This window comes from Burkholderia sp. BCC0044, from assembly GCF_902832955.1.
Lineage (GTDB): Bacteria > Pseudomonadota > Gammaproteobacteria > Burkholderiales > Burkholderiaceae > Burkholderia.
Window position 1 is genome coordinate 1,027,833 of the sequence record NZ_CADFDO010000002.1, and the last position, 461,373, is coordinate 1,489,205.

Annotated in this window: 391 protein-coding genes, 1 tRNA gene and 6 pseudogenes (2 of these 398 running past the window's edge); 169 read left to right on the plus strand and 229 right to left on the minus strand. The window is 67.6% G+C overall.

What is annotated here, in order from left to right:
- From HWX14_RS13150 to HWX14_RS13165, 4 genes are all read left to right on the plus strand, one after another.
- Positions 1-98, plus strand: the 3' end of a protein-coding gene (locus HWX14_RS13150) for a GTP-binding protein (protein WP_175883111.1). The gene continues 1,165 nt to the left of window position 1, outside the view; the window shows 98 of its 1,263 coding nt (coding positions 1,166-1,263); the start codon falls outside the window, past its left edge; the stop codon is at positions 96-98.
- A gap of 186 nt (positions 99-284) precedes the next feature.
- Complete coding sequence (locus HWX14_RS13155; protein ID WP_175883112.1) at positions 285-872, plus strand: LysE family translocator; 588 nt, start codon at positions 285-287, stop codon at positions 870-872.
- A 132-nt stretch (positions 873-1,004) separates the two neighbouring features.
- The gene (locus HWX14_RS13160; protein WP_175883113.1) at positions 1,005-1,424 is read left to right on the plus strand and encodes a VOC family protein; all 420 of its coding nucleotides are present in this window, start codon (positions 1,005-1,007) and stop codon (positions 1,422-1,424) included.
- On the plus strand, positions 1,348-2,631 hold the full coding sequence (locus HWX14_RS13165; protein WP_175883114.1) for a cytochrome P450: 1,284 nt from the start codon (positions 1,348-1,350) through the stop codon (positions 2,629-2,631). The genes HWX14_RS13160 and HWX14_RS13165 overlap by 77 nt, the downstream gene beginning before the upstream one ends.
- A gap of 150 nt (positions 2,632-2,781) precedes the next feature.
- Here HWX14_RS13165 and HWX14_RS13170 read toward each other — a convergent pair whose 3' ends face one another.
- On the minus strand, positions 2,782-3,642 hold the full coding sequence (locus tag HWX14_RS13170; protein ID WP_175883115.1) for an AraC family transcriptional regulator: 861 nt from the start codon (positions 3,640-3,642) through the stop codon (positions 2,782-2,784).
- Positions 3,643-3,993: 351 nt separating this feature from the next.
- Between HWX14_RS13170 and HWX14_RS13175 the strand changes: the two genes are divergently transcribed.
- Positions 3,994-4,788: an SDR family oxidoreductase gene (locus HWX14_RS13175; protein ID WP_175883116.1), complete on the plus strand. Its 795-nt coding sequence runs from the start codon at positions 3,994-3,996 to the stop codon at positions 4,786-4,788.
- 39 nt (positions 4,789-4,827) lie between these two features.
- On the opposite strand, the gene HWX14_RS13180 is transcribed toward HWX14_RS13175, so the two are convergent.
- The 5 genes from HWX14_RS13180 to HWX14_RS13200 all read right to left on the minus strand — a co-directional run bounded on the left by HWX14_RS13180 (position 4,828) and on the right by HWX14_RS13200 (position 9,968).
- Entirely contained in the window at positions 4,828-5,202 is a 375-nt protein-coding gene (locus HWX14_RS13180) for a hypothetical protein (RefSeq protein ID WP_175883117.1), read from the minus strand.
- Positions 5,203-5,434: 232 nt separating this feature from the next.
- Positions 5,435-6,505 (minus strand): AI-2E family transporter, encoded by a 1,071-nt coding sequence (locus tag HWX14_RS13185; RefSeq protein ID WP_175883118.1) that lies wholly within the window; start codon positions 6,503-6,505, stop codon positions 5,435-5,437.
- Positions 6,506-6,644: 139 nt separating this feature from the next.
- On the minus strand, positions 6,645-7,754 hold the full coding sequence (locus tag HWX14_RS13190; protein WP_175883119.1) for an NADH:flavin oxidoreductase/NADH oxidase: 1,110 nt from the start codon (positions 7,752-7,754) through the stop codon (positions 6,645-6,647).
- Positions 7,755-7,893: 139 nt separating this feature from the next.
- Positions 7,894-8,580 (minus strand): type 1 glutamine amidotransferase domain-containing protein, encoded by a 687-nt coding sequence (locus tag HWX14_RS13195; protein ID WP_027782929.1) that lies wholly within the window; start codon positions 8,578-8,580, stop codon positions 7,894-7,896.
- A 359-nt stretch (positions 8,581-8,939) separates the two neighbouring features.
- Positions 8,940-9,968, minus strand: a complete 1,029-nt coding sequence (locus HWX14_RS13200; RefSeq protein WP_175883120.1) for a substrate-binding domain-containing protein — start codon at positions 9,966-9,968, stop codon at positions 8,940-8,942.
- A gap of 187 nt (positions 9,969-10,155) precedes the next feature.
- On the opposite strand from HWX14_RS13200, the gene HWX14_RS13205 reads away from it, so the two are divergent.
- Complete coding sequence (locus tag HWX14_RS13205) at positions 10,156-11,736, plus strand: glycoside hydrolase family 68 protein (protein WP_175883121.1); 1,581 nt, start codon at positions 10,156-10,158, stop codon at positions 11,734-11,736.
- 167 nt (positions 11,737-11,903) lie between these two features.
- Positions 11,904-13,541: a glycoside hydrolase family 32 protein gene (locus HWX14_RS13210; RefSeq protein ID WP_175883122.1), complete on the plus strand. Its 1,638-nt coding sequence runs from the start codon at positions 11,904-11,906 to the stop codon at positions 13,539-13,541.
- A 53-nt stretch (positions 13,542-13,594) separates the two neighbouring features.
- Here the strand turns inward: HWX14_RS13210 and HWX14_RS13215 are convergent, their stop codons facing one another.
- On the minus strand, positions 13,595-14,344 hold the full coding sequence (locus tag HWX14_RS13215) for an SDR family oxidoreductase (RefSeq protein ID WP_175883123.1): 750 nt from the start codon (positions 14,342-14,344) through the stop codon (positions 13,595-13,597).
- A 122-nt stretch (positions 14,345-14,466) separates the two neighbouring features.
- Positions 14,467-15,384 (minus strand): LysR family transcriptional regulator, encoded by a 918-nt coding sequence (locus HWX14_RS13220; RefSeq protein ID WP_175883124.1) that lies wholly within the window; start codon positions 15,382-15,384, stop codon positions 14,467-14,469.
- 162 nt (positions 15,385-15,546) lie between these two features.
- Between HWX14_RS13220 and HWX14_RS13225 the strand changes: the two genes are divergently transcribed.
- The 3 genes from HWX14_RS13225 to HWX14_RS13235 all read left to right on the plus strand — a co-directional run bounded on the left by HWX14_RS13225 (position 15,547) and on the right by HWX14_RS13235 (position 17,987).
- Positions 15,547-17,025, plus strand: a complete 1,479-nt coding sequence (locus tag HWX14_RS13225) for a PLP-dependent aminotransferase family protein (protein WP_175883125.1) — start codon at positions 15,547-15,549, stop codon at positions 17,023-17,025.
- Positions 17,026-17,119: 94 nt separating this feature from the next.
- Positions 17,120-17,557: a carboxymuconolactone decarboxylase family protein gene (locus tag HWX14_RS13230; RefSeq protein WP_006479143.1), complete on the plus strand. Its 438-nt coding sequence runs from the start codon at positions 17,120-17,122 to the stop codon at positions 17,555-17,557.
- A 10-nt stretch (positions 17,558-17,567) separates the two neighbouring features.
- Positions 17,568-17,987 (plus strand): cupin domain-containing protein, encoded by a 420-nt coding sequence (locus tag HWX14_RS13235; RefSeq protein WP_175883126.1) that lies wholly within the window; start codon positions 17,568-17,570, stop codon positions 17,985-17,987.
- A gap of 109 nt (positions 17,988-18,096) precedes the next feature.
- Here HWX14_RS13235 and HWX14_RS13240 read toward each other — a convergent pair whose 3' ends face one another.
- Together HWX14_RS13240 and HWX14_RS13245 are read right to left on the minus strand one after the other, a co-directional pair.
- Positions 18,097-19,311: a porin gene (locus HWX14_RS13240; RefSeq protein ID WP_175883127.1), complete on the minus strand. Its 1,215-nt coding sequence runs from the start codon at positions 19,309-19,311 to the stop codon at positions 18,097-18,099.
- Between the two features lie 480 nt (positions 19,312-19,791).
- A complete protein-coding gene (locus HWX14_RS13245; RefSeq protein ID WP_175883128.1) occupies positions 19,792-20,850 on the minus strand; it encodes a phytoene/squalene synthase family protein in 1,059 nt (352 codons plus the stop codon).
- A 383-nt stretch (positions 20,851-21,233) separates the two neighbouring features.
- Here HWX14_RS13245 and HWX14_RS13250 point away from each other — a divergent pair, with 383 nt between their 5' ends.
- Positions 21,234-22,379, plus strand: coding sequence for a glycerophosphodiester phosphodiesterase (locus HWX14_RS13250; protein WP_175883129.1), 1,146 nt, complete (start codon positions 21,234-21,236; stop codon positions 22,377-22,379).
- 70 nt (positions 22,380-22,449) lie between these two features.
- Here HWX14_RS13250 and HWX14_RS13255 read toward each other — a convergent pair whose 3' ends face one another.
- Both HWX14_RS13255 and HWX14_RS13260 read right to left on the minus strand, forming a co-directional pair.
- Positions 22,450-24,075: a rhodanese-related sulfurtransferase gene (locus HWX14_RS13255; RefSeq protein WP_175883130.1), complete on the minus strand. Its 1,626-nt coding sequence runs from the start codon at positions 24,073-24,075 to the stop codon at positions 22,450-22,452.
- Between the two features lie 118 nt (positions 24,076-24,193).
- Positions 24,194-24,760 (minus strand): cysteine dioxygenase, encoded by a 567-nt coding sequence (locus HWX14_RS13260; protein ID WP_175883131.1) that lies wholly within the window; start codon positions 24,758-24,760, stop codon positions 24,194-24,196.
- 17 nt (positions 24,761-24,777) lie between these two features.
- On the opposite strand from HWX14_RS13260, the gene HWX14_RS13265 reads away from it, so the two are divergent.
- Positions 24,778-25,752, plus strand: coding sequence for a LysR family transcriptional regulator (locus tag HWX14_RS13265; protein ID WP_175883132.1), 975 nt, complete (start codon positions 24,778-24,780; stop codon positions 25,750-25,752).
- 97 nt (positions 25,753-25,849) lie between these two features.
- On the opposite strand, the gene HWX14_RS13270 is transcribed toward HWX14_RS13265, so the two are convergent.
- Positions 25,850-27,205 carry an acyl-CoA dehydrogenase family protein gene (locus HWX14_RS13270; RefSeq protein ID WP_175883133.1) on the minus strand — a complete coding sequence of 452 codons (1,356 nt, stop codon included), beginning with the start codon at positions 27,203-27,205 and terminating at the stop codon, positions 25,850-25,852.
- Positions 27,206-27,456: 251 nt separating this feature from the next.
- On the opposite strand from HWX14_RS13270, the gene HWX14_RS13275 reads away from it, so the two are divergent.
- The 8 genes from HWX14_RS13275 (at position 27,457) to HWX14_RS13310 (ending at position 35,592) form a co-directional block, all read left to right on the plus strand.
- Entirely contained in the window at positions 27,457-28,542 is a 1,086-nt protein-coding gene (locus HWX14_RS13275; RefSeq protein ID WP_175883134.1) for an LLM class flavin-dependent oxidoreductase, read from the plus strand.
- 44 nt (positions 28,543-28,586) lie between these two features.
- Positions 28,587-29,426: a class II aldolase/adducin family protein gene (locus HWX14_RS13280; RefSeq protein WP_175883135.1), complete on the plus strand. Its 840-nt coding sequence runs from the start codon at positions 28,587-28,589 to the stop codon at positions 29,424-29,426.
- A gap of 31 nt (positions 29,427-29,457) precedes the next feature.
- Positions 29,458-30,495, plus strand: a complete 1,038-nt coding sequence (locus tag HWX14_RS13285) for an ABC transporter substrate-binding protein (RefSeq protein WP_175883136.1) — start codon at positions 29,458-29,460, stop codon at positions 30,493-30,495.
- Between the two features lie 4 nt (positions 30,496-30,499).
- Positions 30,500-31,600, plus strand: a complete 1,101-nt coding sequence (locus HWX14_RS13290; RefSeq protein WP_175883575.1) for an ABC transporter permease subunit — start codon at positions 30,500-30,502, stop codon at positions 31,598-31,600.
- The gene (locus HWX14_RS13295; RefSeq protein WP_175883137.1) at positions 31,594-32,415 is read left to right on the plus strand and encodes an ABC transporter ATP-binding protein; all 822 of its coding nucleotides are present in this window, start codon (positions 31,594-31,596) and stop codon (positions 32,413-32,415) included. The genes HWX14_RS13290 and HWX14_RS13295 overlap by 7 nt, the downstream gene beginning before the upstream one ends.
- Positions 32,416-32,465: 50 nt before the next feature.
- Complete coding sequence (locus tag HWX14_RS13300) at positions 32,466-33,650, plus strand: cytochrome c (protein WP_175883138.1); 1,185 nt, start codon at positions 32,466-32,468, stop codon at positions 33,648-33,650.
- Between the two features lie 33 nt (positions 33,651-33,683).
- The gene (locus tag HWX14_RS13305; RefSeq protein WP_175883139.1) at positions 33,684-34,637 is read left to right on the plus strand and encodes an ABC transporter substrate-binding protein; all 954 of its coding nucleotides are present in this window, start codon (positions 33,684-33,686) and stop codon (positions 34,635-34,637) included.
- 88 nt (positions 34,638-34,725) lie between these two features.
- Entirely contained in the window at positions 34,726-35,592 is an 867-nt protein-coding gene (locus tag HWX14_RS13310) for an MOSC N-terminal beta barrel domain-containing protein (RefSeq protein WP_175883140.1), read from the plus strand.
- A gap of 54 nt (positions 35,593-35,646) precedes the next feature.
- Here HWX14_RS13310 and HWX14_RS13315 read toward each other — a convergent pair whose 3' ends face one another.
- The 3 genes from HWX14_RS13315 to HWX14_RS13325 form a co-directional block, all read right to left on the minus strand.
- Complete coding sequence (locus HWX14_RS13315; RefSeq protein ID WP_175883576.1) at positions 35,647-37,068, minus strand: sensor histidine kinase; 1,422 nt, start codon at positions 37,066-37,068, stop codon at positions 35,647-35,649.
- A 229-nt stretch (positions 37,069-37,297) separates the two neighbouring features.
- Positions 37,298-37,978 carry a response regulator gene (locus HWX14_RS13320; protein ID WP_175883141.1) on the minus strand — a complete coding sequence of 227 codons (681 nt, stop codon included), beginning with the start codon at positions 37,976-37,978 and terminating at the stop codon, positions 37,298-37,300.
- 125 nt (positions 37,979-38,103) lie between these two features.
- Positions 38,104-39,339, minus strand: coding sequence for a multidrug effflux MFS transporter (locus HWX14_RS13325; protein ID WP_175883142.1), 1,236 nt, complete (start codon positions 39,337-39,339; stop codon positions 38,104-38,106).
- Between the two features lie 101 nt (positions 39,340-39,440).
- Here HWX14_RS13325 and HWX14_RS13330 point away from each other — a divergent pair, with 101 nt between their 5' ends.
- From HWX14_RS13330 to HWX14_RS13350, 5 genes are all read left to right on the plus strand, one after another.
- Positions 39,441-40,919, plus strand: coding sequence for a PLP-dependent aminotransferase family protein (locus HWX14_RS13330; protein ID WP_175883143.1), 1,479 nt, complete (start codon positions 39,441-39,443; stop codon positions 40,917-40,919).
- A 192-nt stretch (positions 40,920-41,111) separates the two neighbouring features.
- Positions 41,112-42,212, plus strand: coding sequence for an ABC transporter substrate-binding protein (locus HWX14_RS13335; protein ID WP_175883144.1), 1,101 nt, complete (start codon positions 41,112-41,114; stop codon positions 42,210-42,212).
- Positions 42,213-42,319: 107 nt separating this feature from the next.
- Positions 42,320-44,092 (plus strand): iron ABC transporter permease, encoded by a 1,773-nt coding sequence (locus tag HWX14_RS13340; RefSeq protein ID WP_175883145.1) that lies wholly within the window; start codon positions 42,320-42,322, stop codon positions 44,090-44,092.
- A complete protein-coding gene (locus HWX14_RS13345) occupies positions 44,085-45,152 on the plus strand; it encodes an ABC transporter ATP-binding protein (RefSeq protein WP_060195945.1) in 1,068 nt (355 codons plus the stop codon). Before HWX14_RS13340 ends, HWX14_RS13345 begins: the two co-directional genes overlap by 8 nt.
- 174 nt (positions 45,153-45,326) lie before the next feature.
- Positions 45,327-46,418: a porin gene (locus HWX14_RS13350; RefSeq protein ID WP_175883146.1), complete on the plus strand. Its 1,092-nt coding sequence runs from the start codon at positions 45,327-45,329 to the stop codon at positions 46,416-46,418.
- Between the two features lie 170 nt (positions 46,419-46,588).
- Here HWX14_RS13350 and HWX14_RS13355 read toward each other — a convergent pair whose 3' ends face one another.
- The 4 genes from HWX14_RS13355 to HWX14_RS13370 form a co-directional block, all read right to left on the minus strand.
- A complete protein-coding gene (locus HWX14_RS13355; protein WP_175883147.1) occupies positions 46,589-47,164 on the minus strand; it encodes a PIN domain-containing protein in 576 nt (191 codons plus the stop codon).
- On the minus strand, positions 47,161-47,628 hold the full coding sequence (locus tag HWX14_RS13360) for a helix-turn-helix domain-containing protein (protein ID WP_175883148.1): 468 nt from the start codon (positions 47,626-47,628) through the stop codon (positions 47,161-47,163). Before HWX14_RS13360 ends, HWX14_RS13355 begins: the two co-directional genes overlap by 4 nt.
- Positions 47,629-47,811: 183 nt before the next feature.
- Positions 47,812-48,774, minus strand: coding sequence for a zinc-binding alcohol dehydrogenase family protein (locus tag HWX14_RS13365; protein WP_175883149.1), 963 nt, complete (start codon positions 48,772-48,774; stop codon positions 47,812-47,814).
- Positions 48,775-48,805: 31 nt separating this feature from the next.
- Positions 48,806-49,057: a hypothetical protein gene (locus tag HWX14_RS13370; RefSeq protein WP_175883150.1), complete on the minus strand. Its 252-nt coding sequence runs from the start codon at positions 49,055-49,057 to the stop codon at positions 48,806-48,808.
- Between the two features lie 96 nt (positions 49,058-49,153).
- Here HWX14_RS13370 and HWX14_RS13375 point away from each other — a divergent pair, with 96 nt between their 5' ends.
- Entirely contained in the window at positions 49,154-49,945 is a 792-nt protein-coding gene (locus HWX14_RS13375; RefSeq protein WP_175883151.1) for a helix-turn-helix transcriptional regulator, read from the plus strand.
- Positions 49,946-50,024: 79 nt separating this feature from the next.
- Here the strand turns inward: HWX14_RS13375 and hpaI are convergent, their stop codons facing one another.
- From hpaI to HWX14_RS13410, 7 genes are all read right to left on the minus strand, one after another.
- Complete coding sequence (gene hpaI / locus HWX14_RS13380; RefSeq protein WP_175883152.1) at positions 50,025-50,831, minus strand: 4-hydroxy-2-oxoheptanedioate aldolase; 807 nt, start codon at positions 50,829-50,831, stop codon at positions 50,025-50,027.
- Between the two features lie 12 nt (positions 50,832-50,843).
- Positions 50,844-51,647: a 2-oxo-hept-4-ene-1,7-dioate hydratase gene (gene hpaH / locus HWX14_RS13385; protein ID WP_175883153.1), complete on the minus strand. Its 804-nt coding sequence runs from the start codon at positions 51,645-51,647 to the stop codon at positions 50,844-50,846.
- A gap of 20 nt (positions 51,648-51,667) precedes the next feature.
- Positions 51,668-52,060 carry a 5-carboxymethyl-2-hydroxymuconate Delta-isomerase gene (locus HWX14_RS13390; protein WP_011547838.1) on the minus strand — a complete coding sequence of 131 codons (393 nt, stop codon included), beginning with the start codon at positions 52,058-52,060 and terminating at the stop codon, positions 51,668-51,670.
- 44 nt (positions 52,061-52,104) lie between these two features.
- Positions 52,105-52,953, minus strand: coding sequence for a 3,4-dihydroxyphenylacetate 2,3-dioxygenase (hpaD, locus tag HWX14_RS13395; protein WP_174428991.1), 849 nt, complete (start codon positions 52,951-52,953; stop codon positions 52,105-52,107).
- A 164-nt stretch (positions 52,954-53,117) separates the two neighbouring features.
- Positions 53,118-54,581 carry a 5-carboxymethyl-2-hydroxymuconate semialdehyde dehydrogenase gene (gene hpaE, locus HWX14_RS13400; protein ID WP_175883154.1) on the minus strand — a complete coding sequence of 488 codons (1,464 nt, stop codon included), beginning with the start codon at positions 54,579-54,581 and terminating at the stop codon, positions 53,118-53,120.
- A 26-nt stretch (positions 54,582-54,607) separates the two neighbouring features.
- Positions 54,608-55,372: a fumarylacetoacetate hydrolase family protein gene (locus HWX14_RS13405; protein WP_006479172.1), complete on the minus strand. Its 765-nt coding sequence runs from the start codon at positions 55,370-55,372 to the stop codon at positions 54,608-54,610.
- Positions 55,372-56,058 (minus strand): fumarylacetoacetate hydrolase family protein, encoded by a 687-nt coding sequence (locus tag HWX14_RS13410; RefSeq protein ID WP_175883155.1) that lies wholly within the window; start codon positions 56,056-56,058, stop codon positions 55,372-55,374. The genes HWX14_RS13405 and HWX14_RS13410 overlap by 1 nt, the downstream gene beginning before the upstream one ends.
- A gap of 153 nt (positions 56,059-56,211) precedes the next feature.
- On the opposite strand from HWX14_RS13410, the gene hpaR reads away from it, so the two are divergent.
- On the plus strand, positions 56,212-56,652 hold the full coding sequence (hpaR, locus tag HWX14_RS13415) for a homoprotocatechuate degradation operon regulator HpaR (RefSeq protein ID WP_175883156.1): 441 nt from the start codon (positions 56,212-56,214) through the stop codon (positions 56,650-56,652).
- 93 nt (positions 56,653-56,745) lie between these two features.
- Here the strand turns inward: hpaR and HWX14_RS13420 are convergent, their stop codons facing one another.
- Positions 56,746-57,960 (minus strand): SDR family oxidoreductase, encoded by a 1,215-nt coding sequence (locus HWX14_RS13420; RefSeq protein ID WP_175883157.1) that lies wholly within the window; start codon positions 57,958-57,960, stop codon positions 56,746-56,748.
- 648 nt (positions 57,961-58,608) lie between these two features.
- Between HWX14_RS13420 and HWX14_RS13425 the strand changes: the two genes are divergently transcribed.
- Both HWX14_RS13425 and HWX14_RS13430 read left to right on the plus strand, forming a co-directional pair.
- On the plus strand, positions 58,609-58,956 hold the full coding sequence (locus tag HWX14_RS13425; RefSeq protein WP_175883158.1) for a DUF3564 family protein: 348 nt from the start codon (positions 58,609-58,611) through the stop codon (positions 58,954-58,956).
- A 423-nt stretch (positions 58,957-59,379) separates the two neighbouring features.
- Positions 59,380-61,272 (plus strand): penicillin-binding protein 2, encoded by a 1,893-nt coding sequence (locus HWX14_RS13430; protein WP_175883159.1) that lies wholly within the window; start codon positions 59,380-59,382, stop codon positions 61,270-61,272.
- 247 nt (positions 61,273-61,519) lie between these two features.
- On the opposite strand, the gene HWX14_RS13435 is transcribed toward HWX14_RS13430, so the two are convergent.
- The 4 genes from HWX14_RS13435 to HWX14_RS13450 all read right to left on the minus strand — a co-directional run bounded on the left by HWX14_RS13435 (position 61,520) and on the right by HWX14_RS13450 (position 67,385).
- The gene (locus HWX14_RS13435; RefSeq protein WP_175883160.1) at positions 61,520-63,235 is read right to left on the minus strand and encodes a cation:proton antiporter; all 1,716 of its coding nucleotides are present in this window, start codon (positions 63,233-63,235) and stop codon (positions 61,520-61,522) included.
- 207 nt (positions 63,236-63,442) lie between these two features.
- The gene (locus HWX14_RS13440) at positions 63,443-64,870 is read right to left on the minus strand and encodes a cytochrome c (RefSeq protein WP_175883161.1); all 1,428 of its coding nucleotides are present in this window, start codon (positions 64,868-64,870) and stop codon (positions 63,443-63,445) included.
- The gene (locus tag HWX14_RS13445; RefSeq protein ID WP_175883162.1) at positions 64,867-66,645 is read right to left on the minus strand and encodes a GMC family oxidoreductase; all 1,779 of its coding nucleotides are present in this window, start codon (positions 66,643-66,645) and stop codon (positions 64,867-64,869) included. Before HWX14_RS13445 ends, HWX14_RS13440 begins: the two co-directional genes overlap by 4 nt.
- Complete coding sequence (locus tag HWX14_RS13450; protein WP_175883163.1) at positions 66,645-67,385, minus strand: gluconate 2-dehydrogenase subunit 3 family protein; 741 nt, start codon at positions 67,383-67,385, stop codon at positions 66,645-66,647. Before HWX14_RS13450 ends, HWX14_RS13445 begins: the two co-directional genes overlap by 1 nt.
- Positions 67,386-67,980: 595 nt before the next feature.
- Between HWX14_RS13450 and HWX14_RS13455 the strand changes: the two genes are divergently transcribed.
- Complete coding sequence (locus HWX14_RS13455; RefSeq protein WP_175883164.1) at positions 67,981-68,565, plus strand: RNA 2'-phosphotransferase; 585 nt, start codon at positions 67,981-67,983, stop codon at positions 68,563-68,565.
- Positions 68,566-68,584: 19 nt separating this feature from the next.
- Here the strand turns inward: HWX14_RS13455 and HWX14_RS13460 are convergent, their stop codons facing one another.
- Entirely contained in the window at positions 68,585-69,001 is a 417-nt protein-coding gene (locus tag HWX14_RS13460) for a DUF3995 domain-containing protein (protein WP_175883165.1), read from the minus strand.
- Between the two features lie 295 nt (positions 69,002-69,296).
- Here HWX14_RS13460 and ald point away from each other — a divergent pair, with 295 nt between their 5' ends.
- Positions 69,297-70,412 carry an alanine dehydrogenase gene (ald, locus tag HWX14_RS13465; protein WP_175883166.1) on the plus strand — a complete coding sequence of 372 codons (1,116 nt, stop codon included), beginning with the start codon at positions 69,297-69,299 and terminating at the stop codon, positions 70,410-70,412.
- Between the two features lie 45 nt (positions 70,413-70,457).
- Here ald and polX read toward each other — a convergent pair whose 3' ends face one another.
- The 4 genes from polX to HWX14_RS13485 form a co-directional block, all read right to left on the minus strand.
- Positions 70,458-72,239, minus strand: a complete 1,782-nt coding sequence (polX, locus tag HWX14_RS13470; protein ID WP_175883167.1) for a DNA polymerase/3'-5' exonuclease PolX — start codon at positions 72,237-72,239, stop codon at positions 70,458-70,460.
- Between the two features lie 149 nt (positions 72,240-72,388).
- Positions 72,389-72,781, minus strand: coding sequence for a TraR/DksA family transcriptional regulator (locus HWX14_RS13475; RefSeq protein ID WP_175883168.1), 393 nt, complete (start codon positions 72,779-72,781; stop codon positions 72,389-72,391).
- Positions 72,782-73,170: 389 nt separating this feature from the next.
- Complete coding sequence (locus HWX14_RS13480; protein ID WP_175883169.1) at positions 73,171-74,577, minus strand: undecaprenyl-phosphate glucose phosphotransferase; 1,407 nt, start codon at positions 74,575-74,577, stop codon at positions 73,171-73,173.
- Between the two features lie 11 nt (positions 74,578-74,588).
- Positions 74,589-75,371: a Crp/Fnr family transcriptional regulator gene (locus tag HWX14_RS13485; RefSeq protein WP_175883170.1), complete on the minus strand. Its 783-nt coding sequence runs from the start codon at positions 75,369-75,371 to the stop codon at positions 74,589-74,591.
- Positions 75,372-76,292: 921 nt separating this feature from the next.
- On the opposite strand from HWX14_RS13485, the gene HWX14_RS13490 reads away from it, so the two are divergent.
- The 6 genes from HWX14_RS13490 to HWX14_RS13515 all read left to right on the plus strand — a co-directional run bounded on the left by HWX14_RS13490 (position 76,293) and on the right by HWX14_RS13515 (position 83,206).
- The gene (locus HWX14_RS13490; protein WP_175883171.1) at positions 76,293-77,075 is read left to right on the plus strand and encodes a Crp/Fnr family transcriptional regulator; all 783 of its coding nucleotides are present in this window, start codon (positions 76,293-76,295) and stop codon (positions 77,073-77,075) included.
- Between the two features lie 180 nt (positions 77,076-77,255).
- Positions 77,256-77,507: an acyl carrier protein gene (locus tag HWX14_RS13495; RefSeq protein WP_175883172.1), complete on the plus strand. Its 252-nt coding sequence runs from the start codon at positions 77,256-77,258 to the stop codon at positions 77,505-77,507.
- The gene (locus HWX14_RS13500) at positions 77,504-78,700 is read left to right on the plus strand and encodes an acyl-CoA dehydrogenase family protein (RefSeq protein WP_175883173.1); all 1,197 of its coding nucleotides are present in this window, start codon (positions 77,504-77,506) and stop codon (positions 78,698-78,700) included. Before HWX14_RS13495 ends, HWX14_RS13500 begins: the two co-directional genes overlap by 4 nt.
- Positions 78,697-79,671, plus strand: a complete 975-nt coding sequence (locus HWX14_RS13505; RefSeq protein WP_175883174.1) for an amino acid--[acyl-carrier-protein] ligase — start codon at positions 78,697-78,699, stop codon at positions 79,669-79,671. The genes HWX14_RS13500 and HWX14_RS13505 overlap by 4 nt, the downstream gene beginning before the upstream one ends.
- Positions 79,668-80,723 (plus strand): DUF1839 family protein, encoded by a 1,056-nt coding sequence (locus HWX14_RS13510; protein WP_175883175.1) that lies wholly within the window; start codon positions 79,668-79,670, stop codon positions 80,721-80,723. Before HWX14_RS13505 ends, HWX14_RS13510 begins: the two co-directional genes overlap by 4 nt.
- The gene (locus HWX14_RS13515; protein WP_175883176.1) at positions 80,720-83,206 is read left to right on the plus strand and encodes a glycoside hydrolase family 2 protein; all 2,487 of its coding nucleotides are present in this window, start codon (positions 80,720-80,722) and stop codon (positions 83,204-83,206) included. The genes HWX14_RS13510 and HWX14_RS13515 overlap by 4 nt, the downstream gene beginning before the upstream one ends.
- A 41-nt stretch (positions 83,207-83,247) precedes the next feature.
- Here HWX14_RS13515 and HWX14_RS13520 read toward each other — a convergent pair whose 3' ends face one another.
- Entirely contained in the window at positions 83,248-84,639 is a 1,392-nt protein-coding gene (locus tag HWX14_RS13520) for a sigma-54 dependent transcriptional regulator (RefSeq protein ID WP_174388432.1), read from the minus strand.
- A 1,230-nt stretch (positions 84,640-85,869) separates the two neighbouring features.
- Here HWX14_RS13520 and HWX14_RS13525 point away from each other — a divergent pair.
- Positions 85,870-86,448: a drug:proton antiporter gene (locus tag HWX14_RS13525; protein WP_175883577.1), complete on the plus strand. Its 579-nt coding sequence runs from the start codon at positions 85,870-85,872 to the stop codon at positions 86,446-86,448.
- A complete protein-coding gene (locus tag HWX14_RS13530) occupies positions 86,445-88,022 on the plus strand; it encodes a mannose-1-phosphate guanylyltransferase/mannose-6-phosphate isomerase (RefSeq protein ID WP_175883177.1) in 1,578 nt (525 codons plus the stop codon). Before HWX14_RS13525 ends, HWX14_RS13530 begins: the two co-directional genes overlap by 4 nt.
- A gap of 116 nt (positions 88,023-88,138) precedes the next feature.
- Here HWX14_RS13530 and HWX14_RS13535 read toward each other — a convergent pair whose 3' ends face one another.
- Positions 88,139-89,422, minus strand: coding sequence for a right-handed parallel beta-helix repeat-containing protein (locus tag HWX14_RS13535; protein ID WP_175883178.1), 1,284 nt, complete (start codon positions 89,420-89,422; stop codon positions 88,139-88,141).
- Between the two features lie 293 nt (positions 89,423-89,715).
- Here HWX14_RS13535 and HWX14_RS13540 point away from each other — a divergent pair, with 293 nt between their 5' ends.
- From HWX14_RS13540 to HWX14_RS13550, 3 genes are all read left to right on the plus strand, one after another.
- On the plus strand, positions 89,716-90,762 hold the full coding sequence (locus HWX14_RS13540) for a glycosyltransferase family A protein (RefSeq protein WP_175883179.1): 1,047 nt from the start codon (positions 89,716-89,718) through the stop codon (positions 90,760-90,762).
- Positions 90,763-91,080: 318 nt separating this feature from the next.
- Positions 91,081-92,229 carry a glycosyltransferase gene (locus HWX14_RS13545; protein WP_175883180.1) on the plus strand — a complete coding sequence of 383 codons (1,149 nt, stop codon included), beginning with the start codon at positions 91,081-91,083 and terminating at the stop codon, positions 92,227-92,229.
- Between the two features lie 27 nt (positions 92,230-92,256).
- Positions 92,257-93,336, plus strand: coding sequence for a glycosyltransferase family 1 protein (locus HWX14_RS13550; protein WP_175883578.1), 1,080 nt, complete (start codon positions 92,257-92,259; stop codon positions 93,334-93,336).
- Between the two features lie 58 nt (positions 93,337-93,394).
- Here the strand turns inward: HWX14_RS13550 and HWX14_RS13555 are convergent, their stop codons facing one another.
- From HWX14_RS13555 to HWX14_RS13580, 6 genes are all read right to left on the minus strand, one after another.
- Positions 93,395-94,564, minus strand: coding sequence for an acyltransferase (locus HWX14_RS13555; protein WP_175883181.1), 1,170 nt, complete (start codon positions 94,562-94,564; stop codon positions 93,395-93,397).
- Positions 94,565-94,650: 86 nt separating this feature from the next.
- Positions 94,651-96,000, minus strand: coding sequence for an oligosaccharide repeat unit polymerase (locus HWX14_RS13560; RefSeq protein WP_175883182.1), 1,350 nt, complete (start codon positions 95,998-96,000; stop codon positions 94,651-94,653).
- Positions 95,997-98,270 (minus strand): polysaccharide biosynthesis tyrosine autokinase, encoded by a 2,274-nt coding sequence (locus tag HWX14_RS13565; RefSeq protein ID WP_175883183.1) that lies wholly within the window; start codon positions 98,268-98,270, stop codon positions 95,997-95,999. The genes HWX14_RS13560 and HWX14_RS13565 overlap by 4 nt, the downstream gene beginning before the upstream one ends.
- A gap of 59 nt (positions 98,271-98,329) precedes the next feature.
- Positions 98,330-99,556, minus strand: a complete 1,227-nt coding sequence (locus tag HWX14_RS13570; protein ID WP_175883184.1) for a polysaccharide biosynthesis/export family protein — start codon at positions 99,554-99,556, stop codon at positions 98,330-98,332.
- A 109-nt stretch (positions 99,557-99,665) separates the two neighbouring features.
- Positions 99,666-99,911 carry a hypothetical protein gene (locus HWX14_RS13575; protein WP_175883185.1) on the minus strand — a complete coding sequence of 82 codons (246 nt, stop codon included), beginning with the start codon at positions 99,909-99,911 and terminating at the stop codon, positions 99,666-99,668.
- A 363-nt stretch (positions 99,912-100,274) separates the two neighbouring features.
- Positions 100,275-102,131 (minus strand): alpha/beta hydrolase, encoded by a 1,857-nt coding sequence (locus HWX14_RS13580; RefSeq protein ID WP_175883186.1) that lies wholly within the window; start codon positions 102,129-102,131, stop codon positions 100,275-100,277.
- A gap of 552 nt (positions 102,132-102,683) precedes the next feature.
- Here HWX14_RS13580 and HWX14_RS13585 point away from each other — a divergent pair.
- Positions 102,684-103,943 (plus strand): oligosaccharide flippase family protein, encoded by a 1,260-nt coding sequence (locus HWX14_RS13585; protein ID WP_175883187.1) that lies wholly within the window; start codon positions 102,684-102,686, stop codon positions 103,941-103,943.
- Between the two features lie 502 nt (positions 103,944-104,445).
- Complete coding sequence (locus HWX14_RS13590) at positions 104,446-106,647, plus strand: glycoside hydrolase family 3 C-terminal domain-containing protein (RefSeq protein ID WP_175883188.1); 2,202 nt, start codon at positions 104,446-104,448, stop codon at positions 106,645-106,647.
- Positions 106,648-106,731: 84 nt separating this feature from the next.
- Here HWX14_RS13590 and HWX14_RS36750 read toward each other — a convergent pair whose 3' ends face one another.
- Positions 106,732-106,854 carry a hypothetical protein gene (locus tag HWX14_RS36750; protein ID WP_279611811.1) on the minus strand — a complete coding sequence of 41 codons (123 nt, stop codon included), beginning with the start codon at positions 106,852-106,854 and terminating at the stop codon, positions 106,732-106,734.
- Positions 106,854-107,432: a DUF4865 family protein gene (locus HWX14_RS13595; RefSeq protein ID WP_175883189.1), complete on the minus strand. Its 579-nt coding sequence runs from the start codon at positions 107,430-107,432 to the stop codon at positions 106,854-106,856. The genes HWX14_RS36750 and HWX14_RS13595 overlap by 1 nt, the downstream gene beginning before the upstream one ends.
- A 130-nt stretch (positions 107,433-107,562) precedes the next feature.
- On the opposite strand from HWX14_RS13595, the gene HWX14_RS13600 reads away from it, so the two are divergent.
- Together HWX14_RS13600 and HWX14_RS13605 are read left to right on the plus strand one after the other, a co-directional pair.
- Positions 107,563-108,420: a LysR family transcriptional regulator gene (locus HWX14_RS13600; protein ID WP_175883190.1), complete on the plus strand. Its 858-nt coding sequence runs from the start codon at positions 107,563-107,565 to the stop codon at positions 108,418-108,420.
- A gap of 272 nt (positions 108,421-108,692) precedes the next feature.
- Positions 108,693-109,280: a YigZ family protein gene (locus HWX14_RS13605; RefSeq protein ID WP_175883191.1), complete on the plus strand. Its 588-nt coding sequence runs from the start codon at positions 108,693-108,695 to the stop codon at positions 109,278-109,280.
- Between the two features lie 325 nt (positions 109,281-109,605).
- On the opposite strand, the gene ppk2 is transcribed toward HWX14_RS13605, so the two are convergent.
- Both ppk2 and HWX14_RS13615 read right to left on the minus strand, forming a co-directional pair.
- On the minus strand, positions 109,606-110,556 hold the full coding sequence (gene ppk2 / locus HWX14_RS13610) for a polyphosphate kinase 2 (RefSeq protein ID WP_175883192.1): 951 nt from the start codon (positions 110,554-110,556) through the stop codon (positions 109,606-109,608).
- A 150-nt stretch (positions 110,557-110,706) separates the two neighbouring features.
- Entirely contained in the window at positions 110,707-111,156 is a 450-nt protein-coding gene (locus HWX14_RS13615) for a helix-turn-helix domain-containing protein (RefSeq protein WP_175883193.1), read from the minus strand.
- A gap of 351 nt (positions 111,157-111,507) precedes the next feature.
- Here HWX14_RS13615 and HWX14_RS13620 point away from each other — a divergent pair, with 351 nt between their 5' ends.
- Entirely contained in the window at positions 111,508-112,431 is a 924-nt protein-coding gene (locus HWX14_RS13620; protein ID WP_175883194.1) for an alpha/beta fold hydrolase, read from the plus strand.
- Between the two features lie 95 nt (positions 112,432-112,526).
- Here the strand turns inward: HWX14_RS13620 and ggt are convergent, their stop codons facing one another.
- The gene (gene ggt / locus HWX14_RS13625) at positions 112,527-114,248 is read right to left on the minus strand and encodes a gamma-glutamyltransferase (protein WP_175883195.1); all 1,722 of its coding nucleotides are present in this window, start codon (positions 114,246-114,248) and stop codon (positions 112,527-112,529) included.
- Between the two features lie 398 nt (positions 114,249-114,646).
- On the opposite strand from ggt, the gene HWX14_RS13630 reads away from it, so the two are divergent.
- The 3 genes from HWX14_RS13630 (at position 114,647) to HWX14_RS13640 (ending at position 121,244) form a co-directional block, all read left to right on the plus strand.
- Positions 114,647-115,171: a metal-dependent hydrolase gene (locus tag HWX14_RS13630; RefSeq protein ID WP_174388561.1), complete on the plus strand. Its 525-nt coding sequence runs from the start codon at positions 114,647-114,649 to the stop codon at positions 115,169-115,171.
- Between the two features lie 200 nt (positions 115,172-115,371).
- Positions 115,372-119,829 (plus strand): DEAD/DEAH box helicase, encoded by a 4,458-nt coding sequence (locus HWX14_RS13635; protein ID WP_175883579.1) that lies wholly within the window; start codon positions 115,372-115,374, stop codon positions 119,827-119,829.
- Between the two features lie 140 nt (positions 119,830-119,969).
- On the plus strand, positions 119,970-121,244 hold the full coding sequence (locus tag HWX14_RS13640; RefSeq protein WP_175883196.1) for an amino acid permease: 1,275 nt from the start codon (positions 119,970-119,972) through the stop codon (positions 121,242-121,244).
- A 77-nt stretch (positions 121,245-121,321) separates the two neighbouring features.
- Here the strand turns inward: HWX14_RS13640 and HWX14_RS13645 are convergent, their stop codons facing one another.
- From HWX14_RS13645 to HWX14_RS13660, 4 genes are all read right to left on the minus strand, one after another.
- Positions 121,322-121,618: an XRE family transcriptional regulator gene (locus HWX14_RS13645; RefSeq protein ID WP_175883197.1), complete on the minus strand. Its 297-nt coding sequence runs from the start codon at positions 121,616-121,618 to the stop codon at positions 121,322-121,324.
- A gap of 74 nt (positions 121,619-121,692) precedes the next feature.
- Positions 121,693-122,040, minus strand: coding sequence for a type II toxin-antitoxin system RelE/ParE family toxin (locus HWX14_RS13650; RefSeq protein WP_175883198.1), 348 nt, complete (start codon positions 122,038-122,040; stop codon positions 121,693-121,695).
- 132 nt (positions 122,041-122,172) lie between these two features.
- Positions 122,173-123,159: a pca operon transcription factor PcaQ gene (gene pcaQ, locus HWX14_RS13655; protein WP_175883199.1), complete on the minus strand. Its 987-nt coding sequence runs from the start codon at positions 123,157-123,159 to the stop codon at positions 122,173-122,175.
- A 77-nt stretch (positions 123,160-123,236) separates the two neighbouring features.
- Positions 123,237-123,974 carry a helix-turn-helix transcriptional regulator gene (locus tag HWX14_RS13660; protein WP_174432277.1) on the minus strand — a complete coding sequence of 246 codons (738 nt, stop codon included), beginning with the start codon at positions 123,972-123,974 and terminating at the stop codon, positions 123,237-123,239.
- A 120-nt stretch (positions 123,975-124,094) separates the two neighbouring features.
- On the opposite strand from HWX14_RS13660, the gene HWX14_RS13665 reads away from it, so the two are divergent.
- The 3 genes from HWX14_RS13665 to pcaG all read left to right on the plus strand — a co-directional run bounded on the left by HWX14_RS13665 (position 124,095) and on the right by pcaG (position 126,250).
- Entirely contained in the window at positions 124,095-124,670 is a 576-nt protein-coding gene (locus tag HWX14_RS13665; protein ID WP_175883200.1) for a YiiX/YebB-like N1pC/P60 family cysteine hydrolase, read from the plus strand.
- Between the two features lie 275 nt (positions 124,671-124,945).
- Positions 124,946-125,653: a protocatechuate 3,4-dioxygenase subunit beta gene (gene pcaH, locus HWX14_RS13670; RefSeq protein ID WP_011547893.1), complete on the plus strand. Its 708-nt coding sequence runs from the start codon at positions 124,946-124,948 to the stop codon at positions 125,651-125,653.
- Between the two features lie 3 nt (positions 125,654-125,656).
- Positions 125,657-126,250, plus strand: coding sequence for a protocatechuate 3,4-dioxygenase subunit alpha (gene pcaG / locus HWX14_RS13675; protein WP_027782837.1), 594 nt, complete (start codon positions 125,657-125,659; stop codon positions 126,248-126,250).
- Between the two features lie 454 nt (positions 126,251-126,704).
- Here the strand turns inward: pcaG and HWX14_RS13680 are convergent, their stop codons facing one another.
- The 9 genes from HWX14_RS13680 to HWX14_RS13720 form a co-directional block, all read right to left on the minus strand.
- Positions 126,705-127,484, minus strand: coding sequence for a helix-turn-helix transcriptional regulator (locus HWX14_RS13680; RefSeq protein ID WP_175883201.1), 780 nt, complete (start codon positions 127,482-127,484; stop codon positions 126,705-126,707).
- Between the two features lie 225 nt (positions 127,485-127,709).
- Positions 127,710-128,537: a M55 family metallopeptidase gene (locus HWX14_RS13685; RefSeq protein WP_175883202.1), complete on the minus strand. Its 828-nt coding sequence runs from the start codon at positions 128,535-128,537 to the stop codon at positions 127,710-127,712.
- Positions 128,534-129,616 carry a P1 family peptidase gene (locus tag HWX14_RS13690; protein WP_175883203.1) on the minus strand — a complete coding sequence of 361 codons (1,083 nt, stop codon included), beginning with the start codon at positions 129,614-129,616 and terminating at the stop codon, positions 128,534-128,536. The genes HWX14_RS13685 and HWX14_RS13690 overlap by 4 nt, the downstream gene beginning before the upstream one ends.
- Positions 129,616-130,509, minus strand: a complete 894-nt coding sequence (gsiD, locus tag HWX14_RS13695) for a glutathione ABC transporter permease GsiD (RefSeq protein ID WP_175883204.1) — start codon at positions 130,507-130,509, stop codon at positions 129,616-129,618. Before gsiD ends, HWX14_RS13690 begins: the two co-directional genes overlap by 1 nt.
- Before the next feature lie 7 nt (positions 130,510-130,516).
- Positions 130,517-131,437 carry a glutathione ABC transporter permease GsiC gene (gene gsiC, locus HWX14_RS13700; protein WP_175883205.1) on the minus strand — a complete coding sequence of 307 codons (921 nt, stop codon included), beginning with the start codon at positions 131,435-131,437 and terminating at the stop codon, positions 130,517-130,519.
- A 67-nt stretch (positions 131,438-131,504) separates the two neighbouring features.
- On the minus strand, positions 131,505-133,067 hold the full coding sequence (gene gsiB / locus HWX14_RS13705) for a glutathione ABC transporter substrate-binding protein GsiB (protein ID WP_175883206.1): 1,563 nt from the start codon (positions 133,065-133,067) through the stop codon (positions 131,505-131,507).
- 129 nt (positions 133,068-133,196) lie between these two features.
- Complete coding sequence (locus HWX14_RS13710) at positions 133,197-135,101, minus strand: dipeptide ABC transporter ATP-binding protein (protein ID WP_175883207.1); 1,905 nt, start codon at positions 135,099-135,101, stop codon at positions 133,197-133,199.
- 26 nt (positions 135,102-135,127) lie between these two features.
- Positions 135,128-136,141 carry an isoaspartyl peptidase/L-asparaginase gene (locus HWX14_RS13715; protein WP_175883208.1) on the minus strand — a complete coding sequence of 338 codons (1,014 nt, stop codon included), beginning with the start codon at positions 136,139-136,141 and terminating at the stop codon, positions 135,128-135,130.
- Positions 136,138-137,082, minus strand: coding sequence for a MurR/RpiR family transcriptional regulator (locus HWX14_RS13720; protein ID WP_175883209.1), 945 nt, complete (start codon positions 137,080-137,082; stop codon positions 136,138-136,140). The genes HWX14_RS13715 and HWX14_RS13720 overlap by 4 nt, the downstream gene beginning before the upstream one ends.
- A 472-nt stretch (positions 137,083-137,554) precedes the next feature.
- Here HWX14_RS13720 and HWX14_RS13725 point away from each other — a divergent pair, with 472 nt between their 5' ends.
- The 5 genes and pseudogenes from HWX14_RS13725 to HWX14_RS13745 all read left to right on the plus strand — a co-directional run bounded on the left by HWX14_RS13725 (position 137,555) and on the right by HWX14_RS13745 (position 143,526).
- Positions 137,555-138,826: an MFS transporter gene (locus HWX14_RS13725; RefSeq protein WP_175883210.1), complete on the plus strand. Its 1,272-nt coding sequence runs from the start codon at positions 137,555-137,557 to the stop codon at positions 138,824-138,826.
- A gap of 27 nt (positions 138,827-138,853) precedes the next feature.
- A complete protein-coding gene (locus HWX14_RS13730) occupies positions 138,854-141,274 on the plus strand; it encodes a glycoside hydrolase family 31 protein (protein WP_175883211.1) in 2,421 nt (806 codons plus the stop codon).
- 104 nt (positions 141,275-141,378) lie between these two features.
- A complete protein-coding gene (locus HWX14_RS13735; RefSeq protein ID WP_175883212.1) occupies positions 141,379-142,566 on the plus strand; it encodes a porin in 1,188 nt (395 codons plus the stop codon).
- Between the two features lie 364 nt (positions 142,567-142,930).
- Positions 142,931-143,095 (plus strand): annotated as a pseudogene (locus HWX14_RS13740) (BCCT family transporter); the annotation flags it as partial.
- A 119-nt stretch (positions 143,096-143,214) separates the two neighbouring features.
- Positions 143,215-143,526: a hypothetical protein gene (locus HWX14_RS13745; protein ID WP_175883213.1), complete on the plus strand. Its 312-nt coding sequence runs from the start codon at positions 143,215-143,217 to the stop codon at positions 143,524-143,526.
- Between the two features lie 102 nt (positions 143,527-143,628).
- Here HWX14_RS13745 and HWX14_RS13750 read toward each other — a convergent pair whose 3' ends face one another.
- Positions 143,629-144,477, minus strand: coding sequence for a class I SAM-dependent methyltransferase (locus HWX14_RS13750; RefSeq protein ID WP_175883214.1), 849 nt, complete (start codon positions 144,475-144,477; stop codon positions 143,629-143,631).
- Positions 144,478-144,641: 164 nt separating this feature from the next.
- Between HWX14_RS13750 and HWX14_RS13755 the strand changes: the two genes are divergently transcribed.
- The 3 genes from HWX14_RS13755 to HWX14_RS13765 all read left to right on the plus strand — a co-directional run bounded on the left by HWX14_RS13755 (position 144,642) and on the right by HWX14_RS13765 (position 147,880).
- Complete coding sequence (locus HWX14_RS13755) at positions 144,642-146,105, plus strand: metallophosphoesterase (RefSeq protein ID WP_175883215.1); 1,464 nt, start codon at positions 144,642-144,644, stop codon at positions 146,103-146,105.
- A 47-nt stretch (positions 146,106-146,152) separates the two neighbouring features.
- Entirely contained in the window at positions 146,153-147,505 is a 1,353-nt protein-coding gene (locus tag HWX14_RS13760; RefSeq protein ID WP_244130250.1) for a cytochrome c peroxidase, read from the plus strand.
- Positions 147,506-147,601: 96 nt separating this feature from the next.
- On the plus strand, positions 147,602-147,880 hold the full coding sequence (locus tag HWX14_RS13765) for a hypothetical protein (RefSeq protein WP_175883217.1): 279 nt from the start codon (positions 147,602-147,604) through the stop codon (positions 147,878-147,880).
- Positions 147,881-147,964: 84 nt separating this feature from the next.
- Here HWX14_RS13765 and HWX14_RS13770 read toward each other — a convergent pair whose 3' ends face one another.
- The gene (locus HWX14_RS13770) at positions 147,965-149,458 is read right to left on the minus strand and encodes a PLP-dependent aminotransferase family protein (RefSeq protein WP_175883218.1); all 1,494 of its coding nucleotides are present in this window, start codon (positions 149,456-149,458) and stop codon (positions 147,965-147,967) included.
- Between the two features lie 203 nt (positions 149,459-149,661).
- Between HWX14_RS13770 and HWX14_RS13775 the strand changes: the two genes are divergently transcribed.
- Entirely contained in the window at positions 149,662-150,012 is a 351-nt protein-coding gene (locus tag HWX14_RS13775; RefSeq protein ID WP_175883219.1) for a hypothetical protein, read from the plus strand.
- 108 nt (positions 150,013-150,120) lie between these two features.
- On the opposite strand, the gene HWX14_RS13780 is transcribed toward HWX14_RS13775, so the two are convergent.
- The 8 genes from HWX14_RS13780 to gtdA all read right to left on the minus strand — a co-directional run bounded on the left by HWX14_RS13780 (position 150,121) and on the right by gtdA (position 156,615).
- Entirely contained in the window at positions 150,121-150,543 is a 423-nt protein-coding gene (locus HWX14_RS13780) for a DUF6691 family protein (protein ID WP_175883220.1), read from the minus strand.
- 1 nt (position 150,544) lies between these two features.
- Positions 150,545-150,979 (minus strand): YeeE/YedE family protein, encoded by a 435-nt coding sequence (locus HWX14_RS13785; protein ID WP_175883221.1) that lies wholly within the window; start codon positions 150,977-150,979, stop codon positions 150,545-150,547.
- Positions 150,969-151,319: a metalloregulator ArsR/SmtB family transcription factor gene (locus HWX14_RS13790; protein WP_175883222.1), complete on the minus strand. Its 351-nt coding sequence runs from the start codon at positions 151,317-151,319 to the stop codon at positions 150,969-150,971. The genes HWX14_RS13785 and HWX14_RS13790 overlap by 11 nt, the downstream gene beginning before the upstream one ends.
- A 109-nt stretch (positions 151,320-151,428) precedes the next feature.
- On the minus strand, positions 151,429-152,790 hold the full coding sequence (locus HWX14_RS13795; RefSeq protein ID WP_175883223.1) for an aromatic acid/H+ symport family MFS transporter: 1,362 nt from the start codon (positions 152,788-152,790) through the stop codon (positions 151,429-151,431).
- Positions 152,791-152,869: 79 nt separating this feature from the next.
- Complete coding sequence (locus HWX14_RS13800; RefSeq protein ID WP_175883224.1) at positions 152,870-154,078, minus strand: 3-hydroxybenzoate 6-monooxygenase; 1,209 nt, start codon at positions 154,076-154,078, stop codon at positions 152,870-152,872.
- A gap of 32 nt (positions 154,079-154,110) precedes the next feature.
- Entirely contained in the window at positions 154,111-154,752 is a 642-nt protein-coding gene (gene maiA / locus HWX14_RS13805; RefSeq protein WP_175883225.1) for a maleylacetoacetate isomerase, read from the minus strand.
- Positions 154,753-154,786: 34 nt separating this feature from the next.
- Positions 154,787-155,485, minus strand: a complete 699-nt coding sequence (locus HWX14_RS13810) for a fumarylacetoacetate hydrolase family protein (protein ID WP_175883226.1) — start codon at positions 155,483-155,485, stop codon at positions 154,787-154,789.
- 86 nt (positions 155,486-155,571) lie between these two features.
- On the minus strand, positions 155,572-156,615 hold the full coding sequence (gene gtdA / locus HWX14_RS13815; protein ID WP_175883227.1) for a gentisate 1,2-dioxygenase: 1,044 nt from the start codon (positions 156,613-156,615) through the stop codon (positions 155,572-155,574).
- A 168-nt stretch (positions 156,616-156,783) separates the two neighbouring features.
- On the opposite strand from gtdA, the gene HWX14_RS13820 reads away from it, so the two are divergent.
- Positions 156,784-157,728: a LysR substrate-binding domain-containing protein gene (locus HWX14_RS13820; RefSeq protein WP_175883228.1), complete on the plus strand. Its 945-nt coding sequence runs from the start codon at positions 156,784-156,786 to the stop codon at positions 157,726-157,728.
- 82 nt (positions 157,729-157,810) lie between these two features.
- Here HWX14_RS13820 and HWX14_RS13825 read toward each other — a convergent pair whose 3' ends face one another.
- The 4 genes from HWX14_RS13825 to HWX14_RS13840 all read right to left on the minus strand — a co-directional run bounded on the left by HWX14_RS13825 (position 157,811) and on the right by HWX14_RS13840 (position 161,565).
- Complete coding sequence (locus HWX14_RS13825; protein WP_175883229.1) at positions 157,811-159,079, minus strand: FAD/NAD(P)-binding oxidoreductase; 1,269 nt, start codon at positions 159,077-159,079, stop codon at positions 157,811-157,813.
- Positions 159,076-159,309 carry a 2Fe-2S iron-sulfur cluster-binding protein gene (locus HWX14_RS13830; protein WP_012338331.1) on the minus strand — a complete coding sequence of 78 codons (234 nt, stop codon included), beginning with the start codon at positions 159,307-159,309 and terminating at the stop codon, positions 159,076-159,078. The genes HWX14_RS13825 and HWX14_RS13830 overlap by 4 nt, the downstream gene beginning before the upstream one ends.
- Positions 159,310-159,508: 199 nt before the next feature.
- The gene (locus tag HWX14_RS13835) at positions 159,509-160,636 is read right to left on the minus strand and encodes an FAD-dependent oxidoreductase (protein WP_175883230.1); all 1,128 of its coding nucleotides are present in this window, start codon (positions 160,634-160,636) and stop codon (positions 159,509-159,511) included.
- Positions 160,633-161,565, minus strand: a complete 933-nt coding sequence (locus HWX14_RS13840; RefSeq protein WP_175883580.1) for a 4-hydroxyproline epimerase — start codon at positions 161,563-161,565, stop codon at positions 160,633-160,635. The genes HWX14_RS13835 and HWX14_RS13840 overlap by 4 nt, the downstream gene beginning before the upstream one ends.
- 251 nt (positions 161,566-161,816) lie before the next feature.
- On the opposite strand from HWX14_RS13840, the gene HWX14_RS13845 reads away from it, so the two are divergent.
- The 5 genes from HWX14_RS13845 to ilvD all read left to right on the plus strand — a co-directional run bounded on the left by HWX14_RS13845 (position 161,817) and on the right by ilvD (position 169,490).
- Positions 161,817-162,737, plus strand: a complete 921-nt coding sequence (locus tag HWX14_RS13845; protein ID WP_011547925.1) for a dihydrodipicolinate synthase family protein — start codon at positions 161,817-161,819, stop codon at positions 162,735-162,737.
- A gap of 223 nt (positions 162,738-162,960) precedes the next feature.
- Positions 162,961-164,586 (plus strand): APC family permease, encoded by a 1,626-nt coding sequence (locus HWX14_RS13850; protein WP_175883231.1) that lies wholly within the window; start codon positions 162,961-162,963, stop codon positions 164,584-164,586.
- Between the two features lie 83 nt (positions 164,587-164,669).
- Entirely contained in the window at positions 164,670-166,262 is a 1,593-nt protein-coding gene (locus HWX14_RS13855; RefSeq protein WP_175883232.1) for an aldehyde dehydrogenase (NADP(+)), read from the plus strand.
- A complete protein-coding gene (locus tag HWX14_RS13860) occupies positions 166,255-167,277 on the plus strand; it encodes an Ldh family oxidoreductase (protein WP_175883233.1) in 1,023 nt (340 codons plus the stop codon). Before HWX14_RS13855 ends, HWX14_RS13860 begins: the two co-directional genes overlap by 8 nt.
- Positions 167,278-167,630: 353 nt before the next feature.
- A complete protein-coding gene (gene ilvD / locus HWX14_RS13865) occupies positions 167,631-169,490 on the plus strand; it encodes a dihydroxy-acid dehydratase (protein WP_175883234.1) in 1,860 nt (619 codons plus the stop codon).
- 123 nt (positions 169,491-169,613) lie between these two features.
- Here ilvD and HWX14_RS13870 read toward each other — a convergent pair whose 3' ends face one another.
- Both HWX14_RS13870 and HWX14_RS13875 read right to left on the minus strand, forming a co-directional pair.
- Positions 169,614-170,567, minus strand: a complete 954-nt coding sequence (locus HWX14_RS13870) for an SH3 domain-containing protein (RefSeq protein ID WP_175883235.1) — start codon at positions 170,565-170,567, stop codon at positions 169,614-169,616.
- Between the two features lie 28 nt (positions 170,568-170,595).
- Positions 170,596-171,027, minus strand: a complete 432-nt coding sequence (locus HWX14_RS13875; protein WP_175883236.1) for a hypothetical protein — start codon at positions 171,025-171,027, stop codon at positions 170,596-170,598.
- A 297-nt stretch (positions 171,028-171,324) separates the two neighbouring features.
- Here HWX14_RS13875 and HWX14_RS13880 point away from each other — a divergent pair, with 297 nt between their 5' ends.
- The gene (locus tag HWX14_RS13880) at positions 171,325-172,860 is read left to right on the plus strand and encodes a sigma-70 family RNA polymerase sigma factor (RefSeq protein WP_175883237.1); all 1,536 of its coding nucleotides are present in this window, start codon (positions 171,325-171,327) and stop codon (positions 172,858-172,860) included.
- A 182-nt stretch (positions 172,861-173,042) separates the two neighbouring features.
- The gene (locus tag HWX14_RS13885; RefSeq protein WP_175883238.1) at positions 173,043-173,924 is read left to right on the plus strand and encodes a helix-hairpin-helix domain-containing protein; all 882 of its coding nucleotides are present in this window, start codon (positions 173,043-173,045) and stop codon (positions 173,922-173,924) included.
- Between the two features lie 159 nt (positions 173,925-174,083).
- Here HWX14_RS13885 and HWX14_RS13890 read toward each other — a convergent pair whose 3' ends face one another.
- Positions 174,084-174,509 (minus strand): helix-turn-helix domain-containing protein, encoded by a 426-nt coding sequence (locus HWX14_RS13890; RefSeq protein WP_175883239.1) that lies wholly within the window; start codon positions 174,507-174,509, stop codon positions 174,084-174,086.
- Between the two features lie 139 nt (positions 174,510-174,648).
- Between HWX14_RS13890 and HWX14_RS13895 the strand changes: the two genes are divergently transcribed.
- Positions 174,649-175,146 (plus strand): DUF2938 domain-containing protein, encoded by a 498-nt coding sequence (locus HWX14_RS13895; RefSeq protein ID WP_175883240.1) that lies wholly within the window; start codon positions 174,649-174,651, stop codon positions 175,144-175,146.
- Between the two features lie 117 nt (positions 175,147-175,263).
- On the opposite strand, the gene HWX14_RS13900 is transcribed toward HWX14_RS13895, so the two are convergent.
- Complete coding sequence (locus HWX14_RS13900) at positions 175,264-175,704, minus strand: MarR family transcriptional regulator (protein ID WP_027782799.1); 441 nt, start codon at positions 175,702-175,704, stop codon at positions 175,264-175,266.
- A gap of 187 nt (positions 175,705-175,891) precedes the next feature.
- Between HWX14_RS13900 and HWX14_RS13905 the strand changes: the two genes are divergently transcribed.
- Complete coding sequence (locus HWX14_RS13905; RefSeq protein WP_175883581.1) at positions 175,892-177,373, plus strand: DHA2 family efflux MFS transporter permease subunit; 1,482 nt, start codon at positions 175,892-175,894, stop codon at positions 177,371-177,373.
- Between the two features lie 30 nt (positions 177,374-177,403).
- Here HWX14_RS13905 and HWX14_RS13910 read toward each other — a convergent pair whose 3' ends face one another.
- Positions 177,404-178,918: an acetyl-CoA hydrolase/transferase family protein gene (locus HWX14_RS13910; protein ID WP_175883241.1), complete on the minus strand. Its 1,515-nt coding sequence runs from the start codon at positions 178,916-178,918 to the stop codon at positions 177,404-177,406.
- A gap of 651 nt (positions 178,919-179,569) precedes the next feature.
- On the opposite strand from HWX14_RS13910, the gene HWX14_RS13915 reads away from it, so the two are divergent.
- From HWX14_RS13915 to HWX14_RS13945, 7 genes are read left to right on the plus strand one after another with little or no spacing between them, the layout of a single operon-like run.
- Complete coding sequence (locus HWX14_RS13915) at positions 179,570-180,265, plus strand: CDP-alcohol phosphatidyltransferase family protein (RefSeq protein ID WP_175883242.1); 696 nt, start codon at positions 179,570-179,572, stop codon at positions 180,263-180,265.
- Positions 180,262-181,071 (plus strand): 2OG-Fe(II) oxygenase, encoded by an 810-nt coding sequence (locus HWX14_RS13920; RefSeq protein WP_175883243.1) that lies wholly within the window; start codon positions 180,262-180,264, stop codon positions 181,069-181,071. The genes HWX14_RS13915 and HWX14_RS13920 overlap by 4 nt, the downstream gene beginning before the upstream one ends.
- The gene (locus HWX14_RS13925) at positions 181,068-182,069 is read left to right on the plus strand and encodes an HpnL family protein (protein WP_175883244.1); all 1,002 of its coding nucleotides are present in this window, start codon (positions 181,068-181,070) and stop codon (positions 182,067-182,069) included. Before HWX14_RS13920 ends, HWX14_RS13925 begins: the two co-directional genes overlap by 4 nt.
- A 35-nt stretch (positions 182,070-182,104) precedes the next feature.
- Positions 182,105-182,872: a phosphocholine cytidylyltransferase family protein gene (locus HWX14_RS13930; protein ID WP_175883245.1), complete on the plus strand. Its 768-nt coding sequence runs from the start codon at positions 182,105-182,107 to the stop codon at positions 182,870-182,872.
- Positions 182,869-184,554 (plus strand): phosphoenolpyruvate mutase, encoded by a 1,686-nt coding sequence (aepX, locus tag HWX14_RS13935; protein ID WP_175883246.1) that lies wholly within the window; start codon positions 182,869-182,871, stop codon positions 184,552-184,554. The genes HWX14_RS13930 and aepX overlap by 4 nt, the downstream gene beginning before the upstream one ends.
- Positions 184,551-185,750 (plus strand): phosphonopyruvate decarboxylase, encoded by a 1,200-nt coding sequence (gene aepY / locus HWX14_RS13940; RefSeq protein ID WP_175883247.1) that lies wholly within the window; start codon positions 184,551-184,553, stop codon positions 185,748-185,750. Before aepX ends, aepY begins: the two co-directional genes overlap by 4 nt.
- Positions 185,750-186,814, plus strand: coding sequence for a 2-aminoethylphosphonate aminotransferase (locus HWX14_RS13945; protein WP_175883248.1), 1,065 nt, complete (start codon positions 185,750-185,752; stop codon positions 186,812-186,814). The genes aepY and HWX14_RS13945 overlap by 1 nt, the downstream gene beginning before the upstream one ends.
- Before the next feature lie 240 nt (positions 186,815-187,054).
- On the opposite strand, the gene HWX14_RS13950 is transcribed toward HWX14_RS13945, so the two are convergent.
- The 3 genes from HWX14_RS13950 to HWX14_RS13960 form a co-directional block, all read right to left on the minus strand.
- Complete coding sequence (locus tag HWX14_RS13950) at positions 187,055-187,444, minus strand: hypothetical protein (RefSeq protein ID WP_175883249.1); 390 nt, start codon at positions 187,442-187,444, stop codon at positions 187,055-187,057.
- Positions 187,445-187,856: 412 nt separating this feature from the next.
- Positions 187,857-195,038 carry a YDG domain-containing protein gene (locus HWX14_RS13955; RefSeq protein ID WP_175883250.1) on the minus strand — a complete coding sequence of 2,394 codons (7,182 nt, stop codon included), beginning with the start codon at positions 195,036-195,038 and terminating at the stop codon, positions 187,857-187,859.
- A 37-nt stretch (positions 195,039-195,075) separates the two neighbouring features.
- The gene (locus HWX14_RS13960) at positions 195,076-196,821 is read right to left on the minus strand and encodes a ShlB/FhaC/HecB family hemolysin secretion/activation protein (RefSeq protein WP_175883251.1); all 1,746 of its coding nucleotides are present in this window, start codon (positions 196,819-196,821) and stop codon (positions 195,076-195,078) included.
- A 110-nt stretch (positions 196,822-196,931) separates the two neighbouring features.
- On the opposite strand from HWX14_RS13960, the pseudogene HWX14_RS36465 reads away from it, so the two are divergent.
- Positions 196,932-197,126, plus strand: a pseudogene (locus HWX14_RS36465) (ISL3 family transposase); the annotation flags it as partial.
- 866 nt (positions 197,127-197,992) lie between these two features.
- On the opposite strand, the gene HWX14_RS13965 reads toward HWX14_RS36465, so the two are convergent.
- Positions 197,993-198,148, minus strand: a complete 156-nt coding sequence (locus tag HWX14_RS13965; protein WP_244130216.1) for a hypothetical protein — start codon at positions 198,146-198,148, stop codon at positions 197,993-197,995.
- Positions 198,149-198,399: 251 nt separating this feature from the next.
- Here HWX14_RS13965 and HWX14_RS13970 point away from each other — a divergent pair, with 251 nt between their 5' ends.
- Positions 198,400-199,224, plus strand: a complete 825-nt coding sequence (locus HWX14_RS13970; protein WP_175883582.1) for a multidrug ABC transporter ATPase — start codon at positions 198,400-198,402, stop codon at positions 199,222-199,224.
- A 29-nt stretch (positions 199,225-199,253) separates the two neighbouring features.
- Here HWX14_RS13970 and HWX14_RS13975 read toward each other — a convergent pair whose 3' ends face one another.
- Positions 199,254-200,405, minus strand: a complete 1,152-nt coding sequence (locus tag HWX14_RS13975; RefSeq protein WP_175883252.1) for an acyltransferase — start codon at positions 200,403-200,405, stop codon at positions 199,254-199,256.
- A gap of 326 nt (positions 200,406-200,731) precedes the next feature.
- Between HWX14_RS13975 and pip the strand changes: the two genes are divergently transcribed.
- Entirely contained in the window at positions 200,732-201,664 is a 933-nt protein-coding gene (pip, locus tag HWX14_RS13980) for a prolyl aminopeptidase (protein WP_175883253.1), read from the plus strand.
- Positions 201,665-201,725: 61 nt separating this feature from the next.
- Here the strand turns inward: pip and HWX14_RS13985 are convergent, their stop codons facing one another.
- From HWX14_RS13985 to HWX14_RS14025, 9 genes are all read right to left on the minus strand, one after another.
- Positions 201,726-201,998, minus strand: a complete 273-nt coding sequence (locus HWX14_RS13985; RefSeq protein ID WP_175883254.1) for a hypothetical protein — start codon at positions 201,996-201,998, stop codon at positions 201,726-201,728.
- Positions 201,999-202,224: 226 nt separating this feature from the next.
- Positions 202,225-203,568: a virulence factor gene (locus HWX14_RS13990; protein ID WP_175883255.1), complete on the minus strand. Its 1,344-nt coding sequence runs from the start codon at positions 203,566-203,568 to the stop codon at positions 202,225-202,227.
- A gap of 134 nt (positions 203,569-203,702) precedes the next feature.
- On the minus strand, positions 203,703-205,874 hold the full coding sequence (locus HWX14_RS13995; protein ID WP_175883583.1) for a hypothetical protein: 2,172 nt from the start codon (positions 205,872-205,874) through the stop codon (positions 203,703-203,705).
- Positions 205,875-206,329: 455 nt separating this feature from the next.
- Complete coding sequence (locus HWX14_RS14000; protein ID WP_175883256.1) at positions 206,330-207,427, minus strand: transglutaminase family protein; 1,098 nt, start codon at positions 207,425-207,427, stop codon at positions 206,330-206,332.
- Positions 207,421-210,027 carry a circularly permuted type 2 ATP-grasp protein gene (locus tag HWX14_RS14005; protein WP_175883584.1) on the minus strand — a complete coding sequence of 869 codons (2,607 nt, stop codon included), beginning with the start codon at positions 210,025-210,027 and terminating at the stop codon, positions 207,421-207,423. The genes HWX14_RS14000 and HWX14_RS14005 overlap by 7 nt, the downstream gene beginning before the upstream one ends.
- A 214-nt stretch (positions 210,028-210,241) precedes the next feature.
- Positions 210,242-213,655, minus strand: coding sequence for a transglutaminase family protein (locus HWX14_RS14010; protein ID WP_175883257.1), 3,414 nt, complete (start codon positions 213,653-213,655; stop codon positions 210,242-210,244).
- A gap of 93 nt (positions 213,656-213,748) precedes the next feature.
- The gene (locus tag HWX14_RS14015; RefSeq protein ID WP_175883258.1) at positions 213,749-214,780 is read right to left on the minus strand and encodes a transglutaminase family protein; all 1,032 of its coding nucleotides are present in this window, start codon (positions 214,778-214,780) and stop codon (positions 213,749-213,751) included.
- 8 nt (positions 214,781-214,788) lie between these two features.
- Positions 214,789-215,730, minus strand: a complete 942-nt coding sequence (locus tag HWX14_RS14020; RefSeq protein WP_012338364.1) for an alpha-E domain-containing protein — start codon at positions 215,728-215,730, stop codon at positions 214,789-214,791.
- A 64-nt stretch (positions 215,731-215,794) separates the two neighbouring features.
- Positions 215,795-217,210, minus strand: a complete 1,416-nt coding sequence (locus HWX14_RS14025) for a circularly permuted type 2 ATP-grasp protein (protein WP_175883259.1) — start codon at positions 217,208-217,210, stop codon at positions 215,795-215,797.
- Between the two features lie 587 nt (positions 217,211-217,797).
- Between HWX14_RS14025 and HWX14_RS14030 the strand changes: the two genes are divergently transcribed.
- From HWX14_RS14030 to HWX14_RS14075, 10 genes are all read left to right on the plus strand, one after another.
- Positions 217,798-218,793 (plus strand): LysR substrate-binding domain-containing protein, encoded by a 996-nt coding sequence (locus HWX14_RS14030; protein ID WP_175883260.1) that lies wholly within the window; start codon positions 217,798-217,800, stop codon positions 218,791-218,793.
- Between the two features lie 630 nt (positions 218,794-219,423).
- Positions 219,424-219,849, plus strand: a complete 426-nt coding sequence (locus HWX14_RS14035; protein ID WP_175883261.1) for a hypothetical protein — start codon at positions 219,424-219,426, stop codon at positions 219,847-219,849.
- A gap of 62 nt (positions 219,850-219,911) precedes the next feature.
- A complete protein-coding gene (locus tag HWX14_RS14040; RefSeq protein ID WP_175883262.1) occupies positions 219,912-220,694 on the plus strand; it encodes a hypothetical protein in 783 nt (260 codons plus the stop codon).
- A gap of 104 nt (positions 220,695-220,798) precedes the next feature.
- On the plus strand, positions 220,799-223,333 hold the full coding sequence (pgaA, locus tag HWX14_RS14045; RefSeq protein WP_175883263.1) for a poly-beta-1,6 N-acetyl-D-glucosamine export porin PgaA: 2,535 nt from the start codon (positions 220,799-220,801) through the stop codon (positions 223,331-223,333).
- An 18-nt stretch (positions 223,334-223,351) separates the two neighbouring features.
- The gene (pgaB, locus tag HWX14_RS14050; RefSeq protein ID WP_175883585.1) at positions 223,352-225,445 is read left to right on the plus strand and encodes a poly-beta-1,6-N-acetyl-D-glucosamine N-deacetylase PgaB; all 2,094 of its coding nucleotides are present in this window, start codon (positions 223,352-223,354) and stop codon (positions 225,443-225,445) included.
- Positions 225,442-226,713 carry a poly-beta-1,6-N-acetyl-D-glucosamine synthase gene (gene pgaC / locus HWX14_RS14055; RefSeq protein ID WP_175883264.1) on the plus strand — a complete coding sequence of 424 codons (1,272 nt, stop codon included), beginning with the start codon at positions 225,442-225,444 and terminating at the stop codon, positions 226,711-226,713. Before pgaB ends, pgaC begins: the two co-directional genes overlap by 4 nt.
- The gene (locus HWX14_RS14060) at positions 226,691-227,179 is read left to right on the plus strand and encodes a Biofilm PGA synthesis auxiliary protein PgaD (RefSeq protein ID WP_175883265.1); all 489 of its coding nucleotides are present in this window, start codon (positions 226,691-226,693) and stop codon (positions 227,177-227,179) included. Before pgaC ends, HWX14_RS14060 begins: the two co-directional genes overlap by 23 nt.
- Before the next feature lie 123 nt (positions 227,180-227,302).
- Positions 227,303-229,126 (plus strand): glutamine--fructose-6-phosphate transaminase (isomerizing), encoded by a 1,824-nt coding sequence (gene glmS / locus HWX14_RS14065; RefSeq protein WP_175883266.1) that lies wholly within the window; start codon positions 227,303-227,305, stop codon positions 229,124-229,126.
- Positions 229,123-230,391 carry a hypothetical protein gene (locus tag HWX14_RS14070; RefSeq protein WP_175883267.1) on the plus strand — a complete coding sequence of 423 codons (1,269 nt, stop codon included), beginning with the start codon at positions 229,123-229,125 and terminating at the stop codon, positions 230,389-230,391. Before glmS ends, HWX14_RS14070 begins: the two co-directional genes overlap by 4 nt.
- A gap of 269 nt (positions 230,392-230,660) precedes the next feature.
- Positions 230,661-231,497, plus strand: a complete 837-nt coding sequence (locus HWX14_RS14075; RefSeq protein ID WP_175883268.1) for a cytochrome c — start codon at positions 230,661-230,663, stop codon at positions 231,495-231,497.
- A 36-nt stretch (positions 231,498-231,533) separates the two neighbouring features.
- Here the strand turns inward: HWX14_RS14075 and HWX14_RS14080 are convergent, their stop codons facing one another.
- Genes HWX14_RS14080 through HWX14_RS14090 form a run of 3 tightly spaced genes read right to left on the minus strand, consistent with a single transcriptional unit; the run spans position 231,534 to position 234,506 of the window.
- Positions 231,534-232,790 (minus strand): Zn-dependent hydrolase, encoded by a 1,257-nt coding sequence (locus tag HWX14_RS14080; RefSeq protein WP_175883269.1) that lies wholly within the window; start codon positions 232,788-232,790, stop codon positions 231,534-231,536.
- Complete coding sequence (locus HWX14_RS14085) at positions 232,783-233,307, minus strand: L-2-amino-thiazoline-4-carboxylic acid hydrolase (RefSeq protein ID WP_175883270.1); 525 nt, start codon at positions 233,305-233,307, stop codon at positions 232,783-232,785. The genes HWX14_RS14080 and HWX14_RS14085 overlap by 8 nt, the downstream gene beginning before the upstream one ends.
- Positions 233,308-233,339: 32 nt before the next feature.
- On the minus strand, positions 233,340-234,506 hold the full coding sequence (locus HWX14_RS14090; RefSeq protein WP_175883271.1) for a branched-chain amino acid ABC transporter substrate-binding protein: 1,167 nt from the start codon (positions 234,504-234,506) through the stop codon (positions 233,340-233,342).
- Positions 234,507-234,684: 178 nt separating this feature from the next.
- Between HWX14_RS14090 and HWX14_RS14095 the strand changes: the two genes are divergently transcribed.
- From HWX14_RS14095 to ahpF, 5 genes are all read left to right on the plus strand, one after another.
- Positions 234,685-235,581, plus strand: a complete 897-nt coding sequence (locus HWX14_RS14095; protein ID WP_175883272.1) for a LysR substrate-binding domain-containing protein — start codon at positions 234,685-234,687, stop codon at positions 235,579-235,581.
- A 90-nt stretch (positions 235,582-235,671) separates the two neighbouring features.
- A complete protein-coding gene (locus tag HWX14_RS14100) occupies positions 235,672-235,890 on the plus strand; it encodes a ribbon-helix-helix protein, CopG family (RefSeq protein WP_175883273.1) in 219 nt (72 codons plus the stop codon).
- Complete coding sequence (locus HWX14_RS14105; protein WP_175883274.1) at positions 235,884-236,249, plus strand: type II toxin-antitoxin system VapC family toxin; 366 nt, start codon at positions 235,884-235,886, stop codon at positions 236,247-236,249. Before HWX14_RS14100 ends, HWX14_RS14105 begins: the two co-directional genes overlap by 7 nt.
- Before the next feature lie 229 nt (positions 236,250-236,478).
- Positions 236,479-237,042, plus strand: a complete 564-nt coding sequence (gene ahpC / locus HWX14_RS14110; RefSeq protein WP_011547973.1) for an alkyl hydroperoxide reductase subunit C — start codon at positions 236,479-236,481, stop codon at positions 237,040-237,042.
- Between the two features lie 122 nt (positions 237,043-237,164).
- Positions 237,165-238,763 (plus strand): alkyl hydroperoxide reductase subunit F, encoded by a 1,599-nt coding sequence (gene ahpF, locus HWX14_RS14115; RefSeq protein ID WP_175883275.1) that lies wholly within the window; start codon positions 237,165-237,167, stop codon positions 238,761-238,763.
- A 95-nt stretch (positions 238,764-238,858) separates the two neighbouring features.
- Here ahpF and HWX14_RS14120 read toward each other — a convergent pair whose 3' ends face one another.
- The 6 genes from HWX14_RS14120 to glnQ all read right to left on the minus strand — a co-directional run bounded on the left by HWX14_RS14120 (position 238,859) and on the right by glnQ (position 244,671).
- Complete coding sequence (locus HWX14_RS14120; protein ID WP_175883276.1) at positions 238,859-239,677, minus strand: extensin; 819 nt, start codon at positions 239,675-239,677, stop codon at positions 238,859-238,861.
- 156 nt (positions 239,678-239,833) lie between these two features.
- Positions 239,834-240,733: a lipid A hydroxylase LpxO gene (gene lpxO, locus HWX14_RS14125; RefSeq protein ID WP_175883277.1), complete on the minus strand. Its 900-nt coding sequence runs from the start codon at positions 240,731-240,733 to the stop codon at positions 239,834-239,836.
- A gap of 209 nt (positions 240,734-240,942) precedes the next feature.
- Complete coding sequence (locus tag HWX14_RS14130) at positions 240,943-241,497, minus strand: carboxymuconolactone decarboxylase family protein (RefSeq protein WP_006486233.1); 555 nt, start codon at positions 241,495-241,497, stop codon at positions 240,943-240,945.
- 25 nt (positions 241,498-241,522) lie between these two features.
- The gene (locus tag HWX14_RS14135; protein ID WP_175883278.1) at positions 241,523-242,857 is read right to left on the minus strand and encodes an aspartate aminotransferase family protein; all 1,335 of its coding nucleotides are present in this window, start codon (positions 242,855-242,857) and stop codon (positions 241,523-241,525) included.
- Between the two features lie 15 nt (positions 242,858-242,872).
- On the minus strand, positions 242,873-243,922 hold the full coding sequence (locus HWX14_RS14140; protein ID WP_175883279.1) for a C45 family peptidase: 1,050 nt from the start codon (positions 243,920-243,922) through the stop codon (positions 242,873-242,875).
- Between the two features lie 20 nt (positions 243,923-243,942).
- Positions 243,943-244,671, minus strand: coding sequence for a glutamine ABC transporter ATP-binding protein GlnQ (gene glnQ / locus HWX14_RS14145; RefSeq protein ID WP_011547980.1), 729 nt, complete (start codon positions 244,669-244,671; stop codon positions 243,943-243,945).
- Positions 244,672-244,757: 86 nt separating this feature from the next.
- Between glnQ and HWX14_RS14150 the strand changes: the two are divergent.
- Positions 244,758-245,807 (plus strand): annotated as a pseudogene (locus HWX14_RS14150) (transposase); the annotation flags it as partial.
- Between the two features lie 16 nt (positions 245,808-245,823).
- On the opposite strand, the gene glnP reads toward HWX14_RS14150, so the two are convergent.
- The 3 genes from glnP to HWX14_RS14165 all read right to left on the minus strand — a co-directional run bounded on the left by glnP (position 245,824) and on the right by HWX14_RS14165 (position 251,219).
- Positions 245,824-246,531, minus strand: coding sequence for a glutamine ABC transporter permease GlnP (glnP, locus tag HWX14_RS14155; RefSeq protein WP_175883280.1), 708 nt, complete (start codon positions 246,529-246,531; stop codon positions 245,824-245,826).
- A gap of 15 nt (positions 246,532-246,546) precedes the next feature.
- Positions 246,547-247,299 (minus strand): glutamine ABC transporter substrate-binding protein GlnH, encoded by a 753-nt coding sequence (glnH, locus tag HWX14_RS14160; protein WP_012338385.1) that lies wholly within the window; start codon positions 247,297-247,299, stop codon positions 246,547-246,549.
- A 380-nt stretch (positions 247,300-247,679) separates the two neighbouring features.
- Positions 247,680-251,219 (minus strand): ABC transporter ATP-binding protein, encoded by a 3,540-nt coding sequence (locus HWX14_RS14165; protein WP_175883281.1) that lies wholly within the window; start codon positions 251,217-251,219, stop codon positions 247,680-247,682.
- Positions 251,220-251,338: 119 nt separating this feature from the next.
- On the opposite strand from HWX14_RS14165, the gene HWX14_RS14170 reads away from it, so the two are divergent.
- Positions 251,339-252,286 (plus strand): LysR family transcriptional regulator, encoded by a 948-nt coding sequence (locus HWX14_RS14170; protein WP_175883282.1) that lies wholly within the window; start codon positions 251,339-251,341, stop codon positions 252,284-252,286.
- Between the two features lie 48 nt (positions 252,287-252,334).
- On the opposite strand, the gene HWX14_RS14175 is transcribed toward HWX14_RS14170, so the two are convergent.
- Positions 252,335-252,706 carry an MAPEG family protein gene (locus HWX14_RS14175; RefSeq protein WP_175883283.1) on the minus strand — a complete coding sequence of 124 codons (372 nt, stop codon included), beginning with the start codon at positions 252,704-252,706 and terminating at the stop codon, positions 252,335-252,337.
- 305 nt (positions 252,707-253,011) lie between these two features.
- Here HWX14_RS14175 and alr point away from each other — a divergent pair, with 305 nt between their 5' ends.
- A complete protein-coding gene (gene alr, locus HWX14_RS14180) occupies positions 253,012-254,133 on the plus strand; it encodes an alanine racemase (RefSeq protein WP_175883284.1) in 1,122 nt (373 codons plus the stop codon).
- Positions 254,134-254,329: 196 nt separating this feature from the next.
- Here alr and HWX14_RS14185 read toward each other — a convergent pair whose 3' ends face one another.
- Together HWX14_RS14185 and HWX14_RS14190 are read right to left on the minus strand one after the other, a co-directional pair.
- Positions 254,330-255,124 carry an enoyl-CoA hydratase gene (locus HWX14_RS14185; RefSeq protein WP_175883285.1) on the minus strand — a complete coding sequence of 265 codons (795 nt, stop codon included), beginning with the start codon at positions 255,122-255,124 and terminating at the stop codon, positions 254,330-254,332.
- Between the two features lie 189 nt (positions 255,125-255,313).
- Complete coding sequence (locus HWX14_RS14190) at positions 255,314-256,744, minus strand: MFS transporter (protein WP_175883286.1); 1,431 nt, start codon at positions 256,742-256,744, stop codon at positions 255,314-255,316.
- 137 nt (positions 256,745-256,881) lie between these two features.
- Between HWX14_RS14190 and HWX14_RS14195 the strand changes: the two genes are divergently transcribed.
- Positions 256,882-257,760 carry a LysR family transcriptional regulator gene (locus tag HWX14_RS14195; protein ID WP_175883287.1) on the plus strand — a complete coding sequence of 293 codons (879 nt, stop codon included), beginning with the start codon at positions 256,882-256,884 and terminating at the stop codon, positions 257,758-257,760.
- Between the two features lie 27 nt (positions 257,761-257,787).
- Here HWX14_RS14195 and HWX14_RS14200 read toward each other — a convergent pair whose 3' ends face one another.
- From HWX14_RS14200 to HWX14_RS14230, 7 genes are all read right to left on the minus strand, one after another.
- A complete protein-coding gene (locus tag HWX14_RS14200) occupies positions 257,788-258,246 on the minus strand; it encodes a DUF3592 domain-containing protein (protein WP_175883288.1) in 459 nt (152 codons plus the stop codon).
- A gap of 144 nt (positions 258,247-258,390) precedes the next feature.
- On the minus strand, positions 258,391-258,756 hold the full coding sequence (locus HWX14_RS14205) for a response regulator (protein ID WP_006486240.1): 366 nt from the start codon (positions 258,754-258,756) through the stop codon (positions 258,391-258,393).
- A 36-nt stretch (positions 258,757-258,792) separates the two neighbouring features.
- The gene (locus tag HWX14_RS14210) at positions 258,793-259,752 is read right to left on the minus strand and encodes a chemotaxis protein CheX (RefSeq protein ID WP_175883289.1); all 960 of its coding nucleotides are present in this window, start codon (positions 259,750-259,752) and stop codon (positions 258,793-258,795) included.
- 22 nt (positions 259,753-259,774) lie between these two features.
- Positions 259,775-260,356, minus strand: a complete 582-nt coding sequence (locus HWX14_RS14215) for a hypothetical protein (protein WP_175883290.1) — start codon at positions 260,354-260,356, stop codon at positions 259,775-259,777.
- Positions 260,353-261,081 carry a methyl-accepting chemotaxis protein gene (locus HWX14_RS14220; RefSeq protein ID WP_175883291.1) on the minus strand — a complete coding sequence of 243 codons (729 nt, stop codon included), beginning with the start codon at positions 261,079-261,081 and terminating at the stop codon, positions 260,353-260,355. The genes HWX14_RS14215 and HWX14_RS14220 overlap by 4 nt, the downstream gene beginning before the upstream one ends.
- 22 nt (positions 261,082-261,103) lie before the next feature.
- Positions 261,104-263,497, minus strand: a complete 2,394-nt coding sequence (locus HWX14_RS14225; protein WP_175883292.1) for an MCP four helix bundle domain-containing protein — start codon at positions 263,495-263,497, stop codon at positions 261,104-261,106.
- Between the two features lie 328 nt (positions 263,498-263,825).
- Positions 263,826-264,059, minus strand: a complete 234-nt coding sequence (locus HWX14_RS14230) for a virulence-associated protein (protein ID WP_244130218.1) — start codon at positions 264,057-264,059, stop codon at positions 263,826-263,828.
- A 161-nt stretch (positions 264,060-264,220) separates the two neighbouring features.
- Here HWX14_RS14230 and HWX14_RS14235 point away from each other — a divergent pair, with 161 nt between their 5' ends.
- A complete protein-coding gene (locus tag HWX14_RS14235) occupies positions 264,221-264,904 on the plus strand; it encodes a phospholipase (RefSeq protein ID WP_175883294.1) in 684 nt (227 codons plus the stop codon).
- 79 nt (positions 264,905-264,983) lie between these two features.
- On the opposite strand, the gene HWX14_RS14240 is transcribed toward HWX14_RS14235, so the two are convergent.
- Both HWX14_RS14240 and aspA read right to left on the minus strand, forming a co-directional pair.
- Positions 264,984-266,489, minus strand: coding sequence for an amino acid permease (locus HWX14_RS14240; protein ID WP_175883295.1), 1,506 nt, complete (start codon positions 266,487-266,489; stop codon positions 264,984-264,986).
- A gap of 77 nt (positions 266,490-266,566) precedes the next feature.
- Entirely contained in the window at positions 266,567-267,973 is a 1,407-nt protein-coding gene (aspA, locus tag HWX14_RS14245) for an aspartate ammonia-lyase (RefSeq protein WP_175883296.1), read from the minus strand.
- A 142-nt stretch (positions 267,974-268,115) separates the two neighbouring features.
- Here aspA and HWX14_RS14250 point away from each other — a divergent pair, with 142 nt between their 5' ends.
- A complete protein-coding gene (locus HWX14_RS14250) occupies positions 268,116-269,090 on the plus strand; it encodes a LysR family transcriptional regulator (RefSeq protein ID WP_175883297.1) in 975 nt (324 codons plus the stop codon).
- Positions 269,091-269,146: 56 nt separating this feature from the next.
- Here HWX14_RS14250 and HWX14_RS14255 read toward each other — a convergent pair whose 3' ends face one another.
- The 6 genes from HWX14_RS14255 to HWX14_RS14280 form a co-directional block, all read right to left on the minus strand.
- Positions 269,147-270,208 carry an asparaginase gene (locus HWX14_RS14255; protein ID WP_175883298.1) on the minus strand — a complete coding sequence of 354 codons (1,062 nt, stop codon included), beginning with the start codon at positions 270,206-270,208 and terminating at the stop codon, positions 269,147-269,149.
- Between the two features lie 311 nt (positions 270,209-270,519).
- Entirely contained in the window at positions 270,520-270,957 is a 438-nt protein-coding gene (locus HWX14_RS14260; protein ID WP_175883586.1) for a DUF4279 domain-containing protein, read from the minus strand.
- Between the two features lie 189 nt (positions 270,958-271,146).
- The gene (locus tag HWX14_RS14265) at positions 271,147-271,470 is read right to left on the minus strand and encodes a hypothetical protein (RefSeq protein WP_175883299.1); all 324 of its coding nucleotides are present in this window, start codon (positions 271,468-271,470) and stop codon (positions 271,147-271,149) included.
- A 116-nt stretch (positions 271,471-271,586) separates the two neighbouring features.
- The gene (locus tag HWX14_RS14270) at positions 271,587-272,609 is read right to left on the minus strand and encodes a DUF2891 domain-containing protein (protein ID WP_175883300.1); all 1,023 of its coding nucleotides are present in this window, start codon (positions 272,607-272,609) and stop codon (positions 271,587-271,589) included.
- 19 nt (positions 272,610-272,628) lie between these two features.
- The gene (locus HWX14_RS14275) at positions 272,629-273,579 is read right to left on the minus strand and encodes a DUF979 domain-containing protein (RefSeq protein WP_175883301.1); all 951 of its coding nucleotides are present in this window, start codon (positions 273,577-273,579) and stop codon (positions 272,629-272,631) included.
- On the minus strand, positions 273,576-274,265 hold the full coding sequence (locus HWX14_RS14280) for a DUF969 domain-containing protein (RefSeq protein ID WP_175883302.1): 690 nt from the start codon (positions 274,263-274,265) through the stop codon (positions 273,576-273,578). The genes HWX14_RS14275 and HWX14_RS14280 overlap by 4 nt, the downstream gene beginning before the upstream one ends.
- Positions 274,266-274,539: 274 nt before the next feature.
- Between HWX14_RS14280 and HWX14_RS14285 the strand changes: the two genes are divergently transcribed.
- Entirely contained in the window at positions 274,540-274,764 is a 225-nt protein-coding gene (locus HWX14_RS14285) for a hypothetical protein (RefSeq protein WP_050013757.1), read from the plus strand.
- 51 nt (positions 274,765-274,815) lie between these two features.
- Here HWX14_RS14285 and HWX14_RS14290 read toward each other — a convergent pair whose 3' ends face one another.
- Entirely contained in the window at positions 274,816-275,244 is a 429-nt protein-coding gene (locus tag HWX14_RS14290) for a hypothetical protein (protein WP_175883303.1), read from the minus strand.
- Between the two features lie 313 nt (positions 275,245-275,557).
- On the opposite strand from HWX14_RS14290, the gene HWX14_RS14295 reads away from it, so the two are divergent.
- Complete coding sequence (locus HWX14_RS14295; protein WP_175883304.1) at positions 275,558-276,562, plus strand: chemotaxis response regulator protein-glutamate methylesterase; 1,005 nt, start codon at positions 275,558-275,560, stop codon at positions 276,560-276,562.
- Positions 276,563-276,629: 67 nt separating this feature from the next.
- Positions 276,630-277,691, plus strand: a complete 1,062-nt coding sequence (locus HWX14_RS14300; RefSeq protein ID WP_175883305.1) for a diguanylate cyclase — start codon at positions 276,630-276,632, stop codon at positions 277,689-277,691.
- Between the two features lie 81 nt (positions 277,692-277,772).
- On the opposite strand, the gene HWX14_RS14305 is transcribed toward HWX14_RS14300, so the two are convergent.
- Both HWX14_RS14305 and HWX14_RS14310 read right to left on the minus strand, forming a co-directional pair.
- Positions 277,773-280,022, minus strand: coding sequence for an EAL domain-containing protein (locus tag HWX14_RS14305; RefSeq protein ID WP_175883306.1), 2,250 nt, complete (start codon positions 280,020-280,022; stop codon positions 277,773-277,775).
- Between the two features lie 267 nt (positions 280,023-280,289).
- Complete coding sequence (locus HWX14_RS14310; RefSeq protein WP_175883307.1) at positions 280,290-281,183, minus strand: LysR substrate-binding domain-containing protein; 894 nt, start codon at positions 281,181-281,183, stop codon at positions 280,290-280,292.
- Between the two features lie 120 nt (positions 281,184-281,303).
- Between HWX14_RS14310 and HWX14_RS14315 the strand changes: the two genes are divergently transcribed.
- Together HWX14_RS14315 and HWX14_RS14320 are read left to right on the plus strand one after the other, a co-directional pair.
- Positions 281,304-281,942, plus strand: coding sequence for a hydrolase (locus tag HWX14_RS14315; protein ID WP_175883308.1), 639 nt, complete (start codon positions 281,304-281,306; stop codon positions 281,940-281,942).
- Positions 281,943-282,160: 218 nt separating this feature from the next.
- The gene (locus HWX14_RS14320; RefSeq protein ID WP_175883309.1) at positions 282,161-282,883 is read left to right on the plus strand and encodes a haloacid dehalogenase type II; all 723 of its coding nucleotides are present in this window, start codon (positions 282,161-282,163) and stop codon (positions 282,881-282,883) included.
- 73 nt (positions 282,884-282,956) lie between these two features.
- On the opposite strand, the gene HWX14_RS14325 is transcribed toward HWX14_RS14320, so the two are convergent.
- Positions 282,957-283,748, minus strand: a complete 792-nt coding sequence (locus HWX14_RS14325) for a uracil permease (RefSeq protein WP_175883310.1) — start codon at positions 283,746-283,748, stop codon at positions 282,957-282,959.
- 93 nt (positions 283,749-283,841) lie between these two features.
- A complete protein-coding gene (locus tag HWX14_RS14330) occupies positions 283,842-284,801 on the minus strand; it encodes a LysR family transcriptional regulator (protein WP_175883311.1) in 960 nt (319 codons plus the stop codon).
- 157 nt (positions 284,802-284,958) lie between these two features.
- Between HWX14_RS14330 and HWX14_RS14335 the strand changes: the two genes are divergently transcribed.
- From HWX14_RS14335 to mmsB, 3 genes are all read left to right on the plus strand, one after another.
- Positions 284,959-286,278, plus strand: a complete 1,320-nt coding sequence (locus HWX14_RS14335) for an MFS transporter (protein ID WP_175883312.1) — start codon at positions 284,959-284,961, stop codon at positions 286,276-286,278.
- A 113-nt stretch (positions 286,279-286,391) separates the two neighbouring features.
- Positions 286,392-287,918, plus strand: coding sequence for a CoA-acylating methylmalonate-semialdehyde dehydrogenase (locus tag HWX14_RS14340; protein ID WP_175883313.1), 1,527 nt, complete (start codon positions 286,392-286,394; stop codon positions 287,916-287,918).
- A gap of 17 nt (positions 287,919-287,935) precedes the next feature.
- Positions 287,936-288,826, plus strand: a complete 891-nt coding sequence (gene mmsB, locus HWX14_RS14345) for a 3-hydroxyisobutyrate dehydrogenase (protein ID WP_175883314.1) — start codon at positions 287,936-287,938, stop codon at positions 288,824-288,826.
- Between the two features lie 131 nt (positions 288,827-288,957).
- Here mmsB and HWX14_RS14350 read toward each other — a convergent pair whose 3' ends face one another.
- The 4 genes from HWX14_RS14350 to HWX14_RS14365 form a co-directional block, all read right to left on the minus strand.
- Positions 288,958-289,290, minus strand: a complete 333-nt coding sequence (locus HWX14_RS14350) for a hypothetical protein (RefSeq protein ID WP_175883315.1) — start codon at positions 289,288-289,290, stop codon at positions 288,958-288,960.
- A gap of 224 nt (positions 289,291-289,514) precedes the next feature.
- Complete coding sequence (locus HWX14_RS14355) at positions 289,515-291,941, minus strand: cytochrome c (RefSeq protein ID WP_175883316.1); 2,427 nt, start codon at positions 291,939-291,941, stop codon at positions 289,515-289,517.
- The gene (locus HWX14_RS14360) at positions 291,931-292,434 is read right to left on the minus strand and encodes a (2Fe-2S)-binding protein (RefSeq protein ID WP_175883317.1); all 504 of its coding nucleotides are present in this window, start codon (positions 292,432-292,434) and stop codon (positions 291,931-291,933) included. Before HWX14_RS14360 ends, HWX14_RS14355 begins: the two co-directional genes overlap by 11 nt.
- A 176-nt stretch (positions 292,435-292,610) precedes the next feature.
- Entirely contained in the window at positions 292,611-293,768 is a 1,158-nt protein-coding gene (locus HWX14_RS14365; RefSeq protein WP_175883318.1) for an FAD-dependent monooxygenase, read from the minus strand.
- 298 nt (positions 293,769-294,066) lie between these two features.
- Here HWX14_RS14365 and HWX14_RS14370 point away from each other — a divergent pair, with 298 nt between their 5' ends.
- The 5 genes from HWX14_RS14370 to HWX14_RS14390 all read left to right on the plus strand — a co-directional run bounded on the left by HWX14_RS14370 (position 294,067) and on the right by HWX14_RS14390 (position 299,884).
- The gene (locus HWX14_RS14370) at positions 294,067-294,819 is read left to right on the plus strand and encodes an Asp/Glu racemase (protein ID WP_006483547.1); all 753 of its coding nucleotides are present in this window, start codon (positions 294,067-294,069) and stop codon (positions 294,817-294,819) included.
- Between the two features lie 26 nt (positions 294,820-294,845).
- Positions 294,846-295,676 (plus strand): alpha/beta hydrolase, encoded by an 831-nt coding sequence (locus HWX14_RS14375; protein ID WP_175883319.1) that lies wholly within the window; start codon positions 294,846-294,848, stop codon positions 295,674-295,676.
- A gap of 47 nt (positions 295,677-295,723) precedes the next feature.
- The gene (locus HWX14_RS14380; protein ID WP_175883320.1) at positions 295,724-296,782 is read left to right on the plus strand and encodes a 2,5-dihydroxypyridine 5,6-dioxygenase; all 1,059 of its coding nucleotides are present in this window, start codon (positions 295,724-295,726) and stop codon (positions 296,780-296,782) included.
- Positions 296,783-296,802: 20 nt separating this feature from the next.
- The gene (locus HWX14_RS14385; RefSeq protein ID WP_175883321.1) at positions 296,803-297,456 is read left to right on the plus strand and encodes an isochorismatase family protein; all 654 of its coding nucleotides are present in this window, start codon (positions 296,803-296,805) and stop codon (positions 297,454-297,456) included.
- A gap of 151 nt (positions 297,457-297,607) precedes the next feature.
- Positions 297,608-299,884: a molybdopterin cofactor-binding domain-containing protein gene (locus HWX14_RS14390; protein WP_175883322.1), complete on the plus strand. Its 2,277-nt coding sequence runs from the start codon at positions 297,608-297,610 to the stop codon at positions 299,882-299,884.
- A 25-nt stretch (positions 299,885-299,909) separates the two neighbouring features.
- Here the strand turns inward: HWX14_RS14390 and HWX14_RS14395 are convergent, their stop codons facing one another.
- Entirely contained in the window at positions 299,910-300,356 is a 447-nt protein-coding gene (locus HWX14_RS14395) for a MarR family winged helix-turn-helix transcriptional regulator (protein WP_175883323.1), read from the minus strand.
- A 539-nt stretch (positions 300,357-300,895) separates the two neighbouring features.
- Between HWX14_RS14395 and HWX14_RS14400 the strand changes: the two genes are divergently transcribed.
- Together HWX14_RS14400 and HWX14_RS14405 are read left to right on the plus strand one after the other, a co-directional pair.
- Complete coding sequence (locus HWX14_RS14400; RefSeq protein WP_175883324.1) at positions 300,896-302,203, plus strand: MFS transporter; 1,308 nt, start codon at positions 300,896-300,898, stop codon at positions 302,201-302,203.
- A 295-nt stretch (positions 302,204-302,498) separates the two neighbouring features.
- Positions 302,499-303,260, plus strand: a complete 762-nt coding sequence (locus HWX14_RS14405) for a DUF4397 domain-containing protein (protein ID WP_175883325.1) — start codon at positions 302,499-302,501, stop codon at positions 303,258-303,260.
- 94 nt (positions 303,261-303,354) lie between these two features.
- Here HWX14_RS14405 and HWX14_RS14410 read toward each other — a convergent pair whose 3' ends face one another.
- Complete coding sequence (locus tag HWX14_RS14410) at positions 303,355-303,906, minus strand: DUF3005 domain-containing protein (protein WP_175883326.1); 552 nt, start codon at positions 303,904-303,906, stop codon at positions 303,355-303,357.
- 197 nt (positions 303,907-304,103) lie between these two features.
- Positions 304,104-304,364 (minus strand): hypothetical protein, encoded by a 261-nt coding sequence (locus HWX14_RS14415; protein ID WP_155123355.1) that lies wholly within the window; start codon positions 304,362-304,364, stop codon positions 304,104-304,106.
- Between the two features lie 234 nt (positions 304,365-304,598).
- On the opposite strand from HWX14_RS14415, the gene HWX14_RS14420 reads away from it, so the two are divergent.
- From HWX14_RS14420 to HWX14_RS14465, 10 genes are all read left to right on the plus strand, one after another.
- Positions 304,599-306,149 (plus strand): NCS1 family nucleobase:cation symporter-1, encoded by a 1,551-nt coding sequence (locus HWX14_RS14420; protein ID WP_175883327.1) that lies wholly within the window; start codon positions 304,599-304,601, stop codon positions 306,147-306,149.
- 23 nt (positions 306,150-306,172) lie between these two features.
- Entirely contained in the window at positions 306,173-306,901 is a 729-nt protein-coding gene (locus tag HWX14_RS14425; RefSeq protein WP_175883328.1) for an aspartate/glutamate racemase family protein, read from the plus strand.
- Positions 306,902-306,962: 61 nt separating this feature from the next.
- A complete protein-coding gene (locus HWX14_RS14430; protein ID WP_175883329.1) occupies positions 306,963-308,156 on the plus strand; it encodes a LysR family transcriptional regulator in 1,194 nt (397 codons plus the stop codon).
- A gap of 115 nt (positions 308,157-308,271) precedes the next feature.
- Positions 308,272-309,258, plus strand: a complete 987-nt coding sequence (locus tag HWX14_RS14435) for an ABC transporter substrate-binding protein (RefSeq protein ID WP_175883330.1) — start codon at positions 308,272-308,274, stop codon at positions 309,256-309,258.
- Positions 309,259-309,603: 345 nt separating this feature from the next.
- Positions 309,604-310,671 carry an ABC transporter substrate-binding protein gene (locus tag HWX14_RS14440; protein WP_175883331.1) on the plus strand — a complete coding sequence of 356 codons (1,068 nt, stop codon included), beginning with the start codon at positions 309,604-309,606 and terminating at the stop codon, positions 310,669-310,671.
- A 20-nt stretch (positions 310,672-310,691) separates the two neighbouring features.
- Entirely contained in the window at positions 310,692-311,534 is an 843-nt protein-coding gene (locus HWX14_RS14445) for an ABC transporter permease (protein ID WP_175883332.1), read from the plus strand.
- 37 nt (positions 311,535-311,571) lie between these two features.
- Positions 311,572-312,387, plus strand: coding sequence for an ABC transporter permease (locus tag HWX14_RS14450; RefSeq protein ID WP_175883333.1), 816 nt, complete (start codon positions 311,572-311,574; stop codon positions 312,385-312,387).
- 40 nt (positions 312,388-312,427) lie between these two features.
- Positions 312,428-313,273, plus strand: a complete 846-nt coding sequence (locus HWX14_RS14455; protein ID WP_175883334.1) for an ABC transporter ATP-binding protein — start codon at positions 312,428-312,430, stop codon at positions 313,271-313,273.
- Positions 313,274-313,421: 148 nt separating this feature from the next.
- Complete coding sequence (locus HWX14_RS14460) at positions 313,422-314,375, plus strand: TauD/TfdA family dioxygenase (protein ID WP_175883335.1); 954 nt, start codon at positions 313,422-313,424, stop codon at positions 314,373-314,375.
- A 157-nt stretch (positions 314,376-314,532) separates the two neighbouring features.
- Entirely contained in the window at positions 314,533-315,480 is a 948-nt protein-coding gene (locus tag HWX14_RS14465) for a TauD/TfdA family dioxygenase (RefSeq protein ID WP_175883336.1), read from the plus strand.
- A gap of 45 nt (positions 315,481-315,525) precedes the next feature.
- On the opposite strand, the gene HWX14_RS14470 is transcribed toward HWX14_RS14465, so the two are convergent.
- Entirely contained in the window at positions 315,526-317,187 is a 1,662-nt protein-coding gene (locus tag HWX14_RS14470; protein ID WP_175883337.1) for an ABC transporter substrate-binding protein, read from the minus strand.
- 360 nt (positions 317,188-317,547) lie between these two features.
- Between HWX14_RS14470 and HWX14_RS14475 the strand changes: the two genes are divergently transcribed.
- Positions 317,548-317,955, plus strand: coding sequence for a DUF427 domain-containing protein (locus tag HWX14_RS14475; RefSeq protein ID WP_175883338.1), 408 nt, complete (start codon positions 317,548-317,550; stop codon positions 317,953-317,955).
- 530 nt (positions 317,956-318,485) lie between these two features.
- A complete protein-coding gene (locus HWX14_RS14480) occupies positions 318,486-319,478 on the plus strand; it encodes a sulfonate ABC transporter substrate-binding protein (protein ID WP_175883339.1) in 993 nt (330 codons plus the stop codon).
- Between the two features lie 4 nt (positions 319,479-319,482).
- Here the strand turns inward: HWX14_RS14480 and HWX14_RS14485 are convergent, their stop codons facing one another.
- Positions 319,483-320,067: a putative glycolipid-binding domain-containing protein gene (locus tag HWX14_RS14485; protein WP_175883340.1), complete on the minus strand. Its 585-nt coding sequence runs from the start codon at positions 320,065-320,067 to the stop codon at positions 319,483-319,485.
- 197 nt (positions 320,068-320,264) lie between these two features.
- Between HWX14_RS14485 and HWX14_RS14490 the strand changes: the two genes are divergently transcribed.
- Positions 320,265-321,173, plus strand: coding sequence for a LysR family transcriptional regulator (locus HWX14_RS14490; RefSeq protein ID WP_175883341.1), 909 nt, complete (start codon positions 320,265-320,267; stop codon positions 321,171-321,173).
- A 3-nt stretch (positions 321,174-321,176) separates the two neighbouring features.
- Here the strand turns inward: HWX14_RS14490 and potE are convergent, their stop codons facing one another.
- Together potE and HWX14_RS14500 are read right to left on the minus strand one after the other, a co-directional pair.
- The gene (gene potE, locus HWX14_RS14495) at positions 321,177-322,562 is read right to left on the minus strand and encodes a putrescine-ornithine antiporter (protein WP_175883342.1); all 1,386 of its coding nucleotides are present in this window, start codon (positions 322,560-322,562) and stop codon (positions 321,177-321,179) included.
- Positions 322,563-322,648: 86 nt separating this feature from the next.
- Positions 322,649-324,949, minus strand: a complete 2,301-nt coding sequence (locus HWX14_RS14500) for an Orn/Lys/Arg decarboxylase N-terminal domain-containing protein (RefSeq protein WP_175883343.1) — start codon at positions 324,947-324,949, stop codon at positions 322,649-322,651.
- A gap of 508 nt (positions 324,950-325,457) precedes the next feature.
- Here HWX14_RS14500 and HWX14_RS14505 point away from each other — a divergent pair.
- Positions 325,458-327,638, plus strand: a complete 2,181-nt coding sequence (locus HWX14_RS14505) for an ornithine decarboxylase (protein ID WP_175883344.1) — start codon at positions 325,458-325,460, stop codon at positions 327,636-327,638.
- A gap of 111 nt (positions 327,639-327,749) precedes the next feature.
- On the opposite strand, the gene HWX14_RS14510 is transcribed toward HWX14_RS14505, so the two are convergent.
- The 3 genes from HWX14_RS14510 to HWX14_RS14520 all read right to left on the minus strand — a co-directional run bounded on the left by HWX14_RS14510 (position 327,750) and on the right by HWX14_RS14520 (position 330,198).
- Positions 327,750-328,907, minus strand: a complete 1,158-nt coding sequence (locus HWX14_RS14510; protein WP_175883345.1) for an iron-containing alcohol dehydrogenase — start codon at positions 328,905-328,907, stop codon at positions 327,750-327,752.
- Positions 328,904-329,239 carry a putative quinol monooxygenase gene (locus tag HWX14_RS14515; RefSeq protein WP_175883346.1) on the minus strand — a complete coding sequence of 112 codons (336 nt, stop codon included), beginning with the start codon at positions 329,237-329,239 and terminating at the stop codon, positions 328,904-328,906. Before HWX14_RS14515 ends, HWX14_RS14510 begins: the two co-directional genes overlap by 4 nt.
- Positions 329,240-329,478: 239 nt before the next feature.
- On the minus strand, positions 329,479-330,198 hold the full coding sequence (locus tag HWX14_RS14520) for an SDR family oxidoreductase (protein ID WP_175883347.1): 720 nt from the start codon (positions 330,196-330,198) through the stop codon (positions 329,479-329,481).
- A 133-nt stretch (positions 330,199-330,331) separates the two neighbouring features.
- On the opposite strand from HWX14_RS14520, the gene HWX14_RS14525 reads away from it, so the two are divergent.
- From HWX14_RS14525 to HWX14_RS14535, 3 genes are all read left to right on the plus strand, one after another.
- A complete protein-coding gene (locus tag HWX14_RS14525) occupies positions 330,332-331,309 on the plus strand; it encodes a LysR family transcriptional regulator (RefSeq protein ID WP_175883587.1) in 978 nt (325 codons plus the stop codon).
- A gap of 247 nt (positions 331,310-331,556) precedes the next feature.
- Positions 331,557-332,945: a nucleobase:cation symporter-2 family protein gene (locus HWX14_RS14530; RefSeq protein WP_175883348.1), complete on the plus strand. Its 1,389-nt coding sequence runs from the start codon at positions 331,557-331,559 to the stop codon at positions 332,943-332,945.
- Between the two features lie 494 nt (positions 332,946-333,439).
- The gene (locus HWX14_RS14535) at positions 333,440-333,865 is read left to right on the plus strand and encodes an NUDIX hydrolase (protein WP_175883349.1); all 426 of its coding nucleotides are present in this window, start codon (positions 333,440-333,442) and stop codon (positions 333,863-333,865) included.
- Positions 333,866-333,925: 60 nt separating this feature from the next.
- On the opposite strand, the gene HWX14_RS14540 is transcribed toward HWX14_RS14535, so the two are convergent.
- From HWX14_RS14540 to HWX14_RS14600, 13 genes are all read right to left on the minus strand, one after another.
- Complete coding sequence (locus HWX14_RS14540) at positions 333,926-334,138, minus strand: hypothetical protein (RefSeq protein ID WP_175883350.1); 213 nt, start codon at positions 334,136-334,138, stop codon at positions 333,926-333,928.
- 240 nt (positions 334,139-334,378) lie between these two features.
- On the minus strand, positions 334,379-335,359 hold the full coding sequence (locus tag HWX14_RS14545) for a GNAT family N-acetyltransferase (protein ID WP_175883351.1): 981 nt from the start codon (positions 335,357-335,359) through the stop codon (positions 334,379-334,381).
- Positions 335,360-335,406: 47 nt separating this feature from the next.
- Positions 335,407-335,949, minus strand: coding sequence for a glycoside hydrolase family 19 protein (locus HWX14_RS14550; protein ID WP_175883352.1), 543 nt, complete (start codon positions 335,947-335,949; stop codon positions 335,407-335,409).
- A complete protein-coding gene (locus HWX14_RS14555; protein WP_244130220.1) occupies positions 335,936-336,904 on the minus strand; it encodes a DUF4239 domain-containing protein in 969 nt (322 codons plus the stop codon). The genes HWX14_RS14550 and HWX14_RS14555 overlap by 14 nt, the downstream gene beginning before the upstream one ends.
- Positions 336,901-337,959: a hypothetical protein gene (locus HWX14_RS14560; RefSeq protein ID WP_244130221.1), complete on the minus strand. Its 1,059-nt coding sequence runs from the start codon at positions 337,957-337,959 to the stop codon at positions 336,901-336,903. The genes HWX14_RS14555 and HWX14_RS14560 overlap by 4 nt, the downstream gene beginning before the upstream one ends.
- Before the next feature lie 34 nt (positions 337,960-337,993).
- Positions 337,994-338,653, minus strand: coding sequence for a hypothetical protein (locus HWX14_RS14565; protein ID WP_175883353.1), 660 nt, complete (start codon positions 338,651-338,653; stop codon positions 337,994-337,996).
- An 80-nt stretch (positions 338,654-338,733) separates the two neighbouring features.
- Positions 338,734-340,434, minus strand: a complete 1,701-nt coding sequence (locus HWX14_RS14570; RefSeq protein ID WP_175883354.1) for a S8 family serine peptidase — start codon at positions 340,432-340,434, stop codon at positions 338,734-338,736.
- Between the two features lie 161 nt (positions 340,435-340,595).
- On the minus strand, positions 340,596-341,951 hold the full coding sequence (locus tag HWX14_RS36475) for a hypothetical protein (RefSeq protein ID WP_244130222.1): 1,356 nt from the start codon (positions 341,949-341,951) through the stop codon (positions 340,596-340,598).
- Between the two features lie 197 nt (positions 341,952-342,148).
- Positions 342,149-342,325: a hypothetical protein gene (locus HWX14_RS14580; protein ID WP_244130223.1), complete on the minus strand. Its 177-nt coding sequence runs from the start codon at positions 342,323-342,325 to the stop codon at positions 342,149-342,151.
- Positions 342,326-342,342: 17 nt separating this feature from the next.
- On the minus strand, positions 342,343-342,597 hold the full coding sequence (locus tag HWX14_RS14585) for a LuxR C-terminal-related transcriptional regulator (RefSeq protein WP_175883355.1): 255 nt from the start codon (positions 342,595-342,597) through the stop codon (positions 342,343-342,345).
- 511 nt (positions 342,598-343,108) lie between these two features.
- A complete protein-coding gene (locus tag HWX14_RS14590; protein ID WP_175883356.1) occupies positions 343,109-343,693 on the minus strand; it encodes a DNA-3-methyladenine glycosylase I in 585 nt (194 codons plus the stop codon).
- A gap of 45 nt (positions 343,694-343,738) precedes the next feature.
- Positions 343,739-344,518 (minus strand): SDR family oxidoreductase, encoded by a 780-nt coding sequence (locus HWX14_RS14595; RefSeq protein WP_175883357.1) that lies wholly within the window; start codon positions 344,516-344,518, stop codon positions 343,739-343,741.
- Positions 344,518-344,844 (minus strand): nuclear transport factor 2 family protein, encoded by a 327-nt coding sequence (locus HWX14_RS14600; protein WP_175883358.1) that lies wholly within the window; start codon positions 344,842-344,844, stop codon positions 344,518-344,520. Before HWX14_RS14600 ends, HWX14_RS14595 begins: the two co-directional genes overlap by 1 nt.
- 92 nt (positions 344,845-344,936) lie before the next feature.
- On the opposite strand from HWX14_RS14600, the gene HWX14_RS14605 reads away from it, so the two are divergent.
- From HWX14_RS14605 to HWX14_RS14620, 4 genes are all read left to right on the plus strand, one after another.
- The gene (locus HWX14_RS14605) at positions 344,937-345,293 is read left to right on the plus strand and encodes a winged helix-turn-helix transcriptional regulator (protein WP_175883359.1); all 357 of its coding nucleotides are present in this window, start codon (positions 344,937-344,939) and stop codon (positions 345,291-345,293) included.
- 105 nt (positions 345,294-345,398) lie between these two features.
- Positions 345,399-345,599, plus strand: a complete 201-nt coding sequence (locus tag HWX14_RS14610) for a hypothetical protein (RefSeq protein ID WP_175883360.1) — start codon at positions 345,399-345,401, stop codon at positions 345,597-345,599.
- 151 nt (positions 345,600-345,750) lie between these two features.
- Entirely contained in the window at positions 345,751-346,419 is a 669-nt protein-coding gene (locus HWX14_RS14615) for a peroxiredoxin-like family protein (RefSeq protein ID WP_175883361.1), read from the plus strand.
- A gap of 50 nt (positions 346,420-346,469) precedes the next feature.
- Complete coding sequence (locus tag HWX14_RS14620; protein WP_175883362.1) at positions 346,470-347,186, plus strand: SDR family oxidoreductase; 717 nt, start codon at positions 346,470-346,472, stop codon at positions 347,184-347,186.
- Positions 347,187-347,208: 22 nt separating this feature from the next.
- Here HWX14_RS14620 and HWX14_RS14625 read toward each other — a convergent pair whose 3' ends face one another.
- From HWX14_RS14625 to HWX14_RS14640, 4 genes are all read right to left on the minus strand, one after another.
- Positions 347,209-348,114 carry a LysR family transcriptional regulator gene (locus tag HWX14_RS14625; protein WP_175883363.1) on the minus strand — a complete coding sequence of 302 codons (906 nt, stop codon included), beginning with the start codon at positions 348,112-348,114 and terminating at the stop codon, positions 347,209-347,211.
- Positions 348,115-348,225: 111 nt separating this feature from the next.
- On the minus strand, positions 348,226-349,341 hold the full coding sequence (locus tag HWX14_RS14630; RefSeq protein ID WP_175883364.1) for an alkene reductase: 1,116 nt from the start codon (positions 349,339-349,341) through the stop codon (positions 348,226-348,228).
- 270 nt (positions 349,342-349,611) lie between these two features.
- Positions 349,612-350,025 (minus strand): DoxX family protein, encoded by a 414-nt coding sequence (locus tag HWX14_RS14635; RefSeq protein ID WP_175883365.1) that lies wholly within the window; start codon positions 350,023-350,025, stop codon positions 349,612-349,614.
- Positions 350,026-350,073: 48 nt separating this feature from the next.
- On the minus strand, positions 350,074-350,772 hold the full coding sequence (locus HWX14_RS14640) for a pirin-like bicupin family protein (RefSeq protein WP_175883366.1): 699 nt from the start codon (positions 350,770-350,772) through the stop codon (positions 350,074-350,076).
- A gap of 179 nt (positions 350,773-350,951) precedes the next feature.
- Between HWX14_RS14640 and HWX14_RS14645 the strand changes: the two genes are divergently transcribed.
- Complete coding sequence (locus HWX14_RS14645) at positions 350,952-351,869, plus strand: LysR substrate-binding domain-containing protein (RefSeq protein ID WP_175883367.1); 918 nt, start codon at positions 350,952-350,954, stop codon at positions 351,867-351,869.
- 44 nt (positions 351,870-351,913) lie between these two features.
- On the opposite strand, the gene HWX14_RS14650 is transcribed toward HWX14_RS14645, so the two are convergent.
- The 3 genes from HWX14_RS14650 to HWX14_RS14660 all read right to left on the minus strand — a co-directional run bounded on the left by HWX14_RS14650 (position 351,914) and on the right by HWX14_RS14660 (position 354,796).
- Entirely contained in the window at positions 351,914-352,456 is a 543-nt protein-coding gene (locus tag HWX14_RS14650; protein WP_244130224.1) for an enoyl-CoA hydratase/isomerase family protein, read from the minus strand.
- A 25-nt stretch (positions 352,457-352,481) separates the two neighbouring features.
- The gene (locus tag HWX14_RS14655) at positions 352,482-353,822 is read right to left on the minus strand and encodes an APC family permease (RefSeq protein WP_175883368.1); all 1,341 of its coding nucleotides are present in this window, start codon (positions 353,820-353,822) and stop codon (positions 352,482-352,484) included.
- 128 nt (positions 353,823-353,950) lie between these two features.
- Positions 353,951-354,796, minus strand: coding sequence for a carbon-nitrogen hydrolase family protein (locus tag HWX14_RS14660; RefSeq protein WP_175883369.1), 846 nt, complete (start codon positions 354,794-354,796; stop codon positions 353,951-353,953).
- A gap of 176 nt (positions 354,797-354,972) precedes the next feature.
- On the opposite strand from HWX14_RS14660, the gene HWX14_RS14665 reads away from it, so the two are divergent.
- Positions 354,973-355,791: a helix-turn-helix transcriptional regulator gene (locus HWX14_RS14665; protein WP_175883370.1), complete on the plus strand. Its 819-nt coding sequence runs from the start codon at positions 354,973-354,975 to the stop codon at positions 355,789-355,791.
- A 40-nt stretch (positions 355,792-355,831) separates the two neighbouring features.
- On the opposite strand, the gene HWX14_RS14670 is transcribed toward HWX14_RS14665, so the two are convergent.
- Positions 355,832-356,842, minus strand: a complete 1,011-nt coding sequence (locus HWX14_RS14670) for a LysR family transcriptional regulator (RefSeq protein WP_347879823.1) — start codon at positions 356,840-356,842, stop codon at positions 355,832-355,834.
- A 360-nt stretch (positions 356,843-357,202) separates the two neighbouring features.
- Here HWX14_RS14670 and HWX14_RS14675 point away from each other — a divergent pair, with 360 nt between their 5' ends.
- The 7 genes from HWX14_RS14675 to HWX14_RS14705 all read left to right on the plus strand — a co-directional run bounded on the left by HWX14_RS14675 (position 357,203) and on the right by HWX14_RS14705 (position 363,745).
- Positions 357,203-358,312 (plus strand): alkene reductase, encoded by a 1,110-nt coding sequence (locus tag HWX14_RS14675; protein WP_175883371.1) that lies wholly within the window; start codon positions 357,203-357,205, stop codon positions 358,310-358,312.
- A gap of 252 nt (positions 358,313-358,564) precedes the next feature.
- Complete coding sequence (locus tag HWX14_RS14680) at positions 358,565-359,551, plus strand: LysR family transcriptional regulator (RefSeq protein ID WP_244130225.1); 987 nt, start codon at positions 358,565-358,567, stop codon at positions 359,549-359,551.
- A gap of 141 nt (positions 359,552-359,692) precedes the next feature.
- Positions 359,693-360,490 (plus strand): alpha/beta hydrolase, encoded by a 798-nt coding sequence (locus HWX14_RS14685; protein WP_175883373.1) that lies wholly within the window; start codon positions 359,693-359,695, stop codon positions 360,488-360,490.
- Positions 360,491-360,538: 48 nt separating this feature from the next.
- On the plus strand, positions 360,539-361,300 hold the full coding sequence (locus tag HWX14_RS14690; RefSeq protein ID WP_175883374.1) for an SDR family NAD(P)-dependent oxidoreductase: 762 nt from the start codon (positions 360,539-360,541) through the stop codon (positions 361,298-361,300).
- A 124-nt stretch (positions 361,301-361,424) separates the two neighbouring features.
- On the plus strand, positions 361,425-361,829 hold the full coding sequence (locus tag HWX14_RS14695) for a nuclear transport factor 2 family protein (protein ID WP_175883375.1): 405 nt from the start codon (positions 361,425-361,427) through the stop codon (positions 361,827-361,829).
- Between the two features lie 37 nt (positions 361,830-361,866).
- Positions 361,867-362,589 carry a hypothetical protein gene (locus HWX14_RS14700; RefSeq protein WP_208456179.1) on the plus strand — a complete coding sequence of 241 codons (723 nt, stop codon included), beginning with the start codon at positions 361,867-361,869 and terminating at the stop codon, positions 362,587-362,589.
- Positions 362,590-362,623: 34 nt separating this feature from the next.
- Positions 362,624-363,745 (plus strand): alkene reductase, encoded by a 1,122-nt coding sequence (locus HWX14_RS14705; RefSeq protein ID WP_175883376.1) that lies wholly within the window; start codon positions 362,624-362,626, stop codon positions 363,743-363,745.
- A 116-nt stretch (positions 363,746-363,861) separates the two neighbouring features.
- Here the strand turns inward: HWX14_RS14705 and HWX14_RS14710 are convergent, their stop codons facing one another.
- Positions 363,862-364,260 (minus strand): nuclear transport factor 2 family protein, encoded by a 399-nt coding sequence (locus tag HWX14_RS14710; RefSeq protein ID WP_175883377.1) that lies wholly within the window; start codon positions 364,258-364,260, stop codon positions 363,862-363,864.
- Positions 364,261-364,391: 131 nt separating this feature from the next.
- On the opposite strand from HWX14_RS14710, the gene HWX14_RS14715 reads away from it, so the two are divergent.
- Positions 364,392-365,018, plus strand: coding sequence for a TetR/AcrR family transcriptional regulator (locus tag HWX14_RS14715; RefSeq protein WP_208456180.1), 627 nt, complete (start codon positions 364,392-364,394; stop codon positions 365,016-365,018).
- A 27-nt stretch (positions 365,019-365,045) separates the two neighbouring features.
- Here HWX14_RS14715 and HWX14_RS14720 read toward each other — a convergent pair whose 3' ends face one another.
- On the minus strand, positions 365,046-365,768 hold the full coding sequence (locus tag HWX14_RS14720) for a hypothetical protein (RefSeq protein WP_175883379.1): 723 nt from the start codon (positions 365,766-365,768) through the stop codon (positions 365,046-365,048).
- A 228-nt stretch (positions 365,769-365,996) separates the two neighbouring features.
- On the opposite strand from HWX14_RS14720, the gene HWX14_RS14725 reads away from it, so the two are divergent.
- The gene (locus tag HWX14_RS14725) at positions 365,997-366,953 is read left to right on the plus strand and encodes a DUF4189 domain-containing protein (RefSeq protein WP_175883380.1); all 957 of its coding nucleotides are present in this window, start codon (positions 365,997-365,999) and stop codon (positions 366,951-366,953) included.
- A 155-nt stretch (positions 366,954-367,108) separates the two neighbouring features.
- Here HWX14_RS14725 and HWX14_RS14730 read toward each other — a convergent pair whose 3' ends face one another.
- The 20 genes from HWX14_RS14730 to HWX14_RS14825 all read right to left on the minus strand — a co-directional run bounded on the left by HWX14_RS14730 (position 367,109) and on the right by HWX14_RS14825 (position 390,512).
- Complete coding sequence (locus HWX14_RS14730) at positions 367,109-368,452, minus strand: LLM class flavin-dependent oxidoreductase (protein ID WP_175883381.1); 1,344 nt, start codon at positions 368,450-368,452, stop codon at positions 367,109-367,111.
- Between the two features lie 159 nt (positions 368,453-368,611).
- Positions 368,612-369,043, minus strand: a complete 432-nt coding sequence (locus HWX14_RS14735; protein WP_175883382.1) for a biopolymer transporter ExbD — start codon at positions 369,041-369,043, stop codon at positions 368,612-368,614.
- Between the two features lie 12 nt (positions 369,044-369,055).
- Positions 369,056-369,478, minus strand: a complete 423-nt coding sequence (locus HWX14_RS14740) for a biopolymer transporter ExbD (protein WP_175786302.1) — start codon at positions 369,476-369,478, stop codon at positions 369,056-369,058.
- Positions 369,479-369,490: 12 nt separating this feature from the next.
- Positions 369,491-370,429 carry a MotA/TolQ/ExbB proton channel family protein gene (locus tag HWX14_RS14745; protein ID WP_175883383.1) on the minus strand — a complete coding sequence of 313 codons (939 nt, stop codon included), beginning with the start codon at positions 370,427-370,429 and terminating at the stop codon, positions 369,491-369,493.
- A 68-nt stretch (positions 370,430-370,497) separates the two neighbouring features.
- On the minus strand, positions 370,498-371,190 hold the full coding sequence (locus tag HWX14_RS14750; RefSeq protein ID WP_175883384.1) for an energy transducer TonB: 693 nt from the start codon (positions 371,188-371,190) through the stop codon (positions 370,498-370,500).
- A gap of 84 nt (positions 371,191-371,274) precedes the next feature.
- Positions 371,275-372,315 carry an LLM class flavin-dependent oxidoreductase gene (locus HWX14_RS14755; RefSeq protein WP_208456181.1) on the minus strand — a complete coding sequence of 347 codons (1,041 nt, stop codon included), beginning with the start codon at positions 372,313-372,315 and terminating at the stop codon, positions 371,275-371,277.
- Positions 372,316-372,367: 52 nt separating this feature from the next.
- Positions 372,368-374,179, minus strand: coding sequence for an amino acid ABC transporter permease/ATP-binding protein (locus HWX14_RS36755; RefSeq protein WP_175883386.1), 1,812 nt, complete (start codon positions 374,177-374,179; stop codon positions 372,368-372,370).
- Positions 374,179-375,501, minus strand: coding sequence for an LLM class flavin-dependent oxidoreductase (locus HWX14_RS14765; RefSeq protein WP_175883387.1), 1,323 nt, complete (start codon positions 375,499-375,501; stop codon positions 374,179-374,181). The genes HWX14_RS36755 and HWX14_RS14765 overlap by 1 nt, the downstream gene beginning before the upstream one ends.
- A 42-nt stretch (positions 375,502-375,543) precedes the next feature.
- Positions 375,544-376,545, minus strand: coding sequence for an LLM class flavin-dependent oxidoreductase (locus HWX14_RS14770; RefSeq protein ID WP_175883388.1), 1,002 nt, complete (start codon positions 376,543-376,545; stop codon positions 375,544-375,546).
- A 151-nt stretch (positions 376,546-376,696) separates the two neighbouring features.
- On the minus strand, positions 376,697-379,198 hold the full coding sequence (locus tag HWX14_RS14775; protein WP_175883389.1) for a TonB-dependent receptor: 2,502 nt from the start codon (positions 379,196-379,198) through the stop codon (positions 376,697-376,699).
- 118 nt (positions 379,199-379,316) lie between these two features.
- A complete protein-coding gene (locus tag HWX14_RS14780; RefSeq protein WP_175883390.1) occupies positions 379,317-380,258 on the minus strand; it encodes an ABC transporter substrate-binding protein in 942 nt (313 codons plus the stop codon).
- Between the two features lie 30 nt (positions 380,259-380,288).
- Entirely contained in the window at positions 380,289-380,795 is a 507-nt protein-coding gene (locus tag HWX14_RS14785) for a GNAT family N-acetyltransferase (protein WP_175883391.1), read from the minus strand.
- A gap of 272 nt (positions 380,796-381,067) precedes the next feature.
- Complete coding sequence (locus tag HWX14_RS14790; protein ID WP_244130226.1) at positions 381,068-382,459, minus strand: MFS transporter; 1,392 nt, start codon at positions 382,457-382,459, stop codon at positions 381,068-381,070.
- 151 nt (positions 382,460-382,610) lie between these two features.
- Entirely contained in the window at positions 382,611-383,156 is a 546-nt protein-coding gene (locus HWX14_RS14795) for a GNAT family N-acetyltransferase (protein ID WP_175883393.1), read from the minus strand.
- Between the two features lie 78 nt (positions 383,157-383,234).
- Positions 383,235-384,119: an alpha/beta fold hydrolase gene (locus tag HWX14_RS14800; protein ID WP_175883394.1), complete on the minus strand. Its 885-nt coding sequence runs from the start codon at positions 384,117-384,119 to the stop codon at positions 383,235-383,237.
- The gene (locus tag HWX14_RS14805) at positions 384,116-385,813 is read right to left on the minus strand and encodes an ABC transporter ATP-binding protein (protein ID WP_175883395.1); all 1,698 of its coding nucleotides are present in this window, start codon (positions 385,811-385,813) and stop codon (positions 384,116-384,118) included. The genes HWX14_RS14800 and HWX14_RS14805 overlap by 4 nt, the downstream gene beginning before the upstream one ends.
- Entirely contained in the window at positions 385,810-386,640 is an 831-nt protein-coding gene (locus tag HWX14_RS14810) for an ABC transporter permease (protein ID WP_175883396.1), read from the minus strand. Before HWX14_RS14810 ends, HWX14_RS14805 begins: the two co-directional genes overlap by 4 nt.
- A complete protein-coding gene (locus HWX14_RS14815) occupies positions 386,637-387,638 on the minus strand; it encodes an ABC transporter permease (RefSeq protein WP_175883397.1) in 1,002 nt (333 codons plus the stop codon). Before HWX14_RS14815 ends, HWX14_RS14810 begins: the two co-directional genes overlap by 4 nt.
- Before the next feature lie 4 nt (positions 387,639-387,642).
- A complete protein-coding gene (locus tag HWX14_RS14820; protein WP_244130227.1) occupies positions 387,643-389,271 on the minus strand; it encodes an ABC transporter substrate-binding protein in 1,629 nt (542 codons plus the stop codon).
- A complete protein-coding gene (locus HWX14_RS14825) occupies positions 389,271-390,512 on the minus strand; it encodes an SfnB family sulfur acquisition oxidoreductase (protein WP_175883398.1) in 1,242 nt (413 codons plus the stop codon). Before HWX14_RS14825 ends, HWX14_RS14820 begins: the two co-directional genes overlap by 1 nt.
- On the opposite strand from HWX14_RS14825, the gene HWX14_RS14830 reads away from it, so the two are divergent.
- Positions 390,511-390,849, plus strand: coding sequence for a hypothetical protein (locus HWX14_RS14830; protein WP_175883399.1), 339 nt, complete (start codon positions 390,511-390,513; stop codon positions 390,847-390,849). The genes HWX14_RS14825 and HWX14_RS14830 overlap by 2 nt on opposite strands.
- Positions 390,850-390,892: 43 nt before the next feature.
- Here HWX14_RS14830 and HWX14_RS14835 read toward each other — a convergent pair whose 3' ends face one another.
- Positions 390,893-391,945, minus strand: coding sequence for an RNA-guided endonuclease TnpB family protein (locus HWX14_RS14835; protein ID WP_175883400.1), 1,053 nt, complete (start codon positions 391,943-391,945; stop codon positions 390,893-390,895).
- A gap of 104 nt (positions 391,946-392,049) precedes the next feature.
- Here HWX14_RS14835 and HWX14_RS14840 point away from each other — a divergent pair, with 104 nt between their 5' ends.
- The 6 genes from HWX14_RS14840 to HWX14_RS14865 are packed head-to-tail and all read left to right on the plus strand — an operon-like array spanning position 392,050 to position 399,679.
- Complete coding sequence (locus HWX14_RS14840; protein WP_175883401.1) at positions 392,050-394,389, plus strand: TonB-dependent receptor; 2,340 nt, start codon at positions 392,050-392,052, stop codon at positions 394,387-394,389.
- Between the two features lie 11 nt (positions 394,390-394,400).
- Positions 394,401-395,774, plus strand: coding sequence for an LLM class flavin-dependent oxidoreductase (locus tag HWX14_RS14845; RefSeq protein WP_069254677.1), 1,374 nt, complete (start codon positions 394,401-394,403; stop codon positions 395,772-395,774).
- Positions 395,771-396,793: an LLM class flavin-dependent oxidoreductase gene (locus HWX14_RS14850; protein WP_175883402.1), complete on the plus strand. Its 1,023-nt coding sequence runs from the start codon at positions 395,771-395,773 to the stop codon at positions 396,791-396,793. Before HWX14_RS14845 ends, HWX14_RS14850 begins: the two co-directional genes overlap by 4 nt.
- Positions 396,790-397,848, plus strand: coding sequence for an LLM class flavin-dependent oxidoreductase (locus tag HWX14_RS14855; RefSeq protein WP_175883403.1), 1,059 nt, complete (start codon positions 396,790-396,792; stop codon positions 397,846-397,848). Before HWX14_RS14850 ends, HWX14_RS14855 begins: the two co-directional genes overlap by 4 nt.
- On the plus strand, positions 397,845-398,573 hold the full coding sequence (locus HWX14_RS14860) for an LLM class flavin-dependent oxidoreductase (RefSeq protein WP_175883404.1): 729 nt from the start codon (positions 397,845-397,847) through the stop codon (positions 398,571-398,573). The genes HWX14_RS14855 and HWX14_RS14860 overlap by 4 nt, the downstream gene beginning before the upstream one ends.
- A complete protein-coding gene (locus HWX14_RS14865) occupies positions 398,570-399,679 on the plus strand; it encodes an LLM class flavin-dependent oxidoreductase (RefSeq protein WP_175883405.1) in 1,110 nt (369 codons plus the stop codon). The genes HWX14_RS14860 and HWX14_RS14865 overlap by 4 nt, the downstream gene beginning before the upstream one ends.
- Positions 399,680-399,752: 73 nt before the next feature.
- On the opposite strand, the gene HWX14_RS14870 is transcribed toward HWX14_RS14865, so the two are convergent.
- On the minus strand, positions 399,753-400,838 hold the full coding sequence (locus tag HWX14_RS14870; protein ID WP_175883406.1) for a sigma-54 dependent transcriptional regulator: 1,086 nt from the start codon (positions 400,836-400,838) through the stop codon (positions 399,753-399,755).
- Between the two features lie 173 nt (positions 400,839-401,011).
- Positions 401,012-401,752 carry a GntR family transcriptional regulator gene (locus HWX14_RS14875; protein ID WP_175883407.1) on the minus strand — a complete coding sequence of 247 codons (741 nt, stop codon included), beginning with the start codon at positions 401,750-401,752 and terminating at the stop codon, positions 401,012-401,014.
- Positions 401,753-401,909: 157 nt separating this feature from the next.
- Between HWX14_RS14875 and HWX14_RS14880 the strand changes: the two genes are divergently transcribed.
- Together HWX14_RS14880 and HWX14_RS14885 are read left to right on the plus strand one after the other, a co-directional pair.
- Positions 401,910-403,472: a DASS family sodium-coupled anion symporter gene (locus tag HWX14_RS14880; RefSeq protein ID WP_244130228.1), complete on the plus strand. Its 1,563-nt coding sequence runs from the start codon at positions 401,910-401,912 to the stop codon at positions 403,470-403,472.
- A gap of 38 nt (positions 403,473-403,510) precedes the next feature.
- Complete coding sequence (locus HWX14_RS14885) at positions 403,511-405,919, plus strand: hypothetical protein (RefSeq protein ID WP_175883408.1); 2,409 nt, start codon at positions 403,511-403,513, stop codon at positions 405,917-405,919.
- A 46-nt stretch (positions 405,920-405,965) separates the two neighbouring features.
- On the opposite strand, the gene HWX14_RS14890 is transcribed toward HWX14_RS14885, so the two are convergent.
- The 4 genes from HWX14_RS14890 to HWX14_RS14905 form a co-directional block, all read right to left on the minus strand.
- On the minus strand, positions 405,966-407,405 hold the full coding sequence (locus HWX14_RS14890; RefSeq protein WP_175883595.1) for an MFS transporter: 1,440 nt from the start codon (positions 407,403-407,405) through the stop codon (positions 405,966-405,968).
- A 106-nt stretch (positions 407,406-407,511) separates the two neighbouring features.
- Positions 407,512-408,048: a gamma carbonic anhydrase family protein gene (locus tag HWX14_RS14895; protein WP_175883409.1), complete on the minus strand. Its 537-nt coding sequence runs from the start codon at positions 408,046-408,048 to the stop codon at positions 407,512-407,514.
- The gene (locus HWX14_RS14900) at positions 408,045-409,196 is read right to left on the minus strand and encodes a CaiB/BaiF CoA-transferase family protein (protein ID WP_175883410.1); all 1,152 of its coding nucleotides are present in this window, start codon (positions 409,194-409,196) and stop codon (positions 408,045-408,047) included. The genes HWX14_RS14895 and HWX14_RS14900 overlap by 4 nt, the downstream gene beginning before the upstream one ends.
- Positions 409,197-409,207: 11 nt before the next feature.
- Complete coding sequence (locus HWX14_RS14905) at positions 409,208-410,158, minus strand: hydroxymethylglutaryl-CoA lyase (protein WP_175883411.1); 951 nt, start codon at positions 410,156-410,158, stop codon at positions 409,208-409,210.
- Between the two features lie 130 nt (positions 410,159-410,288).
- Here HWX14_RS14905 and HWX14_RS14910 point away from each other — a divergent pair, with 130 nt between their 5' ends.
- Positions 410,289-411,209: a LysR family transcriptional regulator gene (locus HWX14_RS14910; protein WP_175883412.1), complete on the plus strand. Its 921-nt coding sequence runs from the start codon at positions 410,289-410,291 to the stop codon at positions 411,207-411,209.
- A gap of 64 nt (positions 411,210-411,273) precedes the next feature.
- Here HWX14_RS14910 and HWX14_RS14915 read toward each other — a convergent pair.
- From HWX14_RS14915 to HWX14_RS15005, 20 genes and pseudogenes are all read right to left on the minus strand, one after another.
- Positions 411,274-411,468, minus strand: a pseudogene (locus HWX14_RS14915) (LacI family DNA-binding transcriptional regulator); the annotation flags it as partial.
- A gap of 200 nt (positions 411,469-411,668) precedes the next feature.
- Positions 411,669-412,529 carry an IclR family transcriptional regulator gene (locus HWX14_RS14920; protein ID WP_175883413.1) on the minus strand — a complete coding sequence of 287 codons (861 nt, stop codon included), beginning with the start codon at positions 412,527-412,529 and terminating at the stop codon, positions 411,669-411,671.
- 85 nt (positions 412,530-412,614) lie between these two features.
- Entirely contained in the window at positions 412,615-412,941 is a 327-nt protein-coding gene (locus HWX14_RS14925) for an H-NS histone family protein (protein ID WP_175883414.1), read from the minus strand.
- A 103-nt stretch (positions 412,942-413,044) separates the two neighbouring features.
- Entirely contained in the window at positions 413,045-414,340 is a 1,296-nt protein-coding gene (locus tag HWX14_RS36490) for a polysaccharide pyruvyl transferase family protein (protein ID WP_244130229.1), read from the minus strand.
- Between the two features lie 45 nt (positions 414,341-414,385).
- Positions 414,386-415,603, minus strand: a complete 1,218-nt coding sequence (locus HWX14_RS36495) for a glycosyltransferase family 4 protein (protein ID WP_244130230.1) — start codon at positions 415,601-415,603, stop codon at positions 414,386-414,388.
- Positions 415,603-417,987, minus strand: a complete 2,385-nt coding sequence (locus HWX14_RS14935) for a DUF4838 domain-containing protein (protein ID WP_175883415.1) — start codon at positions 417,985-417,987, stop codon at positions 415,603-415,605. The genes HWX14_RS36495 and HWX14_RS14935 overlap by 1 nt, the downstream gene beginning before the upstream one ends.
- Entirely contained in the window at positions 417,984-418,814 is an 831-nt protein-coding gene (locus tag HWX14_RS14940) for a glycosyltransferase family 2 protein (RefSeq protein WP_175883416.1), read from the minus strand. Before HWX14_RS14940 ends, HWX14_RS14935 begins: the two co-directional genes overlap by 4 nt.
- Before the next feature lie 67 nt (positions 418,815-418,881).
- Positions 418,882-419,943, minus strand: coding sequence for a glycosyltransferase family 1 protein (locus tag HWX14_RS14945; protein ID WP_175883417.1), 1,062 nt, complete (start codon positions 419,941-419,943; stop codon positions 418,882-418,884).
- Positions 419,944-419,946: 3 nt separating this feature from the next.
- Positions 419,947-420,783: a glycosyltransferase family 2 protein gene (locus tag HWX14_RS14950; RefSeq protein ID WP_175883418.1), complete on the minus strand. Its 837-nt coding sequence runs from the start codon at positions 420,781-420,783 to the stop codon at positions 419,947-419,949.
- Complete coding sequence (locus HWX14_RS14955) at positions 420,780-422,006, minus strand: hypothetical protein (protein ID WP_244130231.1); 1,227 nt, start codon at positions 422,004-422,006, stop codon at positions 420,780-420,782. Before HWX14_RS14955 ends, HWX14_RS14950 begins: the two co-directional genes overlap by 4 nt.
- Complete coding sequence (locus tag HWX14_RS14960) at positions 422,003-423,532, minus strand: oligosaccharide flippase family protein (RefSeq protein ID WP_175883419.1); 1,530 nt, start codon at positions 423,530-423,532, stop codon at positions 422,003-422,005. The genes HWX14_RS14955 and HWX14_RS14960 overlap by 4 nt, the downstream gene beginning before the upstream one ends.
- On the minus strand, positions 423,516-425,747 hold the full coding sequence (locus tag HWX14_RS14965) for a polysaccharide biosynthesis tyrosine autokinase (RefSeq protein WP_175883420.1): 2,232 nt from the start codon (positions 425,745-425,747) through the stop codon (positions 423,516-423,518). Before HWX14_RS14965 ends, HWX14_RS14960 begins: the two co-directional genes overlap by 17 nt.
- A gap of 32 nt (positions 425,748-425,779) precedes the next feature.
- Complete coding sequence (locus HWX14_RS14970; RefSeq protein WP_175883421.1) at positions 425,780-426,940, minus strand: polysaccharide biosynthesis/export family protein; 1,161 nt, start codon at positions 426,938-426,940, stop codon at positions 425,780-425,782.
- Between the two features lie 119 nt (positions 426,941-427,059).
- The gene (locus HWX14_RS14975) at positions 427,060-427,464 is read right to left on the minus strand and encodes a hypothetical protein (protein ID WP_175883422.1); all 405 of its coding nucleotides are present in this window, start codon (positions 427,462-427,464) and stop codon (positions 427,060-427,062) included.
- The gene (locus tag HWX14_RS14980) at positions 427,464-427,916 is read right to left on the minus strand and encodes a protein tyrosine phosphatase (protein ID WP_175883423.1); all 453 of its coding nucleotides are present in this window, start codon (positions 427,914-427,916) and stop codon (positions 427,464-427,466) included. Before HWX14_RS14980 ends, HWX14_RS14975 begins: the two co-directional genes overlap by 1 nt.
- A gap of 8 nt (positions 427,917-427,924) precedes the next feature.
- Positions 427,925-429,295 (minus strand): undecaprenyl-phosphate glucose phosphotransferase, encoded by a 1,371-nt coding sequence (locus HWX14_RS14985; protein ID WP_175883424.1) that lies wholly within the window; start codon positions 429,293-429,295, stop codon positions 427,925-427,927.
- A gap of 41 nt (positions 429,296-429,336) precedes the next feature.
- On the minus strand, positions 429,337-430,866 hold the full coding sequence (locus HWX14_RS14990; RefSeq protein ID WP_175883425.1) for a mannose-1-phosphate guanylyltransferase/mannose-6-phosphate isomerase: 1,530 nt from the start codon (positions 430,864-430,866) through the stop codon (positions 429,337-429,339).
- Positions 430,867-431,150: 284 nt separating this feature from the next.
- Positions 431,151-431,345 carry a hypothetical protein gene (locus HWX14_RS14995; RefSeq protein WP_175883426.1) on the minus strand — a complete coding sequence of 65 codons (195 nt, stop codon included), beginning with the start codon at positions 431,343-431,345 and terminating at the stop codon, positions 431,151-431,153.
- A gap of 514 nt (positions 431,346-431,859) precedes the next feature.
- Positions 431,860-432,906 carry an AraC family transcriptional regulator gene (locus HWX14_RS15000; RefSeq protein ID WP_175883597.1) on the minus strand — a complete coding sequence of 349 codons (1,047 nt, stop codon included), beginning with the start codon at positions 432,904-432,906 and terminating at the stop codon, positions 431,860-431,862.
- Between the two features lie 67 nt (positions 432,907-432,973).
- Entirely contained in the window at positions 432,974-433,882 is a 909-nt protein-coding gene (locus HWX14_RS15005) for a LysR family transcriptional regulator (protein ID WP_175883427.1), read from the minus strand.
- A gap of 113 nt (positions 433,883-433,995) precedes the next feature.
- On the opposite strand from HWX14_RS15005, the gene HWX14_RS15010 reads away from it, so the two are divergent.
- From HWX14_RS15010 to HWX14_RS15025, 4 genes are all read left to right on the plus strand, one after another.
- On the plus strand, positions 433,996-435,345 hold the full coding sequence (locus HWX14_RS15010) for an MFS transporter (RefSeq protein ID WP_175883428.1): 1,350 nt from the start codon (positions 433,996-433,998) through the stop codon (positions 435,343-435,345).
- An 8-nt stretch (positions 435,346-435,353) separates the two neighbouring features.
- Positions 435,354-436,382: a hypothetical protein gene (locus tag HWX14_RS15015; protein ID WP_175883429.1), complete on the plus strand. Its 1,029-nt coding sequence runs from the start codon at positions 435,354-435,356 to the stop codon at positions 436,380-436,382.
- Between the two features lie 24 nt (positions 436,383-436,406).
- On the plus strand, positions 436,407-438,062 hold the full coding sequence (locus HWX14_RS15020; protein ID WP_175883430.1) for a tannase/feruloyl esterase family alpha/beta hydrolase: 1,656 nt from the start codon (positions 436,407-436,409) through the stop codon (positions 438,060-438,062).
- Positions 438,063-438,369: 307 nt separating this feature from the next.
- Positions 438,370-439,425 carry an aldehyde reductase gene (locus HWX14_RS15025; protein WP_175883431.1) on the plus strand — a complete coding sequence of 352 codons (1,056 nt, stop codon included), beginning with the start codon at positions 438,370-438,372 and terminating at the stop codon, positions 439,423-439,425.
- Positions 439,426-439,560: 135 nt separating this feature from the next.
- On the opposite strand, the gene HWX14_RS15030 is transcribed toward HWX14_RS15025, so the two are convergent.
- The 7 genes from HWX14_RS15030 to fdnG form a co-directional block, all read right to left on the minus strand.
- A tRNA-Sec gene (locus HWX14_RS15030) sits at positions 439,561-439,656 on the minus strand.
- Positions 439,657-439,688: 32 nt separating this feature from the next.
- Positions 439,689-441,614 carry a selenocysteine-specific translation elongation factor gene (selB, locus tag HWX14_RS15035; protein ID WP_175883432.1) on the minus strand — a complete coding sequence of 642 codons (1,926 nt, stop codon included), beginning with the start codon at positions 441,612-441,614 and terminating at the stop codon, positions 439,689-439,691.
- Complete coding sequence (gene selA, locus HWX14_RS15040) at positions 441,611-443,050, minus strand: L-seryl-tRNA(Sec) selenium transferase (protein WP_175883433.1); 1,440 nt, start codon at positions 443,048-443,050, stop codon at positions 441,611-441,613. Before selA ends, selB begins: the two co-directional genes overlap by 4 nt.
- Before the next feature lie 73 nt (positions 443,051-443,123).
- Positions 443,124-444,059 (minus strand): formate dehydrogenase accessory protein FdhE, encoded by a 936-nt coding sequence (fdhE, locus tag HWX14_RS15045; protein ID WP_175883434.1) that lies wholly within the window; start codon positions 444,057-444,059, stop codon positions 443,124-443,126.
- Between the two features lie 109 nt (positions 444,060-444,168).
- Positions 444,169-444,795: a formate dehydrogenase subunit gamma gene (locus HWX14_RS15050; protein ID WP_089489179.1), complete on the minus strand. Its 627-nt coding sequence runs from the start codon at positions 444,793-444,795 to the stop codon at positions 444,169-444,171.
- Positions 444,792-445,706 carry a formate dehydrogenase subunit beta gene (gene fdxH, locus HWX14_RS15055; protein ID WP_175883435.1) on the minus strand — a complete coding sequence of 305 codons (915 nt, stop codon included), beginning with the start codon at positions 445,704-445,706 and terminating at the stop codon, positions 444,792-444,794. The genes HWX14_RS15050 and fdxH overlap by 4 nt, the downstream gene beginning before the upstream one ends.
- Before the next feature lie 10 nt (positions 445,707-445,716).
- On the minus strand, positions 445,717-448,788 hold the full coding sequence (gene fdnG / locus HWX14_RS15060) for a formate dehydrogenase-N subunit alpha (protein WP_175883436.1): 3,072 nt from the start codon (positions 448,786-448,788) through the stop codon (positions 445,717-445,719).
- Positions 448,789-448,930: 142 nt separating this feature from the next.
- Here fdnG and HWX14_RS15065 point away from each other — a divergent pair, with 142 nt between their 5' ends.
- From HWX14_RS15065 to HWX14_RS15075, 3 genes are all read left to right on the plus strand, one after another.
- Positions 448,931-449,875: a YihY/virulence factor BrkB family protein gene (locus HWX14_RS15065; RefSeq protein WP_175883437.1), complete on the plus strand. Its 945-nt coding sequence runs from the start codon at positions 448,931-448,933 to the stop codon at positions 449,873-449,875.
- Positions 449,876-450,293: 418 nt separating this feature from the next.
- Positions 450,294-451,451, plus strand: a complete 1,158-nt coding sequence (locus HWX14_RS15070) for a porin (RefSeq protein ID WP_175883438.1) — start codon at positions 450,294-450,296, stop codon at positions 451,449-451,451.
- A gap of 389 nt (positions 451,452-451,840) precedes the next feature.
- Positions 451,841-452,314: a VOC family protein gene (locus HWX14_RS15075; protein WP_175883439.1), complete on the plus strand. Its 474-nt coding sequence runs from the start codon at positions 451,841-451,843 to the stop codon at positions 452,312-452,314.
- 215 nt (positions 452,315-452,529) lie between these two features.
- Here HWX14_RS15075 and HWX14_RS15080 read toward each other — a convergent pair.
- The 3 genes and pseudogenes from HWX14_RS15080 to HWX14_RS15090 form a co-directional block, all read right to left on the minus strand.
- Positions 452,530-453,208 (minus strand): annotated as a pseudogene (locus HWX14_RS15080) (aminoglycoside adenylyltransferase family protein); the annotation flags it as partial.
- Between the two features lie 42 nt (positions 453,209-453,250).
- A pseudogene (locus HWX14_RS15085) lies at positions 453,251-453,346 on the minus strand (ATP-binding cassette domain-containing protein); the annotation flags it as partial.
- A gap of 234 nt (positions 453,347-453,580) precedes the next feature.
- A complete protein-coding gene (locus tag HWX14_RS15090; RefSeq protein ID WP_011548077.1) occupies positions 453,581-454,030 on the minus strand; it encodes an HU family DNA-binding protein in 450 nt (149 codons plus the stop codon).
- A 267-nt stretch (positions 454,031-454,297) separates the two neighbouring features.
- Between HWX14_RS15090 and HWX14_RS15095 the strand changes: the two genes are divergently transcribed.
- Positions 454,298-455,416 (plus strand): acyltransferase, encoded by a 1,119-nt coding sequence (locus tag HWX14_RS15095; protein ID WP_175883440.1) that lies wholly within the window; start codon positions 454,298-454,300, stop codon positions 455,414-455,416.
- Positions 455,417-455,773: 357 nt separating this feature from the next.
- On the opposite strand, the gene galU is transcribed toward HWX14_RS15095, so the two are convergent.
- Complete coding sequence (gene galU / locus HWX14_RS15100) at positions 455,774-456,661, minus strand: UTP--glucose-1-phosphate uridylyltransferase GalU (protein WP_011548079.1); 888 nt, start codon at positions 456,659-456,661, stop codon at positions 455,774-455,776.
- Between the two features lie 230 nt (positions 456,662-456,891).
- Positions 456,892-457,035 (minus strand): hypothetical protein, encoded by a 144-nt coding sequence (locus HWX14_RS15105; RefSeq protein ID WP_006479318.1) that lies wholly within the window; start codon positions 457,033-457,035, stop codon positions 456,892-456,894.
- A 219-nt stretch (positions 457,036-457,254) separates the two neighbouring features.
- Here HWX14_RS15105 and HWX14_RS15110 point away from each other — a divergent pair, with 219 nt between their 5' ends.
- On the plus strand, positions 457,255-458,430 hold the full coding sequence (locus HWX14_RS15110) for an acyltransferase (protein ID WP_175883441.1): 1,176 nt from the start codon (positions 457,255-457,257) through the stop codon (positions 458,428-458,430).
- A 400-nt stretch (positions 458,431-458,830) separates the two neighbouring features.
- On the opposite strand, the gene HWX14_RS15115 is transcribed toward HWX14_RS15110, so the two are convergent.
- Both HWX14_RS15115 and HWX14_RS15120 read right to left on the minus strand, forming a co-directional pair.
- Positions 458,831-461,290, minus strand: a complete 2,460-nt coding sequence (locus tag HWX14_RS15115) for a glycosyltransferase family 4 protein (protein ID WP_175883442.1) — start codon at positions 461,288-461,290, stop codon at positions 458,831-458,833.
- Positions 461,287-461,373, minus strand: the 3' end of a protein-coding gene (locus HWX14_RS15120) for a flippase (protein WP_175883443.1). 1,380 nt of this gene lie beyond the right edge of the window; only the last 87 of its 1,467 coding nucleotides appear in the window; its start codon lies off the right edge, out of view — the gene reads right to left on this strand; its stop codon occupies positions 461,287-461,289. Before HWX14_RS15120 ends, HWX14_RS15115 begins: the two co-directional genes overlap by 4 nt.

Here is a 461,373-nt window from a genome sequence, read left to right on the forward strand (position 1 = left end):
TGCTGACGGTCGAAGAAATCGACGCAGGCCCGGAGTCGTGGCGCCGGTTCCCGGAAGCCGACGCGTTCGACGCGCTTGCGACTCCCGCCCAGCCGTGAAGTGAGACTCGATGGCTTCGGCCGCAACGCCTGCGCCCTGTCGCTTTCGGTCGGCCCGTGAGCGCTGCGCGCGGTTCAGCATGACGTGAATCCCGGCAGCGCGCCGAGGGCAGTTTTCTTCAATACGGGCCGGCGCGGCGCCCGTAGTCTCGATGCGACTTTCGACATATCACATGGAGACACCTGATGAGCATGCTGGTTTCGATGGCCGCGTTCGCGCTCGCCTCGTCGATCACCCCCGGTCCCGTCAACATCGTCGCGCTCAGCGCGGGCGCGCGCCATGGCCTCGGCGCGAGCCTGCGCTACGCGGCCGGCGCGACGCTCGGCTTCGTCGCGCTGTTCCTGCTGATCGGCCTCGGCCTGCACGCGGCGCTCGCGCGCTGGCCCGTGCTGACGACGGTCACGCAGTGGTCGGGCATCGCGTTCCTGCTTTACATGGCGCTGCGGCTCGCGCTCGACGACGGCCGGCTCGCGGCCGATCCGGACGTGGCCGGCCCGTCGGCGGCGGCCGGCGCGGCGATGCAGTGGCTCAATCCGAAGGCGTGGCTCGCGTGCGTGGCCGCGATGGGCGCGTATGCGGCCGACGGCGACCGCGCGCAGGTCTGGCAGTTCGCCGCGCTGTATCTGGTGATCTGCTTCGCGTCGATCGCATGCTGGGGTTATGCGGGCGCGTCGCTGCGGCACCGGCTCGCGAACGCGCGGCGCATGCGCGTGTTCAACCGGCTGATGGCGCTGCTGCTCGCGGGCAGCGCGCTGTTTCTGCTCGACGTGTAGCCCAACAATTCGGCGACACAAAAAATATTGGGTTGATAATTTTCCAACCATCGTATTTATTGAAAATCATTGGAAAACAGTAAAAATACGATGTCTGCGATCGTGTAAGACTGGCTACAGGCGGAGGGCCTCATGTACTTCGATATGTTTCCGATCTTCTATGTTGCCGATCTCCGTCGCTCGTTAGCGTTCTACACCGGACTGCTGGAATTTCGGGAGACTTACAGGTTTCCGGAAGAGGCCGGCGCGGAGCCCGAGTACGTGACACTCGAACTCGGAGGCAAGCGACTGGGGCTCTGGACCTTCGTGGCCGCGAGCTACTTCCAGCAACGCATGCTGCCACCGCCGGCGGGGCCTCGCGGCGAACTCTGCCTCTATGTGGAAAACACGGAAGCCGCAATCGAAAAGCTACGCAATGCCGGCGTCAAGATTATCAAGGAGGTCCAACCGCAACCGTGGGGAAAGGTGATGTCCGTTGTCGAAGATCCCGACGGCAACCCACTGCACATCACAACGCCCGCCGATCGGCCCAACGCTCATGCACGGCGCTGAATTCGATCCGCGGGTATTCGAGCACAACGACGCCGCTTTCATTGCCGATCCATACCCCTTTTACGCCTACATGCGGCAGCACATGCATCGCTACCGGGCCGAGCACCTTTTCGGCGGTGCGTGGCTCATGTTCGGCTACCACGATATCCGGGAACTCCTGCAGGACCCGCGACTGTCGACGTCGCGCGCAAGATTACCCGTTTCGGGCCTCCCTAAAGCCGCTCGGGACGAATTCGAAGACATGTTCTCCGTCTTCGACTGCTGGATCGCGTTCAACGAATTCCATCAACACCTGAAAATGCGTCGGCAGGCTCAACACGCCATGGCCCTGTTGATGCCCACGCAACTGCGGCCTCGCGTGCGACGCATCGCCGACACGCTGTTACGCGGGCGCCAAGATCGGGATCGACTCGATGTCATGACTGAGTTGGCTACGCCGTTGCCGGCGCTCGTGTTGGCCGAATTGCTCGGGGTGCCCTATGCCGATTCCATCAGGTTGAAGGCATGGTCTGACGACATCTCCCGGCTTTACGGATCGACCAATCTGCCGCTGGACGAGATACGGCGCATTCGGAGCAGTACACTGGCACTGCTGGCCTACCTCGACGACCTTGCTGCGCATGGCGACGCCAGAGGCACACTGCTGGGCGACCTGATGAACATCGAGGTCGACGCTTACCGCCCCGATCGTCGCGAAGCTATCGCCCAGGTCGTGATGCTCCTCTTCGCGGCCCTCGAGCCAACCGCCTATCTTGTCGGCAACGCCATAGCCGCGCTGCAGAACCACCCTGAACAGTTGGCGCGTCTTCACCAGAACCCGGATCTCGCCGGAGCCCTTGTCGAAGAAACCCTGCGCTACGACACACCTGTTCAATTCGTCGGGCGCCTCGTGCGCGAGGATTTTCTGTGGAACGGTTGCCAGATGCGCGAGGGACAAGTGGTGCTGGGTTACGTCGCTTCGGCCCATCGCGATTCCACCCACTATCACGATCCCGATCGATTTGAACTTGAGCGCAGCGACGCCCGCAACCTCGCCTTCGGCTGCGGCACGCACTATTGTCTCGGCGCGCCGACGGTCCGTGTCGTCGCCGCAGAAGCGCTCGGCGCGATCCTGCAGCACTTTCCGTCCCTGACCCGAACGGACACGCCCGCAACATTCAACACCAACCTCGGTTTTCGAGGACGTACGTCCCTCGCTGTCGAATGAGCGCGTGCGCCCCACACCGGCAGCGAGCGAACCACGTCGGAGGTATAGCGCCCGAGCCGGTTTCGGTTCGACCGAAGCGCCCCCCACCCCGCGCCTTCGCGCAGCATCGGCAAACCGGTCCACTGCGGTCGTCGAAGCGGGCTACGGCACTTACGTCGCCCGCACTCGGCTCGCGGCACTTCGGTACTGCCCGGGCGTCGCGGCCGCGATCCGCCGGAATGCGCGCTGGAAATGCGCCTGGTCCGCAAAGCCGGCGTCGAGCGCGACTTCGGCGATCGGCCGGCCGCGGCGCAACTCGGTGCGGCCGTACTGCACGCGCCGATCGATCAGGAACGCGTGCGGCGTCATCCCGTAACGCGCATTGAACGCGCGGATCAGGTACGACGGCGACAGGTCGGCCGCGGCGCAGATCGCATCGAGCGTGACGGCCTCGCGGCAATGGGCGGCGATGTAGTCGGCCGCGCGCGCGAGCTTCGCGTTGTCGTCGCCCGGCCGCGGGTCGGGCAGTTCGCGGTCGAGCGCGCCGTGCAGCGCCGTGAAGAATTCGACCGCCGCGCTCTCCTTGCCGAGCGCATTGACGCCGGGCGACACCAGCGTGCGGTAGAAGCCGCCAAATTGCGCGAACAGATCGCCGCGCTCCGTCAACTTCGGCGAAAACCCGTGAAAATCGCGGTTCGGATCGCGGCCCAGCGAATGTTGCAGCCGCGAGAGCCACGGCACGTCGACATAGACCATCCGGTACGCCCACGCATCGGGGCCGTACGGATTGCATGCGTGGACCTGCTCCGGATCGATGATCACGAGCGCGCCGCGCCCGACGTGCGCGTGCGTCGCACCGTTCACGTACGTGCTCGTGCCGCCGACGATCGCGCCCACCGAAAACGTGTCGTGCGTGTGCTTCGCGTAGCAGATCGCGCGCCCGTCGTCGACGGTGCGCGCCTCGATGAACGGCAGCGCGGTATCGCGCCAGAACGGCGACGGTACGGCGGATCGGTTGGCGGTACGGCTCACGCGGCGGGCTCCCGGTTCGGACGGCGAACGCTCACCGTACAAGACTGTGCCGCGCCGCGCAACCGGATCGCCGCGCTTCGACGTTCAGCGCAAGGGTGTGCATGAAAACGATCGTGCCACCATTGCGCCGCGCCGATGCTTCGACACAAGACGCGGAGAATGTCGCGCTTACGCTGAAACAACGCTCGCCGTGCACCCGCTTCACGCGCTGAAATCGACAGGATCGGTTTTTGCATCAACACCGCCGACAGGCTCGCGACATGGCCTATTGACCGGAATTTGCCTAAGCTTTGAATTCCGTCCGCCGCGGCACGCGCGGCGGCTCCCGTTCACTCTTCCCCCGTCACGCTCATGCAGATCGATCTGAAAGGCAAGACCGCGGTCGTCACCGCTTCCACCGCCGGCATCGGCTTCGCGATCGCCGAAGGGCTCGCGCGCGCCGGCGCGCACGTCGTCGTCAACGGCCGCAGCGACGCGTCGGTGCAGTCCGCGCTCGACAAACTGCACAACGCCGTGCCCGGCGCGCGCTTCGACGGCGTCGCCGCCGACCTGTCCGACGCGGCCGGCGTCGCGCGCGTCACCCAGCACACGCCGAATGCCGACATCCTCGTCAACAATGCGGGCATCTACGGCCTGAAGGCGTTCTTCGACATCGACGACGCCGAATGGGAACATTTTTTCCAGATCAACGTGATGTCCGGCGTGCGGCTCGCGCGGTATTACCTGAAAGGGATGATCGAACGCAATGCCGGGCGCATCGTGTTCATTTCGTCGGAATCGGGCCTGAACATCCCGGTCGACATGATTCATTACGGGTTCACGAAAACCGCTCAGCTGTCGATCGCGCGCGGCCTCGCGAAACTCGCGGCCGGCACCCAGGTGACCGTCAATTCGGTATTGCCGGGGCCGACGATGTCGGAAGGCGTGCGCGAGATGCTGAAGGCGCAGGCCGACGAAACGGGCCGCAACATCGACGATATTGCCGTGGAGTTCGTGCGCAGCGAGCGCGCGAGTTCGATCATCCAGCGGCCGGCGACGACGGAGGAAGTCGCGAACCTCGTCGTGTACGTGTGCTCGCCGCAGGCTTCGGCCACGACCGGCGCGGCGTTGCGCGTCGACGGCGGCGTGGTCGACACGATCGCGTGACGGCAGTGTGACGCGCTCGCGCGGCGCGTGGCCGCCGCACTATCGCGACGCGCTCTTGCCGGGTTGAAGCACGCCCTTGCGATCGGCGTCCATGCAGGTATCGAAGCCGGACTGCGTGACGACGCCGGCCTTGTCGAACACGACGAAGTACGTCCGGTGATCGTTGCCGTGCTCGATGAAGTAGTTGTAGCAGACGCCGCTGCCGTTGCGGACCATCCAGACGCTGCGCGGGTTGCCGGCGGCGCGGACGACGTCGGCGCGCGTCGCGCCGTGCCGCGACGCGGCCCGTGCAAGCGGCGTGCGCGAATACGAGAACGGCAGCCACGAGTCGAACCACGCACAGCCATGCAACATCAGGCAGCTGGCGGCCAGGGACAGCGTCGCTGCGGGACGGGCCATCGGAATCAATCGCATGCTCGGGAAATCTGCTGCGCCATACCGGCGTGATCGAAAGCCCCATGCTACTCGACCTTTGGGTCCGGATCGAAAAGAAATGTAGAGATCTTTATCCGAATCCCTGCGCTTGCCTGCGTTTGCGGGCGTCCGCGCCGGCCGAATCGTCAGCGATCGTTACAGCCGCTGCGCGCGTGCGTGCGCATCCGCCTCGCCGCACCGTGGCGTCGAACCGATGCAACGGCATGCGCGCTCAGGCGATCCATTCGGCCCACAGCATCGTCAGCACCGTCATCAGCGCGGGGCCGACGAACAACCCGATCAGGCCGAACGTCTCGGCGCCACCGAGGATGCCGAACAGCACGAGCAGGAACGGCAGCCGTGTCGAACCGCCGATCAGCACCGGCCGCACGAAATGCTCGGCGACGAACACGACGATGAATCCGAGCGCCGCCACCACGACGGCCCACATGGTCGCCCCCTGCACGAACAGCCAGAGCGCCGCGCCGCAGAACACGAGCGGCGCGCAGAACGGCAGCATCGCGGCGACCGCCGTGACGAGCCCGAGCAGCGCCGCGTGCGGCACGCCCGCGAGCGCATAGGCGACGCCGAGCAGCGCGCCCTCGCCGAGTCCGACGACGACGAGGCCCGTGACCGTGCCGAACACGGCCGCGACCATGCGCTCGATCAGTTCCGCGCCGTTGCGCCCGAACGCGCGCCGCGCGCCCTGCAGCAACGCGCCCGACAGCTTGTGGCCGGCCCGCAGGATCACGAACAGCGTGACCAGCATGAAACCGAATTCGAGCAGCACGTGCGCGAGTTTCGTGCCGAATTGCCGGCCGAACGCGATGAATTTCTCGCCGTTGACGCCGTGCATCGCAGTGGCCGCATGCAGCGGATGGCCGAGATTGGTCTGCCACCATTCGGTGATCTGCGCGGCGCCGTACGGCAACCGGCTAATCACGTCCGGCAACGGGATGCCGTTGTCCTGGACCGTGCGCAGCCACTCGCGCAGGTCATGCGCCTGCGCGAACGCCTGGGTCGTCGCGACCGCCACCGGCAGCACGACGAGCAGCGAGATCCCCGTCGTGATGACGGTCGCGATCAGCGTCGGCCGATTGCGGAACAGCCGGTGCGATTCGAAGCGTTTCAGCAGCGGCCACATCGCGATGGCGATCACGCACGCCCATGCGATGGCGGGAATGAAGTCGCGGATCACCCACAGCGCGAGCACCAGCAGCGCCGCATACAGCGCGACGCGGGCGATCTGCTGGACGCGCGGCCGCGCGGTGGAATCGTGAGACGACGGGACATGTGCGCCCATGGCACCTCTGTCGAAATGAAAAAAATGGCGGCTCGCCCAGGCAACCGGCCTGGACGAACCGCCATTCTATCCATCGGCGCCGGCTCGGCGGCACGCGCGATCGATGCGCGGCTCCCTGCGCTGCGTCGACGCGCGCCGCTCAGGCCACCTTGTCGGCGATCCGGTAGCGCTCGAGCCAGTGCGCGTACGGGGCGGGCAGCGTCCACGACGGACGCTCGACGCCGAGCTGCTTGGCCGCGTAGTACGGCCAGTGCGGGTCGGCCAGATGCGCGCGGCCGACCATCACGAGATCCAGTTGCGCTTGCTCGACCACGCGGTTCGCCAGTTGCGGCGTGTCGATTCCCCACGCGGACGATACCGGCAGCCCGGCCTCGCGGCGCACGCGTTCGGCGATCGGCGCGAGGAACGCCGGGCCCCACGGAATCTGCGCGGTGGGCGTCGAGAAGCCGACCGACACGCTCAGCATGTCGAGCCCTTCCCGCTTCATCCGCTGCGTGAGCGCGATCGACTCGGCGAGCGTCTCTTCGTCGCGGCCGTCGTATTCGATCACGCCGAGGCGCGCGGTCAGCGGCAGATGCTCGGGCCAGACCTTGCGGACGGCCGCGAGCGTGTCGACGAGGAAGCGGCCGCGGTTGTCGGCCGAACCGCCGTATTCGTCGGTGCGCTGGTTCGAATGCACCGAGAAGAAGCTCTGGCCGAGATAGCCATGCGCGAAGTGCAGTTCCAGCCATTCGAAACCGAGGTCGCGCGCACGCTGCGCGGAGGCGACGAAGTCGGCCTGCACGCGGGCGATGTCGTCGTGCGTCATTTCACGCGGCACCTTCGGCAAGTGCGCACCGAACGGCACGGCCGACGGCGCGATGGTCTGCCAGCCGCGCGGATCGCCGTCGGCGATATGGTCGTCGCCTTCCCATGGGCGATTCGCGCTTGCCTTGCGGCCGGCGTGCGCGAGCTGGATGCCGGGCACCGCGCCGGCCGCCTTGATCGCCGCGACCGACGGCGCGAAGGCCTCGGCCTGCGCGTCGTTCCACAACCCCGCGCAGCCCGGCGTGATGCGGCCTTCCGGCGATACGGCCGTCGCCTCCGCGATCACGAGGCCCGCGCCGCCGCGCGCGATGCCGGCCAGATGCACGTGATGCCAGTCGTTGACGACGCCGTCTTCGGCGACGTACTGGCACATCGGCGGCACCGCGATGCGGTTGCGCAGCGTGACATCCTTGAGTTTGAACGGTTCGAACAGGGCAGACATCCACGACTCCTTTGCTTGGTTCTGCAAAACGACGGAATGCGCCGCGCGATGCACACGGCGCAACGATGCGGGCCGTCGGCGGGCCGGCTGCGCCCCGCGACGGCAAGGAAACGGCGCCGGCCGGGCCGGCGCCACGGGTTCAGCGGTGGCCGAGCTTCGCGAGCAGCGCCTCGGCCGCGGGCGCCGACGACGCCGGGTTCTGCCCGGTGATCAGCAGCCCGTCGGTGACGACATGCGGCGCCCAGTCGGCGCTGCGCTCGAATTCCGCGCCGTTGGTCTTCAGCATGTCCTCGACGAGGAACGGCACGACTTCGGTCAGCTCGACCGCCGCTTCCTCGCTGTTGGTGAAGCCCGTCGCGCGCTTGCCGCGCACGACCGATTCGCCGGTCTGCGGGTTCTTCACGTGGCGCAGCACGCCCGGCGCGTGGCAGACGGCCGCGACCGGCTTGCCCGCCGCGAGCGTGCGCTCGATCAGGCCGATCGAGTGCAGATCCTCGGCGAGATCCCACAGCGGGCCGTGGCCGCCGGGGTAGAACACGGCGTCGTAGTCGTCCGCCGACACATCGGCCAGCTTGCGCGTCGATGCGAGTTCGGCCTTGGCCGCCGCATCGGCGTCGAAGCGGCGCGTCGCGTCGGTCTGCGCCGTCGGGTCGCTGCTCTTCGGGTCGAGCGGCGGCTGGCCGCCCTTCGGCGACGCGAGCGTCAGCTCGATGCCCGCATCCTTGAACGTGTAGTACGGCGCGGCCAGTTCCTCGAGCCAGAAGCCGGTCTTCTTGCCGGTGTCGCCGAGCGTGTCGTGCGAGGTCAGGACAACCAGAATCTTCATGATCGGACACTCCTTCGAAAATGAACGGGGGAACGGGGCCGCACGTCGGCGCGGCACGCCTGTCGGTTAGTCCGCCGGCGCGCGGCAACGTGCGATTCATTCATCCGCATGCGATATACGCCTATTAGACCAGTCGTCTAGAAGCGGCCGAAATAAAACGACGGCGTCTCGCTGCGTGTACCTGCCGGAGACGTCGCCGCATTCACAAGGACGGATGATATCGCCGGATTAGACCGGTCGTCTAGGAAAACGCGTATTCGTCCCTGTCGTCGTCATGGCCTTTTGGACGGGGCGCAGTTCGGCATCACCGTCGCCGCGCGCCCACCGTCGTCCTCCGCCGCCGCGCCGGCTCCCGCGGGCTACCCGCGCAAAGGCCCGTCCGTGTCTCCCGCCTCGATTGCCGGCGCTTCGAGCCGGTGATCGCACACGCCGTCGTCCAGCAATCGCAGCATCAGTTCCGCCAGCGCGCGCCCCGTTGCATGCCCGGTCGGCTGCACGACGGCCGTGACACGATGCGGATGCGCGATATCGGACGGCACGCCGTCGTAGACGATCAGCGACATGTCCGCGCCCAGGCGCAGCCCGCTATCGACCAGCGCACGAAACGCGCCGCCGCCCGCGAGGTTGTTGTCGACCAGCAGCGCGGTCGGCGGCTCGGCGCGCGCAAGCAGCGCCCGCGCGGCCTGCTGCCCGCCGTCGTGCGTAAACGGGCTCTCGACGAGCAGCGCCGGATCCGGCTCGATGCCGGCTTCGCGCAACGCCGACAAATAACCGGCGCGCCGCTGCGCGGCGAAATTCAGCGCCAGCGGCGCGCTGATCATCGCGATGCGCCGATGCCCGAAGCCGATCAGCCGGCGCACCGCGTCGCGCGCGCCCGCCTCGTTGTCGAAGTCGAACCATGCATACGGGCCGGCCGCCTGCGTGCGGCCGTACGCGACATACGGAAACGCGCTCGCTTGCAGATACGCGATACGCGGATCGTCGACCCGCGTGCGCGCGACGATCAGCCCGTCGACGAGCTTGCCGTCGACGATCCGCCGATAGGTGTCCAGTTCCGCGTTCGGTCGCGCGGACGCGATGATGAAATCGAGATTGCGCTCGGCGAGCCGCTCGGTGATGCCCGCGACGACCTCGCCGAAACGCGGATCGCCGAGATCGCCGGCGCCGAACGGATAAACGATGCCGATCATGTCGGCCCGGCCGGTCGCCAGCCGGCGCGCGGTCGGATCGGCCACGTAGCCCATTTCCCGCGCGGCCTTCGCCACGCGCTCGCGCGTCGCCTCGCTGACGTCGTCGTAACCGTTCAATGCACGGCTGACCGTCGTCCGCGACAGGCCGAGCGCGTCCGACAGCGCCTTCAGATTCACCTTCACCGTCACTCCTCGCATTCGCCGATCCGCCCGGCCGTCCGAAGCGCGGGATGCGCCGACCGGGTAATTATTTCCAATTGGTAATGATTACCGTCAAGTAAATATCTTTTGCGTTCCAAACCGGTTTGAAATAGCATCCAAACCGGTTTGGACATCGATGCCCACTCAGCCGTTCACTTTCACCTTGCCAGGAAACAACGACGAGATGACACACTTTCCCCTTTTCCGCCCGATCGCGGCCAAACGTTTGCTGCTCGCTGGCGGCGCACTTGCCGCCTTCGCGTCCGTCGCGCACGCGCAGTCCGGCGGCGCGGCCGCGCCCGTGCCCACGCCCCATACGCAGCAAGCCTACGATCCCGAAGGCAACTTCACGATGCGCTGGACGCGCGCGGACATCCGCCAGATCGTCGCCCAATCGCACACCGCCGGCGCCGACAAGAACTCGCTGCCGCAAGCGCTGACGATGCCGGACATCCCGCAGGATTTCCCGCTGATCAACTCGAACGTGTGGGTGTGGGACACGTGGCCGCTGGCCGACCTGCGCGCGAACCAGCTCAGCTACAAGGGCTGGGAAGTGATCTTCTCCCTCACCGCCGATCCGCACGCGGGCTACACGTTCGACGACCGGCACGTCCACGCGCGCATCGGCTTCTTCTATCGCCGCGCCGGCATCCCCGCGTCGCAGCGCCCCGCGAACGGCGGCTGGACCTGGGGCGGCCACCTGTTCCCGGACGGCGCGAGCGCCCGGGTGTTCGGCACCGCGCCGATGACCAACAACGCCGAATGGTCGGGCTCCGCGCGCCTCACGAACGGCAGCAACGTCAGCCTCTACTACACGGCGACGTCGTTCAACCGCTCGGCGCCCGGCGGCGCCGACATCACGCCGCCGCAGGCGATCATCACGCGCGCCGACGGCAACATCCACGCCGACGACAAGCACGTGTGGTTCACCGGCTTCGACAATCACAAGGCGCTGCTGCAGCCGGACGGCAACTACTACCAGACCGGCCAGCAGAACACCTACTTCTCGTTCCGCGACCCGTTCGTGTTCACCGACCCCGCGCATCCGGGCAAGACCTACATGGTGTTCGAAGGCAATACCGGCGGCCCGCGCGGCGCACGCACCTGCACCGAGGCCGATCTCGGCTATGCGCCAAACGATCCGAACCGCGAAGATCTCAACGCGGTGATGAATTCGGGCGCAGTGTATCAAAAGGCCAACGTCGGCCTCGCGGTCGCGACGAACCCGCAACTGACCGAGTGGAAGTTCCTGCCGCCGATCCTGTCGGCGAACTGCGTCGACGACCAGACCGAGCGCCCGCAGATCTACCTGAAGGACGGCAAGTACTACCTGTTCACGATCAGCCACCGCACGACGATGGCGGCCGGCGTCGACGGCCCGGACGGCGTGTACGGCTTCGTCGGCAACGGCATCCGCAGCGACTTCCTGCCGCTGAACGGCGGCAGCGGCCTCGTGCTCGGCAACCCGACCGACTTCTCCGCCCCGGCCGGCGCACCGTATGCGCAGGACCCGAACCAGAACCCGCGCGAATTCCAGTCGTATTCGCACTACGTGATGCCGGGCGGGCTCGTCGAGTCGTTCATCGACGCGATCGGCCCGCGCCGCGGCGGCACGCTCGCGCCGACGGTGAAGGTGAACATCAACGGCACGTCGACGGCGGTCGACCGCACGTATGGACGCGGCGGCCTCGGCGGCTACGGCGACATCCCCGCGAACCTGCCGGCGACGGGGGCCGGTCACAACGACGGCAATAGCCAGCAATAACGATCGTCGACAAAGGCACGAGGTTCAGGAGGCGTGTATCGCGCGTGTCGCGTGCGCGCCTCCGCTTTTTTCCTTCGACTTTTCTTTCGACCATCGCGCATGCCGTCGTTGCAGGCGGCCTGCGCCCTCCTTTGCCGCTTCGTCCGACGAAGCGCCTCCGGCACCGCATGAAATTGACGTCTTTCCGTTTTTCCGCCCGCCTCGTCCGGCTGCTGCTCGCCTGCATGGCCTGCACGCAGGCCGCCGCCGCGCCCTGCCATACGCCCGCCGAAAACGGCACGCCGCAATGGCGGCCCGCCGTCCACTACACGCCGCAGCGCAACTGGATGAACGATCCGAACGGGCTCGTCTACGCGAACGGCCGCTATCACCTGTTCTATCAATACAACCCGCTCGGCAACGACTGGGGCAACATGTCGTGGGGCCACGCGACCAGCACCGATCTCGTCCACTGGCGCGAGCAGCCGGTCGCGATGCGCGCGAACGCCACCGAGGAAATCTTCTCCGGCTCGATCGTCGCCGATACGCTGAACACGTCCGGTCTCGGCATGCCGGGCCACACGCCGCTCGTCGCGCTTTATACGAGCGTCTACAAGCCCGGCTCGGGTCACGCCCCGGGCATACAGGCGCAGTCGCTCGCGTACAGCCTCGATCAGGGCGCGACGTGGCAGCCGTATGCGCACAACCCGGTGCTGACGCTCGATCCGGAATCGAAGGAATTTCGTGATCCGAAAGTGTCGTGGTATGCGGCGGGCGGCTACTGGTTGATGACGACGGTCGTCGCCGATGCGCACGTCGTGAAGCTCTATCGCTCCGACGACCTGATCCACTGGTCGTTCCTCAGTGACTTCACGCTGCCGGACGTGCCGCATGCGGGCGCGCTGTGGGAAATGCCGGACCTCATACCGCTGCCGCTCGACGACGATCCGAAGCGAATCAAGTGGGTGATGATCGTCAACGTGAATCCGTGGTCGATCGCCGGCGGCTCCGGGGCCATGTATTTCGTCGGCAACTTCGACGGCCGCACGTTTACGCCCGACCGCGTCGCGCCCGCCGGCTCCGATCCCGCGCAATTCCGCTGGGTCGATCACGGCGCCGATTTTTATGCGGCCGGCACGTTCTCCGGCGCACCCGGCGCCCGGCCGGTCGCGATCGCCTGGATGGGCAACTGGGATTACGCGGCAAAAGTGCCGACCGCCCCATGGCGCGGCGCGACCACGCTGCCGCGCGAACTGTCGCTGAAGACGATCGACGGCGAGCCGACCCTCATCGTCGCGCCGGCCGCCGCCTTCGACGCGTGGGCCGACGGCCGGCCCGCCGTGCATGAAGGCGACGTCACGGTCGACTCCGCAACCCGCGCGCTGTCGGCCGCGACGCGCGGCGTCGTCCAGCGCATCACGGTGACGATCGCGCCGCAGCGTGCCGCGCGCGCGGGGCTGATCGTGCGGCGTTCGGCCGACGGCTCGATCGGCACCCGGATCGTGTACGACACCGCGAAGCGCACGCTGACGCTCGACCGCTCGCAATCCGGCGAAACGAATTTCGCCGGCACGTTCAGCCGCGAGCATATCGTCGATCTGCCGCTCGAACACGGGCAACTGCGGCTCGAAATCGTCGTCGATCACGGGTCGGTCGAAGTGTTCGCGAACGGCGGGCGCGTCGCGCTGACGGACCTGGTCTTTCCGCCGCTCGATGCGGACCGCGTGGCCGTGTTTGCCGAACAGGGCCGCGCGACGTTCTCGGGCCTGACGGTGACGCAACTGGAAACCGGCGACGCGACGCGCGGCGCGTGTGCGTCCCGATAGCTACATGTAACGGGGGCCGTTTGGCCGGTTACGGTCCCCGCCCGCGTCGCCGCTCAGAGCAACCCCATCCCGCCCGACGCGATGATTTCCGCGCCGACGATGAACGCGGATTCCGGCGCGCTCAGGTGCAGCACCGTCGACGCGATTTCATCCGGCGTGCCGAACCGGCCGATCGGCACGAGGCCCTTGATCTTGTCGGCCGTCGCGTCGAGCGTCGCCGCATCGAGCCCGAGCTTGCCGTACAGCGGCGTCTGCACGGGCCCGGGGCTCACCACGTTCACGCGCACGCCGTGCGGCAGCAGCTCCGTCGACAGCGTCTTCGCGAACGAATTGACGGCCGCCTTGCTCGCCGCGTACACCGACGAGCCGGGCATCCCGATATGCGCGTTGATCGAACCGTTGATCACGATCGATGCACCTCGGTTCAGCAGCGGCACCAGCGACTGGATCTGGAAATACGCGCCCTTCACGTTGGTGTTGAACACGAGATCCCACATCGCTTCGTCGCTGTCGGCGAACGGCGCGAGTTTCGCGACGCCCGCGTTGACGAATACGGCGTCGAGCCGCACGCCGGCGGCGGCGAGCGCGTCGGCCAGCGCGCGGGCCGACGCGACGCTGCCGGCTTCGTTGCGAATCGCCAGCGCCCGTTCGCCGAGCGTTTGGCGGGCGGCTTCCAGCGTGTCGGCGTCGCGCCCGGTGACGATGACCCGCGCGCCTTCGGCCGCGAATGCGCGGGCGGCCGCCAGGCCGATGCCGCTGTTGCCGCCCGTGACGAGGACCGTCTTTCCTTCGAAGCGTTGCATGATGTTCTCCTGTGAACCGGTGAGTTGACCGTGAACACAGGATGCGCGCGGCGCCCGGCCTTGCCGTACGACGGGCGCGGCGAACATGTTCGAAAACGTCGAACATGTTGGCGCGGGTGCGTTCAGCCGGCCACGTCGATCCCGTCGAGCAGCCGCTGCGCGAGCCGCGGCTCGCGCAATTGCTCCAGCCACCATTGCAGCGCGCGACCGTCGCTGTCGTCGTGCCACGCGACGTACAGCAGATTCGGCTCGCGCGGGTCGGCCGTCTGCTTCTCGACCAGTTCGCCGCGCGCGAGCAGCGACGCGACGCGCCGGCGCGGCACCCAGCCGACGCCGAGCGCATCGCGCTGCGCGAGAATCTTCGCGCGCATCGACGGCACCGCGAGCACCGCCTGCCCGCCGAGCAGCCCGTACGCGCGGCCGGCCGCGCGCCGCGACGAATCGGCGACGACGACCGATCGGTGCGCGCCGATCGCGTCGCGCGTCAGCACCCCGTTCCCGGAGGCCAGCGGATGGCGCGGCGACACCGCGAACACCCACTCCATCGCGCCGAGTTCGAACCACTTGAGGCCCGGAATCGCCGGCGGCTCGTTGGTCGCGCCGACGACCAGATCCGCGCGGCCGTCGCGCAACGCTTCCCAGGTCCCGCCGAGCACCTCGTGCGTGAAGCGCAGCGACACGCCCGAATCGAGCGCGTCGAATGCGTGCACGACCGGCAGGAGCGTGTCGAACTCCAGCACCTCGTCGCTGACGATCCACAGCCGGTCCTCCCAGCCGCTCGCGACCTGCCGCACGCGCTGCGTCAGCCGGGCGACGTCGAGCGCCAGCCGCGCCGCCTCGTCGGCCAGCAACTGCCCGGCCGGCGTGAGTTGCAGCCGGTAGCCGCGCCGGTCGAACAGCAACGCGTCGAACCGCGTTTCGAGCTGGCGCGCCGCATGCGACACCGTCGACGGCGCCTTGCCGAGCCGTGCGGCGGCACGCGACAGGCTGCCGGTGGCGCGGATCGCGTCGAGCAGCGCCAGTTCGTCTTCGGACAGCATGAGATCGCTCCACGGTGAGGGTTCGTGGATCGTAAGGCACGGGCCGGCTGCGGTCCAATCGGCGATCACGGCGGCGGCCGCCCGCCGCGAACCGCCGCCGGCGCAGGCGACTTCCGGTATGCTGGTCGACGCCAAATCACCCCGATCGAGGTAACCACTGCGATGGACATCGCGATCCGCATCGAAGGCCGTCACGACCTGACGGGGCAAATCTTCCGGCAACTGCGCACCGCGATCGTCGACGGGCGGCTCGAAAGCGGCGCGCGGCTGCCGTCGACGCGCGACCTCGCGAAACAGCTCGGCGTGTCGCGCAAGACGACGCTCGACGCGTTCGAGCGGCTGGTGGCCGAGGGCTACCTGAATACCCGCGCGGGCGACGGCACGTTCGTCGCCCACGGGCTCGCGCGCGTGCCGCATGCGGCGTCGGCGCCGTCGATCGTCGCCGAGATGCCGCGGATCGACGCGGTCGATGCGCGTGCGCTGTGGAACGACCTGCCCGACGCGCTCGCGATGCCCGCGCCGCAGGACTCGCCCGGCTTCGACTTTCGCGGCGGCGTGACCGACAAGACGCTGTTCCCGTTCGACGCGTGGCGGCGCTGCCTGCATCACGCGCTGCGCCAGCAGGCGCGCGGCCCCGGCCAGTACCACGAGCCGGCCGGCGATCCGCAGTTGCGCGGCGCGATCGCGCGCTACGTCGGATTCAGCCGCGCGGTCGCATGCGGCTGGGACGACGTGCTCGTCACGCAAGGCGCGCAACAGGCGCTCGACCTGCTCGCGCGCGTCGTCGTGCGGCCGGGCGACGTCGTCGCGGTCGAGGATCCCGGCTATCCGCCCGCCCGCGCCGCGTTCGCGTCGCTCGGCGCGACGGTGATCGGCGTGCCGGTCGACGCGCAGGGGCTCGTCACGGAACGGCTGCCGGACGACGCGCGGCTCGTCTACGTGACGCCGTCGCACCAGTTCCCGCTCGGCATGCCGATGACGCTCGATCGCCGCGTCGCGCTGCTCGAATGGGCGCAGCGCCGCCGCGCGGTGATCATCGAGGACGACTACGACGGCGAATTCCGCTTCGAAGGCCGGCCGGTCGAATCGCTGAAGAGCCTCGACCGCACGGGCCTCGTCGCGTACGTCGGCACGTTCTCGAAGACGATCTTTCCCGAGCTGCGGATCGGCTACGCGATTCCGCCGCGCGCACTGCGCGGCGCGCTGGTCAAGGCGAAGCAGATCGTCGACTGGCACACGTGCACGCTGACGCAGGCGGCGCTCGCGCGCTTCATGCTCGAAGGCGATTTCGCGCGGCACCTGAAACGCGTGCAGAAGCACTACGACGCGCGTCGCAAGATGCTGATCGCGCACCTGCGCGGCGAGCTCGCGCCGTGGTTCGACGCGATCGTGCCGACCGCCGGCATCCATCTCGCCGCGCACCTAAGGCCGGGCCTCGACGAAGCGGCGCTGGTCCGCGCGGCGCGCGCGCAGGACATCGGCCTGTACGGAATCTCGGCGTTCCACGTGCGCGTGCCGGTGCGCCCCGGGCTGCTGTTCGGCTATGGCGGGATCGACGCGCTGCGCATCGACACGGCGCTCGCGAAGCTGGCCGGCTTGCTGGAGGCCGGCATCGCGGGCGGCCCGCCGCTGGTTACCTGAATTTCAACAGAATTGGTTATTCAAGCAGGCCAGTGCGGCGCTTAAAGTGGGTCCTGTCGCGCCACCCGGCGCACCCAACCGAAAAGGACCTGCCATGCAACCGCGCCTGAACTTCTATGCCGCCAGCCCGAATGCGATCAAGGTGATGCGCAACGCCGAGGAATTCCTCGCGAAGAGCTCGATCGAGAAACCGCTCGCCGAACTCGTCCGCCTGCGCGCGTCGCAGATCAACGGCTGTGCGTTCTGCGTCGACATGCACACGACCGACGCGCGCAAGGGCGGCGAAACCGACCGCCGTCTCGCGACCGTCGTCACGTGGCGCGAAACGCCGTTCTTCACCGAGCGCGAACGCGCGGCGCTGGAGTGGACCGAGGCGCTGACGCTGGTGGCCAGCAACCATGTGCCCGACGCCGTCTGGGAAGCCGTGAAACCGCACTTCACCGACGAGGAACTGTTCGACCTGTCGATGCTGATCGCGACGATCAACTCGTGGAACCGCTTCGCGATCGCGTTCCGCAAGATGCCCGAGTGAGGCGGCGACGATGATCCGTTCCCCGCTCCCTCGCGTCGCGCTGCACGCCGGGCTCGTGCTCGCCGCGGCGCTGCCGGCCGCCGCCCACGCGCACGACGCCGGCGACAACGTGCACGCGATCATGCAGCAAGCCGTGCCCGAAGCGCCGGGCAAGCTCGCCGTCGTTGCGACGGTCGACTATGCGCCCGGTCAGGCGTCCGAAGCGCACAAGCACCTCGGCCCGGTGTTCGCCGTCGTGTCGAAAGGCGAAGTGCTGTCGCAGGTGAACGGCGGCCCGCTGCGCCGCTATCGCGCCGGCGAAGGCTGGTACGAGCCGCCCGGCTCGCGCCATCAGGTGTCGCGCAACGCGAGCGCGACCGAGCCCGCGCAACTCGTCGTGTTCGGGCTGACGGGCGAGCATCAGCCGCTGAAGTCGCCGATCGATCAGTGATCCGGCGCGACGGATCGCGCATCGGCTCGCGACGTAAACGAAAAAACCGGCCCGAAGGCCGGTTTTTTCATACCGCATGCCGTGAGCGGCGCTCGCGCGCCGCGCGACATCAGAAGCGGTGGATCAGGCCGACGCCGACGCCGATCTGGTTCTGCTTCGAACCTGCGCCCACGCCGTCGCCGATCGACGTCGTTGCAGCGATGACCGCCGCGCCGTTGAGCGTGTTGCCGCTCGCGTGCTGGTACGCCTCAACCGCGTACAGGCCCGTGCGCTTCGACAGGCTGTAGTACTGCGACAGCGTGACCTGGTGGTACTTGGCCGAGCTCGAGATGCCGTTCGACTCGGTCGCACGCGTGTACGAGTAGCCTGCCGCGAAGTCCCACTGCGGCGATGCCTTCCAGTGCAGTACGGCGCCTGCCGTGTTGAAGATCGCCGTGTTGCGGAACGACGAGCCGACGCCCGGGATGTACTGGACGTTCGAATACGACGCCGAAATATCCCACGACGGCGTGAACTGGTAACCGGCCGTCACGGCGACACGTTGTTGCGACTGTGCCGTCTTGTAACCGTTGTTGATCGACGACACGGCCTGTTCCGCACCGTTGCCGCTCGTGTCCAGACCGTTCTGCGCGGTCGAGTTCGCGCCCCACACACCGCCGCCGAGCGTCGAGTTGTTGATCTTCTGGTAGCCGACCGCGATGCCTGCCGGGCCGTTCAGGTACTGGATCGCCGCGCTCCACGTCGAGCCGCGGTTCGTCGCGCCTGCGACGCCGCCGAACGAGTACGAACCGCCGACCGTGAAGCCGTAGAACTTCGGCGACATGTAGACGAGCGAGTTGTTCGCGCGGTAGCTGGTATCCAGCGAATCGATGTCGCCCGGGTGCGCGCCGTAGTAGCCGGTCAGCCAGGTCGTCGGGCTGTACGGCGACAGCAGCGTGTAGTACGCGGTGTACTGGCGGCCGGCCGTCAGCGTACCGTACGTGGTGTTGGTCAAACCAACCCATGCCTGACGCGTGAAGATGCCGTTGGTCCACTGCGACGAGCCGTTAGCCGTGTTGACGCCGGCTTCCAACTGGAAAATCGCCTTCGTGCCGCCGCCGAGATCTTCGCTGCCCTTCAGGCCGAAGCGGCTGCCTGCCCACACGCCGGTGGACATCTGCACCTTCGAGTGGCCACCCGAGGTCGCACCGGTTGCCGACGAGTTGTTCTGCCAGGCGATACCGTTGTCGACGATACCGTACAGGGTCACGCTGCTCTGGGCGTGGGCGGCGGTAGCGGCTGCGAGACCGACTGCCGTCATGGCGAAAGCGACGCGCTTTTTCATTGATTCTCCGTCCTCAAAGAATGTTTCTTTTCTGGTGTGGTTTTATGACCGACACATGTGCGAGTACATGCCGACGCGATTCTGACGGATTACCTATTGTTTCCCAACATGTGCAGTCGGTCATCGTATGATCGACGCAACGCACGGGTTCACCAAACGGTTACATGACGCCTCGAAATGCTTGCGCAGCGGGCGTTTCCGGCATTTCCCGGTGAAAACCCTAGCTTTACATTTTTACGGGTGCAACACGACCGTCCGATGTCGTCAGACGCCTTCGGCGACAAAAGGTCTTACAAATGCGCGATCGAAGCTGACGCCGCGATTCACGCCGCCGCGCAGGATCGCCGACATTCATGACACCCACATTTCGAGACACGAAATCATGAAAACGTTTTTAGTCGGCGTGCCGGAGGCTGGACGGGAGCGGCCCGACGAACGCGGGCCGGGAGGCGATGCCGGCGCCTGCCGCGCCGGCGATCTTCAGTACTGGGTTGCGAGCCGCGCGGTCACCGCATCGGCGAGCGCGGTCAGGCGCGCGCGGATCGCCGTGTTCGAACCGACCAGCGCGAGCGACGCCGCCATGATCCGGTAGACGCGCTTTCTCGGCACCTTGGCCGGCTTCGCCGGGTCGAGCCACGCAGCGTGACCGGCCAGCAGTTCGAGGGTTTCGAGGCCGATCATGATCGGCCACAGGCAGGCGAGCCGCAGCCGCACGAAACGACGCGGAATCGCGAGCGTATACAGGCAGGCGTCGCGATACTGGTCGAGTGCGACGCGCAGCAGGTCGACCAGTACGCCGCGCGCACGTTCCGATGCTTCTGGCTGCATCAGGTCGGCCACCACGAGCCCGTGTGCGCGCAGCACGTCGTCGGGCAGGTAGCAGCGGCCGATGCGCAGGTCCTTCGCGCAGTCGCGCAGGATGTTGGTCATCTGCAGCGCCTTGCCGAAACGGATGCCCTTCTCGCGCATGTCCGACAGATCCCAGCCGCGCGCGGCACGCGTGTGCGCGCCCGTCATGTCGGTCCAGAATTCGCCGACGCAGCCCGCGACCAGGTACGTGTAGCGGTCGAGCATGTCGCGCGTGGGCAGCGATGCGACCTGCCCCGACTGCTCGTGCGGAAACGTGCGCAGGTCGAACTCCATCCCCGCGGTGAGCGTCGCGACGACCTTGCGGATCGACGCGCGATCGGCCTCCGGCTGCGCGCGCAGCAGCGCGAGCATCGGCTCCATCGAACCGAGCAGCAGGTGTTCGTGCGAATCGGTCTGCATCCGCGTCACGTCCTCGAGCGAACGCGACAGCGCCGCGCCGTCGCCGAGCCGTTCGATGTCGTCGCGCAGGTCGGTCAGCAGCGCCGCGCGGCGATCGGGCGCGACGAGCGCCGTGTCGGCGATCGTGTCGGCCGCGCGCGCGAGCAGATACGCGAGGCCGACCGGGTCGCGCATGCCGTCGGGCAGCACGCGCAGCGTCAGGTAGAAGGAGCGGGAAACGTTCTTCAGCAGCTCGCCGAGCAGATAGGCGGGATCGGTATGGGTCGTCATGGGTCGGGAAAAATCGGCCGGCGCGGGCCCCGGCCGCACACGGGCGCCGGACGCCCGCGCCGGCCCGCGAGTCGCCGCATCGTCGCGCCAGACGGGCCTCGGCCCCGTTGCGGCGATGCAAAATTCCCGCAAGTTTAGTGCATCCGGCGCACGAACTCGTTGCGACGGCCGGAATGCGGTGCGCAGCAGCCCCCCGTCACTCGCGCTGCCCTGCCCGTCGCGCCTTCAAAACAGAACGGAAAGGTCGAAGTAATACATATGTAATTATTCGATGCGACGATCGCGCACCGTTCGACTCCGTTCAGCCAGGGCTCCCCGCCGGGCCGCCGGCGCGAGCGCCCTTTTCCGACTCCTTTCCGACTCCGTTTCGAAGGTTCATCGACATGCTCTTCAAGCGCCCGACCTCCCTGCGCTACGTCCCGTTCGCCTGTGCCGCCGCATTCCTGCTCGCTGCGTGCGGCGGCGACGACGATCTGACGCGCGATCCCACCCAGCCGATTTCCGCGAAGGTCCAGGTGGTCGGCCATCGCGGCGCGAGCGCGCTGCGCCCCGAACACACGCTCGCGTCGTACCGCAAGGCGATCGAGGACGGCGCGGACGTGATCGAGCCCGACCTCGTGTCGACCCGCGACGGTGTGCTGGTCGCGCGCCACGAGAACGAGATCTCGGGCACGACGAACGTGTCGACGCTGCCGCAGTTCGCGAGCCGCAAGGCGACCAAGACGATCGACGGCACGCAGTTGACCGGCTGGTTCACCGAGGATTTCACGCTCGCCGAGCTGAAGACGCTGCGGGCGCGCGAGCGCATTCCGCAGGTGCGCCCGGCCAACACCGCGTACAACGACCAGTTCGAGATTCCGACGTTCGACGAGATCGTCGCGCTCGCGAAGCAGATGTCCGCGCAGACCGGCCGCACGATCCACCTGTATCCGGAGACCAAGCATCCGACCTACTTCCAGTCGATCGGCCTGCCACTCGAGGACCGCCTGGTCGACGCGCTGCTGAAGGATGCGTACACGGCGCGCACGGCAACCGTCTACATCCAGTCGTTCGAGGTCGCGAACCTGAAGACGATCCGCAACCGGATCAAGTCGAGCCAGCCGAACTGGAAGCTCGTGCAGTTGATGGACGAAGCCGGCCAGCGCCCGTACGACTTCGTGAAGGCGAACGACACGCGCACCTACGGCGACCTGTCGACGCGCGACGGGATGCGCGAGATCGCAACCTATGCGAACGGCGTCGGGCCGTACAAGACGTCGATCATCGCGGTCGCCGCGGACGGCACGCTGCAGCAGCCGACGCCGTACGTGCGCCATGCGCACGAGGCCGGCCTCGTCGTGCATCCGTACACGTTCCGCCCGGAGAACAACTTCCTGCCCGCGTCGCTGAAGGACGGCGGCACGCCGGCCACGCGCAATACGGCCGGCTCGGTGCGCGAGATCCAGGCGTACCTGCGCGCCGGCATCGACGGCTTCTTCACCGACGATCCGGCCGTCGGCCGCACGGCCGTCGATACGTTCAAGCGCTGAGACGAAGCGCCGACATGCGTCGTGACCGGGCGCCGCGCACGACGCGCCGCGCCCGGTTGCATCGCGTCGCTCAGATCACGTTGAAGTGGTGCGTGCCGTCCCGCTTCAACTGGTCGACCAGCCCGTATTCCCAGTCGAGATAGGCCTGCATCGCGGCGGCCGCGTTGTCGGTGCCTTCGTACGGGCGCCGGTAGCGGTCGACGCGCGGCGACGCGAGGTGCGTCTCGCCGCTCTCCAGCGGCAGCCCGGCGTCGATCCACGCGGCCGTGCCGCCGGTCAGCACCCGGATCTCGGCCGAGGCCGGCAGTAGCGCGCGGGCGTCGTCCGCCGCGAACCGCGCGAGCAGGCTCGATCCGCACGTGAACACGTAGCGCTTCGCGGGCGGAATCGCCGCCAGCGCGTCGCGCAACTGCGCGCGCACGGCGAACCACGCGCCCGGGATATGCCGCTTCACGTAGTTCGCGCTGGCCGTCACGTCGACGATCGCGAGTTCGCCGGGCTCGGCTTCCTTCAGCCAGCCGGCGAGCGTCGCGGGCGACACGTCGGCGGCGGGCGGCGTCGCCGGCACGTCGCGCGGCGGCTGGCCGCGCTCGGCGAATGCCGCGGTGCCGCCCGGTTCGACGACGCGCACGTCCCAGCCCATCTGCGCGAGCCACGACGCGGTCATGTCCGCGCGCACGCCGTCGTCGTCGGCCAGCACGATCCGCGCGCCGCGCACGGCCGCGTGATGGTCGGTCTCCTGCACGAGCTGGCCGCCCGGCGTGCTCAGGAAGCCCGGCAGGTGGCCGGCTTCGTATTCCTCCGGCGTACGTACGTCGAAGCGGTACAGCGTGCGGCCCGGCTCGTCGAGCGCCGCGACGTCGGCCAGCGCGATGCGCGGCACGCCCGCGCGCTCGGCCACCGCGCGGGCGGCCCGACGCGCTTCGTCGCGCTGCGTCGCGCCGATCTCGTCCGGAAAGCGGCGCGCGGCGCCGCGCTCGAGCGTCTGGCCGGCCAGCGTCCAGCCGATCGTGCCGTTGCGCAGCGCGGCGACCGGATTCGGCAGCCCCGCGTTGACGAGCGACTGCGTGCCGATGATGCTGCGCGTGCGGCCCGCGCAGTTGACGATCACCTGCGTCCGCGGGTCCGGCGCGAGCGCGCGCACGCGCAGCACGAGCTCCGCGCCCGGCACGCTGGTCGACGTCGGGATGTTCATCGTCTGGTATTCGTCGAAGCGCCTTGCGTCGACGATCACGACGTCGGCCTTCGCATCGATCAGCGCCTGCACCTCCTGCGCGGACAGCGACGGCGTATGGCGCTCGGCCTCGACCCATTCGCCGAACGACTTGCTCGGCACGTTCACGTCGATGAACAGTTCGCCGCCCGCGGCGACCCAGCCCGCGAGGCCGCCGTCGAGCAGCCGCACGTCGGTGTAGCCGAGCCGTGCGAGCGTCGCGGCCGCGCGCGGCGCGAGATCCTCGCCGCCCGCTTCGCCGAACACGACGATCGGCGTGTCGCGGCGCGGAATCCGCGTCCACGCGTCGAGTTCGAGCTTCGACAACGGAAAGTTGGCGGCCCACAGCGGATGGCCCTGTGCGTACGGATCTTCCTCGCGTACGTCGATCAGCGCGATCTCGTCGCGGGCCAGCAGGCGCGCGCGTACGTCCTGGTACGACGCGACGGGAAAGCGGGAAGTGGAATCGGCGGATTGCGTCACGATGTCTCTGGGTTGGATACGTTGAAGTCGGTGAAGAAAGCGGAACGGATCGAGCGTGGCCCTGCCGGCGCGCGCCCGCAACGGGCCGCGCGAGCGGGCCGTGGGTCAGGCATTCGCGTCAGGCATTCGAATAGCCGGACACGAACGGCTTCACGGTACCGTCGTCCAGGTACACCGCGCGCTCGACCTTGCCGATGTTCGCGCCGTACACGTGGATGCTGATCGATACCTGGTCGGCGAACGCGTTGGTCACGCGATGCACGTCGCCGATGCGCGGCGACACGGCGTCGACCTCGCCCGGCTGCAGCCGCACGGCGTCGCCCGCGGGCACCGGCTTGCCGGCTGCGTCGAACCGGTACGGCTGCGAGAATTCGCCGCCGCGCAGCATCCCGATCAGCCCCCACACCGTGTGATCGTGGATCGGCGTCGCCTGGCCGGGCCCCCATACGAAGCTGACGATCGAGAAGCGCTCGTCCGGGTCGAGATGCAGCAGGTATTGGCGGTAGCGCTCGGGGTCGGGCTGCGCGAATGCGTCGGGCAACCAGTCGTCGCGTTCGACGAGCGCGGCGAGCAGCGCGCCGCCCTCGTCGAGAATGCGCGCCTCGTTCGCGCCGGACGCGAGCAGCGCATCCAGACCCTCGACGAACGGACGCAGCGGCGTCTGTTGCAACGAAAGCGTACTCATCGGCCGTCTCCTCGAATATGATGCGGAATATGATGGATCGTCATGATGCACCCGAAATACCATGCAGAACAAACATGAAAATTAGCGATATCGACGCTTTTGCAGCGGTCGTCCGCTGCCAGACCCTGAGCCAGGCCGCGGCCGAGCTCGGGATGACGCAGCCCGCGATCACGCGGCGCGTCCAGAATCTCGAGGAAGCGCTCGGCGTGACGCTGCTCGACCGCAACACGAAGCCGCCGCGCCCGACCGACATCGGCCGGCAGGTGTTCGAGCAGTGTCGCGCGATCCTGCGCGAGGTCGATGCGCTGCGCGAACTGACGGCCGGCCAGCAGCCGCCGGCCGGCGAATTCCGCATCGGGCTCACGCAGGGGCTCGGCGAGCTGATGCTGCCGGCGCTCATCGCGGATCTCGCCGCGCAGTGGCCCGCGCTCGCGACGCAGGTTACGACCGCATGGGGCGGCCTGCTCGTCGAACGTGTCGCCCGCCGCGAACTCGATGCGGCGCTCGTCTTCCTCGCGCGCGAGATGGTGCTGCCGGCGCAGGTCGAAGGCGTTCGGCTGCTGGACACGCGGCTCGTCGCGGTCGGCCGCAAGGGCGACTGGCCGCGCCGCAGCTACCGGCTCGCCGATTGCCACGCGCGCGGCTGGGTGCTCAATCCGGACGGCTGCGGCTTTCGTGCGGGCCTGCGGCGCGCGCTCGACGCGCAGGGCCTGCCGATGCCGGTCACGCTCGATGCGTACGGGCGCGACCTGCAACTGCAGAGCGTTGCCAACGGCTTCGGCCTCGGGCTGATGCCGCTGCCGCTCGTCGAAGGCAGCCCGCTGCGCGACGCGCTCGACATCGTGCCGCTCGCCGATTTCAAGCCGCAGATCGACCTGTGGCTGCTGCGCCGGCACGATGCGGCCCGGCTCGACGCGCCGCTCGCGGCCGTCGCCGCGCATGCGCGCACGGCGTTCGCGCTGCCCGAGCAATCGCACGACAAGGCCGCTTAACGTGGCTGCGGTGGCTGCGGTAGCCGCGGTGCCCGCGGCCACCGCGCAGCGCCTGCCTCCCGCCTCGCCATTTCCGTGCAAGGCAACCCGGCCCGGCTCACGCATCGCGTCGACCGCGTTCGATCCCGTTACGCGACGTTGCGTCCGCCGCCGCGTGCGTCTGCCCGCGCGTCGCCGCATCGAGCGCCGCCCGCCCCGCCGCCACCGCGATCGCGTCGTCCTGCGGCGTATGCACGCGGCTGCACAGCACGTCGCGATAGTGGCGCTCCAGCGGATTGCCGCGGCTCAGCCCGTGATTGCCCGACAGCTTCAGCGCCTGCTCGACCGTCCGGATCGCGTGCTCGGTCACGGTGCGCTTGACGAGGCCGCTGGTCGTCACCGACGGCGCGTTGCCGGCATCGGTGCGCGCGATGTGATCGTCGAGCAGCACGCGGTTCGTATGCAGCCAGCCCTCGATTTCGCCGACCGCCTCCTGCACGCGCGGCAGCGTCGCGAGCGGCGCGCCGAGCCCGCTCGGCGCACGCGTCGTCGCAAATTCGACCAGCCAGTCGCGCGACGCACGCGCCACCGCGTCGTACAGGCTGCCGAGCAGCGCAACCATCCACGCCTGTTGGTCCGCCTGCGCATCGGCATCCGCATGGGTGGCGGCCGACACGACCCACGCGTCCGGCGCGCGCACGTCGACGGCATGATCGGCCGGCAGCGGCACGTCGTCGAACACGACTTCGTGGCTGCCGGACGCGCGCAGGCCGAGGTGATTCCAGCTTTCGATCACGCGGATGCGGTCGCCGTCGGTCGCCGGATCACGCGGCACGAGAAACACGCCGACGCGCGGCGCCGGCTCGTCGGTGCGCGCCCACACGGCCAGCCAGCGCAGCGCCGGAATCCCGGTGCTGTAGAGCTTGTGGCCCGACAGCCGCCAGCCGTCGCCATCGCGGCGCGCGATGGTCGCCGGCAGCCCGCCGCGCGACGGCGAACCGAGCGCGGGCTCGACGCGCAGCGCGTTGATCAGCGCGCCGTGCGCGACCGCGCTGTGGAACACCGCGCGCCGCACCTGCGCCGGCCAGCGGTTGTCCGCGCGGCCGAGCGCGCGATGCTGCAGATACGTCATCGTCAGCACCAGCGCGGTCGCCGGATCGGCCCGCCCGACGGCGGCGACGATCCGGCTCGCCCGCGCCAGCGTCGCGCCGGCGCCGCCATGCTCGCGCGGCACGACCTGCGCGATCAGCCCGGCGCGATGCAGCCGCGCGAAGTTCTCGTGCGGGAAGCGGCCGTCGACGTCGTTGCGGGCCGCATCGGCGGCGAGTTCGGGCGCGAGGCGCTCGAGCAGCGCGGCGATGCGCGCATCGGTCGTTTCGTCGGCGGCGTCGGTGGCGGCTTCAGCGGCGTCGGCCGGCATGAGGCGCAGCGCGGGTTGCGGTGACGGCGAGGAGGCGGCAAGGCTGGCGGACATCGAAACGGATTCCCTGGGTAGTTCGAACACGGCGGCGAAAGCGGCGGCGAATGCGCGGCGGCAAATACGGCACCCACGCGCGCCCGATCATTCACGAGCCACAGCGTATGCGCAACGCATGCGGCCCCAAACCATGCAAATCTGATATTCAAATCGGGATTGATTATTTCCATTCCGCATGATCCCGGCGTTAACCTGCGCTCCATTCCTGCCCGGCCGTGCGCCGGGACGTCCCTGCACCGGAGACCCAGATGAGCGTCGAATTCATCGGCATGATCCAGAGCCAGAAGCAGTCGGAAATCCATCCGGCGTCCGGCCCCGTGGTCGATCCCGACTATGTGCGCGACTTTGCCCGCGCCCACGAAACGGCCGGCTTCGACCGGATCCTCGTGCCGCACCACTCGACCGGCCCGTCGGCGACGCTGACGATCGCGTTCGCGGCGGCCGCGACCGAGCGCATTCATTTCATGCTCGCGCATCGCCCGGGCTTCACCGCGCCGACGCTCGCCGCGCGGCAGATCGCGACGCTCGACCAGTTCAGCCGCGGCCGGCTCGCCGTGCACTTCATCTCCGGCGGCTCGGACAGCGAACAGCAGCGCGACGGCGATTTCCTCGATCACGACGCGCGCTATGCGCGCACCGACGAATACCTCGGGATCCTGCGGCGGATCTGGACGGAAACGCAGCCGTTCGATCACGACGGCGCGCACTACCGCTTCAAGCAGGGTTTTTCGGAAGTGAAGCCGGTCCAGCAGCCGCATGTGCCGATCTACTTCGGCGGCGCGTCGGAAGCCGCGCTCGAAGTGGCCGGCAAGCACGCGGACGTCTACGCGCTGTGGGGCGAATCGCTCGACCAGGTGCGCGACCTGACGACGCGCGTACGCGCCGAAGCCGCGAAGCACGGCCGCCAGGTGCGCTTCTCCGTGTCGTTCCGCCCGATCCTCGCGGCGACCGAGGACGAAGCGTGGGCGCGCGCGCATCGCATCCTCGACGAAACGCGCCGGCTGCGTGAAGCGGCCGGGCTCGGCGCCGGCGGCCCGCAGCAAAGCGAAGGCGCGCGCCGCCTGCTGGCCGCGGCCGAGCGCGGCTCGCGCGTCGACAAGCGGCTGTGGACCGAGATCGCCAAGCTCACCGGCGCGCGCTCGAATTCGACGGCGCTCGTCGGCACGCCCGAACAGGTCGCCGACGCGCTGCTCGACTACTACGACCTCGGCGTGACGACGTTCCTGATCCGCGGCTTCGATCCGCTGGAAGACGCGATCGACTACGGCCGCGAACTGATTCCGCGCGTGCGCAGCGCCGTCGCCGCACGCGACGCGGCGCGCCGCGCCGCCTGAGCCCAACCGAGCCCAAACCGAGCCCAACGGAGCCATACGCGATCATGTCCGCCGTCCTGTCCTCGCCCAACCGCACCGCCTCGGGCCTCGTGCTCGCCGACACCCCGCGCCAGCACTTCTGGTTCGACCCGCCCGCGCCGCGCATCGACGTGGCCGCCGAGCGCCGCCATCGGCAGGAGCGGCTCGCGGCCGCGTTCCGCCTGTTCGCGCGCTTCGGCTTCGCGGCGGGCCTCGCCGGCCACATCACCGCGCGCGATCCGGAGCTGCCCGATCATTTCTGGGTGAACCCGCTCGGCGTGCATTTCTCGCAGATCAAGGTCTCCGACCTGCTGCTCGTCAACGCGCGCGGCGAAACCGCGATCGGCACGCGGCCGCTGAACAAGGCCGCGTTCGCGATCCATGCGGCGATCCACGAAGCCCATCCGCACGTCGTCGCCGCCGCGCACACGCATTCGACCTACGGCAAGGCATGGTCGACGCTCGGCCGCCCGCTCGATCCGCTCACGCAGGACGCGTGCGTGTTCTATGAAGACCACGCGCTGTTCGACGATTTCACGGGGATGGTCGTCGACACCAGCGAAGGCGCGCGGATCGCCGACGCGCTCGCGAAGCCGGACGGCACCACGCACAAGGGCGTGATCCTGAAGAACCACGGGATCCTGACGGCCGGCCCGACGGTCGAGGCCGCCGCGTGGTGGTACATCGCGCTCGACAACGTCGCGCACACGCAGTTGCTGGCCGAAGCGGCCGGCACGCCGCAACCGATCGATCACGCGACCGCGCGCCATACGCACGGCCAGATCGGCGGCCCGGACGGTGCGCGGCATGCATTCGACAGCCTGTTCGCGCGCGTCGTCGCCGACGAACCCGACCTGCTCGACTGAACCGCCCTTCCGCCACACGAGAGACCAGACCATGACCCAAACCACCGCACCCGCGCCCCACGACGACGCGCCCGACGACCAACGCCGCCGGCTGCTGCGCGCGGCCGGCGCCGCCGCGCTCGCCGTGCCGGCGATCACGCTCGGCCGCAAGGCGTGGTCCGCGCCGCCGCTGAAGAAGCTGACGTTCGCGTGGAACCAGAACGCGTTCTGCCTGACGCCGATCGTCGTCGCGCAGGAGCGCGGCTTCTTCGAGAAAAACGGGCTGCAGGTCGAGCTGATCAACTATAGCGGCTCGACCGACCAGTTGCTCGAATCGATCGCGACCGGCAAGGCCGATGCGGCGGTCGGGATGATCCACCGCTGGCTGAAGCCGCTCGAAGCCGGCTTCGACGTGAAGATCATCGGCAGTTCGCACGGCGGCTGCGTGCGGCTGCTCGGCGCGAAGGCGGCCGGCGTCACGACGCTGCAGGCGCTGAAGGGCAAGACGGTCGGCGTCAGCGACCTGGCCGCGCCCGGCAAGCACTTCTTCTCGATCCTGCTCGCGAAGAACGGCGTCGATCCGGAGCGCGACATCACGTGGCGGCAGTATCCGGCCGACCTGCTCGGCGTCGCGGTCGACAAGGGCGAGATCCACGCGATCGCCGACGGCGACCCGAATCTCTACCTGCTCGAAAAACGCAGCAACGGCGCGTATACCGAACTCGCGACCAACCTGTCCGGCGAATATGCGCGCAAGGTGTGCTGCGTGATCGGCGCGCGCGGCGACCTCGTGCGCAACGACCGGCCGGCCGCCGCCGCGCTCGCGCGCTCGATCGTGCAGGCCACCGAGTACACGCACGACAACCCGAACGAAGCCGCGAAGGTGTTCGCGAAGTATTCGCCGAAGATCAGCCCCGAGGATCTGCGCAAGCTGTACGCGACGCTCACCTACACGCATCACCCGACCAACGTCGACCTGCAGCAGGAAATCGCGTTCTATGCGGACGATTTCCGCCGCATCAGCGTGCTGAAGAAGAGCACGGACCCGCAGCGCTTCGCGCAGCAGGTCTATGCGAACGTACTGGGGTAACGCGATGTCGACGATCGAACACGCTTCCGCCGCACGCACCGCATCGGCGCCGGCCGGCGACGCGAACGCCAGCGCCAGCGCTTCCGCACGCGCAGCCTGCACGACTTGCGAAGCCACGCTGGCCGCGGAAGCCCGGCGCGCGCGCACCTGGCCGACCGGGATCGCCGCCGCATTCGCATGGGCCGCGCTCGGCGCGCTGACGCAGCTGTGGCCGAACCGGATCGTCGGCTTCAGCGACTGGGCGTACACCGACACGTTCGGCACCGCAGCGTGGACGATCGCCGCGCTGCTGCTCGTCGCCGCGACGCTCGGCCATCTCGTTCCAGCGGCCCGCACGCGGCTCGCGCGGGTGCGACCGGCCGGCCCGTGGCTCGTCGCGCTGCCGCTCGTGCTCGCCGCGTGGGAAATCGTCACCGCGAAAACCGGCTGGCTGCCGACGCCGTTCTTCGCGCCGCCGCAGGCGCTGATCGAGGTCTACGTCGACGACTGGCCGCGCCTCGCGGGCAGCGCCGGCAACACGCTGAAGCTGCTCGCGCTCGGGTTCGCGTACGGCGTCACGGTGGGCTTCGCGGTGGGCGTGTCGATCGGCTGGTCGCGCCGGATCGGCTACTGGGTGCATCCGGTGCTGCGCGTGCTCGGCCCCGTGCCGGCCACCGCGCTGCTGCCGCTCACGTTCTACTTCTTCCCGTCGAGCTATTCGGCCGCCGCGTTCCTGATCGCGCTGTCGACCGGCTTCCCGGTCGCCGTGCTGACGTGGTCGGGCGTCGCGAGCGTGAACCGGCAGTACTACGACGTCGCGCGCACGCTCGGCGCGAACGCGCGCTTCCTCGTGCTGCGCGTCGCGATTCCGGCCGCGCTGCCGCATGTGTTCGTCGGCATTTTCATGGGGCTGAGCGCGTCGTTCACGGTGCTGGTCGTCGCCGAGATGATGGGCGTCAAGTCGGGGCTCGGCTGGTACCTGAGCTGGGCGCAGGGCTGGGCATCGTACGTGAACATGTATGCGGCGCTGATCGTGATGGCGCTGCTGTTTTCCGGGCTGATCGCGCTGCTGTTCGCGGTGCGCGACCGTGTGCTCGCCTGGCAGAAAGGAACCGTCAAATGGTAAGCGCCGCCGTACTCGAACCGTCCGCGGCCGCTGTCGCTGCTCCCGCCGTCACTGCACCGCGCGGCGCGCGCATCGACATCCGCCGCGTGAGCCACGCGTTCGACGGCCCCGGCGGCGCGCTGCCGGTGCTCGACGACGTGTCGCTGTCGGTCGCGGCCGGCGAATTCGTCGCGCTGCTCGGCCCGAGCGGCTGCGGGAAATCGACGCTGCTGCGCCTCGTCGCGGGGCTCGATGCCGCCCGCCAAGGCACCATCGCGCAAGACGGCGTGCCGATCGAGCGCCCCGATCCGTCGCGCATCGTCGTGTTCCAGGATCCGACGCTGTACCCGTGGCGGCGCGTGCGTGGGAACGTCGCGCTCGGCCTCGAAGCGCGCGGCGTCGCGCGCACCGCGCAGCATCGCGTCGACGATGCGCTCGCGCGCGTCGGGCTGCAGGACTTCGCGAACGTGTTCCCGCATCAGTTGTCCGGCGGGATGGCGCAGCGCGTCGCGCTCGCCCGCGCGCTCGTCAACGATCCGCGCCTGCTGATCCTCGACGAACCGCTCGGCAAGCTCGATTCGCTGACGCGGCTCACGATGCAGGCCGAGCTGACCGCGCTGTGGCAACGCGACGGTTTCTCCGCGCTGCTCGTCACGCACGACGTCGAAGAAGCGCTGTTCCTCGCGCAGCGCGTGATCGTGTTCGGGCCGCGCCCGGCACGGATCGTCGCCGAACTGCGCGTCGACCTGCCCTACCCGCGCCATCGCGGCGACCCGCGCCTCGCCGAATTGCGCCACGACGCGCTGCGGCATCTCGGGCTCGATGCGAGCTGGTAGATGCCGGGTGCCGTTCGACGTTTGACCGCGGTGCGCCGGAGACGCGCGCGATGAACCCGCCGCCATTCGCTGACTGGGCCATCGCGTTCCTGCAACTGCTGTATCGCGCGCAAATCGCGTTGACGCGGGTGCTGCACGCGATCGGCCTGACCGGCGACGCCGACGGCCAGGCCGCGTGGCCGTGGGCACACCGCATCGCGCTCGAAACGCTGCGCATCGATGCCGGGCTCACGCGGCAGCTCGCGTTCGCCTGTGGCGTGACGGCGCTGGCCGTCGTGCTCGCGTGCGCCGCGCTGGCTTCGCGCAAGCGGCGTGTCGTGCTGGCCATCGCCGCGCTGGCCGTCGCGTGGTTCGCGCCGTGGCCGCCCGCTTCGCTGTGGCTCGCGCCTGCGGTGCCGACGAGCTTCCAGCGCGATCCCGCGCCGTTTTCCGTATCGAACGTGATGCGCGGCGCGCACCTGTATACGCAACATTGCGCGGCCTGCCACGGCGCGGACGGACGCGGCGAAGGGCCGCTCGCGGCCACGCTCGCGCACTGGCCGCCGACCTTCGCCGGCGCGCTGCTCGCGCGTCGCCTCGACGGCGAACTGTTCTGGCGCGTGCGCCACGGCACGCAGGACGAGCACGGCGCGTCGACGATGCCCGGCTTCGCGGCGACGCTCGGCCCGCAGGACACATGGGCCGTGCTCGATTACCTGAAAGCGCTGGCCGCCGGCAGCGGCGCGCAGGCGGAAGGCGCGTGGCCGGTGCCGGTCCCGCTGCCGGCCCTCGACGTGCGGTGCGGCGACGCCGCGCCCCAGGCGCTCGAGCGCTGGCGCGAAGGCCAGCGCGTGCGCATCGTCGCGCTCGCGCCGGGCGCGACGCCACCACAGGAAGACGCGCGCTGGCAGACCTTGCTCGTCACCGAACGCGGCGCGCCCGTGCCGCCGTCAACCGCCGCGCGTGCGAACTGCGTCGCGACGACCGCCGATGCGTGGCGCGCGTTCGCGACGATTGCCGGCGTCGCGCCCGATGCGCTCGGCGGCACGCAACTGCTTGCGGATCGACGCGGCTGGCTGCGGGCGCGCGCGTTGCCGGGCAGCGCCGGCTGGTCGGATGCCGACCTGCTGTGCCGCTCGGATACGGCGGCTGTCCGGCCGTCCACGCCGGCCGCCCGCGGCGACGCGCTGACCGCGCTGCTGCTGCGCGTCGATCAGGAGCCCGTGCGCGACGTACAGGCCGGGCTCCCGCATTGAACCCCTGAACCCTTCCTTCAACCGACCTTCACGATGAATCCGACCCGACGCCACTTCCTCGCGCAAGCGAGCGCCCTTGCCACGATCGCCGCCGCGCCGGCCGCCGTGCGCGCGCAATCGGGCGCCCGCCCGCTGCTGCGCGCCGGCGACCAGAAAGGCGGGCTGCGCGCGCTGCTCGAAGCGGCCGGCGAACTGAACGGCCTCGCGTACGACATCGCGTGGACCGAATTCCCGGCCGCCGCACCGCTCGCCGAAGCGCTGAACGCGGCCGCCGTCGACTGCGGGCCGATCGGCGACGCGCCGGTGATCTTCGCGCTCGCATCGGGCGCCCGCATCAAGGTGATCGGCGCGAACCGTTCCGATCCGTACGGCACGGCCGTGCTCGTGCAACCCGACGCCGCGCTGAAAGGCGCGACCGACCTGAAGGGCAAGCGCATCGGCACCACGCGCGGCTCGATCGGCCATTTCGTCACGCTGAAGGCGCTCGACGCGGCCGGCCTGCCGCCCGACGCCGTGTCGTTCCGCTTCCTGCCGCCGGCCGACACGATGCTTGCGCTCGCAACCGGTTCGATCGACGCGTGGGCGACCTGGGAGCCTTATACGGCGCTCGCCGAAACGAGCGGCCGCGCGCGCGTGCTGGTCAACGGCCGCGGGCTGTGGTCGGGCCTCAGCTATCTCGCGGCGACCGACGCGGCGATCGCATCGAAGCGCGACGTGCTGCACGATTTCCTGCGGCGCGTCGTGCGCGCGCAGGCCTGGTCGTACCGGCACGTCGATGCGTATTCGGCCGCGCTTGCGCGCATCATCGGCATTCCGCCGGCCGCCGCGAAGCTGCAGTTCGAGCGCCGCGGCACGCGCTGGCAGCCGATCGACGCGACGGTGATCGCCGAACAGCAGCGCACGGCCGACTTCTATCTGAAGGCCGGGCTGCTGCGTCAGCCGCTCGACGTGCGCACGACCTTCGACACGGGCTTCCCGCTCGCTTGACGAGCGCGTGGCGGCGCACGGCCGCCCAAACGGCTCAGGCATGATCTGGCACAATCGCGCTTCGACCATCCCGCGTTCAGCCAGCGTCATGCCAGCCATCACCGAACTCTTCGTCTATCCGATCAAATCCTGCGCCGGCATCGCGCTGACACGCGCGCAACTGCTCGAAACGGGCCTCGCATACGACCGCCACTGGCTGATCACCGATCCGGACGGGCAGATGCTCACGCAGCGCACGCACCCGCGCCTCGCGCTGATCCGCCCGACGCTCGACGGCGATGCGCTCGTGCTGAACGCGCCGGGCATGCCGGAAATCCGCACGCCGCTCGATGGCGACGCGACGCCCGCCACGCCGAAGATGGCCGCGACCGTGTGGCGCGACACCGTCGACGCGATCGATACCGGTGCCGACACGGCCGCGTGGCTCACCGAATTCGTCGGCGTGCCGACGAAGCTCGCGCGCTTCGGCCCCGATGCGCGCCGCGACTGCAACCGCACATGGACCGGCGACATCGACACGCATACGCAATTCTCGGACGCCTATCCGCTGCTCGTGATCGGCCAGTCGTCGCTCGACGACCTGAACGCGCGGCTCGCCGCGAAAGGCGCGCCGGCGATCCCGATGAACCGCTTTCGGCCGAACATCGTCGTGTCGGATCTCGACGCGTACGAAGAAGATTTCGTCGAGCACCTCGACACCAACGGCGACACGCCGGTGCGGCTGCGGCTCGTGAAGCTGTGCACGCGCTGCCCGATGCCGACGATCGACCAGGCCACCGGCGCGCCCGATCCGGCATGGCCGCACGAGCCGACCGACACGATGCAGACCTATCGCGCGAACCCGAACTACGACGGCGCGCTGACGTTCGGCATCAATGCGATCGTCGTCGAAGGCGCGGGCGCGTGGCTCGAAGTCGGCCAGCCGATCGAAGCGGAGATCGGCTTCGGCGATTGAGCCGGAGCCGGACAGCGCCGTTCATTCCCTCGCGTGCCGTATCGTCGCGCGCCATCACGCGGCGCGCGGCATCGCGTCGCTCGCCGCCGCCGGCAGCCGGATCGTCACGATGAGGCCGCCGCCGGCCGCATCGGTCAGCGTCACGCTGCCCTGATGCACGCGCGCGATCTCCCGCACGATCGACAGCCCGAGGCCCGTGCCTTCGACCGTCTGCGTCTTGCTGCCGCGATGGAAACGCTCGAACACCGCATCGCGTTCGTCGGCCGGAATGCCCGGCCCGTTGTCGATCACGTCGAGCCGCGCGTCACCGCCGTCGCGCGACACGCGCACCGTGATCACCGCATGGTCGCCCGCATAACGGATCGCGTTGTCGATCAGGTTGCCGATCATCTCGCCGAGCAGGTCGGATTGTCCGAGCACGTCGACATCGGCCTCGTGCTCGAAGCCGAGATCGATGTCGCGCGCGCGTGCCACGGGCGACCAGTCGAGCGTCACGCTGCGGGCGAGCCGGTGCAGCGCGACCGGCTTGTGCGCGACCGCATGGCCGCTGTCCGAATCGAGCCGCGACAGCGACAGCAGTTGCTGGACGATCTTCGCGGCCTGCCGCACCGCGCCGTTCGCGCGCCGCAGGTGCCCGTTCGCGCGCGGCTGCTCGTCGGGCCGCAGCGCGAGTTCGACGCCCGCCTGCACGGCCGCGAGCGGCGTCTTCAACTGATGGGCCGCATCGGCGAAGAAGCGCCGCCGCGCCACCTGCATCCGCTGCGTACGGCCGATGTACTGGTTGATCGAATCGACGAGCGGCGCGAGTTCGCTCGGCATCGCGCCCGTGTCGAGCGGTGTCGTGTCGTCCTCGCTGCGCGCGGCGACGGTGGCCGACAGCCGGTTCAGCGGCCGCAGCCCGCGCCCGACGCCGAGCCACACGATCCCGAGCGCCAGCACGACGAGCAACCCTTCCTGCAGCAGCGACCCGATCAGGATCTCGCGCGCCAGCGCCTGGCGCGCCTCGATCGTCTCGCCGACCATCACCCACACGATGCGCGACTGCGCGGTCGGCACGTCGTGCACGGGGATGCGCAACGCGGCCATCCGCAATTGTTCGCCGCGATACACGACGTCGTAGTAGCGCGTGACGAACAGCGCGCCGTCGCCCGCGTCGCGGCCATTCGGCAGCGGCAGGTCCGGATAGCCGGTGACCGTGCGGCCGTTGTCCTCGCGGATCAGGTAGTAGATCTTGCCGCCGTCGCTCGATTCGAGCATTTCGAGCGCGAGATACGGCAGGTCGACCTCGATCTCGCCGACGTTGAGCCGCACGCCTTCGCGGATCGACTTCAGCGACGACGACAACGTGCGATCGAACGCGACGTGCGCGGCGCTCATCGCGCGCTGGTACGTGAGCCAGGAGTCGAGCGCGAGCAGGCCGAGCAGCGGCAGCAGCAGCCACAGCGCGACCTGCGCGCGCAGGTTCGGGCGGGTCATCATGCCTGCCGCCGGGTCGCCCCAAGGCAGGCATGCGTCCCCTTGGGGGACAGCGAACATGTCGATCCGGAGTTAGCGCCTTTGGCGCTTACTCCGATCCCATGCAAAGTCGTCGATCCGGAGTCAGCGCCTTTGGCGCTTGTTTCGGTCCCATGCAAGGCCGTCGATCCGGCGTAACGCTTTAGCGCGTACTCCGGTCCCACGCAAAGCAAGTGAGCGTGGGGGCAGTTCATTCAGTCGTCTCCGCCTTCGCTTCGAGCAGATAGCCGAGCCCGCGCAGCGTGACGATCGCGACGCCCGTGTTCTCCAGCTTCTTGCGCAGCCGGTACACGTAGATCTCGATCGCGTCCGCGTTGACCGACTCGTCGAGCCCGAAGATCTTCTCCGACAGCGTGTCCTTGTTGATCGCGCGGCCGTTGCGCAGGATCAGCACCTCGAGCACCGAGCGCTCGCGCGGCGTGAGCGACAGCGGCTCGCCCGCGAGATGGAACGCGCGGTCGATACTGTCGTACGAAAGCGGCCCGCATTCGACGCGCGAATGCTCGTGACCGAGGCTGCGCCGGATCAGCGCGCGGGCGCGCGCCTCCAGCTCGGTCAGCTCGAACGGCTTCGCGAGATAGTCGTCGGCGCCGAGATCGAGCCCCTTCACGCGGTCCTCGACCGACCCGTGCGCGGTGAGGATCAGCACCGGCACCGGGTTGCGGCGCGCGCGCAGGCGCCGCAGCACCTCCAGCCCGTCGAGCTTCGGCAGCCCGAGATCGAGGATCACCAGCGCGTAATCCTGCGTGCGCAGCACGTGGTCCGCCGCCTCGCCGTCGGCCATGTGATCGACCGCGAAGCGCGCCGCGCTCAGCGCGTCGTTCAGCGACTGGGCCAGGTTCGGGTTGTCTTCGACGAGCAGCACGCGCATGGGGATTCCGGTAAGGTCAGCGACAGCCCGCTACATTACATGATCCTTTCCGTCTCCACGCCTCGCGCAAACACGGGTTGCGCGGGTGCCGCGAACCCGCCGCGCGCGATGCCGGCGGCTGCCGCTCAGCGCTCGGCAGCCGGCCGGTTGGCCGCCGCGGCGCGCGCATGGCCCGCCCCGCTCCGCTCGCGAAAACCGGCCACCACCGCGACGCACGCGACGCTCGCGCCGGCCGTGACGACGATCATCGGGCGCGCGGTGCCGTCCGACAGCCACGCCAGCACGCCGCCGCACGCGGCCGTGATCGCCATCTGGATAAAGAAGAACAGCCCCGACGCCGTGCCGGCGATCTTCGTATACGGCTGCATCACCGCGAACTGGCAGGCCGGAATCGCGATCCCGACCGCGATCATCACGACGAACATCGGCGCGACGAGCGCCGTCACCGAAGTCGGGGCGAGCGCGCCGCCGGCCCACAGCACGACGGCGCCAACCAGGTTGACGGCCGCCGCCGCAGCGATGACCGAATCGGCTTTCCAGCGCCCGCTGGCCCGCGCGAACGCGGTCGAGCCGATCAGGTAGCCGAGCACGGTCACGCCGAAGATCGCCGCATAGACCGGCCCGGACACGCCGATTTGCCGCTGGAACAGCGTCGACGATTCCGCGATGAACGGATAGTACGTGCAGTAAGCAAAGCCGATCGCGAGCGAATAGCGCAGGAAGCGCCGCTCGCGCAGCAGGCCGGCGTAGGTGCGCAGCAGTCCGATGCCGGCTGGCGGCCGCGCCTCGCGGTCGCGGGTCTCGGGCAGGTAGCGCAGCACCATCGCGGTCGCGACCACCCCGCCCGCCGCCAGCCAGCCGAACACGCCGCGCCAGCCGAGCCACTCGGCGATCGCGCTGCCGGCCAGCGGCGCGACCACCGGCGACAGCGCCATGCCGGCCGAAATATGGCCGAGCATCGTGGCCTGCGTCGCGGCCGGAAAGCGCTCGCGCACGATCACGCGGCCGATCACCGTGCCGCTGCAGCCGCCCAGCGCCTGGAACATGCGCGCGGCGATCAGCGCAGGGATGCTCGTCGACCACGCGCACGCGACGCTCGCGACGACGTACACGCACAGGCCGCCGAGCAGCACCGGGCGTCGGCCGTAGCGGTCGGACAGCGGCCCCGACACCAGCATCGACAGCGCATAGCCGACCATGTACAGGGTCAGCGTGAGCTGCAGTTGCGCGTCGGTGCCGTGCAGCGCGTCCGCCATCGCGGGCAGCGACGGCAGGTACGCATCGATCGTGACGCGCGGCAGGCACACCACGAGCATCAACAGGAACAGCCAGCCCCAGCGGGGTAATGCGCGCGTCTTCATGCGGTGAGTCCGTGTCGGTCGAATGGGCGGGGTCGACAGCAATCTAAGGCGAAAGTGATATAAGCTGAAGGACCATTAAATCGATCATCGACTAGACCACTATGCCGCGAGGCAAAGCCGCGATTCCGCTGGACCTGCCGCGCCCCGCCGGGCTATCGGGCGGCAGCCCGCAGTCGAAGCAGGAATGCATCGCCGACACGATTCGCGACGCGATTCTGAAGCGCCTGCTGCCCGGCGACAGCCCGCTGCCGTCGAGCCGGACGCTGGCCGCGCGTTGGGATATCGCGCGCGGCACCGTCGAAGCGGCCTACGACATCCTGTGCGCCGAGGGCTACATCGCCCGCACGCAAGGGTCCGGCACGCGCGTGTGCGCGGTGGTGCCGGACAGCTATCTGCGCGCGGCCGCGCAGTCGCGCGACGGCAGCCCGCCCCACGCCGCCGCATCCCCCGCGCCGGCCGCCCCGGCCGAGCCCGAGCACGGCGTGCGTCCGGGCGTCCCGTTCGTCGCGCGGCTCGCCGATCCCGGCCTGCTGCCGATGCAGCAATGGAAGAAGGCGCTCGGCGCCAGCCTGCTTGCCGCGACGGCCGACGATCTCGGCGCGACGCCGGCACAAGGCGTCGAGCGCCTGCGCGCCGAAATCGCCGCGTACCTGCGGGAATACCGCGGCATCCCGTGCGACGCCGGCGACATCGTCATCACGACCGGCATCCGGAACGCGATCGACCTCGTCGCACGCACGCTGCTCGCGCCCGGCTCGACGGTGCTGATGGAGGATCCCGGCTATGCGTCGGCGTGGCAGATCTTCACGATCGCGGGCGCGACCGTGATCGACGTGCCGGTCGATCGGGAAGGCATCGACACCGCGTCGCTGGACCGCCATCCCGATGCGCGCGCCGCCTACGTGACGCCGGCCCATCAGGCGCCGCTCGGCGTCACGATGTCGGTGTCGCGCCGGCTCGAGTTGCTCGACTGGGCGCAGCGCAACCGCACGTGGATCATCGAGGACGACTACGACGGCGAATTCAGCTACCAGACCGCGCCACTGCCCGCGCTGAAATCGCTCGATGCGTGCGATCGCGTGATCTACTGCGGGTCGTTCAACAAGACGCTGTTCTCCGGGCTGCGCATCGGCTTCATGGTCGTGCCGGCGGAACTGCGGCCGGCGCTGTCCGCCGTATGGCACGCGACCGCGCGTTCGGTCGGCGTCGCGCCGCAGCTCGCGCTGGCCCGCTTCATCGGCCGCGGCGATTTCGCGAAGCACCTGCGCGCCGCCCGCCACGCGTACCGCGAGCGGCGCGACATCGTGCTCGACCAGTTGGCGAAGCATGCGGGCGGCCGGTACACGGTGTCCGGCGAGCACGCGGGCTTTCATTTCGTGCTGTGGCTGCCGCCCGGCATGGACGAAGCCGCCTGCGTCGCGCAAGCCCGCGCGGCCGGCGTCGAGTTGCAGCCGATCCGCCAATTCTGCCGAAGCGCCCGCTGCGAAGCGGGCGTCGTCGTCGGATATGCCGCGCTGACGGCCGCCCACGCGCGGCAGGGCGGCCGCCTCCTCGGCCAACTGCTGGCCGCGTCCACGTAGCCGGCAACCTCGCCCCCTTTCCCTTTCGGGCCCCGCCGCGCGCCGCTCGACCCGCGGCCGCCGCCGCGTCGACCTCGGGAAATCCATGACGCGAACGACACGATTGTGAACAGAAATGAAAGCGGGCTGAAAGTGCCCCGCAATTACCATCCGCGTCACTCGAACAACACATACGCATAACTGGAGGAAGACATGCCGTTTGCACCGAAGCACCTCGCCGCCGCGCTGGCGGTCGTTCTGGGCGCTGCCGCCGGCAGCGCCGCCGCGCAGGTTCCGGCCGGCTACCCGGGGAACTACCAGGGCGTGATCGACGCCGCGAAGAAGGAAGGCAAGCTGATCGTCTACTCGACCACCGACACGGGCCTCGTGCGTCCGCTGATCAAGGACTTCGAAAGCCTGTACGGCGTGAAGGTCGAATACAACGACATGAACAGCACCGAGCTGTACAACCGCTACATCAGCGAGAACGCGGCGAGCAGCACCAGCGCCGACGTGCTGTGGAGCTCGGCGATGGACCTGCAGGTCAAGCTCGTCAACGACGGCCTGATGGCGTCGTACGATTCGCCGGAAAGCCCGAACGTGCCGCAATGGGCGCAGTACCAGAAGCAGGCGTACGGCACGACGTTCGAGCCGCTCGCGATCGTCTACAACAAGCGCCTGATCCCCGAGAACGAAGTGCCGACGACGCGCGCCGACCTGATCAAGCTGCTCACCACGCAGGCCGACAAGTTCAAGGGCAAGGTCACGACTTACGACATCGAGAAGTCGGGCGTCGGCTTCAACTACCTGACCCAGGACGCGCACGTGAACGAGAAGGTCACGTGGGAACTCGTGAAGGCGATCGGCGCGACCGGCCCGAAGCTGCAGTCGAGCACGGGCGCGATGATGGAGCGCATCTCGTCGGGCGAGAACCTGATCGGCTACAACATCATCGGTTCGTATGCGTACGCGAAGGCGAAGAAGGACAAGTCGATCGGCTACGTGTTTCCGAAGGACTACACGCAGGTCGTGAGCCGCCTCGCGACTGTGTCGAAGAAGGCGAAGAACCCGAACGCCGCGAAGCTGTGGGTCGATTACCTGTTGTCCAAGCGCGGCCAGACGCTGATCGCGAACCAGGCGAACCTGTATGCGATCCGCGCGGACGTGACCGGCGAAACGTCGGCCGCGAGCCTGTCGAAGGAACTCGGCGATTCGCTGAAGCCGATCCAGATCGGCACCGGCCTGCTCGTCTATCTCGACCAGTCGAAGCGCCTCGCGTTCCTGAAGCAATGGCAGCAGGCGATCAAGCGCTGATCCGCTGAGCCGCTGACCCAGGCCGCCCGCCGCACGTCGCGCGGGCGGCCCCTTCCCCTCACCGACTTCCTTGAGGCGGCCATCCGGATGGCCGCAGGGGCGAACTCATGCTTTCAACCAGCACACGCGGCACGGCACCGGCCGTTCCGCCCGCCACCGGCCCGCGCGACGCGATTCCCGCGCTGCCGGTCAGCCGCCTGCAGCCGCTCGCCGGCATGCTGCGCTGGATCGTCGTCGCGGTACTGACCGTCGCGGTCGCGCTGCCGCTCGGCTTCATCCTGTTCCAGAGCCTGCTGTCCGCGCCGTTCTTCGACGCGAACAAGACGCTCGGCATCGAAGGCTTCCGTTTCATCTTCAGCGATCCCGACTTCTGGTCGGCCGTGAAGAACTCGTTCATCATCGCCGGCGGGATGCTGTTCATCTCGATCCCGCTCGGTGGCATCCTCGCGTTCCTGATGGTGCGCACCGACCTGCCCGGCCGCCGCTGGCTCGAACCGCTGCTGCTCACGCCGGTGTTCGTGTCGCCGATGGTGCTCGCGTTCGGCTACGTGGTCGCGGCCGGCCCGGTCGGCTTCTACTCGGTGTGGTTCAAGGAACTGTTCGGGGTGCAGAACGTGCCCTGGAACGTGTATTCGATCTTCGCGATCACGGTGATCGTCGGCCTCACGCACGTGCCGCACGTGTACCTGTATTCGTCGGCCGCGCTGCGCAACCTCGGCTCGGACGTCGAGGAAGCCGCGCGCGTGACCGGCGCCCGCCCGTTCCGCGTCGCGCTCGACGTGAGCCTGCCGATGACGATGCCCGCGCTGCTGTTCGCCGGCGTGCTGGTGTTCTTCCTCGGCTTCGAGGTGTTCGGGCTGCCGCTCGTGCTCGGCGATCCGGAAGGTCACCTCGTGCTCGCGACCTACCTGTACAAGCTGACCAACAAGCTCGGCGTGCCGTCGTATCACCTGATGGCCGCGGTGGCCGTATGCATCGTCGCGATCACGTTCCCGCTCGTGCTGCTGCAGCGCCGGCTGCTGAAGACCGCGAGCCGCTTCGTCACCGTGAAGGGCAAGGCCGGCCGCGCGACGGTGCTGCCGCTCGGCGTGTGGCGCTGGGTCGCGCTCGCGATCGTCGCGCTGTGGCTGATGCTGACCGTGATCGTGCCGATCTCGGGCATCGTGCTGCGCGCGTTCGTGACCAACTGGGGCGAAGGCGTCGCGCTCGCCGAAGTGCTGACGCTGTCGAACTTCATCGAGCTGTTCGAGCAGGACAACCTGGTGCGCGCGATCGTCAACACGCTCGGCATCGGCGTGATCGGCGGCGCGCTCGCGATCGGCTTCTACTCGCTCGTCGCGTTCGCCGGCCACCGCCGCAACGACTGGGCGACCAAGCTGCTCGACTACCTCGTGCTGCTGCCGCGCGCGGTGCCGGGCCTGCTCGCCGGTCTCGCGTTCCTGTGGATCTTCCTGTTCGTGCCCGGCTTGCGCGAGTTGAAGAATTCGATGTGGAGCATCTGGATCGCGTACACGGTCGTGTGGCTCGCGTACGGGATGCGGCTGATCCAGAGCGCGCTGCTGCAGGTCGGCCCCGAACTCGAGGAAGCCGGCCGCAGCGTGGGCGCGACGCGTAGCCGCGTGTCGCTCGACGTGACGCTGCCGCTCGTGCGCTTCGGCCTGCTCGCCGCGTGGCTGCTGATCTTCATGATCTTCGAGCGCGAATACTCGACGGCCGTCTACCTGCTGTCGCCCGGCACCGAAGTGATCGGCGCGCTGCTCGTGTCGCTGTGGGCGACCGGCGCCGTCGACCAGGTCGCCGCGCTCTCTGTCATCAACATCGCGATGGTCGGCGCCGGTCTCGGCGTGGCCCTGCGCTTCGGAGTGAAACTTCATGGATAAGCTCATCGTCGACGATCTGCACCTCAGCTACGGCGCCAACCCGATCCTCAAGGGCGTGTCGTTCGAACTGAAGGCCGGCGAAGTCGTGTGCCTGCTCGGCGCGTCGGGCAGCGGCAAGACCACGCTGCTGCGCGCGGTGGCCGGCCTCGAACAGCCGTCCGACGGGCGCATCCAGCTCGACGAGCGCGTGTTCTTCGACGGCGCGCAACGCGTCGACCTGCCCGTCGAACAGCGCTCGCTCGGCCTCGTGTTCCAGTCGTACGCGCTGTGGCCGCACCGCACCGTCGCCGACAACGTCGGCTACGGGCTCAAGCTGCGCCGCGTCGCGCCTGCCGAACAGAAGCGCCGCGTGCAGACCGCGCTCGACCAGCTCGGCCTCGGCCATCTCGCCGAACGCTTTCCGCATCAGCTGTCGGGCGGCCAGCAGCAGCGTGTCGCGATCGCGCGTGCGCTCGTCTACAACCCGCCGGTGATCCTGCTCGACGAGCCGCTGTCGAACCTCGACGCGAAGCTGCGCGAGGAAGCGCGTGCGTGGCTGCGCGAGCTGATCGTGTCGCTCGGGCTGTCGGCGCTCTGCGTGACGCACGACCAGACCGAAGCGATGGCGATGTCCGATCGCATCCTGCTGCTGCGCAACGGCCGCATCGAACAGGAAGGCACGCCGGCCGAGTTGTACGGCGCACCGCGCTCGCTGTATACGGCCGAGTTCATGGGCAGCAACAACCGGATCGACGCGCGCGTCGCGGCGATCGACGGCGAATGCGTGACGCTCGCCGGCGACGGCTGGGAACTGCAGGCGCTCGCCCGCGACACGCTCGCGCCGGGCCAGGACGCACAGGCCGTGATCCGTCTCGAACGCGTGCAGGTCGCCGACGGCCCGGGCGCGAACCGGCTGCAGGCCGACCTCGTCACCTCGATGTATCTCGGCGACCGCTGGGAATACCTGTTCCATTGCGGCGAGATGCGCCTGCGCGCGTTCGGCCATGTGCCGCGCGCGGCCGGCAAGCACTGGATCGAATTCCCGACCAACGACTGCTGGGCGTTCGCGAAAGCGGGCTGACCCGATCACGGCGGCCCGGGTGCCGCCGCGGATGCAGTCACGCGCGCATCCGTTTGCGACCTTTGCAACCTTTGCGACTCGCATCGGCGGACGCTTCATGGCGTCCGCCGATGGCGCGCTGCGTACGCGTTTTCTGTTTCACCCGCCCACAACAACCTAGGAGACACCGTCAAAATGAAGTCACGCGCAGAACGTTCGATTCGAACAGTAGTCCTCACCGGCTCGGCCGCGGCCGCCTGTCTCGCCGCACCGGCCGCGCACGCGCAGTCGTCGGTCACGATCTACGGGATCATGGACGCCGGCATCGAATTCGCGAACCATGCGGCGCCGGAAGGCGGCAATTCGGTCAAGCTGAAGTCGGGCAACAAGAACACGTCGCGCTGGGGCCTGCGCGGCGTCGAGGATCTCGGCGGCGGGTTGAAGGCCGTGTTCCGCCTCGAAAGCGGGATCGACCTCGCGAACGGCGCGCTCGACGACGGCCCCGACTCGATCTTCGCGCGCCGTGCGACGGTGGGCCTGAAAGGTAAATGGGGCGAGCTGTCGCTCGGCCGCAACTTCACCGTCACGTACGACTACATGCTGCCGTTCGACCCGATGGGTTACGCGCAGAACTACTCGTGGGCGAGCTCGTCGATGGCGACCGGCGGCCGCAAGGACGGCCTGTTCACGCGTTCGTCGAACGCGGTGCGCTACGACGGCGAATTCAGCGGCTTCAAGTTCGGCGCGCTGTACGGGTTCGGCAACGTGCCGGGCAGCATGAAGACCAGCTCGAAATACGATGTCGCAGTCGGCTACGAGACGGGGCCGTTCGCGGCCGTCGTCACGTTCGACCGGCAGAACGGCGCGGCCGACAGCGTCACGCCGGCCGATACCGTCAACTATATCCAGGGCATCCACGCGGGCCTGAGCTACGACTTCGGCAACCTGAAAACGATGGCCGGATACCGCAATTACAAGCGCACGTTCCGCACGACGGCGGCGAACCAGTTGAGCGACATGGTCTGGCTCGGCGGGTCGTACCAGTTCACGCCGACGTTCTCGCTGATCGCGGCCGTCTATCATCAGAACATCAAGGGCGGCACGGATGCCGATCCGACGCTGGTGTCGGTGCGTGCGCAATACGCGCTGTCGAAGCGCACGGTGCTGTACGCGGCCGGGGCGTTCGCGATCGCGAAACACGACCAGAAAGTCGGCGTGTCGCGCGATTTCAACGGGTATGGCACCACGCAGGTCGGGGTCACGGCGGGGATTCAGCAGCGGTTTTGATGGTTGCGACGTATCGGCGGGCGGAGGATGGTGCGAGCGTTTTGCCGCGCATCGTCCTCCGTTTCGCCGTATGTCGGGGCACTGCACGGCGAACGAAGAAATGCGTTGGAATAGACACGCGAACGACGTACCGGCGGTCCGCTGCGCAGGCGAACGTCATCGCGGCTCGTTCAGAGAATCGCCCGGTAAGCTTCGAGCGCCTTGCAGGTCTGAACCATCCCCTGTCGCTGCAAGATGTCGAGGTAGCGATCCACCCTCATCGGAGGATGCTTGAGCATTTCGCGTTGTCGTCGTGCCGCACCGACAACCGCAGCCGGCTCGAGATCAAAGAGATTGTCGACGAACACGTCGGGATGCTGCGCCTCCACCCCGTACGCCGACAGCACTGCGTCGGGAAAGTCCTTCTGATTGAATGTCACGATCACACTGGCGTTGCAGCGGATCGCGGCGGCCAGGACATGCCGATCATCGGCATCCGGCAGCCTCAGGCCCTCGATCAACGCTTCGTACCCGGTCACCAGCGCATCAGGTATCGCCCGATCCATCAGACTCGCAGTCCGGTCGAGTTGCGCGGCGCCGAGGTCCGGGCGCTTGCGCAACAGATTCCGTTTCCATTCGTTATGGATATCGGCGCTCCAGCGAGCCCTGAAACATCCGCTCAAGGCGAGCCACATCAGGAAATCCCGTAGCGGTGCCGGGTACAGCACACAGGCATCGTAGACCGCCGTGAATGGCGAACTCGTCATTCGTAGCCCATCCCGAACTCCTGCGCTTGCCGACTCAACTCTTCCATCGCATTGGCGCTCGCCTGGTCGCGTTCGGTCTTGTAACGCATCAGATCGGAAAAGCGCACACGACGGTGCTTGCCGGTCTTGTGATACGGCAGCGCCTTCGATTCGAGCAGCTTGATCAGGTGTGGACGGGACACATTGAGCAGGTCGGCTGCTTCCTGCGTAGTCAGCTCCGCGTGAACGGGCACGACCTTGACCGCATTGCCATCTGCCAGCTCCGCGAGGATGTCGACCAGCAGACGCAACGCGGACGTCGGAAGCTCGACCTGATGCGCACGATTTTCGTCATCGAAAATCTGGATGCGCTGTATTTCCATTCGCGTGGCCAGATAAGCCGCCAGCGCACGCTGTCCTTCGACAGCCGCCTGCACCTCGCGCTCCACCGGCAAGATCGTATCGGACATCGAGGTATGGGGCATCGCGCACTCCCAAGCGGGTTCTCAAATGCGCCATCTTATTCGAAATAAACGAAATTCGCAATAAACGAAACTCGATGTGCCCCTTATAAGACTGCCGAACCTCGATATCACTCAATACGCGCCGTCACCCGGTTTCTGGTCCTTCCTGTTGGCGGGCGACGACCGCTGCACGCGGCTCGCCGTTCAGTCAGCACGCATCGTGAACACCCAACGCACGACGCTGCTCGTATCGCCCCAATGTTCACCGACCGCCGACAGCGGCACCGTGCGCGTGTCGATCGCGAGGCCCGCTGGCGCGACCGCATCGAACACACCACGGATGGCACCGAGCAAGCGCGGCAACGGCACGCTGCCCAGACCGCTGCCCATCAGTTCGATCGCGGTCGCCCGCAGCACGGCGCCGGGCACCAGCAAGTCCGCGCCGCCCATCGAGCCGATCTGCACGAAACGCAGCCGCCGCCCGCCGGGTGTCGCCTTCGCGGCCGCGCCCAGCAGTGCCTGCGCGCTGGCGCCCCACAGATAATCGAGCACGACATCCACGCCCGCACGGAAATGCGGTTCGAGCGCCCGCGCCAGATCGGCGTCGTCCTGCTGCAGCGACACCACCGCGTCCGCGCCCGCACTCAGCAACGCCTGCAACGCGGCCGCATTGCGGCCCGTCGCGATCACCTTCGCCGCGCCGAGATGCTTCGCGATCCGCACCGCGAGCCGCCCCGACGTGCCCGTTGCACCGTTGACGAGCACCGTCTCGCCCGCGACGAACCTCGCGCGTTCGGTCAGCGCCGCCCACGACGACATCCCCGGAATCGCGATCGCCGCGGCCGTGACATCGTCAAGTGTGTCCGGCAGCGACACGCACTGCGTATCGGGCGCGATCGTACGTTCGGCCATCGCGCCGAACGGCGCGGGCGCACCGAAGAAATAGACGCGCCGGCCGTCGTCGAGACGCCCCACGCCGTCGACACCGACGACGAACGGATAACCGCCAACGGAGGAATAATGCGTACCCGCCGCACGCCCCTGCGCGATGCGGCTCAGCGCGGACGCCGTCACGTCGATCAGGCTGTGGCCCGGCATCGCGTGCGGCGGCTCGAACGCCCTGTAAACCGGACGCTGTCCAGCACCTTCAACGACTGCTGCTTTCATGGTGGTTCCTTCAATTCTGGAGGGTGGGCCTTTACCGGGCATCGAGCCACGCGCGCAGCGCGGGATCGCGTATTTCCAGCACGTCGAACAGGCCGAGCGCACGCAGTGCAGGCAACGCATCGATCGCATCGGCCTCCGCGCGCGCCCTCTCCGCCTGCGTGGCGTTCGGGTCGATCAATACACGCGCATTGACCAGAAACGCGCCGACGGTCCCCTTGCGGATCGTCGTTCCACCGGCATCGACTTGGTTGGCATGGTCGGGAAGCATCTGTTCGGCTCGCATCGCGTCTTGCTCCGGTTGTCATCGATGGAACGCAGTGTAGGCGTGCAGAACCGGCCGATCTCCGGTATAACGGCCATTCGATACCGATATCCGGCCATGTCCGATCCACTCCTGCCCGCCCGCTTCGTGACGTCCGACGACGGCCCGTTCGTGGTTGCCGCCGTCCTGTCGCAACGCGATCCGCGTATCACCGCGCCGCATTCGCATGCGCGCGGTCAACTCGTCGGCGCGCTGAGCGGGCTGGTGACGATCGGCCTCGACGATCAGGAGTGGGTCGTGCCGGCGATCCATGCGATCTGGATTCCGCCGCATTGCCGGCATTCGCTGCGCTCGTTCGGGCCGATTGCCGGCTGGTCGGCGTTCGTCGCCGAAGCCCGCTGCGCGGCGCTACCGGCCACGCCGCGCGCGATCCGCACGACGCCGCTGCTGCGCGAAGCCGTGCAGCGTGCGGCAAGCTGGGGCGACTCGGAACTGGATGCCGCGCAGACCCGGATCGCCGACGTGATCCTCGATGAAATCGCGGCATCGGAAGCCGAGGCGCTGGGGCTGGTCCGGCCGCGGGACCCGCGGCTCGTGAAGATCACCGATGCGCTGGCCGCGGATCTCGCGAACGACCGGCGGCTGGAGGAATGGGCCGAATGGGCCGGCATCGGCGCGCGGACGATGAGCCGCCGCTTCGTCGCCGAGACGGGGCTGACGTTCGCGCAGTGGCGTCAGCAGGCCAGGCTGCTGCGGGCGCTGGAGCGCATCGCCGACGGCGTGCCGGTAACGACGATCGCGCTCGATCTCGGGTACGACAACGTGAGCGCGTTCATCGACATGTTCCGGCGTGCGCTGGGGACGACGCCGGGGAAGTATATGGAAGGAGGAAGTCGGAAAGAGGGATAGGTACGGCCATACGCACGCATGCATGCAGCCGCACGGCGAAAGCCCGGCGTCGGGCACACGAACACCGCCCGCCGCTGCGTCAATACGTGCCGTCGCCCTTCTTCACCGCCTCACCGCCGCTCGCCTTGAACTGCGCGGCCAACCGCTCCGCGCTCCGTGCCAGCAGCGTCGTATCGACCCCGACCGCGACGAACAACGCGCCTGCTTCCAGATAGCGCCGCGCGGCCGCTTCATCCGCGCTAAGAATGCCCGGCGCCTTGCCAGCCGCCTTGATCGCGCGGATCGCCCCGTCGATCGCGGCCTGCACGTCGGGATGCCCGGGATGGCCGAGATGCCCGAGATCGGCGGCCAGGTCGGCCGGCCCAATGAACACACCATCGACGCCGTCGACCCGCGCGATCGCATCGATCGCCTCGAGCCCCGCGCGCGTCTCGACCTGCACGAGCACGGCCATCTCGTCGTTCGCGCGATGCAGGTATTCGCCGACGCGATTCCACCGCGACGCGCGCGCCAGCGCACTGCCGACGCCGCGCATCCCGTGCGGCGGATAACGCGTCGCGGCCACCGCCGCGCGCGCTTCGTCGGCGCTCTGCACCATCGGCACGAGCAGCGTCTGCGCGCCGAGATCGAGCACCTGCTTGACGATCACCGGATCGTTCCACGGCACGCGCACGACCGGATGCGACGGATACGACGCGATCGCCTGCAGTTGCGCGAGGATCGTCGGCACCGTGTTCGGCGCATGTTCGCCGTCGATCAGCAGCCAGTCGAAACCGGCGCCCGCGACTACTTCGGCGCTGTACGGATTCGCGAGGCCGAGCCACAGGCCGACCTGCGCGTCGCCGCGTGCGAGCGCGGCCTTGAAGACATTCGACGGAATCCGCATCGTTCGCTCACCTCACTCGAAGTAGCACTGGATCGTCCCGAGCGGGCCGTAGTCGACGCTGAACGTATCGCCCGAACGCGCCGCGCACGGCCGCGTAAACGACCCGCCGAGCACGATCTGCCCCGGTTCCAGCGCGACGTCGAAGCGCGACAGCCGGTTCGCGAGCCATGCGACGCCGTTCGCCGGATGGTTCAGCACGCCGGCCGCGACCCCGGTTTCCTCGACCACGCCGTTGCGCGACATGATCGCCGCGACCCAGCGCAAATCGACGTCCTGCGGGCGTACTGGCCGGCCGCCGATCACGACGCCCGCGTTCGCCGCGTTGTCGGCGATCGTGTCGAACACCTTGCGCGGCCGCTTCGTATCGGGATCGATCGACTGGCTGCGCGCGTCGATGATCTCGAGCGCCGGCACGACGTAATCGACCGCGTCGTACACGTCGAAGATCGTGCAGTCCGGGCCCGTGAGCCGCTTGCCGAGCACGAACGCGAGTTCGACTTCCACACGCGGCACGATGAAGCGGCCGGTCGGGATCGTGCCGCCGTCTTCGAAGAACATGTCGTCGAGCAGCGCGCCGTAGTCGGGTTCGTCGATCTGCGACGTGTTCTGCATCGCCTTCGACGTGAGGCCGATCTTGTGCCCCTTCAGCGTGCGACCTTCCGCGAGCTTGAGGGTCACCCACGCGCGCTGGATCGCATACGCGTCGTCGATCGTGATGTCGGGATGGTCGAGCGAGATCTGGCGGATCTGCGTGCGCGCGCGCTCGGCGTCGTGCAGACGGTGCGCGAGCTGGTCGATGATGGCGGGTTCGAGCATGGTCGGATCGGGAATGGGGTTCAGCCGGCCCGCTTGTAGCGGGCGTGGATGTTGTTGTGCTTGTACGAGCCGCTTTCGCTGAACTCGGTCAGCTCCATCGACAGCGCGAGATAGCGTTTCGCGTACAGCTCGGCGAAATGCGCCTTGATCGCGTCGAACAGCGCGTCGCACGCGGCTTGCTTCGTTTCGTCGCTGCGGCCCGCGCCGATCTTCAGCGTCACGTGGACGAACGCGTCGTCCTCGGTGCCGTCGGCGACGCAGTAGTCGTGCAGCTCGATCGCGCGCGAACGGATGCCGCCGGTCGGGAACACGCCGCCCTGTGCGATCAGCGTCGCGTTGATCGTGCGCAGCAGCGCGGGGATGCGTGCGTCGTCGCGGATGTTCGCGGTGTATTCGACGACGATGTGTGGCATGGCAATTCTCCGGTCGGATTCGAAGGCGTGGCAGGCGGCAATGCTCAGGGCAGCGGAAAGATCGCGTTGATCTGCCCGGTGCCCGAGCTCGCGAAATAGTCGGTGACGATCTCGACGGGCTGGTCGTAACGATCCCAGCCGAGCAGCCCGAGCAGCATCGCCGTATCGTGCATCCCGCCTTCGCCGTGGCAATGCACGTTGTACTCGGGCAGCATCGCGCAGAAGGTCTTGAAATCGCCCTGCTTCCACAGCTCGACCACGCGCAGGTCGACCTGCCGGAAGAATTCGCGGCTGATCTGGTGGATCGATTCCTCGGGGCTGCCGTTGTCGTTGAAGCGGTGCGACAGCGAACCGCTCGCAAGGAACGCGACGTTCGAATCGCTCTTCTCGATCGCTTCGAGCAGCGCCTCGCCGAAGCGCCGGCTTTCGTCGAGCTGATGCCACATGCACCAGCCGGCGATCGACACGACCTTGAAATGCTGGTCGCCGTTCATGTAGCGCATCGGCACGAGCGTGCCGTATTCGAGTTCGAGGCTGTCGATCTCGTGCGCACGCGTCGCGACGCCGCGCTCGGTGGCCGTTTCCGCGATCAGCCGGCCGAGCGCCGGGTTGCCCGGATACGCGTACTGCATGTCGCGAATGAAATGCGGCAGCTCGTTGCTCGTATAGGTGCCCGCGAACCGCGCATTGCAGTTCACGTGATAGCCCGCGTTGACGAGCCAGTGCACGTCCGACACGACGATCGTGTCGACGCCGAGCGCGCGGCAGCGCTCGCCGATCAGCTGGTGGCCGCGGATCGCCGCTTCACGGCAGCCGTGATGCTTGCCGGGCAGTTCCGACAGGTACATCGACGGCACGTGCGTGATCTTCGCGGCGAGGGACAGTTTGCCCATCGTTCAAGTCTCCTGTCGACCGGAGTTGGCGCTTTAGCGGTTACTCCGGTCCCATGCTTCGCGGTCGACCGGAGTTAGCGCTTTAGCGGTTACTCCGGTCCCATGCTTGGCCGGCGTGCCGGCCAAGGAATCGTTCGTTCTGGCGGCGACACGCTCCGCGCCCGTCACACGCCCCAGCGCGGAACATGATGCGAACCCATCGAGATGCACACGTTCTTGATCTCCGCGAACACCTCGAAACTGTACTCGCCACCCTCGCGTCCGGTGCCCGATTCCTTCACGCCGCCGAACGGCTGGCGCAGATCGCGCACGTTCTGGCTGTTCACGAACACCATCCCGGCCTCGATGCCGCGCGCGAGGCGATGCACCTTGCCGACGTCCTGCGTCCAGATGTACGACGCGAGGCCGTACGCCGTGTCGTTCGCGAGCCGCAGCCCGTCGTCTTCGTCGTCGAACGGGATGATGCACGCGACCGGCCCGAAGATCTCTTCCTGCGCGATACGCATCCGGTTGTCGACGTCGGCGAACACGGTCGGCCGCACGAAGTTGCCGTTGCGCAGATGCTCGGGCAGCCCGGCCGGCTTGTCCGCGCCGCCCGCGACCACGCGCGCGCCTTCCTGCTCGCCGATGCGGATATAGCCCGTCACCTTCTCCCAGTGCTGGCGCGTGATCATCGCGCCGAGGTTCGTGCCCGGATCGGTCGGATCGCCGACCACCAGGTTGTTCGCGCGGCGCGCGAATTCCTGCACGAAGCGATCGTAGATCGTGCGCTGCACGAAGATCCGCGAGCCCGCGGTGCAGCGTTCGCCGTTGATCGAGAAGATCGTGAACAGCGACGCGTCGAGCGCGCGGTCGAAATCGGCGTCGTCGAAGATCAGCACGGGCGACTTTCCGCCGAGCTCCATCGAATATTTCTTGAGGCCCGCGCGCTCCATGATCCGCTTGCCGGTGACGGTGCCGCCGGTAAACGACACCGCGCGCACGTCCGGATGCCGCACGAGCGCATCGCCGGCCGTCGCGCCGTAACCCTGCACGACGTTCAGCACGCCCGGCGGGATGCCGGCTTCGAGCGCGAGCCGGCCGAGCTGGTCGGCCGTCAGCGGCGACAGCTCCGACATCTTTAGCACGGCCGTGTTGCCGAGCGCGAGACACGGCGCCGTTTTCCACGTGGCCGTCATGAACGGCACGTTCCACGGCGACACCAGCGCGCACACGCCGACCGGCTGGTACAGCGTGTAGTTCAGCATCTGGTCGTCGACCGGATAGGTGCGGCCGTTCATCTGCACGCACACTTCCGCGAAGAAGTTGAAGTTCTCGGACGCGCGCGGAATCAGCTGCTTGCTCGTCTGCGCGATCGGCAGGCCCGTGTCCTGCGTCTCGAGCGCCGCGAGCATCGGCACGTTCTTTTCGATCAGCTCGCCGAGCTTGCGCATCAGCTTCGCGCGCTCCTTCGCCGGCGTGTTCGCCCATTTCGGGAACGCTTCCTTCGCCGCGCGCACGGCCGCGTCGACCTCAGCCTCGCCGCCCGACGCGACGTCGGTGATCACGTCGCCCGTCGCCGGGTTCAGCGTCGTGAAGGTGTCGCGGCTCTCCACTTCCCGGCCGCCGATCCAGTGCTTGATGGTCATGTGCTCTCCTTCCTTGGGCGACGGGCTCAGCCGGCGCGATAGTAGTCTGCTTCGCCGACGATCGTGTTCACGAGCCGGCCGATCCCTTCGATTTCGGTCACGACCTCGTCGCCCGGCTGCGTGTCGGCCAGCCCCTCGGGCGTGCCGGTCAGGATCAGGTCGCCCGGCGAGAGCGTCATGAAGCTGCTGATGTGCTCGATCAGCGCCGGCACGTCGAACACCATGTCGCGCGTGCTGCCGCGCTGTGTCTCGCGGCCGTTCACCGTCGTGCGCAGCGTCAGGTCGCCCGCGTCGCCGATCTCGTCGCGGCTGACGAACCACGGCCCGAGCGGCGTGCAGGTGTCGCGGTTCTTCACGCGCAGGTTCGGGCGGTAGTAGTTCTCGAGATAGTCGCGGATCGCGTAGTCGTTCGCGACCGTGTAGCCGGCCACGTAGTCGATCGCCTGCGCGCGGCTCACGTGGCGCGCGGGCCGGCCGATCACGACGGCCAGTTCGCACTCGTAGTGCATGTGCGTGGCGTCCGCCGGGCGCACGGTCAGCGACCGGTGGCCGACGAACGTGTTCGGCCCTTTCAGGAAAATCAGCGGCTCGCTCGGCGCGTTGAACGCGAGTTCCTTCGCATGGTCCGCGTAGTTCAGGCCGAGCGCGAACGTCGTGCGCGGCGCGACGGGCGGCAGCCACGCCACCGCGTCCTCGGCCACCACGCGCCCCGTGTCGAGGCGGATCGCGCCGTCGCCGGCCGGTTCGGCCGCATGCAGTGCGCCGTTGTAGATCACCCGCGCCGTCTTCATCATGCTTTCTCCGCCATCAGCGTATGCCGCAACGTGCCGATGCCGGCCGCGGCGATCTCGATCGTGCTGCCCGCGCGGGCACGCGGTGCGCCGCCGGCGACGCCGAGCAACAGCACGTCGCCCGCGTCGAACGACATGAAGGCCGTCACGTCGGCGATCAGTTCGCGCACCGGGCGAATCAGCGTCGCGGTCGATGCGGACGCGGCCAGTTCGCCGTCGATCCGCACCGTCAGCCCGATCGCATCGACATCGGCGAGCGCAGCGGCCGGCACGATCGCCGGGCCGAGCGGGCAGAAGCCGTCACGGCACTTGAAGCGCACGGCCGGACGGTAGTAATCGGGATGCGGCACCGATACGTCACTTGCGAGCGTGAAGCCGTGCACGTAATCGAGCGCCTGCGCGGCCGCCACGCGCGTCGCGCGCCGCGCGAACACGACGGCCACCGACGCGCCGATCTCCAGCGCGTCGACACCGGCCGGCACGACCACGGCGGCGCCGTCGGCCGCATGCGTGTTGGCGGATTTGATGTACAGGATCGGCGCCTGGGGCGGCCGGCCGTAAGGCGGTGCGTTCACCGCATCGCCGAGCGCGTCGAGCGCCGCGCGCTCGTTGAGCAGCGCGCCGTAGACGGTTCCGATGGCGACCGGCAACGGCGGCGCCGCGGCGGTCGTGCAAGACAGCTCCATGCGTCATTCCCCTGCCGCGCGTCGCGGCGCATCGTCAATACTTAACATCTTAAGTAAACAATCGAGCGGTGGCAACCTTGATTACCCTGATAGGCGAAATTCACCAGCTTCGGCTGTTAAGATTGATGCGTCCCCCGTCCTCTATTCACCCTGATGAACCGTACGCTCGACCATCGCAATCTGGCCATGCTGCTGCTCGAGGCCCGCGAAACGCTGATGGGCCTGTTTCGCCCCATTCTCAAGGAATTCTCGCTGACCGAACAGCAATGGCGGATCATCCGCGTGCTCGACGGCGAACCGGCGCAGGCGCTCGAAGCCGGGCAGATCGCGAAACGCTGCTGCATCCTGAGCCCGAGCCTGACCGGCGTGCTGGAGCGGATGGAACGCGACGGCCTGATCACGCGCACGCGCGCGCAGGAGGATCAGCGCCGGCTGGTGGTCAGCCTGACGCCGCAAAGCCGGAAACTGGTGACGGAAATCGGTCCGCGCATCGACGAGCAATATCGTCAGCTCGAATCGCGATTCGGCCAGGACGGCCTCGAGGATATCTACCGCGCGCTCGACCGGCTCATCGAACTCGGCAGCGACGCGTAAAGAAGGCGCCCGCGCCGCCACGCGCGGGAACGGGCGCCGGTACGACGCGGGCGGTTAGGGCCTGTTCACGCTAATAACGGGCTTGCGCTCGCCCTAATGGATCGCGCCGCGCATCAGCTCGGTCACGGCCACGCCGCGCGACGTGCGCATGCACTCCTCGACGTAATCGATGAACGGCAACGGCTCGAAGTCGATTTCGTCGCGCACGCGGCGATTGTCGAACACGCGATCGACCGTCGCGAATTCCCCGCAGCGCTGCAGCGCCCGGCCGATCACGCGCTCGAGCGCCGGATCGGGGCGCCCGAGCACGTCGCGCACGACGAGCGGCAGTTCGGCCGGCGCGCATGCCGCGTAGCGCGGCGCCCCGGTCATCCCCGCCGCCTCGTCCATCGCGCGCACGATCTGCGCGACCTGCGGCGCCTCGTCGCCGGCCGACACGTGATAGACGTCGTGCGCGAGCGTCGGCTTGACGGCCAGCAGCATCGTCGCGCGCGCCACGTCGTCCACCGACACGATGTCGATGCGCGTCATCGGCCGCGCGGTGAAGCGGCGCGCCGCATGCGCGAGGCGGAACATCCAGAACGAATTCGGCGCGGGCCGCGTGCCGAGCACCGTATGGCCGACCACGTGCGATGGCCGCACGACGACGAGCGGCAGCCCGAGCGCGCGCAGGCGCTGCTCCGTCTCCGCCTTCGCGTGCAGGTAGTCGGCCGCGAGCACCGCGCCCGGCAGGCCTTCGTCGGCCGGCGGCGCGACGCCGTTCGCCGCGTCGCGCTCCGCCTCTTCCTGCACGATCCCGCCGCGGCCCGCATGCGCGTAGGCCGTGCCGACGTACACGAAGCGCTGCAGGCGCGGCGCGCGCGCAAAGCGTTCGGCGAAGTGCACCGCATCGGCGATATCGGCCTGCAGGTGCGCGCCGTCGGCCGGCGACGCATGGCCCGCGCAGTGAATCACGTGCGTCGCGCCGGCGAGGCGCGGTGCATCGGCGCCGTGCCACACGTCGCCGAGTGCGCCCACGATCACGTTCGCATCGGTCAGGCGCGACGCCCAGTACGGCGCGAGCCCCGCGCGCAGCGCCGCTTCGCGCAGCCGCGCGACCGCATGGCCGCGGTCCTGCGCGCGCACGACGCAGACGATGCGTTCGAGCAGCCCTGCATTGACGAGCGCCGTCAGCACGGTACTGCCGATGAAGCCGGTGGCGCCGGTCAGCACCAGCCGTCCGACGTTCGCCGCCGCGACCGGTGCGCTGGCCGGCGACACGAGGCTCGTCCGCCAGTTCAGCGACAACGCGGTTTTCCAGATCAGCACGATAGTCTCCTTCGAAGAGTCGGCCGGGCGGCGCGGTGCCCGCGGTTGCGGGCGGCGCACGGCTCACCGGCCGGGCCGGGGCTGACGCGCGCCCCGGCTGCTCCCGATCGGGCGTGCGGCCTGCGATCGCGTCGATCGCGCTCTGGCACGAGGCGGCGGCAGCCGGTGCGGACGGGCGTCCGCGGCACAGGATCGGGAAGTTCCCAGTGTGGGGCCCGACCGCATGCAAGTCTGTCCCGAAAGTTTCGTGAAAGTGTGCCGATTTGTACGCGATTGTCGGAGTGTGTCGTGCCGGCCGTCTCGTCAGCACGCTGAAACGTTCCGCCCGGACGCATTCCAACCGGGCCGGATCACGTCGGTCGGCCTCGTTTCGGCGGCGGTCGACGCGCGACAGATCGACGCGGCCCGCGGCGATGTCATCCCATGTCCCGGCCGCCGGGTGCGCGCGCCCGGACACCGCCGTCGCCGGTACTGCCCATGTGTCGGGGCGCCTCCGGAATGACCATGAATCGTCAGACGTCCTTTCATCTGGAATCGAAATAGACCCGATATGAATTTATTGCGGATTATCACTTGCGTTTCACACCAGTCTATCTAGACTGTTCAAGTTCAAACGGTCGAATGTGTCTTTTTTCAGGAGACGATGCAATGCGCCTCACCATTCGGATTAATGGCAGCGAATCGGCAACCCGGCATTCCTTCGCAGTCTTGTGGGTCGATACCGACGAGGGTCTGTGGTCGCGCGAGGCACATCAGGGCATCGACCTGCCGACCTGGGGCAAGGTCCGCGACATCGAAGGCGCGATGGCGCTCTGTGCGGCCGACAGCGGCAATGCCGTCTGTCAGTTGAAGGGGCTGTCGTTCGATGCGGTGCGCCGCGAACAGGGCCCCGCGGTGCTCGCCGGCGACCATCCCGACGGCGCGTGGCGCCTGCAGGCGGTCGATACCTGCACGACCCAGCCGGAATACCGGGAATTTATTTCCGTGGCCCGATAGGTATTATTGACATCAATCGTCTGCGGTTTTCGGGTTTATTCCGGTAGTCGTGATATTCATTTCGATATTCAGTATGAATGGCGCCTCGGTTCGAGGCGCTTTTTATTTTCGAGATTAGAGAAATAATCTGCCGCACGGGCAATTGATCGCGCGCCGGAACGGTTGCGATCGCGCGATGGCGAAGACCGAGTGCCCGACTCGCCACTCAATGGATCGATCGTCCGTGTGTTCATCCTCCGCAGCCGCCGCGGCATCCTCCGTCGTTCCCGCCTTTCCCGCGCTTTCCTCCCTTTTCCAGATGGCCTACCCTTCGCCTTTTTGCGGGGCCGGAACATACTTTCCTCACACTGTGTTTACTCATTTATTACAATCGCATTATTCAGACTGACCCGCCGCCGTCCGGCGGCCCGACCCGGCCATTGCATGAGCGTGAAAAAGAAGACCCATCCTGCCGATCCGTACGCGGCGGCGACCAAGAATCCGATGCTCGCCGCGCGCCTGCCGATGTGGCGCTCGAGGCTGATCGTGGTCGTCGTGTTCCTCGCGTTCGCCGCGCTGATCGCGCGCGCTTTCTGGGTGCAGGTCGCGAACCAGGATTTCTACGTCGGCCAGGGCCAGAAGCGCTATCAGCGCACGATCGAGCTCGACGCGATGCGCGGGCGCATCGTCGACCGCAACGGCGCGATGCTCGCGGTCAGCCTGTCGACCTATGAAATCTGGGCGAACCCGAAACAGGTCGCCGACACCGATTACCCGCAGATCGCGAAGCTGCTCGACCTGCCGCTCGTCGAGGTGAAGCGGCGCCTCGGCAACGACAAGACGTTCGTGCTGCTCAAGCGGCAGGTCGACGCGGACACCGCCAGCCGGCTCGACAAGCTCGCGATCGACGGCATCACGCAGATCGCCGATTCGAAGCGCTTCTACCCGGAAGGCGAATCGGCCGCGCACGTGGTCGGCTTCACGAACGTCGAGGACAAGGGCCAGGAAGGCGTCGAGCTCGCGGCGAATGCACGGCTGCAGGGCACGTCCGGCCAGCGCGAGGTGATCCGCGACCGGCTCGGCCGCATCGTGTCGGACACGCGCCCCCTCGTCCCCGCGCAGCACGGCGCGACGATCGAACTGACGATCGACCGCCGCATCCAGCAGCTCGCGTTCAGCCAGCTCAAGGCGGCCGTGATCGAGAACAACGCGCTGGCCGGCAGCGTCGTCGTGCTCGACGCGCAGAACGGCGAGATCCTCGCGCTCGCGAACTATCCGACCTTCGACCCGAACGACCGCGCCCGCCTCACCGGCCAGCAATTGCGCAACCGCGCGGTGATCGACACGTTCGAACCGGGCTCGACGATCAAGCCGCTCGTCGTCGCGCTGTCGATCGACGAGCGCAAGGTCACGCCGAACACGATCATCAACACGTCGCCGGGCACCTACAAGATCGGCCCGGCGGTGATCCACGATACGTCGAACCACGGGTCGCTGACGGTATCGCAGGCGCTGCAGAAGTCGAGCAACGTCGCGCTCGCGAAACTGGCGCTGAACCTGCCCGCAGAAACGATCTGGAACAAATACCAGGAGTACGGGATCGGCCGCGCGCCGGAACTGACGTTCCCGGGCGTCGCGTCGGGCCGGCTGCGCGGCTACAAGCGCTGGCGGCCGATCGAGCAGGCGACGATGGCGTACGGCTACGGGCTGTCGATGTCGCTGCTGCAGATCGCGCAGACCTACACCGCCTATGCGGGCGACGGCACGCTGCACCCGGTGTCGCTGCTGAAGAACGGCACCGACCAGCAGACGATCGACGCGCACCGCGGCCACCGCGTGACGTCGCCGCAAACGGCCGCCGCGATCCGCTCGATGCTGGAGATGGCGGTGGGCGAAGGCGGCACGGGGCGCCGCGCGCGCGTCGACGGCTACCGGATCGGCGGCAAGACGGGTACCGCGCGCAAGCAGGTCGGCGCCAGCTATGCGAAGGGCAAGTACCGCGCGCTGTTCGCGGGGATGGCGCCGATGAGCGACCCGCGCCTGATCGTCGCGGTGATGATCGACGAGCCGCGCGGCAAGGGCTACTACGGCGGCACGGTGGCCGGCCCGGTGTTCGCGTCGGTCACGAGCGGCTCGCTGCAGTTGCTCGGCGTGCCGCCCGATGCACCGGTCGAGCCGGAGAAGAATGCGCCGGGGAAAGCTGCCGCGCCGCAGAAGACGGTCGCGGCGCCGAAAGCCGCGGCAACGCCGACCGTCACGCAGAAACCGTCGGCATCGCTGAAGACGGCCGCGCAATCCGGCACTGCCGCACCCGCGAAGATGGCTACCGCAGGCTGACGACGCCAGGGTCGGTGCCGTATCCGCATCGACCACGCACCACGCTATTCGAGCGTTCCCGCCGCGTCTTCCTACGATTTTTTGCGCGCCGCCGTCGGCCTTGCGTGCGCGCCCGACTACCGGCAACCGGCCGGCAATCGCGTGATGGCGCAGGAACGGACGCCCGAGACGTTCTACCGAGACCGAAGCACGCAGGGCCGACCGCCGCCGCGCCCCTGCCCGCTGCGCGGCGCGATGCCGCGCACCGTCAATGCGCGGCCGCGACCGGCTTCGCCATCCGGCCGAGCACGTGCTCGGTCATCCCGCGCGCGAGTTCGCTCTCGCCCATGAACACGGTGCCGATGCCCTCGCTCGACAGCAGCGCGGCCTCGTCGCCGCTGTTCGTGCACAGCACGACCTCGAGCGTCGGATTGAGCGTGCGCGAGATCTCGACGATCTGCCGCACGTCGAACACGTCGGGCAGCGTGACGACCAGCATTCCGGCGCGGGCGATATGCGCCTGCACGAGCACGATCGGCTCGATCGCGTCGCCCGACACGGCCGCGATGCCGTCCGCGCGCAGCTTCTCGACGAGCTCGCGATTCTGCTCGACGACGACATACGCGATCCCGCGCTCGTCCAGCGCATGCGCGATCCGCGTGCCCACCTTGCCGTAGCCGACGATCACCACCTGCCCGGTCAGATGCGTCTGCGGCGTCGACATCGGCAGCGCCGCGAGCGGATCATCGCGCGCCTCCAGCTTGCGCGCGAACGCCGAATGCTTGCGGATCCACGCGAGCGCCGGATCGATCATCGCGAACAGCAGCGTGTTCATCGCGATCGAGATCAGCGCAACCGCGAGAATCAGGCTCTGCCCCTCGGCCGACAACAGCCCGAGCGCACGGCCGAGCCCCGCGAGAATGAACGAGAATTCGCCGATCTGCGCGAGGCCCGCGCCGACCGTCAGCGCGGTATTCAGCGGATAGCGGAACGCGATCACGAGCGCGACCGCCGCGAGCGTCTTGCCGATCAGCACGATCGCCGCGACCTCGATCACGTGCAGCGGCTCTTCGATCAGCACCTTCGGATCGAACAGCATGCCGACCGAGATGAAGAACAGCACCGAGAACGCGTCGCGCAACGGCAGCGTCTCGTCGGCCGCGCGCCGGCTGAACTCCGACTCGCGCATCATCATCCCGGCGAAGAACGCGCCGAGCGCGAACGACACGTCGAACAGCTTCGCTGCGCCGAACGCGATGCCGACCGCGGCCGCGATCATGCACAGCGTGAACAGCTCGCGCGAACCGGTGCGCGCGACGAGCCACAGAATGCGCGGAAACACGCGCTTGCCGACCACCAGCATCAGCGCGATGAACGCGGCGACCTTCAGCATCGTGACGCCGAGCGTGCCCCACACGCTGCCGCCGGCCGCATGCGCGTCGCCGGGCGGCGTGCCGCCGAGCAGCCCCGCCACCGGCGGCAGCAGCACCAGCACGAGCACCATCACGAGATCCTCGACCACCAGCCAGCCCACCGCGATGCGCCCGTTGACCGTCTCGACGAGCCCGCGCCCTTCGAGCGCACGCAGCAGCACGACGGTACTCGCGACCGACAGCGCGAGCCCGAACACGAGCGCCGCGCCGAGGCTCCAGCCCCACGTGAGCGCGAGCCCGCCGCCGAGCAGCGTCGCGACGGTGATCTGGACGATCGCGCCCGGCAGCGCGATCTTGCGCACCGCGAGGAGATCGCCGAGCGAAAAATGCAGGCCGACGCCGAACATCAGCAGCATCACGCCGACTTCGGCGAGCTGCTGCGCGAGCGACAGGTCGCCGACGAAACCGGGCGTGCCGGGGCCGATCACGATCCCGGCGAGCAGATAGCCGACGAGCGGCGGCATTTTCAGCAGCGACGCGAGGTAACCGAAGATCATCGCGAGACCGAAACCGGCCGCGAGCAACGCAATCAGGCTGACGTCATGAGGCATCCCCCCTCCCAGGCTCTTGTAACTATTTAGTAAGGTTCAAGAGTGAAAGGATAAGGGATGAGGCGGAAAAATGGCGCGCCGCCGCGAAAATTTCCCGCAGCGGCGCGTGTTGCGGGGCGCGACCCCGGCGAAGGAAAAGGCGTCGTAACGCCGCCGCGCGTCGGCGCGAACGCAGCAGCAGGCAGGGCTCGCGCCCCGCCGCTGCCGTTAGCGCGACGCTTGCGGGAACCGCGCGCCCGGCGGCGGCTCGGGCCGCGTCGACGGCACGCTCTTGCGCACCTTCGCGACCTGCGCGGCCGTCACCGGCGCGCCCGTGTTGCCCCAGCTCGTGCGCACGAAGTTCGACACGTCCGCGACTTCCTGGTCCGACAGGCGCCAGCCGAACGGCGGCATCGTGAAGGTCGACGGCGCGGTGCGCGTGCCCTGCAGCGCGCTGCCTTCGAGCACGACGTGGATCAGCGAGGTCGGATCGTCGCCCTGCACGACCGGGTTGCCGGCGAGCGCCGGGAACACGCGCGTGTAGCCGTGGCCGTCGCTGCGGTGGCAGGCCATGCAGTTGTCGCGATAGACGGCCGCGCCCGGCTTGCTCGCGTCGCCGGTCTGCAGCGCCTTCGCCGCGGCCGCGTCGTACACGTGCGGCTGCTCGCCCTGCACACGCGGCGGCAACGTCTTCAGATAGCGCGCGATCGCGCTCAGGTCGTCGTCGGTCATGTGCTGCATGCTGTGGCCGACCACGTCCGTCATCCCGCCGAACGCGGCCGTGCGCAACGTGCGGCCCGTCTTCAGGAACTGCACGATCTCGGTTTCGTTCCACGTGCCGAGGCCCGTGCGCGGCTCGCCGCGCAGGCTCGTCGGCACCCAACCGTCGATCGCCGCGCCGCCCGCCAGGAAGTCGAGGCCGTCCGCGTCGGTCAGCCCGCGCTCCTGCATCGTCGGCGCGCGCGGCGTGTGGCACGCGCCGCAGTGGCCGAGCCCCTGCACCAGATACGCGCCGCGCGCGACCACCGGGTCGGTGTACGACGCCGCGTCGAACGGCTTCGGCGACGGCGCGAACAGCTTGCGCCAGATGCCGAGCGGCCAGCGCATCGACAGCGGCCACACGATGTCGACCGCGCGGTTCTCGTGCTCGACCGGCGCGACGCCGTGCATGAAGTACGCGTACAGCGCCTTCATGTCGTCGTCGGTCAGACGCGCGTACGACGGAAACGGCATCGCCGGATACATCGTGTCGCCGTTCTTGCGCACGCCTTCGCGCACCGCGCGGGTGAAGTCCTCGTAGCTCCAGCCGCCGAGGCCCGTCTTCGCGTCCGGCGTGATGTTCGTCGAGTAGATCGCGCCGATCGGCGTATCGAACTTCAGGCCGCCCGCGAACGGCTTGCCGCCGCTCGCGGTGTGGCACGCGATGCAGTCGCCTGCGCGGGCCAGGTATTCGCCGCGCTTGACGAGCGCCGCGTCGGCGGACTGGGCGACAGGCGCAGCAGCCGCGCCCGAAGCCGCGGCCGCCACGGACGCCGGCTGCGCGAACGCCGTTCCGCCCGCGAGCCCGAATGCCGCCCATGCCGTGCCGATCGCCAGCGCGCGCCGCAGCGGAGAAACGCGGCGCGCGGCGTTGTGGTGATTCATCGTCCTCTTCATACGGTCACCAGCGGGGCGGGATTTTTCAGGTATTGCTCGCGGATCGCGCGCGCCGACCAGTAGGCCAGCGCCGCGATGATCCCGGTCGGGTTGTAGCCGATGCCCTGCGGCAGCGCCGATGCGCCCATCACGAACACGTTGTGCACGTCCCAGCACTGCAGGTAGCGGTTCAGCACGCTCGTCTTCGGGTCGGTGCCCATGATCGCGCCGCCGACGAGGTGGGTCGTCTGGTACTGGCGCGAGTCGAAGTGCTTGCCGAACTCGCGCGTCGACACGCCGATCGCCTTCGGCCCCATCGCCTCCGCGATCTTCTTCATCTGCCCGGTCACGTACTGCGCCATCTTGATGTCGTTGTCCTTCCAGTCGAACGTCATCCGCAACAGCGGCTGGCCGTACGAATCGCGGTAGGTCGGGTCGAGATCGAGATACACGTCGCGGTACGACATGTTGGTGCCGTGCGCGTCCATCGAGATCGTGTGCGCGTAGTTGTCCTTGACAGCCTTCTTCCACGCCGAACCCCACTGCGGCGTACCGGGCGGCGTCGCGATGCCGCTGATCGGCTTCACGCCGGCCTGGTTCACCCACAGCGGCGAGCCGCCGACGAAACCGAGCGGGCCATGATCGAAGTTGTCCGCGTTGAAGTCGTCCACCGCGACGCCGTTGCCGCCCGCGCCGATGAACGGATTCGTGTAGGTATCCTTGTCGAAGAACGCCTTGATCGTCGACAGGTTCTGGTACGCGAAATTGCGGCCCACGACACCTTCGCCCGAGATCGGATCGTACGGCTTGCCGATGCCCGACAGCAGCAGCAGGTGCACGTTGTGATACTGGAACGCGGCCACGATCACGAGATCGGCCGGCTGGTGCACTTCGCGTCCGGCCGGATCGACGTAGGTCACGCCGGTCGCGCGCTTCTTCGCGTCGTCGAGGTCGACGCGCAGCACGTGGCACTTCGAGCGCAGCTCGAAGTTCGGCGCCTGCTTCAGCGCAGGCAGGATGTTCAGGTTCGGCGACGCCTTCGAATACATGTAGCACGCGTAGCCGCTGCAGTAGCCGCAGAAGTTGCACGGGCCCATCTGCACGCCGTACGGGTTCGTGTACGGGCCCGACGTGTTCGCCGACGGCAGCCGGTACGGATGCAGGCCGAGCGAGTGCGCGGCGTCGAAGAAGCGCTGCGCCGAATACGTATTGAGCTGCGCGGGCAGCGGGAAGTTGTCGCTGCGGTTCGCCTCGAACACGTTGCCGTCGCCGACCACCTTGCCGCCGACCTTGTACGCCTGCCCTGACGTGCCGAACACCTTCTCGGCGAAATCGAAATGCGGCTCGAGCTCGTCGTACGTGACGCCCGTATCCTGGATCGTCATCCCTTCGGGGATGAACTTCTTGCCGTAGCGCTCTTCATAGTGGCTGCGCAGACGCAGCTCTTCCGGCGTGATCCGGAAGTGCACGCCCGACCAGTGCAGGCCCGCGCCGCCGACGCCTTCGCCCGGCAGGAACGCGGCAAGCTGTCGATATGGCAGCGCGGTGTCCTGCAGGCCGTGGCGGATCGACACGGTCGTCTTCGACAGGTCGAGGAACAGCTTCTTGCGGATGTTGTAGGTCAGCTCGTCGATCGTGTTCGGGTACGCGCCGTCCGGATAGGTGTCGCGATATTCGCCGCGCTCGAGCGCGACGACGTTCAGGCCCGCTTCGGTCAGTTCCTTCGCGAGAATCGCGCCGGTCCAGCCGAAGCCGACGATCACCGCGTCGACATGCGGCTTCTTGTCTGCGGCCATCAGCTGCGCTCCCCGTTGATCGAGACGGGGCCGTACGGATAGGGCTTGCCGCTCTGGTTGACGAAATCCATGAAGTCCGCGCGCGCGCCCGGGAAACCGATCATCTTCCACGCGGCCATGTCGCGATTGCCGCCGTGCACCGGATCGCAGAAGTAGCCTTCGCGCGTGTTCTGCAGCAACTGGCCGAGGAACACGCCGGGCGGGACGTCGTCGATCTGCGCGCCGCCCTTCTCCAGCGCGCCGAGCACCGTGTCGCGCGTCGGCGCGTCGAGATCCGCGAACGCCTTGCCGTGCGCTTTTTCGCAATAGCGGTTGACCGCCGCGATGCCGAGCCGGTAGATGTCGCGCGGCACCAGCTTCAACTGATAGCCGAGCTCGGGCACGCCTTGCTGGAACGGCCCCTGCATGTACCACGTCGCGCCGTGCGCATACGGCGTCTCCATCTGGCGATCGATGAATTCGGGCACGCCGGCCTCGAGCGCGCCGGGGCCTTCGGCGTCGGCCGGAATCAGCCGGTCGACGGCGGCCTGGACGAACGCCCATTCCTTCGCATCGAAAAAGGTCGGCTTGTACGGCGCGCGTTCGGCGCTGGCCGATGCGGCGGGCGCGTTGCCGGCCGTCGTCGCGGACGGCGACGACGAGCGCAGGTCGCAGCCGGCGACCGACGCGATCGGCACGAGCGCGACCGATGTGCGCAGGAAACGGCGACGCGAATTGGGTTTGTCAGGTGGCGTGGACATGGTCGGATGTTGATCGTTGGGGATCGGGGTTCGGACGCGCGCATTCCGCATGTCGCGTGCCCGGCAGGCAGCCGTGCCGCAGGCGGCCGGTCGCCCTGTTCTTTCGTGTGTTGCGCACAACCTCGATGCAGGCGTCCGGCCGCGCGGTCCGCGGCGGCGCCGTCATTGCAGCCGCGCGTCGCCCCAAGTTCCGGCGGCGCTGCGCGGATCGACCTCTTCGCGGGCCCTATCGTCGGACAAATACCGGCATCCGCCTGCATCGGCCCGTCATCGCCCATGACCCTAGTTCAACTTAGACGCCGCGTCTGCCGACGGCAAGCGCAACGTGCACGACCCTCTTTTCGGGTCCGGCGACGAGTGCGGCGAATTATATATGGAACCGGTTCCAGTGCTAGAGGGTTCAATGCAATTCAGTGCATCGAAATTAGCAACAATAGGAAATCCGAAAGCCGGAATGTGCAAGGATGGCCAGATGGCGGACAGCCGCGCCGCTCGGGCGGACGATCGGGCGGCGGCGCGCGCGTGTCGCTTTCCCGCGACGCCCGATCAGATGGCGGTGCGGATTGGCAGCGCGCTCTGGTAGCCTCCGCCACTCATGAATACCCAGAAAAACAAACGGCCAGCGCCCGATGCGACCGGCATCAGCAAATATCTGAGCTACCTGTTGCGCCACGAGCCGCAGGCCATCGGCCTGCAACTGGACGCCGAAGGCTGGGCCGATATCGACGAACTGATCGCGCGCGCCGCCCGTCACGGACACCGGCTCGATCGCGCGACGATCGAAAGCGTCTGTGCAACCAGCGACAAGCGACGCTTCGCACTGTCGGACGACGGCCGGCGCATCCGCGCGGTACAGGGCCATTCGACGCCTGTCGTGCAGCGCCGGTATCCGGCCGCGCAACCGCCCGAACGCCTGTATCACGGCACGGCGACACGCTTCCTCGATTCGATTCGTGCACAAGAGCTGAAACCCGGCGCCCGTCATCACGTGCATCTGTCGGCGGACATCCGGACGGCGCTGGCCGTCGGCGCGCGCTACGGCGTGCCCGCGATTCTCGAAGTCGATGCGCGGCGCATGCACCGGCAGGGCCACACGTTCTTCGTCGCCGAAAACGGTGTGTGGCTGACCGATGCCGTGCCGGCCGACTACCTTGCGCTGATCGATACGCCCGCGGGCTGAATCGCGCGCGGCTCTCCCCTCACCACGGCCAGAACATCGACGCGATCGACAACGCCAGCGCCGCGCACAGCGGCGAGTAATACAGCGTGTCCATTCGTGCGAAACGCGACCCGCGAACCCGCTTGAAGAAGCCGACGTAGCGGAAATCGCCGACGGCCCGCACCGCGAAGATCAATGCGAGCGCAACGACCGCGAACGCGATCGTGCATGGATACGCGTTGTGCCCGAGCCAGCCGGCACGCGCGGCGACCACGCCTGCGCCGCCCAGCAGTGCCGCCGCGATGGCAAGCGTGCCGACCGCAGTCGGCCGCAACAGCGGCATGCCGTCCTGCTCCGGAATGGCCGCGCGCTTGCCCAGCCGCCCGCCGAACGCCCAGTAGACATGCACGAACGCGATGGCGCAAAGCGTCGGCACGCTGAAATACGCACTGGTCATGTCGATCGATGTCCTCGCCTCGTTGTCTCGTCGTTTTGCCGAAAGGATTCCGGCGCGCGGCCCCGGCCCGCGGCACGCATGACGATACCGAAACCCGGCCACGTGCGCATTGCGACGTCCGGTCGCAACCGGTCGCCGCGCATGCTGCGTTGCAGTGCGGTGCGTCGGCGCGCAGGCCGCCTGCTTGACTTCCCTCCGCGCACCACTAGGCTGTTATTCCAGTACTGCGATCGGCATGCCGCTGCGCCACCGGCTGCCCGCACGACGACGATAACGAAGGCCATGGAGGCGACTCATGCTGATCGGTGTGCCGAAGGAGATCAAGAACCACGAATACCGCGTCGGCCTCACGCCGGCCGGCGCGCGCGAACTCACGCGGCACGGCCATCGCGTGCTCGTGCAGCGCGGCGCGGGCACGGCGATCGGCCTGCTCGACGACGACTACACGGCCGCGGGCGCGACGCTCGGCGACGGCGCGGAAGAAATCTTCGCGCGCGCCGACATGATCATCAAGGTGAAGGAGCCGCAGCCCACCGAATGCGCGATGCTGCGGCGCGGCCAGATCCTCTACACGTACCTTCATCTCGCGCCCGATCCCGACCAGGCCGCCGCGCTCGTGAAATCCGGCGCGGTCTGCATCGCGTACGAAACCGTCACGGGCCCCGGCGGCGGCCTGCCGTTGCTCGCGCCGATGAGCGAAGTGGCCGGACGCATGTCGATCCAGGTCGCGGCGACCCACCTCGAAAGCCCGCGCGGCGGCCGCGGCGTGCTGATGGGCGGCGTGCCGGGCGTGCCGGCCGCGCATGTGGTCGTGCTCGGCGCCGGCGTGGTGGGCACCGGCGCGCTGCAGATGGCGGTGGGCCTCGGCGCGCGCGTCACCGTGCTCGACAACAACGTGAACCGGTTGCGCCAGCTCGATCTGGTGTTCGCCAACCGGATCGCGACCGTCTGCTCGAACGCGCATACGGTCGACGAAGCCGTGCGCGATGCCGACGTCGTGATCGGCGCCGTGCTCGTGCCGGGCGCATCCGCGCCGCGGCTCGTCACGCGCGACATGATCGCGACGATGCGCAAGGGGGCGGTCGTCGTCGACGTCGCGATCGACCAGGGCGGCTGCTTCGAGACCTCGCATGCGACCACGCACGCGGCGCCGACCTTCATCGTCGACGGGGTGGTCCACTACTGCGTCGCGAACATGCCCGGCGCGGTCGCGCGCACGTCGACCTTTGCGCTGAACAATGCGACGCTCGGCCATGCGCTCGCGCTCGCCGACAAGGGCTGGAAGCAGGCGATGCTCGACGATCCGCATCTGCGCGCGGGCCTGAACGTGTGCGATGGCCACATCACGTACGAAGCGGTCGCGCTGGCGCTCGGCCTGCCCTACGTCCCGGCGACCGGCGTGCTCGCATGACCCTGCCGGCATGAGTTGAACGCATTGCGGCCGGCCGTGTTGCGTTCACGCGCCCGTCGACCGGCTCCGCTTCGCGCCGCTGCCCGCCCCGCTGCCCGCACCGCCCATCGTGCGCGCCAGCAGCGGCCGCAGTTGCGCGAGCGTGCGCGTGTTCAGCACGTCCTGCCGCGTCAGCCAGCCGCGCCGCGCCTGATCGACGCCGAACGCGAGGTTGTCGAGCGCGTCCGCGCTGCACGCATCCGAGCCGATCGCGACCGGCACGCCGGCCTTCGCGGCCTCGCGGCACCAGACGTCCGGCAGGTCGAATCGCCGCGGCAGCGCATCGAGTTCCACGAAACAGCCGCGCGCGGCGGCCTGCGCGAGCACGCGCGGCACATCCAGTTCGCATGCGTCGCGCTCGCCGAGCACGCGGCCGGTCGGGTGCGCGAGGATCGAGAAATGCGGATGGTCCATCGCGCGCAGCATGCGGTCGGTCTGCGCGCCGCGCGGCAGGTCGAAGCCGTCGCGTACCGCGCCGACCACGAGATCGAGCCGGCCGAGCATCGCGTCGGGCACATCGAGGCTGCCATCCTCGCGAATGCCGGCTTCCACGCCCTTGAGCAACACGAAATCGTCGAACGACGCGTTGATGCGATCGATCTCGTCGAGCTGGCGCGCGAGCCAGTCGAAGCCGTTGCGATCGCCGCCGCCGGGCGGTGCGCGGTCGGTGACGGCCAGGTACACGAGCCCGCGCGCACGCGCGGCGGCGGCCATCGCGCGCAGGCCGTCGCGGCCGGCCGATGCGTCGGTATGCGCATGCAGGTCGCCATGCAGATGCTTGCGCTCGACCAGCGCCGGCAGCGTGCCGGCACGCGACGCATCGATCTCGCCGCGATCCTCGCGCAATTCGGGCGGCACCTCGTGCAGCCCGATGGCCGCGTAGACCGATGCCTCCGTCGCACCGGCGATCCGCTCGTCGCCGCGAAACACGCCGTATTCGTTGATCTTCAGGCCGCCGGCCTGCGCGATCCTGCGCAGCGCGATGTTGTGCGCCTTCGATCCCGTGAAGTAGACGAGCGCCGCGCCGAACGCATCGGCATCGACGACGCGCAGGTCGACCTGCAGGCCGTTCGCGAGCATCACGCTCGACCGGGTCTTGCCGTGCGCGAGCACGCGCGCCACGTCGCCGTAGCCGACGAACGCTTCGGCGACCGCCGCCGGCTCGCGTGCGGTGACGAGGATGTCGAGATCGCCGACCGTCTCGCGGCGGCGGCGGAAGCTGCCGGCCGGCACGGCCTGGCCGACGCCGGCCACCGCACGCAGGCGTTCGAGCAACGGCATCAGCGCATGCGCGGCGTCGGGCAGCAGGAAGCGTTGCGGCTCGCGCTGCAGGCGATCGTCGATCGCCTCGAGCAGGTGCGCTTCGGTTTTCGCGCCGAAGCCCGGCAGCTCGCGCACATGCCCGCTCTTCGCTTCGGCGCGCAGCTGTTCGAGCGAATCGACGTGCAGCGCGTCATGCAGCGCCTTCACGCGTTTCGCGCCGAGCCCGGGCACATCGAGCAGCTCGACGATCGCGCCCGGCAGCGCATGACGCAAGGTCTGCTGCAGCTCGCAGGTGCCGGTCGCGGCGATCTCGCGCAGCTTCGACGCGAGATCGGCCCCGATCGACGGAATCTTCCCGAGATCGTCGCCGTTCGCGATCATCGTCGGGATGTCGCGGCCGTAGTCGGCGATCGTGCGGGCGGCGTTGCGGTACGCCCGCACGCGAAACGGGTTGGCGCCCTGGATCTCGAGCATGTCCGCGATCTCGGCGAATATGGCCGCGCATTCGGCATTGTGGATCGGCATGATCGGCGTGGCTCCCTTCCACTTGGATGGCGCCGCGCGCCAGCGCGACGGCGTCTGCCCGCCCGGCGCCGTTCGTCGACGCCGCCGGGCGCCCGTAGGTCATCCTACGCCGGCCGCGCGTCACGTGCAGCGCGGTTGGAGTCGCGACGTCAGAGCGACGCGCGCGGTGTCGTCGCGTAGCGCCGTTCGTAGAGCGTTTGGCAATGCGCGCAGCGTTCGGCGGTCGGGCGCGCCAGCAGGCGCTCGTAGGCGACCGAGCCGTCGCAGTCGATGCATTCGCCGTAACTGCCGTCGCGCATCCGCTGCTGCGCGCGGCCGATCGCGCGCAGCTCCGTCAGCTTCATGCCGATCAACGCATGATCGACGTCGACGAACAGGTCCGCGTTCGCCTCGTCGCCCTCGTCCGGCGCCGCGCCGGCAAGGTCCGCATAGGATTCCGACGCGCGCTGGTCTTCGCTCGTGCGGATCTCCGCACGCAGCGCCTGCTCGCTCTCGTTCAGCCGCTGCTTCAGCGTCTGCCGTTGTTGTGGGTCGAGCGACATGGCCGTCTCTCCTGTTCCGGGTTCCGCGCGAAAAAGAGCGGCGCGCGGTATCGCGCCGGGTGCGCGGCGCACAGGCATGACCTGTGCCGTCGCATCCGGACGAACGGGCGGCCGGACACGCGAAACGCCGGACGCATGCGACGCAGGATAAACCCATTGAACACGCGTGTGTTGACCGGAATCAGCGTGCCGGTCAGGCAGCGCCAGCCCTGCGAAAACTGGGGACGGACGAGCAATCCCGACCGGCGGCACGCGTCGCGAAGCCGGCCGCCACAACCGCAGCGCAGCAATTTCCGGCGCGGACACCACGCTTCTTGCCGTGCCCGCGAACCGGCATCACGCCGTCGATACGATCGCCCGCGCGGCGCCTCCTCGATGATTCGTCATCCTCAGAACGCATTGCGCCCGATGAAGCCGCGCACCACCGTCATCAGGATGATCTTGATGTCGAACCAGAAGCTCCAGTTCTGCATGTAGAACAGATCGAACTTCACGCGCGCCGCCATCGCCTCGACCTTGCGCGTCTCGCCGCGATAGCCGTTCACCTGCGCCCATCCGGTGATGCCGGGCCGCACGCGGTAGCGGTACATGTAGCAGTCGATCAGTTGCCGATACAGGTCGTCGTGTTCGATCGCGTGCGGACGCGGGCCGACCACCGACATCTGCCCGAACAGCACGTTGAAGAACTGCGGCAGCTCGTCGAGCGACGTACGCCGCATGAACGCGCCGACGCGCGTGATGCGCGAATCGTTGCGCGACGCCTGCCGCAAGACGCCCGGCTGTACGCGATGCACGCGCATCGTCCGGAACTTCAGGATGTCGAACTCACGGCCGTCGACGCCCTTGCGGCGCTGCCTGAACAGCACCGGCCCCGGCGACGACAGCTTGACCGCGATCGCCAGCATCGTCAGCAGCGGCAGCAACGGAATCAGCACGCCGAACGCGAACAGCCGGTCGAACGCGAACTTGGCCCACAGCTCCGGCGCGGAGCGCGGCGTGGTCGCGAGATTGATCGCCGGCATGCCGAGCACGTCGGTCGCGGAGCGATCGACCACCGCCATCTGCCGCACGTCGGGCAACAGCCGCAACTCGACGAACTCGTCGCGCAGTTCGCGCACGATGCGCTGGATCCGCCACTCGTGCGACATCGGCAGCGTGAGCCAGACCTCGTCGATGTCGCCGCCGCGAATCAGGTCGCGCAACGTGTCCCAGTCGTCGATCACCGGCACGCCGCCGATGCCGCCCGCGGCGGCCTGCGCGTCGTCGTCGAATACGCACGCGGCCACGAACGGGCCGTTCGGCGCGAGCTGCATCCGCTCGATCGCCACGCGCCCATATGCGGTGGCGCCGACGACGGCGACGCGGCGCTGCCGGGCGCGCGGATCGTCACGCGTCAGCGCGAGCGCCAGCAGCGCCGCACGGCCGAGCAGCAGCGCGGCGTCGCCGGCCAGCACCGTGCGCACGATCCAGCGGGTCGTGACCGTGCCGCCGCGGTTCATGATCCACATCGTGCCGGCCACCGTCAGCACGCTCGCGCACACCATCGCGACCGTCGTGTGCGTCAGCACGTGCGCATCGCCCTGCACCGCCACGCCGCCGCGCACGGTGCGCAGGTAGCGCGGCAGCAGCGCCGCCGTCAGCACGCACAGCAGCGCGATCGAACCGCGCTGCGCGTCGGACAGGTCATGCCAGCCGAGACCCGACGCCACCTGCGCGACGAGCGCCCCGGTCAGCACGAGCACGACGTCGGCCGCCGCGATCGCGGCACGCCGCATCGCATTCGTTCCACCGGACATCGACCGCATCGTCACGCACCATGGGCGGGGAATCCGCAACGCTCTTCCGGCATGCGCGGGCGAATCGTCGCGGGCCTCGCATTCGCGCGCGTGCCCAGCAACCGGCGATAGTCGGCACGAATCAGGTCGTAGCATTCGCACGCGTGATGTTCGAGGCCTTCGCGGTCGAGCACCGTGATGCGGCCGCGGCGTTGCCGGATCAGCCCGGCTTCCTGGAGGTTGCCGGCCGCTTCCGTCACGCCCTCGCGCCGCACGCCGAGCATGTTCGCGATCGTCTGCTGCGTGACGGCCAGCTCGTCGCCGTCGATCCGGTCGTGCGCGAGCAGCAGCCAGCGGCTGAGTTGCTCGCTGACCGAGTGATGCCGGTTGCACAGCGCGCTGCGCGAGATCTGCGCCATCGTCGTCTGGCAGGTGTTGAGCAGCAGCCGGTAGGTCTGCGCCGACCGCTCGAATTCGGCGCGCATCACGCAACTCGGCACGCGATAGGCCATCCCGCCGATGCGCACCTCGACCCGGTTCGACGCGGCGATGCCGCCGACCAGCGTCCCCAGCCCCACCACGCCCTCGCGGCCGACCACCGCCACCTCGACCATCGCACCGTCCTCCATCAGATGCTGGACCGACATCATCGCCGTCGTCGGAAAATGCAGATGGCGCATCGGTTCGCCGACCCGGTCGAGCATCCCGGCCTTGATCCTGACCAGTTCGAGATGCGGTGCGATGGCGCGGATGCTGTCCTCCGGGAGGGCAGCAAGAATGGCGTTCGCCGAATAGCTCGAGTGAAGATGAAGCATGTCTGTATCCCTTTTATCGTCCGCGCCGCTTGCAGCAGCGAGCACGGAACTCGTTATCGCGATGCGCGCCCGGACATTGACAGCGGTTGCGGCCCACAACCCTGAATCCGACTGATCATCGGCTTGTCAACGCCGAATTGAGTCGACTGCCCCGTTTCGACACGCCAGCCCGAATAAGCGATTTACGTGCCAATAGCCGCCCGTCCTTAATATATGAATCACATCCGATTTAGAACCCTCGAATAACCGCCCCCCAATCCCAAAAAGCGTCTCATTTCCGGACACTCCGCTGCGCGACGGACACTGCGCGCATTCGACTGATCAATTCCTCCGCGTCGGACCGGAACGCATGCGTGGCGGCTGCGACGCTTATCGTTCAAATACTTACAGCGGTTTTTCAATTGTTTCCGTGATGTGCGGCGCAGCATTTCGCGCGGTCGCCGCACCGCACACGCCCGTTTCAAACTGTCTCAAATTTGAATCGGGACACTCATCCGGGACTCTGTCCGTTACCGCACATATCCCACGCAACCTATTGATCTAAATGAAAAATCAGGTGATCCCCATTTATTTGTCAAATAATGTTCAATGCATTCTTGCCAAGTTCGCTGTACGATTCGCCACGTTGACCGATTGATTCCAAGTCGACATAGAATGACAAGCAAGCTCACGATTCCATTTCCGGATGATTAATTCCGTGGAAAGGAATCATTAAATCGACATAACGTTTTCGCTCAATCGCAACCGTCAAACATTGTGAAATAGCAAAATGTGGAATTGCCCGGATTCAATTGCGTGCTAGCCTTTTTCGCGAGTATCGTCTTTCCGTTTTTTTGATCAACAAAGTCCGCACGATCGTGCGAAATCCCGTTCCGGGGTTCGCCGAGACGACGCGCGACCGCCAACCTGCGAGGATGCGCCGTGACTCATCAGGCCGCCGAAGCCGTCGCGCATGCGAACGGCATGATCGAGCTGTCCCACAGCTTCGACGCCAACCGGTTCCTCGCGGCGATCGACCGCGACGAACTCGCCACGCTGAAGCCCCACCTGCAACTCGTTCACCTGAAATCCGGGCAGGTGCTCTGCGAACCCGGCGAAATGCTCGCCGCGGTCTACCTGCCGGTCACGACCGCGATTTCGCTGCAGTACGTGTCGTCCGGCGGCATGACGCTGGAAGTGGCGGAGATCGGCAGCGAAAGCGTGGTCTGCGACGACGTGATCGGCGGCAGCGGCCGGATGCCCTGCCGCGCGGTCGCGTGCCGCGACGGTTTCGTCTACCGGCTCGACCGGCGCGTCTTCGCGGCCGCGTTCGATGCGTCGCCGGTGATCCGCCATCTCGTGTTCGTCTGCGTGCGGCTGCTGATGGCGCAGGTCTCGCAGATCACGTTCTGCAGCCGTCATCACGTGCTCAAACATCAGTTGTGCAGATGGTTCCTGCTCGCGTTCGACCGCACGCGCAGCATCGAGATCCAGGTGACGCACAGCATGCTCGCGCAAATGCTCGGCGTGCGGCGCGAAACGGTCACCGACGCCGCCGGCGAAATCCAGAAGCTCGGCCTGATCCGGCAATACCGCAGCTCGATCGAGCTCGCCGATCTCGACGGCCTCGAAAAAATGTCGTGCGGTTGCCGCGCGATCGTGCGCGACGAGATGAAGCGCATCCTGTCGGCCGACTCGGGCGTGCCGGCCGCGTCGCGCGCGTGATCGGCGCGCCGGACCGGAGCGGCGCCTCGGCGCCGCTTGCGTGCCGGGTCAGCTGTTTGTAGGGTGGCGAACAGAACGCCGTGTCTGCCAATGGTCTACTGATGCCGGACTGCCGGGGGGATGTCAGCGCATATCGCGCGTCTGCCCGTGCAGACGACACCACGCACGCCGGAGCAGCACGTGAAAAACGACATCAGATCCATCCTCAAGCACGTCGCCCACCTCGAAGCCGCGATCGACTCGATCGGTGACGGGGACGACCTCTACGAAGCGGGCCTCTCCTCGCTCGATACGATCCAGCTGATGCTCGCGATCGAAAAGCAGTTCAACATCGAGATTCCCGACGAGATGCTGAACCGCAACCTGTTCCGCAGCATCGACGCACTCGCGGACACGATCGCCACGCTGCAACGCACCGAGCACTCGGCATGAGCGCGCTGCTACCCGAACTCGCGTCCGACAGCGATTCGCATCGGCTCGACGAGGCCGCGCATGCCGTCGCACAGATCGCCGCCCAGCATGCCGATGCGGTCGATCGCGACGCGCGCTGCCCCGTCGAGGCGATCGAGGCGATGCGCGCGCGCCGCCTGCTCGGCGCGATGGTGCCGACCCACCTCGGCGGCGCTGGCGCGTCGCTGGAAGACATCGCGTCGGCCTGCTCGATCCTCGGGCAGGCGTGCGCGTCGTCGGCGATGGTGTTCGCGATGCACCAGATCCAGGTGGCCTGCATCGTCAACCACGCCGCCGACCAGGGCTGGCACAAGCTGTTCCTGCAGCAGCTCGTGCGCCACCAGTGGCTGCTCGCATCGGCCACGTCGGAAGACGGCGTCGGCGGCAACCTGCGCGCGAGCCAGTGCGCGCTCGAAACCGACGGCGGCGGGTTCCGGCTGCACAAATCCGCGCCGACGATCTCGTACGGCGACTACGCGGACGGCATTCTCGCCACCGCGCGACGCGACGCGGATGCGCCGGCTTCCGAGCAGGTGCTCGTCACGCTGCTGCGCGACGGCTATACGCTCACGCGCCGCGGCGAATGGGACACGCTCGGCATGCGCGGCACCTGCAGCAACGGCTTCGTGCTCGACGCGCAGGGCGCCGCCGTGCAATGCCTGCCGGTGCCGTTCGCGAAGATCGCCGAGGAAACGATGGTGCCGGTCTCGCACATCCTGTGGGCCGCGGTGTGGATCGGCGTGGCCGGCGACGCGTTCCATCGCGCGCACCAGTTCTTCCGCGCGCAGGCGCGCCAGACCGACGGCGCACCGTCGCCCGCCGCGCGGCGCATCGCCGAATCGCTCGCGCTGATGCAGGCGATGCAGGCCCGCGTCGACAACGTGCTGCGCCTCCACGCGAACGCGTCGGCCCGCTCGTGGTCGGCCGGCATGGCCTGGGCCGCCGAGATCAATACGCTGAAGACTTACGTGTCGGCAACCGCGCTCGAAGTCGCGCACCAGGCGATGATGATCTGCGGGATGGCCGGCTACAAGCAAGGCACGCCGTTCAGCATCGGCCGCCACATTCGCGACCTGCACGCGGCGCCGCTGATGATCAGCAACGACCGCATTGCCGCCAACACTGCGAGCCTGTTGCTCGCGCTGCGTCCCGCGACGCTGGAGAAACATACGTGAACGATCGCCTCGCCGTGCCCTCCGCCCCTTCCGTTCCCGCCGACGCACCGCTCGACCGCGCGGGTGTCAATCCGCTGCGCGACGCGCTGATCGACGCGGGCCTGCTGGTGTCGACCGGCATCCAGGGCCTGTTCGGCCGCAGCGAACGATTCGAGCGCGTGGTCGAAGCGCTCGACGCGTTCGTCACGCGCATCGGCGCCGACCAGCAGGCCGAAGTGCTGCGCTTCCCGCCGGCGATGAGCCGCACCGAGTTCGAACGCAGCGAATACATGAAGAGCTTCCCGCAACTGGCGGGCAGCGTGCATGCGTTCTGCGGCGACGAACGCCAGCATCAGCGCGTGCTGCAATGCCTCGATCGCGGCGACGACTGGACCGAAAACCAGAAACCGACCTACGTCGTGATGACGCCGGCCGCGTGCTACCCCGTGTATCCCGTCGTCGCGCGCGCCGGCGCGCTGCCCGCCGACGGCCGGATCGTCGACGTGTTCTCGTACTGCTTCCGTCACGAGCCGTCGCTCGACCCGACCCGCATGCAGTTGTTCCGGATGCGCGAGTACGTGCGGATCGGCACGCCCGAGCAGATCGTCTCGTTCCGCGAGACGTGGATCGAGCGCGGCACGCGGATGATCGAAGCGCTGCGCCTGCCGAATGCGATCGATCTCGCGAACGACCCGTTCTTCGGGCGCGGCGGCAAGATCGTCGCGGACAGCCAGCGCGAGCAGAACCTGAAGTTCGAGCTGCTGATTCCGATCGAGCACGACGACCGACAGACCGCGTGCCTGAGCTTCAACTACCACATGGACCATTTCGGGCTGCTGTGGGACATCCGCACCGCGACCGGCGACGTCGCGCACACGGGCTGCGTCGGCTTCGGCCTCGAGCGGCTCACGCTCGCGCTGTTCCGCCACCACGGCTTCGACATCGATGCATGGCCGAGCGAGGTGCGCGACGTGCTGTGGGGCGCGCGATGAGGTTCGTTTCCCGCGACGGCGAAGACGCGTCGTTCGAGGGCGTGCGCCACCGCGCGCGCCACTACCGGCCGCACCCGCTGCACAGTCAGGAGATGGTCTGGAAGCAGACCAACTGCTACGTCGACATGTGGCTCGAGGTGCTCCGGTGGTGGGGCCTCAATCCGTATGCGGCGCTGCCGTTTACGATCGCGCTCGATTTCGAGGGCGACCAGTTCACGTTCTTCAAGTTTCCGCACGACGAGCTGGAGCGGCTCTATGGGATCGTCGTGCAGGAACATTCGATCTACGAACCGCTCGACCAGCACATCGAAACGCAGGTCGCGCGCGGCCACCTGATGATCGTCGAGGTCGACGCGTGGTTCCTGCCCGATACGCGCGGCAGCAGCTACCGCACGCAGCACACGAAGACGACGATCGGCATCGACGCGATCGACCGCGCGAAGCACCAGATCGGTTACTTCCACAACAGCGGCTATTACGTCGCCGAGGATTTCGACTACAACGGGCTCGTCGGCGCCAGTTCGCCGATGACGCTGCCGCCGTACGTCGAATGCGCGAAGCGACGCTTTGCGCCGCTCGACGAGCGCGCGCTGTGCGAAGCCTCGCTCGCCGCGTTGCAGCGCCACCTGCGGCGCCTGCCGGTCGTCGATCCGATCGCGGCGTTCCGCCGGCAGTTGCAGACCGACGCACCGCTCCTCGCCGAAGCGCCGCTCGAACGCTTCCATGCGTACTCGTTCAATTCGGTGCGGCAGCTCGGCGCGAATTTCGAACTGTTCGGCCACTATGCGCGCTGGCTGCAGGCGAGCGGCTGCATCGGGCCGTTCGCCGAGATCCGCGCCGCGTGCGATCGCATCGCGTCCGAAGCGATGGTGCTCGAATTCCGGCTCGCGCGCGCGTGCGCACGCGGCAAGGAAGAACGCGGCGATTCGACGCTCGAGGCGATCGGCGCCGCGTACGCCGACCTCGTCGCGTGCGCGCGACAGATCGGTGCGCCGCTGCGCCACGTGACGCCCGTGCGCGCCGACCCGGCGCCCGTGCCGGTCATGCGGTGACACGCGCCCGCACCCTGCCCGCGTGGTCGATGCGTGCGACGGCGGCGGGCGCCGTGCGGGAACCGCGCGACCTCCCCGCCGACCATGGCGGCTGGATCGCGGCGCCGGTGCCCGGCACGGTCGCGCAGGCGCTCGCGCTGGCCGGCCGGCTCGACGAAGCCGCGTCGCTCGACGAGCGCGACCACTGGTACCAGCTCGAACTGCGCGGGCGCGGGCCGCGCATCCTGCGCTTTCACGGCCTCGCGACGCTCGCCGAGGCCTGGCTCGACGACACGCCGATCCACCGCTCGGACAGCATGTTCGTCGCGCATGACGTGCCCGTGTCGCTCGACGGCACGCACCGGCTGACCGTCTGTTTCCGCGCGCTCGCGCCGCACCTGCGCGACGCGCGCGCGCCGCGCCGTGCGCGCTGGCGCACGCGGCTCGCCGAGCCGGCCGCGCTGCGCACGATCCGCACGTCGCTGTTCGGGCACATGCCGGGCTGGTTTCCGCCGTACGTGCCCACCGGCCCGTGGCGGCCCGTCGACGTGCTGGATCCGGCCGACGGGCCCGTTGTGGCCGATTGCAAACTGAATGCCCGCGTCGAAGGCGACACGGGCTGGCTCGACGCGGAACTGACGTTCGCCTCGCCGCTGCCCGACACGTTCGCGGCGCGGCTGTCGTGCGGCGAACATCACGCGACGCTCGAACGGGCCGGCGCCGACCGGCTGCGCACGAGCGTCGCGATACCGAACGTGCGCCGCTGGTGGCCGCATACGCACGGCGAACCCGCGCTCTACGAGATCGTGCTGCATATCGGCGATGCGCGCCGGCCGCTCGGCTCGACGGGTTTCCGTACGATCGACATCGATTCCGGCGCCGACGGCAAGGGTTTCGGGCTGCTCATCAACGGCGTGCCCGTGTTCGCGCGCGGCGCATGCTGGAGCAGCGCCGCGCCGCTCGCGCTGCACGCGGACGACGCGACCTACGGCCGCCTGCTCGCGCTCGCGCGCGACGCCGGCTTCAACATGATCCGCGTCGGCGGCACGATGACCTACGAGGCCGACGCGTTCCACGCCTGGTGCGACCGGCTGGGGCTGCTGGTCTGGCAGGATTTCAGTTTCGCGAACTTCGATTACGCGCTCGACGACCCCGCGTTCGCGGCCAACGTCGATCGCGAAGCGGGCCAGTTCCTCTCGCGTCACGGCGCTTCGCCGTCGCTTGCGGTGCTGTGCGGCGGCAGCGAGATCGCGCAACAGGCCGCGATGTCGGGGCTCGGGCCGAAGCAGCGCTTCCTCGATCTGACGGCCGACCGGCTGGCCGGCCACGCGGCCGCGCACCGCCCCGATGTCCCGTACGTGCCCGATTCGCCCGACGGCGGCGTGCTGCCGTTCACGCCGCGCGAACGCGTGTCGCACTACTACGGCGTCGGCGCGTACCTGCGTCCGCTCGACGACGCGCGCCGCGCGGACGTGCGTTTTGCGAGCGAATGCCTCGCGTTCGCGAACGTGCCGTGCGATGCGACGCTCGCGGCGCTCGGCTGGCCCGGCGTGCACGAGCCGCGCTGGAAGGCGGCCGTGCCGCGCGACCCCGGCACGTCGTGGGATTTCGACGATGTCCGCGACCACTATCTGCAGACGCTGTACGACGTCGCGCCCGACCGGCTGCGGCGCGAGGATCCGGCGCGCTATGTCGAGCTGTCGCGGGCGGTGATCGCGGACGTGATGCGCGAGACGTTTTCCGAATGGCGACGTGCCGGCTCGCGTTGCGCCGGCGCGCTCGTGTGGCAGTTCCAGGACGTGATGCCGGGCGCCGGATGGGGCGTGATCGACGCCGTGCACCGGCCGAAATCGGCATGGTATGCGCTGCGTCAGGTGCTGCAGCCGATCCAGGTGCTGCTCGTCGACGAAGGCCTGAACGGGCTCGACGTGCACGTGGTCAACGAGCGCCCGGCTCCGCTGTCCGCCGCGGTCGAGCTGGTCGCGCTGCGCGACGGCCGCACGCCGGTCGCACGGGCCGGCTGCCCGGTGCGGATTGCCGCGCACGACACGGTGCGGCTCGGCTCGGCCGAGCTGCTCGGCCGCTTCTTCGACTGGACCTACGCGTACCGTTTCGGCCCCTGCGAACACGATACGGTCGTCGCGACCTTACGCGCCGACGACGGCACGCTGCTGTCGCAGGCGTTCCATTTTCCGTCCCGCACGCATCCAGCCGTGCTGGCGCGTCGCGAACCGGGGATCGAGGCATGTGTATCGCGCACCGGCGAGACCTGGCACGTCGACATCGACACGCGACACGTCGCCCGCCACGTGCAGATCGACGCGCCGGGCTTCATGCCGAGCGACGACTGGTTCCATCTCGCGCCCGGCACGCCGGCGCGCATCGCGCTCACGCCGATACGGCTTGACGGGAAGCCTGCGGCGGCCGACGACAACGTCGCGCCCTCGGTGGAAATCCGGGCCGTGAACGCCGCGCGCGCGGTGCGCGCCACGCAGGCCGGCTGACACGACGCGCGCGGCCCCCGCGCGCGTCGTGCCGCCCTGTATCAATCGGACGAGCCCGTCCCGCGCGGTCGCTCGATGCCGTACGCCTCCATCCAGCGGTACAGCGTCGCGCGCGACACGCCGAGCTCGCGCGCGGAAGCGGCGACGCGCCCGCGCGTCCGCAACAACGCGGTTTCGATCGCCTCGCGCTCGATCGACTTGCGGATGTCGGCCACCGACGGCGACGCCGCATCGAGACAGTATTCGAGCTCGAGATCCTGCGCGGTGATCAGGCGCCCCTCCGTCATCACGACCGCACGGCGCACGCGGTTGATCAGCTCGCGGACATTGCCCGGCCAGTCGTGCTTGTAGAGCGCGGTGATCGCATCCGTCGAGAACCCGCGCACGCGATGGCGCGCATCGCCGCGGAAGCGTTCGAGCATGTGGTGCGCGAGCAATTCGATGTCCTTGCCGCGCGCGCGCAGCGGCGGCTGGTCGATGCGCATCACGCACAGCCGGTGGAACAGGTCGGCGCGAAACCGCCCTTCCTCCATCGCATCGCGCAGGTCGACGTGCGTCGCCGACACGATCCGGACATCGACCGGCACCGGATCGCTTCCGCCAAGACGATGAATCGAACGTTCCTGCAGAAATCGCAGCAGGCTCGCCTGGCTTTCGTGCGGCAGGTCGCCGATTTCGTCGAGCAGCAGCGTGCCGCCGTTCGCGGCCTCGACGTAGCCGATCTTGCGCGCGTTCGCGCCGGTAAACGCACCGCGCTCGTAGCCGAACAGTTCGGATTGCAACAGATGCGGCGGAATCGCGCCGCAGTTGACCGCGACGAACGGGCCGTTGCGCCGCTCCGAATGACGGTGGATCGCGACGGCCGTGAGTTCCTTGCCGGTTCCCGTTTCACCGAACACGAACACCGGTGCGTCGGTGCGCGCGAAACGCCGCACCGTATCGAACAGCCGCAGCATCGCGCTGCAGGTGCCGACGATGCCCTTTTCCTCCGATTCGAGCTGTTCGCGATCGCGCGCGAACAGGCATTCCATGCCGTAGGCATGGCCGACCGTATCGGCGATCCGCTGGTGCGACGCCGGCAGCGTGACGTAGTCGAAGCAGTAGTCGCGCAACAGCGCCCGCACGTTCGGCGACGCGGTCTGGCCGACATCCACGAGCGCCACCCAGACGACGTCGCGCATCGACGCGCAGGTCGACGCGATGCTGCCGATCGCATCGGCGTGGCCGCCGCTCAAGTCGAGAATGCCGCAGGTAATTTCGCCGGACGTGTCACGCAACTCGTTCGCATGCGCGACGACCGACACTTTCCAGTCGCGGCGCGACAATTCCTTTCGCAGCATCACGGACGGCGACTGCGTCCAGTAAATCAGCGGACGCTGCCCGTTACCGTTCCCCGCGCCGGCGCTCTTATCGCGCGTTATTGGCATATTCATAACGAACCATCACTTTCTGCACTCCGCGAACCGTTCGCGTGCGCTGCGGCCGGCGGCGCATGGCCGCCTTTCCGCGCTGCGTTTCCGCAGCCTTGGCGAAGATCGAAACTGCACACGGCTAGAACCCCCGGAGGTCGAGCCGAATGTCATCCGGCCTCGTTGTCATCGAACTCGAACGGAATGCGCGACTACGGGAGCCACGATATTCCGGCTTTGAAGCGACCCGCCGTCAGGCGGGGCACGTCGGCAAACGGAAACTCCGTCCACATGTGCGTCGCGTCGTACACGACAGTCGCGCCCGATGCTGAACCGGAGGGCTGCCAAACCGCGCCCGGATTGACCGCCCCATTTCGTCCGCACCTGAATCTACACCCCGTTTCGAGTTGGCCTTGTTACCAAAAGATAAACGTGAATCAGTCGGTTACGCAGCCGGCCGTTCCGCGCCGCGCCCTTTTGACCACTGAGATTTGATTATCTATGACCATTCCCGTCAATCAGTGGCAAATACTACTTTTCTGCAAGATTGATACCGTCGATTGCCCGCGATTTCCATCGAAATCCCCCAAAAGCGGCGGCACCGTGTTTCTCGCGCCACATAATCGCGCGTGCCACCGGTCAACCGCATCGCATGGCGCCCGCGCGCGGCCCGTCCAGCCGTTACACGTCGTAAACACGTCGTAATCAACGGCATTGCGCCACGCCGGCGCTTTTCGGCGAATCGCCGCCACCCGGCCCGGAATTCGCCGGCCCGGCGCGCGCGTCCCGCGGTGCAGCATGGCGGCCATCTCACTCGACCGGGCAGCCCGCGCGGTTCGGCCGGATGCAGACGCAACGGCAGGTTGCAGCGGCGCTCCGTGCATGCGCACGGGCGGCAGCGTACCGGTCAGCGACGTGCGCAACCGCTGCGCCGAGACGATCGCAATCTTCATGCCCTCCCCCGTTGCGTTATCCGCGTGCGATGTCGGCCGGCCGTGCTTCGCTGCCGGCCGCCACGATGAATCCATTATGAAAAAGCACCGGCCGCGCCGGTGTGTGCTGCCGCACATTGCGACGCCCGGTGGCACGCGCATCGCCTCGTATCCCGCGCCGCGCGTGCGAATCCGGAGTCGTGAGTACGCTTTCGAACAGACCGCTGCACCACGCATCCGGATGATGAAGATCGCCGCGCCGCACGGAACGATCGCGTCCGTGCGGCACGGCGTGCCGAAGGCATCACGCGAGGACAGCATCATGGAATGGCATTGTTGTGAATTCGAACATCTGAGCGCCGTCGATCTCTATGCAATCCTGCGCGCGCGCAACGCCGTGCTGGTGGTCGAGGACGCGCACACGCATCTCGACATCGACGGCAAGGACGCGGGCGCGCTGCACGTCTATGCGAGCGTGCGCAACGGCGACACCACGGAGGTCGCGGCCTACGCGCGCATCCTGCCCGGCGACGACATCGATCCGGACGTCGTGATCGACAAGGTGCTGACGAGCGAAAGCTGCCGCGACGACGACACGCTCGAACGCTTGATGGAACGCGCGCTCACCGCCGCGCAGGCCGCATGGCCGGACACCGCGGTGCGCACGCACGTCCCCGAACCGCGTCAGGCGTTCTACAAACAGTTCGGATTCCGCAAGGCCTACGGCCCGTATCTCGAACAGGGTGCGCCGTTCGTCGGCCTGGTACGGTCGGCCGACCGTGCGGCCGGCGCGCTGCGTCACCTGCTGTCGCGCGCCGTTTCCGTCTCGCGCAATGACGACACGCGCGCCGACGGCCGCGCTCGCACCCGGCTACCCGCCGATACCGGAGCGAACCGATGACCCCCACCCTTCGTCCGGTTCCCGAACCCGATCTGCCGAGCATCCTGCCGGTGATTCTCGCCGGCGGCTCCGGCACGCGGCTGTGGCCGCTGTCGCGCGAGCAGTATCCGAAGCAGCTGATCGAGCTGGTCTCGAACGAGTCGCCGCTGTCGGCGACGGCGCGCCGCCTGAACGGCATCGCGAACGCGTCGCTCGGCGACACGCTGCTGCTCGTCTGCGGCGAACAGCATCGCTTCATGAGCGCCGAGCAGGTGCACGGCCGCTCGGCGCCCGCGCGCATCCTGCTGGAGCCGGCCGCGCGCAACACCGCGCCCGCGCTGACGCTGGCCGCGCTCGACGCGAGCGCGCTCGCGGACGATCCGGTGCTCGCCGTGATGCCGGCCGATCACGTGATCGTCGACGTCGGCGCGTTCCAGGACGCGATCGCCCGTGCGGCGCGCTATGCGCAGGAAGGCGCGATCGTCACGCTCGGCGTGCTGCCGCGCCGCGCGGAGACGGGCTACGGCTACATCCAGGTCGGCGAGCCGCGCTCGGGCCACCACGGCAGCCAGGGCGGCTACGCGATCGGGCGCTTCGTCGAAAAACCCGATGCGACGCTCGCCGAACGCTATCTGCAATCGGGCGATTACTGGTGGAACAGCGGGATCTTCGTCACGCGCGCCTCGGTCTGGTTGAAGGCGATCGGCGCGCTCGCGCCGGACATCCATGCCGCGTGCGAGGCCGCGTGGCGCGCGGGCGTCGCCGACGATCCGTTTTTCCGGATCGATGCGGCGGCCTTCGACGCGTGCCCGTCGGATTCGATCGACTATGCGGTGATGGAGCGCCTCGCGCAACACGGCGAACTCGGCATCGAAGGCATCGTGGTGCCGCTCGCGGCCGGCTGGTCGGACGTCGGCACGTGGGACGCGATCTGGGAAATCATGCCGAAGGACGATCAGGGCAACGTCGCGCGCGGGCCGATCGTGTTCGAGGATACGCAGGACAGCCTCGTGCGTTCGGAGGGCCGTCTCGTCGCGTGCGTCGGGATGAAGGACGTCGTCGTGATCGAGACGGCCGATGCGGTGCTGGTCGCGAACAAGCACGACGTGCAGCGCGTGAAGAACATCGTCGCGCGCCTGAAGACCGACCAGCGCCCGCAGGCGAGCGAGCACCGCAAGGTGCAGCGGCCGTGGGGCCATTACGATTCGATCGATCTCGGCGAGCGCTTCCAGGTGAAGCGGATCGTCGTCGAACCCGGCAGGCGGCTGTCGCTGCAGATGCACTATCACCGCGCCGAGCACTGGATCGTCGTGCACGGCACCGCGAAGGTGACGCGCGGCAACGAGACGTTCCTGCTGTGCGAGAACGAATCGACGTATATCGCGGTCGGCGAAGTGCATCGACTCGAGAATCCTGGGCGGATTCCACTCGAAATCATCGAGGTGCAATCGGGTAACTATCTCGGCGAGGACGATATCGTGCGGTTCGATGATCAGTATGGGCGGGCGGTCGTCGAGACTGCTCAGCCACCGTCAGGGACAACTTCCGCGCTGCCAACGCCCGTCATACCGCTCCCGGCCGGAGAATCAGGCTAACCGGACGGGCCTCTGGAGGAAGCGGAAGAACGCGATGCCGTTCGACAGGTGCGTGCGAATCGCTCCGGCGCGCTCGCCGTGCGGTGCCGAAGGCGCGCAGGCCGCGCACCGCTCGATCAATCGATGCCGCGTTGCGACCAGCGCGGCCGTCTGAGGGATTCGCGCACGCGCGGCAGCAGCGACGTATCGGCGCCGAGCGCGTCGGGCGCGCCCGGCCGAGACTGGGCCGCGCTCGCACACGGAACGCCCCTTGCCTGACTGTTCGCAGAATGACCCGTGGGCGAACCGGCTGCGCAATCCGGTCCAGCCCCGACCCGCACCGGCATGCCGCCGATCCCGGACAACTGATTGTCCGCCAGCCGTATGTTCGACACGTTGCCCCACAACCGAATGCCGTCGAATCGCGCATTCGACACGCGGTTGCCGGTCACGGTCACCCGCGACACCGAACCGGACCACGTGCTGACCTCGATCGCCGCCTGCTGCGTGAGCGGCCGCGAATCGGGCCGGCCTGTCGCCGTCTGGATATCGGCAATCACGTTGCGCTCGATCCGGACGTCCGACGACCCGGCAGTGCGGTTACTGTCTTCCTGCGCGACGAGAATCCCGGCGCTGACCTGTACGTTGCGCACAATGTTGTCCGAAATCGTAACGTCCGCACCGCCGACGACGGTGATGCCACGGCCCCACGGGTTGCCTTCCAGCGAGTTGCCGGCAATCATCACGTTGCGGGTCAGCACGCCCTCCGCCTGGTAACTCACCACGGCGATCATGTCGTCGCCGGTTCCACGCACGACGTTGCCCTGTACCAGCACGTTGTGCGAGCCGTGCGTCATGTGAATACCGTCCGCCAGCGTCGACAGCACCTCATTGCCGACGATCGCGACATTCGCACCGCCGAACACGAAAATGCCGGCGCTTGCGCCGCCGTCGACGATGTTGTCGAGCACCTGCACGTCGCGGCCCGTTACCTCGATCTTCGTCGACTCCGGCGTCGTGAGACGCGTCGTGCCGGTTCCCGTGAGCCGGAACCCGACGAGCGTCGTACCGTCGCCGCGCAGCTCGATCGTCTGATCGTTCGGAGCATTGGCGATCAGCGTCGCGCCGAAGCCAGAGAGCACCACACGCGCCTGCCGCACGATGAGCGAGCGGCCGACGACATAGCGCCCCGGTGCGAATACGAGCCGCTGCCCCGGCCGCAGCGCGTCGAGCGCACGTTGCAACGCGTCGCCCTGATCTGCCGCGACGGGGTCCGGACGCACGTACGCGTCCGGTATGGACGCAGGAGCCGCGGCCGCGGCGGTAGCGGGCACGGCGAGTTCCGGCCACGACAGTGCGCCCGCCATGCACATGCCGGCGATCACGCTGTATATGAACGATTGGCGTTGCGATCCATGCATATCGAATCGTTTCCCTGGTAAGCCTTTGTGCGCGTCGAACCGTACGCGCTGACGCGCAGATCGCTTGGCCCGCTCGCAGCGCCGACGAAGGCGCCGACGCTCCGACGTTGATTAGATCACTGGCCCCAACCGGCTTCGGTGCGTCATCAGACCAATCGATCCAGCACCGCGTCGACCACCCAATATTCCACCGCGCGACGCGAATCGCGAACGGTAGGCTCGCGAACTGTGCGCTGCCAGGCGATCCGTATCATGACCACGATTGCCGCGCGCTGCTCGACCGATTTCCGCACATGAACGACCTGACCATCGCAATCTGCAACTACAACCACGGTACGTACCTGCGCGACGCGATCGACTCGGCGCTCGCCCAGACCGTGCACGATGTCCGCGTGCTGATCGTCGACGACGGGTCGACCGACGATTCACGCGACATCATTCGTTCGTACGGTGAGCGCGTGACAGCGGTGTTCCAGGAGAATCGAGGTCAGGTTGCCGCGTACAACCGTGCGCTGGAGCACGTCACGTCGCGCTACGTCATCCTGCTCGACGCGGACGACCTGCTCTATGCGGACGCTGCGGAACGCGTGCTCGCCGCGTTCGCATCCGGCGATTTCGTGAAGGTACATTTCCGGCTCGACGTGATCGCGCACGACGGTGCGCGGACCGGCGCGAGCGTGCCGCAGTCGGCAGTCGATACGGATTGCGGCCGCCTGCTGCGGGCGGGCTGGCTGTACCCGTCGCCGCCTGCATCGGGCAATGCGTATCGGGTCGCCGCGCTGAAGCGCATCTTTCCGGTGCCCGTTACCGCCGACAATCGGCATGGCGCCGATTTCTACGCGATCTACGGCATCGCGCTGCTCGGTGCCGTCCACATGATCGACGCGACGCTCGGCGGCTATCGCGTGCACCAGCAGTCGAACACAAGCGCGGGCGACGGCACCGCACTCGCACTCGCCAATTCGGAAGACGCGGCCACCGGCGCACAGAAGGCAGAACGCCGCTGGTCCATCCTGCGCACGCTCGCGGGCACGCGGTTGCAGGAAGCGCTACCGATCGTCCCGCTCGACTTCGCGATCGAAAAGGCACACTTCGCGAGCACACTCTATCGCGCGCCGTTGGCCCGGCGCTGGCACTGGTTCCTGTGCGAATCGGGACGCTACTGGCACACCGTGCTGCGCAATCCGTTCTGGCGTCCGGCCAAGAAGGCGGCCGTCGCCGCGCTGTCGCTCGCATGTCTGCTGCCGTCGTCCGCGCTGAGCAATCGCGCGATCCGCTACCTGTCCAATCCCCTCGCCCGCGTTCGCAAGCTGCCTGCCCGACGCGCCGACGTGCAATGAACGCAGCCCGATCGCGACTGAGCCAGTCGAAACGCTTGTTCGGTTAGCCATCGCACCCAGTGCATTCAGCACGCGCTGCACAATGGTCCGGACCAGTTGATGTACGCGTGACCGTCAACATTCGCGGCTGCGTGACGTGATCGCGCAACCGACTACGGCAGACGGGAAGCAATGTCCGCGACGAACCCGCATTCATCAATCAGGAATGCGTAATACACATGACGTCTGGTTTGCTCCACCCGCTTGCGACTTGACGATACGCCGCCCCCATCGTCGCGCTGAGCAACGAACAGTGCGATCGAATCGACAGACCCAGAGATGACCAAAGAAAAGATCGTTCATATTGCCGAGGCGTTCGGCGGCGGCGTGCTGTCGATGCTGACCTATCTCGCCAACCATGCCGCCGCGGCCGGTGTCGACGTGACGGTACTTCACTCGATCCGGCCGGAAACTCCGAGCGATTTCCCGAAGCTGTTCCGACCCGACGTGAAGCTCGTCTACGTCGACATGGTGCGCGAGGTCAACGTCCCGCAGGATCTGCGTAGCTTGCGGGCGCTGGTCCGGAACCTGCGTGAATGCAGGCCGACCGCGATTCATCTGCACTCGTCGAAGGCCGGCGTGCTGGGCCGCATCGCCGCCCGGATTGCCGCGCCGAATGCGACGGTCCTTTACTCGCCGCACGGTCTGTCATTCCTGCGTTGCGACGTGTCGCGCATGAAGCAGTTCGCGTATCTAAGCTTCGAGCGCATTGCGGCGCGCATCGGCGGGACCATTGTCGCGTGCTCGGGCAGCGAGCTCGGCGAGATCAACGGAAAAGTCCAGGCGAAATCGGCGGTGCTGGTGGAAAACGGTGTCAACGTCGCGGAGATTCCGCCCCGCCGAACGCGCAACGACCGAAAAGTCGTCATCGGGATGAGCGGTCGCGCGTCGTTCCAGAAGAATCACGAAGCATTCGTGCAACTCGCAGACAAGCTGCACGGCTCCGACGTCGAGTTTCTCTGGATCGGCGGCAACGAGGCGGAGATCCCCGATTCCGCTCGGCGCGAGGCCGTCGCGTGCAGCGGCTGGGTGACCCGCGAGCGTGCGCTCGCGCTCACGTCGGAACTGGACATCTACGTCCAGACCTCCCGCTGGGAGGGCATGCCGGTCGCGCTGATCGAGGCGCAGGTTGCCGGGATCCCGGCCGTGGTGACGGACGTCGTCGGCAATCGCGACGTCGTGATTCACGGCGTGACGGGCTACGTCGCGTCAACCGCCGACGAGATGGTCGGGTACCTGATCACGCTGCGCGACGACCGTCAGCTTCGCGAGCAGATGGGCCAGGCCGCGCGAAATCGCGCCATTCAGCGGTTTTCGATGAGCGCGATCTTCCGGCAATGGCATGCGCTTTACGGACTGGGCACCGACGAGCCGCTCGTCGACACTCGCGACTTCGAGCCGGTTGCCGCGGATCACGTCAAAGCCTGATTTCGATTTCGCCATTCAATGACTGACATGTCCGCTTTCAAGAAACCGCAACAACTCGTCTATAACGGCCGCTTCACGACGCAGAAGACGACTGGGGTGCAGCGCGTCGCACGCGAGCTGATCGCCGCGTTGATCAAGGTTCGCCCGCATGATCCCGTGACCGTCCTCGTGCCTCCTCAACCTGCCGTCGCGGTGAGCGGCGCGACGACGGTCAAGATCGGTTTTTACAAGGGCGTGGTCTGGGAACAGCTGGTGCTGCCTCTCTTCGCCCGCCGCGGCCGTATCGTCAATCTCGGCAATTCGGCGTCCATCTTCATCGGCAACCAGATCATCTACATGCACGATGCAGCCGTGTTCGACACACCGGCGCATTTTTCCAGGACGTTTCGCATGTGGTACCGCGTCATGTTCTGGATCCTCGCCCGCACGTCCGTGTGCGTGCTGACCAATTCCCGCTTCTCACGGGATCGCCTCGCTCACCACTGTGGCGTGCCCCCCGAGAAAATCCGCGTCGTGCCGCTCGGCGCGGATCATCTCGATGCACTGGAGCCGGACACGAGCGTGCTCGACAAGCATGGGCTGACACCGGACCGTTTCGTACTCGCCGTCAGCAGCATGAATCCGACCAAGAATTTCGCCCGGCTGATCGCGGCATTCCGGCAGATCGACGATCCTGCGGTCGATCTCGTCATCGTCGGGATGCAGAACACCACCGTGTTCGGCAAGCAGGGGCATGTCTCGGCAGCAGAACCTAACATCAAGTACGTCGGCTACATCAGCGACGAGCAATTGAAGGCGCTGTATCAGAACGCCGCGTGCTTCCTTTATCCGTCGATCTACGAAGGCTTCGGGATACCGCCGCTCGAAGCGATGCGCTACGGCTGCCCGGTCGTCGTCGGCCAATCCGCGGCGCTGCCGGAAGTCTGCGCCGATGCTGCGCTGTACTGCGATCCGTATTCGCAGGACGACATCGCGCAGCAATTGCGAACCGTGCTCGATTCCGCCGAGCTCAGGGCAGAGCTCAAGCTCAAAGGCCGCCTGCACGCGGAGAAATACCGCTGGAGCCGAAGTGCCGAGATGATGACGGAGATCTTCGAAACGCTGTAGCGTTTCATGGCACGCTGGCGCCGCAACGAACGCCGGCGTGCTCCGCCAGCCGCGCGGCTTATCCTGCGCCGATCGCGCTGCCGGTCGCGATCCGGCCATTGCCGAACAAGCGCGTGCCCAGATACGACCGGATGGGTTCCTCGATGAATTTCGCGAGGCCGGCGGCGGCCACGATCGACAGCAACGCGGCAAACATCGCCGTCCTGACAACGTGGATCTCTGCCTGGGGCGCATAGGTGAACACCAGCCTGCCGATCGGATAGTGCACACAGTAAAGCGGATACGAGATCCAGCCGAGGAACGCGCTGATCCGGGCAATCGTCTTGCCGCTCGGTGCGAGCATGGCACCGCGATAGACCAGCGCGGGTGCGACGAACAGCAGGATCGCCGCCGAATACGTGCCCTTGATCGACGTCGGAAACGCAACGACCAGCACGAAGGCGACAAACAGCATGTAGTCGTTCTTGACGAGTCCGGCGACGAACCAATGCGGTTTCGCCGGGAGATTGGCGTCGTACATCTTTCCAATCGCAACGCCCAGCAGGAACCCGTAGCCGACCCTGAAGAATCCGCCCATGAAATTGTCGGCCGACCAGCCCTGATTGAGAATGACCGAGACCTTGCCGTTGTCGAAGCCCACGAGCACGCCGTACACGACGAAAGCGCCGAAGCATGCGTATGCCAGCCTCAGGAGGCTCCGCTCGCTCATCCTGACTGCAGCGATCAGCGCAACGCTCGCGACCAACTCGAAGAACAGCGACCACGCCGGCGGATTCAGCGGAAACACACCGGGATCGTTGACGCCCGGCAAGCTGTGATTCGCGGCGCCGGCAAATCCGGATACCGGAAAACGGCCGAGATACGGAACGGCAAAATAATTCTGGCCGGTGGCTGCCGCCAGGTTGCCCAACGAAAACGCCGCCGACGAATGAATGCGCATGACGACGAGGCTCACCACCCCTATCGTCATCCCGATGCATATCATCGGATACAGACGAATCACGCGTCGCTTCAGATAGGCGTCCTGCCACGCTCCCTGGCGCAATCTTTCTCCGTAAGAGTACGTCAGGATGAATCCGCTCAACATGAAAAAGATGTCTACCGAAAGATAGGCACTCTGCAGTATCGGAATCGGCAGATCCTGCAGGAAATGCATGAACATCACGCTGATTGCAGCGATGCCGCGCAATCCATCCAGGATTTCGAATTTCTGTTTTTGAGTAGTCATGGAAGGTAGCGGCAACGGGGAAATGATCAAGCGACTCGATGATGTCGATTCGGCGCGGCATGCCCCGTCCCGCGCGTCCATCACTTCTATCGCGACAACAGAGGATCGATGCGCGTGACGCGGGTGTCGGGCGCGACACCCGCCGGTGTCTTGGCAAACCAGCGGAACACGACGATCAACAGTACGACCGGCACGAAATTCCGTCCGCTGAACAGGTTCGGCGTTCGCATGATTTCCATGACCGAGACGAACAGCACCGCATGGATGCAGCACCAGAACCCGTTCCCGGTCCGCCAGCCCGCATAGCTTCGACCAACCGCCCAGCCGAGCATGATCGCATCGAACAAACCGAACCATCCCCACTCGTAGAAGTGGACGAAAATTCCCGACGGGTTGTTGAACTCGGGGTCGGCATAGCTGTTCAGGAACAGGTTGATGCTGTCACCCGAGTCGAGCCACGGCTGCAACGTCGCACCGATGACGGGGAAGCGCAGCAGCCAGTCGAACGTGAACATCGGGTGGCCCTGGTTCCAGCCCAGCACACTCACGATTCCCGCGCCGTTGTTCAATGAGGTCGAGTAATACAGGCCGAGCCGCTCGAGCGCAAAATCGAACAGGTTGTCGTAGATATTGACGTAATAGGCTTCCCACGACCGGTTGTACTCGTTCGCGATGAACAGGCCGAACAGCAACGGGATCGCCGCATAAGGACCAAGCGTCAGCAGACGAGCATATCTGCCGCCGAGCCGGAACCGCACGACCATGAGCGCAAGCGGCATCACCATCTCGATCAGTGCAAGCCGTTCCGCGAAGACGAAGCTGCGCAACAGCGTCAGCACCGCAAGCACGGCGAAATAGATCTTGTAGCGATTCAGTCCCTTTACCGGCGTCCTGAACACATAGAAATACAGCACGACGAACGGTGCGGTGGCCTGCGTGAACGTGCTGAGGCCCGTAATGCGCCCTTTCAGTTCAAGCATGTCGTATGCATTCGCCTCGCCTCGCACGAACGCGACCAGGAGCGCCGGATGCAAGAGGATGCCGCTCAGCAACAAGACATAACCGAACAGCGCAAGCGCGAACACGAAATCGAGCACGCGAGGCGACAGCTCCACCGCGGCGGGAGGCGGCCCGCGCCGCGTCCGAACCTCGGCCGTCGCGAGCCACGCCGTCATCGTCAGCACGATCAGGAACAATGCGCCGACAAACGCGTAGTAGCCGTCGAAATAGATCCGTGCAATCGATTTCTGGTCGCCGAGCAGGCTGAGCGAAAGCAGGCCATACAGCGGCAGGATGAACATCAACACGAGCCGGGCCGGATCCTCCCACCAATAGCCCGTATAACCGTCGGCTTGATCGCGCATGCGCGCCATCCTGCGCCGCGTCACCGGCCGCTCCCGCGGCCCGCCTCCTGCCCCGCCCGCCCGCCAGTTCATGACGCGCGTTCCATTCTTTGCCGCTGCGCCATCGCTCCGGCGTATCCGGACGCGGCCTGATGCGTATTCGCATCCGCGTAGCCGTAGTCGTACCGTCCGGGCACGCCGGTGTAATCGTTGAGGATCACGCCGCGCACGTCGATATGCGCGTGCTCGAGCCGCCGCGCGCTTTCGTCGAGCTCCGTCAGCGTCGTCACGCCGCTACGCGCGACGAGGAACACCGTGCCCGCCAGACGCCCGAGCACCAGCGCATCGGCGACCGGCAGCAACGGCGGGCCGTCGAGCACGACCATGTCGTAGCGCGACGCGACCTGCTCGATCAGTCGGGCGAGCGCGGGCTGCAGCAGCAGTTCGCCCGGATCGGAAACGACGTTGCCCATCGCGATGAAATCGAGGCCTGGTGTGATGCCGCGCTTGATTGCCTCGTCGAGCGCGTGAGTGCCCGCCACCACGTCCGACAGCCCCGGCGCGCGGCTATAGCGGAACCGGTCGTGCAGCGAACCCTTGCGCAGATCGGCATCGATCAGCAGGACCCGCCGTTTCGCGGCACCGACGAGCGATGCGATATTCGCGGCAACGAACGACTTGCCGACGCCCGTCGTCGGCCCGGAGATCAACACGACGGGATTCGATGCGGCCGGCATCGACAATTGCAGCGACGCGCGGAGACTGCGCAGGCTTTCGAGCGCGGCGTCCTGCGCGTCGACCGGCGCGATCGACATGCGCGGACCGGGCCGGCCCGCCTTTGGCCGCAGTTCCGCTGCCGCCGCGACCGCACTGTGCGGGACCGTCGCGAACACGGGCAGCCCCGTCGCCCATTCGATTTCCTCCGCGTCGCGGATCGTGCCGACGACGCGCTGCCGGGCGATCACGATCGCCGCGCCCGCCAACAGGCCTACCATCAGCAAGCCCACTGCCGCAACCGCGCGATGCGGACCGATCGGCTGCTCGGCGACCTTCGCCGTATCGACGATCCGCACGGTGCCCGTCTTGCTGGCACGCGCGAGGATCATCTGCTGGCGCGTATTGAGCAGGTTCGTGTACAGCGCGGTGTCGACGGCCACGTCACGCTGCAGTTGCAGCACGCCTTGCTCCACGGTCGGCAACTGCTGGATCTGCTTGCGCGTCGTGTCGAGCGAACGCTGCGCATCCGCGAGCTGCGCATCGACGGCCACGACGGCCGGATGCTTCGGCATGAAGCGCGTCATCAGTTCCTCGCGCCGCTGCTGCAGCGTCTGCACGCGCGTCTCGATGTCGACCGCCTGTTGACGCAATGCCAGCGCTTCGTCGCTCGTGTTGACGGTCCCATGCGATGCGCGGAATGCGTTGAAGCGGTTTTCGGCCGCTTCCAGTTGCGCCTTCAGCTGCGGCAACTGGCCATCCATGTAGCGGATCAGCTTGTCGGCCGCCTCGGACTTGCGTTGCGTGTTCTGCGCCAGATACGCGTCGCCGATCGCGTTCAGCACGCGACTGTCGTGCACGGGATCGGTGCCGTCGAGCGTCACGCCAACCATGTTCGACTGCTTGCCGCGCTCGGAGATCAGCGCGTTCTTCTGCAGCCACGTGGTCGCCTCCTCGTCGCTGTAACGCGTCAGGTCGAAGCGTGCGCCGGGCTTGCCGGCCACGTCGCGCACGAACACGTCGATCGGCCCGTCAGGCGTCTCGATGTGCAGCGGCTGGCCGATACGGCCCTGCCATATCGGCCCTTTCCGGCCGAAGATGCCGGTGCGCTGCAGCGTATAGGCGCCGTCATCGCCGACGGACAGCGCGAAGCGCTTGCCAAGCAGACGTTTCGGCACGTCGAAGGTCGGCACGTCGATGCGCTCGGTGCCGTATACGTATCCACCCGGCAACGGCGACGACAGCCCGTCAGCCGCGCTCACGAACCGCCACCCGATCAGCGGCAGGTAATGCGGCCGCACGTCGAGTGCGAGGTTGGTGCTGTCGATCGCGCGGTCGAGCACCGCGCGGGATTTCAGCACCTCGATCTCGGTCGATGCATCCGTCTTCAGATCGAACACCGACGACGGATCGCCAGGTGGTGACGTCTGCTTCGAATCGGTCTGGCTTTGCTCGACCTGGAACAGGATGTCGGAGCGGTAGACGGGGGCCGCGCACAGCGCGTACAGGCCGCCGACGAACGCGCCCGCGAGCGCCGTGCAAAGAATCAGGCGCCGGCCGCCATACAGCATGCCCCAGTAGCGGCGCACCGGATAGGACGGCCGCAGAATGCGCCCGCTGTGCGGGTCAGGCAGGGTCGAAGTGTTCATACAACATCAGTCCCGTATGGCGCGACGCACGGTCGCGGTCACGAAATCCGCCGCGGGCATCACGGCGAAATGGCCTTCGCCGTCAGCGCCCCTTGCGCGGACGACGGAATCAGCAGGTTCACGACGCGGCTCCAGCGCACCAGCGACGACGCGTCGACGAACACGACGTCTCGCCGCTCGAGCGGAAACTGGTCGGCGAGCGCGAACGACGCGGGCGAACTGCCGTCGAGGTGGTACACCCGCGGACGATTGTCCGGGCCGCGGCGCACGACGAACACCTGGCGCGCGTCAGACGTGTACTGACTCACGCCGCCCGTGTCGCCGAGCGCTTCGCCGAGGCTCATCCGGCCGTCGGTCAACGTCAGCGTCGCGGGCCGCGACACCTCGCCGAGCACGAACACCTTCGCGTCGCTCGCCGCGCGCACGCGCACGAGATCGCCGTCGCGCAACAGGATGTTCGACGGATTCACGCCCGCCGCGATCAGCGCGGGCAGGCTCACGTTCACGGTCCGGTCACCGCGCGTCACCGAAACCTGCGAGCGGTCTGCCGTCGGGGTGAAACCGCCGGCGCGGTCGATCGCCTCGGGCAGCGTCATCGGCATGTCGTTGACGATCTGCAGGCCCGGCGTACGCACCTCGCCGTCGAGATAGACACGCTTGCTGCGGTAGCTCTGCACACGCAGCGCGAGCTGCGGCTTGCGCACGTACTCGCCGAGCCGCTTCGTCAGCAGCGCGCCTGCCTGCGCCTCGGTCAACCCGGCCACGTGAACGAGGCCCGCATACGCGAACTGCACGTTGCCGTTCGCGTCGACCGTGTAGCCCGTCGCGACCGAACTGGCGCCGACCCCGTCGCCGCCGCCGATCGTCTGCGTCGTCGGCAAGTTCAATTCGGGGTGGTCCCATACGACGATGCCCAGCACATCGCCGGGGCCGATCGTGTACGGCATCGGCTTGCCGAACAGCTGGCGGATTTCCGCGTCGACGTTGGCCGGCCGCCCCGCATGGTGCTGCGCGACGAATGCCGGCGTGATCTCGATCAGATCCGCGCTCGACACGTTCTGCACGCCGTCGAGGCCGCCCGAGCTCGATGCGTCGGCGCTCACGTGCGCATTCGCGTCACGCTCGGCCGGTGGGTGGTACGTCATGCCGGGCGACAGCGCGCATGCGCTCAGTACGCACGCGGCCGCCGCGATCGCCATGCGCGACTGCCACGGTGCGCGACGGGCGACGGCCCTGCGTGGCCTCGGCGTGCCGAGCGTCGATTCCGGTTGCGTGGTGATTGACATGATGTCCTTCCAAAACTGTGCGGTAACCCGCCGAACGCGGCGAATTCCGGCATTACGCTTGCCCAGCGCGGCTCGCATTGCATTGCCGCACCGCCCTCTTCACCGCACGTCATTCCGTACGATTCGTCATGAACTTCTCTTCTTCGCTTTCGTCATTCGTCTGCATCGTGTCGGCCGGCTTTGCCTGTGCCGCCGGTGCGCAGACGCTGTCCGGCACACCCGCCGACACACCGCCTTTTGCGTCGTCGACGCTACCGGGCCCGGTGCCGACACAACGTTCGGCGCAATCCGCTGTCGCAAAGGCGGCCGCCGAACCTGCCGCGCCCGCGTCCGCGGATGCAGCGCCGGCGTTCACGCGTCCCGCCGCGAACGCCGCCGTTCAGCCCGACGCGCGCGCCCGCAGCACGTTGCGCCGGCCGCTCGTCCCAGCGCGTCCGCATCGCGCGCAGGTAGCCAATACACCGGCCGACGACGTATGGCGCAGCGACACGTTGTACGCATCGCCCTACGCGAAATCACCCTATGACGTGCCCGGTGGTCCGGACTGACACATCCCGCCCGGTCATGCCGCAGCATGGCCGCGCATGCATCGATAAGGGATTTGACACCACGGCGAACGGCGCGTCTGTGAGCAACCCCACCGAACGCCGATCTTCATACGAAGTGGGGATCGCACCCCGACGCGTCGGCGCATGCGATGCATACGGCACAGCGCGCATCACGGCCTGCCGACCGACACGTTCGCGTACGATCCGGCGGCCGCTTCAAGCGCGGCAGGATCCGAGACGCGCACGACCGGCCTCGCCGAATCACGGCCGAGCGCCTGCATGCAAAGCCCGATCACGATGTCCGTGCCGGCCGCGCCGTACACCGCGTGATCGACCTGCGGCTCGAGATGCAGCCGCACGTGACGCGAGCCCCTGAACGCGTGCTCGATCGCACCGAAGTGGCGCCGCACATCGTCGATGCCGGGATCGAGCGCACCGTACACCAGCGTCGTCCGGACATTGCGTTGCGCAAGCACGTGCATCACGCCGCGGGGTGTGCCGACGCGCGGCTTCCAGCCGACGCGCGCGGCGGCCTTCTTCACCGGCACGCTGACCCGCGCGATCGCATTGGCGGCGATCGCCCGCACGATCGGCCGCAAGTCGCGCCGTTCGCGCACGAGGCGCTTCCACTTTTGCCAGTCGCGCACCGACAGCCAGTAGCCGCGCACCGAGTTGTTCCTCTGCTTCTGCACCGCGTCCAGCGAGAGGCCGGCCGGCCACACGAAGCGCGCCAGATTGATCGCGATCACGCCGCCGAGCGATGGTGTCTTCACGGCCGCATGCAATGCCGCATAGGCGCCCGAACAGATGCCGGCCGCGAACACTTCCGGGTAGCCAAGCGCGCGCAGCCAGTCCGCGGCGGCGGCCACGTCGTCGATCGACTGCGCCGAATACACGACGCGGGACTGGTCGTCGGGCGCGGCGACCCCGCTGTCGCCCACGCCGTTCACGTCGATCCGCAGCGTCGTGACGCCGGCGCGTGCGAGCGTGCGCGCGAGGCGCACGCTGAAGCGGCCTTCTCCGCTGCGCGGATTCGTCGACGTGTTCGCGATCACGAGCGCCGGCGCGATGGGATTCGCAGGCCCCGTATCGGCGGGACGGCACAGCACGCCGACCAGCCGGTCCGATCCTACCGCGACGACCTGCTCGGTCATGTCCGTCATGTCGAGCGCGACGGCCGATTCGCCATTCCATGGCGGATCCAGCAGCCGCGCCGGGTCGGTGCCGGCCCGCACGCGCGGAACCCGTTCGGCGATCCAGTTCGCGAGCGTGTCGATCGCCTCGAGCGGCAGGCGCGAGCGCGTACCGTCCAGCATCGTCGTCGACCATTCGCGGAACGAATCGGTCGCCACGTCGACGCCGCGCGCGACCAGCGCATCGCGCAACGCAGGCCCGTCCCCCTGATCGGGTTGAATCAGCAGCATCGTGCCGGGCAACGTCGGTACATCGCGCACGACGTCGCACAGATCGACTGCCTTCAACGCATCGACGAAATCGTCGGGAAAGCGGTGCCCGAGCACGTTCATGCACGGTTCGTCGCGATGTGCGGTGCGAATCGCCGGCGACGTGATGTCGAGCCACTGGCGATGCACGAACGACAACTCGCGAAGGTAAGCGCGTCCGCGCACGACCGGCGCGAGTGCCACCAACGCGTCGACGCGCGGCGACGGGTGCTGCCCGTCGCCCGCGGCGGCCAGCATCGCGAACAGCGCGCCCGCGCGGATTCCGACGAGCGTCAGCGACGCGACACCGACCTGGTCGCGCAGCAGATCGATCGCATCGTGAATGCTGCCGATGGTAGCGGCGTGCCGACCGGTGTCGCGATCGTCGCCTGCGGAATCACCGGTGCACGGATAGTTGAATCGCAACACCGTGACGCCGTCGCGGGCAAGGCGCTCGGCGATCGCCCGCATGAACTTGTGCGTCCACGATGCCTCATGGCCCAACGATTCGCACAGGATCACGCCTTGTGTCGTCTGTCCTTCGTGCAGCCACCCCATGCAGCTGCCGAACATGATCGGCTTCAATCGGTACTCCTCGGATCGGTATTTTTATCGGACGCGGACACGCGTTCCGGCGGCTCCCCCGGAATGAGCGATTCCACGATCATGCGACTGCTCGACGAACGCGCGGCAGCAGCCCCCGCCGCGCCCCTGCGCGGCCCGCCCATGCGTGGCTCCGCTCCCCATGCCCGCGGGACGTGATGTTGCGTGCCCGAGGCGTCGTCAGACGGTTTGCACCGTGAACCAAAACAGTGCACTCGATTAAAGCACTCGGTTCGAGCGTCCTTCGGTGCGCCAGCTTACAAATAGATTCATCACTGTCGCGATACGACGACGCGCGACGGCGCGCTCGGTGTCGGGATTCATGCCGCACGCACGAACGGAATCGGCGAACGGTAGGCTCGCGAACACAGTCGTCCGGTGCGGCCCGTATCATGACCGCCATACGATGTGGCCGTGCCCGGCGACGCCGGACGCGCCACCAACCCATGCAACCGGGTCAGCGCCGACCGGATGCACGCGCGCACCGCGGCCCCATGCCGCCGCACTGCGACACCCACGGCGCCGACCGAGCGAATGTCAAACCTCAAGAAGAATTTCCTGCTGCTGCTGACGTTGCAGATTTCGATGTACGCAGTGCCGCTCCTGATCGCACCGCTGCTGACGCACGCACTGGGCCCGGAAGGCTACGGGCAACTCGCGTTCTCGCTCGCGGTCATCGCCTACCTTACCAATTGCACGAGCTACAGCTTCGACCTGACCGCCACGCCGCGCATCGCGCTCGCCCGCGACGACCGCGCCGAACGCTCCCGCATCTTCTGGGCGACGTTGTACGCACAAATCGGGATCGCGATGATCTGCTTCATCGTGCTGGTCGCGCTGACCTTGCTGTTCAAGCGCTTCGGCGAGGACCGCGACCTGCTGCTGATCGGTTTCGGAATGGTGGCCGGCGTGGCGTTCACGCCGGGCTGGTATTTCCAGGGCATGGAAAAGCTGCGCGCGCTGAGCGTAATCCTGTTCATCGGCCGCATCCTGAGCCTGCCCGCGATGTTCGCGCTCGTGCACAGCCCGGCGGACATCGACCGCGCGATGATCGTCAACGCAGCCGTCCCGACGCTGTCCGCGATCGTGCTCGCCATCTACCTTTATGCTCAGCGCGAAATCGATTTCGTTCGCGTGGGTTTCTCCGACATCGCGGAATCGTTGAAAGGCGGCTGGCAGGTGTTCCTCGCGTCGACGTCCATTGCGTTCTATGCGTCGACCAACACCGTGCTGCTCGGCTTCGTATCGGGCAACGTCGCGGCCGGCTACTTCGCCGCCGGCGACAAGCTGATCCGCGCGGCGCTCAGCATGCTGCAGCCGCTGAAGGCGGCCACCTATCCCCGCATCAGTTACCTGATGCGGCACGCACGCAACGACGCGTTCTCGTTCCTGCGCAAGCTGTTCGTCGTCCAGGTCGCGATGGTGCTCGGCATCTCGCTCGCGATCTTCTTCGGCGCGCCGCTCGCCGTGCGCATCCTGTATGGCCCTTCGTACGAACCTACGGTCCAGGTGCTGCGCTGGATGGCCTTCATTCCGTTCATGGCCGGCATGACCGACCTGTTCGGTATACAGACGATGCTGCCGCTCGGGATGAAGTCGGCATTCACGAGAATCCTGATGTCGTCGGGCATTCTGAACATCGTGCTGGTACCCGTGCTCGCAAAGTACTTCGCCGAACTGGGCGCCGCTGCCGCCGTGCTGACGGCCGAGGCTGCAGTCGCCGCGGCACTCGCAACCGTCGTCTATCGCGCCGGGATTCCGCTGCCCGGCAGTCCGGTCGCGCGACGCGGCTAGCGCACCGTTGGCGCCGCCCGGCTTCTCCGACGAGGCGGCCGGCATCCGACGGTGTTCTATTCGATGCGCGCGCAACGAACCGTATCACGCGGGCACACGCATCTGACCTCCCACCCGCTCCGAACGCTCGCGCGCAGGTACTTCTTACCCCTGCCACACACCCGCAATCGGGAACGATGACCGCCTTTCCACCCCGTCGCGCGCCCCTACGAAATAAAGATCACACGTATCGGTAGAAACACCGATGCTGTAGTCAAACTACATTCGTACGATTAGTCGCTGCAGAGAATCGCTACATCCGATTCGGCAGTGTCGTACGGTCCGCGTCGCCGTCCGCATTGTTCGATCGAGCCCAACCGGCCGTAACGATTCCCCGCCCGGCCTGGCATGCCGACGCGCAACCACCCTGCATCGCCAGCCGAATGCGTGCGGTGCGAATCCACCGGACGTACGCAGCTCCAGACATCATTCCAACAACCGGCAATACGATCAGGAGAGCAACATGCGGGACACACTCTGGCCGGCCGTCGTGCTGGCAGCGACCCTCTGCACCACTGCCTACGCCGGCGACGCCGATTTCAATGCGCAGGGCGACGCGACCGACACGTTCGCGTCAGCCGCCGCGCAACGGCGCGCCGATCTGCTCGTGCGCAAGATGACGCTCGACGAAAAACTTCAATTCATTCATTCGCAATACGAAATGTCCAAGGTGCCGGGCGGCGGTGCCGGCTACATCCAGGGCGTGCCGCGGCTCGGCATTCCCGATCTGAACATGGTCGATTCGGCGACCGGCTCCGGCAGCACGTCGCAGGCCAGCACGACGTTCCCGGCCACGATCGCGGTCGCCGCGAGCTGGGATCGCCGGCTGTCGTACGACTACGGCAAGCAGGTCGCGATCCAGTTGCGCGCGCAAGGATTCGGGATGGGCCTCGCCGGCGGCACCAACCTCGCGCGCGAGCCGCGCGGCGGCCGCCTGTTCGAGTATCTCGGCGAGGATCCGCTGCTTGCCGGCGACCTGCTCGCCGAACGCACGCTCGCCACGCAGCGGCAGAAAGTCATCGCCACGATCAAGCACTACGCGGGCAACGAGCAGGAGCACGGCCGGATGGGCGGCAATACGCAGATCGACGAACGCACGCTGCGCGAGCTGTATCTGCTGCCTTTCGAGATCGCCGCGAAGCGCGGCCGGCCCGGCAGCGTGATGTGCAGCTACAACCGCCTGAACGGCACCTATGCGTGCGAGAACCCTCACCTGCTGAACGACGTGCTGAAGAACGAATGGGGCTTCCAGGGACAGGTGCAGTCCGACTGGGGCGCCACGCACAGCACCGCCGCCGCGATCAACGCGGGGCTCGACGAGGAAGAAGACGTCGGGCCGAGCGTGTACCTGACACCGGCGGCCGTCAAGCAGGCGATCGCGAACGGCTCGGTGTCGACCGCGCGCCTCGACGACATGGTGCGCCGCAAGCTCGCCGTGATGATCCGCGTCGGCGTGATGGACGATCCGGCCCAGGGCGGCGGCACGATCGATTTCGTGGCGGGGAACCGGTTCGCGCAGACGGCCTCCGAGCAATCGATCGTTCTGCTGAAGAACGACGGCAACCAATTGCCGCTGGTGGCGTCGGCGCTGTCGCGTATCGCCGTGATCGGCGGCCATGCGGATGCGGCCGTGCTGTCCGGCGGCGGCTCGGGCAACACGCGCGACCCCGTATCCGGTTCGTTCGCCGGCTGCGGCGGCCTGACGTTCGGGTCGTCGACCGGGTGCAGCTGGTGGCGCAATCCGTGGCTCAAGGTCGACGTGCCGATCGTCGCCGCGATTCGCGCGCTCGCGCCGGCCGCGCAGGTCACGTATGCGGGCAACAGCGACCAGCAGTCGCCGTTCCGCGCGTACACGCAGCAGGAGATCGACCAGGCCGCGGCGCTCGCGGGCCGCTCGGATGTCGCGATCGTCGTGGTCGCGCAACCGGCCGGCGAGGATTTCGGCGATCTGCAGAGCCTGAGCCTCGCGAACCCGTCGAACCAGGACGCACTCGTCGAAGCCGTCGCACGCGCGAATCCGCATACGATCGTCGTCGTCCAGAGCGGCAATCCGGTGCTGATGCCGTGGAAGGACAGCGTATCGGCGATCGTCGAAGCATGGTATCCGGGCGAAGCCGGCGGCAAGGCGATCGCAAACGTGCTGTTCGGCGCGGTCAATCCGTCCGGCAAGCTGCCCGTGACGTTCCCGGCGCGCGATCAGGACTCGCCGACGTGGGGGCAAAACGGCACGTTCGACACCGACCCGGTGTACGCGGAAAAGCTGAACATGGGCTACCGCTGGTATGACGCGCGCAACATCAAGCCGATGTTCGAGTTCGGCTACGGCCTGTCCTATACGCACTTCGCGTATTCGGGCCTGTCGGTGTCGAAGCAATGGGACGGCTCGCTGAGCGTCGCGTTCACCGTGCGCAACGACGGGCGCGTGGCCGGCGCGGAAACGCCGCAGGTCTATCTCGGCGTGCCGTACAAGGACGAACCGCCGAAGCGGCTGGTCGGCTGGGAAAAGATCCGGCTGAATCCGGGCGAGGCGCGGCGTGTGCGCGTGACCGTGTCGCCGCGGATGCAGAGCGTCTGGGATACGTCTCGCAACGGCTGGAAGGTCGTGCCGGGCGGGACCGTGTATGTCGGCGCGTCGTCGCGCGATATCCGCTTGCAGGGCCACTGAGCAAGCGAGAATGAAGCGACCGGGGGCGCCGTGCGTCGCATACGCGGCGCCCCTGTCCGTCAACCATCACTGCGCCGAAGCGCCTTACCGGAGCAGCAGCGCCAGCACCGTCGCAAGCGTCGCAATCGCGGCGATGCCCGCCACCACACCCGCCAGATGCGCGGCCACCACCATGCCGGCCGGCAATCGCGACGCGCTGCCGGCCATCACGCACCGCCCGCTTCCAGCGTATTGAGCAACGGCCTCGCCAGATGCAGGACCTGGTACACCGTGCCCGCGCCGCCGTCGTCCGGTTCATGTTCCGTCACGAGCGCACGCGTCAACCGCCAACGCAGCGGATCGAGACTGACGGCCGCCGCGACCACGCCCGGCCGTGCCGCCGCTTCGCGATTGCGTGCGATCTCCCTTGCCAGTGCCGCGTCGAGATCGGCGTCCGCCGGAATCTCGATGGTGTCGAGACGCGCGAAACGTCCCGTCGACGCACTGCCCTTGCGCGCGTCGAGCGCAACCTGCGTATCGATCGGCGCGCGGCCGAAGCTGTCCGTCACGACCCGATAGCGGCCGTCCGTCACGAACCGCGCGAACGCCTGTTCGTTGCGCCACAGGTAAAACGACGCGTAGCCGTTTTCCGTTGCGCCGTGGCGGCCGGCCTCGCGCAGCAGGAATCCCTTGAACAGCAGGTCCGGCGTGTCGTCCCACAGCCGGCCGCGCTCACGCACGCGATCGCGAATGATGTCGAGGTCGTAGTCCGCCGGCAGGCGGTGCACGTAGTACGCGGTCAGCATGATCGACTCCTGGCGAAAAAAACGGATGGCATTCCGGACGGCATGAAAGCAGCGTAGAAGACCTTGAATCATTTGAAAAGACGATGGCAGAATATTTCAATGATTCGATTCCGAAATGAACGAGGGTGCGATGAAAACGCTCGACATCGAAGCCGTGCAGGCCTTCGTGCTGACCGCCGACCTCAAGAGCTTCACGCGGGCCGCGGAAGCGCTGGACACGACGCAGTCCGCGGTGAGCCTGAAGATCAAGCGGCTGGAAGACGGGCTCGGCCGCCGCCTGCTGGAACGCACGCCGCGGCAGGTTCGCCTGTCGGCCGACGGCACCGCGTTCCTGGAGCCGGCGCGCGAACTGGTGGCTGCTCACCACGGCGCAATCAGCGCGTTCGGCACGAGCCAGCGGCGGCTGGTGATCGGCGTCAGCCACCATGTCGTCGGCGCCGATCTCCCGATGCTGCTGCGACGGATGAGCGAAGCCGAGCCGGCGCTCGTGCTGGAGATTCGCGTCGCCACGTCGCGCGACGTGCTCGATGCGTTCGATCGCGGCCTGCTCGATGCCGCCATCGCGCTGCAGCACGACAGCCGGCGGCTCGACGGCGAAACCATCCTGTCCGAGTCGTTCGGCTGGATGGCGGCGGCCGATTTCGAACACCATCCGCCGCAACCGCTGCGGCTCGCCACGCAGGCCGAACCGTGCAGCGTGCGCCGCATGGCGGTCGACGCGCTGGACGAAGCCGGCGTCGCATGGACGGAAGTCTTTGTCGGCGGCGGCGTGGCGACGATCGGCGCGGCGGTGTCCGCGGGGCTGGCCGTCGCGGCGCTCGGGCATCGCGTCGCGCCCGCCGGCACCGTCGACGTGGGGATGCGCTACGGGCTGCCGCCGCTGCCGGCGCGCGACGTGGTGCTCTACTCGAGCCTGACCGATGCGCGCGCCCGGCAGGCGCTGCGCACGCTGGGCGCGGCGCTACGGTCGTCGGTCGGTGTGCGTTGATGCCGCACGCGGCATCGATGGATTGACTTGAACCACTCGCAAGCAACCAGAACAACGCATCGCACGCGCGGGCACCGTGTCCGATTCACGCAATGTTCGCCGTCCAGACCGAACTCGCCCGCCAAACCCGGTACCCTCGACGCGCGCCACGGTAAAATTGTGTCTTCGCCCCGCGCTCATGCAGACGATATCCATCCGTCCGAGGGCCAACACCAAAAGCATCGACCCGCCATCATCACCTTGATTTCCCTACCCTTTTCGCGTCGCGACGCATGAGTTACTCGCTCGCCACCTCCACCATTCGCGAACTCGAAATCCGCAAGAGCCGTTTCATCGCGTACGCGGTTCCCGTCGAGGATCGCGATGCCGCGATGCAGGTACTGCAACGCCTGCGCGACGAACATCCGGCGGCCACCCACGTGTGCTGGGCGCTGCTGGCGGGCGGCCAGTCGGGTATGTCGGACGACGGCGAGCCGTCGGGCACCGCGGGCCGGCCGATCCTCGAAGTGCTGCGCCATCACGATCTGGACGGCGTGCTCGGCGCGGTCGTGCGTTACTACGGTGGTGTAAAGCTCGGCGCGGGCGGCCTGGTGCGTGCGTACACGGATGCGATCGCGTCGGCGCTGCTCGATGCCGAGCGCGTCGCGCGCATTCGGCACACGCGGCTCGCGATCGAAATCGGCTATCCGGAGGAGGCGCGCGTGCGCCGCTGGATCGAACAGGCCGGCTATGAACTGGTGGACAGTGCGTACGGGATGACGGTGAAGCTCGTGATCAAGTTGCCCGAAACCGCCGAAGCCGCTGCACGAGCCGAACTGTTCGATCTGACGCAGGGGCGTTCGGGGTTTCCGGCGATTTGAGCCGTTGCGGCGACAGGCCCCGGCGGCACACACGTGCACGCTCGGCTGGCTTCATTTTTAAAGGTCTCTCAGGTTCCGGCTGCCGCTTGGAGCGCCCGGCGCTATTGTTTTCGGCTGTGTGTCGGGACTGCCCCGTTTCAACGGGGGCGACGCATAGTGACGCGAACATTACGGTACGCTTTCGGCGCTGTCAATCCGACATCACCCTGAAAGACTGTAAAATCCGTCGGACCGCATCGCCGGCCATCAACCGAAAGACCTCAAAAAAAACGCGCCGCATGACGCGGCGCGCTTCGTCACATCGCGATCGACCGGCACCGACCGGTCAATAAACGTCCGGCACGATCATGTTGTCCGGCACCGGCCGGCGAATGTAATCCTCGTGATGCTCGCGCTGCGGCAGATCGATCGTCGGGCGCGGCACGTCGTGATACGGCACCTGGCCGAGCAGATGGTGAATGCAGTTCAGCCGCGCGCGCTTCTTGTCGACGGCCTGCACGACCCACCACGGCGCCTCGGGAATATGCGTGCGCTGCAGCATCTCTTCCTTCGCGGCCGTATAAGCCTCCCAGCGGCGGCGGCTTTCGAGGTCCATCGGGCTCAGCTTCCACTGCTTCAGCGGATCCTCGATCCGGGCCTGGAAGCGCAGCTCCTGCTCGTGGTCGGTGATCGAAAACCAGTACTTGACGATCTGGATCCCGCTGCGCACGAGCATCTTCTCGAACTCGGGCACCGACCGGAAGAACTCCTCGTACTCGTCGTCGGTACAGAAATTCATCACGCGCTCGACGCCCGCGCGGTTGTACCAGCTGCGATCGAACAGCACGATCTCGCCGCCTGCCGGCAGATGCGCGACATAGCGCTGGAAGTACCATTGCGTGCGCTCGCGGTTGTTCGGCGCCGGCAGCGCGGCAACCCGGCACACGCGCGGGTTCAGGCGCTGCGTGATGCGCTTGATCGCACCGCCCTTGCCGGCCGCATCGCGCCCCTCGAACAGCACGACGAGCCGGTGCCCGGTGTTCACGACCCAATCCTGCAGCTTCACGAGCTCGCCCTGCAAGCGGAACAGCTCGCGGAAATATTCCTTGCGCGCCTCCCGACGCTCGGGCGAGAACAGCAGATCCTCGCCGTTGTCGAAGCGGCGATCGTCGAGTTCCATCTCGAGCTCTTCGTCGTATGCGTCGACGAGATCCTCCTCGAAACGGCGCTGACGCGCTTCCATCGGGTCCGTATCGGTGCGGTTGTTGGTCTCGGTGCGGGTATCGTTGTCGCCCATGGGGCCTCCTTCCATCATTGACGCAGCCAAACTCGACCATTATCCCAGCGTCGCGCGTCAAATTCATGAAATAGGCGTCCACGTCCGTCAGAAGCGGCATGCGGGCGGCACGCCGGGCCGCTCGCGCGATTCCCGCCGGTTCGCCGCATGTCAGTCGGGCGGCGGCAGCACGACCGTATCCTCAGGCCCGAGCACGCGGCCGTCCTGCGAACGCAGCTCCAGCCTCCTGACGGGCAAGCCGGTTTTCCGGTCGACGAGCAATACGTGCGCCTCGTCCGGTTCGAAGAAGAAATCCTCGCCCCACTGCCGCAGCGCGACCAGCAGCGGAAACAGCCCGCGCCCCTTCTCGGTCAGCACGTATTCGTGATGTGCGCCACCGTCCGCGGCCGGCACGATGTCCATGATTCCGTGCGCGACCAGGTTGCGCAGGCGCGCGGCCAGGATGTTCTTCGCGAGGCCGAGATTCTTCTGGAATTCGCCGAAGCGACGCAGCCCGTCGAACGCATCGCGGACGATCAGCAGCGACCACCAGTCGCCGATCGCGTCCAGCGGGCGGGCGACGCCGCAAAGGGAATCTTCGTGCGTGGTTCGTCTGTTCATCGGTGCATGCGGCGACGCCGTGGCCGGGATAGAAACGGAATGGCGGTCGCTTTCGTTGAAGTAAGTGGTTGCAATATAAAACCTATTCAGGAAAAGATCAATTCGATCAACCTGACTGTTCGGGATCGACGAACGGAACGACCGCCACACTCCGGATTGGCACATGGATTCATACGTTTCAACCGATAAAATCACGTATTTCAGCCTCCCATCGCATCGTTCCGCTCGATTGGCTTCACCCCGACAACCGCTCTCGCGATTTATTCGGTTGCAACTTGAAACCGCATCATCTACGCTTCGATTCAGTTTCAATTTGAAACCAACCTGTTCGACTATCCGAAGGAGCGTTCGATGATCCGTTCCGATGCCACGTTCGACGGCACCTTTCCATTCGCCCCGCATTTCGACGACGCGTCCGGCTTCCGGATGCACTACGTGGACGAAGGCCCGCGCGACGGCGAGATCGTCCTGTGCCTGCATGGCGAGCCCACATGGGGTTATCTGTTCCGCCATCTGGTCAGGGCCTTGAGTCCGACGTATCGCGTCGTCGTGCCGGACCACATGGGCTTCGGCAAAAGCGCGACGCCGCAGGACCGCAGCTACTGGCTGCAGGACCACATCGACAATCTCGAGCGTTTCGTGCTCGCGCGCGACCTCGATCGCATCACACTCGTGATGCACGACTTCGGCGGCCCGGTCGGCATGGGGCTCGCCGCGCGGCATCCGGACCGGATCCGGCGCATCGTGTCGGCCAACGGACCGACGCCGTTCGGTCATCCCGATCTCGTCGAACGCCTGAATGCGAACGGCCGCGATGCGCCGTGGTTCCAGTGGATCATGCGCGCGGCGGCCGACGACACGCTCGAAACGGTGCTCGGGCAGCTCGGTTTCAACATCCTGAGCACACTGAAGCTGAACGGCTTCGAGAACCACGCGATCATCACCGATACATGGATCGCCGCATACGGCGCGCCGTTCGCGCAACCGGCCGACTGTCTCGGCGCGATCGGATGGGCACGGGGGTTCGCGGCCGGCGCGCACCGGTTCGAGGAACCCGATGCGGCGGCGCTGCGCGCGATCCGCGACAAACCCGCGCTCGCGATCTGGGGAGACGCCGACCGAACGCTCGGCGCCGAACACTTCCTGCCGCTCTTTACCGCGCTGTTTCCGTCCGCGCCGATCGAGCGGCTGGCGGGCGTCGGGCACTACTGCTTCGAGGATGCGCCCGATGTCATTGCCGAGCGGATCGCGGCTTTCATCCGAACGACCGGTTAAAAAAATCGGCAGCCGGAGCGAAACACCGGCTGCCGAACCGCGTGCGCGACCGCTTTTGCGGACGCGCACGCTTCACGTCAACGTCAACGTCAACGTCACCGAATGACCCGCGTCACCCCCCGCCCGCGCGGATCGGCCATCGCTTCCGGCGTCTTGCCGTCGATCTTGATGACCTGGATGTCGCCGCTGAAATCCTGCCCCTTCAGCGTGTAACCGCGCGCCTCGATCTGCTTCGCGAGTTCGCCTTCGATCGGGTGGTACGGCTCCCAGAAGATCGTGTTCGGCGGCAGCAGCTGATGATGGAAACGCATCGCGCCGACCGCTTCCTTCAACGGCATCTTGAAGTCGTAGATGTTGTTGATCACCTGGAAGATCGACGTGAAGATGCGCGAGCCGCCCGGCGTGCCGATCACCAGCGACACCTTGCCGTCCTTCGTCATGATCGTCGGCGACATCGACGACAGCGGGCGCTTCTTCGGTTCGATCGCGTTCGCGTCGCTGCCGACCACGCCGAACATGTTCGCGACGCCCGGCTTCGCGGAGAAGTCGTCCATCTCGTCGTTCAGCACGATGCCCGTGCCGTCGGCGATCACGCCCGAGCCGAAATAGCCGTTGACCGTGTACGTGTTCGACACCGCGTTGCCCCACTTGTCGACCACCGAGAAGTGCGTCGTTTCGGCCTTCTCCGGCATCGTCGTGCCGAGGCCCGGCTGCACGCTCTTGGTGTCCGACGGCTCCTTCGGGTTGACCTCGGCCGCGCGCTTCGCGATGTACGCGTCGTCGGTCAGCTGCGCGATCGGCACCTTGTAGAAGTCAGGATCGCCGAGATACTGCGCCCGATCGGCGAACACGCGCTTCTCGATTTCCGCGACGAGGTGGATGTACTGCGGCGAGTTGAGCTTCACGCCCTCGAAGTCCTGCTTCAGGTCGGCCTTCATCTTCAGCAACTGCACGAGGCCGATGCCGCCGGAGCTCGGCGGCGGCGCGGTGATCACGTCATAGCCGTTCCACTTCGCCTGCACCGGCTGGCGCCACACCGCGCGGTACTGCGCGAGATCCTCGGTCGTGATCAGCCCGTTGCCGTCGCCGGTCTTCATCGACGCGGCGATCAGCTCGGCCGTCTTGCCCTTGTAGAAGCCTTCCGCGCCGCCGTTCGCGATACGCGTCAGCACGTCCGCGAGATCGGGCTGCTTGAAGTTCACGCCGGCCTTCAGCCCGGAGAAGTACTTGTCGAAGTTGGTCTTGCCGCCAAACTCCTTCGATGCATCGACGCCGCGCTGCGCGAGCTGTTCGTCGACGACGAAGCCGTCGCGCGCGTAGTGGATCGCCGGCGCGAGCACCTGCTTCCACTTCAGCTTGCCGAAGCGCTTCTGCGCTTCCCACATGCCCGCGACCGTACCCGGCACGCCGACCGCGCGCGGGCCGTACAGGCTCATGCCCTTGACGACGTTGCCGTCCTTGTCGAGGTACATGTCCTTCGTCGCGGCGAGCGGTGCGCGCTCGCGGTAATCGATGAAGTACGGCTTGCCGTCCTTGTAGATCGTCATGAAGCCGCCGCCGCCGATGTTGCCGGCTTCCGGGTACGTGACGGCGAGCGTGAACGCGATCGCGACAGCCGCGTCGATCGCGTTGCCGCCTTCCTTGAAGATCCGCTCCGCGGCATCCGCGCTGTACTTGTCGGCCACCGCCACCGCCGAGCTCGTCAGGACCGCGGGCTGCGGCCCTTTCGCGTAGGCGGGCGCGTTCGGCAGGAAGCCGATGCCGGCCACCGTCGCGAGCACGGCAGCGGATGATTTGAAGCGATTCAGCGTAGTCATTGCATGTCCCCCATGTGGATCTCCTTCAGGCAGGAAAGCACCTGATTCGCGGATGAGCCGTCGGCGCACCGGCGGCCATATGCCGGCTTCGTAGTATAGGGGGACAAAAAGGGTCGAACACGTGACGTCGCGACGAAAGCATGCCGATTGTGTGCGCCCGGTCACGTTGCGGCGCCGCGACGCACACGCGAATCGGCCGCACGTCATACGGCCCGCGTCATCACGCAGCGCACAAAAACCGAAAGTTGCGAACCGCGCAGCATGTCACGCAGCGTGTGCAAAAAATCTGCAAACGACCCGCGCGCGGCAGAAGCCGATCTGCGAAGATAGCGCCCCGCTTGCGCGCCGCATCATCGTTTCGTGCACGCGCCGCTTCACGTTTCTTCGTCTCGGTCCCTATGGCATCACACAATGCGCATCACGCGTCCGGCTTCGCGGCCGGCGTTGCCGCCGCCGTCCTCGTCGCGCAAACCGGCGCAACCGGCCCGTGGCATTCCGGCATGCTCGCCGCGTTCGCGGCGGGCGTCGCGGGCGGCACCGCGCCCGACTGGCTCGAAGTCGCCTGGTGGAGCCGCAAGCGCCGCCTGTGGATCACGCATCGCACCATCACGCACTGGGGCATCGGCTGGATCGCGCTGCTCGCGCTCGGGTGGCACGGGCTCATCCATCATCCGCATCCGCTGTGGGCCGCGCCGCTGTTCGGCTTCGCGTGCGGCGGCGTGATGCACCTGCTCGCCGACTGGCCCAATCCGCTCGGCGTACCGTGGATCTGGCGGCGCCACTCGCTCAACCTGTGGAACAGCGGGCATTGCGACCTGATCGTGGTGGCCGCCGCCTGGGGCGGCACACTGTGGCTCGCGCAGTCGCTGTGGTCGCGTGCGCCACTGATCGAACACTGGCTCGGCTGGCTGCATCGCGTCTAGTTGCAATTCGACACAATTCGGCGTGCGATCGACATGCCGAAACGCACGCAACTTTCCGTCCATTGAAAGCGCGGCGCAGAGCCCCATCTGAGTCTAAGTCATCGGACACATGCCCGGCACGCACGCGCGTCGTCTGGCACACTGACGATTCGATTCGCGTGCGATACCGCCGCACGCTCGCACCCTATTTCAACGCTCCGATGGACGTCACAGCTACCCGCCCTGCCGCCCGTGCGCTCGACGTGTTCCACCCGGCCGTTGCCGCGTGGTTCGCGCGCACGTTTGCCGCGCCGACCGGCGCGCAGGCGCTCGCGTGGCCGCACATCAAGGCCGGCCGTTCGACGCTCGTCGCCGCGCCGACCGGTTCCGGCAAGACGCTCACCGCGTTCCTGTGCGCGCTCGACGATCTGGTGCGCGATGCGCTCGCGCACGACGGCACGCTGCCCGACGCGACGCTGGTCGTCTACGTGTCGCCGCTGAAGGCGCTGTCGAACGACATCCACGTGAACCTCGACGCGCCGCTCGCCGGCATCGCGGAATCGCTCGCGCAGCTCGGCCTGCCGGTGCCGGCGATTCGCACCGCGGTGCGCACCGGCGACACGACGCAGGCCGAGCGCGCCGCGCTGCGCAAGCGCGCGCCGCACATCCTCGTCACGACCCCCGAATCGCTGTACGTGCTGCTGTCGTCCACGTCGGGGCGGCAGATGCTGTCGAACGTGCGCTCGGTCATCGTCGACGAAATCCATGCGCTTGCGTCGTCCAAGCGCGGCAGCCATCTCGCGCTGTCGCTCGAACGCCTCGACGCGCTGACCGGCCGCGCACTGCCGCGCATCGGGCTGTCGGCCACGCAAAAGCCGATCGACGCGGTCGCGCGCTTTCTCGTCGGCGGGCCGGCCGACGCGCCGCGCGACTGCGCGATCGTCGACACGGGCCACACACGCGAGCGCGACCTCGCGCTCGAACTGCCGAACGTGCCGCTCGAACCGGTGATGGCGACCGACGTGTGGGAACAGGTGTACGACCGCATCGCCGGGCTCGCGGCCGCGCATCGCACGACGCTGGTGTTCGTCAACACGCGGCGCACCGCCGAGCGCATGGCGCGCCATCTCGCCGACCGGCTCGGCAAGGACGCGATCGCCGCGCATCACGGCAGTCTCGCGAAAGAGCATCGCTTCGACGCTGAACAACGCCTGAAGCGCGGCGAACTGAAGCTGCTCGTCGCGACCGCGTCGCTCGAACTCGGCATCGACATCGGCGATGTCGATCTCGTCTGCCAGGTCGGCTCGCCGCGCGGCATCGCGCCATTCCTGCAACGCGTCGGCCGCTCGGGGCACCACGTCGGCGGCGTGCCGAAGGGGCGACTCTTTCCGCTGTCGCGCGACGAGCTGGTCGAATGCGCGGCGCTGCTCGATTGCGTGCAGCGCGGCGAACTCGATGCGCTGCGGATTCCCGAAGCGCCGCTCGACGTGCTCGCGCAACAGATCGTCGCCGAAGTCGCGTGCGCGGAATGGCAGGAAGACGCGCTGTATGCGAGCTTCACGCGCGCCGCGCCGTACGCGCGGCTGACGCGCGAGCGCTTCGACGAAGTGATGAAGATGCTCGCCGAAGGGTTCACGAGCCGTCGCGGCGTGCGCGGCGCGTATTTGCACCGTGACGTGGTCGGCGGCACCGTGCGCGGGCGCCGCAACGCGATGATGACCGCGACCACCTCCGGCGGCACGATCCCCGACATGGCCGACTACGCGGTGCTGCTCGAACCGCAGGGCATCCAGGTCGGCACCGTCAACGAGGATTTCGCGATCGAGAGCCTGGCCGGCGACGTGTTCCAGCTCGGCAACCAGTCGTACCGGATCATTCGCGTGGAAACGGGCCGCGTGCGCGTCGAGGATGCGCAGGGTCAATCGCCGAGCATTCCGTTCTGGCTCGGCGAGGGGCTGGGGCGCAGCGACGAACTGTCGGCGGCGGTCGGCCGGCTGCGTGCGCGGCTCGATGCGCTGCTCGCCGACGGCGACCGGCAGGCCGGCACCGGCGGGCGCAAGCAGGCCCGCGACAACACGGTGAGCAACGCGGAAACGGAAGCCAAGACGCAAGACGCAACCGCGCTCGCCCCCACCGACAGCCGTCTCGCGCCCGCGTTGCGCTGGCTCGTCGACGATCTGCACCTGTCGCCCGACGCCGCGCGCCAGATTGCCGACTACCTCGCGCGCACCCGCGCGGCGCTCGGCGCATTGCCGACGCAGGACACGCTCGTGATGGAGCGCTTCTTCGACGAATCGGGCGGCACGCAGCTCGTGATCCATTCGCCGTTCGGCAGCCGCATCAACCGCGCATGGGGGCTCGCGCTGCGCAAGCGCTTCTGTCGCAACTTCAATTTCGAACTGCAGGCCGCCGCGACCGACGACGCGATCGTCCTGTCGTTGTCGCTCGCGCACAGCTTCGCGCTCGACGAAGTGTGGCGCTACCTGCGTTCGGCCAGCGCCGAGCACGTGCTGATCCAGGCGCTGCTCGACGCGCCGATGTTCGGCGTGCGCTGGCGCTGGAATGCGACCACCGCGCTCGCGCTGCCGCGCTTCACCGGCGGCCGTCGCACCGCGCCGCAACTGCAGCGGATGAAGAGCGACGATCTGCTCGCGACGGTGTTCCCCGACCAGGTCGCGTGCCTCGAGAACGTCGTCGGCGAACGCGAGATTCCGCATCATCCGCTCGTCGACCAGACGCTCGACGACTGCCTGCACGACGCGATGGACACCGACGGCTGGCTGGCGCTGCTGCGCCGGATCGAAAGCGGCGCGATCGAGCTCATCGCGCGCGACTTGCCCGCGCCGTCGCCGCTCGCGGCCGAGATCCTGAACGCGAAGCCCTACGCGTTCCTCGACGATGCGCCACTGGAAGAGCGCCGCACGCAGGCCGTGCAGTCGCGCCGCTGGAGCGATCCCGAATCGGCCGACGATCTCGGTGCGCTCGACGCCGATGCGATCGACGCGGTGCGCGACGAAGCGTGGCCGCTCGTGCGCGACGCCGACGAAATGCACGATGCGCTGCTCACGCTCGCCTGCGTCGCCGACAGCGAGGCGCACGCGTACGCAGGCTGGCCCGAGCGACTCGCGGAACTAGCGGAACGCCGTCGCGCGACGAAGCTCGCGACATCGGGCGGCGCCGCGCTGTGGGTGCCGGTCGAACGGCTCGTCTGCATGCGTGCGCTGCATCCGGACGCCCGCGCGACACCGGCGCTCAAGGTGCCGGCCGCGTGCGCGCAGCCGTGGGAAGCCGATGCGGCGCTCGTCGACGTGATCCGCGCGCGGCTCACCGGCTTCGGCCCGTTGACGCTCGATGCGATCGCCGCACCGCTCGGCCTGCCGCCCGCGTCGATCGCGACGGCGCTCGCGGCGCTGGAGCGCGAAGGCTACGTGATGCGCGGCCGCTTCACGCCGGGCGCGACGGCCGACGAATGGTGCGAACGTCACCTGCTCGCGCGCATTCATCGCTATACGGTGAAGCGGCTGCGCCGCGAGATCGAGCCGGTCGAACGCGCCGATTTCATGCGCTTCCTGTTCCACTGGCAGCACCTGACACCCGACACGCGCGGCACCGGCCGCGACGCGCTGGCGGCCGTGGTCGAACAGCTCGAAGGCTACGAGGCCGCGGCGAGCGCGTGGGAAGACGCGCTGCTGCCCGCGCGGCTCACCGACTACACGGCGGGCGGCCTCGACGAGCTGTGCCGCTCGGGCAAGCTGGTATGGACCCGTATCGGCGCGCCGGCGCGCGCGGCCGGCACGCCCGTGAAGACGACGCCGATCGTGCTGCTGCCGCGCCGCCATCTTTCCGCGTGGCAGGCGCTGCGCGACCCCGATGCGCAACCGGCGCTGTCCGCTCGCGCCACGCAAGTGCGCGACGCACTCGCCGCGCACGGCGCGATGTTCTTCGATGCACTGCTCGACGAGCTGCACATGCTGCCCGTCGAACTCGAACAGGCGCTCGGCGAACTCGTGTCGGCCGGCCTGGTAAATGCGGACAGCTACGCGGGGCTGCGCGCGCTGCTGAAGCCGGCCGTCAAGCGCAGCGCGACGTATGCGCCACGCACGCGACGCGGCGGCGCGCTGATCGGCGGGATGGACGACGCCGGCCGCTGGGCGCTCGTGCAGCGTCAGGCACCGCCGGACGACGATGCGCCCGCACCGAAACGCGGCCTCGCCACGACCGATCCCGACGCGCTCGAACATATCGTGTGGACGCTGCTGCGCCGCTACGGCGTCGTGTTCTGGCGGCTGCTCGAACGCGAAGCCGACTGGCTGCCGAGCTGGCGCGAACTCGTGCGCGTGCTGCAGCGTCTCGAAGCACGCGGCGAGATTCGCGGCGGACGCTTCGTCGCCGGGCTCGCGGGCGAGCAGTTCGCGCTGCCCGAAGCCATCCCGATCCTGCGCGAACTGCGGCGACAACCGGGCGATGGGCAATACGTGTGCGTGACGGGCGCCGACCCACTGAACCTCGCCGGCACGCTGCTGCCCGGCGACAAGGTGCCGGCGCTGGCCGGCAATCGCGTGCTGTTCCGCGACGGCGTGCCCGTCGCGTCGCTGGTATCGGGCACGTTCCACTACGCGCCCGACCTGTCGCCCGCCGCGCGCGAGGACGCGCGCCTGCGGCTCGCGCGTTCCTGCTGACATCGGCTGACACGCACGCTACACCCGACTACTAATCGCCGGGCCGCGCGGACGCCATCGTTCGGGTAGCATCGAACGATCGACCGCGGGGACCTCCGCGCATCGCCTACACAAAACAAGACTTCCGGAGACTGCCGCTCATGCCTTCGCATGCCGATTCGCCCGCTGCCGATCACGCGGGCTCACTGACCATTTTCCAGGGCGCCGCGCTCTATATCGGCGCGGTGCTCGGCACCGGCGTGATCGCGCTGCCTGCGCTCGCAGCCGAAGTCGCGGGGCCGGCCTCGCTGCTCGCATGGGCGGCGCTCGTCGTGCTGTCCGGGCCCCTCGCGGCCACCTTCGCCGCACTCGGCGCCCGCTATCCCGATGCGGGCGGCGTGTCGACCTACGCGCGGCGCGCATTCGGCCCGAAGGCCGCGGCCATCGTCGGCTGGTGCTTCTATTTCGCGGTGCCGGCCGGCGCGCCGGCCGCCGCGATGTTCGGCGGCGCATACGTCGCGGCCGTCACCGGCGGCGGACACACGACGATCATCGTCACGGCCGCCGCGCTGATCGCGACCGTGTCGGCCGCAAACGCGTTCGGCGTCACCGTGTCGGGCCGCATGCAACTGGTGTTGTCGGCGCTGCTCGTCGCGCTGCTGCTTGCAGCGGTGCTTGCGTCCGCGCCGCATGCGCGCACCGCGAACCTGCATCCGTTCGCCCCGCACGGCTGGCTCGCGGTCAGCCAGGCCGCCGCGCTGCTCGTGTGGAGCTTCGCCGGTTGGGAAGCGATCACCCATCTCGCCGCCGAATTCCGCCGGCCCGCGCACGACATGCCGCGCTCGGCCGGCATCGCGGTCGTGGTCGTCGGGTTCCTGTATCTGTCGGTTGCCGCCGCGAGCGTGACGGTGCTCGGGCCTTCCGCGGGCGCATCGGGCGCGCCGCTCGCCGAACTGATCGCGGGCGGCATCGGCGGCCATGCGCAGGTGCTGGCCGCAGCCGCAGCGCTGCTGCTCACGCTCGGCACGATGAACGCGTATTTCGCAGGCGCGGCAAAACTCGGCGCGGCGCTCGGGCGCGACGGCGCGTTGCCCGCATGGCTCGCACAGGGCAGCCAGGTCGGCGGCGTGCCCCGCCGCAGCCTCGGCGTGATCGCCGTGCTCGCGGCCGTCGCGCTGGCCGCGACGGCGCTGTCGGATGTCGGGCCGAAGCCGCTCGTGCTCGTGACGTCCGGATGTTTCGTGATGGTGTACGGGCTCGGCGCGGCGGCCGCGCTGAAGCTGCTGCCGCGTGGCGGCATCGCGTATCGCTGCGCGTGGATTTCGCTGATTGCAGTGGCCGGGCTGTTTCTGACGACCGGCTGGTATTTCCTGTGCCCGCTGTTGCTCGCGGGCGGGGCGTTGCTTTATCTGCAGTTCACCGGCCCGCGCAAATGACCCGGCGTGCGCATGCGCGCCGCCCCGTCGCGTGAACCATCACGTCGCTCCGGCAGTGCGCCATCGGTTCGTGCCGGTCAGGCCGGCACCAGCTCGAAGCTGAGCCGTTTGCCGAGCGCGGCGGCCGCGCTCGCGAGCGTCGCCAGCGTGAGGCTCGTGTCGGTTTCGTCGAGCAGACGGTTGAGCGCGGCGCGGCTGGTTTTCATCCGCGCGGCCATCGCGGTTTTCGTGATGTGCTGCGCCTTCATTTCCTGCCCGATCTGCCACGCGATCACGCGCTTGATCGCGGTGGCGGTGGCCGCTTCGAGATTGCCGTCCACTTCGAGGAAGGCGTCGAAATCGCTGCCGATATGCGGATTGTTCGTGGTCGTCATGTCGTACTCCAGGTGCATGGCGTTGCCGGCTGCCCGACCGTCGAAGACGGTGTGCTCCAGCGTAACCGGGGAATTCAGATGGCGTGCGTCAGCGCTTTCAGGCGCGCGACGGTGACGTCGAGATCGTCCGACGGCGTGGCCCGCGACTGCTTGAAAAAGCCGTGCAGCAGCACCATCGTGTCGCCGACCACCGTGAACAGCACGCGCGCGCTTCGCCCCGGCACCATCACGCGGATCTCCCACAGATCCTTCGCCATCTTCCGGACCAGCGGCATGCCGAGTTGAACGGTCTTGATCTCTTCGCCGATCGCCCGTCGCTCCACTTGCCCGAGCGCGTTGAGCCATTCGCGCACCGGCTCGTTGCCGCGGGCCGTCCGGAAGAACCGCACGCCGAGCGTGACCTGAATCTGCTGTCTCGCCATCGTCTTGTCGTCCATCGTATCAAAAACGGTACGATATGCCAAGCACCCCGATGACGGCTACTGACCGGATGGCCAATCCCGCAGCAAGAAAGAGAAAGGGAATCGGCCCGGCGCATCGCCAGGCCCGATGGATCAACGCTTGCCGCGAGCAGGCTTGCGCGCCGCACGTGGCGCCCGGTGCGGGCGCGCATCGCCGAACCGCGACCGTGCGATGTCGCGCACCGCGTCGATCAGCGTGCGCGCAATCGGCGACGGCTGCGCATCGGTACGCAGCACGAGCCCGACCGGCTCGTCGGTGCCTGCCGACGGCAGCGGCAGGCGCGCCAGCGCGCCGGCCGACAGATCGTATTCGGCCGCATAGAGCGGCACGAACCAGACCGCGTCGTTCTCGAGCGCCAGCGCGCGCGCGACCGATACCGACAGCACCTCGATGAACGAATCCAGCGGCGGCGCGCCGCATGCGCCGAGCAGTTGCTCGGCGGACTGGCGGATCAACGTGCCGAACGGCGGCAGCACGACCGGATAGCGCGCCAGCTCGGCGGCCGGCGCCGCGCTCGCGAGCAGCGGATGCCCGGCGCGCACGACCGCGACGAGCGGCTCGTTGTACAACTGCTCGAACGCGAGCCCGATCATCCGTTCGGGCTCCGACAGCCGCCCGATCGCGCATTCGATCGCGCCCGATTTCAGACGCTCGAGCAACTCGGCGTTCGCGGCCGTCGCGATCCGCACGACGATGCGCGGCCAGCGCGCGGTCAGCGCCTTCATCACGGCCGGCGCGAGCGAGGCCGCGACGGTCGGCAGCATGCCGATTTCCAGCGTCGCGGCGGCGGCCCCGCCCTCGCGTGCGAGCAGCCCCACGCCCTGCCGCAGCGCGAGCACGCACGCATTGGCGTGCGGCATGAACAGTTGCGCTTCGCGGGTGGGCTGCGCGCCGTGCCGGCCGCGCTCGAACAGCTTCACGCCGAGGATCGCCTCCAGCTCGGCGATCGTCTTCGACACGGCCGGTTGCGTGATCGACAGGCTTTCTGCCGCCTTCTGCACGCCGCCCAGCTGCGCGACCGCGAGAAAACACTGCAGGTGCCGGAATTTGACGCGGCCGTCGGCGATACGGTTATTCATAACGAGCAGTTATGCGAATGACGATGAATCGTCATTTTGCATAACTTTCCGGAAAGGCCCAAGCATTCGGCGCGGCGTCACGCATGACGCCGCAGCGCGTGGAAACCCGTCGGTTCCCAGATCCGTTTCGCGATCAGCAGGGCCGTGCCGTGTTTCTGCCCCAGCGGCGCGGACGACGACTCCGCATGCAGCGCCGCCGCCTTGCTGCTGAGCCGCCGCAGTTCCTGTTCGAGTTCCGCGGCGGCCGCGTCCGTCAGCATCCCTTGCAGGAACGTCATCGTCTCGCCCGGGCCGTCGAAGCGGCTGCCGAGAAAGTCGTCGAGCACGTGCGCATGGAAATAACGGCGTATCGGCCCACCCGGCAGCCAGTCGAAATCGCGCGCGACGCGCACGCGGATCCGGTCGCCCGGCAGCAGCGCGATCACGTTCATCCGGTCGAGCATCAGCAGATATTTCACGCACTCAGCCTGTGTGACGCGATAGGCCGACACGATGTCCTGCACGGTCCAGTAGTTGATCGCGCAGACGGCGACCAGCAGCAGCTTCTCGTCCGACACGAGCAGCGCCTCCTGCTGCTCGGTCAGCACGCGCAAGCGCGGCGCGGATGCCGATGCCTCCTGCACGAGTTCGGCGAGCGTATAACCGAGCAATTGCGCGATCTCCGCGACGCGCTCCAGCGTAAAGCGGCCGCTCGCGAACAGCCGTTTGACGCTCGTCTCGGACACGTCGAGCGCACGCGCGACGTCGCGGTAAGTCATTCCCTGCGCCTTCAGCTGGCGCTTCAGCGTTTCGATGAGTTGGGCGGTCTCGGTCATGTTGGTATCGAAAAATGATGCTCGAGGTCGGATATTAGGCTACTCAAGCATCCATACAAGCACTTTCGGATACTTGTCTGCATAATCCGCTCCGTCCTGTCCCACGACGACGGAGCTGAAATGACCACCCGGATCGACACCGCCCCCTGCGAACCGCACCCCGCCGCACCGCGCGATGCACGCGACACGGATCGCACGATGCCGCTCGCCACCCTGCGGACGCTGGCCGCCGGCGCGCATGTCGGCGATCTCGTGTTCATCCGCGTGCCGGCCAGTGGGCCGCAGGGCGCGGCCGGCACGAGCGGCTCGGCGGGCGCGTGGGCCAACCGCTTCGGCATCGTCGTCGATACGTCGGGCGACGAGCCGGTGATCGCCGAGTCCACGGCGTTCGCGTGGACGAAGCTCACGCCGCTGTCGCGCTTCGTCGCCCGTACCGACGGCGGACGCATCGCGCTGGCACGTCGCGTCGCGGCGGCATCGGCCGACGCGCAGCGCCACGTGCATGCGCTCGCCGAACAGCGAATCGATGCGCTGCTCGGCAGCCGCTTCAACCCGCGGGTGCGACGTGGCTTCTGCGTGCGGTACGTGACCGACGTGCTCGGCGCCGGCCAAGCGTCGACACCGTCGGCCCTGCTGCGCAGCGACACGCTGTCGCTCGAATTCGACGGGATCGTGTTCGATCCTCGCCATCCATGACGACGGGCACGCTCGGGGAGACCGAATAACAACGAGAACGAAAGACAAAAAACAGCGACGGGCTGGCTGGAGGGCCGTGCACGGGGTCGTCACCGACGACGCGAAGCTCGATCGCTTTTTCCGCCGGACAGGCTTCCTGTCCGGCGGAATTTTCATGGTCGGGACGAACATAACGAACGGTTATGCGATTCGCGAAAAAAGGTCATTTTGCATAACTTTCCGGATTGGCTAAAGTCGTGCCATCACTTCGCCAAATACTTACCAGGAGACGCCCGATGGATTCCCCCACGATCCTCACGCCGCGCGACTGGCCGTCGCATCCGGCCTATGTCCACCCCGAGTACCGTTCGTCCGTGAAGCGCGGCCCGACCCGCCCGCTGATCCCGCTGAAGGAGAAGCTGCGCGACCAGTACGCGCCCGTCTACGGCGCGGAAGATCTCGGCGCGCTCGACCACGACCTGACGAAGAACGCCGTGAAGAACGGCGAGCCGCTCGGCGAGCGGATGGTCGTCACCGGCCGCGTGCTCGACGAAGGCGGCAAGCCCGTGCGCAACACGCTCGTCGAGGTGTGGCAGGCCAACGCGGCCGGCCGCTACGTGCACAAGGTCGACCAGCACGACGCGCCGCTCGACCCGAACTTCCTCGGCGCGGGCCGCTGCCTGACCGACGACGAAGGCCGCTACCGCTTCCTGACGATCAAGCCCGGCGCGTATCCGTGGGGCAACCATCCGAACGCGTGGCGCCCGAATCACATCCACTTCTCGCTGTTCGGCGATTATTTCGGCTCGCGTCTCGTCACGCAGATGTACTTCCCCGGCGATCCGCTCCTCGCGTACGACCCGATCTTCCAGGGCACGCCCGAAGCCGCGCGCGAGCGCCTGATCTCGCGCTTCTCGATGGACATCACCGAAGAAGGCTATGCGCTCGGCTACGAATTCGACATCGTGCTGCGCGGCCGCGACGCCACCCCGATGGAGCGCTGAACCATGACGACGCTGAAGCAAACCCCTTCGCAGACGGTCGGCCCGTACTTCGCGTACGGCCTGTGCCCGCAGCAATACGACTACGACCTGAAAAGCCTGTTCACGCCGACGATCGCCGCCGCGCACGCCGAAGGCGAGCATGTGCTGCTGGTCGGGCAGGTGTTCGACGGCGACGGCAACGTCGTGGGCGACGCGGTGCTCGAATTCACGCAGGTGGACGGCGCGGGCCGCTATCCCGCGTCGCGCGACGACATCGCGAAATCCGGCTTCACGGGTTTCGCGCGGGTCGGCACGGGCACCGACCCGCAACAGCGCTTCGTCGTCGAGACGGTGAAGCCGGGCCGCCTCGCCGCCGACGAGGCGCCGCACATCAACGTGACCGTGATGATGCGCGGCATCCTCACCCATGCGTTCACGCGCGTGTACTTCGACGACGAAGCCGCCGCGAACGCGGTCGATCCCGTGCTGAACGCGGTGCCGGCCGAGCGCCGCGCGACGCTCGTCGCGAAACGCGATGCGCAGCCTGGGCGCCCGGTCGTCTACCGCTTCGACATCCGCATGCAGGGTCCGGAAGAAACCGTGTTCTTCGACGTTTGACGCCTGTGCCGGCGCTCGCCGGCTTCGCATGCAACGCCGTGTGGCGCGAGACCGACAGGCCTCGCACCACACGGCGTTTTTCGTGTTCCGTCGCCATCATTCGATGGTGCGCCGCATCGTGACGCGCGGCAGCTGCGGATGGCTGTCGCGTGGGCTTCCCGCTGCGATCTCGGACGCCCGATCGAAGCGCATGCTGCGACGGCACATCAATCCTCGGGCAAACACGATATCGTTTGCGCGTTATGCGGCGTATCCTTCGTTATCGGAAACGAGACGGCAGAATTGAATCGTAGGAAGAAATAATTACATCGGTAATACGCGACGCTGCCCGGCAGGCCGTTCGCGCATTTTTTTCAGACAGAGTGCCTTTGAACGCGTCCGGTCGAAGTTGGCGGACGCGTATTTTTTTGTCGCTGCTACCCGTGCACGGGCGTGACCTGTGCCGCGTCCCCGCCTAGCGACGCATCTCCAGATACCGGCTCGGCGTATCGCCCAGAATGCGGCGAAACGCCGACGTGAACGCGCTCGCGCTCGCATAGCCGAGATCGAGCGCGACGCGCGTCACCGGCTGCCCGTCGGTCAGGCGGGCAATCGCCGCGAGCATGCACACCTGCTGGCGCCACGCGGCGAAACTCACGCCCGTCTGCGCACGGAATTGCCGTGTGAACGTGCGCCGGCTCACGCCCGCATCGGCCGCGACCCGGTCGAGATCGGCCGCGATCGACGGCGCCGCGAACAGGTGCCGGCACACTTTCGCCAGCCGCGCGTCGGCCGGCAGCGGCGCATGCAGCGACAGGCGCGGCATCGTCGCGATTTCGGCGACCAGCAGATCCATCAGCTTGCCCGCGCGGCCGTCGACGTCGTACATCGCCGGCAAGTCGATCGCATCGTCGAGCAGTTGCCGCAGCAGCGGCGACACGCCATACACGCCGCACTGCACGGGCAGGCCGGCCGCCTGCGCGGCGTCGGCGGACACGAACGCGTTGAGCATCGTGACCGGCCCGGTCATCGTCATTTCGTGCCGCACGCCCGCCGGCACCCAGCACGCGCGCTGCGGCGGCACCAGCCAGCGGCCGTGCGGCGTCGACACGCTGATCGTGCCGCGCGACGCGAACGCGAATTGTCCGCGCACGTGCGCGTGATCCGGAAACGTCGTGCCCGCCGCAAAGTCGTTGGCGAGCACGACCACGCTCCGGGGAATGTGTTCGTAGCGATCTAGCAGCGTATTTCTCACGGCCCGAATTCCATCATCAATGACCCGATATCGAAGGCGGCTCGCCTTCGAACGAACGACGATCCGCTCCACCGTCGCGCGACCTCGCGGCCGCACCCTCCATCCGATGAACGAGAGGCCGCTCGCGCGGGTCGCGGCGATGGAAGCATTCCTGCTCGCCGCGACGGCCCGCGCCGTCGCGATCGAATGACCGGCCGCGCGCCGGCGGCATCGTCGCGGCACGCATCAGCGCAGCATGAACGACATCGCCGACAGGCTGTTCAGCGTGCGCACCGCGTGCTCGACCGACGGGCCGTCGAAGCGCAGCGTCACCGCATCGACGCGCTCGAGCGACGGCAGCACGCAGAACAGGTCGGCGAGCGCGGCCGTCTGCACGCGCAGCGTGCAAGCGGCCGGCGCGGGCCGATGGGCGCCCGCGCGCACGCCGGACGACAGCGCATGCGCGACCGTTTCTCGTGCGGCGCTCGCGATGCGCGCGCACGACGCCGACGGCGTGAGCGTCTCGCCGCTCGATGCGCCGCCGGCCGTCTTGACCGTCTCGAAACGCGCGTCCGGAAACAGCGGCTGTGTTTCCTCGGCGAACACGTCGTCGCCCGTCGCGAGCGCGACATGCGCGCCGTATTCGCGCGCCAGCGCGCCGTACAGCCCGGCTTCGCCGAGCTCGACGCCGTTCAGCCACACCTGCGTGAACGCAAAGCTGTTGATCGTGTGCGCGAGCACGCCGCGCGTCTGCGATTTCGCGTGATAGCCGATCATGAACACGAGATCGGGCTGCTGTTCGAGCCCCGCCATCATCCCGAGCGTGCGCGGCTTGCCGAGCACGACGCGCGCCCGCGCATCGAGCCCGTCGGGCAGCAGGTTGCGATAGCTGCCGTGCGAATCGTTGACCCACACGGCCTGCGCGCCGCCCGCGAACGCGCCTTCGATCGCCGCGTTCGCCTCGGCGGTCATCCAGCGGCGCGCCCGTTCGTATTCCGGATTGCCGGCGCGTGTCTGCTCGGTCGCGAATACGCCGGCGACGCCCTCGATATCGGTCGAGATCAGGATCTTCATGAGAGAGTCGAACGTCCTTCGTTGTATTCGTTGAACAACCGGTCGAGATCGGGCACCGCGTCGCGCAGCGATTGCCGCACGTGGCCGTCGCGCCCCGCGACCGTCACCGCCTGCAGCAACGCGTCGGCGATCGCGTGCTCGACGCTTTCGGCCGCGGCCATGAACAGCGGATCGAGCGCCGCATCGGCCACGAGGGCCGGCAGCGCGATCGTCGATGCGTCGTGCGCGATCGTGTAGGCGGTCGAGAAGGCAAGCGCGATGTCGCCGCTGCCATGCCCGTACACGGAACCGGTGCGGGCCAGCCCCGCCCCCGCGCGGCGCGCGAGCCGCGAAAGTTGCCGCGCGTCGAGCGGCGCATCGGTGGCCAGCAACAGGATGATCGAGCCCTGCTCGGGCGGCGCCGCATGCGCGGCGTCGGCCGCGCGCCGTTGCGCGACGATGCGGCCGAGCGGCACGCCGCCGAGCGTCAGCATCGGCAGCCGGCCGAAATTCGCGAGCACGAGCGCGCCGACCGTATAGGGCCGGCCGGCCGCGACGGCCACGCGCGACGCGGAACCGATCCCGCCTTTCAGGTCGAAGCACGACATCCCGCGCCCGGCGCCCACCGCGCCGCGTGCAACGTCGCGCGACGCCGCGCGGCACGCGTCGTCGTAATGCGCGGCGGTGACCGCAAACGCCTGGATGTCGTTCAGGTAACCGTCGTTGCACTCGAACACGAGCGGATTGACGGTCGGCCAGTCGCGGCCGACTCTCGGATTCGCCGCGATCGCCGCGCGGATCTGCGCGTGGGCGACCGCGCCGACGCCGAACGTATTGGTCAGCGCGATCGGCGTATCGAGCGTGCCGAGTTCGTCGACCTGCACGAGCCCGACGCTCTTGCCGAAACCGTTGATCACAGCCGCCCCGGCCGGCACCTTGCTGCGGTACACGTCGCCCGGATGCGGCTTCACGACGGTCACGCCGGTCTGCACGCTATCAGCGTCGAGCGTGCAATGACCGACCGTCACGCCCGGCACGTCGGCGATCGTGCCGCGCGGCCCGGCCGGCAGCGTCGTCGTCCACATCGGCGCAGCCCGCATCAACGGCGCTCCAGCTTCGGGTCGAGCGCGTCGCGCAGCCCGTCGCCGAGCAGGTTGAACGCGAGCACGGTCAGGAAGATCGCGAGGCTCGGGAACACCGCGATGTGCGGCGCCGTCACCATGTCCGCGCGCGCCTCGTTGAGCATCGCGCCCCACTCCGGCGTCGGCGGCTGCGCGCCGAGCCCGAGGAACGACAGGCTCGCGGCGGTGATGATCGACGTGCCGATCCGCATCGTGAAGTAGACGACGACCGACGACACGGTGCCCGGCAGGATGTGCCGCATGATGATCGTCCAGTCGGACGCGCCGATGCTGCGCGCGGCCTCCACGTAGGTCATGTGCTTGAGCACCAGCGTGTTGCCGCGCACGAGCCGCGCGAACGCCGGGATGCTGAAGATCGCGACCGCGCAAATCACGTTGACCATCCCGTTGCCGAGGATCGCGACCACGCCGATCGCGAGCAGGATGCCCGGGAACGCGAACAGCACGTCGGCCACGCGCATCGTGATGCGGTCCCACCAGCCTTCGTAATAGCCGGCGAGCAGCCCGAAGAACGTGCCGATCACCGCGCCGAGCGCCACCGAAAAGAAGCCGGCCGCGAGCGAGATGCGCGTGCCCGCGACGATCCGGCTGAAGATGTCGCGGCCGAGCGAATCGACGCCGAACCAGTGCACGGCCGACGGCCCCGCGTTCAGCGCGTCGTAGTCGAAATAGTTCTCCGGATCGAACGGCACGATGTGCGGGCCGACGAATGCCAGCACGACGAGCGCGAGCACGAAGCCGCCCGCGACGAGCGCGACGGTCTGCTTGCGGAACTTGCGCCAGAATTCGCGCCACGGCGTGCGGATCGCGTTCGATGCGGCCGGCGCCGCGGGCTGGACAGTCGCGTTCATGCTGGCCTCACTTGAACCGGATGGTCGGGTTGATGACCGCGTACAGCACGTCGACGGTCAGGTTGATCAGGATGAATTCGAGCGAGAACAGCAGGACGATCGCCTGGATCACCGGGTAGTCGCGCATCGTCACCGCATCGACCAGCAGGCGTCCGAGCCCCGGCCAGTTGAACACGGCCTCGACGACGATCGAGCCGCCGAGCAGGAAGCCGAACTGCAGCCCCATCATCGTGACGACGGGGATCATCGCGTTGCGCAGGCAATGCTTGAGCACGACCATCGGCTCGTGCACGCCCTTCGCGCGCGCGGTGCGCACGAAGTCCTCGTTGAGCACCTCGACGAACGACGCGCGCGTGAAGCGCGCCATCACCGCCGCGACCGCGGCGCCGAGCGTCAGCGACGGCAGCACGTAGCTCTTCCACGTGCCGTCCGGCACGACCGGCAGCCAGCCGAGCTTCACCGAGAAGATCTCCATCAGCAGCATGCCGAGCGCGAACGCGGGAAACGAAATGCCCGACACCGCGATCGTCATCCCGAGTCGGTCGGGCCAGCGATTGCGCCACACCGCCGACGCGATCCCGATCGCCATCCCGATCGCCGTCGCCCACACCATGCTGACGAGCGTGAGCAGCAGCGTCGGCATGAAACGCTCGCCGATCTCGGTCGACACCGGCCGCTTGCTGCGCGTCGACGTGCCGAAATCGCCATGCGCGATCTTCACGAAGAAGTTCGCGAACTGGGTCGGCATCGGCTTGTCGAGCCCGAGATCGGCACGCACGAGCGCGACCGTCGCGTCGTCGGCTTCGGGGCCGGCCGCGAGCCGCGCCGGGTCGCCCGGCAGCAGGTGCACGAACAGGAACACCAGCACCGCGACGATCGCGAGCGTGGGCAGCAGGCCGAACAGGCGTTTGACGAGAAAATTCAGCATGGGGCACCGGTCGGGTCAACGCGCCGGCGGATTGCGCCGCCGGCGCCGCGTGGCGGGTGAACCGCCGTCATTTCAGCGAGATTTCGTCGAAGTTGAACGAGCCGTCCGGCATCACGTACATGCCCTGCAGGCGCTTGCTGCGTGCGTAGACGATCTTCTCCTGGACGAGGAAGATCCACGGCGCGTCGGTCCAGATCTGCTTCTGCGCATCGGCGTAGAGGCTGGCCTTCTTCGCGCGATCGGTCGTGGAGAGTGCCTGCGCGAGATCGTCGTCGACCAGGCCGTTCTTGTAGTACGCCGTGTTGTACAGCTTCGGCGGCGCCGACTCCGAAGCAAGCAGCGGCGACAGGGCCCAGTTCGCCTCGCCGGTCGACGCCGACCAGCCGCTGTAGTACATCCGCACCGGCGCCTTCGCCGCATCCTGGGCGCTCTCCACCCGGGCAACCCGTTCGCCGGCCTCGAGCGCCTGCACCTGCACCTTCACGCCGACCTGCGCGAGCTGCTGCTGGACGAACTGGATCACCTTCTGCGCCGTGGTGTGATTGTAGGCGGACCACAGCGTCGATTCGAAGCCGTTCGGATAGCCGGCCTCCTTCAGCAGCGCACGCGCCTTCGCCGGGTCATACGGCCAGGGTCCGAGTTTCGTTGCGTATTCGACGCCCGTCGGCGCCACCCCCGTCTGCGGCGTCGCGTAGCCGGCGAACACGACCTTCGCGAGCGCCTCCTTGTTGACCGCGTAGTTCAGCGCTTCGCGCACCTTCGGGTTATCGAACGGCTTTTGCCGCGTGTTCAGCGAAATGTAGCGCTGGATGATCGACGGCGCCTCGATCAGGTCCACCTTCGGGTTGCTCTTCAGGTCGGTCGCCTGCTCGAACGGAATCGTGAACGCGAAATCCGCCTCGCCGGTCTTGATCAGCGCGGCGCGCGTGTTGTTGTCGACCACCGGCTTCCAGTCGATCGCGTCGATCTTCGGATACCCCTTCTTCCAGTAACCGGCGAACTTCTTCACCTTCATGTCGTCGGTCTGCTTCCATTCGACGAACTCGAACGGCCCGGTGCCGACCGGATGCAGCGACACGTCGCGCCCCCACTTCTTCAGCGCGGCCGGCGAAATCATCACCGCGGACGGGTGCGCGAGCGTGTTGATGAACGCCGAGAACGGCTCGCGCAACGTGAACCGCACGGTGTTCGGATCGACCACTTCGGTCTTCTCGATCACCCGGAACAGGCCGTAGCGCTTCAGCTTGTTCGCCGGATCGGTCACGCGGTCGAAATTCGCCTTCACCGCGGCGGCATTGAAGTCGGTGCCGTCGTGGAACTTCACGCCCTGGCGCAGTTTGACCGTGTACACCTTCGCGTCCGGCGACGCCGTATAGCTGGTCGCCAGCACGTTGACGAGCTTCATGTTCCGGTCGAAGCCGAACAGGCCTTCGTAGAACGACTTGACGACAGCCTGCGACACCGTGTCGTTCGCGTCGTACGGGTCCATCGTCGTAAACGTCGAGTACACGGCGACCACGACGTTCTGCTGCGCGAACGCGGGCACCGCGACCGACAGCGCGAGCGCGCCGGCCCCCGCGGCGAACAGCGCGCGCGGACGGAACATCGGGAACGAATACGACTTGTTCATCTTGTTGGGCTCCTGTGGATGATTCGGTAACGCGTGGTGGAAATCGCGGCGTGACGGCCCCCTTTCGGGAAATAGACGCCGTTGCCTTGCTCGTGCGCAGCTTCGGTCCATGGGCGACCTCCCGCGCGCTCAGTACGCGCCGCCGACGCGATGCGTCGCGACGTAATGATCGGGGCCGACCGCGACGAGCGGCGCGACGACCGGCTCGTCGCCGACCGCGCGGATCGGGCTCGGAATCTCGTCGGCCGCAAGCTGGCGCGGCGCATGCCGGCGCGCGGGATCGGCCACCGGCACCGCGCTCATCAGCTTCTTCGTGTACGGATGCTGCGGCGCCTCGAACACCGCGCGTCGCGGGCCGATCTCGACGATCTGGCCGAGATACATCACCGCGACGCGATGGCTGACGCGCTCGACCACCGCCATGTCGTGCGAGATGAACAGGTACGCGACGCCGAGCTCGCGCTGCAAGTCGAGCATCAGGTTGACGATCTGCGCCTGCACCGACACGTCGAGCGCCGACACCGACTCGTCGGCGATCACGACCTTCGGGTTCAGCGCGAGCGCACGCGCGATCGCAATCCGCTGGCGCTGGCCGCCCGAGAATTCGTGCGGATAGCGGCGCGCGGCCTCCGGCGGCAGGCCGACCTTGTCGAGCAGCCAGTCGACGCGCGCCTGCGCGTCGCGGCCGCTCGCGACGCCGTGCACGAGCAGCGGCTCCATGATCGAGAAGCCGACGGTCAGGCGCGGGTTCAGCGACGCGAACGGGTCCTGGAAGATGAACTGGATGTTGCGCCGCAGCGCCTGCAGGTCATGCCCCTTCATGGCGCTGATGTCGCGGCCGTCGAATTCGATCGAGCCGCTTTGCGATTCGACGAGGCGCAACAGCGAGCGGCCGGTGGTCGACTTGCCGCAGCCCGATTCGCCGACGAGCGCGAGCGTCTCGCCCGCGCGCAGCTCGAAGCTCACGCGCTCGACCGCATGCACGTATTGCGACACGCGGCCGAACACGCCGCTCTTCACCGGAAAGCGCGTGACGAGATCGCGCACGCGCAGGATCGGCGGCGCGGCATGATCGACGGGCGGCTGCGCGTCGTTCGCGGCGGATGCCGTGATCGGAGCCGCGGCCGTCGCGCGCGTGCCGTCCACCTTCAGCAGCGGGAATTTCTCGGGGGCGTCGGTGCCCTGCATCGAACCGAGCCGCGGCACGGCCGCGAGCAGCGCCCGCGTGTAGCGATGCGCGGGCGTCGCGAAGATGCGGTCCGACTCGCCCTCCTCGACCTTCTCGCCGCGATACATCACGAGCACGCGGTCGGCCACTTCGGCCACCACGCCCATGTCGTGCGTGATGAAGATCACGCCCATGTTCATTTCGTCCTGCAGCCCGCGCACCAGTTGCAGGATCTGCGCCTGGATCGTCACGTCGAGCGCGGTCGTCGGCTCGTCGGCGATCAGCAGCGCGGGCCGGCACGACAGCGCCATCGCGATCATCACGCGCTGCCGCATCCCGCCCGACAGCTGGTGCGGATAGCGCGCGAACACGCGGCGCGCTTCGGGGATGCGCACCAGATCGAGCAGCCGCAGCGCTTCCGCGCGGGCTTCGGCCGCGCCCTTCGACTGGTGCAGCGCGATCGCCTCGCTGATCTGGTCGCCGACCGTAAACACCGGGTTCAGCGACGTCATCGGCTCCTGGAAGATCATCGCGATGTCCGCGCCGCGGATGCCGCGCATCGTCGCGGCGCTCGCCTGCGCGAGATCGACCAGCGCGCCGCCACGGCGCCGGAACGCGATCCGGCCGCTCGTGATCTCGCCGCCGCCGTGCTCGACGAGCCGCATCAGCGCGAGCGACGTGACCGACTTGCCCGAGCCCGATTCGCCGACGATCGCGAGCGTCTCGCCGCGATCGACGTGAAACGACACGTTGCGCACCGCGTCGAACGTCGCGCCTTCGCGGCGGAACGTGACCGACAGGTCGTCGACGGCCACCACGCGCTGCTCGGGCAGCGTCAGGGGCGACGGGTTACGGCTCGAAGTCATGGCGTCTCTCCTCGTACGATCCGGAATCAGGCCGCGTCGTCGCGGTAGATGCCGACGACCGGCGCTTCACCGACGCGCGCGTAGCCGCGGTACATCCCTTCGGTGTTGAACGGCATCGCGACGTTGCCGTGCGCGTCGACTGCGATGATTCCGCCGCGGCCAGCGAGGCGCGGCAGCTTGTTCATCACGACGTCGTGCGCGGCGTCGGCGAGCGACGCGCCGCGATACGCGATCTGCGCGGCCACGTCATGCGCGGTCGCGAGCCGGATGAACATCTCGCCGGTGCCGGTCGCGGAGACGGCGCAGGTCGCGTCGTCCGCGTAGCAGCCCGCGCCGATGATCGGCGAATCGCCGACGCGCCCCGGCTGCTTGTTCGTGATGCCGCCCGTCGACGTCGCCGCCGCGATGTGGCCATGCACGTCGCACGCGACCGCGCCGACCGTGCCGTGCTTGCGGTCCGGATCGAGCGGCTCGGCGGGTTGTGCGGCGGGTTGTGCGGCGGGTTGTGCGGCAGCGCCGAACGCGAAGCTGGCGGCGTCGTGGTCGAGCATCACGCCGGCCGCCGCGCGCGCCTTCACCCACTGCGCATGCCGCGATTCGGTGTCGAAGTAGCCGGGTTCCGCGAGTTCGAGCCCCTGCGCAGCCGCGAACGCATCGGCGCCCGCGCCGGCGAACAGCACGTGCTCGCTCGCCTCCATTACGCGCCGCGCGGCGAGCACCGGATTGCGCACGCGCGTCGCGCAGCAGATCGCGCCGGCGCCGAGCGTCGCGCCGTCCATGACCGCCGCGTCGAGTTCGTGCTTGCCTTCGGCCGTATAGACGGCGCCGCGCCCGGCGTTGAACAGCGGACAGTCCTCGAGCATCCGCACCGCGACGGTGACGGCGTCGAGCGCGCTGCCGCCGTCGGCGAGTACCTGTTGCGCTGCCTGCAGGATCGCGGTGAGTTCGGCGCGGTACCGACGTTCGGTGTCGGTATCCATCGCTTCGCGCAGGATCGTGCCTGCGCCGCCGTGAATCGCGACGATCGCGGGTGAAGTCATGATTTTTTCGGACGTGGGGAAGAAGGATTGGCGGCCGGCAAAGCCGCTTGCGGCTGCACCAGCCACGGCAGCAGGAATTCGGTCATCTCGGCGGCGGATTTCGCGGACCGGTGCGTGCGCAGTGCGACCGCATCGATCAGCGCCTCGATCATCGTGAGCACGGCGGCTTCCGACGTCGCAGCGAAACGCCGCTCGGCCTTCACGTACAGGTTCATCGACGCGATCGGCGCGAGCGGCGATTGCGGGCCGTCGGTGATGCCGAGCACGCGCGCGCCGCGCGCCGCCGCGCGACGGGCCAGTTCGATCGTGTCCTTCACGTAGCGCGGACACGCGAGCGCGATCACGAGATCGCGCGAATCGGCCGTATACAGGCGCCGCGCCGCATGCGACGGGCCGCCCAGCAGCGCGAGCGATTGCACGTTGTCGTGGCACACCGACAGCCCGTGCTCCATCAGCCCGGCGAGAAACGCGCTCGAGCCGGCGCCGAGAATCAGCACGCGCCGCGCGCCGACGATCGCCTCGACCGCCGCCTCGACGTCGGCCGCATCCAGTTGCGCCCGCGTGTTCTCGATGTTGGCGGCAGCCTGGTCGAACACCGCGTCGATCCATGCGGCGCCGCGTACGCCGGACTCCTGCTCCTGCGCGGAACGCAGCCGTTCGACCGGCCCGAGCGTGGCCTCGAAGCCGCGCACGAGCGCCGCGCGCATCGCCGGATAGCCGTCGAAACCGAGCGCCTTCGCGAAGCGGTTCGCGGTCGCGATCGACGCATTCACGGCCTGCGCGAGTTCGTCGATCCGCATCGTCGCCGCGCGAAACGGGTTCGCGAGCACGAATTCGCCCATGCGCCGGTGAATCGGCGTCATCAACGGCATCGCCGACGCGATCCGCTCGGCGATCGCGGGTTCGTCGTGACTGATATCGGGCGGGACGAGAGGCGTCATGCGAAGGGTTGTTGCAAGGTTCGATGAAAATGAATTTACACAATCCGATTCCCGGAAAGAAATAAATTTTCATCAGGGTTGTCACGCCTCAACCGGCGTCCGCAGGCCGTGCGAACGATCGTCCGGCCCCGCCGCACGGGCCTTTGACGACCGACCACCCCGCGCCGCCGCGCGCGGTTGCCATCCGCCTATCGGGAAAACCCCGAGTACGTTCGTTCGAATGCAGATTCACGTTGACCGGATTCGCATTCGAACATAGGATGTTCGAAAATGATCAGTCGTCAGATAACATCTCGGCTTGATGACGACGAAATGTTCGCTCGAACACCGTGATTTCGATATAAACCGGTAAAACCGGCGCGCATCAAGATCGGACATCGTACGAATGAAAACGAAACACGCCATCCCCGACGGATGGCACTCATGGACCGGGCAGGCGCCGCGCGCCCGCCCTCCCTGACAGGAGACAGCAGTGAAGACAGTCAAGGCGTTGCGGTGGTGGATCATCGTGCTCGTGTGTCTCGGCACGATCCTCAACTACCTCGCACGGAATTCCCTCGCGGTGCTCGCGCCCGAACTCAAGCAGGTGTTCGCGATCTCGACGCAGCAGTACTCGTACATCGTCGGCGCGTTCCAGATCGGCTACACGATCATGCAGCCGGTATGCGGGTTCATCGTCGACCTGATCGGGCTGCGGCTCGGGTTCGCGCTGTTCGCGATGCTGTGGTCGGTGGTCGGCGTCGCGCACGGCTTCGCGTCCGGCTGGCTGTCGCTCGGCATCCTGCGCGGCTTTCTGGGCCTGTTCGAGGCCGCCGCGATTCCGTCGGGGATGAAGGCCGTCGCCGAATGGTTTCCCGATCGCGAGAAATCCGTCGCGGTCGGCTACTTCAACGCGGGCACGTCGCTCGGCGCCGCGATCGCGCCGCCGCTCGTCGTGTTCATCTCGATGCGCTTCGGCTGGCAGGCGGCGTTCATGGTCACCGGCGCGCTCGGGTTCCTGTGGGCCGCGCTCTGGTACACGCAGTACCGCTCCCCGGCCGACCATCCGCGCCTCACGCCGCAGGAGCGCACGCTGATCCGCGACGGCCAGGCGACAATGCCGCCCGTGTCGAAGCGCCGCATCCGCGACGTCGTCACCGCGCGGCGCTTCTGGGCGATCGCGTTGCCGCGCTTCTTCGCGGAACCCGCATGGCAGACCTTCAGCTTCTGGATTCCGCTGTACCTCGCAACCGAGCGCCACATGGCGCTCACGCAGATCGCGGTATTCGCGTGGATGCCGTTTCTCGCGGCCGACCTCGGCGGTATCGCGGGCGGCTACCTGTCGCCCTACCTCGCGAATCGCTTCAAACTGCCGCTCGTGTGGTCGCGCGTCGCCGGCGTCGCGCTCGGCGCGGTGCTGATGCTCGGGCCGGCGATGATCGGGCTCGTGTCGTCGCCGTACACGGCGATTGCGCTGTTCTGCGTCGGCGGCTTCGCGCACCAGATGATTTCCGCGCTCGTCAACACGCTGTCGGCCGACGTGTTCGATCCCGAGGAAGTCGGCACCGCGAGCGGCTTCGCCGGGATGGCCGCGTGGATCGGCGGCCTCGGCTTCTCGCTGCTGGTCGGCGCGCTCGCCGACAAGATCGGCTACGCGCCGCTGTTCGCGTGCCTCGGCCTGTTCGACCTCATCGGCGTCACGCTGCTCGCGCTGCTGATCCGCGGGCAGTCGAAGCAGGAACGCCTGCTCGCGCAGCACGCCTGACACCCGTTTTCACCAGGAATCGCACTCATGACTTCGCTCCTTCATCCGCCCGTGTTCCGCGTCGCCAGCCACCACGCGAACCGCGTGCTGCTCGCGTCCGATACCGGCGCCACCGTCGAAATCTTCGTGCTCGAGACCGACATCGTGCGAGTGCGCGTGCTGCCCGACGCGACGGCGCGCAACCCGCGCACGTGGACGATCGCGCCCGGTCTCGACGACGTGCCGCTCGACGGGCGTGACCGCGTCGACCTGAGCGGTTTCGCGCTGCCCCACTACGACTTCGCCGAGGACGACGATGCCGTGCGCATCGAAACCGCGCAGGTTCGGCTCGCGGTGCGCCGTCAAGGCGGCCATTGCACGTGGTCGATGCGCGACGCGGACGGCGCATGGCGCATCGCGCTCGCCGACCGCGCGACGCAGGCGTACAACTTCGGCTGGTGGGACGATCGCGCGTATCACTACGTCGCCCGCGAGCGCGGCGACAAGGTATTCGGCCTCGGCGAACGCGCGGGCGAACTCGACCGCACGGGCGCACGCTTCGAGATGCGCAACATCGACGCGATGGGCTATAGCGCGAAAAGCACGGACCCGCTGTACAAGCACATCCCGTTCTACATCACGTGGTCGCCGGATGCGTGCCAGGGGTTCGGGCTGTTCTACGACACGCTGTCCGACTGCTCGTTCGACATGGGCCGCGAGCTCGACAACTACCACGGGCTCTATCGCTATTTCGTCGCCGAGCACGGCGATCTCGACTACTACTTCATCGCGTCGCCCGATACGCCGCTCGCGGCCGCGCGGCGCTTCACGTGGCTGACCGGGCGCCCGGCGCGCACGCCGAAATGGGGGCTCGGCTATTCGGGCTCGACGATGAGCTACACCGACGCGCCGGACGCGCAGCAGCAGATGAACCAGTTCGTCGAGCAGTGCGACGCGCACGACATCCTGTGCGATTCGTTCCACCTGTCGTCGGGTTATACGTCGATCGGCGCGAAGCGCTACGTGTTCAACTGGAACCGCGACAAGTTCCCCGATGCGAAGGGTTTCGTGCAGCACTATCGCGACCACGGCATCCGCCTGTGCGCGAACATCAAGCCGTGCCTGCTGCGCGACCATCCGGCCTTCGACGACGCCGCGCAGCGCGGGCTGCTGATCCGTTCGGCCTCCGGGAAGCCCGCGTGGGTGCAGTTCTGGGACGAAGTCGGCGCGTACATCGATTTCACGCAGCCGGACGCGTACCGCTGGTGGCGCGAGCAGGTCACGTCGGCGCTACTGGAATACGGGATCGAATCGACCTGGAACGACAACAACGAATACGAGATCTGGTCGCCCGACGCGATCGCGCACGGCTTCGGGCAGCCGTTTCCGGCGCGCGAGGCGAAGGTGCTGCAGACGATGCTGATGATGCGCGCGTCGCGCGACGCGCAGCGCGCACATGCGCCGGCGCGGCGGCCGTTCCTCGTGTCGCGCTCGGGCGGCGCCGGCATGCAGCGCTACGTGCAGACGTGGTCGGGCGACAACTACACGTCGTGGGAAACGCTGCGCTACAACCTGAAGATGGGCCTCGGGCTCGCGCTGTCGGGCGTGTCGAACATCGGCCACGACATCGGCGGCTTCTCCGGCCCCGCGCCGTCGCCCGAACTGCTGCTGCGCTGGGTGCAGTTCGGCATCTTCATGCCGCGCTTCAGCATCCATTCGTGGAACGACGACGGCACCGTCAACGAACCGTGGATGTACCCGGAGATCACCGCGCAGATCGCGTCGCTGATCAAGCAGCGCTACCGGCTGCTGCCCTACCTCTATCACCTGCTGTGGCTGTCGACGACGCGCTACGAACCCGTGCTGCGGCCGACCCTCGCCGATTTCCCCGGCGATGCACGCTGCTACGACGCCTGCGACGACATGATGCTCGGCGACGCGCTGCTGGTCGCGCCGGTCGTCGATCCCGACCGGACCGAACGCACGGTGTACCTGCCGTCGGGCGCACGCTGGACGTGCTGCGCGAGCGCGCAGTCGTTCGACGGCGGCGCGAGCGTGACGCTGCCCGCGCCGCTCGACACGCCGGTGATGCTGCTGCGCGAAGGCCGCGTGCTGCCGTTGAACGTCGCCGAACAGCATTTTGGTGCGCGCGCCGATATGCGCGGCTTCCTCGTCGCTCCGCGCATCGAGGACGGCGTCGCGTACGGCGAATGCGTCGAGGACGACGGCGAGACTGAAGCATGGCGCGACGGCGAATATGGCCTGTGGCGCATCGAGACCGGCCGCGAGGCATCGGGCGTGCTCGGCGTGTCGGTCCGCTGGGACGGCCGCCCGGCGCGCCCGGCCGACCGCGTCGAGATCCTGCTGCCCGCTTCGCTGCAAGGCCCGGTTGCCGTGCGCGGTGCACATGTCGAGCAGGATGCGCGGGACGGTGCGTGGCGCCGCCTCGTCGTCGCGTTCGACCACTGAGCCAACCCGATCAGGCGGGCCGTTCGCGCGGCCCGCCGCCTGCCACAGAGGAGGCATTCAACCTCCCGCCCCGTTGAAAAGATGAAGAGACCCGGAGATCGACAATGAAAGCACCCGTCAACCGTTATGCAATCCTGATTTTATCGGCTGCGTCGCTCGGCACGACCTCGGCCCATGCGCAGAGCAGCGTCACGCTGTACGGCGTCGTCGACGATTCGATCGCGTACGTGAACAACCAGCAGGGGCACTCGAACATCTACCTGCGCGACGGCAACCTGTATGCGTCGAAGTTCGGGCTGCGCGGCGACGAGGATCTCGGCGGCGGCACGCACGCGATCTTCGACCTGCAGGCCGGCGTCAACCTGAATACGGGCGCGCAGGCCGCCGCCGGCACGATGTTCAATCGCCAGGCCTTCGTCGGCCTGCGCAACGCCAGCTACGGCACCGTGACGGCCGGCCGCCAGTACACGCCCTACTTCCTGTTCGTCGGCCCGTACGCGTCGAGCAGCTGGCTGACCGGCGCGACCGGCGCGCATCCGGGCGATATCGACGGCCTCGACACGACGATCCGCGTGAACAACTCGGTCACCTATACGTCGCCGACCTTCGCCGGGCTGACCGCGAGCGCGATGTACGCATTCGGCGGCATTGCCGGCGCGACCGGCAAGGGCAACACGTTCAGCGCCGCGCTGCGCTACGCGAACGGGCCGATCGGGATCGCGGCCGGCTACCTGCGGATCAACAGCTCGGGCTCGTCCGCGGGCTTCCTGAACCCGGCCACCGCGTCGTCGGGCAGCTTCGCGGTGTCCGTGCTGAACCAGGGCTACCTGACCGCGAAGGCCGTCGAGCAGGTCGCGGCGGCCGGCAACTACACGCTCGGCGACCTGACGATGGGCCTCAACTATTCGAACGTGAAGTACCTGCCCGGCAACGGCTCGGCCTTCACCGACACGGCCGTGTTCAACACCTACGGCGCGCTTGCCGCGTACCGCTTCACGCCGACGTTCTCGGTGGCCGGCGCCTTCGCGTACACGCTTGCATCGAAAGCGAACGGCGTCGCGAACGCGGCCCGCTATCAGCAGTACTCGCTGAAGGAGTCGTACAGCCTGTCGAAACGCACGACGCTCTATGCGCTGCAGGCGTACACGCATTCGAGCGGGCGAACGCTGGGCGCGCAAGGCGCCGGCCACATCGTCGACGCGGCGCCGATCGTCGGCGATTCGCAGCAGCTCACGCCGTCGACGACGCACGGCCAGTTCGTCGGCATGGCCGGGATCGCCGTCACGTTCTGAAGCCGCCCGACGGCGCCTTTCGTTCGCCGTCTTCTCCCTGGACGATGCGCATGCCGTGCGCGCCGTCCGGGTGTCCGATATGCGTTCGCCTCAGCGTTTTTCCCGCCTCGCCGGCGCGCCGCGCGGGTTTTCTCGATCGCCCCGATACCCTACAATCCGTCAGGTTCATCCCTGCTGCATACCCCTTTCTTGCAGTCCTGACACCCGCGGTACACTCGACGCACGCCGTATCAGGGTCCGACGCGCGACGTGCGCGACGTGCGCGACGTGCGCGGGCCTCGTTGCGCCTCGTTGCGCCCACAACTGGATGCCCGTCATGCCGAATCCCCGTTCCTCGCCCCGCACGACATTCAAGCCGCAGGTCGTCGTGCCCGCTTACTTCGGCTTTCGCTGCAACCTGCCGCTCACGCTACGCTCGGGGCCGTTTCCGGTGCTACGCGAGCGCATCAACGGATGGATCGACCACACCGTCGATACGTTCGCGCTTATCGGCACGGTCGCCGGCATCAGGACGACGCTCGCCTACGGACTGTGGCGCGGGCTCGCGGTCAACCGCGCGCACTGTCAGGACGAACGCGACGTGTCGCTCGCGGCAGACACACGCACGCACCTGCTGAGCCGTGCGCCGGGCCACGCGACGGAGGCCGAATGAGCGAACTGCTGCAAAGCCGCGCGGCCGACGTCATCGCGCTCGGCACGCTCGCCGTGCTGTACCTCGGCGGCGCCGGCATCGCGCTGTGGCGAATCCGTGCCGCGGCGCCGGTCGGCAAGGTTTACTGGATCGTCTGCGCGGCGCTGCTCGCCGGCGGCGCCGTCGCGATGGGCGGCAACCTGTCGCCGGTGCCGAACAGCGGCGAAATGCCGCCCGGTTTCGCGCTCGGCGCCGAGGCGGTCCTGCTCGGGCTTGCGCTGGTCGCCGGTGGCTGCGCGTGGCTGATGCTGCGCGCGCGGAAGCGCTGACGCACGCAGGTCGCGCGGCCCCGCTTCGTCACGCGGGCACGGCCACGTGCGGGGCGAACGGGTTGCCGCCCCTTCCCTGATCCGCTGCTTTCACGCGCTGCATCATACGGACGGCGCACGCGCCGTCACGAGCCAGCACGCCGCATCGAAGCGCACCTCGGCGCCGTGCACGTACCGCTCGAACGCCGCGCGCATCGTGTCGATCACGCGCCGCCGCGTCGCTTCGTCCGTCTCCAGCAACGCAAGGCCGACGGAGCCCAGCCGGGCAATGTAGTCGTCCAGCGCGGACGCCGGCAGCATGCACGCCCGGTCGACCGGCTCGATCGCAACGTCGGCCCAGCCGCTGTCCGACAGCACCGACATGACCCGCTGCCGGTCGCCGAACGCGAACTGCCCCGGCGCGCCGGGCTGCCGCGCGGGCAGGTTCGGCAGCAACGGCGCGGCCGCCCGCTCGGCCGTCGTCATGAACGGGTTGTCGGCCGCGCCGCGCCACGCGACGAACCGCATCTGCGCGCCCGGTCGCGCCGCCTGCCGCAGGTTCGCGAACGCGCGTACCGGATCGTCGAAGAACATCACGCCGAGGCGCGACACGATCAGGTCGACGCTCGCCGGCTCGAACGCGTGCGTCTGCCCATCCGCGCACACGAACCGGGCGGGCACGCCGCTGCGTTCGGCACGCGCCCGTGCGGCGTCGATCATCCGCGCCGAAATGTCGATGCCCGTGCACTGGGTGTTCGCGCCGAGCCGTTGCGCGATCGCGAGCGTGACCGCGCCCGTGCCGCAGCCGACGTCGAGCACGCGGGTCGCAGACGATGCCGCCGCGGCATCCGCGAGCAGCGTTTCGAACGGCTCGAACATCCGGTCCAGCGACGCCTGCACATCGACCCATGCGCGCCCGGACGGACCGTTCCATAGCGCCGATTGCGCTTCATTGGGCGGGTTGGCTTCCATCGTCGATTCCCCTTCCGATTCATTGATGACGAACCGGACTGTGCTGCTTCAAGCCGGCTTGAAGTCAAGGCTGGCCCGCGAGCGCCCCGTCACACCCCGTTTTCACATTTCTTACATTCGCGCTGCGTATCGTTGACGACTTTCCTACGGCGCCTCCCCCACCCATGCGACGATTCCTCACGCGCGCGCTGCTCCTACGCTGCGCGCCCCTTGTTGCCCTCGCCGCGCTGTCCGCGTGCTCGAATCACATCGATACGCCGGACGATCCGGCCAGCGCGTCGGCCAACGTCCAGGCCGCATGGGTCGAGATCGGCGATGCGAACCAGGCAATCGCGCGCGTGATCACGAACTACACGCCTGCGTCGGCCGGCGATCCGCTGTGCCCGCAACTGAGCGTCGACGGCAAGGTGTCGCGCATGGCGCTGCGCGCGGGCGCCGCGACCGTCGCCCAGCGGACGACCGCCAGCGACCCGGCCGATTCGAAACCGTCGAGCTTCCCGGTATCCGTCTGCGAAACCACGCTGCCGGCCGGCGCGCAGGCGGCGAGCGTCGCGGGCCGCACGCTGCCGCTGCCGAAAGCGCAGCCGCAGCGCATCGCGATCATCGCCGACACCGGCTGCCGGATGAAGAAGGCCGACAACGCATGGCAGGCGTGCAACGATGCCGCGGTCTGGCCGCTCGACACGATCGCGGCCAGCGTCGCGAAGCTGTCGCCCGATCTCGTGCTGCACGTCGGCGACTACCACTATCGCGAGAACGCGTGCCCGCCGGACATCGCCGGCTGCAAGGACAGCCCGTGGGGCTACGGCTGGGATACGTGGCAGGCCGACCTGTTCCGCCCGGCCGCGCCGCTGCTCGCGAAGGCGCCGTGGGTCGTCGTGCGCGGCAACCACGAGGAATGCGCGCGTGCGGGCCAGGGCTGGTTCCGCTTCCTCGACCCGCGCCCGTATTCGGCCGCGCGCTCGTGCGACGATCCGGCCAACGACAACAACGCGAACTATTCGGAACCCTATGCGGTGTCGCTCGGCGGCGGTTCGCAGGTGATCGTGTTCGACACCGCGAAGGTCGGCCGTACGCCGCTCAAGACGACCGACGCGCAGTTCGGCATCTACCAGAAGCAGTTTCAGACCGTCGCATCGCTCGCGTCGAAGGCCGGCATGACGACGACGATCTTCACGAACCATCATCCGATCCTCGCGTTCGCGCCGATCGCCGGCAGCACGCCGGCGCCGGGCAACCTCGCGCTGCAGTCGGTGATGTCGAGCCTCAACGCGCAGGCGTACTACCCGCCGGGCGTGCACGTCGCGCTGCACGGCCACGTGCACGATTTCCAGGCGATCAACTTCTCGTCCGGGCATCCGGCGACGATCGTGTCCGGCAACGGCGGCGACAATCTCGACATCGCGCTGCCCGACCCGTTCCCGGCCGGCCTCACGCCCGCGCCGGGCGCCGTGATCGAGCGGCTGTCGCACAACAACAGTTTCGGTTTCCTGATCATGGAACGCAACGCCGCGCCGGCGACGGGCTGGATGTTCCATGCGTATTCGGCGGCCGGCAAGCTACTGGCGTCGTGCAATCAGTCGGGCAGGACGCTCGCCTGCGACAAGACGGGGTTCATCGCGCCGTGACGGAAGAAGTTCGATGTGACGGCCACGGCGCGCGTGGCCGGCAGGCGCTGCACACGCTTGCCGCGACCCTGCTCGCCGGCCTGACGCTCGCGGCTCACGCCGCGCCGGCCGAAACGGTCCTGCTTCCCGGCGCGCCGCCGTCGCGCGTCGTCGACACGATCGGCAACGGCACGCCGCAGGTAACGAGCAAGATCGACGCGGCCACCGCGCGCTTCGCGCCCGACCCGACGCTCGTCGCGCTCGGCCGCCGGATCTTCTTCGACCCGCGGCTGTCCGAGCCGCGCGGCATGTCGTGCGCGGGCTGCCACGATCCGGGCCGCGCGTTCGCGCCGACGCTGTCGGCCGCGTCGCTCGCGGGGCCCGGCGTGCCGGAAGGCAGCCGGCCCGGGCGCTTCAGCCAGCGCAATGCGCCGTCGCTGCTGTACGTGCGCTACGTGCCGCGCCGCCACTTCTACCAGGACGACGATGCGCCCGCGCCGTCGCCGTTCGGCGGCCTGTTCAGCGACGGCCGCGCGGATACGCTCGCCGAGCAGATCCGCGGGCCGCTGTTCGATCCGAACGAGATGAACAACCGCTCGCCGGCCGCGCTGCTGCGCAAGGTCGAGGCGACCGAGCTCGCGCCCGATCTCGCCGTGCGCTTCGGCGCGTCGGTGCGGCGCGATCCCGAGCAACTGGTGCGGGCGCTGGGTTCGGCCGTCGAAGCCTATCTGCAGAGCGACGAGATGGCGCCGTTCACGTCGCGCTTCGACGCGTTCCTGCGCACGCGCAAGCCGCTCGCGCCGGCCGAGATGCGCGGCCTCGCGCTGTTCCGGAATCCGGACAAGGGCAATTGCATGACCTGCCATACGCTGTCGGACACGTCGAGCCGCCCGGAGCGCTCGCTGTTCACCGATTTCGGCTACGACGCGATCGCGGTGCCGCGCAACCGCGCGCTGCCGGCGAACCGCGATCCGCGCCATTTCGACAACGGACTGTGCGACACCGCGCGGCGGCTGCGCTGGCCCGAACCGACGCAATGGTGCGGCTACCTGCGCACGCCGGGGCTGCGCAACGTCGCGGTCAGGCAGACCTTCATGCACAACGGCGTGTTCACGACGCTGCGCGACGCGGTCGCGTTCTACAACACGCGCTCGACCGATCCCGGCTTCTGGTATCACGGCGCCACGACGTTCGACGACGTGCCGGCCGCCTATCGCGGCAACATCAACGTCAATTCGACGCCGATGAACCGCCGGCCCGGTATGCCGCCCGCGCTGACCGACGCAGAAATCGACGACATCGTCGCGTTCCTCGGCACGCTGACCGACGCGCGCTATACCGGCCGCGCCGCCCCGGCCGCCCCTGGGGCCTCTCTGGCCCCCGTGGCCCGGATCTCGCGCACCGTCGCGCCGGTGCGCTGACCCTGGCCGAACGGCCAATCGACACGCCCCCGCTTGCGGTCAGCGCAAACACTGGTTATATTTACAGTACTGTATTTATGAACAGTGAGGTGCGCGATGGAACATCTGGTCCGTATCGTCAACGACACCGATCGCCAAGTGCTGGCGTGGCTTCGTGCCCAGGTCGGCGATGCCCGCGTCGAACGCGCGGCGCGTCAGCTCGGGCATACGCGCAAGCCGTTTCCGTCCGCCGTGTGCCGGTATCTGGGCATGAGCGCGCCGGCCACGCTGCGCCCGGCCCCCGCCCGGCCGCGCGCGGCACGCGATTTCTCGGTCGGCGATCGTTACCTGTCGCTGATCCGCCAGCACCTCGCCACGCACTCGGTCAGCCGATGAAATGGCGGCGGCTTGCCGCTTCGGTACCGCGTCCGGCCGGAGCACTCGCGTATTCGGAAGTCCGGCCGGCCGCCGCCGTCGCGCTCATGCGGCCGCCATGGCTTCCCGTACGAGGCGGCCGAGTGTGTCGAACGCCGCCTCGTGCGCCGCATCGAACACACGCGTGCAGGCGAGCCGGATATAGCCGTCGAAACGGTCCGAATTCGAGAAGATCGAACCGGGCGCGATCTTGACTCCATGCGCCAGCGCGGCATCGAACAGCGCATCGGAGCGCACGCCTGCCGGCAACGCGATCCACAGCAACATCCCGCCCGGCGGCTGGTTCATCCGCGTGCCGGCCGGGAAATGCCGCGCAATCGCGTCGATCGTCACGTCGCGCTGCACGCGCAACTGTTCGCGAAACCGGTGCAGGTGCCGATCGAATGCGCCGGAGCCGACGAATTCGGCGGCCACGGCCTGCAGCAACGCGGCGTTATGTCGACTCTGAGCGAATTTCAGCATCCTCACGCGCGCCTGCCAGCGGCCCGCACTCATCCAGCCGAGCCGCATCCCGGGAGCCAGCACCTTGTTGAACGACGGGCAGTAGATCACCGTGCCGTCGCGGTCCCATGCCTTGACCGGCCTGACTGCCTGCGGCGCCTCGACGAGTTCGCGATACGGCTCGTCCTCGATCACGGCCACGCCGTGGCGCGAACACAGCGCGACGAGCGCGGCCTTGCGCTCGTCCGGCATCACGCAACCGAGCGGGTTTTGCAGGTTCGGCACGACGACCACGGCCCGGATGTCCGGATAGGCAGTCAGTGCCACCTCCAGCGCCTCGATCGACAGGCCCGTCGTCGGGCTGGCGGGGATTTCAAGCGCCCGCAGGCCGAGACTTTCGAGCAACTGGATCAGGCCGAAGAAGGCCGGCGATTCGATCGCGATCGTGTCGCCGGGCCGCGCGACCGCACGCAACGCCAGATTCACCGCATCGACGCCACCGCTCGTCGACATCACGTCATCCGGCGTCAGCGTCACGCCGTACGACAGCGCGCGTTTGGCCATCGTCTGCCGGAATTCGGGCGAACCGCCGACGGGCCCCGCATCGGTCAGCAGCGTGGGCTTGCGCCGCAGCAGGCGGATCGCCAACGCCTGCAGGCGCTCGGTCGGATACAGCGCGGCGTGCGCGGATGCGCCGCCGAGATTCAGCGCATCGGTCGCCGCGTTCGCACGGTCGATCACACGCGATACGCGTTCGTGCAGGCCCGCGAACGGCGGCTCGATGCTCAGCGGCGGCCCGTCGCTTTCCGGCAGCGTGTCGAGCACGGCCGCCGCGCGGCGCCGCACGAAATACCCAGAACGCGGCTTCGCCTCGCACCAGCCCGTCTCCTCGAGTCGACGAAACGCCTGGATCGCGGTCGAGAGGCTCACGCCATGCTGCGCCATGAACGCGCGGACCGACGGCATCCGGTCGCCGGGCGACAACGTGCCGGCCGCGATGATACGGCGGTAATGTTCGGCGAGCCGTTCGTAAAGCGGCTCGCCGTTCATCGGCAAAGGCGTGCGGGATGCGTCGGCGAAAGGCGTCATGCGAGCCATCGTGCCCGCGCCCCCCGGCACACGCCAGATACAGATTCGGGGAAAACCCACCGATACAGCGGCTCGAAATCATCGCCTGCACCGCAACAGATTCCCGTCCCCTGAATCTGTCGTGCGCGCGCCCGTTTCCCTAACCTGATTGCACGCTGTCGCCTCGTCGTCGCGAGGCCGCGCAACCGAAGCAACCGGGAAAAGGAATCGCCATGCGGACACAACACCTTCGGCTCGCCGCCGGGCAAAGCCACTTTGCGTGGTTCGACAAGGGCAGCCAGATGATCGTGCTGGACGGCGCGCTCACGGTCACGCTGCGCCACGGCGGACTCGACTGGCTGCCCGATGCACCGCAATACCTTCGCCGCGAACTCGCCGAAGGCGAATGCCTGACGGTCGAAACAGCCGGTCACGTCGCGCTGTCAGCTGGCGGCACCGGCGCGGTCAGCACGACGATCGTGGAACCCTCGAGCCGAACAGGCGTGCGCTCGGTGTGGCGCGAGATCCTGCGCCGGCTGTCCGGCCGAGTACGCGGCGGCCGCCACGTAAGCGGGCATTTCTGATATCGCGACTTGCTTGTCGCAGGAGGCGCGGGGGCGCCATCGCATCATCGCGGTGCCCAACGAACGCACGACGTTCCCGGCATCCTCGGGCGCGCAGCGCGCCCTCCGTCACGGTGCGCTTCGCCGGCGCTCGATCCACTCGAACAGCGCCATCCCGGCCAGCATCGCGACGACGAACCCGATCCCCTTGGCCGCCCCTAAGCCGATCGACACGATCGCGGGCCCCGGGCAGAAGCCGGCAATCCCCCAGCCGATGCCGAACACCGCACTTCCCGCGACGAGGCGTACGGTGATGGTGCGAGCGGCCGGCAACTGCATCGGCAGGCCGAGCCACGACCGTGTCCTACGCTTCGCCCACGCGAACGCGAACACCGCGACACCGATCGCGCCCGCCATCACGAACGCGAGCGACGGATCCCAGCGGCCCGCCAGGTCGAGAAAACCGAGCACCTTCTGCGGATTGGCCATGCCCGACACGATGAGGCCGATGCCGAACAGCAGCCCCGCCAGAAACGCGAATCCTGCCTGCATGTCAGCCTCCCGGCACGTGCAGCCGCACGAAGACGGTCGCGAAGCCGGCGACCATGAAGGTCGCCGTCGCGACCGCCGAGCGCAGCGCCCCGCGCGATATCCCGCACACGCCGTGACCGCTCGTGCAGCCGCCCGCGTACCGCGTGCCGACCCCGACCAGCAGCCCGGCCGCCAGCAATTCAGGCCAGCTGGCGTCGACCTGCGGCGTCAGGCCGCTCCCGACGAAGCGCATCGCAACGGGCGCGGCGATCATCCCGGCGATGAACGCCGCGCGCCAGCCGCGCTCTGCGCCGCCGGCCGTCAACAAACCGCCGACGATCCCGCTGATGCCGGCAATCCGGCCGTTGAACGCGACGAGCCACGCGGCCGCGAGCCCGATCAGCACGCCGCCGGCCAGCGACAGCCACGGCGTGAAATGAAGCGTATCAACCTGCATCGCGCGCCTCCTTCGCGGCCGCGCCGCAAAACTGTTCGTACAGTACGCCCATCACCGCGACCACGGCCGGACTGTCGAGCGAATAGCGGATGGTCTTGCCTTCGCGGCGCGTACGGACCAGCGCGTTGTCCCGCAACACGCCGAGCTGCTGCGACAGCGTCGGTTGATGGATGTCCAGTCGCGCCTCGAGATCGCTCACGCAGCACTCGCCCTGCGACAGTTCGCACAGCAGCAGCAACCGGTCGGGATTCGACATCACCTTGAGGAGCGCGCAGGCCGATTCGGCGGCGGCGCGCATCTGATCGAGTCCGGGCAGCCCGGCGGGAAGATCGTCGTTCATCGGAGCGGAATACGATTAAAGAATGAATATTATATAAATTTATATATCAATCGTATCCCGCTGCATCCCGCTGCTTGCCGAATCGGCAATCCGGCCGCCTTTCCTTCTGTCAGGCCTGCTTGCCCGCCATCCCGCCGGCGGCGGCCGCCCGTACCGCACCGGCACGAACCACGCCGAGCGCCAGCACCGCGACCGCCGCGATCACGCATGGCGCGGCAACGACGGCGAACGCGGTCGACAGCGGCACGCCCATCGCCAGCATCGCGCCGCCGGCCATCGAGCCGATCACCGAGCCGCCTCGCCCAATCCCGTTCGCCCAGCTCACGCCGGTCGTCCGGCACTCGGTCGGATAGAACGCGGCCGACAGCGCGTTCGCACCGACTTGCGAGCCCGATACGCAGAAGCCGGCGGCGAACACCGCGAGCGCCGCGCCCCACGGCGACGCGGCGAACACGCCGATCGCCGCGACGCAGGCGCCGGCCGCCGCATAGCTGCACGCCAGCACGCGATGCGGATCGAAGCGGTCCATCAGCCAGCCGAGGACGATCGCGCCGAGCGTGCCGCCGACCTGGAACATCGCGGTCACGCGCGCGGCGGTCTGCAACGTCGCGCCGGTCGTGCGCAGCAGCGTCGGCAGCCAGCTCGACAGCAGGTAGATGACGAGCAGGCTCATGAAGAACGTGAGCCACAGCAGCAGCGTGCCGCGCAGCAAGTCGGCGGCGAACAGCCGGCCGAGCGGCGACCCGGCCGGCTTGCCGGCAGGCGCGATGAACGATGCGTGCGCGAGGTGCGGATCCGGCGCGATACGGCCGAGCATCGTCGCGATCCGCGCGGACGGCGCGCCCTGGTTGACGAGATAGCGCACCGATTCCGGCAGTCGCCACGCGAGCAGCGGCAGGAGCAGCAGCGGCGCCACGCCGCCGACGACCAGCACCGCGCGCCAGCCGTGGTACTCGATCAGCGACGCGGCCGCGAGCCCGCCGAGCGCGGAGCCGATCGTGAAACCGCAGAACATCGTCGTCACGAGCAGCGAGCGACGGCGCGCCGGACAGTATTCGGACGTCAGCGTGATCGCATTCGGCATCGCGCCGCCGAGTCCGAGCCCGGTCACGAAGCGCCACACGATCAGCTCGGTCAGGCCGCCCGCGCTCGCCGACGCGGCGCTCGCGATGCCGAAGCATGCCACGCATGCGAGCAGCAGCCGCTTGCGGCCGAACCGGTCGCCGAACGGCCCGAACACGAGCGCGCCGGCCATCAGCCCGGCCAATCCCGCGCCGAACACCGGCGCGAGCTGCGCGGCCGACAAGCCCCATTGCGCGCGGATGACCGGCGCGATGAAGCCGATCGACGCGGTATCGAATCCGTCGATCGCGACGATCAGAAAGCACAGGACGACGATCGCGGCCTGAAACGGCGCAAGGCGATGCCGGTCGATCCATTCGCTGACGTCGATGGACAGCGTATCGGCCATGATGGTGTCTCCTCCAGGAAGGCGGCGCGCGTCGTAGTCGTTGAAATGCGCGCCGCCGAAATCGGGCTGAACGGGTGCTTTATGCGACCGTCTTCAGGCAATCCTCCGCACGCCAGCCGTGCAGCCAGTCGAGCGCGTCGTAGAACTGTGGGTCGGTGCGCCCGACCCACAGCCCGTTGCGCACCTGCCGCTCGACGCCCTTCGCGTGATAGATCCGCCCCATCTCGCGCGCCGAATACAGCACGCGTGCGGTGCGCGGAATCCGCACGCTTTGGTACAGCGCGAACGCGGCCTCGAAATCGCCGTCCGCCTGCGCAACCGCCGCGCCGAGCGTCACCGCATCCTCGAGCGCCTGGCACGCGCCCTGCGCGATGTATTGCGTCATCGGATGCGCGGCGTCGCCGAGCACCGTCGCGCGGCCCGCGCTCCAGCGCTCGACCGGATCGCGGTCGGCGGTGGCCCAGCGCTTCCACGACGTCGGCCGGTCGAGCATCTGTTTCGGCAGCGGATGGATACCGTCGAAATACGACAGCACTTCTTCCTTGCTGCCCTCGCGCACGCCCCAGGTCTCCTGCTCGCGGCTGTGGAACGTGACGACGAGGTTGTACTGCCGCCCGCCGCGCAGCGGATAGTGGACCAGATGGCAATGCGGGCCGGCCCACACGACCGGCGCATTGATCTGCAGATCCTTCGGCATGTCGTCGACGTCCACCACCGCGCGATACACGACGTGGCCCGTCACGCGGTGCGCATCGCCGATCAGCGCCTGACGGATCGCGGACTTCACGCCGTCGCAGCCGATCACCGCATCGGCACGATAGCGTTCGCCGTGCTGGTCGATCACGGTCACGCCGCGGCCGTCCTGCTCGAACCCGCACACCTGCGTGCTCGTCCGGAACTCGATCAGCGGATGATCGTTGACCGCCTCGTAGATCGACAGATGAATATCCGCGCGATGAATCACCGCGTACGGATTGCCGAAGCGCTCGCGATACGCGGCGCCGGTATCGATGCGTACGACCTCGCGCGCATCGATCGCGTCCATCAGTTGCAGCCGGTCGGTCAATACCGCCCGGCCGCGTGCCGCTTCGCCGACACCCAGCGCATCGAGCGCATTGAACGCGTTCGCGGCGAGCTGGATGCCCGCGCCGATCTCGCCGATCCGGTCGGCCTGTTCGAGCAGCTTCACGCGAATGCCCTGACGCGCGAGCGCCAGCGCCGCCGCGAGCCCGCCGATACCGCCGCCGATCACGAGTACGCGCCGGCCGTTGTTGATTGTCTCGTCCATGTTCGTCTCCTGTTGCAATGACGCGATTCGTGTTACGCAACGTAATCCGGTTGCCGCTGCGGTTGCGCGGCCTCGAACGCCGGCTCGTGCCGCGCGTGCTCGACCACCGCGAGGCAGCGCGGATACGCGCTCAGGTCGCACTCCATCCGCAGCGCGTTCGCGACCTGCGGCACCAGGCATACGTCGGCGAGCGTCGGCGTATCGCCGAAGCACCACGGGCCCTCGTCCGCACGCGCCAGCAGCCGCTCGACGCCGGCCATCCCTTCCGCGACCCAGTGCCGGTACCACGCGGCCTTCTGCTGCGGCGTGACCTTCAGCTCGCTGTCGAGATAGCGCAGCACGCGCAGGTTGTTGACCGGATGGATGTCGCAGGCAATCAGCGCGGCCAGTTCCAGCACGCGCGCCCGGCGCCGCGGTTCGAGCGGAATCAGCCGAGGCGTCGGCTGGATCTGGTCGAGGTAATCGAGGATCGCGAGCGACTGGCCGAGACGGAAATCGCCGTCGGTCAGCGCCGGCACCGCGGCCGACGGGTTCACCCGCGCGACGTAATCGGCGTCGCGATGCTCGCCGGCGCGGATGTTCACCGGCAGCGTGTCGTACGGCAGCCCTTTCAGCGCGAGCGCGATGCGCACCCGGTAGGACGTCGAACTGTTGAAGAAGCTATGCAGTTGCACGATGTGACCTTTCGAGGAAATCGACGAACGCGCGTCAGACCACGCGCACGGTCAGTTCGCCGAGACGCTCGACGCCGACCTTCATCACGTCGCCCGCGACCACCGCGCCGACCCCTTCGGGCGTGCCCGTGAAGATCACGTCGCCCGGTTCGAGGCGGAAGAACTTCGACAGGTCGGCCACCGTCTCCGCGACCGACCAGATCAGGTGCGACACGTCGCTCTTCTGCTTCGTCGCGCCGTTGACGGTCAGCCACAGGCCGCCCTGCTCGAAATGACCGACGTCGCGCGCCGGATGCACGGGCCCGATCGGCGCCGAACGGTCGAACGCCTTGCCGATTTCCCACGGCCGGCCCATCTCGCGCATCTTCATCTGCAGGTCGCGGCGCGTCATGTCGAGGCCGACCGCATAGCCCCACACGTGATCGAGCGCACGCTCGAGCGGAATGTCCGCGCCGCCCTTGCCGATCACCGCGACGAGTTCGGCTTCGTAGTGATAGTTCTGCGTCTGCGATGGATACGCGAGCTCGATCGTGTCGCCGTATGCCGCCGGCACGATCGAATCGGCCGGCTTGCAGAAGAAGAACGGCGGCTCGCGATCGGGATCGAAGCCCATTTCGCGCGCATGCGCCGCGTAGTTGCGGCCGACGCAATAGACGCGGCGTACTGCAAACCGGGCGTCACTGCCGGCGACGGGCAGCGCCACCGGCGCTTCGGGCGGGAAAACGAAAGTCATGAACGGCTCCAGCGTGGGCATGAATGAAGGGGCGCGCGCCTTGGCGGCGGCGCACGGAAAAAACGGATCGTGGAAAGCAGCCGGCGTCAGTCGCGCGCTTCGCGCAGCAGGTTCAGCGCGGACAGCACGGGCCGGTCGGAATAGCTGAACAGCACGCTGTCGGACGACGCCGACAGCCGCACCGGCGCCCACGACGGCGCGACGAAGATGTCGTGCGGCTCGAACGCGAATGCCCGGTCGCCGATCAACGCGGTGCCGCTGCCCTCGACGACGCAATAGACCGTCGCGTCGGTGCTGCGGTACGGGCGGCCGTCGAAGCCGGCGGGCAGGAATTGCATGAAGGTAGCGATGGTCGGCATCGGCCAGCCGCCCGTCGCGGGGTTCACGTAGCGCAGCTTCACGCCGTCCCACGCATCGAGCTCGCCGTTCCGGTACAGCGCGTCGAGCGCCTCGCGGCTGCGCGCATACGGATAGCTGAACACCGGCGACGTCGGATCGCTGACGCGATGCCGCAGCGGCACCATGTTGTGACCGAAGCGCGCGAAGCTGTCGCCTTCCGGACGATTCACCGGCTGCACGGCTTCCGGGTAGTTCTCCGCGAAACCGGCGTCGAGGTTCGCGACCAGCGGGATGTCGAGCCCGTCGAGCCACACGACCGGCTCGCCGCCGTCTTCCACCGACGGATTGCCGTGGTCGTGCCATGCCCACGACGGCGTGATGATGAAGTCGCCCGGATGCATCGTGGTACGCTCGCCGTTCACGGCCGTCCACGCGCCCTTCCCTTCGACGATGAAGCGCAGCGCCGACTGCGTATGACGGTGGCTCGGCGCGATCTCGCCCGGCAGGATCAACTGCAGCCCCGCATACAGGCTCGGCGTCATGCTCGACTTGCCCGGCAGCCCCGGGTTCTCCAGCACCAGCACGCGGCGCACCGCTTCCTCGGCGCTGATCACGCTGCCGGCCTGCATCACGAGGTCGCGCACCTGCGCGTACTTCCAGATCGCGGCCTGCGCGGCCGGCTGCGGCGAGCTCGGCACGAGGTTGTGCAGCGATTCCCACAGCGGCGCCAGGCGCTGCTCGGCGATCCGTGCGTAGTAAGCGGCGCGTGTCGCGTCCGGATGGGTCGTCATGATGTCTCCTTCGGGGGCGGCCGATCGGCGTCGGCGCCGGGTCTGTCTGGTCGGGGACGTGCTGCAGTCCGTCAGCAGATTTATATTCGACACAGACATACCCAGTAAAATGGTCAAATCATCTGATCCATATGTTTCTGGATATACCTACCCGCGACGAGGCGTGCAATGGACTGGACCCACCGGCTGCGATTGCGGCATCTGCAGGTACTGCTGAGCCTGGCCGGCACCGGCAACCTGAGCCACTCGGCGGTCGCGCTCGCGACCACGCAGCCGGCGCTGTCGAAGTGGCTGAAGGAGCTGGAAGAGGATGTCGGGCTGCCGCTGTTCGAGCGCCATGCGCGCGGGCTGCGGCCGACGCCTTACGGCGAAGCGCTGATCGAGCATGCGCGCCGCGTCGAAGCGCAGCTCGACATCGCGCGCGACGACATGGCCGCGTTGCGCGAAGGCGGCAGCGGCCTCGTGACGATCGGCACGTCGGGCGTCGCGGCGGCCGACACGGTGCCGTTCGCGGTATCGCAGTTGCTGAAACGGATGCCGCGTGCGCAGGTGCGGCTCACCGAAAGCACGATGAACCAGTTGATGCCGCAGCTCGCGCGCAGCGAACTGGATATCGTCGTCGGCCGCTCGGGTTCGACGTCCGTCGATCCACTGCTGCATGCCGAGGCGCTGTATGTCGATCCGGTCGTGTTCGTCGCGCGGCCCGACCATGCGCTGGCCGGCGCGACGTCGCTCGGCTGGGACGACGTGCTCGCCTATCCGTGGATCGTGTGGCCGGCGGGCACGCCCGTCCACAATGCGCTGGAGGCCGCACTGCAAGCCGCCGGCCGCGTGCAGCCGCCGCACTGCGTCGAATCGAATTCGTCGATCCTCAACCTCACGCTGCTGAACAACACCGACCTGCTCGGCGTCGCGTCGCATCGCGCCGCGCGGCGCTTCGCGCAACTGAACGCGATCCGCATCCTGCCGATGGAGCTCGAGGGCCAGGGCGCGGTGTCGATGTACTGGCACCCCGACAGCGCGAACCGCGCGGCCGTGGCCGCGACGATCGAGTGCCTGCGCGCCTGTGCGGCGCCGCAGGTCGGCGGATGGGAGAAAGTGAAGGTGGAATGACAGGCGGAACGGGGGGGACGGGCGCGGCCCGGCGCGAACCGGGCCGCTTCACCGCGACGCTGCGCGCGTCATGCGGCGCGCGTCATGCGCCGTCGCAGGATTCCATGCCGTCGAGCATCAGCGTGCCGACCCGCGCGGGCACGAGCGGCGTGCGCGGCGCCGGCGGCGTCCAGCCGAACAGCGCCTGCGCGGCCGCGCCGCACACGCGCCCCTGGCACGCGCCCATCCCGCAGCGTGACTGCAGTTTGGCGGCCGTCCAGCCCGGTTCCCGTGCGACCGCATCGAACCGCACGTCTTCGCACCGGCACAGCAGCGTGTCGGGCCGCGCGAGCCGGCGAATCGGCTCCCGGATCGCGAAGCGCTCGCGTACGGCATCCGCGAACGCCTGCCAGTGCGCGCGCCGTGCAATCAGCGCGACCAGTCGTGCGGTCTGCCCGGTCGCCGCATAGCCGGCGATTTCGCCTTCGACCATCGCCAGCTCGCTGCCGCCGACGCCCGTGCACTCGCCCGCCGCGAAATACCCGTCGCGGCTCGTGCGCTGGTGCGCGTCGACCGCCACCGCGCCGTTGTCGACCCGGCAGCCGAGATGGCTCGGCAGCACGGTATTCGGCACGAGGCCGAAGCCGCACGCGAGCCGGTCGCAGTCGACGTCGAATTCGCGATCGCCTTGGCGGATCCGCACGCGTTCGAGCCGCTGGTCGCCGAATGCCTCGACGACGTGCGCATCGGGCCGATACGCGGCCGTGACGAGCTTCGCGGCCTGCGCGAGCTTCGACGGCCAGCGCCACAACCCCGCGCCGAAGCCGGCCACGTCGCCCCATGCGGCCTGTTCGAGCACGTGCGACACGCGCGCGCCGGCCTGCCGGGCCGTCGCCGCGCTCGCCAGCAGCAACGGCCCGCTGCCCGCGATCACCGTGCGCTGCCGGCGCACGTCGAGCCCGTATTTGATCAGCGCCTGCAAGCCGCCCGCGCCGGTCACGCCCGGCAGGGTCCAGCCCGGAAACGGCAGCAGCAGCTCGCGGGCGCCGCAGCAGAGAATCAGCGTCCGGAAATCGAGCAAAAGCCCGCGTTCGTCGTCTTCGAGCAGCAGCGTGCCCGGCTGCGTTTCGGCGACGATGCGCGTCGCCGCGAGGTGCGTGACGTTCCGCTGCCGCAGCACGGCGAGGCGTTCGGCGGCGGCCGGCGTCGGCGCGGCGGCTGCCGGCTGCCGCCAGATCTGCCCGCCCGCGCGCGGGTTGTCGTCGACGATCGCAACGGTCGCGCCGCTTCGCGCGGCGGCCCGCGCGGCCGACAGCCCGGCCGGGCCCGCGCCGACGATCGCGACGTCGACGCTCAGTCGTTCCTGTTTCATCGCGTGCGCTCCACCTGCATGCCGTCGCGGCACAGCGTCTGACACGCGAGCCGGCGTCGGCCGTCGATCGTCATCCGGCATTCCTGGCAGATGCCCATCCCGCAAAACGGCGCTCGCGCCGCGCCCGTGCACGACACGCGTGTCGTGTCGTCGCCGCTCGCCGCAACGGCGGCCGCGACGGTCGCGCCGTCGGCCACCGTCAGCGCGCGGCCGTCCAGATGAATGATCATGTCAGCCTCCGCCGAGCCGCCCCAAGGGCGTAGCAGGGAATTCGCAGAGCATCGCTCTGCGCCTGCGTAGCCGGCCGGCTTTGCAAAGCCGGCCGTGGGCGGCTGACCGCCCCCGCGGGGGGCGCGTTGCATGGGACCGGAGCAAGCGCTGAAGCGCCAACTCCGGTCGGCAGCGAGCGAAGTGAGCGTGGGGGTCGTTTCATGTCAGCGCTCCGGCTACGTGAGACGCGGTCAGGAAGCGTCCCGGCAAATACGGTTCGATATCGATGGGCGGCCGTTCGCCGGCCATCAGCGCGGCGACGAGCCGCGCGCTGCCCGGCGCGGTCGTCACGCCGAGCCCTTCGTGCCCGACCGCGAGCCACACGCCCGGCCGCGCCGGGTGCTCGCCGAGCAGCGGCAAGCCGTCGGGGCTCGCGGAGCGGAAGCCGGTCCATGCGCGGATGCCGTTCAGGTCGGCCAGATCCGGCAGATAGCCGACCGCGCGGCGCAGCATCCGCGCGAGCACCGGCGGCTCGACCTGCGCGTCCTCGGTGTCGAACTGGCGCGACGAGCCGATCAGCAGTTGGCCGGTCGGCCGCGGCTGCACGTTGAACGCGACCGACGTGCCGTCGCTCGCGTGCGCGCTCGCCGCATAGCCGAGCTCGACGAGCTGGTGCGATACGTGGCCCGGATAGCGGTCGGTAATCAGCAGATGGCCCTTTTTCGGGCGCAGCGGCAGCTCGGGCAGCAGCGTGCGCGCCGCGACGCCGTTCGCGACGACCACCCGCTCCGCGCGCAGCACGTCGCCGCTCGCGAGCGTCACGCTCGCGCCGTCGACCGCGACGGCCCGCTCGCGACGCAACGTGATGCGCGGTGCGCGCTGCAGCAGCCAGTTCGCGGTGACGGGCGCATAGAGGATCGCGTCGCCCGGAATCTTCAGCGCGCCGCCGAGGCCCGCGCGCAACATCGGCTCCAGTCGCGCGAGCGTTGCCGCGTCGATCAGCTCGCCGGCCACGCCGTGCGCGGCGAGCGTCGCCTGCTTCGCGCGCGCCAGATCCATCTCGTGCGCATCGGCCGCAAGCCACAGCGTGCCGCAGTTGCGGTACGCGCAGCCGTCGGGCATCTCGCCGCTCAACTTGCGCCACAGCTCGATCGAGTAATGGCTCAGCGCGAGCTCGGCCGCGTTGTCGTCCATCGCGACGAGGTGGCCCATGCCCGCGCCGGTCGCGCCGCCGCTCGCGTCGTCGACGACGAGCACGCGCAGCCCGCGCTGCGCGAGTTCGTGCGCGCACGCCGCGCCGACGATGCCGGCGCCGATCACGACAACGTCGGTCTTCGTTTCGCTCACGACCCGATGCCCCAGCCGAACGGATCGTCTTCGTCGATCAGCAGCGTCGCTTCCGCGCTCAGGTGCGCGCTGCCGCGAATGGTCGGCACGATGCCGCCGTCGGCCAGTTCGTAGCTCGCGTGGAACACGCTGCCGATCACGCTCGCCTGCCGCCACACGGCGCCCGGCGCGAGCTTGCCGTCGGCCGCGAGGCACGCGAGCTTGGCGCTGGTGCCGGTGCCGCACGGCGAACGGTCGTACGCGAGGCCCGGGCACAGCACGAAGCTGCGGCTGTCGTGCTCGGGATCGTCGGCGAACAGCTCGATGTGGTCGATCTCGCCGCCGTTCGCGCCGGTGATGCCCGCGCGTTCGAGCCCTTCGCGCACGGCCGACGCATACGCGGTGAGCGCCGCGACGTTGTCGCCGGCCACGCGCTGCCCGTGGTCGCTGATCAGGAAGAACCAGTTGCCGCCCCACGCGACGTCGCCCTTCACGGGGCCGTATCCCGGCACGTCGAGCGCGACACCCTGCACATGGCGATACGCGGGCACGTTGCGCACGCTGACCGACAGGTCGTCGTGCAGCGTCGCCTCGACGGTGCCGACCGGCGTCTCGATCCGGTGCACGCCGGGCGCGATGCGTCCCATGTGATGCAGCGTGCGCACGACGCCGATCGTGCCGTGCCCGCACATCCCGAGATAGCCGCTATTGTTGAAGAAGATCACGCCGGCCGCCGCGTCGGCCGCCACCGGGTCGCACAGCAGCGCGCCGACCAGCACGTCGCTGCCGCGCGGCTCGAGGATGCACGCGGTGCGGTAACGGTCGTGCTCGCGGGCGAGCACGTCGCGGCGCTCGGCCATCGTGCCGTTGCCGAGCGACGGAAAGCCGGACACGACGAGCCGAGTGGGTTCGCCGCCCGTGTGCGAATCGATGGTCTGGATGCGCTTCATCATGAGCCGTCCGAAGTGGGGAAAGGAGCATAGCTTCCTCCGTCGCGCGTCCGTCCGCTTGTGGCTTTTCGATGAGGACGACGACGAAATCGGCATAGTGCGACGCGCCCTTCGCGCCCCTGCCGGCCGCTGTGCCGATTTCGTCATTTTGCTCCGCGATACGACTCAAGCGTGATGGGCGTTTGCGCAGCGATACTGGTTGCCACACCGACACACCCGTCGGCCGACCGATACGAACGTAGGAGATTTCAGTGAGCCGCAAAGCCATTCAGTGGACCGGGGTTTTCCCGGCCGTCAGCACCCAGTTCAAGCCGGACTTTTCCCTCGACATCGACGCCACGCACCGCGTGGTCAAGAACCTGGTGAATGACGGCGTGTCGGGCCTCGTCGTCTGCGGCACGGTCGGCGAAAACACGTCGCTGTCGACGAGCGAGAAACTCCAGGTGATCGAGGCCGCACGCGACGCGGCCGGCGGCAAGATTCCGGTGATCGCCGGCATCGCCGAGTTCACGACCGAATTCGCGCGCAACACGGTGCGCGAAGCGCAGCGCGTCGGCGTCGACGGCGTGATGGTGATGCCCGCGCTCGTCTACTCGGCGAAGCCGCACGAAACCGCCGCGCACTTCCGCGCGGTCGCGACGAGCACCGACCTGCCGGTGATGGTCTACAACAACCCGCCGATCTACAAGAACGACGTGACGCCCGACGTGCTGATCGCGCTGCAGGATTGCGAGAACATCGTCTGCTTCAAGGATTCGTCGGGCGATACGCGCCGCTTCATCGACCTGCGCAACGCGGTCGGCGATCGCTTCGTGCTGTTCGCGGGCCTCGACGACGTCGTGGTCGAGAGCATCGCCGTCGGCGCCGAAGGCTGGGTGTCGGGTATGTCGAACGCGTTCCCGAAGGAAGGCGAGACGCTGTTCCGCCTCGCGAAGCAGAAGCGCTTCGACGAAGCGCTCGCGCTGTATCGCTGGTTCATGCCGCTGCTGCACCTCGACGCACGCCCGGACCTCGTCCAGTGCATCAAGCTGTGCGAAGAGCTGGTCGGCCGCGGCAGCGCGATCACGCGCCCGCCGCGCCTCGCGCTGCAAGGCGACACGCTCGCGGAAGTGAAGGCGATCGTCGCGAAGGCGCTCGAAACGCGCCCGGCGCTGCCCGACGTCGGTCTCTGATCGACGCCCTGCGGCGGCGCGCGGGTTTGCCCGGTGCGTCGCCGTCCGCGGTCCGGCATGGCCCGCGGGCCCGCTCGCCCCGGCGCCACAGCGCGCCGCGCGTGAACGGGCCGCGGCCCGCCCCGGTCGTTCGAACCGGGCGACGCCGGCCGGCAGGCGTGCGCGCTGCTCCGTCGGAGCGCGCCACGCGCGCCTGCACCGACATTCCCCAGGAGACACGCCCATGCCAGGCCAAGGCAATGCTCACCCGTCTGCCCCGCTTTCCCGTTCCGCGCACCCCGGCGCGGGTCACGGCAAGTTCAAGAAACAGCTATCGCTGACCGATCTCACGTTCATCGGTCTCGGCGCCATTTTCGGTTCGGGGTGGCTGTTCGCCGCGAGTCACGTATCGACGATCGCGGGCCCGGCCGGCATCTTCTCGTGGCTGCTCGGCGGCTTCGCGGTGCTGCTGCTCGGCATCGTCTACTGCGAACTCGGCGCCGCGCTGCCGCGCGCCGGCGGCGTGGTGCGCTACCCGGTGTTCTCGCACGGCCCGCTGCTCGGCTACCTGATGGGCTTCATCACGCTGATCGCGTTCTCGAGCCTGATCGCGATCGAAGTCGTCGCCGCGCGCCAGTACGCGGCCGCGTGGTTTCCGGGCCTGACGGTCGAAGGATCGAGCGACCCGACCACGCTCGGCTGGCTCGTGCAGGCCGCGCTGCTCTGCTTCTTCTTTTACCTGAACTATTCGAGCGTGAAGACGTTCGCGAAGGCGAACAACATCATCAGCATCTTCAAGTTCATCGTGCCGCTCGCGGTGATCGGCGTGCTGTTCACGTTCTTCAAGCCCGCGAACCTGACCGTGCACGGCTTCGCGCCGTTCGGCATGCCGGGCATCGAGATGGCCGTGTCGGCCGGCGGCATCATCTTCGCGTATCTCGGGCTCACGCCGATCGTGTCGGTCGCGAGCGAAGTGCGCAATCCGCAGCGCACGATCCCGATCGCGCTGATCCTGTCGATCCTGCTGTCGACGCTGATCTACGTGCTGCTGCAGCTCGCGTTCATCGGCAGCATTCCCACCGACATGCTCGCCGCCGGCTGGCACGACGTCAGCAAGGCGTTCTCGCTGCCGTACCGCGACATCGCGCTTGCGCTCGGCGTCGGCTGGCTCGCGGTGATGGTCGTCGCCGACGCGATGATCTCGCCGAGCGGCTGCGGCAACATCTACATGAACGCGACGCCGCGCGTCGTCTACGGCTGGGCGAAGACGGGCACGTTCTTCAAGGTGTTCACGCGCGTCGACGAAGCGTCGGGCATCCCGCGCGCGGGCCTGTGGCTCACGTTCGGCCTCGCGATCTTCTGGACGCTGCCGTTCCCGTCGTGGGAAGCGCTGATCAACATCGTGTCGGCCGCGCTGGTGTTGAGCTATGCGGTCGCGCCCGTATCGGTCGCCGCGCTGCGCCGCACCGCGCCCGACCTGCCGCGGCCGTTCCGCGCCAGCGCGTTCGGCGTCACCGGTCCGGCCTCGTTCGTGATCGCCGCGCTGATCGTCTACTGGTCGGGCTGGAGCACGGTGTCCTGGCTGCTCGGGCTGCAGATCGTGATGTTCGTCATCTATCTCGCGTGCCGCCGCTGGGTGCCGACCGCGCACCTGAGCCTCGCCGAGCAGGTGCGTTCGTCCGCGTGGCTGATCGCGTTCTATGCGGCGATGATCGTGCTGTCGTATCTCGGCGGCTTCGGCGGCACGGGCCGGCTCGCGCATCCGTACGACACGGTCGTCGTCGCGGCCGTCGCGCTCGTCATCTACTACTGGGGCGCAAACACCGGCGTGCGCGCCGACAAGCTGCAACTCGACGACGACGAGGACTGACGCGCCCGCGCCCTTTTCCAGCCCTTTTCTCCTTCCATCGGCCGGGCGCATCACGCCCGGCCCTGCTTTTTCCGAGGAAAACCATGCAACTCACAGGTCAGCTCCTGATCGGCCAGTCGGCCATCGCCGGACAGAACGGCACCCTCCACGCGCTCGCCGCCGCCACCGGCGAACCGCTCGAACCGGCGTTCGGCGGCGCGAGCCTGCACGACCTGGAAACGGCGTGCGCGCTCGCCGACGACGCGTTCGACACGTATCGCGAAACGTCGCTCGAAGCACGCGCCGCGTTCCTCGACGCGATCGGCCGCCACATCATGGCGCTCGGCAACGACCTGATCGAGCGCTGCGTCGTCGAAACGGGGCTGCCGCGTGCGCGCATCGAAGGCGAACGCGGCCGCACGGTCGGCCAGCTCGCGCTATTCGCCTCGCTGGTGCGGGACGGCGGTTTTCTCGACGCGCGGATCGATCCGGCGCGCCCCGAGCGCAAGCCGCTGCCGCGTGTCGACCTGCGGCTGCGCAACGTCGCGCTCGGGCCCGTGGCCGTGTTCGGCGCGTCGAACTTCCCGCTCGCGTTCTCGGTGGCCGGCGGCGACACGGCGTCGGCGCTGGCGGCCGGCTGCCCGGTGATCGTCAAGGCGCATTCCGCGCATCCGGGCACGTCGGAACTCGTGGGCCGCGCGATCCAGCAGGCCGCGCGCGAATGCGGGATGCCGGCCGGCGTGTTCTCGCTGCTGTTCGACGCGTCGCGCGAAGTCGGCCAGGCGCTCGTCGCCGATCCGCGCATCAAGGCCGTCGGCTTCACCGGCTCGCGCCGCGGCGGCGTGGCGCTGATGAACATCGCGGCGGCGCGCCCCGAGCCGATTCCGGTCTACGCGGAAATGAGCTCGATCAACCCGGTGCTGCTGTTTCCGGCCGCGCTCGACGCGCGTCACGACGCGATCGCATCGCAATTCGTCGCGTCGCTCACGCTCGGCGCCGGCCAGTTCTGCACGAACCCGGGCCTCGTGCTCGCGGTCGACGGCCCCGCGTTGCGCGCATTCGAAGCCGCGGCGGCCGACGCGGTGCGTGCTGTAGCCGCTCAGACGATGCTGACGCCGCCCATCCACGCGAGCTATGCGCAAGGCGTCGCGGCGCTGCGCGATCACTCGGCCGTCGAACTGCTGGCCGAAGGCGCGGAAGGCGGCCGCCATCAGGCGCGCGCGGCGCTGTTCGCAACCTCTGCGGACGCATTCATCGCCCACCCCGAGTTGCGCGACGAAGTGTTCGGCCCCGCTTCGCTGATCGTCCGCTGCCCGGACGCCGGCACGCTGCATCGCGTACTGAAGTCGCTCGAAGGCCAGTTGACGATCGCCGCGCACCTCGCCGACGGCGACGCGGCGCTGTTCGCCACGCTGCGCCCGACGCTCGAACGCAAGGCCGGCCGCATTCTCGTCAACGGCTTCGGCACGGGCGTCGAGGTCGGCCACGCGATGGTGCACGGCGGCCCGTTCCCCGCGACGTCGGACACGCGCACGACGTCGGTCGGCGCACGCGCGATCGAGCGCTTCCTGCGCCCCGTGTCGTACCAGGACGTTCCGGACGCGCTGCTGCCGCACGCGCTTCGCAGCAGCAATCCGCTGCACGTGCCGCAACGCATCGACGGCGTGCCCGCCCCGCGCGAGGTGAGCCATGTCTGAGCACACCGCCGAAGTCGTGCTGTCGCTCGATGAAGTCCACGCGCTCGCGCTGCGCGTGCTGACGCACCACGGGATGTCCGACGCGCATGCGCGGGCCATCGCGAACGTGATCACGCAGGGCCAGCGCGACGAGTGCCATTCGCACGGCGTGTACCGGCTGCTCGTCTGCGTGCGCTCGCTGAAGAAGGGCAAGGTCGATCCGCAGGCCGTGCCGACGCTGCGCCGGCTGTCGTCGTCGATCGTCGCGGTCGACGCGCATCGCGGCTTCTCGCTGCTGAGCTTCGAGACCGGGTTGCCCGTGCTGGTCGAGATGGCGAAGCAGCACGGCATCGCCGCGATGATGATCAACCACTGCTACCACTTCTCCGCGCTGTGGCCCGAGGTCGAGGCGATCGCCGCCGAAGGGCTGGTCGGCATCGCGATGAACCCGAGCCATAGCTGGGTCGCGCCGGAAGGCGGCCGCGAGCCGGTGTTCGGCACCAACCCGATCGCGTTCGCATGGCCGCGCCCGGCAGGCGAGCCGTTCGTGTTCGATTTCGCGACCAGCGCGATCGCGCGCGGCGACATCGAGCTGCATGCGAAACAGGGCAAGGCGATTCCGCCGCACTGGGCGATCGACGCGGACGGCCAGCCGACCACCGATCCGAAGGCCGCGCTGCAGGGCGCGATGCGCACGTTCGGCGGTCACAAGGGGTCGGCGCTCGCGGCGATGGTCGAGCTGCTCGGCGGCGCGCTGATCGGCGACATGACGAGCCGGGAATCGATGGACTTCGACGAAGGCGTCGGCGCGACGCCGTGCCACGGCGAACTCGTGATCGCGTTCGATCCGAAGGTGTTTCTCGGCGACGATCTCGACGCCGGGCTCGCGCGCGGCGAGCGGATGTTCGAATCGATCGTCGCGCAAGGGGCGCGGCTGCCGTCGCAGCGGCGCTTCGACGCCCGCGCGCGCAGCATCGCGAATGGGGTGCGGGTTCCAAAGGCGCTGTACGACGAGATCCTGACGCTGCTCGATTGACGCGCGATCGAGCGGCACCGCGCGGCTTCATCGTCGGCAAGACGGGCGATGAAGCCGCTGCCGGGCTCCGCTGGCGATGGTCGGCTTTCGACTTCGCGCGTTCCCGCCATTCCGTCTTCGCGCCGCGCTTCGTTCGCTTCGTGCGCTTCGTGCGCTTCGTGCGCCTACGCGCTGCCCGCCGCGCCCCACCCGCGCCGGTCTGCCTTGCCCGCCGGCGCCGCCCGCCCGGCGGCTGTGGGATAATCGCAAAGTTTGCCCAGGGCGCAGCTCAAGAGGTTGTTCGCACGGGCGCGAGAGAGGCCTTTATTCCCGTGCCTCCACCCTTTTCCCGCGATATTTCTTCAGCCATCACCATGCCCACTTACCGTTCCAAAACCTCCACCGCCGGCCGCAACATGGCAGGTGCACGCTCGCTGTGGCGCGCCACCGGCATGAAAGACGACGATTTCTCGAAGCCGATCATCGCGGTCGTCAACTCGTTCACGCAGTTCGTGCCCGGGCACGTGCACCTGAAGGATCTCGGCCAGCTCGTCGCGCGCGAAATCGAAGCCGCGGGCGGCGTCGCGAAGGAATTCAACACGATCGCGGTCGACGACGGCATCGCGATGGGCCATGACGGCATGCTCTATTCGCTGCCGAGCCGCGACATCATCGCCGACTCGGTCGAATACATGGTGAACGCGCACTGCGCGGACGCGATGGTGTGCATCTCGAACTGCGACAAGATCACGCCGGGGATGCTGATGGCCGCGATGCGCCTGAACATTCCGGTGATCTTCGTGTCGGGCGGCCCGATGGAAGCCGGCAAGACGCGCCTCGCGAACCCGGTCACCAAGGCCATCGAACTGAAGAAGCTCGACCTCGTCGACGCGATGGTGATCGCCGCCGACCAGTCGTATTCGGACGCCGACGTCGCCGAAGTCGAACGCTCCGCGTGTCCGACCTGCGGGTCGTGCTCGGGCATGTTCACCGCGAACTCGATGAACTGCCTGACCGAAGCGCTCGGCCTGTCGCTGCCCGGCAACGGCACGGTGGTCGCGACGCACGCCGATCGCGAACAGCTGTTCAAGCGCGCCGGCCGCCGCATCGTCGAACTGACGCGCCAGCACTACGAGCAGGACGACGAACGCGTGCTGCCGCGCTCGGTCGGCTTCAAGGCGTTCGAGAACGCGATGACGCTCGACATCGCGATGGGCGGCTCGACCAACACGATCCTCCACCTGCTGGCGATCGCGCGGGAAGCCGGCATCGACTTCACGATGAAGGACATCGACCGCCTGTCGCGCATCGTGCCGCAGCTGTGCAAGGTCGCGCCGAACACGAACAAGTACCACATCGAGGACGTGCACCGCGCAGGCGGCATCATGGCGATCCTCGGCGAACTGGATCGCGCCGGCAAGCTGCACACCGACGTGCCGACCGTGCACGCGCCGACGCTGAAGGATGCGCTCGACCAGTGGGACATCGTGCGCACGCAGGACGAAGCGGTCCGCACGTTCTACCTGGCCGGCCCGGCCGGCATCCCGACGCAGGTCGCGTTCAGCCAGAACACGCGCTGGCCGAGCCTCGACGTCGATCGCGCCGAAGGCTGCATCCGCTCGTACGAGCATGCGTTCTCGAAGGAAGGCGGCCTCGCGGTGCTGACGGGCAACATCGCGCTCGACGGCTGCGTGGTGAAGACGGCCGGCGTCGACGAGAGCATCCTCGTGTTCGACGGCTCGGCGCACGTGACCGAATCGCAGGACGAAGCGGTCGAGAACATCCTGAACGACAAGGTCAAGGCCGGCGACGTGGTGATCGTGCGCTACGAAGGCCCGAAGGGCGGCCCGGGCATGCAGGAAATGCTCTACCCGACCAGCTACATCAAGTCGAAGGGGCTCGGCAAGGCGTGCGCGCTGCTGACGGACGGCCGTTTCTCGGGCGGTACGTCGGGCCTGTCGATCGGTCACTGCTCGCCGGAAGCGGCAGCGGGCGGCGCGATCGGCCTCGTGCGCGACGGCGACCGGATCCGCATCGACATCCCGAACCGCACGATCGACGTGCTGGTGTCGGACGACGAACTGGCGCGTCGCCGCGAGGAGCAGAACGCGAAGGGCTGGAAACCCGCGCAGCCGCGTCCGCGCAAGGTGTCCGCGGCGCTGAAGGCATACGCGAAGCTGGTCATGTCGGCGGACAAGGGTGCGGTGCGCGACGTGTCGCTGCTCGACGACTGATGCAACGGGCCGCGGGCGACCGGTAGCACCTTACCTCGCCCCGCTTGCCTGATCCCAAAGCCGCTCTCGGGAGCGGCTTTTTTTCGTCCGGTGCGCCCCGGGGAACCCGCGGCACCGGCGCGATCAGTGCCGGAGTTCGTCGGGGCCGCCTCCGCCGCCGTGGTTACCGCCGCCGTTTCCGCCGCCCTGCGGCCGCGCATAACCGCCGCCCCCGCCGCCCTGGCGCACCGGCGGCATCGTACGGACCTCGCCGCCCGGCGCGGGCTGCGGGCGCAGCACGGCCGGCGGTGGGCCGGCCGGACGCGCATTGCCCGCTCCACCCGGCATCGGTGTCGGCGCAGGACTGGGCGGACGCACATTACCCGCCCCACCCGGCATCGGCGTCGGCGCGGGACTGGCCTGACGCACATTACCCGCCCCACCGGGCATCGGTGTCGGCGCGGCCGGCGGTGGGCTGGCCGGTCGTGCATTGCCCACTCCGCCCGGCATCGGCGTCGGTGCCGCCGCAGCCGGCGGCGGCACGCGGTTCGCGCCGTTCCAGCCGCCGCGCGTCGCGGACGGCCGCGTGTCGTGCACGGGCGGCGGGCCGCCCGGCGCGACCTGCATCGGCGCGCCCGGTTGCGGACGCCCTTGCCCCGGCGGCACGCCGCCGGGGCCGAGCCTCGGCTCCGGACGACGCGCCCAGCGATCGCGGTCGGGATACCACGGGCGGTGCCGGTAATAGCGATCCCAGTAAGCGCCGATCGCGAATCCGGTCACCGGCACGCCGATGATCGCGCCGTATTCGAGCAACGGCACGTAGCTGCCCTGGTACGGATAGTCGAGCAACTGCGCATCGATCCAGCCGCGCACGCCCGGCAGCGCGACGTCGCACCACGCGTAGTCGCTCAGGCAGCCGAATACGTCCAGCGCGGTGCCGGGCGGAATCTGCGCGACCACCGGGTAATCGGGCGCCGGCCCCGCATACAGTTCGGCCGGCGAGTTCGTGTAAGCGCTGCTCTGCGCATCGGCAGCGCCCGGCGCGGCCGCGAGGCCGGCCAGAACGACGCACAGACTTCGGACAATCGTGTTCCTCATGGTGCTCTCCCGCGCCGCCGCGCGCCGGTCAGTGCCGATGGCCGCCGCCCCAGTGGCCGCCCCCCCAATGCCCGCCGCCCCACGGACGATGCCAGTAGCCGCCGCGCCCACCCCAGTATCCGCCGCCCCAGCGGCCCCAGAAGCCGATCGTCACGGGCGGCCCGTACCAGCCGGAGTAGTACGCCGGGTAGTAATACGGATACGGCGGCGGCACGTAGGCCGGGGCGACATACACCGGCACCGCCGTGCCGGCGTCGACCTGCGCCTGCGGCACGGTCGATGGGGCCGGACCGGGCGCAGCCGGTGCGACGGGGATATCGCGCTGCGTCACCGTGGCGGGCACCGGCGCGTAATAAGGTGCATAACCGTACGGGCTCGTGTAGTAGCAGCCGCCAAGCGCCAGAGCGGCCAGAGCGGCCAGCGCGACGACGGCGGGCCTCGCGGCGGAAATCGGGTTCATCTCGTACTCCGGCAGAATCCGCGCGTCGCCGCCGGGCGCGCGCCTGACTCTAGCTTACGTCCCCTGCAGATTTCCGCGCGTATGATCGGTTACTTTTTGTTTCCTGCCCTGGGCGGCCGCGCGGGCACGCCGCGTGCTGGCCCGTCCGCGGCGCCGGCGTTGAAGTTGGCGCAAATGCCCTCAACTTGAACGATGTCGGGCTGACCGGCGCGGACGGGCGTCCGCGACCCACCGGCAACCGCAAACCGGCGAGCTTCGGCCCGCCCTGACAGGAACGCGGCTCGCGCCGCCATCGACATGACTACGCCACGCCCCACTCCCCGGGCGGACACACCGCTCGATCCGATCATCCAGCTGCTGGCGCTCGCCGGCGAGCAGGGTTATCTGACGCACGCCGACCTCGTCGACGCGCTGCCGCCCGAAAGCGACAGCCCCGACGCGCTCGACGTCGTGCGCGCCGCGCTGGCCGACATCGGCATCGCGGTGCTCGACGAGCCGCCCGTGCCCGCGCCGTTCGCCGGCGCGGCGCCGGTCGATGTCGATCGCGACGCGCTCGACGAAGGCCGGGCCATGCTCGGCGAGCTCGCGCGCGGCACCAGCGCGTCGACCGATCCGCTCGCGCTCTACATGCGGCGCATGCACGCCGTGCCGCTGCTCACGCGCGAAGGCGAAATCGTGCTCGCCCGCGAGATCGAGACGGGCCGCCATCAGGTTCTGCACGCGATTGCCGGCTATCCGCCCGCGGTCGACGCGCTGCTCGAACGCCATCGCGCGACGGGCACGGCCGGCGCAACCGGATCGTCCGATGAAGGCGACGCCGAAACGCCCGCGCCCGCCCGTTACGACGCGCTGCAGGCAGCGGTGTCGGCGCTGCGCGGCGCATTGCACACGCATGGCAGCCGTTCGGCCGAATACCGCGACGCGCGCAACCACGTGGCCGCCCTGCTCGGTTCGCTGCCCTGGGTCGCGCCGGCCGTCGACGACGCGAGCCGTACCGTGCGCGCACTCGCCACCGCTCCCGAGGGTCCGTCGGCGGCCGACGCCGCGTGCTTCGACGCGGTCGCGCGGCGCGCACTCGCAGCCGCGCTGAGCGACGGCCAGCAGAAGGTGCGCGACGCGACCCGTGCGATGCTCGAGGCGAACCTGCGGCTCGTGCTGTCGATCGCGCGCAAGTACCTGAACCGCGGCGTCGACCTGTCCGACCTCGTGCAGGACGGTTGCCTCGGCCTGATGCGCGCGATCGAGAAATTCGAATACCGGCGCGGGTTCAAGTTCTCGACCTATGCGACGTGGTGGATTCGCCAGGCGATCGCGCGCGCGGTCGCGGACCGTTCGCGCACGATCCGCGTGCCGGTGCACGTCGGCGACCAGTACCAGCGCGTGCAGCGGCATGCGCTGCGCTTTCGCCAACGCACCGGCCGGCGGGCCACGCCGGCCGAGCTCGCGGCTGAAACCGGCCTCGACGAAGGCAAGCTGCGCGCGGTGCTCGCGCTGCCGGCCGAGCCAGTCTCGCTCGACACGCCGCTGCCCGACGCGGACACCGGCCTCGTCGAACTGATCGAGGATCAGGCATCGGCGAGCCCGTTCGAGCAACTGGCCGACACGCGCATGCGCGAATGCGTGCGGGCGCTGCTGCGCTCGGTCACGCCGACCGAGGCCGACGTGCTGCGCCGGCGGTTCGGCCTCGGCGGCGCCGAGCCCGACACCTACGACGCGATCGCGCAGGATGCGGGGATGTCGCGGGAGCGGGTGCGGCAGATCGAGAAACGGGCGCTCGCCGCGCTGCGTACGGCCGCCGAAGCCGAGAACGCGCAGTCGTTTCTCGACGCGTAAGCGCATCGCGCGCGGCGCAGGGTCATGCCGCGTTCCGGCACGACCCTGCGCCGCGCGCCTGTGTTACGTTTGTCATTGACGCGCATCAAGTTTTCTTCATCGCGCGTCGCGACAATGGTTGACAGCCGACCGGCGCATCGCTCGCCGCGTCCATTCCGTTTGTGCTTTCCGGGTCCCTTGCCATGCAGTCGACCGTCAGCCAGACGTACGAGGAAAACCGGCCTGTCGCGGCCTGCCTGCGCGAGGCCGCGCAGTGGCTCGTCGACCAGGGCGCGAACCCGTACCGGGTGGCCGCGTACCGCGCGGCGGCCGATACGGTCGACGCGCTCGACCGCGACATCCGTACCGTGTTCGACACCGGCGGCGTCGAGGCGCTCGGCGCGCTGCCCGACATCGGCGCGGGCGTCGCGCAGGCGATCGCCGAGCTGCTGGTGACGGGGCGCTGGCGTCAGCTCGACCGCTTGCGCGGCGACGCGGAACGCGCGTCGGCATTCGAAGCGGTGCCCGGCATCGGCCACGCGCTCGCGCTGCGCATCCATGATGCGCTGCACATCGACACGCTGGAGGAGCTCGAACGCGCGGCCCGCAACGGCCAGCTCGAGACGATCGCGGGCGTCGGCCCGCGCCGCGCGGTGGGCATCCGCGCGGCGCTCGACGACGTGCTGAGCCGCCGCCGGCGCTGGCAAGGCCATATGCAACATGCCGGCCGCGGCACGGAACCGCCCGTCGAACTGCTGCTTTACATCGATCGCCAGTACCGCAACAAGGCGGCCGCGGGCGTGCTGCCGACGCTCGCGCCCCGCCGCCCGAACGCGGACGGATACGTGCCGCCGCCGGTGATGCACATGACCAAGGGCGGCTGGCATTTCACGGTGCTGAGCCAGCATGCCGCGATGCGCACGCCGGAAGCCGGCCGCCCGACCGACTGGGTCTCGCTCTACTTCTACGACGCCGTGCAGTGCGAGCACCAGCGCACCGTGTTCACCGAAACGTACGGCGCGCTCGTCGGCAAGCGGATCGTGCGCGGGCGCGAGATGGAATGCCGCGTGTATTACGCGGGGTGAGTCAGGTGCCGGCGGTTTCGCCGACATTTAACGTGGCACGGACGGCATCGCCTTTTCGCGATTGGCCACGTCGAACCCGTTACATCGCCACGTAGCCGCCCTCCTGCCGAATCGCTACCGAACCGCTACCGTGCCGCCCACTTCGCGCAGGCTCGCCGCCTACGCACCTTCCGCCTTCGCGCGGCGCGCCGGATGTCGATGTGCGGCAATGCGCAGCAGCTTCTGGAACGACGGGCATTCGAGATGGTTCGCGGCCGGGCACACGGCCGCATGCCGCAGCGCATCGCGCACCGCGCCGAGACGGCGGATCGTGCGGTCGAGCTCGTCGGCCTTGCCGTCGAGCTTCGCGCGATCGATCGCGGGCCGGCCCTGCGCGCCGACCATCGCGAGGATATCGTCGAGCGAGAAACCGGCCTCGCGGCCAAGCGCGATCAACGCCAGGCGCTCCAGCACCGCCTCGTCGTATTGCCGCCGCAGCCCGTGCCGGCCGATCGGAACGATCAGCCCCTTTTCCTCGTAATAGCGCAGCGTCGATGCGGGCAATCCCGTGCGCCGCGCGACGTCCGCAATGTCCAGTCGGCTCATGCTTGACCTCAAGTGAACTTGAGGTAGCAAGATAGTCGCCCGACTCCACGAAGACAAGCCCGACCGTCATGAAACCGTTGAAACCGCGTCGTATTCCACTGAGCCGCATCGCCATCACCGCCCGCTGCGGAGGCGCGCGATGAGCCCATCCGATGTCCTGCTGAAACTGCTGCTGATCGGCGCGGGCGCCACGCTCGTGATGGACCTGTGGACGCTGTTCCGGCGGCGTGCGTTCGGCGTTCCGTCGCTCGACTACGCGCTGGTCGGCCGCTGGCTCGGCCACATGACGCACGGCCGGTTCCGGCATGCGTCGATCGTCGCCGCCGCACCCATGCCCGGCGAACGCGCGCTCGGCTGGGTCGCGCATTACGCGATCGGCATCGCGTTCGCGGCACTGCCCGCGCTGATCGCCGGCCCGGCGTGGATCGACGCGCCGACGCCGCTTCCCGCACTCGTCGCCGGGCTCGCGAGCGTGGCCGCGCCGTTCTTCGTGATGCAGCCGGCGTTCGGCTTCGGCGTCGCGGCGTCGCGCACGCCGCAGCCGGGTATCGCGCGCCGGCGCAGCCTCGTCACGCATCTGTCGTACGGCGTGGGGCTCTATCTTGCGGCGTACACGCTCGCGGCGCTGGCCGGTTGACCCGCGCGCGCCGTACGGTCGGCAGCCCGCTGCGGCGCGCCGTCGCCGTCTTCGTACGCGCGGCCGAGATTGCACGACGCGTCCCGATTGCCCTGCGCGCCCGACCGGGCGCCCGCGTCACTCGCCGCCGCAGTCGATCAGATTGCGGCGCACGCGCCCGAGCAGCCGCACCAGCGTATCGCGCTCGTCGGGTGTGAAGCCGCGCAGCCCATCGTCGGCGACGGTATCGCCCACTTCCAGCATCTGCGGAAAGATCTCGCGCGACTTGTCGGTCAGCCGGATCACGAACGCGCGGCGGTCGTCGTCGTTCGCGACGCGTTCGATCCAGCCATAGCTTTCCATCCGGTCGAGCAGCCGCGTAAGCGAGATCGGCGTGATCTCGAGCCATTCGGCGAGCCGCGCCTGGTTCATCTCGCCCTTCCACGTCAGGTACGCGAGCACGCGGCTTTGCGCCCGCGTCAGCCCGATGCGCTTCGCGCGCCGGTCGAACAGGCGACCGTTCAGGCGGGCCACGTCGGCGATCAGGTAACCGATCCGGTTCTCGTAGGTCTTGTCCATGCGGCGATTATAGGGTCAAGCCGGAACCGGCCTGCGGCTCGCGACCGGCAATAAGTGGCTATATAATAAGCATGCTTATAATTTGCGCCATACCGGATCGCCGCCCACGGCGACCACCCCATGGAGACACCGCTTGAACCCCGCTGCCGACGCCGACACCCCCGCCTCGCCCGCCCTGAACCGGCCGATGCTGACCCTGTCGATCATGCTCGCCACGCTGATCCAGACCCTCGACAGCACGATCGCGAACGTCGCGCTGCCGCACATGCAGGGGACGCTGTCCGCGTCGCAGGACGAAATCACGTGGGTGCTGACCTCCTACATCGTCGCCGCGGCGATCGCGACGCCGCTCACCGGCTGGCTGTCCGACCGGCTCAGCGTGAAACGGTTGCTGATCGTGTCGATCGCGGGCTTCACGGTTGCGTCGGCGCTGTGCGGGCTGTCGGAGACACTCGTGCAGATCGTCGGCGCACGGTTGCTGCAGGGCGTATTCGGCGCCGCGCTGGTGCCGCTGTCGCAGTCGATCCTGCTCGACATCAACCCGCGCGAGAAACAGGGCCAGGCGATGGCGATCTGGGGGATGGGCGTGATGGTCGGCCCGATCCTCGGCCCGACGCTCGGCGGCTGGCTCACCGACAGCTACAACTGGCGCTGGGTGTTCTTCATCAACGTGCCGATCGGCGCGTTCGCGCTCGCCGGCGTGATGACCTTCCTGCCGGCGAGCGCGCCGCGCCCGCACGTGAAATTCGACGCCTTCGGCTTCGCGACGCTCGCGCTCGCGATCGGCGCGTTCCAGGCGATGCTCGACCGCGGCGAACAGCTCGACTGGTTCGGTTCGTACGAGATCCGCATCGAGGCGCTCGTCGCGGCCCTGAGCTTCGCGTTCTTCCTCGCGCATACGGCGACCGTCGGCAAGGCGTCGTTCTTCAAGTCGGAACTGCTGCGCGACCCGAATTTCGCGACCGGCACGCTGTTCATCTTCGTGGTCGGCGCGGTGCTGTACGCGACCCGCGCGCTGCTGCCGCCGATGCTGCAGAACCTGATGGGCTATCCGGTCGCGACGACGGGCCTCGTCACCGCGCCGAGCGGCGCCGGCACGATGATCGCGATGCTGTTCGTCGGGCGATTATTGAAATACGTGGACGCGCGGGCGCTGCTGTTCGCCGGGCTGGCGATTTCCGCGCTCGCGCTGTGGCAGATGATGCGGTACACGATCGTGCTGTCCGAGGCGGACATCGTGTGGCCCGGCGTGATCCAGGGCTTCGGCCTCGGGCTCGTGTTCGTGCCGCTGAGCGCGCTGTCGTTCTCGACGCTGCCGCCCGAGCTGCGCGCGGACGGCACGGCCACCTACAGCCTGATGCGCAACATCGGCAGCAGTATCGGCATCTCGATCGTGCAGACGCTGATGACGCGCAATACCCAGGTCGCGCATGCCGACCTCGCGACCCACATCACGCCGTTCAACCCGGCCGTGCAGGCGATGGCCGGCGGCCCGCTCGACTTCGCGCTGCTCGACCGCACGATCAACCAGCAGGCCGCGATGATCGCGTACCTGAACGACTTCAAGCTGATGTTCGTCGCGACGCTGCTGATGGTCCCGCTGTTGCTGCTGATCCGCCCGCCGCAGAAAACGGCGAGCGCCGACGTCGCGCATGCGGCGATGGACTGACGGGCACGCATGCGCCCGCCCGAGGCTCCGTCAGGCCTTCATCGTCCCGGTGCGCACGTAGCGCTCGTGCCACGACAGCGCCTCGGCGAGCAGATGCGGCGTGTGCTTGCCGAAGCTTTCGCGCGACGCGCGCTCGAAGTAATCCTCGAGCATCGGCCGGTAATCCGGGTGCGCGCAGGTCGCGATGATCTTGCGCGCGCGCTGCTTCGGCGACAGGCCGCGCAGGTCGGCCAGCCCCTGCTCGGTGACGACGACCGCGACGTCGTGCTCGGTATGGTCGACGTGGCTCGCCATCGGCACGATCCGCGAGATCGCGCCGCCCTTCGCGGTACTCGCCGACATGAAGCACGACAGGTAGCCGTTGCGTGCGAAGTCGCCCGAGCCGCCGATGCCGTTCTGGATCTTCGTGCCCATCACGTGCGTCGAGTTCACGTTACCGTAGATGTCGGCCTCGATCATCCCGTTCATCGCGATGCAGCCGAGCCGGCGCACGAGTTCCGGATGGTTGCTGATCTCCTGCGGACGCAGCACGATCTTCTCGCGGAACGTCGCGATCTCGTCGGCGAAACGCTGCACGGCGGCCGGGCTCAGCGACAGCGCGGTGGCCGACGCGAAGCTCAGCGTGCCGTCGTCGAGCAGGTCGAGCATGCCGTCCTGGATCACCTCGGTGTAGGCGGTCAGGTTCGAGAAGCCGGCCGAGCTGAGTTCCGCGAGCACCGCGTTCGTGATGTTGCCGACGCCCGACTGCAGCGGCAGCAGGTTTTCGGGCAGACGGCCGCGCTTCACTTCGTGGCGCAGGAAATCGATCAGTTGCAGCGCGATCTGCTTGGACGTGGCATCCGGCGCGGAGAACGCATTGCTGCGATCGGGCGCGTCGGTCTCGACGATCGCGACGATCTTGTCGGCCGGGCAGCGCAGGTACGGCTCGCCGATCCGGTCGTCGCTCTTCGTCAGCGGAATCGGCTTGCGATGCGGCGGCAGCGCAGTGCCGTAATAGACGTCGTGCATTCCGTCGAGGCCGAGCGGCTGGCGCGCATTCACTTCGAGGATCACGTGCTTCGCGCGTTCGAGCCAGGTCTTGTTGTTGCCGATCGACGCGGACGGAATCAGCAGCCCGTCCTCGCGGATGCCCGCGACTTCGACGATCGCGACGTCGAGATCGCCGTACAGCCCGAACCACGCGTATTGCGCGACGTGGCTCAGGTGGACGTCCTGGTAATCGACTTCGCCGCCGTTGATCTTGTCGCGCAACGTCGGGTCGGACTGGTACGGCAGCCGCATCGAGATGCCGTTGGTGCGGGCGAGCGCGCCGTCGAGTTCCGGTGCGGTCGACGCGCCCGTCAGCACGTTGATCCGGAAGTCCTCGCCGCGCGCGTGGGCCGCGTCGATGTGGGCGGCCAGCGCGGCCGGCACGGCCTTCGGATAGCCCGACCCGGTGAAGCCGCTCATGGCGACGGTCATGCCGGGGCGGATCAGCGCGGCGGCTTCGTCGGCGGTGCGGACGAGCGAACGCAGGGCGGGAGCGAGGATGCGTGAAGAAGACATGGCTGGTTATCTGACGCTTGGGTCTGTCGTTGACGTCGCCGGGGGCGCTCCTGAGCGACGCGAAGCCCTTGGGGCCGCGAGGGGCGGCCCGGCACCACAGGCACGGTCGGAGTATCGCAGAGGCGATCGCCGCGAAATGTCCGCTGGATGCAAAAGATCCTTACCGGATTTGCCGGGTATCGAACGACCGTTCTGTGACAGGCGATCGCCCGTGGCTGACGCACGCGAAAGGTGCACGAAAGCATCGGGCGAATCGCCGGTTCGCGATCGCCGACCGTCGCGCATCAATCGCCCGACTCGCATCGGCATTGACGACCGTTGGCTCGGTAATCGCCGATACCCGCCCGGCGCGGCAGATTGTCGCCGGATGCGGCTTTTCCGGACCTGACGCAGATCAAGATCGCATGTGCCGCGCGACGCCGTCCGACCGCGCGAAAAACCCGGCCATATCGGCCTGCGAGGCCCGTCCGGCCTTGACAGCCGTGCGACGCGAACCACACTGGAAGACGGGTCCGGCGGCCCGGTTGGCCGCCCCGCCCGCACGTGTGTTTTTGGACCGGCCGATGCCGGCAAGACGCGGTAACACTCCCGTATGTCAGGACATTGATCGAATAAAAAGCAACAAATTACAATTCCGTATATATTTCGCCGATGGACCAAAGAAAAACCGCCACACGCCCCGAGCCGCCCCTGCCACGCACCTGGGATGCGCGGCTCGCGCGCTCGCTTGTCCGACCGCTCGTCGATACGCCGGTCACCCCGAATCACCTCACCACCCTTCGTCTGCTGATCGGCCTCGCCGGCGCCTGGTGCCTCGCGCACGGCGGCTTCGGCTGGAGCAATGCAGGCGCGTTCCTGATCGTGCTGTCGAACTTCGTCGACCACACCGACGGCGAGCTCGCGCGCATCAGCGGCAAGTCCAGCAAGATCGGTCATTTTTACGACCTCGCGGCGGATGCGCTCGTCACGATCGCGCTGTTCGTCAGCATGGGCGTCGGCATCGTCGCCCAGGGCGGCCAGATGGCCGCGTCGCCGGTGCTGCTCGGCGCGGTGGCCGGCGCGGCCGTCGCGCTGATCTTCTTCCTGCGCATGCGGATCGAATCGATCGCCGGCAAGGCCGGCACCAAGCAGGCGTTCGCCGGCGGCTTCGAGACCGAAGACGTGCTGTACCTGCTGCCGATCGTCACGCTCGTCGACGGCGTCGAGCCGTTCCTGCTCGCGGCGTCGATCGGCGCCCCGCTGTTCGCCGCCTGGGTCGTGATCGACTGGTGGCGCATCGTGCGGCGCGGCAACCTCCCGCAGAACCCGGCCGCGCAGAACCCAACCGAAATCCAGGCTTCCAAATGACTCCTAGCACGCGCGACGACTCCGTGCTGAGCCCGGCACGCCCCGCGCCCGTGCGCGCAGCCGCGGCCGACCCCGATCGCACCGTGGCCGACCGCGTCGGCCAGCTCGACCTCGACCGCCTGCGCGGCGACTACACGCGCCAGGGCTCGTTCCTCTACCTCGACGCCTTCCTGCCGGCCGACGCGCACGCGAAGCTGGCGCACGCCGCCCGCGCGATGCAGGCCGGCCTGAACCGCAATTACCTGCCCGGCCACAAGCAGGGCGGCAGCGTGAGCCGCCATACGATCGACGCGCAGGCGCCGTACATCGCCGAGCTGTATCGCTCGAAGGCGCTGATCGGTTTCCTCGAGAAAATCACCGGCGACAAGCTGATGCTGTCGCCGGACGACGATCCGCACGCGTACGCGCTGTATTACTACACGAAGCCCGGCGACCACATCGGCTGGCACTACGACACGTCGTACTACGACGGCCGCCGCTACACGCTGCTGATCGGCGTGATCGACGAATCGTCGTGCCGGCTCGACTACGAGCTGCACACGCGCAACCCGGACGTCGCCGACGAACCGGGCTCCGTGCAGATCGCCGACGGCGGCATCGTGCTGTTCGACGGCGACAAGCTGCGCCACCGCATCACGCCGCTCGGCCAGAACGAGATGCGCGTGTCGCTCACGTTCGAATACGTGACGAACCCCGGCATGCGGCCGTGGAAGCGCTTCATCTCGAACATGAAGGACGCGATCGCGTATTTCGGTTTCCGCCAGGTGTTCAAGCAGTTGGCGACGCGACGCACGAGCGGGTCATGACACGCGCGGGCCTCATCCTGCTGTCCCTCGGGACCGCACTCTTCATCGCACTGCTCGCGTGGCAGGGCGTCGGCGCGGTGGCGTCCACCTTCCTCGCGGCCGGCTGGGGCCTCGCGCTCGTCGCGGTGTTCCACGTCGTGCCGCTCGCGATCGACGCGGTCGCGATCTCCGTGATGTTCCGCCGCGGGCAGCCGGGCGCCGAACTCGGCAACGCGCTGCGCGCGCGCTGGGTCGGCGAATCGGTGAACAGCCTGCTGCCCGCCGGGCAGATCGGCGGCCCCGTGCTGATGGTGCGCCACCTCGCGCAGCGCGGCACGCGGATGGCCGACGCGGCCGCCGCCGTCACGGTCGGCACGACGATGCAGGCGCTCGCGCAGATGGCGTTCGCGCTGATCGGCATCGCCGCGTTCAGCCTGTATGCGACGCACGAATCGGTCGCGTATCTGCGCACGCCCGCACTGATCGCCACCGGCGTGCTCGGCGCCCTCGCCGTCGCGTTCTACGCGGCGCAGCGGCGCGGGCTGTTCGGCCGCGGCCTGCGCATGGCATCGAAGCTGCTCGGCCCGCGCGACTGGTCGTCGCTGGCCACGCGCGCCGACGCGATCGACGATGCGGTCGGCGCGCTGTACCGCGATCGCGCGAAAGTCGCGAAGACTTTCGCGTTGAGTCTCGCCGGCTGGATCGTCGGCACCGCGGAAGTGTGGCTCGCGCTGCACTTCCTCGGGCATCCGGTGAGCTGGCTCGACGCGCTGCTGCTCGAAAGCGTCGGCCAGGCGATCCGCGGTGCCGCGTTCGCGATCCCGGGCTCGCTCGGTGCGCAGGAAGGCGGCTACCTGCTGCTCGCGCCGCTGGTCGGCTTGCCGCCCGACGCGGCGCTCGCGCTGTCGCTCGCGAAGCGCGCGCGCGAACTCGCGCTCGGCCTGCCCGGCCTGCTCTATCTGCATTTCAGTGAAAGAAACTGGCAGCGGCGCCGTGCGCCGCAGCCGCTCGCCGACTGATCGTTCAGATCGCCGGCTTTTTGGTTGGAGAACCCATGCGAGCCATCATTCTTGCGGCAGGCCTCGGCTTGCGCCTGCAACAACCGCCCGAAGCGCAGTTCCCGAAGTGCCTGCTGCGCTTCGACGACGTGTCGCTGCTCGAGCGCCATCTGCGCGTGCTCGATGCCGCGGGCGTCGATGAAATCGTGCTCGGGCTCGGCTTCCAGCACGAGAAGGTCGAGCAGGAGCTGAAGCGCCTCGGCCGCACCGCCGAGATCGTGATCAACGACCGCTACGACCTCGGCAGCGTGCTGACCGTGCATACCGTCGCCGAGGCGATGACGCGCGGCGGCGACGTGCTGCTGATGGACGCGGACGTGCTGTACGACGAGAACATCCTGCACGCGCTGGTGGCCGATGCCGACAAGACGGTCGACCGCCTGCTGATCGACCGCGACTTCGAGGCCGGCGACGAACCCGTCAAGCTGTGCCTGAAGAACGGCGTGCCGGTCGAGCTGCGCAAGCAGCTCGCGGTCGACCTCGACTACGACACGATCGGCGAATCGGTCGGCTTCTTCCGCTTCACCGAAGGCACCGCGCGCCGCCTCGCGACCATCGTCGCGGGCTACGTCGACAGCGGCCGCGCGAACATGCCGCACGAGGAAGCCGTGCGCGACCTGCTGCTCGAAGGCGGCCATTCGTTCGACGTCGCCGACGTCACCGGCTCGCCGTGGATCGAAATCGATTTCCCGAACGACGTCGCACGCGCGACGCAAGACATCCTTCCCCTGATTCAACGCACCACCGCCGGAGCCGCACGATGAACGCACGCGAACCCAACTTCACCGAATCGCGCAGCGCGCGCCTGCGCCGCATGCTCGTCAGCAGCGATCTCGAATTCCTGATGGAAGCGCACAACGGCCTGTCCGCGCGGATCGTCCGCGAAGCCGGCTTCAAGGGCATCTGGGCGTCGGGCCTCGCGATCTCCGCGCAGTTCGGCGTGCGCGACAACAACGAAGCGAGCTGGACGCAAGTCGTCGACGTGCTCGAATTCATGGCCGACGCGAGCGACCTGCCGATCCTGCTCGACGGCGATACCGGCTACGGCAACTTCAACAACGTGCGCCGCCTCGTGAAGAAGCTCGAACAGCGCGGCATCGCGGGCGTGTGCATCGAGGACAAGCAGTTCCCGAAGACCAACAGCTTCATCGGCGGCGAGCGCCAGCCGCTCGCGGAAATCGACGAGTTCTGCGGCAAGATCAAGGCCGGCAAGGATTCGCAGACCGATCCCGACTTCTCGATCGTCGCGCGCGTCGAGGCGCTGATCGCGGGCTGGGGGATGGACGAGGCGCTGCGCCGCGCGAACGCGTACGCGGAAGCCGGCGCCGACGCGATCCTGATCCACAGCAAGCTGTCGCGCCCGGACGAGATCCTGCAGTTCGCGCGCGAATGGAGCGGCAAGGCGCCGCTCGTGATCGTACCGACCAAGTACTACAGCACGCCGACCGACGTGTTCCGCCAGGCCGGCATCAGCACCGTGATCTGGGCGAATCATCTGATCCGCGCGTCGGCCTCCGCGATGCAGGCGACCGCGCGCGAGATCCACGAAAGCGAAACGCTGATCAACGTCGAGGACCGCGTGGCATCGGTCAACGAGATCTTCCGCCTGCAGGACGCCGACGAGTACTCGGCCGCCGAGCGTATCTACCTGTCGTCGTCGTCGCGCGCGTCGAATGCCGCGATCGTGCTCGCCGCGAGCCGCGGCAAGGGCCTCGAAGCCGTGACCGAAGACAAGCCGAAGGTCATGCTGCCGGTCGCCGGCAAGCCGCTGCTGCGCTGGCTCGTCGACGGCTTCAAGACGCACGGCGTGAACGACATCACCGTGGTTGGCGGCTATCGCGCCGATGCGATCGATACGTCGGGCATCAAGCTCGTCGTCAACGAGCGCCACGCGGAAACGGGCGAGCTCGCGTCGCTCGCCTGCGCGGCCGAACGCCTGACCGGCGACACCGTGATCTCGTACGGCGACCTGCTGTTCCGCAGCTACATCGTGCGCGACCTAGCGGAGAGCGAGGCCGAGTTCAGCGTGGTGGTCGATTCGTCGCTCACCGAGACCAACCAGAGCGTGCGCGACTTCGCCCTCTGCTCGGCGGCCGACGATCGCGGCCTGTTCGGCCAGAAGACCTATTTGCAACGCGTGTCGAGCGACGTCGCCACGGGCACGCCGCATGGCCGCTGGATCGGTCTGCTGAACGTGCGCGGCGCGGGCGTCGATCGCCTGAAGGCGATGCTCGCGACGCTGCAGGCGCGTCCTGATTTCGACACGCTCGACATCCCGTCGCTGCTGAACGAGCTGATCGCCGCCGGCGAGAAGATCGAGGTGCAGTACGTGCACGGCCACTGGCGCGGCGTCAACGACCTGGAAGACTTCCGCCGCGCGGGCGACTTCGCGCACGGCCAGACGCCGCTGTCCGAACCGGGCGCCGGCAACGGGGGCGCGCAATGATCGAAGCGGCCCAGTTCGTCGAGGCCGCGCGCGAACGCGGCTTCGACTGGTACGCGGGCGTGCCCTGCTCGTACCTGACGCCGTTCATCAATTACGTGCTGCAGGACCCGACGCTGCACTACGTGTCGGCCGCGAACGAAGGCGACGCGGTCGCGCTGATCGCGGGCGCGACGCTCGGCGGCAAGCGCGGGATCGCGATGATGCAGAACTCGGGGCTCGGCAACGCGGTGAGCCCGCTCACGTCGCTGACCTGGACGTTCCGCCTGCCGCAGTTGCTGATCGTCACGTGGCGCGGCCAGCCGGGCGTGGCCGACGAGCCGCAGCACGCGCTGATGGGCCCGATCACGCCCGCGATGCTCGACACGATGGAGATCCCGTGGGAGACGTTCCCGACCGACCCCGAACAGGTCGGCCCGGCACTCGACCGCGCGATCGCGCACATGGACGAAACGGGCCGCCCGTACGCGCTCGTGATGCAGAAAGGCAGCGTCGCGCCGTATGAGCTGAAGGCGAACCCGGCCGCGAAGCCGCGCGCGCACGTCGCCGCGCAATCGTCGTCGCGCGCCGCGTCGGCCGACGCATGGCCGACCCGCCACGACGCGCTGCAACGCGTGATCGCGCACACGCCGGTCGATTCGACCGTCGTGCTCGCGTCCACCGGTTTCTGCGGCCGCGAACTCTATGCGATCGACGATCGCCCGAACCAGCTGTACATGGTCGGCTCGATGGGCTGCGTGACGCCGCTCGCGCTCGGCCTCGCGCTCGCGCGCCCCGACCTGCGCGTGGTGGCCGTCGACGGCGACGGCGCCGCGCTGATGCGGATGGGCGTGTTCGCGACGCTCGGCACCTACGGCCCGGCCAACCTCACGCACGTGCTGCTCGACAACGGCGCGCACGAATCGACGGGCGGCCAGGCGACGGTGTCGCAGCATGTGTCGTTCGCGGGTGTCGCGGCCGCGTGCGGTTATGCATCGGCGGTCGAAGGCGATACGCTCGACGTGCTCGATGCGACGCTGGCTGCAACGGGCGAAGAGGTCCGGCCCTCCTCCGGTGCGCAATTCGTACGCGTGGCGATCCGCACGGGCGTGCCCGACGGCCTGCCCCGCCCGACCGTCACGCCGGTCGAGGTCAAGACCCGTCTGATGCGGCACATCGGCGCCGCGCAGACCGAAGCCCACGTTGAAGGAGCCCATTGATGCTGCTGCTGAACCCCGGCCCGGTCACGCTCACCGAACGCGTACGCCGCAGCCTGCTGCAACCCGATCTGTGCCATCGCGAAGGCGAATTCTTCGACCTGCAGGATGAAGCGCGTGCGCGCCTCGTCGCCGCGTACGAACTCGATCCGGCCGAATGGGCCGCCGTGCTGATGACGGGTTCGGGCACGGCCGCCGTCGAGAGCATGATCGCGGCGCTCGTGCCGCAGGACGGCAAGCTGCTCGTGATCGAGAACGGCGTGTACGGCGAGCGGATCACGCAGATCGCCACGCAGTACGGCATCGCGCACGACGTGCTCAAGCATGAGTGGATGCAGGCGCCTGATCTCGCGCAGATCGCTGCGCGTCTTGACGCGGGCGGTTATTCGCACGTCGCGGTGATTCATCATGAAACGACCACGGGACGGCTGAACGATCTCGGCGCGATTGCCGACGTGTGCCGTGCGCGTGGTGTGAAGATGCTTGTCGACGGCGTCAGCAGCTTCGGCGCTGAGGCGATCGACTTCGCCGGCGGCGTGATCGACGCCGTTGCCGCGACCGCGAACAAGTGCCTGCACGGCGTGCCGGGCGCAGCGTTCGTGATCGTGCGCCGCAGTGCGCTCGTGAAGGCCGCGAGCCGGACGTATTACCTCGATCTCGGGCGGCTTGCGAAGCTCCAGGATCAGCGGAATACGCCGTTTACGCCTTCGGTGCACGCGTATTACGCGCTTGTCGAGGCGCTGCGTGAGTTTGACGAGGCTGGCGGCTGGCGTGCGCGGCATGCGCATTACAAGGCGCTTGCGGATCAGGCTCAAGCCGGGCTCGCGGCGCGCGGGATGCCGCTCGTGTTGCCGGAAGGCGCGTCGTCGGTCGTGCTGCGCGCATATAGGTTGCCGCAGGGTGTCACGTACGAAGCGCTGCACGACGGACTGAAGGCGCGCGGCTTCGTGATTTATGCGGGGCAAGGCGGGCTGTCGAAGGAACTGTTCCGAATCTCGACAATGGGCGCGATTCAGGCGGCCGATGTCGATCGGTTGCTGGAAGGGTTTACGGCGTTGACGCGGTAAGCGTTGTCCGTAACTTCGTCTACGAAAGGCCCGCAAGGGCCTTTTTTATTGTTCTTTGCACAGTTCCGGAAAGACGATAGTGAAGTCCGGAAAAATTCATGATCGGTACTTCGGCAAGTCGCGCCGCATCGGCGATGCATGTGGCCGCCGCATCTCGTTTGGCCGTACCGTTGGCCTGCGTCACCTGTCCATCGATGCGGCAGCGATGATTTGCCGCCGCCAACGCCATGACAAATCAGCTTAGCCGAGTGCAAATTTCAACGTGCCCAGGCTGCCGACTTCGATCACGCCATCGCTATTGACGAAGGAACGCGTGCCTTCGGCAACGATTGTGTTGTTGGTCAAATAGGCGCCGTTCCAGCTATCGACAATGTTGTAGGGACGTTGATCGGGTCGCTGGCTGCCGCCGAAGCTAATGTTGAATGGCGCGACGCCGTCCTTGCCTTGGGACTTGCTGAACACCCAGCCATAGTGTCCGACGTTGCCTTCGGAAGTGAACGCGCCGATCGGGCTGTAGTTGGTGGTATAGACGCCGGCGATGACACCATTGGATGGATCGGCGGACGTGATTTTGAATGTGAAATTCTTGTCCGCCGAGGTATAGGTGCCGGTGAGAGGTACATTTGCCATGGCAATCTCCATTCTTTATGAATTTGAAGAATGCAGTCGAGCGCGTCGGTCGCGCACCTGCCATAGCAATATAGGCGTCGGATATCGTGGATACATCCTGTAAAGCCTGACAGGGATAAAAAGCAAATACGCATATTTTTACGCTTAGATATCCATACGGGTGCGCCTGTGGCATTACTAATTTTTTAAAATCCAAAAAGTCGATAATATATATAGGATTATTTAAAATATTGATTCGATGCCATGTCGGCCCCATTCGATCAGCCGGAAGGACCGATGCCACCATTTCGCAGCCGGCTGCATGACCTTGGCAGCGGCAAATTCGGCGCTGTTATTTGAGCAAAAACAACCAAAAAAGCCCGGCGATTCCTCGCCGGGCTTCAGGGGCCGCCAAGTTTCGACGGTTACAGCATCAGGCGTTGCTCGCGCCCTTACCGTTGCGTGCCTCGATAACGACGGCCTTCACTGCCTTGACGCCGATACCGAGTTGCTTCTTCGCGACAGCCAGACCGTAGCTCGCAGCGATTTCGTCACTGTCGTTGATGCCATTCGGCACGATGACGACCAGCGTACCGTCGTTGAGTATCCGGACGCGGTATTCCGTCACCGCGCCGTCTGCCCGAACAATCGTGCCATTCTTCCAGTCGCTGCCCTTGCCCTTCAGGTCCGGCGTCTTGTTGGTCAAGGTCGGCGTACCTTCCAGTTCAATGGCGTTGCCGCGATCGACCACGTGGAACGTGCCGCGGTTGTCCAGGGCTTCCGGACGATCGGAGCGGAACACGACGAGCGTGTTCCGTTGTTCGCGTTCTTCACGTGCGTCATTCAGGCCCAGACTCGCCTTGCCGTCCATACGCAGGACCGAAGTCGAGAGCGCGCCGTCAGCGATATCGATTGCATCGCCACGTTGAGCCGGGGTTACCGGCAGGCCGACGATGAGCGCCGGCGCTTCCGTCTTCGCGATTGCCTGATCGCCGACGACCTTGCCTGCGTTCTTCGTGGCTTGCGCCGTACCGTTCACCCCCGTGGCGTCAGCAACGAGCGCAGAGGGGGTGTAGGTCTGGCGAACGTCTGCCTGTGCGACGACAGCCGACGTGTCAAGAATGTAGTTGCCTGCATCCGCGCCAGCCAGCGACAGACCTTCGCCGTTCACCGGCTTGTTCGCGCCGACGTTGCTGTTGTCGAATCTGCCGGTATCGCCGACGATCGAAACCTTGTCGCCCGCAACCACGCCATGCAGCGCCAGATCGCCCACTGCTGCAACCGTCTTGCCATCATACGATTTGTCCTTCGCGGAACCGGTCGCGGTGATGACCTTCGGGGTGATGTCGGCCCTCGCCACTTCCTTCGACGTGTCGAGCGAATAGTTGTTTGCGTCGTTGCCCGCCAGGACCAGACCGGAGCCGTTCACCGACTTGTTCCCGCCTGCGTTGCGGTTGTCGAAGTCGCCGTTCGAGCCTTCTGCACGAATGTCGTCGCCGTCCACCAGACCGGAGAGCTTCACATCGGACAGGTGAGCGATCGTGTTGCCGTCGTAGACCTTGTTGTCGGCCTTCGCAGACGCTTCGATCGACTTCGGCGTGATCGCAGCCTTGCCGACTTCCGACGTGTTGTCGAAGACGTAGTTCTGCGCGTCTTCTCCCGCGAGCGTCAAGCCGCTGCCGCTGACCGACTTGCCCTTGCCTGCGTTCTTGTCCGAGAACGTACCGACCGTCCCGTTCACACGCAGATCATCGCCTGCCACCACATCGTTGGCGTGCGCATTCGTCAGTACGGCGACCGCATTGCCGTCGTAGACCTTGTCGGATGCGGTAGCCGTCACCGTGATCGACTTCGGCGTGATGTCTGCCGTAGCGACTTCGTGCTTCGTGTCCAGAACGTAGTTGCCCGAGTCGCCACCCGCGAGCGAGAGGCCTTCACCGTTGACGGACTTCGACTTGCCGACGTTCTTCGTGTCGAACTTGCCGGTCGTGCCGTCTGCGGCTACAACGTCTTGACCGATGACGCCAACCAGCTTCACGTTGCTCAGGTCAGCCGTGACGTTGCCGTCATAGGTCTTGTCCTTTGCGTTCGCGGTGGCCGTGATGACCTTCTGGTCGATGTTGGCGTGCGCAACCTCGTCGCTCGCGAGAACGTAGTTGTTGGCGTCGTTACCCGTCAGACCGAGACCCGTTGCGTGGACAACCTTTCCCGTACCTGCGTTCTTGTCTGCGAACGCAGCGCCCGTGGCAGTCGAATCGATGTCGTCACCCTTGATGATGCCATTCAGCGTAATCGCACCGATCGTGGCCGCGGTCGTCGCGTCATAGACCTTGTTCTCGGCCGTCGCGCTCGCCGTGAGCGTCTTCGGCGTGATCGAAGCATCCGTAACCGTCGTCGTCAGATCATAGTTCTGTGCGTCCGCGCCAGCCAGCGACAGACCCGAACCGACAACCGACTTGCCCTTACCGACATTCTTGTCGGAGAACGAACCGGTATTGCCCGAAATGGACAGGTTATCGCCCGCCACGACGCCAGCCGCGTCGAGTGCGACGTTCGTCAGGTCCGCATGGTTCGTGCCGTCGTAAACCTTGTCTTGAGCGGCAGCCGTACCCGTGATCGCACGCTTGGTGATATCGGCGGTCAGGTGCAGCGTGTCATTCTGCGACCCCGAGGACAGTACATAGTTACCCGCATCGCTGCCTGCCAGCGACGTAGTGACTGTCACATCCTTGCCGACGCCCGCATTCTTGTCGGCAAACTGGCCGCTTGCAGTCGTGGTCACGTTGTCGCCGGCAACAACGCCCGTAACCGTCGTGTGAGCCGTGGTTGCCGTGTTGCCGTCGTAGACCTTCCCGTCCACGATCGTAGCGCTCGTGAGGGCCTTCGGCGTGATATCTGCCGTAGCGACTTCGTGCTTCGTGTCCAGAACGTAGTTGCCCGAGTCGCTACCCGCGAGCGAGAGACCTTCGCCGTTGACGGACTTCGACTTGCCGACGTTCTTCGTGTCGAACTTGCCGGTCGTGCCGTCTGCGGCTACAACGTCTTGACCGATGACGCCAACCAGCTTCACGTTGCTCAGGTCAGCCGTGACGTTGCCGTCATAGGTCTTGTCCTTTGCGTTCGCGGTGGCCGTGATGACCTTCTGGTCGATGTTGGCGTGCGCAACCTCGTCGCTCGCGAGAACGTAGTTGTTGGCGTCGTTACCTGTCAGACCGAGGCCCGTTGCGTGGACAACCTTTCCCGTACCTGCGTTCTTGTCTGCGAACGCAGCGCCCGTGGCAGTCGAATCGATGTCGTCACCCTTGATGATGCCATTCAGCGTGATTGCACCGATCGTAGCCGCGGTCGTCGCGTCGTAGACCTTGTTCTCGGCCGCCGCGCTTGCCGTGATCGTCTTCGGCGTGATCGAAGCACCCGTGACCGTCGTCGTCAGATCATAGTTCTGTGCATCCGCGCCAGCCAGCAACAGACCCGAACCGACAACCGACTTGCCCGTACCGACGTTCTTGTCGGAGAACGAACCGGTATTGCCCGAGATGGACAGGTTATCGCCCGCGACAATGCGAGTCGTGTCGAGGGCGACGTTCGTCAGGTCCGCATGGTTCGTGCCGTCGTAAACCTTGTCTTGAGCGGCAGCCGTGCCCGTGATCGCGCGCTTGGTGATATCGGCGGTCAGGTGCAGCGTGTCATTCTGCGACCCCGAGGACAGTACATAGTTACCCGCATCGCTGCCCGCCAGCGACGTGGTGACCGTCACATCCTTGCCCACGCCCGCATTCTTGTCGGCAAACTGGCCGCTTGCCGCCGTGGTCACGTTGTCGCCGGCAATCACGCCGGTCACCGTCGTGTGAGCCGTGGCTGCCGTATTGCCGTCGTAGACCTTGCCGTCCACGGTCGTGGCGCTCGCGAGGGCCTTGGGCGTGATCGTGCCGATGTCGCCTGAAAGCGTGTCTTCCGCGAGACGATAGCCATAGACCTGCACGACCTTCGAGCCGTCCGGGTTCGTGCTGCCCTGGTTCTGCGCGACGCCCAGCTTCACACCCGACAGCGTGATCGTCTTTCCCGAACCTGCGTTCTTGTCGCTGAATTGTGCGTTCGCGAGGTTCGCGTCATTCAGGATGGCGAGCGGAACCCTGTCGCCGTCGATGCCGACCAGTCCCGAGACCGCGACGTTACCGAGCGTAACCGTGTTGCCCGTTTGCGTGCCATTTGCATCCGTGACAACGGTCGTGTTCGTTTGCGTGGCGGTCGTGCCGTCATAGGTCTTCGTGACGTTGCCGACAAGCTTGCCGGTCAGGACAGCCGAACGCGAGTACAGGTAACCGTTCTTGCCCGCCTGGTCGCCGTTCAGGATTTGAACGAGGTCTGCACGATTGCCGACCGGATCGGTGACGACACCATTGAGGTCCGGTTGACCACGGTCATCGAGCGATGCAACGTCCGTGCCGACCCACTTGCCGTTGACGTTCTTGTACGTGCCGTCCGATTCCTTGTACGTCGCTTCGTAGATCTTGAAATCGACGTTCAAGTCGCGGCCGACATCCTTGTCCGGCGTCGTGGAATAGACGAGCCAACGGCCGCCCGCCCCTACCGTCATCGCATCCGAGCCGCGGTCGTTCACGAAGTTCCCGCCTTGCGACTCTTGCACGTCGGTGGACTGGTGGTCCGCCGTTGCTGCCGCGAGGATCGCGTTCGTCCCGGCCGTGATCGTGCCATTGCGCGTGATCACGACGTTGCCGCGGCCCGTGCTCGTTGCCGTCTGGTCCGCGCCTGCATCGCTACCCGCGTTGGCCGTGTTGTGGTCAACGGAATCCGCTGCCTGGACGAGCACCGAACCGTTGTTGTTCGTGACCGCACCATTCACGACAGCCGTGCCGCCGATCAGGCCCACTTGACCGGCTGCGTTGAACGTGAAGGGCGACGACGTACCATCCTTGTGACCGACTTCGATCGTACCGAGCTGATCGGTGCTGCCGATCAGCAGCGAAGGCGCGCCTTGTTGTTGCAGATAAGCGAGGTCGCTTGCGCTCAGGAACGTGCTGGAGGTCGTGTTGCCGGTAACCGAACCGTCGCGGTTGACCGTGCCGTTACCGAGGACCACGCCCTGGTCGTTGCTGACGAAGATGTTCGTGCCCTTGTCGGCCGACGACAGTTGCAGGCCGGTCGTCGGGAGGCCCGTCACGCCCGTGTGGCTGATTGCGATCGCGCCGCCTTCCAGACCGACGAGACCCGTGGTGGTCGTTTTCGCGCCGGTCTTGTCCAGCACGGACGGATCGAGCGTCGTACCCGAGCCAAGCGTGACGGTGCTGTCCTTGTCCGTCTTGATCGTGGCGCCGCCGTGAATTTCCCAGCCGGAGGTATTCACGTTACCGCCTACGTTCAGATTACCGCCGAGAATCGTCTTGTTGGCCGGTTTCGTTCCACCCGGGCCACCTGCATCCGGAACAGCCCGGAACGTGCCCGCTTGACGCGAGCAGCTACCGTCGGTACAGACCAGATCGACGGCACTACCGTAGGTGAACGTCGCGGTTTGGCCGGAATTCCAACCCCACGCGTAGTTGAAATCGCCGCCGTTGGTCTTGATCTTGCTGCTGACCACCAGGTTGCCGCCACCCGCATGATCCGAATCGGCATGGATGTAGATGTAGCCGCAATACGTCGTCAGATCGCCGGAAATCGCGAGACCGTCCGCGCCCAGAAGCGTGATCGTGCCCGCGCCCGGCGTCGTACCGTTCACGCCGGCCCAATTGCTGCTGCCATACGCGCTCGTGGACGTGGATTTGCCGTTTGCGTCACGTCCGCCCAATGCGACGAGGTTGAACACGCCCTGATTGGTGTCGGGATTGTTGCCCGTATTGTTGCCGATATGACCGGTGGGATTCCCGCTTCCAAGATACTGCCCGGCCTCCATGTAAATGGAGCCGGCCCCCGACACTTCGAGCGTATTGTTCTTGTTGTCGAACGTGATGAAGCTATTGTTGGCGCCCGTGACGGCCTTGAAACTCACGCCGTCCTGAAGCTTGATCTTGCCGTCGCCCGTCGTGTATCCCGCGGCCGTGCCCGTGGCCCCGTGCGCCACTTGCGTCAACGCATTGCCGTTCGCATCCTTCGTCAGATCGTTGAAGTGAATCAACGTATTGGCGTAAAGGCTGACATTGGCCTCTTGCGCTTCCAGCGTGCTCTCGTAGATGTTCAGCACACCGGTGGTGTTCGTCTTGCCCCAGTCCGAAGGATTGGTGCTCGCACTTGCCGGCGCTTCACCGCCCCAGATCTGGATCGTGTCGGGGTCAAGCAGCAGCGTACCTGCCGCGCCGAGCGTGGACAGGCCGTGCGTCACGCCCGTGTAGCTCAGGCCCGTCTTGCCCGAGACTTCAGCGAAACCGCCGTCACCCCCGTTCTTGCCGCCGCGAATGAAAATCTCGCCCGAGAACGCATTGGTGCCGTCCGACCAGACTGCCACCGTACCGCCGTTGCCCTTCTGCGTCGCATCCGCCGACAGGACGACGTTCCTGCCCGTCGCGACCGTCGTCGCATTGTTGACCGTGGCGTCTTCGCCACGAAGACCACCACCGATCTTGATCGTGCCGCCACCCAATGCGCCATCCGCCTTGATCGCCGCATGGTCGATCGCGATGTTCTTGCCTTCGATCACGACGTTGCCGCCAGCCCCGTCAGCCGACGAGACGTTCAGTGTTCCCGCCACGGCCGTATTGCCGTTGACTGCGTCGTTGTCCAGAACGATGCGGCCGTTCTTCGATTGCAGCGAACGCGCTTCGATCACGCCGGTGTTGTTGACTACGCTGCTGATCGCTGCGTCGGCAGCACGCGCGGTCAGGATCACCGCGGAGCCGTCAGCCGAAAGCTGACCTTCGTTGCTCACCAGTGCGTCGAGCGCGCCCTTCGTGACCTGAACGCTGATCAGACCGTCGCCGTTGAAGTCCAGATTGACATCCTGCCCGGCTGCCAGTGCAATGCCCTTCGCGTTGATGGTGCCTTGGTTCGTGACTTGCTGACCGATCAGGGCGACGACACCCTGGCTGTTGATCTTGCCTTGGTTGACGACGTTCCCCATTGCTCCGGTGAACTTCGTTTTGCCCGCGAGGAAGTCGCTGTCGCTGATGTTCGCGCTCGAAGCAACGAGACCTGCGACGTTGATGGTCGCGCCCTTGCCGATGACCACGCCACCGGGGTTGATCAGCCATACCTGGCCGTTCGCGTTCATGTTGCCGAGAATCTGGCTGGCGCCGTTGCCGCCGACGACACGGTTCAGCGAAACAGCCGCGCTGTTCGGTTGTGCGAACGTGACGGAATTGCCTTGCCCAATGTCGAAGCCGTTCCAGTTCGTGACCATCTTCCCGGAATTCTGGATGATGGTCATCGACGAACCGTTCTGCGTGATCGAGCCCTGGCCCGCCACGATCTGACCGCCAGTCGGAAGCGGCGGGGCTGCGTACGCTGCGTCTGCCACGGCAACGACACCGAGGGCTGCGAGCAGAGCCGCGCTCCGTGCGCTGCGTTTGCCGCGAGCGGTCGTGTTCTCGGCCACGGCGACGAATGCACCGATCGTGGCATTCCATACCAACCGATAGACGTGATTCATTGATGCTTTTTTCATTTGCAGTCCTTTTAAAATCGATCAGAAGGCCGTTCGGTCAGAACGCCATGCCGAGTTGGAGCCACGCGCGCCAGCTGGTATTCAGGCCATCGGCGTTGTTGCCCGCCAGCGAAGCACCATCATTGCGGCCGATCGTCCGTGCTACAGCCGCGTGCGCGTTCCAACGACCGCTCCACACGTTCACGCCCACACCTGCCGAGGTCAACGTCACCGTGTTCGTGTGGCCTTCGTTGATTTGCGAACCGGCGTAACTCGTGTGGTGCAAACGAATCTGGCCGACATCCACGAAGCCGAGTGCTTGAACCTTGACGGACGGAACGCCGATATTCACGAAACGGCGCAGTTCAACCGTCCCCATCCAGCCTTCGTCGCCCGAGCCTTCACCGACCGGATAACCGCGAACGCCAGTCGGACCGCCGAGCAGGAATTTTTCCGAACTGTCGAGGTTCGTGTTCGACAATTGACCGGCCCACCCGCCGTACACGCTCCAGTTCGGGTCGAGGGTCTGCAGACGGCTGAGGTTCGCAGCCAGTTTCGTGAACGTGCCGTGCGTGTGCGCCGTCATCGAATCCGCCAGTTGATCGATCGGATTGCCCGACAGATCGACGTAACCCAACGTCACCGCGGCCCGGCCTTCCGTGACACCACCTTCCAGCAGACCGTCGTAACGGTTGCCCGACAGCGAGAACGTCAGGTTGTCGAGCTTGCGCTTGCTCAGGCTCACGTCCAGCGCGCTGTCCTTCAGATACTTGTGGTCGTACATCACGGTCGCATTGAGGTTCTGCGTGCGCGTACGAATGATCGGGTAATTCAAACCGACCGAACCGGTCACGGCCGAGCCGCGCAGGTCGAGCGCCGAGTAAGCGTCTTGAACCACGCGGTAATGCAGATACGAGCCCCCGAGCAACAGGGTCAGGCCGGTGGGCGTCAGCGGCAGGCTGTAGCCGAGGTTGGCGACTTCCGTGCCTTGACTCTTGCTCAGGCCGAGCGTGACTTGATCGCCCATCCCGAGCGGATCATTCACGAAGAACGTCGCCGTGCCGCGCTCGATGCCCGTGCTGCGGCTGCCATAGTTGTCGATCGACAATTGGCCGCTGACGATCGGGGTCGGCGTCGTTTCAACGAGAAGCTTGCTGGTGCCCGGTTGAGCACCCTTCTGGAGGACGGCCTTCGCGCTCACGCCCGGACGGTCGTTGATGAGCAGAAGTGCGCGTTCGAGGTCTTCCTTCTTCAGCGGGCGATCGGTCGGAAGCGCGGCGTTCGCGATTGCCGCGATACGTTCGTTGCTGCTGCGCGTATTGCCCTTGATGGTGACGCGGTCCTTGCCGGATTCCAGACGGCCTTCCACGATCGTGATGACGAGATTGCCCGCCGTCAGGTCTTGCGGTGCGAGGTAGGCGTAAGCGAGTGCGTACCCTCGACCGCGCAGATATTGGGTAATCGTATCCGCGATTTTTTGCAAGCCGGCGTGGGTCAGTTTCTTGCCCACCATCGAGGCAGTAACAGACTGCAGATCTTCCGCATCCGCCACGCTCTTGTCACCGTTGAAAGTGATGGACTTCAGCGTCACGGTGGGGCCGGCTTCGGGCTCGCCTGCGCCCGGTGGGGCTTCGGACGGAACGACTTCTTCCGGGGTGGTGGCTTGCGGTGCGCGCGGTTGCGGGGCGATTTTCTGCTCGTTCAGCAGCGAACCTGCATTCGGCAAGGATTGCGCGTATGCAGGAGCTGCGAGGATCAGGATCGCCAGACCGATAGGACTGGGAAATTTTCTTCTGAGGATCATAGGTGGGTGATGGCCGTTGGTTGAGACTTGAAAATCGCCTCTATTGGATGAATTGTTGTAAGCCCGCGTGCGGTGTGAGCGATCCGTCGTTCGCGAGCGGCGTTCATGTCGACTCCGCCGCCAAACGGCTCACGATTCAGTCGACTTCACTGCCGGCACGCGCTTCCGTATCCGGAAGTGGCTGGCGCGCATCCCGTGCATGACACTGTCGTCACGCGCTACCGGCACCTGGACGTCTTCCGGCATGCCGGCTATCTCGAAGCGCGCACGCCGCGCGTGAGGCGAGGGTCGTCATGCTCGCCCGGTAGATGCCTTGTGCCGCGACGGCCCGCGCCGTCGGCGAGTCGTGCCCCCGAATGCACGACGATTTGCTACGCCAGCACGTGTGGTCCTCACGTGCGTGGCGGCTGGATATGCGCCAGAATTCTTATTCTTCATTTGGATATTATTTCCACTTTTCGTGAATTTGATTTGACTTCAACCTATGTGCATCGCCTCGCCAATGGCACCCCGGCCTGCGCGCAAATTATGAATTGCACATCAAAAATTTATAAAAGAATTTTCTTAAAAGATTGTCAAATACCCGGAGGTAAAAATATGAAACTGATTTTCGACCCACCCCTCCGATCCGCTTATAAAAAGCAAACGTTTTACCGGAGAGAATGTGGCCTGCAGCTATGCCTCGCCCCTGTTGACGCAAGCCGCACGGCTTCTGTTTTGTGCGGCACCGCTAGACGATGCTACGCTGCCGGCGCGCGCGGAGACTGGAACGTCACGACACCTATGGAGCTTCCCAACCGTTCTTTGCAAACGTGGCAAAGCGACTACCCACCCGATTAACCCATCGCACACAAATAGTCAGGCGCCGTCGGCGTCAACTTCCGCGACATTTTTATTTGAGTTATAGGGATGGCCAGAAAACAATTACCCCGATCAGAAAAACATCAGATATATATCACGCATTCAATATTCGTTATTTTGATGGAGCGGACAAACTGTTTTGCGAAGCGGAAATTTCTCACACCCTCTCGGTTCGGCCAGGAAACATTGACTGATCGGAGGTTTTCAGCGGTTCCAATCACGGGCCGTCGGGCAATACGCCGCTTGCGACACATGCCCGTGACGGACAACGTGCGATCGGGCCAACCGGGCGCGCTTGTCGCACGCATCCTTACTCCCGGGTCCAGCCGTTGCGATAAAGCTCTCCCGTCAGCACACCGGGAGGCGACGCGAGCATGCAGTTCTCGTCGCCGTCGATCCGCGCCGAACGCACGTCGCGAAACAGCTTCTCGATCGGAAACGCGCGCGTGGTGCCGTTGCAACTCACCGAGGCTTGCGCGCCTCTAACAAGTCGTCGCGGTATGCGCATCCCGTTTGCAGCGCGGTGCGCTTGGTCTGGTCACCGCTTGAAGGTTTGTGAGAGAGTACGGGACAGTCGTTCGAGAGTTGGCATGAGTACCTCGCCGAACGTCAGAAACTGGTCGGCTTGTTAGCTTGTCGGCGATTCAGGTAGCGAGGTCGAACGTCCGCAGCCCTCAAGCACCATTCACAGCAGTCCATAAAGCACCTTTCTCCCTCATGACTACGAGACTCCTTCATTTCGCTCCACTGCTGGCGCTCGCCGCCGCCTCTGTCGCTCAAGCCGCCGACAGCCAGTCCTGCGGCGACGAAACAGTCACGGCCATCGCCCGCTGGGCCGGCATCGCGAGCGCACGCATCGCCACGCGCGACGCGGACCGGCTCGTCGTCGCGTCGTCATGCAAAGCCATGCCGAATGCGCCGGGCACGACGATCGCGGCCGTCGCGTTCGATTCACTGCCGAAGAGCAAGAATCCCGACGAAAGCAAAAAGCTGCAGGTGGTCGCGCTCGTCGAGGGCGGCAAGGTCGTGGCGGCCGATCGGTCGGTGGTCGAAGAGGATGCGGCGACGGAGATCGGCGAGCACAGCTATCGCATCGATACGGCGCCCTACCGGCTGTCGCCCGACGTGCGCGCGTTCGGCGTCGTGTTTACCAGCAGCGCGCGCGGACCGAGTTGCCCGGATGCCAACGCCAGTGAAGAGTTGACACTGTGGGTGCGCGAAGGCGGCCGTATCCGCCCGGTGTTCGGTACGAACCTGTACGGCTGGGTCAGCGTCGAAGGCGACGCCTGCGGCCCGGGTGCAGGCGATGCGCGCAGCGAAGAGGCCCGCATGACGATCGCCGTCGAGAAAACCTCGAGCCACGGCTTCGCCGACCTGTCGATCACGGCGCACATCACGCAGACGCAGCGCAAGAACGGTAATTACTCGGATACGGGTAAGCGCACGGCGCGCACGATCGTCCACTACGACGGCAAGTCGTACGGCATCGATATGTTCCGGAACTTCTGGTACTCGCCCGCCGCAATGAAGCGCTTCAAATAATTCCGCGGGCACGACGCCGCCCCACCCACCTACTCCACCACCTTCGGCCCGATCGCTTCGGTCGGTGCGGGCATCCGCAACGCGTCGTCCCGCACGCGCCGCGCCTCGCGCGCCGTATAGCGATCCTTCAGCCGCAGGAACGGTTTTTCGACGAGGAAATAGCTGGCCGTCGCGGCAACCAATGCCCACACGATACCGAGCGGAAACCCGTGCGGCACAGGCAGTCGCGGATTCGCGAACGGCTGCTGCCACAAATAAAGGCTGAACGAAATCGTGCCGACGAACACCACCGGCCCGGCGCGCAGCCAGCGCGCGCACCAGAACTCGCCGCGGAACTTCAGCACGACGATCACGATCGCGATCAGCGCGGCTTCGAGCGTCACGCCATACGTCGCATTCCAGAAGCCGCCAAGCCGGTGTTCGGCGAGCGGCATGCCGAGCAGCACGACGAAGACGAGCGCCGTCACGATGCGCGCCTCGCCGCGCCACGAGCCGATCCACGCTTCGAGCCGTTCGCGGTTGAGTGACGCATAGCAGCCGATCAGGATCGGATCGACGCCCGTATGCAGCATCATCCCGAGTTGCCCGCGCAGCGCCGGTGCAGCGAAATACGTAATGGTGCGCACCAGCGGCACGATCAGGATCAGCGCGGCCAGCCAGCGCGTGCCGGCGCGGCGGATGCCGAACACGAACAGCAGCGGCCAGAACCAGTAGAACTGCTCCTCGAGCGCGAGCGACCAGAAATGACCGAGGTACCACGCGCCGTCCGGATGCAGCGCGTTGTCGCCGGTCAGCCCGAACCACGCCGAGTAATTCCAAAGATGCAGCGCCGCATAGAGCCACTGCCGCCGATCGACGTCGAAGCCGCCGGCGAATGCCACGATCGCGACGACCGCGAGATACACGTAGCAGGCCGGCCAGATCCGCAGCGCGCGGCGCACGTAGAACGACGTCAGCGCGATGCCGCCCGTGCGCTCGAACTCGGCGCGCAGCACGTTGGTGATCAGGAAACCGCTCAGCACGAAGAAGATCAGCACGCCGAGCCGGCCGTCGGCGATCAGCCGCAACGGCGCGTACCAGCCCGTATAGCCGCCGGGCAGCACATGCTCGGCATGGCCGACGACGACCATCGCGACCGCGACGGCGCGCAATCCGGTCAACTGCGTGACGCGATGGTTCATCGGCTGGTTTCCGTTGGCACGGTGGAAGAGCAGGAAGCGGCCGGCGTCCGATCTGCTCACCGACATGCCGCCGGATTTTGTATGAAAAATATCGGAATGAAATTGCTTCAAAAATCCGCGTGCCCCACACCGCCGACAACGCCGCGCCACGGCGGACCAACGTCCGGCGCGACGAATGGGCATAATGACAAGCCTTGTCCGGCGGCGGCCGGTCCGATGCCCACGCAACGAATTTTGCGGCGCTGCAACACCCGCTGTACCGTACCCGCCCGCATACCGGCCCGCGCCTCGTCCGCCTCCTGTCGACCCTCACCCGGAGCCTGCCTGTGTATCCCCCGATCGAACCTTACGCCCACGGCCATCTCGACACCGGCGACGGCCACAGCATCTACTGGGAGCGCTGCGGCAACCCGGCCGGCAAGCCCGCCGTATTCCTGCACGGCGGCCCTGGCGCCGGCTGCAGCCCCGACCATCGCCGTCTGTTCGATCCCGAGCGCTACGATATCCTGCTGTTCGACCAGCGCGGCTGCGGGCGCTCGACGCCGCACGCGAGCCTCGAGAACAACACGACGTGGGATCTGGTCGCCGATATCGAGCGCCTGCGCGAGATGGTCGGCGCCGGGCAATGGCTGGTGTTCGGCGGTTCGTGGGGCAGCGCGCTGGCGATCGCGTACGCGGAAACCCACCCCGAACGCGTGAGCGCGCTGATCGTGCGCGGCATCTTCACGATGCGTCGCGCGGAACTGCTGTGGTACTACCAGGAAGGCGCGTCGTGGCTGTTCCCCGATCTGTGGGAAGACTTCCTTGCGCCGATTCCGGAAGCGGAGCGCGGCGACCTGATGGCCGCCTACCATCGTCGGCTGACCGGCGACGACGAAGCCGCGAAGCTCGAAGCCGCGCGCGCGTGGAGCATCTGGGAAGGCCGCACGATCACGCTGCTGCCCGATCCCGCGCTCGCCGCGCACTTCGCGGACGGCCACTATGCGCTCGCGTTCGCGCGGATCGAAAACCACTACTTCGTGAACAAGGGCTTCGTCGAGGAAGGCCAGTTGCTGCGCGACGCGCATCGTCTCGCCGGCATCCCTGGTGTGATCGTGCAGGGCCGCTACGACATCGCGACGCCGGCGCGCACCGCATGGGAACTGTCGAAGGCGTGGCCGGACGCGACGTTCGAAATCGTGCCCGGCGCCGGGCACGCGTACAACGAGCCGGGGATTCTGGAAGCACTGGTCGCGGCGACGGACCGGTTCGCCGCCTGAGCGACGTAACGCGACGCGGCGCGTGTTTCCGTGCCTGCCGGCACGCTCACGCGCCGCCCGATCACAATGCGGCTTCGACGACCGTCCGGCCGCTGATCGCCCGCTCGACGAGCTGTTCGTCGCCGACCTTGCGGATCGCGTCGTCGAGCAGCCCTTCCGGTTCTTCGGTCGCCACCTTCAGCAGGCCCGACAGTCCGCGTGCGTCGAGCACCACGAGCGTTTCCATCGAGTCCGCGCGGCTCACGAGCACGCGGCGGAACGCGGGGCCCGCGCCGAAGCTCGCACAAAGCTCGATCGTCTCGCTGCCGATCGTGTAGTCGAAGTTCTTGATCATGTCCGCCGCCGTTGCAGGGAAATGGCGACGCGCGACGGCGCGGCGCCGTGACGTCGACGCACCCGCGCGTGCCGCCGGCGTGTCGGACCGGGGTCCGGACCGTTCGCCGACATCACCATGCTAGGCGTGCAGTATTAACGAAGACTTAAAGCGTTGGCAGGGTCTCGCGTCCCGTTCGGACGCGCATCGTGGGTACCAAACCGGCCGGCCATCGCACAATTGAAGCTCACCACGAATAGCCTTGCATGCCGTAATTTGTGTCGCGTCGGCGTCCCCACCACGGCAGGTAGGCATTGTTGCCGCCGCGCGCACGGAACCAGTCCTTGTCGGGATCGATCGGCGTGAGCTTCGACGGCGGCAGGACGACGACCGCGACGGGATGCTCCGGATCGGTCGTGCCGGCCACGAGTGCGTTGCCGCCGAAGTGGTTGATCCGGCCGATGGCGAGCGCGACGTCGGTCAATGCGCTGCCTGTTCCCATGTCGCCGAGTAGCGCGGCCGTGTTGAATGTCTGCTTCGAGTGGTCGTATTCGGGGAGGGTTTCGGTCAAGGTCCGGGAGAGCGAGGCAAGACGTGCCGACGATGCATCGCTGCCCTTGCCTGCGTCGTGAACGATGTAATGGAGATCCCGGACCGCGACGCCTGCATTGCGTGCCGCCTGATCGATGGTCGCCTTCCACGCCTGCACGGCTAGGGTCGTGCCGACCTTCTGTGGAAAATCATGCGTATTGCCGGTTGCGGCCTTGCCGATCCAGGCGAGCGGTTCGCGTTCGGCGTTGAAGCTTGGGCCGGCGAGGAACAGCACGACAAGGTTCTCGTTGATCTGTGCGTCCGTCGGCGGGAAGTTGGGCGCGTCCCAGTTCATCACCCAGACGCTCTTGTCGGGGTTCTCCTGCAAGTAGTCCAAAGCTTGGTTCAGGGACATGAAGCCTGCGTTCGCACCACCCTGCGTGATCTGTACGTCGGGAGGCGTGTCGCGGCTCCACAAAGTCTTGGGTGACGGCGGGCCGATCTCGAAGAAGTTCATCATCCGATCGATCATGCGCGATCGGGCATAGGCCGCATCGAGGCGCAGTGGAGCGGCAACTTCGACCCGGATACCCGCGAGTTCTCGCCAATCATTTTGCTTCTCGGGCCTCACCGTGTAGAAATATTTTGCATTGCTGAAGTAACGGGTGCGTATGAGCAAGATGAATTTATCAATGTACTTGGCATAGAAGCCCTTGAACGTCTCCGTTCCGCTATTGCCATAGGCAATGCCAGCTACCGATTGCAACGTCGTGAAGGATTTTGGATCAGTACGCACCATGTCGTCATTTTTGTTCGGCGTGACAAGGCCCTGTGCCCACAGCAATTGCCATTCGGTCGGGTAGTCCATGCGTTCCAACGGATTCAACCAGATCAAGCCAACAACCTGCGCCGTAAATGGCTTCACTGGCTCTTCTCCGACCGGCGTGGCATTTTCTACGCGCTCCGACGTCGGCACGGCATGTGCCGAACGCATCATGGCCGTGGTAGACAGAAACACCATGAGAGCCACCAGGCCGGGCACCACAACAAATCGCTTCATCCAATCTCCTACTTCCAATTGTGTTTGGTCGGGTTGTTCTACGTGCGTCATCAGCAAAGCCATTAGTAGAGTGGCGATTATCCATGCCGCGACTGCAATGGCGACACGTCGAGGCCATGTAGAAATCAGGGTCTTCAAATTGCACCCCCGACCTTGAGATAGACTTGAGCTTCGCGTTCGTCCACGATCGCGACGGGAATCTTGGCTTCGCTTTCCTCGGCATGTACCCATTCGTGAAGAGGCGTTCTATCGAGCGTTCCTGACGCAAAATAGTCGTAGTACTTCTTGTTCGGATTGTCATTGGGAATGCCGTCCCCCATCCGCCAATCCGCCTCAATCCGCAGGTCGTAGAGTTGCTCGGGCGTCAGATAGCAAACCCCAATCGCCACATCGTACGCAAGCGCCTTTTCGGCATGCTCGGGATTGGTCATCGTCGTGGAGTGATTTGTCGGGCTGTTGGTCGAACCACGATCGAGCCAATCGACAATCTGCTTGTCTCGCCATTCCTTGTAACCCTCCGGCATTTCGCTCTTGCCGTCCTCGCCGATCACGTGGCCATCACCATCGAGCCATTCCGTATTCAGCGTGCGCCGCGCCTCCATCCGCATCAACGCGCGGTCCTCGTAACGCTGTCCGGCTTCGCTCTCTGCCGTCCCTTGCGCGACGCTGTCCTTGTTCTTCGCCTTGTACTGATCGTAAGGATCGTCCGCGCGCTTGTCTGCCTCGCTCTTGCTTGCGTCGCGCCATGCGGCCGGCGGATCGTTGCCTTCGTTGAAGTCGCTTATCGCATTGCCGTCCCTCGTTTCGATGGGCTTGCCGAACCGCAACGCTTGCGGCGGGAACGGTTCGTCGAGTGCCGGCGCGTCCGCTACAACGGCCCAGCCCTTCGGCGGAAGGGCGTTCACGCGGAACATATTCAATGCCGAGCTGATCTGGGTCACGAAAAACATGATCGGCGCGGATGCAAGCGTGGCCGCCACCCCGAACACGGACTCGTTTCCCTTGAGCGCACCGATGAGATTGAACTTGGCCGGCGGCGAAGGCGGGTACCAGAATCCCGACGTCTTTCCCTTTTGCCGATGCCGCCAGTCGTCTTCCCAATACTGATAGCGCTCCTGCACGCCAACCTGGAAGCCGGAGGCAAAGACGCGCTGCGTCAGCACGCCGGGGACGCTGATATCGTTCAGCTCGTTCTCGTCGATGCCGCGCCAGCCGATGCCTTGAACCGTGACCGCTGAAATCACCTGGTCGTGTGGACAGCAATACGCGGTGACGCGACCATATGTCGATCCGTTCAGGCCGTGGCGAGCCCGATCCTCTTGTGCCGCATAACACCGCTTGCTGGTCGGCGATACCCGTTCGTTGGCCATGTCTTCATCGATCTTGCCGGCGGGCAGTTCGTGGGCTTTGCGCGTGCCGATGATCGACAGAAACTTGCCGAACGTTTTCGTGCGGGCGGCGTAGGTCTGCCGTCCGCGGCGGCCGCTGCCGTCCCTGGTCGCGCGTTGCGACCAGGTATCCATGAACGTATCGGATGGATTGGGGCCGTCCGCGCGCGCAAGGCTGTACGGCGCATTCGCCAGTACGTAGGCATCCGCCACGCAATGTCCGCTACGTCCCCACGGATCTTCGACATCGGGCAGTGCATCGCCGAAGAACGCTGCCGTCAGGCCCACGATGTTGCCCTGGCTATGGCATACGACGGTAATCGGCACGTCGGCCTGCATGCGGCGAATCGACTCGATCAGCCTCGCCAGGCGCAACGCCGCGAGCACGCCATATGCGCGGGGCGGCGCGCGATACAGCGGCCGGTTGGTCGGGTTGATCCCCTGGACGGTCAACCATCCGGCCGCACGATCGTCGAGGCCACCGTGCCAGAGATCGGGCAGGCTCGCGCAGCCGTTCGTGAACGGACCGCCGCCCCAATAGTCCTTCTCGTTCAGGAAAATCTTGTCGCCGTACTCTTTCAGCTCTGCGGCGGTTGCCCGATAGCCCCATCGGAAATGAATGACGGGCGAGAAGGACGGATCGGATTTGATGTAGTTACCGGACCAAAGCGTCGGATTCAAAAACCCGTCCGGCGTCACGCTTTCCGTGTACTTCGCCGGCACCAATTGCCCGGCGTCGATGCCGTGATACATCAATTGATCGTCCTGCCGCCCGAGCCGGCGATTCAGGCCATTGCACAGCCCCTGCTCGGCGGCTTCGAACCATTCGCCTTCGGAGTTCACCCCATGGACGAAGATGACGATACCGGGCAACGGCATTTGCTTGATGCAGATCAGCCGAGTGTCTTTCGTCCACATCGACACCCCGTCGCCTCGGCCGACGACGATCGGTGGAGGCTTGCGTGGCGTTCCGGTGCTGTCCGACTCGGTGGCATCGATCGACCGTGCGACGGGTTCGTCCGTCGCCGAGCGATAATCGGGATAAAGCTGCGTCACCCTGGCTCCTGCGCGCGGTTTGGTGTTTTTCTGCCGTTCCGCCGCCAGCCGTTCAGGCTGACGCGACGTGAACGCAGATCCGGATCATCGGAAATCCGGGCACCAGCGCACAAGTGCAGTTTTCTCTTTTCCTACAGAATTGAACTCGTCCGATTCAATCGAACGGAATGACACGTGACTTTCCGGTCATGTCTCACGGTCGAGTACGAAGTGTCTTCCGAGCCGCGCGCATGGACCGTCCGGTTCGCAGCCATCACGAACGTACGCGCCTGCAGACACGCGATCAACAAACGACCGCTCCGATCGGCGAACCCGCGTCAATCGGCATCGAGCGGCTCGACCGTCACCCCGACCTTCAGCTCCTGATCCGCACCGCCGCCCCGAATCACGCCGCGCAGCGGCGTCACGTCGGCATAATCGCGCCCGACCGACAGCATCACGTAGTCGTCGCCCGGCGCGCGATCGTTGGTCGGATCGAGTTGCAGCCAGCCGCCGTCCTCGGGCCACGCCGGGTCGTACACGTCGACCCACGCATGCGACGCATCGGCGCCGATCAGCCGCGGCTGGCCGGGCGGCGGCTGCGTGAGCAGGTAGCCGCTGACGTAACGCGCGGCCAGCCCGAGCGAGCGCAGCGCGCCGATCATCACGTGCGCGAAATCCTGGCAGACGCCCTTGCGCAACCGCAGCGCATCGAGCGCCGACGTCGTGATGTCGGTGCTGTTCGGCGTGTACGCGAAATCGGCATGCACGCGCCGCATCAGGTCCCACGCCGCCTGCACGAGCGGCCGTTGCGGCGTGAAGCTCGCGGCCGCGTACGCGGCGAGTTCGGGGTCGCACGCCACGTGCGGCGACGCGAACACGAACTCGCTCGCCGGGTCGTAAGGCTGCCCCGCGCGGAACTGCAAGCGGTCGCGCACGGCCTCCCATGCGGTGGCATGCGCGGCATCCGGGTTCGCGATCGCAGGCGGCGGCGCGCCGCGCGCGCCGAGCGACCACACGGGCGGCGTCACGCGCACGGTGCTGCGGCTGCGCACCAGCAGCGTGTCGTGCGGCAGGTTCAGCGCGAACGACGCGCGCGCATTGCCGAACGCGTCGACTTCGGTGCAGACCGATTCCGGTGCGGGCTCGATGTCGAGCGAGAACGACAACACCTGCTGGCGCGGCGTCGCGAGCGGTTGCAGGCGTGCCTGGTGCTGCGCGGATTCGACACGCGCCGCGTAACGGTATTCGGTGTCGTGCGTGACACGCAGCAACCGGCCCGGCGCGACGGCGGCCGGTGCACCCGGTGCGGCCTGGCCTTGGCCTTGACTCTGGGCCTGAGCGGGAGCTGAAGCTGACGCTGGCGCCGAGACCACTGCCTGCCGTGCGCTTCCAGAACCCGTCGGTGTTTTCAGCGCGCCTTTCGTCGTCACCATAGCGTCCTGCCCGCCTCGCGCACGTGGCTGAAATAGCGCTCGCCGATCCGGTTCGACAGCTCCCACACCGCCTTCACCGTCGTATCGAGCGCGGCGAGCAGCTTGTCGTGCCGCCCGTCTTCGGCCGTCTCGCACAGCTCGTGCAGCGACCACGCGGGGATGTCCGGCACCGTCTCGGCCAGCTCGGACAGCGCATAACCTTCGCTGCGCTCGACCTTCGTGAGCCGGCCGCGCAGCGCCTGCACGACCCAGCCGAGCGAGCGCGGGTTGTCGGTATCGAGCACGACGAGCGACAGCAGCGGCGCGACGTCGAAGCCGCGCTGGAACCGCGAGCGGAACGTGATCGTGCTGTCGAACAGTTCCAGCACGAGTTCGAAGCCGTCCTGCCGATGCACGGCGCCTTCGTCGAACGCGAACTTCAGCACGCTGCACAGGAAGTCGAGCCGGTCGATCTGCCGGCCGATCGACAGCAATCGCCAGCCGTCGTCGCGCGTCATGTTGTCGGTCTGCGCGCCGGTGATCGCGCCGAGCAGCAGGCCGAGACGTTCCAGCAGTTGCAGCGCGTCGTTGCCGACCTGCTCCTCCGCTTCCTGCTGTCCTGCGCTGTCGGCGAACAGCTGGGTCGCGTCGTCGATCAGCCGCCACTGATCGCTCGACAGCCGCTCGCGGATCGCGGCAGCCGCACCGCGCATGCCGAACAGGCACGACGCGATCCCCGACGTGCGGTCGGCGCCGCGCGTCAGCGACGTCGCCAGCTCGTGCTGGAACGCGCGCGGCGCATCGACGGCGTGCGGCGCGTCGGCCGCGATCAGCCCGGTGTCGCGGCACAGCGTGTCGATGAGTTCCAGATGCGCGGGGCTGTCGACGTCGTCTTCGCCGCGCAGCCGTTCGAGCGCGGCACGCGCGAGGCGCATCAGGTTGGTCGCGCGCTCGGTGTAGCGGCCGAGCCAGAACAGGTTCTCGGCCGCGCGGCTCGCGATCGCGCGCGGCCGCTCGACGAGATCGTCGGGGCCGAGGTGCGTCTGCAGCAGCGTCGTCGAATCGACGATGCCCTCGGTCATCACCCACGTATCGACGGTGCTGCCGCCGCGAGGCATCGGCGCGTTGAACAACGTGTCGCGCGTGCCGACCCGCGACAGCCCGCCCGGCAGAAGCCGCCAGCGCTGCGCGCCGTCGGCGAGTGCGAACACGCGCAGCAGCAGCGGCTGCGGCAAGATGCGCGCGCCGCCGTTGCCGTCGGGCGCGTCGTGCCGCGGCCAGGTCGGCGCCTGCGACAGCGGCAGGTCGGCCTGCACGGTGTAATGCTCGGGCCGCGCGAGAATCCGCGCCCGCCATTCCGCGAGTTGCGCCTGCGTGAGCCGCGCGCCGATCACCGGCTCGAATGCACCGCCGTCCTGCACGTCGGGCGGATAGGATGCCTTGACGATGCCGCGCGCGAGCTGCGGCAGCGCGTCGTTGCACGCGGCCGCCTCGCCGCACCACCACGAATGCACGGCCGGCAGCGTCAGCGTTTCGCCGAGCAAGCCTTCCGCGAGACGCGGCATGAAGCCGAGCATCGCCGGCGATTCGAGGAAGCCCGAGCCCGGCGCGTTCGCGAGCAGCACGTTGCCCGCGCGCACGGCCTGCAATAGCCCCGGCACGCCGAGCATCGAATCGGGCCGCAGTTCGAGCGGATCGAGCCACGCATCGTCGACGCGCCGCAGGATCCCGTGCACCGGTTCGAGCCCGCTCAGCGTCTTCAGGAACACGCGGTTGTCGCGCGCGGTCAGGTCGCCGCCTTCGACGAGCGTGAGGCCGAGATAGCGCGCGAGATACGCATGCTCGAAATAGGTCGCGCTGTGCGGCCCCGGCGTCAGCAGCACGATCCGCGAATTCTTCGCGGCGGGGCTGAGCGACTGCATGCTCTGCAGCAGCGCACGGTACGCGGATGCAAGCCGCTGCACGCGCAGCCCGCGAAACCCGCGCGGAAAGAGCCGCGACACGATCAGCCGGTTCTCGAGCAGGTAGCCGAGGCCGGCCGGGCCCTGCGTGTGCTGCGCGACGATCCGCCACTGCCCGTCCGGGCCGCGCGCGAGATCGAACGCGACGACGTGCAGCCACGTATCGCCCGGCACGTGCGCACCGCGCATCGCACGCAGGTAGCCGGGGTGGCCGGTGACGAGCGCGGGCGGCAAGAGCCCGCGCTCGAGGATCGTCTGCGGCCCGTACAGGTCGGCCAGCGTCGCGTTGAGCAGCCGCACGCGCTGCAGCACGCCGCGCTCGATCGCGACCCAGTCCTCGGGCGTGACGATCAGCGGCAGCAGGTCGAGCGACCACGGGCCGACCGCGCCGTCGCCGGCGCGCTGCTCGTGCAACTGGTAGAACAGGCCGTTCTCGCGCATGCGCCGATGCAGCGCGTCGGCGCGGCGATCGAGGTCGGCCACGCCGTCGCTGCCGATCGACGTGAAGAAGCTGCGCCACGCGGGCGCCAGCGCAGGCGCGTGCAGGCCGGCCGCGCTGCCGCGCAGTTCGTCGTAGCGGCCGGCGGCGGCCGGCGCCGCGAGCGCGGCGGCCAGTTCGGCGGCGTCCGGCTGCGCGCCGGTATCGAAAAGCGTGGGCATCGCGTCGAGGGCGGCGAGATGATCGAGGTCAATGGGCGGCACGATGTCGTTCCGTCGTCAGGGTGCGGCCGCGCATGCGCGCCGCCAGTCGGGCGGCAAGCCGCAGGGCGGAACCGCAATCTGCCCGCATCCTAGCACTCCGGCGGCGGCGCGACCCGCCGGTGCGCCCGGAGATCGCGAACCGCGCATCGTCGTCCGCCCCGTCATCGATCGTTCACGGCCGCCGCAAGTCGAGCGTGAACGGGAATTCACGGCTCGGCGTGGCAGCCGCGACGTCCATCCTGCCCGGCGTGTGCCCGATCTCGACGAAGCGCGCGAGCCGGCGGCTCTCGGCCTCGTACGCATTGATCGGGAACGTCGCGTAGTTGCGTCCGCCCGGATGCGCGACGTGATACCGGCAGCCGCCGAGCGAGCGTTGCAGCCACGTATCGACGATGTCGAACGTGAGCGGCGCGTGCACGCCGATGGTCGGATGCAGCGCCGACGGCGGCGACCACGCCTTGTAGCGCACGCCCGCGACGTACTCGCCGACGGTGCCGGTCGGCTGCAGCGGCAACGCACGCCCGTTGACGGTCACGACGTGCCGGTTGTCGTTCAGCCCCGTCACGCGCACTTCGAGCCGCTCGACCGACGAATCGACGTAGCGCACCGTGCCGCCGGCCGCGCCCTCCTCGCCCATCACGTGCCACGGTTCCAGCGCGCCGCGCAGCGACAGTTCCATCCCGTTCACCGCGATCTGCCCGAACAGCGGGAAACGGAATTCGAAGTGCGGCGCGAACCACGCGGGATCGAACGCGAAACCGGCGTCGCGCAGCTCGGCCAGCACGTCGTCGAAATCCATCTGAAGAAATTCCGGCAGCATGAAGCGATCATGCAGCGCGGTGCCCCAGCGCGTGAGCGGCGTCGTGTACGGCGTGGCCCAGAAGCGCGCGACCAGCGCGCGCAGCAGCAGTTGCTGCACGATGCTCATCCGCGCATGCGGCGGCATCTCGAATGCGCGCAGTTCGAGCAGGCCGAGCCGCCCGGTGGACGAATCGGGCGAATACAGCTTGTCGATGCAGAACTCGCTGCGGTGCGTGTTGCCCGTCACGTCGATCAGCAGGTTGCGCAGCACGCGGTCGACGAGCCAAGGCGGCATGTCCTGCCCGAACAGCAGCTTGCTGCGCTGGATCTCCGCGAACGCGATGTCGAGCTCGTAGAGCTGGTCGTTGCGCGCTTCGTCGACGCGCGGCGCCTGGCTCGTCGGCCCGAGGAACAGCCCCGAGAACAGGTACGACAGCGACGGATGGTTGTGCCAGTACGCGATCAGGCTCGCGAGCAGGTCCGGGCGGCGCAGGAACGGGCTGTCGGCCGGCGTCGCGCCGCCGAGCACGAAGTGGTTGCCGCCGCCCGTGCCGACGTGCCGCCCGTCGACCATGAACTTCTCGCTGCACAGCCGCGATTGCCACGCGGCGTCGTACAGGAATTCGGTGTGGTCGACGAGTTCGTCGAAGTTCGCGGCCGGATGGATGTTCACCTCGATCACGCCGGGGTCGGGCGTCACCTGCAGCAGCTTCAGCCGGGCGTCGCGCGGCGGCGGATAGCCTTCGAGCACGAGCTTCACGCCGAGCGCGTGCGCGGTCAGCTCGATCGCGCCGACCAGCTCGAGATAATCCTCGAGCGCGGCGAGCGGCGGCATGAACAGGTACAGGATACCGTTGCGCACTTCGACGCACAGCGCGGTGCGCGTGATCCACGCGGCCGATTCGAAGCGCTCGGGCCGGCGATGCGGGTCCGCGGCGCCCGGCCGGCCGCTCGCGGCCGTGCCGTCGGCGCGCCACTGCATCACGGTCTGCGCGGACGCTTCGCGATGCACGCCGGCCAGGTAACGCGGCGCGTCGGCCGGGCCCGCGTAGCGGGCGCGAATGGCGGCGGCGTCCGGCAATGCGTCGCGCGGCGCGAACGGATCGCGTTCGACGAGATACGGATGGTCGGCGCGCGCCGCCCACGGCAGCGAATCGAGCGGCAGCCGATAGCCCATCGGCGAATCGCCCGGCACGAGGTACATCCGCTCGTCGCGGAAGAACCACGGGCCCGTCTGCCAGCGCGGCCCGTCGAGGCCCGGCGTATCGTCCGTGCGCTTGACCGGCAGCACATAGCCGACCACGCTGTCGAGCTGCTGCTCGAACACCTTGCGCAGCCGCGCGCGTTCGAGCTCGTCGTCGAGGCGCGCGTCGAACGGATCGACGTTGACCGGCAGCCGGCGCTCGCGCCACAGGTAGTACCAGACATCCTCGTAGCCGGGCTCGATGAATTCGCCGCTCAGGTTCAGCCGCGCGGCGAGCGCATCGATGAAGCGCTTCGCGTCGTCGGTCGTGTACGCGGACGGCTCGCGCTCGTCGGCGAACAGCGACGGATCGTGCCACACGGGCTGGCCGTCCGCGCGCCAGAAGATCGACAGCGCCCAGCGCGGCAACTGCTCGCCCGGGTACCACTTGCCCTGCCCGAAATGCAGGAAGCCGCCGTCGCCGTATTCGGCGCGCAGCCGCTGCACGAGTTCGGTCGCGTAGCCGCGCTTGGTCGGGCCGAGCGCATCGGTGTTCCACTCGGCGCCGTCGCGATCGTCGATCGACACGAAGGTCGGCTCGCCGCCCTGCGTGAGCCGCACGTCGCCGGCGGCCAGCGCGCCGTCGACCTGCGTGCCGAGCGCGAGCACCGCATCCCACTGCGATTCCGTATACGGCTTCGTCACGCGCGGCGACTCGTACACGCGCGTCACGCTCATCTCGTGCTCGAACGACACCTCGCACTCGTCGATCAGCCCTTCGACCGGCGCGGCGCTCGTCGGCTGCGGCGTGCACGCGAGCGGAATGTGCCCTTCGCCGGCGAGCAGGCCCGACGTCGGATCGAAGCCGATCCAGCCGGCGCCCGGCAGGTAGACCTCGCACCACGCGTGCAGGTCGGTGAAATCGACCGACGTGCCGCTCGGGCCGTCGAGCGATTTCACGTCGGGCGTGAGCTGGATCAGGTAGCCCGACACGAAGCGCGCGGCGATGCCGAGATGGCGGCACAGCTGCACGAGCAGCCACGCGCTGTCGCGGCACGAGCCGGACGCGAGTTCGAGCGTCTGCACGGGCGTCTGCACGCCCGGCTCCATCCGCACGAGATAGCCGATGTCGCGCTGCAGCTGCTGGTTCAGCGCGACGAGAAAGTTCGTGGTGCCGGCCGGCGTGCGGTCGACGCCGTCGAGATACGCGCGAAACAGCGGCGCGGCGCTCGTCTGCGGATCGCATGCGAGATACGGCGCGAGCTCGGTCTTCAGCGCGTCGTCATAGCTGAACGGGTATTGCTCCGCGCTCGCTTCGAGGAAGAAGTCGAACGGGTTGTACACCGACATCTCGGCGACGAGATCGATCGTGATCTCGAAGTGCTCGGTGCGCTCCGGAAACACGAGCCGCGCGAGATAGTTCGAGAACGGGTCCTGCTGCCAGTTGATGAAGTGCTGCGCGGGCTCGACCGTCATCGAATACGCGAGGATCGGCGTCCGGCAATGCGGCGCGGGCCGCAGCCGCACGACCTGCGGGCCGAGGTTGACGAGCCGGTCGTAGCGATAGCGGGTGGTGTGATGCAGCGCGACGTGGATGGACATGGGAGCTCGGGTCGGGTTGGGCCGGCCGCGCACGCCGCGTCGCTTTCGACGCGGCGGCCCGGCATGGCGGATTCGGCGAAGGCGCGCCGCGGGTCAGACGAGTTCCGGCGTCTGCACGACGCTGATCTCGACGCCGACGGCCGTCGCGCCGAGCCCCGTCACCGGCTGCGCGTCGCGATGGTCGAGGCCGACCGCGATGCGCACATAGCGTTCGTCCGGGCAACGGTTCATGAACGGGTCGAAGCCGACCCAGCCGAGCCCTTCGACATAGGCCTCGGCCCATGCATGGCCGGCCGGCTGCTGTGCCAGCGCGGTGGCTTGCGGCTGCGCACCGAGTGCCGCCGGCGACTGCCCCTGGGATTGCGACTTCGACTGCCCTTGCGATTGCGACTGCGTCTGTGATTGCGACTGCGATTGCGCGCCATGCGATGCGCCGAGCACCTGCTGCATCCCGTCGCCGCTCTGCAGCGCAAGCGCTTCCTCCTCCTCGACGTCGCCGGCGTTCTGCTTCGCGTCGGCGATGCGCTGCATCGCGCTGTCGGCCAGCACGTAGCCCGAGATGTAGCGCGCGGGAATCTTCAGCACGCGGGCGGCCGCGATGAACGCGTGCGCATGGTCGCGGCTCGTGCCCTCGCCGCTTTGCAGCGCGGTTTCCGCATCGACGGCGGCGTCGGCGGCCAGGTTCGGCGCATACGCGATGCGGCCGTGCACTTCCGTCATCAGCCAGTGCAATGCGTCGAGGCCGCGCGGCTCGATCGGCAGCGCCTGAGCGAGCTCACGCACGGTCTCGCCCGCCTTCGTGAGCGCGGTCTCGCGCTCGAAGATCCACGGCGGCGCATAGCCTTCGGGATTGCCGATGATGCCCGCGCGATCCTGCGTCTCGACGACGCCGGCCGCCACGACGACGACCTCGGTCTTCGCGCCGCGATCGTGGCGCACGAGGTCGATCCGGTTGCCGAGCCCGTCGGCGTACGACAGCGTCGGCTCGACGCCGTCGATCGTGACCTGCCACGCGCGCACCGTCTGCCCGGGCCCCGACTGCGGGCGCAGGCGCAGCCGTTGCAGCGCATGGCTGGCTTGATCGTCGAACTGATAACGCGAAATGTGTCGAATGGCGAGTCGCATGGCAAGTCTCAGTCGAAGTTGTAAGCCTGGGCGATTTCGAGCCCGAGGCTGTTGTTGCGGCCGATGAAGTCGGTCAGGAACTCGTGCAGGCCGCTCTTGAAGATCCGCTCGACCGACGTATCGGACAGCAGTTGCAGAATCTTCGTGGCCGTGTCGTGACACGGGTGTGTCACGCCGTAATCCTTCGCGAGCAGGTTCAGGCTCGACACGACGCGTCCGTAGCAATAACGCAGCGAACGCGGCATGCGGCCGTTCAGGATCAGGTAGTCGGCGATGTTCAGCGGCTTGTACTGCACGTCGTACACCCAGCGGTACGAACGATGCGCGGCGACGCAGCGCAGGATCGTCTCCCATTGGTAGTTGTCGAGGATCGTGCCGACGTGCGACACCGACGGCAGCAGCAGGTGATACTTCACGTCGATGATCCGCGCGGTGTTGTCCGCGCGTTCGATGAAGGCGCCGATCTGCGCGAAATCGAAGATCTCGTTGCGCAGCATCGTGCTGTAGAAGCTGCCGAGGATCAGCGCGGTTTCGCGCTTCACCTGGTCGAGCACGGCCGGCAGCTCGCTTTCCGGCACCGGCTGCGCGAGTGCGCGGCGCAGCGCGAGCCACGCGCCGTTCACGCTTTCCCACGCCTCCCGCGTGAGCGCCGTGCGCACCATCCGCGCGTTCGAGCGCGCGGCCTCGATGCACGACAGCACGCTCGACGGGTTGTCGCGGTCGCGCAGCAGGTAGTCGGTCACGGTATCGGCCGCATACGCGTCGTATTTCTCCCGATAGCCGTCGTCGGCGCCCGAGCTGACGAGCACCGACGACCATTCTGCCGGCGCGTCGGCCGTGCGCGTGAGCGCCATCCGCAGCCCGGCATCGACGATGCGCGCGATGTTCTCCGCGCGCTCGATATAGCGGTACATCCAGTAGAGACCGCTTGCAGTACGTCCCAGAAGCATCTCGTGTCCACTCCGTCTTCGTTCGGTTCGCGCGCCGGCTCCGGCGCGCGCGGTCGTGCCCGGCTCAGTCGGCCAGCACCCAGGTGTCCTTGGTGCCGCCGCCCTGGCTCGAGTTGACGACGAGCGATCCTTCCTGCAGCGCGACGCGCGTGAGCCCGCCCGGCGTGATGCGGATCCGGTCCGACACCAGCACGAACGGCCGCAGGTCGACGTGGCGCGGCGCGAGGCCGGCGTCGGTCAGGATCGGCGTCGTGGACAGCGCGAGCGTCGGTTGCGCGATGTAGTTCGCGGGACGCGCGCGCAGCTTCGCGGAAAATGCCTCGAGTTCGGCCTTCGACGCGCACGGGCCGACCAGCATCCCGTAGCCGCCCGAGCCGTGCACCTCCTTCACGACCAGTTCGTCGAGATGCTCGAGCACGTACTTCAGGCTATCGGCCTCGCCGCAGCGCCAGGTCGGCACGTTCTCCAGCAGCGCCTTGCGGCCCGTGTAGAACTCGACGATTTCCGGCATGTACGAGTAGATCGCCTTGTCGTCGGCGATGCCGGTGCCGGGCGCGTTCGCGATCGTGATATTGCCCGCGCGGTACACGTCCATGATGCCGGCCACGCCGAGCACCGAATCGGGCCGGAACGTGAGCGGATCGAGGAACGCGTCGTCGACGCGGCGGTACAGCACGTCGATCGGCTGGAAGCCTTCGGTCGTGCGCATCGCGACGCGGCCGTCGATCACCTGCAGGTCGCTGCCCTCGACGAGGTGCACGCCCATCTGGTCGGCGAGGAACGAGTGCTCGTAGTACGCGGAATTGTGGATGCCGGGCGTGAGCACCGCGATGGTCGGGTTGTCGGCGTTGCCGCCCGGCGGGCACACGGCCGCGAGCGACTGGCGCAGCATCTGCGGATAGGTTTCGACCGGGCGCACCTTGACCTGCTGGAACAGCTCGGGGAAGAGCTGCATCATCGTTTCGCGGTTTTCCAGCATGTACGACACGCCGGACGGCGTGCGCGCGTTGTCCTCGAGCACGTAGAACGCGTTCTCGCCGGTGCGCACGATGTCGACGCCGATGATGTGCGTGTAAACGTTGCCGGGCGGCCGGAAGTCGATCATCTCCGGGATGAACGCTTCGTTGTGCGCGATCAGGTGCTTCGGCACGATGCCCGCGCGCACGATTTCCTGGCGGTGGTAGATGTCGTCGAGGAACGCGTTCAGCGCCATCACGCGCTGCTCGATGCCGAGCGACAGCCGGCTCCATTCCGCCCCGGAGATGATGCGCGGGACGATGTCGAACGGAATCAGCCGCTCGGCGGCCTCCGCGTCGCCGTAGACGGCGAACGTGATGCCCGTCTTGCGGAACACGCCTTCCGCGTCGTGGGCCTTCTGGGCGAGGCTCGCAGGATTCTGCGTGTCGAGCCATTGCTTCAGGCGCGCGTAAGGCGCCCTTACCATGTCGCCGGATTGCAGCATTTCATCGAATGGCTTCATCGATCTTCTCTCCATCGATCGTTTTCCCCGGCATTGCGCATGCCGGACCGGCGTACTGAATGCTTCGCAAGGAACGTGCCTTGCTTGATCCGCTCGATATCCCCCCGTTTTTCGCGCCGCGTCAGGCATGCCTGCGCGGCATTACGCACCACAACGGTGCAACGCCGGACGCGCCGGGCGCTTGCGGTGCGCCGCGAGCGTGCACGATCGGTGCTGCGCCGCGTCCGACGAACATAGTTCTCCCACGTGTCACGGATGTGCAATCTGCACTGCACCAAAAGCGGCGAGCCGGCGCCCCCGAAACGACCATGAACGGGTGGGCCGGCACGCACACGGCGCAGCCGGCCCTGGGGGAAGTGCCGTCCAGGCGGGCCGGACAGTCCGACGCGATGAACTGTCCGGTTAACCGGTCCGGCCCCTCAACGCTATGCAGCCGTAATCCCGCCGACAACGCCCATGCATATTTCGACTGACACCGATCGAAAAAAAACATCGGCCCGACCGGCGCGATGCGCGGTACGCTAGAACGTTGGTGCAGCAGACGGCGCCGCCTTTCAGGCGCCCGACTATAAAAAGCGAAGATCGAAATGGAAGCAAAGTGGCTGGAAGATTTCCTGAGCCTTGCGGATACCAAGAGCTTTTCCCGGGCCGCACGTCACCGGCACCTGACGCAGTCGGCGTTCAGCAGACGAATCGCCGCGCTTGAAACCTGGATGGACGCGAAGCTGGTCGACCGGAGCATCAACCCGGTCGCGCTGACGCCCGCCGGCCAGATGTTCCGCGGGCTCGCCGCGGACATCCTGCGCAGCATGTATGCGGCCCGTAATCTCGTGAACGGCTACGACCAGTTCGCGGCGAGCGACCAGGTCGTGCGCTTCGCCGTCGCGCACACGCTCGTGTTCACGCTGTTTCCCGAATGGCTGAAGCAGCTCAACAACGAGGTCGGCCACGTGACCGCGCGCGTCAATGCGGTGAACGTGCCCGAAGGCGTGCAGCAGCTGGTCGAAGGCGAATGCGACCTGCTGCTCGGCTATCACCATCCGCAGTTGCCGATCGTGCTCGATCCGAACCACTTCCCGTTCGTCAGCCTCGGCGTCGAGCGGATCCTGCCCGTGTCGTCGCCCGACGCGCGCGGCAAGCCGGTGTTCCAGCTGCCCGGCACGCCCGATGCCCCGCTGCCGCTGCTCGCGTATTCGTCGGGCGCCTTTCTCGGCAACATCGTCGAGATGCTGCTGCTGAACGCGACCGAGCCGTACGTACTGCACCGGTGCTTCGAGACGCACATGTCCGAGGCGCTGAAAGGCATGGTCGTGGCCGGGCACGGCATCGGCTGGCTGCCGGAAAGCTGCGTCGCGAAGGAACTCGCGGACGGCACGCTCGTGTGTGCGGGCACCGGCGACTGGATCACCGAACTCGAAATCCGCCTGTATCGATCGGCGCGCAAGCGCGGGCTCGCGGCCGAGCAGCTGTGGGCCTACATCATGAACCGGCCGCGCGCGGCGATCGACGGTGCGATCGGCGCTGAAGAAGCGGCCGCGCCGGCGATGCGCAGCGCGCGGCGAAGCGCGGGCGGCAGCCGCTGACGCGGGCTCGCGCCGTGGAATCCACGGCGCGCATGCGCGTTGTTTCGATAGCCATCGATAATCCCGTCGCACGCCATCAAACTCCGTCGCCGGCCTGTCGTCGATCTCGATAAAGCGCAAACGTTTGCGATTCATGTCGTATTTTTTACTGTTTTCCGTATTAAGTAAGAATAATCAGCACGCTTTTCCAGACAGAAATACCTTGTTACACAAGTTTCTATTTACCTGCAACTGTCGAAACGATCAAAAACGTCGCACCCTCATTTCATGAAGTGCGATCTGTATCCGGACCTTCATAGATTCGCCTTCAATACAGGCGCAATAGTTTCTTTTATCAGTCGTTATTTTTCGGCACGAACGTCGATACCTCCGACGTGAGGCAAAGCGCGCTCGATCATCGCTACCGACGAGCAATTTTCATGTTCGGCAATATCGACTTTATTCAGAATTAAGAAATCCTCACCAATTCCTCCTTATCCTATTTAGATAGGATCTTTTCTGTCGTCCCATTCGGGCCACACGCGGTTGTTGGTTCAAAAGCCATCGTGTATCAATAGCGTGTCGCAAAAAGAACGTTGGCAAATTAGACAGGAACCGATGCGCGTCATTGGTTCCGGATGGGAGATTGCAATGTCACCTTCGCTTCGACAGCGTGCTCGCCCTTTGCTGTGCGTCGCTCTCTCCACGCTGTGCATGAACGCCATGGCCCAGGCATCGGCGGCCTCGTCGCCGGCGGCCGCGCCGGGGGCAAACCGGTACGTGATTTCGTATATCTGCGGTGACGCGCGGATCGACGGTACCGCGCCGCTTCCGCCTGACGGGCGCCCATACAACCTGGGCGTGTCGTTCTTGTCGGGGAGCACCGGACAGCCGCTCTCCAACGTGCAGGTGCGCCTGCGCCGGCATGGGCGCGTGCTCGTCGAATTCAATGCATCGGGATCGCGCTGCCTGTTCAGCGTGCCGGATGCGAGCTACCGGGTCGAAGGGACCTATCAGGGAGCCACCCAGTTCGCGATCGTCGAGACCGGCACGCTCACGACGCAGTTGCGATGGTGAGCGTCGCGCCGCCCCGCGCCAATCGCGTCATTCGTGGAACGCTTCGAATCAAGGAGTCTTGAATGCCTCGTGCAGAACGACCGGACGGCTCGCCCGACCGCCAGCCAAAACCCTCGTGGGGTCCGGGAAAGAATGCGGCGCTCAGCGTTGCCGCCTTTGCCGCGATCTTCGGCGCCTTCGCGTATGTCGAGCGAGACGCGAGGGTCGGCCATGCGAGCGTGACGCACGATATCGCCGGCGTGATCGGCAACGCCGCCGGCAAGTACCGCGAATTCATCGTGGCGGCGACGGGCGGCGCGTCCGGCACGGCGGCGCCCGCCGGATCGACGGCGTCTGCCCGCTCGACGGCGACGGTCGCGCAAGCCGGGCCGGTTCCGCCGTCTGCATCGACGCCGCCCGCCATGTCGGCCGCAGCCGAACCGCCCGCGCCGCCGCAAACGACGACGACGGCCCGCTCCGACGTGAAACCCGTGCGGCCCGCGCACGTGCCGGCGACGAAGCTCGCGGGCGATCCGCACGCCGCGTCGAGCGCCAGTCGCACGGCGCGCCCCGGCGACGCGCACCGGACGTCACGTTCGCAGGCGCTGGCGCGCGCGAGAAAACACCCCGACCCCGTGCCGACACGGCAACCGCAGTCGTATCTCGCCGGCACGTCGCCCATGGAAACCACCCGCGTCACGCACGATGAGCTGGAAGGCGCCCGCGCGCTGGCCAAGGCACGCTGGTGCGCACAGATCGACGAATGGAGCTGTGTGGAGCAAAACGCGAGTCGTGCACTCGCCATCGACCCGAAGAACAGCGAATCGCGCGCACTGCTTGGACAAGCGATCCGCAACCGCCTGTAAACCGGTCGAATGCCGCCGGGCCTCGCCGCCCGGCGGTGCGACGGCCGGCGACGAACGCCGTCGGGCGTGCAACCGATGTGAACGTTTCAAAGTGAGGAGACATCGTGGCTAACAATCGTCAACAACAATGCACCACCGTCGTTCCGCCGACCCGGCGGATCCTCCTGCATGCGCCGCTGCTGTGCCTGCTCGTCGCGTCCGGCCCGTGCCTCGCCGCCGAAGGCGGTACGGAGCCGCAGGCCGCCCAGGGCTCTGGCGCGCAACCCCCTCAAACGCCGACGCCGATCGCGCAGGCGTCGGATGCGTCGATGCAGATCGCCCAGGGATCGAACCCGGCGATGCCGACCACGGTCGTGGTGGATCCCGATGCGCCGCAGCCGGGCGCCGCGGTGCCGGGCGCGCACGCGTCGGATGCGCCGATGCTGCTTGCGCAGGCATTCGTCGACACCGCTCCGCCGGATACGTCGGCGCCACGCGCGCAGACGTCGGATGCACCGCCGCAGCTCGCTCAAACCGCGATCACCGCACCGCCGACCACGCCCGCTACGCCGACGCTCACCGCGCAGGCATCCGGCACACCGATGCCGAATTCGCCCTCGCCCGTGACCCAGCCCTCCGGCGCCGAACCGCCGTCGCCCCAGCAGCCGAATTCACAGTCGCCCGGCGCGCAGCTCCCCGGCGAACCGATCCAGCGATCGCAGGGACCCGACGTCCAGGCGCCGAATGCGCAGGCGCCGAATCTGCGCACCGCCGACGTCGCGACGGTGCGCAACGACGTGTTCGGCCTCGCGACGAGCGGCGGCGCGGTCAAGGCGCTCGACGAAGCGAAGGCCCGGCCCGACGCGTTCTCCGCCGTCGACATCGCGCAACTGGAAGAACTGTCGATTCGCCAGCAGGTGCGCGGCGGACGCGACAAGTCACGTTCGATGACGAGCTCGGACCGCTTCGACGGCATCGACAACGCGCTGCGCGCGGCCGACGACCTCGACCAGCGGATGCCCGCCACACCCGAGTACATGCCGGTCCGCACGGCGCTCGCGGGCGACCGGGTCGTCGCCCTTGCGGCACGCGGCGACATGAAGGCGGCCGTCACGACGTTCGAGACGATTCCGTCCAACGCGGAAATCTCGATCGACGCGCTCGCGGCCGTCGGCGACGCGTACCTGTACCTGAGCGAGCCGGCCAAGGCGAACGCCGTCTACGCGCGGGCGCTGCAGCAAGCCACCGCGTCGCCGACCGATCGCGCGACCCGCGGCTTCCAGTATGGCGCCCGCACGCAGCCGATCGAGCTGCGCGAAGGGTTGTTCTGGTCGTACGTCGACCAGGCGCGTGCGCCCGAAGCGAAGCAGGTGCTCGACGACATGGAGAAGTCGCTGCCGCCGGTCAAGCAGGTGACCAACGTCGGTCCCGGAGAAAGCGACTATCTGCGCTACTACCGGCTGCGCTCGCAGTACCTGATCTTCACCGGACACGTCGACCAGGGGATCGCCGCGCTCGAAGAGCTCGAGAAGCAGGTGCCGTTCAACGCGGAGGTCCGCGCCGCGCACGCCGACGCGGTGTCGGGCCAGTCGCATCCGCGCCAGGCGATCGCGATGTACCGCGCGTCGCTGACCGATCACCCGGACAGCGTCGAGATGCTCGCGGGCCTCGGCCGCGCATCGCTCGTGGCGGACGACTACGCGACCGCGAAGACCGTCGACCAGACGCTGGACAACACGTTCCCGGACAGCGGCGCCGTGCGCGGCTTCAAGCGCGACTACAACGCGTACCGCAGCCCGGTGTTCACGACCGACCTGAGCTTCGAGCACGGCAACAGCGCACTGGCCAACAACAGCTTCACGTCGGACAGCTATGTGTATTCGCAACCATTCGGCGACAACTGGCGCGTGTTTTCGCACACGTTCTACGGTTTCGCGCAGACCGACGACGGCAACCTCAGCCGCACGCGCACCGGCATCGGCGGCGACTACCGGCACGGGCCGCTCACCGTGCTGGGCGAAGTCACGCGCTCGATGGGCGGAGACGGCCGAACCGGCGGCCGCGGGACGATCGCGTACGCGCTGAACGACTACTGGACGGTCAGCGCCGGGCTCGACAGCAACGACAACTCGCTGCCGTGGAAGGCGTATGCCGCGCACATCTGGGGCCGCTCCGCGAACGTCGAGGTCGTGTATCGCCAGAACGACCGGCGCGAAGTCAAGCTGAGCTACGGCGTGAGCCGCTACAGCGATTCGAACTTCCACCAGGAGATCGCGGCGACCGCCACGCAGCGCGTGTACACGTCCGCGAACCAGCTCGTCAACGTCTCGCTGAATCTGGGCACGGACAGCAACACGCGTCAGGACGCGCCCTACTTCAGCCCCGGTCGCGACTACGCGGCCGCCGCGACCGTGATGCATCAATTGACGCTGTGGAAGAAGGGTGACATGGGGCTGCAACAGCGCGTGTCGGTGTCGGGCGGCGCGTACAACGAGCGCGGCTTCGGCACCAGCCCGCTGTGGAGCGCGCGCCTCGAGCACGCGTGGACGTTCAAGCACGACATCACGCTGAGCTACGGCGTCGAGGTCAGCAGTCACGCATACGACGGCCAGCGCGAGCGCTCCGAAACCGGCTTCCTGTCGCTCAACCTGCCGTTTTAGCAAGGAGATCGGGCAATGCTGCAATCCAGACGGACCTTCATGTGCGGATGCCTCGGCACGTTTGCCGCCTGTTCGCTGTTCCCGGGCGTGAGCAACGCCAAGATGATCGACCTGCTGCCGCCGTCCGATCCGGCCGACGGCAAGACGTTTCGCGTGATCTGCATGCACGACGTGCGCGACAACCTGATGGCGTCGTTCTCGTCGCCGACGGCGATCATCGATCCGTTCGCGGTCGACACCGGCACGCTGACCGCGATCTTCTCGTGGCTGCAGACCAACAACTACCACACCATCACGGTCAGGCAGATCGAGGAGTCGCGGCGCGGCGGCAAGCCGCTGCCGCCGCGCTCGGTGCTGCTCACGTTCGACGACGGCTTCCGCAGCCACTACACGAAAGTGCTGCCGCTGCTGGAGCGCTTCAAGTATCCGGCCGTGATGGGCCTCGTCACCGCGTGGATCGACACGCCGCCGGATACGCCGATCCGCATCAGCGACAAGGTTCAGGTGCCGCGCGACTACTTCCTGTCGTGGGACGAGGTGAAGAAGCTCGGGCAGTCGGAATTCGTCGAGCTCGGCTGCCACACCCACAATCTCCACCACGGTGCGGTCGCGAATCCGCAAGGCAACGAGCTGCCGGCGACCACGTCGCATCTGTACCTGCAAGACCAGAAGCGCTATGAAACCGACGCCGAATTCCACGCACGCGTGCACGACGACCTGCAGACGTGCGTACGGCAGATCCGCGAGCGCACCGGCATCGTCGCACGCTCGATGGTGTGGCCGTACGGCGCGGAAAACCAGCCCGTGCGCCAGATCTCGACGTCGCTCGGCATGGACGTCCAGTTCAGCCTCGATGCCGGCCCGAATACGCCGGACGTGCCGCTCGACCGGCTGAGACGAATCCTGATGATGTACGACGTCGACATCGGCGGGTTCGAGCGCTCGATGCGCGAACCGGCGTCGAACCGCGGCGACGTCGACGTGCCCGAGCGCACCGTGCAGGTCGATCTCGACCAGGTCTACGATCCCGATCCCGCGCGGCAGGAAGCGAATCTCGGCAAGCTGATCGAGCGCATCTACCGGATGCAGCCGAAATCGGTGTACCTGCAGGCGTATGCGGACCCGAAGGGCACGGGCGTGGCCGAGGCGGTGTACTTCCCGAACCGGCACCTGCCGATGCGTTCCGACCTGTTCTCGCGCGCCGCGTGGCAGCTCAATACGCGCGCCAACGTGCAGGTGTACGCATGGATGCCGGTGCTCGCGTTCCGGCCGCCGGCCGACAAGCTCCGCTCCCTCGAGGCCGTCAGCGCATTCGGCGGCGCGCCGGCCCGCGAGAACGGCACGCGCGTGTTCCGGCTGAGCCCGTTCGATCCCGATGCGCGGCTGATGATCCAGCAGATCTACGAGGATCTCAGCAAGCACGCGTCGTTCAGCGGCATCCTGTTCGGCGACGACGCCGTGCTCGACGATTACGAGGATGCGGGCCGGCATGCGCTGCGCATCTATTCGCAATGGGGGCTGCCGGCCGACGTCGGCAAGATCCGCGAGAACCCCGACCTGATGAAGCGCTGGACGCGCCAGAAGACGCGCTACCTGATCGACATGACCCGGCAGCTCGAACAGATCGTGCTGGCCCACCAGAACGTCGGCGACGTGCTGACCTCGCGCAACATCTTCGCGATGCCGGTGCTCAAGCCCGAATCGGAAGCGTGGTATGCGCAAAACTATGACGATTTCCTCGCCGCCTACGACTACGTTGCGCTGATGGCGATGCCGTACATGGAGCAGACGAAAGACCCGGAAGGGTGGCTGGACCAGCTCGTCAAGGTGGTGCGCACGAAGCAGCTCGGGCTGCGACGCACCGTGTTCGAACTGCAGGCGTACGACTGGCACGCGCAGAAGGCGGTGCCCGCGAGCACGCTGCTTGCTCAGATGCGGAGGCTGCGCAGCGAGGGCGCCGTGAATTTCGGCTACTACCCCGACAACTTCCTGAACGGCCAGCCGGAACTCGACGCGATGCGCGACGTGATGTCGCTGAAGTCGCGCCTCGACCCTACCTCGATCAACGCACTGATGCAGATGCAGCATCCGCAGGGAACCAAGACGCCATGACCACCCACAGCCTCATCCAGCGCTTGCAGGATTTCGTCTTCTACTATCCATTCTTTATGTCGTATCTATGGATGATCGGCGGCGTCGTGCACTACTTCCTGCTCGAGGAGGGCCGCGAGCTGTCGACGCGCACGATCGCGTCGAGCGGCATCCCGAAGGTGTCGATCGTCGTGCCCTGCTTCAACGAAGCGGCGAACGCGCGCAGCGTGATCGCCCACCTGAACGGGATGCAGTATCCGAACTACGACATCATCGCGGTCAACGACGGCAGCAAGGATCGCACCGGCGAGATCCTCAACGAGCTGGCCGTCGAGATCCCGCGGCTGCTCGTGATCCACCACGCGCGCAACGAAGGCAAGGCGGTCGGGCTCACGACCGCGGCCGCGGTATCCAACGCGGAATACCTGCTGTGCATCGACGGCGACGCGCTGCTCGCGCACGATGCGATCGGCTGGATGCTCGAGCACTTCCTGACCGACCCGGGCGTCGGCGCGGTGACCGGCAATCCGCGCATCCGCACGCGCACGTCGCTGCTCGGCCGCATGCAGGTCGGCGAATTCTCGTCGATCGTCGGGCTGATCAAGCGCACGCAGCAGGTATACGGCCGCATCTTCACGGTGTCGGGCGTGATCACGATGTTCCGCAAGACCGCGCTCGCCGACGTCGGCTACTGGAGCTCGGACATGCTGACCGAGGACATCGACATCAGCTGGAAGCTGCAGTGCCGCGACTGGCGCGTCGTGTACGAGCCGCACGCGCTCAGCTGGATCCTGATGCCCGAGACCGTCAAGGGGCTCTACCGGCAGCGGCTGCGCTGGTCGAAGGGCGGCATCCAGGTGCTGCTCAAGTACGCGGGCACGCTGATGCGGCCGACGCAGATGATGATGTGGCCGCTGTTCGTCGAGTACCTGATCGGCATCGCGTGGGCGTACTCGATGTCGTTCATCCTGCTGCTCGCGCTGATCGACGTCGTCTACCCGCTTCCGCCGAACTGGCATGTGTCCGTGGTGCCGCACTGGCACGGGATGCTGCTGGTCGCGACCTGCATCCTGCAGCTGATCATCGGCAGCATGATCGATCGTCGTTACGACGAAAAACTCCTGATGTACTTCCTTGACACCATCTGGTACCCCGTCGCGTTCTGGCTGATCAGCATGATCACCACCGTCGTCGCCCTGCCCGCCGTCGTACTGCGGGGCCGCGGCAAGCGCGCCGTTTGGGTCAGTCCCGACCGAGGCATTCAACATGAAGAACGCGCCGATTATTGACCTTTCCCTGCGCGCCCCGCGCGACATGATCGCCGAACGCGGCAGCATCGTCGGGCCCGTGCTCGTCGCGTGGTTCCGCGTCGTGCGGCCCGCGCTGGTCGGAGGCGTATGGGCATCGATCTGCATCTATACGTACCGCTACCTGTTGCCGTTCAACGAGGCCGAGATGCCGATCGAACAGATCGTGTTCTACGTGACGAGCATCGCGCTGATCGCCGGCACGATCGTGATGTGGCTGATCGCGGGGCGCGTCGTGCATCCACTCGCGTACCGGTTACGGGTATCGAAGATGCTGCGGCGCTCGGCCAGCGTAAAGGTGCGCTCCGTGCCGCCGACCGCGTTCGCGAGCGAGCGCCGGCGCGGCGCGCGGCGCACGACGCGCATTCTCGTCGCGTCGCACGATGCGAACGGGTCGATCTCGGGCATCGAGTGGATCGCGCACGCGGAACCGCAGCCCCGCGAATAGATCGCCGAAGACGTGCCGTGTCGCGCCGGGCGCAACGCATCCCGCGCGACACGCCTCCTCTCCTGACATCGTGCTGGCGTGCGCCGCGCGCCGGCCGGCAACTCCCTGTAAACGAGGTGAATCATGTGCGGAATCGTCGGAGCAAGCGGCCGGAACAATCAAGTGCCGCAACTGGTCAATGCGCTGAGCCGGCTCGAATATCGCGGCTACGATTCGTGCGGCATCGCCGTGCAGGGCAACGGCCGCCTGCGCAGCGAACGTACGTTGAGACGCGTGACCGACCTGCAGGATCGCGTGCTGACGCTCGGTCTCGAAGCGCAGACCTGCATCGCGCATACGCGCTGGGCGACGCACGGCGCGCCGTCTGAAATGAACGCGCACCCGATCATGTCGGGCGACACGATCGCCGTCGTGCACAACGGGATCATCGAGAACCACGACACGCTGCGCGCCGAACTGAAGCAATGCGGCTATACGTTTCGCGGGCAGACCGACACCGAGGTCATCGCGCACCTGATCCACAGCCTCTATCGCGACGACCTGTTCGACGCGGTGGTGCGCGCCGTCAAACGGCTGCACGGCGCATACGCGATCGCGGTGCTCAGCGCGCGCGAGCCGCAGCGCCTCGTCGCCGCGCGCGCCGGCTCGCCGCTCGTGATCGGCATCGGCGCCGAGCAGAACTACCTCGCGTCCGACTGCGCGGCGCTCGGCGACCTGACCGACCGCTTCGTGTATCTGGAGGACGGCGACGTCGCGCTGATCACGCCGGAGCGCATCGCCGTGGTCGATGCGGGCGGGCAGGAAGCGCGGCGCCCGTTGTGCGAAGTGAAGGCGCGCGCGGACGATGCCGCGCTCGGCCCGTACCAGCACTTCATGCAGAAGGAAATCTTCGAGCAGCCGAAGGCGATCGACAGCACGCTCGACGGCATCGACGCGATCTCGCCGGCGCTGTTCGACGCGACGGAAAGCACGCGCGGGCTGCTGTCGCGGGTCAGAAGCGTGCTGCTGCTCGGCTGCGGCACCAGCTACTACGCGGGCCTGACCGCGAAGTACTGGCTCGAAAGCATCGCGGGCGTGCCGGCCCAGGTCGAGATCGCCAGCGAATACCGCTACCGCGACACGGTGGCCGATCCGCGCACGCTCGTCGTCGGCATCTCGCAGTCGGGCGAAACGGCCGACACCATCGGCGCGATCGAACAGGCGCGCGCGATGGGCCAGGATTTGTCGATGGCGATCTGCAACGTCGCGACCAGCACGATCGCGCGCAACGCGCCGCTGCGGTTCCTGACGCGGGCCGGCGCCGAACTCGGCGTCGCGTCGACCAAGGCGTTCACGACGCAGCTCGTCGCGCTGTTCGTGCTGACGCTGACGCTCGCGCAGCTGCGCGGCCGGCTCGATGCCGCGCAAGTCGCGACGCACCTGAAGCAGTTGCGCGCGCTGCCGGACCGCATCGGCCACGCGCTCGCGCTGGAAACGCAGATCATGGGCTGGGCCACGAAATTCGCGCGCACCGAGAACGCGCTGTTCCTCGGCCGCGGCATCCATTTCCCGATCGCGCTGGAAGGCGCGCTGAAGCTCAAGGAAGTGTCGTACATCCATGCGGAAGGCTATGCGGCCGGCGAACTGAAGCACGGGCCGCTCGCGCTCGTCACGAGCGCGATGCCGGTCGTCACGATCGCGCCGGACGACCGCCTGTTCCAGAAGCTGAAGTCCAACATGGCTGAGGTGCGTGCGCGCGGCGGCCGGCTTTACGTGCTGGCCGGCAACCAGCTCGAGATCGACGCCGACCGCGACACGCACCTGATCCGCGTGCGCGAATCGGGCGACCTGCTGTCGCCGATCGTCAACGTGATCCCGCTGCAACTGCTCGCGTATCACGTCGGCTGCGCGCGCGGCGCCGACGTCGACAAGCCGCGCAACCTCGCGAAATCGGTGACCGTCGAATGACACGGCGAACGCGCCCGGTACAGGCAGTCATGCGGCTGACCGCGGCCGTGTTCTGCGGCGCGTGCGCCATCGGCGCGGCGTCGCCGGCCTTGGCCGGCGCGCCGGCCGTGCATACGGTCACCGTGTCGAGCGCCGCCCCGTCGCCGCAGGACACCGGCGACCCGCGGCGCTTCATGCACGGGATCGGCGTGGCCGACGCCGGCAACGGCAAACGCTGGGTGTTCTTCAGCAGCTCGGGCATCGTGCCGCGCGGTGCGCTGCGCAGCGGCAACTGGCCGCATGACGTATACGTCGGCGAATGGCTGCCCGACAAGCCGCGCGTGCTGCGCGTGCGCACGTTCATCAGCCGCCCCGAGGCGCAGGAACCCGTATCGATCGCGCAGAACGCGCACGGCGACATCTTCGTCACGTTCGAGGACGGCTGGAACGCGCCGCAGGAAGTCAGCCAGCGCTACGGCGTGTACCGCCGCGACCTGAAGCCGATCAAGCCCTACCCGAACGACGTCGAATCGGGCGGCCATTCGGGGCACGTCGCGACGGTCGCCGACCGCTTCGTCGTGTTCTATTCGGCCGACTGGGTCAACGGCGGCGGCGTCGACAACCTCGGCAGCGGCAACGGCGTCTACCTGAAGACCTACGACGCGGCCGGGCGCGTGCTGAACCATGTCGCGGTCGCGCCGCGTCGCCGCGAGTGGTGGCCCGTGATCGCGGGCTCGCCGCGCAACGCGCTGCTCGTGTGGCAGAAGTTCATCGAAGGCAGTACGGATGCGACGCTCGAATACGCGATGTTCGACCCGGTCACCGCGAAGCTGGAAACACTCGGGTCGCTGAACGGCGCGATCCAGTACTACGTGTATTCCGCCGCCTACGTGCCGGAGATCGACCGTTTCATCGTCGTCACGACGACGGCGGACGATCGCGGTGTCGCGATGCTGATCGCGCCGGACGGCCGCCGCACGGCGACGCTCGATTGCCTGCCGGCGTCGGTGCGCGAATCGGACATCGGCGTGTCCGGCACGCACGCGTACATGCCGACCCGCGACGGGCGGCTGCTGACGCTCGCGCTCGGGCCGGCGGACATCGCGGTGAGCGGCGTGCAGCGCTCGCCGATTCCGTGGGGCTCGACCGGCATCGCCGGTTTCCCGGCCCGCGACACGGCGATGCATTTCGTGTCGCTGACGCCAGCGGGAATGCGGGAAGCCGATTTCGAACCGAAGCAGGACACGCCGATGCCGAAGAACGACGTGTCGTGTGCGAGTCGTTGATGGCGGTCCGGTAACGCTATGTCGGCAGTGCGGGCAGACCGCGTGCCCTTCGTCTTCCCCATCCGAACCGCGCCGCGACAACGCCTCGCCCGTTCAACCGCCCGGTAGTCGGACGCACTGTCGCTGGCCTTCCGACCACGACCGCCGCGCCTTTCCTCTGCCGAATTCGCCAGCGCCGCGCGTACCGGATAGACTGTCGCCCGATTCCTTCCATCGGCCGCGGCGTCCCGCCTCCTGCCGCCGCCGGAACGCCCCTTTCCGGAGAACGAATGCTGAAGCGCCAGTGGTTTTCGCTCGTGCTGCTGACGGTGTGCCTGCTCGGGCAACGCGCGTCGGCCCAGTCCACGCTCGAACTCGACACCGACGGCACGACCCGCACCCTCAGCCGCCAGACGCTGCTCGCGCGCGCCGACGCGACCGACATCCACGTGCCGCGCGACATCGCATACGGGCGGCCGATGACGTTCCGCGCGGTGCCGTTCGCCGCGCTGCTCGGCGACACGGCGCTGCCGGCCGACGGCGTGCTCGAAACGCGCGCGGCCGACGGTTTCGCCGCGCAACTGCCGCTCGATCTCGTGCGCCGCCGCGCGCCGGCCGGCGCGACTCCGTGGCTCGCGATCGAGGATCCGGCCCATCCGTGGCCGAAGCTGCCCGGCAAGCAGGTCGGCGCGGGGCCGTTCTATCTCGTCTGGCTCGGGCCGGACGCGTCGTCGGTGCGCGGCGAGCAGTGGCCGTACCAGATCGTGCGCATCACGATCGAATCGTCGCCGCTCGCGCGCTGGCCGTCGCTCGCCGTTGATGCCGCGTTGCCCGCGGACGATCCGGCCCGCGCGGGCCAGCGGCTGTTCGTCACGCAATGTCTCGCGTGTCATCGCATCGACGGCGCGGGCAGCAGCCGCGCCGGCCCCGACCTGAACACGCCGATGAACCCGGTCGACTACTTCCAGCCCGCCGCGCTGCGCCGCTACATCCGCGACCCGGCGTCGGTGCGCGACTGGCCGGGCCGCAGCATGCCTGCGTTTCCGCCCGATCAGCTGAGCGACCGCGAACTCGACCAGATCGTCGCGTATCTCGCGTATAGGGCGCGGCGCAAGGCGGGGAAGTAACGCGAGCACTCCGCCGCCCGGCCGCATGCGTCGCGTTTACGCTTCCTGCGCGCTCTGCAGCACCGCGCGCAACAGCACGTCGGCGCCGGCCGTCGCCCATTCGGGCGTAATCGCTTCGGCCTCGTTGTGGCTCAGCCCGTCGACGCACGGCACGAAGATCATCCCGGTCGGCGCGACACGCGCGACATAGCACGCGTCATGACCGGCGCCGGACACGATGTCCATGTGCGACAGCCCGAGCGAGCGCGCCGCGTCACGCACCGTATCGATGCAGCGTGGCGCGAACGGCACCGGCGCATACGTGAAGATCTGCTCGATCCGCGCGCCGAGGCCGGTTTCGTCGGCCACGCGCGCGAGTTCCGCGCGCAGCGCCGCGTCCAGTTCGTCGAGTACCGCATCGTCCGGGTGACGGAATTCCACCGTGAAGAAGCAGCCGCCCGGCACCGTGTTGCGCGAATTCGGCCGCGCCTCGATCATCCCGACCGTTGCGCGCGCATCCGGTGCGTAGCGACGGCCGAGCACGTCGAGGAACGAGATCATCCGCGCCGCGCCCACCAGCGCGTCGCGACGGAACGCCATCGGCGTCGTGCCTGCGTGCGCGTCGACACCGGTGAGCGTCACCTCATACCAGCGCTGCCCCTGCCCGGCCGTCACGACGCCGATCGTCTTGCCGGCCCGCTCCAGAATCGCGCCCTGCTCGATATGCAGTTCGTACGCCGCGTGCACCGGATAGCCACCGACCGGCTCCGCGCCCGCGTAGCCGATCCGTTCGAGCTCCTCGCCGATCGTCCGGCCCGCGCCGTCGGTGCGCGACAGCCCGTATTCGAGCGTATAGACGCCCGAGAACACGCCGGCCGACACCATCGCCGGCGCGAAGCGCGAGCCTTCCTCGTTGGTCCAGATCACGACGTCGATCGGGCGTTCGGTCTCGATGCCCGCGTCGTTCAGCGCGCGCACGACTTCGAGGCCGCCGAGCACGCCGTAGATGCCGTCGTAGCGGCCGCCGGTCGGTTGCGAATCGGCGTGCGAGCCCGTCATCACCGGTGCGGCGTCGGGTTGGCGGCCCGCGCGGCGCGCGAACACGTTGCCCATCCGGTCGACGCGCACCGTGCAGCCGGCGTCGCGCGCCCACTGCACGAACAGGTCGCGCGACTCGCGGTCGAGATCGGTCAGCGCGAGACGACAGACGCCGCCCTTCGGCGTCGCGCCGATCTGTGCCATCCGTTCGAGCGACGCCCACAGGCGCTCGCCGTCGACGCGCGGCATGCGCGTCATGTCGGTATCGTCACGCATCGCCGTTCTCCGGCGCGCTTTGCAGCGCATAGCGGAAATCGCAACGCTTGCCGCCCTGCATGATCGTGCTCGTGCGCGTGAGCGCGATGTCCGGCGCATAGCCCTGGATAAAATAGCTGTCGCGCGCGCAGCTCAGCAGGTGGCCGATCTCGCCGAGCCCCATCGCGTGATACATCTCCGCATAGCGGCAGCGATGCACGTCGTAGTCGTAGTGCGCGTCGTCCGCGCGCCGCACCTCGACGTCGAGCGCGTCGTCCTTCTCCCACAGCACCTGCAGCGCGATGAACGACTTCACGCTCGTGCCGTCCGGCTCCTGCGCGGCAAATGTGCGGCCCGCGTCGACGGCCGCGCCGCGCACGGCTTCCGCGATCACGGCCTGCGCGCGCTCGATGCCGAACTCGCGCTTCATGATCTCGTAGATCGGCTTGATGATTTCTGCTTCGATGCGGCGCCGCGCGAGGATCCCGAGGCGCGAGTCCTCGGGTGCGGCGGCGGATGTCGGGTTCGCTTCTGTCATGGGAATCGTCCTGGTTTTTTGTCGTTGTGTCGTTACTTGGCCGCGGTGCGCGAGCCGCCGAGCACGTCGACGACGGCCCACTTGCCGCCGCGCACCTGGTAGATCGTGAAAGCCGGGTCCTTCAGGTTGCCTTCGGCGTCGAACGCAATGCGCCCGGTCACGCCCGGCCGGTCGACCGCACGAACGGCCGCGACCAGCTTCGCCGGCTGCGTCGTGCCGGCCTTCTGCGCGGCCGCGATCAGCGTGGCGGCCGCGTCGTACGCGAACGGCGCATGCAGTTCGATCGGCGCGTGAAAGCGCGCCTGGTATTGCGTGTCGAACGCGTTGCCGCCCGGCATCCGGTCCAGCGGCAGGCCCGGTTCGAGCGCCGTCACGCCGTCGCCGTCCTTGCCGGCGAGCGACAGGAAGGTCTGGCTCACGAAGCCGCCCGCGCCGAGCAGCGGCGCGTTCACGCCGAGCTGGCGCATCCGGCGCGCGATCGGTGCCGCCTGCGCGTCGAGACCGCCGAAGAACACGAGATCCGCGCGCTTGCCCTTGATCGCGGTCAGCACGCCGCTGAAGTCGGTCGTCTTGTCGTTCACGTACTGGCGATCGACGATCGTGCCGCCGTTCGCCTGCACGCCCTTGATGAACTGGTCGGCCAGCCCCGCGCCGAACGACGTGCGATCGTCGATCACCGCGATGCGCTTCGCCTTCAGCGTCTTCACCGCGTATGCACCGGTGAAATGGCCGCCCGCATCGTCGTGACCCATGATGCGGAACGCCGTCGCGTAGCCCTGCTGCGTGTATTGATGGCCGGTGGACGCCGGCGCGATCTGCGGGATGCCCGCATCGCGGTATACGCGCGACGCCGGCACGCTGCAGCCCGTGTTCCAGTGACCGACGACGCCGATCACGTGCTGGTCGACGAGTTGCTGCGCGACCGCGACCGCCGTGCGCGGGTCGGACTGGTCGTCGGCCGCGACGAGCTTGTAGACGACCGGCTTGCCGCCGATGGTCGGATGCTTCGCGTTCGCGTCGTCGATCGCGAGTTGCGCGCCGTTCTGCAGGTCCTTGCCGATCCGCGCGGACGGGCCGGTGAGCGGCGCGGCGAGACCGATCAGGACGGTCTGCGGCGCGGACTGCGCGAATGCGGGAACGGCGGCGACCAGGGCGGCCGCCGAAAAAGCGAGGCTGGCGGAGAGGAAAGCGATTTTCATGTGCGGGGATCGGTTAGCGGGATCAAAAACATGAAAAATATTAAATATTCGATACCCAAACCCCAAATACCCAATTGTTGAATGCTTATGCCGTTCCCGACACATTAACGTATCACCCTGTAAATACGGGATATTTTTGTGTTGTCGCTTACCCTGACTTTTCGATAAAATTCGATACATGAAAAATATCGAACAATTGCCGTACGATCCGCCGCTTCGCGCGGTGCGTGCGTTCGAAGCGTTTGCGCGTCTCGGGTCGGTCACCGCGGCGGCCGGCGAACTCGACATCACGCCGTCGGCGGTCAGCCATCAGCTGCAACTGCTCGAAGCGTTCATCCAGACGCCGCTGACGGTGCGCGAAGGCCGGCTGCTCGCGCTCACCGACGAGGGCCGCGACTACTACCGGTCGATCAGCGCGGCGTTCTCGGTGCTGCGCAGCGCGACGCGCTTCGTGCGCGACCGTTCGTCGCTGCGCCAGATCACCGTCAGCCTGATTCCGCTGCTCGGCATCGGCTGGTTCATTCCGCGGCTGCATGCGTTCCTGGCCGACAACACCGATGTCGACGTCACGGTGCTGTACGCGCACCACCGCAACTACCGCAGCGATGCGTCGGATCTGTCGATCCGCTTCGGCACCGGCGACTGGCCCGGTTACCGCTGCGAGCGGCTGCTGCCGGGCGCGATGGTGCCGATGTGCAGCCCGTCGTTCCTGAAGCGTCACGGGCCGTTCCGCACGCCGGCCGATCTCGCCCGCGCGCCGCTCGTGCACGACGAGGACCGCAGCACGTGGGTCAACTGGCTGCAGGGCGCCGGCGTGCGGCACGTGTCGCACGCGGTGGGGCCGATGTTCGAGGATGGCCAGCTCACGCTGAGCGCCGCGCGCGCGGATCTCGGCGCCGCGTTGCTGCGCGCGCCGCTGGTCCAGCGCGAACTGGCGAGCGGCGAGCTCGTGCAACTGTTCGATCACGCGCTCGACGACGGGCGCGACTACTACCTGTGCACGCGCGAGGACGCGGACATGCCGGACGGGGCGCGACGGCTGGCGGCGTGGTTGCGGAAGATGGCGGGGATTTGAGCGGACCCCATAGACGCGTCGTCCTGCTGGGAGCCTTGCGTGCTTTCAACTTGGCATATATGATATCCATATCATATATCGGAGGTTGCCATGAGCCGGATTCTGATCGATCTGTCGGATGGCCAACTCGACGAGTTGGCCGCCATCGTCGAGACTCAACACCGTCCCCGCGCCGCCATCATTCGCGACGCGATCGACGCCTACATTGCCCTGAACAAGCACCGGCTTGCCGACGACGTCTTCGGTCTCTGGAAAGATCGCACGATCGACGGGCTCGCCTATCAAGAGGAATTGCGCTCGGAATGGTAAAAGCCCTTTTCGACACCAACATCCTGATCGATTATCTGGGCGGCGTGGAATCCGCCCGTGCGGAGCTCGGCCGCTACGACTATCGTGCAATCAGCATGATCTCGTGGATGGAAGTCCTCGTCGGCACGTCCACTAATGACGAGGCACCCATTCGTGCATGGCTCTCGTCGTTCGATGTCATCGCACTCGACAGCACGGTTGCGAATCGCGCCGTGACGATTCGCAAGGACCGCCGCATACGCCTGCCCGACGCGATCGTGTGGGCATCGGCGCAAGTGAACGGTCTGCTGCTCGTATCGCGCAACACGAAGGACTTTCCCGCCTCCGAACCCGGCGTTCGCGTGCCGTATCAGATCTAAGCCGGCGTACGCGAGCGCATACGCCTTCCCAGCACATCCCCCCGACCCGCGCTGATGCCAAGCGGGCGCCACCCACGTCAACGTCCTCCGCCCCGCCCCCGCCAATCAAGGGCCGGAAGCAGATAGAAAATCCCGATGCCCCGGATTGAAACAAGCAATTTCACAAGCTCAGGGTGAACCCGGATACTGGCAACACTCCACTCACCACTGACGAAAAGGAATTGTCCAGATGCCGATCATCAACACCCAAATCAAGCCGTTCAAGGCAACCGCTTACCACAACGGCGAATTCGTGCCCGTCTCGGAAGAGAACTTCAAGGGCAAGTGGTCCGTCGTCGTGTTCTACCCGGCCGACTTCACGTTCGTCTGCCCGACCGAACTGGGCGACCTCGCCGACCGTTACGCGGAATTCCAGAAGCTGGGTGTCGAAATCTACGGCGTGTCGACCGACACGCACTTCACGCACAAGGCATGGCACGACACGTCGGACACGATCGCCAAGATCAAGTACCCGCTGGTCGGCGACCCGACGCTCACGCTGTCGCGCAACTTCGACGTGCTGATCGAGGAAGAAGGGATGGCGCTGCGCGGCACGTTCGTGATCAACCCGGAAGGCGAGATCAAGCTGTGCGAAATCCACGATAACGGCATCGGCCGCGACGCAGGCGAACTGCTGCGCAAGGTGCAGGCCGCGCAATACATCGCCGCGCATCCGGGTGAAGTGTGCCCGGCCAAGTGGACGCCGGGTGCGGAAACGCTGACCCCGTCGCTCGACCTGATCGGCAAGATCTAAGGTCGCCGCGCGCCTCACAGGGGGCGCGCGACAAGCATCGCCACGGGCCGCCTCGCGCGGCCCGCGCCCTCCTCCGGCACGACGTGCCCGACCAGAATGATCAATACGGAATCCGAAACGCCATGCTCGACGCCAATCTCAAGAACCAACTCAAAGCGTACCTCGAAAAAATCACGCGCCCGATCGAACTCGTCGCCTCGCTCGACGACAGCGCGAAATCGCAGGAACTGCTGGCGCTGCTGACCGAGATTGCGTCGCTGACGGATCGCGTGACCGTAACCGAACGCCGCGACGACGCCGAGCGCAAGCCGTCGTTCTCGATCGGCGAGCCCGGCAAGCCGGCCGGCATCCGTTTCGCCGGCATCCCGATGGGCCATGAATTCACGTCGCTCGTGCTCGCGCTGCTGCAGACGGGCGGCCATCCGATCAAGCTCGACGACGACGTGATCGAACAGATCCGCGCGCTCGACGGCGACTACGCATTCGAAACGTATTTCTCGCTGTCGTGCCAGAACTGCCCGGAAGTCGTGCAGGCGCTGAACGTGATGTCGCTGATCAACCCGCGCATCCGCCACGTCGCGATCGACGGTGCGCTGTTCCAAAACGAAGTCGAATCGCGCCAGATCATGGCCGTGCCGACGATGTTCCTGAACGGCGAATCGTTCGGCCAGGGCCGCAGCAGCGTGAAGGAAATCCTCGCGAAGCTCGATACGGGTGCCGGCGAACGCGCGGCGAAGTCGCTCGAAAACAAGCCGGTGTTCGACACGCTGATCGTCGGCGGCGGCCCGGCAGGCGCGGCCGCCGCCATCTACTCGGCACGCAAGGGCATCGCGACCGGTGTGGTCGCCGAGCGTTTCGGCGGCCAGGTGCTGGACACGATGGCGATCGAGAACTTCGTGTCGGTGCAGGAAACCGAAGGGCCGAAGTTCGCGACCGCACTCGAACAGCACGTGAAGCAGTACGACGTCGACATCATGGACGTGCAGCGCGCCGACGCGCTGATTCCGGGCGACGTGCACCAGATCCGCCTCGCGAACGGCGCGGTGCTGAAGGCGAAGACGATCGTCCTCGCGACCGGCGCGCGCTGGCGCGAAATCAACGTGCCGGGCGAGCGCGAATACCGCAACCGCGGGGTCGCGTATTGCCCGCACTGCGACGGCCCGCTGTTCAAGGGCAAGCGCGTCGCGGTGGTCGGCGGCGGCAACTCGGGCGTCGAAGCCGCAATCGACCTCGCCGGCATCGTGAAGGAAGTCACGCTGATCGAATTCGGCGCGCAACTGCGTGCGGACGAAGTGCTGCAGCGCAAGCTGCGCAGCCTGCCGAACGTGACGATCGTCACGCAGGCGCAGACGACCGAACTGACCGGCGACGGCAGCAAGCTGAACGGGCTCGTCTACAAGGACCTGCGCTCGGGCGACACGCAGCGCATCGATCTCGAGGGCGTATTCGTGCAGATCGGCCTCGTGCCGAACACCGAATGGCTGAAGGGCACGGTCGAACTGTCGAAGCACGGCGAGATCGTCGTCGATGCGCGCGGCGCGACGTCGGTGCCGGGCGTGTTCGCGGCCGGCGACGTGACGACGGTGCCGTTCAAGCAGATCGTGATCGCGGTCGGCGAAGGCGCGAAGGCGTCGCTGGGCGCGTTCGATCACCTGATCCGGCAGGACGTGGCGCCGGTCGCAACCGCTCGGCCGCAGGCCGAAGAAGCGGTCGCCGCCTGACGGACGTCAGCCCGCCGACATCGAAGTTTGTCTCTCTTGGCCCCGCATGCTTTGGTCGGCGTGCGGGGCCCTTTTTATGCCGAACGCGTTGGCGGTTACTTGGTCGCGGTCGCGCCGCCATCCGCTGGCGCCGTCGACTTGAAACTGCTCGACTGCCTGACCAGTTGCTCGGTCATCGCGGCGGCCACCGGATTCGCGCCGGACGACGAACCGCCCTGTCGGTACGAACCGGTGCTCGCCGGCATTGAAGATACCGATGACATCGACGGCGGCGGCAACGACGGGTCGAGCTTCGCCGATTCCCTGACGAGCGCGGCCGTCTCCGGCGTTTCGGATTTCGTCGCGGCTGGCGGCGCGGCAGCGGCGTGGCGTTCGAGGCCGTCGCGCTTGCGCGGCGCGCGTTGCGTGACCTGTGCGCGTTGCGTGACCTGCGCGGGCGCAGCCGACTGAGCGGGTTGGACCGATTGAGCGGGTTGAACGGCCGCAGTCTGGGCCGGGACCGGGGCCGGTGGGGTCGAATCGTCCGGGTTCACCGTCACGACATTGACCTTCGGCGGCGGTGCGGCCGGCTTCGTCACCGGTTGCGGCTTGTCGCTGACGACCGGAACCGGCGCAGGCGCGGCGTCGACGCGCGCGGTTGCGGCCGGTGCCGGCGTTGGTGCAGTTGGTGCGGGAGGCGGCGCAGCAGCCGCCTGCTTCGGCGCTATCGCGGCGGCCGGTGCCGGCGGCGCGATCGCGCCCTGCACCGCGTGATCGTTGCCTGCGGGCGCCGCGGCGACAGGCGCGGCCGAATCGCCAATGCCGGCGTCTTCGATCGCACGGTGGTCCGCGCGCAGAAGCATCACGTACGCGGTGCCGGCCGCGGCTACCAGCAGCCCGCCGGCGATCATCATGGTTTTACGGGTACTCGTCATGCTTGCTCACCGACATATCGATGTGAACAAGCCATCATACGCGGCCAATACGCGTTGATCTCGCACGAATACATTTGGTTGCATTGTTGACGGCGCACGGCCGTCGGCGCCTTGCCGCACTATCGTCAGACGAGAAAAAACGCCCACCGCCTTCCGTCAGAGGCAGAAGATCGCGACCGCGATCCCGCCGAACAGCAGCCACTTGACGATGTAGTACACCGTGCGATTCCACGCCTTCAAGCGCTTGCCGGCGCGGCGAATCGCATAGAGATACCTGAACGCGCGATTGAGCCCGCCCGTACGATCGCCGGTTTCGTTCGGCGACGCAGCCGCGCGCATCAGCAGTTGCCCGACCGCATCGTTGACGCGCTGCGCCCAGCGATATTTCATCGGGCGGTCGATGTCGCAGAACAGGATCACGCGATCGCGCGCGGTGCGGTTTTCGGCCCAGTGCAGATACGTCTCGTCGAACATCACCGCCTCGCCGTCGCGCCACGCATACGATTCGCCGTCGACGACGATCCGGCACGCATCGTCGTTCGGCGTATCGAGCCCGAGGTGGTAGCGCAGCGAACCCGCATACGGATCGCGATGCAGCCCGAGCTTCCCGCCCGGCGGCAACTGCGCGAACATCGCCGCCTTGATCGACGGAATCCGCGACAGGATCTCGACCGAGCGCGGACACAACGCCTGCGCGGACGGATGCGGCGCGTCGTACCACTTCAGGTAGAAACGCTTCCAGCCGTGGCGAAAGAACGAGTTGAAGCCGATGTCGTTGTACTCGCCCGACGCCTTGATCCGCCTCGCGTCGCGCAACGCGAGCGCTTCGCGGCGGAACGTGCGCCATTCGCGCTGCAGCACCGCGAGTTCCGGAAAGTGCCGCGTATCGAGAAACGGCGTGGTCGGCACCGACGAGAACGCGTACGAAAAGCAGTTCAGCGGTGCGGTAAAGGTCGAGTGGTCGGATAGTTGCCTGAACAACCGGTGCCGAACCTTGCCGCGCCGATGCGTGTACACGACACACGCAATGAACACGATCAACAGGACCCAGCGCATCGATATTTCCCCCGTAGCTCCTTTGAAGAAATTCTAGAGACGGGGAAAATTTCCTGCATCGACGCGCAGGTCGTGCGGCGTGCGTCGTCACGACGCGGCGAGACGATGGATCGCGCCACGCCGAAATGCAGAAAAGCCCGTGTATACGGGCTTTTCCGGGCAATTCGAGCACGCGTGCGGCATGCCGCCGACACACGCGCCGGCAGCGATTATTCCGGAAACGGCAAATCAGTTTGCCCGTCTGCGCGCATGCCGAACGTGTTGAGCGTCATCGCGACGAGCGCGTAATAGCCGAGCAACGCGACGAGGTTCACCACGGTCTCGTGGCCGAAGCGCGCCTGCGCACGTGCGAACGTCGCATCGCTCACGCGACGCGTGTCGTACAGCTCGGTGGCGAACGCATGGATCAGCGCGTCGTCGTCCGATTCGAATGCGGGCGCGACGCCCAGCCGGATCGCGTCGGCCGTCGCGGCCGGCACGCCGGCCTCGAGCGCGATCGGATGATGGATGTGCCACTCGGCCTGCGAGCGCCAGCGCGCGGCCGTCACGAGAATCGCGAGCTCCGATAGGCGCAGCGGCAGCCCCGTGCGATAGCGGCAGAACGCGCCGAGCTTCTGAGCGTGCTGGGCCAGCTCGGGGCTCGCGATCCAGCCGAGGAACGGCCCGTTGAGGTTGCCGCGCGGGCCGCTGAGGATATCGGCGAGCACGGCCTTCTGTTCGTCGGTGGCCGACGCGGGATCGAAAGGAGGCAGTCTGTCTGTCATGGCAAGGACTCGGTGAGGTCGGGGTTCATGCGCCGGCCGATGCGAGCGCCGCGCCGATCGCGCCGGACAGCCGCTCGACGATCGTGTCGATCTGCTGCGCGGTGCACACGAACGGTGGAGCAACGAGGATGTGATCGCCGTGCACGCCGTCGATCGTGCCACCCATCGGATACACCATCAAGCCGCGCTGCATCGCTTCGCGCTTGACCGCCGCGTGCAGCTTCAGCGCGGGATCGAACGTCGCCTTGGTGTCGCGATCGCGCACGAGTTCGACGCCGACGAACAGCCCGCGGCCGCGCACGTCGCCGACATGCGGATGCGCGCCGTAATGTTCGCGCAACGACGCACGCAACTGCTCGCCGCGCGCCTTCACGTTGTCGAGCAGCTTGTCTTCCGCAATCACGCGCTGCACTTCGAGCGCGGCCGCGCAAGCGGTCGCGTGGCCGAGGTACGTGTGCCCGTGCTGGAAGAAGCCGGAGCCGTCGACGATCGTGCGATAGATGCGGTCGCTCACCAGCGTCGCACCGATCGGCTGATAGCCCGCGCCGAGCCCCTTCGCGATCGTCAGCAGATCGGGCGCGACGCCGTCTTCGTTGCACGCATACAGGTAACCCGTGCGCCCCATCCCCGACATGATCTCGTCGAGAATCAACAGCACGCCGTACTTGTCGCACACCGCGCGAATCTTCTTCAGGTACGTGCGCACCGGCGGCACCGCGCCGGCCGTCGCGCCCACCACCGTTTCCGCGACGAACGCCGCGACGTTTTCCGCGCCGAGTTCGACGATCTTCTGCTCGAGTTCGTCGGCCAGGCGCTGCGCGTACGCTTCGTCGGTTTCGCCCGCCTGCTGGTCTCGGTACGCATAGCACGGGCTCACGTGGTGCGCTTCGATCAGCAGCGGCAGGAACGGCTCGCGCCGCCATGCGTTGCCGCCGATCGCGAGCGCGCCGAGCGTGTTGCCGTGATAGCTCTGGCGCCGGGCGATGAAATGACGGCGCTGCGGCTCGCCTTTCTCGACGAAGTACTGGCGCGCGAGCTTCAGCGCGGCCTCGATCGCCTCGGAGCCGCCCGACACGAAATACATGTGATCGAGCCCGGCCGGCGCGGCGTCGACGAGCCGGTCGGCCAGCGCCTCGGCCACTTCCGTGGTGAAGAACGACGTATGCGCGTAAGGCAGTTGCTGCGCCTGCCGCTTGATCGCGTCGATCACGCGCTGGTTGCTGTGGCCGAGACACGATACGGCCGCGCCGCCGCACGCGTCGATATAGCGTTTGCCGGTCGAATCGATGATCTCGATGCCGTCGCCAGCGACGGCAACGGGCAAGGTGGCGCGCGGGGCGCGATGGAAAACGGTCGTCATGCGTTGCCTCAAGGATCAGGACGCGCTGGGCGCGTGCGCGGACGGCACGATGCGCGTCGCGAAGCGCTGCGTGCCGTGTTGATGGACGGTGAAATCGATCGCGGTGTCATGAATCTCGAACACCGCGGTTGCGAGCGTGTTCTCGTCGTCGGGATCGGCCGGATCGTCGCGGTAGATCGGCAGCCCTTCCGGCGCGCGATCGCCGAGCACGCGCAGCAGCGCGGCTGCGTCGACCGTGTCGATGCCGGGCGTCAACGCATCGACGCGGCGCTGGCGGTCGGAGGACGACTGCGTGACGATCTGCGCTTCCGCGTCGCAACCGGCATGCACGAGATGATTCGCGTGCCCGCTGACGTGCGCGACGTCGACGACCGAACAGCGCGCGACGCTCGCCTCGATGCTCAGCACGCGCGCGTCGTCGGTCGCACCGATCGTGTGATGAAAGCCGCTCGCGCGCGGATGCGATCGCAGCACGTCGGCCGCCGCGTCGAGCGACGTCGCATCGAGCACGGCGCGCGCAAGAATCATGCGCGGCACGCCCGGCGCCGGCGTGCGGATCCGCAGGTTGTTGATCGCCTGCGCGATGCCCGCGCGGTTCACGGCAAACGTATGACCCGGCAGCGAGCCCGGATAGTAGAAACTGATGAAGCCCGGCTTGCCCGTCGGCTGCACGTCGACGAGCAGGCAGCGTTCGCGCAGGTACGGATCGCCGTCCTCGTTGTGCGCGATCCAGCGCGTGCCGTTCGCCTCGCGCGCGGCAAGCGTCGTGCAGCCGTCCGGCGAGTTGTGGATCAGCTCGCCGCGGCAATTCCACAGGAAGATGTCATCAGCGTGCCAATCGACGCCCGCCGCGATCCCGTCCAGTTCCGCGACGAGATCGGGGTACGCGGCGAGCGCGGCCTGCCGCAGCGCGTCGACGAATGGATCGCCGCGCCAGCGGCGCACGGCCTGCCATGCGCTGCTCTGCTGCATGTACGCGTCGAATATCGGGCGGGCAAGCTCGCCGAGGCGCACGCCGATGTCGAACGGCGTGCCGGCGATGACGGGAGAAAGGGAGAGCGGCATGTCGGCGGGTTCGGTTCCGTTCAGGACACGTGTTTCAGGAATTCCTTCAGGCGCGGCGTCGGCGGCCGGTCGATCAGGTCGACCGGATGGCCGTCCTCGGCGATGCCGCCCTGATCCATGAACAGCAGCCGCGTGCCGACCCGCTTCGCGAAGCCGATCTCGTGCGTGACGACGATCATCGTCATCCCTTCGGTCGCGAGATCCTGCATCACTTTCAGCACTTCGTGGCGCAATTCCGGATCGAGCGCCGACGTCGGCTCGTCGAACAGCATCAGCCGCGGCCGGATCGCGAGCGCACGCGCGATCGCGACGCGCTGCTGCTGGCCGCCCGACAGTTCCGACGGGTAATGATTCGCGCGCGATTCGAGGCCGACCTTGTCGAGCAGCGCCATCGCCTGGTCGCGCGCGTCGGCGCGCGACGCGCCGCGCACCTGCATCGGCCCGAACATCACGTTCTCGAGCGCGGTCATTTGCGGGAACAGGTTGAACTGCTGGAACACCATGCCGGCTTCGAGCCGGATGTTGCGGATCGTCGTCGCGTTGCCGCGCACGCTCTGGCCGTCGACCAGCAGCTCGCCGCCGGTGATTTTCTCGAGCGCGTTGATACAGCGCAGCATCGTCGATTTGCCCGAGCCCGACGGGCCGACCACGACGACTACCTCGCCCGCGTCGATCTTCAGGTCGATGTTCTTCAGCACCGGCACGTGGCCGAAGCTCTTCGACACGTTCTGGAACTCGATCATGCTCATAAGGTGCTCCTAGAAACGCCGCAATCTGTGGCAAAGCGGAAAGAAGCGTTGTTGACAGATAGCATTCCAACGGTAGAGTGACAAGCATGATCCTCGTCTACCGCTACCGGGTAAAGTCGCTCAACAGACTGCTTAACAAGCAGAGTCGCGCGGTGAACTATGTCTGGAATTTTTGCAATGACACGCAGAAGCACGCGCTCAAGTGGCGCAAGAAGTGGCCGACGGGATTCGATTTGAACGTACTGACGACGGGGAGCAGCAAGGAACTCGGTATTCACTCCGGCACGGTCAACGCCACGTGCGAGCAATACGCGAAGTCGCGCAGTCAGCATCGGCGACCTTACCTGCGCTATCGCGGCAGGAAATCGCTTGGTTGGGTGCCGCTGAAAGGCCGAGACCTGAAGCGCGAAGGCGACGCATTTCGTTTCGCCGGCAATACCTTTCGCGTATTCAACAGTCGACCGCTTCCCGAAGGCAAGATCAAGGACGGGACCAACTTTGCGCAGGATGCTCGCGGCAATTGGTTTCTCAACGTCGTGATCGAGATGCCCGATGTTCAGGCCCGCCCGACCCGTTCCGGTGTCGGCATCGATCTCGGCCTGAAAGACTTCGCCACACTTTCGACCGGCGAGAAGCTGCCGAATGACCAGTTTGGCCGGCGCGCGGCTGAAAGGCTGGCGAAGGCGCAGCGTGCGCGCAAGCACAAGCGGCATATCGCGAAGTTGCACGCCAAGATCGCCAATGCCCGTGCCGATTTTCAACACAAGGTCGCGCTCGATCTGGTGCGGCGCTTCGATTACATCGCGGTCGGCAACGTGTCGGCCGCAAAACTCGCCAAAACCAGGATAGCGAAGAGCGTCTACGACGCATCCTGGTCGTCCTTCCGCAACAAGCTCCGTTACAAGGCGATCGCGCACGGAGCCACGTTCGAGGAAGTCGACGAAAGCGGTTCCACCCAGTCCTGTTCGGCGTGCGGGTCGAAAGACAGCACGACGCGGCCGAAAGGTATCGCGGGACTGCGAATAAGAGAGTGGGCCTGCAGTGATTGTGGTGTCGAGCATGATCGCGATATCAACGCTGCGTTGAACATTCTCCGATGCGGACGTGCATCGCCAGTCGTGGGAATTGCCCCTCTCGAGGGAGGCAAGGACGTCAAAAGATTTTCATCCGCTTTTCGACGATCCGAAGCGTCAGCGTCATCGCGCCGGTCAGTATCAGGTAGATGACGGCCACCGCACTCCAGATCTCGACCGCCTGGAAATTGCCCGCGATGATTTCCTGCCCCTTGCGCGTCAGCTCGCCGACGCCGATCACGATGAACAGCGACGTGTCCTTCAGGCTCACGATGCACTGGTTGCCGAGCGGCGGAATCAGCCGCCGGAACGCCAGCGGCCCGACGATCTTCAGCAGCACGCGCGGCATCGACAGCCCCATCGCGAGCCCAGCTTCCGTCAGCCCCTTCGGGATCGACAGCAGCGCGCCGCGCACCACTTCCGCGAGATACGCACCGGAATTCACCGTGATCGCGATAATCGCGGCCGTCAGGCCGTCGATGCGGATATGCGCGAGCAGCGGCAGCGCGAAATACAGGAACATCACCTGCACGACGATCGGCGTGCCGCGAATCAACTCAATATAGACCTGTGCGAGCACGTTCATCGCCTTCGGTCCGTATGCGCGGAACATGCCCGCGATCATCCCGACGATGAAGCCGCCCACCAGCCCCAGTAATGCGATGAACACCGTCAACCGGACCCCGTCCATCAAGTCCGGCAACGCCGCCCAGATCGCCGACCAATCGAAATTCACTTGTCGCTCCCCGTTCGATTCAAGACCGGCGCGGCCGCCCGGCCGCGCCATCGCGCATGATCACGCTCACATCTTCGGCGGCTCGGCGCCGAACCACTTCTTGTAGATCTGCGCGTAGCGGCCGTCGGCCTTGATCTTCACGAGCGACGCATTGACCTTCGGCACGAGCGCGCTGCCCTTCGGGAAGCCGATCCCGTACTTGTCGCCGCTGACCGGCTGGCCCGCGACCTGCACCTTGCCCTTGCCTTCGTTGTTCACGAAGAACAGCACGTTCGGCGTGTCGTGCATCGCCGCGTCGACGCGGCCGGCCTCGAGCGCGAGGTACGCCTGGTCGATGTTCGGGAACTGGCGGACTTCCTTCGGCTTCAGGTGCGCCTTGATCCAGTCGATCGTCGCGGTGCCCGTCTTCGCGGCGATCACCTTGCCGTTCAGGTCGTCGATCGACTTGATCGACGTATTGCCGGCCTGCACCATCGCGGCGAGCCCGCTGTCGTAGTACGGCGCGGAGAAGTCGATCGCCTTCTTGCGCTCTTCCTTGATCGTCATCCCGGACAGCGCGACGTCGATGTTCTGCGTTTGCAGCGCCGGGATCAGGCCCGCGAAATCCATCGGCTGGATCGTGTATTTCCAGCCCTGGTCCTTCGCGATCTCGGCCCACAGGTCGAGATCGAAGCCGACGTACTTGTCGCCCTGCTTGAACTCGAACGGCATGAACGACGTATCGGTCCCGACGACGAGCGTCTTGGTGTCCGCGTGCGCGAGGCTGGCGCCGAGCGCGGCAGCAACCGCGACGGCTTTCAGGAAGGAACGGCGACTCATGGCATTTCTCCGCATGGTTGAGCGATGTAACCGGCCTGCTGGCCGGGGAACGACGACATCAAGCCGCACCGCAACATGCGATGTCGAATTAAACAATAGTGCAACAAGTGTTGTCAATGGCGATACTACGACAACAAAAAAGTCCGCAACAAATAAATGCGTCGAGGCAAACCCGGGCGGCGCGGGAAGGATAGATCGGAGGAAACGGGAAGACGGCCGGGGCAGAACGCCCCGCCGGATCGTGGCGCGCCAGTGGATGGCGGCACGGGGAGAGAAGCTGGCGCGCCGTGCCGGAATGGCCGTGCACGCGAAGCCGGCAACCGCCGGCTCGGCTCAACGCATGTTGCGGAACGCTCGGAGAATTGCCGACGCCGCGTCGCTCACGCCGCGACCCCGCTCGCCTGATGCGACACGAGCCGCGCATACGCGCCCTGCCGCGCGATCAGCTCCGCATGCCGCCCGGCCTCGATCACCGCGCCGTGCTCCATCACGAGGATCAGGTCGGCATTGCGCACGGTCGACAGGCGGTGCGCGATGATGATCGACGTGCGCTGCGTCATCAGGTCCTCCAGCGCCGCGCGGATCTGCTGCTCGCTGATCGTGTCGAGGTGCGACGTCGCCTCGTCGAGGATCAGCACCGGCGCATCCTTCAGGAACGCGCGCGCGATCGCCACACGCTGGCGCTGGCCGCCCGACAACTGCACGCCGCGCTCGCCGACGCGCGTCGCGAGCCCGTCCGGCAGCCGCGCGACGAAGTCGCCGAGCGCCGCATGGTCGATCGCGCGCCGCACGTCCGCATCGGATGCGTCGTTCGCGGCGAGCCGGATGTTCGCTTCGAGCGTGTCGTTGAACAGGTAGGTATCCTGCGCAACGAGCGCGATGTGCTGCCGCAGATCGTCGAGCCGCAGGTCGCGCAGGTCGACGCCGCCGAGCGTCACGCGGCCCTGCTGCGGATCCCAGAAGCGCAGCAGCAGGCTCGCGACGGTCGACTTGCCGGCGCCCGACGCGCCCACCAGTGCAACCGTGCTGCCGGGCGGCACGTCGAAGCTCACGCGATCGATCGCGGGCACACCGCGCCCCGGATACGTGAACGACGCCGCGTCGAACCGCACCGCCGGATTGTCGGGCATCGCGTGCGCGCCGTCCGTCACGGTCACGGGCTCCTTCTCCAGCGCGCGCAAGCGGCGCGTCGATGCAATCGTGTCGGCAAGCTGGCGCGCGACCTGGCCGATTTCGGCTACCGGCATGAACGCGGCCACCGCGACCAGCACCAGCAGCGGCACCGACTCGCGCGGGAACCCGCCGCGTGCGCACAACCACGCGCCGAGCGCCGCGACGGCCAGCCCGCCGAGCCCGCTCGCGACTTCCAGCGCGGCGCTTTGCGTCGACAGATCGTCGAGCAGCTTCGCGCGCTGCCGGCGATACGCGTCGACTTCGGCGACGAATGCCGCGCGCCGGCGCGCGATCGCCTGGAATGCGGTGAGTTCCGCGAGCCCCTGGATCGTTTCGGTCAGGTGCGCGCCGAGCTGGCCGAGCGCTTCGCGCGCGCCGGTGCCGAGCCGGTCGACGTCGCGCCGGGCCAGCACCGGCGCGAGCCCGGCCCACAGCAGGAACGGCAGCAGCACGAGCGCGAGCGGCCACGCGATCGACGCGAGCAGCACCAGCACGCCGGCCGGCACGAGCACCGCGACGAACGCGGGCGCCAGCGTATGCGCATAGAAATACTCGACCGTCTCGACGTCCTGCGTCGCGAGCGACACGAGGTCGCCGGAACGGCGGCGCAGCAGCCCGGCCGGCGCGAGGCGTTCGAGCGTCGCGAACAACGCGATGCGCATTTCCGCGAGCAACCGGTACGCCATGTCGTGCGCGAGCCACGATTCGAGCCAGTGCAGCACGGCCGCGACCGGCGCGATCACGAGCAGCGCGGCAACCAACCCGGTGCCGACATGGCCGGTCGGCACCGCGCCGACCACCAGCGCGCCGATCACGCCGACGCCGATGAACGCGAGCACGCGGCCGATCCCGAACAGCACGGTCAGCACGACCTTGCCCTTCCACGGACGCACGAAGCGCAGCAGCGTCTGCAACGTCTCCGGCCAGCCGATCGTCGCCGCGTCGTCGTTCAGCGGCCGCACCTGCGGGCCCGACGACGCGCGCGCGGTCGCGCCGGCCGCCGCCGCGGCGCCGACGGTTTCGGCAACCGCTTCCAGCTGCGGCCCCATCAGCCGCCGATACGGACCGTCGCGCGCGATCAGCGCCGCATGCGTCCCTTCGTCGACGACCTGCCCCTGGTCGAGCACCAGGATGCGATCGGCGCCGATCACGCTGGACAGCCGGTGCGCGAGCACGAGCGTCGTCCGCCCACGCGTGAGCCGGTCGAGTGCCTGCTGGATCAGCGCTTCGTTTTCCGCATCGACCGACGACAACGCCTCGTCGAGCAACAGGATCGGCGCATCGCGCAGCAGCGCGCGAGCAATCGCGATGCGCTGGCGCTGGCCGCCCGACAGCATCAGCCCGCGTTCGTCGATGCGCGTCGCGTAGCCGTCGGGCAGCGCCGAAATGAAATCGTGCGCATTGGCCGCGCGTGCGGCGGCGATCATGTCCGCGTCGCTCGCGTCCGGGCGGCCGAGCCGCAGGTTGTCGGCGACGCTGCCGTCGAACAGCGTCGCATCCTGCGCAACGACCGCGATCATCTCGCGCACCTGGTCCGCATCGAGCGTGCGCACGTCGTGGCCGCCGATCCGGACCGCGCCGCCCTGCGCGTCGTGCTGGCGCAGCAGCAGGCGCACGATGGTCGACTTGCCGGCCCCGCTCGGCCCGACGATCGCGACCGTCTCGCCCTCGCGCACCGTGAAGCTCAGCGCCGCATGCGCATCCGCACGGCGGCCCGGATACGCGAAGCTGACGTCGTCGAACGCGATCTCCGGCCGCAGGCCCGTCACGCGCGGCGCGTCGACCGAACGCGCAGGGTTGCCGGCATCGAGCAGCGCATGGATCGCATTCGCCGCCGACTGGCCGATCATCCCCTGGTGCAGCACCGCGCGCAGGTCGCGCAACGGCCGGAAGATCTCGCTGCCGGCCATCAGCACGATCAGCAGCGCCTCGAGGCTCATGTCGCCGTGCCGCACGCGCCACGCGCCCACCGCGATCGCCGCGGCCGCGCCGAGGCCGGTGCCGAGATCCGTGAAGAGCCGCGTCAGCAGCCCGAGCGCGAGCACCCAGAACGTGCTGTCCGACAGCGCGCGCGCCTTCGCGGCCAGCTTCGCGCCGAACGCGGTGCTCTGCCCGAACGCCTTCAGCGTGGGCAGCCCCTGCACCGCGTCGAGAAACTCCTCGCCGAACGCCTTGAACGCGGCCGAACGCGCGAGCGCCGCGCGCTTGTCGGCGCGATGCACGAGTTGCGGCAGCGCGAGCGTGACGAGCGCCGCGACCAGCAGGATCGCGGCCGTCGGCACGTCCCACCACGCGAGCACCGCGAAGATCATGATCGGCGCGCACGCGGCGATCACGAGCTGCGGCAGGTAGACGCCGAAGAAGGTCTGCAACTGCTCGACGCCGTCGACGACGGCCAGCATCACGCCGCCCGTGCGTTCGCCGCTGAACCATGCGGGGCCGAGCGCGGCGATCCGGTCGAACAGCCGCGCGCGCAGCGTCGCCTGCACGCGGCCCGCCGTATGCTGCGCGAGCACCGTGCGGCGATGATCGAGCCACGCACGCAGCAGCACGCAAGCCGCCGTTGCAGCGACGGCCTCGCCGATGCCGCGCGCCGGCGCGCCGGAAAACACCAGCGCCAGCACGCGGCCGAGAAACACGAAGCGCAGGATGCCGACACCCATCGCGAGCAGCCCGAGCGCGACGGCCGCCGCGACCCGCCAGCGCAGTCCCGCCATCATTGCCCATAGTCGTCGGTCGAAATACATGCAGCCCTCCGGTCGGTGTTTCGTTGCATTCTTGTTGACCGGATCGAGGCTACCCGCGCCGCCCGCGCGCGGCAAAAGATGATTTTTCAACGGGTGTTGAGTCAACTACAATACCCCGCATGTCGCACCTTCCTCCCCTCAGCGCACTGCGTGCATTCGAGGCGGCCGTCCGCCTCGGCGGGTTCGCGCGCGCGGCGGCCGAGCTGAACGTGTCGACCAGCGCGGTCAGCCACCAGATCCGTTCGCTCGAGGAATCGCTCGGCGCGCGGCTGCTCGAACGCAGCACGGGGCTCGGCGGCATCAGCCTCACGCCGGCCGGTGCGCGTCTGCTGCCGGCCGTCGGCGATGCGCTGTCGCGTCTCACCGACGCGTGCGCCGAGATTCGCGGCACCGCACAACGGCTCACCGTATCCGCCAACGCGCCGTTTTCGTCGATGTGGCTCGCGCGCCGGCTCGCGGAATTCTCGTCGCTGCATCCCGACACCCCGCTGCATGCGGTCGTGCTCGACGACGAGCCGGATTTCGCGCGCAGCAGCGTCGATCTGGCGATCGTGCACGTGCCCGCGCACCGGCTGCGCGCCGACGACGACGTGTTGATCGGGGAAACCGTGTTTCCGGTCTGCAGCCCCGAACTGTTTCCGTACGCGTCGGAGCACGTCTGCCGCTCGCGGCTGCTGCAGGAAATGCACGAGGACAGCCCCGAGATCGACTGGCGCAACTGGGCGGTGCACTTCGGCTTGCCGGACGACTTCGACACGAAGATCGTCCGCTACAGCAGCTTCAGCCAGGTGATCGGCGCGGCCGTCGGCGGCGCGGGCATCGCGCTCGGCCGCGTGCCGCTGATCGAGCCCGAACTGCGCAGCGGGCGCCTGGTGCCGCTGGTGCCGGGCCTCGCACGCGACGCGTCATGGCGCTTCGTGCTGCGCCGCCATCCGTCGACGCGGCACCGGCTGCTCGATCCGTTGATCGCGTTCCTGCGCAGCGAAGCGGCCGCACCGCCGTTCGTCTCGAAGATCGTTGCGCCCGCATCCAACGACCGTCACGCACGGGACGCGGGCCGCGCCTGACGGGCCGGCCCTGCAAAGGCCGGCTGCGCGTTGCCGGTAGGCGACCGCTTACGGCGTCGCGAAGAACAGCCCGACGACGCACGCCATGCCGCCGAACCACACGAGCGAACGCAGCGACGCCCAGTTCAGCAGGTACATCAGCGCATAGACGATGCGGATCGCGACGAACGCGATCGCGAGCTGGTCGACGCGATGCACGTTCGCGTCGTTGTGCCACGCCACCAGCAGCGCGACCGCGAACAGCGCAAGCGCTTCCCATGAATTCTGATGCGCGGCCTGCGCGCGGGCGCGCCAGCCTTCGAGCTTCGCGAGGTACTCGCGCGGCGCGCAGTTGTCGTAACCCTTGCGGGCCTTGGCGAGAAACGTCATCGGGAACGGCAACATCGCCACGATGAACAGGCACAGCTGGGACGTCGTCATCAAAGTCTCCTCCGTTATGATTACATTGATCAATGACAAGATCGCCGAGAGCTTAGCATTGCATCGTGCCGTTCGCGCACCGGTTTTCTAGACGGGAGACTCGGCCGCGCAGGCCCTTTCGGGCAACGGGCCCGGCCCGCCACGGCACCAAAATTTCCACCAAATCGCCGACAAATACGTTAATTAAAACTGGTCGAACACCAATAAGATAGCGCTCAACACTGGCTTGGCGCGCCACCGCGCCCGGCCAGCCGTTTCCCCCCGCGCCGCCGCGCGCCGAACGACATCCGACACGAGCCCTTGCCATGCCCCGTCCCATCGTCGCCCATATCCGCCCGGACGCCGTCCGCCACAACCTCGACTTCATCCGCCGCACCGCCGCGCAATCGCGCGTGTGGGCCGTGATCAAGGCCAACGCGTACGGCCACGGCATCGAACGGATCTACCCGGGGCTCCCGGCCGCCGACGGCATCGCGCTGCTCGATCTCGACGAGGCCGTGCGCGTGCGCGAGCTCGGCTGGGACAAGCCCGTGCTGCTGCTCGAAGGGATCTTCGAGCCGGCCGACGTCGAGCTGGCCGATCGCCACCGGCTGACGGTCGCCGTGCACTGCGACGAACAGCTCGACCTGCTGATCGCCGCGCAGCCGCGGCAGCCGATCGACATCCAGCTGAAGATGAATTCCGGCATGAACCGGCTCGGCTATCGGCCGGCCGCGTTCCGCGCCGCGTGGGAACGCGCGGCGAGTGCGCCGTCGATCGGCAAGATCACGCTGATGATGCATTTCGCGAACGCCGACGAAGGCGAGGTCGACTGGCAACTCGAACAGTTCGATGCGACCACGGCCGGGATTCCGGGCGAGCGCTCGGTGTCGAATTCGGCGGCCGTGCTGTGGCATCCGCGCGCGCACCGCGACTGGGTGCGGCCCGGCACGATCCTGTACGGCGCTTCGCCGACCGGCGCGGCGCGGGATATCGCCGACACGCCGCTGATGGCCGCGATGACGCTGACCAGCAAGATCATCGGCGTGCAGACGCTCGCGCCCGACGAAACGGTCGGCTACGGCCGCCGCTTCACGGCCGACCGGCCGATGCGGATCGGCGTCGTCGCATGCGGCTATGCGGACGGCTATCCGCGCCACGCGCCGACCGGCACGCCGATCGCGGTGGACGGCGTGCTGACGCGCGTCATCGGCCGCGTGTCGATGGACATGCTGACGGTCGACCTGACACCGTGCCCGCACGCGGGCATCGGCTCGAGCGTCGAGCTATGGGGCGACCAGGTGAAGGTGGACGACGTCGCGGAAGCCAGCGGCACGATCGGCTACGAGCTGATGTGCGCGCTCGCGCGCCGCGTGCCGGTGGTGATCGTGCCGCCCGGCGCGTCGAGCGTGCAGCCGGCGCTGCGGACGGGGAGCTACGGGCGTTGAGCGGCGGCGATTCGGCGGTGCGGCGATTCGGCAGTCCATAACCGCGTCGCCGCGCAAGCCGTGCTTCCTGCTTGCGGGCCACCACGGGTGGCCCGTCTGCTTTGCAGCGAACCGCCCACGCGTACCGGCAACGAAGCGATAAGTCGTTACGCAACGTCAGGTGCCGAAGCGCTTCCTGCCCGCCTCCGTCAACGCATCACGAACGCCACGTCGGCTTGCGTTTCTCGAGGAACGCGTCGATCCCCTCGCCCGCATCCTCTTCCATCATGTTGCGTGCCATCACGTCGCCCGCGTACGCATACGCGTCGTCGAGCGGCAACTCGCGCTGACGATAGAACATCTGCTTGCCGACCCGCACCGCGGCCGGGCTCTTCGCGACGATCTCCGCGACCTTGCGCGCGACGGCCGCATCGAGCGCGTCCTCGGGCACGGCTTCGTTGACGAGCCCCCACGCGGCGGCCGTCGCCGCATCGACGAAGCGCCCGGTCACCAGCATGTCGAACGCGCGCTTGGCCGTGACGTTGCGGCTCAACGCGACGGCCGGCGTCGAGCAGAACAGCCCGACGTTGATGCCCGACACCGCGAAGCGCGCGGTATCGGCCGCGATCGCGAGGTCGCATGCCGCGACGAGCTGGCAGCCGGCCGCCGTCGCGATGCCGTGCACGCGCGCGATCACCGGCACCGGCAATGCGCGCATCGCGAGCATCACGCGGCTGCACTGCGCGAACAGCGTGCGGTAGTAGTCGAGTTCGGGCTTGCTGCGCATCTGGCGCAAGTCGTGGCCGGCGCAGAACGCCTTGCCTTCGGCGGCCAGCACGACGCAGCGCACGTGCGGATCGGCGGCCAGCGTATCGAATGCATCGTGCAGCGCCGAAAGCATCGCTTCGGACAACGCGTTGAACTGCTGCGGGCGATTCAGGCGCAGCGTGACGACGCCGTCGCGCGTGTCGCGCAGCAGGATCGGCTCGGCTGTCTCTTGAATGGGTTCCATGGTGTTCCGCTCGACGGGGTTCGGCAGGATTCGATGCGGCGCGAATGGATGAAACTCGGGTCGCCCGTTCGCGGCATCGTTCACGAAATGGTCCTCCACATTCCGCACGGCGTCCAGCCGCGGCGCCGCACGCGCACGTGCGGCGGCGTGCCGGCCATTGCGCAACGACCATGCCGCGCGCATCAAGCGTCAACGGCCCCGCTGCGCGGCTTCCGCGCGGCCTGCCGTCCTCGCGGCCAGCGCGGCAATCGCGTAGGCGACACACCCGAGCGCCGCGACCGCCCACAGCGCATCGGTCAGATCCGGCAACAGGATCGTCGCGGCGCCTGCGACGGCCACGCCGAGCAGGCTGCCGGCCTGCCGCGCCGCGTTGAGGAACCCGGACGCCACGCCCGCCGCGTCGGCAGGCACCTGTTCGAGCACCGTCGCGATCATCGGCGCGACCGACAGCGCGGTCCCGGTGCCGAAGGCGGCCATGGCCGTCCAGACCGCCGGCCACGGCGCATGCAGCGCAAACGCCAGCGCGATCGCCGGAATGGCCAGCGCCGCCATCGCGAGGCCGTTCGCCATCAGCGTGACCGGACGAACGCGGCCATGCAGTTTCCCCGACAGCAGATTGCCGAGCGACAGACTCAGCGCGAACGGCAACAGCGTCAGCCCGATCTGCCGCGCGCTCATGCCGAAGCGCCCGTGCAGGTACAAGCTCAGCACGAACAGCAGCCCGAAGTAGCCGACATAGACGAGGCTGCCCATCAGGTTCATCGCGACGAACACGCGATTGCGAAACCACGCGAGCGGCACCATCGGATGACGAGCACGCCGCTCGACGACGACCAGCACGGCGGCCGCGAGCGCGGCGATCAACAGCGCGGCACGGACCTCCGTGGCGCCCGCGCCGCGCGTCGGCAATTCGATCACCGCGAAACACAGCGCGCCGAGCGCCGCCGCCCCGATGCACTGGCCGGCCCAGTCGAAGTGGCGCACGTCCCGCGCGACCGATGCCCGCACGAGCGCCGCCGCGCCGGCAAAGGCGACCGCGCCGGTCGGCACGTTGATCAGGAACGCGCTGCGCCAGCCGAAATCGTCGACCAGGATCCCGCCCAGCACCGGCCCCACGGCGACCGCGACCGACGCGATGCCGGCCCACACCGCGATCGCCCGCGCGCGCTCGGCCGGCACGTCGAAGGTGCTGCGCACGATCGCGAGCGACGCGGGCAGGAACAGCGCGGCGCCCATGCCCTGCACGAAGCGCGCGACCACGAGGATCGCCACCGACGACGCGACGCCGCACGCCGCCGATGCGCCGACGAACAACGCCAGCCCGGCGAGATACACGTGCTTCGCGCCGAACCGGTCGGACAGCGCGCCGCCCGCGAGGATCAGCGCGGCGAAGCTGAGCGTATACGCATCGACGATCCACGCGAGTTCCGCGACCGTCGCGCCGAGGCTCGTGCGCATCGCCGGCAGCGCCACGTTGACGATCGTCGAATCGAGTACCGCCATGAACATGCCGACGGCGACGAGCGCCAGCGTCAGGCGCTGCTCGCGCGCCGTCGCGCGGCTTGGCGCCGCGAGCGCGACGGGGGAAACGGGGACGGAAACGGATGGGCAATCGGACATGACACCTCCACGCAGATGCCGGGAGTCTAGGACCGGGCGTGCGATGCGGAAAAGTGATAATTTCGCATCTGCCTGATGCAGATTTGCATCACCCGTTCCCGCTCGTCGCCGCCTGCCCGATGACACAATCCATTCGTATGAACTGGGACAACGCCCGCTTCTTCCTCGCATTGGCGCGCACCGGCACGCTGCGCGGCGCCGCGGCGCAGTTGAACGTCGACCAGGCGACGGTCGGACGCCGGATCGCCGCGCTCGAGGACGAGCTATCGGCCCGGCTGTTTCTCCGCACGCCGTCCCTCTACGTGCTGACGACCGCAGGCGAAGCGCTGCTCGAACCGGCCGAAACGATGGAGCGCGCATCGCTCACGATCGAGCGCCGCGTGATGGGGCTCGACGAGCAACTGGCCGGGTCCGTGCGCATCGCGACGACCGACACGCTCGGCAAGCGCTTCGTCGTGCCCGCGATCGCCAACTTGCGGCGCAGGCATGCCGGCATCGACGTCGTGTGCGTGACGTCGGCGCAAATCACCAACCTCACGCGCCGCGAAGCGGATCTCGCGATCCGCACGTTGCGGCCGGAATCGCCGGACCTGATCGTCAGGCGGCTCGGGCATCTCGAAACGGGCATCTATGCGTCGCGCCGCTATCTGGCCGAACGGGGCGAACCGGTCGCGGGCAGCGCGTTCGACGGGCACGATCTGGTGATGTATCAGCAGCCGGTGGTGCCGACGATGTGGGATGCGCTGTGCGGCGAGCCGACGTCGCGCGGCCGCGTGATGTTCCAGACGTCGTCGACGATGATGCTGGTGGAGGCCGCGCTGGCGGGGCTCGGCATTGCGGAGCTGCCGTGCTTTCGCGCCGACACCGAGCCGGAGCTGGTGCGGCTCATGGCGCCGCGGTGCAATCATTTCGACGTGTGGCTCGTCGCCCATGCCGATCTCTACAAGACCGCGCGCGTGCAGGCGGTGATCGAAGCCGTCGTCGACGAATTCGCGACGGCGGCGGCGGGCCGGTAGCAGGCTTCCGGGCGTCGGGCCTGCGCGTCAGCGCGCGGCCGTGTTCCGCGCGCTACGCCAGGTACGCACCCCCGACCGCAACTGGGCGGCGCCGACGGCGAAAAAGACCGCCCCCATCGCGCCGATTGCCAGCACGCCACCCCAGATCGCGCCGAACGTATTCAGCCGCGCGGTCATCTTCGGCGCGTCCGGCGCATAGCGCACCTCCACCGTCGCGCCGTCCTGCACGCTGACGTCGCCGCCCTGCGCATATTCGACCTGCTCGCCCGCGAGCGTCGTGAACGCGATCTCCGGATGATGCGGGCCCGCGTTCAGCTTGACGACGCGCCCCGGCACGACGACCGACGTTCGCAGGAATTCGCGCGTCGACTGCGCGTACAGCGCGACGCCGATCAGCATGCACGTGCCCACGACGGTAAAAACGACGCCCTTCGCGATCTGCATTTCCGTGTGCCGTGCAGCAGGTCGCCCGTATTCGGATGCCATCGGCTCGTTCCGCTCCTGATGTTCGTGAATGCCGGGCGTGCGGCGCATGATGCGCCACCACGCCGCCCTCGGCATCCGGCAGGACACGGACATCCCGGTGCGCTGTAAATTGCGCGCGCAACCGTTCGACGGCCCGCCGGCGCGTCAGCCCGCGAGCTTCTTCAGCGCGTCGAGCACCGCGTCGCCCTTGAACGGCTTCACGATCCAGCCCTTCACGCCGGCGGCCTTGCCGCGCTCCTTCATCGCCGGGCTGCTTTCGGTCGTCAGCATCACGACGTTGACCGCCGTGTTCGCCAGTTCGCCGCGAATCTTCTCGACCATCGTCAGGCCGTCCATGTTCGGCATGTTCACGTCGCTGATCACGAGGCGCACGCCGGGCGTCGCCTTGAGCTTCGCGAGCCCGTCCTTGCCGTCGACGGCCGTCGCGACGTCGAGCCCGTGATTGCGCAGGAAGCCTGCGACTTCGTCGCGCACCGTGCCCGAATCGTCGACCACCAGAATCTTTGCCATGTCGTATTCCCCTTTCGTCGTTGCTGACTTCAACATTCAAAACAGTTCGAGTTCGCCCGCCTCGACCATCGGCCCGACGTCCTGCACCGATTCGCGGAAATCCTCCGGCGACCAGCTCAGGCTGAACACGAAACGCTGGTCGAGACAGACCGAGCGCCCCGAGGCCGGATCGGTCATCCGGTACTTGAAGCAGAGCTGCGGACAGTCGCCGCCGAACGAGATGAACTTCTGCTTGTGATTGACGACAAGCGGCACCTGCACCGGGTGGCGCGCGAGTGCCTCGGCGTCGCCGAGATAGCGGTTCTTGAACGCGCCCCACACGAGGTTGGTCAGCTCGCCGAGCACGCTGTTCACATCACGGAAATCCGGCGCGCGGCCGCTGTCGCGCGTGCCGCCGAGCATGTCGAGCAGCGGCTGCTCGCTCGTCTGCAACAGCATGTAGCCGCGGCACCACGCGCTTTCGAGCGCGATCAGGCTGAACACCTCGCCGAAGATGATCTGGTCGCGAACGATGCACGGCGTGTCATGCTCGATCGTCATGCCGGGGAACAGGCTGTCGATGCGCGCCTCGGTGATCTCCGAGATGCCGCGCACGAGCGCGTTCGGGTAGTCGCGGCCGAACAGGTATTCGTCGATCGCGCGCTCGAGCGGCGTCATGTCGTCGGCGACGTAGGCCGCGCACGCGACACGGGCGAGCGCATCGGGCAGCCCGTCGCGCGACGCGAGCGATTCGCGGCGCAGGATGATCGGCAGCTCGGGACGCAGCGCGTCGATCTGCGTCGCGATGATCGCGCTCTCGGCCGGCGAGCCGCCGTAATCCTCGGCCAGCAGGATCGCGCCGAGGTCGATGTTCGAGCGCAGCACCTTCAGCAGCCGGCTGCGCCGCACGGTCAGGCCGACCAGGTTGTGCGCGTCGCAGAAGCGCTTGATCGCGTCGGCGTGCACGCGGCTGTCGTCGAGGACGAGCACCTTGCTGACGGGTTGGTCTTCGGTCATCTGATGGATTCCTGATGGTCGGTCAGAACAGCTCGAGCTCGCCGCCGGTGTCCACCGTGGCCGTTTCCGGCACGTGGAAATCGACCGGCGCGTTCGCGCACACGCACAGCGTCGCGCCGATCCGCACGTCGCCGTCGAGCGTCAGGTCGTATGCGGCCACGTAATCGGGCGAGAGCGCACGCATGGAGTCGATGCTCGCGCCGCTCAGCAGGTAAGGCGTCGACATCCCGAGATCGGGAAACGGCGTGGTCAGCGCCTGGTTGATCGCACCGCAACACAGGTTCGCGACTTCCATGAATGCGTCGGTCAGCGGCCGCTGGCTGCTCGTGCCCGCCGTCGCGCCGGCGAAATGGCGGCGCGTCGCGTCGTCGTCGCTGAAGCGCAGCGCGAGCAGCAGGCGGAAATGCAGCGCCGAGATCGTCAGCACGACCACATGTTCGGGCACCTTCGGCGTCGATCGCGACTTCGCGTGCACACCATCGGGCGCGTCGTGTTCGTGGCCGGCCGCCGGCCGGATGTCGCACGCGCCGCCGGCGGCGAGCCGCGTGCGCGCGGCATCGAAAAAGATCCGCTCGAAACCGGCACTCGCCCGTGCGCTGATCACGCGGCCGCTCCTTCGATCCGCGCGTGCAGTTGCCCGGCCAGCGTCTCGACGGTCGCGAGCGCGGCCGTGATCATCTTGCCGCCGGCCTGGATGTCCTGGAACGTCGCGGCCGTCACGAGATCGTTGCGGTTCAGGCTGTCGCGATAGCTGTTCGACAGTTGTTGCGAGCGCGCGGCCAGCCCGCGCACCTCGCTCGCGACGATCGAGAAACCGCGCCCGGCCGTGCCCGCGCGCGCGGCCTCGATCGACGCGTTCAGCGACACGATCGACACGTGCGCGACGATCGCCGACAGTTCCTGGTTCTTCGCGCGCATGTCCTGGTTCTGCGTGGTCAGCGAGATCATCTGCTCGTGCCAGCGCTCGAACGTGCCGGCCAGGCCGCGCAGGCGCGCGGCTTCGTCGGCGATCTTCATCGCGTGCTGCGCGAGCGCCGCGCGGTCGGCCGACAGCGCCTGCAACGCGTCGCGCTGCGCGCCGTTCGCGGATGCCTCGCGCGTCAGCGCCGCCTCGAGCTGCGCCTCGCGTTGCGCCCACGCGTCGGCCGCTTCCGCATGCGCGGACGCCGCTTCTTCCGCCCGCGCATCGGCCGCGCGGAGCGCATCGCGCAACGCGTGCGCGTCGCGCTCCAGCGACGCGACGAGCCGTTGGCGCATCACGCGAAACGCGATCGCCGCCGCCACCGCGACAATCACGCCGCCCGCCAGCGCGGCGGCCATCTGAGTCATCCACGCCTGCACGATCACGCCGTCACTCCGCTGCGTCGATATCCGCGACGCGCGCCCGCTGCGCGTGCCCCGTGCCGTGTGCGGCACCACCGCCATCCGCCGCGAAACGCGCCGGCAGCGACACGATCGTCTCGAACGCGCGATACGGCGCCCCGACGCGATCGTCGGTGAAGCGCAGCGCGATATCGCCGCCGTCGCGCTTCAGGAAATTGCGCACCGCGTCCATCCCGACGCCGCGCCCCGATACTTCGGTCACCGTCTGCGCGGTCGAGAAGCCCGGCCGGAAGATCAGCTCGGCGACATCCTCGTCGGACAGCGCCGCTTCGCTCGCGGCATCGATCCAGCCGCGCTCGCGCGCGATGCCGCGAATCCGGTCGAGCGCGAGACCGCGGCCGTCGTCGCCGAGCACGAACCACAGTTCGCCGCCGCCCACGCCGACCGCGATGTCGATCGTGCCGGACGCCGGCTTGCCGGCCGCGCGCCGCGCGTCGGACGATTCGATCCCGTGGTCGATCGCATTGCGCAGCAGGTGCATGAACACGTTCTTCAGCGTCGCGACGATCTCGCTGCGCACGCGCTGGCCGTGGCTGTCGATATGCACGACGGGCGCCGGCTTGCCGAGCTCGGCCGCGAGCGACGGCAGCGATTCGATCACGCCGCCGAGCGCGTCGCCGATCCCTTGCGTGCCGAGCTGGCTCAGCATGCGCCGCACCGCGTCGCGCGCCGCGTGCCAGTCGGACGCGTTGGCCGGATCGGCGCCGTCGAGCACGCGCAGGCTCTCGCTGATGTGCGCGCGCTCGACCATCAGGAAGTCGGCGCCATTCGGTGCCGGCTCGCCGCTGCGGCCGAGCGTGACCGCGTTGATCGTCGCGTAGTGGTCGACGGCTTCGCGCACGCGCGCCAGGTCGTCCATCAGCGCGTCGCGGTTCCACTCGGGGCCGCTGTCCGCGCGGCGCAGCGAATCGTACGCCTGCTCCGCCTCGTGGACGATGTTCGTCAGGTGCTGCAGGCTGTAGGTGCGCGCGTTGCCCTTGATCGTGTGCATGTTGCGGAACAGCGCGGCGACGATCGAGTGATCGGCGCGCTCGTGCTGGCGGATCATCCGCTCGTTCTCGCTGAGGAAACCCTTCGCGCTGTGCACGAAGTCGTGGAACTTGTCCTGGCTGATCGACAGAATCTCGCCGATCATCTCGAGGCGGCGCTGCTGTTCGCCGGCCTGCGCTGTCAGCTCGCGGATCTCGGTCACGTCGCGCACGCACAGCATCAGGCGCACCACGGTGTCGGTCTCGTCGGTGATCGCCGACCAGCTCAGGTCGAGCCACTTCTCGCGGCCGTCCGGCATCCGCTTCGCGACTTCGTTGACGAGCAGGTGTTCGTTGAACTCGAAGTTCATGCTGTCCTCGCCGAGGCACGCATGCACGGCCGCGTCGACCTGCGAGCGCGCGTCCGCGCCGATCGCCGAATCGTCGAACACGAGCGCCATCAGCTCGCGGCCGGCGATGTCGTTCGTCTCGAAGATGGTTTCGAGGTACGCCGAATATTCCGCATGCACGACGCCCCCCTCGACGACGGTCAGGATGCCCTGCTGCATGTTCTGCAGCATCGCCTGAATGTCGGCCGTCTTCTGCTTCAGTTGCGCGGCATTCTCCTGGATCTTCTCGATCATCCCGTTGAACGCGACGATCGAATGGCCGATTTCGTCCATGCGGCCCACCGGCACGCGGCGCGTGAAATCCTGGCTCGTCGCGATCTCGCTCATCGCCGTCTGCATCCCGATCAACGGGCGCGTGATCTGGCGATACAGCACGAAGCCGAGCGCGGTCAGCAGCACGATCACCGTGCCGGCGACGCCCGCGATCGCGGTCGCCGTGGTCGCGAGCATCCCGTTCAGCGCGCCGATCGCGTCGTCCTTCTGGCGGTTCTTCTCGACGCGCAGCGTGTCGACGATGCTTTCGAGTTCGTCGCGATACTGCGCGACGTTCGCGAACAGGTAGGCCTGCGCCATCTCGGCCTTGCCGTCCGTCTTCATCTTCACGGTGTCGTCGATCGCCGCGAAATAGTTCGCGGCGCTGTCCTTCGCCTGTGCGACGAGCCCTTCCTGCGCGCGGCCGACCGCCGATTTCGCCTGCGCGTCGAGCGCGGCGCGCAGCGCGGCCTGCTTCGCCTTCAGCTCGTCGCGCGCCTGCGCGGCGGTGTTCGCGTCGGGGGCGTAGACGAGCGTCATCGTCGCGATCTGGATGTTCTTCACGTCGGCGACGAGATCCGCCGACGCGAGCGCGCTCGGCACGATTCCCTGGGTGACCTGACGCACCTCGGATGCGCTCTTGCGCGTCTGGTACACGGCATAGATGCCGATCGCGGACAGCGCGAAGAACGTCAGGACGACTAGCAGCGTAATGCGATGACGGATGGTCATGAACACGGCTCCCCGCGGCGATCGGATTTCGATCGCCCTTTGGTCTATTGAAAGAATGTGAGCGCCGAATTATCGGGGATGGTGTATGACTGTCCGATGACCGAAAATCAATCGTTCATTGAGGAAATTGCAATGATTAATTGCAGTGAGAAAAGGCTAAAGTTCTTATTGGACTGGCCGTTAACTGCTGGCCTGGGCGTCCCGTGCGGCTTGCCCGGCGACCTCGGCAAATCGGATCTGGATATTCATTCTTTAATTTCTCGATCCGACCATTCAATCCGGTGGAATACCGGTAAAACGTTTGCGCATTCGCTTTGCTGCCGCAACGTCAAATGCATCCGCTCTCGTCTGAAATCGCGGGTCGCGACGCGAGCGCGTTTTCAAACTCCGGGTCTATTGGTCCGATCAGAGGTGCCAGCCACGCCCACTGCTCCGGCGCCGGCTCGTTCACGCTCACTGCGCTGCGACGAGGTTCATGGGAACTGCGAGCGCCGAATCTCGCGTCCTTGGGAAGCCGTTCACCTTTGGCATCGTCGGCTTCAAATCTTTTCGTCGAATTCATGGGATCTCCCGGTGTGTCGGTGGTCGCACCCGATTCTGACAAAAAACTTTCAAGCCGGTCAATTCATTCCTAGTGAGAAAGAATCAATCGCAATCCGGCGATTCACCTCACCCCCCGGGCGTTCTAGACTGTCGGATCACTCCCCCAACCGGACCCATGCAATGACCGACGTCCTGCCGTTGACCACCGAACCCGAATCCGGCCTTCGATACCTGCTGCGTCCGGCCACCGGCCGCCCCGCCGCCCGCCTGTTGCTGCTGCACGGCGTCGGCGGGAACGAGACCAACCTGTTGAACGTGGCCGACGTGATCGATCCGCGCATCGAAATCGCGTTCCTGCGCGGCCCGCTCACGTTCGGGCCCAATCAACATGCGTGGTTTCCGGTGCGTTTCGGCCCGAACGGCCCTGAAATCGATGCGGCGCGGGCAGACGAGAGCCGCGTGCAACTGCTCACGCTGCTGCATGCGCTCCGCGCGCAGGATGGCGCGGCCCCCGCGTTGCCGACCGTGATCGCCGGCTTCAGCCAGGGCGGCATCATGAGCGCGAGCGTGGGCCTCACGTCGCCGGGCGACGTCAGCGCGTTCGCCGTGCTGTGCGGCCGTATCCTGCCGGAAATCGATCCGCTGATCGCGCCGCACGATGCATTGAGCACGCTGCACGCGCTGGTGATGCACGGCCGCTTCGACGACAAGTTGCCCGTCGCGTGGGCGGACACGGCCGACGCGAAGCTGACGGCGCTCGGCGTCGCGCACGACACGCGGCTGTACGGCGCCGGCCATGAGCTGACCGCGCAGATGGCCGGCGATTTCGGCCGATGGGTCGGCGAGCGCGCCGGGTTGAACTGACCGAATGTGAACCGAACTTGAACCGAACGCACCGGGGGCGCCGGCCCGCGAACGGACCGGCGCCCCCGGTGCATGGACGTCACGCGTTCTGCGCGGGATCCGCAACACCACGCACGGATGCGGGCATCGCCGCCGCCCGCTCGCGCTCGGCGCCACGTTTCGCGAGCTTCCAGCCGATCACCAGCGCGAGCACGACGACGGGGATCATCGCGATGGTCCACGTGCCGCCCGGGTAGTCGAATGCCATCAGCACCAGCACGCCGACCAGGAACGCGAGCGTGAGCCATGACGTGAACGGCGCGCCGGGCATCCGGAACGACACGGCCTTCATCTCGCCGCGATCGACCGCGCGGCGGAACAGGATCTGGCACATCACGATGAAGCCCCACGTCGTGATGATCCCGAGCGACGCCATGTTCAGCACGATCTCGAACGCCTGGGCCGGCACGATGTAGTTCAGCGGCACGCCGATCGCATTGATCGCGACCGTGATCAGGATCCCGCCGTACGGCACGCCGCGCGCGTTCATCCGCGACACGAAACGCGGCGCCGAGCCGCCCATCGCGAGCGAGCGCAGCACGCGGCCCGTCGAATAGAGGCCGGAATTCAGGCTCGACAGCGCGGCCGTCAGCACCACGACGTTCATCACGGTGCCGACGTACGGCACGCCGAGCTTGCTGAAGAACGTGACGAACGGGCTTTCGTGCGAGCTGTACGCGGTCCACGGCAGCAGCATCGTCAGCAGCACGACCGAGCCGACGTAGAACAGCGCGATGCGCCACATCACGCTGTTGATCGCCTTCGGCAGCACCTTGCGCGCGTCGGCGGTCTCGCCCGCCGCGACGCCGACGAGCTCGATGCTCGCATACGCGAACACGACGCCCTGCACGATCAGCACGGCCGGCAGGATCCCGTGCGGGAAGATCCCGCCGTGATCCGCGACGAGATGCAGCCCCGTCATCTGCCCGCCCACCGGATGGCCGCTCGCGAGGAACACGGCGCCGACCGCGAGAAACACCGCGAGCGTGCCGACCTTGACGAGCGAGAACCAGAACTCCATCTCGCCGAACACCTTCACGCCGATCATGTTCATCACCGACACGATTCCGAGCGCGCCGAGCGCGAACACCCACTGCGGCACGTCGGTGAACACGGCCCAGTACTTCATGTAGATCGCGACCGCGGTGATGTCGACGATGCCGGTCGTCGCCCAGTTCAGGTAGTACATCCAGCCCGCGACGAACGACGCGCGCTCGCCCATGAACTCCCGTGCGTACGACACGAAGCTGCCGCTGGTCGGCCGGTGCATCACGAGCTCGCCGAGCGCGCGCATGATCAGGAACGCGAACACGCCGCACACGAGATAGACAAGCGCGAGCGCCGGCCCCGCGCTTTGCAGGCGGCCGCCCGCGCCGAGAAAGAGGCCGGTGCCGATCGCACCGCCCATCGCGATCATCTGCACGTGCCGCGGCTTCAACTGCTTCGCGTAGCCGGCTTCGTGCGACGCGAACATCGCATCGGGATCGGCATGCGCGGCATCCGCGCCGCCGGCCGGACCGGCCGGGCGCTCGCTGGGGTGTGTCATCGTGAGTCTCCGTTGTTTGTTGATGTGTCGCGCCCCGCTCCGGGGGCGCTTTCGGTACGGCCGCGAACGGCCCGACGTCAGAACGCGCGCGGCCGGATCAGCGCTTCGGGCTGCAACGCTTCGTCGAGTTGCGCCTCGGTCATCAGTTCGCGCGCCAGCACGACCTCGCGGATCGACTTGCCGGTCGCATGCGCTTCGGCGGCCACGGCGGTCGCGCGCTTGTAGCCGATGTACGGATTCAGCGCGGTCGCGAGCGCGACCGAGCGCTCCATCGTTTCGCGCAGCCGTTCCGGATTCGCGGTGATGCCGCTCACGCATCGCTGCGCGAGCGTCGTGCACGCGGCCGTCAAGTGGCTGAAGCTGCGGAACAGCGCGCTCGCGATCACCGGTTCGAACGCGTTGAGCTGAAGCTGGCCGGCCTCGGCCGCGAAGGTGATGGTCACGTCGTTGCCGAACACCTCGAACGCAACCTGGTTGACCACTTCCGGGATCACCGGATTGACCTTGCCGGGCATGATCGACGAACCGGCCTGCACAGGCGGCAGGTTGATCTCGCCGAAGCCGGCGCGCGGGCCGCTCGACAGCAGCCGCAGGTCGTTGCAGATCTTCGACAGCTTCACGGCGATCCGCTTGAGCACGCCCGACACCTGGACGAACGCGCCGCAATCCTGCGTCGCCTCGATCAGGTTCGGCGCGGTGCTCAGGTCGAGCCCGGTGATGCGGCGCAGCGCGGCCAACGCCTTCTCCGCGTACTGCGGGTGCGCGGTGATGCCCGTGCCGATCGCGGTCGCGCCGAGGTTGATCTCGCGAATCAGCCAGCCGGCTTCCTGCAGCCGCGCGATGTCTTCCGTCAGCATCACCGCGTAGGTCGAGAATTCCTGGCCGAGCGTCATCGGCACCGCGTCCTGCAACTGCGTGCGGCCGAGCTTCAGCAAGCCGGCGAACGCGTCGGCGCGCTCCGCGAACGCATCGCGCAGCCGCGCCATCGCTTCGAGCAGGTGCTCGACCGCGAAGCACGTCGCGATCCGGATCGCGGTCGGATAGACGTCGTTGGTGCTCTGCGCGAGATTGACGTGCTCGTTCGGATGCAGGTATTCGTACTGCCCGCGCGCGTGGCCCATGATTTCGAGCGCGCGATTGCAGATCACCTCGTTCGCGTTCATGTTGGTCGACGTGCCGGCGCCGCCCTGGATGATGTCGACGACGAACTGGTCGTGCAGCCGCCCTTCGCGGATCTCGACGCACGCGGCGGCGATCGCATCGCGGTACGGCCGCGGCAGCAGCCCGAGTTCGCAATTGGCGTCGGCCGCCGCTTCCTTCACGGACGCGAGCGCCATCACGAGGTACGGCAGCGACGCGATGGTGCGGCCGGAAATGTCGAAATTCTCTTTCGCGCGCAGCGTGTGGACACCGTAATAGGCGGTATCCGGAATGCTTCGTTTCCCTAAAAGATCCGCTTCGACGCGGAAGCCGTGCTCTGCCATCGTGCCCTCCTGAAATGTCTCGTGCCGCTCGCCGGCCGCCGCTTGCCGACGCGACGGGTTCGCATTCTATGCCTTTGCAAAAACAAGCTCGCTTCTGTATTATCGAAAGCGGTTTTGCGTGGGACGCAACAGCGAGAATCGAATGAAAAAAGGCGCGAGAGAAACCGGCATCGATCACCTGGGCGCGATGCGCGCGTTCGTGCGCGTGGTCGAAACGGGGAGTTTTTCGGCGGTCGCGAAGGAGATGCACGTGTCGACGTCCACCGTCGCGCGCAAGGTCACGGCGATCGAGGAGGCGCTCGGCGTCGCGCTGCTGCACCGCTCGACGCACAGCGTGACGCTCACCGAAGCCGGCCATATCTATCTGGAGCGCGCGGTCACGCTGATCGCCGATCTCGACGACACGCTGCGCGTCGTCGCCGAGCTGAATGCGCAGCCGAGCGGCCCGCTGAAGCTCACCGCGCCCGTCGCGTTCGGCCGCCGCCATCTCGCGCCGCTGATCGCGCCGTTTCTCTCGCGCTACCCGACGATCCAGCTCGACGTGCGGCTCACCGACAACCACAACGACCTCGTGGCCGGCGGCTTCGATCTCGACATCCACGAAGGCGAGAACTACCTGGACAACCTGGTCGTCCACCGGCTGTCGCGCAACGACAGCATCCTGTGCGCGACGCCCGGCTATCTCGACCGCTGCGGGCGCCCGGCGACGCCGGACGACCTGAAGGACCACAACTGCCTGCGCTACGTGCACCCGGAAGGCGATCCGCGCTGGGAACTCGTGCGCGGCGACGCGCAGCACAGCGTGCTGCCGGCCGGCAATCTCGTCACCGACCATTCGGAGCTGCTGCTGGAGGCGACCTGCGCGGGGCTCGGCATCGCCGAATTCGAGATCTGGCTGGTGCGCGACCTGCTCGCGAACGGCCAGCTCGAAGCCGTGCTGCCGCGCTACCGGCTGCAGAACCGGCTGACCGGCGAATTCATCTACATCGCGTATCTGGCGAACCGGCGCAGCTCCGCGAAGCTGCGCGTGCTGAAGGATTTTCTCGCGGAACACCTCGCGCAGATCGGCGAGCTGTCGGATCGGGAGCTGGCGAAGATTCGCGACGCACGCGCGTAGCGCGCGCCGATGCGCGGCCCGGATCGCGGGCCGGCGGCATCGGCGCGATGACCGCGTCAGGCCGCCTGCAATTCGAACGGGAACGTCGCGTGCCCGAATTCGACGCCCTGCGTGTTGAGCATCCGCGGCCGGTGGAACGCGGCCAGTTGCGCGCGCTGCGCGGCCGTGCCGATCTGCAGCCGCTCGAGGATTTCGCTGACGACCATATACAGCACGTCGAGATTGCCGTCCTCGATCTTCACCGAGATGCCGAGCGCGCCATCCGCGCCGAGTTGCCGCGTGCGTTCCGACGCGCGCACGCCGATCCCGTAGCATGCATCCGCGCCGAGCTTGCCGACCACCTGCCCGTCGAATGCGTTCATCAGCACCGTGCAATAGCGCCCTTCGCCCGCGACCAGTTCCGGATAAGCGGTCATCGCGCGGTGAATGCGCGCCAGCGCACGCACGCGATCCGTGAGCGCGCCGCCCGCTTCCTCTGCGTCCGCGCCGTCGGCCAGCGACGCGTACAGGCGCGCCAGCCGATCGAGCGAGAACGCCGGCGTCGGCAGGTTGCAGCCGTCGATGCCCCAGTCGACCTCGTCGTCGCGCAGGCCGCATGCGTCGGCCACGACCTGCTTCACGCGCACCTGCATCGGATGGTCGGGCAGATGGTAATCGGCGATCGCGGCGCCGATCGCCTGCGCGCCGGCCAGCATCCCGACATGCTTGCCCGAACAGTTGCTGCAGACGCCGGTCGGCGTGTAGTCGCGCTTGATCCACGCCCGGTACACCGCGTCGGACAACGGCGGATGGCCGCCGCAGCGCAGATCCGATTCGTGCGCGGCGACCTTCGCGAGCATTGCGCGCGTGCGTTCGATGTGACGCTCCTCGCTGCTGTGCGACGCGCACATCAGCGCGATGTCCGCGTCGTCGAAGCCGAAGCGCTCCGGCGCGCCCGTCTCGATCACCGACAGCGCCTGGGCCGGCTTGGCCGCCGACCGCGCGAGCGTCATCCGGAACGGATCGCCGAACCGGGCCAGCAGCCGGCCGCGTGCATCGACGACCGCCACATGGGCGACGTGGGTGTTCTCGATCGCATTCCCGCGGTACGTGACGACCGCTGCGCGTGGGGTGTCCATCCTCTTCTGTCTCCTTGCTCGCGGGCCTGATGCCGGGGCCCGTCCAACCGGTACGGCAGTGTAGCGAGTCGTCGCCGCCGCGCGTCGGCGTTCGTCATGGAAAGCGGTGTTGCATGCGACGCAAAGGCGGTCGCCTTCCACGAAAGATTGACTGAATTAGTACAAAAACGCTTCGATCCGTTACCTATTTACCGCTCAGCGGCGCGCTGCAGCGGGAACTGCCGGCAAGCTCGCGCCTGTGTCGTGGCAGGAAGTGGATTGAGGTACGCACGTCGCGTCAGGCGTCACGGAGACGCCAGCAGCCGTAGACGCTATCGATATTCGTCGATCTCGATCACTGCCCCGGCTGATTCAATCAGCTGGCGGGTAGCGTCCGACACGTGGGGCGTACGATCACCTTTCTCGTTGTCCCAGTAACAGAAGAACCGCATACGCGCCCCTGCTTGTTCAATACGCTCGAGAAGATCTTCACGCGGCAACGAGAGTCGTTCGATCAGGTAGCGGAGATGCGGCTCCAACCGATCGCTTTGAACGCCGGCCTTGCTTTCCAGCGCCCATAGATCGAGTTTTCCGGGCCGGGAACTCAAGCGCCCGGAGGGCAGCAGATAGGGCTTCCCTTTCGTGATCGTTCGACTCGGGAAGATGCCGAAGAAAGCGGTCCACGTGTCCGGGTGCACGCCGTCCGATGAAATGATGAACGTCGCGTGCGCAAGGGCGCTATCGGAGGGCGGAGGGGACTCAGCGTGCATAGTCATGGATGTTATCAATAACTACGCCTTTGAATTCAACGTCGCCGCTGTCGTGGAAGATAACGTTGTCGGCAGGTCCCAAGCCGTTTGCAGGCTTCAAGATATGCAGCATCTGCCCGACATCCCCGGCACGCGCTTCGCCGGCCGCACGGCTGATGCGGCCTCAAGCACTCGGGCATTCGCGCACGTTCACGCCAAGTGGTACCGCAGCCAGAAGGTTTCGCGGCACGCGTTGTCGAACGTCAACCGCGACGGGTTGATCGGCTGCGCATCGGGATGGCGCAGCACGTCGTAGTCGATCCAGCATTCAGCGCACAGCAGGTCGGACGGCGCACGGTCCTGCTCGACCGAGCGGCGCACGATCGCGCCGTTGTCGAACCGGTATTCGGTTTCGTCGCGGGTGACCTCGACGTCGTCGTCGGTCCAGCGATCGTGCGATGTCGCGTGCGACACGATCGACACGGAGCCGGCGAGCCCGTGGATCGCGGCAACGTAGGAAATAAGCTTGTCCATGGCGAGGCGGCGAACTGGCGGATGGCGCGCTTCGCGCAACGCATGCAGCGTGAAGCGGCCCGAGCGGCGAGTATAGCCGCGCGCCGAAGACCTTGCCGCCGGTGGGGTTTCGCGCGCTACGCGTCCAGCGCGAGCAACGCGAACGTCGCGAGCCAATGCTCGCCCATATAGTCGCCGGCCACGTGCACGAGCGCGCTCGCGAGATGCCGGTCGGCCGCGTCGAGCAGCTTCGCGCGCCGCGCGTCCCCTTCCGGCAGCGCGCCGGCCAGCGACCGCTGGCACCACGCGCGGCTCAGGTTCAGCCCGTCGAGGTGCGCGATCTTGCCGTCGCTGCGGTCGCTGACCGTCGCCGGCTCGAACAGCGTCGCCGGCTCGCCTTGCGCGAGATCGGGCAGGAAGCGCGCGAACCAGCCGTCGAATTCGGCGGCCGGCAGCACGCGCCGCATCAGCTCGGCTTCCATCAGCGCGGGCGACAGGAATTCGTCGCCCGACGGCTCCCACGCCTGGCATGCGACGTCGTTCAGGTGCCAGCGCTTCGCGGTATCGACGATCAGCGCGGCGAGCCCGTCGCGCTGCGTGTCGCGTGCGAAGTCGAGCGCGAGCGCCAGCGCGAACGCGGTATTGAAATGCGTGCCGACGCGCAGCGGATAGGTGGCCTTCGGCAGGAACGTCTCGAAGCGCGACACGAACAGGTCGGCCAGCGGCGCCATCGTCTTCGCCCAGCGCGCGGCCTGCGGCAGCGCGCCCTTCAGCGCCAGCCGTTCGAGCTGCGCGGCGAGCGCGAGCAGCCACGCCCAGCCGTACGGCCGCTCGAAGCCGGCGTTGTGCGGCCGCGCGAGATACGCGCGCTCGCCGGCGACGTTAGCATCGGTGAAGTGCGCGTCGACGATCGCGACGATGCGCTCGGCCTCCGGCAATGCCGGATAGCGTTCGAGCACGCGCAGCACGAGCCAGTAGCCGTGCACGCACGAATGCCAGTCGTAGCTGCCGTAGAAGATCGGGTGCAATGCGCACGGCCCCTGCACGTCGTGCGGACCTTCGAGCGCATGCGTGAGCTTGTTCGGATATTCGCGGGTCAGGTGCGCAAGCGCGAGCGACGCGAATTTCGACGCGAGTTCGGGGGTGAGTCGATCGGTCATGAGGATCTCGTCCATCGAGTCAGAAGCGGAATACGAACGCGTACATCAGCAGCGTGTTCACGGCCAGCAGCAGCACGGCCGTCGGCCACTGCGCCTTGATCACGCCGTTCTTGTCCTTCAGTTCGAGCAGCGCCGCGGGCACGATGTTGAAGTTCGCGGCCATCGGCGTCATCAGCGTACCGCAGAAGCCGCTCAGCATCCCGATCGCGCCCATGATCGCCGGATTGCCGTGGAACTGATGGACGATCAGCGGCAGGCCGATGCCGGCCGTCATCACCGGGAACGCGGCGAAGCCGTTGCCCATGATCATCGTGAACAGCGCCATGCCGACCGTATAGGCCGCGACCACCGCGAACGGCGAATCGATCGGCACCCACGCCTTCACGAGCCCCGACACCACGCCGCCGACGCCGGCCACCGCGAACAGCGCGCCGAGCGCCGCGAGCATCTGCGGCAGGATCGCGGCCCAGCCGACCGCATCCATCGTGTGGCGCGCTTCCTTCAGCGCATGCACGGGCGAATCGCGCAGCATCGCGAGCGCGACGACGAACGCGACGATCGTGCCGAGCACGAGCGAGATCAGCGTCACGCTCTTCGGCTCGACGAACGGCACGAGTTTCAGCGCGAACGTGCCGACCAGCGTGACGAGCGGAATCAGCAGCGCGGGCAGGAACAGCCGGTTGCCGAAGCGCTGCGCGAGCGTCTCGCGCCGCACGGCCGCCGCTTCGCCGGCCTCGTCGGACCGGCCGCGGCCGAGCTTGCCGGAGCCGGCGATCAGCGCGAGCGCGATCGCCAGGCAGCCCATGACGAAATGCGGCAGCAGCGCGCCGAACAGGAACGTGGCCGCGTAGATGGCCCAGAACGCGAAATTGACGACGCGCCGCGGGTTCGTGCGGTCGGTCAGGTTGAAGTACGCGAACGCGGCGAACATCAGCCCCGCGAGCGTATACAGCGATTCGAGGCCGATCATCGCGCGCCCTCCTGCTCCACCAGGCCGAAGCCGCGCGCGAGCCGGCGGTCGAGCAGCGCGAGGCGCGTGCAGTGGATCAGCAGCGCGGCGATCGCGGTCGGGATCGCCCACACCGACAGGTGCAGCGGCTCGATGGCGATGCCGTTCTGTTCGAGAAAGCCCTTGATCAGCAGGATCGACTGGATTGCGATGAAGATGTCCTCGCCGAAGAACACGGCGACGTTGTCGGCGCCCGACGCATGCGCGCGGATCTGCTGGCGCACCGACTCGGGCAGCTCGCCGTGCCGGCCGACCGCGGCGGCCTCGGCCATCGGCGCGATCAGCGGCCGCACCATCTGCGCGTGGCCGCCGAGCGACGTGAGGCCGAGCGCGGCCGTCGCCTGGCGCAACACGAAGTACAGCACCAGCACGCGGCCCGTGGTGGCGGCCTGCACGCGCGCGATCATCCGCTTCGCCTGCTCCTTGAGCCCGTTGCGCTCGAGCAGCGCGATCACCGGCAGCGTGAGCCAGATCAGCCCCATGTAGCGGTTCTCGGTGAACGCCTTGCCGAACGCGCTGACGATGTCGACGAGATTCAGCCCACCCGCCAGCCCCGTCGCGAGGCCCGCGATCGTGACCACCAGCAGCGCGTTGAAGCGCAGCGCGAAGCCGATCACGACGATCGGCACCCCAATCAGCACCAGCATTTCCCCTCCTTGTGTCTGGACGCGCGGCACGTCGGCAGCGCTGCCGGCCCGGTTTGCATCGGGCTCGGACGGCGAAATCTAACACGAGACTTTATCGATAAAAAGTCGACAATTTGCCGGTTCGGGTAAACGTTGAAACCCGCCCGACACCGTGCACGCGCCGTGTGTCGGGCGCATTTCGTCGGATGAATCGGGCCGGCCGGCCCGCGTGCGTGGCGCGGCCCCGGGACGCCGACTACACTGAAAAGCATCGGCAACGTACGGGAGAGCCGCCATGATTGACGTATTCCAGACCATCGGCAGCCGCGCGTTCTCCGCTCATCTGGCGAAGGACGGGATGGTGACGCTGATGGAGCAGCGCCATGAAGTCGACCGCGTGACGCTCGCGACCGCCTATGCCGCGCTCGTCGAGGAAGCCGAACAGGAAGACGACCTGCGCGACGCGACGGTCGAAGGGATGATGCGCGCGCTGATCCAGGGCTACGCGCGCAGCCATTGACGGCGCGGCGGCCGCGCGGACGCCGCGCGGCCCGATGCCCGGTACGGCCCGCTACGCGGCCGGCGTGCCCGCGCCCGCGCCGAACCACCGGCCCTCGCGCAGTTGCCGGTAATCGGCCTGCGTGAAGATCCTCAGCAGGTTCGCCACCGCGCCGTTGCTGGCGCGATCGCGTTCCGTCATGAAGGCTTCGACCGCGTCGCGGCCGGCGAACAGGATCGTGCTGAAATAACGCTCGCGCTCCGCGTCGGAGAGGTTCGTCGCGCTCAACTGGTACGGATGATGAAGCGCCGCGAACAGGAAGTAATAGCGTTCGGCATCGTCGCGCAGCACGCGCACCGCATCGGGTTCGACCGGAAAATCGCGGTGGAACGACGCGTGCCCGCTCTCGATGTGGATCCGGTACAGCAAACGGCCGTCCTGCTCGATCACGATCGGCGCGTACGGGTCGCGGCTGACGAGGACGGTTTCGGGCGCGGTCATCCGGTTCTCTCCTTTCTTTTGGTCGATGCCGGCACGGTAACATGCGGACTTTCGCGGCCTGTCTGGACAGGATCGACTGGCCCGCTTGCAGGCAATGCGGCATCGCCATAGAGGAAACGCACTGAAACGGCGCAATGCGCAAATTTTTCGATTGCCGCCGCCCGCGCCGCATGACAGCATTCGGGCGTCGTCAACCAAAAGAATGCCGCGCCGTCCGGCCGCCGATGCCGCCCGGCCGCGCCGAGCAGGCTGCACCTTCCATGAACCCGGCCCACCTCCAACAACACTACGAACCGACCGGAGAATTCCGCTTGTGAACATCGGCATCGTCAACGACCTCCCGCTTGCCGTCGAGGCGATGCGCCGCGCGATCGCGCGACGGCCCGAGCACCGCGTGCTGTGGGTCGCGACCGACGGCGCGCAGGCCGTCGAACTGTGCGCCGCGCAGCCGCCCGACATCGTGCTGATGGATCTGATCATGCCGAAATTCGACGGGATCGAAGCGACGCGGCGGATCATGCGCTCCGAACGACCGTGCGCGATCCTGATCGTGACGAGCTGCATCGGCGCGAACGCGTGGCGCGTGTTCGAGGCGATGGGCGCCGGCGCGCTCGACGCGGTCGATACGCCGCGGCTCGGCGACGGCGCGGCCGGCGACACGACGAAACTGCTGCTCGCGAAGATCGACCAGATCGGCCGCCTGCTCGACGCGCCGGGCGGCACGCGCATCGCCGGCGCGGCCGCGCGCGGCGGCGCCGGCCCGCTGATCGCGATCGGCGCATCGGCCGGCGGCCCTGGCGCGCTCGCGTCGATCCTCGGCAGCCTGCCGGCCGATTTCAATGCGCCGATCGTGATCGTGCAGCACGTCGATCGCGCGTTCGCCGAAGGCATGGCGCAATGGCTCGACGGCCAGACCCGGCTCACCGTGCGCGTCGCGCGCGAAGGCGACCGCCCGCAGCCGGGCGTCGCGCTGCTCGCCGCGACCGACGATCACCTGCGCATCACGCGCGCCGGCACGCTCGAATACACGCGGGAACCGGCCGCCACGCCGTATCGTCCGTCGGTCGACGTGTTCTTCAACAGCCTGACCGAGCACTGGCCCGGCCGCGTGATCGGCGTCCTGCTCACGGGAATGGGACGCGACGGCGCGATCGGCCTGAAGGCGCTGCGGATGAAGGGCTACCATACGATCGCGCAGGACGAGGCGACCAGCGCCGTGTACGGGATGCCGAAGGCGGCCGCGACGCTCGGCGCGGCGCGCGCGATCCTGCCGCTCGGGCGGATCGCCGGCGAGCTGGCAGCGCTCGCGCGGATCTGAGCCCGACGATGACCGCGCGCAACGCCCATGGCTGCCCCTGCAACGACCGCAACAACCCGCATCGACCATGACGATTGACCTGACTCGCCCGCCGGGCGGCCCGACCGGGTCGCCCGCCGACGCGCCGGCGATGGTGCTGCTGGTCGACGACCAGACCATCGTCGCGGAAGCCGTGCGGCGCGCGCTCGTCGACGAGGAAGGCATCGACTTCCACTACTGCCCGCGCTCGGACGACGCGATGGCCACCGCGATCGAGACGCGCCCGACCGTGATCCTGCAGGATCTCGTGATGCCGGGCATCGACGGGCTGAGCCTCGTGAAGGCGTACCGCGCGAATCCGGCGACGCGCGACGTGCCGATCATCGTGCTGTCGACGCAGGAAGAACCGGTGATCAAGAGCGCCGCGTTCGCGTGCGGCGCGAACGACTACCTGGTCAAGCTGCCCGATCGCATCGAACTCGTCGCGCGCATCCGCTACCACTCGCGCTCATACATGAACCTGCTGCAGCGTGACGAAGCCTATCGCGCGCTGCGGCAGTCGCAGCAGCAACTGCTGGAGGCCAATCTCGAACTGCGGCGCCTCACGCATTCCGACGGCCTGACCGGGCTGTCGAACCGGCGCTATCTCGACGAATACCTGGCCGCCGAGTGGCGGCGCGGCACGCGCGAGCGCAGCGAGCTGTCGCTGCTGATGATCGACGTCGACAACTTCAAGCTGTACAACGACACGTACGGGCACGTGTCGGGCGACAGCGTGCTCAAGCAGATCGCCGCGACGATCGAGCGCTGCCTCGGGCAGTCGGGCGATCTCGCCGCGCGCTTCGGCGGCGAGGAATTCGCGGTCGTGATGCCGGGCTCGTCGCCGGGCGCCGCGCGGCTGCTCGGCGAGAAGATCCGGCTCGCGGTCGAGGCGCTGCGCGTGCGGCACGCGCATTCGTCGACGGGCAACCACATCGTGACGATCAGCATCGGCGGCGCGAGCATCGTGCCCGCGCCCGGCCTGTCGACGACCGTGCTGATCGAGGCGGCCGACCGCGCGCTCTATCGCGCGAAGCACGAAGGCAAGAACCGCGTCGAGATCGATTCGCCGCCGCCACCGCCGGGCGCGGGTGGGTTCGGCGCGTCCTAGGGCCGGTTCACGCTGATCGTTCACGCTGCTTCTTCACGCCGATAACGGGCCCCGGCGGCACACCCGCCGAACGCGCCGCGCTCACGCGGCGCCGAGCCGGCGCGCGTAGTCGTTCGGGTCCAGCGGGCGGCTGAACAGATAGCCCTGCTGCATATCGCAGCCGATCTGCTGCAGGAACCGCGACTGCGCCTGCGTCTCCACGCCTTCGGCCGTGACCTTCATCCCGAGCGAGTGCGCCATCGCGACGACCGCCTGCGTGATCGCGACCGAGTCGTGATGATCGGGCACGCCCGACACGAACGAGCGGTCGACCTTCAGGTTGTGCAGCGGAAAGCGCTTCAGGTACGCGAGCGACGAATAGCCGGTGCCGAAATCGTCGACCGAGATCCGCACGTTCATGTCCGTGAGCGCTTCGAGCATCGGCAGCACGGTGTCCGTGTCGTTCATCAGCACGCCTTCGGTGATCTCCAGCTCGAGCGCGGACGGATCGAGCCGCGTTTGCGCGAGACAGCGCGCGACCGATTCGACGAGCCCTTCGTGGAACTGCCGCGGCGACAGGTTGACGGCCAGCATCAGGTCCGGCGCGATCGTGCGGCGCCACTCGGCCACCTGCCGGCACGCGGTTTCGAGCACCCACTGGCCGATCGCGACGATCAGCCCCGTATCCTCCGCGACCGGGATGAATTCCGCCGGCGACATCGGCCCGAGCTCGGGGCTCGTCCAGCGCAGCAGCGCCTCGGCGCCGACCGTGCGGCCGCTGCGCGCGTCGACGACCGGCTGATATGCGAGCCGCAGCATGTCCGACGCGAGCGCGCGCCGCAGCGACTGCTCGATCGCGAAGCGGCGCTGCAGCCGCAGGTTGAGCTGCGCGGTGAAGAACGTGAAGTGATTGCGGCCGTGCTGCTTCGCGTCGTACATCGCCGAATCGGCGTTGCGCATCAGCGTCACCGCGTCGTCGCCGTCGCGCGGCGCGACGCTGATGCCGATCGATACCCCGAGCCAGTATTCGTTGTTCGCGATCGCGAACGGCTTCGCGATCGCCTCGATGACCTCGCGCGCGAGCACCGCGAGACGCTCGGGATCGTCGCAGTCGTCGACGAGGATCACGAACTCGTCGCCGCCGACGCGCGTGAGCGCATAGCGGCCGTCCGCGCAGGCCGCGAGCCGCGCCGCGACGCTGCGCAGCAATGCGTCGCCCGCGTCGTGGCCGGCCGTGTCGTTGACCTTCTTGAAGCCGACCAGATCGATGAACAGGATCGCGACGCGCGCGGGCCCGGCCGCCGCATCGCGCACACCGAACAGCTCGCGCATGCGGTCGGCGAGCCAGCGGCGGTTGTAGAGGCCCGTCAGCGCGTCGCGGGTCGCAAGATACCGCAACTGCTGCTGCGCTTCGCGCACGGGGCCGATGTCGTTGAACGACACGAGCACCGAATCGGCCTGCGTCTCGCCCGGCCTCACGATCGGCACCGCGTTGCCGCGCACCCAGATGATGTCGCCGTCGGCGAGACCGAAGCCGACCGTGTAGTCGAGCATCGGCGTGGCCGTCTCGAGCGCGCGCCGGCTCGGCCAGTCGTGCGGGTCGATCGGCGTGCCGTCCTCGCGCAGCTTGCGCAGGATCACCGTGGACAGCCGGCGGCCGACGAGTTCGCCCTTCACGCGCATCATCCGGTTCGCGCTCGGATTGCTGGCGATCACGACGCCTTCGCGCGACACGACGAGGATGCCCTCGTTCAGGCTGTTGACGACGAGCCGGTGATGTTCCTCGCTGCGCGCGAGCTGCCGCGCGATCCGGTCCTGGTGCACCGCGAGGCCGACGCTGTTGCCGATATCGCGCAACAGCCCGGTTTCCTCGTCGCTCGGCCGGCACGGCCGGCGATGATAGACGGCGAATGCGCCGAGCACGACGCCCGCGTCGTCGAGGAACGGCACCGACCAGCACGCGCGCAAGCCCAGCGGCAATGCGATGGCGCGGTAGTCGGCCCACAGCGGATCGGTTTCGATGTCCTCGACGGTGACCATTCGACGCTCGTACATCGCGGTGCCGCACGAGCCGGCCGCGGGGCCGATCGTCGCGCCGTCGATCGCCGCGCTGTACTGCGCGGGCAGCGACGGCGCCGCGCCGACGCGCACGTGCACGCCGTCCGTATCGAGCAGCAGGATCGTGCACGACGCGCCGTCGCCGAGCAAAGCCTCGGCACGCCGGCAAACCTCGACCAACAGCTCCGGCAGCGGCGTGTTGCGTGTGATCAGCCTCAGTACGCTCTGCTCGGACGCGAGCACTTCTGCGGCGAGCCCGAGGCTGTAGCGAGAACTTTGCGGTTCGGTATTCAAGTGAATCCTGCCGTCTGTCCGACCGGGTCTGATGCGCCCGATTCGTTATCGATATTTCGTGCCCTGTCCCGCCCCGGGTTTATGCCGACGCCCGGTGCCCCGTTTGCGCGCCGAGCCAGGGCGCGCCGAAATATATTTAACACCAATCCGTGACGATCGGCGTGCCTGCTTGCATCAGGGGTTTACGCTCGGTTGCCGCGTGGCCTGCAGGCTGCGGCCGGTGCGCCGACGGGTTGCTGCGCCGCACGATGGCGCGCGCGCCGACCGTCAATCCTTCCGGATATGTTCGGCCAGGAAGTCGATCAGCAGGCGCACGCGCGGCAACAACCCGCGCCGCGACGGAAACACCGCGTGCACCACGCCGCCCTTCGGCGCCCAGCCGGGCAGCACGTCGACCAGCGTGCCGTTGCGCAGGTCGTCCTCGACGACCATGCACGGCAGTTGCACGATGCCGACGCCATGAATCGCCGCATCGCGCAGCGCGTGCATGTCGTCGGTCACGAAGCGCGGGTGGTGGCGCAACTGCGCATGCTCGCCGTTCGGCCCGACCAGCTGCCACACGTGTTGCCGCGCCGGCCCCCAGTCGAGGCTCGGCGCGCCGATCAATTCCGCCGGGTCCGACGGCGCGGGGCGCCCGGCCAGCCACTGCGGCGCGGCCACCAGCCGCTGCGGGCTGTCGGCGAGCACGCGCATCACGAGATCGCTGTCCTCCAGCGGCGGAAAGCGCACGCGCAGCGCCAGGTCGAATCCTTCGCTCAACAGGTCGACGCGCCGATTCGTCGCCTCGAGGTGCACGTGCACCTGCGGATGAATCGCCATGAAACGGGCGACGAGTTCGCTCACGCGGTATTCGAGCAACGCGGTCGGGCAGCTCACGCGCACGATGCCGCGCGGCTGCGCGTGGCGGCGCTCGATCACCTCGCGCGCGGCGTCGGCTTCGACCAGCACGGCGAGACAGCGCTCGTAGAATTCGCGCCCCGTTTCCGTGACCGTGAAATGGCGCGTCGTGCGCTGCAGCAGCCGCACGTCGTACCGCGCCTCCAGCGCGGCGATGCGCCGGCTCAGCGTCGATTTCGGCACGTCCAGCGCGCGCCCGGCCTGCGTGAACCCGCCGTGTTCAACCACTTTCACGAAATAGTAGAGGTCGTTCAGGTCATCCATGATTGTTCCATTCATAGAACACTGACGGCATTTTAAGGGACTGGAACGCCGGTTGTTGCACGCATAGCATCGTGTTTCGGCGTGTCCCTTCACATTCCCGAACTCTCTCTGGAGGCAACCATGGCAAGCGAACCGATTCGCGACCCCGCGAACGACCCCCTGCTCACCCCGCAGAATTCCGCGTTCATCGTCATCGATTACCAGCCGGTCCAGGTGAACTCCATCGCGTCGATGGATCGCCAGCTGCTGATCAACAACATCGTCGGCGCATCGAAGGCGGCCGTCGCGTACGACCTGCCGATCATCCACTCGACCGTCAACGTGAAGACGGGGCTGAACAAGCCGCCGATCCCGCAATTGCGCGCGGCGCTCGAAGGCTATCCGACCTACGACCGCACAAGCATCAACTCGTGGGAAGACGTCGAGTTCCGCCAGGCGGTCGAAGCGACCGGCCGCAAGAAACTGATCATGACCGCGCTGTGGACCGAAGCGTGCCTGACGTTCCCGGCGCTCGACGCGCTGAAGGCCGGCTACGAGGTGTACGTGGTCGTCGATGCGGTCGGCGGCACGTCGGTCGCCGCGCACGAAGCCGCGCTGCGTCGCATCGAGCAGGCCGGCGGCAAGATGATCAGCGTCGCGCAACTGTTCTGCGAATTGCAGCGCGACTGGGCGCGCAGCGCCACCGTGCCGGCGTTCGTGAACCTATTCATCGAAACCGGCGGCACGGCCGGCATCCAGTTCTCGTACGACAAGAGCTGATTGGTCCGGGGGAGCGCGCGGCGGCCGGCGCTGTCCGGACGGCGCCGTGCGCCCTTGTCCTGCTCCGTTGCGCCGGCGCGACCGGCGCGCGCGCCCCCGCATCGCGGCCTCCCCGGCCGCGTTTTCGTATCCGTGATTCAATGTCGATCGAACCGGCGCCGCGCCATCCGGCGGCACGGCGATGTGAACCCTCATCGAACGACCTTCACTGGATCACCATGACGAACCCTGCCGAAATCAAGGCGCTCGTTTTCGATGTCTTCGGAACGATCGTCGACTGGAGAAGCGGTGTCGCACGCGGCGCCGCCGCGTTCCTGGACCGCCACGCGCCGACGCTCGATCCGTTCGCGTTCGCCGATGCGTGGCGCGCCGAATATTCGCCGTCGATGGAAGAAATCCGCAGCGGACGCCGCCGCTACGTGCGGCTCGACGTGCTGCATCGCGAGAACCTGGTGCGCACGCTCGACCGTTTCGGGATCGTCGACGTGCCCGACGCCGACATCGACGCACTCAATCTCGCGTGGCACCGGCTCGATCCGTGGCCCGATGCCGTCGCCGGGCTGCGCCGGCTGAAGCAGCGCTACATCATCGCGCCGCTGTCGAACGGCAATATCCGGCTGATGGTCGACGTCGCGAAGCATGGCGGGCTGCCGTGGGACGCGATTCTCGGCGCCGAGGTTGCCCGCGCGTACAAGCCGTCTCCCGCCGTCTACACCGAAGCGGTCGAGATCCTCGGCGTTGCCCCGGCCGAGCTGTGCCTGGTGGCCGCGCACAACGGCGATCTGGCCGCCGCGCGCCGGCTCGGATTGTCGACTGCATTCGTGCTGCGGCCGACCGAGCACGGGCCCGGCCAGACGACCGACCTGCAAGCCGACGAGGCGTGGGATTTCGACGTCAGGGACCTGAACGAACTGGCGGATCGGCTCGAGTGTCCGGCTTGAGTACCAGCGGCGCAGCCCGCCCCCGCCCCGGCGCCGCGATCGCGGGGCGCGGCACCGGCATGCCGCACCGCCGTTACTTCACGACCGCCCGCCATGCGGTTCGCGCGTAGATGAGCAGCAACGGCAGCAGCGCCAGCGCGAACAGCATGCACAGCGCGAGCACCCATACCGGCCATTGCTGCGGATTCCCGTGCGCCCAGTAGCGGTACGGCACGCTCAGGAATGCGATTTCCATCAGCAGCGCGCCGAGCGGCACGAGCCCGTTCAGCACCGCCGCCACGCCGAAGCGGGCCGCGCCGTCGATCTTCTTCCCGGCCGCGTACGCCGCGATCAGGTAGACGAAATACCCGATGATCGCGACCATCACCGTGCCGCCGGCCAGCAGCCCGATACTGCGCACGCTGCGTTCGTGCCACTGATGGGCCCCTTGCGGCAACACGACGTCGATCTTCTCGCCGATCTCGGGCACGGCGCCCGAGCGGATGTTGCCCGGCATCACGATGCGTTCGCCATCCGGCATCACGGCTTCCAGGATCGACGTGTACTGGATGCATCGATACTTTTCGGTGCGCCCGCGGCTGTCGCGACGCTCGCACGTGTCCCACGCGGATTCGTAGGACACGACGGTCGCTTCGTATTTCGGCGACACCGTCAGTGCGTAAAGCTCGTCGCCGATCCAGTACGCGAACGGGAAAAACAGCGACACCAGGCAAAAACACACGAGCCACCAGAACGCGACCGCGCCGCCGGAACCGCGCTGGCCGCCCGTCTGTCGGCGCACCATGCGCGACGCGAGCCAGTAGGCGGCCACGCCGAATCCGACCGCGCACACCACGAAAACCTTGCCCGCATGCGTCAAAGCCATCTGCCCTCTCCCCGCTAGCCGGTCGAATCGCCGCCGGCCGTGTCGTCATCCAGATCGATCGTCGCGTCGCCTTCGCGCGCGGCCCGTCGACCGCTATTCCGGCTCGCCGACGAATCTCAGCGTGCCCGATTCCCCCGACAGCAGCGCGCGGTTCACGTCCGCCGCCGCGCGCAGGTAATCCCACAGCGCGGTCACGCGCCGCAGCTTGCGCAGATCCTCGCGGCACGTCAGCCAGAAACACCGCGTGACGACCACGTCGTTCGGCAGCACGGGCACCAGCGCCGGCTGCGTGGCCGCGATGAAGCACGGCAGGATCGCGAGACCGCCGCCCTGCAGCGCCGCGAAATACTGCGCGATCACGCTCGTCGTGCGCAAGCCGGCCGTCGCGCCGGGCACCGCGCGGTCCAGGTACAGCAGTTCGTTGCTGAACGCGAGATCGTCGACGTAGCTGATGAACGCGTGCCGCGCGAGATCGTCCGTGCACGTAATCGGCGCGTGGTTCGCCAGATAGTCACGCGTCGCATAGAGCCGCAACTGGTAGTCGCACAGCTTCGTGACCACGTACGGCCCGCGCTCGGGCCGCTCGAGCGTGATCGCGAGATCGGCCTCGCGCTTGGGCAGGTTGACGAAATGCGGTACCGGCAGCAGGTCGACCGTCACGTGCGGATGCGCGGCGCGGAACTGCGCGAGCTGCGGCGCAAGAAAAAAGCAGCCGAACCCTTCGGTCGAGCCGATCCGCACGTGGCCCGACAGCGCCTCGCCGGTATTCGCGACCTGATCGCACGCGGATTGCACGGTCGTCTCCATCGCATCCGCATACGCGACGAGCCGCTGCCCTTCGGCCGTCAGCGTGAAGCCGCCGGAGCGCGACTTGTCGAACAGCAGCGTGCCCATCGCGGCCTCGAGCGCACGGATGCGACGCGCGACGGTCGTGTAGTCGACCCCGAGCCGCTTGGCCGCGCCGCTCGCGCGCTGCGTGCGCGCGACTTCGAGGAAAAAGCGCAGGTCGTCCCAGTTCAGGTTGCCGGAAACCGGCTCGGTGGCATGTCGCATCGGCGAGGGAAAAAGGGCGAGGTCTCCGGGCCGGCCGTCGATATGCATAAATGCATATCCAACCGGTTTCTTTATCGGTACATCATGAATCTGCGCATAACTATACTCGACCGTGACCTGCGGACCATGAGCCGCGGGCAATAAAACCGGAGACACCATGCAGACCCGATCCACCCTCGATGAGCATGCGAGCATCGCTACACCGGCGCCCGAGCGCACCGCGAAGCACTACCTGCTGGCCGGCTGGGCCAGCATGGCCGGCACCACGATCGAGTGGTACGACTTCTTCCTGTACGGCACGGCCGCCGCGCTCGTGTTCAACCGCATCTTCTTCCCGTCGCTGGACCCGGTGGTCGGCACGCTCGCCGCGTTCGGCACGTTCGCGGTCGGCTTCATCGGGCGGCCGATGGGCGGCATCGTGTTCGGCCATTTCGGCGACCGCATCGGCCGCAAGTCGATGCTGATGATCACGCTGCTGCTGATGGGCGTGCCGAGCATGATCATCGGGCTGATCCCGTCGTACGACAGCATCGGCTACTGGGCCGCCGCGCTGTTGATCGCGATGCGCTTCCTGCAGGGGATGGCGGTGGGCGGCGAATGGGGCGGCGCGGTGCTGATGGCCGTCGAGCACGCGCCGAAGGGCCGCAAGGGGCTGTTCGGCAGCCTGCCGCAAACGGGCGTCGGGCTCGGGTTGATCCTGTCGTCGGTCGCGATGGCCGCGGTGGCCGCGCTGCCGGAAGCCGACATGCTGTCGTGGGGCTGGCGCGTGCCGTTCCTCGCGAGCATCGCGCTCGTCGGCCTCGGCTGGTTCATCCGCGCGAAGGTGCCGGAATCGCCCGACTTCGAGAAGGTCCGCAAGCAGGGCAAGGCCGAGAAATCGCCGGTGACGGCCGCGTTGCGCCGCCATCCGCGCGAAGTGCTGACGATCGTCGGCGCGCGCGCCGCCGAGAACACGTGGTTCTACATGGTCGTCACGTTCGCGCTCGCTTACGCGACGCAGCAGTTGCATCTGCCGAAGGCCGAGATGCTGCACGCGATCACGGCCGGCGCCGCGCTGTCGCTCGTCACGATGCCGCTGTGCGGGCATCTGAGCGACCGCATCGGCCAGCGCCGGATGTTCGCGATCGGCCTCGTGCTGATGTGCGCGTTCGCCGCGCCGTTCTTCATGATGCTCGGCACGCAGCAGACGTCGTATGCGTGGTGGGCGATCGTGCTCGGCCTCGGCGTCGTGTTCCCGATCCTCTATGCGCCGGAATCGCTGCTGTTCGCGCAGCAGTTTCCCGCGGAAATCCGCTACAGCGGCATCTCGCTGTCGGTGCAGCTGGCCGGCGTGATCGGCGGCGGCTTCGCGCCGATGATCGCGACGTCGCTGCTCAAGGCCGGCGGCGGCCAGCCGCATTACGTGATCGCGTACCTCGTCGGCTTCGGCGTGTTCGCGCTCGTGTGTACCGCACTGATGCGCCCGGCGCGCGCCTGAGCACGCCGGCCGGCATTCGATCTTCAGTTCGTCCTGCCACCCGCCGCGCCTGCACGCGCGGCGCACGCAGCCCCCCCCTTTGTCATCGCCACACCGTTTCCCCGGAGAGTTCCATGAACGCCGCAGTTCCCCAGACCACCCTCGCCCTGCCCACCGCCAAGCTGCTGATCGACGGCGCGTTCGTCGAATCGCAAAGCGCCGAATGGGGCGACATCGTGAACCCCGCGACGCAGGAAGTGATCGGCCGCGTGCCGTACGCGACGCTCGACGAGGTCGATGCCGCGATCGCGTCCGCGCAGCGCGCGTTCCAGACCTGGAAGACGACGCCGATCGGCGCGCGGCTGCGCATCATGCTGAAGTTCCAGGATCTCGTGCGCCGCAATCTCGAACGGATCGCGCACACGCTGACGGCCGAGCAAGGCAAGACGCTGCCCGATGCGCAGGGCGACATCTTCCGCGGCCTCGAAGTGGTCGAGCATGCGTGTTCGATCGGCACGCTGCAGCAAGGCGAATTCGCGGAGAACGTCGCGGGCGGCGTCGATACCTACACGCTGCGCCAGCCGATCGGCGTGTGCGCGGGCATCACGCCGTTCAACTTCCCCGGGATGATTCCGCTGTGGATGTTCCCGATGGCGATCGTGTGCGGCAACACGTTCGTGCTGAAGCCGTCCGAGCAGGACCCGCTGTCGACGATGCAGCTCGTCGAACTCGCGATCGAGGCCGGTGTGCCGCAGGGCGTGCTGAACGTCGTGCACGGCGGCAAGACGGTGGTCGACCGCCTGTGCACGCACCCGGACATCAAGGCGATCTCGTTCGTCGGCTCGACGCGCGTCGGCACGCACGTGTACAACCTCGGCAGCCAGCACGGCAAGCGCGTGCAGTCGATGATGGGCGCGAAGAACCACGCGGTCGTGCTGCCCGATGCGCATCGCGAGCAGTCGATCAACGCGCTCGTCGGCGCAGGCTTCGGCGCGGCCGGCCAGCGCTGCATGGCGACGTCGGTGGTCGTGCTGGTCGGCAAGGCGCGCGACTGGCTTCCCGATCTCGTCGAAAAGGCGAAGGCGCTGAAGGTCAACGCCGGCGCCGAAGCCGGCACCGACGTCGGCCCAGTCGTGTCGAAGGCGGCGAAGGCGCGCATCCTGTCGCTGATCGACGCCGGCGTGAAGGAAGGCGCGACGCTGCTGCTCGACGGCCGCGACGTGAAGGTGCCCGGCTACGAGCACGGCAACTTCGTCGGCCCGACGATCTTCTCGGGCGTGACGACCGACATGTCGATCTACCAGGAGGAAATCTTCGGGCCGGTGGTGGTCGTGATGGAAGCCGACACGCTCGACGACGCGATCGCGCTCGTCAACGCGAACCCGATGGGCAACGGCGTGGGCCTGTTCACGCAGAGCGGCGCGGCCGCGCGCAAGTTCCAGAGCGAGATCGACGTCGGCCAGGTCGGCATCAACATCCCGATTCCGGTGCCGGTGCCCTACTTCAGCTTCACCGGTTCGCGCGGCTCGAAGCTCGGCGATCTCGGCCCGTACGGCAAGCAGGTCGTGCAGTTCTACACGCAGACGAAGACGGTCACCGCGCGCTGGTTCGACGACGATGCGACGGCCGGCGGCGTGAACACGACGATCGCGCTGCGCTGACCCGACGGAGCCCGCACATGGAAATCGCCTTCATCGGACTCGGCAACATGGGCGGCCCGATGGCCGCCAACCTGCTCAAGGCCGGCCACGCGCTGACGGTGTTCGACCTCGACGCGCACGCGGTCGACGCCGCGGTGCGCGCCGGCGCGACGGCAGCGGCGTCGCCGCGCGACGCGGCCGCGCGCGGCTCATTGATCATCACGATGCTGCCGGCCGCGCAGCACGTGCGCGCCGTCTACCTCGGCGACGACGGCGTGCTGGCAGGCGCCCGCGCCGGCGCGACGCTGATCGACTGCAGCACGATCGATCCCGGCACCGTGCGCGCGGTGGCCGACGCCGCCGCGCAACGCGACTTCCCGCTCGCCGACGCGCCCGTGTCGGGCGGCACGGGCGGCGCGCAGGCCGGCACGCTGACCTTCATGGTCGGCGCGCAAGCCGCGCTGTTCGAGCGCATCCGCCCGGTGCTGCTCGACATGGGCAAGAACGTCGTGCACTGCGGCGGCACCGGCACCGGGCAGATCGCGAAGATCTGCAACAACCTGCTGCTCGGCATCTCGATGATGGGCGTCTCGGAAGCGATGGCGCTCGGCGCCGCGCTCGGCATCGAGCCGGCCGTGCTGGCCGGCATCATCAACACGTCGACCGGCCGCTGCTGGAGCTCGGACACGTACAACCCGTATCCGGGCGTGAGCGACACGGCGCCGGCCGCGCGCGGTTATGCGGGCGGCTTCGCGGCGAACCTGATGCTGAAGGATCACGGGCTCGCGACCGAAGCCGCACGCGGCGCGCATCAGCCGGTCTGGATGGGCGCGCTCGCGCAGCAGCTCTATCAGTCGATGAGCCAGCAGGGGCTCGGCACGCTCGACTTCTCCGCGTGCGTGAAGCTGTACGAGGCGCAGCCGGCCTGACCCGCCCGGCCGACGCCGGACGTGCGCCGACCCGCGATGTGCCGAAACGGCATCGCGGGTCGGTTTGCATGCGGGGAAGAAAACGCGGACGCCGGGTCGGGCGCGGGCGGCGCGATCACGCCGCCGCTCGGTCAACCGCGCGGGTTCGACGCCGTCTCGAAGGTCGGATGGCACTCGAACGCGAGTTCGGAGCGCGCGTCGACACGGCGGCCGGCGGTCAGCGATTCCTGCTTCATGCTCGCGCGCATTCCGCGCTGCGTGCAGTAGTTGGTGGCTTCGTTGACGGCCTTCTCGTGAGCGTCGGCCCACGTCGTCGACACGCCGACCGTGCGCGTCGTCACGGTGAATACGTTCGGGTTCGACGTCGCGGTCACGTCGGAAGCGGTCGAACACGCGGCGAGCAAGCATGCAGCAGCCGCAATGGTCAACCATCTCAGGGTTCGAAAAGAGACTGGAATGGACATGGAGGGCAGGCGCACGCCGGTCGACGTGCATTGAGCAACATAGGCGACAGTATGCCTGCTCGATCGCCGGAGATCATGCCCCTTTCGGTGAACACATTGTTTCGAATGGTTAAACGATGGCCGAATCAGGCAAGATTTACGGCCATCGTCGGCCATCGTTTTCGTCCGGCAGGTCATTTCGCCCGGCGCGCCCGCCGGCCCGGGCGCTCACGCCGGCGCGACGGTCAATGCGCGCCCGCCTGCCGGATTTTCGCGGACGCTTCCGCGAGATTGCGCCACGCCGGCTGCCCCGGCGCATAGCGTGCGCGGATATAGGCGGCAAGCTCGGCCATCTGGCGATCGTCGAACGCATCGCCGAAGCCCGGCATGTAGCCGAGCCCGTCGGTGGCCGGCTGGTCGATCCCGTGATGCAGCACGCGCAGCAGGTTGTCCGGCGTCGCCTGGCTGACGCTCGTGTTGAGCCCCATCAGCGGACGTACGCCGAAATGCCCGACGCCGCCCGATTCCGCATGACAGACCGCGCACGCCGCATCGAACGCGCGGCGGCCGTTCTCGAGGCCGAGCGTCGCGACGGTTTCCGCGCCGCGCGCGCGGCGGGTGGCCGCGTCGGCTGCGACTGCCGCATCGACGGGCGGCGACAGCGACGCCAGATAATGCGCGATCGCCCGCACGTCGGACTCGGGCAGCGCCGCGAGCCCCGCGACGACGGGCGCCATCGGTCCGGCCGCGACGCCGTGCTCGGGCGAGAAGCCCGTGCGCAGATAGTCGAACAGCGCGCCTTCGGTCCATGGTACGGGCGAAGCCGGCGACGCGACGAGCGGCGGCGCGACCCAGCCTTCCGCTTCGCCGCCCGACAGGTACGCGAGACCGCCCTTCTCCGCACCGAGCGCGTTGCGCGGCGTGTGGCATGCGCCGCAGTGCCCGGCGCCGTCGACCAGGTACTTGCCGCGATTCCACGTCGCCGAGCGCGCCGGGTCCGGCGCAAACGGCCGCGCGTCGTGATACAGCCCGTTCCAGCCGGCCACGAGACGCCGCTGGTCCAGCGGGAACGGCAGTTTCGTCTTCGGCGGCGCGTGCTGCACCGGCGGCTGCGACATCAGGTACGCATAGAGCGCGAGCAGGTCGGGTTCGCTCAGCTTCGCGAATGCGGTGTACGGGAACGCCGGATACAGGTGCGAGCCGTCGCGCGAGATGCCTTCGCGCATCGCGCGGGCGAACGCCGGATACGACCACGCGCCGATGCCGGTTTCCGGATCGGGTGTGAGGTTCGTCGTGTAGATCGTGCCGAACGGCGTGTCGAGCGCGAGCCCGCCCGCGTTGGTCGCGCCGCCAGGCGCCGTGTGGCACACCGCGCAATCGCCGGCGAGCGCGACCTGACGGCCGCGTTCGAGCATCGCCGCGCTCCACATCGCGCCGTCCGCGCCGCCGGGTGCAACGGGCGCAAGCGGCGCGATCGGCGCGGGGCCCGGCAGGATCGCGCACGCCAGCCCGATCAGCCCGCCGACCACGCCGCCCGCGCCGCCGCCGGCCAGCCAGCGGCGCCAGCGCGATGCGCGGCGTGGAGCCGCCCGCGGCCCGGCATCGACATCCGCCGGCACCGGTTGCGCGAGCGCCGCGCGAATGTGCGCGGCATCGAACGGCGGCGCACGAAAACGCACGCCCGTCGCGTCGTACAGCGCGTTGGCGATGGCAGCAGCGGCCGGTGCGGCCGCCTGCTCGATTCGCCGCGCATCGTGGACGGACAGGTCGCCGTGCGCGCGATGCGCGGCTGCGTCGACGGCAAGCAGCTCGTGCGCGATCGCGTCGGGTCGCGCGCCGGCATCGGTCTCGTCGTGCGCGGGCCGCGCGGATAGCCGTGCGCCCATCACGCGGGAAATCGCGGCCTCGATCTGCCACGCGGGCAGGCCGGCCAGCGACGCGTCGCCCGGCTCGCCGCTGCCCTGCCCGGCCACGACGCGCCGCACCGAGACGTCGCCCGTCGCGCAATCGACCTCGAGATCGACGACCCACGCGGACCAGCGCGGATCAACGTCATGGCTGTCATCGGCCTCGGCATCGTCATCGGACGCGGCAGCGCGCGCCTCGGCACGCTCGCCATCGAATGCGAACCCGCGACCGCTGACACGCGACGCCGCGCTCGCACGGGCCGCGACCGGCACGCCCCATGCGGCGCGCTCGCTGACCATCCGGATCGTCTCGCGCGGGCCGGCATCCCGCTCGGCATCGAGATGCTGCAACCGCAACGCGACCGGGTCGCGCCGCAACGCGTCCGCGAGTTCGTCGACGAACGATTCGCGGGCAAACACGTGCGCGTGACCGGGAATCGCGCCGTCGGCATCGGCCAGCTCGATCGACGTCTGCGCGTGCCGGTAGACGAATGGCGACGCGGAGCCGGCATCCGCTCGCGCCTGCGCGCCGCAAGCATCGCTGGTGCCGACGTCGGCGGCCTGCGCGCGATAGCGCCAGGTGGTGATCCGGCCGTCGGGCGCGGTGCGTGTTTCGATGTCGAACGACGCATGCGTGTGCGCATCGCCGATCGGCCAGGCGTAGTGCGCGCGGTGCGGGCGCGATGCGGCGGCGGCCGCGTCGTCGCGCGGCGCCGGTTCCGTCATGCTCGCCGGCTCGACGGGCAGCCCCGCGTCATGCTTCATCGCCGCCTCGCAGATAGCGTGCGGCGCGATGCACCGCGCGGATGATCTCCAGATGCGTGCCGCAGCGGCACAGGTTGAAGCGCAACGCATCGCGGATCGCCGCATCGTCGGGCGCGGGTTGGCGGTCGAGCAGCGCCTTCGTGCTCATGATCATTCCGTTCAGGCAATAACCGCATTGCGCGGCCTGCTCGTCGATGAACGCGCGCTGGATCGGATGCGGCGCGTCGCACGACCCGAACCCTTCCAGCGTCGTGACGTCGCGCCCGTGCGCGGCGGCGGCCGGCACGACGCACGAGCGCGTGGCCTGCCCGTCGACGAGCACCGTGCACGCACCGCACTGCCCGAGCCCGCAGCCGTATTTCGGGCCGTTGAGCGCGCAGTCGTTGCGCAGGACCAGCAGCAGCGGCGCGTCGGGCGCGGCGTCGGCGAAGGTGTGCGGCGTGCCGTTCACGCGAAACGCCAGCAGCCGCGACGGAGAAGCGGGATGGGACATGAAGGGATCCGGAATACGACGTGCGGGCCGGCGTCGGCCGGCGACGGGCACGAGCCGCCGGCTGGCGCCTGCCGGCGCGCCTGACATATAACACGCCGAAATGCGCGTTGCCGCGCATCGATTCCCACGCCGGCGCAGCGGCTGCACAGCGCCGGCCGGCGCGGGCACCGCGCGCGTCAGGCCGCGGCCGCCACGTTGCCGCGCGACGGCGCTTCGAGCGGCACGTCGAACACGTCGTAGCCGAACACCCACGACGGATCCTCGTTCGTGCGCAGCCACGTGTTGTTGTGCGACACGAGCTGCACCTTCGATGCGCGCGCCGCGCGGTTCGCCTCGTACAGCGCGAACGCGCCCGCGTAATCGCCGATACCGACTTCGTCGAGACAGCGCGCGAGCATCACCGCATCCTCGATCGCCATCGCCGCGCCCTGCGCCATGTGCGGCTTCATCGGATGACACGCGTCGCCGAGCAGCACGAGCCGGCCGCGGCTCCACAGCGGCAGCGGATCGCGTTCGAGCAGCGGCCATTTGGTGATCGACGGCGATACGTCGATCAGATGCTGGATGTCCGCGTGGAAACCGGCGAACGCTTCGCGCATTTCGTCGCGGCTGCTGTCGACCATCGACACGCCCTCGGGCCATTCGGCCTGCGGCACGCCGGTCACGTAGTAGTACTCGTCGCGCTTCTCGGTCACGTAATAGACCATCATGTGGCGATCCTCCGACCACCACTTCACGCACATGTCGTACGGCTTGTTGCCGAGCAGCGAGGCCGGGAACACCGCGCGATGCGCGACGTAACCGGTGTAGCGCGGCGGCTCCGCGCCGAGCAGATGCTCGCGGATCCGCGAATTCACGCCGTCCGCGCCGATCGCGATGTCGGCCGTCTCGACGCTGCCGTCGGTAAACGTCAGGCGCACGTCGCTGCCGGTGTCCTCCACCGCCGCGAGCTTCTTGCCGAAGCGGATCGTGCCGGGCGTCACCGCCTGCGTCATCAGCGCATGGAAATCGCCGCGATGCACGGTCAGGTAGCTCGCGCCGTAGGCCTTGCGCGCGTAGTCGCCGAGCGGAATCTGCGACAGCACGTCGGCGGTGCGCCAGTCGCGGCTGTACCAGAAATCCGGATGCGAACCCATCGTTTCCAGCGCGTCCTCGCAGCCGATGCGCCGCATGATCTTCATCACGTTCGGGCCGAGATGGATGCCCGCGCCGAGGCGCGAGAACGCCGGCGCCTGCTCGTACAGCGCGACGTCGTAACCGCCGCGCTGCAGCAAGGCTGCCGCGGCCGTGCCGCCGAGGCCGGCGCCGATGATTGCGATACGGGGTTTGCTCATGCGGATCTCCTGATCGTGGGCCCATTGCCGAACGCGGCGCGAGGACGGGCGGATTGAATGGCGTTTATTTAGCGTACACACTCAATTTATTCAGGACAAGCGGATTATGGATTGCCGCCGACGCACTCGGGAAAACACCAATAAATCGCCTAAAACCCGCGACCACAAACAATCCTTCCATGCCTGACGCTATTTTGATCCATTGCCATTTTCAAATGTACACACTAGACTTTGCCCAACATCCGGCGATCCCGCGCCGGCGTGCCGCCCCACTCTTACCGACACGGAGCCTCCCGTCATGAGCAAGACCTACCGCATCGGCCAGATCGTGCCGAGTTCCAACACGACGATGGAGACCGAGATCCCGGCGATGCTGCGGCTGCGCGAAGCGATCCGCCCCGAGCGCTTCACGTATCACTCGAGCCGGATGCGGATGAAGAAGGTCGTCAAGGAGGAACTCGCGGCGATGGACGCGGAATCCGACCGCTGCGCGGTGGAACTGAGCGATGCGCGCGTCGACGTGCTCGGCTATGCGTGCCTCGTCGCGATCATGGCGATGGGCCACGGCTACCACCGCGTGTCGCAGGCGCGGCTCACGAAGCACACGGCCGACAACGGCGCGCAGGCGCCGGTGCTGACGAGCGCGGGCGCACTCGTCGACGCGCTGAAGGTGATCGGCGCGAAGCGCATCGTCGTGGTCGCGCCGTACATGCTGCCGCTCACCGAGCTGGTGGTCGACTACATCCGCAACGAAGGCTTCGACGTGCTCGCGTACCGCGCGCTGGAAATCCCCGACAACCTCGACGTCGGCCGCCACGATCCGGCGCGCCTGCCCGACATCGTGAAGACGCTGCCGTACCAGGACGCCGATGCGATCGTGCTGTCCGCGTGCGTGCAGATGCCGTCGCTGCCGGCCGTCGCGAAGGTCGAGGCGATGACGGGCAAGCCGGTGATCACCGCCGCGATCGCGACGACCTACGCGATGCTGCGCGAACTCGATCTCGAACCGGTCGTGCCGGGCGCCGGCGCACTGCTGTCCGGCGCGTACTGAGCGCCGCCGCTACTTCGGAGCATCCCATGTCCTCGACCTTCCTGTACGGCGCGAACGTTCGCGCCAACGGCATCCGCCAGCACTATCTGCGCTACGGCGGTGCGACCGGCGCACGCGCATCGCGCCCGGCGATCGTACTGATTCCCGGCATCACGAGCCCCGCGATCACGTGGGGCTTCGTCGGCGAAGTGTTCGGCGCGGCGTTCGATACCTACGTGCTCGACGTGCGCGGCCGCGGGCTGTCGGACGCGTCGCCGTCGCTCGACTACAGCCTCGATGCGCAAGCCGACGACGTCGCGGCGCTCGTCGCCGCGCTCGATTTGCCGAGCACGAGCGTCGTCGGCCATTCGATGGGCGCGCGGATCGCCGCGCGCGCGGCCCGGCGCGGCATCCGCGGGCTCGCATCGGTCGTGCTGATCGACCCGCCGGTGTCGGGCCCGAACCGCCGCGACTATCCGGGCAAGCTGCCGTGGTACATCGACTCGATGGCGCTCGCGCGCGCCGGCACCGACGCCGAAGGGATGCGCGCGTTCTGCCCGACCTGGACCGATGCCGAGCTGCAGTTGCGCGCCGAATGGCTGCACACCTGTGACGAACGCGCGGTGCGTGCGTCGTACGAAGGCTTTCACACCGACGATTTCCACGCGGATGCCGCGCAACTGGCCGTGCCGTCGCTGCTGATCACCGCCGAGCGCGGCGACGTGGTGCGCGACGATGACGTCGCCGAGCTGCAGCGCGCGACGCCGACGATGCGGCACGTGCGCGTGCCCGATGCCGGCCACATGATTCCGTGGGACAACGCGGCGGGCTTCTACGCGGCGTTCGGCGATTTCCTCGGCGCGCCGCTCGCGGCCTGAACGCGCAGCGCCCGCCCCTTTCCTTCACGCCTTTACCGGAGCCGACGATGCCAGTCAGCGATACCCAACTGATCGATGCGTGGAAGCAGGTCCTCACGCTGTCGCGCCTCGAACCGGGCCAGACCGTCACGATCCTGACGAGCGCGGCCACCCATCCGCAGACGCTGTCGTGCGCGCTGATCGCGACGCAATCGCTGGGCGCGATCGTCAACCGGCTCGACCTGCCGCCCGTCAACGGCGACAAGGCGTTCAGCCGCGACCCGCTCGCCTATCTCGGCACGACCCCGCTGACCGGCAACAAGGCCGCGATCGCCGCGCTGCGCGAGAGCGATCTCGTGCTCGACCTGATGACGCTGCTGTTCTCGCCCGAACAGCACGACATCCTGAAATCGGGCACGAAGATCCTGCTCGCGGTCGAGCCGCCCGAAGTGCTGGTGCGGATGGTGCCGACGCTGGCCGATCGCACGCGCGTGCTCGCCGCCGCGAAGCAAATCGCCGCCGCGCGCGAGATGCGCGTGAGCTCGGCGGCCGGCACCGCGCTCGTATGCCCGCTCGGCGAATTTCCGCCGACCGCCGAATACGGTTTCGTCGACGCGCCGGGCCGCTGGGATCACTGGCCGAGCGGCTTCGCGCTGACCTACCCGAATGACCGCACCGCGCGCGGCACGATCGTGATCGACCGCGGCGACATCCTGCTGCCGCAGAAGCACTACGTACGCGAACCGATCGCGCTGACCGTCGAAGGCGGGTATGCGACGCGCATCGAAGGCGGCGTCGACGCCGATCTGCTGCGCGACTACATGGAAACCTTCGCCGACCCCGAAGGCTATGCGATCTCGCACATCGGCTGGGGGCTGCAGCCGCGCGCCCGCTGGTCGACGCTCGGGCTGTACGACCGCGAGGCGACGATCGGGATGGATGCGCGCGCGTTCGAGGGCAACTTCCTGTTCTCGCTCGGCCCGAACAACGAAGGGGGCGGCAGCCGCACGACCACCTGCCATATCGACATTCCGCTGCGCCGCTGCACGGTCGAACTCGACGGCGAGACCGTCGTGCGCGAAGGCCGCGTGACCGATCGCCCCGCTCAACCCGACCAACCCGTGTGACCGACGAGTACCTCGACACCATGACCGATCTCTCCCATCACGCCGAAGCGGGCGTCTATCGCCAGCAGGGTTTCGGCACGCCGCTGCCGCCGCACGGCAACATTGGACTGCTGATCGTCGATTTCGTGGTCGGCTTCGCCGATCCCGCGACGTTCGGCGGCGGCAACATCGCGCCGGCGATCGCGCGCACGACGAAGGCGCTCGCGCTCGCTCGCGAACGCGGCTGGCCGGTCGCGCACAGCCGCATCGTGTATGCGGACGACGGCAGCGACGACAACGTGTTCTCGCTGAAGGTGCCCGGCATGGCGACGCTGACCGAGCATCATCCGAACAGCGCGATCGTGCCCGAGCTCACGCCCGCTGCCGGCGAACTCGTCGTGCGCAAGACCGTGCCGTCCGCGTTCTTCGGCACGCAGCTCGCGCCGTGGCTCGCGCAGCGCGCGGTGCAGACGCTGCTCGTCGCGGGCGCCGTGACGAGCGGCTGCGTGCGCGCGAGCGTCGTCGACGCGATGTCGCACGGGTTCCGCCCGCTCGTGCTCGCCGATTGCGTCGGCGATCGCGCGATCGCGCCGCATGATGCAAACCTGTTCGACATGCAGCAGAAATATGCGGCCGTGATGCCGCTCGACGATGCGATCGCGGCGATCGATGCCGTGCAGGCCGGCGCGCGCTGAGTCGCGACGGATGGCGGGCGGCGCCGGTGTGTCGCCCGTCATTGACGCTGCGCTTTTGGCGACCTAGATTGACGCCACGCGCGCCGCCGCCCCGAACGCTTCCCGACGCCACGCGCGCCGCCCGCGCCGCCCCTCGACAGGACCTCTCCCCGTGAACCGCTCCGAACTGCTCGCGCGCACCGGCTGCCTGACCGTGATCCGGCCGCCCGCGCCGCCCGTGAAGCCGGCGCCCGGCCAGCCGGGCAGCCTGTCGTCGTACGTGCCCGCGCTGCCCGAAGTGTTCGTCGCGATTCTCGACGACGGCCGCATCCTCGCGTTCAACGGACACGTCGATCTCGGCACCGGCATCCGCACGTCGCTCGCGCAGATCGTCGCCGAGGAACTCGACGTGCCGGCCGCGCGCGTGACGATGGTGCTCGGCGACACGGCCGCGACGCCGAACCAGGGGCCGACCATCGCGAGCGCGACGATCCAGATTTCCGCCGCGCCGCTGCGCTGCGCGGCCGCACAGGCCCGTCACGCGCTGCTCGCGCTCGCCGCCGGGCGGTTCGGCGTCGATGTGGCGCGGCTGAACATCGACGATGGAACGATTTCCGCCGATGGACAGGCGATCACGTTCGCCGCGCTCGTCGCCGCGCAACGGATCACGCTGACGCTCGACCTGAACACCCGCACGAAGGACCCCGCGCACTACCGGATCGTCGGCCGCTCGTCGCCGCGCGTCGACCTGCCCGCGAAGGCGACCGGCCAGCTCACGTTCGTGCACGACATACGCGTGCCGGGCATGCTGCACGGCCGCGTCGTCCGGCCGCCGTATGCGGGCCACGACAGCGGCCCGTTCGTCGGCACGTCGCTCGTGGACGTCGATCGCGCGTCGGTGGCCGACGTGCCGGGGCTCGTCGCCGTCGTCGCGATCGGCGATTTCGTCGGGGTGGTCGCCGAGCGCGAGGAGCACGCGATCCGCGCCGCGCGCCAGTTGCGCGTGACGTGGCGGCCGCTTCCCGCGCTGCCGCCGCTCGACGCGCCGGCCGCCGCGATCGCTGCCGCACCGGCCGCACGCCGCGTGCTCCTCGACGAAGGCGACGTCGACGCCGCGCGAACGGAACCGGGCACGCTCACGCTGTCGCGCACCTATGCGTGGCCGTTCCAGATGCACGGCTCGATCGGCCCGTCCTGCGCGCTCGCCGACTACCGCGCGCCGGGCGACGGGCGCATCACCGTGTGGTCCGGCACGCAGAACCCCGTGTCGCTGCGCCACGACCTCGCGACGCTCGTCGCGCGCGATGAAGCCGATGTCGACGTCGTGCGGATGGAAGCGGCCGGCTGCTACGGCCGCAACGGCGCGGACGACGTGTGCGGCGACGCGCTGCTGCTGTCGCGCGCGGTCGGCCGCCCGGTGCGCGTGCAACTGTCGCGCGCGGACGAACATCTGTGGGAACCGAAAGGCGCGGGCCAGTCGATGCAGGTGACAGGCACCGTCACGCGCGACGGCCGCCTACTCGGCTACGACTTCACGACGCGCTACCCGTCGAACGACGCGCCGCTGCTCGCGGCGCTGTTGACCGGCACGCTCGCGCCCGAGCCGCGCGTGTTCGAGATGGGCGACCGCACGGCCGTGTCGCCTTATGCGAGCCCGCATCGACGCTTCGTCTGCGAGGATCTCGCGCCGCTCGTGCGGGCGTCGTGGCTGCGCGGCGTGTCGGCGTTGCCGAACTCGTTCGCGCACGATGCGTTCGTCGACGAATGCGCGACGCTGACCGGCGTCGATCCGCTCGCGTTCCGCATTCGCCATCTGCAGGACACGCGTGCGATCGAATTGCTGCAGGCGGTGGCCGATCGCGCGGGCTGGACGCCACGCGCGCCGAACGAACGCGACGAATCGCGGCTCGTGCGCGGCCGCGGGATCGCGTATGCGCGCTACGTGCACAGCCGCTTCCCCGGTTTCGGCGCGGCGTGGTCGGCCTGGGTCGTCGACCTGAGCGTCGATCGCGTGTCTGGCGAGATCCGTATCGAGCGCGTGACGGTCGGCCAGGACACGGGCACGATGATCAACCCGGACGGCGTGCGCCACCAGATCCACGGCAACGTGATCCAGGTATTGAGCCGCACGCTGAAGGAGCGCGTGCGGTTCGCGGACGGCAAGGTCGCGTCGCGCGAATGGGCGAGCTATCCGATCCTGACGTTCGACGAAGTGCCGGACGTCGATGTCGTCCTGATGCCGAGGCAAGGCGAGCCGCCGCTCGGGGCGGGTGAATCGGCGTCGGTGCCGGGGCCGGCCGCGGTCGCGAACGCATTGTTCGACGCGACCGGCGTACGGTTCTACGCGCCGCCGTTCACGCCGGAAACCGTGCGCGCCGCGCTACGCGAAGCCGGCCGGCTGATGCGCGCCGACGCGGCCCGCGCATCGGTCACGGCGGGCGCGACGTAGAGTGGCCTGCGCCGCGCGTCACACGTCACGCGTCGCCGTCTTCTTCCATCATCTTGCGCAGCAGGAACTGCAGCGCGACCCGTTCGCCCGGATTGAGCGGGCCATACGTGCGCTCCGTCACCTGCCGTGCGAACGGCACCGTGCGTTCGATCAGCGCGAGGCCGGCCGCGGTCGCGCGCACGATCAGCTTGCGGCCGTCGTTCGGGTCCGGCAACACCTCGATCAGCGCGCGCGTCTTCAGGCGCTCGACGACGCCGCGAATCGTCGCCTGATCGATCGCGGTCGCCTTGACGATGTCGTTCAGCGAACACCCCTGCCGCTCCTTGACCGCGCACAGCGTCACGAACTGCGCGGCCGTGAGATCCGAATCGGGGATCGCTTCCTGGAAAATCGAAACGTGCCGCTGGTACGCTCGGCGCAGCAGATGCCCGACCTGGTCGTGAAAATCGTACGAATCCTTGGAAGACGCCATGAGAGTGCAGACCCTTGCCTGCATGCAAATGAAAGACAAGCAGTGTACACCCTCAAATCGGTGCAGCCGGCGGCCGGCCGGCCGCGTCATTGCGGTGCATCATGATGCGTGGAATCGCATGCGGATCGCGCGTGACGATCGCCCGGCCGGAGCGGATTACCCGACCATCGCGACGGCGCGACGCGCCGGCCGCGCACCGTCGCAGCAGCACCGAACGTGCATCGAATACGCGCCGACGAGCTTCCGCGCACACACTTCAATTTTGAGCGCATACGCACGAATTTCGTGCATGCCGCCACGGCTGATGCAGCCTTTTCAGCGCATGCTTCATATCGCCCAAAACCCCTTTGCAAACACGGCCTTTTCCCGCGTAAAACGCTTGCATTCACGCGACCGGATTCATGCCTGTGCGCTTCGGTATTTTCTAGTGTGTACGCTACGTATTTGACGTGATATACAGACTCCAGTGCGCAGCGGAACGTCCGCTCGCGTCGATCGAGCCACCCATTCATCCGCCACACTCGAACAGGGGCAGTCCCATGTCTACCGCACACCCGAGCGCCGCCGTTTCCCCCGACGACGCGCCCCACGGCCCTCTCTATCGCAAGGTCACGCTGCGCCTCATCACCCTCTTCTGTCTGTGCTATTTCGCGGCCTATCTCGACCGCATCAACATCGGGCTCGCGAAGCTTCAGATGCTCGATGCACTGAAGTTCAGCGACACCGTGTACGGGCTCGGCGCCGGCCTGTTCTTCGCCGGCTACATCCTGTTCGAAGTCCCGAGCAATCTGGTGCTGCAACGCGTCGGCGCGAAGCTGTGGATCGCACGGATCATGATCACGTGGGGCCTGCTGTCGGGCGCGACGATGTTCGTGCACACGCCGATGCAGTTCTACATCGTGCGCTTCCTGCTCGGCGCCGCCGAGGCCGGCTTCCTGCCCGGCGTGCTGCTGTACCTGACGCAGTGGTATCCCGATGCGCGGCGCGCGCGCATCGTCGCGCTGTTCATGGTGGGCCTGCCGCTGTCGAGCATGATCGGCAGCCCGATCTCCGGCTGGATCATGCGCGCGTTCGACGGCACGCACGGGCTCGGCGGCTGGCAGTGGCTGTTCCTGCTCGAAGCGCTGCCGTCGGTGCTGCTCGGCTTCGCGGTGCTGCGCTGGCTGCCCAACGGCATCGAATCCACGCGATGGCTGAACGCCGACGAGAAACGCGTGCTGCGCGCGAATCTCGACGCCGATCCGTCCGGCAACAAGAGCCACGCGCTCGGCAAGGCGTTCTCCGATCCGAAGGTGTGGGCGCTCGGCCTGATCGACCTGTGCGTGCTGCTCGGCCTGTATGCGGTGAGCTTCTGGCTGCCGACGATCCTGCGCGACACCGGCGTGAAGGACGCGTATCACATCGGCTGGCTGATGGTGATCCCGAACGCCGCCGCCGTGCTCGCGACGCTGTACTGCGGCGCCAGCTCCGATCGCGCGCGCGAACGCCGCTGGCATATCGTCGTGCCGTTCATGGTGTCGGCCGTCGCGCTCGCGATCGCGGCTTCGTCGTCGCACGGCACGCTCGGCACGGTGCTGCTGTTCTCGCTGATCAACGCAGGCGCGGCCGCCGCGATGCCGGTCGTGTGGGCGCTGCCGTCGACGTTCCTGAAGGGCTCGGCCGCCGCCGGCGGGATCGCGTTCGCGTGTTCGATCGCGAACCTCGGCGGATTCGGCAGCACCTATTTCATCGGCTGGCTGCGCGATACGTTCCATTCGCAAAGCGCGGGGCTGTACGGTTTCGCCGCGTGCATGCTGGTCGGCTGCGCACTCGCGCTCGCGTATCCGGCCCGGCTCGTGAACCGCTGACGCATCGCGTCGCCCGCACAACGCCGCTTTTTTACAACCGCGCCAAGCGCGCGGTCCGCGCACCGCCCCTCGCCATTTCGTCCCGCACGCGCCGCCGCACCGACGCGTGCGCGCTTCTCGCTCCCTGCCGCGCCGTCACGCGTCGTTTTTTCTCCGCACAGGCACATCGCTTGCGACATTCTTGCGCCCGCCACCCGGCGGACAGCCATCTTCAATCAAATCGGCGCTGCGCCCCGCGCGATCCGTCGCGCGGCGGTTGTGCATCGCATGCAGGTTCCCTGAACGAGAGGACAACATGAAATCAATACGAACGATAGTGGCCCTGTGCTCGGTCATTTCCGTACTCGCGGCGTGCGGCGGCGGTGACGACGCCGGCACCGAACTCGGCATCTCGAAGCCGCAGGCGCGCTTCATCAACGCGGTGCCGGCCGGCCCGAACCTCGACTACTACCTGAATGCGAAGATCGACCAGTCGGGCGTCGCGTACAAGGGCGTGACGCGTTATCACGACGTCGATTCGGGCACGCAGACCGCGAGCTACGACGTGTCGGGTACGACCACGACCATCGCATCCCAGGCGTTCAGCGCCGCGAACGGTCACCACTACACGACGATCGCGCTGCCGAGCACGACGTCGCTGATCTCCGTGATCGACGATCCGTACGACAAGGGCCTGCTGTCCGACAAGGCGCGCGTGCGCAGCTTCAACGCATCGCCGAACGCGCAGAACGTGGACGTGTACGTCGTGCCGCCGGGCACCGACATCACCACGCAAAGCCCGACGATGGCGGGGGCGGCCTACCAGAACGCCGTGCCGGCAACGACGCAGGATTCGGTCTACCTGAACGGCGGCACCTACCAGGTGATCGTCACGACGGCCGGCAGCAAGTCGCCGATCCTGAAGACCGCGCCGGTCAGCATCGGCAACAACGCCGACTGGCTGCTGCTGACGATTCCGTCCGGCGGCATCGGCGACGTGACGCCGAACGACATTCACGTGCTCGTCGCGCAGGGCAACAACGCCGATACGTCCGCGCAGGAACTGGGGCCGCAATAACGCAGCAAGGGCCGAAAACGGTCGCGGCGGCCGATGCGATTGCATCGGCCGCCGCGTGTCGTATACCGCTATCAAGCGTCGCCATCGGTCGGTATCAGTCGTCGGCCCGTTCGAGGCAGATCACATGCTCGGCGCGCGTGCTGTCGCCGTGCTCGATATCGACGTCGCCGACATGGCGCACGCGCCAGCCCGGACGCGTCGCGATCTGCGGCATGTTGCCGGACGGCCGGCTCTCGATCCCGCCGAGCCCTTCGTCGGGCGTATCGACCGCTTCGTCGAGCGACGCGTTCGAATAGATCACGTTGTCCTGCAGCTCCGACGCGCCGGTGCGCGCCTCCATGCCCTTGCCGTCGACGTCGACCGTGTTGTCGGTCATCGCCATGTTCGCGTTGTCGAGCGTGACGATCCGGCCGGCCGCCCGGCGCACCGGATCGCCGCTGTCGACCGCATGCGCGTCGACGTCGATCGCCGGCAGGCCGGTCGGTATTTTCCCGGCGACGGCCTCCGGCGTCAGCGGACGCTGCGCCACCTGCGCGGCCTGGGTCGCCGCGTCGGGCGTGTCGCCGGCCGCCGGCGTCTTCACCGGGCTCTTCTCGATCTGTTCCCGCTGTTTTTCCGGGGTAGGGTTCGATTCCGCGTTCTGCATCGCGCCTCCTTGCCCGGCCCGCGGACGCCGGCGTCGCGCCGTCACCACCGGGCCGGAAATCGCTACAACGGTCCTTGCAAATCTTTCATGCGCACGGCCGCGCGCGCACGCCGTCGGGCGCGCGTGCCAGCTGGCACCGCACCTCAGCGGCGAACGGCGCGCTGACGCACCGTCCGCCCCGGGCTAGCCGCCGTCGGTCAGCCGCCGCTCGCGCCGCTCGGCGCGGAGGCCGCGCCCGGCAGGCTCGCGCCGGCGTCCGCCCCGCTGCTCGGCGTGCCCGACGGTGCGGTCGAAGGCGCGGTGGAAGGCGCGGCCGACATGCCGCTCGCTGCGCTCGAATCTGAACTGGCTGCGCCGTTGTCGCCCTTCTTCTGGCAACCCGCGCCTGCCGCCAGGCCCGCGATCAGGATGCCGGCGAAGACGGCTCGCGATACGTGACGAATGGAATATCGCTGCATGACACCTCCGCTGATGTCGATGTGGATGGAACCCGTTGACTCGCAATTTGCATGCCGTTCCCCCGCCGCCGCGGCCCCGCGCGACCCATTCGTTTTTCAAATGACGGCCAGCCGAATATTTAATTTCCCATCGTGGTAGCCGCCGCCCATACTCGCGAACAAATCCGAGACATAACGTCCACCGGGGCGCGGCCCGCGCTGCGTACGACACGCGGCCGGTGTCGCGCCCCGCACATGGAAGGAGACAACGGCGTGCAACTGGAAGCCATCCACCGCGCGGGCATCGGGCTCGGCGCGGACGACGCATCGCATCGAACCGACACGGCCGCGCGCGATCCCGCGCCGAGCCCGCGGCTGCACAACCCCGACCTCGCGCCGACCCGGGCCGAAGGCCGCACCTGGGGCCGCTACAGCATCTTCGCGCTATGGACCAACGACGTGCACAACATCGCGAACTACTCGTTCGCGATCGGGCTGTTCGCGCTCGGCCTGTCGGGCTGGCAGATGCTCGCGTCGCTCGCGATCGGCGCGGTGCTCGTCTACTGCTTCATGAATCTCACCGGCTACATGGGCCAGAAGACCGGTGTGCCGTTCCCGGTGATCAGCCGGATGAGCTTCGGCATCTACGGCGCAATGCTGCCCGCGATGATCCGCGCGGTGATCGCGATCGCATGGTTCGGCATCCAGACCTATCTCGCATCGGTCGTGCTGCGCGTGCTGCTCACCGCGATCTGGCCGGGCCTCGCCGCGTTCGACCAGAACGCGATCTTCGGGCTGTCGTCGCTCGGCTGGATCACGTTCGTCGCGATCTGGCTCGTGCAGATCGGCATCCTCACGTACGGGATGGAAATGGTCCGCAAGTACGAGGGGCTCGCCGGCCCGGTGATCCTCGTCACGACGCTGTCGCTCGCCGCGTGGATGTTCAGCCGCACCGGCGGGCAGCTCGCGATGTCGATCGGCAAGCCGATGACCGGCCTGAAGATGTGGACGGAAATCTTCGCGGGCGGCTCGCTGTGGCTCGCGATCTACGGCACGCTGGTGCTCAACTTCTGCGACTTCGCGCGTTCGTCGCCGAGCGCGAAGACGGTGCGCGTCGGCAACTTCTGGGGGCTGCCGGTCAACATCCTCGTGTTCGCGACGATCAGCTTCGTGCTGGCCGGCGCGCAGTTCAAGCTGAACGGCCACATCATCCACAGCCCGACGGAAATCATCGCGACGGTGCCGAACAAGCTGTTCCTCGTGCTCGGCTGCCTCGCGTTCCTGATCGTCACGGTGGCCGTGAACATCATGGCGAACTTCGTCGCGCCGGCCTTCGTGCTGACGAGCCTCGCGCCGCACCGCCTGTCGTTTCGCCGCGCGGGCCTGATCAGCGCGACGATCGCCGTGCTGATCCTGCCGTGGAACCTGTACAACAGCCCGATCGTGATCGTCTATTTCCTGTCCGGCCTCGGCGCGCTGCTCGGCCCGCTGTACGGGATCATCACGGTCGACTACTGGCTCGTGCGCAAGCAGCGCGTGAACGTGCCCGACCTCTATACCGAAGCGCCGACCGGCGCGTACTTCTACACGCGCGGCGTGAACCGCAAGGCGCTCGCGGCGCTCGTGCCGTCCGCGCTGATCTCGATCACGCTCGCCGTCGTGCCGGCCTTCAGCGCGATGACGCCGTTCTCGTGGCTGCTCGGCGCCGCGATCGCGGGCAGCGTGTACTGGCTGACGGCCGATCGCAAGCGGCACTACGAAGAACGCTCGGGCGAACACATCGCGGTCGCCTGCGCGCAACACTGATACTCACGCATACGGAGCCACCGATGAGGATCCTGGTAGTCAACGTCAACACGACCGAGTCGATCACCGACGCGATCGCCGCGCAGGCGCAGGCCGCCGCGTCGCCGGGCACGGAGATCGTCGGGCTCACGCCGCGCTTCGGCGCGGAGTCGATCGAGGGCAACTTCGAGAGCTACCTCGCCGCGATCGCCGTGATGGATCGCGTGTTGAGCTACGACGAACCGTACGACGCGGTGATCCAGGCCGGCTACGGCGAACACGGCCGCGAAGGCTTGCAGGAACTGCTGACGGTGCCCGTCGTCGACATCACCGAAGCGGCCGCGAGCGTCGCGATGCTGCTCGGCCATCGCTATTCGGTCGTCACGACGCTCGACCGCACGGTGCCGCTGATCGAGGATCGCCTGAAGCTCGCCGGGCTCGATGCGCGTTGCGCGTCGGTGCGCGCGAGCGGCCTCGCGGTGCTGGAACTCGAGGAGAACCCGGCCCGCGCGATCGAATCGATCGTCGGCGAGGCGCAGCGCGCGGTGAAGGACGATCACGCGGAAGTGATCTGCCTCGGCTGCGGCGGGATGGCCGGCCTCGACCGGCAGATCGAGGAATGCACGGGCGTGCCGGTCGTCGACGGCGTGTCGGCCGCGGTCGCGCTCGCCGAGTCGCTGGTGCGCCTGAAGCTGAAGACGTCGAAGGTCCGCACGTATGCGCCGCCGCGCCCGAAGCGGATCGTCGGCTGGCCGGGAAGCTTCGCAAAATGACGCACGGCCGACCGGCTGCCGCGTCGCGCATGCGCGCCGTCTCGCCGGCACGCGTATCGGCATGCGGGACCCGCTAGACCCGGCCGCCCCGCCCCGCGACGCGTCCGACGCCGCGGGCGCGCTCGACGTGCTCGATGCACGGCTGATGCGCATCCTGCTCGTGCTGCTGACCGAGCGTACCGTGTCGCGTGCGGCCGTGCGCCTGAACATGTCGCAGCCGGCGACGAGCGCCGCGCTCAAGCGCCTGCGCACGCTGCTCGGCGATCCGCTGCTGGTGCGCAGCCGCTACGGGATGGTGCCGACCGAGTTCGGCGCGCGACTGATCGAGCCGCTGCGCAACGCGCTGCGCGTGATCGACTTCATCCGCGTCCAGCAGCCGACGTTCGACGCGCGCACGTCGGTGCGCACCTACCGGATCGGCTGCCCCGACTACCTGAACGTGCTGTTCGTGCCGAAGCTCGTCGCGCTGTTCCGCGAGCGTGCGCCGAACGCGCAACTGGTGTTTCATCCGCTCGGCGACGGGTTCGACGACGAGCGCGCGCTGGCCGACGGCGAACTCGACGTCGTGATCGACAACCGGCCCGCGCGCCGGTCGCGCTTCCGGCAGGACGACCTGTTCGACGATCGCGTCGTGTGCCTGATGCGCGCGACGCATCCGCTCGCGCGGCGCGGCGCGATGACGGCCGCCGGGTTCGCGGCGGCGGCGCAGCTGTGCCCGACGCCGTCGTGGCTCGAAGCGTCCGGCGCGATCGACCGGCAGCTCGAACGCGTCGGCCTGCAGCGGCGCATCGTCGTCACGCTGCCGCACTTCGAACTCGCCGCGCATGCGCTGGTGCGCACCGACATGATCCTCACCACCACGTACCGGCTCGCGCGGCACTACGCGAAGCTGCTGCCGCTCGCCGCGGTCGCGCTGCCGGCCGAGCCGCCGGACATCGTGTACCGGATGACGTGGAACGAATCGGGATCGTGCGCGGAAGGCGGTCGCTGGCTGCGCGGACTGATCGCGGAAGCGACGCGCGCATGGCTCGATGCGGACGCGATGCTGCCGGCGGTTGCAGCGGTCGCAGCGGTCGCCGCCGTTGCCGGTTCCGGGGCCGATGCGGACGCAACGAACACCGCGCCGGCGGTCGCCGATCCGCCCGAGCCCGCCCGGCGCACGCGCCGCAGTCCGGCCACGCATTGCCGCGCGTCGCATCCGGCGCGCGTCGCCCAGGCGGCACGCATCCATCGCACGGCGACGAAATCGCACTGACCGGCGCCGCACGAATATGCATTTCACGATTCGATGTTTGTCGGCCGGAAACCGATTCCGTAACCTGCCCGGCAGCCGCGCCGCCCGCGCGCGGATCACCGAGGACCCGCCGCCGATGACTCACTCTTTCGCCACAGCGCGCCGCCGCGCGCTGCAGCGCCTTGCCGCCCTCGCCGCCGCGCCGCTCGCGGGCGGCCTCGCCCTGCCGGCCCGCGCGGCCGGCGACGACCTGTCGGGCGTCACGCTCGTACTCGGCGACCAGGCCGGCGGCCTGCGGGCGCTGGCCGAAGCGGCGCGCGTGCTCGACGGCACGCCGTACCGGTTCCGCTGGGCCAACTTCCAGGGCGCCGCGCCGCTGTTCGAAGCGCAGCGCGCGGGCGCGATCGATCTCGCACCGGCCGGCGACCTGCCCGTGCTGACGGCCGCGCTCGGCGATCCGTCGTTGCGGATCGTCGCGACGCGCGTCGGCTCGCCGACGTCGCTCGGCATCGTCGTGCAACCCGACTCGCCGGTTCGCACGGTGGCCGACCTGAAAGGGCAAACCGTCGTCGTGTCATCGGCGCGCGGCAGCATCTCGCAATACCAGTTGTACGGTGCATTGCGCGAACACGGGCTCGCGCCGCGCGACGTCGACGTGCGCTTCGTGCTGCCGGTCGACGCGTTCGCCGCGTTCGAGGCGAAGCGGATTCCCGTCTGGGCGACCTTCGACCCGTACTACGGGCATGCGGTGCGACGCGGCGCGCGGATCGTGCGCGACGGCAGCGGCATCAATTCGGGGCTCGCGTTCCTCACGTCGCCGGTCGAAACACTCGACGATCGCGGCAAGCGCGCGGCGCTCGCGGACGTGCTCGCGCGGCTCGCCCGTGCGGGCCAATGGGCGCTCGCGCACCCGGCCGACTACGCGAGCGTCTATGCGTCGCTCACGCGCCTGCCGCCCGACGCGGCCACCGATATCGCACGGCGGGCCGCGCTCGCGCAGCGCAGCCCGAGCGGCGCCGACATCGACGTGCTGCAGCGCGTCGCCGATCGCGCGGCGGCGGATGCGATCCTGCCGAAGCGTGTCGACGTCGCGTCGATCGCGATCCGTAACGTGTCGACCTGAGCCCGGCGGCGCGGCGTGCGCCGCGCAAATCGACGTGCATCCGGACGCGTCGGCACGCGGCGCCTCGTGGCCTTCCGCGATCGCGACCCGGTAATCCAGCGGCGCGCCGGTCAGATCCCGGACTTGCATGGCCGCCTCCGCATGACCGTTCTCCTGAACGACATCAGGGCTGTCGCGTGCACCGCCTGCAAGGACTGCGTTTCAGGCGAGACGTGGTTTCGTCCCCCATCGCGCCGCGATAAGCATAGTTCAAATCGTTGCTTGTCCGCCCCAAACACGTCATCGAGAATCACTCGACGGGCTGCGGCCCGGCCTCGTTCCCCAACGTTCCGGATCCATCGATTCATGCTCCCACTGCGCCTGCTGCGATCGCTGCTGATCGCGTCCCTTTTTGCGTTGCCGGCCGCCGCCGCGCACGCCGACAAACCCGCCACCATCCGCATCGGCGTCGCCCAGCAAGGCGCCGGCGATCCACCGACGTTCGGCGGATCGAGCGCCGCCACCGTGCAGTTGCAGCAGCTCGTCGAAAAGGAATTCGCCGCCGACGGCATCAAGGTGGAATGGCTGTTCTTCAAGGGGGCGGGCCCGGCCGTCAACGAGGCGATCGCCAACAAGGCGCTCGATTTCGCGTACCAGGGCGACCTGCCCGCCGTGCTTGCGCGCTCGAACGGAATCAAGACGCGCCTGCTGCTCGCCGCGAGCGTGCGCTCGGGCGTCAAGATCGCGGTGCCGCCCGACTCGACGATCCGCTCGATCAAGGACCTGAAGGACCGCCGCGTGTCGATCTTCCGCGGCACCAACCTGCAGCTCGTCGCCGACAACGCGCTCGCGAAGAACGGCCTCGGCGAACGCGACCTGCGCGTGATCAACCTCGACGCCGCCAGCTCGCTCGCCGCGCTCGCGTCGAAGGGCATCGACGCGTCGGTCGGCGATTACGCGCTCTACAAGCTGCGCGACGCGGGCCTCGCGAAGATCATCTACGAATCGCAGAACGACGGCCCGCAGTTGACGCGCCAGACCCACCTGCTCGTGCTCGACGATTTCGACCGCGCGCACCCGGACATCGTGCAGCGCGTCGTCACCGCGTTCGTGAAGGGCGCGCAATGGTCGTCCGACGAGGCGAACCGCGATGCGCTGTTCAAGCTGTGGGCGAAGAGCGGCGTGCCGTATTCGTCGTGGCAGGCCGACTATGCGAACCAGCGCCTGAAGGATCGCCTGTCCCCGCTGATCGACCCGTTCGTCGTCGCGCGCTACAAGGCGGTCGCCCAGGATGCGCTGAACCTGAAGCTGATCCGCCAGCCGGTCGACGTCGACGGCTGGTTCGAGCCGAAGTATCTCGACAATGCATTGCGCACGTTGAAGCTCGAAAACTACTGGCCGCGTTATGACGCCGCCGGCAAGCCCCTCACCTGACACCTGACCGGACCACCCCGATGAGCGACACCGCGTTTTCCGTCCCGTCGTCCGAATCGCACACGCTCGCCGTGCCGCCGCGCCGCGCGGCCGTGCTGCAACGGCTCGCGTGGCAGCTCGCGCCGTGGGTGCTGCCCGCGCTGCTGTTCGCGCTGTGGAGCGTCGGCAGCGCGCGCGGCTGGATCGCGCCGCAAATCCTGCCGCCGCCCGAACGCGTGGTCGACACGCTGGCCGAGCTCGCGTCGAGCGGCGACCTCGTACGCCACACGCTCATCAGCCTGCAGCGCGTGCTCGTCGGCTTCGCGGCCGGCACGCTGCTCGGGGTGTCGATCGGCGTCGCGCTCGGGCTGTCGCGCACGCTCGAAGCGTACGTGCTGCCGAGCTTCAACGCGCTCGTGCAGATTCCGGTGCTCGGCTGGCTGCCGTTCCTGCTGCTGCTCGTCGGCGTCGGCGAGCCGCTGAAGTATCTGCTGATCGCGCATGCGGCGCTCGTCCCGGTCACGCTCAGCACGTTGCAGGGGTTCCGCCAGACGCCGCCCGCCCTCGACGAAGTCGCGCGCGGGTTCGGCTACACGCGCCGGCAACGCATCGTCCACGTCGTGCTGCCGGCCGCGATCCCGACGCTCGCGACCGGCGTGCGGCTCGCGTTCACGAAGTCGTGGCTCGCGCTCGTCGTGGTCGAACTCGTCGCGTCGTCCGAAGGGCTCGGCTACCTGATCGTGTACGGGCGGCAACTGTTCCAGCTCGATCTCGTGATGGCGGCCGTGGTCGTGGTCGGCGCGGTCGGCCTGCTGATCAACCGGGCGCTCGACGCACTCGAAGCGCGCCTGCGCCGCGGCGTGCCGTCCGCGTTTCGCGGCTGAACGGGCCGCCCTGCCCAACCGAGAAGGAGATTCGCCCGTGCCGAATGCCGCCACGCCGCTGGCCACACCGCCTGCCACGACCACCCGCCGCCTGCATCCGCCCGACTGGCGCGGCGTCGTGCTGCCGCTCGCCGCACTCGCGTGCTGGTGGGCCCTCGCTTCCGCGCATCTCGTGAAAAGCGGGCTGTTCGTCAGCCCCGCCGCCGTGCTGCACACCGCGTGGGCGCAGGCCACGAGCGGCGCGCTCGGCCGTGCGTTGTCGGCATCGCTCGCGCGCGAAGCGTGCGGGTTCGCGATCGGCGCGACGGGCGGGCTGTTGCTCGGCGCCGTGCTCGGGCTGTCGCGCGTCGCCGCGCGGATGGTCGGCTCGAGCTTCGACACGTTCAAGCAGATCTCGCTGTTCGCGTGGATTCCGCTGATTTCCGTGTGGTTCGGCCTCGGCGACGTCGCGAAGGTCGTGTTCCTGTCGCTCGCCGCGCTGCTGCCGGTCGCCGCGCATACCTGCGACGGCATTCACGCGGTGCCGCGCACGTATGTCGACGTGGCCCGCGCGCTGCGCTACTCGCGGCTCCAGCTGATCCGCCACGTGATCCTGCCCGCCGCGCTGCCGTCGATCTTCACCGGCCTGTATCTCGGCCTGATCTATTCGTGGCTCGCGACGCTCGGCGCCGAATACCTGCTCGTCGCCGGCAGCGGGATCGGCAACACGCTGATCGACGGCAGCGAGCAGTTCCGGATGGATCTCGTGCTGTTCGGGATCATCGTCGTCGGCGTGACCGGCTGGGCACTGAACGCGAGCGCGCGGGCGATCGAGCGCAAGGTGCTGGCCCGGCGCGGCGACCTCGCGCGCTGAGCGCCCTTTCCCTTCGTATCGCCTTCTTCTGCGTACCGCCATGACGACCCTCGCCTCCGATTCGCTCGACATCCTTCATGTAAGCAAGCACTACGCGCAACGCGGCGCGGCGCTCGCGGTGCTCGACGACGTGTCGCTGCACGTGCGCGCCGGCGAATTCGTCACGATCGTCGGCGCCAGCGGCTGCGGCAAGTCGACATTGCTGCGGCTCGTCGCCGGGCTCGACACCGATTACACCGGCGAAATCCATGCCGGCGGCGAACGCGTGCGCGACACGTCGCTGCAGCGCGGCATCGTGTTTCAGGATCACCGGCTGTTCCCGTGGCTGACCGTCGAACAGAACATCGGCGCCGCGCTGCGCAACGCGCCGCTGGACGCCGCCGCGAAACGGCGCGCGATCGCGGAACACATCGCGCTCGTCGGGCTGAACGGCTTCGAGCACGCGTTTCCGAACCAGTTGTCGGGCGGGATGGCGCAGCGCGTCGCGATCGCGCGCGGTCTCGTGAACCGCCCGCGCGTGCTGCTGCTCGACGAGCCGTTCGGTGCGCTCGACGCGCAAACGCGCGCGAAGATGCAGAACGAATTGCTGCGGATCTGGGAACAGGAGCGCATCACGATGATCCTGGTCACGCACGACGTCGACGAAGCCGTCTATCTCGGCGACCGCGTCGTCACGATGGCGCCGCGCCCGGGCCGCATCGCGCGCATCGTCGACGTCGCGCTGCCGCGCCCGCGCCGGCGCGATTCGCCGGCATTCGCACGCTTGCGCGACACCGTGCTCGCCGATTTCGACGACGACGAGCCGCCCCGCGACGACGATACGGGCGGCAAGCGCATCGACGCGGCGCGCCCGCACCGGATCGGCGAATGGCGGCTCGCGTGGTAGGCGCGTGACGCGCCGAATCGCTCAGCATCACGACACATATCGTTCATCGCAGATCGCTCGCTAAGGTTGTGACGATTCATCGGTTCCGGTTCCGCGCGGCTCCTGCTTGAATGGAGACTCGACCGACCCGACTCCCAGGAGACTCCCGATGTCCGAAGTCCAGCACGCCGCTCACTCGCCTTCGCCTGCTTCGCACGCCGCGCCGCGCACGGCCGCCGTCCCGCTTCAGCTTCGCCAGGTTGCCGGCCGGATCGGCGCCGAGATTTCCGGCGTGCGGCTGTCGGCCACGCTCGACGACGCGACGTTCGACGCGGTCCAGGCCGCGCTGCTACGCCACAAGGTGCTGTTCTTCCGCGGCCAGCACCATCTCGACGACACCGCGCAGGAAGCGTTCGCCCGCCGCTTCGGCGACACGGTCGCGCACCCGACCGTGCCGTCCGTCGACGGCAGCGCCGCCCTGCTCGAACTCGATTCCGCGCACGGCGCACGCGCCAATTCGTGGCACACCGACGTGACCTTCGTCGACGCGTACCCGAAGATCTCGATCCTGCGCGCGGTCGTGATCCCGCCATTCGGCGGCGATACCGTGTGGGCCAACACGGCCGCCGCGTACGCGCATCTGCCCGACCCGCTGCGCGCGCTCGCCGACACGCTGTGGGCGCTGCATACGAACGCGTACGACTATGCGTCGACGCACGTGCATGCCGACGATACGCAACTGAAGCGCTACCGCGAAGTGTTCACGTCGACCGTCTACGAAACCGAGCACCCGGTCGTGCGCGTGCATCCGGAAACCGGCGAGCGCACGCTCGTGCTCGGGCACTTCGTGCAGAAGATCAAGGGGCTGTCGTCGCAGGATTCCGCGCACCTGCTGCAGGTGCTGCACGAACACGTGACGCGTCTGGAAAACACCGTGCGCTGGAACTGGCAGGAAGGCGACGTCGCGATCTGGGACAACCGCGCGACGCAGCACTACGCGATCAACGACTACGGCGATGCGCGCCGCGTCGTGCGCCGCGCGACCGTTCACGGCGACGTGCCGGTCGGCATCGACGGCCGCCAGAGCGTCCTGCTGAAAGGGCCGGGCGCCACGCTGCAATAACGTCCCCCTATCCACGTCACGCGGCGGCGCTCTTTTCCGCGCGTCGCCGCGCGCCTCCCTGGAGGACACCCGCCATGAACCTCGCACCACCGGACCGACGCTTGCACGCGCAACGATGTCGTCCCTCTTCCTCGTTCACTTCCGCCAGGAGCGTCGCATGAGCGCCCTACTCGAACCCGCCGCCCAACCGGTCGACGTGATCCCGCTGTCCGCCCATATCGGCGCGGAAATCCGCGGCGTCGACCTCACGCAACCGTTGACCACGCCGCAGATCGCGGCGATCCGCGCCGCGCTGCTGAAATGGCGCGTGATCTTCTTCCGCGAACAATTCCTCACGCACGAGCAGCATGTCGCGTTCTCCGCGCAGTTCGGCGAGCCGACGGTCGGCCACCCGGTGTTCGGGCACGTCGACGGCCATCCGGCCGTCTATTCGATCGCGAAGCATCGCAAGGCGACGCGCTTCGAAGGCGAGCCGGTGCGCCGGCCGTGGACCGGCTGGCACACCGACGTGACGGCCGCCGTGAACCCGCCGTGGGCATCGATCCTGCGCGGCGTGACGATTCCGCCGTACGGCGGCGACACGCACTGGACCAACCTCGTGCGCGCGTACGAAACGCTGTCCGCGCCGCTGCGCGGCTTCGTCGACACGCTGCGCGGCATCCATCGCTTCACGCCGCCGCCCGGTGCACGCGCGACCGGCGCATTCGACGACGCGGTCGAACGCCGCCCGCTCGTGACCGAACATCCGCTCGTGCGCGTGCATCCGGAGACCGGCGAACGCGCGCTGTACGTGAGCCCGAGCTTCCTGAAATCGATCGTCGGGCTGACGCCGCGCGAGAGCCAGGCGCTGCTCGAACTGCTGTGGGAACACGTGACGCGGCCGGAATTCACGATCCGCTTCAAATGGGAACCACGCAGCATCGCGTTCTGGGACAACCGGGCGACCGCGCATCTCGCGCCCGTCGACATCTTCGATCTCGACTTCGATCGCCAGTTGTATCGCACGACGCTCATCGGCGACGTGCCGGTCGGCCCCGACGGCCGCGCGTCCGTCGCGCTCGAAGGCACGCCGGTCGAAACGGCGGCCGCCGTCGCACTCAACTGACGCGGCGAACGCCGGCGCGTACGAACGCGCCGGCCCCCACGTCGATCAATCGAGCCACACGCCGTCGAACCGGTGCCCGCCGAGCGGCGAGAACGTCAGCCCGTGCACGCGCCTGGAGATCGGCAGCGACACGATCGACGTCGCGATCGGCGTGAACGGCACCTGATCCTTGAACACCACCTGCGCCTGCTCGTACAGCGCCGTGCGCTTCGCGACGTCCCCATTCGAACGCGCGGCGGTCACGAGTTGCTCGAAGTCCTTGTTGCACCACTTCGCGAGGTTGCTGCCGTGCACCGCCTCGCAGCCGAGCAGCGTGCCGAGCCAGTTGTCGGGGTCGCCGTTGTCGCCTGACCAGCCGTACAGGATCGCATCGTGCTGGCCGTCGTGCTTCGCGCGGCGGTTGTATTCGCCCCATTCGTAGCTGACGATCTTCGCGCGCACGCCGATCTTCGCCCAGTCCTGCTGGATCAGTTGCGCCATCAGCTGAGCGTTCGGGTTGTACGGGCGCTGCACGGGCATCGCCCACAGCGTCAGGTCGAAGCCGTTCGGGAAGCCGGCCTGCGCGAGCAGCGCCTTCGCGGCGGCCGGATCGCGCGGCGCATCCTTCAGGCGCGGGTTGTACGACCATTGCGCGGGCGGCATCGGGTTCGTCGCGATCGTCGCGTCGCCGTTGAACACGGTCTTGATGATCGCCGTCTTGTCGATCGCGATGTCGAGCGCGCGCCGCACATCGACGCGATCGAGCGGCGGATGCTGCGTGTTGTACGCGACGAAGCCGACGTTGAAGCCCGTCCCCGAGAACAGCGTCAGCTTCGGGTCGCGCCGCACCGTCTCGAGATCGGCCGGCCGCGGAAACGCCGACACCTGGCATTCGCCGGCCACGAGCTTCTGCAAGCGCGCGGCCGGATCGGGCGTGATCGCGAACACGAGGCGCGACAGCTTCACGTCGTCCGGCTTCCAGTAGTCGGGATTCGCGTCGTAGCGGATCAGCGCGTCCTTCTGGTACGAACGCAGCACGAACGGCCCCGTGCCGACCGGGAACTGGTTGATGTCCGACTCGCGATGGCGCGCGGCGAGCTGCCCCGCATATTCGGCCGACAGCACCGACGCGAACGCCATCGCGAGATTGCGCACGAACACGACGTCGGGCGACTTCAGCACGAAGCGCACCGTATAGTCGTCGACCTTCTCGATACGCTCGATGTTGTGGTCGAAGCCGAGATCGCTGAAATACGGGAAGCTGACCGGATAGGCCTTGCGGAACGGATCGTCCGGATCGAGCATCCGGCGGAACGTGAACAGCACGTCGTCGGCCTGGAACGGCCGCGTCGGCGTGAACCACGCGGTGGTCTGGAATTTCACGCCGCGCCGCAGGTGGAACGTGATCGCGCGCTGGTCGGGCGACACGTCCCAGCTCGTCGCGAGCGCCGGTTCGAGATCGAGCGTGCCGCGCTTGAACTGCACGAGCCCGTTGTAGACCGGGTACGTGCTCGCATCGAAATCGGTGCTCGTCGTGTGCTGGCCGGGATCGAAGCCGGCCGGGCTGCCTTCGGTGCAGTACACGAGCGTCTTGCCCGTGGGCGCCGCGAGCGCGGGCGTCGCGGCACCGGCCAGCAGCAACGACGCGGCGATGCAGCGGAGCGCGACGCGCGCACGCGGTACGCCGCGCATCCGGCGCGCGGCTGACGAAACGAAAGGGTTCTTCATGGTGACGGAGGAAAGAAAGAGGTGTCATGCGAATCACGACCGTCGATCTTCGCGCGCCGCCCGCCGATCGCTTACCAATTAATTCCGCGTTGCTTATCGTCGCGGATGCATCCCGCTGCCGCTGCATGAGAATGTCCGTGTGAGCGGCGCATGCAGGCCAAACACTGCTGCTGCGGGACGCCCCAAACGCGTGCATCGAAACCATGCGCGCGCCGCACGGTCTTCCGGCCCTCTGCAGGTTCTCCGGAATGGGTGCATCGTATCGGTTGGCCGACGCCGGCATCGGCGCGCGGGCATCCGCCCGGCGTGCGCATGCCGGCACGGCGCGTCCGTGCGCGCCGCCCTTTCCGGAGGAACCCGATGTCGCTCAACCCCGATACGCCCTCTCGTCCCGTCAAGTCGCCGGGCCCCGATCACCCGATCCTGATCGAACCGCATTCGTCGCGCGTGGTCGTGAAGGTCGCCGGCAAGGTCGTCGCCGATACGCGTCATGCGCTGGCGCTGCGCGAGGCCAGCTATCCGGCGGTGCTGTACATCCCGCGCGAGGATGCCGACATGTCGCTGCTCGAACGCACCGACCACGCGACCTACTGCCCGTACAAGGGCGATTGCGCGTACTACTCGATTCCGGCCGGCGGCGAACGCGCGACCAACGCGGTGTGGACGTACGAGCATCCGAATCCGGCCGTCGAATCGATTCGCGGGCACCTCGCGTTCTATCCGGACCGCGTCGATTCGATCGAGGAAAGCCTGCTCGTCACCGAATGAGCGCGGCGGCGCTCTGCCGCGTCGCCGTTCACGTATCGTCCGGCCGCTGATTTGCATATGCGGATTCGTTGGTTGGCTGCCGTCCCGCCGGGCCGTATCGTCTCGACTCCGGCGCGGGCCGGCCCGTTGCGCGCGTCGCCCGCATCCGGCCCGGTCCTGCGCCGGCCGCGCCGCCTTCGCGCGCGCGACCCGTGAACCCGCCAGCAGGACGTCTTAGGGCGTGTTCACGCTAATAACGGGTTTGCGAACGTGCCTTTCCGCCCGTCCCCCAAGGGGACTTCCTTTGGGCGCGTGCAAGGAGTAAGGAGCGCCGTTTGGCCGTGCCAAACAAGCGACGCACGACGCCGCAATGTGGGCGGAAAGGCACGTTCCCCTGTTTGGAAAAATTCATTCGCGGGGCTGGCCCCCAGAAGGGCCGATCGCCGCGTCATGCTCCTCGCGAATACGTCGAGTATTCGCTTCGTCGCAATCCTCGCGCTCGGCCCTTCTGGGGGCCAGCGCAAACCCGTTATTAGCGTGAACACGCCCCAATGAACGACACACCGCACGCAGACCTTGAAACGACCCCGGCGAACCCGCGCCGCCGCCAGTGGCTGCACGGCGCGGCCGCCGGGCTGGCCGGGCTCGCGCTCGGCCCGCTCGCGGCCGTGCCCGCCCGCGCCGACGCCAGCGGCACGCGGCTGCGCATCGGCTTCCAGAAATACGGCAACTTCGTCGTGCTCAAGGCGCGCGGCACGCTCGAGAAGCGTCTCGCGAGCCAGGGCGTCACCGTGCAATGGCTCGAATTCCCGGCCGGCCCGCAACTGCTCGAAGGGCTGAACGCCGGCGCGATCGACGTCGGCACGGTCGGCGAAACGCCGCCGATCTTCGCGCAGGCCGCCGGCGTCGATTTCGTCTACATCGGCAACGAGCCGCCCGCACCGCAGGGCGAGGCGATCGTCGTGCTGCCCGATTCGCCGATCCGCACCGTCGCGCAACTGCGCGGCAAGAAGGTCGCGTTCAACAAGGGCTCGAACGTCCACTACCTGCTGGTGAAGGCGCTCGAGCATGCGGGCCTCACGTATGCCGACATCCAGCCGATCTACCTGACGCCGGCCGACGCGCGCGCCGCGTTCGTGCAGCGCAGCGTCGATGCGTGGGTGATCTGGGATCCGTACCTGGCCGCCGCCGAACGGCAGCTCGGCGCGCGCGTGGTCGCGAACGGCGACGGGCTCGTGCGCAACACGCAGTACTACCTCGCGGCGCGCAAGTACGCGGCCGCGCAACCGCAGGTGCTGCGCGCGCTGCTCGAAGAAGTCGACGCGGTGGATCGCTGGGCGCGCGATCACGTGCCCGAGGTGGCCGCGCAACTGTCGCCGCTCGTCGGCCTCGACGCGCCGACGCTCGAAGTCGCGCTCAAGCGCGCCGGCTACGGCGTGCAGCCGATCACCGATGCGACGGTCGCGTACCAGCAGAGCATCGCCGACGCGTTCAGCACGCTGAAGCTGATTCCGGGCAAGCTGTCGGTCGCCAGCGCGCGCTGATCCGTCACGACGCAGCCGCCGCGCCGATGCGCCGCCATTCGTCGTAGTCGGTGACGAGGCCCGCGTCGTCGATTCCGATATCGGCCGCATACGTGCCGCTCTCGTAGCGGTACACGTGCGGCGCCGTGCGCGTATAGCGCTGCTCGCCGCGCACGATGGCGACGTCCGGAAAACGCAGCCACGCGGTGCGAATCTCCGCCGACTCGCCGACGGCGAGCGCCAGCCGCCGGATCGGCAGCGTATTGGTCGACGGACTGAAGCCGAGATCGATATCGGTCGCGCCCGCGAGCGCCGGCGCATCGATGCCGTCGATCGTCCACTGCCCCGCATCGCACGCGATGTCCCATTGCCGTGGCGGCGCCGTCCCGGTCCACTGCGTCACGCGCGCCGAGCGCGTAAGCCAGTCGGTCCCGCATGCGATCGCGTAGTCGATGCGAAACGGCGTGCCGTCGATCGCGCCCGCGACCGCACCCGACAGCGCGATGCCCGTTTGCGACTCGTCGAGCCGGCACCATTCGGCCGCCTGCCACGTCTGCACGATCTGCCAGGCGACGCAGTGCGTCCGTCGGGCTGCATTCCGTTGCGTCATGTCGGGTCTCCTGTCGGTCGCGCGGAAGAACGCCGATTTTCGCTCACGGCGCCGACGAACGCACGCGGCTTCGGCGGCAGCGTGAGCGCGCCGGCCGATAGTCAGTATCGGCTTCACGCACACCGTCGCGTCTCCGCCGCTTTGGTACCATCCGTCGATCGGTAAAAATCGAACCGGAAGACACGAGGCCCGACTTCATGGATTTGTTGGCGACGATGCGCATCTACGTGAGGGTCGTGGAGCGCGGCACGATGTCCGGCGCGGCGCGAGATCTCGACATGGGCCAACCGGCCGTCAGCGAGCGCATCGAGAAACTCGAAAAGCATCTCGGCACGCGGCTGCTGATGCGCAGTGCGCGCACCCTCGCGTGCACGGAGGAAGGCCGCCTCTTCTACGAGCGCAGCAAGGCGCTGCTCGAAGCGGCCGAACTGGCCGTGGCATCGGTGTCGAAGACGGAGAATGCGCTCGACGGCACGATCCGGCTCGCGGCGCCACAGTGTTTCGGCGAGGTCGTGCTGCCGGCCGTGCTGATGCGGATCCGCGCCGCGTATCCGAAGCTGCACATCGACCTGGTGCTGAACGACGAGATCGTCGATCCGGTCACCGAGGGCGTCGACATTTCGATCCGGGTCGGCCAGCTCGGCGACGGCGGCTTCGTCGCCTACGCGCTCGGCGCGATCGGCCGCGTGCTCGTCGCCGCACCGTCGTATCTCGAGCGGCACGGCCCGCTCGACACGAAGGCCGATCTCGCGAACCATCCGTTCATCCGCGTGAAAGGCGTGTTCGCGAACGAACAGGTGCCGCTGCGGCGTGACGGCGGTGCGGTCGAATACGCGCGCATCCGCACGGTCATGACTACGAGCCACTGGCGCCCGATGTTCGACACGATCGCGGCGGGCGGCGGCATCGGCGTGGTCCAGCACCCGGCGTGCACCGACGCGCTCGCGCACGGCCGGCTCGTGCGCCTCTTGCCGCACTACGACGTCCCCGACTTCGCGCTCAACGTGCTGGTGCACGCACAGCGGCCGCTGCCGCCGCGCGTGCGGGCCGTCGTCGATCTGCTGAAAAGCGAACTCCCGCCGCTGCTGACGCAAGGTCAGCGCTAGGCTTCACGCCTGCAGCGACTTCCCCGGCTCCTTCACGTGCGCGTCGACTTCCATCTGGTAGAAACGCGCGCTGACGAAGCCGAACAGCGTCCAGCCGAGAAACACGCACAGGCCGCCGAGCATCAGCGCCTGCTCGCCCGAACTGAACAGCGCGTAGAAGCTGTACGCGGTCGCGACCATCGCGATCACGTTCGTCGCGAGCGCCTTGCCCGGCGGCACCTTCGCGACCTTCTGGATCGTGATCAGCGCGGCCATCGACATCACGTAAGGCACGAGGTTCGTGACGACCGCGAGATCGACGATTTTCTGGAACTGGCTGCTCAGCTCCGGGCTGATCGTCATCAGCGCCAGCGCGACCTGCGCGACCAGCAGGATCACCATGCCGACGATCGGCGTGCCCGTGCGCGTCGCGCGGGCGAACACCGGCAGGAAGTAGCCGACGTCCGCCGAGCTCTTGAACACCTGTGCGACCGTGAACTGCCAGCCGAGCAGCGAGCCGATGCACGCGATCACCATCAGCGCGGTGACGATCGTGCCGACGGCCGGCGTGAACATCGTCGCGAACGCGATGCCGAACGGCGCGTTCGACGCCGCGAGGATCGCGTTGGGCACGATCCCGGCGATCACGTTGGTCGACACGATGTAGAAGATCGCCGACGCGATCGTGCCGCCGAGCACGGCGATCGGCACGTTGCGCTCCGGATTCTCCACCGCGTCCGAGTTCGCGCACGCCGATTCGAGCCCGAGGAACGCCCACAACGTCACCGCGATCGAGCTGCCGACGGCCGGCCCGAACGGCAGGTTGTGCGGATTCCATGCGGCGCCCCAGGTCGCGCCGCTGAACCAGAACCAGCCGATCAGCGACACGACGACGACCGGAATGATCACGCCCCACACCGTCACCGCGCCGATCCGGCCGGTGATGCGCGAGCCGCCGAAGTTCGCGACCGTCGTCAGCACGAGCAGGAAGATCGTCCACAGGCCCGTCTGCAACGGCGACAGCGTCGCGTCGAACAGCACGGTGCCGTAGCCGACCGCCGTGACGCCGATCGCGACGTTGGCGATCACGAGCGACAGCCCGTACGTGTAGTTCGCCATGTAGTTGCCGGCCTTGCCGAACGCATACTCCGCGTAGCCGCCCATCCCGCCCGGCTTGCGGCTCAGCATCCCGCAGCGCGCGAACGCATAGGCGAGCGCGAGCGAGCCGCCCGCCGTGACGATCCACGACAGCAGCGAGATCGTGCCGACCTGCGCGAGCTTCGACGGCAGCAGGATGATGCCGGAGCCCATCATGTTGACCGCGGTGAGAACGGTGAGCTGCCAGACGTTCATCCGGTGCTTCCGCGCGGCCGCCGGGGCCGCGTCGGATAGATGCGCTGCGTTGTCCATGGTGTTCGATCCTTCGATGTGAGGCCGCCGCGCGGCCGGTCGCTCGTTCGCCCGGTCAGGCTTCGGGGCTTCGGGACTTCAGGGCTTCAAGCCGTCAGGCAGTACACGCGGTACGTGCCGTCCTCGACCTCCACGCCGTGCGTGTCGTGCGCGAAGCCCGGAAAGCGCCGGTCGTACGCTTCGAGCGCCTTCAGGTAGCCGAGCACCGGGCCGCCGGCCGGCCCCGCGTTCTCGCCCGGCATCAGCAGCGGAATGCCCGGCGGATACGGCACGACGCCGGTGGCCACCGTGCGCCCGGCCAGCTCGTCGAGCGTGACCTGCTCGACGCGGCCCTGCACGAGATGCTCGTACGCGCGCACCGGGCTCATCTCCGGCTTCGGCAGGATCGAGAACGCGTCGGACATCAGCCGCGTCGTGCCGAGCTGCTCCATCGCCGCGAACATCGTATCGGCCAGATCCTTCAGCCCCATGCCCGCATAGCGCGAGCCGTGCTCGTTCACGAGCGACGGAATCGCCATGTCGAGCGGCAGGTTCGCGTCGTAGTCGCGCTTGAAATCGCACAGCGCGCTGACGAGCGAGCCCCACTTGCCCTTCGTGATGCCGATCGAGAACAGGAACAGGATCGTGAAGTCGGTCGTCTTCTCGACGACGATCCCGCGCGCATCGAGATACGCGGTGACGACGCTCGCCGGGATGCCGACCGGCATCAGGCCGCCGGCCGGCGCGACGCCCGGCGTGACGATCGACACCTTGATCGGGTCAAGCATGCAGTAGCCGTCCTCGATATTGCCGAAGCCGTGCCATTGCGCGCCGGGGCGCAGCACCCAGCACGCCGGGTCGCTCGCAAGCAGCTCGGGCGGCGCTTCGTGGAACGGCAGCGTGCGGCCCGTGCGCGCCTCGAGCACGGTGTCGGGCTGCCAGCATTCGAAGAACCAGTCGCCCTTCGCGCCGAATTCGCCGTTCATCCGCGCGATCATCTGCCGGAACGCGACGGCTTCCTCGATCGATTCGCGCGTCAGCGCGGCGCCGCCGGGTCCGTCCATCATCGCGGCCGCGACGTCGTTCGACGCGATGATCGCGTAGTTCGGCGACGTCGACGCGTGCATCATGAACGTTTCGTTGAACTGGCCATGCGGAATCGGGCTGCGGCCGTCGCGCACGTGGATGTACGACGCCTGCGACAACGCGGTCAGCAGCTTGTGCGTCGACTGCGTCGCGAACACCGTCGGCCGATCCTTGTGGTGGTCGCGCGGGTCGCCGTGCATCGCATGGCGGTCGCGGTAGATCGGGTTGAAACGCGCGTAGCCGTACCACGCTTCGTCGAAGTGCAGCCGGTCGACGCTCGCGCCAAGCAGCTCCTCGACGCGCGTCACGTTGTAGCAGAGGCCGTCGTACGTCGAGTTCGTGACGATCGCATGCTTCGGCTGGCGGTCGGCCAGCTCCGCCGCGAGCGGGTTCGATGCGATCGCCTCGCGGATCGCCACCTGCGTGAGGCGCTCAGACGCGATCGGCCCGATGATCCCGTAGCGGTTGCGGGTCGGCACGAGGTAGGTCGGAATCGCGCCCGACATCGTCATCGCGTGCTCGGCCGACTTGTGGCAGTTGCGGTCGCACAGCGCGATCTGGTCGCGGCTCACGCTCGCCATCAGGATGATGCGGTTCGACGTCGACGAGCCGTTCGTCACGTGATATGTGCGATGCGCGCCGAACACGCGCGCCGCGTAGCGTTCGCTTTCGCCGATCGGGCCCGAGTGATCGAGCAGCGAGCCGAGTTCGCCGACCGAGATCGACAGGTCCGAGCGGAACAGCGATTCGCCGAAGTATTCGAAGAACGCGCGGCCGACCGGCGATTTCAGGAAGCCGGTGCCGCCCGTGTGGCCCGGCGTATGCCACGAGTATTCGTAGACGCGCGAGAACTTCGCGAGCGCGCCGAACATCGGCGGCAGCACGGTCGAGCGATAGCGTTCGATCGCCGCGTGGATGCGCCCGCCGATGAAGTCGGCCGTATCCTCGAGCAGCCATACGAAATCGTCGACCTTGCCCATCACCGCGGCCGGCACCGTCGACGCGACGCTGCGGTCGGCCAGCAGGAAGATCGGCACGCTGCCGTTGCGATGCCGGATCGCGTCGACCACCGCCTCGGACGGCCCGTGGCCGTCCACGCCGAGATCCCAGTCGAGCAGCACGCACTGGATCGACGGATCGGAGCGGATCAGCACGATGGCATCGTCGGCGGACGTGGCCGTCAACACGTCGACACCGCGTTGCGCGAGCTCCGCGCTCAGTGTGCGGACCGCGCGCCCGGTCGCGGTTTCCTGCGCGATTTCGTCGTCGATCAGTAGCGCACGCATGCCGAGACGGCGAATGCCGCCGACGGGAGTACTCATGATATTGCCCTCGCTGTTGCGTTGCTCTTCGATTGGTATCGTTCGTCTCACGAGCACGCGGGAAGCAGTCACGGGCAGCGGCATGAGACGCGCGCAATTCCGGCTTGATTCGCCATCCAGTTCGGAGCCGACTATGCCATGGATGCCTTTCGATGAGAAGCCGACGATTTGGTGAAACAATCGGCCCTTTCGAATCGGATTTTCGTCATTGGATCATTTTTATGTGCGCCGCAGCACGCCAATTCCCGATGATTTGATCATGCTCATGCCGCAATGGCATTGTCGATTCCGCTTGATTGAATCCGCGTGCTTTTGTTGCTACGATCGGCTGCGCCGGGCATTGCCCGAGCGCGGTCGTGCCGCGCCGCACAAGGCTTCCTGGTGCAATGCGCAATCGGCATTCAGCATTCGCGGGACCGTTTTCAATCGGCTGTAGCGCGTATCGGTTCACGATTGCGTCCCGGCGCGAATGCGGCTCCCGTTTCAGGTCATTTACCGGAGAGTTCGCGTGAGCCTGTTGAAAATCGCAGTCGAGCCGGCGCTGATCGGCGCCTTTCTCACCACGCACGAACAGGTCGACGTATTTCAGACCGATTTCACGAATATCGCGGCCATCGTCGTCGGCATCGAGGCCGCGGAAAAGGTACTGAAAACCGTCGAGCGAACCGGTTTCGCGATTCCGTTCTTCGTCGCGGTCGAGCCCGACCAGGAAGTGCCGCCGTCGGTCCTGCCGCGCGCGAGCGGCGTGATCCAGCTCCGGCACGGCGGCCGTCATTACTACGGCCGGCAGATCTCCGCCGCCGCCGACATCTACAGCGACAACCTGCTGCCGCCGTTCTTCAAGGTCATGCGCGACTACGTGCAGCGCGGCTACGTCGAATTCGACTGCCCGGGCCACCAGGGCGGCCAGTTCTTCTCGAATCATCCGCTCGGCCGGATGTTCTTCGATTTCTTCGGCGAGACGCTGTTTCGCGCGGACCTCTGCAACGCGGACGTCCGGCTCGGCGACCTGCTGATCCACGAAGGGCCCGCGCTGGAAGCGCAGCGCAATGCCGCGCGGATCTACAACGCGGACAAGACCTGGTTCGTGCTGAACGGCACGTCGACGTCGAACAAGGTCGTCACGAGCGCGCTGCTCGCGCCCGACGATCTCGTGCTGTTCGACCGCAACAACCACAAGTCGGTGCACCTCGGCGCGCTCGTGCTCGCCGGCGCGCGGCCGGTCTACCTGGAGACCGCGCGCAACGCGTGGGGCCTCATCGGCGGCGTCGACAGCGCGGCGCTCGGCGAAGCGCGCATTCGCGACGCGATCCGCGACGTCGCGCCCGAGCGCGCCGATCTGCCGCGCCCGTTCCGGCTCGCGGTGATCCAGCTCGGCACCTACGACGGCACGATCTACAACGCGCGCGAAATCGTCGACCGGATCGGGCATCTGTGCGACTACATCCTGTTCGATTCGGCGTGGGTCGGCTACGAGCAGTTCATCCCGATGATGCAGGACTGCTCGCCGCTGATGCTGACGCTCGGCCCCGACGATCCCGGCATCTTCGTCACGCAGTCGGTGCACAAGCAGCAGGCCGGCTTCTCGCAGACCTCGCAGATCCACAAGAAGGACAGCCACATCGAAGGCCAGAAGCGCTTCTGCGATCACCGGCGCTTCAACAACGCGTACATGATCCACGCGTCGACGAGCCCGTTCTACCCGATGTTCGCGGCGCTCGACGTCAACGCGCAGATGCATGCCGGCCCGGCCGGCAAGCGCCTGTGGCGCGACTGCGTCGCACACGGCGTGAACGCGCGCAAGCTGCTGCTGAAAACCTGCCGTCAGATCCGTCCGTTCGTTCCGCAGCAGATCGACGGCCGCCCGTGGGCCGACTATCCGACCGAGCAGATCGTCGACGACCTGCGCTTCTTCCGCTTCCACCCGGCCGACCCATGGCACGGCTTCGATGGCTATGCGGACGACCAGTATTTCGTCGATCCGTGCAAGCTGCTGCTGACCACGCCCGGCATCGATCGCGACACGCACGAATACGCGCCGTTCGGCGCGCCGGCGCCGATCCTCGCGCGCTACCTGCGCGAGCACGGCGTCGTGCCCGAGAAGGCCGACCTGTACACGATCCTGTTCCTGCTCACGCCGTCGGAGAGTTTCGGCAAGCTGCAGCATCTGGTCGCGCATCTCGCGCAGTTCGAGCGCCATCTCGACCAGGACACGCCGCTGCGCGAAGCGATTCCGTCGCTGTGCGAAGCGTATCCGGAGCTGTACGGCAGGATGCATCTGCGGCAGCTGTGCCAGCGCATGCACGATTTCTACCGCAGCCACGACATGAAGCATCTGCAGAAACAGATGTTCCGGCGCGCGCAGTTCCCGAAGCAGGCGATGCTGCCGCAAGCCGCGAATACCGAGCTGGTCCGCAACAACGTCGAGCTCGTCACGCTCGATCGCATCGAAGGCCGGATCGCGACCGAAGGCGCGCTGCCCTATCCGCCCGGCATCTTCTGCGTGGTGCCCGGCGAAGCATGGGGCGGGCCGGCGCTCGACTACTTCCGTGCGCTCGAAGCCGGGATCAACGCGCTGCCGGGTTTCGAGCCGGAAATCCAGGGCGTGTATTTGCAGACGAAGCCGGACGGCACGAAGCAGGCATCGGCGTACGTGGTCGCGGCCGGCGCCGACGCGTCGCGCATGTAAGGACGGTAAGCGGCCGCGTGCTGGTGGCCGTCGTGCTCGGATGCGCGGGCGTCGCAGCACGGCCCGCGCGTCGTGAATCGTACCGGGCGGTGCGCTACACCGCCCGCCGCGTCACCATGCCTGCCGGTAAATCTCCAGCGCATCGGCCTCGGTCACCTCGCGCGGATTGTTCACGAGCAGGCGCGTCTGCAGCATCGCGTCCGACGCCATCCTCGGCAGGTCGTTCTCGCCGATGCCGACTTCGCGCAGCGTGCGCGGAATGCCCGTCGCGACGATCAGCCGGTCGATATCGGCGATCAGCGCATGCGTTTTCGCTTCGTCGCTACCCGTGGCCGACGGCGCGACGATGGCCGCCAGTTCCGCATACAACGGCGCGGCGGCCGGCGCGTTGAAGCGCAGCACGTGCGGCAGCACCAGCGCATTCGACAGCCCGTGCGGCACGTGGAAGATCCCGCCGACCGGATAGGCCAGCGCGTGCACGGCGGCGACCGGCGCATTCGCGAACGCCTGCCCCGCGAACATCGCGCCGACCAGCATCGCTTCGCGCGCATGCCGGTTCTGCCCGTCGTCGCATGCGACCAGCAGGTTGCGCGACAGCAGCGTCAGCGCGTGCGTCGCCAGCATGTCGGACACTGGATTCTTCAGCCGCGCGGACGTGTACGCCTCGATCGCATGCACCATCGCGTCGATGCCGGTGGCGGCCGTCGCCGCGCGCGGCAGGCCGAGCGTGAGTTCGGCGTCGAGGATCGCGACGTCCGCGAACAGGTGCGGCGACACGACGCCCATCTTGCGCGCCTCGCCGACCGTGACGATCGATACGGCCGTGACCTCGGAGCCCGTGCCGGCCGTGGTCGGCATCTGCACGATCGGCAGCCGCGCGCTCGCGACCTTGTCGACGCCGTACATGTCGGCCAGCGCCTGCTGCCCCGGCGCGAGCACCGCGATCAGCTTCGCGACGTCCATCGACGAGCCGCCGCCCAGGCCGAGCACGATCTCGGCATCGGCCGCGACGGCCCGCTCGGTCGCTTCGAGCACCACGTGCTCGGGCGGATCGGCGATCACGTCGTCGATCACGGTGACCTGCCAGCCGTGCGCGGCGAGGCTCGCCAGCGCGGGCGCGAGCACGCCGCTGCGATGCAGGAACGCATCGGTGACGACGCACAGCCGCGCGAGCGCCGGAAAGCGTTCGCGCAACAGCGCGCCGAGCCGGCGCGCGGCGCCGAATTCGACGATCTGCGTCGGAACGGTGCGGAATTGAAACGGGTTCATCGGGTGCCTCCCGGTGGCGTCGCCGTGCCGGTGTCCGGCTGCACCATGTAGCGGATCACGTCGCGACGATCGAGCAACGGAATGATCGCGCCGACACCGATCCGCTGGAAATGCGGCGTTTCCCGATGCACGTCGAGGCCGTCGGCATCGCGGTAACGTTCGAGGATCACGATGTGGTCGGGGTTCTCCGGCGACCGGAAGTACGCGTAGTCGAGGTTTTTCGGCTCGGTGCGCGTGGGCGGCGCGAGCTCGGCCAACAGTTCGACCACGCGGTCGCCGTTGCCGGGTTTCGCGAAAAAATGCGCGATGACCTGCAGATAGGGTTCGTTCATGCTGCGCTCCGTGTTGGACACAAGCCCGTCACGACGAACTCGCGTGCAATGCGCAGGAACCGGATGGTTGCAAACGCGACGACGCGCCACCGTATGACGGATGCGTCGTCGCATTGTATTGAATCGGCACGGCCTCCGCAGTGCCGCGACCCGGCCGCGAACAGCTGGCCGAATCGCGCAGCGCGTTCACGGCAAGGAGCAACCTGGCCGGCCGCCGCGCGCTTGCGCCACCACCCCGGCTACCACGGCACCGTGCGCCCCAGATAGTCGAGGTATTCGAGCCCGGGCCGCGCCCGCTTCGCGAGCAACACGTCGACGAGGCTCGGCACGCTCTCTTCGATCGTCAGGCGCGCATCGGGCCCGCCGAGTTCGGTGCGGACCCAGCCGGGCGCCATCAGCGCCAGCGCACGGCGCGTATCGGCCTGACGCGCTGCAAAGCTGCGCATGAACTGGTTCAGCGCGGCCTTGCTGCCGCGATACACCTCGCGCATCCCGCTGACGTTGTTCGCGACGCTGCCCTGCCCCGACGACATCGCGCCGATCAGCCCGTCGTCGGTCACGAGATCCTGCAACGTCTCGATCGCGCGCATCGGCGCCAGCGCGTTCGTGATCATCACGCGCACGAATTCGGCGGTCGTCACTTCGCCGATCGTTTCGTTCGGATCGTTGGTCGTGCCCGCATTCACGAACAGCATGTCGAAGCGCCGGCCCGACAGGCGCTCGCGCAGCGCCGCCAGTTGCGCGGGCTCGCAGATGTCGAGCGTGCCGATTTCGAGCCGGCCGTCGAACCGGTCGGCCAGGTCGTGCAGCTTCGTGCGCCCCGATCCTTCGCGCACGGTACCCGTCACGTGCCAGCCCTTGTTCAGGAATGTCTCGGCCATCGCCAGCCCGAGGCCGCGCGACGCCGCGACGAGCAGGATCGCGGGGGTGTTGCGTCGATTCGATTCAGTCGATTGCATGATTTCCGCCTTTGCCGTGTTTCGTCATGCGACCACTATAGGCGGGCACCACGACAGGCGCCAGACGCACCGAATGCAATCCATCGTTGCATCGAACGCCACGCCAAACGCCGCACTGGCGTATCCTGTCCGCATGGAAGACATCGACCTGAACCTCGTCACCGCGCTCGACGTGCTGCTGTCGGAAGCCAGCGTGACCGGCGCCGCGCGCCGGCTGGGCCTGAGCACGTCCGCGATGAGCCGCACGCTCACGCGGCTGCGCGTCGCCACCGGCGATCAACTGCTCGTGCGCGCGGGCCGCAAGCTCGTGCCGACGCCGCACGCCGCCGCGTTGCGCGACCGCGTGCATGCCGTCGCGAGCGACGCGCGCGCGGTGCTCCGGCCAGCCACGGCCGACGTCGACCTCGCGACGCTCACGGCCACGTTCACGATCCGCGCGGCCGCGTCGTTCATGGAAATGCTGGCCGGCCCGGTCGTCACCGCATTGGCCGACGTCGCGCCGCACGTGCGGATCCGCTTCGTCCCGAAGCTCGACCGCGATCCGCAAGCGTTGCGCGACGGCACCGTCGATCTCGAAATCGGCAAGCGCGGCGACGACGCGCCCGAGCTGCACACGCGCATGCTCTTTCACGACTGGCACGTCGCGGTGGCGCGCGCCGGGCATCCGCTGTTCGCATCGGCGCGGATCACGCCAGCCCGCTATGCAGCTTGCCGCCACGTGATGGCGGTCCAGCTCGGCGATTTCGGCGGGCTGGCCGACGATTCGACCGTCAACACGGGCGACGGCCCCGTCGTGCACGTCGTCGTGCCAGGCTACCCCGACGCAATGCGTGTTGCGGCCAGCACCGACCTGATCGCGCTGGTGCCGCGCTCGAGCCTCGGCAACGCGTGCTCGCCGGGGCTCGTTGAAACCCTCGGGTTGCGCAGCTTCGAGATCCCGGTGCGCCTGCCGGCGATCCTCGTGTCCGCGCTGTGGCATCCGCGCATGCACGGCGACCCCGTGCATCGTCGCCTGCGCGATACGGTCATTGCGGTCTGCCAGCGCGCGTATCCGGATTCAGGCCCGCGACGCGCCATCGCGCGCGGCAACAGAACACGCGCCGCCGGTTGACCGCTGGCCGACATCCCGCCGCTCGGACCAGCCGGCCGCCGCCGTCGACGGGCAACATTTCCCTATTCGTGGAGCGGTTGCCCGACAGGACCGCGATCGCCACGCAGCCGATATGCCGCCCGCCGCGCGCCGATCCGGCTCCCTTTCCGCGCTCCGCTGAATCCCCATTATTGCGGCCCGGCCGGACGGCGCCGGCAGCCCCTTCGGCTAAAATGCCGCACTTTCCACCTCGTCCGGCCCGCTCGCCATGCAACCCGCCTCCTCCGCCCCATCCGCCGCCCACGGCGCCGACGCCGCAGAAGCGGCCCGCGACCTCGTCTACGGCCCGAACGACCGGCCGGCGCCGATGGTCGCCTTCGTCGCCGCGCTCCAGCACCTGCTGGCGATCATCGTGCCGATCGTCACGCCCGGCCTGCTGATCTGCCAGGCGCTCGGCGTGTCCAGCCGCGATACGACCCTGATCGTGTCGATGTCGCTGGTGATTTCCGGCATCGCGACCTTCGTCCAGTGCAAGCGCTTCGGCCCGCTGGGCGCCGGCCTGCTGATCGTCCAGGGCACCAGCTTCAACTTCGTCGGCCCGCTGATCGCCGGCGGCAGCCTGATGGTCAAGCAGGGCACGCCGGTCGAAACCGTGATGGCCGCGATCTTCGGCGTCGTGATCGCCGGGTCGTTCATCGAGATGGGCGTGTCGCGCATCCTGCCGTTCGTGAAGCGCCTGATCACGCCGCTCGTCACCGGCATCGTCGTGCTGCTGATCGGCCTCACGCTGATCAAGGTCGGCCTGATCAGCATGGGCGGCGGCTACGGCGCGATGGCCAAGGGCACGTTCGCGAGCGCCGAGAACCTGACGCTGTCGGGTCTCGTGCTCGGCACGATCATCCTGCTGAACCGCGTGCCGATCGTGTGGGTGCGCAGCACCGCGCTCGTCATCGCACTTCTGATCGGCTACCTCGCGGCCGCGTTCCTCGGCCGCCTCGACTTCACCGGCATGCACCAGGCCGCGCTGTTCCAGGTGCCGACGCCGCTGCACTTCGGCATCGGCTTCTCGTGGGCGCTGTTCGTGCCGATGCTGATCATCTACCTCGTCACGTCGCTCGAGGCGATCGGCGATGTGACGGCCACCAGCAAGATCTCGAACGAACCGGTCGAAGGGCCGGTGTGGATGCAGCGGATCAAGGGCGGCGTGCTCGTCAACGGTGCGAACTCGCTGCTGGCCGGCGTGTTCAATACGTTCCCGAGCTCGGTATTCGCGCAGAACAACGGCGTGATCCAGATTACCGGCGTCGCGAGCCGTCACGTCGGCATCTGGATCGCGGGGATGCTCGTCGTGCTCGGCCTGTTCCCGGTCGTCGCCGGCGTGCTGCAGGCCGTGCCGGAGCCCGTGCTCGGCGGTGCGGCGATGGTGATGTTCGGCGCGGTGGCCGCGTCGGGCATCAACATCCTCGCGGGCGTCCACCTCGACCGTCGCGCGCTCCTGATCATCGCGGTGTCGCTCGCGCTCGGCCTCGGCGTGTCGCAGGTGCCGGACATTCTGAACAGCCTGCCGCATGCGCTGAAGAACGTGCTGGAATCGGGCGTGGCGACGGGCGGCATCTGCGCGCTCGTGATGAACTGGTTCCTGCCGGAAAAGAAGTAACCGGACGCACCGCGCGGCGGCGCGGTGCGCGTGAAGGGCTGCACCGTGCGTCGTGGCGATCGGCACCGGGCACCCGGTGCATCGCCTGCCGCGCTGTTGTTCCGCCCGGACGCCGGACGCAGCGCCGCGTCGCGCCCCAAACCGCTCGTCCGCTATCGCCAGCATTCACCCGTCCCGACGAACGCGGCATCGGACACATGCGGCAACGTCCGCACCGACGGCCCTCGCGCCGATCGCGACCCTTCATGGCGGGTTTTCCGATGGTCGTCGCGCACCGTGCTTCCATCCGGCCGCGCTGGATCGCGCCCCATCGGCTTCCGCGCGACGCGCGTTCGTGGAAAAACCGCGTACGGACAGTCCGGCGCGCTCAACGCGCCGCGGCGAGCGGCGCGGCATGGCCCTCGACATCGCCGGGGCACGCCGGCGGGACCATCAATCGTCAAACCCGGTCAGGCCGCCTTGGCCGATCGATTTGCGCTGGTTAGAATCACGGCATGCCCCAAATCCTCGTGCCCGACAACGCCCCCGAAACGAGTGCCGTTCCGATCAAGGAACGCGCGACCGTCGTCTGCTATCGCGATGCGCGCGTGTTGCTCGTCACGCGTGCGGCGTCGCGCTGGGCGCTTCCCGGCGGCACGATCAAGCGCGGGGAAACCCCGTTCGAAGCCGCGCATCGCGAATTGTGCGAAGAAACGGGCATGACCGGCCAGGATCTGGTGTATTCGATGCAGTTCACCGGGCTCGCGAAGATCCATCACGTGTTCTTCGCGGAAGTCGGCCCGGACCAAACACCGCAAGCAAGCAACGAGATCGAGAAATGCAAGTGGTTTCCGATCGACGGCGTCGACCGTTTGCGCGCGAGTATTCCGACGAAGCGAATCGTCGAGCTCGTCTACGACCACGAAATCCGCAAGGCGTAACGCGCATCCGAGCCGTCGGTCGGCTCGAATCCATGGTCGCGAGCAGCGGCGTGCGAACGCTCAGTGCGAGCGCTTTCTTCGCAGTTCGTGTGTGGAATAGACGACGAGGAAGATGCCCAGCATCGCGGCGCCCGACGCCATGAATTCGTTGGCGCTTCCCGAGCTGCGCAGCGCCGCCGGGAAAATACCGAGACTCAATCCTGTGCCAGCAAGAAGCAATCCTGCAGCCACACCCCAGATCGGTCCGGCGGTCTTCTCGATTTTGTTTTTCATACAGCACCTGTCTACAGTCATGACCTGAACGGTATCGGCAAAAAGCGCCGCGTCTACCTTCAGTACTTCCACTATAACCGGAACAAAATCCGCAAGCTTCTGGTGCTTTTCCCGATCAAGTTCCGGCGACCGCGGCCGGGTCGCGCACCACGATGCCGATGGCTGCGTGACGAAACGCGGTGGGGGCGGCTGCCGGTCGGATGCGACGCGTCGCCCGACGATGCAGCCGCCTCCGGCTCGTCATTGGGTGTGCCCGTCCAGCTTCTGGATCACGTCGTCGAAACTGATTGGCGCCGCGTCGGCGTCGCACCCGTAGTCGCCCGCCCAGTTGCCGACGAAAAATACCTCGTTGTCGTGTCCATGTTCGTAACTCTCCTCCGAGTCGAACGCCAGTTTTCGCAGCTTGTCGTAGTTGTCTCGATGGCCGCAGCCGAACGTCACGCGTTTGCATTGCCCGGTGTCATGCAAGTCCATGTAATAGATCGGACGACGCCTCTCGATACGCTCACCGTGCGCCAGTGTGCGCTCGTAGACACGCGCGGTGGCGCCGCCCTCTCCTTCGTCGCGACATGTCATGTCGAGCCTGTCGTAGAAATCGTGCGCCTTCACGTGCGAGGTCAGCTGCATGCGAACCCGCTTGTCGTCACTGACGCCCTCGGTCATGTGCTGCACGGCCTCGTTGAGTATCTGGATTCCCAGCCCCTGTCCTCGCGCGTTCCTGTCTACGCACAGCACGTGCAATTCAACTTGCTTGGCGATGTCGGTACCCTTCGAAGCCTTCGGCGAGAAGGTTTCGTAAGCGAATACGCCGATCGGCTTCGCCTTCTCATACGGTATCGCGCCGTTCACCCCAGTGTCCTTGCAAAGGTATCGGGTCAGCTCGGGCTGCTTCGGTCTCGACTTGACGAACAGGCGCGCGCCATCGCCCTGCTGGGTATGCCCGCGGTGGAGCGGGTAATAGTTGCCATAGAGCCAGTAATCGTCGGCATGGACCCAATCGGGGCGGCACAGCGAGTTGACGGTATTGTCGACATCGCCGGTGCTTTGCAGATGATGCAGATCTTTTCCCCACGTCGAATTCAACGCGTTCCCCTCTTTCACGGTGACACGCTGGCATTCGATTCCCGCCGTTGCATACCCTGGCAGGACGCCGACCGCGATCGCCGCCGCGATCAACGCACCCCGCATCGTGATGCATTCACCCCTGATTCGCGTGTTCATGATGCTTCCCTCCGTTGGTTGGTCAGTCTTCGCTGCATGCCGCACGCTCACAGACACATCGCCTGCTTCGCGATCGCCCATCGGCGCATCCGGTCTTCGAGTCCGTTGACACCGCCGTTGATGCGTCTCGTCAGCAACGCGAAATCGCCCGAATCGGCGATCGCGTTGCACCCGTGCCGCGCCCACCACCAGGCCGCCGAGCGCGCGGCCAAAGGCTCGCGCTCGAGGCGCTCCGGCTCGCGTTCGAGATCGACGCCCAGTGCGTTGCCGCATTCGCGATAGTTCGCACGCCCGGTGATCTGGATGAGCCCGCGGCCGAGAAAGCGCCGGCCGTCGCCCGGCTGAACGTTGCCGAGCTCCGCAGCCTTGCGCGCCGGCGGCTCATACGCGCGCTGCGCGGCTGTCGGCCCCCATAGTTCGCGCGTGAGCGTGAAGCCCAGCGTCTCGTGGCCGGTTTGCGCGACGAACGCCGCCATGCGCGCAGGCGTCGAAATACCGAATTCGGCCATCGCGGCAACAAGCGCCGGATGCCAGCGTTGCGCGAGCGCGGCGGATACGGCGGCGGCGGCCCGGAATTCATCGAGTGTCATCGTGGTCTCCTTGCGGCATCTGTTCAGGCAGGCGCGCGGCGGGCCCGCCCGGCGGTGGGGAAACGGTCGAGGCGGTCGGGGCGGACGCCACGGCTGCGTCGTCCGCGCGAGTCCGCCGCCGACTGCGCGGCACCGCCGGAACGTCACGCGGCGCCCCCGGCCCGCTACGCCGCGATCGCACGTCCATCGCAGCGACGATCGCGCGCAGCGGCTCGGGCTTGACGCTGACTTCGCCCGCGAACGGACGGTCGACGGCAAGCACGAAGAAGAACGCGAGGCCGAGCGTGAGCGCCCAGCTCGTCACGAGCGCGATGTTGAAACGCGTGCCCGGGAGGATGTAGAGCAGCAGGAACGACACGACGCTCGTGAGCACCACCACGCCCCACAGCGTGGCCGGCATCGCGGCGTCGAGCGTCAGCAGGCGCTGTTCGCGATGCTTCGCCATTTCGTTCGCTCGCGCGAGCACCTCGCCGAGCAGCACGCGCTGCCGTTCGCTGCGCGGCTCGATCCGGTTCGCCAGATCGAACAGGCGATCGAAGCGGGCCGCCGCCTGCGCATCCGCGCTCGCCTGCTGCTGCATTTTCGGCCACTCGTCACGGACGACGCCGTCGAGATAGCCGCGCAGCGCGCCCCGTGCCGCATCCGCGACCGGGTCGCCGAACGCGGCGAGATCGCGCGACAGTTCGCCGGCCGCGGTCGCTTCCGCCTCGACGGTGTGCTCCGCGCCGTTGTAGGCGTCCCACACGCTGATCGCCGAAAACGCGATGAGCAACGAGTTGATCGTCGTGATGACCGACACCATCGTGATCGCCATCGCCCGCTGCTCGGGCAGCAGGTCGACCGGCAGGATGCGCCGGAACAACGCGTAGCCGCCCAACGCGATCGCGACGGTCGCGACCACGACGAAGCACCCCATCACCGATGATGGCCAGTTGTAGAGAAAGAGCATGGTCATTCCCCGATTGCGTTTGCGCCGTCGCGGCGCCCTGCCTGCGGCACGTCCGCCGACAGCATCGCGCGCGTGAATTCCGCGAGCCGCTGCTTGACCGCATCGGCCGGCATCCCCGCTTCAAGCGATTGCTGAAGCCGCAGCAGATCCGCCGCGAGTTCGCTTTGCCATTGCACCCGCTCGGTCGCCGCATGGGCGCGATGCGCTTCGAACGTGGCCTGCGCGGCGGCTGCCGTATCGCCGCGCACGAGCGTCTCGAGCGTCTCCACGAGCCGGTGCAGCAACCGATGCACGGCCGTCGCCGAAAACCCGCCGAGCATCGCAAGCGCCGGCTTGCCGAAACTGCGCATGCTGCCGCCGTCGTACAGGTGTGGCGGCAGCAGCTCGACCAGGATCAGGCCGGCGATCACGCCGAGAATCAGCCGCGCGCCGTACGACGCGTCGTACTTCGGGTCGTAGGTGGAGTTCGCGACGTAACGGTGCGCCTGGAACAGCGTGGCGAACGACGCGCCGAGCCCCGCGCAGAACAGCAGGAACAGCGCGTTCCACAGCAGCCGCGTGCCGTGCGAATCGAGAAAGCCCTGATCGATGTTCGCGACGGACACTTCCGGCGACAGCGACGTCGCGATCACGGCGACCAGGAACGTCGCGGCGGAAAGCGTCAGCGCACGAATCAGCGGCACGGGTCCGAGCCACGCGAAGCGCGAGCGGACGCGCAGCTCGCGGTCGAGCAGCGTGACGGCCTGCGGCGTGGCCGGTGCGATCACCACCGCGAGCCGGCGATGAATCGCGGCAAGCGCATACGATGCGCCGTGCACGGACGACGCATCGGCCGCCGCGGTGTCAGCCTCGGCATGCGATACCGCGGCCATCAGCATCGACAATTGCGCGATCAGGTCCGGGGCGACCGCGATCCCGTGCTGCAGCGCGTAGCGCGCCATCGCGTTGCATTCGATCAGCAACTGCCCGACCAGATCGCGCCTCGACGAGGCCGCGTTCGCACCGTCCGCTTCGGGCGGTGCGTCCATCGCTGTCCGGAACCACGCACGATGCGTTCGCATGGCGACTCTCCACGGTGAGGGCTAGCAACGTGCGCTACAGCCGCACTTCGTCGCCGCAATTGCCGCCCTGCGCGGCGACCAGCATGCCGCCCTTGTCGCGATACACGAACACGTCGGACCAGTCTCGCAGCCGGTAGCGCACTTCCGCGAGCCGTCCGTCGGGCGTGCACAGGAACTGCACGGACTTGTCCGCGCCGAGGAAGAAGTCATGCAGTTGCGCGTTCTTCAGCTCGTCGAGCCGCACCACCTTGTTGTCATGCTCGCCGAGGTAGCGGCCGAGATTCGTGAGGCCGACCGCACGCGCCATGGCCGCGAGCTCGGCGGCGTAACCGGCGGGCGCGTATCCCGTGCAGCTTCCGTAGCGATTCCAGTGCTGCTGGAAATCGTCGGCGCTCGCGGGCGCGATATACGGCGCGGCATCGTCGGACAGCGTGCCGGCCGGCACCGGCGTCGTGTCGCAATCGCGCCGCGGCGTATACAGGCCGATCGCCGTGATCCGGATCGGCGCGCCGTCCGCGGCCTGGCGCAGCGACGGCGGCTGGCCCGCCGTGCACGTCTGGGCGCCGTCGCCGCCGACGCACGTGCCGAGCTTCCAGGACAGCGCCAGCGTCCAGTCCTGCGCGTGCGCGCCGGCACCGGTCAGAATCAGGCTGGCGACGCAGGCAGCCCGGGTAATGCGCAACAGGGTCGACATGATGCGGTTCTCCTCGTATGTGTGTGACGACTGGCGCCGGCCGACGGAACCGGCCGGCGGCCGGCGCGACGCGCTCGCGGTCAGCGGCCCGCCTGCTGCAACAGCTGCCGAAGGTTCTGGAAGCGCGGCAGGCCGGCGCCGAAGCGGTTCGCGACGTCGTACTGCACGATCGGCGTGCAGATCATCCGGATCAGCTGAAACAGCGCCGCGACGCGCTCCGGCCTGCGCGGCCCGAGATGGCCGGCGATCTGCGGATCGCTCACCAGCAGCGCCGCGAGCCCCGTGATGTGCGGCGCCGCCATCGACGTGCCGGATTCGGCGTTGAACGCCGCTCCCGGCACCGTCGAGACGACACCCACGCCCGGTCCGCACACGCCGATCTGCGGGCCGTGGCACGAGAACGTCGGCGAGAAGAGGCCTTCGGCCGTCGCGGCCTGCGCGACGATCTGCGTTTGCTCCCACGTGTTGACGGGCAACTCGCGATGCAGCCCCAGCGCCGACACCGCGAGCACGTACGGCGACGACGCCGGGTACTGGACGGGCCCGCCCGAATTGCCGGCCGCGACGATACATGCGACGCCGGATTGCACGGCCTCCATCAGCTTCTGCTCGACGGCGAGCGACGCCTGCGGCGCGCCCAGGCTCAGGTTCACGACGTCGATGTCGTGATCGATGCAATAGTCGAGCGCCTGGATCAGCGTGCTGAACTGGCCGCCGGGAAAGATCTTCAGCACATGAATTTCCGCGTCGGGCGCGAAGCCGCGCATCGCCATCTGCGCGTCGGCAGCCTGCGGACTGATGCGCGCGGCGATCACGCCCGCACAGTGCGATCCGTGGCCGATCACGTCGTCCTTCCACGTATCCGGGTTCTGATCGTTGGTCAGATCGGCGCCGCGCACGATATGGTTCAGCAGCGGATGGGACGCGTCCGCCCCCGAATCCACGATCGCGACGCGCACGCCGCGCCCCGTCGCCGTGGCGGGCAGCTCGTCGAGGCCCATCAGGCGCTGCCCCCACCCGAGCGGGGCATGCGGCGGCACGTTCGGGTTCGGCTGGGACAACGGCGTGAGCCGCACCACATTCGCCTGATCGCTCGACAGCACCGGCGCCGACAGGTGGACATTCCAGTACGTGTGCGACGGCCGCACCGCCAGCGACTGGAGCGGACCGGGCGCCATCTGCGCGACGGCCAGTGTCGTTTCGCCTCGCGCGTCGGTCGTGCCGGTCACCGGGAAGCCGTCGCCCGTGAGCGTCACCGGAACGCCGGGTTGGGGTTGATCGTCCGCCCCCAGCACGCGGACCGTCACCGGGCGCAGGATGGTCGACGCCACTGCCGCCTGCGGACGCAGCTCGGCGCCGGACTCCTGTTGCGGCTTTTTCCCATAGCCGAGCGGATGATCTTCCTCGACGATCATTTCGGGTGGCGCCGTCGCCTGCAGCAGCTGCGCGTGCGCGGGATCCATCTTGACGACATAGGTGTCGGTCGCCTCGTCGGGCCGCGCGGACATCATCTGCGCGTTCTTGTGGCTATTGATCACACGCACGACTTCGACGCCGGGCAACCGGCCGACCGCATTGTCGAGGTCGTGTGCCGACATCGGCGTCACGGCGGCCTGGCGAGCGAGCACGCCGCGCCGGGGCGCAATTAGATACTGGCGCTTGCCGCTCGTCACATGAACCGCTTCATCGGCCGAATCGGGCGGCGCGACATCCGGTGCGGCGACATCGTCCGCCGGCACGGCAGCCGCCTTCGCGGCGGCGGGCTTCTTGTCCTTGTCCATCGCAATCTCCTTCGCGGCGCGACACTCGAGGCGCGCCATGGGTCAGTCGGTCGCAAGCGACGGACGCGCATCCCGAAACGATCGGGGTGTTGCGCGACGCGCGTCCGTCGGGTACGCCACCGCGGAAGCCGCGGGTGGCGCAGGTCTACGGTCGCGACAGGTCAGTGGAATGCCGGCTGGGCGGGAATCGCGGTGAACGGCAGCAGGCCGCCGAGCCGGCCGAGCAGCTCGCCGAGTACCGGGGCGGCCGTACCGATGACCGCGCCGCCGATGCCTTGCGGTGCGAACGCCACCTGGGGTTGGGCAGAGAACGGCAACAGGCCACCCAGTTGCCCCGCAACCGTGCCGACCGTCGGCGCGACCGATTTCAGGATGTCGCCGAATACGCCTTGCGGTGCGAACGCTGCTTGCGGTTGCGCGGAAAACGGCAACAGCCCACCCAGTTGCCCGGCGACCGTACCAACCGTCGGCGCGACCGATTTCAGGATGTCCCCGAACACGCCTTGCGGTGCGAGCGCCGCCTGCGGTTGCGCGGCGAACGGCAGCAGCCCGCCGAGCCGGCCGAGCAGTTCGCCGAGCACCGGGGCGGCCGTACCGATCACGGCGCCGCCGATGCCTTGCGGTGCGAACGCCGCCTGCGATTGAGCCGAGAACGGCAGCAACCCACCCAGTTGCCCGGCGACCGTACCAACCGTCGGCGCGACCGATTTCAGGATGTCGCCGAATACGCCCTGCGGTGCGAACGCTGCTTGCGGTTGCGCGGCGAACGGCAGCAACCCGCCGAGCCGGCCGAGCAGTTCGCCGAGTACCGGCGCGGCCGTACCGATGACCGCGCCGCCGATGCCTTGCGGTGCGAACGCCGCCTGGGGTTGGGCCGAGAACGGCAACAGCCCGCCCAGTTGCCCCGCGACCGTGCCGACCGTCGGCGCGACCGATTTCAGGATGTCCCCGAACACGCCTTGCGGTGCGAACGCTGCTTGCGGTTGAGCGGCGAACGGCAGCAGCCCGCCGAGTCGGCCGAGCAGTTCGCCGAGCACCGGCGCGGCCGTGCCGATGACCGCGCCGCCGATGCCTTGCGGTGCGAACGCCGCCTGCGGTTGAGCCGAGAACGGCAACAGCCCACCCAGTTGCCCGGCGACCGTACCGACCGTCGGCGCGACCGATTTCAGGATGTCGCCGAATACGCCCTGCGGCGCGAACGCCACCTGCGGCTGCGCCGAGAACGGCAGCAGCCCACCCAGTTGCCCGGCGACCGTACCGACCGTCGGCGCGACCGATTTCAGGATGTCCCCGAACACGCCTTGCGGTGCGAACGCTGCTTGCGGTTGAGCGGCGAACGGCAGCAGCCCGCCGAGCCGGCCGAGCAGTTCGCCGAGCACCGGCGCGGCCGTGCCGATGACCGCGCCGCCGATGCCCTGCGGCGCGAACTCCCCTTGCGCAACCGTCGTCGCGTAGGCCGGAACGTATCCCGAGACCGCGTGCGGTACCCCCGGCAATGCATGGTGTACATGAGTCATTTTCGAGTCCTTAATGAAGAGAAATCAGTCGGCGCACGACTGGCAGGCCCTGCGCCGTGTGCGCCGTCGACGTGCCGGCCATCCACGCATCCATCGGCCCGGACGCATGGGTCGGTGGAAACATCGGACGAATCGGCAGATCGATTCTGCGAGGCGCGTCCTGTCGGTTCCATACGGCAAATGCGGTATGCGGCTCGCTACGGCGAGCCGGCCTCGGCAACGGGTGAAGGCGCGGGGAGCCAGCCGGAAAGCACGGCCGTATGGAGGAGCGCGCAGATGTTGGGCGACGCGGTCTTGCCGAGAAGATGCGCGCGATGCTTGCGGGCGGTCTGGTCGCTGATGCCGAGCGCGCGAGCGACCTGCTTGTCGCTCATGCCGGCCGCAAGCAGGTTCAGGATCTCGCGTTCGCGCGACGAGAACGGGTCAGGACGACCCTGAATACCGTTTTTTTGAGCACGTCAGGAAAAAGGGCGAAATAGCGCATGGCCAGCTCCGCCGATTTCCTGACGCCGAATTTATCGAGGAGATTTTCGCGATGCTTGCGCGCGGTATAAACGGAAACGGCCAGTTCGACCGCGATTTCACGGTCGGTGAGGCCTCGCGAAATCAAGCCCAACACGACTGCCTCACGTGCGGTGAGTTTCAATATGGATCCCCGTCGACAATTGAAAGGGCATCCCCTTCTTTGTCACGGGTGCGGCGGTCTCCTTTGAATATTCACGAACAACCTCACGGGCGACCGGACATCACTCCTGATGCAGGCAACATGCCAAGGTAGATGCGCTTTGGAATGCTTTGTTATTTTCCGGTCGCCCATTACAAAACGACTTTTTTGATTATTACCGGCTGCGGGAGCGTGAGGCCAGCCGTGTGCCGGCCATTTGAATTCAGGGCGATCGTGAGCATGCATCATACGCCCGCCGCTCGATTTCCCGTGATGATTGATATCACTGATTGAATCGACCCACTGCGCATGCATTCAATTTCTATTTCATTAGTGAATTTATATTTTTGTTTATTATTTCAACCATTAAAAACAAAATAGAAACTCTCGCCCGTGAATTACAAAACGACGACATCAGATCCGACGATTGAACGCGATCCTGTCGACGCGCTGCATCGCTGGCACGTCCCTCATCCGGCTGCCGGGCCGCTCGTCACCCGCCTGTTTTGCGACCGGCTGCCGCCCGTCTGTAGCACACCGCCGAATGATCGTTGACGATGCCGACGGCTTGCATCCATGCGTACACGATGGTGGGACCGACGAACTTGAACCCTTTTTTCTTCAGGTCTTTCGAGATTCGCTCGGAAAGGGGTGAACTCGATAACCAGCTTTTCCCATCGCCCTGCACGCTCTTGCCGTCGGTGAACGACCAACAGAAATCGCTGAATCGCTCGCCCCTCGCTTCCATTTCGCAATAGATCTGCGCGCCGCGAATCGTCGCCTCGATCTTTGCTCGGGAACGGATGATTCCAGGATCCGCCATCAATCGCAGAATGTCGCGCTCATCGTAGCTGGCGACCGTCGCCGGATCGAAGCCCGCAAATGCTTGGCGGAATGCATCGCGCTTGCGCAGCACGATGATCCAGGCCAGCCCGGCCTGAAATCCTTCGAGCATCAGCATTTCCCACAGGAGCCGCGAGTCGCGAACCGGCACGCCCCATTCGTGGTCGTGATACGCCTGCATCAGCGGGTCGCCGTCGGCCCACGCACATCGGGTGATGGGTCGCTTGTCGTTCATTCGCTCGTCATCCGTCGTTGTCGTTGTCGATGGGCACTCGCCTGCTCACGCAGTCGGAATCGTGCCGCCGTCGATCACATATTCGGCTCCGGTGATCGCCGCCGCGCGCGGGGACGCCAGGAAGGCGATCAGATTCGCCACTTCGCCGGGCGTCGCCGGCCGTCCGAGCGGAATGCCGCCCAGCGAATCCATGATGATCTGCTTGCCGCCTTCATAGTCGGTGCCCGCCTGCGCGGCGAGCCGTTCCGCGAAAGCGACGGCCGCTTCGGTTTCGATCCACCCGGGAGCGACACGGACCACGCGAACGCCCAGGGGCGAGACTTCCTTCGACAGGCTCTTGCTGTAGGTCGACAGCGCGGCTTTCGCTGCCGCATAGGCAGTGGTCGATTCCGGCAACGGAAGCGCGCGCTGGATCGACGTGACGTGAATGACGACCCCTGCACGTTGTGCCAGCATGCCTGGCAACAATGCGCGATCCAGTCGAACTGCAGGCAGGAGATTGAGATTCAGTTCGTTCTGCCATGCGTCGTCGCCCAACGCAGCGAAACCGCCGGCAGGCGATCTCGAACCGCCCACGACGTGGACGATCACGTCGACGCCGCCAAAGTGGGCCATCACGGCGTCGGCCACTGCTTCGCAGCCCTCGATGGTCGCCAGGTCCGCCGCGACGAAGAGGTCGGCGGACGTATCGGCCGGTGGCGTGCGCGCGGTGGTGAGTACCTTCGCGCCGAGTTCGCGGAACAAGCCGACGACGGCCTTTCCGACACCCATCGTCCCGCCCGTCACCAGGACGCGCTTACCCTGCAATTCCAACGTCATGGACATCAGTGGATCTCCAGTGACGTGATCTCGTCGCCTGCCAGATCAAACACGTGATCGAGTAGCACCGGGCTGCCAGGGAAGTTGCCGACGACCCTCGCCCTGACCGTCACGCGATCGCCATCCCGGGAGACGGCGACAGGCTCGACCGTGAACTCGAATTGCTTGCGCGACTCGCGCTTCCACGACTCGATCGCGTCGTGCCCCCGGTACGTCCGGCCCTCGTCGACGACAACCGCTTCCGGCGTGAAGCAGTGCTCGGCCCGGCGCGTATCGGAGCCGTTGCTGAATTCGAAATAGGCGTTGATTGGATCGGGTAGTAACAGGGTCATGTCTGCATTCTCGCGATGGGCTTTCGTGACGGACATTCTCGTCATAGACTAACCATTCCACAAGAACGCACTAAAAAGTAAGTGACTGAGCCATGGGAAAGGAATACACGGCAGCGACGGCGGCGCTCGGGGTAGAACAAGTGATTCAGCTGCTCGAAGGGCGCTGGAAGTTGATCATCCTTTTCCATCTCTTCGACGGAAAAGTGCAGCGATATTCCGACTTCGAACGATTGATTCCAGGCATTTCCCAGAAGATGCTGGCGCAGCAACTGAGGCAACTGGAAGCCGACGGAATCGTTTCGCGAAAGCTCTATGCGCAAGTGCCGCCGAAGGTCGAGTACCGACTCACGGATTGGGGGCAGGCGTTGTGCCCTGCCCTGGATGCGATGCTGAAATGGGCGGAGCAACGCGAACTCTTTCCATCATCACCGGATGCCGACGCGTCGTGAGACCACATTGCATCCGGACATCAGGATCTCGAAGCGATCAAGCTGCTTGTCAGCGCTGACACCGGGCGTGACTACTGCGTCGGCGCACACAATCTGCGCGGCAAGATGACCGGACTGTCGGGCGACGCGCTGCGCGCGATCCGCCCGGGCCACACGAACACCGGCGACCCGAAGCGCGACGCACCGTTGAACCGCATCAACGGCGCGGTCGTCGATTTCCCACCGGTGAAGCAGGCAGTAGCGACATCCGGACCGGATGCGGTTCGACGCCACGGCGTCAATCCCGCCCGCATCGCCCGCCCCTAAACGTCATGACGCCCCCATGCCCGGCGGGAATGGAAGTTATTCGCGAAGCCCCGCTACCGACACGGCCGGGCTTCGACCAAGATGGATTCCACGACGAGCCACTGCTCGCCGGCCGGACCAGCCGGTTCCTTCCACACGCAGGAGATTCGCCATGTCGCTCCAGGACAAACTCGACGCATTCAAGGCCGACTTCAAGGCGGGCAAACCGCCCTACAACGCACCGCCCGACATCCATCCGATCATGGAGCGCGCAACGGCCGAGCTGATTGCCGGCGGCCAGGCCGCGCGCGCGATCAAGGCCGGCGACCTCGCACCGACGTTCCGCCTGAAGGATCAGGACGGCAACGACGTATCTTCGGCGGAGCTGCTCGCGAAAGGGCCGCTCGTCGTCACGTTCTATCGCGGCGTATGGTGCCCGTATTGCAACCTCGAATTGCAGGCACTGAACGAAGCGCTGCCGGCGCTCCGCGAGCGCGGCGCGAACGTGGTTGCGATCTCGCCGCAGACTGCCGTCAACAGCCGCAAGTCGGTCCGCACCAACCAGCTCGACTTCCCGGTGCTGAGCGACGTGAACGGCGAGACGGGGGCCGCGTTCGGGCTGCGCTTCGCGCTGCCGGACTACCTCGTCGACCTGTACAAGAAATTGAAGAACGATTTGCCGGCCTTCAACAACGACCCGAGCTGGACGTTGCCGATGCCCGCGCGCTACGTGATCGGCCAGAACGGAATCGTGCTGTATTCGGAAGTCAATCCCGACTATACGCATCGTCCCGATCCGTCGGAGATGTTCCCGGTGATCGAAAAGGCCGCGCACGCCTGAGCGACGCACCAGCGGCGCGTTCGAGTCCATCCATCGATAAGGAAACCTCGATGACATCCCGTACTTTTCTCATCACCGGCGCAACCAAGGGGATCGGACGCGCCCTCTCCGAACGTCTGGTGCGCGGCGGCCACCATGTAATCGGCCTCGCGCGCGACGACGCGGATTTTCCCGGTGAGCTCGTCCGCGTCGATCTTGCCGATCGCGCGGCAACCGATGCCGTCCTGGCCGCGCTGCTGCGGCGGCACGCGATCGACGGCGTCGTGAACAACGTCGGCCTCGTTCGACCGCAATCGATCGGCGACGTGACGCTCGGCGACCTCGACGACGTGCTCGCGCTGAACCTGCATCCGGCGGTCCAGACCGTCCAGGCGCTGCTGCCCGGCATGCGCGAGCGCGGCTGGGGGCGCGTCGTCAACATTTCCAGCCTGACCGTGCTCGGCATCGTGCAACGCACCGCATACGCGGCCGCGAAAGCCGCGCTCGTGAGCTTCTCGCGGTCGTGGGCACTGGAGCTCGCGCGTACCGGCATCACGGTCAACGCGGTCGCACCGGGGCCGACCGAAACCGAACTGTTCCGTGCCAACAATGCGCCGGGCAGCGAAGGCGAACGCCGGTATCTGTCCGCGGTACCGATGGGGCGATTCGGCCGGCCCGACGAAATCGCGGCGACGATCGCGTTCCTGCTGTCGGACGACGCCGGCTTCATGACCGGGCAGACGCTTTACGTCGACGGCGGCGCGTCGATCGGCAAGGCACCGTTCTGAACGGCGCGCGCGATGCACGGTTTCAAGCCGCCGGCGCGGCGTCCTGCCCGGCGAGCACCTGCTCGACGAATTCGACGAAAGCGCGTGCACGCGCGGTCACGAGCCGGCCGGCCGGGAAGACGGCCCACAGGTCGACCGGCGGCAATTCCCAATCGGTCAGCACGGCTTGCACCGCGCCCGATGCGAGCTCCGGCGAGAACATCCAGCGCGACGCGACCGCGAGCCCCATGCCGGACAGCACGGCGGTCCGCATCCCCTCGGCTGCGCTCACCCGCAACCGGCCGGACACGGCCACCGCCACTTCGGTGCCGTTCCGGCTGAACGACCACGCTTCCCCGCCGCCGCGCTGCGAATACACGATCGCCTGGTGACGCGCGAGTTCGGCCGGCGCATTCGGCACACCGGCCCGCTCGAAATACGCGGGCGTGCCGACGACGAGCCGCGGACTGCGTGCGATGCGGCGCGCGATCATCGACGAGTCGATCAGCGTGCCCATGCGCAGCGCGACGTCGGTGCCCTCTTCCAGCAGATCGATGTTGCGGTCGTCGAGCACGAGGTCGATTTCCAGATCGGGATGACGGCTCAGGAACGTGTCGAGCCGCGGCAGCACATGCAGACAGGTAAACGACACGGCCGCGCTGATGCGCAGCTTGCCGGACAGGCTCGACGACGCATCGCGCACGATGTGTTCGGCCTCGTCCGCCTCGCGGATCACGCGCTTTGCATGTTCGTAGAAGCGCTGGCCGGCGTCGGTCGGCGTGAGCCCGCGCGTCGAGCGCAGCAGCAGGCGCGCGCCGAGCCGCTCCTCGAGCTGCGCGATCGACTTCGAGATCGCCGGCTGACCCAGATTCATCCGCTTCGCCGCGGCCGAGAACGAACCGGCTTCCACGACGCTGACGTAAGTTTCCATTGCCGCGAGTCGGTCCATCGGCTGCATCTCCAGGTTTCGGGGGCGTCGGCACAAATTGTAGTACGCCGCCATCCGAACGATCGTTGCCGGCGGGTTCCGGCATCGCCCCCCCCCGGTTCGCACATGCGCTCAGGCCGCGATGTCTGCGGAGATCGATCCGTAATCGGTATAGCCCCGCGCGTCACCACCGTAGAAGGTCGTACGATCGTAGCGATTGAGCGGAGCGCCGGTACGCAGCCGCTGCGGCAGATCCGGGTTCGAGATGAACAGCCGGCCGAAGGCGACGAGATCCGCGTGTCCATCCACGACGATCCGCTCCGCGGTCTCGCCGGTGAAGCCGCCGGCGGCAATGATCGTGCCGCGATAGATTCGCCGGATGTCCTTCGACGAGACATCCGCGTCGGTGGTCGCCTGCTCCATCGTGCCGCGAACGCGCGGTTCGATCACGTGGACGTATGCGAGATCGTAGCTGTTCAGGCGTTCCGCGACATAACCGAAGGTCGCATGCGGATCGCTATCGGACATGGTGCCGTAGGTCCCGCTCGGCGAAAGGCGAACCGCGACGCGCCCGGGCCCCCAGACGGAAACGACCGCATCCAGCGTATCGAACAGGAACCGTGCGCGGTTCTCGATCGAGCCGCCGTATTCGTCAGTGCGGTGGTTCGTGCCGTCGAGGAGAAACTGCTCGAAGAGGTAGCCGTTGGCGCCATGAAGTTCGACGCCGTCGAAGCCGGCCCGCTTGGCAAGTTCGGCGCCGCGACGGAACTGCTCGACGATGGCGGGTATTTCGCGGGTTTCGAGCGGGCGCGGCACGATCAGCTCCGCCTCGGTGATCCGACCGTTCTCGTCGCGAATCGCGGCATGCTCCAGTGAACGCAATGCCGACGGAGCAACGGGCGTGATACCGCCGGTGTTGGCGGGATGCGCTTGACGCCCCGCGTGCCACATCTGCAGGAAGATACGCGCGCCCTTGGCATGCACAGCGTCGATTACACGCGCCCAGCCGTCGACTTGTTCGCCGGTGTAGATCCCGGGTGCATCGACGTAGGCGATACCGAGTTGCGACACCGCCGTCGCGTCCGAAATGAGCAGGCCGCCGTCCGTCGCCCGCTGGGTGTAGTACTCGACCATGAGATTGCCCGGGACGTTGCCCGGCTCGGTCCGCATTCTCGTGAGCGGAGCAAGAACCACGCGGTGTTGCAAATCGAAATGACCGACTCTCGTACGGCTGAAAAGCTTGCTCATGACATCGTCCTGACAAGGTTTGGGGTGTGGCCATATTGGCTTTGCACCCGCTTGCGCGGTAGACGCCATGAGGCGATAGCAATCATTCCGGGACGGAATGGCAGCGTCGACGTGACGATGCGACGAAGCATGTCAGGCGGCCCTGGTGCCTGCACGGAGCTGACACGGCACTTCCCGCGTCGCGGCGGCAACGAGCTGGAGACGCCGGTGTGGCCGAGCCGATCCAGGTGGTCGGCCCGGCGATCGACTCGATCCGTCGCGTCGTTCGCTTTACGCCGTGACCGCGCGTGACGTCGCGCGCTCTGCACGCGCATCGAGGCTAAACGCGCCTGCGCCGAAGTAGGCAATCTGCAGCAGCCCGCCGGCCATCATCACGTTCTTCAGGAAGTGAATCATCTGGTTCTGGTCCGCGAAGTTGTGATGGAAGAACACCGCGGTGACCACGCAGAACACCGCCATTGCCAGCGCGACGATGCGCGCGCGATAGCCCGACATCAGCAACAGGCCGCCGCCCGCCTCGACGAGCACGGCGACGATGAACGCGAGGGACGGTGCGGGCAGGCCGACGGCCGCGATGTATGCGACGGTTCCATCGTGCGCACCGAGCTTGCTCAAGCCGCTCATGAGAAACGGCGCGCCGATCAGAATGCGGCCCAGCAACGGAAGAAATTTATAACGATCCACGATCAACTCCTGAAATGACATGAAAGGTGGACTGAAAAGGAATGGCACTCAGCCGGCGTCCACCATCACCAGCTCAGAATCTTCGAGAGCGGCTATGTCCGCAGCCGCCACATGCGCGATCGCGACACCGTCGAGCGGCCCCACGCGTTCGCCGTTCACTGCCACGCTTCCGGACGCAACCACGAGATACGCACGGCGACCCGCGCTCAATTGCTGCCGGATCTGCTCGCCCGCCTTCAGCGTCGCGCCGAGCACACGGGCATCTGCCCGGATCGCCAGCGCACCCTCGTCGTCGGGAAAACCGCTCGCCAGTACGACGAAGCGGCCGGACCGATCGTGCTTCGGAAAACGCTTCGTTCCCCATCGGGGCATCCCGCCGCGCACACGCGGCAGCAGCCAGATCTGATAAACCTTGAGCGGGACATCGCCCATATTGAATTCGGCATGGCGAATGCCCGTGCCGGCACTCATCACCTGCACGTCACCCGCGTCGATCGTTCCATCGGAACCCAGCGTGTCCCGATGGCCGAGAACGCCCTGACGCACATACGTGATGATTTCCATGTCGCGATGGCCGTGCATCGGAAAACCCGCGCCGACGGCAATCTCGTCGTCGTTCCAGACGATCAGCGGACCCAACGCGCGATGCTCGGGATTGCCGTCGGCACTGACCGCGAAATGGTGCTTCGCACGCAGCCAGCCGCTGTCGCGTCCGTCCAGTGATGTCCAGCGTCGATGGGTGAGCATGTGTCCGTCCTTTTCCTGCCGCCCGCCGCGCGAGCCGTTTCCCGGTAGCGCCACATCGACCTCCGTGCAGCGCCGAGCCATGTGAGAATGCTATTTTCGCAACGATCGTCTGCATATCTCCTGCTTTGCAACGTATCATTGCCCCTGATAGAACGATCCCAACCAGCGGAGCCGTGTCCATGAATCGAATCTCCGACCTCAACGATCTCCGGCTCTTCGCGGAAGTGGTCGAACATGGAAGCTTTACGGCTGCTGCGCGCAGCCTCGGCGCGCAGACGTCGAAGCTCAGCCGGCGAATCCGCGCGCTGGAAGACGAGTTGGGCGTACGGCTGCTGAATCGCACGAGCCGCAGTCTGTCGCTGACGGAAACCGGTCGACAATTCCATCAACATTGCGTGGCGCTCGTCGCGGAATCGCACGCCGCGAAAGACATCGTCGATCGGACACGCGCCGAGCCGCAGGGCACCGTGCGCCTCAGTTGCCCGGTCGCGCTACTCGGCTCCGGCGTCTCCGAAATCCTCGCGCGGTACATCGAAGGCAATCCGCAGGTGCAGGTGCGGGTCGACGCCACGAATCGCCGTGTGGACGTGGTGGAGGAAGGTCTGGACTTCGCTCTGCGGGTCAGGCTGCCGCCGCTCGAAAACACCGATCTGGCCGTCCGGCAGCTGGGCCTGTCGGTACACATTCTGGTCGCCAGCCCGGAACGGGTCGCACGCCATCGGCCCCCGACGTCGCTCGAATCACTGAAGGACTGGCCGACGCTCTCGATGGGCAGCGGCGCAGAGAAGTATGTTTGGAATCTCGTCTCGGTCGACGGCCAGGAGATGTCCTTTGCACATCGGCCGCGCTTGGCGACCGACGATCTAGCCAGCTTACGGATAGCCGCGATGCGCGGCGTCGGTGTCGCCTTGCTGCCGCGGGAATTGGTGGCGGCCGACACCCAGGCCGGCCGGTTGTTGCATCTGCTTCCCGAACTCTCCACGACGTCGGGGCTCATCCATGCGATCTTTCCGACACGGCGAGGGATGGTCCCCGCCGTTCGGCATCTGCTCGACGCGCTCGTCGAAGGGTTCGAAGCACTGAATCGTTCCCGATAGCGCTGCTTGCCGCACCGGCCCGGCGTGCGCGCGAGGTGGACGCATCAGCGGCCGTGAAAGGCTACGGGCTCGGGCTCCACACCGCGCTTCATCGCGTCGACGCGCGCCGTCCGCCCTCGCCGCGCATCCTCGGTGTTATGCAACGGCATCCCGAGATCGAGCACTACCTGGTCGGCGCCCGGCACACCGCCCGCCGACCACGCTTTCAACAGCGCGCGGATCGCCGCATACGAGCGCGTCGGCCCGTTCGCGAGCCGGTTCGCCAGGTCGAGCGCCTCTTGCTCCACGTCGCCTTCCGGCACCACGAATGCGGCGATGCCGAGATCACCGGCCGTCGCCCCCGTCATGATCTCGCTCAACATCACGTAGCGCGCCGCACGCGCCGGTCCTGCCCGTTCCGCGATCCGTTGAACGGCACCGCACACGGGGATCGTCCCGACCGACGGCTCGATGCAGCGGAACGACGCGTTCTCCGCCGCCACGACCAGATCGCATGCGAGCGCCAGCTCCGCCGCCGGCAAGAACCCGGCGAGCGCCGCGCAGCCGCAAGTAGTTCGCCGGCCAGGCCGGCACGGCGGTTTTTCCAATACCGGGAGCAGATGCCGGCCCGATTCAAATCGCCACTTCCGGCGGTGCCTGGCGAAACAGCCGCGTAATCCAGCACAGATACACGAGCCCGAGCACGAACCATGCGACGCCGAGCACGAGCGCCGCCTTCTCCAGGCTCACGAGCAGCCAGATATCCGACACCGCACCGATCGCGGGAAAGACGAGCCCGCCGAACACGCCGATCCTGCGCTCACCGTGATTGCCCGACAGATACAGCCGAATCACGCACAGATTGACGGCCGTAAAGGCGAGGAACGCGCCGAAGTTGATGAACGACGTCGACGTGGCGACATCCAGCTTCAGCGCGATCAATCCGACGACGCCGGCCAGCGCGATGTTGATCGCGGGCGTCTTGAAGCGCGGATGAATGAACCCGAAGATGCGCTTCGGCAGGATTTCGTCGCGGCCCATCGCATAGAGCAGCCGCCCGACGCTTGCCTGCGCGGAGATGCCCGACGCGAACTGCGCGAGGATCAGGCCCGCGAGGAACACGGTGACGAACAGGTCGCCGCCGATCATCTTCGCGACTTCGAACGCGGCCGAATCCGTATCCTTGAATTCGACGCCGGGATGCGCGAGCTGCATCGTATACGCCGCGATCACGAAGATCGCGCCGCCGATCAGCGCAATCAGCAGGATCGCGCGCGGCATGTTCTTCTTCGGATCGATCGTTTCCTCGGTCAGCGTCGAGACGGCGTCGAAGCCGAGATACGAATACGCGGCGATCGCGGCGCCGGCCATCGTCGCGCCGAACGGCACGTGCGGCTTGAAGAACGGCTCCGCCATCGCGATGCCGCCCGGGCCCGCCGCAGCCGACGCATAGTGCCAGCACAGCGCGACGAACATCGCGACGATCGCCAGTTGCACGACCATCAGCACGATATTGAAGCGCGCGGCCAGTTCGATGCCGACGATGTTCAACCCGCTCGTCAGCACGATGAACGCGACGATCCAGATCCAGGTCGGCACGTGCGGAAATGCCGCGTTCAGATAGGCGGCGCCGATCAGCCAGATCACCATCGGCAGGAAGAAATAATCGAGCAGCGTCGCCCAGCCGATCATGAAGCCGAGGTGCGGGTTGAACGTCCTGCGCGTGTACGTATAGGCCGAGCCCGCGGCCGGATAGAGCCGTGCGAGCTTGCCGTAGCTGAGCGCGGTGAATGCGATGGCGATCAGCGCGAGCAGATAGGCGAGCGCGGCCGTATCGTCGCTGGCCTTCGCGAGCACGCCGTAGGTACCGTAGACGATCAGCGGCGCCATATAGGCGAGGCCGAACAGCAGCACGGACGGCAGGCCGAGCGTGCGCTTCAGGCGTACGGGTTCACTGGATGACGACGCTTGCATGTTGGCTCCTGGGCCCTTGTGGGGCCGATGCGAATGCCGGTGCCGTACGGCCGGCATTTCAATGGGACGGCAAGCATGTGCAGCGCATCGCGCCCTGCTCCATGCATTGGATGGACCGTGGATGCGGGCTACTCGGTGCGGTGATGGCCCGCGTCGATCGTGAGCACGCGACTGCCGCCCGCCGGTTCGACAGGCGACAGACCGAGCGCCACGCGTGCGTCGTGCAGATAGCTGTAATGCTCGCGGCTCGCTTCGAGGCGCGTCAGATCGAGACTCGCGGCCGCGACGGCTTCGTCCCGGCCGAGTTCGATCGTGCTCTCGCCAAACGGATCGACCAGCGTGGACAGGCCCGCGAACGTCAGGTCGCCGTCGCCGGCCCCGCAGCGGTTCACCATCACCGCGAACATCTGGTTCTCCATCGCGCGTGCCGCGATCGCGCGGCGATGCACGGGGCCGAACGGGTCCATGTTGCCGTTGGTGACGATCAGCAGATCGGCGTCGAGCGCAGCGATCGCGCGCGCCGTCTCGGGAAACTCGATGTCGTAGCAGATCAGCAGGCCTACCGTCAGGCCGTTCCAGACGCAGGTCGCGAAGCGGTCGCCCGGCGTGAATACGCCGACGTCCGACGCCCACAGATGAGTCTTGCGATAGCGCAGGACGATGTCGCCCCGCTCGTCGACGAGCACCGTGGTGTTGTAGAACCGTCCGCCGTCGTGCTCCGCGAAGCCCACCGCGACGGCGACGCCCTTGCGACGTGCCGCGTCGCGTACCGCCTGCAGCCGCGGGCCGTCGAGCGTCTCGGCGACATCGGCGACGTTCTCCCGCGTCGGGAAACCCGACAGCGTCGTTTCGGGGAACACGATCAGTTTCGTGCCGCCGGCCACGTCGACGCGTTCGATCGTGTCGATCACCTTGCGCGTGTTGTGCGCGACGTTGCCGTCGACGAGCGACAGTTGCGCGAGTGCTACCTGCATGAAGTCATCTCCTTCCAATCGCCTTTCACTGGCATGTCGTATGCGTTGCACGTGGGATGCGACGCGCGTCGAGCGAAGCGGCGAACGGCCCGCCGCCCGTCGAATTGAGGCCGATTATCGGGTTATTATTTTTGACCTGAAATTCCCCGCCAGGGTTACCCTCACCGGAGCAGACGATGGACCTCGAATGGCGAGATCTCGCTTTTCATCGGGAGATTGGCTCGGCCATCGACGCCCTCGATGGCCCGCATTTCTGGGCGCGTCTCACGCGCGTACTCGAGCGGCATCTCGATTTCGACAACTGGGTCGCGCTGCGCTTCGCACGCGACGCGGCGCCGCTCGTGCTCGCCGAACAGGCGATGCCGGACGGCAAGATCGACCTGATGTTCCAGGACTATCTGGCCGCGCTCTACCAGCTCGATCCGTTCTATCTGGCCGCGTTCGAAACGCAGGCATCGGGCTTCTACACACTCGCCGACGTCGCACCGGACAACTTCCGGATGACCGAGTACTACCAGCGGTACTTCAAGAAGAACATCGTCGGCGACGAAGTGCATTTCAACGTCGTGATCGATCGCGACCACACGCTGGGCTTCTCGCTCGGCAAGACGAGCAAGTACGACGAGCGCGAGATGGCATTGCTGACGCTTTACACACCCTGGGTGCTGTCGTTGATGCAGCAGCGCCTGCGCTTCGAGACGTTCGTCGTGAACGAAACGCCGCGCGCGAGGGAACATGAAGCGCCCGACCCGCACACGCGTTTCGGCATGCTGACCGGAAAGAGCGGACGCGGTGCGTTGACGACGCGTGAAATCGAAGTGGCGATGCTGTCGTTGAGCGGTTTCTCCACGCGGGCGATCGGGGAGAAACTGTCGATCTCGTTCGAGACCGTGCGCGCGCACAAGAAGCACATCTACGCCAAGCTCGGTGTCGGGTCGCAGTCGGAACTCTTTGCGCTGTTCTACGATCCGTCGAGAGCCGGTGAATCCGCGTGACGCGAGCGGCAGCGGCGCTGCCCGGACACCCGATCGATGGTCATGACGCAATCGCGCGCGGCAGCGATGTCGCGCGTTCTCCCGTGTCGGGAAACAGGCGCCGGCTCAGAAAATCGGCGAAGACCCGCACCTTCGGCGGCATCATGCGCCCCGAGGGCCAGAGCGCGCGAAACGGAATGCGGTCTGCCGTGAAGTCCGGCAGCACGGCCACGAGCGAACCGCCGGTGAGCTGTGCGCGCACCGAGAAGTCCGGCAGGCTGGCAAGGCCGAGCCCTTCCTCGGCCAACGCGATCAGCGGTTCGACCGCGCTTGCGATGGCCGTGGCGGGAAGCTCGACCTCGAACGGCGCACCATCGCGCACGAACGACCACGGCCGCAGGCGTCCGGTTCGCGGAAAGCGATGTTGCAGGCACGCATGCGCGGCGAGGTCTTCCGGAGATACCGGCGTGCCATGCGTGGCCAGGTACGCCGGCGACGCCACGACCACATGTGAAAAATAACCGAGCGTGCGCGTGGTCAGTTGCGAATCGACCACCTCGCCGGTTCGCAGCACCACGTCGAAACCGTCCTCGATGACGTCCACGATGCGGTCGCTGAAGTCGATGTCGAGCTGAACCTCGGGATACGTGCGCATGAACGCCGCCAGCACCGGCATCAACAGCATGCCGACCAGCGGAACGCTCACGCGCAGCCGGCCCGTGGGTGTCGCGCGCGACACCGCCAGTTCGGACTCCGCTTCGGCGATCTCGCCGAGGATGCGCTGGCAACGCGCCAGAAACAGTTCGCCTTCGGGCGTGAGACGCACACTGCGGGTGCTGCGATGAAACAGTCGGAGACCGAGGCGCGCCTCGAGCCGTGCGACAGCCTTGCCGATCGCGGACGCGGAGATCCCGAGCTGGCGCCCCGCCTCGGCAAAGCTCGGCGCCTCTGCCGCACGGGTGAAGATCGCGATGCCGCTCATGCGGTCCATCGCGCCGCTCGCTCGCCCCGTCGCAGCGGACAGGTCGCGATGAACCGAGTCCCGCGAAACGGTATCCATCCGGGTCGTCACAGCGCATCTCCGAAAAGAGGAGTCTTGGTCCGATCGTGCGGAACGCAGCCGCGTCACGGTTCGAACCGCGGCGCGCCCCGCTGAATGGCTCGAATTATCGATGCCGACGTCCAGCCAATCAATCCGCGCAAAAGGACAGAACAATTCTCGTCGACCGAACAATGGCCGGCGCGCCGAACACGGGCGGCTGCCGGGCGTGACCCGGCGATTGCGGACACGCAGGTCCGGGATGAGTGAACCACCGGGCCGTTTTTCTTGCGCCGGCCGACCTCTACATTGTCGCCAGACGTCGCCGGTCGTCGGCATGTTCGACCGAGGCTCATCAGGTCCTTTCCGAATTCCCTGTTGTGGAGAATCACCATGTCCAGGCTCTTTTCAAAAATCGCGGTCGGTCCGCACGAATTCGCGCACCGCGTCGTTCTGGCCCCGCTCACTCGCATGCGCGCCGAAACCGGCGCTCGCCCTGGCCCGCTGATGGCCGAGTACTACGCGCAGCGCACGTCGCCCGGCGCGCTCCTGATCGGCGAAGCCACGATCGTCGCGCCGAACGGCAACGGCTATCTGGGCGCGCCCGGCCTCCATGACGACAGCCAGATCGCGGGCTGGAAAGCCGTGACCGACGCCGTGCACGCGAAGGGCGGCCGGATCTTCCTGCAGCTTTACCATGCGGGCCGCCAGTCGAACGCCGCTCTGCAACCCGATGGCGCGCGCCCCGTGGGTCCTTCCGAAGTGCCGCACGGCGGCGTCGCCCATACCGATGCCGGCTGGGTCCCCAACACGCCGAACCGCGCACTGACGACCGCGGAAGTCGCCGGCATCGTCGAGCATTTCCGCGCGGCGGCCGAGCGCGGCATCAAGGCCGGCTTCGACGGCGTGGAACTCCACGCCGCCAACGGCTACCTGCTCGACCAGTTCCTGCAGGACGGCAGCAACAAACGCACCGACGAATACGGCGGCCCGATCGCCAATCGCGCGCGTCTCCTGCTGGACACCACGCGCGCCGTCATCTCGATCTGGGGGGCGGACAGGGTCGCGGTCCGTCTGGGGCCGAGCGGCTCGTTCGGCGACATGTCCGACAGCGACCCGCACGCGTTGTTTACCTACGTCGCGTCGGCGCTGGACACGCTTGGCCTTGCGTACCTGCATCTCATCGAGCCGCGCATCGCCGGTGCCTCGGAAGACGAGACACGCGACCAGAACCCGGTCGCCGCCAGGATGCTCCGCGCGCATTTCCACGGGCCCATCATCGTGGCGGGCGGGTTCGATGGAGACAGCGCCGAAGCCATCCTGCAGACCGGCGATGCCGATCTCGTCGCGTTTGGCCGGCACTTCATCGCCAACCCGGACCTGCCGGAGCGTCTGCGTCGCAAGCTGCCGCTGAACGCGTACGATCGCACGACCTTCTTCGGCGGCACCGACGTCGGGTACACGGACTATCCGGCCTACGCCGAGGAGCCCGTCGCGGCATGAGTCAGGCAGTCGCCACAGGATGTCTGATCGGGTAACCGGTCCGCACGCGCCTCTGGCGGCATTTTTTGCCCCGGGATAGACTGGCTCGCCGGGCGCACCGGCGAAGCCACATCGCCCGTTGTGCCGCAACGTCGATCGATGCCTCGCGCGCCCGCCAACCTCGGCCGCCCGCGCCTGCCGCGCGCCGGCGGCCGTCTGCAGGGTCGACGCGCAGTCTCGATGAGGTGGGGGCAAATGGATATCCTGCAGGCCATGAAAGTGTTCGCCCGCGTCGTGGAGACGAAGAGCTTCACGCGCGCGGCCGACACGCTGGAGATGCCGCGCGGCCGCGTGACCGTCATCGTTCAGGGCCTCGAAGCGCACCTGAAGACACGCCTGCTGCAGCGCACCACGCGCAGTCTCAATCTGACCGCCGACGGCGCGGCCTACTACGAGCGATCCGTGCGAGTCCTCGCGGACATCGACGATCTCGAGAATTCGTTCCTCGGCAAGGAGCGCACGCCGCGCGGCAAGCTGCGCGTGGACATGCCGGGCGCGCTCGGGCGCATCGCCGTGATGCCTGCGTTGAGCGATTTCAACGAGCGCTATCCGGAAATCGACCTGATGCTCGGCCTCGGGGACAAGCCGCTCGACCTCATCCAGGAAGGCGTCGATTGCGTGCTGCGCATCGGCGCGTTGCAGGATTCGTCGCTCGTCGCGAGGCGGGTGGGCATGTACCAGGGCATCACCGTCGCAAGCCCGGCGTACCTCGAGCGGGCCGGCACGCCGCAGACGCTGGACGAACTCGCCAACCACCGCGCGGTGAACTACTACTGGAGCCGCACGAGCCGAATCGCGCCGCTGACGTTCGAAGTGGACGGCAAGGCGGTCGAAGTCCGGATGCGCGGCGCCATTGCGGTAAACGATTTCGAAGCGTGGACCGTCGGCGCGCTGAAAGGCCTGGGGATCGCCCAGAGCGCCGGCTTCCTCGCGCAGCCCTACCTCGAATCGGGTGCGCTGGTCGAGATCCTTTCGCAATGGAAGCCGCCGCCGCAACCCATTTCCGCCGTCTATCCGCACAACCGCCATCTGTCCGCCACCGTCCGCGCGTTCATCGACTGGATCGCCGAACTCTTTCGCGACAACCCGTCGCTGCATGGCAGCCTGGCATCCGACGCACGGTACCGCGCGGCGAGCGCTGAAGTCGACGATGACGACATGGTCGACCTGCCCGCCGACGGCGAAGAGCCGATCGCGTAAGCGAACCCCGTCCGCGAGCGGCGCAGCATTGTTCTCGTCGAGAGAACACTGTTGAGGCAAGCTCGCGATTTATCGGCTTCGCGGTAACAACCAGAATGCGTTCATTGTTCAAGCAAACGAGAACGCACTGCGTTGCCTGGTATGTCTACCGTTCCCCTTTCCGGTTTGCTGGTCGAAGATGCGCGCATCGACGGCCATCGCCAACCGATCGACGTGCGCAGTTTCCGGCCGTCGACGCACAAGCATCCGCTGTCGATCGTCCTGTACTTCCACGGCGGCCTGTTCACTGCCGGCTCGCTCGACGATACCAACGTCATCTGTGAGGCGCTCGCGTCGCAAGCGCGTGCGTGGGTCCTGTCCGTCGGCTATTCGCTCGCGCCGGCCTTCCCTTTCCCGCATGCGGTCGAAGACGCGTATCGCGCGCTGCAGTGGGCATGCTCGGAAGCCCGGGGCAGGCGCGCGGACAAGCGGCAGATGGCCGTCGCCGGCCACGATGCCGGCGGCAACATCGCCACGGGCCTTGCCGCGATTGCGCGTGATCGCGGCACCGCGGGCATCCGTGCACAGGTGCTGCTCGCGCCGTTGCTCGATCCGAGCATGACGCGCATCGGGCAGTCGGCCGTCCACGCGACGCCTGCGATGGACACGCTGACGGCCAGCTACCGCGCGTACCTGCCCACGCTGTCGCAGCGTGTCCATCCGTACGCCGCGCCACTCGAATCGCGCCGCCTGACCCATCTGCCGGCCACGTTCATCGCGACGGTCGAGCACGATCCGCTGCATCCCGAAGCCGAACATTACGCCGCGTCGTTGATCGCCGCCGGCGTGCCGACGGAATGTGCGCGCTACGCCGGCACGACCCGCGCCGGCATCGCGACGCATGCACCCGTGCTGCTCGCCGTCGGCGGCTTCCTCCAACGCCATCTCGCGGGCAGTTGACGGCCTCGCATGCCTGTCAATGCCTTTCATCCACCAGGAGCGCGCATCATGAAACTCAACGGCAATACGATCTTCATCACCGGCGGCACGTCGGGCATCGGCCGCACGCTGGCGGAAGCGTTTCACCGGCTCGGCAACAAGGTCATCGTCGCCGGCCGCCGCAAGGCACTGCTCGACGAAGTCGCGAAGCAGAACCCGGGCATCGACACCGTCGAGCTCGATGTCGGCGACGCCGCGCAGATCCGCACGGTCGCCGCGCAACTGATCGCGCGCTATCCGACGCTGAACGTCGTGATCAACAACGCCGGCATCATGCCGTTCGACGATGCCGGCGGCCCACTCGACGACGAACAAGCCGTCAAGCTCGTCACCACGAACCTGCTCGGGCCGGTGCGCGTGAGCGCGGCATTCGTCGAGCACCTGAAGCAGCAGCCGGATGCGACGCTCATCAACAACAGCTCGGTGCTCGCGTATGTGCCGCTCGCCGCGACGGCGCTCTATTCGGCGACCAAGGCCGCGATCCATTCGTACACGTTGTCGCAGCGTTTCGCGCTGCGCGACACCAGCGTGCGCGTGCTGGAAATCGCGCCGCCGTGGGTCGACACCGATCTCGTGCACAAGAGCGGCGACCCACGCGCGATGCCGGTCGACGCGTTCGTCGCGGAAACGCTGAAGCTGCTGGAAACCGCGACGACCGAAGTCGTCGTCGAGGCTGCCAGGCCGCTGCGCGACAACGCGGGACCGAACGAACACGCGTTCGTCGGGCAATTCAACCAGTTCATCGTCGAGCATCCGATTCCGGTCGCATGACCGCGGCACGCGCTCGGCATTCGCAGCAAGAAGCCGTATCGAAGAGGCTTCCCCCCTCACCCTGACCTGTCGTTCCGCAGCATCCCTGAACTGAACGACATCCACAATCATCGGAGTCCGAATCATGAGCAAGGAACTGGAAGACAAGAACATCGCACTCGTGCTCGACGCGCTCGACACGTTGTTCAACGAGAAGGATTACGAGAAGGCCGCGCAGTTCTGGTCCGACACCTACGTCCAGCACAGCCGGCTCGTGCCGGCGGGCCGCGATGGCCTGTTCGGCCTCGTCGACTCGATGCCCGACCTGCGTTTCGAGTACGACATGGTGGCCGCCAACGGTGCGTTCGTGTGGATCCACAGTCGCTACAGCAATTCAGCGTCGCCGACCGCGCTGATCGGCGTGGATATCGTGCGGATCGAGGACGGGAAACTGGTCGAACACTGGGACGTGCTGCAAGATGAAGCGTCGCGCGGCGAATCCGCCGGTGGCTATCCGATGTTCGGCGACACGTTCCGCAACGAACGCTGAGCCGAATGCGGCAACCGCTCGACACACGGAGGACGCAATGAGTACGCTGCTCGACCAGGCGATCCAGGCCCACGGCGGGCTTGAAAACTGGAACAGGTTCCGCACGGTTTCGGCGGAACTCGATATCGGTGGCGCCGTCTGGCACCTGAAGGGACAGCCCGGCCTGTTCCATGCGATCGAACTCGTCGCCGACCTGCGGCGCCAGCACGTCGCCATCGCGTCGCCGGCCGACGGCTGGCACGGCGCGTTCGAGCCGGACGTCGTCGGCATCGGCGCCCTGAACGGCGATACGCCCGAAACACGGCGCGCGCCGCGGGACGCCTATCGAGGCCATACGCAGCAGACCCGCTGGGATCGCCTGCATGCGCTGTACTTCACCGGCTACGCGCTCTGGAGCTACCTGACCATTCCGTTCCTCTACGCCAGCCCGGGCTTCCATACGGAAGCCCTGCCGGACTGGCACGAGAACGGCGAAACCTGGCGGCGCCTGAAAGTCACGTTCCCGGATTCGATCGCGAGCCACAGTCGCGAGCAGGTCTCCTATTTCGGCGAAGACGGACTGCTGCGCCGCCACGATTACACGGTCGACGTGATGGGCGGAGCGCGCGGCGCCAACTATGCATCCGGCTACCGCGATGTCCGCGGCGTGATGGTGCCGATGTCGCGCCGCGTCTTTGCCTACGACGATGCGACGCACAAGATCGACGAACCGCTGCTGGTGTCCATCGACATCCGCAGCATCGATTTCCATACCGAATAGGCGCACGCCGCCCTTCACATTGCAGGAGCATGACATGCAGAAGCAGGACAATCAGCCGTTGCTCGAACCGATCCGCATCGGCGATCTCGATTTACCGAACCGCATCGTGATGGCGCCGCTCACGCGGATGCGTGCGGCGAATCCCGAGCACGCACCGACCGCGTTGCATGCCGAGTACTACGCGCAGCGTGCATCCGCGGGGCTCATCATCAGCGAAGGCGTGTTCGTGAGCCCCGCGGGTTTCGGATGGGCCGACGTTCCCGGCTTGTGGAGCGACGCGCAGGTGCACGGCTGGCGGCTGGTGACGGATGCCGTGCATCGCGCGGGCGGCCGCATCGTTGCGCAACTCTGGCATACCGGTTCGATCGGGCATCCGGATTTTCATGACGGAAAGGCGCCGCCGTCTGCGTCGGCGGTCAACCCCGGGCAGCAGAGCGTCACCGCGTCCGGCCGCCAGGACACCGTCGTGCCGCGCGCGATGGAAAAAGACGAGATCCGTCGCACCGTCGCCGATTTCGGCCGGGCGGCCCGCAACGCGATCGCGGCCGGTTTCGACGGCGTGCAGGTCCAGGGCGGCTATCACTACCTGTTCAACCAGTTCCTCAACGTCCGCACCAACCTGCGCACGGACGAATACGGCGGCTCGGTCGAGAACCGTGCACGCTTCCTGTTCGAAGTCGTCGAGACCGTCGTGGAAGCAGCCGGCTCGCACCGGACCGGCATCAAGACCGGGCCGGCCACCTCCGAGACGGGTGCGTTCGTTTCAACCGACGAAACCCTGGCGACCTCCGAATACGTGATCGGCCGGCTCAACGAATTCGATCTTTCGCACCTGCTGCTGATGGGTGCGATGGCGGACTTGTCGGCCACGCCGCTGGCGCGGCTCGCCGGCGACGGCATATTCCGCCACTTCCGCGACCTCTATCGCGGCAACATCATCGCCAACGTCGATTTCGACCGCGCGAACGGCAATCGACTCATCGACGCGGGGCTGGTCGACATGGTCGCGTTCGGCCGCCCGTTCATCGCCAATCCGGACCTGCCGGAACGCTTCGCGGTCGATGCACCGCTGGCCGAAGTCGTCTGGCCGACGGTGTATGGCGCGACCGCCGACGGCTATACCGACTACCCCGCCCTTCACGCGCTGACGGCGTAGTGCGGCGGCGAGTGGCAGGACGCGTGCTGCGACGATACGGTACGAAACGTTGCAGCGCGCGTCGCCCTCATCCGGGCCCCGGCTCCGCCATGACCGCCGGGCTCGCCCGCGCTCGGCTAATCCTGCGCCGACGTCAACATGCTGTTCCCGTTCGCGCTTTGTGTCGCGGGCACCTCCTGCTGCATGACGTCCCAGTGCTCGGCGACCTTGCCGTTCTCCACGCGGAATATGTCGACGGCCACCAACGGTTCCGGTCCCCAGCCGACATAGCGGCCGTGGATGCTGACGTAGTCGCCCTCCGCCACGGCGAGCCCCGGCTCATACCTGAAATCCGCCGGCAATTTGCCCAGCAGCGCCTTGATCGCGGCCGTTCCGTTCGGAATCTGCGGGTTGTGCTGTCGATAGTCATCGCTGAACAACCGGTCGAGCACGGCGGGATCGCGGTCGACGAACACGCCCGTGATCGCCTCGAGAACCAATGCCTTGTTTGCCGCCGCCTTGTCTGCTGTCGTCATTTCGCTGCTCCGATTCGTGATGGCTGTTGATTCGGGCGGCGTGGCCCGCCCAATAAAGGCACCGATCTGTTCCTTTACTCAGGATGGATGTCTGGTGTACTTTTGTCAACCACAATTGCGCGGAGGAGCCGGTGAGCAAGACGACCACGACCCCAAGACGGGGTGCACCCAGACGCGGCGAGCCTTCGGCACGCGAGCGGCTGGTCGAGACTGCGATCGAACTGTTCTATCAGCACGGGATACGCGCGATCGGCATCGACGCGGTGCTCGAACGCTCGGGCGTGTCGAAGTCGTCGCTGTATCGCACCTTCGCGTCGAAGGATGAACTGATCGCGGCATTCGCCGACGAGCAGAACCGCCGCTTCTGGGGGTGGTGGGATGCGATCGTTGCTGCTCATGCCGGCCGCCCGCGCGAGCAGATCGAGGCGTTGTTCGCGGGCGTTGCCGGCTTGATCTCGAGCCCGCAATTCCGCGGGTGCCCGTTCGTCAACCTCGCCACGGAGTTTCCCGACCGCGCACATCCCGGCACCGCCATTGCGTGCGACAACAAGACGGAAGTCCGCAACCGGTTGCATGCGCTGTGCCGGGAACTCGGCGCCGGAGACCCGATTCGGTTGGGCAACCAGCTTTCGCTGCTGATGGAAGGCGCCTATGCGTCCGCGCTGACATTGGGCAGCGCGGACCTGAAACAGGAACTCGTCGATGCGGCGCGACGATTGATCGACAGCGAGATCGGACAGCGCCACGACGCGCGTTGAATGGTCACTGGCCCGCTTCGCGAACGGCTACAACGATTGATCGTCGATGGCCACGAGTTGCCAGCATGAGCGCGACCGCTGGAACAGATAGCGAATCTTCCGGCCGTTGTCCGATCCGGCATATTCGACCTGGCCCGTCGTCTTGTTGTCCTGAGTGATGCGAACGACCTTGCCTTCCCGCCTGGCGCGCTCGATATCCATCATCAGCGGGTAGGACGCCTTTTTCTCAGTGACTTGTCGGGTCACCGGCTTGGGCTCCGGCCGGGCGGCGGCATCGACATGGGTGACGGCGAGGGGCCAGCGGGTGAACCGCGCCTGGATCGAAATCCTGCCCGAAAACGCGTTGACGAACGCACCGAGTTCGCTGGCGGGACAGGCCGATGGGTCGAGCAACGGCGCGTTGTCCGGGGCCGCCCCGGCCGGTTCCCGGTTGGCCGGCCCGTCGAGCCGCGTGACCGCCAAGACCGCCTCGACGACGCGGCGGTTTCCCTTCATGTAGGTCGTCGCCGCGATGTCACACACCGCATTCTGCCCGCATTCCTTTTGCGCCCGGGCCTCGGCCGCGGAGTCCGCTTCGAAGAAGCACGTCGGCTTGCCGTCCTTCTCCGTCGAGGAGCCGGCCGTGCCGGAGCCGGAATTGAACGTGCCGCTGCAAACGAAGAACTTCGGTGGAGACGGGTCCGTTACAAGGCGGGCCGAAGATTGGCCGGCCGCCGCATCACCGACCATGGCGACCACGGCGACGAGCATCACGGCACACCGGCTCATTGACAGTTGGATGCGAGACATAAGCGGCCGCCTCAGTTTGAAATTTCACTCGACCATGAAGGTGGCGTCGATCCTATCTCGAATGCATCACCTTCAATTGTTAAGAACTGCAAAATCAATTGGAAGTTTTTCCACAATAAACTTTGATGAAGCGAAGTGATATAACGGGACGGTCATCTTCACGAACATTGCGCAGAGGAATCGTCGTCAATGAAAAAGAATGGACTCCTTCCGGTCGTGGCGGTCGCGCTCGGCTGGCTCTTGTTGCCGACGCAGGCGTCCGCGCAGACCTATCCATGCGGAGGGGCCGGTCCCGGCGAGCGGGTCGTGGGCATGACACAAGGTGGTCTCGGCGTCGCGCCGAGCCCACTCTGCGCGCCCGATGACAGCCAATCGGCGCCCTCCGGTTCTTCCGGCGGGAAGGCGGTCGAACACGGCGACGGGTGGCTTCGCTACGAAGCCGAAACGCCGTCGAACACGCGATATACCGCCGTTGCCTGGCACGAAGATGCCGCTGACATCTGGGTCGTCGGCAATGTCGCCGATCGCAATGACGCCGCGCTCGCGGCAGTAGCCGCCTGCAACGCGGTGATGGGCAAGGGCTGCGAACTCGCCGGCACCTGGTGGAATGCGTCGGTGACGATCGTCCGTGACCGGTATGGTTCTTTTGCGATGGGTTGGGACGGCAACGGCGGCGCTCAAAGCAAACAGACGATGGCCGACTGCTCGGCACACCAGCTCGTGCCCTGCGAGGTCTTTGCCACGATTCCGTTGGGCAGCCGGCGTTCGCCCGATGTCTCGGCCCGCAAACGCTATGCGGCCTCCGCCTGGACGACCGATACGGCGAGAGATGACGGCAAGCTTTATGTCGCGAGCGGCTATCGCAGGCCCGATGACGCGACCAACGCCGCCATCAAGGCCTGCAGCGACGCCACCAAAGGCGCGTGCAAGCGCAATGCGTTCACCGGCAACGGCGTCATTCTCGCGTACCGGCTCAATGGCGGCGACAGCAGCGCGACCTCCGAGAACTCGGCAGCGCGTGCCGAGGCTGCCGCGCGAGCGGCCTGCAACAAGCAGGCGAACAAGAGCTGCGAGATCCAGGCCGTGTTCGACAGCCGCCGGCCGGGCCTCTTCGTCCACGACTTCAAGACCGGTCAGACCCGCTAGCCGCAGTCGTCGGACCCGCGCAACAACAGCGTGACGGGCGGTTCCCGCGGCAACGCCCGAGCTTTCGCCGCGCTCCGATTCCCCATGAGGCGTCGGACGACGTTTTCGACGAGTCCCTGGCCAAGGCCCGCGCCTGCGACCGGTGCCTGGCGGGATTACGCCGCCGCGTAGCGATTGCGCGGATAACTCACGTCGAGATGGTCGCGCAAGGTTGCGCCTCGATACTCGGCACGAAACAGACCACGCGCCCGAAGGATCGGCACCACCTGCTCGACGAAGTCCGTGAATGCCGTTGGCGTGCCGCCGCCGACGATGAAGCCGTCCGCGGCGTCGGCCTCGAACCATTCCTGCAAGCCGTTCGCGACGTGCTCCGGCGTACCGATGAAACGCGGCCGCGGGGCAGCCGCTTCGAGCGCGACCTGGCGCAACGTCAGTCCGCGCTCGCGCGCGTTGCGCTTGATCTCGTCGGTCCCGCTGCGGAAACTGTTGCTGCCGAGGTCCCCGAGTTCCGGAAACGGCGCGTCGAGCGGATATTGGCCGAAATCGTGATGTTCGAAAAAGCGCCCGAGGTGGTCGAGCGCGCTGCCGACCGTGATCAGTTTCAGGCTCTCCTGGTATTGCTGCTCCGCGTCCTCGGCCGTCTTCCCGACGATCACGCCGATCCCCTGGAAAATCTTCAGCTCGTCGGGGTCGCGGCCTTGCTCGATCACCTGCTGCTTGAGATCCGCATAGAATTCGCGCGCCTGAGCGAGCGTGTCGTGATGAGTGAAGACGGCATCCGCATGCGTGGCCGCGAGTTGCTTGCCGGCATCGGACGCGCCGGCCTGGAACAGGATCGGGCGAGCCTGCGGCGTGCGCCCGACGTTCAGCGGCCCCTCGACCGAGAAATACTTGCCCTTGTGATCGAGCGTATGGAGCTTGGCTGGATCGAAGAACACGCCGCTCTCGCGGTCGCGCACGAACGCGTCTTCCTCCCATGAATCCCAGAGCCCCTTCGTCACTTCGAGATATTCGTCGGCGATCCGGTAACGTTCGTCGTGCTCCGGATGCTCGGTGCGCGAAAAATTCCGTGCGGAACCTTCGAGCGGCGACGTCACGACGTTCCAGCCTGCGCGCCCGCGGCTCAGGTGGTCCAGGCTCGCGAACTGCCGCGCAACCGTGAACGGCTCGCTGTACGACGTCGACAGCGTCCCCACCAGCCCCACCCGCTCGGTGACGGCCGACAGTGCCGACAGCAGCGTGAGCGGCTCGAAACGATTCAGGAAGTGCGGGATCGATTTCGCGTTGATATGCAGGCCGTCCGCGACGAACACGAAATCGAACTTCGCGGCCTCGGCCTGGCGGGCCACGCGCTTCGCGAAATCCGGGTTGATGCTCGCATCGATCACCGCGTCGGGATGGCGCCACCCGGCGTAATGTCCGCCGGGACCGTGGATCGTCGCACCAAGATGAATCTGCCTGGAACGCCCGTTCTGCCGCACTGTCTGCGTTTCGCTCATGATTGGTATTCGTTGGTTCTACTGAGGTAGATGTAAAGACGCTTCCCTCACGATCTCGGTTTCATCGGTGCCGAGATTGCGGAAATAGCGACTGCCCGTTGTACGGCGATCCATCGTCGAGCGCTGAAGCCCGAGCAATCGCCGACGCCTTCGAATGACTCACTGCGAGAACTGCTCGCTGCCGATCAACCCGATCTTCGTCGCCCCTTCGCGCTGCGCGGAGGCCAGCACTTCGGCCACCGCCTTGTACGGCGCGGATTTGTCCGGGCGCAACCGGATTTCGTCCTGGTCGGCCTCGGCCGCCACCTCGCGGAACTTCGCGTCCAGCGCGGCCGCGCCGCCCACTGCCGCGCCGTTCCAGTTGACCGTGCCGTCCGCGCCGATGTCGATCTGCACCACCTGGGGCGGATGCGGCGGCACCGGCGGATTCCCGACCGGCAGGTTCATCTTCACCGAATGCATCTGGATCGGAATGGTGATGATCAACATGATCAGCAGCACCAGCATCACGTCGATCAGCGGCGTGGTGTTGATGTCGACCATTACTTCGGGCTCGTCCCGGCCTGCGCCGGCGCCTGCGTTCATACCCATCGTCCGAACTCCTTAGCCGCCGCGTGCGGGCGGTTGCGTGATGAAGGCGACCTTGCCGATCCCGGCGCGCTCGCACGCGGTCACCACCTTGCCGATGTACTGATACGGCGTGGCCTGGTCGCCGCGCACGTGCACGTCCGGCTGCGGCGCCTGCGCCGACACGTCTTTCAGCCGGGCCACCAGCGTCGGCACATCCACATGCTCGGTGCCCCAGAAAACGTCGCCCTGCCGGTTCACCGCGATCTCGATGCTTTTCGGTTGCGTCTGCAGCGGCTGCACGCGCTCCGCCGGCAACTGCACCGGGATCGTGTGGGTCACCACCGGGATCGTGATCAGGAAGATGATCAGCAACACCAGCATCACGTCCACGAGCGGCGTCGTGTTGATCGCCGAGATGACCTCGTCGTTGTCGTCACTGCCGACACTGATTGCCATGGCGCGCCCCGCTTACGACTGAACCGCCAGCGCCTGCGGCGACTGTGCGGGCGGCGTCGCGACGCCGCCCGCCGCGCGCCTGCCGCCCGCGAGCAATACGGTGTGCAGTTGCGCGCCGAAATCGCGCACACGCTCCATCACGGACTTGTTGCGGCGCACGAGGAAGTTGTAGCCGAGCACGGCCGGCACGGCCACGGCCAGGCCGATCGCAGTCATGATCAGCGCCTCGCCCACCGGGCCGGCGACCTTGTCGATCGACGCCTGGCCCGCGATGCCGATCGCGGTCAGCGCGTGATAGATGCCCCATACGGTGCCGAACAGGCCGACGAACGGCGCGGTGGAACCCACCGTGCCCAGAAACGCCAGGCCGTCCTGCAGCCGGTTCGACACGCTCGTGATCGAACGCTCGATGTTCAGGTCGATCCAGGTATTGCGGTCGACCGAATCGAGCAGCGCGGTGTCGTGGTGTTGGCCCGCTTCGATCGCGTTCTCGGCGATGAAGCGAAACGGCGACGCATCGTCGAGCTGGGCCGCGCCCTCGGCCAGCGTCGGCGCATTCCAGACCTGCTCGTCGGCCGATTTCGCGCGGCCGTTCGCCCGCGCCTGCTCGACGAACTTGGTGATCATGATGTACCAGCTGCCGAGCGACATGACCACGAGCAGCCCGAGCACGAAGCGGGCGACAAAGTCGCCGTTTGCCCACAGCGCGCCCAGCCCGTACGGATTCTCGACGGTCGCCGACGTCGCGGGCTCGGGCGGCGGCACCGCGCGGTCGGCCGCACTTGCGGCGGCCGGCGTCGCCGCGGTCAGCGCCACGCCGGAAGCCGCCTGGCTCGGCGTGGATGCCGCGCCTTGCTGTGCCAGCACGGCTTGCGGTGCGGCCAGCGTGCCGCCAATGCCGCCCGCGATCATCAGGCTTGCCGCGACTGCGGCGCGAAAGTGCTTACTCATGAGGACTCCGTATGCGTCATGTGTCGATTCGAAAAACGGCCCGGTCGAACGGCTTGCCGTGGCCTGCATCAATTCAGGTTGAAGGAAAACGGGACGCGCACGCGCACGGGCTCCCCCTGCGCAATGCAGTGAAACCGCTTGACCGCGTTGAGCGCCGCACGATTGAGCACCGGGTCGGCCGGCTGCGCGACCCGCAGGTTCGCGACGCGACCGTCCGGGTCCACCGTGAACTCGATCGTGACGTCGCCCGTGATGTTGTTGTCCTGCGCCTCCGTCGGATAGACGATCGACGACCGGACTTCATCCGAATTCGGGCAGACCACGCCGATCTCGCGGTTCACCGGCTTCGCGACCGGCACCGGCGCCGGCGCGGGCGGCGCCTCGTGCACGGGGGCGCTCGGCGCCGGCACGTCCTGGTGCGTGATGGTCGGCGGCGGCGCCTGCACGCGCACCTCGGGCGGCGGCACGAACGGCGGCGGCGGCGGTGCCACGCGCGGCTTCGACACGACCTTCTCGACCGGTTTCGGCGGAGGGGGCGGCGGCGGCGGCTTCACCGGCACGATGATCCGGGTTTCGATCGGTTGCTGGACGATCTGGACGACCCGCGTCGCAAGGCCATTCACGAGCGCCCAGATCAGCAGGAGATGCAGGACGATGGCAATCGCGATGCCGCCGAAGCGACGGACCGGATGAGTCTGCTTGTTGCCGAAGCGGCGCGGGCGGCCGATCGTCGCGAGCCGGGATTGAGAGGCGGTGGTCATGTTCGGTTCACTTGCAACGAGGTCGAAGGTGCGTCGCGGACTTCGATCACGTACTCCATTCGATGGAAGCTCATGTCGATCGCATCAGGCCGCGGCGGGCTCTCGCCGGCCAGCCGGCTGCCAGCCGAGTGCCGGCGCGATACGCGTGACGAAGTCCTCGAGAATCTGCCGGTAGTTCTCGAACGGCAGGTCGTAAGGCAATTCGAGGCGCAGCTCCCGCACCTGTCCGACCACTGGGTCGGCCAGTAGCCGCTCCACGATCTCGTCCGAGGTGCCGACGAGATCCGGCGCGAACAGCGTGCGCCGCTCGCCCTGCGGCGCGAGCGTGCGCGCATGGCGGCCGTCGGCAAACGCGCGATAGCGTTCGCGCTCGCGGGCATTTGCACCGTCCGTCGGCACGATCACGCGGCCCAGCGCGATACGCGGAGGAGCGGCTTCGCTCCAGTGCGCGCGGTACAGCTCGAGCTGCCGGAGCTGCGCGTCGACGTAACTGTCCGTCCCCTCGCCCGTCGTCAGATTGCCGATCAGCAGGTTGAAGCCGTTTCGGGCGGCCCACTCGATCGAGCGTCTCGATCCGCCTCCGTACCATAGCCGGCCCGTCAATCCGGGCGCATAAGGGCCCACGCGCGGCCGCACGCGGCCCGCGGCCGACTCCACGAACGTGTCGTCGTCGCCGAGCCAATCGCCGGCGAGATTGCGGCGCAGGCGCGCCACCCGCGCGTGCGAGAAGTCGACCAGATCCGGATCGGTGTCGAACAGCCGCTCGCCCAGCAGCGCGCCGTGATTCGGCGCGCCCGCGCTGAGTCCGACGTTGAGCCGTCCGCGCGACAGCACGTCCACGGTCGCGAGATCCTCGGCCAGCCGGAACGGATTCTCGTAGCCCATCTGGATCACCGCCGCACCGAGTCCGATCCGCGTCGTCCGCTGGCTCGCCGCCGCGAGAAACGTGGCGGCCGACGATACGGCGCGCTCGAGATGGCGCTGCCGCACCCACGCGCTGTCGTAACCGAGCGCCTCGCCCACGCGGAACAGTTCGAGCGTCCGCTCGAATCCCGCGCTCGCGTCTTCGTCGGGATAGTTTCCCGGCGTCAGGAAGGCAATATGATCAATGCGTACGTTGCTCACCTTTTTCATCCTTCGTCATTTGCCGTGGTCCCGGTGCATGTCCACGGCATCACTACGACAGCACCTTGGACAGGAACTCGCGCGTACGCGGATGCGCGGGGGCCGTCAGCACCGCCGACGGCGGCCCCGACTCCACCACGCGCCCGCCGTCCATGAAAACGATCGTGTCCGCCACTTCCCGCGCAAAACCGATTTCGTGTGTGACGATGATCAGCGTGGTGCCGGAACGGGCGAGCTGACGAATCACGTCGAGCACTTCGTTCACGAGTTCCGGATCGAGCGCGGAAGTCGGCTCGTCGAACAGCAACACCTTCGGCTTCAGCGCCAGCGCGCGTGCGATGGCGACGCGCTGCTGCTGCCCGCCGGACAACTGACGCGGCCACGCGTCGGCCTTGCCGGCCAGCCCCACCCGGGCGAGCAGCGCGCGTGCTTCCGCTTCCGCCTGCGCACGCGACAGGCCGGCCGCGACCGGCGCCTCGACGATGTTCTCGAGCACGGTCAAATGCGGGAACAGGTTGAAGCTCTGGAACACCATGCCGACTTCGGCGCGGCGGCGCAGGATGTCCTTTTCCTTGAGCTCGTAAAGCGTGCGCCCGTCGCGGCGATAGCCGACCAGTTCGCCGTCGATGTCGATGAACCCCTCGTCCACGCGCTCCAGATGGTTGATGGTGCGCAACAGCGTCGACTTGCCCGATCCCGACTGCCCGAGCACGACGGTCACGCTCCCCGACGGAATCGCCAGCGACACGTTGTCGAGCACCTTCAGCGATCCGAAGCTCTTCGATACGCGATGAATGCCGACGGCCGCGCCGACACGCTGCTTCGCCCACCCGGCCGCCTCCGCGCCCGGCGCGGCGGCGTCGTCCGGCCGCGCGTCAGCCGCCGAGCCGCGGAACAGCAGCGCCTCGGCCGCGACACGGGCTCTGCGCAGAATGGCGAAGAGGCCCGACACGGCGACCGGGTCGCGCGTCGCGCCGCGCGCATAGTGGCGCTCGATATGCACCTGGATCGCCGATAGCGCGGTCAGGATCACCAGATACCAGACGGTCGCGACCATCAGCATAGGGATCACTTCGAGGTTGCGGTGGTAAATGATCTGCACCGTGTAGAACAGGTCCGGCATCGCGAGGATATAGACGACCGCCGTGCCCTTCGCGAGCCCGATCACGTCGTTGAACGCGGCCGGCAGGATCGCGCGCATCGCCTGAGGCAACACGATGCGCCAGGTCTGCCGCGCGCGCGGCAGCCCGAGCGCGGCCGCGGCCTCGCGCTGCCCGTGTTCGACCGACAGGATGCCGCCGCGGATCGCCTCCGCCGCGAACGCGGCCTGGGTCAGCGTGAGCCCGAGAATGGCCGCCATGAACGGCGTGATCAGGTCGGTGGTCGGCCCGTGCAGGAACACGATGTCCGTGAACGGGATACCCAGCCTGACCGTGTCGTACAGATAGCCGAGGTTGTTCAGCAACAGCAGCAGAACGATGGTCGGAATCGAGCGGAACAGCCAGGTGTACGCCCATGAGCACGACGACAGCAGCGGCGAACGCGAGAGCCGCGCGAGCGCGAGCGGAATGGCCAGCGCGAAGCCGAGCACCGCGCCGAGCGCCGTCAACAGCAGCGTCTGCCCGAGGCCCGCGAGCACGGCCTCCGAGAAAAACCAGTGAGCAAAGACGTGCCAACCCCAGCGCGGGTTGCCGAGCACCGAATAGAGCACGGCCGCGATCAGCACGATCGCCGCGACGGTGCCGGCCGTTCTCGCCGGATAGCGGGCGGGAACGACGCGGTAATCCGCATGGTCGGGGTCGATCGGCGCCGCGGCATCGGGCACGAAGGGTGCGTGGCCGGCAATCCGGGAGAGATCGTTCATCACGCAGTCTCTGCGGTGGCGTAGCGGCTCACGCGACGCGGCAAGCCGAGATGGTCGCGCAGCGTGGCGCCCGGCAACGCACGGTGATAGCGGCCCCGCGCTTCGAGGGCGGGAATCACGTGACGGACGAAATCGTCGAGCCCTTCGGTCTGCACCTGGAAGCCGAGGATGAAGCCGTCGGCCGCGCCGGCGTCGAACCAGCGGATCAGTTCGTCCGCGACTTCCTCGCCGGTACCGATGAAGCCGGGCTTCGGCGTGGCGACCTCGAGCGCCACTTCCCTGAGCGTCGAGCCGTTTTTCCTGGCCTCTTCCTTGATGCGATCGGTCGTGGAACGGAAGCTGTTCCTGCCGAGTTCGCCCAACTCCGGAAACGGCGCGTCGAGCGGATACTGCGAAAAATCGTGATGCTCGAAGAAGCGGCCGAGGTAGGCCAGCGCCTCGTCGATCGTGAGCAGGTCGCGAATCGCGCGGTACTTCTCGTCGGCTTCTTCGCGCGTCGCGCCGACGATCGGCCCGACGCCGGGGAAGATCTTCACGTCGGTTCGTGCGCGGCCGTGCGCCACCGCGCTGTCGCGCACGCGTTCGGCGAATACGCGCGTCTCGTCGAGCGAAGGCGCATGGGTAAACACCGCATCGGCATACTTGCCGGCCAGCGCGATGCCGGCATCCGACGATCCGGCCTGGAAAATCACCGGCTGCCCTTGCGGCGAGCGCTGGATGTTCAGCGGCCCGGCCACGTTGAAAAAGCGGCCCTTGTGATCCAGCGTGTGCAGTTTGTCGCGGTCGAAGAAGCGGCCGGTCGCGCGGTCGCGCACGAAGGCATCATCGTCCCAGCTGTCCCACAGGCCTTGCACCGTTTCCAGATATTCGTCGGCGATCTCGTAACGCAGCGCGTGATCCGGATGCTCGCCACCGTAGTTCTTCGCGGACCCTTCGAGCGGCGACGTCACGACGTTCCAGCCGGCACGGCCGCCGCTGATCAGGTCGAGCGATGCGAACTGGCGCGCCACGGTGAACGGATGGCTGTACGACGTGGACAGCGTGCCGGCCAGCCCGATCTTCGATGTCGCCGTCGCAAGCGCGGACAGGATCGAGATCGGCTCGAAGCGGTTCAGGAAATGCGGGATCGATTTCTCGTTGATGTAGAGGCCATCGGCGACGAACACGAATGCCACGCCGTTCGCTTCGGCCTTCTGCGCGATGCCGGTCACGAAATCGATATTGACGCTCGCATCGGCGGGGCCGGCCGGATGCTTCCACGAATTCATGTGGCCGCCGGCGCCGTGAAGGATCAGTCCGAATGTCAGGTTACGTTGGGTCATGGTCAGATTCGCATGCGGAAGAAGGAATGGGGACGCTCGCCATCAAACGCCGACCGGCTGCTCGACGCTTGCCAGCGCTTCGAGCGACGCGAGACGTTTCGCGGGGTCCGTGACCGGGTTGTCGATCACGAACTCGTCGACCCCGAAGCGCTCATGCAGCGCATCCAGTTCGCGGCGCACCTCCTGCGCCGTACCGGCCAGCACCTGCGGATGCAGTTCGTCGATCCGGTAGTCGGTCACGCCGATCTGGCGCGCAAAATCGGCCGCCGCGTCCGCACTTTGCAGGTTGACGCTCTGCCCGTTCCCGAAGCGCAGCTTGAAGATCCTCAGCGCGCCGACCTGGCGCTTCGCGTCCTCGGACGATTGCGCGGCGACCGCGAACAGTGCCAGCAGCGGCACGTCGCCCGTCGCGCTGCGATAGACGTCGATCGACCGCTCGATATTGGCCACGTCGCCGTTGAAGTGGCCTGCGTAGCAAAACTGCCAGCCGTGCCGCGCAGCCAGTTCGGCGCTTTCCGGACTGCCGCCCAGCAGGATCCGCTGCGGCGGCTCCGCCGGTGCGGGCAGCGCGATCGCACCGGCGAGCGGATGATCCGGCGCGACGCCGTCGCCGAGAAACGCATCGAGCTCGGCGAGTTGTCCGGCGAAATCGGGCTTCTTCGACTTGTCGTGAAACCACTGCAATGCGCGCGTGGAGAGCGGCAGCCCGCCGGGCGCCTTGCCCACGCCGAGATCGACCCGCCCGGGTGCGATGGCAGCCAGCACGCGAAACGATTCGGCGACCTTGTAAGGGCTGTAATGCTGAAGCATCACGCCGCCTGACCCGACGCGAATCCGCGACGTATGCGCAAGCAAATGCGACACGACGATCTCGGGCGCCGAACTCGCGAGACCCGATGCACCGTGGTGTTCCGCGATCCAGTAGCGCTTGTAGCCGAGCGCTTCGGCGCGCTTCGCGAGCGCGATCGTGAAACTCAGTGCGTCATGCGCGCTCGCCCCTTCTGCAATCGGGCTTTTGTCGAGAATCGAGAGGGAATAAGACATGAAGCTCAACCTTGTAGAACGGCTGACCCGCCGAAACGAAGCGGCGTCCGGCGCGTGCCGATACAGCGGAACATGCCGGACAGGTCATTCATTATGGATAACGGAGCACCTTCCCGTTACGGTCATTTCTGCTATGGATATGGTCGTTCGATCAGAACAGATAGCGTGCGCGCAGATAATAAAATCCGCCGTTCACGCCGATCGTGCTGCCGCCGCTGTACTGGATGCCTTCCAGTTGCGTCTCGAAAGGCAGCTTGCTCGGGCGAACGTCGAACAGGTTTTGCGCGCCGGCCGCGATCTGGAACTGCTTGGTCACGTCATAGCGCACCTCGAGGTCGGTCACATAGCGCGCGGCTTCCTCGTAGTGAACGAACTGCGACGTCGAGAACGCGTTCGGGCCGACGAAGTACGTGCCCTCGCCCGAAGTCTTCCCGTAGCGCGTTTCATGCAGCGTGACCGCCCACTTGTCGAGACGCCAGGTGCCGCCGATGATGATCTTGTTCTTCGGTGTCGTCGTGGACAGCGATGCGATCTGTTGCCCGTTCAGCGACGGCTTCCCGTTCGATCCGTTCGCCACGTGCGTGACCGACGTCGTATTCAGGTTCACGCCGAAATCCCAGTCCACCTGGCCGTAGCGACCGAACCCGGTGTGATAGGTGCCTGCCAGGTCGATCCCGCGCGTGCGCGTGTTCGCGCCGTTGGTGAAGTAACTCGCGCTGACCGCCGATGCCGGCACCGAGCCCGGCACGCTCAGGCCGGCCCCTTCGAGTGCGGCGATGGCCGCGGCGCCCGACGCGGTGCCGCCGAGGACGATCCGGTTGCGGATATTGATCTGGTACGCATCGATCGTCAGTTGCAGGTTGCGAACGGGATTGAGCACCAACCCGAAGTTGTAGCTGGTCGACTGCTCGGGCTTCAGCGCCTGCGCACCGATCAGGCGCGCGCCGGGCGATGTCGTCGCCAGGATGCCGCCCACGGACGCCGGCGACGTCGTCACGCTGGTGTACGACTCCTGGGCCAGCGACGGCGCGCGAAAGCCGGAACTGACGCTGCCGCGAACCGCAATCGCCGGCGAGAACTGGTAGCGGGTCGAAACCTTGCCGTTGGTCGTGTCGCCGACGTCGTTGTAGTGCTCGTAACGGCCCGCCAGGTTCACCTGCCATTTCGGCGTCAGGTAGGTCGACAGATCGACGTACGTGCCGATCACGTTGCGCGAAATGTCGCTCGCGCTGACCGGCGCCAGACCCGGCAACGCAGCCGAGCCGCCGTCGATCCACGACGCCTGCTCGCCGTTGCGGATCGTGTAGGTCTCGCGGCGCTGCTCGACGCCCACCGCGACGTTCAGCGGGGCGGGCAGCAGCGGGACATTGAAGGCCCGCGACAAATCGAGGTTGTTCGTCAGCTGGGTGTTGCTGACGGTCGACAGATGGAAGGTGGTCGGCGTGAATCCCGATGCCGCGTACAACCCCGTGTTGGCGGAATTGCGCATCCCGAACACGCTGTAGTCGCCGCCATAGGTCGTGCTCAGATCCCATGCCCAGCCGAACAGGTTCTTGCCCTTCACGCCAGCCGTCACCGAGTAATCGTTCTCGTTGATCGTTTCGACCGGCACGAACCCGTTCGGGTAGACCTGCGGCAGGACCGACGGCGGACGATAGTTCTGGTACGCATCGCCGTTCCGGTGCGCATAGGTACCGAACCCGTACAGCTCGACGTCGTCGCCGAGGTAGTAGCCGGCGTTGAAGCCGACCGTTTCGCGCGAACTGGAGGGGTCGCCGAGAATCGGGTTGTAATAGCCCTGCCCTTGCGGAAACCGCCCGAAATAGTCGTCGGGCCCCGTGCGGATCGTATGGTTCTGCCGGTCGAATCCGGCGCTCAGATCGAGGAAGCCCTTGTCGGCGATGTTCAGGCCGATCGTCGCGGATTCGCTCGTCTTGAAGCCGTCGCCCGAATACGTCTGTCCGTTGGTCGTCGCGAGTTCGCCGCCGTGCGTGTTGCGCTTCAGGATGATGTTGATCACGCCCGCGATCGCATCGGAACCGTACTGCGCGGATGCGCCGTCACGCAGCACTTCGATATGGTCGATCAGGCCCACCGGGATCGTATCGATATCGACGCCGGTCGAGCCCTGGTTCAGGCCCGGGTCGAGCGTGATGTTCGCGGTCGTGTGGCGGCGCTTGCCGTTCACCAGCACGAGCACGTGGTCGGGCGTCAGGCCATGCAGCGACAGCGTGTCGGTCAGCACGCCGGCATCGCCCGAGTACGAGGTCCGCGTGATCGACGGCGACAGCTTCACCAGCGCATCGCGCAGGTTGGTCTGCCCCGTCGCACGCAACTGATCGCCGCCGATCACGTCGATCGGCGTCAGGCTCTTGCTCGCCCGCGTCTCGGTGCGCGAACCCGTGATCACGACGCGGTCCTGAACCTGTACCTTGCCGTCCGGCGCCGCCGAAGCCGCAGCCGCAGCCGCAGCCGCAGCCGACGATGCCGTCGCGGCCGCACTACTGGCCGGCGTCGCGACCGCTGCCGCGGCGTCCCCCGCTCCCGCTTCCTGCGCCCAGGCCGCGCCATGAAAAACGCCAGCCGCCACCGCCACCGATATCACCGTCCTGCGCGTCTTCGGCGAAACCCCTTCGCCTCGTGTGTGCCGCATGATTTCTCCGCTCTTTGTCGATCGAAGGCACGCTATGCGATGCCTTTTAGTAGTAGTGCATATGATTCGTAAAATGCCACTGCACGTGGCGGTCCCTCTTCATCCACTCGAAGCCGGATCAGAGATCGGGAAGCCCCGGCGGATTGGTCGAGGCCTTCGTGATCGCCTCGCTGTCGAGATTCCAGCGGCTCAGCACCTGCCGATATTTGCCGTTCTGAATCAGGTCGTTGATCGCATAGGTGATGGGCGCCGCGAGCCCGCCGTCCTTGCGGGTCGTGACGGCCACTTCGGCCGTGTGCGGCCATCCGCCGCTGACCGTGCCCACCTGCCTGATCTTCACACCCTGGCTCACCTGGTAAGCCAACACCGCGTTGACGCTGAAAATCGCGTCGGCGCGTCCCGACGCCAGCGCCAGCGCGCGGACGGACGGGTCGTCGTAATACAGCACGTGAATCGGCTTCAATCCGTGCGCGACATTGTCCTTGTCCCATGCCAGCAGGATTTTTTCCTGGTTGGTGCCCGAGTCGCCGATGACGCGCAACCCCGCGATATCCTTCGGCTCGCGGATCTGCTTGATCGCGCTGTTCTGCTCGACGTAGAAACCCAGCACGTCGCGGCGATAGGTCGAGAAGTCGAACTTCTGCTTGCGCGCCTCGGTCACGGTCACGTTCGACAGCACCGCGTCGACCTTGCCCGACGCGACGGCGAGCGGCCAGTCCGCCCACGCGAGCGGCACGAGCCTGAGCTTCAGGCCGAGTTCGTCCGCCACCAGTTGCGCGAGATCCGGATCGGCCCCGACGATCGTTTTCGCATCCGTTGCGTACACACTGATCGGCGGCACGCCCACCGCGATCCCGACGGTCAGCACGCCCTTCTCGACGAAGCGGAAATTCTCCGGAATCAGCTTGACGGCCGCCGCATCCGGCGTGACGCGCGGGCGATCATGCTGATCGGGGCTCAGGTTCAACGATGGCGCCGACTGCGCGATGCCGGCCACTCCGATGAACAAGAGGGCAAACGCGCCGGACAATGCGAGAGCGATTCCGCGACGACGATTCATTTTTCGATATCCCGTGAAAGTGTTCATCCGTCATGCGCCGAACGGCCGACCCAACGGTCTGTCCGGCTTCAAATCCAGCAACCGGTCGGTACGGCCCGGCTCGAGCAGATCCTTCGCAAATGGCAATCGCCAATGCACTTCCAGCGCGATCGCCGGATCGTATAGCGGTGCATAGCCGATGCCCGCATAAAGCGCCGACGCCTCCGGTTGACGAAAGCCGGTCGTCAGATAAACGCGCCGGTATCCCTGCTGCAACGCGCGGGCTTCCAGTTCGGCCACCACGCGGCGTGCAATGCCCTGACGACGCACGCCGGAATGCGCCCAGATGCGCTTGAGCTCGGCGGTCGTTTCGTCGTAGCGCTGAAATGCGCCGCCGCCCACGACTTCGTCGCCTCGGCGAATCAGCACGAACGCGCCGTCGGGTGGTGCAAACAGTTCGGCCGGATACGTCAGGAGTTCATCGCGCACGACTTCCGCGGGCACGGAGCGAAAATCCCGATAGCGCGTGGAATACTCGACCGACAATTCGTCGAACATGGGCAGCGCGAGCGGGTCGAGCGGGGAGGTGTCGATTACTTCGTCTGTCACTGATACGCCAGATGCTTCAAGCCATCTGCCTCTGATTTGCCGGATTGGATCGATTTGTTCGACACGGTTAATTTCCTGTGTCGCGTGGCCCAATAGTGCGCGTTAACCATTCACGCGCAAACCAAGCATTTTTGAAATCGTTATGCACACAGATACACATAATCAGGATGACGTAGCGTAGAGATCGGCATGCACCAAAAGAATGCGGCTCGTCCTGCCGGTCAGCCCGCCGGACGCTGCGCTCGCCTGCTCGTCCAGTCCGCGCATGCCGCCACGAACGCACCGGCGACCAGAACCAATATCGGCATCAGCACTTCGACGAACGCATCGCGATATGCCGCCAAACCGGCTGACGACGATGCCTGCACCAGGAACACACCGGTTCCCCACGACATGCCGATCGAGCACGCAAGCCGCTGCGACAACTGAAGAAATCCCGCAGCCAGCCCGCGTCCTTCATCCTGGCCGATTTCCGCGAGCGTCATCGCCTGATTCGGCGCATGAATCAGGCCGCCGGCGACGCCCTGCAGCAACACGATCGCCGGATACGTGAGTACGATCCAGCGAACCTCGAAGTATTCGGCCGCGACACCCTGTGCGGCGACCGCAAGCGCATGACACGCTATCGCGAACACCGTCCCGCCGCGGCCGAAGCGCCGGACGAACCGCCAGCTCCACATCGCCGATGCGGTCGATGCGAGCGCGGCAGGAATCGACAGCGCGGCATACAGCAGCGGGTCGAGATGCAAGCCGTCGAGAAAGAACAACGCGCTGACCATCCCGAGCGTGACGCCCGCTGCAAACTGGCACATCGCGACGATCGTGCCGAGCACATAGCCGCGCGAACCGATCAGGCTGCGAGACAGGATCGGCGTGCCGCCGCCGCGCTGATACGCGGCCTCCCACGCGAGAAACAGCGGCAACCCGGCCAGCGCGACCGCGAAACACACGCGCCGCGACGGCATCGCGGCACTCCCGACCAACGTGGCGAGCATGAGCGCGAGCGTGATCGCGGACAGAAGAATCAACCCGATCAGGTCGATCGAGAACCGGCGATCCGACAGCCGCTGGCGCGGCAAATGCCGAAGCGCCACGCAAAACACGGCCACTCCGAACGGCGCATTGACGAGGAACAGCAGCCGCCAGCCGATGTCCGGTGGAGCCGATGCCAGCACCAGCCCGCCGAGAATCGGTCCGACGAGCGCCGACAGGCCGCCTGCCATCGCATATCGTCCGAGTGCCCGGGCTTGAGCGGTGCCGGTGAACAGGTCCTGGATCAAGCCGAATATCTGCGTATTGATTATCCCCGCGCCGAGCCCTTGCAGCACACGTGCGGCGATCACCGTTCGCGCATCGTCCGCCAATCCGCCCAGTACGCTGAAACCGGTAAACATCGCGAGCCCGACCAGAAACAGCAGGCGGCGCCCGAACGCGTCGCCGAGCCGGCCGGCGGGCACGAGCGCGATGCCGAACGCGATCGAATAGACCGACGTGATCAGCTGGATTTCGGCTGTGGACGCGTGCAGTCCGCTCCTGAGCGCCGGCACCGCGAGCGTGAAGATCGCCTGATCGAGCAGCGTGGTGAAGCCCATTGCGACGCAGATGCCCAGCACGATGTCGGCACGGGCGCTCGCATCGTGCGACGCACCGCGCGCATCGCGCCGTCGGGACGGCCAGCCGGACCGGCCGGACGGTCGCGTCCGAGAAACGACGTCTGCAAGCTCCGCGTGCACGGAAGCGTGTTGCTTGTCCGGAGTCGTCAATTCATTCCACACTGCTGGCATGCGCCACCTGAACCGGCAGCAGATATTTCTCGAATAACACGCCGGGCGGCGCATCCTCGCCGAAATCGTGCGACGACAGCAGCGTATAGCCGGAGGACCGGTAAAGGCCGACCGCTTCGGGTTGTCGCGGCCCGGTTCCCAGATGCACGCGCGTGTAGCCTTGCCGCGCAGCCTGCGCCTCCAGTTCCGCCAGCACGCGCCGCGCCAACCCCTGACGGCGATGCGCGCGACTGACCCAGATGCGCTTGAACTCCGCCGTGGCCGGCGTGTGATGGCGCATGAAGGCGCCGCCCGCGATGGCCCTGCCCTCTCGCAACAGCAGCAGAAACGCGCCCTGGGGCGGCGCAAACGCCTCGACCGGATAGCGCACGAGTTCCTTGTCGAGTTCCTCTACAGGGATATAAGCGGCGTAACGGCTGCTGTATTCGTACGCCAGCTCGTCGAACAGCGGCTGCGTGAGCGGGTCGCGGGCCGACACATAGACGAACCGGTCATGCCGTTCAAACAAAGCTTCGACTTCAGACATCAAACGTCTCCTCACAGACCGTTGCCCGAATCCAGGGCCGGTTTTTCATGATCCATCCGCCGGCGCACACCTCGACACTCACGCCGACGGCGCCGGCTGAACCGCGCGCTCGAGCAGCACACGCAATGCGGCGCCGACCTCGTCGGGCCGCTCGAGCATCAATTGATGCCCACAGGCGGAAAGCACGTCGAACGTCGCATTCGGCAACGCATCGGCCAGTGCACGCCCACCGGCCGGCGGCGTCAGGCCGTCGGCATCGCCGGCCAGCACGGCGACCGGCAAGTCGAGCGTCGCCAGCCGCGCCGCGTCGGGCCACGGCGCGTCGCGCAGCACGGCCTGGAACGTCGTCATCCGGTTGCGGCGCGCCACGCGCGACTCGTACGCGACGAGCGCCGGATCGGCCTGCGGATGCCAGGCGAGCCGCCGAAACCGCCGCGCGAACACCGGCTTGATCCATTCGAGCAGCCAGCCCGGCAACGCCAGGGGCCGTGTCACGGGGCGCGCGAGCTGCGTGCCGAGCAGCAGCGCGCCGCTCGCTTCGTGCAGCCGCCCGAGCGTCGCCAGCCGATCGAGCAATGCGAGCGTGCTGCCGGTGCCGAGCGAATGCGCGATGAGCACGTTGCGCGCGCCCTTGTAGCGGTCGAACAGCGTGAGATAGTCGAGCAACGTTGCGTCGCCGTGGTACGCGCCGTTTCGCGCGGGCGGGCGCGGGCTGTCGCCATGGCCGAGAAAATCCCATGCGACGAGTTCGTAGCCCGCATCGGCGAACGTGCGCCACTGCGCACGCCACTGATTCTTGTTGCCGCCGCCGCCGTGCGCGAAGAACAGCACCGTGCCCGCATGCGGCGAGCCGTGCGGCGCGGCGCGATGCGCGACACTCAGCGTGCGCCCCGCGCGCACCTCGACCGGTACGCCGGCCACGACGACCGATGCATCGGCCGCGACGTTCGAAACGGAGGTCATGATTGTTCCTCGTTGATGCGATGAGCACGCGTGGCTGGCTCCGCCGTGCCGTTCGCGACCACGCGCGCCGGCAATACCGGCATCGCGTCGAGCAACGCACGCGTGTACGGATGGCGCGCGGCGCCGAAGACTTGCGCGGTGTCGCCCAGCTCGACGATCCGCCCCGCCTGCATCACCGCGATCCGGTCGCAGATCTGCGCGGCGACGCGCAGGTCGTGCGTGACGAACACGATCGCCATCGCGCGGCTTCGCTGCACCGACGCGAGCAGGTCGAGCACCTGCGCCTGCACCGACACGTCGAGCCCCGACACCATCTCGTCGGCCACGAGGATCGACGGATCGAGCGCCAGCGCACGCGCGAGGCTGATCCGTTGGCGCTGCCCGCCGGAAAATTCGTGCGGATAGCGGTCGAGCGCATCCGGCGGCAAGCCGACCTGCGCGAGCAGCTCGGCCGCCCGCCGATACGCGTCGCGGCGGCCGACACCCTGCGCGAGCAGGCCGGTCGCGACGATCTGCGCGATCGTCTGACGCGTGTTCAGCGATGCATACGGGTCCTGAAACACCATCTGGATGTCGCGGCGCAGCGGCCGCAACGCCCGTTCCGGCAGACGCGCGAGATCGTGCTCGCCGCGCAGGACGATGCGCCCCGCATCCACCCGCGCGAGCCGCACCAGCGCACGCGCGAGCGTCGACTTCCCCGAGCCCGATTCGCCGACGATGCCGAGCGTCTCGCCGGCATGCAGCGTGAAGCCGACGTCGATCAGCGCATCGACGCCGCGCCGGCCGCGCGCCGGCAGGAACGGCAACGCGCGGCGCGGCGCATAGCGCTTGCGCAAGCCGTGCGCGTCCAGCACCGGCACGCCGCTGCGAATGACGGTGCGCGGCTCGACGCGGCCGTGCGGCACCGCATCGAGCAGCGCGCGCGTGTAAGGATGGCGCGGCGCACGCAGCACGTCGGCCGCGCGGCCGCTCTCGACCGGTTCGCCGTCGCGCAACACCACGACACGATCGGCGACGCGCGCGACCACGCCGAAGTCGTGCGTGATCAGCAGCACGCCGGTTCGCCGCGTGCGTGCCGCGTGCTCGATCAGCGCGAGGATGCGCGCCTGCGTGGTGACGTCGAGCGCGGTGGTCGGTTCGTCCGCGATCAGCAGCGCCGGTTCGAGCGCGAGCGCCATCGCGATCAGCACGCGCTGGCGCTGGCCGCCCGACAGCGCATCGGGATACGCATGCCGCAGCCGCTCGGGCTCCGGCAGGCCGACGTCGCGCAACAGCGCCGTCACGCGCGCGGCGCGCGCCGCACCGCCGCCGCGGCCGCTCAGCACACGATGCACGCGCAGCACCTCGTCGACCTGCGCGCCGACCGTCATCAGCGGATTCAGCGCGGCGAGCGGCTCCTGGAAGATCATCGACACGTCGCGGCCGCGAATCGCGCGCCATTCGGCGTCGCTGCACTGCGCGAGGTCGCGGCCGCTCAGCACGATACGTCCACCCGCGTGCCGCACGCCGCGCGGCAGCAGGCCGGCGATCGCGGCCGCGAGCAGCGACTTGCCCGACCCCGACGCGCCGACCACGCACAGCACCTCGCCGGGCGCGAGCGTCAGCGACACGTCGCGCACCGCGTCGCGGCGCTCCGCGCCCGCCGGCAACGCGAGCGTGAGCCGCTCGATCGACAACAGCGGCGCGCCGCTCATCGCCCGTGCTCCGCAAGCGCCGACGCGTGGCGCAACCCTTCGCCGACCCGGTTGATCGCGAGCGCGGTCGCGACGATCGCGAGCCCCGGCCAGACGCTCAGCCACCACGCGTCGCGCACCACGTTGCGCGCCGCGCCGATCATGAAGCCCCAGCTCATCTGCGACGGATCGCCGAGCCCGAGAAACGACAGCGCCGATTCGGTGAGGATCGCGGTCGCGACCATCAGCGCGGCCAGCACCGCGAGCGGCGGCCAGACGTGCGGCAGGATCTGGCGCCGCACGAGCGCGGTGGGCGACTCACCCGCGAGCCGCGCGGCGAGCACGAATTCCCGTTGCGCGAGCCCGATGAATTCGCCGCGCACGAGCCGCGCGATGGCCGGCCACGACACGGCGGCGATCGCGACGATCGTCGATTCGAGCGACGCGCCGAGTACGGCCGCGATCGTCACCGCGACCGCGAACTGCGGCACGGTCTGGAACAGCGTCGTGACCGCCATCAGCGCCCGGTCGATCCAGCCGCCGCACCAGCCCGCGAGCGCGCCGATCGACGCACCGAGCGCAAAGGTCGCAACCGTCGCCGCGAGCCCGACGAACAGCGACACGCGCGCACTCCACAGCAGCGCGATCAGCACGTCGCGCCCGAGCATGTCGGTGCCGAGCGGATGGCCGGCCTGAAGCGGCCGCAGCAACGGCTCGCCGGCCATCCGCCACGGCGACGGCAGCCACAGCGGCGCGCTCAGTGCAACGAGCGCGACGACGGCCAGAAACAGCATGCCGGCCGCCGCGCCGCGCGCTCGCACGAATCGGCGCAGGAAGCCGCGCGTCATCGCGCCCCCCGCCAGTCGATGCGCGGATCGACGATCCCGTACAGCAGGTCGGTCAACGCATTGAACAGCACCACGAGCGCCGCGACCACGGCGAGCAGCCCGAGCAGCACCGGATAGTCGCGCTGCAGCAGCGCGTCGTACATCAGTCCGCCGAGGCCCGGCCACGCGAACACGATCTCGGTCACGAGCGCGCCGCCCGCGAGCTGGCCGAGCTGCAGCCCGCCGAGCGTGACGACCGGCAACAGCGCGTTGCGCAGCACGTGGCGGATCAGCACGCGCGGCTCGGACGCGCCTTTCGCACGCGCGGTGCGCACGAACTCGCGTTCGATCACCTCGAGCATCGCGGCGCGCGTGAGCTGCACGTAGATCGCGCCGTACACGAGCCCGAGCGTCGTGGCCGGCAGCACCAGGTGCGCGGCCACGTCGAGCGCGTGGCGCCACCCCGTATAGCCGGCGCCGACGCTTTCCATTCCGAACGACGGCAGCCAGCCGAGCATCACCGAGAACGCGATCACGCTCATCAGCGACAGCCAGAACAACGGCGTCGCATAGACGATCACCGAGAACGCACCGATCGCGCGTGCCACGCGGCGCGCCCACGGGCCGCCGCGCGACTCGCCATACGCGGCGATCGCCCCTGCCGTCACGCCCGCGACGACCGACACGGCGAACGCGGCCGCCATCAGCAGCAGCGTCGCGGGCAGGCGGTCCGCGACGAGCTGCAGCACCGGCAGCTGGTTGCGGTACGAGAAGCCGAAATCGACGTGCGCGAGATCGCGCAGATACAGCGCGAACTGCTCGACGAGCGGCCGGCTCAGCCCGAGCTGCGCGCGCAGCCGCTCGACGTACGCGGCGTCGCCCGAGCCCGCGTCGCCGGCGAGCATCAGCGCGGGGTCGCCCGGCGCGAGCCGGATCAGGAAGAAGTTCACGACCAGCACGCCCAGCACGACCGCAAGGCCCCGGAGCACCGTCGACGTCAAGCGCAGCGCCGTGTTCATCGCGTCATCCGATCCACGTGTCCTCGAGGCTGTCGTTCACGCTGGTGGCCGTGCGCAGCAGGTTGTGGACGTTGCGCCGGTACACCGTCGGGTTCACCATCTCGAAGATGTTCGCGATCGCCGCGTCGTTCGCGAGCGTGGTCTGGAGCTGCGCATAGCGCGCGCGGCGCGCGGCCGGATCGGTGTCCAGCGCGGCCGCGTCCCACAGCGCGTCGGCCTGCGGATTGCGGTAGCCCTCGACGTTGCCGAACGGCGAGCCCTTCGAGATGCCGTCGATCCGGTACAGCGGCGCGACGCCGAAATCCGGGTCCGCGTTCTGGAACAGGAAGTTGTAGCTCAGGTCGAAATCCCAGTTCGCGACGCGCGCATACCAGCCGGCCGCATCGGTCGTCTGCACGCGCAGCCGGAAGCCGGCCTGCCCGAGCGCCTGCTGCGTGTATTCGGCCACCCGCTCCCACGCGCCGCCCTTCTCGCCGTTGATCAGCACGAGCGGAAACTTGCCGACGTCGACGCCCGACTGGCGGATCAGCGCGCGCGCCCGCTCCGGGTCGTATGCGAAGCGCGGCACGTTCGGATCGTAGAACGGCGACGACGACACGAACGGCCCGTTCGCGACCTTTCCGTAGCCGAAGAAGATCCGGTCGACGATGAACTGGCGATCGAGCGCATGCAGCACCGCTTGCCGCACGAGCACGTTGTCGAACGGCGGCTTGCGCTGGTTCAGTTCGAGAAAGGCCATTCCCGTGAACAGCTCCCAGCCCTGCGTCGTGATCGCGACGCCCGGCAGCTTCGCGAGCCGCGCGATGTCCGCGTAGTCGACGTCGCCCGCGCGCAGCGCATGGATCTGCCCGCGTTCGAACGCGATCGAGCGCGCGGCCGCGTCGGGCACGACGTTGAACACGATCCCGTCGAGATACGGCAGCCCCTTCTTCCAGTAATCCGGGTTGCGCGCGACACGGATGTACGCGCCGCGCTTCCATTCGCGGAACACGAACGGGCCGGTGCCGACCGGATGCTGGTTCGCGGGATTGCCGCGCGGATCCTTGCCCTGGTACAGGTGCGCCGGCAAGATCGGCAGCAGCCCGCTGCCGAGCAGGTTGATCAGTCCCGCGTACGGCTGCTTCAGGCGGATCGTCACCTGCAGCGGGCCGCTCGCATCGATCGACGCGACGTACTTGTCGAACGTCACCTTCGTGCGCGGCAACGCCTGCGGCGCGATTTCCTTCAGCGTGACGACCACGTCCTGCGCGCCGAACGGCTGCCCGTCGTGCCAGCGCACGCCCGGCTGCAGGTCGAACGTGTACGTCAGCGCGTCGGCCGACGCGCGCCAGCTGCGCGCGAGCACCGGCACCGCGCGCAGTTGCGGGTCGAAGCCGAGCAGCCCCTGGAAGATCTTGCCGCCGACGTATTGCGACGCGACGTGCGGCGTCAGCGCGTTGACGAGCGACGGCGGCTCGGGCTGCGCGAACAGCGACAGCGTGCCGCCGCGCACCGGCGCGGCCGCGGTGTCCGCCGCGAACACGCGGGCCGCGCCGCCGAGGCCGGCCGCAGCCCACGCGGCGGCGAGCGCATAGCGGCGCCGCGCCGGGTCCTTCGGCGCGAACGGCGATGGAGTCGGGAGCGTATCGGTCATCACAGGTAGCCGTGGCGCGGCGGGTTCACGTGGTTGAGCACGTAGTTGCCGATCGCGTGGTATTTCCAGCGCACCGGGTCGTGCAGCGTATGGGTGCGCGCATTGCGCCAGTGACGGTCGAGGTTGTATTCGCTCAGCACCGAGCGCGTGCCCGACAGTTCGAACAGCTTGTTGGTCGCGAGAATCGCGAGCTCGGTGCTCAGCACCTTCGCGGCCGCGACCTGCACCGATGCATGCGCAACCTGCGCATCGTCGAGTTCGGCCGGCAACGCGTCGAGCGCCGCGGCCGCGCGGTCGAGCAGCGCTTCGGTCGCGAGCAGCCGAACCTGCACGTCCGCGACGTCGCGGATCACGTACGGATCGTCGGACGCGCGCGCGATCCCGCTGTCGGCCCACGGCCGGCTGCGCGTGCGCACGAAGTCCAGCGTGTCGGCCAGCGCCGCGCGCGCGATGCCGACGTCGATGTTCGCGTGCAGGTACTGCGACACCGGGCCCGCGAGCGTCGGGCGCTCGAACGCGGCCTGGATCGACACCACGTCCTGCTCGTCGACCTCCACGCCCGACAAGGTCAGCGTGCCGCTCGCCGTCGTGCGCTGCCCGAAGCCGCTCCAGTCGTCGACGATGTCGAGCCCCGGCCGGTCGCGCTCGACCAGCGCCTGCACGTAGCGGCCGTCGTCGTCGAGCGCGAGCACCGCGATCCAGTCGGCGAACAGCGCGCCCGTCGAATAGAACTTCTGGCCGTCGAGCACGAGCCGCCCGCCGCGCCGCGACAGCCGCGTGCCGATCTCGAGCGCGTTCTTCGTGCCGCGCTCGGACGCCGCATGGCCGATCCGCGCGCCGTCGAGCACGAGGCCGAAGAACTTGCGGCGCTGCGCATCGTCGCCCGTCAGCCGGATCACGTCGAGCGCGTGGAAGTGATTCTTCGGCAACTGGCCGATCGACGGGTCCGCCTGCGCGATGGTCCGCACGACTTCGCCGAGCGTCGCGAGCGACACCTCCGCGCCGCCGAACGCGCGCGGCACCGTGATGCCCCACAGCCCGCTGCCCGAGAACAGGTCGAGCTCCGCGAACGGCAGGCGGCGCTCGCGGTCGCGCAGCGCCGCATCGCGCGCCAGTTCGTCGGCGAGCCGGCGCGCGGTTTCGAGCGCATGCGCGTCGTCGGCGATGCGGCTCGCGGGCGGACGGGAGGACAGCGGGGACGACGCGCGGGCCGGCGTGTCGGCGGACGTGAAAGCGTTCATGAAGATCCTCGTGGACGGGTGCATGGCTTCCGTCGACAGCAAGCACCATGCCAATGCCGTCCTGTCGGCCTGTGCGGCCGTCGCACCGCACGCGGCGCGCTGGATTTCCAGCGAGATGCCGCAAATGCAGCACGCCGCGCGCGGCGCGGCGGCGCTGCTGGAAATCCAGCAAAACGACTGGAACGCAGGCGCGCACGCGGCGGCGTCCGGCAGGTGCTTTCGGCCTCAGGCCGTTATGGGGCGCGCCCGAGCGCCCATTGGCACGCCTGTTGCAAAGCCCCGCTCACGCACTGCCGAGCCGCCATCGATCCGATGCCGCGCCGGACCACACGCATAACAACGCTTCGATTTGGGGATATACGGTTGACGTCCTCCACCGCCTAAAGGCGGAGGATTCCCACACCTGGCGATGCACGTCCGCATCGGAGAATGTTCAGCGCAGCGTTGATATCACGATCATGCACGACACCACATCCACTGCAGGTCCATTCTCTTATTCGCAGCCCCGCGATACCTTTCGGCCGCGTCGTGCTGTCTTTCGACCCACACGACGAACAGGACTGGGTCGAACCGCTTTCGTCGACTTCCTCGAACGTGGCTCCGTGCGCGATCGCCTTGTAGCGGAGCTTGTTTCGGAAGGACGACCAGGACGCGTCGTAGACGCTCTTCGCCATCCTGGTTCTGGCAAGTTTGACGGCCGACACGTTGCCGACCGCGATGTAATCGAACCGCCGCATCAGATCGAGCGCGAGCTTGTGCTGGAAATCGGCACGGGCGTTTGCAACTTTGGCATGCAGCTTCGCGATATGTCGCTTGTGCTTTCGCGCCCGCTGCGCTTTCGCGAGCTTTTCCGCCGCGCGTCGGCCGAACCGGTCATTCGGCAGTTTTTCTCCGGTCGAAAGTGTGGCGAAGTCTTTCAGGCCGAGGTCGATGCCCACACCGGAACGGATAGGTCGTGCCGGAACATCCGGCATCTCGATCACGATATTGAGAAACCAGTTGCCGCGTGCATCCTGCGCAAAGTTGGTCCCGTCCTTGATCTTGCCTTCGGGAAGCGGGCGGCTGTTGAACACGCGGAAGGTGTTGCCGGCAAAGCGAAACGCGTCACCCTCGCGCTTCAGGTCACGGCCCTTCAGCGGCACCCAGCCCAGCGACTTCCTGCCGCGATAGCGCAGGCAGGGCCGACGGTGCTGGCTGCGCGACTTCGCGTATTGCTCGCACGTCGCGTTGACCGTGCCGGAGTGAATACCGAGTTCCTTGCTGCTGCCGGTCGTCAGCACGTTCAAGTCGAAACCGGTCGGCCACTTCTTGTTCCACTTCAGCGCGTGCTTCTGTGTGTCATTGCAGAAGTTCCAGACGTAGTTCACCACACGGCTCTGCTTGTTAAGCAGTCCGTTGAGCGATTTCACCCGGTAGCGGTAGACAAGGATCATGCAGGTGATCCTAACCCGTGGAAGAAGCTGCCTGTCAACAGCACCCCTTTCCTCCCCGTCCTGAAGGACGGGGTCTCTCGGAGCAAATTCTGATGAAATACACGATGTTGAGCGCCTCACTCGGCGCATCGGCACTGCTGGCCGCCGCGCCGGCGCTGCATGCGCAGCAGCAGCCGGCCGCGACCGCGGCGCCGATCGCCGCGTCGGCGGCCGCGGCCGCACCGGCGGCATCGGCTGCATCGACCAACCCGGCGGCGGCAGCCTCCGGCGCGACGCGTGCGAACAGCGGCGCGCCGGTCGCGGAGGCGCAGTTGAAGGACGTGATCGTCACGGCGCAGCGGCGGCGGCAATCGGCGCAGCGCGTCGGCACGTCGATGTCGGTCCTGTCGGGCAACGACCTGAAGACGCTGAACGTCGAGACCGTCAACGACCTGCAGCACGCGACCGCGAGCGTCGAAGTCGAGCCCGCGTTCGGCGGCGGCCAGCCGCAGTTCCGGATTCGCGGCGTCGGCTTCAACGACTACACGTCGAACAACGCGTCGACGGTCGGCATCAACGTCGACGATGTTGCCTACGCGCTGCCGATCCAGACCCAGGGGCAACTGTTCGACATCGCGCGCGTCGAAGTGCTGCGCGGCCCGCAGGGCACGCTGTACGGCCGCAACACGACGGGCGGCACGGTGAACTTCATCACGAACCAGCCGACCCGCGATTTCGAAGCCGGCGCGAGCGTCGAATACGGCACGCACAACCTGCTGACGACCGAAGGCTACGTGTCCGGGCCGCTGAGCGACCGCGTGCGCGGCCGTTTCGCGTTCACGACGCAGGACTTCGGCGCGTGGCAGAACAACCGCGCGACCAACCAGACGCTCGGCAACCACGACAGCGCCGCCGCGCGCGCGCAGCTCGACTGGGACGTCGCGCGCGATTTCAAGCTGCACTTCGGCGCGCACGGCGGTTTCGACAAGTCCGACAACACGGGGCTCTACCTGTTTTCGCCGTACACGTCGGCCAAGACCGGCGAGGTGATCCCGGCCGACGCCGACCACACGAAGACGGGCTGGGGCGTGAGCCCCGCGTTCTCGCGCGTGACGGGCCTGTCGACCGATGCGAAGCCGGGGCGCGACAACGTGAACGGCGGCGTCGACCTGACCGCGACGTGGAACCTCGGCCCGGTCGAGCTGAAGAGCATCACCGCGTACAACTACCTGCACCGCCGCGAGTATTCGGACTGGGACGCAACCCAATACCACGACTCCGACGAATACTTCGACGACACCGTCAATGAAGTCACGCAGGAGCTGCGCGCGTCGTCGCGCGGCGACACGCGGCTGCGCTGGGTCACCGGCCTGTTCTACTCGCACGACGATCTCGACGAGAAGTTCTATTCCGACTTCAGCGACCGGCTCGGCTTCATCGCGCTCACGCGCTACCGGCAGTCGGTCGATACGCTCGGCGTCTACGGCCAGGCGACCTACGACATCACGAAACGCCTGCGCGGCATCGTCGGCGTGCGCCAGGAACACGAGAAGCGCGAACTGCGCGGCTTCGCGTCCGGCATGCTGACGCCGTCGTTCGTGCCGTTCGCGGGCTTCCAGGGCGGCGACGCGAACCAGTCGCTGACGTCGAACGGCACGTCCGGCAAGGTCGGCCTCGAATTCGACCTCGCCCCGGCGACGATGCTTTACACGACCGTCAGCCGCGGCTACAAGTCGGGCGGCTTCACCGCGCACAACACCGGCAATTCGAACGCGCTCGCGCCGTTCAAGCCGGAATCGCTGACCGCGTACGAAGTGGGCTTCAAGGCCGACCTCACGCGCTCGCTGCGCTGGAACGCGTCGGCGTTCCATTACGACTATCACGACCAGCAGGTGCTGTCGGCGACCTTCGACCCGAACTCGCAATCGCTGATCGGCACGTTCGTCAACGCGCCGAAATCGCGCATCGACGGCTTCGAGACCGACCTGAAATGGCAGCCGGTGCGCGGGCTCGAAATCTCGCAGTACGTCGGCTACAAGAGCGGCAAGTACACGTCGCCGTTCGTCACGTACAACACGCAGGCGTCGGCGGCCAGCGGCCACAACGTGTTCACCGACTACAACGGCACCGCGCTCAGCTTCCCGCGCCTGAGCTACGGCGGACAGGTCGCGTACAGCTGGCTCGCCGGCGGCTACCGGCTGCGCGCGGAGACCAACTACAGCTACCGCGACGCGTATTCGCAATTGCTGCTGCTCGGTCCGAACTACACGGTCGACAGCTACTGGCTCGTCAACGCGAGCTTGACCGTCACGTCGCCCGACCGGCACTGGGACGTCGCGCTGTGGGCGCGCAACCTGTTCAACCGCCAGTACGACCTGACGAAGAACTTCTTCCTGCCCGGCACCAACGTCGCCGCCGCGGGCCAGCCGCGCACCGTGGGCGTGCGCGTGACCTACACGTATTGAGGAATCGCCGGATGACGCGCCGCACCGACACCCTGAAACTCAACGCGATGCTCAACGGCGGCGGCAGCCATGTGGTCGGCTGGCGCCATCCGCTCGCGCAGCCGAACGGCAATCGCGACTTCGCGCATTTCCGCCGGATGGCGCAGACGGCCGAGCGCGGCAAGCTCGATGCGCTGTTCGTCGCGGACGTGGTCGCCACGCAGGGCAGCCACATCGATTCGCTACGCCGCAGCGCGCGCGCCGACACCTTCGAGCCGCTCACGCTGCTCGCCGCGCTCGCGGCGGTCACGCACCGCATCGGGCTGATCGCGACCGCGACGACGACCTACAACGCGCCCTACCACATCGCCCGCAAGTTCGCGTCGCTCGATCACCTGAGCGGCGGGCGCGCCGGGTGGAATCTCGTCACGTCGGTGGTGCCCGATGAAGCGGCGAACTTCGGCGCGGCGCCGCACCTCGCGCACGCCGACCGCTACGCGCGCGCCGACGAGTTCCAGCGCGTCGTGGCCGGGCTCTGGGACAGCTGGGAGGACGACGCATTCATCGAGGACAAGGCGGCCGGCCTGCATTTCGATCATCGCAAGCTGCACGTGCTCGATCATCACGGGCCGCACTTCAGCGTGCGCGGCCCGCTGAACGTCGCGCGCGCGCCGCAGGGGCATCCGGTGCTCGTGCAGGCCGGCTCGTCGGACGCGGGCCGCGAGCTCGCGGCGCGCTGCGCGGAAGTGATCTTCACCGCGCAGCACCGGCTCGACGACGCGCAGGCGTTCTATGCGGACGTCAAGGGCCGCCTCGCGCAATACGGCCGCCGCCCCGAGCACCTGAAGATCCTGCCCGGCGTGATGCCGATCGTCGGCGCGACCGAGGCCGACGCGCGCGACAAGCTGCGCGCGCTGCAGGACCTGATCGACCCGGTGCTCGGGCTGCGGCTGCTCGCCGACAACGCGGGCGATTTCGACCTGTCCGGCTATCCGCTCGACGGCCCGCTGCCCGAGCTGCCGCCGAGCAATCGCAGCAAGAGCCGCCAGCAGCTGATCGTCGATCTCGCGCGCCGCGAGAACCTGACGATCCGCCAGCTCTACGAGCGCTTTGCCAGCGCGGGCGTCGTGACCGGCACGCCGAAGACCATCGCCGATCGCTTCGAGGAATGGTTCCGGTCATACGGCGCCGACGGGTTCAACGTCGCGTTCGCATGGGTGCCCGGCGGCCTCGACGATTTCGTCGATCTCGTCGTGCCCGAACTGCAGCGCCGCGGGCTGTTCCGCACCGAATACGAAGGCCCGACGCTGCGCGATCAGCTCGGGCTGCCACGGCCGCCATTCTTTCGTCGCCCGTCGTCGCTGCGCGGCGATACGGTCGCGCCCGTCGGCGGAGGCGCCGCATGACGCGCCCGTTCCGTCTCGGCGTGCTCACGCGCGTGTACGCGCCCGACCCGTCGCCGCGCGTGCTGCACGACACGCTCGCGCTGATCGACGCGGCGGAAGCGCTCGGCTTCGACAGCGCGTGGGTCGCCCAGCACCATTTCGGCAGCGAAACGGGCCGGCTGCCGTCGCCGCTCGTGCTGCTGGCGGCCGCCGCGCGCCGCACCCGGCGCATCGCGCTCGGCACCGGCGTGATCGTGCTGCCGCTCGAATCGGTGCTGCGCGTCGCCGAGGATGCGGCCGTGCTCGACGCGTTGGCCGACGGCCGCCTGCAGCTCGGCGTCGGCGCCGGCTTCGAGCCGGACGTGTTCGCCGCGTTCGGCCGCGATTTCGATACGCGCGCGGCGCTGCAGGCCGAGGCGCTCGTGTCGTTGCGGCGCGCGCTGGACGGCGCGCCGCTCGGCCCGGCCGGCGTGACGCTGCAGCCGGGCGCGCCCACGCTGGCCGCGCGTCTGTGGCAAGCGACCAGCCAGGCCGAGGCGGTCGCGCGCAACGGTCACGGGCTGATCGTCGCGCGCACGCGCCCGGAACAGGACGGCGAAGCGGCGCTCGTGGCGCGCTATCGCGGCGCATGGACGCATCCGCACGCGCCGCGCGTCGCGCTCGTCCGGGCGGCCGTGCCCGGCGCCGATGCGGCGAGTGTCGAAACCGCGCTCGGCCCCGACATCCTGCGTTACGCCGAACGGCTCGCGCGGGCCGGCGGCGTACCGGCGCCCGCGCCGGCCGACGTCCCCGCGCTGCTGGACCGCTTCGGCGTGCTGCGCGGCGCGCCCGCCGACATCGCCGCCGCCCTGCATGCCGATCCCGCGCTGCCCGGCACGACCGAACTCGTCGTGCAGGTGCAGACCGCCAGCACCTCGCACCGCGACGCACTGCGGCGGCTCGAAGCCGTCGCGACGGCGATCGCACCGGCGCTCGGCTGGACGCCGGCCGCCGCCGGGCCCGAAGCCGCTTCGTTCACCTCCGATCCGATCCCGACATGACCCATTCGCCCTCTCCCGCACCGGCCGCGCGCCGGCCGTTCAAGCTCGGCTTTCTCACGCACGTGCACGGCACCGGCGACGCGCGCCGCGTCTACGCGGATCTCGAGACGCTGTTCGTCGCGGCGGAACAGCTCGGCTTCGACGGCGGCTTCGTCGCGCAGCATCATTTCCGCGCGGAGTACGGCCGGCTGCCGTCGCCGCTCGTGCTGCTGGCCGCCGTCGCGCAGCGCACCCGCCGCATCGAGCTCGGCACCGGCATCGTCACGCTGTCGCTCGAGGATCCGCTGCGGCTCGCCGAGGATGCGGCGGTGCTCGATGCGCTGGCCGGCGGCCGGCTGCAACTCGGGCTCGGCAGCGGCGGCGCGAACCTCGACGCGTTCGCCGCGTTCGGCTTCGACGTCGACACGCGCCAGGCGCGCTTCGCGGCCGCGCTCGAACGCCTTCAGGATGCGCTCGCCGGCCAGCCGGTCGCGCGCGGCGCCGCCGACGATGCGCCGCCGCTCGTGCTGCAGCCCGCGGCGCCGGGTGTGCGCGAACGCCTGTGGCATTCGCACGCGTCGCCCGACGGCGCGCGGTTCGCCGCCCGGCACGGCAACGGCCTGCTGCTCGGCACCGCCGTGCACGATCCGCGCACCGTGCAGTTGCCGCTCGCGCACGCGTATCTCGACGCATGGCGCGAACGCACGCACGCCGACGCAGCGCGGCCGCGCATCGGCGTGGTGCGCGCGGTGTTTCCCGCGCGGGACCGGCGCACCGCGCTCGCCGCGCTGGCGCCCGACGTCGTGCGGCACATTCCGTGGCTCGCGGCGAGCGGCCATCCCGACGTGACCGAGCCCGAGCAGATCGTGCGGCTGCTGAACGTCCATTACGGGCATCCGGACGACGTGATCGAAAGCCTGCGCGACGACCCGGCGCTGTTCCCGTTCGCCGACTATTTCCTGCCGGTCGTGCAATCGGAAAGCTCATCGCTCGACGACGCGCTGGCCCGGCTGCGCACGCTCGCGGAAACGATTGCGCCGGCGCTCGGCTGGCAGCCGGCGCGGGCCGCGGCATGAGCGCGTCGCGTCTGCTGCTGCGGCTCGACATCGGCTGCCACGCCGCGCGGCCGGACCCGGCGGCCGACTGGATCGCGATCGCCGAGGCCGGCGTGTCGGCCGGCTGCGATGCGATCCTGCTGCCCGTGCAGCGCACCGGCCCCGATCCGTGGATGGCGGCCGCGGCGCTCGTCGACGCGCTGCCGGCGCTGCGCGTGATGGTGACGCTGCAGGCGGGCGCGATGCTGCCCGTCGCCGCCGCGCATCTCGCGCAGAGCCTGCAGTCGCTGAGCCGCGGCCGTGCAGGTCTCGCAGTCGAAGCCGATGCGCCGGACGTCGACGCGACCGATCGCGCGATGCACCTGAACCGCGACCAGCGGCTCGCGCGCAGCGCCGAATTCCTGTCGATCCTGCGCGCGCTGTGGGCGACCGAATCGCCGCTGCAATATCGCGGCACCTACTACCGCGCCGAGCATGCGCGCCTGCCCGATCTCGCCGCGCAGCGGCCGCCCGTCTACTGGTCGGTCGCGGAGCGGCACGAGATTGCGTTCGCCGCGTCGTGGTGCGACGGGCTGCTGGTGCCCGCGAGCGCGCCGCCGCTCGCGGCGGCCGTCGAACACGCGTATCGCGCTCGCGGGCTCGCGCCGCCGCCGGCCGGCGTCGCGCTCCGGCGCATGATCCGGTTCGACGCCGCGCGCCGCGCGCGCGCCGCGCAGCGGGCGAACCGCCGACGAGGGGATGCATGAGCGTGGATTTCGCGTGGTTCCTGCCGACCAACGGCGACGGGCCGCATCTGGCCAACAGCGGGCTGCCGCGCCCGCCGACCTTCATGCAGGACTATCGGCCGGCGACGCCCGAATACCTGCGCGGCGTCGCCCGCGCGGCCGAGGCTGCCGGCTTCGACAGCCTGCTGCTGCCGATGGCCGCGGGCTTCGAGGATCCGTGGCTCGTCAGCGCGCAGCTCGCGCGCGCGACGCAGCGCATCGCGTTGATCGTCACGTTCCGGCCCGGGCTCGAGCAGCCCGAACAGATCGCGCGCAAGGCCGCGACCCTGCAACACATGAGCGGCGCGCGCCTGCGCCTGTTCGCGGTGAACGGCTCGAGCGCCTACGAGCAGCGCGCGCTCGGCGATTTTCTCGATCACGACGCGCGCTACCAGCGCACGTCCGAATACCTGCGGGTGCTGCGGCGTCTGTGGCAAGGCGGCGGCCATTCCGTCGCCGGCCGCTACTACACGCTGAGCCCCGCGCATGCCGGCGTGCCGCTCGCGACCCCGCCCGCGCTCTATCTCGGCGGCGCGTCGACGCTCGCCGAGCAGGTGGCCGCGAGCCAGGCCGATACGTACCTGCTGTGGGGCGAACCGCCCGACGCCGTGCGCGAGCGGCTCGCGCGGCTGCGCGCGCTGGCCGCGATGCACGGCCGCCGGCTGCGCTTCGGGCTGCGCGTGCACGTGATCGCCCGCGCGACCGAACGCGCCGCGTGGGCGCGCGCCGACGAATTGCTCAGCGAGATTTCCGACCAGACCTATGTCGACGCGCAGCGCAAGCTCGCCGCCTACGAGTCGGTCGGCCAGCAGCGGCAGACCGCGCTCAGCCGCGGCGCGCTGCGCTCGTTGCGCGAACTGGAGGTGTATCCGAACCTGTGGGCCGGCGTCGGCCTGATCCGCGGCGGCGCGGGCACCGCGATCGTCGGCAGCTACGACCAGGTCGCCGAGCGCATCCACGAATACCGCGCGCTCGGCATCGAGACGTTCCTGCTGTCGTCGTATCCGAACCTCGAGGAAGCGGCGCGCGTGGGCGAGGATGTCTTGCCGCGCGTCCGCACGCGCCTGGCACGCACGAGCCTGCCGTGATCGGCGGGAATCCGGCCGGTCGCGCCGCGGGCCGCCGGGTAGCCGAACCGCGGGCCGCCGGTCCGCCGGCCCGTCAGTTGTCGAACGCCGATTCCGGGCGTTGCTCGTTCAGCAGCCCGTAACGCGCGAGCAACGTGCGCATCGTATTGCGCGTGACGCCGAGCAGCGCCGCGGTGCGCACCTGGCTGAACCGGCAGTGCTCGAACGCCTCGCACACGACCAGTTCCTCGATGTCGCGCAACAGGCTTTCGCCGGGCGCGCGAAACAGCCGGCGCACGCCCGCGCGGATCTCGTCCTGAGGCAGCGCCGCCGCGTCGTCCGCGCGCGCATAGCCGGCGAGCGCCTCCGAGAACTTCAGGTGCTCCGGGCGGATCAGGTTGCCGTTCGACACGAGCAGCGCCAGATGCATGACGTTTTCCAGCTCGCGGATGTTGCCGGGCCACGGATACGCGTGCAGCGCCTGGACCGTGCCCTCCGACAGCATCGGCTGCGGCCGCTTCAGTTGCGCGCAATAACGCCCGCGGAAATGCTCGGCGAGCGGCAGGATGTCCTGCGGCCGCTCGCGCAGCGGCGGCAGGCGCACGCGGGCGAGATTGATCCGGTAGAACAGGTCCATCCGGAAATTGCCGGCCAGCACGGCCTGTTCGAGATCGACGTTGGTAGCCGCGACGACGCGCACGTCGACCGGCCGCGCCCGCGTCGCGCCGACGCGCGTCACCTCGCCCTCCTGCAGCACGCGCAGCAGCTTCGCCTGCAGCGGCGGCGCGAGATCGCCGATCTCGTCGAGAAAGATCGTGCCGCCGTGCGCTTCCTCGAAATAGCCGGCGCGGCGCCCCTGCGCGCCCGTGAATGCGCCGGCCTCGTGGCCGAACAGCTCGCTCTCCGCGAGCTGCGGGTTGATCGCGCCGCAGTTGACCGCGATGAACGCGCCCGTGCGGCCGCTGACATGGTGGATATGGCGTGCGACCAGCTCCTTGCCGGTGCCCGTCTCGCCGAGGATCAGCGCGGGCGCGGCGCTGGGCCCGATCTGCTCGACGAAGCGCAGCACGGCACGCGACGCGGGATCGGCGAACACGAGCGCCTTCGCGCGCACCGAAAGGGGGCGATGCTCGCTTTCCGGCAGCGAAATGAGCGGAGGGGAATCTGTGCGGTTGTCCATGGTCCGGGCGCGGGCGGACCGGTTGACGATACTGGCGTCCGCCCGAGGGTTTGATCTTAGTCAACCTCCGGCGCACCCGAAATACCGATTGCTGGGATGCTTCGCTGCTGCGCGCAAATAACGAATCCCCGGTGCGGCACACCGGACGTCATCCCGGCCGGGCCTTCGTCATCTCAGCCGACGAACCTCGCCTCCACGCCGCTTCGCACGACGAGGTCGAATCGCTCGGGCCGGATATGGAACACGGTGGATTCGCAGGTACGGCCGTCGGCCAGACGCGACGTCCGCCGCAACACGAGCAGCGGCGCGTGTTTTCCGGTCCTGAGCCGGGTCGCGATATCGTCCGGCGCGGCCACGGCCGTCACCGACATGTCGGCATCCGTGATGCGCCAGCCGAGCAAGCCTTCCAGTACCTCGTAGGTCGACATGCGCTCGGCCTGCTCGAAGGTGAAGGAGGACGCATCGGGCAGCAGGCAGGTCTGCGCGAGCGCGATCGGCTCGTCGTCCACCCAGTGCAGGCGCTCGAGATAGATGCAGCGCGTGACGTCGGCGGCGAATGCGTGCCGCAAGCCCGGCGGTACGTCGCACGCTTCCATCCGCAGCAGTTCCATCCGGGCTCGTGCGCCCTGCCCGGCAATCGAATCGTGGAGCCCGCGCAGCATGTCGAGCCGATGCCGCAGCCGCTGCTTCGCGGCGAACGTCCCCTTGCCCTGCTTGCGCTCGACGATGCGCGCATCGGTCAGCCGATCCAGCGCGAGCCTGACCGTCACGCGGCTCACCTGAAAACGCTCGCTCAACTGCGCCTCCGACGGCAGCTTGCCGCTCGGCTCGTACACGCCGCGTTCGATTTCGTCGCGCAGCGTCGTCGCGATCTGTTCGTAAAGCGACGTCGCGTCCTCACGCACCAACGTCATCGGTCGCTCCTTTCCGTGCTCGGCCCGCGCTATGCGCGATCTTCGATATCGATATGAAAAGCAATTGGATCGCTCAACTTGTATTAATACGTATTATGACATCTCGACAGACGGTCGGGGTGGCCATTTCAGGGCCCGACGCACGGGGAGCATATCAGTGACTGACAACGCAATCGGCACGCCGCCGCTCGACGGCGAGCAGGCCAGCCGGCCGACACGAGCCGAACCGGCAGCGGCGCCGCGCACCGATCCGCATGCGACGGGCCGGTCGCGCGGCGCGCAGTGGCGTGCCGCGATCGGCTTCGCCGCCGCGTGGCTCGCGTTCTTCGCGATCGCATGGTGGTTGCCTGCGCCCGCACATCTGTCCGCCGAAGGCAAGGCGACGCTCGCCGTGGTCGCGTGGGTCGCGATCGTATGGATCACCGAGGCGATTCCGGTCGGCGTGAGCGGCATTCTGCTGCCGATGCTGCTCGTGCTGTCGCACGCGAGCCCGTCGTTTCCGAAGGCGGCCAGCGGCTTCGCCGCGCCGGTCGTGTTCCTGTGCCTCGCCGCATTCCTGTTCTCCGCGATCATGCAGGCGAGCGGGCTCGACCGCCGCATCGCGCTGCTGCTGCTCGACCGGCTGAAGGTGCGCACGGCCAACGGCGTGATCTGGGCGATGTTCGCGGTGAATTGCGTGATGGCGCTCGTCGTGCCGGCCGCGAACGCCCGTGCCGCGACGTTGCTGCCGGTCACGAACGGCATCGTCCGGCTGTTCGGCGAGACGCCGCGCGAGCGCGCCGCGCGCAAGGCGATCGTGATCCAGACGCTCGTATACGGCGCGATGATCAGCGGCATGTGCATCCTGACCGCCCATCTGCCGAACATGGTCGTGTCCGGCTTGCTGGAGAAGCAGCTCGGCATCCGGATCTCGTACCTGACGTGGCTGAAACTGCAGTGGCCGTACCTCGGGATGTTCGCGATCACGCAGGCGTGGGTGCAGTTCCATTTCCGCTCGCGCGCCGTCGCGATTCCCGGCGGCCCCGGCGCGATCGCGGCGATGCGTCGTGCGCAGCCGCCCGCCGCGCGCAACGACTGGGCCGTGCTTGCGCTGTTCGCGGCCGTCGCCGTGTTGTGGGCCACCGAGCCGCTGCATCGCCTGCCGTCGGAAATCGTCGCGCTGATCGCGCTGGCGCTGCTGTTCGCGCCCGGCGTGCTGCGCTTCGGCTGGGCCGAGGTCGAACAGCGGACGATCTGGGGCACGCTGTTCCTGCTGGCCGGTGCGTTGTCGCTGTCGTCGGCGATCAGTGCGTCGGGGCTCGCGAACTGGGCCGCCGATCACGTCTACGTCGCCGCGCGCGGGCACGGCTGGTGGCTCGCCATCGCGATCGTGATGCTCGGCACGCACGTGATCCGCATCGGCATGCTGTCCAACGTCGCCGCCGTCACGATGATCGCGCCGATCGCGCTGGCGCTCGCGCCGCGCCTCGGGCTGCATCCGGTCGCGTTCACGATGCTCGTCAGCGATACCGACAGCTTCGCGTATCTGCTGCCCACGCAGATCACCGCGGGCGTCATCGCGTACAGCAGCGGCGCGTTCTCGACGGCCGACTACGCGAAAGTCGGCGCGGTGGCGGTGCTGATCGCGATCGTCTACGGCCTCTGCGTGATCGCGCCGTGGTACGCGTACATGGGCATTCCCGTCTGGGACGCGAGCGCGCCCTGGCCGTTCGCGCACTGAAGCGCCGGGTCTTCCATCGACATCTCCTCGCATTCTCCATGAACGAATCCAACGACACCCTCGATACCGTCGATGCGCGCGCCGCCGCGCTGCGCGACCGCCTGGGCCCGCACGTCGCGCCCCAAGGCCTGTACGAGCGCCACAAGCGCCTGCCGTTCGCCGGACGCGTGCAATGCAACGTCACGCGCCTCGAAGCCGGCGAGTGGAGCGAGATCGTGCTCGACTACGAAGTCGGCTCGTCCGGCATCGCCGACGGCGGCTGGCTGAAGGCGACCTTCAAGTTCTATTCGGACTGGGCGCTGTTCCAGACGAGCGACCCGGGCGCCGCGAACTACATCAGCGCGGAGTACCACGCGGCGGCGCTCGTGCCGGGCCAAAGCCCGGCCACCGTGCAGGCGCTGAACGTGCGCTTCGACCAGAAGGGGCACGAGCGGCCGTTCCAGAAGGCCGTGATCGTCGACGTCGTCGACGGCTACGTGAATGCCGGCGACCGGATCGTGATCCGCCTCGGCGACCGCCGCCGCGGCCCCGGCACGCGCGTGCAGACCTTCGCCGAAGACAACTTCCGCTTCCGGCTCTACGTCGATCCGCTCGGCACGTCGCGCTTCGTCGCGGTGCCCGGCGACGTATCGATCGACATCCGGGCCGGCGCGCCGTCCGACGTGCTGCTGAACGGCCCGCGCTTCGTGCGGCCCGGCACGCGCGCCCCGTTCCGGCTGTCGCTGCAGGACCGCTGGGGCAACGCGTGCCGCGACGTCGGCGGTCATGCGCGGGTCGTCGCGTATGACGCCCGCGGCGAGATCGTCTACCGGCGCGAACACGCGCTGCCCGACGCGGGCTTTGCGACCTGTGCGGTGGACGACCTGCCGGTCGACGCGGGCACGCTGCGCATCGTGGCCGACGTGCCCGCACGCGCGGACGTGCGCGCGGCCGAAGCGTGGCTGACGGTCGATGCGTCGCTGCCCGTGCCGCGCGCGCTGTATGCGGATCTTCATGTGCACGCGCATGACACGGTCGGCACCAACAGCCCCGAGTACAACGCGCGCTACGCACGCGACATCGGCGGCATCGACGTGCTCGGCTATACCGCGAACGATTTCCAGATCACCGACGAGAACTGGCGGCTCGGCGTCGACGCGGTCGAACGCTTCAACGAGCCGGGGCGCTTCGTCGCGTATCCGGTGCAGGAATGGTGCGGCAGCTCGACCGCGGGCGGCGACCACAACGTGGTGTTCCTCGGCGACGCGCGACCGGATTTCCCGTACAACGCGCGTGGCGAGCACAACCGGACGCTGGTCTGGAACGAGGACATGAAGGGGAATGCGGTCGAACTCGGCCGCTGGCCCGTCGAGGAACTGTGGGATGCATACGCGGACGATGCCGCGCAACATCTGGTGATGCCGCACGTCGGCGGCCGCCGCTACATCCCCGACTGGCACCATCCGGAACTCGAACGGCTCGTCGAGATCGCATCGTCATGGGGCCATTTCGGCTGGCTGTACCAGGACGTGATCGCCCGCGGCTATCAGCTCGGCGTCGCGGCCAGCGGCGACGAACATCGCGGCCGGCCCGGCGGCGGCGCACCCGGCGTGCAGGTGTTCGGCGTGCATGGCGGGCTGACAGGCGTGCTCGCGCCCGCGCTCGATCGACGGCGCGTCGGCGAAGCCCTGCGCGCGCGGCACACGTGGGCGACCACCGGCGAGCACAGTGCGCTGCTGGTTCGCTGCGGCGATCACCGGCAAGGCGACGCATTCGCGCACGAAGGGTCGGCGCGGCTCGACTACCGGCTGCTGGGCCAGTCGGGCTGGGAATACGTGGCCGCCTACGATCACGACGGCTTGCTGTGGGAACGCAACCTGCACGCGGAACTCGGTTATGCGGAGCGTCTGGTCCGGGTGCGCTGGGGCGGCGCGCGCATCCGCGACCGCTATCGGTGGGCCGCGTGGCGCGGCCGGATCCGGATCGTCAACGGCACGATCCATCGCTTCGGGTCGAACGGGTTCGAGCATCTCGAGGAATCGGCGTGGCGCACCGGCGCGACCGACATCGAGTTCCGCAGCGACACCTACGGCGACGCGGACAGCATCGAGCTCGACATCGGCAATCTGGCCGCCGCGACGATCGTGGTCGAAGGCACGATCGACAGCTTCGCGAAGGTCGGCGATCCGCTGCAGCGCAATCCGTTCGTGCACGCGCCGGCGTTCCGCTTCGAAATCAGCGGCGCGGAGTTGCTCGCGCGCGAAACGGCGACGCATGCACTCGGCGGCACGGAGCTGTTCGTCGCGGTCGAGCGTCTGACGGACCAGGCGCTGCCCGTCGATCTGGCAGGCAGCATCGACGTCGCGCCTCGCAACGCATCGTTCGGATACCGTCCCGTGTATTTCTTCGGCCGGCAGCGCAACGACAGCAAGGTGTGGTCGTCCGCGCAGTTCATTACGTTTCGGTGAAGCCGCGGTCGGATCCGATGCGTGATGGCGATGAACCCGGGTCGCCTCAGCGGCATAGCTCCTCGAGACGCTTGCCGTTCGTGCTCGGCCCGAAAATCCCGATCGACAGCACGACGACCAGCATGCACGTGGTGATGCCCGCAAACACGCCGACCACACCGAAATCCCGCAGGAGCGCCGCGATGATGAAGCCGGACATCATTGCGCCGACCCGGCTCGCGGAATACACGAGCCCGTTCGCGCGGCAGCGGATTGCGGTCGGAAAGAGTTCAGCCTGGTAGGTGTGGTAGCACACGGAGATGGTCTGGCCCGCCAGGCTGATCAGGACGCCGAGCGCGATCAGCAACGCGGCGGAGCGCGCGAAGGCAAACGCGATGCCGCATACGATCACCATGACCGCACCGCCGACGATCAACCATTTGCGCTGAACCCGATCGGCATACAGCATCGCCAGCATCGGCCCCACCGGCAGCGCGAATGCGATGACGAACGAATACAGCAAGCTCTTCGTCACCGTGATGCCCTGGCCGATCAGCAGTGTCGGCACCCAGTTGGCGAAGCCGTAATATCCGATCGCCTGGCACAGATTGAACACGACCAGCATCACGAATCGCGACCGATACGGGGGCCGCAACAGCTCCGCGAACGAGGCCCGGCGATGCAGCGGCTGATCGATGATCGGCAGCGGCGGCGACAGCGGCGCTCCCGCCTGCCGCGAGACGATCCCCTCGATCCTGCCCACGATCGCGTCGGCCTGCTCGGGACGGCCGTGCGATGCCAGCCAGCGCGGGCTTTCCGGCACCGAGCGGCGAATGAACCACACCAGTACCGCGCCGGCGGAACCGGCCAGCACCACGACGCGCCAGCCGTCGATACCGAAGACCGTCGTCGGCACGAGCCAGTACGACAGGATCGCGGCCACCGGGGCCGCCGCGAACATCACCATCTGGTTGAACGCCATCGCACGTCCGCGCATGTGTTGCGGCACGATCTCCGTCACATAGCTGTCGATCGTGATGATCTCGACCCCCACGCCGATGCCCGTGATGAAGCGCCAGAGTACGACCGCTTCGGGCGTCGTCTGGAACGCCATGATCGCCGAGCCGACCGAATACCACAGCAGCGAAATCGTGAACACCGATCGGCGCCCGAAACGGTCCGGCAGCCAGCCGAAACAGAACGTTCCGACGAACAGGCCAGCGAAGGTCGCCGCGATGAACCCCGCCATGCCGGTGAATCCGAAGAACGCATGCGTGGTCGTCGCGAGCAGCCCGCTTTTGGCCATGCCGGGCGCGATGTAACCGGTGAAGATCAGATCGTAGATTTCGAAAAAGCCGCCGAGCGAGATGAGCAATACGAGCACCCAAAGGTGTCGCGTAACGGGCAAGCGGTCCATCCGTGCGGAAATGGCCGCGCCCGGCTGAATGCCGACGGGCACGCTGGATGCGGCGAGCGGGCGACCGCCCGCGGTAACGGTCTGCTGCATGGCTATTCTGTCTCCATATGATCGTTTTCTTCGGCCTGGTTCCATCGGCCGATTCGCGGGCCGCGGCCGACGGCGTGCGCCAGCCGGCATCGCGTCCCGCACCGCGCTACAGTTGCCAGAGCGCGCCGACCTCCAGCTCGCGACGATAATGCGCGGCGCGCTTGGCATAGTCCGCGGCATTCTTCGCGATGGCGGCGATCTGCTCGTCACTCAGTTCACGCACGACTTTGGCGGGGGAGCCGAGAATCAGCGACCGGTCGGGAAACACCTTGCCCTCCGTCACGACCGCCCCCGCCCCGACGAGACACTGTCTGCCGATGACGGCGCCGTTCATCACGATCGCCTGAATACCGATGAGCGACCCGGCCCCGATCGTGCAGCCATGCAGCATCGCCTGATGCCCGATGCTGACATGCGCGCCGATTTCGAGCGGATAACCCGGATCGGTATGCAGCACCGCGCCGTCCTGCACGTTGCTGCGTTCCCCGATCGAAATCGCTTCGTTATCCGCACGCACCACGGCGTTGAACCACACGCTCGCATGCTCGCCGACCGTCGTGCGACCGATCACCACCGCGCGCGGCGCCACCCACGCGGACGCCGCCACGCGCGGCCGCTCGCCATCCAGTTCGAACAGCCTCATGCAACCACCTTGCCCTTGAGCCGTAAAAGCACTTCCTGCGTGTGTTCGCCGATCCGCGCGAGCGCGTGGCGCACCCCGGGACGTCGGCCGCCGATCGTGATCGGCAGCAGCACCACGTCGGTCATGCTGCCGTCGTCGGCCTGCATCGGGGCGAGACCTCCGCTTGCCTTGAGGTGCGGGTCGTCGAGCAACTGTTCCGGCCGCACGATCGGCGCATACGGGATGCCGGCCGCTTCGAGCTTCGGCGCCAGCGCGTCGGCGCGATGGTCTTTCAGCACCGCGCCGAGGCAGGCGAGCAGTTCGGGCCGCACCGCGACCCGCATCGCATTGTTCGCGAAGCGCGGGTCGGCCGCGAGGTCCGGACGCTCGAGCACGTCGCACAGCGTGACGAACTGCTTGTCGCTCACGGCGCCGATGAACAACTGCTCGCCGTCGGCCAGCGTGAATACGTCGTAGACGCTCCACGCCGACACCCGCGCGGGCATCGGCGGCGGCGGCTCGCCCGTCATCGCGTATTGCTGCATGTGCTGCGCGGACAGGAAGACGCAGTTTTCGAACAGCGCGCTCTGGACTTCCTGGCCGCGCCCGGTGACTTCGCGCTCGCGCAGGGCTGCAAGGACGCCGATCGCGCCGAACATGCCGCCCATGATGTCGTTGACGGACGTTCCCGCCCGCAACGGCCGCCCCACCGGGCCCGTCATGTAGGAAAGGCCGCCCATCATCTGCACGACTTCGTCGAGCGCGAGACGTTTTTCGTACGGGCCCGGCAGAAAGCCCTTGTGGGATACGCTGATCAGACGCGGATACCGTTCCGACAACGTGTGATGGTCCAGCCCGAGAGCCTTCATCAGGCCGGGCCGGAAGTTCTCGATCATCACGTCGCAGGAGCCGATCAGCTCGGCCGCGGTTTCGCGGCCTTGCGACGTGGTGATGTCGATGACGACGCTTTTCTTGTTGCGGTTGAACGACCGGAAAAAGCCGACGCCGAGGCCCGGCAGCGTACGCGTCTTGTCGCCGCCGGGCGGCTCGACCTTGATCACTTCGGCGCCGAGGTCGGCGAGGATCATCCCGCACGTGGGTCCCATGATCATGTGCGTGAATTCGACGACGCGCACGCCATCGAGCGGAAGCCTTGCATTGACTGACATGATGCGAAACCTCAGAGGGAAAGCGCGACGCCGTTGGCGTCACGTGAATACGTGTTCGGCAAGCCGGCACGCCAGAGGGCGCCGTGCAGGGTTTCGCCGTCGAGCCAGCGCGCGATCTTCGCGCGCAGCGCAAGCAGCGCGGGCAGATCGATGCCTGTCGCGATGCCCATGTCGGCGAGCATGAATGCCAGATCCTCCGTCGCGGCATTGCCGCTCGCGCCGGGTGCATGCGGGCAGCCGCCGATCCCGGCGAGCGACGTGTCGAAGCGGGCGACGCCCGTTTCGAGCGCCGCGTACACGTTGGCGAGCGCGAGGCCGCGCGTATCGTGGAAATGGCCGCACCACAGGCGCTCGCCCACCCGCTGGCGCGCGTTGCCGAACAGGTCGGCCACCGCGCGCGGGCCGGCATAGCCCACGGTGTCGGCAATGCTGACGTAATCGGCACCGGCGTCCAGCAGCGCCTGCATGTAGCGCAGGACGTCGTCGGGCGCCACGCGACCTTGCAGCGTGCAGCCGAATGCGGTGCCGATACCGCCTTCGATCAGCGTCTTCGCGCCCGACGCGTCACGCTCGGCGCGAATCCGCGCGACTTCCGTGACGACTTCATCCGGTGTCTTGCGCAGGTTCGCGACGCTGTGCGCGCGGCTCGCGGACAGCGGCACGAGCAGCAGATCGGCGCCGGCGTCGAGCGCGGCCTGCGCGCCTCTCAGGTTCGGCACGAGCACCGATACGGACAGGTCCGGCAACGTCTTCGCGAACGCCACGAGTTCGACCGTGTCCGCGAGTTGCGGCAGCAATCGGGCGGGCACGAACGAACCGACTTCGATTTCGCGTTGGCCGGCCGCGTACGCGTCGCGGATCCATTCGATCTTGTCGTGCGTCGGCACGATACGCTGAATGCTCTGCAGACCGTCGCGCAGCCCGACTTCCCGGATGACGACGTCCGACGGGAACAATGGCATGGGTGTCTCCGTGTTTTCGCCGGTCATGGAAACGCCGACGCTGTGCTAACTTTAGACTTGCCAATATCTCAGTAAAGAGACGATTCGGAACCTTCATCGTTCCGAACCGGAATGCCACCGGAGACGCATCGTGCGGGACCTCGATTTGAAGACGTTGCGGCTGTTCGTTTCGGTATGCGATCACCGCAACATTGCCCGTGCGGCAGAAGAGGCCCATATCGAGCCCTCTGCCATCAGCAAGCGCATCGCGCAGCTGGAGACCGATCTCGGCGCCCCCCTGCTGGCGCGTTCGCGACGCGGGGTCGCGCCGACGAGCGCGGGCATGGCGCTGCTCGAACACGCACGCACCGTGTTGTTCACGCTCGAACGAATCGGCAGCGACATCGCCGCATTCGGCGGCGGACTACAGGGGCGCGTGAGCATTTGCGCGTCGGCCTCGGCGATCGCGGAAGCCCTGCTCGACGATATCGCGGCGTTCATGAGCGAAGCGGCGAACGCCAATATCCGCGTCGACGTGGAAGAGCGCCTGTCGAACGAGCTCGTGCGTCAATTGCGCGAAGGGGCGGCGAGTGTCGGAGTGTGCTGGGACAACGTCGATCTGCAGGGGCTGCAGTACCGGCCCTATCGACGCGACCGGCTCGCGCTGGCCGTTCCCCCCGACCATCCGCTGGCGCGGCACGCGCAATTGAATTTCGATCAAACGCTCGCATACGCGCACGTGGGGCTGCCGCCGTCCACGGCCGTGCACACGATGTTACGGCGCGCGGCCGGCCGCGCCGGGAAGGTGCTGTCGTACCGCGTCATCGTGTCGAATTTCGATGCGGCGTTCCGGGTCGTCGCGGCGGGTCTCGGCATCAGCGTCGTACCGGTCGAAGTGGCGACGACCTATCAGGCGGTGTTTGGCGTGAAGATGATTCCGCTCGTCGATCCGTGGGCGGAGCGGCAGTTCATCGTCTGTTTCAAGCATTTCGAATTCCTGCCGCCCGCCGCGCAGCGAATGGTCGATCACCTGGTATCCCGGGCGGCGCCCTCGACGCATGAACCGATGTGACCGGGCGGCAGCGCAGTCGGTTCACAGCGGTGGCCGCCGCCGTTCGCCGCTCGGTGGATCAGCCGGACCGCCCAATCGGGATCATCGATCGCGCAAGCGGGCTCGTCTGGTAGCCCAGTTTCTCGATGGTCTCCTTCAAGCGGAACTCCACTTCCGGCGAGAAGCGCTTGGTCCCGTTGACATATTTCGATACGGTCGCGACAGACACTTCTGCTGCCATTGCCACGTCGCGGATCGTCGCGTTCGCGCCTTTTTTCACATGCGTGGAATGTATTCGGAATACCGGACGATTGTCGCAGAAAGTACGTCGGGCGAGAAATGACGCCGCTGTATCCAATCCAGATTGCCGCCGACCAGGCGAGGACGGAATGACGCCCGCCCCCTGAAATTCCCGCTCGCCCGGACGGCCGCGGCCCAACCGCGGTCGTTGCAACGCAACGTGCACGGAATCCTCCCGCGCTACGTGCATGCCGCATCACGCGCCGGCACGTCGACGGCCGATTCCATGAACCGTTGATCCACTATCGCGGCAATGCGCTGGGCCGTTTCGGACAACGCCCGGCTGATCTGCTCGACCGATAGTGCGTTCGCGTCCCCCGACAGTGCGAGGTACGGGCATGCGAGGATCGCGATGGCCGAACCCGATTTGCCGACGAGCGGTGTCGCGATATCGACGACGCCGGGAATTCGCTCGTTGGGACGGCACAGCGCGCCGTCGACCCGACAGGACGGCAACGCTTCGTCGCCGAACGGCGGATTCGGCGACTCGACCTCGTGCCCGTTGGCCCGCGACAACCGGAGCCGCACATCGTCGTCCTGCAAGGCCAGGTACATCTCGCCCGCCGCGCTGCCGTGCAGCGGCATGCGCGTCCCGACGCGGACCGCGATGTTCCATTCCGTCTCGGCGCTGGCCGTTGCGATGACGATCATCGTGTCGCCGTCGAATACCGTCAGGTAACAGGACTGGACCGTCTGCAACGCGAACTGTTGCAGCAGCGGCGTGACGAGCGCGCCAAGCGATCGGGTCGGCGCATGATGCTGCCCGAGAAAGTACAGCTTCATGGTCAGCGCGTACCGGTCGTAGCGATCCACCCGATAGATGTACCCGCGCTCCTCCAGCACCTGCATCATCCGGTACAGCTCGCTTCGGCTGCGCTTCAACGCGCGGCAGATGTCCGCCTGCGCCATGCCGTACTGGCGATTGATGAGCAGCTCGAGGATATCGAGGCCTTTCTCGAGCGCCGGCGCGCGATAGCTGGTCTTTTTCTTGTGCCCCGGGCTGTCGGGAGGATCGACCGGGTCCGTGTCGGGATTGCGCATATGCCACATTGCCTCTGGAATTCAGCTCATTCGAGTCACGCCGTCACGACCTGCGTCGCATCAGGACGCCTGCGACGGCCAGCCGTCAACTTGCGTCCGGCCACCATGGCTGCGGCGTTTCCCGGATCAGGTAGTCGTCGAGGTTCTTGCCGGCCAGCCAGCGCGGGCGGGCGCCCTTCCCCGACCATGAGCGGCCCGTGTTCGGGTCGTAGTATTTCGCCGGCGCCTTCCGTTGCCGCGCCTTGATGAAGCCCGCCGCACGCAGCAGTTCGATTTCGGTGATGCCGAACTGCCGGACGTGCTCGGCAATCTCCTTGAGCCGGGCCTGCTTCTCCTGCTGCCGGACTTCCTCGACGATCAGGTTCAGTCGACCCAGTTGCTGTTGCAGTTCGCGGATGGTGGGACTTTTCATTTGACACGTTCAGGGGAAACTCGACAGGTTGCCGCTCGACCGCGCGATACGGCGCGGCGTCGAATGCGGGGCTTCGAATGCGGAACGAGGACGAAACGCCCGCTCACGAAGGCTGGATCGCATGAATCACGCCGCGCAGATTCCTGCATGACGCCTCGTTGACGCGCGGCAGCGCCGCATGCACCTGGTCGCGCAGTTGCGGCAGCTCCGACACGAAGCGGTCGAGCACCGCCGCCAGGCGCGCCGCGCGCATCGCTTCGTCGGGTTTCATCAGGAACGTGTCCGGCAGCCCGAAATGACTGAAAAGCCCCTGGAACTTGTCCTGATAGGTCAGCGCCGCAACGGGCACGCCCATGCCGAGACTGGCGATCGCGAGATGCATGCGGCCGGTCACCACGCCGTCGACCTGCCCCGAAATGGCCTTCAGCTCGGCCGCCGACATGCGGGCGCGCGGGTAGCACAGCCGGTCGCCCATCGTCGCGGCCAATGCGTCGTGCAGCGGCTCGAGGCAGGTATCGTCGCCGTCGCGGCCGCGATAGTCGTGAGACAGCAGCACGATGGCGACGCGATGCCGCTGCGCGAGCCCGCGCAGCGCCGCCTGCGCCGACGCGACGAGCGCGGCGATATCCGCGTCGCTGGCGCGGCGAATCAGCATCGGGTGCAGGTTGAACGCGATCACGATGTCGCCGGCCGCACGCCGCGATTCGACCCACGACGCCGTGCGCCTGACGCAATCCGACGCGTCGTCCGGTTGAAGCATGAAGGCGGAATCCGCGACGAGCTCGGCGGGCGTCGAACTGAAACGCCTGAATCGGTCGAGCGAGACGCCGTCGCGGACGTTGACCAGCAGCCGCGCATCGATTTGATCGAACGCACGCCTCAGTTGCCGGTACGGCTCGCGGTTGAAGCTGAAGCCGAGAATCGTGCCGGCCACGCCGCGCCTGACCAGCAGGTCCGCCGTCGCCAGCAGCCGCAGCGACGTCATCGGCGAATAGTAGCCGTCCATCACGTCCGCGCCGATGACGACCACCGCGCTGGGTTGCAATGCGGCAAGCCGTTCGACGACGTCCATCAGCCGCCACGGCTCGCGCCATGCGTCGACGGCTCGAAAGCCGAGCCGGGTCGCGGCGTCCGCCGCCTCCGGCGTGGCCGTGACGACCGACACCTGCAACGCGCCGTTGGCAAGACGCAAGCGCTCGACGACCGCGCGGAGCATCGCCTCGTCGCCTTTCGAGCCGACCAGCGTCCACGGATCGCACGGCAAGATCAGCAGATGCGCGCCGGACGTGGCGGCGCCGCCCGCGCCACGCCGTGCAGCCTCGCGACGCCATTGCCGGGTCAGGCGCGTGACGTACAGCCACACGCGCAGACGCTGCTTCAGATCGGCCAGTTTCGTCATGTTCGATTCCCCAGTGTGGTTCGACGGTTTCGATGAAGGCATCCGTCATGCGGGTGCCGCAGCCGGCCGCCGTCGGAGCGTCTCGCGCAGGACACCCAGTTGCGTTTCGTGCCAGGCCAGCGCCGCATCTCGCGCCGCCGCCCCTTGCGCGACACGATGCGCGCAGTCCGTCGCGAGCCGGACGAGCGCATCCGAAAAGCCCCGTGGATCACCATCCCGCACGACGGACACGCCGCGCAGGTCGTGTTCGCCGAGGCCGCGCGCACCGGTCCGCGTGCTGACGATCGGCACGCCGAGCGCCATGCTCTCGAGCAGCTTGATGTTGATGCCGGTGCCGAGCAGCATCGGGTTGATCGAGATCGGCGCGATCGCGAACGCGTCGCCCAGCTCGGCGACGATGCCGCGCTTGACGATGTGCGGCCCGCCCGGCACGGCCGCCGCGATCGTGCCGGCGAGATGCAGGCGAAACGCCGGCAACCGCGCGACGACGTGCGGCAGGATCTCGTCGACGAAGTACTTCACGGCATCGCGATTCGGCTGGTTGTCGCTGCCGAGAAAGGTCGCGTCGGCATGCGCGGCGCAGTCCACCTGCGGCGGAAACGCCAGCAGGTGGCTCAGGACCGCGACGGACGGCGTGTCGCCGCCGCCGAGGCGCGCCGCCAGCACGTCGCCCTCCTCGGCCTGGATGGCCAGCGCGACGTGCGCGCGGCGCAATCCGTCGCATTCCCGTTCCGGCGGAATCGAGAACATGTAGCGCTTCGCGCCGGCGCGGCCGATGAACGGCACGTGCCGGTCCGCGAAGATGTCGTGCGTGTCGACGACCTTCACGACCGTATCGGGAAACGCATCGAGCGCACGCGAATAGAACACGTACTCGACGAACACGGCGTCGAATGCATGGCGGTGCTGCAGCGCGCGCAACTGCGCGGAGAAGCTGTCGCTGAACAGTTCGTCGAGCCCCGTGTAATAGGCATGCCGGCTGCCGGCCGCTTTCGCGGCGAGGCGGCGCGCGAGCCACGCGACCCGCTTGAGTCGATAGCGCGCCAGCGCCAGTCCCGCACGGCGCAGTACCGACACGCGCTCGGCGCCGAACTCGTCGCGATGCGCGTCGAGATCCATGCCGCCCGTCTGGCGCGACTCGAGATAGACGAAATGCACGTCGTAGCCGAGCGACCTCACCGCCCGCGCGAGATTCAGCACGCGACTGCGGTTGCCGGCATTGACGGGAAACAGCGGAATGGGCGAAACGATGGCGACTTTCATCAGGCATTTCCTTTGAGCGGAACGGGCGGCGGCGCGCCGTCCGGCGCACGGTGACGAATGGCGACGAAAGCGCCCACGCGCACGGACTGTCCTCGCGCGAAGCCGACCCCGTGGACATAGACGCCTTTCTCGTGATCGGCGTCGTACGCGAACGGGCCGCCCGGCACGGGCAGCCACCGGAATTGCGCGTCGTCGAGCGTGCGCGCCGGCGTGTCGGTGCGCAGCGTCATCGGCGGATAGGCGCCGACACGCACGGCGGCGGCCCCCGCGCCGCCCCCTTCCGGTACGCGCACCGATGCGTAGAGGTCCCAGCGCCCGTCGCGCGGCAGCTTGTCGAGCTTGAGCTGGATCGCCCATGCGCCCGAATCGCCGCGAATCGCGATCGCCGCGCCATCGAGCGAACCCGGGTCGGCCACCATGCGCGCGCTGTCGTAGAGGTTCACGCGCGACACGTCGATCGCGCGCCAGTCGCCGTCGGCAAGACCCGCCACGAGCGGCGGCGCGACGACGGCATGCCGGTCGATATCGAGCAACGCGCCGAGTGCCGCGAGATTGCCGCTTTGCCGATACTGGCGGATACCCGCTGCCGAAATCGCCGCGTCGAGACGGGCGCGTCGCGCGCCGACGTCGAGATCCCAGCCGTCCTGTGCGGCGCGCGCCACATAGCGGTCGCGCAGCGCCAGAATCACGAAATCGAGCGGCACGCGCGTCTGGCGCACGCGCGCGCTGCGCACGGCATCCGCGTCGACGGCACGGGCGGCCGCGTCGAAATCGCGTTCCGACTGGCGAACGAAGTCGTACGTGTACATCGACATGCCGACCGGCGTCTGTTCGGCGAGCACGTCGCCGCTCGCGCGCAGCGCCGCATGCATCCGGTCGATATAGCGCATGACGGCCGGCGCTGCCGCGCCGTAATAGGCGTCGCAATATTCACGGACGAGCGCGCGCGGGTCCGCCGTCGGCGTCCAGAGCAACCGGGCGATCAGCCACACGCGCAGGCTCGCGAATTCGCCGCCGCGCGACTGCCAGTCGCCCTCCGCGAAGTAGCCGTCGACGTTCGGCAACGTGGCGAGCCACGCGATGCTGCGGCCGACCGGATAGAGATTCGGTGTCGGCTGCAGGTAGCCGCCGAAGTTCACGACGTGATCCCATACGGTGACGTGCCGCGCGATCTCGTTCCATTGCTTCAGGCCGTCGCGCAACCGCGCGTTGCGGTCCTCGTTCAGCGCCACGCTGTAGTCGACCTGGATCGTCATCGGATACACGCGCACGTGATCCGGAACCTGCATGCCGTCCGGCGGCGCGAAGCCCCAGTGATAGGCCGGCATCGCGAAGCGCGCGCCGGGCACTGCGTCCCGGACCTGCGCCGACACGCCCCGCACCAGGTCGAGAAACGCCGCCGACAGCGCGCCGCCATGCGCATCGGCGAACGCGCGGCTGGCCGCGTCCGGGTCCCAGCCCCAATCCATGTCGCGGATGCCGAACCAGATGCCGCCCGGATCGGGAACACGCTTCAGGCGCTTCACGATCTCGGCGGCCATCGTGGCGCGGACGTCGGCCGACATCATCGCGAGTTGCCCGCCCGCATACCAGGAGGGGTGGACACCCGCGTAGCGGTCGTGCGGCACGAGCGTCCAGAAGTCGGCGTCGCCGTCCCGCGCGAGCCAGCTGCGATCCCACATGTCGATCCCGGGCGGGGACGCGCGATACGACGTGCCGTGCGATTTGCCGTTCAGCAGGTTATGCGCGCGAAACGGCTCGTCCTCGCCTTCCGCGCTCAGCACCTCGCGGTACGCGAAGCGCGGAACCTGCCGGACCGGCGCCGCGTCGACGCGCAACTCGGCCTGCCGCGGCACGTCGGTCGCATCGGGCGCGAGCCACTTCACGCCGAGCTGGCGGTCGAGCCACCAGTACGCACCGAACAGCGTGCCGCGCGGGGTTGCGCCGGCAATGACGAGGTCGGTCCCGCTGCGGCAGATGACGAAGCCGTCGCTGCCCAGCCCCGCCGCGTTCGCCGCCCCGCATCGCTGCGCCGCGTGTTCGCCGCCGACGACGATGGCCGGCGCCCGGTCCCGGCTGTCGTCCGACACCGCGAACGACGCGCCGCTGATCCGCGCCAGGTAATCGGCAATCTCGTCCGCCGCATGGCGCGTGACGGCATCCGCCGCACCGGCGCGCACGCGGTAGCGTGCGACGCCGTCCCGGGCGAGCAGCACGCGCGACGCCGATGCCGATGCCCGCGCGTGCCCGCTGCCCGCATGCAGGTCGTGCGCCGGCGGTACGGTCCGCGCGCCATCGGCGCCCGCCGCGCCGAGCGCGGCCAGCGCGCACGCTGCGGCGGCCGCGGCACGCAGGGCGAAGCGATACGGCCGGACGCGCGTCATTGCCGGGCGATCCGCGACACGCCGGGCGGCAACGACAGCGGCACGTGGAACTTGCGGTAGAACCGCCACAGGCTGCGCAGATGATGCCGACCGGCGCGCGAGGCGGGGCTCGCCGCCGACTGCCGCTGATGCTCGTGCACGAGCGTGACGCCCGGCATGCCGAGCACGCGATAACCGGCCAGCCAGGTCCGCGCGCACAGATCGACGTCCTCCATGTAGAGGAAATACGATTCGTCCATGCCGCCGAGCGACTCGAACAGGTCGCGTCGCACCACGAACCCGGTTCCCATCACCCATTCGGCGTCGAACGGATTGCCGCACGACCACGCATCGATCATCAGATGCTGATCCATCCGCGCGCGGAAGCGGTCCGACCGGCCAAGCGCGGTGCGGCGCGCCAGGATGTCGAGCCAGCTGTAGAACCGTCGTGCCGAATACTGGCGCCGGCCATCGGGATACTGAAGATCGAGCCCGACGAGGCCGGCCTCGGGGCGCGTGTCGAACAGGTCCAGCACCCTGGCCAGCCCGTTCTCGCTGAAACGCGTATCGGGATTGACCACCAGCACGTAGTCGCGCCGGCATGCGGCCATGCCGAAGTTCACGCCCGAGCCGAAGCCGCGATTGCAGGCGGCACGCAACAGCCTCACGCCGCGCGGCAGCTCGCGACGCAAGCGCGCGTACGAGTCGTCCCGCGACGCGTTCTCGACGACGACGATATCGTCGGCGAGCGCGACGCGTAGCGCCGTCAACGACGCCACGCATCGAATCGTCAGGTCGGGCGTGCCGTAATTGACGACGATGACGCTGATTCTTCCTTCGGTTTCCATCGTGATACCCCGCGCCGTGGTGGATTGTGTCGGCCGGTTCGCCCGGCTCTGTGGGTTGACGTGCGCGTCAGGCCGACGCGCCGACCTGCTCGACGAGCTGCCAGAACCGGTTCGCCGACGTGTCCCAGTCGAACCGGCGGACCCGTTCGCGGCCCCGCGCGACGAGCGCGTCGCGTGATGCGGCCTCCGTGCCGAGCCGGCGCATCGCGACCGCGATGTCGACGACCGACAGCGGATTGACGAGCATCGCGGCGGGCCCCGCCACTTCCGGCATCGCCGACACGATCGACGTCAGCACGGGCACGTCGGACGCCATCGCCTCGAGGATCGGCAGGCCAAACCCTTCGTACTGCGACACGAAGGCAACGAACAGCGCGCCCCGATACAGCTTCGGCATCGCATCGTTCGGCAATACGCCTGCAAATACGAGGCCGTCGGCGCATCGGTGCTGCGCGGCGTGCGCGAGCAGTGCCGGATCGGGATCGCCGGTCAGCATCAGGCGCACGCCGAGCGGCAACAGTCCGCTCGCACCGAACGCCTCGATGAGCCGGTGCAGATTCTTGTAGTTGCGCCGGTTGCCCGGATAAAGAACGTACGGAAACGGATAGTCGAGCGTGTCGAGATTGCGCCGGTACGCATCGTCGGTTCCGTTGTGGATCACGTGAACGCGCTCCGGCGGCATGCCCGACCAGCGCAGGAATTCGTCGCGCGTGAACTCGGACACGCAGACGATCGCAGTGCAACGCCGGTACAGCGGCCGAAGGACGGTGTCGTAGTAGAGGCGATGCGCGCGTGTATAGAAGTGGCGATGCGTGAGGTCGTGCACGACGACGACCGACGGGAAGCCGGGCAACGTGGCCGGCACGAACCCGGGATTCCAGAACACCGCGTTGCGGGCCGGCAGCCGCCGCAGCGCCCGGCCCAACGCCAGCGGCGACAACGGGTGCGCGACACCGCCGCCGACCGCCAGCGGGGCGATGCGCACGGTCGACGGCGCGCGCTCGGCGTAGGCCGCCATCACGTTGTAGATGCCGGTGCCGACCGGCCAGCGCGTGTCGGTGTAGACCGTGAGGGGAGCGCGCCCGGCGCGCGCATCGATGTCGGTCGACGGAGAGAAGATCGTGCTCATCGCTCAGTCCATCCAGCCAAGCAGCCGATGCGATGCGGCGATCCAGTAGTACTTCGCGCGGCGGGGATTGCGGCGCACGCACGACAGCACACAGCCGGCCACGGGCCGCGCGATCATGTAAAGGACGTAGGCGAGCGGATAGCGATTGATGCGCAGCACATGCCCGAACCCGCGGTTGTAGCGCCGTCCGCGCGCATACGCATGCTCGTCGAGCACGGCGAGCGGCTCGGGATGATGGACGCGCAGATGCGGGTCGTAGTCGATCCGGCAGCCGGCCCGCAACGCGCGGACCAGGAAGTCCACCTCTTCCCCCGCCCCCCAGCGCGAGGTCGCGCCGACGCCCAGGTCGACGTCGAACTGCCCCGCCGCGGTCACGGCGGTCCGGCGCAGGAAGATCGTGTACGACGTCGCGCACACCCACACGTTGAAGCGGTTCACGGTCTGCGCGGCCGTCGCCCACCGCCCCTGCGACGGCCGGCCCGCGGCGTCGATGCTCATCCCCGTCACGCCGTCGATCGTCCGGTCGGCCGACAGGCGCGCCGCAACCGCATGGAGCATGCCGGGCCGATACCAGCAGTCGTCGTCGGGAAAGCCGACCACGTCGCCGGTCACGGCCTTCAGCCCGACGTTCGTCGCGCGCGACTTGCCCTTCGCCGATCGCAGGTGGACGATCGTCAGCCGGTCGCGATACCGGTCGACGATCCGCTCGACGCGGTCGTCCGGATTCTGGTCGACGACGATGACTTCGAGGTCGGCATAGGCCTGCAGCAGCAGCGAATCGAACATGCGCTCGATCTCGTCGCTGCGGCCGAGCGTCGCCATGATGAGGGAGAATTTCATCGAATATGCCCGGACGGGAAAAGGGATCGGGGCCGCGAGACGCGCGGCGCGGTGCGGGCTTTCCGGCGTGCCGCCCGCGAAGCGCAGGCGAACGACGCGAGAAAGCCGATGAACAGGTAAGACGTTTCGCTCTGGTGCATCGGGTTGATCAGCGACCACGCGGCGATCGGCGCCAGCACGACCATCGCGCGCCGGCCCTGGCCGAGGCCACCGAAGAACACCGCCCACGCGAGCAGTCCGATCGGGCCGGCGACCAGCATCAGGTCCAGCGGCGCGCAGAAGACGGCGCTCGTGCCCTCGCCGAGCCCGCGGACGGCCACGGCCGAGTGCGAGAAGTAGTGTTCGACGAAACCGAAGCCGTGGCCGATCCAGTCGCGGCCGACCAGCTTGATCGACTCCGTGAAGGCCAGCCCGCGCTCCTGCTGCAGCCGGACCTGCAACTGGTCGCCGGTCAGTTCGCGCGTGAACAGGTACAGATAGAACCCGGCCCCGACGGCCATCGTCAGCACCTTCGCGAACACGTAGCCGCGCACCTGGAGCAGGATCACGATCGCGCAGGCGATCAGCACCGTCTTCGATTCGCTCAGCAGCGTCACGACCAGTGCGAGCGCCACGAACTTCACGACGTCGGGAATGCGGCGCGGCGACTGCAGGAAACACGCGTAGGCCGTCAGGAAGAAGAACGCGGCAAACCAGTTCCGCTCCTTGAACGAACCGTGAATCGCGTTCTGCATGAAGTCGACTTTTTCGTACAGCACCGGGACGTTGAAGTACTGCAGTGCGTACTGAAACGCCAGAAATCCCGCGATCGCGACATAGCCGAACGGCAGCGGCCGCTGGCGCGCCCGCGCGCCGTAATAGCGGCCGATCAGATAGAACGCCGGCATCACGAACACGAATTTCACGATCTGCTCGGCCGCCTTGAAGTGCGGGTAGCCGGACAGGAACGTCGTCGACAGCGCGGCGCCGACGAACAGCGCGAAGGTCCAGATCTGCCACGCGCCGACCGGAATCCGCCGCCGCACCAGCAGCACCGGCAGCACGAGCACCGCGAACAGCTGGCCGAGCTGCGCGCCGCCGATCTTCAGGAACTGGATCGAGTTCAGCAGCAGCAGCGCGAGCAGCACCGCGTCCGCGAGATCGAAGCGCGCGTGCGGCCCGAGCGTCGCCGCACCGGACGACGACGCGCGCTGCCGCGGCACCTGCCGGACCAGGCCGTTCATGCCGCTTTCCTCGCCTCGCGCAACGCGATCAGCATCGACACGGTTTGCCGTGCGGCCTGACGACGCAGCATCCAGGTCGCGCCGGCATACGCGGCGACGAAGCAGACGATCCGCACCGCCAACCGGACCATGACCGGCACGCCGCCAAGGTGCGCGCCGAGTTGCGACACGAGCAGCGCGCAGCCGAGCGCGAGCAGATAAGGCGGCACGAGCCGGCCCAGCAGGCGGCCGGGATCGATCGACAGTTCGACGACGATGGCGCCGAAGCTGAGCGGCGTGATGCACAGCACCGCACCGACGTACAGCCATGCGAGCCCGGCGACGTCGTGCGACGGCAGGCACAGCATCGCGCCCAGCACCAGCGCGAGCTTGACGACCGTGAGCCACATCGTGACGTTGGGCCGGCCGCGCGCCGACAGGAATGCGCCGTTGACGAACTGGACCGTCTGGATCGCGCCGAGCGCCATCAGCGGCGTCATGATCGCGGCGCTGTCAGCCCAGCGCGCGCCGAACAGCACGATCGTGACGTCGCGGCTCAACACGGCCATCAGCACGAACAGCGGTGCCGCGGCCATCGCGGCCAGCGCCGTGACGTCGAGGTAGGTGGCCGCCATCTTCCCGGCGTCGTGCGCGACGCGCGACAGCACCGCGAGCGCCACGTCGGTCGCGGCGCGGCACAGCAGTTCCAGCGCGGTCTGGTAAAGCCGCGCGCCGATCGCGTAGAGGCCCAGCCCGGCCGCGCCGTACAGCGCGACGACGATCAGGTCCACGGTGCGCGTCGCCCACCAGTCGATCAGTCGCGCCGCAACGACATGGCCGCCGAAGCGCGCGATGGGCCAGAAAGTCGACGCGTCGCGCCGGCCGCGCGGACGCCACACCGGTCTGCGCCAGAGCCAGAGCGCGGACATCGTCATGAAGGTCGCCGCCTGCGCGATCAGGCTCCACGCACCGGCGCCCGCCACCGCCAGCGCGACCGCCACGGCGCCCGCGACGCTCACCGACACCAGTTGACGCACCGCCAGCGTACGGAAATCCAGCCGCCGCTTGTACAGCCCTTCCTGGAACGCACTCGCCGAACCGATCGGGACGAACACGCAGGCGACCCGCAGATACGGCGCGAGGCCGGGCACGCCCAGCCAGGTCTCGACGTGCCCGGCCAGCGCGAACAGCACGGCCGCGAGCACGACGGCCGTCGCGATCGACACGACGAACGGCCATTCGAGATCGTCGTCGTCGAGCGTCGCGCGCTGCACCAGCGCGTCGCCCAGACCGCCCTCGGCGATCATCAGGACCAGCGACAGCGACAGCGTGACGGCCGCCGCGAGCCCGACGTCGGCCGGGCCGAGCCAGCGCGCGACCAGCAGGTACGCGACCAGCGTGACGAGCTTGCCGCCCCAGGCCTGCACCAGCGCCCACGCGAGGCCGCGCACGGTGCGCGCACCGAGCCGCTCGCCGCCGTGCGGCGCATGGTCGTTCGCGGCGCGCAGTGCGAGGCCGCGCATCGCGGGCTCAGTGCGCGGTTTCATACGCGTATTTCCCTTCGCCATACGCGCCGTAGACGGCCTGGCGCCGCGGCACGTCGTTAAGCACGACGCCGCCGATCGCGATGCCCGCGTTGCGCAGGCGACGCTCCGCCTCGCGGATCTCCGGCATCGAACTGCGGCCATGCCGGACGCACAGCAGCGTCGTCGCGCCGTGGCGGCCGATCGTCGCCGCGTCGTGCAGCGCCAGGATCGGCGCCGTATCGACGATGACGATGTCGTAGAGCCGCGACGCCGTGTCGAGCAGCACCTTGAAGCGGCCGTCGTTGAACAGCTCCGACGTGCGCGCAACCGCACCGCGCGCCAGCACGTCGACGCCGGCGATCGCCGAGCGCTGGACGCCGCGCTCGAGCGCGCCGCTCGCGATCGCGTCCGGCAGGCCCGGCGCCGGCGGCAACCCGAAGTGACGGTGCGCCTGGCCGCGGCGGAGATCCGCGTCGATCAGCAGCACGCGCTTGCCGCCCGATGCGAACAGCGACGCCAGGTTCGCGCAGAGGAACGATTTGCCCGCACTGGGCTGCGGGCTCGTGACCATGATCACGTGGTGCCCCGACTCGGACATCGTGAACTGAAGTGTCGTGCGCAGGCTGCGGATCGCGTCGACGGCCACGTCCTCGGGAATTTCCGACGCGAGCACATGCGCGCCCTGCGTCGCACGTTGCTGGCTTCGCACGAGGCGTCGCTGCTCGCGGCTGTGCGGGACCACCGCATAGACCGGCACGCCCAGCGCCTGCTCGAGGTGCTCGGAATGTTCGACGCGCCCCCACACCGCCCGCTGCGCGAACGGGGCGGCCACGCCGAGGGCGATCCCGAGACACAACGACAGCGCGACCAGCAGCAGGCGCTTGGGCTTGACCGGCTTCACCGGCAGGACCGGCAGGTCGACCGCGCGCACGTTGCCGATCTCGCTTTGCCGGGCGATCTTCAGCTGCTGCGCGGTATTCAACAGGTTGGTGTACAGCTCGGTGTTGACGCGCACGTCGCGCAGCACCGCGAGCCCCTCCCGCTCCGTACTCGGCAACCGTGCTTCGAGCGCCTTCAGCTCCTGCGCCTTGCCCGCCAGTTCCGCCAGGTTGGCGTCGAGGGCCTGCACGGCCGGATGACCGTCGGCGAATCGCGCGATCAGGTCGATGCGCTTCTGCTTGAGTTCGAGCGTGCGCGTCTGGATGTCCACTTCCTGACCGAGCAGCAGCTTGCCCTGTTCGTCGAGATCGACCGTGCGCGTGCGCGAACGGAACGACGCGTATCGGTCCTCCGCATCCTTCAGCGTCTGCTCGACCGCCGGCATGCTGGCCTCGAGCGATTTGAGCGTCGCGGCGGCCTCCTCGCTGCGGTAATCCCGGTTCTGCGCGACATAACCGTCGACGACGGCCTTCAGGATGTCCCGGATGCGCGCCTTGTCGTCGCCCTCGAGCGTGACGGACAGGATGCCGGATTGCTTGGCCTTTTCCTCGACGGTCAGATCGTCCTGCAACCGGGACACCGCTTCGAGCTGCGGGATGCGCTTGAGCCGCAGCACCGTGCCCGGGCGCGCATGGAGACCGGCGACCAGCAGCGTCAGCGGCTGCCCCTTGAACGCCCCGTGCGCGGGCACGCCGACCGCGCCTGTCAGCACGACGTCGTCGTCCTCGTCCCGGAGCACGTAGCGACCGCCGCCTTCGGCGGTCACGGTGAACCAGAGTCCGTCCAGCACGTCGATGCCGTCGTGGCTCTTCGTGCCGGCCGTCTCGAACGTGACGACGTTGAACCGCTCGCCGCCCCAGGCAAACCGCGACAATCCCCACAGCGGCGGCGCCACGCCGTCGTCGCGGTAGCGGCGCGCGACCCAGCGGCCGATCAACGGGAAATAGCGCGGTTCGGCGATGACGTTGAGATGCTGCTTCGACACGACCTGGTCGATCACCATGCGCGCGCGCACGAGTTCGAGTTCGGCCGCGGTCGTGCTGCCGTTGTCGAGCAACGCCGCGATGTCGTGCAGCGGCGAATTGCCGGACGCCGTCGATTCGTTGACCTGAATCGTCGCGTCGACACGGTAGATCGGCGTCGCGAACACGGCATACAGCAGCCCCAGCAGGAACACGCCGGCCGCGATGCCCAGCACCAGCCGCCACCGCGCCAGCACGATGTCGACGTAGGACGAAAGGGGCGCCTCGTCGTACAACGCCGCGTCGTACAGCCGTGCTTCGGAAAGGTCTGTCATGGCGAATCCAGTGTCTCTCGGGTTCCGGCGGGTCATTTCGCGACCAGCGCGCCGGTCATGCCGGCATTGATGGCGGGCAGCAGCAGCGACAGCACGCGGCTGAGCCGGACGAGGCCGTTGCCGTCGACGTAGACGACGTCCTTCGGCGCCAGCCTGAAGTCGTTCGCGAGCACCATCGCGACCGGCGACTTCGCGTCGAGATGAAACACGTCGGGCGTGCTGGAGCCGCGACCGCGAATCACGTAGACCTGCGCGGTGTCGGCGGTGCCGCTGTTGAAGCTGCCGGCCTGCTGCAACGCATCGCCGAGCGTCAACGAGCCGTCGCGAAGCGGCAGCGCGAGCGTCGGCTTCGTGACCTCGCCCATCACGAATGCACCGCTGTCCTCGCGCGACTGCACGCGCAGCACGTCCCGGTTGCGCAACAGGATGCGGGCCGGGTCGATCCGCCGGGCGACGAGCTCGGACAGGTTCAGCACGTAATGCGCGTCGCCGCGCATCAGCTCGATGCGGCTTCGGTCGGCCGTCGGTTGCAGGCCGCCCGCGCGATCGAGCGCCTCGATCAGCGTCATCGGCACGTCGTTGATCGGCTGGCCGCCCGGATTGCGTACCTCGCCCTCGACGTAGACCTGCTGGCTGCGGTACGACGTCACGCGCACCGTGAGCTGCGGGTCGCGGAAGGTCTTCGTCAGCGCGACGCGAAACGCATCGCGAACCTCGGTCGTCGTGCGGCCCGCGACCGCGAGCGTGCCGACATACGGAAACTGCACGCTGCCGGTTTCGTCGACGACGAAGCCGTTGACGGGGTCGCTCGGTCGTTGCGTCGAGGACGACTGGCTCGTCGGCGCCGCGGCGGACAGCTCGGGGTGGTCCCACACCGTGATCTGCAACACGTCGCCGGCGCCGATCCGATAGCCGCCCTTCGCGCGCTCGCGCAACAGCGTGTCGATGTTCGCGGCCGCATCGCTGTCGTCGCGCATCGATTTCAGCAGGTTGACGTCGATTTCCCGGATCGGCACGTCGAGCGACCGTGCCGGCTCGCCGTTGCGCGCGCTGGCGACCGGCAGCGCCTGCGAACCGGTCATCCGCATGCCGGGCGCGACCGCGCATGCCGTCAGGAACATCGACAGCACGAGCGGAACCCACGCGCGGCCCCGTCTGCTGCCCGTCGATACCCCGTCAAATGATTTGCCCATTGCCGCCTCGTATGTCGCGCTGTCGTTCATTCCGTCCGTGGCGCATTGCTCACGGCTGTTTTCGTTGCGTCGATCGATGGCGCGAGTCGTCTCGCCGCCATCCCGCGCCGTCCGGTCGATTACCATGGCGAGCGGGACCACGGCGGCACGATGCCCGGCCAGTCGTCTGCCCTGCCTTCGGTCCCGCCGGGTGACCGAACCGGGACGCGTCGCGCACCGCGCGTGCGATGCACGGTCGGCATGCCCAGCGCGTCGATCGACAACGCACGCATGCGCCGCTCGATCGGCAGCGGTGCATAGGCGCCGGCCGACGGCACGGCGACACCGGACGCGACCGCCGGCTTCGCGATCGAACCGCGCCAGGGATTCGACGTTTGTGATGCGGGGTCCGCGAGCGTGGTGATCCACCTCGGCGGATGCGGTGCCACGTTCGTCGCGGGGCGCGCCGCCGGCGCGCTACCGTGCGCCACCGACGCACACGCCAGACCGACGAGCAGCGCGAAATGGCCGGCGCGATGTCGCATCAGCAGCCTCCCCGGGCGATGGCCGCGGGAATCCGCGCGATCCAGTGCGCGACCGCGCGCTCGATATGACGCGCCACCGCATCGAACACGTCCGCCGACTTGCCGACGGGATCCGCGATATCGCGCCTGGTCGCATGGTCGAGCTGGAATACGCGGCCACGCGCGAACGGGTAGCGGCGCTCGATCTCGCGGCATTGCGCGAACGTCATCGCGAGAATCAGCTGCGATGCGCGCACGTGGCCGAGATGCACCGGCTGCGCGATATGGGACGTGATGTCGAAGCCGCGCTCGCGCATGACGTCGATCGCGGCCTGCGCGGCCGGCCGCCCGGCCAGCGCGATCAGCCCGGCGCACCGCACCTGCACGGACGGCAGTGCGCGCGCCAGCATCGCGCTCGCCATCGGGCTGCGGCATGCATTGCCGTCGCAGACGACCAGAATGCGTTCGATCATGGCCGGGCTCAGTAGGCGTTCGGATGAACGAAGCCCTTCAGCACCGTGGCGGCGACGATCTTCATGTCGAGCCCGAAGGACCAGTTGCGCAGGTAATAAAGGTCGTGCTGCACGCGGCCGACCATCTTGTCGAGGTGATCCGTTTCGCCGCGATAGCCGTTGACCTGCGCCCATCCGGTGATGCCGGGCTTGATCCGGTAACGATGGATGTAGCCCTCCACGAGCGGCCGGTACAGATCGTCGTGCTCGATCGCGTGCGGTCTCGGCCCGACGACCGACATGTCGCCGCGCAGCACGTTGAAGAACTGCGGCAGCTCGTCGAGGCTCGTGCGGCGCAGGAACGCGCCGATGCGCGTGATGCGCGTGTCGCCGCGCGTGGCCTGGCGCACGATGCCCGCCTGTTCGGCATGCACGCGCATCGTGCGAAACTTGTAGATCCTGAACACGCGGCCGTCGGCGCCTTTCCGGACCTGCGTAAACAGCACCGGGCCCGGCGACGACAGCTTGACCGCGAGCGTGATCACGCCGAGCAGCGGCGCCAGCGCGACGAGCGCCGCGGCCGCGAACACACGGTCGAACAGCGCCTTCTGCATCAACGCGTGGTGCGACATCGGCGACGCCACCAGGTTGATCGCCGGCATGCCGACGAGATCCATCATCGTGCCGCCGAGCAGGGCGATGCTGCACATGTCCGGCATGAAGCGGATGTTGATCAGGTCGTCGCCGAACGTCTTCAGGACGCGCCGGATCGTCCGTTCCTCGGAGATCGGCAACGCGAGCCAGATTTCCGTCGCGCCTTCGGCACGCACGGCCGCGGCGAATTCGGCGAAATCCGCGATCGCCGGGATGATCCCGTTGGAGCGTCCCGCGGGATCGTGGAGCACGACCGGGCGGAACCCGCTTGCAGGGGACAGCGCGAGCGTTTCGATCACCCGCACCGCATGCGCGCCGTTGCCGACGATCGCCACCTTGCGAAGATTCAGGCCGGCATGCCGGACGCGCGCGAGCATCGTGTAGGCGGCCAGGCGGATGACCATGAATCCGCATCCGGCGATCGCCGTCCAGTAGACGAACCACAACCGCGACACGTGATCGACGCGATGCATCGCGAACAGCAGCACGAGGTTGCACGCCTGCACGGCGACCCATGCGGCACTGATGCGGCTGATCATCGCAATCCACGCGCGCCCGCGCCACGACTGGTACACCTGGCATGCCGGAAACACGGCCAGCGTCAGCATCGTGACGAACGGGACGACCATCGCGTCCGGCCGGCCGAGCGTATCGTCATCGAATCGCACATGCGACGCGGCCGCGGCCGCCAGCACCACGACGAGTGCATCGAGCAGGCGCGCAACTATCGACTGAACTCCGAACATGACTCTTCTCCAGGCGGCGCACGACGGCGCCGCATTTGTCGTCAAACGCGCCCGTATGCGTCGTCGAAACGCACGATGTCGTCTTCGCCGAGATAGCTGCCGGTCTGCACTTCGATGATTTCCAGCGGCAACCGCCCCGGGTTTTCAAGCCGGTGCCGCACGCCGATCGGGATGTAGGTCGATTCGTTTTCGCCGAGCAGGAACTGCTCGTCGCCGCGCGTGACGGTCGCGGTGCCTTTCACGACGGTCCAGTGTTCGGCGCGGTGGTGGTGCATCTGCAACGACAGCCGCGCGCCGGGATCCACCACGATCCGCTTGACCTGGAAGCGTTCGCCGCGATCGACCGAGTCGTACCAGCCCCACGGGCGCCGCACGAGCCGGTGCGTCTCCGCTTCCGCGCCCTGCTCGGCCTTGATCCGGGAGACCAGCGACCTGACGCCCTGAACGTGCTGCCGATCCACGACCAGCACGGCGTCGGGCGTCTCCACCACCGCCACGTTGCTGACGCCGACACACGCGACGAGCCGGCCTTCCGAATGCGCATAGCACGCGGTCGCGCCCTCGAACATCACGCGTCCACGCCCCGCGTTGCCGTCCTGGTCCTTGTCGAGCGCGGCCCAGACGGCGTCCCACGACCCGAGATCGGACCAGCCTGCGTCCAGCGGCACGGCGACGGCCACCGGCGGTTCCGCCATCGCGGACAGTCGTTCCATCACCGCGTAGTCGATCGAATCCGACGGGCTCGCGGCGAACGGCGCCGGCGCCGGGTGAAAGCAGCCGTCATCGGCATGGCCGTCGCGTATCGCGACGACGCACGCTGCATGAATGTTCGGCGCAAGCGCCTCGATGGCGCGCAGCCAGACGCTCGCCCGGACCACGTAAATGCCGCTGTTCCACCAGTGCGAACCCGACGCGACGTACTGCGCCGCGATTTCCGGCGCAGGCTTTTCGACGAACGCATCGAGCTGGAAGCCACCGGCGGCGCCGTCCAATGCGACCGCGACACCGGTACGCAGATAGCCGAAACCGGAATCGGCTTGCGTCGGCCGGACCCCGAGCGTCGCGATGCACCCCCGCTGCGCGTAGCGCACTGCGGTTTCCATCGCGCGTTCGAAGCCGGACGTGTCGTGGATCGCGTGATCCGCCGGCATGACGACCAGCACGGCATCGCCATGCTCGGCCAGCGCGAGCGCCGCGGCGAGCGTCATCGCGGGCGCTGTATCGCGACGCGCCGGCTCGACGACCATGCGCGCGCGAAGGTCGCTCGCCGCGAGCTGCCGCACCATGATGTGTCGATGTGCGTCGCCGCAGATGACCTGCGCATCGGCCAGATCGAATTTCGCACCGAGCCCGCTTATCCTGCGCAGCGTCGACTCGAGCAGCGTTTCCTCGCCGACGAGATGCGTCAGTTGTTTCGGGTGCTGCTCGCGGGACATGGGCCACAGTCTGGTTCCCGCGCCGCCTGCCAGGACCACCGGCACCACCGCGCCCGCGGCGACATGACGTCGATCCCGTGCACCCGGATCTTCATGGCACGTATTGTCCTCAAGCTCGATTTCGCTCAATTTCATGCACTCCTCAATATCCGGTTTTTCGGCACGCGATGCCCCCATCGCACTGCGCGGCCATGCAGGCTTCGCGCCCATTGCCGCGCCTGCGGGCATGTCCGCGCTGACGCCGGACATGCTCCACCCTCGGTATCCCGATGTATCGACAACATTCATCCCGGACGCCAATCGTCCATTGATGAATCAATCAATAAATTCGCATTCCTGCATGAAATCGAAGGCGTCGTTATCGGACGAACGGTTCGATTCCCGCCAGGAATCCAGACGTTGAACGGACTGCGGTTTGCTTAGGCGCACGCCCCCGCACCGATGCGCTGACGCCGCGAGGGCGTATCGGCACGGTTCGGCATGACGATGGAAATGCCGCGCCCGAGCCATCCCGAATGGATGGGCGCACGAACGCGATCGATCAAGTAAAGGCCCGGAATCGACCGCTTCGCCCCCGCGTCGCGTCCGGATATCGGAATGTGGATGTGATTCATGATTGGTCTAACGTTATGGTATTAACTACTTCGGCACGCACCATTTAATGCATGAACCATGCCATCGAGTCCCACATTTTTGCTGCAACGCAGAAAAACCTCGTTAAACCAATGACCTATGTCTGGAAGTGGAAAGGTATGATCAAATCGAAATAATCGAGTGCAACGTTTGCGCAAGTGAAACGCTCGCACCCGTTACGTAACGACGTGCCGTAACGCCCATCGGGCGGGAACGTGGTCCGGAACGCCCGGATCGCCATCATTGCGGAATGATTTTGTCCGGAAAACACCGATTGAATGGGCCGGCAAATGCGGTGCGCGCATCCGCGTGTTCGCCTTTCGCGGTATCCCGGCGTGGCCCGGCGCCGGCGGGGCACGCTGCCCGCGCCCGCCGTCAAACTGCTGGACGAATTGCGTCACCTGACAGGATCTTTGCGCAACGAACGGCAAAGCCTGTCTTGACGGCTGTGAATCGGACATGCCCTCCGTCCGATCCGCGTGTCGCTCGCGCATTTCACCGAGGTTCCGATGGAAACGGCTGCAGAGTCGCACCGGTAGCCTCGACGTCCGCGCGAACGCCGCCGCGCTCAATGCCCACGTCTTCAGAACCAGTCCGTACGATATGCCGATATGCCGTCGGCGAATGCCCGGACACGCGCTTGAACGCGTTACTGAATGCGCTTTCGGACGAATAGCCGAGCGACTGCGCAAGCAGCGCGACCGGGATGTTTTCGTCGCGCAAACGGCGCTCCGCAAGACGCATGCGCCACTCGCCAAGATAGGTCAGCGGCGCGACACCGGCGCTCGCCCTGAAGTGAGAAGCGAACGTGGTCCGTGACATCGCACACGCGGCGGCAAGCTCGTCCAGATGCCATGAACGTGCGGGATCGCCGTGCATCAGGCGCAGTGCGGGTGCGATGCGCGGGTTGCCGAACGCGCGCAGCCATCCCGTCAAGGACGCGGATGTTTTCAGATGGGCGCGCAGTATCTGAATGAAGAGCAGTTGGGAAAGCTGGGCCGATACGAGTTGCGCGCCAGGCAGATCGGCCGCGCGCTCTTCCACGAGTTGCTCGAGCAGCCAGCGGACCTTCACTGCCTGCGGCGAGACGGCCGGCACGTGAATCCATGGCGGCAGAACGTCCGACAGCAAGCTGCCGGTTACCGGATCGAGCAGTACGTGTCCGCCGATCTGCGCGAATTCATCTCCGCTGCCCAGTTTCACCGCCGACTTTCCGGCGCGCGAGAACAACGCCATCGCGTCGACGGGTGGCACGCAAGGATCGCTTGCGAGGACGAAGGACCGCTTTGCCGTCAGCAAGCCGACGTCACCGCTTCCAAAGCGGATCGGCGTTTCTTCCCCGTCGACGGAAATCCAGCACGTGCCCTTCACCACCGCAAAGAACTTGATCTTGTCGGGTGCCGGAAATCGAACGGCCCAGGCGCCGCCGGCGGAGAAGCCTCCCGTCGCCAGCGATTCGGCGCTCGTGAGCCTCAGGATGTCGGAGAAAGGGTCGTCACTCATCATCGTACTGTCGCGCAAGTAAATCGCACTATAGAGCATTAACACGCCGCGGGCCGGGCCTTGATTTTCCGGTGAGCAATCCGTCAGGCGCTTACCCTTCTCTGGCTTATTCGCGATGTGGATGACGCTGGACAAACATCAACAACGCTTCACGGAAGTGCGACGCGGCAGGGTTGTGCAAATCATGCCGGGTGACGAGATGCAACGGTGCTCGAAACGCACGATCGCCGGCCACACGGCAGTAGCGCACGCTTTCCTGATGGTAACGTTGCATCGACGCGGGCACGAGCGATACGCCGCCGCCCGCCGCCACGAGATTGATTGCCGTCACCATGCGCGGCACCTCTTCCGCGACGTGCGGCTCGAAGCCCTTCGCCTGACAAGCCCGAATGAAGTCCGCGTACATGCCGGGCGCACCGGGCCGACGCACGAAGATAAACGACTCGTTCGCCAGCTGTTTGAGCGGCACGGAACGACCGCCGATCAGCCGGTGCCCCACGGGCAGCACCAGCAACATGCGTTCTTCGGCGAGCAGTTCGAAGCGTAAGTCAGCGGGCGTGTCGACCGGTTTACGGAGAATGGCTGCATCCGCGCGGCCGTTCAACATCATTTCGATGATCTCCGCCGCATTCACCTCGCTCATCTCTATCGAAATCTCGGGGTACATGTCCCGAAAATTGCGAATGGCGGTAGGCGTGAGCGGGTGAAACGCAGCCGAACTCGTGAGCGCCACGCGCACCGTGCCGATCCGGCCTTGCGCCACTCGGCGCGCATGGACGACGGCGTTGTTCAGTTCGAGCAGCAGCGTACGCGCGCGCGCGGCGAAGATCTCGCCGGGCGCCGTCAACACGACGCCGCGCGGCTGCCGCACGAAAAGCGCGAAGCCGAGTTCCTGTTCGAGTTCCTGAATCTGCTGCGACAACGGCGGCTGCTGGATATGCAATCGCGCGGCGGCCCGAGTGAACTGCCCTTCTTCGGCGACGGCGAGGAAATAGCGCAGCTGTCTGAGTTCCATCGTTTGTCTGGTATATGCGTTGGATATGGCAACCGTGTCTCATCTGTATTTTACATTCAAGACGTCGACACGTACGCTTGCTTCAGAAGCCGGAAGAGAACCAAAGGAGACACATGCAATCCACCTTGCAAGCGGACGTGCCCGCGTCGGCAGCAACGGCGCTCAGCCGTTCGCAAACTCGCCGCGCGGTGCTCGCATCGGTCATCGGCAACGGCCTCGAGTGGTTCGACTTTCTCATCTACGGCTACTTCGCGAAAATCATCGCGCAGGTGTTTTTTCCTGTCGGCAACGGATTCGTGTCCATCACGCTGACGCTTGCGACGTTTGCCGTCGGCTTCGTGGTGAGGCCGCTAGGCGGCATCGTGATAGGCGCATGCGCGGATCGCTATGGGCGGCGCAAAACGTTGTCGCTGCTGATTCTGCTGATGGCAGCCAGCACGCTGATGATGGGCCTGACACCCGGCTACGCGGCGATCGGCATGGCCGCGCCGCTCCTCGTGATCGTCGCGCGCATTCTGCAAGGGCTCTCCGTGGGCGGCGAGTTCGCGACAGCGGCCGCGATGCTGACGGAATACGCGCCGCCGGGACGCAAGATGTTCTTCGGCAGTTTCCAGATGACGTCACAGGCCGTCGCGCTGCTCCTGTCGTCGCTATGTTCGTTCTTGCTCACCACGCATCTGTCGCACCAGTCGCTCGTGACGTGGGGTTGGCGCGTGCCATTTCTGCTCGGCGCGCTGGTTGGGCCCGTGGGCTTCTACATCCGGCACAAGGTCGGCGAGTCGCCGGAATTCGTACAGCTGCGGGAACGGCTTGGACATGCGCCACGCCAGTCGCTACGGATATTCATTCGCGAGCGTGGCGATGCGGCGCTCTGCGCGATGGGCGTCATCATCGTTGGAGCGGCAACCAATTATCTGTGGCATTCCTATATGCCGCTCTATGTCGAACACCAGTTGCACCTACCGCTCGAGAATGCGCTGTTCGGCACGGCGATCTCCGGATTGATCGGCATCGTCGGCTATCCGTTGGCCGGGAAGCTTGCCGACCGCTTCGGCGCATATCGGCTGTTCTTTCCGGTGACGATCGCCTGGGTATGCGCTGCCTATCCGCTTTTCGCATGGGTGCTCGCGGTGCCCTCGCCCGAACGCGTGTTCATCGCGCAGATCATCGCGACGGTCGTGCTCAGCGTCATGTCCGGCGCGCACCCCGGCATGCTGACGCAGTTGTTTCCGACGGCCATGCGTTCGACGGGCGTGGCGCTGTCGTACAACGTGGCCGTCACGTTGTTTGGCGGACTCGCGCCGCTCACCGTTTCGACATTGATCGACGTCACCGGCTCGCGCATCGTGCCGGCGTGGTATCTGGTGTTCGCCGGCATCGTCTCGTTGCTGCTGGTCGGGCTCACGTCGTCCGGGCGACGCTTGCGCCGCGAGCCCGACCTGTGGCCGGGTGACACGGCGTGAGCGTCGCGATGTGCGTTCCCCTGAACCGCGAGATGCGTCCACGTAACGAAGTACCCGTGAAGGTCGTCGCCGGTGAGCGGTTGACCGTTTCGACGTCACGCGGCGAAGCGAACGTGCCGCTGTTCACGGGTGGCAGCGTCGCGCCGGCAACCGCGACGCAGGTCGTCGTGATGCTGCACGGCCGATTGCGCGACGCCGACGCATACCTTCGATCGACGCAGCGCGCGCTCGACTCGTCCACAGCCGATGCGAGAAACGTGATGCTCGCCGTGCCGCAATTTCTCGCGACGGCCGACGTCGCGTATCACCGGTTGGCGGACGATTGCCTGCATTGGGAATGGACCTCGTGGATGGGCGGACTTGATGCAATCGGTCCAGCGCCGCTCAGCTCGTTCGATGTACTCGATGCGCTCATCGAACATTACGTTGAGCGCATGCAGAGCGGCCGCTACCCGAGGCTGCGCGAGATTGTGATCGCAGGACATTCCGGTGGCGCGCAGGTCGCGCATCGGCACGCGATACTCAGCAACGCGACGGCATGCTGTCTCGCACGCGGTGTGAAGGTACGTTACGTCATTGCGAATCCTTCGTCGTATGTGTACTTCGACGCGTGGCGTCCGCATGGCGAAGGCATCGATCAAACCGCATGCGCCGGATTCAATGAATGGAAATACGGCACGTCGCGACTTCCCCGCTATGCGGATGGACTCGACACGCAATCGCTCGAACGTCGTTACGTCGATCACGACGTCACCTATCTGCTCGGTACGCACGACGACGATCCGGCGCACCCGGCTCTCGACCGCTCCTGCGAGGCGATGATGCAAGGCCCGCACCGCCTTGCGCGCGGCCGCGCGTACTACGCCTATCTGCGCGCCCGGCATCCGGAATTGCGGCATGAACTGCATGAAATTCAAGGCGCGGGGCACAACGGCGATGCAATGTTCGTATCGCAGGCGGGCGTGTGCGCATTGTTTGGCCCCTCCGTTCGGCTCGCCGAATCTCGCGTCGAGCAGGAAGGCGGTGCGCTCGAATAGCAGTCAATTCATCTGGAGACGACGATGGACAACAGACCGTTGTGGTGGGCGCTCGCCCTTAGCCTGTGCATCAGCGCGTGCGGCGGCAATGAGTCGGGCGGCGGCGCTTCGGCAAGCGCGCCGCCACCGCCCTCATCTGCAACGCAATGCGCGGCATTGAACGGCCTGGCAATTCCGGCATCTTCGATTGCCGAGCCGACCGGCGGCGCCACGATCACGAGCGCGACGCTGGTGGAAACCGGCGGTGAATACTGTCAGGTGAATGGTGCAATCGCTCCCGTCGATCCCGCGGCGCCGTCGATCCGGTTTCAGGTCAATCTGCCGACTCACTGGAACCGCAAGGCGCTGCATTATGGCGGCGGCGGCTTCGACGGTACGCTGATTACCGGCGTCGACCCGCTCGACATGGCGCCAACGGGCACGCCGACGCCGCTTGCCAACGGCTACGCGACGTTCGGCGACGATTCCGGGCATCAGAGCTCCAGCATCACCGACGGCAAGTTCGCCGCCAATGACGAATCGCTTGCGAACTACGGCGGACTGAGTCTGAAGAAGACACACGACGTCGCGATGGCGCTCATCAGAAAGCGCTACGCGGGCGCGCCGGGCAAAACCTATTTCTTCGGCAGCTCAACGGGCGGTCGGGACGGGTTGAGCGAAGCGCAACGCTGGCCCGCGGACTATGACGGTATCGTCGTGAATCGCCCGGCGCTCAACTATACCGGGCTGCGTTTGAGCAACGTCGTGCTGGGCCGCGCACTCTACTTGAACAACGGCGCAGGCTGGCTCGATGTCGCCAAAACGGTGCTGCTGCAAAATGCCGTCATGAGCGCGTGCGATGCGCTCGACGGCGTCGCCGACGGCATCGTGTCCAACGTGGCGGCGTGCAAGGCGCAATCGGCGACGGTGCTGGCGTCCGTGCGCTGTCCGAACGGCGTGGATTCGGGCGACACCTGTCTGTCGGATGCGCAGATCGCGACCGTTCAGACCATCGCCGCGCCGTTGCAATTGCGGTATCCACTTGCGAACGGCGTGACGCAATACGCTGGCTACAACATCCTCGCGGGTTCGGTGTTCGCGGGGCCGTACACGACGCGCGATCTCGGCGAATCGAAAGTACCCGCCAATCCGGCAGGAAAGAAAGATGCGAACCAGTGGGTGACAGGCGATCAATGGGTCAAGTACTTCGTCACGCGCGTATCCACATTCGATTCGTTGACGTTCGATCCGGTCAATCCCGATCCGTATGCGTCGCGCGTCCAGGCGCTATCGGCACTCACCGATGCAACGAGCACCGACCTGAGCGCCTATGTCGCGAAAGGCGGCAAGCTCATCATGACGCACGGCCTTGCCGACGAAATCGTGAGCACCGACTCGAGCACCGACTATTACACCGGTCTGGTGCAGCGTTTCGGACAAGGGACAGTCGACGGCTTCGTGCGGTTTTATCTGATGCCGGGGGTCGGCCATGGCACGGGACCGTTTCATCCCGCCATCGATTCACTCTCCGCACTCGATGAATGGGTAGAAAGTGGCAACGCGCCTGAAACGCTGACGATGAGCGACCTCAACGCGGCCACGCTCGGCAGGACGCGCCCGTTGTGCCGCTATCCACTGTGGCCAAAGTATATCGGCGGCGATGTAAAGGCAGCGGCGAGCTTCCAGTGCACTCGCTCGTAGCGCGCGGCAGTTTTTCTCGTCATCGCCGTTGCCCGGTTTCACCGCCGACTTTCCGGCGCCCGAGCGCAACGCCATCGCGTCGACGGGCGGAACGCAAGGATCGCTTGCGAGGACGAACGACCGTTTTGCCGTCGGTAATCCGACGTCCTCGCTTCCAAAGCGATCGGGCGTTCGTGAGTCTCAGGATGTCGGAGCAGGAGCCGTCACTCATCATCGTACTGTCGCGCAAGTAAATCGCACTATGGAGCATTAACAAGCCGCAGGCCGGGTCTTAACCTTCGGTTCTTCGTCCGGGACAATCAACGACATGAACAGCAACATCAACGACGTATCGGTTCTCGTAACAGGCGGCACCGGCTTCATTGCACAACACTGCATCCTGGCGCTGCTGAATCACGGCTATCAGGTGCGCACCACCGTCCGCTCGCTCACGCGCGAGACGGAGGTGCGCGCCCAGCTCGAAACAGGCGGGGCACAGCCCGGAGACCGTCTGTCGTTCGTCGTGGCGGATCTCCTCTCCGACGACGGCTGGCAACAGGCCACTGCCGGTTGCACTTACGTCGTGCATGGTGCGTCGCCCACGCCCACCGGCACGCAGACGAACGAAGACGACTGGGTCAAGCCGGCCGTGGAAGGCACGCTGCGCGTGTTGCGTACGGCGCGGGACACCGGTGTAAAGCGCGTCGTGCTGACCTCCGCTTTCGGTGCGATCTGCGCCGGACACGGGCCCATGAGCCGCCCCTTCGACGAGACCGACTGGAGCGACCTGACAGGCCCCGACGTCTGGCCTTATCAGAAATCGAAGACCTTGTCGGAGCGCGCGGCGTGGGATTTCGTCGCGCGAGAAGGACGCGGCATGCAACTGTCCGCGATCAATCCGGTGACGGTTCTCGGGCCCGTGCTCGGCGACGACTATTCGCACTCCATCCGCCTGATCAGGGGCATGCTGGACGGCCAGCCCGGCAATCCGCGCATCAATACCGGCTTCGTCGACGTGCGCGATGTCGCCGACCTGCATGTGAGAGCCATGACGCACGAAGCCGCGAACGGCGAGCGCTTCATTGCCATTGCAGGCGAAAGCATGTGGCTCGCCGAAGTCGCGCAGGTGCTCAAAGCGCGCATGGGGGATGCCGCGCGCCACGTGTCCACCCGCGTGCTGCCCGACTGGCTGGTACGCATCGGTGCGCTCAGGGATCCGGCGCTGCGAGGATCGCTGCCGCTGCTCGGCCGCAATCTGAACGCCACCAGCCAGAAGGCCAGCAGCTCGCTCGGCTGGGCGCCCCGCCCGCGCGAGGACGCCATTGTCGCGACGGCCGAAAGCCTCGTGCGCCTCGGGCTGCTGCGTGATGCCGGCCGGCGATAGCATGCGCGCCGCCTGCCTCCGCCGAGATCTTGTTTCGGCCTGACGATACGACGGGCAATAGAATGCGCTGCCGGGGCCTCTCGGCGACGTGCGGAGCGTTTACGGAAGTCGTCGGGATGCCGAGGAAGCCAGAAATGGCGGAAGGCAGCAGGAGTCGAACCTACCCGGGAGTGTCTGACACCCCCAACCGGGTTTGAAGCCCGGCCGTACCACCGGATACGAATGCCTTCCGCGGGGAAAAGAATCACGAGAAAAACGAGCGCCTACGCCTGAATACCCGCCCAACCACTGTCAGGCCGCAGGTAGTGAAGATCGCGGTGGAAGCGAGTATACCCAACCCGATCGAAGAACTCGAGAATCTGGATCGCGCGCTTGCGACCGAGCCCCGTCGCGTCGCGGAACGTCGCCGCATCGAGCCCGCCGCCGCGCGACGGCGCGAGATGCGCGACCAGTTCCGCCAGTTCACGCGCGACGTCCGCGTGATAGAACAGGTCGCGCACGACCTGGTGCACGTCGCCGCGCCGCGCGAGCTTGCGCAGCAGCGTGCGCACCGCGTCTTCCGCCGCGCCCGTGTCCCGGGCCAGGTCGCGCACCCACGGCGGATCGAAGCGCCCCGCGTGGATCAGCGGCAGCAGTTGCTGCGCCAGCGCTTCCTCGCGCGGCTCGAGGCTCACCGAATGCGACGGCAGATGCAGCCATGGCCCGCTGCGCGCGACTTCGCCGCCCGCCACCAGCGCATCGACGAGCGCGCGCCACAGCGCATCGCCGACGAGCGGCGCAGCCATCCGCCGCAAGCGTGCGGCGTCGAGCCCCTGCTCGTCGGGCATGCGCTCGTGGTACGCGCGCAGCGTATCGACCGCCCGCGTCTGCAACGCCCGCCAGTGCGCATGCGAAATCACCGCGCCTTCGTTCGACGCGGCATCGCGTTGCCCGATCGCCAACGCATCGCCCGGCAACGCCAGCACGTTCGGCGCGAACCCCGTCAGATGCGTGAGCGTCGCGCGCGCCATGCCGAGCGGCGCCTGCGCGAGCAGCGCATCGACGCGCCCTTCGTCGAGCCACGCCGCGAGCGCATCGAGCCACGCGCGGCGCGCAGGCGTGCGACGCTTGCGGGCCGGCCCGAACGGATCGAGCACGCGGCCGCCGCCGACGGTGCGCGTCGCCTGCGGATTGCGGACGATGAAGCGGTCGCCCGGCAGCGCGAACACCGGCTCGTCGAACACCAGTTGCACGCGCATCCGCTGGCCGGCGGCGAGTGTGTCGCCGTCCAGCAGCGCGACGTGGGCCACGCGATGCAGCGTGCCGAGATGCACATGCAGCGGCGCCCAGTGCGTCAGCGTCAGCCCGGCGTCCGCGAGCAACGTCAGCTCGACGTCCAGGCGCGGCGACGTCGCGACGAGCCGCGCATCGGCGACGGTGTCGCCTCGCTCGATGTCTGCCTTGTCGACGCCGGCCAGGTTCAGCGCGCAACGCTCGCCCGCGCGGCCGGCCTCGACCGGCCGGTTCTGCGCATGGATGCTGCGCACGCGGGCCGCGCCGCCCGTGCGCACGATCGCGAGCGTGTCGCCGGTCGCGACCCGGCCCGCGAACGCGGTACCCGTCACGACGGTGCCCTGCCCGGCGAGCGTAAACACGCGATCGACCGCGAGCCGGAACAGCCCGTCGTCGCGACGCGTGCGCCACGCGATCGCCGCGTCGGCCAGGTGCTGCTTCAACGCGGCGACGCCGGAATCGTCGGCCGCCGTTGCACGCGTTTCGAAGATCGGCACGCCGGCCAGCGTCGAGTCGTGCAGCCAGACGGCGATCTCGTCGCGCACCTCGGCAACGCGCGCGGCATCGACGCGATCGCATTTCGTCAGCGCGACGGCGCCATGCGTGACGCCGAGCAGTTGCAGGATCGCGAGATGCTCGCGGGTCTGCGGCATCACGCCGTCGTCGGCGGCGATCACGAGCAGTGCGAAGTCGATGCCGCACGCGCCGGCGGCCATCGTATGAATCAGCTTCTCGTGGCCCGGCACGTCGATCAGGCCGAGCACGTCGCCGTTGTCGAGCGGCGTGTACGCGTAGCCGAGTTCGATCGAGATGCCGCGCGCCTTCTCTTCCTTCAGCCGATCGGTGTCGACGCCGGTCAGCGCACGCACGAGCGTCGTCTTGCCGTGGTCGATGTGTCCCGCGGTCCCGACGATCATGCGGCCGGCCCCGCGAGCGGCACGCATTGCGCGACGAACGCCGCTTCGTCGGCCGCTTCGAGGCAGCGCAGGTCGAGCCGCAGCGCGTTGTCGGCCACGCGGCCGATCACCGGGCGCGGCCATTCGCGCAGCCGCTTCTCGAGCTGCGCGAGCGCACGGCCGCTGCGCTTGCCATCGGCCGAGCGCACCACGAGCCCGGCGCTCGGCAACTGGTCGACCGGCAGCGCGCCGCTACCGATCTGGCTGAACATCGGCTCGACCGTCACGTCGAAACCGCTGCCGAGCGCGGCCTGCAACGCCGGGCGCACGCGTTCGGCGGCTTCGGCGATCTCGCGCTGCGGGCGCGTCAGCAGGCGCAGCGTCGTGAGCCGGTCGCGCAGGAACTCGGGCGACTGGTACAGGCGCAGCACGGGTTCGAGCGCCGCGAGCGTCAACTTGCCGACGCGCAGCGCGCGCTTGAGCGGATGCTTCTTGATCTTCGCGATGAGCGCGCGATCGCCGACGATCAGGCCGGCCTGCGGGCCGCCGAGCAGCTTGTCGCCGCTGAACGTGACAACGTTTGCGCCGGCGGCGACGGTTTCCTGCACGGTCGTCTCGTGCGGCAAACCCCATTGCGACAGGTCGGCCAGCGTGCCGCTGCCGAGATCGACGGCGACCGGCACGCCGTGCTCGCGCGCGAGCGGCGCGAGTTCGGCGAGCGTCGCCTCCTTCGTGAAGCCGCTGATCGCGTAGTTGCTGCAGTGCACCTTCATCAGCAACGCCGTGCGCGGGCCGATCGCATCCGCGTAGTCGCGCAGATGCGTGCGGTTGGTCGTGCCGACCTCGCGCAGCTTCGCGCCGGCACGGCTCATGATGTCGGGAATGCGGAATGCTCCGCCGATCTCGACCAGCTCGCCGCGCGACACGACGACTTCCCGCTTCGTCGCGAGCGCCGACAGCGTCAGCAGCACGGCCGCCGCATTATTGTTGACGACGGTCGCGGCTTCCGCGCCCGTCAGTTCGCACAACAGAGCGTCGATCAGGTCGTCGCGATCGCCGCGGCGGCCGGTGGCGAGATCGAATTCGAGGTTGACGGGCCGCGTGAGCGCGTCGACCACCGCGCGCACCGCGTCGTCGGGCAGCAGCGCGCGCCCGAGGTTCGTGTGCAGCACGGTGCCGGTCAGGTTGAACACGGCGCGCACCGCGCCCGCATTCTGCGCGGCCAACGTGCGCGCGACGGCTGCGGCGATGCGCGGCTCGTCGAGCGGCTCGGCCGCCGCGGGGTCGTGCTGCGCGGCCGTGCGCCAGCGCTCCAGTTCGGCGCGCACGGCGTTCAGCACGCGCGTGCGGCCATAGTCGGCGACGAGCGGCTGCAGCGGCGCCGACGACAGCACGCGCTCGACCGACGGCACACGCGCCAGCACGGCATTCAGTTCATTCACACCCGGTTCGGTCACGTCGTTGTGGCTCCAGTCTCATGCTTCGCAGTCGGCCGGGCCGACGCTCGCGCACCGCCCCGGCCCCGTGCCGTCACTCCGCTTCCCGCGCCACGTCGGGCCACAGCAGCGGGTTCGGCGAACTGCGCTGGTAGCCGGCCTCGTTCATCAGCAGGTCGAGCGTGAGGCTCGCGAGATCGTCCGCCAGCGGCTCGAACTCGTAGTCCTTCTCCTGATAGCCGATCTTGCGATAGGTCTTGCACTCGTCGCACGATTCGGCCTTGATGGCTTCGCTGCCGCCTTCGATCCCGTGATACGCGATGCCCTTCGTCGAATCGCAGTGCGAGCACTTGGTGCGCACCATGTGCCACTCGGTCGTGCACAGCCCGCATTGCAGGAAACGGTAACCCTGGTACTGGCCGCCGACCCGCACGACGCTCGCGACCGGATGCGTGCCGCACACCGGGCACAGCCCCGGCTGGTCGAGATACGGAACGTCGGTCGGCGTCACGCGGCTCGCGAGGTCCGTCCATGCGACCTGCAGCGCGGCCATCAGGAACGGCGCGGTGGCCGGGTCGACCTCGGCGAAGCGCAGCGCGAGGATCGCGTCGGCCTGCGCGTCGAGCTCGGCGGGCGCCATCAGGCGCAGCCGGTCGAGCAGCTTCGCGAGCTGCGGATTGACGAGCCCGGCGCCTTCGACGCGGTCGAGCAGTTCATACAGCACCGCGCGCCAGCGCGCATCGCGCTCGCCGTCGAGCGACGGCACGAGCGGCATCGAATGTTCCTGCGCGCGTGCGATCGCTTCCTTCGACGGCAGCGGCAGCTCCAGCGTCTGCAGCGTCGCGTGCTGCGCGTCGGCGACGGTCGCCATCAGCCGCAGGTAGCCGCTGATCGGGTTCAGGTCGGCCAGCTTGCGCAGCCGCGCGGCGCGCGCCGCGAACGCGGTCGCGCGCTCCGGCAGGCGAAAGCGCGGAATGGCCGAATGATCGAGTGCCGAGATCTCGGTCGGCTCCAGAATGCGTTGTGTCACGAAAATATCTTCCAAAAAAACTAAGCGCCGACGAATCGGCGCTTTCGGGCGATTCCTGCGGTGGGTGGAGCAGCACGCCGCAATCGGCGTACCGCCCCGCTCCGCTGCGTTACTTCACGCTTTCACGGAACCACTTCGGGTGATGCTTGCGGGCCCAGCCCAGCGTGACGGTGCCGCGCACCATCGCGCCGATCGAACCCTTCACCCACAACGCCGCGTAAATGTGCACGATGATGCTCGCGATCAGCACGAAGGCCGCCACGGCATGCACGACAGCGGCCGCGCGGATCACCCCGATCGGGAAGTAGAACGAGAAGTAGCGCCGCCAGATCACGATTCCCGACAGCAGGAGCAGCAGCAGGCACGCCACCAGCGTGAAGAATAGCAGCTTCTGCCCGGCGTTATAGCGCCCGACCGGCGGCAGCTTGTCCTCCTGGTTGGTCAGCACGTCGCCGATCTGCCTGAGCCACTGGCGATCGTCCGCGTCGAGCGCGTTGTGGTGCCAGAAGCGCACCACGAGAATCGCGAACGACACGAACATCACGAGGCCGACGAACGGGTGCAGGATCCGCGTCCACTGGCCGCCGCCGAACAGCGCGGTGAGCCAGAACATCGACGGATGGAACAGCGCGAGCCCGGACAACGCGAGCAGCACGAACGTGATCGCGGTGATCCAGTGGTTCGTGCGCTCGTTCGGCGTGTAGCGGACGATCAGGTTGGGGTCGTCGTGGTTCATTGCGCGTCCTCCTTGATGCGTCGCGCTTCGTCGCGCGCGGCCGATTCCTCTTCGTCGCTCACCTCGTTCGGACCGACGCGGACGTAGTGGAAGAACCCGGCCAGCGCGGTCAGCGCGAGGCCCGCGACCGCGAGCGGCTTCGCGATGCCCTTCCACAGCTTCACCATCGGGCTGATCGACGGGTTGTCGGGCAGCCCGTGATAGAGCGACGGCTTGTCCGCGTGGTGCAGCACGTACATCACGTGCGTGCCGCCGACGCCTTGCGGGTCGTACAGCCCCGCATGCTCGAAGCCGCGTTCCTTCAGGTCCTCGATCCGCTCGGCCGCGTGCTGCTTCATGTCCTCCTTGGTGCCGAACACGATCGCGCCCGTCGGGCAGGTCTTCACGCAGGCCGGTTCCTGGCCGACCGCGACGCGGTCGGAACAGAGCGTGCACTTGTACGCGCGATGATCCTTCTTCGAGATCCGCGGCACGTTGAACGGGCAACCGGTCACGCAGTAGCCGCAACCGATGCAGTTCTCCTCGTGGAAATCGACGATCCCGTTGTTGTACTGCACGATCGCGCCCGGCGACGGACACGCCTTCAGGCAGCCCGGATCCTCGCAGTGCATGCAGCCGTCCTTGCGGATCAGCCACTCGAGGTCGCCCGCCGGGTTCTCGTATTCGGAGAACCGCATGACCGTCCACGAATGCTCGGTCAGGTCGGCCGGGTTGTCGTACACGCCGACGTTGGTGCCGACCTCGTCGCGCAGGTCGTTCCACTCCATGCACGCCGTCTGGCATGCCTTGCAGCCGATGCACTTCGATACGTCGATCAGCTTCGCGACGCTCCCGGTCACCGGTTCGCGCACCGTGGGCGGTGGCGTCGTGGTGGCCGAGACCCGCTTGATATCCAGCGATTGCAATGCCATCTCTTCCCCCTTACGCCTTTTCGACCTTCACCAGGAACGACTTGAATTCCGGTGTATAGGAGTTGCCGTCGCCCACGGACGGAGTCAGGGTATTGGCGAGATAGCCGGGCTTCGTCAGGCCCTTGAAGCCCCAGTGCAACGGGACGCCGACCGTCTGGACCTTCTTGCCGTCGACCGTCAGCGGCTTGATCCGCTTCGTGACGAGGGCGACCGCGACGATGTAGCCGCGCTTGGACGACACCTTCACGCGCTCGCCATGCGCGACGCCGACTTCCTTCGCGAGGTCTTCGCCGATCTCGACGAATTGCTCGGGCTGGATGATCGCGTTCAGCCGCGCATGCTTGGTCCAGTAGTGGAAATGCTCGGTCAGCCGGTAGGTGGTCGCCACGTGCGGGAACTCCGCCACCTTGCCGAACGACGCGCGGTCGTCCGGAAACACGCGGGCGGCCGGGTTGTTCAGCGCCAGCGGGTTGTTCGGATGCAGCGGGTTCGCGCCGAGCGGCGTCTCGAACGGCTCGTAGTGCTCGGGGAACGGACCTTCGTTCATCCCCGCGCGGGCAAAGAAGCGCGCGACGCCTTCCGGGTTCATGATGAACGGCCCCATCCCGTTTTCGGGCGGTTCGTCAGCCTTGAAGTCCGGCACGTCGGCGCCCTTCCATGCGCTGCCGTTCCAGCCGATCAGCTTGCGGGTCGGATCGAACGGCTTGCCGGCGACGTCGCACGATGCGCGGTTGTACAGGATCCGCCGGTTCGCCGGCCACGCCCACGCCCAGTTCAGCGTCTGGCCGATGCCGGTCGGGTCGGAGTTGTCGCGCCGCCCCATCTGGTTGCCGGCCTGGGTCCACGCGCCGCAGAAGATCCAGCAGCCGCTCGCGGTCGTGCCGTCGTCCTTCAGTTGCGCGAACGCGGCGAGCTGCTCGCCCTTCTTCACGAGCGTCTTCGCCGGATCCTTCGGATCGGGCAGATCGGCGAGCGCTTTCCCGTTGAACTCCATCGCCAGTTCCTCGGGCGTCGGGCTTTCCGGGTTCGCGTACGGCCAGGTCAGGTTCACGATCGGGTCCGGATACTTGCCGCCGTCCTTCTGGTACAGCTTGCGCATGCGCAGGAACAGCCCCGACATGATCTCGAGGTCGCTCCTCGCTTCGCCCGGCGGCTCCGCGCCCTTCCAGTGCCACTGCAGCACGCGGCTCGAACTGACGAGCGAGCCGTTTTCCTCCGCGAAGCAGGTGGTCGGCAGGCGGAACACCTCGGTCTGGATCTTCGACGCATCGACGTCGTTGTAGTCGCCGTGATGCTTCCAGAACTCGGACGTCTCGGTCGCGAGCGGATCCATGATCACGAGCCACTTCAGCTTCGCGAGGCCCGCCGCCGTCTTCACCTTCGACGGCGCCGCCGCGAGCGGATTGAAGCCCTGGCAGATGTAGCCGTTCATCTTGCCGGCATTCATCAGCTCGATCGCCTGCAGCAGGTCGTACTGCTTGTCCAGCTTCGGCAGGTAGTCGTACGCCCAGTTGTTCTCGGCGGTGGCCGCGTCGCCCCACCACGACTTCATGAAGCTGACGTGGAACGCCTTGTAGTTCTTCCAGTAGCTGAGCTGGTTCGGCCGCAGCGGTTCCTGCACGCGCTTCTTGATGTACGCGTCGAAATCCTGCTCGGCCTGCATCGGCAGCGTCATGTAGCCCGGCAGCAGGTTCGACATCAGCCCGAGGTCGGTCAGCCCCTGGATGTTCGAGTGGCCGCGCAGCGCGTTCATCCCGCCGCCGGCGATGCCGATGTTGCCGAGCAGCAACTGCACCATCGCGCCGGTGCGGATGATCTGCGCGCCGATCGAGTGGTGGGTCCAGCCGAGCGCGTACAGCACCGTGCCGGCGCGGCCCGGAACGGCCGTGGTCGCGAGCATCTCGCACACCTTCAGGAATTTCTCCTTCGGCGTGCCGCAGACCTGCTGGACCCTGTCCGCCGTATAGCGCGCGTAATGCTGCTTCAGCAGGTTGTAGACGCAGCGCGGATGCTGCAGCGTCGGGTCGACCTTCGCGAAACCGTCGTCGCCGCGCTCGTAGTCCCAACTCGATTTGTCCGGGTACGCGTGCTTCTCGGCGTCGTAGCCGGAATAGATGCCGTCGTTGAACGCGAAATCCTCGCGCACGATGAACGAGAAGTCCGTGTAGTTCTTCACGTACTCATGCTGGATCTTGTCGTTCGTCAGCAGATAGTTGATGACGCCGCCCAGGAAGACGATGTCGGTGCCGGTGCGGATCGGCGCGTAGTAATCGGCCACCGAGGCCGTACGCGTGAAGCGCGGGTCGACGACGATCAGCCGCGCCTTGCGGTGCGCCTTCGCCTCCGTTACCCACTTGAAACCGCACGGATGGGCCTCGGCTGCATTGCCGCCCATCACGAGAATCACGTCCGCGTTCTTGATGTCGACCCAATGGTTCGTCATCGCTCCACGGCCAAACGTCGGGGCAAGACCTGCCACCGTCGGGCCATGTCAGACACGCGCCTGATTGTCGAATGCGAGCATCCCGAGACTGCGGATGGTCTTGTGCGTCAGGTAGCCGACCTCGTTGCTGCCCGCCGACGCGGCCAGCATGCCGGTCGTCAGCCAGCGGTTGACCTTCGCGCCGTCTTCGGCCGTCTCGACGAAGTTCGCGTCGCGGTCGGCCTTCATCAGCTTCGCGATGCGGTCGAGCGCGTCGTTCCACGAGATGGGTTCCCACTTGTCCGAGCCGGGCGCACGATACTCGGGGTGCGTCAGGCGGTTCGGGCTGTGGATGAAGTCGATCAGGCTCGCGCCCTTCGGGCACAGCGTGCCGCGATTGACCGGGTGGTCGGGGTCGCCTTCGATGTGGATGATGCTCGGCTGCGCATTCTTCGCGCCGTCGCCGAGGCTGTACATCAGGATGCCGCAACCCACTGAACAGTAAGGACAGGTGTTGCGCGTTTCGACGGTGCGCGCCAGTTTGTACTGTCGGACTTCGGCCAGCGCTTCGGATGGAGAAAAGCCCATCAGGGCAAGACTCGATCCGGCAAGCGACGTGGCCGTCACCTTCAGGAACTGGCGCCGGGACATTTGTAGCATGGCGGTCTCGGCGTTATTGTAGGGTGGGGTACGACTGAAAGGAATTATAGACAGTTCAGGCAACTCTGATCGAATCCTCGGATCAATACCGATTTGTCCGATTAACTGAGATGATCCGCGTTCCGCGCGCAACCGAACCGTCATGAAACGACAGATCACGTCCGAAGCCACCCGTCTCGCCCAGCAGCAGGCCAACTGGGCCCTCACCGCGTTCAAGCGCTTCTCGTCCGACCGCTGCTCGTCGATGGCCGCGGGCATCGCGTTTTTCTCCGCGTTCTCGCTCGCGCCGACCCTCGTGATGGTGATCGCGGTGGCCGGCTGGTTCTACGGCGACGACGCCGCGCGCGGCCAGGTGTTCGAACAGGCGCACCAGTTGATCGGCGACGACGCGGCGGCCAGCATCCAGACGATCGTGCAGAACGCGCACCGCGCCGGCGAGCGCGGCGGCCTCGCCACGCTGATCTCGTTCGCCGCGCTCGCGATCGGCGCGTCGGCCACGTTCGCGTCGCTCAGCGCGGCGCTCAGCGTGATCTGGCCGGCCACCGAAAGCCGCTGGTCGAGCATGCTCGGGCTGGTGCGCGTGCGGCTGATCTCGTTCGGGCTCGTGCTGGGCGTCGCGTTCCTGCTGATCGTGTCGCTCGTGCTCGACACCGCGATCACCTTCATCGGCACCTGGCTGCTGGGCGATTCGCCGTACGTGGCCGTCACGAACCTCATCCAGTTCTTCGTCGGCATCGCGGTGCTGGCGGCCGCGTTCGCGTCGTTGATGAAATTCCTGCCCGATGCGCGCGTCGCGTGGCGCGACGCCGCGATCGGCGGCATCGTGTCCGCGATCCTGTTCTCCGGCGGCAAGAAGCTGTTCGCGCTGTATCTCGCGCATGCGGGCACCGCCAGTGCGTTCGGCGCGGCCGGATCGTTCGCGGTCCTGCTGATGTGGCTGTACTTCTCCGCGATCGTGCTGCTGCTCGGCGCGGAATTCGCGGCGGCCCGCGGCAACGCGCATCGGCCGGCCGAGCATGCGGCGCCGGCCGCGTCCGCCCAAGCCGCTCAGCCCGGCCCTGCCGACGATCGCGCGCGCGACGACTGACTTGCCGGCCTACTGAACACGGCCGCGCATCGATCCCGCGCGCACCCGGCACACCTGCCCGCCTCCTTGCAACCCGTTGTCGGCCGCGCATCCGCGCGGCGTCAGTGGTTTCCTGACACGTCGGCGCACACGCACCTGCAATCGCAAACGTTTGCACACCCTCGTTTCGTTGCCGGAACGGGCCGAAACAGGGAGTGTGACGCCATGCACGTCAACTTTTGAAACAATCGCGGCGCAGCAATTGTCAACTATTTCATAAACAGGAACAGTTGCTGATGTGCTTGATATATATGGACTTTTTCCTGCTGTTACCTTTTCGAGACACTTTATTTTTTAAGCTTTCTTGCGTGTATGGCACTGAGCTATTCTCCAATCCGCAACAAATAACGATGAATCACTTGCGTGGAGAAACTCAACGATGAAGAAACTTGCTCTCTCGACCCTCTCGCTCGCCCTGCTGGGCGCGGCCGGCGCTGCTCAAGCTCAGTCGAGCGTCACGCTGTACGGCGTGATCGACACGTCGATCACCTATGTTCACGGTAACGATGGTCAAGGTAACAATTCGTGGTCGATGGGTAGCGGCAACCTGCAAGGCAGCCGCTTCGGCCTGAAGGGTTCGGAAGACCTCGGTGGCGGCCTGAAGGCGATCTTCCAGTTGGAAAACGGCTTCAACTCGGCATCGGGCGCACTGGGCCAGGGTGGCCGCATGTTCGGTCGTCAAGCTTTCGTCGGTCTGCAAAGCGACCAGTACGGTACGCTGACGCTGGGTCGCCAGTACGACCCGCTCGTCGACCTGGTTCAGGCTGTGACGGCTGACAACTACTTCGGCAGCGTGTTCGCCACGCCGGGTGACGTCGACAACAACGACAACAGCCTGCGCGTCAGCAACGCGATCAAGTACACGTCGCCGGTCTGGGCAGGTCTCCAGGTCGAAGCACTGTACGCACTCGGCGGCGTCGCCGGCGCAACCGGCAAGGGTCAGACGTGGGCGGCAGCGGCAGCGTACAACAACGGCCCCCTCGGCCTGGCTGCTGGCTACTTCCACGCGAACAACTCGGCTCCGCTGAGCGCAGTTGGCCAACGCACCGGCTGGGCCGGCACGTCGGACGCGATCTTCGACGGCTCGGGCAACTTCATCAACAACGCGTACACGTCGGCATCGTCGATCGGCATCGCGCAAGTCGCTGGCCAGTACGCATTCGGCCCGGTGACGTTCGGCCTCGGCTACAGCAACGCGCAGTACAAGGCGGATGCGAACTCGGGCTTCGGCACGAACCAGAAGTACAACACGGGCCGCGCATTCGTCACGTACCAGGCATCGGCACCGCTGCTGCTGGGCGTCGGCTACATCTACACGAAGGGTAGCGGCCAGACGGACGCCAAGTACCACCAGGTTTCGCTCGGCGCGGACTACTCGCTGTCGAAGCGTACGGACATCTACCTGGTTGGCGCGTACCAGCACGCAAGCGGCAAGAACGCCGACGGTACCGATGCGCAAGCGTCGGTCGGCTCGTACGGCATCGCCGGCAAGAGCTCGCAGGAAATCGTCGCACTCGGCCTGCGTCACAAGTTCTAAAAACGAAGTATCCGGTGTGCATGGCGTCTTTGACGCCTTGTCGCCGACCTGGAAAGCCAGCCCCGGTTTCGGCCGCGGCTGGCTTTTTTTCGTCCGCCGCCGGCGCGGCCGGCAGCGCCCGCAGCGCCTCCGAGCCGAAGCCGATGCCCCGACGTAGGCTGGCTGGCCGGCAGCGGCGCCTGGCGGCTGCAATGCAACCGCAATACCGTTTTCGCTGTCCGCAGAGGTCGCCGTTTTTTCGCAGCGCGACTACCATCCGCACAGCCGGCGCCGCCCGGCTCGACCGACGCGGGATTTGTTTGCGCCGCGTGTCGATTTCGGCAGGCGTCGTCCGTCGTATCGATGGCGGCACCGGTTTGCCGCGGACCCATACAGACAGGAGACTCGTCATGACGATTCAGAAGATCACGCCTTTTCTCTGGTATTCGACGCAAGCCGAAGAAGCAGCGGCCTTCTATGCCGGCATCTTTCCGGATTCGCGCATCGTGCGCGTCACGGCGGTGCCCGGCACCGACAGCACGCGGATGGTCGAATTCGAGCTGTTCGGGCAGCCGTTCCTCGCGATGAGTCATCCGCGCACGGAAGCGTTCAATCACACGATCTCGCTGCTCGTCAGTTGCGCGGACCAGGCGGAACTCGACCGCTACTGGAGCGCCTTGCTCGACAACGGCGGCACGGCCGACGGCTGCGGCTGGCTGAGGGATCGCTACGGCGTGTCATGGCAGATCGTTCCGGAAGCGCTCATCCCGATGATGGCCGACCGCGACGCGGTCAAGGCGGGCCGCGTGGCCGCCGCGATGATGCAGATGACCAAGTTCGACGACGCCGCGCTGAAAGCCGCCTTCGCGGGCACGGCGGGCTGACGATACGCGTCGGGCGCCTGCACGCACCCGGCGCGACGGTTCACGCATGCGGCCGGTGCGAGCGCGTTCGCTGTCCGTGGCGGGCCGGCCGTAAGCCGCTCACGCGCTTCGTCGGCGCCCCGCTGCTACGCGGACAGCATCGACCCGACCATCCGCCGCGCGTAGCCGATGAATTCGGCCAGCGGTTCGCCCGACAGGATCGCCGCGCCCGCTTCGCCATCGAGATAGGCGGCACGCGCAGCCGCTACGACGGGCCGGTGCGCATCCGGCAGGCGCTCCAGCACCCACGTCGCGGCGACGTCCTTCGGCGCGATCGCACCGGTCGCGGCGCTGTACCAGATGCGTGCGAGCGCGAGCACGATGTTGCACGCGTCGCCGCGCCAGTCCGGTTCGGCTTCCCACTGCGCAACGGTCGCGCGCGGGCACCGGCTCGAACAGCACGTCCGCGGGCGGCCCGACCAGCGCGACACCGTGCTGTCGCGCCTTCGTCAGCAGGATGGCCAGATCGTGATCGACCAGCGGCGACTCGACGATGCCGGCCTCCAGATCGCCGCGCAGCCATTCGCCGAACTGCAACTCGCGTCGCGCCGGATGACGCCACGGCACCACGTCGCCGTGCGCGATGACGGTGACCTCCAGCGCGCGCATGCCGCCGCTGCAACCGGGCGGCGCCGATGCGCGGAGCAGGTCCGACATCAGCGCGCGCCGCACCGCTTCGTCCGGGCGCACCGCTACCGTCACCAGCAAATCGATGTCGCTGCGCGGTTTCAGGCCACCGTCGAGCGCCGATCCGAACAGGTGGATCGCTTGCAGCGTCGCGCCGAGATGCCGTTCGATCGCGGCGCGTGCGGCGGCGAGCTGTGCGGCGATCTCATGCGGAATGAAGTCGGTCACGACGGCTAACCTGGCGAGGCGCTCGCCACGGAACGCGAAGAAACGATACCCGGGCAGCGCCACCGCGAGCGTCGACTTCCCCGATCCCGATTCGCCGACGATGCCGAGCGTTTCGCCCGGCCGCACCGACACCGATACGCGTCGCGCGAACGAAGCTCGCCGCTCGGCGCTGGGGATGCAGATGCGCGACATACGATCCGCCGCGCGTCATACGTCATGCGTCATGCGTCGGGCAACCCGTCATCGCGATGCCGCCTGTTCGCTGCCGCGCGCTTTGCGCGGCGCAATAAAAATCCCCGCACGCTTTCGCGTACGGGGATCTCGGGACATCGCAACGGCTGCCGACATGCATTCGGCAGTCGTTGCGCGGCATTACGCTGCCGCGTCCTTCAGCTTCTTCAGCGCACGTGCCTTCACGCGCACGCTGGCCGGCTTCGCCGGGAACCAACGCTCTTCGCCCGTGAACGGATCCTTGCCGAAGCGCTTCTTCTTCGCCGGCACGACTTGTGCCGTGATCTTCAGCAGACCCGGCAGCGTGAACTCGCCTGCGCCCTTCTTGTGGACCGAGCCCAGCACGACGTTCTCGAGTGCGACGAGCACTGCCTTGACCGCCTTCACTTCGACAGCCGCGCGCTCAGCGATGTGCGTTGCGAGCGATGCCTTCGTGAACTTGTCCTTCAGCGGCGTCGGAGCAGCCGGTGCTGCCTTTGCGACAGCCTTCTTGGCCACTACTTTCTTCGCGGGCGCAGCCTTTTTGGCAGCCACTTTCTTGGTCGCCGGTGCGGCAGCCTTCTTGGCCACCTTTTTTGCGGAAGTCGCCATGTTTCTCCTACCAGGTGTGGTCGTTGGATACACGAAGCGTGCAACGCGCGCGCTTCAACGCCGGATTCTACAAGCGCCTTGACGCTTCGTGCAGTACTTTTATGCGTTTTCGCGGGGTTTCCCGCAGGTTTTGTTGCGCGCGACCGACTTCGTCGACGCTCGAGCATCAAAAAACACCTTCACGTATAGGTCCAAACGAGCCCGAACGCGAATTACGTTCGATATTTGCGCACCTATACTGGGCGCGCTCAATGCCCAAATGCCTCCATGCGCGAAGTCAGATACGTCAAAGGACTCGACGGCCTGCGAGCCCTCGCCGTCATCCTCGTTTTCCTGTCCCACAAGGGCCATGTCCTTGCCGTCGATGTCGGCAAGCTCGGCGTGTGGACGTTCTTCCTCATCAGCGGATTCCTGATCGTCGGCGAGCTGCATCGCAACCGCCAGGCGGTCGAGCGCGGCGCCATGACGCGCCGCCACGCGCTCGCGCTGTTCCTCGCGAAGCGCGCGCTGCGGATCTTTCCCGTGTATTACCTGCTGCTCGCCGCGCTCGCGATCGCGCACGCGCTGTTCTACCAGCGCGGCGTCAACCTCGGGCTCGCATGGCATGCGGTGTTCCTGTCGAATTACTGGATCGGCGTCGTCAAGGACGGCTGGCCGGGCTCCACGTCGCACTTCTGGAGCCTCGCCGTCGAACAGCAGTTCTATCTGATCGCGCCGCTCGCGCTGCTCGCGGTGCCCGCCGCGCGACACGTCGCGCTCGGCGTCGCGGCCGTCGCGCTGTGCGCGCTCGCGCATCTCGCGCTCTACCTGTCGGACGCGTCGCCGGTGCTGATCTACGCGTTTTCCCCGTGGAATTTCGCGTTGATCGCGCTCGGCGGCGTCGGCGCGATGGCGCTCGCCGATCGCGGCGCGGCCGCCGCGCGCCGTGTGCCGCCCGGATGGCTCGGCGCGGCCGGCGTCGCCTTCTTCCTCGTGCTGCCGGCGTGCACGGCGTTGCCCGATGCGGTCGCGGGGCTCGCGGATCTCGGGCTGTCGGTGTCGCTCGGCGCGCTGATGCTGTGGATCGTCAGCGCGCCCGAGCATCCCGCAGTCGCGCTGCTCGACTGGGCGCCGCTCGCCTATCTCGGCACGATCAGCTACGGCTTCTACCTGTTTCACAACCTGATTCCGGCGCGCTTCGGCGTGCTGCCCGCATTCTTCGCGCATGTGCCGATGCCGGACATCGTCCGCGACGCGCTGCCGGAAATGCTGCAATTCGCGCTCGCCGTGCTGCTCGCGCACCTGTCCTGGCGCTATCTCGAAAAGCGGCTGCTCGACTTCAAGAAGCCGATCGCCGCGATGCTGGCCCGGCACTTCGCCGCACAGCCGAGCGCGTCGCCGCGCTGAGCAGTGCGCGACGGGAACCGGACGGGAATGCGTCGATACCGGTGACGACACCCGGCGCCTGCCGGCATGGCGGCCGATGCGTGATCGCGCGACACCCGCTCGAGCATCGTGTATTCCGCGCAATCGATCCACCGACCCCGTCACGCGACGAATGCGTCGGCACCGGTTTCACGCGCGACGTCCCACCTCACTCATCGGCCTACTTCGTGCGCCATCACCCTCCGCCCATTCGAGGTGCGGCATCCGGACCTCGCGCACCATGCTCGTGCGCCCGCCCAAAACAAAAAAGCCCCGGCGCGCGAGCGGCCGGGGCCAACGGAACAACCACCACCTGAAACGACGGAGCGCGCGGCCGCTTTAAGCGACGGCAGCCAGCGCGGGCAAGCAGGTACGCAGGTACGCCTCGAATTCGCGGCTCACTTCCGGATGCTGGAGCGCGAGCTCGACGGTGGCCTTCAGATAGCCGATCTTGCTGCCGCAGTCGAAACGCGTGCCGTAGTAGCGATACGCGAGCACCTGTTCGTTCGCGAGCAGCGACTGGACGGCGTCGGTGAGCTGCAGTTCGCCGCCCGCGCCCGGCTTGAGCTTGCGCAGGTGATCGAAGATCGTCGGCATGAACACGTAGCGGCCGACCACGCCGAGATTCGACGGCGCATCCTCGGGCGCCGGCTTCTCGATGATGCCCGACAGCTTGATGATGTCCTCTTCCCATTCCCGGCCTTCGACGACGCCGTACGAGCGGCTGTCCTCGCGCGGGATCGTCTCGACCCCGATCACCGAGCTGTGATAGTGGTCGAACACGTCGACGAGCTGCTTGAGCACCGGCTGTTCGCCGTGCAGCAGGTCGTCGGCGAGGATCACCGCGAACGGCTCGCCGTGCACGAGCTTCTCCGCGCACAGCACCGCGTGGCCGAGGCCGAGCGCTTCCGGCTGGCGCACGTAGAAGCAGTTGACGTGGCTCGGCTTGATGCCGCGCACGAGCTCGAGCAGCTTTTCCTTGCCGCGCGCCTCGAGCTCGGCCTCGATCTCGTACGACTTGTCGAAATGATCCTCGATCGCGCGCTTGCTGCGCCCGGTGACGAAGATCATCTCGGTGATACCGGCGTTGATCGCTTCCTCGACCGCGTACTGGATCAGCGGCTTGTCGACGACGGGCAACATTTCCTTCGGGCTCGCCTTCGTTGCCGGGAGGAACCGCGTGCCGAGACCGGCAACGGGGAACACGGCCTTGGTGACTTTCAACATGTTCGCATCCTGATAGCGTTGACTGCGCCGCGTCGACCTGCGACCCGGCGCGATTGTGTTCCGAACGGCATATCGAGAATCGACGGTCCTGCCAATTCCACTCCGCTCATTTTCGATATGAACTGATTGCCCAATTATTCCGGAAAAAATATAATCGCTTCAACCCGGTCGATATTGCCGAACCGATTGCCGGAGCAGAAACAAATTACCGATTTTCCGGATACAAATTCTTACGATTCGAATTCCTCGATATAGGGCACGCCGCCCCGCTCGAGGCCCGGGCGGATCGGTTCGTTCTTCAGCGCTTCGCGGTACGCCGACAGCACGGCCATGACCAGCAGTACTGCAGCACTCGCGATCCAATGCATGTCCATCTTGCCGCTCCTTGCATCAATCAACTCTGGAGCTTCAAACTATCAGAAAAAAATCGGCAAATAATTCGCGCCCGTCGACGAGCCGCTTTCAGGCCGCGATAAACCCATGATGTGAAATACCGATATTTCCGGGCAGTATTTTTTTATTCATTGACCGAATTCTTGCGCATTACGATTGGATGAAACTTCCCGTCCCTCCGTCGCAAGGAATCGAATCGCATGCAAGCTTTCAGCGGATCGTCTCTGGCCGCGCCGCCCGTCGCCGATCACAAGGAACACGTGATCGACGCGATGCGCGGCTTCGCGGCGCTGCTCGTCGCCTATTTCCACTGCCGCCAGGTCGTCTGGGTCGGCATGCAGAGCTTCCATCATGCTTACGGTCATGCGCTCAGCCCGGGCGTGATCGCCGGCTACCTGACCTTCCCGTTCGCGTGGGGCTCGGCCGGCGTCCCGATCTTCTTCGTGATCAGCGGCTACTGCATCCACCGCAACGCGGCGCTCAAGCTCGCGGCCAATCCCGCATACCGGCTCGACGCGCCGAACTTCTGGCTGCGCCGCTTCGCGCGCATCTATCCGGTGCTGCTCGCCGCGCTGCTGTTCACGCTCGCGCTCGATGCGGTCAGCCTGCAGATCGAGCCCGTCAGCCACAAGATCCGCGACGTCGGCCTCGTCGCGTTCCTCGTGAACCTGTTCTCGCTGCAGGGCGTTGCCGGCTACACGTACGGGTCGAACGGCGCGCTGTGGACGCTGTCGCTCGAAGTGCAGTTCTACGCGATCTACCCGCTGCTGTTCGCACTGCGCCGGCGCATCGGCATGCCGGCCGTCGTGGCCGCGGTCGCACTCGTCAACGTCGCGTCGGCGTGGCTGCTCGAACGGCACGACCTGCAGTTCTTCACGTCGTACTGGCTGTCCTGGACGATCGGCGCATGGATCGCCGACGTGCGCGCGCAGCAATCGCGCGGCACGCCCGTCGTGCCGTCGCGCGCGTGGTACGTCGCGGCCGCCGTGCTGCTCGCCGCCGGCTGCGGCGCGTTCCATGTCGGCCAGTACGGCGCGTTCCAGCTGTGGTCGGCCGGCTTCGCGTGCTTCCTGTACCGCGCGCTCGCCCGCCCGCCGCGGCCGACGCCGCCGCTGCGCGTGCTGAGCTGGTTCGGCGACTTCAGCTACTCGCTGTACCTGGTCCACCTGCCGCTGTTCGTCTGCCTCGGCTCGGTGCTGTTCCACTCCGAACTGCAACTGTCGATCTGGCCGTCGTTCGCGTTCATGGCCGTCGCGGTTCCGGTCGCGTACCTGTTCTACCGGATGTTCGAACGGCCGGCGATGATGTGGTCGGCCAGCTTCAAGCCGACCCGCGCCGCCCGCGTCGTCGCGTCGACGCCCGAACAGGCGGCTTGAACGCGCGGCCGGCCGGCTCGGTCGGCTGGTCCGGTTCCGGTGCCCTCGCGCGGCGTCTCGCTGCGCGGGGGCTTTTTCATGGCCGGCACGCGGTTGCGGGCCGGGTCGACAAGGGAACGGGCAGCCTGCCGCCCGCCGACGGCGCTACGGCCCGCACAGGCCGCCTCCGCGTGGTTGCCACAGCACGCGTGCGACGGTGTCGCCTGCCCGCTTCACGTTCCCGACGGCCCGCCCCCGCTCCCGATGACGACCAGCCACGCTCGCGCCCGACGCGGACCAGGCGCGCAAAAACCAACTCGCCCCAACCAGACGCCTCGCCCGCCGAAAAGCAAAGCCCCCGCGCAGCGCAACGCCGCATGGGGGCCCATTTCCTGCCATTTCCCGCCATTCCCGCCGGCTGCTACTTCTTCGCCTTGGCGGCCTTCGCGGTCTTGGCCGTATCCGCGAGGATCTTCTCGACCCGCTCCACGTAGGTTTCGGTCCCGAACCGGCGCACCGCGGTCGCGCGCCCGCTCGCGACGAGCCGCTCGCGCAGCGCGCGGTCGCGCTTGAGCGTCGCCAGCGCATCGGCCAGCGCGGCCGCGTGGCCCGGCTCGCAGAGCAGCCCGTTGTCGCCGTCCTCGATGATCTCGACGACGCCGCCCGCACGCGCCGCGACGACCGGCCGGCGCGCGAGCATCCCCTCGACGATCACGCGCCCGAACGGCTCCGGCGTGATCGACGTGTGCGCGACGACGTCCACCGCCGTCATGCACGCGGCCACGTCGCGCTGGAACCCGAGGAAATGCACGCGCTCGTCCATCCCGTGCTGCGCGACGAATTCGTGCAGTTGCGCCGCATAGTCGTCCTCGCCGAACAGCGGCGCGCCGACCAGCACCACGTGCATGTCGGGATGCCGCGCGGCGGCCTCCAGCAGCACGTGCTGCCCCTTCCAGCGCGCAAGACGGCTGAACGAGCCGACCAGCCATGCGTCCGCGGGCAAGCCGAGGCGCGCGCGCAGCGCGGCCTGGCTCACGCCTTCCAGCGCATCGAACGGCTCGGCCGAAATGCCGTTGAACACGACGTCGACGTGCTGCGGCGTGAAGCCCGTCAGCGCGCGGAACGCCTGCGCGGATGCGTCGGAGTTCGCGATCACGCGCGTGACGCCGAACCGCGCGCAATACTTGATCGCCTGCAACTGCTTGCCGCCGAAATGGTCGGTGCTGACGATGTCGCGCAGGTGCCAGACCACCGGCTTGCGCGCGAGCCGCCCGGCGAGCGCGGCGACCACCATCGCGCGTTGCGTGTTCGCGTAGATCACGTCGGCGCGGCGTGCGCGCCGCGCGACGTCGCGCACCAGCCGCACGAGCTGCGTCACCGCGCCAAACGACACGCCGCCCTGCTTGCGCACGCCCGCGAGCGCGCCCTGCTCGACCACGTCGACGCGCGCGCCGATCTCGTCGAGCGCCGCGCGGAACGGGCCGTCGGCGAACAGCAGCACGTCGGCGTTCGCGCGCATGTGCTTCATGATCTCGAGCAGCGACAGCTCGGCGCCGCCGAGCACGCCGCTTTGGTCGAGCACGAGCGTCGCCGGGCCGCGCGCGACCGGCAGCGGAGCGGCCGTGCCGCGCTGCGCGGTCGAGCCGGGCAGCGCATGCTCCACGTAGTCGAGAAAGCGCCGCCGGAACGTATCGGCGGAAAAGCGCTCCGCGTTCGCGCGGCACGCGTCCGGCGTGAAGCGCTGCGGCGCGCGCTCGAAATCGTCGACGGCCGCGACGATCGCGTGCGGCGTCTGTTCGTCGAAGAAGAGGCCGGTCGGGTTCAGGTTCGACTGCGGGTCGAGCACGGTTTCGAGCGCGCCGCCCTTGCCGTACGCGATGACCGGCGTGCCGCACGCCTGCGCCTCGACGACCGAGATCCCGAAATCCTCCTCCGCCGCGAACACGAACGCCTTCGCGCGCCGCATCCGGTCGTGCAGCACCGCGAACGGCTGGTAGCCCATGATCTCGACGTTCGGGCCGGCCTTCGCGCGGATCTTCTGCATCTCGGGGCCGTCGCCGATCACGACGAGCTTGCGCTCGGGCGTGCGCGAAAACGCTTCGACGATCAGGTCGATCTTCTTGTACGGCACCATCCGCGACGCGGTCAGGTAGAAATCCTCCTTCACCGCGTTCAGCGAGAACGCGTCGACGTCGACCGGCGGGAAGATCACCGCCGCGTCGCGGTGGTAGACCTTCTTGATGCGCCGCGCGATGAACGCGGAGTTCGCGACGAAGCCGTCCACCGCGTTCGCGGTGCGCGTGTCCCAGTTGCGGATGTAATGCAGGATCATCCGCGCGAGCAGCGATTTCGGCCCGTGCGTGAGGTTCGACTGCTCCAGATACTGGTGCTGCAGGTCCCACGCATAGCGGATCGGCGAATGCACGTAGCTGATGTGCACCTGGTCCGGCCCGGTCAGCACGCCCTTCGCGACCGCGTGGCTGCTCGAGATCACGAGGTCGTACTCGGACACGTCGAGCTGCTCGATCGCGAGCGGCATCAGCGGCAGGTAGCTGCGGTACTTGGTGCGGGCGAACGGCAGCTTCTGGATGAACGACGTCGTCACCGGCTTGCCGCGCACGAACGCGCGATCGTCGAGGAAATCGACGAGGCTGAACAGGTCCGCGTCGGGAAAGCACGCGACGATCTGTTCGAGCACGCGCTCGGCGCCCGCATAGGTGACGAGCCAGTCGTGGACGATCGCCACGCGCAGCGCACGCGCCGGCTGCCGTGCGCCGGTGCGCTCGGCCGGGTGCAACGCGACGGCGTCGCCCGCGTGGGCCACGGCAGCATCGGCCGTGGCGAGATTCAGGACGGCGTGTTCCGCCAGATCGCGATTCATGCTGTTCTCCTCGCATTGAGACGGACAAACAGGTCGCGCACGAGTGCGCGCAATCCCGGCGTCATCGTGAGCGACCACGCGAC

Coding starts and splice junctions, on each gene's coding strand:
- HWX14_RS14020 (WP_012338364.1), bottom strand. CDS start 215,730: ATGCTTCTGGGACGTACTGCAAGCGGTCTCTACTGGATGTACCGCTAT.
- HWX14_RS13755 (WP_175883215.1), top strand. CDS start 144,642: ATGCGACGATTCCTCACGCGCGCGCTGCTCCTACGCTGCGCGCCCCTT.
- HWX14_RS13265 (WP_175883132.1), top strand. CDS start 24,778: ATGATGCGGAATATGATGGATCGTCATGATGCACCCGAAATACCATGC.
- HWX14_RS14315 (WP_175883308.1), top strand. CDS start 281,304: ATGGCAAGCGAACCGATTCGCGACCCCGCGAACGACCCCCTGCTCACC.
- HWX14_RS14330 (WP_175883311.1), bottom strand. CDS start 284,801: ATGCGACATGCCACCGAGCCGGTTTCCGGCAACCTGAACTGGGACGAC.
- HWX14_RS14970 (WP_175883421.1), bottom strand. CDS start 426,940: ATGGGCAAATCATTTGACGGGGTATCGACGGGCAGCAGACGGGGCCGC.
- HWX14_RS14835 (WP_175883400.1), bottom strand. CDS start 391,945: ATGATCCTTGTCTACCGCTACCGGGTGAAATCGCTCAACGGACTGCTT.
- HWX14_RS14120 (WP_175883276.1), bottom strand. CDS start 239,677: ATGACGAGTACCCGTAAAACCATGATGATCGCCGGCGGGCTGCTGGTA.
- HWX14_RS13485 (WP_175883170.1), bottom strand. CDS start 75,371: ATGCTTCATCTTCACTCGAGCTATTCGGCGAACGCCATTCTTGCTGCC.
- HWX14_RS13260 (WP_175883131.1), bottom strand. CDS start 24,760: ATGAGTACGCTTTCGTTGCAACAGACGCCGCTGCGTCCGTTCGTCGAG.
- HWX14_RS14355 (WP_175883316.1), bottom strand. CDS start 291,941: ATGAAGCATGACGCGGGGCTGCCCGTCGAGCCGGCGAGCATGACGGAA.
- ald (WP_175883166.1), top strand. CDS start 69,297: ATGCTGATCGGTGTGCCGAAGGAGATCAAGAACCACGAATACCGCGTC.
- HWX14_RS14465 (WP_175883336.1), top strand. CDS start 314,533: ATGAGCGCCCTACTCGAACCCGCCGCCCAACCGGTCGACGTGATCCCG.
- ilvD (WP_175883234.1), top strand. CDS start 167,631: ATGCCCACTTACCGTTCCAAAACCTCCACCGCCGGCCGCAACATGGCA.
- gtdA (WP_175883227.1), bottom strand. CDS start 156,615: ATGACGACCCATCCGGACGCGACACGCGCCGCTTACTACGCACGGATC.
- HWX14_RS14075 (WP_175883268.1), top strand. CDS start 230,661: ATGCTGAAGCGCCAGTGGTTTTCGCTCGTGCTGCTGACGGTGTGCCTG.
- HWX14_RS14660 (WP_175883369.1), bottom strand. CDS start 354,796: ATGCAGGTAGCACTCGCGCAACTGTCGCTCGTCGACGGCAACGTCGCG.
- HWX14_RS13550 (WP_175883578.1), top strand. CDS start 92,257: ATGTCCGCTTTCAAGAAACCGCAACAACTCGTCTATAACGGCCGCTTC.
- HWX14_RS14105 (WP_175883274.1), top strand. CDS start 235,884: ATGGTAAAAGCCCTTTTCGACACCAACATCCTGATCGATTATCTGGGC.
- HWX14_RS13225 (WP_175883125.1), top strand. CDS start 15,547: ATGGACATCGCGATCCGCATCGAAGGCCGTCACGACCTGACGGGGCAA.
- HWX14_RS14615 (WP_175883361.1), top strand. CDS start 345,751: ATGTCGCTCCAGGACAAACTCGACGCATTCAAGGCCGACTTCAAGGCG.
- HWX14_RS13390 (WP_011547838.1), bottom strand. CDS start 52,060: ATGCCACACATCGTCGTCGAATACACCGCGAACATCCGCGACGACGCA.
- glnQ (WP_011547980.1), bottom strand. CDS start 244,671: ATGAGCATGATCGAGTTCCAGAACGTGTCGAAGAGCTTCGGCCACGTG.
- HWX14_RS13665 (WP_175883200.1), top strand. CDS start 124,095: ATGACCACCCGGATCGACACCGCCCCCTGCGAACCGCACCCCGCCGCA.
- HWX14_RS13860 (WP_175883233.1), top strand. CDS start 166,255: ATGTCTGAGCACACCGCCGAAGTCGTGCTGTCGCTCGATGAAGTCCAC.
- HWX14_RS13825 (WP_175883229.1), bottom strand. CDS start 159,079: ATGAAACAGGAACGACTGAGCGTCGACGTCGCGATCGTCGGCGCGGGC.
- HWX14_RS13440 (WP_175883161.1), bottom strand. CDS start 64,870: ATGAAGAGGACGATGAATCACCACAACGCCGCGCGCCGCGTTTCTCCG.
- HWX14_RS14070 (WP_175883267.1), top strand. CDS start 229,123: ATGACACGGCGAACGCGCCCGGTACAGGCAGTCATGCGGCTGACCGCG.
- HWX14_RS13480 (WP_175883169.1), bottom strand. CDS start 74,577: ATGTCCGGTGGAACGAATGCGATGCGGCGTGCCGCGATCGCGGCGGCC.
- HWX14_RS14710 (WP_175883377.1), bottom strand. CDS start 364,260: ATGACGACAGCAGACAAGGCGGCGGCAAACAAGGCATTGGTTCTCGAG.
- HWX14_RS14765 (WP_175883387.1), bottom strand. CDS start 375,501: ATGACCCAACGTAACCTGACATTCGGACTGATCCTTCACGGCGCCGGC.
- HWX14_RS13820 (WP_175883228.1), top strand. CDS start 156,784: ATGGACTGGACCCACCGGCTGCGATTGCGGCATCTGCAGGTACTGCTG.
- HWX14_RS13890 (WP_175883239.1), bottom strand. CDS start 174,509: ATGAGCCGACTGGACATTGCGGACGTCGCGCGGCGCACGGGATTGCCC.
- HWX14_RS13280 (WP_175883135.1), top strand. CDS start 28,587: ATGTCCGCCGTCCTGTCCTCGCCCAACCGCACCGCCTCGGGCCTCGTG.
- HWX14_RS14350 (WP_175883315.1), bottom strand. CDS start 289,290: ATGTCCATTCCAGTCTCTTTTCGAACCCTGAGATGGTTGACCATTGCG.
- HWX14_RS13525 (WP_175883577.1), top strand. CDS start 85,870: ATGGAATGGCATTGTTGTGAATTCGAACATCTGAGCGCCGTCGATCTC.
- HWX14_RS15075 (WP_175883439.1), top strand. CDS start 451,841: ATGACGATTCAGAAGATCACGCCTTTTCTCTGGTATTCGACGCAAGCC.
- HWX14_RS36490 (WP_244130229.1), bottom strand. CDS start 414,340: ATGACGAAACTGGCCGATCTGAAGCAGCGTCTGCGCGTGTGGCTGTAC.
- HWX14_RS14210 (WP_175883289.1), bottom strand. CDS start 259,752: ATGACCGAAGACCAACCCGTCAGCAAGGTGCTCGTCCTCGACGACAGC.
- HWX14_RS14335 (WP_175883312.1), top strand. CDS start 284,959: ATGCAGACCCGATCCACCCTCGATGAGCATGCGAGCATCGCTACACCG.
- HWX14_RS14700 (WP_208456179.1), top strand. CDS start 361,867: ATGAGTACGCTGCTCGACCAGGCGATCCAGGCCCACGGCGGGCTTGAA.
- HWX14_RS13770 (WP_175883218.1), bottom strand. CDS start 149,458: ATGGCTCGCATGACGCCTTTCGCCGACGCATCCCGCACGCCTTTGCCG.
- HWX14_RS36750 (WP_279611811.1), bottom strand. CDS start 106,854: ATGGCCGGCAGCGCGTCGCGATTGCCGGCCGGCATGGTGGTGGCCGCG.
- HWX14_RS14795 (WP_175883393.1), bottom strand. CDS start 383,156: ATGTCTGAAGTCGAAGCTTTGTTTGAACGGCATGACCGGTTCGTCTAT.
- HWX14_RS14920 (WP_175883413.1), bottom strand. CDS start 412,529: ATGCGCAATCCCGACACGGACCCGGTCGATCCTCCCGACAGCCCGGGG.
- alr (WP_175883284.1), top strand. CDS start 253,012: ATGCCCCGTCCCATCGTCGCCCATATCCGCCCGGACGCCGTCCGCCAC.
- HWX14_RS13345 (WP_060195945.1), top strand. CDS start 44,085: ATGGATAAGCTCATCGTCGACGATCTGCACCTCAGCTACGGCGCCAAC.
- HWX14_RS14840 (WP_175883401.1), top strand. CDS start 392,050: ATGTTGAGCGCCTCACTCGGCGCATCGGCACTGCTGGCCGCCGCGCCG.
- HWX14_RS14990 (WP_175883425.1), bottom strand. CDS start 430,866: ATGAAATTGAGCGAAATCGAGCTTGAGGACAATACGTGCCATGAAGAT.
- HWX14_RS14485 (WP_175883340.1), bottom strand. CDS start 320,067: ATGACGCAACGGAATGCAGCCCGACGGACGCACTGCGTCGCCTGGCAG.
- HWX14_RS13320 (WP_175883141.1), bottom strand. CDS start 37,978: ATGCGCGTGCTGCTCGTCGAAGACAACCCGAACCTGGCCCAGTCGCTG.
- HWX14_RS14935 (WP_175883415.1), bottom strand. CDS start 417,987: ATGACGCGCGTCCGGCCGTATCGCTTCGCCCTGCGTGCCGCGGCCGCC.
- HWX14_RS13975 (WP_175883252.1), bottom strand. CDS start 200,405: ATGAACCATCGCGTCACGCAGTTGACCGGATTGCGCGCCGTCGCGGTC.
- HWX14_RS13590 (WP_175883188.1), top strand. CDS start 104,446: ATGCGGGACACACTCTGGCCGGCCGTCGTGCTGGCAGCGACCCTCTGC.
- HWX14_RS14515 (WP_175883346.1), bottom strand. CDS start 329,239: ATGAACGAACCCTATCTGCAGGTCATCGCGCATTTTTTCGCGAAACCC.
- potE (WP_175883342.1), bottom strand. CDS start 322,562: ATGGACAACGCAGCGCATCTATCCGACGCGGCCCCGGCGGCCGCGCGG.
- HWX14_RS14500 (WP_175883343.1), bottom strand. CDS start 324,949: ATGAGTACTCCCGTCGGCGGCATTCGCCGTCTCGGCATGCGTGCGCTA.
- HWX14_RS13275 (WP_175883134.1), top strand. CDS start 27,457: ATGAGCGTCGAATTCATCGGCATGATCCAGAGCCAGAAGCAGTCGGAA.
- HWX14_RS13885 (WP_175883238.1), top strand. CDS start 173,043: ATGCAGTCGACCGTCAGCCAGACGTACGAGGAAAACCGGCCTGTCGCG.
- HWX14_RS14080 (WP_175883269.1), bottom strand. CDS start 232,790: ATGCGTGACGATACCGACATGACGCGCATGCCGCGCGTCGACGGCGAG.
- HWX14_RS14570 (WP_175883354.1), bottom strand. CDS start 340,434: ATGGACAAGGACAAGAAGCCCGCCGCCGCGAAGGCGGCTGCCGTGCCG.
- HWX14_RS14780 (WP_175883390.1), bottom strand. CDS start 380,258: ATGAATCGTCGTCGCGGAATCGCTCTCGCATTGTCCGGCGCGTTTGCC.
- HWX14_RS36755 (WP_175883386.1), bottom strand. CDS start 374,179: ATGAACGATCTCTCCCGGATTGCCGGCCACGCACCCTTCGTGCCCGAT.
- HWX14_RS15020 (WP_175883430.1), top strand. CDS start 436,407: ATGGACAACAGACCGTTGTGGTGGGCGCTCGCCCTTAGCCTGTGCATC.
- HWX14_RS14610 (WP_175883360.1), top strand. CDS start 345,399: ATGACCGGACTGTCGGGCGACGCGCTGCGCGCGATCCGCCCGGGCCAC.
- hpaD (WP_174428991.1), bottom strand. CDS start 52,953: ATGGGCAAACTGTCCCTCGCCGCGAAGATCACGCACGTGCCGTCGATG.
- HWX14_RS14925 (WP_175883414.1), bottom strand. CDS start 412,941: ATGAAAAGTCCCACCATCCGCGAACTGCAACAGCAACTGGGTCGACTG.
- HWX14_RS15050 (WP_089489179.1), bottom strand. CDS start 444,795: ATGAACCACGACGACCCCAACCTGATCGTCCGCTACACGCCGAACGAG.
- HWX14_RS13790 (WP_175883222.1), bottom strand. CDS start 151,319: ATGAACGACGATCTTCCCGCCGGGCTGCCCGGACTCGATCAGATGCGC.
- HWX14_RS13720 (WP_175883209.1), bottom strand. CDS start 137,082: ATGACGCCTCTCGTCCCGCCCGATATCAGTCACGACGAACCCGCGATC.
- HWX14_RS13300 (WP_175883138.1), top strand. CDS start 32,466: ATGAACCCGCCGCCATTCGCTGACTGGGCCATCGCGTTCCTGCAACTG.
- HWX14_RS14175 (WP_175883283.1), bottom strand. CDS start 252,706: ATGACGACGTCCCAGCTGTGCCTGTTCATCGTGGCGATGTTGCCGTTC.
- HWX14_RS14665 (WP_175883370.1), top strand. CDS start 354,973: ATGGACCTCGAATGGCGAGATCTCGCTTTTCATCGGGAGATTGGCTCG.
- HWX14_RS13295 (WP_175883137.1), top strand. CDS start 31,594: ATGGTAAGCGCCGCCGTACTCGAACCGTCCGCGGCCGCTGTCGCTGCT.
- HWX14_RS13635 (WP_175883579.1), top strand. CDS start 115,372: ATGGACGTCACAGCTACCCGCCCTGCCGCCCGTGCGCTCGACGTGTTC.
- HWX14_RS14415 (WP_155123355.1), bottom strand. CDS start 304,364: ATGCAGCGATATTCCATTCGTCACGTATCGCGAGCCGTCTTCGCCGGC.
- HWX14_RS14855 (WP_175883403.1), top strand. CDS start 396,790: ATGACCCATTCGCCCTCTCCCGCACCGGCCGCGCGCCGGCCGTTCAAG.
- HWX14_RS14430 (WP_175883329.1), top strand. CDS start 306,963: ATGCGGGACCCGCTAGACCCGGCCGCCCCGCCCCGCGACGCGTCCGAC.
- HWX14_RS13215 (WP_175883123.1), bottom strand. CDS start 14,344: ATGCAACGCTTCGAAGGAAAGACGGTCCTCGTCACGGGCGGCAACAGC.
- HWX14_RS15090 (WP_011548077.1), bottom strand. CDS start 454,030: ATGGCGACTTCCGCAAAAAAGGTGGCCAAGAAGGCTGCCGCACCGGCG.
- HWX14_RS14590 (WP_175883356.1), bottom strand. CDS start 343,693: ATGAACGACAAGCGACCCATCACCCGATGTGCGTGGGCCGACGGCGAC.
- HWX14_RS13235 (WP_175883126.1), top strand. CDS start 17,568: ATGATCCGTTCCCCGCTCCCTCGCGTCGCGCTGCACGCCGGGCTCGTG.
- gsiD (WP_175883204.1), bottom strand. CDS start 130,509: ATGAACGCGACTGTCCAGCCCGCGGCGCCGGCCGCATCGAACGCGATC.
- HWX14_RS14405 (WP_175883325.1), top strand. CDS start 302,499: ATGAAATCAATACGAACGATAGTGGCCCTGTGCTCGGTCATTTCCGTA.
- HWX14_RS13375 (WP_175883151.1), top strand. CDS start 49,154: ATGTCCGATCCACTCCTGCCCGCCCGCTTCGTGACGTCCGACGACGGC.
- HWX14_RS14250 (WP_175883297.1), top strand. CDS start 268,116: ATGAAAAAAGGCGCGAGAGAAACCGGCATCGATCACCTGGGCGCGATG.
- HWX14_RS13540 (WP_175883179.1), top strand. CDS start 89,716: ATGAACGACCTGACCATCGCAATCTGCAACTACAACCACGGTACGTAC.
- HWX14_RS14820 (WP_244130227.1), bottom strand. CDS start 389,271: ATGACCGATACGCTCCCGACTCCATCGCCGTTCGCGCCGAAGGACCCG.
- HWX14_RS14370 (WP_006483547.1), top strand. CDS start 294,067: ATGAGCAAGACCTACCGCATCGGCCAGATCGTGCCGAGTTCCAACACG.
- HWX14_RS14690 (WP_175883374.1), top strand. CDS start 360,539: ATGAAACTCAACGGCAATACGATCTTCATCACCGGCGGCACGTCGGGC.
- lpxO (WP_175883277.1), bottom strand. CDS start 240,733: ATGCGCTGGGTCCTGTTGATCGTGTTCATTGCGTGTGTCGTGTACACG.
- ggt (WP_175883195.1), bottom strand. CDS start 114,248: ATGACTACGCTGAATCGCTTCAAATCATCCGCTGCCGTGCTCGCGACG.
- HWX14_RS14025 (WP_175883259.1), bottom strand. CDS start 217,210: ATGAAGCCATTCGATGAAATGCTGCAATCCGGCGACATGGTAAGGGCG.
- HWX14_RS14220 (WP_175883291.1), bottom strand. CDS start 261,081: ATGACTCAGATGGCCGCCGCGCTGGCGGGCGGCGTGATTGTCGCGGTG.
- glmS (WP_175883266.1), top strand. CDS start 227,303: ATGTGCGGAATCGTCGGAGCAAGCGGCCGGAACAATCAAGTGCCGCAA.
- HWX14_RS13430 (WP_175883159.1), top strand. CDS start 59,380: ATGAGCGTGAAAAAGAAGACCCATCCTGCCGATCCGTACGCGGCGGCG.
- HWX14_RS14640 (WP_175883366.1), bottom strand. CDS start 350,772: ATGCTCACCCATCGACGCTGGACATCACTGGACGGACGCGACAGCGGC.
- HWX14_RS13245 (WP_175883128.1), bottom strand. CDS start 20,850: ATGACGACCCATACCGATCCCGCCTATCTGCTCGGCGAGCTGCTGAAG.
- HWX14_RS14645 (WP_175883367.1), top strand. CDS start 350,952: ATGAATCGAATCTCCGACCTCAACGATCTCCGGCTCTTCGCGGAAGTG.
- HWX14_RS14000 (WP_175883256.1), bottom strand. CDS start 207,427: ATGGTGACGACGAAAGGCGCGCTGAAAACACCGACGGGTTCTGGAAGC.
- HWX14_RS14655 (WP_175883368.1), bottom strand. CDS start 353,822: ATGCAAGCGTCGTCATCCAGTGAACCCGTACGCCTGAAGCGCACGCTC.
- HWX14_RS14675 (WP_175883371.1), top strand. CDS start 357,203: ATGTCCAGGCTCTTTTCAAAAATCGCGGTCGGTCCGCACGAATTCGCG.
- HWX14_RS14035 (WP_175883261.1), top strand. CDS start 219,424: ATGTCACCTTCGCTTCGACAGCGTGCTCGCCCTTTGCTGTGCGTCGCT.
- HWX14_RS14525 (WP_175883587.1), top strand. CDS start 330,332: ATGGAAGACATCGACCTGAACCTCGTCACCGCGCTCGACGTGCTGCTG.
- HWX14_RS14230 (WP_244130218.1), bottom strand. CDS start 264,059: ATGAATTCGACGAAAAGATTTGAAGCCGACGATGCCAAAGGTGAACGG.
- HWX14_RS13555 (WP_175883181.1), bottom strand. CDS start 94,564: ATGACTACTCAAAAACAGAAATTCGAAATCCTGGATGGATTGCGCGGC.
- HWX14_RS13765 (WP_175883217.1), top strand. CDS start 147,602: ATGGAACATCTGGTCCGTATCGTCAACGACACCGATCGCCAAGTGCTG.
- HWX14_RS14735 (WP_175883382.1), bottom strand. CDS start 369,043: ATGGGTATGAACGCAGGCGCCGGCGCAGGCCGGGACGAGCCCGAAGTA.
- HWX14_RS13800 (WP_175883224.1), bottom strand. CDS start 154,078: ATGGACGAGACAATCAACAACGGCCGGCGCGTACTCGTGATCGGCGGC.
- HWX14_RS13730 (WP_175883211.1), top strand. CDS start 138,854: ATGACTTCGCTCCTTCATCCGCCCGTGTTCCGCGTCGCCAGCCACCAC.
- HWX14_RS13780 (WP_175883220.1), bottom strand. CDS start 150,543: ATGCAGGCAGGATTCGCGTTTCTGGCGGGGCTGCTGTTCGGCATCGGC.
- HWX14_RS14255 (WP_175883298.1), bottom strand. CDS start 270,208: ATGGACACCCCACGCGCAGCGGTCGTCACGTACCGCGGGAATGCGATC.
- HWX14_RS14420 (WP_175883327.1), top strand. CDS start 304,599: ATGGAAGGAGACAACGGCGTGCAACTGGAAGCCATCCACCGCGCGGGC.
- HWX14_RS14750 (WP_175883384.1), bottom strand. CDS start 371,190: ATGACCACCGCCTCTCAATCCCGGCTCGCGACGATCGGCCGCCCGCGC.
- HWX14_RS13190 (WP_175883119.1), bottom strand. CDS start 7,754: ATGTCTGCCCTGTTCGAACCGTTCAAACTCAAGGATGTCACGCTGCGC.
- HWX14_RS13560 (WP_175883182.1), bottom strand. CDS start 96,000: ATGAACTGGCGGGCGGGCGGGGCAGGAGGCGGGCCGCGGGAGCGGCCG.
- HWX14_RS13310 (WP_175883140.1), top strand. CDS start 34,726: ATGCCAGCCATCACCGAACTCTTCGTCTATCCGATCAAATCCTGCGCC.
- selB (WP_175883432.1), bottom strand. CDS start 441,614: ATGATCGTCGGGACCGCGGGACACATCGACCACGGCAAGACGACGCTC.
- HWX14_RS14545 (WP_175883351.1), bottom strand. CDS start 335,359: ATGAACACGCGAATCAGGGGTGAATGCATCACGATGCGGGGTGCGTTG.
- HWX14_RS15115 (WP_175883442.1), bottom strand. CDS start 461,290: ATGAATCGCGATCTGGCGGAACACGCCGTCCTGAATCTCGCCACGGCC.
- HWX14_RS13595 (WP_175883189.1), bottom strand. CDS start 107,432: ATGCTGACCGCGTACTACGTGCACCGCCTGCCGGCGGACTACGACCTC.
- HWX14_RS14945 (WP_175883417.1), bottom strand. CDS start 419,943: ATGAGCACGATCTTCTCTCCGTCGACCGACATCGATGCGCGCGCCGGG.
- HWX14_RS14960 (WP_175883419.1), bottom strand. CDS start 423,532: ATGAAACCGCGCACTGAGCCCGCGATGCGCGGCCTCGCACTGCGCGCC.
- HWX14_RS13200 (WP_175883120.1), bottom strand. CDS start 9,968: ATGCGAGGAGTGACGGTGAAGGTGAATCTGAAGGCGCTGTCGGACGCG.
- HWX14_RS13970 (WP_175883582.1), top strand. CDS start 198,400: ATGACTACGAGACTCCTTCATTTCGCTCCACTGCTGGCGCTCGCCGCC.
- HWX14_RS13210 (WP_175883122.1), top strand. CDS start 11,904: ATGAAATTGACGTCTTTCCGTTTTTCCGCCCGCCTCGTCCGGCTGCTG.
- HWX14_RS14895 (WP_175883409.1), bottom strand. CDS start 408,048: ATGAGGCTGTTCGAACTGGATGGCGAGCGGCCGCGCGTGGCGGCGTCC.
- HWX14_RS14015 (WP_175883258.1), bottom strand. CDS start 214,780: ATGCGACTCGCCATTCGACACATTTCGCGTTATCAGTTCGACGATCAA.
- HWX14_RS13450 (WP_175883163.1), bottom strand. CDS start 67,385: ATGTCCACGCCACCTGACAAACCCAATTCGCGTCGCCGTTTCCTGCGC.
- HWX14_RS14775 (WP_175883389.1), bottom strand. CDS start 379,198: ATGCGGCACACACGAGGCGAAGGGGTTTCGCCGAAGACGCGCAGGACG.
- HWX14_RS13910 (WP_175883241.1), bottom strand. CDS start 178,918: ATGTCTTCTTCACGCATCCTCGCTCCCGCCCTGCGTTCGCTCGTCCGC.
- HWX14_RS13325 (WP_175883142.1), bottom strand. CDS start 39,339: ATGAAGACGCGCGCATTACCCCGCTGGGGCTGGCTGTTCCTGTTGATG.
- HWX14_RS14740 (WP_175786302.1), bottom strand. CDS start 369,478: ATGGCAATCAGTGTCGGCAGTGACGACAACGACGAGGTCATCTCGGCG.
- HWX14_RS13630 (WP_174388561.1), top strand. CDS start 114,647: ATGGCATCACACAATGCGCATCACGCGTCCGGCTTCGCGGCCGGCGTT.
- HWX14_RS14205 (WP_006486240.1), bottom strand. CDS start 258,756: ATGGCAAAGATTCTGGTGGTCGACGATTCGGGCACGGTGCGCGACGAA.
- HWX14_RS14890 (WP_175883595.1), bottom strand. CDS start 407,405: ATGCAGCAGACCGTTACCGCGGGCGGTCGCCCGCTCGCCGCATCCAGC.
- HWX14_RS14850 (WP_175883402.1), top strand. CDS start 395,771: ATGACGCGCCCGTTCCGTCTCGGCGTGCTCACGCGCGTGTACGCGCCC.
- HWX14_RS13840 (WP_175883580.1), bottom strand. CDS start 161,565: ATGAAGCGCATCCAGACCATCGATTCGCACACGGGCGGCGAACCCACT.
- HWX14_RS14565 (WP_175883353.1), bottom strand. CDS start 338,653: ATGTCGACCCTGTTGCGCATTACCCGGGCTGCCTGCGTCGCCAGCCTG.
- HWX14_RS14720 (WP_175883379.1), bottom strand. CDS start 365,768: ATGCTCGTCGCCGTGGTCGCCATGGTCGGTGATGCGGCGGCCGGCCAA.
- pcaG (WP_027782837.1), top strand. CDS start 125,657: ATGACGACGCTGAAGCAAACCCCTTCGCAGACGGTCGGCCCGTACTTC.
- HWX14_RS15110 (WP_175883441.1), top strand. CDS start 457,255: ATGCAAGCTTTCAGCGGATCGTCTCTGGCCGCGCCGCCCGTCGCCGAT.
- HWX14_RS14275 (WP_175883301.1), bottom strand. CDS start 273,579: ATGATCGGCCTCGAATCGCTGTATACGCTCGCGGGGCTGATGTTCGCC.
- HWX14_RS13545 (WP_175883180.1), top strand. CDS start 91,081: ATGACCAAAGAAAAGATCGTTCATATTGCCGAGGCGTTCGGCGGCGGC.
- HWX14_RS13410 (WP_175883155.1), bottom strand. CDS start 56,058: ATGGAGCTGTCTTGCACGACCGCCGCGGCGCCGCCGTTGCCGGTCGCC.
- HWX14_RS14540 (WP_175883350.1), bottom strand. CDS start 334,138: ATGAAAAACAAAATCGAGAAGACCGCCGGACCGATCTGGGGTGTGGCT.
- HWX14_RS13425 (WP_175883158.1), top strand. CDS start 58,609: ATGCGCCTCACCATTCGGATTAATGGCAGCGAATCGGCAACCCGGCAT.
- HWX14_RS14340 (WP_175883313.1), top strand. CDS start 286,392: ATGAACGCCGCAGTTCCCCAGACCACCCTCGCCCTGCCCACCGCCAAG.
- HWX14_RS15005 (WP_175883427.1), bottom strand. CDS start 433,882: ATGGAACTCAGACAGCTGCGCTATTTCCTCGCCGTCGCCGAAGAAGGG.
- HWX14_RS13735 (WP_175883212.1), top strand. CDS start 141,379: ATGAAAGCACCCGTCAACCGTTATGCAATCCTGATTTTATCGGCTGCG.
- HWX14_RS13530 (WP_175883177.1), top strand. CDS start 86,445: ATGACCCCCACCCTTCGTCCGGTTCCCGAACCCGATCTGCCGAGCATC.
- HWX14_RS13795 (WP_175883223.1), bottom strand. CDS start 152,790: ATGGCCGATACGCTGTCCATCGACGTCAGCGAATGGATCGACCGGCAT.
- HWX14_RS14695 (WP_175883375.1), top strand. CDS start 361,425: ATGAGCAAGGAACTGGAAGACAAGAACATCGCACTCGTGCTCGACGCG.
- HWX14_RS13270 (WP_175883133.1), bottom strand. CDS start 27,205: ATGTCCGCCAGCCTTGCCGCCTCCTCGCCGTCACCGCAACCCGCGCTG.
- HWX14_RS15070 (WP_175883438.1), top strand. CDS start 450,294: ATGAAGAAACTTGCTCTCTCGACCCTCTCGCTCGCCCTGCTGGGCGCG.
- HWX14_RS13565 (WP_175883183.1), bottom strand. CDS start 98,270: ATGAACACTTCGACCCTGCCTGACCCGCACAGCGGGCGCATTCTGCGG.
- HWX14_RS13285 (WP_175883136.1), top strand. CDS start 29,458: ATGACCCAAACCACCGCACCCGCGCCCCACGACGACGCGCCCGACGAC.
- HWX14_RS14580 (WP_244130223.1), bottom strand. CDS start 342,325: ATGAGCGACAAGCAGGTCGCTCGCGCGCTCGGCATCAGCGACCAGACC.
- HWX14_RS14560 (WP_244130221.1), bottom strand. CDS start 337,959: ATGCGAACGCATCGTGCGTGGTTCCGGACAGCGATGGACGCACCGCCC.
- HWX14_RS14600 (WP_175883358.1), bottom strand. CDS start 344,844: ATGACCCTGTTACTACCCGATCCAATCAACGCCTATTTCGAATTCAGC.
- HWX14_RS13620 (WP_175883194.1), top strand. CDS start 111,508: ATGATCCGTTCCGATGCCACGTTCGACGGCACCTTTCCATTCGCCCCG.
- HWX14_RS13855 (WP_175883232.1), top strand. CDS start 164,670: ATGCAACTCACAGGTCAGCTCCTGATCGGCCAGTCGGCCATCGCCGGA.
- HWX14_RS14185 (WP_175883285.1), bottom strand. CDS start 255,124: ATGGAACCCATTCAAGAGACAGCCGAGCCGATCCTGCTGCGCGACACG.
- HWX14_RS13155 (WP_175883112.1), top strand. CDS start 285: ATGAGCATGCTGGTTTCGATGGCCGCGTTCGCGCTCGCCTCGTCGATC.
- HWX14_RS13985 (WP_175883254.1), bottom strand. CDS start 201,998: ATGATCAAGAACTTCGACTACACGATCGGCAGCGAGACGATCGAGCTT.
- HWX14_RS14290 (WP_175883303.1), bottom strand. CDS start 275,244: ATGACCGCGCCCGAAACCGTCCTCGTCAGCCGCGACCCGTACGCGCCG.
- HWX14_RS13750 (WP_175883214.1), bottom strand. CDS start 144,477: ATGGAAGCCAACCCGCCCAATGAAGCGCAATCGGCGCTATGGAACGGT.
- HWX14_RS13335 (WP_175883144.1), top strand. CDS start 41,112: ATGCCGTTTGCACCGAAGCACCTCGCCGCCGCGCTGGCGGTCGTTCTG.
- HWX14_RS14475 (WP_175883338.1), top strand. CDS start 317,548: ATGTCGCTCAACCCCGATACGCCCTCTCGTCCCGTCAAGTCGCCGGGC.
- HWX14_RS13195 (WP_027782929.1), bottom strand. CDS start 8,580: ATGAAGATTCTGGTTGTCCTGACCTCGCACGACACGCTCGGCGACACC.
- gsiC (WP_175883205.1), bottom strand. CDS start 131,437: ATGCTGAATTTTCTCGTCAAACGCCTGTTCGGCCTGCTGCCCACGCTC.
- HWX14_RS13500 (WP_175883173.1), top strand. CDS start 77,504: ATGAGCGCGCTGCTACCCGAACTCGCGTCCGACAGCGATTCGCATCGG.
- HWX14_RS13460 (WP_175883165.1), bottom strand. CDS start 69,001: ATGACCAGTGCGTATTTCAGCGTGCCGACGCTTTGCGCCATCGCGTTC.
- HWX14_RS14310 (WP_175883307.1), bottom strand. CDS start 281,183: ATGGATGACCTGAACGACCTCTACTATTTCGTGAAAGTGGTTGAACAC.
- HWX14_RS14060 (WP_175883265.1), top strand. CDS start 226,691: ATGAAGAACGCGCCGATTATTGACCTTTCCCTGCGCGCCCCGCGCGAC.
- HWX14_RS14425 (WP_175883328.1), top strand. CDS start 306,173: ATGAGGATCCTGGTAGTCAACGTCAACACGACCGAGTCGATCACCGAC.
- HWX14_RS13810 (WP_175883226.1), bottom strand. CDS start 155,485: ATGACTTTCGTTTTCCCGCCCGAAGCGCCGGTGGCGCTGCCCGTCGCC.
- HWX14_RS14550 (WP_175883352.1), bottom strand. CDS start 335,949: ATGACACTCGATGAATTCCGGGCCGCCGCCGCCGTATCCGCCGCGCTC.
- HWX14_RS15095 (WP_175883440.1), top strand. CDS start 454,298: ATGCGCGAAGTCAGATACGTCAAAGGACTCGACGGCCTGCGAGCCCTC.
- HWX14_RS36495 (WP_244130230.1), bottom strand. CDS start 415,603: ATGAAAGTCGCCATCGTTTCGCCCATTCCGCTGTTTCCCGTCAATGCC.
- HWX14_RS13360 (WP_175883148.1), bottom strand. CDS start 47,628: ATGCCCCATACCTCGATGTCCGATACGATCTTGCCGGTGGAGCGCGAG.
- HWX14_RS13650 (WP_175883198.1), bottom strand. CDS start 122,040: ATGGCGAGACAGCAGATTCAGGTCACGCTCGGCGTGCGGTTCTTCCGG.
- HWX14_RS13915 (WP_175883242.1), top strand. CDS start 179,570: ATGGACCAAAGAAAAACCGCCACACGCCCCGAGCCGCCCCTGCCACGC.
- HWX14_RS14725 (WP_175883380.1), top strand. CDS start 365,997: ATGAAAAAGAATGGACTCCTTCCGGTCGTGGCGGTCGCGCTCGGCTGG.
- HWX14_RS14005 (WP_175883584.1), bottom strand. CDS start 210,027: ATGCCCACGCTTTTCGATACCGGCGCGCAGCCGGACGCCGCCGAACTG.
- HWX14_RS14745 (WP_175883383.1), bottom strand. CDS start 370,429: ATGAGTAAGCACTTTCGCGCCGCAGTCGCGGCAAGCCTGATGATCGCG.
- HWX14_RS13315 (WP_175883576.1), bottom strand. CDS start 37,068: ATGACCCGCCCGAACCTGCGCGCGCAGGTCGCGCTGTGGCTGCTGCTG.
- HWX14_RS14135 (WP_175883278.1), bottom strand. CDS start 242,857: ATGACGACCGTTTTCCATCGCGCCCCGCGCGCCACCTTGCCCGTTGCC.
- glnH (WP_012338385.1), bottom strand. CDS start 247,299: ATGAGTCGCCGTTCCTTCCTGAAAGCCGTCGCGGTTGCTGCCGCGCTC.
- HWX14_RS13405 (WP_006479172.1), bottom strand. CDS start 55,372: ATGAAGACGGCGCGGGTGATCTACAACGGCGCACTGCATGCGGCCGAA.
- HWX14_RS13875 (WP_175883236.1), bottom strand. CDS start 171,027: ATGAACCCGATTTCCGCCGCGAGGCCCGCCGTCGTCGCGCTGGCCGCT.
- HWX14_RS13350 (WP_175883146.1), top strand. CDS start 45,327: ATGAAGTCACGCGCAGAACGTTCGATTCGAACAGTAGTCCTCACCGGC.
- HWX14_RS14975 (WP_175883422.1), bottom strand. CDS start 427,464: ATGCGACATCGCGCCGGCCATTTCGCGCTGCTCGTCGGTCTGGCGTGT.
- HWX14_RS14815 (WP_175883397.1), bottom strand. CDS start 387,638: ATGAACACGGCGCTGCGCTTGACGTCGACGGTGCTCCGGGGCCTTGCG.
- HWX14_RS14595 (WP_175883357.1), bottom strand. CDS start 344,518: ATGTCCATGACGTTGGAATTGCAGGGTAAGCGCGTCCTGGTGACGGGC.
- hpaE (WP_175883154.1), bottom strand. CDS start 54,581: ATGACCATCAAGCACTGGATCGGCGGCCGGGAAGTGGAGAGCCGCGAC.
- HWX14_RS14170 (WP_175883282.1), top strand. CDS start 251,339: ATGTCGCACCTTCCTCCCCTCAGCGCACTGCGTGCATTCGAGGCGGCC.
- HWX14_RS14800 (WP_175883394.1), bottom strand. CDS start 384,119: ATGACCTCCGTTTCGAACGTCGCGGCCGATGCATCGGTCGTCGTGGCC.
- HWX14_RS14630 (WP_175883364.1), bottom strand. CDS start 349,341: ATGAGCAAGCTTTTCAGCCGTACGAGAGTCGGTCATTTCGATTTGCAA.
- HWX14_RS13775 (WP_175883219.1), top strand. CDS start 149,662: ATGCGGACACAACACCTTCGGCTCGCCGCCGGGCAAAGCCACTTTGCG.
- HWX14_RS15105 (WP_006479318.1), bottom strand. CDS start 457,035: ATGGACATGCATTGGATCGCGAGTGCTGCAGTACTGCTGGTCATGGCC.
- HWX14_RS13445 (WP_175883162.1), bottom strand. CDS start 66,645: ATGGCCGCAGACAAGAAGCCGCATGTCGACGCGGTGATCGTCGGCTTC.
- HWX14_RS13185 (WP_175883118.1), bottom strand. CDS start 6,505: ATGGGCGCACATGTCCCGTCGTCTCACGATTCCACCGCGCGGCCGCGC.
- HWX14_RS14985 (WP_175883424.1), bottom strand. CDS start 429,295: ATGTTCGGAGTTCAGTCGATAGTTGCGCGCCTGCTCGATGCACTCGTC.
- HWX14_RS14235 (WP_175883294.1), top strand. CDS start 264,221: ATGACCGACGTCCTGCCGTTGACCACCGAACCCGAATCCGGCCTTCGA.
- HWX14_RS13995 (WP_175883583.1), bottom strand. CDS start 205,874: ATGTGGACGAAAGACACTCGGCTGATCTGCATCAAGCAAATGCCGTTG.
- HWX14_RS13435 (WP_175883160.1), bottom strand. CDS start 63,235: ATGCCTCATGACGTCAGCCTGATTGCGTTGCTCGCGGCCGGTTTCGGT.
- HWX14_RS14870 (WP_175883406.1), bottom strand. CDS start 400,838: ATGGACAACCGCACAGATTCCCCTCCGCTCATTTCGCTGCCGGAAAGC.
- HWX14_RS13175 (WP_175883116.1), top strand. CDS start 3,994: ATGCAGATCGATCTGAAAGGCAAGACCGCGGTCGTCACCGCTTCCACC.
- HWX14_RS13220 (WP_175883124.1), bottom strand. CDS start 15,384: ATGCTGTCCGAAGACGAACTGGCGCTGCTCGACGCGATCCGCGCCACC.
- HWX14_RS14480 (WP_175883339.1), top strand. CDS start 318,486: ATGAACGACACACCGCACGCAGACCTTGAAACGACCCCGGCGAACCCG.
- HWX14_RS13850 (WP_175883231.1), top strand. CDS start 162,961: ATGCCAGGCCAAGGCAATGCTCACCCGTCTGCCCCGCTTTCCCGTTCC.
- HWX14_RS13330 (WP_175883143.1), top strand. CDS start 39,441: ATGCCGCGAGGCAAAGCCGCGATTCCGCTGGACCTGCCGCGCCCCGCC.
- HWX14_RS14470 (WP_175883337.1), bottom strand. CDS start 317,187: ATGAAGAACCCTTTCGTTTCGTCAGCCGCGCGCCGGATGCGCGGCGTA.
- HWX14_RS13950 (WP_175883249.1), bottom strand. CDS start 187,444: ATGGCAAATGTACCTCTCACCGGCACCTATACCTCGGCGGACAAGAAT.
- HWX14_RS14810 (WP_175883396.1), bottom strand. CDS start 386,640: ATGACGCGCGGCTTCCTGCGCCGATTCGTGCGAGCGCGCGGCGCGGCG.
- HWX14_RS13510 (WP_175883175.1), top strand. CDS start 79,668: ATGAGGTTCGTTTCCCGCGACGGCGAAGACGCGTCGTTCGAGGGCGTG.
- HWX14_RS14605 (WP_175883359.1), top strand. CDS start 344,937: ATGGGAAAGGAATACACGGCAGCGACGGCGGCGCTCGGGGTAGAACAA.
- HWX14_RS13615 (WP_175883193.1), bottom strand. CDS start 111,156: ATGAACAGACGAACCACGCACGAAGATTCCCTTTGCGGCGTCGCCCGC.
- pgaC (WP_175883264.1), top strand. CDS start 225,442: ATGACCACCCACAGCCTCATCCAGCGCTTGCAGGATTTCGTCTTCTAC.
- HWX14_RS14490 (WP_175883341.1), top strand. CDS start 320,265: ATGGATTTGTTGGCGACGATGCGCATCTACGTGAGGGTCGTGGAGCGC.
- hpaH (WP_175883153.1), bottom strand. CDS start 51,647: ATGCTCGAACCCGCCATCATCGACCAGCTCGCGCACCGTCTGCACGAC.
- HWX14_RS14625 (WP_175883363.1), bottom strand. CDS start 348,114: ATGGACCGACTCGCGGCAATGGAAACTTACGTCAGCGTCGTGGAAGCC.
- HWX14_RS13365 (WP_175883149.1), bottom strand. CDS start 48,774: ATGAAAGCAGCAGTCGTTGAAGGTGCTGGACAGCGTCCGGTTTACAGG.
- HWX14_RS14395 (WP_175883323.1), bottom strand. CDS start 300,356: ATGGCGTCTTCCAAGGATTCGTACGATTTTCACGACCAGGTCGGGCAT.
- HWX14_RS15015 (WP_175883429.1), top strand. CDS start 435,354: ATGTGCGTTCCCCTGAACCGCGAGATGCGTCCACGTAACGAAGTACCC.
- HWX14_RS14280 (WP_175883302.1), bottom strand. CDS start 274,265: ATGCTGGTGCTGATTGGGGTGCCGATCGTCGTGATCGGCTTCGCGCTG.
- HWX14_RS14435 (WP_175883330.1), top strand. CDS start 308,272: ATGACTCACTCTTTCGCCACAGCGCGCCGCCGCGCGCTGCAGCGCCTT.
- HWX14_RS14455 (WP_175883334.1), top strand. CDS start 312,428: ATGACGACCCTCGCCTCCGATTCGCTCGACATCCTTCATGTAAGCAAG.
- HWX14_RS13475 (WP_175883168.1), bottom strand. CDS start 72,781: ATGTCGCTCGACCCACAACAACGGCAGACGCTGAAGCAGCGGCTGAAC.
- HWX14_RS14190 (WP_175883286.1), bottom strand. CDS start 256,744: ATGTCCGATTGCCCATCCGTTTCCGTCCCCGTTTCCCCCGTCGCGCTC.
- HWX14_RS14905 (WP_175883411.1), bottom strand. CDS start 410,158: ATGCCATTGTTCCCGTCGGACGTCGTCATCCGGGAAGTCGGGCTGCGC.
- HWX14_RS14140 (WP_175883279.1), bottom strand. CDS start 243,922: ATGCCGCTCTCCCTTTCTCCCGTCATCGCCGGCACGCCGTTCGACATC.
- HWX14_RS13600 (WP_175883190.1), top strand. CDS start 107,563: ATGAAAACGCTCGACATCGAAGCCGTGCAGGCCTTCGTGCTGACCGCC.
- HWX14_RS13640 (WP_175883196.1), top strand. CDS start 119,970: ATGCCTTCGCATGCCGATTCGCCCGCTGCCGATCACGCGGGCTCACTG.
- HWX14_RS14785 (WP_175883391.1), bottom strand. CDS start 380,795: ATGTTCGACGAATTGTCGGTCGAGTATTCCACGCGCTATCGGGATTTT.
- HWX14_RS13830 (WP_012338331.1), bottom strand. CDS start 159,309: ATGATCATTCATCTGGACGGCCGCGCGCTGACGGTGGCCGACGGCGCG.
- HWX14_RS14100 (WP_175883273.1), top strand. CDS start 235,672: ATGAGCCGGATTCTGATCGATCTGTCGGATGGCCAACTCGACGAGTTG.
- HWX14_RS14620 (WP_175883362.1), top strand. CDS start 346,470: ATGACATCCCGTACTTTTCTCATCACCGGCGCAACCAAGGGGATCGGA.
- HWX14_RS13535 (WP_175883178.1), bottom strand. CDS start 89,422: ATGCATGGATCGCAACGCCAATCGTTCATATACAGCGTGATCGCCGGC.
- HWX14_RS14410 (WP_175883326.1), bottom strand. CDS start 303,906: ATGCAGAACGCGGAATCGAACCCTACCCCGGAAAAACAGCGGGAACAG.
- HWX14_RS15065 (WP_175883437.1), top strand. CDS start 448,931: ATGAAACGACAGATCACGTCCGAAGCCACCCGTCTCGCCCAGCAGCAG.
- HWX14_RS14225 (WP_175883292.1), bottom strand. CDS start 263,497: ATGACCATCCGTCATCGCATTACGCTGCTAGTCGTCCTGACGTTCTTC.
- HWX14_RS13585 (WP_175883187.1), top strand. CDS start 102,684: ATGTCAAACCTCAAGAAGAATTTCCTGCTGCTGCTGACGTTGCAGATT.
- HWX14_RS14325 (WP_175883310.1), bottom strand. CDS start 283,748: ATGGCTTTGACGCATGCGGGCAAGGTTTTCGTGGTGTGCGCGGTCGGA.
- HWX14_RS13160 (WP_175883113.1), top strand. CDS start 1,005: ATGTACTTCGATATGTTTCCGATCTTCTATGTTGCCGATCTCCGTCGC.
- HWX14_RS13715 (WP_175883208.1), bottom strand. CDS start 136,141: ATGACTTCACCCGCGATCGTCGCGATTCACGGCGGCGCAGGCACGATC.
- HWX14_RS14900 (WP_175883410.1), bottom strand. CDS start 409,196: ATGTCAGTCAATGCAAGGCTTCCGCTCGATGGCGTGCGCGTCGTCGAA.
- HWX14_RS14950 (WP_175883418.1), bottom strand. CDS start 420,783: ATGAAATTCTCCCTCATCATGGCGACGCTCGGCCGCAGCGACGAGATC.
- HWX14_RS13355 (WP_175883147.1), bottom strand. CDS start 47,164: ATGACGAGTTCGCCATTCACGGCGGTCTACGATGCCTGTGTGCTGTAC.
- HWX14_RS13250 (WP_175883129.1), top strand. CDS start 21,234: ATGCTCTTCAAGCGCCCGACCTCCCTGCGCTACGTCCCGTTCGCCTGT.
- fdxH (WP_175883435.1), bottom strand. CDS start 445,706: ATGGCATTGCAATCGCTGGATATCAAGCGGGTCTCGGCCACCACGACG.
- HWX14_RS14805 (WP_175883395.1), bottom strand. CDS start 385,813: ATGAGCGGCGCGCCGCTGTTGTCGATCGAGCGGCTCACGCTCGCGTTG.
- HWX14_RS14940 (WP_175883416.1), bottom strand. CDS start 418,814: ATGGAAACCGAAGGAAGAATCAGCGTCATCGTCGTCAATTACGGCACG.
- HWX14_RS14300 (WP_175883305.1), top strand. CDS start 276,630: ATGACGATTGACCTGACTCGCCCGCCGGGCGGCCCGACCGGGTCGCCC.
- HWX14_RS14440 (WP_175883331.1), top strand. CDS start 309,604: ATGCTCCCACTGCGCCTGCTGCGATCGCTGCTGATCGCGTCCCTTTTT.
- HWX14_RS13960 (WP_175883251.1), bottom strand. CDS start 196,821: ATGATCCTCAGAAGAAAATTTCCCAGTCCTATCGGTCTGGCGATCCTG.
- hpaI (WP_175883152.1), bottom strand. CDS start 50,831: ATGCGGATTCCGTCGAATGTCTTCAAGGCCGCGCTCGCACGCGGCGAC.
- HWX14_RS14400 (WP_175883324.1), top strand. CDS start 300,896: ATGTCTACCGCACACCCGAGCGCCGCCGTTTCCCCCGACGACGCGCCC.
- galU (WP_011548079.1), bottom strand. CDS start 456,661: ATGTTGAAAGTCACCAAGGCCGTGTTCCCCGTTGCCGGTCTCGGCACG.
- HWX14_RS13870 (WP_175883235.1), bottom strand. CDS start 170,567: ATGAGGAACACGATTGTCCGAAGTCTGTGCGTCGTTCTGGCCGGCCTC.
- HWX14_RS14685 (WP_175883373.1), top strand. CDS start 359,693: ATGTCTACCGTTCCCCTTTCCGGTTTGCTGGTCGAAGATGCGCGCATC.
- HWX14_RS13905 (WP_175883581.1), top strand. CDS start 175,892: ATGCTGACCCTGTCGATCATGCTCGCCACGCTGATCCAGACCCTCGAC.
- HWX14_RS14040 (WP_175883262.1), top strand. CDS start 219,912: ATGCCTCGTGCAGAACGACCGGACGGCTCGCCCGACCGCCAGCCAAAA.
- HWX14_RS14270 (WP_175883300.1), bottom strand. CDS start 272,609: ATGACCGATCGACTCACCCCCGAACTCGCGTCGAAATTCGCGTCGCTC.
- HWX14_RS14095 (WP_175883272.1), top strand. CDS start 234,685: ATGAAAAATATCGAACAATTGCCGTACGATCCGCCGCTTCGCGCGGTG.
- HWX14_RS14845 (WP_069254677.1), top strand. CDS start 394,401: ATGACGCGCCGCACCGACACCCTGAAACTCAACGCGATGCTCAACGGC.
- HWX14_RS14730 (WP_175883381.1), bottom strand. CDS start 368,452: ATGAGCGAAACGCAGACAGTGCGGCAGAACGGGCGTTCCAGGCAGATT.
- HWX14_RS14085 (WP_175883270.1), bottom strand. CDS start 233,307: ATGACAGAAGCGAACCCGACATCCGCCGCCGCACCCGAGGACTCGCGC.
- HWX14_RS14510 (WP_175883345.1), bottom strand. CDS start 328,907: ATGAACCCGTTTCAATTCCGCACCGTTCCGACGCAGATCGTCGAATTC.
- HWX14_RS13685 (WP_175883202.1), bottom strand. CDS start 128,537: ATGAAGATCCTGATCTCGACCGATATCGAGGGCGTCGCCGGCGTATTC.
- HWX14_RS14195 (WP_175883287.1), top strand. CDS start 256,882: ATGAACTGGGACAACGCCCGCTTCTTCCTCGCATTGGCGCGCACCGGC.
- HWX14_RS13990 (WP_175883255.1), bottom strand. CDS start 203,568: ATGAAGCGATTTGTTGTGGTGCCCGGCCTGGTGGCTCTCATGGTGTTT.
- HWX14_RS14260 (WP_175883586.1), bottom strand. CDS start 270,957: ATGCACGCTGAGTCCCCTCCGCCCTCCGATAGCGCCCTTGCGCACGCG.
- HWX14_RS13340 (WP_175883145.1), top strand. CDS start 42,320: ATGCTTTCAACCAGCACACGCGGCACGGCACCGGCCGTTCCGCCCGCC.
- HWX14_RS14460 (WP_175883335.1), top strand. CDS start 313,422: ATGTCCGAAGTCCAGCACGCCGCTCACTCGCCTTCGCCTGCTTCGCAC.
- ahpF (WP_175883275.1), top strand. CDS start 237,165: ATGCTCGACGCCAATCTCAAGAACCAACTCAAAGCGTACCTCGAAAAA.
- HWX14_RS14360 (WP_175883317.1), bottom strand. CDS start 292,434: ATGTCCCATCCCGCTTCTCCGTCGCGGCTGCTGGCGTTTCGCGTGAAC.
- HWX14_RS14200 (WP_175883288.1), bottom strand. CDS start 258,246: ATGGCATCCGAATACGGGCGACCTGCTGCACGGCACACGGAAATGCAG.
- HWX14_RS14130 (WP_006486233.1), bottom strand. CDS start 241,497: ATGACAGACAGACTGCCTCCTTTCGATCCCGCGTCGGCCACCGACGAA.
- aepY (WP_175883247.1), top strand. CDS start 184,551: ATGATCGAAGCGGCCCAGTTCGTCGAGGCCGCGCGCGAACGCGGCTTC.
- HWX14_RS14090 (WP_175883271.1), bottom strand. CDS start 234,506: ATGAAAATCGCTTTCCTCTCCGCCAGCCTCGCTTTTTCGGCGGCCGCC.
- HWX14_RS13710 (WP_175883207.1), bottom strand. CDS start 135,101: ATGACTTCGAGCCGTAACCCGTCGCCCCTGACGCTGCCCGAGCAGCGC.
- HWX14_RS14285 (WP_050013757.1), top strand. CDS start 274,540: ATGATTGACGTATTCCAGACCATCGGCAGCCGCGCGTTCTCCGCTCAT.
- HWX14_RS13370 (WP_175883150.1), bottom strand. CDS start 49,057: ATGCGAGCCGAACAGATGCTTCCCGACCATGCCAACCAAGTCGATGCC.
- HWX14_RS14995 (WP_175883426.1), bottom strand. CDS start 431,345: ATGAATCACATCCACATTCCGATATCCGGACGCGACGCGGGGGCGAAG.
- mmsB (WP_175883314.1), top strand. CDS start 287,936: ATGGAAATCGCCTTCATCGGACTCGGCAACATGGGCGGCCCGATGGCC.
- HWX14_RS13240 (WP_175883127.1), bottom strand. CDS start 19,311: ATGAAAAAGCGCGTCGCTTTCGCCATGACGGCAGTCGGTCTCGCAGCC.
- HWX14_RS13455 (WP_175883164.1), top strand. CDS start 67,981: ATGAATACCCAGAAAAACAAACGGCCAGCGCCCGATGCGACCGGCATC.
- polX (WP_175883167.1), bottom strand. CDS start 72,239: ATGCCGATCCACAATGCCGAATGCGCGGCCATATTCGCCGAGATCGCG.
- HWX14_RS13920 (WP_175883243.1), top strand. CDS start 180,262: ATGACTCCTAGCACGCGCGACGACTCCGTGCTGAGCCCGGCACGCCCC.
- pcaQ (WP_175883199.1), bottom strand. CDS start 123,159: ATGAATAACCGTATCGCCGACGGCCGCGTCAAATTCCGGCACCTGCAG.
- HWX14_RS13305 (WP_175883139.1), top strand. CDS start 33,684: ATGAATCCGACCCGACGCCACTTCCTCGCGCAAGCGAGCGCCCTTGCC.
- HWX14_RS13785 (WP_175883221.1), bottom strand. CDS start 150,979: ATGCAGGTTGATACGCTTCATTTCACGCCGTGGCTGTCGCTGGCCGGC.
- HWX14_RS14535 (WP_175883349.1), top strand. CDS start 333,440: ATGCCCCAAATCCTCGTGCCCGACAACGCCCCCGAAACGAGTGCCGTT.
- HWX14_RS13205 (WP_175883121.1), top strand. CDS start 10,156: ATGACACACTTTCCCCTTTTCCGCCCGATCGCGGCCAAACGTTTGCTG.
- HWX14_RS14030 (WP_175883260.1), top strand. CDS start 217,798: ATGGAAGCAAAGTGGCTGGAAGATTTCCTGAGCCTTGCGGATACCAAG.
- HWX14_RS13895 (WP_175883240.1), top strand. CDS start 174,649: ATGAGCCCATCCGATGTCCTGCTGAAACTGCTGCTGATCGGCGCGGGC.
- HWX14_RS13520 (WP_174388432.1), bottom strand. CDS start 84,639: ATGAATATGCCAATAACGCGCGATAAGAGCGCCGGCGCGGGGAACGGT.
- HWX14_RS14010 (WP_175883257.1), bottom strand. CDS start 213,655: ATGTCCATCCACGTCGCGCTGCATCACACCACCCGCTATCGCTACGAC.
- HWX14_RS13925 (WP_175883244.1), top strand. CDS start 181,068: ATGACACGCGCGGGCCTCATCCTGCTGTCCCTCGGGACCGCACTCTTC.
- HWX14_RS13180 (WP_175883117.1), bottom strand. CDS start 5,202: ATGCGATTGATTCCGATGGCCCGTCCCGCAGCGACGCTGTCCCTGGCC.
- HWX14_RS14320 (WP_175883309.1), top strand. CDS start 282,161: ATGACGAACCCTGCCGAAATCAAGGCGCTCGTTTTCGATGTCTTCGGA.
- HWX14_RS14375 (WP_175883319.1), top strand. CDS start 294,846: ATGTCCTCGACCTTCCTGTACGGCGCGAACGTTCGCGCCAACGGCATC.
- HWX14_RS15000 (WP_175883597.1), bottom strand. CDS start 432,906: ATGCTCTATAGTGCGATTTACTTGCGCGACAGTACGATGATGAGTGAC.
- HWX14_RS14520 (WP_175883347.1), bottom strand. CDS start 330,198: ATGCAATCGACTGAATCGAATCGACGCAACACCCCCGCGATCCTGCTC.
- HWX14_RS36475 (WP_244130222.1), bottom strand. CDS start 341,951: ATGACTCATGTACACCATGCATTGCCGGGGGTACCGCACGCGGTCTCG.
- HWX14_RS14860 (WP_175883404.1), top strand. CDS start 397,845: ATGAGCGCGTCGCGTCTGCTGCTGCGGCTCGACATCGGCTGCCACGCC.
- HWX14_RS13645 (WP_175883197.1), bottom strand. CDS start 121,618: ATGACGACCACGAACAATCCGCATATCGGCAGCGATTTCGACGCCTTC.
- HWX14_RS14385 (WP_175883321.1), top strand. CDS start 296,803: ATGACCGATCTCTCCCATCACGCCGAAGCGGGCGTCTATCGCCAGCAG.
- HWX14_RS13605 (WP_175883191.1), top strand. CDS start 108,693: ATGAGTTACTCGCTCGCCACCTCCACCATTCGCGAACTCGAAATCCGC.
- HWX14_RS14955 (WP_244130231.1), bottom strand. CDS start 422,006: ATGAACGGCCTGGTCCGGCAGGTGCCGCGGCAGCGCGCGTCGTCGTCC.
- HWX14_RS14680 (WP_244130225.1), top strand. CDS start 358,565: ATGAAAGTGTTCGCCCGCGTCGTGGAGACGAAGAGCTTCACGCGCGCG.
- HWX14_RS15025 (WP_175883431.1), top strand. CDS start 438,370: ATGAACAGCAACATCAACGACGTATCGGTTCTCGTAACAGGCGGCACC.
- HWX14_RS14365 (WP_175883318.1), bottom strand. CDS start 293,768: ATGAGCAAACCCCGTATCGCAATCATCGGCGCCGGCCTCGGCGGCACG.
- ahpC (WP_011547973.1), top strand. CDS start 236,479: ATGCCGATCATCAACACCCAAATCAAGCCGTTCAAGGCAACCGCTTAC.
- HWX14_RS14555 (WP_244130220.1), bottom strand. CDS start 336,904: ATGACCATGCTCTTTCTCTACAACTGGCCATCATCGGTGATGGGGTGC.
- HWX14_RS13230 (WP_006479143.1), top strand. CDS start 17,120: ATGCAACCGCGCCTGAACTTCTATGCCGCCAGCCCGAATGCGATCAAG.
- HWX14_RS13880 (WP_175883237.1), top strand. CDS start 171,325: ATGACTACGCCACGCCCCACTCCCCGGGCGGACACACCGCTCGATCCG.
- HWX14_RS15010 (WP_175883428.1), top strand. CDS start 433,996: ATGCAATCCACCTTGCAAGCGGACGTGCCCGCGTCGGCAGCAACGGCG.
- HWX14_RS13945 (WP_175883248.1), top strand. CDS start 185,750: ATGCTGCTGCTGAACCCCGGCCCGGTCACGCTCACCGAACGCGTACGC.
- HWX14_RS14865 (WP_175883405.1), top strand. CDS start 398,570: ATGAGCGTGGATTTCGCGTGGTTCCTGCCGACCAACGGCGACGGGCCG.
- HWX14_RS13955 (WP_175883250.1), bottom strand. CDS start 195,038: ATGAAAAAAGCATCAATGAATCACGTCTATCGGTTGGTATGGAATGCC.
- HWX14_RS13745 (WP_175883213.1), top strand. CDS start 143,215: ATGAGCGAACTGCTGCAAAGCCGCGCGGCCGACGTCATCGCGCTCGGC.
- HWX14_RS14705 (WP_175883376.1), top strand. CDS start 362,624: ATGCAGAAGCAGGACAATCAGCCGTTGCTCGAACCGATCCGCATCGGC.
- pcaH (WP_011547893.1), top strand. CDS start 124,946: ATGGATTCCCCCACGATCCTCACGCCGCGCGACTGGCCGTCGCATCCG.
- HWX14_RS14830 (WP_175883399.1), top strand. CDS start 390,511: ATGAAGATCCTCGTGGACGGGTGCATGGCTTCCGTCGACAGCAAGCAC.
- HWX14_RS14265 (WP_175883299.1), bottom strand. CDS start 271,470: ATGGACAAGCTTATTTCCTACGTTGCCGCGATCCACGGGCTCGCCGGC.
- glnP (WP_175883280.1), bottom strand. CDS start 246,531: ATGGCGCGGCCGGGCGGCCGCGCCGGTCTTGAATCGAACGGGGAGCGA.
- HWX14_RS14885 (WP_175883408.1), top strand. CDS start 403,511: ATGAACGAATCCAACGACACCCTCGATACCGTCGATGCGCGCGCCGCC.
- HWX14_RS13690 (WP_175883203.1), bottom strand. CDS start 129,616: ATGCGGGCTGCGCCGATGTGGACGACGACGCTGCCGGCCGGGCCGCGC.
- HWX14_RS13660 (WP_174432277.1), bottom strand. CDS start 123,974: ATGACCGAGACCGCCCAACTCATCGAAACGCTGAAGCGCCAGCTGAAG.
- gsiB (WP_175883206.1), bottom strand. CDS start 133,067: ATGAACAAGTCGTATTCGTTCCCGATGTTCCGTCCGCGCGCGCTGTTC.
- HWX14_RS14825 (WP_175883398.1), bottom strand. CDS start 390,512: ATGAACGCTTTCACGTCCGCCGACACGCCGGCCCGCGCGTCGTCCCCG.
- HWX14_RS13290 (WP_175883575.1), top strand. CDS start 30,500: ATGTCGACGATCGAACACGCTTCCGCCGCACGCACCGCATCGGCGCCG.
- HWX14_RS14530 (WP_175883348.1), top strand. CDS start 331,557: ATGCAACCCGCCTCCTCCGCCCCATCCGCCGCCCACGGCGCCGACGCC.
- HWX14_RS13930 (WP_175883245.1), top strand. CDS start 182,105: ATGCGAGCCATCATTCTTGCGGCAGGCCTCGGCTTGCGCCTGCAACAA.
- HWX14_RS14380 (WP_175883320.1), top strand. CDS start 295,724: ATGCCAGTCAGCGATACCCAACTGATCGATGCGTGGAAGCAGGTCCTC.
- HWX14_RS13570 (WP_175883184.1), bottom strand. CDS start 99,556: ATGTCAATCACCACGCAACCGGAATCGACGCTCGGCACGCCGAGGCCA.
- HWX14_RS14770 (WP_175883388.1), bottom strand. CDS start 376,545: ATGTCTTATTCCCTCTCGATTCTCGACAAAAGCCCGATTGCAGAAGGG.
- HWX14_RS14445 (WP_175883332.1), top strand. CDS start 310,692: ATGAGCGACACCGCGTTTTCCGTCCCGTCGTCCGAATCGCACACGCTC.
- ppk2 (WP_175883192.1), bottom strand. CDS start 110,556: ATGGGCGACAACGATACCCGCACCGAGACCAACAACCGCACCGATACG.
- HWX14_RS14875 (WP_175883407.1), bottom strand. CDS start 401,752: ATGACGTTGGTGCGTGAGGACGCGACGTCGCTTTACGAACAGATCGCG.
- HWX14_RS14240 (WP_175883295.1), bottom strand. CDS start 266,489: ATGACACACCCCAGCGAGCGCCCGGCCGGTCCGGCCGGCGGCGCGGAT.
- HWX14_RS14980 (WP_175883423.1), bottom strand. CDS start 427,916: ATGATCGAACGCATTCTGGTCGTCTGCGACGGCAATGCATGCCGCAGC.
- aspA (WP_175883296.1), bottom strand. CDS start 267,973: ATGGCAGAGCACGGCTTCCGCGTCGAAGCGGATCTTTTAGGGAAACGA.
- HWX14_RS14165 (WP_175883281.1), bottom strand. CDS start 251,219: ATGTATTTCGACCGACGACTATGGGCAATGATGGCGGGACTGCGCTGG.
- aepX (WP_175883246.1), top strand. CDS start 182,869: ATGAACGCACGCGAACCCAACTTCACCGAATCGCGCAGCGCGCGCCTG.
- HWX14_RS13900 (WP_027782799.1), bottom strand. CDS start 175,704: ATGGACAAGACCTACGAGAACCGGATCGGTTACCTGATCGCCGACGTG.
- hpaR (WP_175883156.1), top strand. CDS start 56,212: ATGAACCGTACGCTCGACCATCGCAATCTGGCCATGCTGCTGCTCGAG.
- HWX14_RS14965 (WP_175883420.1), bottom strand. CDS start 425,747: ATGACAGACCTTTCCGAAGCACGGCTGTACGACGCGGCGTTGTACGAC.